The sequence below is a fragment of the Pseudidiomarina xizangensis genome (assembly GCF_052541995.1).
This window is the reverse complement of the sequence record NZ_JBOBQA010000001.1, coordinates 229,198-690,570: the sequence shown is the minus strand read 5'-3', so window position 1 is coordinate 690,570 and position 461,373 is coordinate 229,198. Positions and strand designations below refer to the sequence as shown.

Annotated in this window: 430 protein-coding genes and 8 tRNA genes (2 of these 438 cut by a window edge); 220 read left to right on the top strand and 218 right to left on the bottom strand. The window is 48.7% G+C overall.

The window, feature by feature from the left end:
* The 7 genes in view from ACQ5ES_RS03250 to rlmM are tightly spaced (at most 36 nt apart) and all read left to right on the top strand, a layout consistent with a single transcriptional unit that may run on beyond the window.
* Nucleotides 1–367, top strand: partial view of an acyl-CoA dehydrogenase family protein gene (locus ACQ5ES_RS03250; RefSeq protein WP_445014523.1) — the final stretch only. Its footprint begins 791 nt before the window's first position; only the last 367 of its 1,158 coding nucleotides appear in the window; its start codon lies off the left edge, out of view; it ends in the stop codon at nt 365–367.
* A gap of 36 nt (nt 368–403) precedes the next feature.
* A complete protein-coding gene (locus tag ACQ5ES_RS03245; protein ID WP_445014522.1) occupies nt 404–1,525 on the top strand; it encodes an enoyl-CoA hydratase/isomerase family protein in 1,122 nt (373 codons plus the stop codon).
* Nucleotides 1,526–1,538: 13 nt separating this feature from the next.
* A complete protein-coding gene (gene mmsB / locus ACQ5ES_RS03240) occupies nt 1,539–2,435 on the top strand; it encodes a 3-hydroxyisobutyrate dehydrogenase (RefSeq protein ID WP_445014521.1) in 897 nt (298 codons plus the stop codon).
* Between the two features lie 9 nt (nt 2,436–2,444).
* Nucleotides 2,445–3,209: an SDR family oxidoreductase gene (locus ACQ5ES_RS03235; protein WP_445014520.1), complete on the top strand. Its 765-nt coding sequence runs from the start codon at nt 2,445–2,447 to the stop codon at nt 3,207–3,209.
* A gap of 10 nt (nt 3,210–3,219) precedes the next feature.
* Complete coding sequence (locus ACQ5ES_RS03230; RefSeq protein WP_445014519.1) at nt 3,220–4,119, top strand: transcriptional regulator GcvA; 900 nt, start codon at nt 3,220–3,222, stop codon at nt 4,117–4,119.
* Complete coding sequence (locus ACQ5ES_RS03225) at nt 4,112–4,744, top strand: alpha/beta family hydrolase (protein ID WP_445014518.1); 633 nt, start codon at nt 4,112–4,114, stop codon at nt 4,742–4,744. Before ACQ5ES_RS03230 ends, ACQ5ES_RS03225 begins: the two co-directional genes overlap by 8 nt.
* Nucleotides 4,741–5,832 (top strand): 23S rRNA (cytidine(2498)-2'-O)-methyltransferase RlmM, encoded by a 1,092-nt coding sequence (rlmM, locus tag ACQ5ES_RS03220; protein ID WP_445014517.1) that lies wholly within the window; start codon nt 4,741–4,743, stop codon nt 5,830–5,832. The genes ACQ5ES_RS03225 and rlmM overlap by 4 nt, the downstream gene beginning before the upstream one ends.
* 9 nt (nt 5,833–5,841) lie before the next feature.
* Here the strand turns inward: rlmM and ACQ5ES_RS03215 are convergent, their stop codons facing one another.
* Genes ACQ5ES_RS03215 through queF form a run of 3 tightly spaced genes read right to left on the bottom strand, consistent with a single transcriptional unit; the run spans nt 5,842 to nt 8,474 of the window.
* Nucleotides 5,842–6,216: a DUF3192 domain-containing protein gene (locus tag ACQ5ES_RS03215; protein ID WP_445014516.1), complete on the bottom strand. Its 375-nt coding sequence runs from the start codon at nt 6,214–6,216 to the stop codon at nt 5,842–5,844.
* A gap of 36 nt (nt 6,217–6,252) precedes the next feature.
* Nucleotides 6,253–7,608, bottom strand: coding sequence for a nucleotide 5'-monophosphate nucleosidase PpnN (gene ppnN, locus ACQ5ES_RS03210; RefSeq protein WP_445014515.1), 1,356 nt, complete (start codon nt 7,606–7,608; stop codon nt 6,253–6,255).
* 23 nt (nt 7,609–7,631) lie between these two features.
* Nucleotides 7,632–8,474: an NADPH-dependent 7-cyano-7-deazaguanine reductase QueF gene (gene queF / locus ACQ5ES_RS03205; RefSeq protein WP_445014514.1), complete on the bottom strand. Its 843-nt coding sequence runs from the start codon at nt 8,472–8,474 to the stop codon at nt 7,632–7,634.
* A gap of 171 nt (nt 8,475–8,645) precedes the next feature.
* Here queF and ACQ5ES_RS03200 point away from each other — a divergent pair, with 171 nt between their 5' ends.
* Genes ACQ5ES_RS03200 through ACQ5ES_RS03190 form a run of 3 tightly spaced genes read left to right on the top strand, consistent with a single transcriptional unit; the run spans nt 8,646 to nt 10,293 of the window.
* A complete protein-coding gene (locus tag ACQ5ES_RS03200) occupies nt 8,646–9,215 on the top strand; it encodes a SecY-interacting protein Syd (RefSeq protein WP_445014513.1) in 570 nt (189 codons plus the stop codon).
* A 57-nt stretch (nt 9,216–9,272) separates the two neighbouring features.
* Entirely contained in the window at nt 9,273–9,959 is a 687-nt protein-coding gene (locus tag ACQ5ES_RS03195) for a GNAT family N-acetyltransferase (protein ID WP_445014512.1), read from the top strand.
* Nucleotides 9,952–10,293, top strand: a complete 342-nt coding sequence (locus tag ACQ5ES_RS03190; RefSeq protein ID WP_445014511.1) for an Mpo1-like protein — start codon at nt 9,952–9,954, stop codon at nt 10,291–10,293. Before ACQ5ES_RS03195 ends, ACQ5ES_RS03190 begins: the two co-directional genes overlap by 8 nt.
* On the opposite strand, the gene ACQ5ES_RS03185 is transcribed toward ACQ5ES_RS03190, so the two are convergent.
* Complete coding sequence (locus ACQ5ES_RS03185) at nt 10,275–10,583, bottom strand: DUF3301 domain-containing protein (protein WP_445014510.1); 309 nt, start codon at nt 10,581–10,583, stop codon at nt 10,275–10,277. The genes ACQ5ES_RS03190 and ACQ5ES_RS03185 overlap by 19 nt on opposite strands.
* Complete coding sequence (locus tag ACQ5ES_RS03180; RefSeq protein ID WP_445014509.1) at nt 10,584–11,612, bottom strand: DUF3549 family protein; 1,029 nt, start codon at nt 11,610–11,612, stop codon at nt 10,584–10,586. It abuts the gene before it with no gap.
* Between the two features lie 73 nt (nt 11,613–11,685).
* Here ACQ5ES_RS03180 and ACQ5ES_RS03175 point away from each other — a divergent pair, with 73 nt between their 5' ends.
* Together ACQ5ES_RS03175 and truC are read left to right on the top strand one after the other, a co-directional pair.
* The gene (locus tag ACQ5ES_RS03175; protein WP_445014508.1) at nt 11,686–12,030 is read left to right on the top strand and encodes a YqcC family protein; all 345 of its coding nucleotides are present in this window, start codon (nt 11,686–11,688) and stop codon (nt 12,028–12,030) included.
* Nucleotides 12,023–12,736 carry a tRNA pseudouridine(65) synthase TruC gene (gene truC / locus ACQ5ES_RS03170; RefSeq protein WP_445014507.1) on the top strand — a complete coding sequence of 238 codons (714 nt, stop codon included), beginning with the start codon at nt 12,023–12,025 and terminating at the stop codon, nt 12,734–12,736. Before ACQ5ES_RS03175 ends, truC begins: the two co-directional genes overlap by 8 nt.
* Here truC and dapD read toward each other — a convergent pair.
* The 3 genes from dapD to map are packed head-to-tail and all read right to left on the bottom strand — an operon-like array spanning nt 12,733 to nt 16,994.
* On the bottom strand, nt 12,733–13,557 hold the full coding sequence (gene dapD / locus ACQ5ES_RS03165) for a 2,3,4,5-tetrahydropyridine-2,6-dicarboxylate N-succinyltransferase (RefSeq protein ID WP_445014506.1): 825 nt from the start codon (nt 13,555–13,557) through the stop codon (nt 12,733–12,735). The genes truC and dapD overlap by 4 nt on opposite strands.
* A 27-nt stretch (nt 13,558–13,584) precedes the next feature.
* The gene (gene glnD / locus ACQ5ES_RS03160) at nt 13,585–16,200 is read right to left on the bottom strand and encodes a [protein-PII] uridylyltransferase (protein WP_445014505.1); all 2,616 of its coding nucleotides are present in this window, start codon (nt 16,198–16,200) and stop codon (nt 13,585–13,587) included.
* Nucleotides 16,200–16,994 carry a type I methionyl aminopeptidase gene (map, locus tag ACQ5ES_RS03155; protein WP_445014504.1) on the bottom strand — a complete coding sequence of 265 codons (795 nt, stop codon included), beginning with the start codon at nt 16,992–16,994 and terminating at the stop codon, nt 16,200–16,202. Before map ends, glnD begins: the two co-directional genes overlap by 1 nt.
* A 267-nt stretch (nt 16,995–17,261) precedes the next feature.
* On the opposite strand from map, the gene rpsB reads away from it, so the two are divergent.
* From rpsB to ACQ5ES_RS03070, 17 genes are all read left to right on the top strand, one after another.
* The gene (rpsB, locus tag ACQ5ES_RS03150) at nt 17,262–17,993 is read left to right on the top strand and encodes a 30S ribosomal protein S2 (protein WP_445014503.1); all 732 of its coding nucleotides are present in this window, start codon (nt 17,262–17,264) and stop codon (nt 17,991–17,993) included.
* Nucleotides 17,994–18,019: 26 nt separating this feature from the next.
* The gene (tsf, locus tag ACQ5ES_RS03145) at nt 18,020–18,898 is read left to right on the top strand and encodes a translation elongation factor Ts (RefSeq protein ID WP_445014502.1); all 879 of its coding nucleotides are present in this window, start codon (nt 18,020–18,022) and stop codon (nt 18,896–18,898) included.
* Nucleotides 18,899–19,044: 146 nt separating this feature from the next.
* Entirely contained in the window at nt 19,045–19,791 is a 747-nt protein-coding gene (gene pyrH, locus ACQ5ES_RS03140) for a UMP kinase (protein WP_445014501.1), read from the top strand.
* 26 nt (nt 19,792–19,817) lie between these two features.
* Nucleotides 19,818–20,375, top strand: coding sequence for a ribosome recycling factor (frr, locus tag ACQ5ES_RS03135; RefSeq protein WP_445014500.1), 558 nt, complete (start codon nt 19,818–19,820; stop codon nt 20,373–20,375).
* 69 nt (nt 20,376–20,444) lie between these two features.
* The gene (uppS, locus tag ACQ5ES_RS03130) at nt 20,445–21,230 is read left to right on the top strand and encodes a polyprenyl diphosphate synthase (protein ID WP_445014499.1); all 786 of its coding nucleotides are present in this window, start codon (nt 20,445–20,447) and stop codon (nt 21,228–21,230) included.
* A 2-nt stretch (nt 21,231–21,232) separates the two neighbouring features.
* On the top strand, nt 21,233–22,096 hold the full coding sequence (locus ACQ5ES_RS03125; RefSeq protein ID WP_445014498.1) for a phosphatidate cytidylyltransferase: 864 nt from the start codon (nt 21,233–21,235) through the stop codon (nt 22,094–22,096).
* The gene (gene ispC, locus ACQ5ES_RS03120; protein WP_445014497.1) at nt 22,093–23,301 is read left to right on the top strand and encodes a 1-deoxy-D-xylulose-5-phosphate reductoisomerase; all 1,209 of its coding nucleotides are present in this window, start codon (nt 22,093–22,095) and stop codon (nt 23,299–23,301) included. The genes ACQ5ES_RS03125 and ispC overlap by 4 nt, the downstream gene beginning before the upstream one ends.
* Complete coding sequence (gene rseP, locus ACQ5ES_RS03115) at nt 23,295–24,650, top strand: sigma E protease regulator RseP (protein ID WP_445014496.1); 1,356 nt, start codon at nt 23,295–23,297, stop codon at nt 24,648–24,650. Before ispC ends, rseP begins: the two co-directional genes overlap by 7 nt.
* Nucleotides 24,651–24,685: 35 nt before the next feature.
* Complete coding sequence (bamA, locus tag ACQ5ES_RS03110) at nt 24,686–27,172, top strand: outer membrane protein assembly factor BamA (RefSeq protein WP_445014495.1); 2,487 nt, start codon at nt 24,686–24,688, stop codon at nt 27,170–27,172.
* A gap of 50 nt (nt 27,173–27,222) precedes the next feature.
* Nucleotides 27,223–27,738 (top strand): OmpH/Skp family outer membrane protein, encoded by a 516-nt coding sequence (locus ACQ5ES_RS03105; protein ID WP_445014494.1) that lies wholly within the window; start codon nt 27,223–27,225, stop codon nt 27,736–27,738.
* A 5-nt stretch (nt 27,739–27,743) separates the two neighbouring features.
* On the top strand, nt 27,744–28,763 hold the full coding sequence (lpxD, locus tag ACQ5ES_RS03100) for a UDP-3-O-(3-hydroxymyristoyl)glucosamine N-acyltransferase (RefSeq protein WP_445014493.1): 1,020 nt from the start codon (nt 27,744–27,746) through the stop codon (nt 28,761–28,763).
* A 22-nt stretch (nt 28,764–28,785) separates the two neighbouring features.
* Nucleotides 28,786–29,241, top strand: coding sequence for a 3-hydroxyacyl-ACP dehydratase FabZ (gene fabZ, locus ACQ5ES_RS03095; RefSeq protein ID WP_445014492.1), 456 nt, complete (start codon nt 28,786–28,788; stop codon nt 29,239–29,241).
* On the top strand, nt 29,242–30,006 hold the full coding sequence (gene lpxA / locus ACQ5ES_RS03090) for an acyl-ACP--UDP-N-acetylglucosamine O-acyltransferase (protein WP_445014491.1): 765 nt from the start codon (nt 29,242–29,244) through the stop codon (nt 30,004–30,006).
* Nucleotides 30,007–30,009: 3 nt separating this feature from the next.
* Nucleotides 30,010–31,185, top strand: a complete 1,176-nt coding sequence (lpxB, locus tag ACQ5ES_RS03085; RefSeq protein WP_445014490.1) for a lipid-A-disaccharide synthase — start codon at nt 30,010–30,012, stop codon at nt 31,183–31,185.
* A gap of 85 nt (nt 31,186–31,270) precedes the next feature.
* A complete protein-coding gene (locus tag ACQ5ES_RS03080) occupies nt 31,271–32,227 on the top strand; it encodes a glutathione S-transferase family protein (protein ID WP_445014489.1) in 957 nt (318 codons plus the stop codon).
* Nucleotides 32,224–33,060 carry a pirin family protein gene (locus ACQ5ES_RS03075; protein ID WP_445014488.1) on the top strand — a complete coding sequence of 279 codons (837 nt, stop codon included), beginning with the start codon at nt 32,224–32,226 and terminating at the stop codon, nt 33,058–33,060. Before ACQ5ES_RS03080 ends, ACQ5ES_RS03075 begins: the two co-directional genes overlap by 4 nt.
* A 21-nt stretch (nt 33,061–33,081) precedes the next feature.
* Nucleotides 33,082–34,050, top strand: a complete 969-nt coding sequence (locus ACQ5ES_RS03070) for an NAD(P)H-quinone oxidoreductase (protein WP_445014487.1) — start codon at nt 33,082–33,084, stop codon at nt 34,048–34,050.
* Nucleotides 34,051–34,055: 5 nt separating this feature from the next.
* On the opposite strand, the gene ACQ5ES_RS03065 is transcribed toward ACQ5ES_RS03070, so the two are convergent.
* Nucleotides 34,056–34,140 (bottom strand) — tRNA-Tyr (locus ACQ5ES_RS03065).
* 51 nt (nt 34,141–34,191) lie between these two features.
* Between ACQ5ES_RS03065 and xerD the strand changes: the two genes are divergently transcribed.
* The 5 genes from xerD (at nt 34,192) to lysS (ending at nt 40,406) form a co-directional block, all read left to right on the top strand.
* Complete coding sequence (gene xerD, locus ACQ5ES_RS03060; RefSeq protein WP_445015376.1) at nt 34,192–35,139, top strand: site-specific tyrosine recombinase XerD; 948 nt, start codon at nt 34,192–34,194, stop codon at nt 35,137–35,139.
* Nucleotides 35,140–35,210: 71 nt separating this feature from the next.
* Entirely contained in the window at nt 35,211–35,957 is a 747-nt protein-coding gene (gene dsbC / locus ACQ5ES_RS03055) for a bifunctional protein-disulfide isomerase/oxidoreductase DsbC (protein WP_445014486.1), read from the top strand.
* 12 nt (nt 35,958–35,969) lie between these two features.
* Complete coding sequence (recJ, locus tag ACQ5ES_RS03050) at nt 35,970–37,694, top strand: single-stranded-DNA-specific exonuclease RecJ (protein WP_445014485.1); 1,725 nt, start codon at nt 35,970–35,972, stop codon at nt 37,692–37,694.
* Between the two features lie 44 nt (nt 37,695–37,738).
* Nucleotides 37,739–38,837 (top strand): peptide chain release factor 2 gene (gene prfB / locus ACQ5ES_RS03045; protein ID WP_445014484.1). Its coding sequence is split into 2 segments (ribosomal slippage): nt 37,739–37,813 and nt 37,815–38,837, totalling 1,098 coding nucleotides; the frame shifts between segments, so codons are not numbered across the junction.
* Between the two features lie 54 nt (nt 38,838–38,891).
* Nucleotides 38,892–40,406, top strand: a complete 1,515-nt coding sequence (lysS, locus tag ACQ5ES_RS03040) for a lysine--tRNA ligase (RefSeq protein ID WP_445014483.1) — start codon at nt 38,892–38,894, stop codon at nt 40,404–40,406.
* 45 nt (nt 40,407–40,451) lie between these two features.
* On the opposite strand, the gene ACQ5ES_RS03035 is transcribed toward lysS, so the two are convergent.
* The 3 genes from ACQ5ES_RS03035 to ygfZ form a co-directional block, all read right to left on the bottom strand.
* Entirely contained in the window at nt 40,452–41,615 is a 1,164-nt protein-coding gene (locus ACQ5ES_RS03035) for a trans-sulfuration enzyme family protein (RefSeq protein WP_445014482.1), read from the bottom strand.
* A gap of 158 nt (nt 41,616–41,773) precedes the next feature.
* Entirely contained in the window at nt 41,774–42,262 is a 489-nt protein-coding gene (locus ACQ5ES_RS03030) for an FKBP-type peptidyl-prolyl cis-trans isomerase (RefSeq protein ID WP_445014481.1), read from the bottom strand.
* A complete protein-coding gene (gene ygfZ, locus ACQ5ES_RS03025; protein WP_445014480.1) occupies nt 42,259–43,203 on the bottom strand; it encodes a tRNA-modifying protein YgfZ in 945 nt (314 codons plus the stop codon). The genes ACQ5ES_RS03030 and ygfZ overlap by 4 nt, the downstream gene beginning before the upstream one ends.
* Before the next feature lie 78 nt (nt 43,204–43,281).
* Between ygfZ and ACQ5ES_RS03020 the strand changes: the two genes are divergently transcribed.
* Together ACQ5ES_RS03020 and ACQ5ES_RS03015 are read left to right on the top strand one after the other, a co-directional pair.
* Complete coding sequence (locus ACQ5ES_RS03020; RefSeq protein WP_445014479.1) at nt 43,282–43,554, top strand: FAD assembly factor SdhE; 273 nt, start codon at nt 43,282–43,284, stop codon at nt 43,552–43,554.
* Nucleotides 43,555–43,556: 2 nt separating this feature from the next.
* Nucleotides 43,557–43,865, top strand: coding sequence for a hypothetical protein (locus ACQ5ES_RS03015; RefSeq protein ID WP_445014478.1), 309 nt, complete (start codon nt 43,557–43,559; stop codon nt 43,863–43,865).
* Here ACQ5ES_RS03015 and nadB read toward each other — a convergent pair.
* Nucleotides 43,821–45,425, bottom strand: a complete 1,605-nt coding sequence (nadB, locus tag ACQ5ES_RS03010) for an L-aspartate oxidase (RefSeq protein WP_445014477.1) — start codon at nt 45,423–45,425, stop codon at nt 43,821–43,823. The two genes, ACQ5ES_RS03015 and nadB, sit on opposite strands and share 45 nt — an antisense overlap.
* Before the next feature lie 182 nt (nt 45,426–45,607).
* Here nadB and rpoE point away from each other — a divergent pair, with 182 nt between their 5' ends.
* The 16 genes from rpoE to ACQ5ES_RS02930 all read left to right on the top strand — a co-directional run bounded on the left by rpoE (nt 45,608) and on the right by ACQ5ES_RS02930 (nt 62,217).
* Nucleotides 45,608–46,186 (top strand): RNA polymerase sigma factor RpoE, encoded by a 579-nt coding sequence (gene rpoE, locus ACQ5ES_RS03005; RefSeq protein ID WP_445014476.1) that lies wholly within the window; start codon nt 45,608–45,610, stop codon nt 46,184–46,186.
* A gap of 18 nt (nt 46,187–46,204) precedes the next feature.
* The gene (locus ACQ5ES_RS03000) at nt 46,205–46,813 is read left to right on the top strand and encodes a sigma-E factor negative regulatory protein (RefSeq protein WP_445014475.1); all 609 of its coding nucleotides are present in this window, start codon (nt 46,205–46,207) and stop codon (nt 46,811–46,813) included.
* Nucleotides 46,803–47,786 carry a MucB/RseB C-terminal domain-containing protein gene (locus ACQ5ES_RS02995; RefSeq protein WP_445014474.1) on the top strand — a complete coding sequence of 328 codons (984 nt, stop codon included), beginning with the start codon at nt 46,803–46,805 and terminating at the stop codon, nt 47,784–47,786. Before ACQ5ES_RS03000 ends, ACQ5ES_RS02995 begins: the two co-directional genes overlap by 11 nt.
* Before the next feature lie 23 nt (nt 47,787–47,809).
* Nucleotides 47,810–48,247, top strand: a complete 438-nt coding sequence (locus ACQ5ES_RS02990) for a SoxR reducing system RseC family protein (RefSeq protein ID WP_445014473.1) — start codon at nt 47,810–47,812, stop codon at nt 48,245–48,247.
* An 89-nt stretch (nt 48,248–48,336) separates the two neighbouring features.
* Nucleotides 48,337–50,148 carry a translation elongation factor 4 gene (gene lepA, locus ACQ5ES_RS02985; protein WP_445014472.1) on the top strand — a complete coding sequence of 604 codons (1,812 nt, stop codon included), beginning with the start codon at nt 48,337–48,339 and terminating at the stop codon, nt 50,146–50,148.
* Nucleotides 50,149–50,162: 14 nt separating this feature from the next.
* The gene (gene lepB, locus ACQ5ES_RS02980) at nt 50,163–51,092 is read left to right on the top strand and encodes a signal peptidase I (RefSeq protein ID WP_445014471.1); all 930 of its coding nucleotides are present in this window, start codon (nt 50,163–50,165) and stop codon (nt 51,090–51,092) included.
* Complete coding sequence (rnc, locus tag ACQ5ES_RS02975; protein ID WP_445014470.1) at nt 51,089–51,790, top strand: ribonuclease III; 702 nt, start codon at nt 51,089–51,091, stop codon at nt 51,788–51,790. The genes lepB and rnc overlap by 4 nt, the downstream gene beginning before the upstream one ends.
* Nucleotides 51,787–52,701, top strand: a complete 915-nt coding sequence (gene era / locus ACQ5ES_RS02970) for a GTPase Era (RefSeq protein WP_445014469.1) — start codon at nt 51,787–51,789, stop codon at nt 52,699–52,701. The genes rnc and era overlap by 4 nt, the downstream gene beginning before the upstream one ends.
* A gap of 5 nt (nt 52,702–52,706) precedes the next feature.
* Nucleotides 52,707–53,414, top strand: a complete 708-nt coding sequence (gene recO / locus ACQ5ES_RS02965; RefSeq protein WP_445014468.1) for a DNA repair protein RecO — start codon at nt 52,707–52,709, stop codon at nt 53,412–53,414.
* Between the two features lie 10 nt (nt 53,415–53,424).
* The gene (gene pdxJ / locus ACQ5ES_RS02960; protein ID WP_445014467.1) at nt 53,425–54,195 is read left to right on the top strand and encodes a pyridoxine 5'-phosphate synthase; all 771 of its coding nucleotides are present in this window, start codon (nt 53,425–53,427) and stop codon (nt 54,193–54,195) included.
* 1 nt (nt 54,196) lies between these two features.
* Nucleotides 54,197–55,519, top strand: coding sequence for an rRNA adenine N-6-methyltransferase family protein (locus ACQ5ES_RS02955; protein ID WP_445014466.1), 1,323 nt, complete (start codon nt 54,197–54,199; stop codon nt 55,517–55,519).
* A 2-nt stretch (nt 55,520–55,521) separates the two neighbouring features.
* A complete protein-coding gene (gene relA, locus ACQ5ES_RS02950; RefSeq protein ID WP_445014465.1) occupies nt 55,522–57,705 on the top strand; it encodes a GTP diphosphokinase in 2,184 nt (727 codons plus the stop codon).
* A 28-nt stretch (nt 57,706–57,733) separates the two neighbouring features.
* Nucleotides 57,734–58,525: a nucleoside triphosphate pyrophosphohydrolase gene (mazG, locus tag ACQ5ES_RS02945; protein ID WP_445015374.1), complete on the top strand. Its 792-nt coding sequence runs from the start codon at nt 57,734–57,736 to the stop codon at nt 58,523–58,525.
* A gap of 83 nt (nt 58,526–58,608) precedes the next feature.
* Nucleotides 58,609–60,246: a CTP synthase gene (pyrG, locus tag ACQ5ES_RS02940; RefSeq protein ID WP_445014464.1), complete on the top strand. Its 1,638-nt coding sequence runs from the start codon at nt 58,609–58,611 to the stop codon at nt 60,244–60,246.
* A 31-nt stretch (nt 60,247–60,277) separates the two neighbouring features.
* Complete coding sequence (eno, locus tag ACQ5ES_RS02935; RefSeq protein ID WP_445014463.1) at nt 60,278–61,573, top strand: phosphopyruvate hydratase; 1,296 nt, start codon at nt 60,278–60,280, stop codon at nt 61,571–61,573.
* A 17-nt stretch (nt 61,574–61,590) separates the two neighbouring features.
* Nucleotides 61,591–62,217, top strand: coding sequence for a hypothetical protein (locus ACQ5ES_RS02930; protein ID WP_445014462.1), 627 nt, complete (start codon nt 61,591–61,593; stop codon nt 62,215–62,217).
* A 9-nt stretch (nt 62,218–62,226) separates the two neighbouring features.
* On the opposite strand, the gene ACQ5ES_RS02925 is transcribed toward ACQ5ES_RS02930, so the two are convergent.
* Nucleotides 62,227–62,943 carry a sulfite exporter TauE/SafE family protein gene (locus tag ACQ5ES_RS02925; protein WP_445014461.1) on the bottom strand — a complete coding sequence of 239 codons (717 nt, stop codon included), beginning with the start codon at nt 62,941–62,943 and terminating at the stop codon, nt 62,227–62,229.
* 72 nt (nt 62,944–63,015) lie between these two features.
* Between ACQ5ES_RS02925 and ftsB the strand changes: the two genes are divergently transcribed.
* Genes ftsB through rpoS form a run of 9 tightly spaced genes read left to right on the top strand, consistent with a single transcriptional unit; the run spans nt 63,016 to nt 69,337 of the window.
* Nucleotides 63,016–63,312, top strand: a complete 297-nt coding sequence (gene ftsB, locus ACQ5ES_RS02920; protein ID WP_445014460.1) for a cell division protein FtsB — start codon at nt 63,016–63,018, stop codon at nt 63,310–63,312.
* Nucleotides 63,299–63,994 (top strand): 2-C-methyl-D-erythritol 4-phosphate cytidylyltransferase, encoded by a 696-nt coding sequence (gene ispD / locus ACQ5ES_RS02915; RefSeq protein ID WP_445014459.1) that lies wholly within the window; start codon nt 63,299–63,301, stop codon nt 63,992–63,994. Before ftsB ends, ispD begins: the two co-directional genes overlap by 14 nt.
* A gap of 2 nt (nt 63,995–63,996) precedes the next feature.
* A complete protein-coding gene (ispF, locus tag ACQ5ES_RS02910) occupies nt 63,997–64,482 on the top strand; it encodes a 2-C-methyl-D-erythritol 2,4-cyclodiphosphate synthase (protein ID WP_445014458.1) in 486 nt (161 codons plus the stop codon).
* Nucleotides 64,472–65,521 carry a tRNA pseudouridine(13) synthase TruD gene (gene truD, locus ACQ5ES_RS02905; RefSeq protein WP_445014457.1) on the top strand — a complete coding sequence of 350 codons (1,050 nt, stop codon included), beginning with the start codon at nt 64,472–64,474 and terminating at the stop codon, nt 65,519–65,521. Before ispF ends, truD begins: the two co-directional genes overlap by 11 nt.
* A 24-nt stretch (nt 65,522–65,545) precedes the next feature.
* Entirely contained in the window at nt 65,546–66,295 is a 750-nt protein-coding gene (gene surE, locus ACQ5ES_RS02900) for a 5'/3'-nucleotidase SurE (RefSeq protein WP_445014456.1), read from the top strand.
* 13 nt (nt 66,296–66,308) lie between these two features.
* Entirely contained in the window at nt 66,309–66,944 is a 636-nt protein-coding gene (locus ACQ5ES_RS02895; protein WP_445014455.1) for a protein-L-isoaspartate(D-aspartate) O-methyltransferase, read from the top strand.
* Nucleotides 66,941–67,522, top strand: coding sequence for a YqaA family protein (locus ACQ5ES_RS02890; RefSeq protein WP_445014454.1), 582 nt, complete (start codon nt 66,941–66,943; stop codon nt 67,520–67,522). The genes ACQ5ES_RS02895 and ACQ5ES_RS02890 overlap by 4 nt, the downstream gene beginning before the upstream one ends.
* Nucleotides 67,503–68,366: a peptidoglycan DD-metalloendopeptidase family protein gene (locus ACQ5ES_RS02885; protein ID WP_445014453.1), complete on the top strand. Its 864-nt coding sequence runs from the start codon at nt 67,503–67,505 to the stop codon at nt 68,364–68,366. The genes ACQ5ES_RS02890 and ACQ5ES_RS02885 overlap by 20 nt, the downstream gene beginning before the upstream one ends.
* Nucleotides 68,363–69,337 carry an RNA polymerase sigma factor RpoS gene (rpoS, locus tag ACQ5ES_RS02880; protein ID WP_445014452.1) on the top strand — a complete coding sequence of 325 codons (975 nt, stop codon included), beginning with the start codon at nt 68,363–68,365 and terminating at the stop codon, nt 69,335–69,337. The genes ACQ5ES_RS02885 and rpoS overlap by 4 nt, the downstream gene beginning before the upstream one ends.
* On the opposite strand, the gene mutS is transcribed toward rpoS, so the two are convergent.
* Entirely contained in the window at nt 69,334–71,928 is a 2,595-nt protein-coding gene (gene mutS, locus ACQ5ES_RS02875; protein ID WP_445014451.1) for a DNA mismatch repair protein MutS, read from the bottom strand. The two genes, rpoS and mutS, sit on opposite strands and share 4 nt — an antisense overlap.
* 50 nt (nt 71,929–71,978) lie before the next feature.
* On the opposite strand from mutS, the gene ACQ5ES_RS02870 reads away from it, so the two are divergent.
* Genes ACQ5ES_RS02870 through ACQ5ES_RS02860 form a run of 3 tightly spaced genes read left to right on the top strand, consistent with a single transcriptional unit; the run spans nt 71,979 to nt 74,629 of the window.
* Entirely contained in the window at nt 71,979–72,461 is a 483-nt protein-coding gene (locus tag ACQ5ES_RS02870) for a CinA family protein (protein WP_445014450.1), read from the top strand.
* Between the two features lie 58 nt (nt 72,462–72,519).
* Nucleotides 72,520–73,575, top strand: coding sequence for a recombinase RecA (recA, locus tag ACQ5ES_RS02865; protein WP_445014449.1), 1,056 nt, complete (start codon nt 72,520–72,522; stop codon nt 73,573–73,575).
* 19 nt (nt 73,576–73,594) lie between these two features.
* Nucleotides 73,595–74,629, top strand: coding sequence for a patatin-like phospholipase family protein (locus tag ACQ5ES_RS02860; protein ID WP_445014448.1), 1,035 nt, complete (start codon nt 73,595–73,597; stop codon nt 74,627–74,629).
* Between the two features lie 120 nt (nt 74,630–74,749).
* Here the strand turns inward: ACQ5ES_RS02860 and putP are convergent, their stop codons facing one another.
* From putP to pspF, 7 genes are read right to left on the bottom strand one after another with little or no spacing between them, the layout of a single operon-like run.
* Nucleotides 74,750–76,270 carry a sodium/proline symporter PutP gene (gene putP, locus ACQ5ES_RS02855; RefSeq protein WP_445014447.1) on the bottom strand — a complete coding sequence of 507 codons (1,521 nt, stop codon included), beginning with the start codon at nt 76,268–76,270 and terminating at the stop codon, nt 74,750–74,752.
* 4 nt (nt 76,271–76,274) lie between these two features.
* Entirely contained in the window at nt 76,275–77,075 is an 801-nt protein-coding gene (locus ACQ5ES_RS02850; RefSeq protein WP_445014446.1) for an ATP-binding cassette domain-containing protein, read from the bottom strand.
* Nucleotides 77,068–78,063 (bottom strand): oligopeptide/dipeptide ABC transporter ATP-binding protein, encoded by a 996-nt coding sequence (locus ACQ5ES_RS02845; protein ID WP_445014445.1) that lies wholly within the window; start codon nt 78,061–78,063, stop codon nt 77,068–77,070. Before ACQ5ES_RS02845 ends, ACQ5ES_RS02850 begins: the two co-directional genes overlap by 8 nt.
* On the bottom strand, nt 78,060–78,956 hold the full coding sequence (locus ACQ5ES_RS02840) for an ABC transporter permease subunit (RefSeq protein ID WP_445014444.1): 897 nt from the start codon (nt 78,954–78,956) through the stop codon (nt 78,060–78,062). The genes ACQ5ES_RS02845 and ACQ5ES_RS02840 overlap by 4 nt, the downstream gene beginning before the upstream one ends.
* Nucleotides 78,943–79,974: an ABC transporter permease subunit gene (locus ACQ5ES_RS02835; protein ID WP_445014443.1), complete on the bottom strand. Its 1,032-nt coding sequence runs from the start codon at nt 79,972–79,974 to the stop codon at nt 78,943–78,945. The genes ACQ5ES_RS02840 and ACQ5ES_RS02835 overlap by 14 nt, the downstream gene beginning before the upstream one ends.
* Nucleotides 79,971–81,608, bottom strand: a complete 1,638-nt coding sequence (locus ACQ5ES_RS02830; RefSeq protein WP_445014442.1) for an ABC transporter substrate-binding protein — start codon at nt 81,606–81,608, stop codon at nt 79,971–79,973. Before ACQ5ES_RS02830 ends, ACQ5ES_RS02835 begins: the two co-directional genes overlap by 4 nt.
* On the bottom strand, nt 81,609–82,676 hold the full coding sequence (gene pspF / locus ACQ5ES_RS02825; protein WP_445014441.1) for a phage shock protein operon transcriptional activator: 1,068 nt from the start codon (nt 82,674–82,676) through the stop codon (nt 81,609–81,611).
* Between the two features lie 229 nt (nt 82,677–82,905).
* Here pspF and pspA point away from each other — a divergent pair, with 229 nt between their 5' ends.
* The 12 genes from pspA to ACQ5ES_RS02765 all read left to right on the top strand — a co-directional run bounded on the left by pspA (nt 82,906) and on the right by ACQ5ES_RS02765 (nt 95,231).
* Nucleotides 82,906–83,577, top strand: a complete 672-nt coding sequence (gene pspA / locus ACQ5ES_RS02820; RefSeq protein WP_445014440.1) for a phage shock protein PspA — start codon at nt 82,906–82,908, stop codon at nt 83,575–83,577.
* A 75-nt stretch (nt 83,578–83,652) separates the two neighbouring features.
* Complete coding sequence (gene pspB / locus ACQ5ES_RS02815; RefSeq protein WP_445014439.1) at nt 83,653–83,892, top strand: envelope stress response membrane protein PspB; 240 nt, start codon at nt 83,653–83,655, stop codon at nt 83,890–83,892.
* Complete coding sequence (pspC, locus tag ACQ5ES_RS02810; RefSeq protein ID WP_445014438.1) at nt 83,889–84,293, top strand: envelope stress response membrane protein PspC; 405 nt, start codon at nt 83,889–83,891, stop codon at nt 84,291–84,293. The genes pspB and pspC overlap by 4 nt, the downstream gene beginning before the upstream one ends.
* 132 nt (nt 84,294–84,425) lie before the next feature.
* Nucleotides 84,426–85,673 (top strand): methionine gamma-lyase, encoded by a 1,248-nt coding sequence (gene megL, locus ACQ5ES_RS02805; protein WP_445014437.1) that lies wholly within the window; start codon nt 84,426–84,428, stop codon nt 85,671–85,673.
* Entirely contained in the window at nt 85,666–86,460 is a 795-nt protein-coding gene (gene phhA / locus ACQ5ES_RS02800; protein WP_445014436.1) for a phenylalanine 4-monooxygenase, read from the top strand. The genes megL and phhA overlap by 8 nt, the downstream gene beginning before the upstream one ends.
* 24 nt (nt 86,461–86,484) lie before the next feature.
* Nucleotides 86,485–86,829, top strand: coding sequence for a 4a-hydroxytetrahydrobiopterin dehydratase (locus ACQ5ES_RS02795; RefSeq protein WP_445014435.1), 345 nt, complete (start codon nt 86,485–86,487; stop codon nt 86,827–86,829).
* A gap of 120 nt (nt 86,830–86,949) precedes the next feature.
* Nucleotides 86,950–88,521 (top strand): transcriptional regulator TyrR, encoded by a 1,572-nt coding sequence (gene tyrR / locus ACQ5ES_RS02790; protein WP_445014434.1) that lies wholly within the window; start codon nt 86,950–86,952, stop codon nt 88,519–88,521.
* 209 nt (nt 88,522–88,730) lie between these two features.
* The gene (gene hppD / locus ACQ5ES_RS02785) at nt 88,731–89,807 is read left to right on the top strand and encodes a 4-hydroxyphenylpyruvate dioxygenase (protein ID WP_445014433.1); all 1,077 of its coding nucleotides are present in this window, start codon (nt 88,731–88,733) and stop codon (nt 89,805–89,807) included.
* The gene (locus ACQ5ES_RS02780) at nt 89,800–90,945 is read left to right on the top strand and encodes a homogentisate 1,2-dioxygenase (protein WP_445014432.1); all 1,146 of its coding nucleotides are present in this window, start codon (nt 89,800–89,802) and stop codon (nt 90,943–90,945) included. The genes hppD and ACQ5ES_RS02780 overlap by 8 nt, the downstream gene beginning before the upstream one ends.
* Before the next feature lie 3 nt (nt 90,946–90,948).
* Entirely contained in the window at nt 90,949–91,968 is a 1,020-nt protein-coding gene (locus tag ACQ5ES_RS02775) for a fumarylacetoacetate hydrolase family protein (protein ID WP_445014431.1), read from the top strand.
* A gap of 24 nt (nt 91,969–91,992) precedes the next feature.
* Nucleotides 91,993–92,634 (top strand): maleylacetoacetate isomerase, encoded by a 642-nt coding sequence (gene maiA, locus ACQ5ES_RS02770; RefSeq protein ID WP_445014430.1) that lies wholly within the window; start codon nt 91,993–91,995, stop codon nt 92,632–92,634.
* A gap of 104 nt (nt 92,635–92,738) precedes the next feature.
* The gene (locus ACQ5ES_RS02765; protein ID WP_445014429.1) at nt 92,739–95,231 is read left to right on the top strand and encodes a S9 family peptidase; all 2,493 of its coding nucleotides are present in this window, start codon (nt 92,739–92,741) and stop codon (nt 95,229–95,231) included.
* A 91-nt stretch (nt 95,232–95,322) separates the two neighbouring features.
* On the opposite strand, the gene rne is transcribed toward ACQ5ES_RS02765, so the two are convergent.
* A complete protein-coding gene (gene rne / locus ACQ5ES_RS02760) occupies nt 95,323–98,520 on the bottom strand; it encodes a ribonuclease E (protein WP_445014428.1) in 3,198 nt (1,065 codons plus the stop codon).
* Between the two features lie 475 nt (nt 98,521–98,995).
* Between rne and rluC the strand changes: the two genes are divergently transcribed.
* The 17 genes from rluC to ACQ5ES_RS02675 all read left to right on the top strand — a co-directional run bounded on the left by rluC (nt 98,996) and on the right by ACQ5ES_RS02675 (nt 112,277).
* Nucleotides 98,996–99,943, top strand: coding sequence for a 23S rRNA pseudouridine(955/2504/2580) synthase RluC (gene rluC / locus ACQ5ES_RS02755; RefSeq protein WP_445015372.1), 948 nt, complete (start codon nt 98,996–98,998; stop codon nt 99,941–99,943).
* The gene (locus ACQ5ES_RS02750; RefSeq protein ID WP_445014427.1) at nt 99,940–100,596 is read left to right on the top strand and encodes an HAD-IA family hydrolase; all 657 of its coding nucleotides are present in this window, start codon (nt 99,940–99,942) and stop codon (nt 100,594–100,596) included. Before rluC ends, ACQ5ES_RS02750 begins: the two co-directional genes overlap by 4 nt.
* A gap of 11 nt (nt 100,597–100,607) precedes the next feature.
* Nucleotides 100,608–101,210 carry a Maf family protein gene (locus tag ACQ5ES_RS02745; protein ID WP_445014426.1) on the top strand — a complete coding sequence of 201 codons (603 nt, stop codon included), beginning with the start codon at nt 100,608–100,610 and terminating at the stop codon, nt 101,208–101,210.
* Nucleotides 101,211–101,255: 45 nt separating this feature from the next.
* Nucleotides 101,256–101,780, top strand: coding sequence for a 23S rRNA accumulation protein YceD (gene yceD / locus ACQ5ES_RS02740; protein ID WP_445014425.1), 525 nt, complete (start codon nt 101,256–101,258; stop codon nt 101,778–101,780).
* 18 nt (nt 101,781–101,798) lie between these two features.
* Complete coding sequence (gene rpmF, locus ACQ5ES_RS02735; RefSeq protein ID WP_445014424.1) at nt 101,799–101,969, top strand: 50S ribosomal protein L32; 171 nt, start codon at nt 101,799–101,801, stop codon at nt 101,967–101,969.
* Nucleotides 101,970–101,990: 21 nt separating this feature from the next.
* Complete coding sequence (gene plsX / locus ACQ5ES_RS02730) at nt 101,991–103,016, top strand: phosphate acyltransferase PlsX (RefSeq protein ID WP_445014423.1); 1,026 nt, start codon at nt 101,991–101,993, stop codon at nt 103,014–103,016.
* A gap of 8 nt (nt 103,017–103,024) precedes the next feature.
* Nucleotides 103,025–103,993, top strand: a complete 969-nt coding sequence (locus ACQ5ES_RS02725) for a beta-ketoacyl-ACP synthase III (RefSeq protein ID WP_445014422.1) — start codon at nt 103,025–103,027, stop codon at nt 103,991–103,993.
* A gap of 21 nt (nt 103,994–104,014) precedes the next feature.
* On the top strand, nt 104,015–104,932 hold the full coding sequence (gene fabD / locus ACQ5ES_RS02720) for an ACP S-malonyltransferase (protein ID WP_445014421.1): 918 nt from the start codon (nt 104,015–104,017) through the stop codon (nt 104,930–104,932).
* A gap of 3 nt (nt 104,933–104,935) precedes the next feature.
* Nucleotides 104,936–105,676 carry a 3-oxoacyl-ACP reductase FabG gene (gene fabG, locus ACQ5ES_RS02715; RefSeq protein ID WP_445014420.1) on the top strand — a complete coding sequence of 247 codons (741 nt, stop codon included), beginning with the start codon at nt 104,936–104,938 and terminating at the stop codon, nt 105,674–105,676.
* Between the two features lie 126 nt (nt 105,677–105,802).
* Nucleotides 105,803–106,042 (top strand): acyl carrier protein, encoded by a 240-nt coding sequence (gene acpP / locus ACQ5ES_RS02710; RefSeq protein ID WP_445014419.1) that lies wholly within the window; start codon nt 105,803–105,805, stop codon nt 106,040–106,042.
* Nucleotides 106,043–106,089: 47 nt separating this feature from the next.
* Complete coding sequence (pabC, locus tag ACQ5ES_RS02705; RefSeq protein WP_445014418.1) at nt 106,090–106,890, top strand: aminodeoxychorismate lyase; 801 nt, start codon at nt 106,090–106,092, stop codon at nt 106,888–106,890.
* Nucleotides 106,863–107,876, top strand: a complete 1,014-nt coding sequence (mltG, locus tag ACQ5ES_RS02700; protein ID WP_445014417.1) for an endolytic transglycosylase MltG — start codon at nt 106,863–106,865, stop codon at nt 107,874–107,876. Before pabC ends, mltG begins: the two co-directional genes overlap by 28 nt.
* A gap of 4 nt (nt 107,877–107,880) precedes the next feature.
* Nucleotides 107,881–108,519: a dTMP kinase gene (gene tmk / locus ACQ5ES_RS02695; protein ID WP_445015370.1), complete on the top strand. Its 639-nt coding sequence runs from the start codon at nt 107,881–107,883 to the stop codon at nt 108,517–108,519.
* A complete protein-coding gene (locus ACQ5ES_RS02690; protein WP_445014416.1) occupies nt 108,516–109,469 on the top strand; it encodes a DNA polymerase III delta subunit-related protein in 954 nt (317 codons plus the stop codon). Before tmk ends, ACQ5ES_RS02690 begins: the two co-directional genes overlap by 4 nt.
* Nucleotides 109,470–109,471: 2 nt before the next feature.
* Nucleotides 109,472–109,798 (top strand): PilZ domain-containing protein, encoded by a 327-nt coding sequence (locus ACQ5ES_RS02685; RefSeq protein ID WP_445014415.1) that lies wholly within the window; start codon nt 109,472–109,474, stop codon nt 109,796–109,798.
* Nucleotides 109,799–109,843: 45 nt separating this feature from the next.
* The gene (locus ACQ5ES_RS02680; RefSeq protein ID WP_445014414.1) at nt 109,844–110,635 is read left to right on the top strand and encodes a TatD family hydrolase; all 792 of its coding nucleotides are present in this window, start codon (nt 109,844–109,846) and stop codon (nt 110,633–110,635) included.
* A 184-nt stretch (nt 110,636–110,819) separates the two neighbouring features.
* Nucleotides 110,820–112,277, top strand: a complete 1,458-nt coding sequence (locus ACQ5ES_RS02675; protein WP_445014413.1) for a bifunctional 2-methylcitrate dehydratase/aconitate hydratase — start codon at nt 110,820–110,822, stop codon at nt 112,275–112,277.
* Here the strand turns inward: ACQ5ES_RS02675 and ACQ5ES_RS02670 are convergent.
* Genes ACQ5ES_RS02670 through sppA form a run of 3 tightly spaced genes read right to left on the bottom strand, consistent with a single transcriptional unit; the run spans nt 112,274 to nt 116,551 of the window.
* Nucleotides 112,274–113,617: a sodium-dependent transporter gene (locus tag ACQ5ES_RS02670; RefSeq protein WP_445014412.1), complete on the bottom strand. Its 1,344-nt coding sequence runs from the start codon at nt 113,615–113,617 to the stop codon at nt 112,274–112,276. The two genes, ACQ5ES_RS02675 and ACQ5ES_RS02670, sit on opposite strands and share 4 nt — an antisense overlap.
* A 34-nt stretch (nt 113,618–113,651) precedes the next feature.
* The gene (ansA, locus tag ACQ5ES_RS02665) at nt 113,652–114,668 is read right to left on the bottom strand and encodes an asparaginase (RefSeq protein WP_445014411.1); all 1,017 of its coding nucleotides are present in this window, start codon (nt 114,666–114,668) and stop codon (nt 113,652–113,654) included.
* A gap of 26 nt (nt 114,669–114,694) precedes the next feature.
* The gene (sppA, locus tag ACQ5ES_RS02660; RefSeq protein ID WP_445014410.1) at nt 114,695–116,551 is read right to left on the bottom strand and encodes a signal peptide peptidase SppA; all 1,857 of its coding nucleotides are present in this window, start codon (nt 116,549–116,551) and stop codon (nt 114,695–114,697) included.
* A gap of 154 nt (nt 116,552–116,705) precedes the next feature.
* On the opposite strand from sppA, the gene ACQ5ES_RS02655 reads away from it, so the two are divergent.
* Nucleotides 116,706–117,254 carry a nitroreductase family protein gene (locus ACQ5ES_RS02655; protein ID WP_445014409.1) on the top strand — a complete coding sequence of 183 codons (549 nt, stop codon included), beginning with the start codon at nt 116,706–116,708 and terminating at the stop codon, nt 117,252–117,254.
* Between the two features lie 5 nt (nt 117,255–117,259).
* Here ACQ5ES_RS02655 and asnS read toward each other — a convergent pair whose 3' ends face one another.
* Together asnS and bioA are read right to left on the bottom strand one after the other, a co-directional pair.
* Nucleotides 117,260–118,660: an asparagine--tRNA ligase gene (asnS, locus tag ACQ5ES_RS02650; protein WP_445014408.1), complete on the bottom strand. Its 1,401-nt coding sequence runs from the start codon at nt 118,658–118,660 to the stop codon at nt 117,260–117,262.
* 113 nt (nt 118,661–118,773) lie between these two features.
* The gene (gene bioA / locus ACQ5ES_RS02645) at nt 118,774–120,054 is read right to left on the bottom strand and encodes an adenosylmethionine--8-amino-7-oxononanoate transaminase (protein ID WP_445014407.1); all 1,281 of its coding nucleotides are present in this window, start codon (nt 120,052–120,054) and stop codon (nt 118,774–118,776) included.
* Nucleotides 120,055–120,169: 115 nt separating this feature from the next.
* Between bioA and bioB the strand changes: the two genes are divergently transcribed.
* The 4 genes from bioB to bioD are packed head-to-tail and all read left to right on the top strand — an operon-like array spanning nt 120,170 to nt 123,913.
* Nucleotides 120,170–121,213, top strand: coding sequence for a biotin synthase BioB (gene bioB / locus ACQ5ES_RS02640; RefSeq protein ID WP_445014406.1), 1,044 nt, complete (start codon nt 120,170–120,172; stop codon nt 121,211–121,213).
* A gap of 15 nt (nt 121,214–121,228) precedes the next feature.
* Entirely contained in the window at nt 121,229–122,404 is a 1,176-nt protein-coding gene (locus ACQ5ES_RS02635) for an aminotransferase class I/II-fold pyridoxal phosphate-dependent enzyme (protein ID WP_445014405.1), read from the top strand.
* Nucleotides 122,397–123,197 (top strand): methyltransferase domain-containing protein, encoded by an 801-nt coding sequence (locus ACQ5ES_RS02630; RefSeq protein WP_445014404.1) that lies wholly within the window; start codon nt 122,397–122,399, stop codon nt 123,195–123,197. The genes ACQ5ES_RS02635 and ACQ5ES_RS02630 overlap by 8 nt, the downstream gene beginning before the upstream one ends.
* A gap of 8 nt (nt 123,198–123,205) precedes the next feature.
* Nucleotides 123,206–123,913 carry a dethiobiotin synthase gene (gene bioD / locus ACQ5ES_RS02625; RefSeq protein WP_445014403.1) on the top strand — a complete coding sequence of 236 codons (708 nt, stop codon included), beginning with the start codon at nt 123,206–123,208 and terminating at the stop codon, nt 123,911–123,913.
* Here the strand turns inward: bioD and pepE are convergent.
* Nucleotides 123,865–124,581 (bottom strand): dipeptidase PepE, encoded by a 717-nt coding sequence (gene pepE, locus ACQ5ES_RS02620; RefSeq protein WP_445014402.1) that lies wholly within the window; start codon nt 124,579–124,581, stop codon nt 123,865–123,867. The genes bioD and pepE overlap by 49 nt on opposite strands.
* Nucleotides 124,582–124,872: 291 nt before the next feature.
* Between pepE and ACQ5ES_RS02615 the strand changes: the two genes are divergently transcribed.
* Nucleotides 124,873–126,231 carry a class II 3-deoxy-7-phosphoheptulonate synthase gene (locus tag ACQ5ES_RS02615; RefSeq protein ID WP_445014401.1) on the top strand — a complete coding sequence of 453 codons (1,359 nt, stop codon included), beginning with the start codon at nt 124,873–124,875 and terminating at the stop codon, nt 126,229–126,231.
* Nucleotides 126,232–126,258: 27 nt separating this feature from the next.
* On the top strand, nt 126,259–127,077 hold the full coding sequence (locus ACQ5ES_RS02610; protein WP_445014400.1) for a DUF1338 domain-containing protein: 819 nt from the start codon (nt 126,259–126,261) through the stop codon (nt 127,075–127,077).
* Between the two features lie 26 nt (nt 127,078–127,103).
* On the opposite strand, the gene ppsR is transcribed toward ACQ5ES_RS02610, so the two are convergent.
* Nucleotides 127,104–127,928, bottom strand: a complete 825-nt coding sequence (ppsR, locus tag ACQ5ES_RS02605; protein WP_445014399.1) for a posphoenolpyruvate synthetase regulatory kinase/phosphorylase PpsR — start codon at nt 127,926–127,928, stop codon at nt 127,104–127,106.
* Between the two features lie 118 nt (nt 127,929–128,046).
* Here ppsR and ppsA point away from each other — a divergent pair, with 118 nt between their 5' ends.
* Both ppsA and ydiJ read left to right on the top strand, forming a co-directional pair.
* Entirely contained in the window at nt 128,047–130,428 is a 2,382-nt protein-coding gene (gene ppsA / locus ACQ5ES_RS02600) for a phosphoenolpyruvate synthase (RefSeq protein ID WP_445014398.1), read from the top strand.
* A 50-nt stretch (nt 130,429–130,478) separates the two neighbouring features.
* Complete coding sequence (gene ydiJ, locus ACQ5ES_RS02595) at nt 130,479–133,529, top strand: D-2-hydroxyglutarate dehydrogenase YdiJ (RefSeq protein WP_445015368.1); 3,051 nt, start codon at nt 130,479–130,481, stop codon at nt 133,527–133,529.
* 2 nt (nt 133,530–133,531) lie between these two features.
* On the opposite strand, the gene ACQ5ES_RS02590 is transcribed toward ydiJ, so the two are convergent.
* The gene (locus tag ACQ5ES_RS02590) at nt 133,532–134,578 is read right to left on the bottom strand and encodes a Glu/Leu/Phe/Val dehydrogenase dimerization domain-containing protein (protein ID WP_445014397.1); all 1,047 of its coding nucleotides are present in this window, start codon (nt 134,576–134,578) and stop codon (nt 133,532–133,534) included.
* 211 nt (nt 134,579–134,789) lie between these two features.
* Between ACQ5ES_RS02590 and ACQ5ES_RS02585 the strand changes: the two genes are divergently transcribed.
* The gene (locus ACQ5ES_RS02585; RefSeq protein WP_445014396.1) at nt 134,790–135,230 is read left to right on the top strand and encodes a DUF4826 family protein; all 441 of its coding nucleotides are present in this window, start codon (nt 134,790–134,792) and stop codon (nt 135,228–135,230) included.
* Here ACQ5ES_RS02585 and ACQ5ES_RS02580 read toward each other — a convergent pair.
* The 5 genes from ACQ5ES_RS02580 to ACQ5ES_RS02560 are packed head-to-tail and all read right to left on the bottom strand — an operon-like array spanning nt 135,227 to nt 140,172.
* Nucleotides 135,227–136,393, bottom strand: a complete 1,167-nt coding sequence (locus ACQ5ES_RS02580) for a cupin domain-containing protein (protein WP_445014395.1) — start codon at nt 136,391–136,393, stop codon at nt 135,227–135,229. The genes ACQ5ES_RS02585 and ACQ5ES_RS02580 overlap by 4 nt on opposite strands.
* Nucleotides 136,393–137,766 (bottom strand): adenylosuccinate lyase, encoded by a 1,374-nt coding sequence (gene purB / locus ACQ5ES_RS02575; RefSeq protein ID WP_445014394.1) that lies wholly within the window; start codon nt 137,764–137,766, stop codon nt 136,393–136,395. Before purB ends, ACQ5ES_RS02580 begins: the two co-directional genes overlap by 1 nt.
* Entirely contained in the window at nt 137,763–138,407 is a 645-nt protein-coding gene (gene hflD / locus ACQ5ES_RS02570; protein WP_445014393.1) for a high frequency lysogenization protein HflD, read from the bottom strand. The genes purB and hflD overlap by 4 nt, the downstream gene beginning before the upstream one ends.
* The gene (mnmA, locus tag ACQ5ES_RS02565; RefSeq protein WP_445015366.1) at nt 138,404–139,534 is read right to left on the bottom strand and encodes a tRNA 2-thiouridine(34) synthase MnmA; all 1,131 of its coding nucleotides are present in this window, start codon (nt 139,532–139,534) and stop codon (nt 138,404–138,406) included. Before mnmA ends, hflD begins: the two co-directional genes overlap by 4 nt.
* A gap of 35 nt (nt 139,535–139,569) precedes the next feature.
* A complete protein-coding gene (locus ACQ5ES_RS02560) occupies nt 139,570–140,172 on the bottom strand; it encodes a pseudouridine synthase (protein WP_445014392.1) in 603 nt (200 codons plus the stop codon).
* Between the two features lie 117 nt (nt 140,173–140,289).
* On the opposite strand from ACQ5ES_RS02560, the gene ACQ5ES_RS02555 reads away from it, so the two are divergent.
* Nucleotides 140,290–141,078 carry a DUF2189 domain-containing protein gene (locus ACQ5ES_RS02555; RefSeq protein WP_445014391.1) on the top strand — a complete coding sequence of 263 codons (789 nt, stop codon included), beginning with the start codon at nt 140,290–140,292 and terminating at the stop codon, nt 141,076–141,078.
* A complete protein-coding gene (locus ACQ5ES_RS02550) occupies nt 141,078–141,965 on the top strand; it encodes a glucosaminidase domain-containing protein (RefSeq protein ID WP_445014390.1) in 888 nt (295 codons plus the stop codon). Before ACQ5ES_RS02555 ends, ACQ5ES_RS02550 begins: the two co-directional genes overlap by 1 nt.
* Here ACQ5ES_RS02550 and ttcA read toward each other — a convergent pair.
* The 10 genes from ttcA to ccoN all read right to left on the bottom strand — a co-directional run bounded on the left by ttcA (nt 141,940) and on the right by ccoN (nt 151,073).
* On the bottom strand, nt 141,940–142,947 hold the full coding sequence (ttcA, locus tag ACQ5ES_RS02545) for a tRNA 2-thiocytidine(32) synthetase TtcA (protein WP_445014389.1): 1,008 nt from the start codon (nt 142,945–142,947) through the stop codon (nt 141,940–141,942). The two genes, ACQ5ES_RS02550 and ttcA, sit on opposite strands and share 26 nt — an antisense overlap.
* Before the next feature lie 44 nt (nt 142,948–142,991).
* On the bottom strand, nt 142,992–143,921 hold the full coding sequence (gene uspE / locus ACQ5ES_RS02540) for a universal stress protein UspE (RefSeq protein WP_445014388.1): 930 nt from the start codon (nt 143,919–143,921) through the stop codon (nt 142,992–142,994).
* A 64-nt stretch (nt 143,922–143,985) separates the two neighbouring features.
* Nucleotides 143,986–144,645: a sulfite exporter TauE/SafE family protein gene (locus ACQ5ES_RS02535; RefSeq protein ID WP_445014387.1), complete on the bottom strand. Its 660-nt coding sequence runs from the start codon at nt 144,643–144,645 to the stop codon at nt 143,986–143,988.
* Nucleotides 144,635–144,817 carry a cbb3-type cytochrome oxidase assembly protein CcoS gene (gene ccoS, locus ACQ5ES_RS02530; RefSeq protein ID WP_445014386.1) on the bottom strand — a complete coding sequence of 61 codons (183 nt, stop codon included), beginning with the start codon at nt 144,815–144,817 and terminating at the stop codon, nt 144,635–144,637. The genes ACQ5ES_RS02535 and ccoS overlap by 11 nt, the downstream gene beginning before the upstream one ends.
* Nucleotides 144,818–144,819: 2 nt before the next feature.
* A complete protein-coding gene (locus ACQ5ES_RS02525; RefSeq protein ID WP_445014385.1) occupies nt 144,820–147,276 on the bottom strand; it encodes a heavy metal translocating P-type ATPase in 2,457 nt (818 codons plus the stop codon).
* A gap of 4 nt (nt 147,277–147,280) precedes the next feature.
* Nucleotides 147,281–147,787: a FixH family protein gene (locus tag ACQ5ES_RS02520; RefSeq protein WP_445014384.1), complete on the bottom strand. Its 507-nt coding sequence runs from the start codon at nt 147,785–147,787 to the stop codon at nt 147,281–147,283.
* 59 nt (nt 147,788–147,846) lie between these two features.
* On the bottom strand, nt 147,847–148,797 hold the full coding sequence (gene ccoP / locus ACQ5ES_RS02515; RefSeq protein WP_445014383.1) for a cytochrome-c oxidase, cbb3-type subunit III: 951 nt from the start codon (nt 148,795–148,797) through the stop codon (nt 147,847–147,849).
* Nucleotides 148,790–148,981: a cbb3-type cytochrome oxidase subunit 3 gene (locus ACQ5ES_RS02510; protein WP_445014382.1), complete on the bottom strand. Its 192-nt coding sequence runs from the start codon at nt 148,979–148,981 to the stop codon at nt 148,790–148,792. Before ACQ5ES_RS02510 ends, ccoP begins: the two co-directional genes overlap by 8 nt.
* A gap of 1 nt (nt 148,982) precedes the next feature.
* A complete protein-coding gene (ccoO, locus tag ACQ5ES_RS02505) occupies nt 148,983–149,606 on the bottom strand; it encodes a cytochrome-c oxidase, cbb3-type subunit II (protein ID WP_445014381.1) in 624 nt (207 codons plus the stop codon).
* Between the two features lie 12 nt (nt 149,607–149,618).
* Nucleotides 149,619–151,073 carry a cytochrome-c oxidase, cbb3-type subunit I gene (gene ccoN, locus ACQ5ES_RS02500; protein WP_445014380.1) on the bottom strand — a complete coding sequence of 485 codons (1,455 nt, stop codon included), beginning with the start codon at nt 151,071–151,073 and terminating at the stop codon, nt 149,619–149,621.
* A gap of 224 nt (nt 151,074–151,297) precedes the next feature.
* Between ccoN and ACQ5ES_RS02495 the strand changes: the two genes are divergently transcribed.
* From ACQ5ES_RS02495 to fabA, 8 genes are all read left to right on the top strand, one after another.
* Entirely contained in the window at nt 151,298–151,723 is a 426-nt protein-coding gene (locus tag ACQ5ES_RS02495) for a hypothetical protein (protein WP_445014379.1), read from the top strand.
* Between the two features lie 78 nt (nt 151,724–151,801).
* Nucleotides 151,802–152,254, top strand: a complete 453-nt coding sequence (locus ACQ5ES_RS02490) for an NfeD family protein (protein ID WP_445014378.1) — start codon at nt 151,802–151,804, stop codon at nt 152,252–152,254.
* 18 nt (nt 152,255–152,272) lie between these two features.
* On the top strand, nt 152,273–153,208 hold the full coding sequence (locus ACQ5ES_RS02485; RefSeq protein ID WP_445014377.1) for an SPFH domain-containing protein: 936 nt from the start codon (nt 152,273–152,275) through the stop codon (nt 153,206–153,208).
* A 125-nt stretch (nt 153,209–153,333) separates the two neighbouring features.
* Nucleotides 153,334–154,389, top strand: coding sequence for an efflux RND transporter periplasmic adaptor subunit (locus tag ACQ5ES_RS02480; RefSeq protein WP_445014376.1), 1,056 nt, complete (start codon nt 153,334–153,336; stop codon nt 154,387–154,389).
* A complete protein-coding gene (locus ACQ5ES_RS02475) occupies nt 154,386–157,490 on the top strand; it encodes an efflux RND transporter permease subunit (protein WP_445014375.1) in 3,105 nt (1,034 codons plus the stop codon). The genes ACQ5ES_RS02480 and ACQ5ES_RS02475 overlap by 4 nt, the downstream gene beginning before the upstream one ends.
* 388 nt (nt 157,491–157,878) lie before the next feature.
* Nucleotides 157,879–158,745, top strand: coding sequence for a TraB/GumN family protein (locus ACQ5ES_RS02470; RefSeq protein WP_445014374.1), 867 nt, complete (start codon nt 157,879–157,881; stop codon nt 158,743–158,745).
* A gap of 22 nt (nt 158,746–158,767) precedes the next feature.
* Nucleotides 158,768–160,681 (top strand): AAA family ATPase, encoded by a 1,914-nt coding sequence (locus ACQ5ES_RS02465; RefSeq protein ID WP_445014373.1) that lies wholly within the window; start codon nt 158,768–158,770, stop codon nt 160,679–160,681.
* Nucleotides 160,682–160,759: 78 nt separating this feature from the next.
* Nucleotides 160,760–161,272, top strand: a complete 513-nt coding sequence (gene fabA / locus ACQ5ES_RS02460; protein WP_445014372.1) for a 3-hydroxyacyl-[acyl-carrier-protein] dehydratase FabA — start codon at nt 160,760–160,762, stop codon at nt 161,270–161,272.
* 96 nt (nt 161,273–161,368) lie between these two features.
* Here fabA and rmf read toward each other — a convergent pair whose 3' ends face one another.
* The 5 genes from rmf to rlmKL all read right to left on the bottom strand — a co-directional run bounded on the left by rmf (nt 161,369) and on the right by rlmKL (nt 167,771).
* On the bottom strand, nt 161,369–161,542 hold the full coding sequence (rmf, locus tag ACQ5ES_RS02455) for a ribosome modulation factor (protein WP_445015364.1): 174 nt from the start codon (nt 161,540–161,542) through the stop codon (nt 161,369–161,371).
* 192 nt (nt 161,543–161,734) lie between these two features.
* Entirely contained in the window at nt 161,735–163,492 is a 1,758-nt protein-coding gene (locus ACQ5ES_RS02450; protein WP_445014371.1) for a DUF3466 family protein, read from the bottom strand.
* 7 nt (nt 163,493–163,499) lie between these two features.
* On the bottom strand, nt 163,500–165,407 hold the full coding sequence (gene uup, locus ACQ5ES_RS02445) for an ATP-binding cassette ATPase Uup (protein ID WP_445014370.1): 1,908 nt from the start codon (nt 165,405–165,407) through the stop codon (nt 163,500–163,502).
* Nucleotides 165,404–165,643, bottom strand: coding sequence for a glutaredoxin family protein (locus ACQ5ES_RS02440; protein ID WP_445014369.1), 240 nt, complete (start codon nt 165,641–165,643; stop codon nt 165,404–165,406). The genes uup and ACQ5ES_RS02440 overlap by 4 nt, the downstream gene beginning before the upstream one ends.
* A complete protein-coding gene (rlmKL, locus tag ACQ5ES_RS02435) occupies nt 165,633–167,771 on the bottom strand; it encodes a bifunctional 23S rRNA (guanine(2069)-N(7))-methyltransferase RlmK/23S rRNA (guanine(2445)-N(2))-methyltransferase RlmL (protein ID WP_445014368.1) in 2,139 nt (712 codons plus the stop codon). Before rlmKL ends, ACQ5ES_RS02440 begins: the two co-directional genes overlap by 11 nt.
* A 182-nt stretch (nt 167,772–167,953) precedes the next feature.
* Here rlmKL and ACQ5ES_RS02430 point away from each other — a divergent pair.
* A tRNA-Met gene (locus ACQ5ES_RS02430) sits at nt 167,954–168,030 on the top strand.
* On the opposite strand, the gene ACQ5ES_RS02425 is transcribed toward ACQ5ES_RS02430, so the two are convergent.
* The 16 genes from ACQ5ES_RS02425 to ACQ5ES_RS02350 all read right to left on the bottom strand — a co-directional run bounded on the left by ACQ5ES_RS02425 (nt 168,009) and on the right by ACQ5ES_RS02350 (nt 190,770).
* Nucleotides 168,009–169,751 (bottom strand): bifunctional 2',3'-cyclic-nucleotide 2'-phosphodiesterase/3'-nucleotidase, encoded by a 1,743-nt coding sequence (locus ACQ5ES_RS02425; RefSeq protein WP_445014367.1) that lies wholly within the window; start codon nt 169,749–169,751, stop codon nt 168,009–168,011. The two genes, ACQ5ES_RS02430 and ACQ5ES_RS02425, sit on opposite strands and share 22 nt — an antisense overlap.
* An 83-nt stretch (nt 169,752–169,834) precedes the next feature.
* Nucleotides 169,835–170,386 carry a cell division protein ZapC domain-containing protein gene (locus ACQ5ES_RS02420; protein WP_445014366.1) on the bottom strand — a complete coding sequence of 184 codons (552 nt, stop codon included), beginning with the start codon at nt 170,384–170,386 and terminating at the stop codon, nt 169,835–169,837.
* A 58-nt stretch (nt 170,387–170,444) separates the two neighbouring features.
* Nucleotides 170,445–171,452, bottom strand: coding sequence for a quinone-dependent dihydroorotate dehydrogenase (pyrD, locus tag ACQ5ES_RS02415; protein WP_445014365.1), 1,008 nt, complete (start codon nt 171,450–171,452; stop codon nt 170,445–170,447).
* Between the two features lies 1 nt (nt 171,453).
* Nucleotides 171,454–176,292: an NAD-glutamate dehydrogenase gene (locus tag ACQ5ES_RS02410; RefSeq protein ID WP_445014364.1), complete on the bottom strand. Its 4,839-nt coding sequence runs from the start codon at nt 176,290–176,292 to the stop codon at nt 171,454–171,456.
* Nucleotides 176,293–176,477: 185 nt separating this feature from the next.
* Nucleotides 176,478–179,111, bottom strand: coding sequence for an aminopeptidase N (gene pepN / locus ACQ5ES_RS02405; protein WP_445014363.1), 2,634 nt, complete (start codon nt 179,109–179,111; stop codon nt 176,478–176,480).
* 12 nt (nt 179,112–179,123) lie between these two features.
* Nucleotides 179,124–180,596, bottom strand: a complete 1,473-nt coding sequence (nhaC, locus tag ACQ5ES_RS02400) for a Na+/H+ antiporter NhaC (RefSeq protein WP_445014362.1) — start codon at nt 180,594–180,596, stop codon at nt 179,124–179,126.
* A 49-nt stretch (nt 180,597–180,645) separates the two neighbouring features.
* The gene (locus tag ACQ5ES_RS02395) at nt 180,646–182,028 is read right to left on the bottom strand and encodes a sodium-dependent transporter (protein WP_445014361.1); all 1,383 of its coding nucleotides are present in this window, start codon (nt 182,026–182,028) and stop codon (nt 180,646–180,648) included.
* A gap of 93 nt (nt 182,029–182,121) precedes the next feature.
* Complete coding sequence (prc, locus tag ACQ5ES_RS02390) at nt 182,122–184,188, bottom strand: carboxy terminal-processing peptidase (RefSeq protein ID WP_445014360.1); 2,067 nt, start codon at nt 184,186–184,188, stop codon at nt 182,122–182,124.
* 4 nt (nt 184,189–184,192) lie between these two features.
* Complete coding sequence (proQ, locus tag ACQ5ES_RS02385; protein WP_445014359.1) at nt 184,193–184,849, bottom strand: RNA chaperone ProQ; 657 nt, start codon at nt 184,847–184,849, stop codon at nt 184,193–184,195.
* Nucleotides 184,842–185,132 carry a hypothetical protein gene (locus tag ACQ5ES_RS02380; RefSeq protein ID WP_445014358.1) on the bottom strand — a complete coding sequence of 97 codons (291 nt, stop codon included), beginning with the start codon at nt 185,130–185,132 and terminating at the stop codon, nt 184,842–184,844. The genes proQ and ACQ5ES_RS02380 overlap by 8 nt, the downstream gene beginning before the upstream one ends.
* A complete protein-coding gene (gene msrC / locus ACQ5ES_RS02375; RefSeq protein WP_445014357.1) occupies nt 185,125–185,610 on the bottom strand; it encodes a free L-methionine (R)-S-oxide reductase MsrC in 486 nt (161 codons plus the stop codon). The genes ACQ5ES_RS02380 and msrC overlap by 8 nt, the downstream gene beginning before the upstream one ends.
* A gap of 4 nt (nt 185,611–185,614) precedes the next feature.
* Nucleotides 185,615–185,908, bottom strand: coding sequence for a YeaC family protein (locus ACQ5ES_RS02370; protein WP_445014356.1), 294 nt, complete (start codon nt 185,906–185,908; stop codon nt 185,615–185,617).
* A complete protein-coding gene (locus tag ACQ5ES_RS02365; RefSeq protein WP_445014355.1) occupies nt 185,908–186,234 on the bottom strand; it encodes a zinc ribbon domain-containing protein in 327 nt (108 codons plus the stop codon). Before ACQ5ES_RS02365 ends, ACQ5ES_RS02370 begins: the two co-directional genes overlap by 1 nt.
* A 130-nt stretch (nt 186,235–186,364) precedes the next feature.
* On the bottom strand, nt 186,365–188,050 hold the full coding sequence (locus ACQ5ES_RS02360; RefSeq protein WP_445014354.1) for an alanine/glycine:cation symporter family protein: 1,686 nt from the start codon (nt 188,048–188,050) through the stop codon (nt 186,365–186,367).
* 68 nt (nt 188,051–188,118) lie between these two features.
* Nucleotides 188,119–189,249, bottom strand: a complete 1,131-nt coding sequence (locus ACQ5ES_RS02355; RefSeq protein ID WP_445014353.1) for a M14 family metallopeptidase — start codon at nt 189,247–189,249, stop codon at nt 188,119–188,121.
* A gap of 75 nt (nt 189,250–189,324) precedes the next feature.
* Nucleotides 189,325–190,770 carry a glyceraldehyde-3-phosphate dehydrogenase gene (locus tag ACQ5ES_RS02350; RefSeq protein ID WP_445014352.1) on the bottom strand — a complete coding sequence of 482 codons (1,446 nt, stop codon included), beginning with the start codon at nt 190,768–190,770 and terminating at the stop codon, nt 189,325–189,327.
* A 175-nt stretch (nt 190,771–190,945) separates the two neighbouring features.
* Between ACQ5ES_RS02350 and pyk the strand changes: the two genes are divergently transcribed.
* On the top strand, nt 190,946–192,382 hold the full coding sequence (pyk, locus tag ACQ5ES_RS02345) for a pyruvate kinase (RefSeq protein ID WP_445014351.1): 1,437 nt from the start codon (nt 190,946–190,948) through the stop codon (nt 192,380–192,382).
* Here pyk and ACQ5ES_RS02340 read toward each other — a convergent pair.
* Genes ACQ5ES_RS02340 through ACQ5ES_RS02330 form a run of 3 tightly spaced genes read right to left on the bottom strand, consistent with a single transcriptional unit; the run spans nt 192,375 to nt 195,180 of the window.
* Nucleotides 192,375–193,232, bottom strand: coding sequence for a DUF6279 family lipoprotein (locus ACQ5ES_RS02340; protein ID WP_445014350.1), 858 nt, complete (start codon nt 193,230–193,232; stop codon nt 192,375–192,377). The genes pyk and ACQ5ES_RS02340 overlap by 8 nt on opposite strands.
* A gap of 32 nt (nt 193,233–193,264) precedes the next feature.
* Complete coding sequence (locus ACQ5ES_RS02335; RefSeq protein ID WP_445014349.1) at nt 193,265–194,092, bottom strand: LytR/AlgR family response regulator transcription factor; 828 nt, start codon at nt 194,090–194,092, stop codon at nt 193,265–193,267.
* Nucleotides 194,092–195,180 (bottom strand): sensor histidine kinase, encoded by a 1,089-nt coding sequence (locus tag ACQ5ES_RS02330; RefSeq protein ID WP_445014348.1) that lies wholly within the window; start codon nt 195,178–195,180, stop codon nt 194,092–194,094. The genes ACQ5ES_RS02335 and ACQ5ES_RS02330 overlap by 1 nt, the downstream gene beginning before the upstream one ends.
* A gap of 142 nt (nt 195,181–195,322) precedes the next feature.
* Between ACQ5ES_RS02330 and ACQ5ES_RS02325 the strand changes: the two genes are divergently transcribed.
* Complete coding sequence (locus ACQ5ES_RS02325) at nt 195,323–197,101, top strand: M61 family metallopeptidase (RefSeq protein ID WP_445014347.1); 1,779 nt, start codon at nt 195,323–195,325, stop codon at nt 197,099–197,101.
* Here ACQ5ES_RS02325 and ACQ5ES_RS02320 read toward each other — a convergent pair.
* From ACQ5ES_RS02320 to ACQ5ES_RS02310, 3 genes are read right to left on the bottom strand one after another with little or no spacing between them, the layout of a single operon-like run.
* Nucleotides 197,098–197,934 (bottom strand): M23 family metallopeptidase, encoded by an 837-nt coding sequence (locus ACQ5ES_RS02320; RefSeq protein ID WP_445014346.1) that lies wholly within the window; start codon nt 197,932–197,934, stop codon nt 197,098–197,100. The genes ACQ5ES_RS02325 and ACQ5ES_RS02320 overlap by 4 nt on opposite strands.
* Entirely contained in the window at nt 197,927–198,811 is an 885-nt protein-coding gene (locus ACQ5ES_RS02315; RefSeq protein WP_445014345.1) for a 6-carboxytetrahydropterin synthase, read from the bottom strand. Before ACQ5ES_RS02315 ends, ACQ5ES_RS02320 begins: the two co-directional genes overlap by 8 nt.
* A gap of 49 nt (nt 198,812–198,860) precedes the next feature.
* Entirely contained in the window at nt 198,861–199,511 is a 651-nt protein-coding gene (locus tag ACQ5ES_RS02310) for a LysE family translocator (protein ID WP_445014344.1), read from the bottom strand.
* An 84-nt stretch (nt 199,512–199,595) separates the two neighbouring features.
* Between ACQ5ES_RS02310 and ACQ5ES_RS02305 the strand changes: the two genes are divergently transcribed.
* The gene (locus ACQ5ES_RS02305) at nt 199,596–200,513 is read left to right on the top strand and encodes a LysR family transcriptional regulator (protein ID WP_445014343.1); all 918 of its coding nucleotides are present in this window, start codon (nt 199,596–199,598) and stop codon (nt 200,511–200,513) included.
* Here ACQ5ES_RS02305 and ACQ5ES_RS02300 read toward each other — a convergent pair.
* The 10 genes from ACQ5ES_RS02300 to ACQ5ES_RS02255 all read right to left on the bottom strand — a co-directional run bounded on the left by ACQ5ES_RS02300 (nt 200,487) and on the right by ACQ5ES_RS02255 (nt 208,083).
* Entirely contained in the window at nt 200,487–201,689 is a 1,203-nt protein-coding gene (locus ACQ5ES_RS02300) for an MFS transporter (RefSeq protein WP_445014342.1), read from the bottom strand. The genes ACQ5ES_RS02305 and ACQ5ES_RS02300 overlap by 27 nt on opposite strands.
* 11 nt (nt 201,690–201,700) lie before the next feature.
* Complete coding sequence (locus tag ACQ5ES_RS02295) at nt 201,701–203,191, bottom strand: FMN-binding glutamate synthase family protein (protein WP_445015362.1); 1,491 nt, start codon at nt 203,189–203,191, stop codon at nt 201,701–201,703.
* Between the two features lie 247 nt (nt 203,192–203,438).
* Nucleotides 203,439–203,525, bottom strand: a tRNA-Leu gene (locus tag ACQ5ES_RS02290).
* A gap of 28 nt (nt 203,526–203,553) precedes the next feature.
* Nucleotides 203,554–203,627: transfer RNA gene (locus ACQ5ES_RS02285), tRNA-Cys, on the bottom strand.
* A gap of 8 nt (nt 203,628–203,635) precedes the next feature.
* Nucleotides 203,636–203,710: transfer RNA gene (locus ACQ5ES_RS02280), tRNA-Gly, on the bottom strand.
* 79 nt (nt 203,711–203,789) lie between these two features.
* Nucleotides 203,790–204,338, bottom strand: coding sequence for a CDP-diacylglycerol--glycerol-3-phosphate 3-phosphatidyltransferase (pgsA, locus tag ACQ5ES_RS02275; RefSeq protein ID WP_445014341.1), 549 nt, complete (start codon nt 204,336–204,338; stop codon nt 203,790–203,792).
* Between the two features lie 16 nt (nt 204,339–204,354).
* The gene (gene uvrC / locus ACQ5ES_RS02270) at nt 204,355–206,226 is read right to left on the bottom strand and encodes an excinuclease ABC subunit UvrC (RefSeq protein ID WP_445014340.1); all 1,872 of its coding nucleotides are present in this window, start codon (nt 206,224–206,226) and stop codon (nt 204,355–204,357) included.
* Entirely contained in the window at nt 206,201–206,887 is a 687-nt protein-coding gene (locus ACQ5ES_RS02265) for a LuxR C-terminal-related transcriptional regulator (RefSeq protein WP_445014339.1), read from the bottom strand. Before ACQ5ES_RS02265 ends, uvrC begins: the two co-directional genes overlap by 26 nt.
* 206 nt (nt 206,888–207,093) lie before the next feature.
* Nucleotides 207,094–207,885: a thioesterase family protein gene (locus tag ACQ5ES_RS02260; protein WP_445014338.1), complete on the bottom strand. Its 792-nt coding sequence runs from the start codon at nt 207,883–207,885 to the stop codon at nt 207,094–207,096.
* Nucleotides 207,886–207,991: 106 nt separating this feature from the next.
* A tRNA-Ser gene (locus ACQ5ES_RS02255) sits at nt 207,992–208,083 on the bottom strand.
* A 196-nt stretch (nt 208,084–208,279) separates the two neighbouring features.
* On the opposite strand from ACQ5ES_RS02255, the gene ACQ5ES_RS02250 reads away from it, so the two are divergent.
* Genes ACQ5ES_RS02250 through ACQ5ES_RS02230 form a run of 5 tightly spaced genes read left to right on the top strand, consistent with a single transcriptional unit; the run spans nt 208,280 to nt 210,373 of the window.
* Complete coding sequence (locus ACQ5ES_RS02250; protein WP_445014337.1) at nt 208,280–208,954, top strand: Bax inhibitor-1/YccA family protein; 675 nt, start codon at nt 208,280–208,282, stop codon at nt 208,952–208,954.
* A gap of 6 nt (nt 208,955–208,960) precedes the next feature.
* On the top strand, nt 208,961–209,329 hold the full coding sequence (locus tag ACQ5ES_RS02245; RefSeq protein WP_445014336.1) for a DsrE family protein: 369 nt from the start codon (nt 208,961–208,963) through the stop codon (nt 209,327–209,329).
* Nucleotides 209,329–209,676, top strand: a complete 348-nt coding sequence (locus ACQ5ES_RS02240) for a DsrE family protein (protein WP_445014335.1) — start codon at nt 209,329–209,331, stop codon at nt 209,674–209,676. The genes ACQ5ES_RS02245 and ACQ5ES_RS02240 overlap by 1 nt, the downstream gene beginning before the upstream one ends.
* A 3-nt stretch (nt 209,677–209,679) precedes the next feature.
* Complete coding sequence (locus tag ACQ5ES_RS02235) at nt 209,680–210,015, top strand: hypothetical protein (protein WP_445014334.1); 336 nt, start codon at nt 209,680–209,682, stop codon at nt 210,013–210,015.
* Between the two features lie 28 nt (nt 210,016–210,043).
* A complete protein-coding gene (locus ACQ5ES_RS02230) occupies nt 210,044–210,373 on the top strand; it encodes a TusE/DsrC/DsvC family sulfur relay protein (RefSeq protein WP_445014333.1) in 330 nt (109 codons plus the stop codon).
* On the opposite strand, the gene serS is transcribed toward ACQ5ES_RS02230, so the two are convergent.
* The 6 genes from serS to lrp form a co-directional block, all read right to left on the bottom strand.
* Nucleotides 210,370–211,665 carry a serine--tRNA ligase gene (serS, locus tag ACQ5ES_RS02225; protein WP_445014332.1) on the bottom strand — a complete coding sequence of 432 codons (1,296 nt, stop codon included), beginning with the start codon at nt 211,663–211,665 and terminating at the stop codon, nt 210,370–210,372. The two genes, ACQ5ES_RS02230 and serS, sit on opposite strands and share 4 nt — an antisense overlap.
* Nucleotide 211,666: 1 nt before the next feature.
* Complete coding sequence (crcB, locus tag ACQ5ES_RS02220) at nt 211,667–212,059, bottom strand: fluoride efflux transporter CrcB (RefSeq protein ID WP_445014331.1); 393 nt, start codon at nt 212,057–212,059, stop codon at nt 211,667–211,669.
* A complete protein-coding gene (locus ACQ5ES_RS02215; RefSeq protein ID WP_445014330.1) occupies nt 212,046–213,383 on the bottom strand; it encodes a replication-associated recombination protein A in 1,338 nt (445 codons plus the stop codon). Before ACQ5ES_RS02215 ends, crcB begins: the two co-directional genes overlap by 14 nt.
* An 8-nt stretch (nt 213,384–213,391) precedes the next feature.
* Nucleotides 213,392–214,018: an outer membrane lipoprotein periplasmic chaperone LolA gene (gene lolA, locus ACQ5ES_RS02210; RefSeq protein ID WP_445014329.1), complete on the bottom strand. Its 627-nt coding sequence runs from the start codon at nt 214,016–214,018 to the stop codon at nt 213,392–213,394.
* Nucleotides 214,019–214,027: 9 nt separating this feature from the next.
* Nucleotides 214,028–216,430, bottom strand: a complete 2,403-nt coding sequence (locus tag ACQ5ES_RS02205) for a DNA translocase FtsK (protein ID WP_445014328.1) — start codon at nt 216,428–216,430, stop codon at nt 214,028–214,030.
* Nucleotides 216,431–216,583: 153 nt separating this feature from the next.
* Nucleotides 216,584–217,075, bottom strand: coding sequence for a leucine-responsive transcriptional regulator Lrp (lrp, locus tag ACQ5ES_RS02200; protein ID WP_445014327.1), 492 nt, complete (start codon nt 217,073–217,075; stop codon nt 216,584–216,586).
* Between the two features lie 144 nt (nt 217,076–217,219).
* On the opposite strand from lrp, the gene ald reads away from it, so the two are divergent.
* The 4 genes from ald to infA all read left to right on the top strand — a co-directional run bounded on the left by ald (nt 217,220) and on the right by infA (nt 220,470).
* Entirely contained in the window at nt 217,220–218,347 is a 1,128-nt protein-coding gene (gene ald, locus ACQ5ES_RS02195; protein WP_445014326.1) for an alanine dehydrogenase, read from the top strand.
* A 145-nt stretch (nt 218,348–218,492) separates the two neighbouring features.
* Entirely contained in the window at nt 218,493–219,452 is a 960-nt protein-coding gene (gene trxB / locus ACQ5ES_RS02190; RefSeq protein WP_445014325.1) for a thioredoxin-disulfide reductase, read from the top strand.
* Nucleotides 219,453–219,459: 7 nt separating this feature from the next.
* Nucleotides 219,460–220,203 carry a leucyl/phenylalanyl-tRNA--protein transferase gene (aat, locus tag ACQ5ES_RS02185; RefSeq protein ID WP_445014324.1) on the top strand — a complete coding sequence of 248 codons (744 nt, stop codon included), beginning with the start codon at nt 219,460–219,462 and terminating at the stop codon, nt 220,201–220,203.
* A gap of 48 nt (nt 220,204–220,251) precedes the next feature.
* Nucleotides 220,252–220,470, top strand: a complete 219-nt coding sequence (gene infA / locus ACQ5ES_RS02180) for a translation initiation factor IF-1 (RefSeq protein WP_008489926.1) — start codon at nt 220,252–220,254, stop codon at nt 220,468–220,470.
* A gap of 12 nt (nt 220,471–220,482) precedes the next feature.
* On the opposite strand, the gene clpA is transcribed toward infA, so the two are convergent.
* Nucleotides 220,483–222,756: an ATP-dependent Clp protease ATP-binding subunit ClpA gene (gene clpA / locus ACQ5ES_RS02175; RefSeq protein ID WP_445014323.1), complete on the bottom strand. Its 2,274-nt coding sequence runs from the start codon at nt 222,754–222,756 to the stop codon at nt 220,483–220,485.
* Between the two features lie 44 nt (nt 222,757–222,800).
* Complete coding sequence (clpS, locus tag ACQ5ES_RS02170; protein ID WP_445015360.1) at nt 222,801–223,112, bottom strand: ATP-dependent Clp protease adapter ClpS; 312 nt, start codon at nt 223,110–223,112, stop codon at nt 222,801–222,803.
* 233 nt (nt 223,113–223,345) lie between these two features.
* Here clpS and cspD point away from each other — a divergent pair, with 233 nt between their 5' ends.
* Nucleotides 223,346–223,555, top strand: a complete 210-nt coding sequence (gene cspD / locus ACQ5ES_RS02165; protein ID WP_445014322.1) for a cold shock domain-containing protein CspD — start codon at nt 223,346–223,348, stop codon at nt 223,553–223,555.
* 71 nt (nt 223,556–223,626) lie between these two features.
* Here cspD and yejK read toward each other — a convergent pair whose 3' ends face one another.
* Nucleotides 223,627–224,670, bottom strand: coding sequence for a nucleoid-associated protein YejK (gene yejK, locus ACQ5ES_RS02160; RefSeq protein ID WP_445014321.1), 1,044 nt, complete (start codon nt 224,668–224,670; stop codon nt 223,627–223,629).
* A gap of 72 nt (nt 224,671–224,742) precedes the next feature.
* On the opposite strand from yejK, the gene ACQ5ES_RS02155 reads away from it, so the two are divergent.
* From ACQ5ES_RS02155 to ACQ5ES_RS02140, 4 genes are all read left to right on the top strand, one after another.
* Entirely contained in the window at nt 224,743–224,964 is a 222-nt protein-coding gene (locus tag ACQ5ES_RS02155) for a YejL family protein (protein ID WP_126761956.1), read from the top strand.
* A 44-nt stretch (nt 224,965–225,008) separates the two neighbouring features.
* Nucleotides 225,009–226,613 carry a DUF3413 domain-containing protein gene (locus ACQ5ES_RS02150; RefSeq protein WP_445014320.1) on the top strand — a complete coding sequence of 535 codons (1,605 nt, stop codon included), beginning with the start codon at nt 225,009–225,011 and terminating at the stop codon, nt 226,611–226,613.
* Between the two features lie 74 nt (nt 226,614–226,687).
* Nucleotides 226,688–226,764, top strand: a tRNA-Pro gene (locus tag ACQ5ES_RS02145).
* 322 nt (nt 226,765–227,086) lie between these two features.
* The gene (locus ACQ5ES_RS02140) at nt 227,087–228,916 is read left to right on the top strand and encodes a putative bifunctional diguanylate cyclase/phosphodiesterase (protein ID WP_445014319.1); all 1,830 of its coding nucleotides are present in this window, start codon (nt 227,087–227,089) and stop codon (nt 228,914–228,916) included.
* Here ACQ5ES_RS02140 and ACQ5ES_RS02135 read toward each other — a convergent pair.
* From ACQ5ES_RS02135 to merR, 4 genes are all read right to left on the bottom strand, one after another.
* Complete coding sequence (locus tag ACQ5ES_RS02135; protein WP_445014318.1) at nt 228,885–230,279, bottom strand: GTPase/DUF3482 domain-containing protein; 1,395 nt, start codon at nt 230,277–230,279, stop codon at nt 228,885–228,887. The genes ACQ5ES_RS02140 and ACQ5ES_RS02135 overlap by 32 nt on opposite strands.
* Nucleotides 230,266–231,585, bottom strand: a complete 1,320-nt coding sequence (locus ACQ5ES_RS02130; protein WP_445014317.1) for a DUF2868 domain-containing protein — start codon at nt 231,583–231,585, stop codon at nt 230,266–230,268. The genes ACQ5ES_RS02135 and ACQ5ES_RS02130 overlap by 14 nt, the downstream gene beginning before the upstream one ends.
* Before the next feature lie 79 nt (nt 231,586–231,664).
* Nucleotides 231,665–231,901, bottom strand: coding sequence for a hypothetical protein (locus ACQ5ES_RS02125; RefSeq protein WP_445014316.1), 237 nt, complete (start codon nt 231,899–231,901; stop codon nt 231,665–231,667).
* A gap of 188 nt (nt 231,902–232,089) precedes the next feature.
* Nucleotides 232,090–232,527: a mercury resistance transcriptional regulator MerR gene (gene merR, locus ACQ5ES_RS02120; protein WP_445014315.1), complete on the bottom strand. Its 438-nt coding sequence runs from the start codon at nt 232,525–232,527 to the stop codon at nt 232,090–232,092.
* 73 nt (nt 232,528–232,600) lie between these two features.
* Here merR and merT point away from each other — a divergent pair, with 73 nt between their 5' ends.
* From merT to ACQ5ES_RS02090, 6 genes are all read left to right on the top strand, one after another.
* Nucleotides 232,601–232,957 (top strand): mercuric ion transporter MerT, encoded by a 357-nt coding sequence (gene merT, locus ACQ5ES_RS02115; protein WP_445014314.1) that lies wholly within the window; start codon nt 232,601–232,603, stop codon nt 232,955–232,957.
* A gap of 13 nt (nt 232,958–232,970) precedes the next feature.
* Nucleotides 232,971–233,267: a mercury resistance system periplasmic binding protein MerP gene (gene merP, locus ACQ5ES_RS02110; protein ID WP_445014313.1), complete on the top strand. Its 297-nt coding sequence runs from the start codon at nt 232,971–232,973 to the stop codon at nt 233,265–233,267.
* Between the two features lie 41 nt (nt 233,268–233,308).
* Nucleotides 233,309–234,715, top strand: a complete 1,407-nt coding sequence (merA, locus tag ACQ5ES_RS02105; protein ID WP_445014312.1) for a mercury(II) reductase — start codon at nt 233,309–233,311, stop codon at nt 234,713–234,715.
* A 273-nt stretch (nt 234,716–234,988) separates the two neighbouring features.
* On the top strand, nt 234,989–235,378 hold the full coding sequence (locus ACQ5ES_RS02100; protein WP_445014311.1) for a hypothetical protein: 390 nt from the start codon (nt 234,989–234,991) through the stop codon (nt 235,376–235,378).
* Between the two features lie 15 nt (nt 235,379–235,393).
* The gene (locus tag ACQ5ES_RS02095) at nt 235,394–235,603 is read left to right on the top strand and encodes a rhodanese-like domain-containing protein (RefSeq protein ID WP_445014310.1); all 210 of its coding nucleotides are present in this window, start codon (nt 235,394–235,396) and stop codon (nt 235,601–235,603) included.
* Nucleotides 235,524–235,961 carry a glutamate synthase-related protein gene (locus ACQ5ES_RS02090; protein WP_445014309.1) on the top strand — a complete coding sequence of 146 codons (438 nt, stop codon included), beginning with the start codon at nt 235,524–235,526 and terminating at the stop codon, nt 235,959–235,961. Before ACQ5ES_RS02095 ends, ACQ5ES_RS02090 begins: the two co-directional genes overlap by 80 nt.
* A gap of 49 nt (nt 235,962–236,010) precedes the next feature.
* Here the strand turns inward: ACQ5ES_RS02090 and ACQ5ES_RS02085 are convergent, their stop codons facing one another.
* From ACQ5ES_RS02085 to ACQ5ES_RS02070, 4 genes are all read right to left on the bottom strand, one after another.
* Nucleotides 236,011–237,837 (bottom strand): ABC transporter ATP-binding protein, encoded by a 1,827-nt coding sequence (locus tag ACQ5ES_RS02085; protein ID WP_445014308.1) that lies wholly within the window; start codon nt 237,835–237,837, stop codon nt 236,011–236,013.
* A 185-nt stretch (nt 237,838–238,022) separates the two neighbouring features.
* Entirely contained in the window at nt 238,023–238,613 is a 591-nt protein-coding gene (locus ACQ5ES_RS02080; RefSeq protein ID WP_445014307.1) for a YqaA family protein, read from the bottom strand.
* Nucleotides 238,613–239,983, bottom strand: a complete 1,371-nt coding sequence (locus ACQ5ES_RS02075; RefSeq protein ID WP_445014306.1) for a M28 family metallopeptidase — start codon at nt 239,981–239,983, stop codon at nt 238,613–238,615. Before ACQ5ES_RS02075 ends, ACQ5ES_RS02080 begins: the two co-directional genes overlap by 1 nt.
* A gap of 11 nt (nt 239,984–239,994) precedes the next feature.
* Complete coding sequence (locus ACQ5ES_RS02070; protein ID WP_445014305.1) at nt 239,995–240,435, bottom strand: hypothetical protein; 441 nt, start codon at nt 240,433–240,435, stop codon at nt 239,995–239,997.
* 141 nt (nt 240,436–240,576) lie between these two features.
* On the opposite strand from ACQ5ES_RS02070, the gene ACQ5ES_RS02065 reads away from it, so the two are divergent.
* From ACQ5ES_RS02065 to ACQ5ES_RS02055, 3 genes are read left to right on the top strand one after another with little or no spacing between them, the layout of a single operon-like run.
* The gene (locus ACQ5ES_RS02065) at nt 240,577–241,719 is read left to right on the top strand and encodes an efflux RND transporter periplasmic adaptor subunit (protein ID WP_445014304.1); all 1,143 of its coding nucleotides are present in this window, start codon (nt 240,577–240,579) and stop codon (nt 241,717–241,719) included.
* 3 nt (nt 241,720–241,722) lie between these two features.
* The gene (locus ACQ5ES_RS02060) at nt 241,723–244,830 is read left to right on the top strand and encodes an efflux RND transporter permease subunit (RefSeq protein ID WP_445014303.1); all 3,108 of its coding nucleotides are present in this window, start codon (nt 241,723–241,725) and stop codon (nt 244,828–244,830) included.
* 57 nt (nt 244,831–244,887) lie between these two features.
* Entirely contained in the window at nt 244,888–245,412 is a 525-nt protein-coding gene (locus ACQ5ES_RS02055) for a DUF2937 family protein (RefSeq protein WP_445014302.1), read from the top strand.
* Here the strand turns inward: ACQ5ES_RS02055 and ACQ5ES_RS02050 are convergent.
* The 5 genes from ACQ5ES_RS02050 to ACQ5ES_RS02030 form a co-directional block, all read right to left on the bottom strand.
* Nucleotides 245,396–245,728 (bottom strand): LapA family protein, encoded by a 333-nt coding sequence (locus ACQ5ES_RS02050; protein ID WP_445014301.1) that lies wholly within the window; start codon nt 245,726–245,728, stop codon nt 245,396–245,398. The genes ACQ5ES_RS02055 and ACQ5ES_RS02050 overlap by 17 nt on opposite strands.
* A gap of 61 nt (nt 245,729–245,789) precedes the next feature.
* A complete protein-coding gene (locus tag ACQ5ES_RS02045; protein ID WP_445014300.1) occupies nt 245,790–246,356 on the bottom strand; it encodes a YgjV family protein in 567 nt (188 codons plus the stop codon).
* A 76-nt stretch (nt 246,357–246,432) separates the two neighbouring features.
* Nucleotides 246,433–248,097: a M28 family metallopeptidase gene (locus ACQ5ES_RS02040; RefSeq protein ID WP_445014299.1), complete on the bottom strand. Its 1,665-nt coding sequence runs from the start codon at nt 248,095–248,097 to the stop codon at nt 246,433–246,435.
* Entirely contained in the window at nt 248,094–248,609 is a 516-nt protein-coding gene (locus tag ACQ5ES_RS02035; RefSeq protein ID WP_445014298.1) for a DUF192 domain-containing protein, read from the bottom strand. Before ACQ5ES_RS02035 ends, ACQ5ES_RS02040 begins: the two co-directional genes overlap by 4 nt.
* A 142-nt stretch (nt 248,610–248,751) precedes the next feature.
* A complete protein-coding gene (locus tag ACQ5ES_RS02030; RefSeq protein ID WP_445014297.1) occupies nt 248,752–249,717 on the bottom strand; it encodes a DUF4382 domain-containing protein in 966 nt (321 codons plus the stop codon).
* A 232-nt stretch (nt 249,718–249,949) separates the two neighbouring features.
* Here ACQ5ES_RS02030 and ACQ5ES_RS02025 point away from each other — a divergent pair, with 232 nt between their 5' ends.
* Together ACQ5ES_RS02025 and ACQ5ES_RS02020 are read left to right on the top strand one after the other, a co-directional pair.
* Nucleotides 249,950–250,906 (top strand): gluconeogenesis factor YvcK family protein, encoded by a 957-nt coding sequence (locus ACQ5ES_RS02025; protein ID WP_445014296.1) that lies wholly within the window; start codon nt 249,950–249,952, stop codon nt 250,904–250,906.
* Nucleotides 250,903–253,563: a M14 family metallopeptidase gene (locus ACQ5ES_RS02020; RefSeq protein ID WP_445014295.1), complete on the top strand. Its 2,661-nt coding sequence runs from the start codon at nt 250,903–250,905 to the stop codon at nt 253,561–253,563. The genes ACQ5ES_RS02025 and ACQ5ES_RS02020 overlap by 4 nt, the downstream gene beginning before the upstream one ends.
* Nucleotides 253,564–253,625: 62 nt before the next feature.
* Here the strand turns inward: ACQ5ES_RS02020 and dcd are convergent, their stop codons facing one another.
* A complete protein-coding gene (dcd, locus tag ACQ5ES_RS02015) occupies nt 253,626–254,213 on the bottom strand; it encodes a dCTP deaminase (RefSeq protein WP_445014294.1) in 588 nt (195 codons plus the stop codon).
* Nucleotides 254,214–254,243: 30 nt separating this feature from the next.
* The gene (gene apbC, locus ACQ5ES_RS02010) at nt 254,244–255,302 is read right to left on the bottom strand and encodes an iron-sulfur cluster carrier protein ApbC (RefSeq protein WP_445014293.1); all 1,059 of its coding nucleotides are present in this window, start codon (nt 255,300–255,302) and stop codon (nt 254,244–254,246) included.
* A 117-nt stretch (nt 255,303–255,419) separates the two neighbouring features.
* On the opposite strand from apbC, the gene metG reads away from it, so the two are divergent.
* From metG to ACQ5ES_RS01990, 4 genes are read left to right on the top strand one after another with little or no spacing between them, the layout of a single operon-like run.
* On the top strand, nt 255,420–257,453 hold the full coding sequence (metG, locus tag ACQ5ES_RS02005; protein WP_445014292.1) for a methionine--tRNA ligase: 2,034 nt from the start codon (nt 255,420–255,422) through the stop codon (nt 257,451–257,453).
* A 3-nt stretch (nt 257,454–257,456) separates the two neighbouring features.
* Nucleotides 257,457–258,647, top strand: coding sequence for a class I SAM-dependent rRNA methyltransferase (locus tag ACQ5ES_RS02000; protein WP_445014291.1), 1,191 nt, complete (start codon nt 257,457–257,459; stop codon nt 258,645–258,647).
* 48 nt (nt 258,648–258,695) lie between these two features.
* The gene (locus tag ACQ5ES_RS01995; protein ID WP_445014290.1) at nt 258,696–259,067 is read left to right on the top strand and encodes a histidine triad nucleotide-binding protein; all 372 of its coding nucleotides are present in this window, start codon (nt 258,696–258,698) and stop codon (nt 259,065–259,067) included.
* Nucleotides 259,068–259,071: 4 nt separating this feature from the next.
* On the top strand, nt 259,072–259,914 hold the full coding sequence (locus ACQ5ES_RS01990; protein ID WP_445014289.1) for a sterol desaturase family protein: 843 nt from the start codon (nt 259,072–259,074) through the stop codon (nt 259,912–259,914).
* Here the strand turns inward: ACQ5ES_RS01990 and ACQ5ES_RS01985 are convergent.
* From ACQ5ES_RS01985 to ACQ5ES_RS01970, 4 genes are read right to left on the bottom strand one after another with little or no spacing between them, the layout of a single operon-like run.
* Nucleotides 259,826–260,473 carry a CDP-alcohol phosphatidyltransferase family protein gene (locus tag ACQ5ES_RS01985; RefSeq protein ID WP_445014288.1) on the bottom strand — a complete coding sequence of 216 codons (648 nt, stop codon included), beginning with the start codon at nt 260,471–260,473 and terminating at the stop codon, nt 259,826–259,828. The genes ACQ5ES_RS01990 and ACQ5ES_RS01985 overlap by 89 nt on opposite strands.
* Nucleotides 260,470–261,132 carry an ATP-binding cassette domain-containing protein gene (locus tag ACQ5ES_RS01980; RefSeq protein ID WP_445014287.1) on the bottom strand — a complete coding sequence of 221 codons (663 nt, stop codon included), beginning with the start codon at nt 261,130–261,132 and terminating at the stop codon, nt 260,470–260,472. The genes ACQ5ES_RS01985 and ACQ5ES_RS01980 overlap by 4 nt, the downstream gene beginning before the upstream one ends.
* Complete coding sequence (locus ACQ5ES_RS01975; protein WP_445014286.1) at nt 261,129–262,733, bottom strand: ABC transporter permease family protein; 1,605 nt, start codon at nt 262,731–262,733, stop codon at nt 261,129–261,131. Before ACQ5ES_RS01975 ends, ACQ5ES_RS01980 begins: the two co-directional genes overlap by 4 nt.
* On the bottom strand, nt 262,730–263,920 hold the full coding sequence (locus ACQ5ES_RS01970) for an ABC transporter substrate-binding protein (RefSeq protein ID WP_445014285.1): 1,191 nt from the start codon (nt 263,918–263,920) through the stop codon (nt 262,730–262,732). The genes ACQ5ES_RS01975 and ACQ5ES_RS01970 overlap by 4 nt, the downstream gene beginning before the upstream one ends.
* A gap of 109 nt (nt 263,921–264,029) precedes the next feature.
* Between ACQ5ES_RS01970 and ACQ5ES_RS01965 the strand changes: the two genes are divergently transcribed.
* Both ACQ5ES_RS01965 and msrB read left to right on the top strand, forming a co-directional pair.
* The gene (locus ACQ5ES_RS01965; RefSeq protein WP_445014284.1) at nt 264,030–264,752 is read left to right on the top strand and encodes a DUF1499 domain-containing protein; all 723 of its coding nucleotides are present in this window, start codon (nt 264,030–264,032) and stop codon (nt 264,750–264,752) included.
* Nucleotides 264,749–265,864 carry a peptide-methionine (R)-S-oxide reductase MsrB gene (gene msrB, locus ACQ5ES_RS01960; protein WP_445014283.1) on the top strand — a complete coding sequence of 372 codons (1,116 nt, stop codon included), beginning with the start codon at nt 264,749–264,751 and terminating at the stop codon, nt 265,862–265,864. The genes ACQ5ES_RS01965 and msrB overlap by 4 nt, the downstream gene beginning before the upstream one ends.
* A gap of 2 nt (nt 265,865–265,866) precedes the next feature.
* Here msrB and ggt read toward each other — a convergent pair whose 3' ends face one another.
* A complete protein-coding gene (gene ggt, locus ACQ5ES_RS01955) occupies nt 265,867–267,633 on the bottom strand; it encodes a gamma-glutamyltransferase (RefSeq protein WP_445014282.1) in 1,767 nt (588 codons plus the stop codon).
* Between the two features lie 126 nt (nt 267,634–267,759).
* Here ggt and ACQ5ES_RS01950 point away from each other — a divergent pair, with 126 nt between their 5' ends.
* Nucleotides 267,760–268,359 carry a rhomboid family intramembrane serine protease gene (locus ACQ5ES_RS01950; protein WP_445014281.1) on the top strand — a complete coding sequence of 200 codons (600 nt, stop codon included), beginning with the start codon at nt 267,760–267,762 and terminating at the stop codon, nt 268,357–268,359.
* Between the two features lie 21 nt (nt 268,360–268,380).
* On the opposite strand, the gene ACQ5ES_RS01945 is transcribed toward ACQ5ES_RS01950, so the two are convergent.
* The 11 genes from ACQ5ES_RS01945 to gyrA all read right to left on the bottom strand — a co-directional run bounded on the left by ACQ5ES_RS01945 (nt 268,381) and on the right by gyrA (nt 280,012).
* Complete coding sequence (locus tag ACQ5ES_RS01945) at nt 268,381–268,689, bottom strand: ComEA family DNA-binding protein (RefSeq protein WP_445014280.1); 309 nt, start codon at nt 268,687–268,689, stop codon at nt 268,381–268,383.
* Nucleotides 268,690–268,771: 82 nt separating this feature from the next.
* Nucleotides 268,772–269,470, bottom strand: a complete 699-nt coding sequence (gene pyrF / locus ACQ5ES_RS01940; protein WP_445014279.1) for an orotidine-5'-phosphate decarboxylase — start codon at nt 269,468–269,470, stop codon at nt 268,772–268,774.
* A complete protein-coding gene (gene lapB / locus ACQ5ES_RS01935) occupies nt 269,471–270,628 on the bottom strand; it encodes a lipopolysaccharide assembly protein LapB (RefSeq protein WP_445014278.1) in 1,158 nt (385 codons plus the stop codon). It abuts the gene before it with no gap.
* The gene (locus ACQ5ES_RS01930) at nt 270,621–270,884 is read right to left on the bottom strand and encodes a lipopolysaccharide assembly protein LapA domain-containing protein (protein ID WP_445014277.1); all 264 of its coding nucleotides are present in this window, start codon (nt 270,882–270,884) and stop codon (nt 270,621–270,623) included. The genes lapB and ACQ5ES_RS01930 overlap by 8 nt, the downstream gene beginning before the upstream one ends.
* A gap of 86 nt (nt 270,885–270,970) precedes the next feature.
* Nucleotides 270,971–271,255, bottom strand: a complete 285-nt coding sequence (gene ihfB, locus ACQ5ES_RS01925; protein WP_126762039.1) for an integration host factor subunit beta — start codon at nt 271,253–271,255, stop codon at nt 270,971–270,973.
* 45 nt (nt 271,256–271,300) lie between these two features.
* Complete coding sequence (gene rpsA, locus ACQ5ES_RS01920; RefSeq protein WP_445014276.1) at nt 271,301–272,980, bottom strand: 30S ribosomal protein S1; 1,680 nt, start codon at nt 272,978–272,980, stop codon at nt 271,301–271,303.
* 109 nt (nt 272,981–273,089) lie between these two features.
* Nucleotides 273,090–273,794, bottom strand: a complete 705-nt coding sequence (gene cmk, locus ACQ5ES_RS01915) for a (d)CMP kinase (RefSeq protein WP_445014275.1) — start codon at nt 273,792–273,794, stop codon at nt 273,090–273,092.
* 63 nt (nt 273,795–273,857) lie between these two features.
* Nucleotides 273,858–275,132 (bottom strand): 3-phosphoshikimate 1-carboxyvinyltransferase, encoded by a 1,275-nt coding sequence (aroA, locus tag ACQ5ES_RS01910; protein ID WP_445014274.1) that lies wholly within the window; start codon nt 275,130–275,132, stop codon nt 273,858–273,860.
* Between the two features lie 7 nt (nt 275,133–275,139).
* Entirely contained in the window at nt 275,140–276,237 is a 1,098-nt protein-coding gene (gene hisC, locus ACQ5ES_RS01905) for a histidinol-phosphate transaminase (protein WP_445014273.1), read from the bottom strand.
* A gap of 16 nt (nt 276,238–276,253) precedes the next feature.
* Nucleotides 276,254–277,342 (bottom strand): 3-phosphoserine/phosphohydroxythreonine transaminase, encoded by a 1,089-nt coding sequence (gene serC, locus ACQ5ES_RS01900; protein ID WP_445014272.1) that lies wholly within the window; start codon nt 277,340–277,342, stop codon nt 276,254–276,256.
* A 9-nt stretch (nt 277,343–277,351) separates the two neighbouring features.
* Nucleotides 277,352–280,012: a DNA topoisomerase (ATP-hydrolyzing) subunit A gene (gyrA, locus tag ACQ5ES_RS01895; RefSeq protein ID WP_445014271.1), complete on the bottom strand. Its 2,661-nt coding sequence runs from the start codon at nt 280,010–280,012 to the stop codon at nt 277,352–277,354.
* Nucleotides 280,013–280,194: 182 nt separating this feature from the next.
* Between gyrA and ubiG the strand changes: the two genes are divergently transcribed.
* From ubiG to ACQ5ES_RS01865, 6 genes are all read left to right on the top strand, one after another.
* Nucleotides 280,195–280,905, top strand: a complete 711-nt coding sequence (ubiG, locus tag ACQ5ES_RS01890; RefSeq protein WP_445014270.1) for a bifunctional 2-polyprenyl-6-hydroxyphenol methylase/3-demethylubiquinol 3-O-methyltransferase UbiG — start codon at nt 280,195–280,197, stop codon at nt 280,903–280,905.
* Between the two features lie 33 nt (nt 280,906–280,938).
* Complete coding sequence (locus ACQ5ES_RS01885; RefSeq protein WP_445014269.1) at nt 280,939–281,136, top strand: hypothetical protein; 198 nt, start codon at nt 280,939–280,941, stop codon at nt 281,134–281,136.
* A 356-nt stretch (nt 281,137–281,492) separates the two neighbouring features.
* Complete coding sequence (gene nrdA, locus ACQ5ES_RS01880) at nt 281,493–283,832, top strand: class 1a ribonucleoside-diphosphate reductase subunit alpha (protein WP_445014268.1); 2,340 nt, start codon at nt 281,493–281,495, stop codon at nt 283,830–283,832.
* An 18-nt stretch (nt 283,833–283,850) separates the two neighbouring features.
* A complete protein-coding gene (nrdB, locus tag ACQ5ES_RS01875; RefSeq protein WP_445014267.1) occupies nt 283,851–284,981 on the top strand; it encodes a class Ia ribonucleoside-diphosphate reductase subunit beta in 1,131 nt (376 codons plus the stop codon).
* A 5-nt stretch (nt 284,982–284,986) separates the two neighbouring features.
* Nucleotides 284,987–285,250 (top strand): class I ribonucleotide reductase maintenance protein YfaE, encoded by a 264-nt coding sequence (gene yfaE / locus ACQ5ES_RS01870; RefSeq protein ID WP_445014266.1) that lies wholly within the window; start codon nt 284,987–284,989, stop codon nt 285,248–285,250.
* A 103-nt stretch (nt 285,251–285,353) separates the two neighbouring features.
* Nucleotides 285,354–285,620: a GrxA family glutaredoxin gene (locus tag ACQ5ES_RS01865; RefSeq protein ID WP_445014265.1), complete on the top strand. Its 267-nt coding sequence runs from the start codon at nt 285,354–285,356 to the stop codon at nt 285,618–285,620.
* Here ACQ5ES_RS01865 and hrpA read toward each other — a convergent pair.
* The 3 genes from hrpA to ACQ5ES_RS01850 all read right to left on the bottom strand — a co-directional run bounded on the left by hrpA (nt 285,617) and on the right by ACQ5ES_RS01850 (nt 290,934).
* On the bottom strand, nt 285,617–289,354 hold the full coding sequence (gene hrpA / locus ACQ5ES_RS01860; protein ID WP_445014264.1) for an ATP-dependent RNA helicase HrpA: 3,738 nt from the start codon (nt 289,352–289,354) through the stop codon (nt 285,617–285,619). The two genes, ACQ5ES_RS01865 and hrpA, sit on opposite strands and share 4 nt — an antisense overlap.
* Before the next feature lie 60 nt (nt 289,355–289,414).
* A complete protein-coding gene (locus ACQ5ES_RS01855) occupies nt 289,415–289,837 on the bottom strand; it encodes a CBS domain-containing protein (protein WP_445014263.1) in 423 nt (140 codons plus the stop codon).
* Between the two features lie 65 nt (nt 289,838–289,902).
* On the bottom strand, nt 289,903–290,934 hold the full coding sequence (locus ACQ5ES_RS01850) for an isoaspartyl peptidase/L-asparaginase family protein (protein ID WP_445015358.1): 1,032 nt from the start codon (nt 290,932–290,934) through the stop codon (nt 289,903–289,905).
* A gap of 161 nt (nt 290,935–291,095) precedes the next feature.
* Here ACQ5ES_RS01850 and sbcB point away from each other — a divergent pair, with 161 nt between their 5' ends.
* Both sbcB and ACQ5ES_RS01840 read left to right on the top strand, forming a co-directional pair.
* The gene (sbcB, locus tag ACQ5ES_RS01845) at nt 291,096–292,529 is read left to right on the top strand and encodes an exodeoxyribonuclease I (RefSeq protein ID WP_445014262.1); all 1,434 of its coding nucleotides are present in this window, start codon (nt 291,096–291,098) and stop codon (nt 292,527–292,529) included.
* The gene (locus ACQ5ES_RS01840) at nt 292,513–294,132 is read left to right on the top strand and encodes a GMC family oxidoreductase (RefSeq protein ID WP_445014261.1); all 1,620 of its coding nucleotides are present in this window, start codon (nt 292,513–292,515) and stop codon (nt 294,130–294,132) included. Before sbcB ends, ACQ5ES_RS01840 begins: the two co-directional genes overlap by 17 nt.
* 18 nt (nt 294,133–294,150) lie before the next feature.
* Here the strand turns inward: ACQ5ES_RS01840 and ACQ5ES_RS01835 are convergent, their stop codons facing one another.
* Both ACQ5ES_RS01835 and ACQ5ES_RS01830 read right to left on the bottom strand, forming a co-directional pair.
* Nucleotides 294,151–296,493, bottom strand: coding sequence for an efflux RND transporter permease subunit (locus ACQ5ES_RS01835; protein WP_445014260.1), 2,343 nt, complete (start codon nt 296,491–296,493; stop codon nt 294,151–294,153).
* Nucleotides 296,494–296,500: 7 nt separating this feature from the next.
* Entirely contained in the window at nt 296,501–297,646 is a 1,146-nt protein-coding gene (locus ACQ5ES_RS01830) for a WD40/YVTN/BNR-like repeat-containing protein (protein ID WP_445014259.1), read from the bottom strand.
* 246 nt (nt 297,647–297,892) lie between these two features.
* Between ACQ5ES_RS01830 and ACQ5ES_RS01825 the strand changes: the two genes are divergently transcribed.
* Nucleotides 297,893–299,248: a DUF1329 domain-containing protein gene (locus ACQ5ES_RS01825; RefSeq protein ID WP_445014258.1), complete on the top strand. Its 1,356-nt coding sequence runs from the start codon at nt 297,893–297,895 to the stop codon at nt 299,246–299,248.
* Nucleotides 299,249–299,468: 220 nt separating this feature from the next.
* Here the strand turns inward: ACQ5ES_RS01825 and ACQ5ES_RS01820 are convergent, their stop codons facing one another.
* The 4 genes from ACQ5ES_RS01820 to ACQ5ES_RS01805 are packed head-to-tail and all read right to left on the bottom strand — an operon-like array spanning nt 299,469 to nt 302,806.
* The gene (locus ACQ5ES_RS01820) at nt 299,469–300,332 is read right to left on the bottom strand and encodes an NAD(P)-dependent oxidoreductase (RefSeq protein ID WP_445014257.1); all 864 of its coding nucleotides are present in this window, start codon (nt 300,330–300,332) and stop codon (nt 299,469–299,471) included.
* A gap of 15 nt (nt 300,333–300,347) precedes the next feature.
* The gene (locus tag ACQ5ES_RS01815; protein ID WP_445014256.1) at nt 300,348–301,250 is read right to left on the bottom strand and encodes a diacylglycerol/lipid kinase family protein; all 903 of its coding nucleotides are present in this window, start codon (nt 301,248–301,250) and stop codon (nt 300,348–300,350) included.
* On the bottom strand, nt 301,240–302,016 hold the full coding sequence (locus tag ACQ5ES_RS01810; RefSeq protein WP_445014255.1) for a methyltransferase domain-containing protein: 777 nt from the start codon (nt 302,014–302,016) through the stop codon (nt 301,240–301,242). The genes ACQ5ES_RS01815 and ACQ5ES_RS01810 overlap by 11 nt, the downstream gene beginning before the upstream one ends.
* Nucleotides 302,017–302,023: 7 nt before the next feature.
* Complete coding sequence (locus ACQ5ES_RS01805; protein WP_445015356.1) at nt 302,024–302,806, bottom strand: Nif3-like dinuclear metal center hexameric protein; 783 nt, start codon at nt 302,804–302,806, stop codon at nt 302,024–302,026.
* An 81-nt stretch (nt 302,807–302,887) separates the two neighbouring features.
* Here ACQ5ES_RS01805 and ACQ5ES_RS01800 point away from each other — a divergent pair, with 81 nt between their 5' ends.
* Nucleotides 302,888–303,304 (top strand): hypothetical protein, encoded by a 417-nt coding sequence (locus tag ACQ5ES_RS01800; protein WP_445014254.1) that lies wholly within the window; start codon nt 302,888–302,890, stop codon nt 303,302–303,304.
* 71 nt (nt 303,305–303,375) lie between these two features.
* Here the strand turns inward: ACQ5ES_RS01800 and ACQ5ES_RS01795 are convergent, their stop codons facing one another.
* The 10 genes from ACQ5ES_RS01795 to ACQ5ES_RS01750 form a co-directional block, all read right to left on the bottom strand.
* Nucleotides 303,376–303,903: a DUF3833 domain-containing protein gene (locus ACQ5ES_RS01795; RefSeq protein WP_445014253.1), complete on the bottom strand. Its 528-nt coding sequence runs from the start codon at nt 303,901–303,903 to the stop codon at nt 303,376–303,378.
* The gene (locus ACQ5ES_RS01790) at nt 303,900–304,424 is read right to left on the bottom strand and encodes a chalcone isomerase family protein (RefSeq protein ID WP_445014252.1); all 525 of its coding nucleotides are present in this window, start codon (nt 304,422–304,424) and stop codon (nt 303,900–303,902) included. The genes ACQ5ES_RS01795 and ACQ5ES_RS01790 overlap by 4 nt, the downstream gene beginning before the upstream one ends.
* On the bottom strand, nt 304,417–304,971 hold the full coding sequence (locus ACQ5ES_RS01785; RefSeq protein WP_445014251.1) for a DUF2878 domain-containing protein: 555 nt from the start codon (nt 304,969–304,971) through the stop codon (nt 304,417–304,419). Before ACQ5ES_RS01785 ends, ACQ5ES_RS01790 begins: the two co-directional genes overlap by 8 nt.
* A complete protein-coding gene (locus tag ACQ5ES_RS01780) occupies nt 304,962–306,197 on the bottom strand; it encodes a class I SAM-dependent methyltransferase (protein ID WP_445014250.1) in 1,236 nt (411 codons plus the stop codon). The genes ACQ5ES_RS01785 and ACQ5ES_RS01780 overlap by 10 nt, the downstream gene beginning before the upstream one ends.
* A 29-nt stretch (nt 306,198–306,226) precedes the next feature.
* Nucleotides 306,227–306,958, bottom strand: coding sequence for a DUF1365 domain-containing protein (locus ACQ5ES_RS01775; protein ID WP_445014249.1), 732 nt, complete (start codon nt 306,956–306,958; stop codon nt 306,227–306,229).
* On the bottom strand, nt 306,948–308,234 hold the full coding sequence (locus ACQ5ES_RS01770) for an NAD(P)/FAD-dependent oxidoreductase (RefSeq protein ID WP_445014248.1): 1,287 nt from the start codon (nt 308,232–308,234) through the stop codon (nt 306,948–306,950). The genes ACQ5ES_RS01775 and ACQ5ES_RS01770 overlap by 11 nt, the downstream gene beginning before the upstream one ends.
* Before the next feature lie 34 nt (nt 308,235–308,268).
* Nucleotides 308,269–308,994 carry an SDR family NAD(P)-dependent oxidoreductase gene (locus tag ACQ5ES_RS01765; RefSeq protein WP_445014247.1) on the bottom strand — a complete coding sequence of 242 codons (726 nt, stop codon included), beginning with the start codon at nt 308,992–308,994 and terminating at the stop codon, nt 308,269–308,271.
* Nucleotides 308,991–309,461, bottom strand: a complete 471-nt coding sequence (locus ACQ5ES_RS01760; protein WP_445014246.1) for a nuclear transport factor 2 family protein — start codon at nt 309,459–309,461, stop codon at nt 308,991–308,993. Before ACQ5ES_RS01760 ends, ACQ5ES_RS01765 begins: the two co-directional genes overlap by 4 nt.
* A gap of 72 nt (nt 309,462–309,533) precedes the next feature.
* A complete protein-coding gene (locus ACQ5ES_RS01755) occupies nt 309,534–310,940 on the bottom strand; it encodes a cryptochrome/photolyase family protein (RefSeq protein ID WP_445014245.1) in 1,407 nt (468 codons plus the stop codon).
* A complete protein-coding gene (locus ACQ5ES_RS01750; RefSeq protein WP_445014244.1) occupies nt 310,940–311,878 on the bottom strand; it encodes a YbgA family protein in 939 nt (312 codons plus the stop codon). The genes ACQ5ES_RS01755 and ACQ5ES_RS01750 overlap by 1 nt, the downstream gene beginning before the upstream one ends.
* Nucleotides 311,879–312,017: 139 nt before the next feature.
* Between ACQ5ES_RS01750 and ACQ5ES_RS01745 the strand changes: the two genes are divergently transcribed.
* The 3 genes from ACQ5ES_RS01745 (at nt 312,018) to ACQ5ES_RS01735 (ending at nt 313,986) form a co-directional block, all read left to right on the top strand.
* A complete protein-coding gene (locus ACQ5ES_RS01745; protein WP_445014243.1) occupies nt 312,018–312,617 on the top strand; it encodes an LON peptidase substrate-binding domain-containing protein in 600 nt (199 codons plus the stop codon).
* A gap of 69 nt (nt 312,618–312,686) precedes the next feature.
* On the top strand, nt 312,687–313,307 hold the full coding sequence (locus ACQ5ES_RS01740) for a sigma-70 family RNA polymerase sigma factor (protein WP_445014242.1): 621 nt from the start codon (nt 312,687–312,689) through the stop codon (nt 313,305–313,307).
* Nucleotides 313,300–313,986, top strand: a complete 687-nt coding sequence (locus ACQ5ES_RS01735) for a ChrR family anti-sigma-E factor (RefSeq protein ID WP_445014241.1) — start codon at nt 313,300–313,302, stop codon at nt 313,984–313,986. Before ACQ5ES_RS01740 ends, ACQ5ES_RS01735 begins: the two co-directional genes overlap by 8 nt.
* An 84-nt stretch (nt 313,987–314,070) precedes the next feature.
* Here ACQ5ES_RS01735 and ACQ5ES_RS01730 read toward each other — a convergent pair whose 3' ends face one another.
* The 7 genes from ACQ5ES_RS01730 to thrS form a co-directional block, all read right to left on the bottom strand.
* Nucleotides 314,071–314,367, bottom strand: a complete 297-nt coding sequence (locus ACQ5ES_RS01730; protein WP_445014240.1) for an integration host factor subunit alpha — start codon at nt 314,365–314,367, stop codon at nt 314,071–314,073.
* Nucleotides 314,368–314,370: 3 nt separating this feature from the next.
* Nucleotides 314,371–316,758 carry a phenylalanine--tRNA ligase subunit beta gene (gene pheT / locus ACQ5ES_RS01725; protein ID WP_445014239.1) on the bottom strand — a complete coding sequence of 796 codons (2,388 nt, stop codon included), beginning with the start codon at nt 316,756–316,758 and terminating at the stop codon, nt 314,371–314,373.
* Between the two features lie 14 nt (nt 316,759–316,772).
* Nucleotides 316,773–317,753 (bottom strand): phenylalanine--tRNA ligase subunit alpha, encoded by a 981-nt coding sequence (pheS, locus tag ACQ5ES_RS01720; protein WP_445014238.1) that lies wholly within the window; start codon nt 317,751–317,753, stop codon nt 316,773–316,775.
* 127 nt (nt 317,754–317,880) lie between these two features.
* Nucleotides 317,881–318,234: a 50S ribosomal protein L20 gene (gene rplT / locus ACQ5ES_RS01715; RefSeq protein WP_445014237.1), complete on the bottom strand. Its 354-nt coding sequence runs from the start codon at nt 318,232–318,234 to the stop codon at nt 317,881–317,883.
* 15 nt (nt 318,235–318,249) lie between these two features.
* A complete protein-coding gene (rpmI, locus tag ACQ5ES_RS01710) occupies nt 318,250–318,447 on the bottom strand; it encodes a 50S ribosomal protein L35 (protein ID WP_445014236.1) in 198 nt (65 codons plus the stop codon).
* Between the two features lie 81 nt (nt 318,448–318,528).
* Nucleotides 318,529–319,071: a translation initiation factor IF-3 gene (gene infC, locus ACQ5ES_RS01705; RefSeq protein ID WP_445015354.1), complete on the bottom strand. Its 543-nt coding sequence runs from the start codon at nt 319,069–319,071 to the stop codon at nt 318,529–318,531.
* A 19-nt stretch (nt 319,072–319,090) separates the two neighbouring features.
* Nucleotides 319,091–321,007: a threonine--tRNA ligase gene (thrS, locus tag ACQ5ES_RS01700; RefSeq protein ID WP_445014235.1), complete on the bottom strand. Its 1,917-nt coding sequence runs from the start codon at nt 321,005–321,007 to the stop codon at nt 319,091–319,093.
* 264 nt (nt 321,008–321,271) lie between these two features.
* Between thrS and ACQ5ES_RS01695 the strand changes: the two genes are divergently transcribed.
* Nucleotides 321,272–321,481: a CPXCG motif-containing cysteine-rich protein gene (locus ACQ5ES_RS01695; protein WP_445014234.1), complete on the top strand. Its 210-nt coding sequence runs from the start codon at nt 321,272–321,274 to the stop codon at nt 321,479–321,481.
* Nucleotides 321,482–321,497: 16 nt separating this feature from the next.
* Here ACQ5ES_RS01695 and ACQ5ES_RS01690 read toward each other — a convergent pair whose 3' ends face one another.
* Nucleotides 321,498–322,118, bottom strand: a complete 621-nt coding sequence (locus tag ACQ5ES_RS01690; RefSeq protein ID WP_445014233.1) for a riboflavin synthase subunit alpha — start codon at nt 322,116–322,118, stop codon at nt 321,498–321,500.
* Here ACQ5ES_RS01690 and ACQ5ES_RS01685 point away from each other — a divergent pair.
* The 4 genes from ACQ5ES_RS01685 (at nt 322,117) to ACQ5ES_RS01670 (ending at nt 325,755) form a co-directional block, all read left to right on the top strand.
* On the top strand, nt 322,117–323,211 hold the full coding sequence (locus tag ACQ5ES_RS01685) for a DUF3080 family protein (RefSeq protein ID WP_445014232.1): 1,095 nt from the start codon (nt 322,117–322,119) through the stop codon (nt 323,209–323,211). The genes ACQ5ES_RS01690 and ACQ5ES_RS01685 overlap by 2 nt on opposite strands.
* Nucleotides 323,212–323,320: 109 nt before the next feature.
* The gene (locus ACQ5ES_RS01680) at nt 323,321–323,710 is read left to right on the top strand and encodes a DUF6746 family protein (protein ID WP_445014231.1); all 390 of its coding nucleotides are present in this window, start codon (nt 323,321–323,323) and stop codon (nt 323,708–323,710) included.
* 9 nt (nt 323,711–323,719) lie between these two features.
* Nucleotides 323,720–324,556, top strand: coding sequence for an AAA family ATPase (locus ACQ5ES_RS01675; protein WP_445014230.1), 837 nt, complete (start codon nt 323,720–323,722; stop codon nt 324,554–324,556).
* Entirely contained in the window at nt 324,556–325,755 is a 1,200-nt protein-coding gene (locus ACQ5ES_RS01670) for a vWA domain-containing protein (RefSeq protein ID WP_445014229.1), read from the top strand. The genes ACQ5ES_RS01675 and ACQ5ES_RS01670 overlap by 1 nt, the downstream gene beginning before the upstream one ends.
* Here the strand turns inward: ACQ5ES_RS01670 and ACQ5ES_RS01665 are convergent.
* Nucleotides 325,709–326,152: an RrF2 family transcriptional regulator gene (locus tag ACQ5ES_RS01665; RefSeq protein ID WP_445014228.1), complete on the bottom strand. Its 444-nt coding sequence runs from the start codon at nt 326,150–326,152 to the stop codon at nt 325,709–325,711. The two genes, ACQ5ES_RS01670 and ACQ5ES_RS01665, sit on opposite strands and share 47 nt — an antisense overlap.
* Nucleotides 326,153–326,234: 82 nt before the next feature.
* Between ACQ5ES_RS01665 and ACQ5ES_RS01660 the strand changes: the two genes are divergently transcribed.
* The 6 genes from ACQ5ES_RS01660 to ACQ5ES_RS01635 all read left to right on the top strand — a co-directional run bounded on the left by ACQ5ES_RS01660 (nt 326,235) and on the right by ACQ5ES_RS01635 (nt 331,002).
* Complete coding sequence (locus ACQ5ES_RS01660; RefSeq protein ID WP_445014227.1) at nt 326,235–326,456, top strand: hypothetical protein; 222 nt, start codon at nt 326,235–326,237, stop codon at nt 326,454–326,456.
* Nucleotides 326,457–326,599: 143 nt separating this feature from the next.
* Nucleotides 326,600–326,676: transfer RNA gene (locus tag ACQ5ES_RS01655), tRNA-Val, on the top strand.
* A 211-nt stretch (nt 326,677–326,887) separates the two neighbouring features.
* A complete protein-coding gene (locus ACQ5ES_RS01650) occupies nt 326,888–327,202 on the top strand; it encodes a BON domain-containing protein (protein ID WP_445014226.1) in 315 nt (104 codons plus the stop codon).
* A 73-nt stretch (nt 327,203–327,275) separates the two neighbouring features.
* The gene (locus ACQ5ES_RS01645) at nt 327,276–328,013 is read left to right on the top strand and encodes a Crp/Fnr family transcriptional regulator (RefSeq protein ID WP_445015352.1); all 738 of its coding nucleotides are present in this window, start codon (nt 327,276–327,278) and stop codon (nt 328,011–328,013) included.
* Between the two features lie 434 nt (nt 328,014–328,447).
* Complete coding sequence (locus tag ACQ5ES_RS01640) at nt 328,448–330,577, top strand: sensor domain-containing protein (protein ID WP_445014225.1); 2,130 nt, start codon at nt 328,448–328,450, stop codon at nt 330,575–330,577.
* Nucleotides 330,578–330,792: 215 nt separating this feature from the next.
* The gene (locus ACQ5ES_RS01635) at nt 330,793–331,002 is read left to right on the top strand and encodes a cold-shock protein (RefSeq protein WP_126762161.1); all 210 of its coding nucleotides are present in this window, start codon (nt 330,793–330,795) and stop codon (nt 331,000–331,002) included.
* Nucleotides 331,003–331,044: 42 nt separating this feature from the next.
* Here the strand turns inward: ACQ5ES_RS01635 and ACQ5ES_RS01630 are convergent, their stop codons facing one another.
* The 5 genes from ACQ5ES_RS01630 to zwf are packed head-to-tail and all read right to left on the bottom strand — an operon-like array spanning nt 331,045 to nt 336,710.
* Nucleotides 331,045–331,680 (bottom strand): bifunctional 4-hydroxy-2-oxoglutarate aldolase/2-dehydro-3-deoxy-phosphogluconate aldolase, encoded by a 636-nt coding sequence (locus ACQ5ES_RS01630; protein ID WP_445014224.1) that lies wholly within the window; start codon nt 331,678–331,680, stop codon nt 331,045–331,047.
* Nucleotides 331,677–332,684 carry a glucokinase gene (locus tag ACQ5ES_RS01625; RefSeq protein WP_445014223.1) on the bottom strand — a complete coding sequence of 336 codons (1,008 nt, stop codon included), beginning with the start codon at nt 332,682–332,684 and terminating at the stop codon, nt 331,677–331,679. The genes ACQ5ES_RS01630 and ACQ5ES_RS01625 overlap by 4 nt, the downstream gene beginning before the upstream one ends.
* Before the next feature lie 28 nt (nt 332,685–332,712).
* Nucleotides 332,713–334,530 carry a phosphogluconate dehydratase gene (gene edd, locus ACQ5ES_RS01620; RefSeq protein WP_445014222.1) on the bottom strand — a complete coding sequence of 606 codons (1,818 nt, stop codon included), beginning with the start codon at nt 334,528–334,530 and terminating at the stop codon, nt 332,713–332,715.
* An 18-nt stretch (nt 334,531–334,548) separates the two neighbouring features.
* A complete protein-coding gene (pgl, locus tag ACQ5ES_RS01615) occupies nt 334,549–335,241 on the bottom strand; it encodes a 6-phosphogluconolactonase (protein WP_445014221.1) in 693 nt (230 codons plus the stop codon).
* Nucleotides 335,238–336,710 (bottom strand): glucose-6-phosphate dehydrogenase, encoded by a 1,473-nt coding sequence (gene zwf / locus ACQ5ES_RS01610; RefSeq protein WP_445014220.1) that lies wholly within the window; start codon nt 336,708–336,710, stop codon nt 335,238–335,240. The genes pgl and zwf overlap by 4 nt, the downstream gene beginning before the upstream one ends.
* 115 nt (nt 336,711–336,825) lie before the next feature.
* Between zwf and hexR the strand changes: the two genes are divergently transcribed.
* From hexR to ACQ5ES_RS01590, 4 genes are all read left to right on the top strand, one after another.
* On the top strand, nt 336,826–337,680 hold the full coding sequence (gene hexR / locus ACQ5ES_RS01605; protein ID WP_445014219.1) for a transcriptional regulator HexR: 855 nt from the start codon (nt 336,826–336,828) through the stop codon (nt 337,678–337,680).
* Nucleotides 337,681–337,790: 110 nt separating this feature from the next.
* Nucleotides 337,791–338,801: a type I glyceraldehyde-3-phosphate dehydrogenase gene (gene gap, locus ACQ5ES_RS01600; protein WP_445014218.1), complete on the top strand. Its 1,011-nt coding sequence runs from the start codon at nt 337,791–337,793 to the stop codon at nt 338,799–338,801.
* A gap of 179 nt (nt 338,802–338,980) precedes the next feature.
* A complete protein-coding gene (locus ACQ5ES_RS01595) occupies nt 338,981–341,614 on the top strand; it encodes a family 16 glycosylhydrolase (protein WP_445014217.1) in 2,634 nt (877 codons plus the stop codon).
* A gap of 33 nt (nt 341,615–341,647) precedes the next feature.
* Nucleotides 341,648–344,632: a TonB-dependent receptor gene (locus ACQ5ES_RS01590; protein WP_445014216.1), complete on the top strand. Its 2,985-nt coding sequence runs from the start codon at nt 341,648–341,650 to the stop codon at nt 344,630–344,632.
* A 117-nt stretch (nt 344,633–344,749) separates the two neighbouring features.
* On the opposite strand, the gene ACQ5ES_RS01585 is transcribed toward ACQ5ES_RS01590, so the two are convergent.
* Nucleotides 344,750–347,281, bottom strand: a complete 2,532-nt coding sequence (locus tag ACQ5ES_RS01585; protein WP_445014215.1) for a glycoside hydrolase family 3 N-terminal domain-containing protein — start codon at nt 347,279–347,281, stop codon at nt 344,750–344,752.
* Complete coding sequence (locus ACQ5ES_RS01580; RefSeq protein WP_445014214.1) at nt 347,281–348,513, bottom strand: sugar MFS transporter; 1,233 nt, start codon at nt 348,511–348,513, stop codon at nt 347,281–347,283. The genes ACQ5ES_RS01585 and ACQ5ES_RS01580 overlap by 1 nt, the downstream gene beginning before the upstream one ends.
* Before the next feature lie 137 nt (nt 348,514–348,650).
* Here ACQ5ES_RS01580 and ACQ5ES_RS01575 point away from each other — a divergent pair, with 137 nt between their 5' ends.
* From ACQ5ES_RS01575 to ACQ5ES_RS01560, 4 genes are all read left to right on the top strand, one after another.
* On the top strand, nt 348,651–350,012 hold the full coding sequence (locus tag ACQ5ES_RS01575) for a GH1 family beta-glucosidase (RefSeq protein WP_445014213.1): 1,362 nt from the start codon (nt 348,651–348,653) through the stop codon (nt 350,010–350,012).
* A complete protein-coding gene (locus ACQ5ES_RS01570; protein ID WP_445014212.1) occupies nt 350,009–351,334 on the top strand; it encodes a glycoside-pentoside-hexuronide (GPH):cation symporter in 1,326 nt (441 codons plus the stop codon). Before ACQ5ES_RS01575 ends, ACQ5ES_RS01570 begins: the two co-directional genes overlap by 4 nt.
* Nucleotides 351,335–351,367: 33 nt before the next feature.
* A complete protein-coding gene (locus tag ACQ5ES_RS01565; protein ID WP_445014211.1) occupies nt 351,368–352,366 on the top strand; it encodes a LacI family DNA-binding transcriptional regulator in 999 nt (332 codons plus the stop codon).
* A 97-nt stretch (nt 352,367–352,463) separates the two neighbouring features.
* Nucleotides 352,464–352,712: a hypothetical protein gene (locus ACQ5ES_RS01560; protein ID WP_445014210.1), complete on the top strand. Its 249-nt coding sequence runs from the start codon at nt 352,464–352,466 to the stop codon at nt 352,710–352,712.
* A 150-nt stretch (nt 352,713–352,862) separates the two neighbouring features.
* Here ACQ5ES_RS01560 and ACQ5ES_RS01555 read toward each other — a convergent pair whose 3' ends face one another.
* The 4 genes from ACQ5ES_RS01555 to ACQ5ES_RS01540 all read right to left on the bottom strand — a co-directional run bounded on the left by ACQ5ES_RS01555 (nt 352,863) and on the right by ACQ5ES_RS01540 (nt 356,675).
* Entirely contained in the window at nt 352,863–353,087 is a 225-nt protein-coding gene (locus ACQ5ES_RS01555; protein ID WP_445014209.1) for a hypothetical protein, read from the bottom strand.
* 322 nt (nt 353,088–353,409) lie between these two features.
* The gene (locus tag ACQ5ES_RS01550; RefSeq protein ID WP_445014208.1) at nt 353,410–353,844 is read right to left on the bottom strand and encodes an Sbal_3080 family lipoprotein; all 435 of its coding nucleotides are present in this window, start codon (nt 353,842–353,844) and stop codon (nt 353,410–353,412) included.
* Between the two features lie 171 nt (nt 353,845–354,015).
* Nucleotides 354,016–354,375, bottom strand: coding sequence for a helix-turn-helix domain-containing protein (locus ACQ5ES_RS01545; protein ID WP_445014207.1), 360 nt, complete (start codon nt 354,373–354,375; stop codon nt 354,016–354,018).
* An 884-nt stretch (nt 354,376–355,259) separates the two neighbouring features.
* On the bottom strand, nt 355,260–356,675 hold the full coding sequence (locus ACQ5ES_RS01540) for a M14 family metallopeptidase (protein ID WP_445014206.1): 1,416 nt from the start codon (nt 356,673–356,675) through the stop codon (nt 355,260–355,262).
* Between the two features lie 133 nt (nt 356,676–356,808).
* Between ACQ5ES_RS01540 and ACQ5ES_RS01535 the strand changes: the two genes are divergently transcribed.
* On the top strand, nt 356,809–357,870 hold the full coding sequence (locus ACQ5ES_RS01535; RefSeq protein ID WP_445014205.1) for a S66 peptidase family protein: 1,062 nt from the start codon (nt 356,809–356,811) through the stop codon (nt 357,868–357,870).
* A gap of 71 nt (nt 357,871–357,941) precedes the next feature.
* Entirely contained in the window at nt 357,942–359,405 is a 1,464-nt protein-coding gene (locus tag ACQ5ES_RS01530; RefSeq protein WP_445014204.1) for a protein adenylyltransferase SelO, read from the top strand.
* 23 nt (nt 359,406–359,428) lie between these two features.
* Here the strand turns inward: ACQ5ES_RS01530 and ACQ5ES_RS01525 are convergent, their stop codons facing one another.
* Nucleotides 359,429–359,917, bottom strand: coding sequence for a TspO/MBR family protein (locus ACQ5ES_RS01525; protein WP_445014203.1), 489 nt, complete (start codon nt 359,915–359,917; stop codon nt 359,429–359,431).
* A 201-nt stretch (nt 359,918–360,118) separates the two neighbouring features.
* On the opposite strand from ACQ5ES_RS01525, the gene ACQ5ES_RS01520 reads away from it, so the two are divergent.
* Complete coding sequence (locus ACQ5ES_RS01520; protein ID WP_445014202.1) at nt 360,119–361,366, top strand: DUF418 domain-containing protein; 1,248 nt, start codon at nt 360,119–360,121, stop codon at nt 361,364–361,366.
* Here the strand turns inward: ACQ5ES_RS01520 and ACQ5ES_RS01515 are convergent.
* The 6 genes from ACQ5ES_RS01515 to ACQ5ES_RS01490 all read right to left on the bottom strand — a co-directional run bounded on the left by ACQ5ES_RS01515 (nt 361,339) and on the right by ACQ5ES_RS01490 (nt 368,356).
* Nucleotides 361,339–361,734, bottom strand: a complete 396-nt coding sequence (locus tag ACQ5ES_RS01515) for a YchJ family protein (RefSeq protein WP_445014201.1) — start codon at nt 361,732–361,734, stop codon at nt 361,339–361,341. The genes ACQ5ES_RS01520 and ACQ5ES_RS01515 overlap by 28 nt on opposite strands.
* Nucleotides 361,734–362,936, bottom strand: a complete 1,203-nt coding sequence (gene prpF, locus ACQ5ES_RS01510; RefSeq protein ID WP_445014200.1) for a 2-methylaconitate cis-trans isomerase PrpF — start codon at nt 362,934–362,936, stop codon at nt 361,734–361,736. The genes ACQ5ES_RS01515 and prpF overlap by 1 nt, the downstream gene beginning before the upstream one ends.
* Before the next feature lie 2 nt (nt 362,937–362,938).
* Nucleotides 362,939–365,536, bottom strand: coding sequence for a Fe/S-dependent 2-methylisocitrate dehydratase AcnD (acnD, locus tag ACQ5ES_RS01505; RefSeq protein WP_445014199.1), 2,598 nt, complete (start codon nt 365,534–365,536; stop codon nt 362,939–362,941).
* A gap of 26 nt (nt 365,537–365,562) precedes the next feature.
* On the bottom strand, nt 365,563–366,687 hold the full coding sequence (gene prpC, locus ACQ5ES_RS01500; protein WP_445014198.1) for a bifunctional 2-methylcitrate synthase/citrate synthase: 1,125 nt from the start codon (nt 366,685–366,687) through the stop codon (nt 365,563–365,565).
* 105 nt (nt 366,688–366,792) lie between these two features.
* Nucleotides 366,793–367,671 carry a methylisocitrate lyase gene (prpB, locus tag ACQ5ES_RS01495; protein WP_445014197.1) on the bottom strand — a complete coding sequence of 293 codons (879 nt, stop codon included), beginning with the start codon at nt 367,669–367,671 and terminating at the stop codon, nt 366,793–366,795.
* Nucleotide 367,672: 1 nt separating this feature from the next.
* Entirely contained in the window at nt 367,673–368,356 is a 684-nt protein-coding gene (locus tag ACQ5ES_RS01490) for a GntR family transcriptional regulator (protein ID WP_445014196.1), read from the bottom strand.
* Between the two features lie 244 nt (nt 368,357–368,600).
* On the opposite strand from ACQ5ES_RS01490, the gene ACQ5ES_RS01485 reads away from it, so the two are divergent.
* The 4 genes from ACQ5ES_RS01485 to ACQ5ES_RS01470 all read left to right on the top strand — a co-directional run bounded on the left by ACQ5ES_RS01485 (nt 368,601) and on the right by ACQ5ES_RS01470 (nt 374,722).
* Nucleotides 368,601–369,197, top strand: coding sequence for a YceI family protein (locus tag ACQ5ES_RS01485; RefSeq protein WP_445014195.1), 597 nt, complete (start codon nt 368,601–368,603; stop codon nt 369,195–369,197).
* Complete coding sequence (locus ACQ5ES_RS01480; protein WP_445014194.1) at nt 369,187–369,660, top strand: GNAT family N-acetyltransferase; 474 nt, start codon at nt 369,187–369,189, stop codon at nt 369,658–369,660. Before ACQ5ES_RS01485 ends, ACQ5ES_RS01480 begins: the two co-directional genes overlap by 11 nt.
* A gap of 46 nt (nt 369,661–369,706) precedes the next feature.
* The gene (locus ACQ5ES_RS01475; protein WP_445014193.1) at nt 369,707–373,213 is read left to right on the top strand and encodes a putative bifunctional diguanylate cyclase/phosphodiesterase; all 3,507 of its coding nucleotides are present in this window, start codon (nt 369,707–369,709) and stop codon (nt 373,211–373,213) included.
* A 138-nt stretch (nt 373,214–373,351) separates the two neighbouring features.
* Nucleotides 373,352–374,722, top strand: coding sequence for an SLC13 family permease (locus ACQ5ES_RS01470; RefSeq protein ID WP_445014192.1), 1,371 nt, complete (start codon nt 373,352–373,354; stop codon nt 374,720–374,722).
* On the opposite strand, the gene ACQ5ES_RS01465 is transcribed toward ACQ5ES_RS01470, so the two are convergent.
* The 4 genes from ACQ5ES_RS01465 to ACQ5ES_RS01450 are packed head-to-tail and all read right to left on the bottom strand — an operon-like array spanning nt 374,719 to nt 379,783.
* Entirely contained in the window at nt 374,719–376,074 is a 1,356-nt protein-coding gene (locus ACQ5ES_RS01465) for an MBL fold metallo-hydrolase RNA specificity domain-containing protein (protein ID WP_445014191.1), read from the bottom strand. The genes ACQ5ES_RS01470 and ACQ5ES_RS01465 overlap by 4 nt on opposite strands.
* 27 nt (nt 376,075–376,101) lie before the next feature.
* Nucleotides 376,102–377,568, bottom strand: coding sequence for a phospholipase D family protein (locus ACQ5ES_RS01460; RefSeq protein WP_445014190.1), 1,467 nt, complete (start codon nt 377,566–377,568; stop codon nt 376,102–376,104).
* A gap of 30 nt (nt 377,569–377,598) precedes the next feature.
* Nucleotides 377,599–378,699, bottom strand: a complete 1,101-nt coding sequence (hemH, locus tag ACQ5ES_RS01455) for a ferrochelatase (RefSeq protein WP_445014189.1) — start codon at nt 378,697–378,699, stop codon at nt 377,599–377,601.
* Between the two features lie 16 nt (nt 378,700–378,715).
* Nucleotides 378,716–379,783: an alpha/beta hydrolase gene (locus ACQ5ES_RS01450; protein ID WP_445014188.1), complete on the bottom strand. Its 1,068-nt coding sequence runs from the start codon at nt 379,781–379,783 to the stop codon at nt 378,716–378,718.
* A 167-nt stretch (nt 379,784–379,950) separates the two neighbouring features.
* Here ACQ5ES_RS01450 and xthA point away from each other — a divergent pair, with 167 nt between their 5' ends.
* Nucleotides 379,951–380,760: an exodeoxyribonuclease III gene (gene xthA / locus ACQ5ES_RS01445; protein ID WP_445014187.1), complete on the top strand. Its 810-nt coding sequence runs from the start codon at nt 379,951–379,953 to the stop codon at nt 380,758–380,760.
* Here the strand turns inward: xthA and yfbV are convergent.
* Nucleotides 380,757–381,170 carry a terminus macrodomain insulation protein YfbV gene (gene yfbV, locus ACQ5ES_RS01440; RefSeq protein WP_445014186.1) on the bottom strand — a complete coding sequence of 138 codons (414 nt, stop codon included), beginning with the start codon at nt 381,168–381,170 and terminating at the stop codon, nt 380,757–380,759. The two genes, xthA and yfbV, sit on opposite strands and share 4 nt — an antisense overlap.
* Before the next feature lie 223 nt (nt 381,171–381,393).
* Here yfbV and ACQ5ES_RS01435 point away from each other — a divergent pair, with 223 nt between their 5' ends.
* The 4 genes from ACQ5ES_RS01435 to ACQ5ES_RS01420 are packed head-to-tail and all read left to right on the top strand — an operon-like array spanning nt 381,394 to nt 383,769.
* Nucleotides 381,394–381,744 carry an arsenate reductase gene (locus tag ACQ5ES_RS01435; protein WP_445014185.1) on the top strand — a complete coding sequence of 117 codons (351 nt, stop codon included), beginning with the start codon at nt 381,394–381,396 and terminating at the stop codon, nt 381,742–381,744.
* Nucleotides 381,741–382,886, top strand: a complete 1,146-nt coding sequence (dapE, locus tag ACQ5ES_RS01430; protein WP_445014184.1) for a succinyl-diaminopimelate desuccinylase — start codon at nt 381,741–381,743, stop codon at nt 382,884–382,886. The genes ACQ5ES_RS01435 and dapE overlap by 4 nt, the downstream gene beginning before the upstream one ends.
* On the top strand, nt 382,880–383,602 hold the full coding sequence (locus tag ACQ5ES_RS01425; RefSeq protein ID WP_445014183.1) for a M15 family metallopeptidase: 723 nt from the start codon (nt 382,880–382,882) through the stop codon (nt 383,600–383,602). Before dapE ends, ACQ5ES_RS01425 begins: the two co-directional genes overlap by 7 nt.
* The gene (locus tag ACQ5ES_RS01420) at nt 383,587–383,769 is read left to right on the top strand and encodes a DUF2897 family protein (protein WP_445014182.1); all 183 of its coding nucleotides are present in this window, start codon (nt 383,587–383,589) and stop codon (nt 383,767–383,769) included. The genes ACQ5ES_RS01425 and ACQ5ES_RS01420 overlap by 16 nt, the downstream gene beginning before the upstream one ends.
* Here ACQ5ES_RS01420 and purC read toward each other — a convergent pair.
* The 3 genes from purC to dapA are packed head-to-tail and all read right to left on the bottom strand — an operon-like array spanning nt 383,766 to nt 386,461.
* Nucleotides 383,766–384,479, bottom strand: coding sequence for a phosphoribosylaminoimidazolesuccinocarboxamide synthase (purC, locus tag ACQ5ES_RS01415; RefSeq protein ID WP_445014181.1), 714 nt, complete (start codon nt 384,477–384,479; stop codon nt 383,766–383,768). The genes ACQ5ES_RS01420 and purC overlap by 4 nt on opposite strands.
* A gap of 30 nt (nt 384,480–384,509) precedes the next feature.
* Nucleotides 384,510–385,574, bottom strand: coding sequence for an NlpB/DapX family lipoprotein (gene bamC, locus ACQ5ES_RS01410; protein WP_445014180.1), 1,065 nt, complete (start codon nt 385,572–385,574; stop codon nt 384,510–384,512).
* Complete coding sequence (gene dapA, locus ACQ5ES_RS01405; RefSeq protein ID WP_445014179.1) at nt 385,571–386,461, bottom strand: 4-hydroxy-tetrahydrodipicolinate synthase; 891 nt, start codon at nt 386,459–386,461, stop codon at nt 385,571–385,573. Before dapA ends, bamC begins: the two co-directional genes overlap by 4 nt.
* A 146-nt stretch (nt 386,462–386,607) precedes the next feature.
* On the opposite strand from dapA, the gene bcp reads away from it, so the two are divergent.
* Nucleotides 386,608–387,078 carry a thioredoxin-dependent thiol peroxidase gene (gene bcp, locus ACQ5ES_RS01400; protein WP_445014178.1) on the top strand — a complete coding sequence of 157 codons (471 nt, stop codon included), beginning with the start codon at nt 386,608–386,610 and terminating at the stop codon, nt 387,076–387,078.
* Here the strand turns inward: bcp and ACQ5ES_RS01395 are convergent.
* Nucleotides 387,075–388,172, bottom strand: a complete 1,098-nt coding sequence (locus ACQ5ES_RS01395; RefSeq protein ID WP_445014177.1) for an AI-2E family transporter — start codon at nt 388,170–388,172, stop codon at nt 387,075–387,077. The two genes, bcp and ACQ5ES_RS01395, sit on opposite strands and share 4 nt — an antisense overlap.
* 143 nt (nt 388,173–388,315) lie before the next feature.
* Between ACQ5ES_RS01395 and bepA the strand changes: the two genes are divergently transcribed.
* Nucleotides 388,316–389,770: a beta-barrel assembly-enhancing protease gene (gene bepA, locus ACQ5ES_RS01390; protein ID WP_445014176.1), complete on the top strand. Its 1,455-nt coding sequence runs from the start codon at nt 388,316–388,318 to the stop codon at nt 389,768–389,770.
* Between the two features lie 8 nt (nt 389,771–389,778).
* On the opposite strand, the gene ACQ5ES_RS01385 is transcribed toward bepA, so the two are convergent.
* Nucleotides 389,779–390,240 (bottom strand): TlpA family protein disulfide reductase, encoded by a 462-nt coding sequence (locus tag ACQ5ES_RS01385; protein ID WP_445014175.1) that lies wholly within the window; start codon nt 390,238–390,240, stop codon nt 389,779–389,781.
* A 49-nt stretch (nt 390,241–390,289) separates the two neighbouring features.
* Between ACQ5ES_RS01385 and arsC the strand changes: the two genes are divergently transcribed.
* Genes arsC through ACQ5ES_RS01370 form a run of 3 tightly spaced genes read left to right on the top strand, consistent with a single transcriptional unit; the run spans nt 390,290 to nt 391,617 of the window.
* A complete protein-coding gene (arsC, locus tag ACQ5ES_RS01380; RefSeq protein WP_445014174.1) occupies nt 390,290–390,640 on the top strand; it encodes an arsenate reductase (glutaredoxin) in 351 nt (116 codons plus the stop codon).
* Nucleotides 390,641–391,222, top strand: coding sequence for an NAD(P)H:quinone oxidoreductase (wrbA, locus tag ACQ5ES_RS01375; protein WP_445014173.1), 582 nt, complete (start codon nt 390,641–390,643; stop codon nt 391,220–391,222).
* Between the two features lie 8 nt (nt 391,223–391,230).
* Nucleotides 391,231–391,617 carry a DUF2069 domain-containing protein gene (locus tag ACQ5ES_RS01370; RefSeq protein WP_445014172.1) on the top strand — a complete coding sequence of 129 codons (387 nt, stop codon included), beginning with the start codon at nt 391,231–391,233 and terminating at the stop codon, nt 391,615–391,617.
* Here ACQ5ES_RS01370 and hda read toward each other — a convergent pair.
* Both hda and ACQ5ES_RS01360 read right to left on the bottom strand, forming a co-directional pair.
* Nucleotides 391,614–392,294 carry a DnaA regulatory inactivator Hda gene (hda, locus tag ACQ5ES_RS01365; protein WP_445014171.1) on the bottom strand — a complete coding sequence of 227 codons (681 nt, stop codon included), beginning with the start codon at nt 392,292–392,294 and terminating at the stop codon, nt 391,614–391,616. The two genes, ACQ5ES_RS01370 and hda, sit on opposite strands and share 4 nt — an antisense overlap.
* Nucleotides 392,291–393,340 carry a DUF2066 domain-containing protein gene (locus ACQ5ES_RS01360; RefSeq protein WP_445014170.1) on the bottom strand — a complete coding sequence of 350 codons (1,050 nt, stop codon included), beginning with the start codon at nt 393,338–393,340 and terminating at the stop codon, nt 392,291–392,293. Before ACQ5ES_RS01360 ends, hda begins: the two co-directional genes overlap by 4 nt.
* A gap of 67 nt (nt 393,341–393,407) precedes the next feature.
* On the opposite strand from ACQ5ES_RS01360, the gene ACQ5ES_RS01355 reads away from it, so the two are divergent.
* Nucleotides 393,408–394,826 (top strand): MFS transporter, encoded by a 1,419-nt coding sequence (locus ACQ5ES_RS01355; RefSeq protein WP_445014169.1) that lies wholly within the window; start codon nt 393,408–393,410, stop codon nt 394,824–394,826.
* Here the strand turns inward: ACQ5ES_RS01355 and pgm are convergent.
* Together pgm and ACQ5ES_RS01345 are read right to left on the bottom strand one after the other, a co-directional pair.
* On the bottom strand, nt 394,823–396,460 hold the full coding sequence (gene pgm / locus ACQ5ES_RS01350; RefSeq protein WP_445014168.1) for a phosphoglucomutase (alpha-D-glucose-1,6-bisphosphate-dependent): 1,638 nt from the start codon (nt 396,458–396,460) through the stop codon (nt 394,823–394,825). The genes ACQ5ES_RS01355 and pgm overlap by 4 nt on opposite strands.
* Nucleotides 396,460–396,972: a replication initiation regulator SeqA gene (locus ACQ5ES_RS01345; protein ID WP_445014167.1), complete on the bottom strand. Its 513-nt coding sequence runs from the start codon at nt 396,970–396,972 to the stop codon at nt 396,460–396,462. The genes pgm and ACQ5ES_RS01345 overlap by 1 nt, the downstream gene beginning before the upstream one ends.
* A gap of 83 nt (nt 396,973–397,055) precedes the next feature.
* On the opposite strand from ACQ5ES_RS01345, the gene ACQ5ES_RS01340 reads away from it, so the two are divergent.
* The 4 genes from ACQ5ES_RS01340 (at nt 397,056) to fur (ending at nt 399,201) form a co-directional block, all read left to right on the top strand.
* Nucleotides 397,056–397,847, top strand: coding sequence for an alpha/beta fold hydrolase (locus ACQ5ES_RS01340; RefSeq protein ID WP_445014166.1), 792 nt, complete (start codon nt 397,056–397,058; stop codon nt 397,845–397,847).
* Between the two features lie 54 nt (nt 397,848–397,901).
* Nucleotides 397,902–398,117 (top strand): DUF2788 domain-containing protein, encoded by a 216-nt coding sequence (locus ACQ5ES_RS01335; RefSeq protein ID WP_445014165.1) that lies wholly within the window; start codon nt 397,902–397,904, stop codon nt 398,115–398,117.
* Between the two features lie 40 nt (nt 398,118–398,157).
* Nucleotides 398,158–398,682, top strand: coding sequence for a flavodoxin FldA (fldA, locus tag ACQ5ES_RS01330; protein ID WP_445014164.1), 525 nt, complete (start codon nt 398,158–398,160; stop codon nt 398,680–398,682).
* A 72-nt stretch (nt 398,683–398,754) separates the two neighbouring features.
* The gene (gene fur / locus ACQ5ES_RS01325; RefSeq protein ID WP_445014163.1) at nt 398,755–399,201 is read left to right on the top strand and encodes a ferric iron uptake transcriptional regulator; all 447 of its coding nucleotides are present in this window, start codon (nt 398,755–398,757) and stop codon (nt 399,199–399,201) included.
* Here the strand turns inward: fur and ACQ5ES_RS01320 are convergent.
* From ACQ5ES_RS01320 to ACQ5ES_RS01285, 8 genes are all read right to left on the bottom strand, one after another.
* Entirely contained in the window at nt 399,198–399,434 is a 237-nt protein-coding gene (locus tag ACQ5ES_RS01320) for a putative signal transducing protein (protein ID WP_445014162.1), read from the bottom strand. The genes fur and ACQ5ES_RS01320 overlap by 4 nt on opposite strands.
* A 54-nt stretch (nt 399,435–399,488) precedes the next feature.
* Nucleotides 399,489–401,150: a glutamine--tRNA ligase gene (glnS, locus tag ACQ5ES_RS01315; RefSeq protein WP_445014161.1), complete on the bottom strand. Its 1,662-nt coding sequence runs from the start codon at nt 401,148–401,150 to the stop codon at nt 399,489–399,491.
* 92 nt (nt 401,151–401,242) lie between these two features.
* Nucleotides 401,243–402,184 carry a 5-oxoprolinase subunit C family protein gene (locus ACQ5ES_RS01310; protein ID WP_445014160.1) on the bottom strand — a complete coding sequence of 314 codons (942 nt, stop codon included), beginning with the start codon at nt 402,182–402,184 and terminating at the stop codon, nt 401,243–401,245.
* Nucleotides 402,177–402,863 carry a 5-oxoprolinase subunit PxpB gene (pxpB, locus tag ACQ5ES_RS01305; protein ID WP_445014159.1) on the bottom strand — a complete coding sequence of 229 codons (687 nt, stop codon included), beginning with the start codon at nt 402,861–402,863 and terminating at the stop codon, nt 402,177–402,179. The genes ACQ5ES_RS01310 and pxpB overlap by 8 nt, the downstream gene beginning before the upstream one ends.
* The gene (locus tag ACQ5ES_RS01300) at nt 402,860–403,597 is read right to left on the bottom strand and encodes a 5-oxoprolinase subunit PxpA (protein ID WP_445014158.1); all 738 of its coding nucleotides are present in this window, start codon (nt 403,595–403,597) and stop codon (nt 402,860–402,862) included. Before ACQ5ES_RS01300 ends, pxpB begins: the two co-directional genes overlap by 4 nt.
* 3 nt (nt 403,598–403,600) lie before the next feature.
* Complete coding sequence (locus tag ACQ5ES_RS01295) at nt 403,601–404,011, bottom strand: hypothetical protein (protein WP_445014157.1); 411 nt, start codon at nt 404,009–404,011, stop codon at nt 403,601–403,603.
* A 9-nt stretch (nt 404,012–404,020) separates the two neighbouring features.
* On the bottom strand, nt 404,021–404,311 hold the full coding sequence (locus ACQ5ES_RS01290; RefSeq protein WP_445014156.1) for a hypothetical protein: 291 nt from the start codon (nt 404,309–404,311) through the stop codon (nt 404,021–404,023).
* Nucleotides 404,304–404,480 carry a TRADD-N-associated membrane domain-containing protein gene (locus tag ACQ5ES_RS01285; RefSeq protein ID WP_445014155.1) on the bottom strand — a complete coding sequence of 59 codons (177 nt, stop codon included), beginning with the start codon at nt 404,478–404,480 and terminating at the stop codon, nt 404,304–404,306. Before ACQ5ES_RS01285 ends, ACQ5ES_RS01290 begins: the two co-directional genes overlap by 8 nt.
* A gap of 129 nt (nt 404,481–404,609) precedes the next feature.
* Between ACQ5ES_RS01285 and ACQ5ES_RS01280 the strand changes: the two genes are divergently transcribed.
* A complete protein-coding gene (locus ACQ5ES_RS01280) occupies nt 404,610–405,569 on the top strand; it encodes a pirin family protein (RefSeq protein WP_445014154.1) in 960 nt (319 codons plus the stop codon).
* A gap of 8 nt (nt 405,570–405,577) precedes the next feature.
* Nucleotides 405,578–406,075: a hypothetical protein gene (locus ACQ5ES_RS01275; RefSeq protein WP_445014153.1), complete on the top strand. Its 498-nt coding sequence runs from the start codon at nt 405,578–405,580 to the stop codon at nt 406,073–406,075.
* Here the strand turns inward: ACQ5ES_RS01275 and ACQ5ES_RS01270 are convergent.
* From ACQ5ES_RS01270 to sdhC, 13 genes are all read right to left on the bottom strand, one after another.
* The gene (locus tag ACQ5ES_RS01270) at nt 406,072–406,836 is read right to left on the bottom strand and encodes an SDR family oxidoreductase (protein ID WP_445014152.1); all 765 of its coding nucleotides are present in this window, start codon (nt 406,834–406,836) and stop codon (nt 406,072–406,074) included. The genes ACQ5ES_RS01275 and ACQ5ES_RS01270 overlap by 4 nt on opposite strands.
* Complete coding sequence (locus tag ACQ5ES_RS01265) at nt 406,833–407,909, bottom strand: phosphotransferase family protein (protein WP_445014151.1); 1,077 nt, start codon at nt 407,907–407,909, stop codon at nt 406,833–406,835. Before ACQ5ES_RS01265 ends, ACQ5ES_RS01270 begins: the two co-directional genes overlap by 4 nt.
* A gap of 1 nt (nt 407,910) precedes the next feature.
* Nucleotides 407,911–409,137, bottom strand: coding sequence for an acyl-CoA dehydrogenase family protein (locus tag ACQ5ES_RS01260; protein WP_445014150.1), 1,227 nt, complete (start codon nt 409,135–409,137; stop codon nt 407,911–407,913).
* 330 nt (nt 409,138–409,467) lie between these two features.
* Complete coding sequence (locus ACQ5ES_RS01255; protein ID WP_445014149.1) at nt 409,468–410,772, bottom strand: hypothetical protein; 1,305 nt, start codon at nt 410,770–410,772, stop codon at nt 409,468–409,470.
* A 95-nt stretch (nt 410,773–410,867) separates the two neighbouring features.
* A complete protein-coding gene (locus tag ACQ5ES_RS01250; protein ID WP_445014148.1) occupies nt 410,868–411,158 on the bottom strand; it encodes an excalibur calcium-binding domain-containing protein in 291 nt (96 codons plus the stop codon).
* A 475-nt stretch (nt 411,159–411,633) separates the two neighbouring features.
* Nucleotides 411,634–412,506, bottom strand: a complete 873-nt coding sequence (gene sucD, locus ACQ5ES_RS01245) for a succinate--CoA ligase subunit alpha (protein WP_445014147.1) — start codon at nt 412,504–412,506, stop codon at nt 411,634–411,636.
* On the bottom strand, nt 412,506–413,672 hold the full coding sequence (gene sucC, locus ACQ5ES_RS01240) for an ADP-forming succinate--CoA ligase subunit beta (RefSeq protein WP_445014146.1): 1,167 nt from the start codon (nt 413,670–413,672) through the stop codon (nt 412,506–412,508). The genes sucD and sucC overlap by 1 nt, the downstream gene beginning before the upstream one ends.
* Before the next feature lie 145 nt (nt 413,673–413,817).
* Entirely contained in the window at nt 413,818–415,452 is a 1,635-nt protein-coding gene (gene odhB, locus ACQ5ES_RS01235) for a 2-oxoglutarate dehydrogenase complex dihydrolipoyllysine-residue succinyltransferase (protein WP_445014145.1), read from the bottom strand.
* A 13-nt stretch (nt 415,453–415,465) separates the two neighbouring features.
* On the bottom strand, nt 415,466–418,273 hold the full coding sequence (sucA, locus tag ACQ5ES_RS01230) for a 2-oxoglutarate dehydrogenase E1 component (RefSeq protein WP_445014144.1): 2,808 nt from the start codon (nt 418,271–418,273) through the stop codon (nt 415,466–415,468).
* A 101-nt stretch (nt 418,274–418,374) separates the two neighbouring features.
* Nucleotides 418,375–419,094 carry a succinate dehydrogenase iron-sulfur subunit gene (locus ACQ5ES_RS01225; protein WP_445014143.1) on the bottom strand — a complete coding sequence of 240 codons (720 nt, stop codon included), beginning with the start codon at nt 419,092–419,094 and terminating at the stop codon, nt 418,375–418,377.
* Nucleotides 419,095–419,109: 15 nt separating this feature from the next.
* Nucleotides 419,110–420,876 carry a succinate dehydrogenase flavoprotein subunit gene (gene sdhA / locus ACQ5ES_RS01220; protein ID WP_445014142.1) on the bottom strand — a complete coding sequence of 589 codons (1,767 nt, stop codon included), beginning with the start codon at nt 420,874–420,876 and terminating at the stop codon, nt 419,110–419,112.
* Entirely contained in the window at nt 420,877–421,233 is a 357-nt protein-coding gene (gene sdhD, locus ACQ5ES_RS01215) for a succinate dehydrogenase, hydrophobic membrane anchor protein (protein WP_445014141.1), read from the bottom strand.
* On the bottom strand, nt 421,227–421,601 hold the full coding sequence (gene sdhC / locus ACQ5ES_RS01210) for a succinate dehydrogenase, cytochrome b556 subunit (protein ID WP_445014140.1): 375 nt from the start codon (nt 421,599–421,601) through the stop codon (nt 421,227–421,229). Before sdhC ends, sdhD begins: the two co-directional genes overlap by 7 nt.
* A 462-nt stretch (nt 421,602–422,063) precedes the next feature.
* On the opposite strand from sdhC, the gene ACQ5ES_RS01205 reads away from it, so the two are divergent.
* The 4 genes from ACQ5ES_RS01205 to ACQ5ES_RS01190 all read left to right on the top strand — a co-directional run bounded on the left by ACQ5ES_RS01205 (nt 422,064) and on the right by ACQ5ES_RS01190 (nt 431,034).
* Complete coding sequence (locus tag ACQ5ES_RS01205; protein WP_445014139.1) at nt 422,064–423,344, top strand: citrate synthase; 1,281 nt, start codon at nt 422,064–422,066, stop codon at nt 423,342–423,344.
* Nucleotides 423,345–423,623: 279 nt separating this feature from the next.
* Nucleotides 423,624–424,724, top strand: a complete 1,101-nt coding sequence (locus ACQ5ES_RS01200) for an efflux RND transporter periplasmic adaptor subunit (protein WP_445014138.1) — start codon at nt 423,624–423,626, stop codon at nt 424,722–424,724.
* Nucleotides 424,721–427,975: an efflux RND transporter permease subunit gene (locus ACQ5ES_RS01195; RefSeq protein ID WP_445014137.1), complete on the top strand. Its 3,255-nt coding sequence runs from the start codon at nt 424,721–424,723 to the stop codon at nt 427,973–427,975. Before ACQ5ES_RS01200 ends, ACQ5ES_RS01195 begins: the two co-directional genes overlap by 4 nt.
* Nucleotides 427,972–431,034 (top strand): efflux RND transporter permease subunit, encoded by a 3,063-nt coding sequence (locus tag ACQ5ES_RS01190; RefSeq protein ID WP_445014136.1) that lies wholly within the window; start codon nt 427,972–427,974, stop codon nt 431,032–431,034. The genes ACQ5ES_RS01195 and ACQ5ES_RS01190 overlap by 4 nt, the downstream gene beginning before the upstream one ends.
* Here ACQ5ES_RS01190 and kdsB read toward each other — a convergent pair.
* The 5 genes from kdsB to ACQ5ES_RS01165 are packed head-to-tail and all read right to left on the bottom strand — an operon-like array spanning nt 431,012 to nt 437,086.
* Nucleotides 431,012–431,764, bottom strand: a complete 753-nt coding sequence (gene kdsB / locus ACQ5ES_RS01185; RefSeq protein WP_445014135.1) for a 3-deoxy-manno-octulosonate cytidylyltransferase — start codon at nt 431,762–431,764, stop codon at nt 431,012–431,014. The two genes, ACQ5ES_RS01190 and kdsB, sit on opposite strands and share 23 nt — an antisense overlap.
* Entirely contained in the window at nt 431,761–431,958 is a 198-nt protein-coding gene (locus tag ACQ5ES_RS01180) for a Trm112 family protein (protein WP_445014134.1), read from the bottom strand. Before ACQ5ES_RS01180 ends, kdsB begins: the two co-directional genes overlap by 4 nt.
* Nucleotides 431,945–432,958 (bottom strand): tetraacyldisaccharide 4'-kinase, encoded by a 1,014-nt coding sequence (gene lpxK, locus ACQ5ES_RS01175; RefSeq protein ID WP_445014133.1) that lies wholly within the window; start codon nt 432,956–432,958, stop codon nt 431,945–431,947. Before lpxK ends, ACQ5ES_RS01180 begins: the two co-directional genes overlap by 14 nt.
* Nucleotides 432,958–434,709: a lipid A export permease/ATP-binding protein MsbA gene (gene msbA / locus ACQ5ES_RS01170; protein ID WP_445014132.1), complete on the bottom strand. Its 1,752-nt coding sequence runs from the start codon at nt 434,707–434,709 to the stop codon at nt 432,958–432,960. Before msbA ends, lpxK begins: the two co-directional genes overlap by 1 nt.
* 58 nt (nt 434,710–434,767) lie before the next feature.
* On the bottom strand, nt 434,768–437,086 hold the full coding sequence (locus ACQ5ES_RS01165) for a DNA internalization-related competence protein ComEC/Rec2 (protein ID WP_445014131.1): 2,319 nt from the start codon (nt 437,084–437,086) through the stop codon (nt 434,768–434,770).
* A 41-nt stretch (nt 437,087–437,127) separates the two neighbouring features.
* On the opposite strand from ACQ5ES_RS01165, the gene ACQ5ES_RS01160 reads away from it, so the two are divergent.
* Nucleotides 437,128–437,646, top strand: a complete 519-nt coding sequence (locus ACQ5ES_RS01160; protein WP_445015350.1) for a DUF2062 domain-containing protein — start codon at nt 437,128–437,130, stop codon at nt 437,644–437,646.
* On the opposite strand, the gene ACQ5ES_RS01155 is transcribed toward ACQ5ES_RS01160, so the two are convergent.
* The 3 genes from ACQ5ES_RS01155 to ACQ5ES_RS01145 are packed head-to-tail and all read right to left on the bottom strand — an operon-like array spanning nt 437,636 to nt 440,808.
* The gene (locus ACQ5ES_RS01155; RefSeq protein WP_445014130.1) at nt 437,636–438,862 is read right to left on the bottom strand and encodes a lipoprotein-releasing ABC transporter permease subunit; all 1,227 of its coding nucleotides are present in this window, start codon (nt 438,860–438,862) and stop codon (nt 437,636–437,638) included. The two genes, ACQ5ES_RS01160 and ACQ5ES_RS01155, sit on opposite strands and share 11 nt — an antisense overlap.
* Nucleotides 438,859–439,557 carry a lipoprotein-releasing ABC transporter ATP-binding protein LolD gene (gene lolD / locus ACQ5ES_RS01150; RefSeq protein ID WP_445014129.1) on the bottom strand — a complete coding sequence of 233 codons (699 nt, stop codon included), beginning with the start codon at nt 439,555–439,557 and terminating at the stop codon, nt 438,859–438,861. Before lolD ends, ACQ5ES_RS01155 begins: the two co-directional genes overlap by 4 nt.
* 6 nt (nt 439,558–439,563) lie before the next feature.
* Nucleotides 439,564–440,808, bottom strand: a complete 1,245-nt coding sequence (locus ACQ5ES_RS01145) for a lipoprotein-releasing ABC transporter permease subunit (RefSeq protein WP_445014128.1) — start codon at nt 440,806–440,808, stop codon at nt 439,564–439,566.
* Nucleotides 440,809–440,951: 143 nt separating this feature from the next.
* Here ACQ5ES_RS01145 and mfd point away from each other — a divergent pair, with 143 nt between their 5' ends.
* The 6 genes from mfd (at nt 440,952) to ACQ5ES_RS01115 (ending at nt 449,306) form a co-directional block, all read left to right on the top strand.
* Nucleotides 440,952–444,425 (top strand): transcription-repair coupling factor, encoded by a 3,474-nt coding sequence (gene mfd / locus ACQ5ES_RS01140; RefSeq protein WP_445014127.1) that lies wholly within the window; start codon nt 440,952–440,954, stop codon nt 444,423–444,425.
* Nucleotides 444,426–444,435: 10 nt separating this feature from the next.
* Nucleotides 444,436–445,572: a CsiV family protein gene (locus ACQ5ES_RS01135; protein ID WP_445014126.1), complete on the top strand. Its 1,137-nt coding sequence runs from the start codon at nt 444,436–444,438 to the stop codon at nt 445,570–445,572.
* Nucleotides 445,573–445,645: 73 nt separating this feature from the next.
* Nucleotides 445,646–447,460: an ExeM/NucH family extracellular endonuclease gene (locus ACQ5ES_RS01130; protein ID WP_445014125.1), complete on the top strand. Its 1,815-nt coding sequence runs from the start codon at nt 445,646–445,648 to the stop codon at nt 447,458–447,460.
* A gap of 69 nt (nt 447,461–447,529) precedes the next feature.
* Nucleotides 447,530–448,075, top strand: a complete 546-nt coding sequence (locus ACQ5ES_RS01125) for an RNA polymerase sigma factor (RefSeq protein ID WP_445014124.1) — start codon at nt 447,530–447,532, stop codon at nt 448,073–448,075.
* Nucleotides 448,072–448,470, top strand: a complete 399-nt coding sequence (locus ACQ5ES_RS01120) for a hypothetical protein (RefSeq protein WP_445014123.1) — start codon at nt 448,072–448,074, stop codon at nt 448,468–448,470. Before ACQ5ES_RS01125 ends, ACQ5ES_RS01120 begins: the two co-directional genes overlap by 4 nt.
* A complete protein-coding gene (locus ACQ5ES_RS01115) occupies nt 448,470–449,306 on the top strand; it encodes a PDZ domain-containing protein (RefSeq protein WP_445014122.1) in 837 nt (278 codons plus the stop codon). The genes ACQ5ES_RS01120 and ACQ5ES_RS01115 overlap by 1 nt, the downstream gene beginning before the upstream one ends.
* Nucleotides 449,307–449,360: 54 nt before the next feature.
* On the opposite strand, the gene ACQ5ES_RS01110 is transcribed toward ACQ5ES_RS01115, so the two are convergent.
* The gene (locus ACQ5ES_RS01110) at nt 449,361–449,816 is read right to left on the bottom strand and encodes an Hsp20 family protein (RefSeq protein WP_445014121.1); all 456 of its coding nucleotides are present in this window, start codon (nt 449,814–449,816) and stop codon (nt 449,361–449,363) included.
* 212 nt (nt 449,817–450,028) lie between these two features.
* On the opposite strand from ACQ5ES_RS01110, the gene ACQ5ES_RS01105 reads away from it, so the two are divergent.
* Nucleotides 450,029–451,387 (top strand): alkaline phosphatase, encoded by a 1,359-nt coding sequence (locus tag ACQ5ES_RS01105; RefSeq protein WP_445014120.1) that lies wholly within the window; start codon nt 450,029–450,031, stop codon nt 451,385–451,387.
* A gap of 22 nt (nt 451,388–451,409) precedes the next feature.
* Here the strand turns inward: ACQ5ES_RS01105 and asnB are convergent, their stop codons facing one another.
* The 4 genes from asnB to ACQ5ES_RS01085 form a co-directional block, all read right to left on the bottom strand.
* Entirely contained in the window at nt 451,410–453,425 is a 2,016-nt protein-coding gene (gene asnB / locus ACQ5ES_RS01100; RefSeq protein ID WP_445014119.1) for an asparagine synthase (glutamine-hydrolyzing), read from the bottom strand.
* A gap of 21 nt (nt 453,426–453,446) precedes the next feature.
* Complete coding sequence (locus tag ACQ5ES_RS01095) at nt 453,447–454,511, bottom strand: aspartate/ornithine carbamoyltransferase family protein (RefSeq protein ID WP_445014118.1); 1,065 nt, start codon at nt 454,509–454,511, stop codon at nt 453,447–453,449.
* A gap of 125 nt (nt 454,512–454,636) precedes the next feature.
* Nucleotides 454,637–456,076 carry a sodium:solute symporter family protein gene (locus ACQ5ES_RS01090; RefSeq protein ID WP_445014117.1) on the bottom strand — a complete coding sequence of 480 codons (1,440 nt, stop codon included), beginning with the start codon at nt 456,074–456,076 and terminating at the stop codon, nt 454,637–454,639.
* Nucleotides 456,069–456,542 (bottom strand): hypothetical protein, encoded by a 474-nt coding sequence (locus ACQ5ES_RS01085; protein WP_445014116.1) that lies wholly within the window; start codon nt 456,540–456,542, stop codon nt 456,069–456,071. Before ACQ5ES_RS01085 ends, ACQ5ES_RS01090 begins: the two co-directional genes overlap by 8 nt.
* 130 nt (nt 456,543–456,672) lie before the next feature.
* Here ACQ5ES_RS01085 and ACQ5ES_RS01080 point away from each other — a divergent pair, with 130 nt between their 5' ends.
* Together ACQ5ES_RS01080 and ACQ5ES_RS01075 are read left to right on the top strand one after the other, a co-directional pair.
* Nucleotides 456,673–457,083 (top strand): 2-amino-4-hydroxy-6-hydroxymethyldihydropteridine diphosphokinase, encoded by a 411-nt coding sequence (locus ACQ5ES_RS01080; RefSeq protein ID WP_445014115.1) that lies wholly within the window; start codon nt 456,673–456,675, stop codon nt 457,081–457,083.
* The gene (locus tag ACQ5ES_RS01075; RefSeq protein WP_445014114.1) at nt 457,080–457,811 is read left to right on the top strand and encodes an SDR family NAD(P)-dependent oxidoreductase; all 732 of its coding nucleotides are present in this window, start codon (nt 457,080–457,082) and stop codon (nt 457,809–457,811) included. Before ACQ5ES_RS01080 ends, ACQ5ES_RS01075 begins: the two co-directional genes overlap by 4 nt.
* 63 nt (nt 457,812–457,874) lie before the next feature.
* Here ACQ5ES_RS01075 and acnA read toward each other — a convergent pair whose 3' ends face one another.
* Nucleotides 457,875–460,556: an aconitate hydratase AcnA gene (gene acnA / locus ACQ5ES_RS01070; protein ID WP_445014113.1), complete on the bottom strand. Its 2,682-nt coding sequence runs from the start codon at nt 460,554–460,556 to the stop codon at nt 457,875–457,877.
* Between the two features lie 208 nt (nt 460,557–460,764).
* On the opposite strand from acnA, the gene ACQ5ES_RS01065 reads away from it, so the two are divergent.
* Nucleotides 460,765–461,373, top strand: partial view of a diguanylate cyclase domain-containing protein gene (locus ACQ5ES_RS01065; protein ID WP_445014112.1) — the 5' portion only. Its footprint extends 285 nt past the window's final position; 609 of the gene's 894 nt are visible here — the first part of the coding sequence; the start codon lies at nt 460,765–460,767; its stop codon lies beyond the right edge, outside the window.

The following is a 461,373-nucleotide window of genomic DNA, read 5'->3' as shown; positions in this document are numbered from 1 at the left end:
GGAACGTACGCAATTTGGTAAAGAGCTGGGACAGTTCCAGGCGCTGCAATTCAAACTGGCGGATATGGCAACTGAACTTGTTGCTGCGCGGCAAATGGTGCGCTTAGCGGCGTTCAAAGTCGACAACAATGATGCCGATAAAACCACCTACTGTGCAATGGCAAAACGTTTTGCTACTGATGTTGGTTTCCAGGTGTGTAATGAAGCACTTCAGATTCATGGCGGTTACGGTTACATCAAGGAATATCCACTTGAGCGTCATGTACGTGATGTTCGCGTGCACCAAATCCTCGAAGGTACCAATGAAATCATGCGGGTGATTATTGGCCGTCGTTTATTGGCGGACATTGATCGCGCGATTCTTTAATTTGGTAAACCTTATCGCAACCAACAAGGAATTATCATGAGTACAGTGGTTCAGTTCGAAGAACGGCAAACCGCCTGTGGAAAACGCCTTGGCATTGCCCGGTTAAACTCTGAAAAATCATTGAACGCGCTGAGTCTGGAAATGATTCAGCAGTTGCAACCGCAGCTCGATAACTGGGCGGGCGATCCTGAGATTGCTTGTGTCTGGCTGGAAGGTGCAGGTGAAAAAGCCTTTTGCGCCGGTGGCGATATTGTCGCTATGTACAACGCGATGCGCGATCAGCCGGGTGAACTGGTGGATGAAGTGGCTGATTTCTTTAGCCAGGAATACCGGCTTGATTACACCATTCATAGCTACCCAAAACCTTTTGTAGTCTGGGGTGACGGCATTGTCATGGGCGGCGGAATGGGGCTAATGAATGGTGCAAGCCATCGGGTGGTCACTGAACGTTCGTTGCTGGCTATGCCAGAAATCACTATCGGTTTGTATCCTGATGTCGGCGCCACGCACTTCCTCAACCAGATGCCGCAAGGCTGTGGTCTGTTTTTAGGCCTGACGGGTGCGCAAATGAATGCCAGTGACGCATTGTTTCTGAAGCTTGCCGATCATTTTGTCGCCAGCGAAAGCAAGACTAAGGTGCTGGATGCTTTAGCAGAGGTGCAATGGGGCGAAACCCCTAGTTTGAATCAGCAAAAAGTCACTGACGTGTTAGCGCATTGCGGTGAAGCTGATAGTAAGTTGCGTCCTGCTGCTCAGGTCGAGCCGCATCATCAGTTGATTCAGGAACTCACCTCAGCTGACGAGATTGCAGCGGTAACGGACGCAATAACCAGTTTGGAAAGCGACGATAAATGGTTGAGTCGGGCAAGTAAAACTCTGGCGGGCGGTTGTCCAATGACAGCCCATATCGTGTGGAATCAGTTGCATGTGGGTAAAGACCTGCAACTTGCGGATTGTTTCCGACTTGAGCTTACCTTGTCAGTTAAGTGCGCGACGCGAGGTGATTTTGCAGAAGGTATTCGTGCCTTGCTGATTGATAAAGACAAACAACCTAAATGGCAACACGCCTCGGTTGCAGAGGTTGCTGCTGAAGAAGTGGATGGTTTTTTCACTTCACCGTGGTCGCAAGCAGAGCATCCGCTCGCTGATTTAGGATAATAAGGGGAATCTTATGGCAACAGTAGGGTTTATTGGATTAGGCAATATGGGTGGCCCAATGGCTGCCAATCTGGTTAAAGCCGGTCATCAAGTGACGGTATTTGATCTTTCTGAAGCTGCGCTTGAGCAGGCGCGTAAAGTGGGCTGTGCGGTCGCAAGTGACTCACACAGCGTCGCTGATGGTGCTGACTTTGTCATCTCGATGCTGCCGGCCGATCATCATGTTGAGGGTGTTTATTTAGGTGAAAAGGGCCTGAAAAACTCACTGGACAAAAACACCTTGGTCATCGATTGCAGCACCATTAGTGCCGAAACAGCCCGTAAAGTGGCGGCGGAGTTAGCTGAAAGTGATATTGGCTTTATCGACGCACCGGTTTCCGGTGGTGTCGGTGGTGCCAAAGCGGGGACGCTGACCTTTATCTGTGGTGGGACTGAAGCCGCAGTTGACCGTGCCCGAGAGGTGCTTAGTGCAATGGGTAAAAACGTGTTCCGTGCTGGTGATGCAGGTTCAGGTCAGGTAGCGAAAATTTGTAATAACATGCTGCTTTCAGTGCTGATGGCGGGAACCTCAGAAGCACTGCAACTCGGTATTGCGCATGGTCTTGATGCCAAAGTTTTATCAGAAATCATGCAAAAAAGTTCCGGAAGCAACTGGACCCTAGACGTGTATAACCCGTGTCCTGGCGTCATGGATGGTGTGCCATCAAGTAATGACTATCAGGGCGGCTTCCTGGTCGATCTGATGGCAAAAGATTTGGGCTTGGCGCAACAAGCTGCTCTGCGCAGCGGAGCGAGTACACCAATGGGCTCGTTAACTTTAAACTTGTACCGCAGTTGGGCACAACTTGGACATGGTCGTGAAGACTTCTCGAGTATTTTCAAGTATGTTACGCCACAAATGAAGAAGTAGGAGCAATCGATGGATATTGCATCAAGTACAATAGTTATTACTGGCGGAGCCCAAGGGCTAGGCCGTGCCATGGCGGAACATTTCGCAGCAGCAGGCGCTGCATTGGCGCTCATCGACATGAATCAGGAAACTCTGCACGAAGCTGAGCAAATTTGTGTTGATAAAGGCGCAAAGAAAGTTAAAGGTTACGTAGCTAATGTGACTGATGAAGCAGCTGTTGAGGAAATATTTGCAACTATTCATGCGGACTTCGGTGGTATCAATGTGTTGGTTAATAACGCAGGTATCTTGCGTGATGGTTTGTTGATTAAGTGCAAAGACGGTGAAATCACGCATAAAATGCCATTACAGCAATTTCAATCGGTGCTCGACGTGAACCTGACCGGCAGCTTTTTGTGTGGCCGTGAAGCCGCAGCGCATATGGCTAAAGCGGGCAATGGTGGAGTGATTATCAATATCTCGAGTGTTGCACGGGCCGGAAACATGGGCCAAACCAACTACTCAGCAACCAAGGCCGGAGTGGTTGCGATGACGGTCACCTGGGCTCGCGAATTAGGTCGCTTCGGCATTCGTTGTGGCGCCATTGCACCGGGCTTTATCGAAACACCTATGACTGCACAAATGAAACCAGAGGCCATTGAACGCGCCTTGAGCATGGTGCCATTGCGTCGTTGGGGACAGCCCGACGAAATTGCGCACAGTGCCCGTTACATCATAGAAAATGACTTTTTCAGTGGACGTGTGTTAGAAATAGACGGAGGCGTCCGACTATAATCGACTAAACATGCGAAAATTACCCCCATTAAATGCGCTAAAGGCTTTCGAGGCTGCTGCTCGACACTTAAGTTTTACCCGTGCTGCGGATGAACTTTTTGTCACTCAGGCGGCGGTCAGTCATCAAGTTAAAGCCTTAGAGGAATTTTTGGGGGTAAAGCTGTTTATCCGGCGTAATCGTTCACTGTTACTTACCCCCGAAGGGCAAACCTATTACCTTGAGTTAAAAGAGATTTTCGATCATTTAGTGCAAGCAACAGAGCGCCTGAAAAGTGCCTCTGAAAGAGGCTCTCTTACCATTAGTTTACCGCCGAGTTTCGCCATTTTATGGTTTGTGCCACGTCTGAGTCGTTTCCGCGAAGCGTGTCCGGAAATCGATGTACGGATCCGTGCGGTGGATGAAGTTGATGGCTCGCTGACAGACGATGTGGATGTTGCGATTTATTATGGTTCGGGCAAGTGGCCGGGCTTAAAAGCCTATAAATTGCATAATGAGTTTCTGTTGCCCGTTTGTTCACCTCTGTTGTTGAACGGTTCTAAACCGTTGCGAGAACCAAAAGATTTGCTAAACCAGACCTTATTGCACGACGAGACGCGTAACGCCTGGAAGGACTGGTTTAAGCTGGTGGGCATCGATAAAAATAAAGGCGATAATGGGCCCATATTCAGTCATTCTAATCTTGCGCTGAAAGCCGCGGTTCATGGTCAGGGCATTGCTTTGGCAAATAATGTTTTGGTGAAGCCGGAAATTGACTCTGGCCATTTGATTCAGATATTTCCGGAGGCCTTGCCACGGCAAAAATCATTTTATTTAGTTTGTCGTGACTCTCAGTCAGAAATAGGTAAAATCGCCACCTTTCGCAATTGGCTGCTTAACGTAGTCGAAGAGGAAGAAGACGCTTATGAATGATTCACAACGCGTCGCGATGCAACGTGATAATCCTGATGGTTCAGTGCGAGTGATTTTCGCTCATGGCGCGGGCGCAGGTTTACAGAGCGATTTCATGCAGTATGTTGCGCTAGGTTTAGCGATGAACGATATCGACGTGGTCCGTTTCAACTTCCCTTATTGGCAAAAATTTATGGATACCGGTGTGCGTCGACCACCGAATCCAATGCCGCAGCTCGAGCATTGCATGCGTACGGTTATTGAGCAATTCGACGATGGTAAGCCACTAATTCTGATGGGAAAATCTATGGGGTCGCGGGTTGCCTTTCGACTTGCTGATGAAGCTAACGCTTGCGCCGCAATTGCCTTGGGTTTTCCATTCCATCCGTTGGGTAAGCCCGAAAAGTTACGAGTGACAGATCTTCGTAACAGTTGTGACAAGAATCTGATCATACAAGGCGAGCGTGATGGTTTTGGTAAACCTGCGGAAGTTGCAAGTTACCAACTACCGGAGACCATCGCCGTGCACTGGCTTGGCTATGGTGATCATAGCTTTGAGCCGACTAAACGCAGTGGTCTGGAACGCCGTGCGTTGTGGCAAGAGGCCATCGATACGGTGCGCACTTTTATTACGGAGAGAACATGAGTGGATTATTAGCCTACTGTCGGCCTGGCTTTGAGAGTGATTGTGCCGCGGAGCTGCAGGATAAAACTGCTCTGTTGGGCAGCTTTGGCTATTGTCAGACCAAAGCGAATCAGGGTTACGTGATTTATCGTTGTGCGGCGGAAGAAGCGGAGCACCTAGCGAAAAAGTTAATCTTGAACGAATTGATCTTTACCCGTCAATTTATTGCGATTCTGGCAGAAGTGAACGACTTACCCAGTGAAGACCGCGTGTCTGCGGTACAACTTGCCTTGCTTGACGAAGGCTTGCAGGAAGTATTCAGTGCCATTAAGCCTGCGGGTGACTTGCGGGTTGAAACCCCGGACACCAACGAAGGTAAAGAACTGACAAAGTTCTGTCGGAAGTTTACCGTGCCATTGCGGCAGGGACTGCGAAAAGCTGGCTGGATGACCACGCAAGAAAGCGATCGCCGGCCGACCTTGCATGCTTTTTTTATTTCCAGCAGTCATGTGGTTATCGGTTTTTCCTTTAGCTTTAACCAATCCCCTTGGTTGATGGGTATTCCGCGTTTACGCATGCCAAGTGATGCACCGAGTCGCTCTAGCTTGAAACTCGATGAGGCCTTTCAAGTGTTTGTGCCAGCACATGAGCGTGAACAACGTATTAGTTCTGGCATGAATGCCGTCGATTTGGGTGCCGCGCCTGGCGGTTGGACTTATCAGCTGGTGCGCCGCGGAATGATGGTGCAAGCGGTTGATAACGGTCCTATGGCTGAGAGCCTAATGGACACCGGACAGGTGAAACATATTAAAGAAGACGGCTTTAAATATCGGCCAAAAAAGAAAAATGTGACTTGGCTGGTGTGCGATATGGTTGAAAAGCCTTCCCGCGTCAGTGCTTTAATAACTGACTGGTTAGTGGAAGGTGACTGCCAAGAGGCCATTTTTAATTTGAAGTTGCCGATGAAACGCCGTTATGCGGCGGTATCGGAGTATCTGGAACAGATTAAGCAAACCCTGATGGAACAGGGCCGTGGCCGTCTCGAGTTACAAGCTAAACAGCTTTATCATGACCGTGAAGAAATCACGGTACACTTGCGCTGGCTTTAACCCGCTGGCCTAAGAGTCTTGATAGTCTTGATAAGCATCGGCTCCCCAGGCAATTAGGGAGCCGTTCTTAAACAGCAACGGGGTGCACTCGTCACGCGTCGTAATGCCATCAGATTTGACGTGATGGGTACGATAAAACAAGACTAAAACTTCTTCACCAGTCGCTGTCGACTTGGCTTCACTTATATCTGGCGAGCCGAGCAGGCGGATGACATCTTCTTTCGGAATACCGAGATCCAGCCGACCAATCTGTTTCAAGTTAAAGGTTTCGCGTTCCTGCCAACTCATGTTGTCTGGGTCAGCCTGATAAACTGCTAAGATCAGCGCTGTTGCTGTCAGGTAAATGACAAAGCCAATCAGTATTATTTTCATCATTTTTGACATAACAGCGCCTCGCTTTTAATGCATTTCACCCGATCATCAATCGGTGATCACTCGATAACACGGATAATACACTGAACCAGGTAATTTCATCCGGCTTTGTTCGACGAATGCCTGTAACAACACGTCGAGCTTCTGCATCATTTCACGTTCACCGTGAATTTCAAACACCCCATGAGCACGAATCGCGCGAATGCCTTCATCTTTAACGTTACCGGCAACAATCGCTGAGAACGCGCGACGTAAGTCAGCTGCCAGTAATTGCGGCTCTTGATTACGGTGCAGATTAAGGTTTGCCACATTATCGTGATTAGGAATAAAGGGTCGTTGGAACGGCTCGTCAATATGTAAGGTCCAGTTAAAGCAGTACGAATCACCAGTTTCACGGCGGTATTCTTTCACGTCATTGGTGCCATCGCACATGTGGCGGGCTACTGCCACTGGATCGTCAATAATAATAGTGTAAAGCTTACGTGCTTCGTCACCTAAGGTTGCCGCGATGAAGTCATCAATGGCTTCGAAGTAGGCTTTACTACTCGCTGGTCCGGTCAATACCAAAGGATACACTTGGCGTTCATTGGCCGGATGCATGAGAATACCGAGAATGTAGAGCAATTCTTCAGCGGTGCCTGCGCCACCTGGGAAAATAACGATACCGTGTGCACAACGCACAAAAGCCTCAAGGCGTTTCTCGATATCCGGTAATATTACTAACTCGTTAACAATCGGATTTGGTGGCTCGGCAGCAATAATGCCCGGCTCGGTAAAGCCTAAGTAGCGACCGTCAGGTATTCGTTGTTTGGCATGGCCAATGGTTGCGCCTTTCATCGGCCCTTTCATTGCGCCGGGACCACAACCGGTACAAATATTTAAGCCCCGCAGACCAAGATGGTACCCGACTTCTTTGGTGTATTTATATTCCACCTCATTAATCGAGTGACCACCCCAACAGACGATAATGTTGGGCTCGCGATTAGGTTGTACCACCTGTGCGTTACGCAGAATATCAAAGACCACGTGGGTAAGGGTATGGGTGTCGGCAGAGTCCAACGTTTGCGCATTATAGCGTTCACCGGTGAACAGAATATCGCGTAAAACAGCTTCGACCAGTTCTTGCATACCGGCAATCAACTTGCCGTCGACGAAAGCTTCGGCAGGTGGGTTCACCAGTTGGAGTTGAACCCCACGTTCACATTTAAGAACATTAACATCGAAGTCTTGGTATTTTTCGAAAATTTCTTCACTGCTGTCGGTGGTACTGCCAGCGTTTAACACAGCCAGACAGCAATTACGAAATAAACGGTATAATTGTTCGTCACTTGATTCTTGTAATCGGTCAATTTCCAGTTGCGACAGCAAACTCATGCTGCCTCGTGGAGAAATAGTTACTTTCATTCTAGTTCCTTTTCTTCTTGTACTTACTGACGGCTCAATCGCGTCATTGCTGGAGCCGTTTCAAAATTTGAGCGAAAGGGGTTGATATCGAGCCCACCGCGCCGGGTATAGCGTGCGTACACCGTAAGTTTTTCGATGTCGAGACGCTGAACCAAATCCATAAAAATACGTTCAACACATTGCTCATGAAATTCATTATGGTTGCGGAATGACACGATGTAACGCAGTAAAGCTGCGCGATCAATCACTCGACCTTGGTAATGAATATAAAGTGAGCCCCAATCAGGTTGATTGGTAATTAAACAGTTTGATTTTAGTAAATGGCTGCTTAATTGTTCGGTCACCCGAGCGTCACCAGCATGCTGTAGCAAGCTGGGCGCGTAATCATAGCTGGTTATTGCAATGTCATTGTTATCAATGGATTCAGTAGACCAGCCGCTCACGGCGTGCTGCACATTATCTAATTCAACTAGTTGTACCTTAACGGCTGCTCCGGCACAATCACTTAGGTCACGTTCCAATGTGGTTTGGACGTCATCCCAAGTCGACCATTGACTGCCATTGAAGCTGTTGAGGTACAACTTGAACGACTTGGACTCAACGAGATGGGGACTGCTACAGGGCATCGTAAAATAGCCAATTGCGACTTGTGGCAGGCCGTTGGGTAACAACCAAGAGATTTCATAAGCGGTCCAATAATCGTCACCATGAAAGGGTAATGGCGTATTTTCCCCAATCCCAATAGGGCTGCGATTGAGTTGCCGCGGTACCGCCTTTAGCAAACCTGCATCGTATTGTTCGGGATACTGGGTCGCTTGACCTAATTCAAGGTGCGCCAGTGAATGTTCTGCAGGAGTTTGCTTCATTGCGTTTCATTACCTTGTTACACTTAGGGATAATTTGGCTTGGCAGTCAATTCGGTCAAATCAGTCGACCCAAGTCAGTCGTCCATTGTACCGCTGCTATTCTTGAGATGCTAGTTTGCGCACCAAGCGCTGCGTAGCAATTTATGCCCATAACCTACGCGAGAGATATTAATGACGATCACCGAAGCTTTAGATGATTTAATCGCCCGTTATATAGCCGCCTATGAAGCGGCCAAGGTACCCCTGATTACCGAAGCCAATGATGCATGGCAGGCGCCAATTTATACGGCTGCTGTTGGCAGCGACGATACTGTGAGCTGGCAACCCGTTCGGCAGCAGCGAGCGTTAGATTTTAGCGACTTGGTGAATGCGCTTGAAGAACCGTTTCATGAAGATTTTGTGGCGTATTTTTCGCGTTGGTTTAGCGCTGATTTGGCGGTACTTTGGGACGAGCATCCGCTTTGGTTGTTACATTTACATGGCGACGATGATGCTGATCGTATGCTCGCCAACCAAGCGGGTCACGTGCTTATGAAACGGCGCTTAAAGCAACCCATCACGTTATTTTTGGGGTTAGCAGAAGAATCAGATGACTTGCTGATTACGCTGGATAATCAAACAGGTGTCGTGGGTTTGGAGTTTGTTGGCCTACAGCAGCACGAAATCCTGGCACCGACGTTGGCGGAATTTTTAGCAAAAAGTACCCCAAGAGTGGTAGAAAACGACGCGGCAATCGGCTAGTTTGTAAGCATTGAACGTTGCAACTCTCTGTAACGCTGAGGTAATTCAGGTAAAACAATGACAACCGCAAACACTGTACAACCCGCAACCGCTTCCCTCACTGGCGAATTACGCTATTTAGTGGCCGAAGAGTTAAAGTTAGCTGCTTCGTTGCTTTATCAGGCTTATCATGACGATCAATTGTTGATGTCATTATTTCAGGCCAACAAAGCCGACTACGAAAAACGTCTGCGGGCTGCCATTCGTGAAGAACTGGCGGCGTTCTGGGAAGCGCAACAGCCGATGATTGGTGTGTTTTCTGGCGATAGTTTGCTTGGCGTTGCCTGTTTAACAGAGCCCGGTAAAAGCTTTGGGCCAGGACGATACTGGCATTGGCGTTTGAAGATGTTACTGACCGCCGGTTATGTGAGCACTAAACAACTGGTCGATAAAGAACAACGGATTCAAACCGCCATCGAAAAGGAATTAGGTTCTAATCATTATCATATGCTGGCATTTATTGCGGTTAGTCCGCGCTACCAACAACAAGGTTGGGGCGACGTTTTGGTGCAAGCCGCGCAGCAAGCGCTGACTGATGCACCAAGTTCACAGGGGATTGCGGTGCTGGTGACGCAATCTCACCATAAGCAGTTGTTTGTTCAACATGATTACCAGCTGGTTACGCAACTTACCATTGGTAATGTCGACGGGGAGCTGTATTTTTATCGCAGTGAGGCGACTGTTTCTGAGGTGGCTTATGGCTAACGATGCGAGTAAAAAATTTAAATCTTTCCGCGAGTTCTACCCCTATTACCTGACGGAACACGCGAACCCTAAATGTCGCGCCCTCCATTATATTGGTAGCACGCTGGCGGTACTTATAATTATCGCGGCGTTGGCGTTGCAACAATGGTGGTGGTTACTTGCTGTGCCTGTGGTGGGCTATGGTTTTGCCTGGGCCGGGCACTTCTTTTTTGAGCATAATAGGCCAGCCACCTTCAAGCATCCATGGTATTCGCTGTTAGGTGACTGGGTCATGTACGCCGAATTTTTACGTCGTAGCCTCGGCGCTGGCAAAGATCACTCAGGTAGTCGGTAAGCTGGTGTTTGAATGGTAACTAAACGTAAGTTAAGCATTTCCACGTCGCCTTCGTAACGACTTTCCCGGTCGCTACTGAAGGCGAACTCATAGTGACTGAGCCAACCGATATGGCGTCCACGACGTGCTATACGTCCTCCTTGCCAGGCAATATCGAGAAACTGCAGCTCATGTTGCTTACAATAGCGTTGCGCATGCACGCGTGCCAGCTCGGCTTGCCGGCGGCCTTGCCAAAATAGCAGTCCAATAAAGCCAATCCCTATGAGTAAAATCGCGTCAAATAACACCACTTAGTGGGCTCCCGTAAATGTTTGCCAGGCTTGGCGAATTTGCTGGGACAAATCATCGCGTTGTAGCAAAATCAATAGATGCGGCCGTAAACTCGGCAGGCGCAAAAGATCAGTCAGTAGCGCTGCGAATACTTGCGTTGGTTGTTGTGCCATGGCACTAAGTAGACGCTCCAACGGCACTGCATGCTCAGTCATGGGGTCGAACGCCCGCCACAGGCGCGCACAACAAATCACTACCTCATCCGCTGAGGCTTGTTGTAGCACGTGTGTAATCGCTGCAGCAGAACTCGCCGCGGGTACCTGACCTGCCAGCGAACGTAATAAATCGCAACGAAGTTCGGTTGCAGCGGATTGTTGCTGCAACTGAGTCGCCAGCGATTCGACCATTGCAACAGGCAACTGCTGATGCTCCAAAGCAATGGCCAATGCTTGACGTAACGGCGCTGGATAGCTGACGAAGTTAGTACAGATAGCATCTTGGCTGGCGGGTAATTCAGCCAAGCGCGCGCAAACTTCATGCAGACCTTGTACACCAACGTGTTGCCATTGGTCAGGAACCTCCAGATTGCTTTGCGCTAACTCGAAGTGTACCGACGGCGGCCGCTGCCAGCGCAAGCTTAGTTGGGCATGCAAAGCCGCGCGCTTGTCTTCCGCGGGGGTAAACAAATAAGCGCTCGTTTGTAACTGTTGCTCTTGCGCTTCGGTCAAGGCATGCGTTACTTGCTGGCCCAGCAGGGTAATCACTTGGGTAATAAATTCATAAACACTACTTTGCTCTAGCAAACCGCGTTCATCAATTGGGAATTTCAAAAACCATAAATAGGGATCTTGATCGTTGTCGGCCAGTTTAGGCCAGAACACCAAGGCGAAACAGGCGTGTCCCTGAACCGGATAAGGATAGGGCATGGCTTGCTGTTCGAGCGCGGCGAAATCAGCGTTGCTGATAGGCTGTACCAGACGGCCTAAATCGTAACAAAGGTAGCTGCTTTGCCCTTCGTGAAGTAATTGCGTTAAGGTAGATATACTCATTAAACTTGCATCGGGCTTCATTTTGCTGAAAGATGTGCGCCATTATAACGATTAAATGGTCGTGGAGGTAGTAATGGACCAACGACAACGTGCTGCGCGTTTGTTAGAACGCATCGAGGCCGAGTTGAATGGCCTGGGATTATGGCAAAGTGAGTATCCTGCTGCGCACGAATTGCAGAGCAGCGAACCTTTTGCCATTGATAAACTGGATTTCCATCAGTGGTTGCAATTTATTATGCTGCCGCGCATGTGGGATGTTATTGACGGGGAACACCCGTTGCCGCAAAACATCGCGGTAAGTCCTATGGCTGCACATGTCTATCGCAATGAGTTAGATAATCATGAAGGCTTGATTATTATTCTACGCGAGTTTGATATTCTGCTAAGTGGAACGGATCCGCTGGCCGAAGATGCCTGATCTTAACATCGTTTATGACGATGCTTACCTTGTAGCTATCGATAAACCCAGTGGTCTACTGGTGCACCGTAGCTGGCTCGCTAAAGGAGCGACTGAATTTGCCCTGCAGCGTGTACGTGACCAGATTGGCCAGCGGGTCTATCCGGTGCATCGCCTCGATCGCCCGACCTCAGGTATCTTGCTGTTTGCCAAAGACGCAGACACCGCACGTCTATTGACGACTGCATTTACCGACCGCCAGGTGCGTAAAGGTTACCATGCAGTGGTTCGGGGCTTTCTGGGTGACGGTAGTTTGGACTACCCACTGCGTGAAGAGTTGGATAAAATTGCCGATAAATACGCAGAGCAAGAGAAAGCTGCCCAGCCAGCGGTAACTGATTACCAGTGTTTGGCGCAAATCGAATTGTCATTCGCAGTCAGCAAGAAGCATGCAACCAGCCGCTATTCGCTAATGCACCTGCAGCCGAAAACTGGCCGGAAACATCAATTACGGCGCCACATGTCACACCTGCGCCATCCGATTATTGGTGACACCAATCACGGTGACGGTCGGCATAATAGATTTTTTCGTGAGCACTTTGGCTGCCAGCGACTTTTACTCGCTGCAACTTCGCTGCAATTCCAGCATCCACATACGCAACAGGCAGTTCAACTTGAACTGCCTGTGCCTGACGAGTTAGTGCGGGCATTCCAGTCGTCTAATTAATCGACTGAACGCAGTAGTTCGTTAATACCAACCTTGGCGCGTGTTTTGGCATCGACTTTCTTGACGATGATAGCGGCGTACAAACTGTAGTTGCCATCTTTGCTCGGTAAAGAGCCAGGTACAACTACAGCACCTGCCGGGACTCGGCCATAATGGATCTCACCAGTATCACGGTCATAGATACGGGTACTTTGGCCAATGTAAACGCCCATAGAAATCACCGCTCCTGCTTCAACGATCACACCTTCAACGATTTCCGAGCGTGCGCCAATGAAGCAGTTATCTTCGATAATGGTCGGTGTCGCCTGCAAAGGCTCAAGTACACCACCAATGCCAACACCACCGGACAAATGCACGTTGGCACCGATTTGTGCGCACGAACCGACGGTTGCCCAGGTGTCGACCATAGTGCCTTCGCCAACATAAGCGCCGATGTTAACGTAAGACGGCATGAGTACCACGTTACGACCAATAAATGCGCCTTTGCGAACCATTGCTGGTGGCACCACACGCATACCTTCGGCACGGAAACGGGCATCGTCATAACCGATAAATTTACTATCGACCTTGTCAAAAAATCGAGTTTCACCACCATTCATCAAATGGTTGTCGTTAATACGAAACGACAGTAGCACCGCTTTTTTCAGCCATTCATTGACGATCCATTTGCCGTCAAGCTTTTCCGCTACGCGCAAGGTACCGCTATCAATACTCTCGATCGCGCTTTCTAAATCTTTACGCAATTGTGCGGGTACTTGTTTGGGAGATAGTTCGGCACGTTGTTCGAAGGCGTCTTCGATACGTTGTTGTAATTCAATCATGACATTTCCTTTATGAATCTAATGCGCCTAGGCGTCGTCTAGTGTCTTCACTATTTGTTCGCGCAAAGTTTGCCGCTGGGAGTCATTCAATGCCGTGTTTGCATCAGTAGCGACAATAAATAAATCCTCAGCTTGCTCGCCAACGGTGGAGATTTTAGCAGTAAGAATATTTAAATCGAGTTGTTGTAATACGTGGGCTACTTGCGCAACCAAACCGGGGCGATCGAGTGCAGTAAGTTCAAAAGCAGTTCGCCGGGCATTACGCGAGGGCACAAACTCGACTTTGGTTGGAACATTAAAGCTACGTAACTGGCGCGGTAACCGCCGTTGACTACTCGGCACCGGTCGCCGTGCACGCAGTACATCATGTAATTCTTGTTTTAAACGTTCAATGTGCCGCGGGTCGGTCAGGGGGTCACCGTCATCTTGCAGCACCACAAAAGTATCCATGACAAAGCCGTCACGGGTCGCAAGGATCTGCGCATCATGAATACTTAAATTTTGATGATCCAGCACCGCCGCAACTTCCGCAAACAAGTGCTCATGCTCAAGGTGATAAATAAACAGTTCCGTGGTGCCCTGACGATTTTCATCGCCGACCAAAATCAGTGGCAGCAGTTCATCGTCACTGACCGCCATAATATACTGCGAATGCCAGGCGATTTGTTCTGGCTGATGACGAAGAAAATAATCCGCCGTAAAGCGTGACCAAAGCTCTTGCACTTGTTTTACTGGAAAACCTGCGCTTAGCAGCAATGCCATCGCGTGCGACTGATGTTCATGAATGCGCTGGCGCATTTCCCGTTGCGGTGAAGGCTGCTGTTGTTGCAGGTAATTTTTGGTTGCCTGGTAGAGGTTTTCCAGCAACGTCGCTTTCCAGTTATTCCACAAACTATTATTAGTGGCGCGTATATCTGCGACGGTGAGACAGTAGAGGTAGTCGAGCTGGGTTTGGTTACCTATTTGATTGGCAAACTCTTCAATCACCTCTGGATCATGAATGTCGCGTTTCTGCGCTGTCACCGACATGTACAGATGATGACGAACCAACCATGCGACTAGATCCGTGTCAGATTCTGCCAGCCCATGTTGCAAACCAAAGTTACGCGCATCGAGCTCACCTAACTCGGAATGATCACCACCACGACCTTTCGCAATGTCATGGAATACGCCAGCTAAAAACAGTAGCTCTGGTTTCTCCATGTCATCTACAATGCTGGCGCAAAGTGGAAATTCTTCTTCACCGCTCTCAAGGGTGTAACGGTAAAGATTACGTACCAGACGGAAGGTGTGTTCGTCGACGGTATAAGCATGGAACAAATCAAATTGCATTTGTCCGACGATCTGCGCCCACTGCGGCAAATAGTGTGCCATGACCTTGTGGCGGTGCATGAGTTCGAATGCGAGGCCACAACCACGCGGATGTCTGAGCAAGCGCATAAATAATTCGCGGCATTGCGGCGAATCACTGAGTGGGGCGCTCAGTTCACGTCGCGCATTACGTAATAAGCGTATGGTATGGGCACGGATATACCCTATTTCTGGATGTTCAGCTATAGCCAGAAACAATTCGAGTAGATGCTCGGGTTGGTCAAATACGGTATCGCTTTGTGCGGCAATGCTTTCTCCGAGAACCTTAAAGTTTTCATCGATGGTAAAGGTGTTCAGGTCTTTGGCACTGCTAAGAATGGTCTGGGCAAAAAATTGCAGCAACATGTCGTTCAATTCACTGACATCAACGACGGCATTAAAATAATCTTTCATCATGGCTTCAACCGCCGCTTTGCCGCGACCTTCATAACCCATGCGTGCAGCAACAGCCGGCTGATGATCAAATAATAGGCGATCTTCTTTTTTATCAGCTTCGAGATGCAGGGCGAAACGAATGCGCCACAGAAACTCCTGACATTCACGTAGTTCGAGTAGCTCTGCCGCACTGATATAGTTGTACTGAACCAGGCTTTCATCGCTTTGCGTATGAAAATGACGCTTGGCAATCCAGCCTATGGTTTGTATGTCGCGCAGTCCACCAGGGCTACTTTTAATATTGGGTTCAAGGTTATATGAGGTGCTATGAAATTGTTGATGGCGTTCATTTTGTTCAGCTAGCTTGGCGTGAAAAAACTGATCGCTGGTCCACGGAAAACGGTTGTGGATAAGTTGCCGTAACCCTTGCTCTAAATCAGCGTTACCACTGATAAAGCGTTGCTCGAGCAGACTGGTGGCGACGCTTGTGTCGGCGCCAGCTTCACGCTCGCAATCTTCAAGGGTTCGCACACTGTGGCCGACATCGAGGCGCAGATCCCAAAGCATCTGAATCATCGTAGCAATGGCATCTTGGGTCGATGGCGACAAAGCCGTTTTGTGCAGGAACAGCAAGTCAATATCGGAGTGGGGATGCAAAGTACCACGGCCGTAGCCGCCAACTGCAATGAGAGCTAGTTCGGTTTCTGCTAAGCCGAGTTGTTGCCAGAGTTGGCACAACAAGGTGTCGATGAACACGCTACGATCAGTCAGTAAGCTTTCAATGTCTGCGGTCACGAAAGCTTCTGCTGACCAATGCTGATAGCGCTCCAAACACTCTCGCCCAGCGCTTACGGTGATCGGACTGGGCCAATGAATGTCAGCTACCGAGCTGGTCATTAAGAGGCTTCCGCATGCTCGATAACACGGGGAAAGTCCTCATCGCTGCGCAACGTAAGTACTTCAACGCCAGTTTCGGTAACTAACAGGGTATGTTCCCATTGTGCGCTTAAGCTGCGGTCTTTGGTGAGCACGGTCCAGCCATCACGCAACAACTTGGTCTGCCGTTTACCGGCATTGACCATCGGCTCGATGGTAAAACACATACCCGGTTTGAGTACTTCGCCGGTACCCGGCGAACCGTAATGCAAAATTTGTGGTTCTTCATGGAATACTGCGCCAATACCATGGCCGCAGTATTCGCGGACAATAGAGTAACCATGTTGTTCGGCATGCTGCTGGATAACCGCGGCGAAGTCGCCAAGGTGCAGGCCAGGACGGACCATCTTGATCGCTTTGTAGAGCGATTCCTGGGTCACGCGAATCAAGCGTTCCGCCAAAATACTTGGCTCACCGACGACAAACATTTTTGAGGTGTCGCCATGGTAACCATCAAGTTTAACGGTAACGTCTAAGTTCATAATGTCACCGTCTTTCAGTGGCTTCTCGTTGGGAATGCCATGACAGACCACATGATTTAATGATGTGCATACCGACTTGGGAAATCCATGGTAGTTTAACGGGGCCGGGTAGGCGTTGTGTTCGACAATATAGTCGTGACAGATCTTATCTAACTCTTCTGTGGTAATCCCCGCTTTAATATGGGGTCCGATCATTTCTAATACTGAGGCGGCCAGCTTACCGGCTGCGCGCATTTTTTCGATTTCGTCCGGCGTTTTAATAGTAATACTCATGCCTAGTCCTATGTCGTGCATTAACGTCGTTTGATGGCGCGTATAATAGCATTTGCGGGCCGGTCGGGGAAGCGCTTCGAACGCCAATAAAGCTTGCGCAGTAAGGCTCTTTCATGGTATAAAGCGCCCGCAATTTCGATTGCAAAAACATTAGTTAACTAAACCACACACATACATCGACACATAGATCGGGGTGCTCAAAGGCGTAAGCTGCGGGTCGAACTATGGGATGTATGGAGGCATAACCCCTTAAAAAGGAAAGATAAAATGGCTAACGTATCAATGCGTGATATGCTCAAAGCTGGTGTCCACTTCGGTCACCAAACCCGCTTCTGGAACCCGAAAATGAAACCTTATATTTTCGGCGCGCGTAACAAAATTCATATCATTAATCTGGAAAAAACAGTCCCAATGTTCAACGACGCGTTGAACTCATTGCAACACGTTGCTGGAAACAAAGGTAAAATCTTGTTTGTCGGTACTAAGCGTGCAGCAGCTGAATCTGTAAAAGAAGCAGCGATCAACTGTAACCAGTTTTTTGTCAACCATCGTTGGTTGGGCGGCATGTTGACCAACTGGAAAACTGTTCGTCAGTCAATCAAACGTCTGAAAGAGCTCGAAGTCATGAGCCAGGACGGTACTTTTGAGAAGTTGACCAAGAAAGAAGCCTTGGTAAACACTCGCGAAATGGAAAAGCTTGAGAAAAGCTTGGGCGGTATTAAAAACATGGCTGGCTTGCCAGACGTGTTGTTTGTTATCGATGCTGACCACGAACATATCGCGATCAAAGAAGCGAATAATCTTGGGATTCCAGTTATCTCAGTGGTTGATACGAACTCAAACCCTGATGGCGTAGATTACGTTATTCCAGGTAACGACGATGCGATCCGCGCAGTGCAATTATACTTGAACGCTGCTGCAACAGCTGTAAACGACGCACGTGGTGCGGTTGTTGAAGGTAAAGCTGACGACTTCGTTGAAGCGGAAGAAACTGAATAAAACATCCGAATAGAGGAAATTTACACATGGCTATTACAGCAGCTCTGGTAAAAGAACTGCGCGAGCGCACTGCCGCTGGCATGATGGATTGCAAAAAGGCTTTGGAAGAAACCAATGGTGATATCGAAGCCGCCATCGAGAACATGCGTAAGAGCGGTCAGGCAAAAGCAGCTAAGAAAGCTGGTCGTGTTGCCGCCGAAGGTGTCATTTTGACCAAAACTGATGGCAACGTCGGTACTTTGGTTGAACTGAACTGTGAAACTGACTTTGTTGCCCGTGACGAGAACTTCTTGGCATTTGGTGAAAAAGTTATCGACGCAGCATTCGCTAATAAAGAAACTGATGTTGAGAAGCTAAAAGCAACCAACATCGGCGACGGCACTGTTGAAGAAGTTCGTGAAACATTGGTTGCTAAAATCGGTGAGAACATGAATGTTCGCCGTGTTATCACTGTTGAAGGTGGTGACTTGGTTGAAGCTTACGTTCACGGCGGTCGTATCGGTGTATTGGTAGCCATCACTGGTGGCGATCAAGAACTCGCGAAAGACTTGGCAATGCACGTTGCAGCAAGTGCTCCACAGTATGTGAAGCCAGAAGATGTTGACGCTGAAGTTGTTGACCGTGAGCGTCAAATTCAGCTAGATATCGCGATGCAAAGTGGCAAGCCGCAGGAAATCGCTGAGAAAATGGTTGAAGGCCGTATGCGTAAATTCACTGGCGAAATCAGTTTAACTGGTCAAGCTTTTGTGAAAGACCCAGCCATGACTGTTGGTGATTTGCTGAAGCAGAAAGGTGCTGATGTGCTTACTTTTGTACGTTTCGAAGTAGGTGAAGGCATCGAGAAGAAATCTGAAGATTTCGCTGCTGAAGTACAAGCTCAAATGGCTGCTGCGAAAAAGGCTTAATGCCCATGTCGCTATCGACGACGCAGAGTCAAAGCTAAAGAAACCGCATCCCATGTAGTTGGGATGCGGTTTTTTTTCGCGTAAAGTGAGACTATGCGCTTAACGCTATTCAATTTCACCGTTCATGCTGCACAGGGAGCAATCAAATGACCGCAATCACTAAACCGGCCTACCGACGCATTTTATTAAAGCTAAGTGGCGAAGCATTAATGGGCGAAGAACCATTTGGTATCGATGCAAAAGTTCTCGATCGTATGGCTCATGAAATAAAAGAACTGGTGGAACTCGGTGTACAGGTTGGACTGGTCATTGGCGGTGGTAACTTGTTTCGCGGTGAAGGCTTAGCGAAAGCGGGTATGAATCGAGTGGTCGGCGATCACATGGGAATGTTGGCGACAGTGATGAACGGCCTGGCGATGCGTGATGCGTTGCACCGGGCTTTTGTTAATGCACGATTGATGTCGGCGATTGAACTTAATGGTGTCTGTGATAGTTACAATTGGGCTGATGCGATTAGTTTACTTAAGTCAGGCCGAGTTGTGATTTTCTGCGCGGGTACTGGGAATCCGTTTTTTACGACTGATTCTGCGGCGTGTTTGCGCGGCATCGAAATCGAAGCTGAGCTGGTATTGAAAGGCACTAAAGTAGATGGCGTTTATTCTGCTGATCCGAATACTGACAGCAATGCACAACTCTATTCGCAAATCAGTTATAATGACGTACTGCAACAACAGTTGAAAGTGATGGACCTTGCCGCATTCACCTTGGCTCGGGATCACAAAATACCGATTCGGGTATTTAACATGAATAAGCCAGGTGCGCTGCGAGCGGTTATAATGGGCTCGGAAGAGGGTACCTTAATCGCCAGCGAAGAAATGCTAGAACGGTTGTAATCAAGAATTTAAAAAGGGAAAGCACAGTGATTAACGAAATTAAATTAGATGCCAAGCAACGCATGGAAAAAACTGTCGAAGCCTTGCGTTCACAAGTCTCAAAAGTCCGCACAGGGCGCGCGCATCCAAGCTTGCTTGATAGCGTGACGGTTAACTATTACGGTGTTGAAACACCGCTGAAACAGCTTGCTAATATCACCATTGAAGATTCGCGCACCTTGGCGCTGACAGTATTCGATAAGTCGTCAAGTGGTGCAGTTGAAAAAGCGATCATGACCTCTGATTTGGGATTAAATCCAGCGGCAGCAGGAACTGTAATTCGCATTCCATTACCGGCATTGACGGAAGAACGTCGTCGCGATTTGGTGAAAATTGTTCGCGCTGAAGCAGAGCAAGGGCGCGTTGCGATCCGTAATATTCGTCGCGATGCTAACAGCGATCTTAAAGAATTATTAAAAGAGAAAGAAATCACGGAAGATGAGGAACATCGTGGTAACGATGATATCCAGAAATTGACAGATACTTTCGTAGCAAAAATCGATGAATTACTAGCGGAAAAAGAACGCGACTTGATGGAAGTCTAATTTACCGCTTTATATCTCATTGGTTCCAGGCGCCGTGTTCGGTTACACTCACACGGCGTTTTTATTTTTATGGCAGCGCGAATGGAAACTATCGATTTCGAACAAATTAGGTTACCCAAACATGTCGCTATCATCATGGATGGTAATGGTAGATGGGCGCAATTACGCGGTAAACATCGCACGTTTGGACATAAAGCAGGCGCCGAAGCTGTGCGCCGTGCTGTTACCTTTGCTCGACAAAAAGGAATTCAATCGTTAACGCTATTTGCGTTTAGTAGCGAAAACTGGAATCGACCGCAGCAGGAAGTTTCCGTGCTGATGGACTTGTTCTTTACAGTTCTCAAGCGCGAGGTGAAAAAATTACACAAACACAATGTACGCCTGTGCGTTGTTGGTGATAAACAGGGTTTCTCTGATAAATTGCAGCAGCGCATCGCTGAAGCGGAAGCGCTGACCGCAAAAAATACGGCACTAACCTTGAATATTGCTGCCAACTACGGCGGTCGCTGGGACGTTACGCAAGCTGCAAAGCAGTTGGCGGAGGCAGTGCAAGCGGGTAAGCTAAGTGTTGACGAGATTTCTGAGGACAAGCTTGCTGACAACCTCTGTTTAGCTGAGCAACCGGCTCCGGATTTATTAATACGAACGGGCGGGGAGCATCGGGTAAGTAACTTTTTGTTGTGGCAACTTGCGTATGCGGAGTTTTACTTTGCTGATGTGTTATGGCCAGACTTTGACGAGCAAGCGTTTGCGCGTGCTATTGCCGACTTTAGTTGTCGCGAACGGCGATTTGGTTTAACCAGCGAGCAGGTACAACAAGCCATCCTCGATACTGATGTAACTACTGGGGAGTAAGCGTGTTAAAACAACGTCTAATAACGGCTCTCATTCTGCTACCCCTAGCGTTGTACTGCGTTTTTGGTCTCGCATTAGAGTGGTTTGCGGCTGTCATCACTGTGGTGATGCTTGGTGCCGCGTGGGAATGGTCACCGATCATGGGGTTAAAACGCCCAGTGGGTCGCATTTGTTATACCGTATCGGTGGCTATTGCATTGGTAGGATTACAATGGTGGATTCCGGTTTCACATATTTGGCAAGGCGACCAACTTCATCCCGTTTATTTTTGGCTGCTCATCGCTGGTGGCGTTTGGTGGGCCATCGCGACACTTCTGGTTTTAAACTACCCTGGCAGCCGCCGTTTGTGGTCACGCACGCGGTCCATCGTTGGTATTTTTGGTTACCTGACTTTACTGCCCGCAGCAGCAGGTATGTTTGCCGTTCGCTCATTGAATTATACTGCGGAGCCATTATTCGGTGGTTTCGTCTTATTATTCATTTTGCTGTTGGTCTGGGCTGCCGATGTTGGTGCTTATTTCGCCGGCGTGCGTTATGGACGCAACAAACTGATGCCAACGGTAAGCCCTGGAAAAACTATGGAAGGCTTATGTGGTGGTGTTGCCCTCGCTTTTGTGGTGATGATGGTAGTGGCGCAGTGGGTACAAATACCTGCTGCGGATTACAGTGGCTATTACTTTACCGGGTTATTGACCGTGGTGGTTTCCGTATTTGGTGACCTAACCGAAAGCATGTTTAAACGCTGTGCCGGGGTTAAAGATAGTGGGGCTTTGTTGCCGGGGCACGGTGGTTTACTCGATCGTATAGATAGCCTTACTGCAGCCTTACCAGTATTTACGCTTGCTTACCTGTGGTTATTGGTATGACGCACAAACTTTGTCTTCTCGGTGCTACTGGCTCGATCGGTGCAAGCACCCTAGCGGTATTACGGCAGCACCCCGAGCGTTTTGAGTTGACCGCGGTAACTGCGCACAGCAATGTGGAACAGTTGCTGGCAATTTGTCAGGAGTTCGTGCCACAGATCGCAGTTATGGTAGACGAACATGCGGCACGACGTTTGACCGCAGCTTTAGCAAACTCATCGACCACAGTGCTGTGCGGTGCAGAAGCGGTCGCGGAAGTTGCCGCAGATGCCAGCAGCGATACTGTTATGGCAGCAATTGTTGGCGGCGCAGGCTTGTTACCTACTTTTGCGGCGGTTAATGCAGGTAAACGTGTGTTACTGGCGAATAAAGAAGCGCTGGTAATGTCCGGACAACTGTTTATTGATGCAGCCGCGACAAGTGGGGCACAAATTTTGCCCGTTGATAGTGAACACAACGCTATTTTTCAATGTTTACCGGCTGCCGCACAAGATCAACTTGGTCATTGTGACCTCGCCGCGGCAGGTATCCATAAAATACTACTGACGGGTTCTGGTGGTCCATTTCGTGAGTTAGCGTTAACCGAGCTTGCACAACAAACTCCGGCAGCCGCTTGTGCTCACCCAAACTGGGATATGGGACAAAAAATCTCGGTCGATTCCGCGACCATGATGAATAAAGGGTTGGAATACATTGAAGCGCGCTGGCTGTTTAACTGTACTGCGCAACAGCTTGACGTTGTACTCCACCCACAGAGTGTCATTCACTCAATGGTCAGTTATGTCGATGGCTCGGTGTTAGCGCAAATGGGTCAACCGGACATGCGCACGCCGATTGCACACTGTTTAAGTTATCCAGAACGGGTTTTGAGTGGGGTCGAACCGCTCGATTTTTTAAGCATCGGCAATTTGAGCTTTGCAGCAGCGGACAGCACACGGTATCCTTGTCTCGATTTGGCAATGAAAGCGTGTTGGCAGGGCCAGTGGGCAACCACCGCACTTAACGCTGCAAATGAAGTTGCGGTTGCCGCCTTTTTATCGGAACAAATCAAATTCACGTCGATTGCGACCATCTGTTCAGCAGTGATTGAGCGGGTACAGCAAGCGAGTAATGTGGCTAAATTGAACTCCATCGAAGCGATTTTGTCTCTTGATGAGCAAGCGCGTGCCTATGCACGTGAACGAATTAAACAGGTTGAGACATGCTAGATATTATTTGGTCACTTGGGGCATTTGTTGTCACTTTGGGCGTATTGGTGACCTTTCATGAATTTGGTCACTTTTGGGTCGCACGCAAGTGCGGGGTGCAAGTGCTGACCTTTTCAGTTGGTTTTGGCAAAGCCTTTTGGCAGCGTCGGGGGAAGGACGGCACACTTTATCAGCTAAGTCGTATTCCGCTGGGCGGGTATGTGCGAATGCTGGACGAACGCGTCGATGATGTGCCTGCCGCAGATCGTGATAAAAGCTTCAATTCGAAGTCTGTAGCTAAACGTGCGGCAATAGTGGTAGCGGGCCCGGTGGCTAACTTCATTTTGGCGATCGTGGTGCTGTGGGGGATGTTTTTAATCGGCGTGCCGTCGGTTAAACCCATCATCGGAAGTATCACCCCGAATTCTATAGCGGCGCAGGCTGACTGGCCAACGCCAAGTGAGGTGATCACGGTCAATAGTACAGAGACTATCGACTGGCAACAGGTGAACTTGGCTTTTGCCGGGGCGCTTGGTGACGATAGCGCGACTGTAACGGTGCGAGATCAGCAACAACGACTGCATTCAGTAACTCTGGACATAAGCTCGTGGCGACTCGGTGAAGAGCAGATACCTACGTTTATGGCTCTTGGGTTGCAACCTTTCCAACCGGAAGTTTTCACTGAACTGGCATATATCCAAGAAAATTCACCAGCCGCTGAGGCGGGTTTACAGGTAGGAGATAAAATTCTTGCCTTTGATGGAACTCTTGTGCGCGATTGGTCTCAAATACGGGACGCAATCATGGCAGTGCCTGGTGCAGCGGTTGAGTTAACGATTGTACGGCAACAGCAGCAAATCACGGTGCCGGTGGTGATTGGTGAACGGGTGGTTGATGAAGAGAACTATGGTTTTCTTGGGGTCGAACCGCGTCGTGAAGCTTACCCGGAAGCGTATCGGTTTGTGCAACAATACGGTATAGTGGACGGCCTAGTGAAAGGTGCTGAACGCACATGGGGATTAATGGTCCTCAGTGTGCAAATGATTGGCAAATTGATTACCGGGACGGTGTCGGTCACAAATTTAAGTGGCCCGGTAGCTATCGCAGAAGGAGCAGGTGTTTCTGCGAGCTACGGATTGGTTTACTTTTTAGGGTTTCTCGCGCTAATCAGTGTTAATCTCGGTATCATTAATCTGGTACCATTACCGATGCTTGATGGGGGCCATTTGCTGTTCCTGGCAATAGAAAGCGTCCGTAAAAAAGCGGTCTCAGAACGAGTCCAAGAGATGAGCTACCGCATAGGTGGCGTACTGATTTTTGCACTGATGGCAATTGCAATCAGCAATGATGTTTTGCGATTACTTCGGTGAGAATAAATTTACAATAAACAAATAAGTAGCACAGAATGACGTTGAAAAAGCTATTTTTAAGCGCCCTTGTAGCGGGTGCTGCATTACCAGCCTACAGTGCTGACGAATTTGTCGTAGAAGATATTCGGGTTCGTGGTTTACAGCGGGTCGCTTTAGGCGCTGCGTTAACCTACATTCCTATTCGCGTTGGCGACAATGTCGATAGTGAGAACATTCAAAGCTCTATTCGAGCATTGTATTCCTCGACGCATTTTAATGATGTCGTCGTGCGTCGTGTCGGTGATACTTTAGTATTTGAAGTGACTGAACGACCGACCATTAGCGCCATTGAGTTTGATGGTAATAGTGATATCAAAGATGAACAGTTGGTACAAAGTTTAACCGACCAGGGCATCATTGAAGGCGAGCCACTCGACTTGACAACTATTTCCAGCATTGAGACGGGTCTCGAAGATTTCTATCACTCCATCGGTAAGTACAGCGCTAAGGTGGACGTTAATATTATTAAGTTGCCGCGTAACCGTGTGCGACTTGAGATAGATTTCGATGAGGGTGAGTCGGCTGAAATCCAACAGATTAATATTGTTGGCAATACTGTCTTTAGCGACGAAGAACTGCTCGCCAATCTGGAACTTAAAGATCGATTGCCATGGTGGAATTTCTTAGGTGCTCGTCAATATCAAAAGCAACAGCTTAGTGGCGATCTTGAAACCTTAGAGTCGTTTTACAAAGACCGCGGTTACCTGACGTTTCGTCTTGAGTCTGTACAGGTGAGCATGACGCCTGATCGTTCAGGGGTATACATTACTCTGAATATTCATGAAGGTGAGATATTCAATGTCCGCGAAACCCGTGTAATCGGTGATTTACGCGGTCAGGGCGAAGTTATTAAGCGACTAACTAAGATTGAACCCGGCACACGTTACAGTGCTGCTGAAATCACTTATTTAGAAGAATTGGTAGCGAAAGTTTATGGTCGTTACGGATATGCCTATCCGCAGGTTCGGGCAATCCCAGAGATTGATGAAGCGACCAACGAAGTTGATCTGATTTTCTCGATTGACCCGGGCAAACGGGTTTATGTTAACCGTGTTAAGTTCCGCGGTAACAATGTCACCGAGGATGAAGTTCTGCGTCGTGAAATGCGCCAATTCGAAGGTTCGCCATTGAATGATGACTTGGTTGAGCAGGGCAAAGTGCGGCTTGAACGTTTGGGCTTTTTTGAGACCGTTGAAAGCACAACAAGCCGGGTAAATGGCCGTGACGATTTGGTCAACATTGAATACTTGGTGAAAGAGCAACCGTCTGGCTCATTTAATTTCATGATGGGATATGGCGACTACTCTGGATTGCAGTTTGGTGTGGGTGTTTCTCAAGATAACTTTTTGGGTACAGGTAACCGAGCGGCGATTAATGTTAATACAAACCGCTTTAATAAGTCAGTTAGCTTGTCGTATATGGATCGCTATTTTACAAAAGATGGCGTGAACCTTTCAGGACAAGTTTTCATGAGTGAGTTTGATGCCGGTCGTCAAGAAAACCTTATCCGTTACAACACCAAGCGTTTAGGTATCGGTGGCAACCTGAGTTTCCCAATCAACGAAGTGAGTAGTTTAAGCTTTGGGGCCATGGCGCGCCGTGAAGAAGTCACCAATGTTGAAGGCTACGAGCAAGTTAAACGTTTTTATCAGCCGTACCTGGATGAAGAAAATCCAAACTCTGGCGTAGCTTTCGATATGCTTTCGTTGGAAGCCGGTTGGCAGCGGGTCACGCTTAACCGCGGCACTTACCCGACAGCGGGTACGTCAAATCGTATTAATGCCGAAATTACGGTTCCTGGAAGTGATATCCGCTATTTCCGAGTGAACTACGAATTTAAGCATTATTTACCTATTACCAACGATCATAGCTTTGTGTTATTGACGCGGTTTAAAATTGGTTACGGTAATGGTTATGGTTCAGACGATAAGGGTAACGATTACATCTTCCCGTTTTATGAAAATTTCCGTATCGGCGGTAATGACGATTTACGCGGGTTTGAAGCGAACACAGTAGGTCCGCGTGCCGTTTACCGTTATCCCGATTCAATCTTTGGACCGCCAAATTATTATGGTACACCAAGCGATTTGCCAGTCGGACCAGGTGCTGATACGTTAGCGGTGAGTCAGTATTCAGTGGGCGGTAATGCCATGTATGCGGGGGGTATTGAATTAATCGTACCGACCCCGTTTATAGATGAAGAGACAAAGAATTCCGTACGCACGAGTGTTTACGTTGACGTAGGTAGCGTTTGGGATACAGAATTCCAGTACCAAGAGTTCAGTCAATTAGAACAAAGCGGAAACCGAAATTTCCGTTTGTATGACTTTAGTTCACCAAGTTTATATCGGGCTTCCGCGGGTATTGCCGTACAATGGCTATCACCTATGGGTCCGTTAACCTTTGCATTGGGTCGTCCAATCAAGACCTATACCGGGGATCGGACGAAAAGCTTTAGTTTCAACTTTGGCACGACTTTCTAATAAGCATCATGAGTCGGGCTATTACATTTTTAAAGAACAGGAGTATTCACGTGAAAGTATTAATGAAAACTACAATTGCAGCAGCTCTTTTATCTACTGCGTTTTTTGCAAACGCAGCTGAAGCTCAGCAGAAAATTGGTTTTGTAAGCATGCAGAATGTTTTCCAACAGCTTCCGCAAGCACAGGAAATCTCTGCTCGTTTGCAAGAAGAATTTGCTAACGATTTTGCGGCATTGGAAAAAATGACAACTGAGCTGCAAAGCTTGCAGGAAAAAGCCGAGCGTGACGCACAAATCATGTCGCCAAGCGAGCGTCTGCAAATCAGCCGTGAAGTCGAAATGCTGGAAACACGTCGTCAACTTAAGTACAAAGCATTGCGCGAAGACAGCGAGCGTCGCCAGCAAGAAGAGCGTAACAAGTTGATGCTCGATATCGTCCGTGAAGCGAAAACTGTTGCTCAAGCAGAAGGCTACGACATGGTATTGAACGATAATTCGGTTCTTTACGCAGGTGAATCACTTGATCTTACTGATGAAGTTATCGCTAAAATGACTGGCGGAAACTAAGTCGGATGCAGCAACAAACATTGCAACAATTAGCATCAGTCATTGATGCTGAAATTGTCGGTGATGAGCAACAACTCATCACTGACGTTGCAACTCTTGCCTCGGCCAAGCCGGGGCAAATTGCATTTTTAGCCAACGAAAAATATCGTGCGCAGCTCGATACCACGAAAGCTAGTGCGGTTATTGTTGGGCCTAATGTTGAAGTGCCTGCGGGATTATCTGCGTTAGTGACCAAGAATCCTTATGCTGGGTTTGCAAAAATAGCGCAACAGCTGGATACCACACCTAAAGCGGCAGAGGGGATTGACCCGTCGGCGCAGATCGCGGATACAGCTCAAATCGGCGTTAACGTTGCCGTGGGTCCGCTAACCATTATCGCCGATAAGGCAGTGATCGGCGACAATGTCGAGATTGGCGCCGGCAGCTACATCGGTCCCGGTGTGGTAATCAAGGCAAATACCAAAATTTGGCAACAGGTTGTGGTCTACCATAATTGTGAAATTGGTGCCTATTGCTTAATCCATAGTGGTGCAGTTATCGGTGCAGATGGTTTTGGTTGGGCTAATGAAGCCGGTAAGTGGGTAAAAATACCGCAGCTTGGTCGGGTGATTATTCACGATCGGGTTGATATTGGTGCGAATACCACTATTGATCGTGGTGCATTAGATGACACTATCATTAGCAGCGGCTGTATTATCGATAATCAATGCCAGATAGCACACAACGTTTTCATTGACGAAGATACTGCTATTGCAGGTTGTACCGTGCTGGCGGGAAGCTGTCGAATCGGTAAACGCTGCTTAATTGGTGGTGCAACCGCAATTAATGGCCACATTGAAATTTGCGACGATGTACAAATCAGTGGCTTCTCGATGGTTATCAAAGGAATCACTGAGCCAGGTGTTTATGCATCGGGTATTCCGGCTACTCCACATCGCGAATGGCGCCGTAATGGTGCGCGTTATCGTCAACTCGATGACTTGTTCCAGCGCGTGAAAAAAATCGAGAAAAAACTCGCCGATTAATCCAGTAATTGGAGATTCAATTTTGTCTGTCTCTGACTCAGCTTTTAATATACATGAAATTATGCGGTTGTTACCGCATCGCTATCCATTTTTATTGGTCGATAAGGTCATCAGTTGTGATGCAAAAACGCAGATCCATGCGGTGAAAAACATCACGGTGAATGAAGACTTGTTTAACGGTCATTTCCCAGGTAATCCTATCTTTCCTGGGGTATTGATTTTAGAAGCGCTAGCACAAGCTGCTGGCCTGTTAGGTTTTAAAATCACCGAAAGCAAGCCTGGCGACAATGACCTATACTTATTTGCAGGCGTCGATAAGGCTCGATTCAAACGTCAGGTTATTCCCGGCGATGCTTTGCATTTGCATGTGACCTTTGAAAAGGAACGTCGTGGTATCTGGGTGTTCAAGGGCCGAGCTGAAGTCGACGGACAATTGGCCTGTAGTGCCGACATCATTTGTGCGAGAAGAGAAACTTAAGTGATTCATCCAACAGCTATTATTGATGAAAAAGCAGTAATTGGAACAAATGTTGAAATCGGCCCTTACAGTATTGTCGGGGCCGATGTTGTGATTGGTGATGACTGCTGGATAGGTCCCCATGTGGTGTTGAAAGGTCCGACGGTGCTCGGCAAGGGCAATCGCATTTTTCAGTTTGCGTCAGTGGGGGAAGATTGCCAAGACAAGAAATACAATGGCGAACCCACCCGTCTTGAAATTGGTGACCATAATGTTATTCGTGAATGTGTCACTATTCATCGCGGCACAGTACAAGATCAAAGCCTAACCAAAGTTGGTAGTAACAATTTATTAATGGCGTATGTTCATGTTGCCCATGATTGCATCGTTGGTGATAACGTTATTCTTGCCAACAACACCACGTTGGCAGGTCATGTTCATGTGGGTGACTGGGCTATTTTGGGTGGTTTTACCGGTGTGCACCAATTTTGCCACATCGGCGAACATGCCTTTACCGCAGTCAACTCTGTGGTAGTACAGGATATTCCTCCGTATGTGATGGCCCAAGGACATAACGCGGTACCTCGTACCATAAATAGCGAGGGCCTGAAACGCCGGGGTTTTAGCAAAGAGCAAGTAATGATGATAAAACGTGCCTTCAAAACGTTGTATCGCAAAGGCCTTACCGTAGATGAAGCGGTGGCTGAAATGACAAGTTGGCAAGCCGAGGAACTTAATGAGTTCATTCGCTTTGTCCAGCAAAGCTCCCGCGGCGTTATTCGTTAGCAAATGACTCAAGATAAACCGCTATTGATTGCAGTGATTGCCGGTGAGCACTCCGGCGATTTGCTTGGTGCTGGCTTGTTACGCGAATTGCGGCGACGCCAGCCAAACATCGAGTTTATAGGTGTCGGTGGGCCCTTGATGGAAGCTGAGGGCTTGAAAAGTTTAGTGCCAATGGATGACTTAGCGGTCATGGGCCTTGCTGAAGTGCTGGGGCGATTGCGCACCTTACTTGCCCATCGAAAAACTTTAGTCAAAACATTTCTCGAACGTCAGCCCAGTCTATTTATCGGTATTGATGCACCTGATTTCAATTTGCCGATTGCGAAGCGTCTTAAGGCACAGGGTATTGCAACCTTGCATTACGTTAGCCCGAGCGTCTGGGCGTGGCGGCAAGGTCGTATTAAGGGTATTAAACAAAGTGTTGACCATGTGCTGTGCTTGTTACCGTTTGAAAAAGAGTTTTACGATAAGCATCAACTACCCGCGACTTTTGTTGGGCATCCATTAGCAGATTCAATCCCGCTGCAATGGGATCAAGAGCAAGCACGTGAAGATATCCATTTAACTGACCGTGAGCGTGGCCAACGACAGGTGGTCGCATTATTACCCGGCAGTCGAGCCGGCGAAATAGCTCGGTTGGGGCCGGTATTTTTGCAGGCAGCACAGCAGTACCTGGAACGGCATCCACAAACCTTATTTATTAGTCCGATGATTTCAGCTGCGCGCGCCAAGCAATTTCGAGCACTGCAGCAGCAACTTGCACCTGAGCTATCACTGCAGCTCATTGATGGCCAGTCCAGGTCAGCAATGGCAGCGGCCGACGCTTTAGTGTTAACTTCAGGTACCGTGACGCTAGAAGCGATGTTGATAAAACGACCGATGGTGGTGGCGTATCGCTTCAATTGGCTGACCTTTCAAATTATGCGACACATGTTTAAAGCGCCTTTTTTTAGTTTGCCTAACTTGCTTGCCGGACGCGAACTGGTGCCAGAATTATTGCAAGACGAGGTCAATCCTGAACGCATAGTCGCGGCGATTGAACAGCAGCTGGAAGCTGCCGATCATGGCGAGCTCATTACAACTTTCACGCGTTTGCATCATCGATTGCAACGTGATGCCGACAAGGTTAGCGCAGATGTTGCATTAAGCTTAGCGACGTCCTCAGATAGTTCGATTTAATCGAACGTAAAGCCTGTTTTTTCGCACTAATTATTCAATTAAGTTCTAGCTATACTAGGTGTTCACAAGCAAATTGAGGTGAACCATGGGATTATTAGTTGATGGCAAGTGGCATGATAAATGGTATGACACTGAGAAAAACGAGGGACGTTTTGAACGTAGCGCAGCACAATTTCGGAACTTTGTTCGTGCCGATGCAAACGCGGAATTTCCGGCGCAATCAGGGCGCTACCATTTGTATGTTTCCTATGCTTGCCCGTGGGCACACCGCACCCTTATTTTCCGAAAACTGAAAGGCTTAGAAGATCATATTTCGGTTTCGGCGGTACAGCCACTAATGCTGGAGAACGGTTGGGAATTTGGCGCCGATGAACTTGCTGATCCACTCTACCAACACGATTACCTGTACCAATTGTATCTGCGTGCGAATTCTAACTACAGCGGCCGCGTTACGGTACCGGTGTTATGGGACAAAGAAACACAAACCATCGTTAGCAATGAATCCGCTGACATTATTCGCATGCTTAATAGTGCCTTTAACGACATCACCGGCAACACTTTAGATTTTTACCCCACAGCGCTGCATGACGAAATCGACACTATCAATGATCAGGTCTATGACACCATCAATAACGGTGTTTACAAGTGTGGTTTTGCGACGCGGCAAGCGGCTTATAACCAAGCCTTTGATGCCTTGTTTACAAGCCTTGACGAGATCGAGCAGCGACTGAAAAAACAGCGCTTTTTAACAGGAGACCAAGTAACTGAAGCCGATTGGCGGCTTTTCACTACTTTGGTGCGTTTTGACAGTGTTTACCACGGCCATTTTAAAACCAATCAACATCGTATTGTCGATTACCCGGCAATCTGGGACTATGTAAAAGCGCTCTATCAAGTCCCTGGTGTTGCCGAGACTGTGGTTATGGACCATATTAAAACGCATTATTACGCCAGTCATACCATGATTAATCCGACGCAGATCATACCGCGCGGCCCAGCCATCGATTTTCATGCAGCCCATCAACGAGGGAAGGTGTTATGAGCGTTATTTTAAGTCGTCATCGCGGCATGCCTGCACAAGATGGTGCGGGGGTAAAACTGACGCGGATTGTGAACCAGCCCAGTTTACGGCATCAGGATCCATTTTTGATGCTCGATGAATTTCGCTCCGATGATCCTAACGATTACATTGCAGGCTTTCCGCCGCATCCACATCGCGGCTTTGTGACGTTGACGTACATGTTAGCGGGACGGATGGAGCACCAGGACTCAGTGGGTAATACCGGTTTAGTTGCTGGTGGTGGAGCGCAATGGATGAAGGCTGCACGTGGTATCATTCATGCTGAAATGCCGCAACAAGAGGACGGCTTGATGTGGGGCTTTCAGCTGTGGATTAATTTGCCGGCAAAAGAAAAGCTGGCAGCAGCGGAATGGGCTGACTACCCAGCAGAGAAAATTCCCGAACTGCGGGCGGGTGCCCTTACCGTGCGCGTGGTTGCCGGTGAGTTGGCGACAGCTGACGGAGCACTAAAAGGTCCGGTGCAGCAAGCCCAGCAACAGTTCCAAATGCTTGATGTGCGGTTCGCGGATAGTACCCAGTGGCAGCATCAAAGTGACGGACAGGAAACCCGGCTAGCTTATGTTTATCAAGGCGACATTGTCGTCAATGAGCAAAACGTAGCTCGCGGTGAACTGGTACGCCTTGATCCTAAAGCGTTGCTGACATTGTGTTCAAACGGTGAGGCTGGCATGCTGCTGCTATCGGGGCAGCCGATTGGCGAACCTATTGCGCAATACGGTCCGTTTGTAATGAATACTCAGGCCGAAGTTGAACAAGCCATTCGTGATTATCAAAGTGGCAAACTGACGGCCTAACGACAGGAGTTACCAATAACCATGCCAAGCACCGCAAGCGGTTTTGTTGTTGAGCAGGGACAACCCAAGCAAATAGATTTTAATCTTGCTACGCCAGTTGCAGATGAGGTTGTGATCGCGATTAGCCATAGCGGCATCAATCGCGCCGACTTAATGCAACTGGCGGGGCATTATCCGCCGCCTGCGGGCGCTTCCGATATTCTTGGCTTGGAAGCGAGCGGTCGTGTGGTTGCAGTTGGCCCCACGGTCAGTCGCTTACAGGTTGGGGATGAGGTTTGTGCACTGCTGGCCGCCGGCGGTTATGCCAGTCATGTGGTGGTAAGCGAGCAGCAAGTTGCAACACTGCCGCAAGGATTGAGCCTCGAGCAAGGTGCAGCAATTTGTGAGGCCTATGCGACCGCATGGTATAACCTTTATGAAATTGCAGCGTTAAAAGCTAATGAGAGGCTGGTCTTGCATGCTGGTGCCAGTAGCGTTGGTTTGGCGGCACTACAATTAGCGGTGCAATCCGGCAACCCAGTGTTTGTCACCGCTGGAAGTGATAAAAAACTCGAGTTATGCCAGCAACTCGGTGCAAGTGGTGGTTGGAATCGTCATCAAGGATCATTTGTGGAAGCGATTAAAACTTGGGGGGGTGCGGATGTTATTATCGATCCCGTGGCCGGAGACTATTTGGCGGACGATCAGCAGGTGTTAAATGTTGATGGTCGCATTGTGGTGCTTGGCTTGATGGGCGGCCGTACAGCAGAATTAGATGCTGGACGCCTATTGATGAAACGACAGCGTATACAAGGTAGTACTTTGCGCAATCAATCGTTAACCGTGAAAGCACGAATTATGCGAGCGCTGGAACAGAACGTATGGGCACTGTTAAGCAATGGCAAGTGTGCAGCGAGAATCGAACAGGTGTACCAAATTACTGAAATGGCTGTGGCGTTACAGCAGCTAGCAGATAATCGAACAAAGGGAAAGTTAGTTTTAGCCTGGTAAGAAAATGGTGGAGGGGGCAGGATTCGAACCTGCGAAGGCTGAGCCGTCAGATTTACAGTCTGATCCCTTTGGCCACTCGGGAACCCCTCCACGAAGACGCCGCATCATAGCAGATTGAGGCGGGCTGTAAACCCCGCTATGATGAATGCTTGGTATTTATCGTTCGACTTGAACAGGTTGCTTATTTTGTCGACAACAACTGCTGAATTAATCAACACCTTCCTCGAACGACTCTGGTTAAAGCAGGGCGTGAGTAAAAATACTTCTTCTGCTTATGGCACAGATCTGAAAAAGTTTTATCAGTTTTTGCTGGAACAACAGGGTGAAAACGCTGATTTATTGCAGGTTGAAACCGAAGTTATAGAAAGTTATATGTTGTGGCGACGCCAACAAGGTTTATCGCCACGCAGTACAGCTCGGGCGTTGAGTGCGCTGAAAAAGTTTTACAATTATGCCGTTACCGAGCGTTTGTTAAGTACCGATCCAACCACTCGCTTGCGGCAACCTAAGCAGCCACAAGCGATTCCCCATAGTCTCGTCGAGAGCGAAGTTGAAGCGTTGCTCGAAGCGCCAGATATAGATGATCCTGTGCAATTACGTGATCGCGCGATGTTAGAAGTGTTGTATGCCACGGGATTACGGGTCACAGAGTTAGTGCATTTGAGTTTTGCGCAGGTATCGACGCAACAGGAATTGGTGCGCGTGGTCGGGAAAGGCAACAAAGAACGCTTAGTGCCGCTTGGTGAAGCGGCGCTGGAATGGTTGCAACGCTACCAACAGTATGGCCGAGCGGCGTTGAGCTCCAGTCCCAGTGAGTTTGTGTTTATCACCCGTCGCGGAGGACCTTTGACCCGGCAAGCATTCTGGCACCGTATTAAATTGTACGCGCAGCGCGCTGATATTCGTTCGCATTTATCGCCGCACACGTTGCGGCACGCATTTGCAACGCATTTGCTTAACCACGGTGCCGATCTGCGGGTATTACAAATGTTGCTCGGACACAGCGATTTATCAACAACTCAGATCTACACCCACGTTGCTCGCGAACGTTTGCAACAGCTTCATGCAAGTCATCATCCACGGGCTTAAAAGTGCTGCAGCTAGGCTTAATTCGCGATAAACTGGTAACCATAATGAACAGCTGAAAAATTAGGAAAACTATGAGACATCTACTAGTGGTTGCCAGTGTTGTTGGCTTACTAGCCTGTAGCCCACAGGGTGCAACGCAAAATGGCAATACTCAGAATGATACCGCGCAAATTGATGCAACCTTCAGTAGTCAGCATCTTGAACGGATGGGCTTCAAGATTGAATCGGTAACTGATTCAACCGTCACTGGTATCTACGAGGTGATTACAGATCAGGGTTTGGTGTATGTTACCGCTGATGGTGAAACCCTGATTAGTGGTCGTTTTTACGATATTTCAGGCAGTGAGCCGGTGAATGTGAGTGAAGCGTCAAATCGCCAAATGCGTAAATCAGATATCACCAAAGTGAGTGATGAAGCTATTGTTTATGCGGCCGCAGACGAGCAGTACATGGTTACCGTATTTACCGACCCAACCTGTGGTTATTGCCGCCAGTTACACAATAACCTCGACACTTACCATGATTTGGGTATTTCAGTACGCTATCTGGCGTGGCCGCGCGGTGGCTTGCAAGGTAGCGCGTATCAGCAGTTAAAAACGATTTGGTGCTCAGCCGATCAACAGGCCGCGTTAGATGCTGCGAAAAACGATCAGCGCTTGCCAGCGGCTAGCTGTGATGATCCGGTCGATGCGCATTTTGCTTTAGGTAATAAATTTGGGGTGCGTGGCACGCCAGCAATTGTTTTGCCTTCAGGTGAAATGTTACCCGGCTTGGTGCCGGCAGAACGTATGCTCGGAATGCTGAAAAGCTCACAATAATGTTGTTTAACTGTGGTTGATTTAGCGGTAGACATACAGCGCCGAGCGGATGTTGAGGTCGGTAATTTGCCAGCGGAAATGCCGCTGGTTCTGCGCCAAATCTTGGCCAGACGTGGCGTGTCTGAGGTAAATCAACTCGATTTGCGGGTGCAACATTTACCGCATTTTCAGCAATTGCGTGATAGCGAAAAAGCCGCCGCACGAATTATGGACGCCATTATTGCCGATCAGGTGATTTGTATTTGTGGTGACTTTGACGCTGATGGTGCGACCTCAACCGCGCTGATGGTGTCAGTGTTGCAAGCCATGGGGGCGAGCAAAGTAAATTACTGCGTGCCTAACCGTTTTACTGATGGTTACGGGTTATCGCCGAATCTAGTGCGGGCGGCGCAGCAACAAGGTGCCGAACTGTTGATTACCGTCGACAGTGGTATCTCCTGTCATGCTGGCGTCGCTGCCGCCAATGCGGCCGAGCTGGATGTTATCATTACCGATCATCACCTGGCGGGTGCCGAATTGCCACCCGCATTTGCCATTGTTAACCCCAACCAGCCGGAATGTGACTTTCCCAGTAAAGCGATTGCGGGAGTCGGGGTAGCGTTTTATTTGTTGTTAGCGGTAAGGGCTGAAGCGCGGCTACGGCAGCATGCAGCGGCGCAGGTCAATCTTGCCGATTGGCTTGATCTGGTCGCGCTGGGAACCGTCGCTGACGTGGTTAAACTTGATGGGGTAAACCGTATTCTGGTGCAACAAGGCTTGCAACGGATCCGTAGCGGCCATTGTCGGCCAGGTATTAAGGCGTTGTTGGCGGTGACTCAACGGGAAGCACCGCGCTTACAAGCGAGCGATTTAGGGTTTGCTTTGGCGCCAAGAATTAATGCTGCGGGTCGTTTAGATGATATGGCGCTGGGCATCGAGTGCTTGCTGAGTGCGAACTATAGCAATGCCGAGGTGTTGGCGCAGCAACTCAATGAACTCAACGGCCAGCGGCGCGAGATCGAGACTGAAATGCGTGAGAGCGCTGCTCAGTATGTCAGCCAACTACAGCTAGACAGTAGCGAACTACCCGCGTTGTTGGTGTTACATCAGGAAAGCTGGCATCAAGGCGTTATCGGTATCGTCGCAGGTCGGGTCAAAGAACAGTTTCACCGACCCACCATTACTTTTGCGCCGGGCGATGATGGCTTATTGAAGGGCTCAGCGCGATCGATTCCGGGGTTGCACATGCGCGATTTATTGGAGCGTATTCATAGTCTTGAACCTGAACTCATTCCCCGCTTTGGCGGGCATGCCATGGCGGCAGGGCTGTCGTTGCCAGCGGAAAATCTGGCGCGCTTCAAAGAGCTTGCCGAACAGGTTGCGCAAGAATGGCTCAACGAACAAGATTTAAAGCGACAAATATGGAGTGACGGCGAACTCGATGGTTCGTGTTTCAGTGTTCCCTTTGTCGAACAACTGCAGCGGCTCGGACCATGGGGCCAAGGTTTCCCTGAGCCAAGTTTCGATGCGATATTTGAATTTGTGCAACAACGTATTGTTGGTCAAAATCATCTTAAACTGGTGTTGCGTAGTGACGATGGCGTGATGCTTGACGCGATTGCTTTCAATGTCGATACGCAAAAATGGCCCGACTTAGCTGTACGCCAGGTAAAAATTGTCTACAAATTACAATTAAATCACTTCCGTGGCCGCACCAATGTGCAGCTGCTGGTGGAGCATTTACAACCTTTACGGTAAAATGCCGCCCTTTGTATCCATGAATGGACGAGCTGAGACTCACTATGTTTGAAACTAATGCGACCTATGTTGCCCTAAAAGAGATGCGTGAGCGCAGTGAAGCGCTTCGGGGGTATCTTTGACTATGCTCATAAAGTTGAGCGCTTAGAAGAGGTTAGCCGCGAACTGGAAGACCCAAATGTGTGGGAAGACCAAGAGCGGGCGCAGTCACTGGGTAAAGAACGGGCCAGCCTGGAAGAAGTGGTCGAAACCTTAGACCAACTTGCCCAGGGATTAGAAGATGTTGAAGGTTTAGTCGATCTCGCGGTCGAGGCCGAAGACGAAGCTACCTATAACGAAGCCGTTGAGGAACTAAACCAGCTGGAGCAACAGTTAGCTAAGTTAGAATTTCGGCGGATGTTCTCCGGTGAACAGGATGCCGCTGACTGCTATTTGGATATTCAATCTGGCTCGGGTGGTACAGAGGCACAAGACTGGGCCAATATACTATTACGCATGTATTTGCGGTGGGCAGAAAATCACGAATTCAAAGCCGAAATCACCGAGTTATCAGAGGGTGAAGTGGCTGGTATTAAATCAGTCACAGTGCGGGTTCAGGGTGATTATGCTTACGGCTGGTTACGCACCGAAACGGGCGTGCATCGGTTAGTGCGTAAATCGCCGTTTGACTCCGGAAATCGTCGGCATACGTCGTTTGCATCGGTTTTTGTGTATCCGGAAATTGATGACTCAATTGAGATTGAGATCAACCCTGCGGATCTGCGGGTCGATACCTACCGTGCGTCGGGTGCTGGTGGACAGCATGTTAACCGAACCGACTCGGCCATCCGTATTACCCACGAACCAACGGGTATCGTGGTGCAGTGTCAAAGCGATCGCTCGCAACATAAAAACCGAGATGCGGCGATGAAACAATTGCGCGCGAAATTATTTGAACTTGAATTGCAAAAGCAGCTGACAGAAAAGCAGGCATTGGAAGACAGTAAGTCAGATATTGGCTGGGGTAGCCAAATTCGTTCGTATGTACTTGACGATGCACGTATTAAAGATTTACGGACTGGCATTGAGAACCGCAATACCCAAGCAGTACTCGATGGCGCACTCGATCCATTTATTGAAGCGAGCTTGAAGTCTGGACTTTAAGCGGCGCTTTCGCAGCATTTTAAAGAGCACTAAAGAAACTATAGGATTTTAACCATGACAGATAAAACGCAAGGCAATGAAGTTGTTGATGTTAACGAACAGATTGCGCAGCGAAAGGCGAAATTAAAAGCTTTGCGTGAACGCGGTGTGGCGTTTCCAAACGACTTTCGTCGTGAACACCTTGCTGCCGACCTGCATGCTGAATTTGATGATGCTGACAAAGAAGAGTTAGTAACCAAGGGTATTCGTGTCGCTGTTGCCGGTCGCATGATGACTCGCCGTATCATGGGGAAAGCAAGCTTTGCGACCATTAAAGATATGTCTGGGCAAATTCAACTTTACGTAGCTCGGGATAATCTACCTGAAGGTTTTTACAACCAAGAATTTAAAAAATGGGATTTAGGCGACATCATTGGCGCCACGGGAACTTTATTTATTACCGGAACCGGCGAGCTGAGTGTTCAGGTGGATGATATTCGCCTGTTGACCAAAGCGCTGCGACCACTGCCGGATAAATTTCATGGTTTGGCTGACCAGGAAACCCGTTACCGTCAACGCTATCTCGATCTCATCGCCAATGATGACTCCCGCCGCACCTTTATAGTGCGTTCGAAAGTTGTTGATTACATCCGCCGTTTCCTTGCTGAACAGCAGTTTCTGGAAGTTGAGACTCCAATGATGCAAACTATTCCGGGTGGCGCTGCGGCGCGTCCTTTTATGACCCACCACAACGCTCTTGATATGGAATTGTACTTGCGCATTGCCCCTGAGTTGTACTTGAAGCGGCTGGTGGTAGGTGGTTTCGAGAAAGTGTTCGAGATCAACCGTAACTTTCGCAACGAAGGGCTTTCGACCCGTCACAACCCAGAGTTCACTATGCTTGAATTTTACTGGGCTTACGCGGACTTTAATGACTTAATGGATTTAACCGAGTCGATGTTACGTGGTATGACCAAGGAAATCTTAGGTTCGAGTGAGTTTACCAGTGAAGGAGTTGATTATGACTTCGCACAGCCGTTCGCTCGAATGACGGTTAACGAAGCTATTTTACAACATCTACCAAGCGCATCAGCTGAGCAGCTTGCGACGTTTGAGGAAGCCTCATCATTGGCGGAAAGTCTTGGTATCCACGTTAAGAAAAATTGGGGTCTGGGTAAGGTGCAAATCGAAATTTTCGAAACGGTTGCCGAACACAAGCTTATCCAGCCGACCTTTATTACTGCTTACCCGGCAGAAGTCTCGCCGTTGGCGCGCCGCAATGATAATGACCCGCATATCACCGACCGCTTTGAATTCTTTGTTGGTGGGCGTGAATTGGCGAATGGCTTTTCTGAGTTGAATGATGCTGAAGATCAGGCTGAACGTTTCCAGCATCAGGTCGAGCAAAAAGAAGCAGGTGATGATGAAGCCATGTTCTTTGACGAAGACTACATTACCGCGCTTGAACACGGCTTGCCACCAACTGCCGGTGAAGGTATTGGTATTGACCGTCTGGTCATGCTCTTAACCGACTCGCCGTCGATTCGTGATGTATTGTTATTCCCACATATGCGCCCGCGTAAAGGCTAAAGTAAAGTAGTAATAGAATAATAAAAAGGCCCCGCGGGGCCTTTTTTAGTTAGGAAGCGCAGCAAGAAAATCGTCTAGCAGCTCTTGTCGATCCTCGATTCCGCACGACATGCGTAACAGATCATCCGGACAGGGTGTGCCAGGACCTTCAACGCTGGCGCGATGTTCAATGAGACTTTCGACTCCGCCAAGTGACGTTGCCCGTTTCCATAATTTGGTATGGGCGGCGACGTGGATAGCGGCTGCAGCGCCATCACGCAAGCGTACCGAAAGCATGCCGCCGAAGCCGCCGTGCATTTGTTGCTTGGCAATTTCATGACCGGCGAATGATGGCAGGCCAGGATAGAGAACTGCTACCACTGCAGCGTGTTGTTCCAGCTGTTCGGCGATAAATTGTGCTGTTGCACAGCTTTCTCGAACGCGTAAATGCATGGTTCGCATACCGCGTAAAAGCTGGGCTGCGTCGTGTGGGCTTGGCACTGCACCACCTTGCGATCGAACCAGGCGAATGCGTTGCCAGTAAGCATCATCACGGGCCGCAATCAAGGCTCCGGCGATAACATCTGAGTGGCCATTTAGGTATTTGGTTGCCGAATGCATAACAATATCGGCACCTAGAGCAATAGGTTGGCTCAGCAGGGGCGTTGCACAGGTTGAGTCGATCGCAACCTGGGCACCGGCTTGGTGTGCGAGTTGAGCTATAGCAGCAATATCACTTACGCACCAGAGTGGATTACCTGGGGTCTCTAACCATACTAACTTGGTGCGGTGCGGCTGCAGGTGTTGTTGCACGGCAGCTACATCAGTCATATCAATAAATTCGATCTGTAAACCCCAGTCCGTCGCAAAATTGAGTAGCCAGTTACGTAAGGACCAGTACATAACTTTTGGTGCAAGTACGTGATCCCCCGGCCGTAGACCTTGAAAAACTGCAGTGGCAGCAGCCATCCCTGAGCCAAAGAGCAGTGCCTCGTGACCTTGTTCAAGCTGGCATAACAGAGCTTCGACAGGCTGATAGGTTGGGTTATCTGCTCGTGAGTAGACACGCCCGCTGGGGTAGCTGTTGTCGGCACCGCGCAGGTAGGTTGTAGCAACATGAATGGGGGGCACGACGGCTTGAGTTTCCTGATCAATTTTACCCAACGATTGAGCGAGGGCAGTGGCAGCTGAGTAAGGATAGTTTTTTCCAGAATTGGCATTCCCAGACATAAGGTTTCTCTTGTGCGGTTACAGTGGTAATAAGAGGTTTAGATTATAGAAATGCGAGGGTATTGAAAAGGACTAAGCAGGCAATAAAAAAGCGCATCCTTGTTGGGATGCGCTTTTTATTATGCTTGGCGTGTAAGTCTACACCGTAAGTCGTTCGATTAAGCGTGGTCGTGATCGCCGTCAGTGTGCACGTGACCATGCTCCAGCTCGGTTGGATCAGCGTCACGAACTTCAACAACTTCTACGTCAAAGTTAAGCTCAGTACCTGCTAATGGGTGGTTACCATCGACAGTTACTTGATCATCGTTAACTTCAACAATAACTACTGATTGCTCACCGTTGTCCGTGCTGGCACGGAATTGCATGCCTGGTTCGACAGGGTTGTCGCCGAACAAGTTGCGCGGTACGGTTTGGATCAGGCCATCGTGGCGCTCGCCGTAAGCATTTTCAGGAGAGATGTCGGTAGCGAATTTGTCGCCTTGGCTTTTACCTGCAAGTGCATCTTCGAGACCTTTAATCAACATGCCGCGACCAAAGATAAACTGTAACGGTTGACCTTCTTTAGATTGGTCTAACGTTTGTCCTTCGGCAGTTTTCACGGTGTAGTGAATGCCGACAACTTTGTCTTGGCTAATGGTTTGAGTCATGATTCATCCAATTTATAAGGCAGTGGGTAAATTTCCAAAAGACTCGCGTCATCACCTTTAATGCGTAATGGTGTGGTGCTTTCGAGATCACTCGGAAGTACCGCTAACACATCAAGATGCTGGTCAGCACGGCTCACTGCATTTATTACCGTACCTGCACGTCGCCAGTTGTCACCAAGCTGTTGTTCAACAATTGTACCTGTTGCAACCTGCTTGCCGTGACCACTAAGGCGGAAAAGTGCACGCTTTTGCTTGCCCAAATATTTCATTCGGGCCACCGTCTCTTGGCCGATATAACACCCCTTGCTAAAGCTTATGCCGTCCAAGGCTTGAACATTCAGCATTTGGGGTACGAACTCTTGTATTGTACCTGAAAACAGGGTCGGCCGACCACGTTCGATTTCTAACGCATGCCAATAGCGCAGATCCGAGTTGCTGGGTAGTGGTTCGCCACGGTTCAGGCAAAGATACTGGTCAGGATGTGTACCAAGACTTAGCACCACAGCATGATCGGTGTGACTCACGCTGTTTGTGCCTGCTTCTTTAAGTGGTGTGCCAAGCAGTTCTGCCAGATAAGCTGGAGCAGCTGTGCCAAACACGCCAAGTAATTGGAAGTCGGTTGTGGCATCACGAATCTCAACCTTGTTAAAGACGCCAAACTTCTGGAGTTGGTTTAACGATGCTTCCAAGCCTGGCTTGGACGTAACTATAAGTACGCCATCAGCGTAACGAAGAATCCAAAATAGGCTCAACGTCTTGCCTTTATTGTCGCAGTGAGCGCCGAAAATCCAGTCCTGCTCAGAGAGCTGAGCGAGGTCGCAGGTGAACTGCCCTTGCAAAAAGCTTTCAGTGTCAGGTCCCGAAACTTGAATAATCCCGTGATCATCAAGTGAAACTGTTACGTATTCGGGTGGAGCTTTGGTAAACTCTGTCGTTAACACAATCAACCTCGTTGTTTCGCGTCTATGACAGAAAGGTGGGGACAGATTTTTAATATACAAGGGGCGCAATAAAATCCTATGCAAAAGTTACAACAAAATGCAGATAGCTTACGTGACAAGAACCGCATGCGTTGGGCTTGTCGCCGCGGCATGTTGGAGCTCGATGTACTGTTTATGCCATTTGTCGAAGAGGCCTACGACGATTTAGATGAACCCCAGCAAGCTGCATTTCGACGCTTGTTAACTTGCGATGACCCTGATCTTTTTGCCTGGTTTATGGGGCATCAAGCCTGCGAAGATAAAGAGCTTAAAGGTATGGTCGATTTTATTTTGAGTCGAGTGAAAGTTTAGAGGTGTGGCTTTGCTGTCAGCGTCCGTGGTTGTGGTGCGGTATTGCACCATCGGTTTGGGCGTTCGATAGTGAGCAACAGCGACTACTGCGGCTGGATAGCTTTGCTTTATGGCAACTGGAGCAGCCGAGCGCTATCTTTGTCACACCCTGGCTAATACTTGCTCGCTTTGAACGTGTGCAATGTGGAAAATTGCAACGCGCACCCTGCTGGTGGCTGTGCTGCGTGTTCTGGACCGATGGCCAGGCCTTTGCTCGTTGTCGACGCTTATTTTTGGCCTGGCGTGAGAACCGAGGGGTGCGCAAGCTCTGACGTTTCTGGATAATCGAGATTGTAGTGCAGGCCGCGGCTTTCTTTGCGTTGCATCGCCGAACGTACAATAAGTTCAGCGACTTGTACCAAGTTCCGAAGTTCCAGCAGGTTGTTGCTGACCCGGAAGTTACTGTAGTACTCGTGGATTTCTTGTTGTAGCAACTCGATACGGCGTAAGGCACGCTCGAGGCGTTTATTGGTACGCACAATACCCACGTAATCCCACATAAATAAACGAAGTTCGTGCCAGTTGTGCTGGATGATGACTTCTTCATCGGAATTGGTCACTTTGCTTTCATCCCAGCCTGGTAAATCTAAATGCAATTGTGCAGTCGCTAGTTTTGTACAGATATGTTCCGCAGCGGCTTGGGCGAAAACCACACATTCCAACAAAGAATTACTCGCCATGCGGTTGGCACCGTGCAGTCCGGTGCAAGCGACCTCACCAATCGCATATAAATGAGGTAAATCTGTTTGCGCACGCAAATCTGTCATGACTCCACCACAAGTGTAATGGGCTGCTGGCACTACCGGCATAGCTTCGTGAGTGATATCAATACCTAAGCCTAAGCATTTATCGTGAATCGTTGGAAAGTGCTCACGAATAAAATCGGCAGCTTGATGGGAGATGTCCAGATACATACAGTCAGCACCTAAACGCTTCATCTCATAATCGATGGCGCGCGCTACAACATCGCGAGGCGCGAGCTCAGCGGCTTCGTGAAAGTCGGGCATAAAGCGGGTACCGTCCGGACGCTTCAATAAAGCACCTTCACCACGCAAGGCTTCGGTGAGCAAAAATGAATGGGCATTAGGGTGGAACAAACACGTCGGATGGAACTGGTTAAACTCCATATTAGCGACCCGGCAGCCGGCACGCCATGCCATGGCAATACCATCACCACTGGCGACATCCGGGTTGGATGTGTATTGGTAGACTTTACTTGCGCCACCTGTTGCCAGCGCAACAAACTTGGCAGCGACGGTCTCAACCCGTTCAGCTGCGCGGTTCCAAATATAAGCACCATAAACCTGTTGTTGTTTAAGGGTTTGCCGGTTGGTAATCAGATCAACGGCATTATAGCGTTCTAAAATGCGGATATTGGAATGGGCCTTAACTTTACCAACAAGTGTGGTTTGTACGGCTTTACCGGTTGCATCAGCTGCGTGTAAAATACGCCGATGGCTGTGGCCACCTTCTTGGTTTAGGTGGAATTTAGATGCACTGTCGGCGGCGTCAACGCGGTCAAAACCAACCCCGAGGTCAATCAACCACTGTAAACCTTTACGTGCATTTGACGTGGTATAGGCAACAGCATCAGGATCACAGAGCCCGGCACCAGCGACCAACGTATCCTGAATGTGACTTTCAATGCTATCATCTTCATCGAAGACAGCGGCGATGCCACCTTGAGCGTAATAGGTTGACCCTTCAGTAAGTGGTCCTTTGGATAGCACAATGACATTAGCGTGATCAGCAAGATGCAAGGCAAGGGTAAGGCCCGCAGCGCCACTGCCGATGATAAGTACGTCGCATTGATAATCGATGACTTGTTTCATAAAGTAGGGGAATAATCAGGCACAAAGCGCTGTTTTGTCGATGGAATACCAGCGATTTTACTCTTTTAGAATTATTTTGCGAACTTTTTACCAGAGCTTCGGTCATAATTTGCAACATGCAATTTATAAGAGCTTGGGCCTGGTTCGCAGTACACGCTATGAGTTGAGGAGAACAGGCTCAAATGAGCGAACAAGATACTGATAAAGCCCTCGTACTGCGAGTACAGCAGGGTGACCAACAGGCTTTTGATTTGTTGGTTAAAAAATATCAGCACAAAGTAATGAGCCTGATTTCGCGTTACGTAAAGCAGGCAGCAGATGTTCCAGACGTGGCCCAGGAAGCGTTTATCAAAGCTTATCGGGCGATAGGGAACTTTCGGGGCGATAGTGCGTTCTACACTTGGTTGTATCGCATCGCCGTGAATACTGCGAAGAATTATTTGGTGTCACAAGGGCGCAAGCCACCGGCATCAGATGTTGATGCAGAAGAAGCAGGTTTTTACGAAGGTTCAGGCGCACTTCGTGATTCAGCATCACCAGAAAGTTTGTTGTTGACGGATGAAATTCGCGATGTAGTGATGCGCACAATTGAGGCATTACCGGCAGACCTCCGTCGAGCAATTACCTTACGTGAATTAGAAGGGCTAGGGTACGAAGAAATTGCAATCGAGATGGATTGTCCTATTGGAACGGTGCGGTCACGCATTTTCCGAGCTCGAGAAGCAATCGACGCGCAGTTAAAACCCTTATTAGAGCGCTAAAAAGTTAAAGGAAACCTTATGACAGACCGTAGCTATGAACAAGTATCAGCACTGCTCGATAACGCGATCAATGATTCGCGGGAGCAGGAGCAGCAATTGGATACTTTGTTAAGCGACACCGAAGCGCAACAAGCTTGGGGACGTTATGCCTTAATAGGTCGAGTAATGAAAAACGATGCTACAACACAGCAGCCACTGGATATCAGTGCTGCAGTAGCAGCTAAAATCAGTAACGAAGCGCAACCTGGCAAAGTCGTTCAAGGTCGGTTTGGTAAGCAAGCGTTACAAGGTTGGCTGCGACCTGCTGGCAGCGTTGCGATAGCGGCAAGTGTCGCTTTAGTAGCAGTTCTTTCGGTGCAACAAACGGCACCTGTGGTACCAGAAGAAACCGCGCAACCTGCTTTTGCAACCGCACCTATTGGTGGTCGGAATCCAGTAAGTTATAATACTGTGCTGCAATCGAATGAACCAACGCAAGCTGAGCTTGCACAGCAGAGTCGTTTGCTGCAATCCTACATGTTGGATCATCAACAACAACTTCAGCTTTCTTTGCAGGCGCAGCAGTTAAATGAGAATTTTGAAACGAATACTAAAACGGACGAAGAACCAGTCGAAAATGACCAATAGCTGGTGGCGTGGCAGCCTTGTTGGGCTGCTGCTGGTTAGTTTTACCGCTCCAGTCGTCGCCCAAGCTCCTGCCGCACAAACACCTTCCGCGTCTGCCGAGTATTGGTTTAACCAAATGTCGTCAGCGCTTCGCGAACTCAACTTTGAAGCTACGCTAGTTAAAAGCAGCGGTGCGCGGCTCGAACCGATGACCTGGCTGCACGGTGTGTACGAAGATGGTCTCGAAGTCGAGTTAGTAGTGCGCTTGAATGGTGCCGATGTTCGCAGTGTCCGCATTGGTGACGATACGTCCTATTATTCACAGCCCAGCGATAGCTCTTACACCTTGCATAGTGATGTGACCTATGGCTTATTGCCTGCGGCGTTCTACCTACCTTTCGAAAAATTACAGCCTCATTATCAGGTTTTAGTTGACCGTGGTATGCGGGTTACTGGCCGTTCCACCTATTTTCTTCGCATTTTAAGTCGCGATAATGATCGCTACCATTATGGTTTATGGATCGACCGCAAGAGTGGCATGCTGTTAAAAATGCAAATGACCACGCCGCAAGGCGAGGTGCTAGAGCAAATCCAACTGACCACCTTTGTGGAACGTGAATCAATGCCAATTACTTTGAGTGATTTACGTGGTGTTCAGCGCCCTCCGCGGTTGCATGAGATACGCAATATGGAGCCACCACGATTCAGCCTGGAACCCCAGTGGGTACCTGCTGGATTTACCTTGCTACGAGCCAGCCACCGACGAGTTGCGGAAACGCGGCTAGCGACCGATTACTTTCTCTACACCGATGGTCTTACTGAAGTGTCAATTTACGTGAGTCAGAGTCAGCAACAAGCGTTGCCAGAGTTGGCGCTGAAAGGACCTGAATCACTGTTTAACCTTAATAAAGGTGACTATGCCATCACCGTTGTAGGTAAACTTCCAGTGAACACCTTGCAGCGAATTGCTGAGAGCATGCAATCAAGTAGTTAAGTAAACAGTTAAACGGTAAGCCAATGATTAGAGAAGTCGCGATTATCAAAACCGTCGAGCAAGATACCCTGCTGGTGACCACTGAGCTTAAATCCGGGTGCTCAGGGTGCGCGCAACAGTCGAACTGCGGCGCCGGTATTATTTCCAAAGCATTTTCCGATCGACGAGCAGAATTCAGAGTGGCAAAACCAGCGGGCATGACGTTCGCGGTTGGCGAGCAAATCGAATTGTTATTGCCCGAACAAATGTTAACCCGAGCATCTTTATTGATATACGGGGTACCGCTTGTTGCCTTGTTGGCAACAGCCTTATTGGCCCAGCTAGTGCTTGGTATCAGTGAGGGAAGGGCTATCCTTTTGTCCTTAGCCGGCTTTGCGGCTTCGTTTTGGGGACTTAAGCGTTGGTTCCAGATGCGTGATGTTAAAGTCAGTCAATTACTTCAAGTGCAACAATTGCACTGAAATCTCCCGAAAAACCTTTGTTATGAGCCGTATTATCAGTATGATCACCGGTTATTCACGTATTTAATTTTGTAGTTGCGGGGGCATGAATGCCAGAACGGGCGTTTAAGCAAGAAAATATTCGAAATTTTTCGATCATTGCGCATATTGATCACGGTAAATCGACCTTATCTGACCGACTTATTCAAGATTGCGGCGGACTATCCAATCGCGAAATGGCTGAGCAAGTGCTCGACTCCATGGATCTTGAGCGGGAGCGGGGCATTACCATCAAGGCGCAAAGTGTCACCTTGCACTACACTGCAAAAGATGGTGAAAGCTATCAACTAAATTTTATCGATACGCCGGGCCACGTAGATTTCTCGTATGAAGTTTCGCGTAGTTTAGCCGGTTGTGAAGGTGCGTTGTTGGTCGTTGATGCAGCTCAAGGCGTGGAAGCGCAAACCTTGGCAAACTGCTACACAGCGATTGAAATGGATCTTGAAGTGGTGCCGGTGCTGAATAAAATCGACTTGCCCCAAGCCGACCCGATGCGCGTGGCTGAAGAAATTGAAGACATTGTTGGCATCGAAGCCATCGATGCCGTGCAATGTTCGGCGAAAACGGGTGTTGGCATAACTGAAGTACTTGAACGAATTGTGCGTCAAATACCGCCACCCCAAGGTGACCCAAACGCTCCGTTACAAGCTCTTATTATTGACTCGTGGTTTGATAACTACCAAGGCGTAGTGTCATTAGTCCGGGTAAAGAATGGTATCTTGCGCGCGGGTGACAAAATGAAAGTGATGTCAACCGGACAAACGCATCAAATTGATAAGGTTGGTTTTTTCTCACCAAAGCCAACAGAAACCGGTATTTTGCGCTGTGGCGAAGTTGGCTTCGTGATCGCTGGCATTAAGGACATTTTGGGTGCACCTGTGGGTGACACCTTAACGCTGACGAAAACTCCAGCAGATGGTGCTTTACCGGGTTTTAAGAAAGTGAAGCCGCAAGTGTATGCTGGCATGTTCCCGATTTCCTCTGACGATTACGAGAACTTCCGTGATGCCCTCGGCAAACTGTCGTTAAACGACGCATCGTTGTTCTATGAACCTGAAAACTCTTCAGCTCTTGGTTTTGGTTTCCGTTGCGGATTCCTCGGCATGTTGCACATGGAGATTATTCAGGAGCGGCTGGAGCGTGAATACGATATCGATTTAATCACCACTGCACCAACCGTGGTATACAAAGTCGTGAAAACGGATGGTTCCGAAATTAGTGTAGATAACCCGACTAATTTGCCGCCGGTCAACGATATTGAAGCGATTTACGAACCTATTGTTGAAGCCAATATTTTGGTACCACAAGAGTATCTTGGTAACGTTATTACGCTGTGTGTTGATAAGCGAGGCGTGCAGACAAAAATGGCATACCACGGTAAACAGGTTGCCGTTACCTATGAGTTGCCGATGGCGGAAGTTGTGATGGACTTCTTCGATCGTTTGAAATCGACGTCGCGCGGTTATGCGTCTTTAGATTATCAGTTTAAACGATTCCAGGAAGCCGATATGGTCCGTGTCGATGTACTGATTAACGGTGATCGTGTTGATGCACTTGCGATGATTACTCACCGTGAGCACTCGCAAGGAAGAGGCCGCTTGTTAGTGGAAAAAATGCGCGAATTAATACCGCGGCAAATGTTTGATATCGCAATACAAGCGACCATTGGCAACCATGTCATTGCGCGCTCGACAGTGAAACAATTACGTAAAAACGTGACCGCAAAATGTTACGGCGGTGATGTCAGTCGCAAGAAGAAACTGTTACAGAAGCAGAAAGAAGGTAAAAAGCGGATGAAACAGTTAGGGAATGTCGAAGTTCCGCAAGAAGCATTCCTCGCGGTGCTTAAAGTAGGGAAATAACCACAAGGTCAAGCATGGCAAACTTTTATTCGGTACTGCTTACGGTCGTGACAATTGTCGCGGGACTCATTTGGTTGTTTGATGCCAAAGTTTTGAAACCGAAGCGCCAACAGCGTATTTCAGCTGAAGAACAGCGTTTACAACAAACTCTTGATAGTGAGGCACAACAACGCATCGCACCTCAGGGTAACGTTGCTGAATTTGCCCAGTCGGTGTTTCCGATTCTATTTGTGATTTTGATTTTGCGTTCATTTTTCTATGAGCCTTTTCGCATTCCTTCAGCGTCAATGATGCCAACGTTGCTTGAGGGTGATTTCATTCTGGTGGAAAAATTTAGCTATGGGTTGCGTGATCCCATCTGGCGCTATGAATTATTAGAAACAGGGCAGCCTGAGCGTGGCGAAATTGCGGTATTTAAGTATCCACCTGAGCCATCATTAGACTTTATTAAAAGGGTTGTCGGCTTGCCCGGCGATCGCGTGATTTATCGTAACAAAACGCTTTATATCGAGCCGGCGTGTGACGGTAGCCAGGGTGAATGCCCGCCATTAAAAGTGATTGCGCGGAACTTAGCGCACACGGATGCATTTTACTTTAACGGTGCTTCACCGTTACAGCGGTTTGATGAACAACTAGGGAAGATTGAACATGCGACCCTGATTGATCCAACCGTCGGCGGCCGCGAGCGTTTTTACTTTCAGCAGCAGGGTACGGCACGTGACGAGTGGATAGTTCCCCAAGCGAGCTATTTTGTTATGGGCGACAATCGCGATAATTCAGAAGATAGTCGTTACTGGGGCTTCGTCCCAGAAGAAAACCTGGTAGGGCGTGCAGTTTTCATTTGGATGAGTTTCGAAATGCAACGGCCTGAATCTAGTTTGTTACCGACCTGGATACCGAGTGGCGTGCGCTGGAAACGGCTAGGCGGAGTAGATGAACAGTGAGCTTACCAAAGCCACCATTGAGTGAATTAGAACAAGCCTTCGGCTATACATTTAACAATCGGGAGCGCTTTGAACAAGCGTTAACTCATCGTAGTGCCAATGCACAACACAACGAGCGATTGGAGTTCCTTGGCGATTCTGTGCTCGGTATAATTATCAGCGAAGCTCTTTATGAGCGCTTCCCGAATATTGATGAAGGCGACCTCAGTCGCATGCGGGCCACACTGGTATGTGGTCGTTCGTTGGCGAAACTGGCACAGAAATTTCAATTGGGACGCCATTTATGGCTGGGTCCAGGCGAAATGAAAAGCGGTGGTCATCGCCGCGAATCTATCCTAGCCGATGCGGTTGAAGCCTTATTAGGCGCAATGTACCTGGAAAGCGATCTGGAGAACTGTCGTAACGTTGTCCTTAATTGGTACAAAGAGCAGCTTAATCATATTAAACCAGGTGCCGGACATAAAGATCCTAAAACTCGCTTGCAGGAGTACTTGCAAGGGCGCCAATTGCCACTACCGTTATACGATGTGGTGGCGATTCAAGGGCAAGCACATAATCAGAGCTTCACGGTAAGTTGCATTACGGAGCTACTCGCTGAACCGGTGTTGGGCAGCGGCACTAGCCGCCGCAAAGCGGAGCAGCACGCCGCCGAGCAAACTTTAGAACTGTTGCAAGCGCAGGAGCAAATTACAAAATGAGCAATGAAACCGATTTAACCGAATCTGCATCCGCGTTTGTGGCCATTGTTGGCCGTCCGAATGTTGGCAAATCAACTTTACTAAATCGTATTCTCGGACAGAAAATCAGTATCACTTCGAGCAAGCCACAAACCACGCGACATCGTATCTTGGGAATTGAAACTGAAGGTCAGCGACAAGTTGTTTATGTCGATACTCCAGGCCTTCACAAAGACGAAAAGAAAGCTATCAATCGGTTGATGAACCGCGCAGCTTCAAGTTCTATCAGTGGCGTTGAACTGGTACTCTTCGTGGTTGAAGCTGAGCGCTGGACTCAGGAAGATGATTTGGTATTAGATAAGCTGAAAAAAAGCCAGCAACCGATTATCTTAGTGGTAAACAAAGTGGACCAAATTAAAGATAAAAGCGCGTTATTACCGTTACTTCAGAAACTTGCGGGACGTCATGAATTTGCCGAGATCATTCCACTTTCAGCCAAAACTGGTGATAAGGTCGAAGGGTTACGCCAACTGGTTCACAACTATGCTAAACCAGGTGCGCATCACTACCCGGAAGACTATGTTACCGATCGTTCATTGCGTTTTATGGCAGCAGAAATTGTTCGTGAAAAGCTGATGCGCTTCACTGGCGATGAATTACCTTATAGCACCACAGTAGAAATTGAACGCTTTCAGACGGCGCCCTCAGGGACAACCCATATTAATGCACTTATTTTGGTTGAACGTGATGGCCAAAAACGTATGGTTATAGGCGCTGGCGGCAGTAAACTTAAAACCGTTGGTTCTGAAGCGCGGCAGGACATTGAAAAATTAATTGGTGGTAAGGTTCATCTGGTACTGTGGGTGAAGGTTAAATCTGGTTGGGCGGATGACGAACGGGCCTTGCGTAGCTTGGGCTATAACGAGGATTAATCGCGGTGGAACCCGCTTTTGTGTTGCATCGCTGGCCTTATCAGGACTCCAGTTTAATTGTCGAGCTACTAAGCCGTGAGCAGGGGCGGTTCCGGGTGGTAGCGAAGGGGGCGCGTCGGCCTAAGAGTCAGTGGCGCGCGATCTTACAACCTTTTAACCCGCTGCTGATCAGTTCCCGTGGTCGCCACGAGCTACAAACCCTCATTCATGCCGAAGCACTTGCTGATAGCATCCCGTTGCGCGGCGTGGCACTTTACAGCGGTTTTTATCTTAATGAGCTGGTGCAACGTTTGACTTCAAATTATCAGCCGCTGGATGGTTTATTCGATGATTACCAAAACGCAATTGCACGGTTGGCTCAAACAACTCAGGTAGAGCCTGTGTTGCGCGAATTTGAATGGCGTTTGTTATGTCAACTAGGGCATGGTTTTGATTGGTTTACCGATGAACAAGGGGCAGAAATTGTGCCGTCATCTTATTATCGTTTTGCTGCCGAACAAGGCTTTTGTCGCGTCAGCGAGGCGCGACCAGGTGACCTGCCAGGCTCACAGATACAGCAGCTTGCGACATTTGAGCTAGCAAATCCTAGCCTGCTAAACTCAATGAAGTTAATTATGCGCCAGGCGTTGTTACCGTACCTCGGTGAACAACCGTTAAAAAGCCGTCAGCTTTTTGCGCAGTTGTCGCAACTTTCACAGAAGTCTAAACAATAAGGAACCAACAATGCATAACGTTGCTCTCGGTAATCCCATTTTGCTTGGTGTGAATATTGATCATGTCGCAACAGTGCGTAATGCCCGAGGTGTAGCTTATCCCGATCCGGTCACCGCTGCAGCAATTGCGGAACAAGCGGGCGCGGACGGTATCACCGTACACCTTCGCGAGGATCGTCGGCACATCACTGATCGTGATGTTGATATATTGGCAGAGACGTTGCAAACCCGAATGAATTTAGAGATGGCTGTCACCGACGAAATGCTCGATATTGCCTGTCGGGTTAAGCCTGCCTACTGTTGTTTGGTGCCGGAAAAACGCGAAGAACTGACAACGGAAGGTGGATTAGACGTTGTTAATCAACAGGATAAAATAAAAAGTGCCGTTGAACGCCTAGCGGAGCAAGGTATCGAGAGCTCATTATTTATCGATACCGACAAACAGCAAATTGATGCTGCGGTGGCGACTGGCGCTAAGATTATCGAGTTACATACCGGACCTTACGCGGAACAATCGAACATTTCACAACAGCATCACAGTTTATTGATGCTGCATGATGCGGCAAAATATGCGCAAGCTGCAGGCTTGCAGGTTAACGCTGGGCATGGCTTACACTACACTAATACTGCTGCGGTGGCGGCTTTGCCTGAGCTCTCAGAGCTTAACATTGGGCATGCAATTATTGCCCGTGCAGTCTTGGTCGGGCTTGATCAGGCAGTGCGCGATATGAAGAACTTAATGCTTCACGCGCGAGCCAATTTGAGTGTTTTAAAACGCTGACATGGCGCAAATCTATCGTCCGTCACAGGCGCGCAAGAGCAAAACTACATCCCCCGTCAAACGCGACGTTAACGTCAGCGCGCTGGACCATCAGGGGCGAGGTGTCGTGCGCGATTCAAGTGGTGTACGTTTTGTTAGCGGTGCTTTGAGCGGCGAGGTCATTGACTTTCAGCCGCAAGGGAAATGGCAGGGCAAGTTATTACAGGTGAAGACGCCTACTTCGGACCGAGTTATTGCTGCTTGCCCACACTACAATGACTGTGGTGGTTGCGACCTGCAACATCTGGAGCTGACCGCACAACGCCAACATAAGCAGCAAGTGGTAACTGAACTGTTTGCTAAGTTTGCCGGCCATAAAATCACCAGCTGGGAGGCACCGCTGACGGCTGAAGCATGGCGCTATCGACGGCGCTTACGGCTGGCCTGTCATTGGGATGGCAAACGGCGCAAGTTCAAGCTAGGTTTACGTCAGGCTAACAGTAAGAGCATTGTTGAAATCGACGATTGTTTGATTAGTGATGAGGCGTTAACCCGGTTGCTGACGCCGTTACGTGGTTTACTGTCCCAGCTGTCGTTGGTAAAGCAACTTGGACATGTCGAATTAATTTCTAGTACAGTCGTCAGTATCGTGCTGCGTTTGCAACGCTGGCCGGACGCTGTAGATTTGCCTCAGCTGCAAAAGTTTGCCCAGCAGTATCAAGTTGATTTCTGGATCCAGTGTAATGAATCCGCTCCGCAGCCCCTGGATCCGCAACAGCAATTACCTACTTATGCCAGTTGGCAAACTGAATTAGCATTTCAACCAGGGGATTTTTTACAGGCCCACGGAGACTTAAGTGTTTTATTGGTTGAGCAGGCATTAGCTTGGCTCGATCCGCAACCTGAGGATAGTATTCTCGAACTCTATGCGGGCAGCGGAAATTTTAGTCTGCCAATCGCCAAACAAGGCGCGAAAGTTACTGCCATCGAGGGTGTGCAATCGATGGTGGAACGTCTCAATAGCAGTGCGCGGCAACATGACTTGGAGATTGTTGCCAGACAAGCCGACTTGAGCGCGGATTGGCAACAGTACGAATGGGCGCGGACACCATTCAACAAAGTTTTTCTCGACCCCGCACGGGCGGGTGCGGCGCATGCGATCGAAGAGGTTTGTGTGCGACAACCACAACGCGTGATCTATGTCTCCTGCGCTCCTGATACCCTGGCGCGAGATGCTCAGGCTTTATTTTCAGCAGGTTATCATCTGGCGCGGGCGCAAATCGTTGACATGTTCCCGCAAACCCATCACATTGAATGTCTTACTTGGTTTGAACGGGAGGCATAGCTGTGGTTCATGTGCGCAGTACCCATGTTGATAGGCCTGAGCAACACGGAGATTGGTTGCAGCATATTGCTGTCGACGAGGTAAAAGCACAGCTCACCAGTCACTACCAGCAGCTGCAAAAGCATACTAAAACACAGCCTGAGCTGCTTATAAAAGGTCAGGAAATGGTGGAAATTCTTGCCGCACTGAACCTTGATACGGATTCGTTGCTGGCGGCCCTCTACAGCCCAGCATATCAGACGAAATATGTCAGTGCTGAGCAACTACTTCAATACGATCCAAAGCTTTCTGACTTAGTAGCTCTACTAGATGCCGTGCAACAAATGCAAATGATCAGTGATCTACAGCATTTCCAGCACGGCAAACCCAATGCTGAACAAATTGATAATGTCCGCCGCATGTTACTGTCGATGGTAGCTGATGTGCGGGCGGTTTTAATCAAGTTAGCGGAACGTATTTGTCGGCTGCGCGAAGTCAAAAACGATGATGAAGAGACGCGGGTTTTAGTGGCCAAAGAATGCCAGGATATTTATGCACCGCTAGCGAATCGCCTTGGAATAGGTCAGCTCAAGTGGGAACTTGAAGATCTTGCGTTTCGTTATTTGCATCCGCAAACCTACAAAAGTATCGCCAAGCAACTGCACGAGCGACGGTTGGATCGTGAAGAATACATTGCTCACTTTGTCGCAAATTTGAGTGATGGTTTGCTGCAAGAAGATGTTCACGCAGAAGTTTATGGTCGTCCTAAGCACATCTATTCGATCTGGCGCAAGATGCAGAAAAAACATCTTAATTTTGAGCAGCTTTATGATATCCGCGCTGTACGTGTCATCACCCATTCATTGAAAGATTGCTATGCCGCCCTAGGCGTGGTGCATAGTCAGTGCCGCCATATTCAATCCGAATTCGATGATTATATTGCGACCCCTAAGGCTAATGGTTACCAGTCAATTCATACCGTGGTGATCGGCCCGGAAGACAAGCACATTGAAATTCAAATCCGCACGCAGGCAATGCACGATGACGCTGAGCTTGGCGTTGCCGCGCATTGGCTTTATAAAGAAGGTACCAGCAGTAAGGCCAGTGGCTTTGAAGAGAAAATCGCGTGGTTGCGGAAGTTGCTCGCTTGGCATGAAGATATGGCCGAGAATGATGAATTAGTCGCTGAGGTTCGCTCGCAAGTATTTGAAGACAGGGTGTACGTTTTCACTCCCAAAGGGGAAGTGATTGATTTGCCGCAGGGCGCTACACCTTTGGACTTTGCCTATTACATTCATTCTCAAGTAGGTCACCGCTGCGTGGGAGCAAAAGTTGACGGACACATCGTGCCGTTTACCTATACCTTAAAAAACGGTCAAAGGGTCGAAATCCTCACCCAGAAAGCGGTAAATCCACGTCGTGACTGGTTGAATCCGGCACTCGGTTATTTGTGTACATCGCGGGCGCGAAGTAAGGTTGCTAGTTATTTCAAAAAACTCGACCGTGACAAGAATTTGAAAGCCGGGCGGGAATTGCTTGAAGCTGAATTGAGCAAATTCGAAATTCCGCTCAATCAAGCCAGCACCGTTTTGGCACGCTTTAATTTCAATCATTTGGATGACCTGTTGGCCGCTATCGGCGCCGGTGATGTGCGTTTAAATCAAGTTGTAAACCAACTTAAACCAGCACCGGATGCGGCTTCTGAGCGATTAGAACGGTTACAGCGCCGATCCCAAGGTAAAGCTGGCAAGCAAAGTGACGTCAGCGTGCAGGGCATAGGTAACTTATTGGTGCAATTTGCTAAGTGCTGTCAGCCGTTACCGGGTGAGCCTATTATGGGATTTGTCACGCAGGGACGTGGTGTTTCGGTGCACCATCGTTCCTGTGAGCAGCTTAAACATTTATTGGAAACACATCCTGAACGCGGGTTACAAGTAAGTTGGAGTCGCACTGATTACGGTCGCTACCGGGCCGACTTACAAATCGATGCGGATGACCGAAGCGGCCTGTTGCATGACGTTACGGCGATTTTGGCGAACGAGAAAACCAGTGTTGCGCAGTTAGACTCACAACTGGATGATGCAACACAACAGGCGCGCATATCACTTGGGGTGTTGATTGAGAGTCAAACCAGTTTGCAACGGATCATTGCTCGCTTATTGCAGGTAAAAGGTATTCATAAGGTGACACGTAGTGGCAACAATTAACACGCAACAACTTGATTCGTTTCCTGGCATGACGGCATTGCTTGAGGTAATGCAACGCTTGCGTGACCCGGAAACGGGCTGCCCCTGGGATTTAAAACAAACCTTAACCAGTTTGATCCCTTACACCATAGAAGAAGCCTACGAAGTGGCAGCGGCATTGACCGAAGGTGATGATCACGCAATTAAAGATGAACTGGGAGATCTGTTGTTTCAGGTGGTGTTTTATACCCAACTGACTCAAGAGCAGGGTAAGTTTGGTTTTGATGAGGTGGCGCAGCAGACCGCAGACAAGCTGATTCGTCGCCATCCTCATGTGTTTGCCGAAACGGCGGCGCAAACCGATGCTGAGATAAAAGCTCAGTGGGAGCAAATAAAACAACAAGAGCGTGCCGCGCAGGGAGTTGATGATTCGATTTTTGCCGGCATCCCGAGTAATTTACCAAGTATTTTAATGGCGCAAAAGTTACAAAAACGGGCGGCTAATGTTGGTTTTGATTGGCACACCATGGCGCCAGTGATGGCAAAAATAAAAGAAGAGATTGCGGAAGTTGAAGCTGAACTCAATGCGCCAGAATTAGATCAAAATGCAGTTGAGGATGAAATTGGTGATGTGTTGTTTGCTGTAGTGAATTTGGCGCGTCATGCGCAGGTGAATCCTGAGCACGCATTGCGGCGCACCAACTTAAAGTTTAAGCAACGCTTTCAAGGCATCGAACGACGTTTGGCAGAGCAGGGACGCACTGCGGAAGAATTGAGTCTCGAGGAATTGGAAGACGAATGGCAACAGGTAAAACGGCAGCGACAATCGGATCAATTTTAAATTGTCGGAATTCGGCCGTTAAGGTATACTGTTTTCCCGTCTTAAAGCAATTCCCTTATTTACCCTGACGACTTAGGTTTCGCATGACAACTAATTATATTTTCGTCACCGGCGGTGTAGTATCTTCGCTGGGAAAAGGTATTGCTGCAGCTTCATTGGCGGCAATTCTCGAAGCACGTGGCTTACAGGTCACAATTCTTAAACTTGACCCCTACATCAATGTGGATCCGGGCACTATGAGCCCAATTCAGCACGGTGAAGTCTTTGTTACCGAAGATGGTGCTGAGACTGATTTGGATTTAGGCCACTACGAGCGCTTTATTCGTACGCGAATGTCCAAGAAAAATAATTTCACTGCTGGCCGTGTCTACGAAGATATTATTCGTCGCGAACGTCGTGGAGAGTTTCTTGGTGCCACGATTCAGGTTATTCCGCACATTACCAATGAGATCAAGCGTCGCATCGTTGAAGGTGGTGAAGGTTACGATATCGCGATTATTGAAATTGGCGGTACCGTGGGTGACATCGAGTCACAACCTTTCCTTGAAGCGATTCGGCAGCTTGGTACAGAAGTAACGCGCGACCACACCTTGTTTATGCATCTTACTTTGGTACCGTTTCTCGGCGCCGCTGGCGAAGTTAAAACCAAACCGACTCAGCACTCAGTAAAAGAATTGCGTTCCATCGGTATTCAACCGGATATTCTGATTTGCCGTTCCGATCGCGCTTTGCCAGCTAATGAGCGCTCGAAAATCGCGTTGTTCACAAACGTTGAAGAACGCGCTGTTATCGGCTTGAAAGATGTCGATAGTATCTACAAGATCCCAGCGATATTAAAATCACAGGGACTTGATGAAATTGTGGTAAATCGTTTCCGTTTGGATCGCCCAGAAGCTGATTTGGCAGAATGGGAACAAGTGCTTTATCAGGAGTCGAATCCGAGTGGTGAAGTTACCGTTGGTTTCGTTGGCAAGTATATTGAGTTGCCAGACGCCTATAAATCAGTGAACGAGGCGCTTGCTCACGCTGGTTTGAAAAATCGCCTAACGGTCAACCTGCGTTATATTGATGCGCAGGATGTCGAAACTAAAGGTGTGGCGAAGTTGGCTGATGTGGATGCCATTATTGTTCCTGGAGGCTTTGGTGAACGCGGTATTCGCGGTAAAATTATGGCTGCGCAGTATGCGCGCGAGCATAAAATTCCATACCTTGGTATTTGTCTTGGTATGCAAATTGCGATGATCGAATATGCACGCAATGTTGCCGGTTTAACGGGTGCTAATAGTACTGAGTTCGATGAAAACACAGAACACCCAGTCGTTGGTCTAATCACCGAGTGGATGGATGATAAAGGTCAAAAAGAGTTACGTGATCGACATTCTGACTTGGGTGGCACCATGCGCTTAGGCGCGCAACCATGTCATCTGGTAGCGGGCAGCCAGGCTCGCGAGCTGTATGGTGAAGATGTGATTCGTGAACGTCATCGCCATCGCTATGAAGTGAACGGTAATTATATTGAGCGGCTGGAAGCTGCGGGCTTGAAAATTTCAGGTTGGTCGCATGATAACCGCTTGGTTGAGATTATTGAGATACCTGAACATCCGTGGTTTGTTGGAGCGCAATTCCATCCGGAATTCACCTCAACGCCTCGCGATGGGCATCCGTTGTTCCGTGGCTTTATTGCAGCCGCAGGTAAGTATCAAAAGCAACGACGTAGCTAACCGTCGCTGAACAAAGGAGTGAAGTTTTAGCATGGCAACAATTCAAACTATTGTAGCTCGTGAAATTATGGATTCGCGCGGCAACCCGACTATCGAAGTCGATGTGCATTTGACGGATGGTCATTGGGGACGCGCTGCAGCACCAAGCGGTGCTTCCACTGGTTCACGCGAAGCACTCGAACTGCGTGACGGCGATAAGCAGCGCTATCTTGGTAAAGGCGTGCTGCGTGCAGTTGCCAACGTCAATGACATCATTGCTGTCAAATTAGTAGGTGCAGAAGCGGCTGATCAACAACAGATTGATCAGCTGATGCTTGATCTTGATGGCACTGAAAATAAAGAAAACTTGGGCGCCAACGCAATTCTAGCGGTATCGCTGGCGACAGCAAAAGCCGCTGCAGCCAGTGCTGGATTGCCTTTGTATGCTCATATCGCCAATTTAAACGGTACCAGCGGTAACTACAGCATGCCGTTGCCGATGATGAATATTCTTAATGGTGGTGAACACGCGGACAATAACGTCGATATCCAAGAATTTATGATTCAGCCGGTAGGTGCCAGGAATTTCCACGAGGGCTTGCGGATGGGCGCAGAAATTTTTCATGCGCTTAAGAAAGTACTGCGCCAACGCGGTTTGAGTACAGCCGTTGGTGATGAGGGTGGGTTTGCTCCGAATCTTAGTTCAAACGAAGAAGCGCTTACTGTAATCGTTGAGGCAGTTGAGAAAGCTGGCTATCGGATGGGTGATGACATCACCTTGGCTCTCGATTGCGCTGCATCTGAATTCTATCGCGATGGCAAGTATCATCTAACTGGTGAAGGCAAATCGTTTAGCGCCGCCGAATTTGCGGAATATCTTGCCGGATTGTGCGAACGTTACCCGATTATCTCTATCGAAGACGGCTTGGACGAAAGTGACTGGGAAGGCTGGAAGATACTGACCGAGCGTTTAGGTGAGAAGGTTCAACTGGTCGGTGATGATCTCTTCGTCACCAATACTAAAATCCTCAAGCGTGGTATTGACGAGAGTATCGGTAACTCGATTCTTATCAAATTTAACCAAATCGGTAGCTTAAGCGAAACGCTGGCGGCAATCCGTATGGCAAATGACGCTGGGTTTACCGCTGTTATTTCTCATCGTTCTGGTGAAACAGAAGACGCAACCATTGCAGACTTGGCCGTAGGTACAGCTGCAGGGCAAATCAAAACGGGTTCACTGTGTCGCTCTGATCGAGTGGCTAAATACAATCAGCTGCTACGCATCGAGCAAGAGCTTAATAGCAGCGCACCTTATCGAGGCCGAGGTGAAGTTCGCGCTGCGAACTGAACTCGAGTGAATTAGCGGTGAGCGACCAACGCGATATTTTCGAAGTTGTCGAACGGCAGCCGGGTTATGACCCGGCTGCTTATCCCGAGCTTTGCACTGCACTTTATGAACGCGAACTTATTTTTCTTGCCGGTTTACAGGTGCAATCCCCCGTAGGGTTGCAACGCCGCTTAAAAAGCCTCAGCTATTATGTAAAAACTGCGGCGCGGGCAATGTTGAACAGTGATTGTCCCTGTGAGCTCGATATTCAGAATGCCAGTTGGCAAACGCCGCAAAAACGCAGCTTGAAACCCGCCGCAAATCGCTCGACTAAGCTTGAGATTTGGCTGTCGACCGGTAAAGTGCAACTTGGTACAACGGTCCCTATCTTAAATTTAGATCCGCGCTTGCAGCAGGTTCGCCTTGATTCGATAGATCGTATAGATCGTGACGGCCGGCGGGTGCACTGCAACGAATTTGGCTGGTTTCTTTATACCGGCGAAAGTACCGAAGCGGACGGTGATCACGTGGCTCTTGCCAAACCAGAGCTAGCACTCTTGAAGGCCGCAGTTAGCGGCCATCAGTGGTCACACAAAGGACGCGCCGACCCACGGACGTTATCGCTTCGTGAACTGTTATTGGCTACCGCTATAAATTGGAACTAAAAAGTCCGACTAGCTGGTGAGTAGCACCATTAATCCCGCCCCGATAACAATGACCAGAGTGAGTTTACGAAACAACGCCTCAGGTAACAGATGGCTGATGCGATGACCGAAATAAGCACCAGTTAAAGCCCCGATTAGTAGCGCTAGAAGACTTACTGAGCCGGTGTTGGTGTAACTACCCTGCAGAGCAAAAGACGTCACATTAGTCATACCCAACACCAAAAAGAACAGTGCGAGGGTGGCACGAAACTGACTCCGATCGAGGCGATTGGCAGTCAGGAAAAGCACTACAGGTGGACCACCCAGAGTCAGTGCACCATTGGCAAAGCCTGCAATAAGTCCGGTAAATGCTTGTTGAGAAGCTGTCGCTCGAGCCTTGATTTGTACCCCAAACCAGAACAGCAAGCCGGCGCTAATTACAAAAATAGCCATGCCTTGTTGCAAGGTAGCAAGGGGTAGATAGGCGAGGGCAAAATTGCCAACCAAGGTGCCTATGACGCCAGCTGCAAGTAAGCCATACCACTTTGTAATACTAAAATAATGGCGTAGCAACCAACACAGATAAATCGCCATAACCACATTGATTACCGATAGCAACGGGGTAAGCTGTGGTAACGGAATAAGCAAACTGAGCAGGGGTACCGCAACCAGCCCAGAGCCGAAGCCGGTAATTCCTTGTAAAGAAGCTCCCGCAAACATGATCAATGCGATAAGGTAGTATTCCATGTTAGCCTTGAATTACTTGGTTCATAACAAAAGAAAGGTATACTTAGGACATCATACCATGCGAGTGAAACGATGCGCCTGTTAAAACTTGTCTTGTTCGTGCTACTGGTGGTGCTGCAATACCGACTTTGGTTCGGTAAAAATAGCCTTCCCGAATATTGGCATTTGCAACAAGATGTCGCGCGACAAGAGCAAACTAATCAGAAATTACGCCAGCGTAATCAGGTTCTTATTGCTGATATCGAAGATCTGCGCGAAGGCGAAGTGGCATTGGAAGAGCGTGCGCGCAATGAGCTTGGTTTGATAAAACAAGATGAAACCTTTTTCCGTTTGATACCGGTGAAATCTAAATCCTATGACGACGATTAAGCGGGTTGCTGCAGTAATTCCGGCCGCGGGTATAGGTCGGCGGATGCAATCTGAATACCCTAAACAGTATTTAAAACTTGGCCAGCAAACTGTGCTTGAGTGGACGGTACAGGCACTCTGCCAAGATCCCCGAATTAGCCAAATCTACATTGCTACAAGTAGCGATGACCCTTATTTTGCAGCGCAGCAATTTAAGGTTGCGCAACCTATTGTGCAAGTTGAAGGAGGCATGACACGAGCAGCTTCAGTTGCTGCTGGGGTAAATGCAGCTATGGCTGATGGCTTCAGCTGGGTGGCAGTGCATGATGCAGCGCGTCCCTGTTTAACCGCCGCAGAGCTTGCTGCCGTGCTGGATGCGGCATTAGGTGATCCCGCAGGAGCTTTGTTGGCACTGCCTGTGGCTGACACTTTAAAACGTAGTGGATCAGCTCAACGCAGCTTAGGTAGTGTTGCCCGCGGGCAGTTGTGGCACGCGCTGACGCCACAGGTGTTCCCCGCGGCGGAATTACAACGTGGCTGGCAACAGCTTGGCACGGATCATGCTGATTTTACCGATGAAGCATCGGTAATGGAGGCGTTGGGGCTGCAGCCGCGATTAGTGTTGGGTCGCCGTAGTAATTTAAAGATCACGCAACCGGGCGATGAAGACATTGCCCGCTTAATTGTATTGGAAAAGGAGTAGTTATGCGGATTGGCCACGGCTATGACGTGCATAAATTTGGTAGTGATAAACCGCTAATGCTAGGAGGCGTTGAAGTTCCTCATACACAGGGGCTGATTGCTCACTCAGATGGTGATGTGGTGCTGCACTCGATCACGGATGCTGTACTTGGTGCGCTTGCACTAGGCGATATTGGCCATCATTTCCCTGATACTGACCCGACTTATGCTGGTGCTGACAGTGGTAAGCTACTTGCGCAAGTGGTTGTCCAAGCGAAAAATAAGGGTTATGTATTAGGCAATTTAGATGTCACTGTAGTCGCGCAGGAGCCACGTTTGGCCGGGTTTATAGAAAACATGAAGGTCCGCATAGCAGATTTACTGAATACCACTGTCGATTGTGTCAATGTGAAAGCGACGACGACTGAGAAACTGGGGTTTGTCGGACGTAAAGAAGGTATCGCCTGCCACGCAGTAGTCATCATGAAGGTAATAATAAATGATGGATAATGCATTGAGTGAGTTAGCGTATTGGCATGGGGAACCGACGGTTACGGGAAAATTCCGGCAGTCCAATCAAGACTTTCAGGTGGTTGAACAGTTAACGGTCGGTAATGATGAGCCGGGTGAACATCAGTGGCTTTGGGTTTATAAAAATGGTGCAAATACCAACTTCGTCGCACGTCAACTTGCCGATTTTGCAGGGGTTAACGAACGTCAGGTTAGCTATGCTGGGTTGAAAGATCGTCATGCCGAAACCTGGCAATGGTTTTCCGTACAGCTACCTGGCCAGGAGTTGCTGGCGTGGCACGAGCTTGAACATCCAGAATTCCGGGTTGAGCGGGCCGTACAACAGCAGAAGAAGTTAAAACAGGGGTATCACCAAGGTAATCGTTTCGTTTTACGATTGCGCGATATTAGCGATAGTGATGAGCTTTTTGCCCGCTGGCAACAGGTTGTTGAGCAAGGTGTTCCAAACTACTTTGGCGAGCAACGCTTCGGCCATAATGGACAAAATCTAAGCAAGGCACGGGGGTGGTTGACTGGTGAATTGAGTCGCAAACAGGTGCGCAAATGGAGTCGTCAGCAGCAAGGTTTGTTACTTTCCGCAGCGCGTAGCTATCTGTTTAATACCATTGTCAGCGCGCGCATCGCCGCCGGACGTGTGGATCCAGAACCAGGTGATTTTATGATTCTAGCGGGTAGTCGCTCATTTTTTCAGATTACCACGCTGGATGATGAGCTACTGGCACGTTGGCGCTCGGGTGATATTTTGCTATCAGCTCCGCTGGCAGGCAGCTGGCCAGAACCGCGAGAAGCGCATCTGACAGACTTCGAATTTGATCTGTTACAGAGCGAAGCAGAGCTCCTTAGTGGCCTAAAACAACAACGCGTTGACTTAGCGCGTCGTGCGCTAATGGTGAAACCTACACTGCCGGAGTTTGAGCAGCTTGATGCAACCACAGCAGACGTACGCTTCACTTTGCCGCGCGGAAGTTTTGCTACCGGTTTATTGCGCGAATTGTTGCAGACTAGTTTAGCAACCTAATACGATAAGAGAAGGTTTAAGATTATGATGAAGTTATTAGTGAGTAATGACGATGGCGTACACGCCCCGGGGATAGCGGCGTTGTATGAAGCACTAAATGAAATTGCCGAAGTTCGTGTCATTGCTCCCGATCGGAATTGCAGCGGCGCAAGTAATTCGTTGACGCTGCACAATCCGCTGCGGGTACAACGTTTAGCGAATGGTTTTTATTCACTCAACGGAACTCCGACCGACTGTGTTCATCTTGGCACTAACTCGCCGTTAACTGATGATGTAGATTTGGTTGTTTCAGGGATCAATGATGGTCCGAATATGGGTGACGACGTGCTTTATTCGGGCACTGTTGCAGCCGCCATGGAAGGGCGCTACATGGGCTTTCCAGCCATTGCCGTATCGATGGGGTCACGCAGCGAAGATTATTATGATGTTGCAGCTCGCGTGGTTGCCGATGTGGTTAATAAAATGGCCGATAATCCGTTGCGACTTGATACCATCCTAAATATTAACGTGCCGGCGATGCCTTATGAAGACTTGAAGGGAATTAAGGTAACGCGATTAGGACGTCGGCATCGGGCCGAAACCATGGTTGAGTCAACCGATCCTTTTGGTCGTAAAATTTATTGGTATGGTCCCATTGGCGGGCATCAGGATGATGGCGAAGATACTGACTTCTATGCGGTACGCGAAGGTTACGTCTCAATTACTCCAATTAGCTTGGATATGACCGCACGCAGCCATCAGGATACACTAGCAAGTTGGTTAAACGAAAAATAAGAACAACAACACCATGATTCAAAATTTTCAGGGAATGGCTAAGCGTCTGGTCGCACAGTTGCGCGATCAAGGCATTACTAACGATGAGGTATTAGCGGTCATAGCGTCGACGCCGCGGCATCAGTTTATGCCGGAATCGTTAGCGCATAAGGCGTACGAAAATACCGCTTTGCCGATTGGTAAAGGTCAAACTATCTCGCAACCATTAATGGTGGCGTCCATGACCCAATTATTGATGCAGCATCATTGTCATTCGGTATTAGAGATCGGCACGGGTAGTGGTTATCAAACGGCGATTCTTGCACAGTTAGTGGATCGTGTTTTTTCGGTTGAGCGTATAGCTGAACTGCAATACCAGGCAAAACGCCGTTTGAAAAAGTTAGATTTACATAATATCAGCATGCGTCATGGTGATGGTTGGCAGGGCTGGCAATCAAAGGCACCGTTCGATGGCATTATTGTCACGGCCGCTGCTAGCGACATTCCCCACGCGCTGATGGAACAACTTGGCGACGGCGGAGTAATGATTATTCCGGTGGGTTCAGTAAAACAACGTTTGGTCGTTATTCGCCGTTTTGGTGATGACTATGAGCACAAACAACTTGGCGACGTTAAATTCGTTCCGCTGGTACCTGGAAGTCTCGCATGAAGTTATTTAGTTCTTTATATGATCGGGTACTGGTTTGGTCTCAGCATCGTCGCGCACCGACGATCTTAGCGGTTATCAGTTTCACCGAAGCAGTGATATTCCCGATACCACCGGATGTCATGTTAGCGCCGATGTCGATGACCCAGCCTAAGCGCGCATGGTTTTTCGCATTTCTCACCACCGTCGCTTCGGTACTTGGCGGTATTGCCGGCTATTGGTTGGGCTACTTTGCTTTTGAACCTTTGGTATTGCCGCTGATAGAGTGGGCCGGGTATCAGGAGAAATTGGCGACAGTCACGCGCTGGTTCCAGGATTACGGTTTTTGGATTATTTTTATAGCCGGTTTTTCACCCTTGCCTTACAAGTTATTTACAGTCACAGGTGGTATGTTGCAGGTGCTTTTTGTACCCTTTGTGTTAGGTTCACTTATTAGTCGTGGGCTACGTTATTATCTGGTGGCGTGGTTATTGCGAACAGGCGGTCCTACTATGGCCGTAAAACTTCGAACCTACGTCGACCGTATCGGTTGGGCGTTGGTTATTCTTGCGGTAATTGCCTATGTATGGACACGTTTTTAGGATCGTTTTGGTCAGCGGGGTGATGTTGACCCTGGTAGCTTGTGCGCAACGCCAAGCACCTGCTCCTGTTACGCGTGTCTATCAAGGGCCAAGTATTCACGATTTTGAGCCGAATAGCCTTGCGGGTGAGACCTATCATGTGGCCCGTGGCGATACTCTCTATTCGATTGCATTTCGCGCCAACCTTGATGTACGAACGTTAGCGAGATACAACGGTCTTGCTGAACCTTACACGATTTTCCCCGGACAAGAATTGCGGCTTGCCGCTAAAACCACCCCATTGAACGCAACGCGTGAGGTAACAAGACGATCACAAGTCGTTGATTCTGCCAAGAAGAAAGAGTATGTTGAGGATAAAAGTAAAGAAAAAGTTACGAGTTCGTCGCCGAAGCCTGCGGTGAAACCAACGCCCGACAGGCAACCTAGCATGGTGAAACCTGGCACTGAAAGATTTCCAGCCAGTAACGCGTTGGGTTGGCAATGGCCGACAAGGCACCAGGTGATTCGTGACTTTTCAACTGCTGCTTCTGGTAATAAAGGGATAGATTTTGCCGGAACCAAAGGCGACCCAGTGTTCGCCGCTGCCGCCGGTAAAGTTGTTTACGCAGGCAATGCTTTAAAAGGATATGGTAATTTAATTATTCTGAAACATAACGATGATTATATAACTGCGTACGCCCACAATGATAAATTGTTAATTAAAGAACAACAATGGGTCAGCGCAGGGGATGAAATAGCCGAGATGGGGAACACAGAAGCGGATCGAGTGAAGTTGCATTTTGAAATTCGGTTCCGCGGCAAATCTGTAAATCCACGGCATTATTTACCACGGGGGTCACAATGAGTCGACAAAATGACGTGGACGACGTTGATGAGCAAGAAGTCATGTCGGAAATGGAAAAGTCAGCTGCTTCTGATACCAACACGGATGATTCCGATTTTGAGGAAATCATCGCTAACCGAGCGAAGTATCAGAAAAAAATGGATGCTACCCAGCTGTACCTCAGTGAGATTGGCTTTTCACCGCTATTAACGGCAGAAGAAGAAGTTCACTATTCACGGCTTTCGCTGAAAGGTGACAAAGCTGCGCGGGCTCGAATGATCGAGAGTAACCTGCGTTTAGTGGTTAAAATTGCCCGACGTTATACCAACCGTGGATTGCCTTTACTCGACTTGGTCGAAGAAGGTAATTTGGGTCTTATTCGCGCGGTGGAAAAATTCGACCCTGAGCGTGGTTTCCGTTTTTCGACCTATGCCACCTGGTGGATTCGACAAACGATTGAACGCGCAATTATGAATCAAACGCGTACCATCCGTTTGCCTATTCATGTGGTAAAAGAACTGAATAGTTATTTACGTGCCTCGCGCGAGCTTGCTCATAAACTTGATCATGAACCGACAGCGGAAGACATTGCCGCGCAATTGGATGTGTCCGTAGCTGACGTCAGTAGAATGCTGCGCTTAAATGAGCGCGTCGCCTCTGTTGACACTCCTTTGGGTGGTGATAATGATAAGTCTTTGGTTGATTTACTCTCCGACGAAAACGACCATGGCCCAGAAGGGGTTATGCAAGATGATGACCTAAAAGAGCATATTGTTGAATGGTTAGCTAGTCTGAATGTTAAGCAACGTGAAGTACTAGCACGTCGTTTCGGCTTGATGGGATACGAACCAGCAACTTTAGAAGATGTTGGTCGAGAAATTGGATTAACCCGAGAGCGCGTTCGACAGATTCAGGTCGAAGCCCTGCGTCGATTGCGCGATATGTTACGTCAACAGGGCTTGAGTCTTGATGCGTTATTTCAGGTCGATTAATTGTTGTCGCTAATACGCTGTTGCCATTGAGCCAGCCATTGCAACGCTTGCAGCGGAGTCATGCTGTCTAACTTAAGTTCGCTGAGCGCGTGCAAAGCATCCTCGTGTAGTTGCTTTGCAGGCTCTGGCACCGCGGAGTCAGTCAGCGCTGTTTCGGACACTGCGGCAGTGTTACCTGCTAACTGTTTCGGCTGTTGTTCTAATTCGCCCAAGACTTGTCTGGCGCGTTGTAGTACTTCCTTCGGTAACCCCGCAAGTTGCGCCACTTGAACGCCAAAACTGCGATTCGCAGCGCCTTTGCTAACACGGTGCTCAAATACAATAGTGTCGTCATGCTCAGTCGCCTCAACATGCACATTCATGCAGCCATCCCGTCCGCCAATACTTTGCGTAAGTTCAAAGTAATGGGTAGCGAACAGGGTCAAGGAACGATTTTGGTTTAATAAGGCTTCAGCGCAGGCCCAAGCGAGTGCTAAACCATCGTAAGTTGAGGTGCCACGACCAATTTCGTCCATTAACACTAAGCTCTGTGGTGTTGCGTTGTGAAGAATCGTCGCTGCTTCGGTCATTTCGACCATAAAGGTTGATCGACCTGAGGCGAGATCATCTGACGCGCCAATCCGGGTAAAAATACGATCGATCGGGCCAAAACATGCTGATGCGGCTGGGACGAAGCTTCCGCAGTGGGCCATAATCACCAATAGCGCCGCCTGACGCATATAAGTTGATTTGCCGCCCATATTTGGGCCAGTGACTAACAACATGCGTTGTTGTTCATTTATGCTGAGATCATTCGCTATAAAAGGTTCATCGAGTTGCTGTTCAATGACCGGATGTCGCGCCTCACAAAGATCTATCCCAATGCTTTTCTGTAGTTTTGGCCGACAATAGTTGTGGCTTAACGCCTGCGCCGCGAAACTTCGCAACACATCGAGTTCGGCTAGCGCTTGCGTGGTGTCTTGTAATGGAGTAAGGCTCTCAGCGACCTCATTCAATAAGGCTTCGTAAAGCCATTTCTCTCTGACTAAGGCTCGTGACTGAGCCTGTAAGACTTTGTCTTCGTAGGTTTTCAACTCAGGAATAATATACCGCTCAGCATTTTTTAAGGTTTGTCGACGCTGATAATCTGCAGGAATATGTTGTGAACTGGCGCGGCTGGCCTCTAAATAATAGCCATGTACCTTGTTGTAGCCAACTTTTAAGGTCTGAATACCGGTTCGCTGGCGTTCTCGTGTTTCAATCTGGCGCAGAAAATCAGTGGCGCCCGCCGCCAGCTGCCGTTGCTCATCAAGCTCTTCGTCGAAGCCATCGGCTATTACGCCACCATCACGAATAAGCATCGGTGGTGTTTCAATCAGTGCGTGTTGCAAGGTGTTTAGTAATTCCGGGAAGTCGTGCAGCCTGGTCGTCCAAGGAATTAATGAGTGTGCGTTATGTAAAGCATGGCGGAGCTCAGGTAAGCTTTGCAAAGCACTGCGTAAGCGCGTGAGATCACGTGGCCGAGCGCTGCGCAAACCGATGCGCGATAAGATCCGCTCTAAATCACCAATGTTACGAAGTAGTTTACGTAGGTCATCTAATTCAAGGTTCTGCAACTCGGCGACCGCATCGTAACGCTGCCGTAATACCTGCTGATCACGTACAGGTCGTTGCAGCCAACGGCGAAATAAGCGTCCGCCCATTGCCGTTGCCGTGGTATTGAGCGTGGCAAACAACGATGTTGCCGCGCCGCTAAGAGAGCTGACCAATTCAAGATTGCGCTGACTTGCCGCGTCCATTTGTATTGCATCGTTACCTTGTTCAGCACGGATGCTTTGAATATGCGGAAGTGTTGATCGTTGGGTTAGCTTTACGTAACTTAAAATTGCACCGGCAGCACCAATTGCCCGGGTAAGGCCGGCAATACCAAAGCCATCAAGGTGTTGAACCTGAAACTGACGGCATAGCAAAGCAGTGCCGCTATCGCCGGCGAATTCCCAGTCCGGGCGGGGCCGAATTGAGCCATTTTGATACCAATTTTTCTGCCAGCTCATGGTATCCGGATAGAGCAGTTCTGCTGGCTGCAAACGTTGTAGCTCTGCTTGCAGCTGCGTTTCGGTGGCACATTCTAAGACACTAAAACGGCCACTTGCTAAATCGAGACAGGCGATACCGAAGACTTGGTCATAGGTGACGGCGACGAGGAGATTCTCGCTGGCCTCTGAGAGCAGTGCTTCATCGGTGACAGTGCCTGGTGTGAGTACGCGTATGACTTTGCGTTCCACCGGTCCCTTACTGGTTGCGGGGTCGCCAATTTGTTCACAAATAGCGACGGACTCGCCCATTTGCAATAGCCGAGCAAGATAATTTTCCGCCGCGTGATAGGGCACCCCTGCCATTGGTATCGGTTTGCCATTGCTGGCACCCCGCTGAGTAAGCGATATATCGAGCAACTCAGCAGCCTTGCGCGCATCGTCGAAGAAGAGTTCGTAGAAGTCTCCCATACGATAGAATAAAAGTGTGTCTGAGTGTTCCGCCTTAATGCGTAAGTATTGTTGCATCATGGGTGTATGAGCGGAAAAATCTACACTAGCTGTTGTCGCTTTCGGCATGCCTGTTATTATCCGTCTAGAGTTAGTTTTTACGGGAGCCTGATGGCAAAATGGTAACACAATCTCAGCATGAACTGGCACAACAAATCGGTCGTTGGCTAGTGACAAAAAAATGGCGCATCGCAACCGCGGAGTCCTGTACCGCTGGTGGTATAGGTTATGCTTTAAGTTCAGTCGCCGGAAGTTCGCAGTGGTTCGAGGGTGGTTTTATTACCTACAGTAATGCCCTGAAGCAGCGTTTGGTAGATGTTCCTGAAGCAACTTTACAGGAATTTGGGGCGGTGTCATCAGCAACGGCTGAGGCGATGGCCAAGGGCGCACGCGAAAATACTGGTACTGAGCTTGCTGTTGCGGTTACCGGTATAGCTGGTCCGGCGGGGGGTAGTGTGGAAAAACCCATAGGTTTAGTTTGGTTTGGTTTGGCCTGGCCAGGGGGAGTTTACAGTTGGGCAAAACAATTTAGTGGTGACCGGGCGGCGGTTCGCGAAGCCACAATTAGTGAGGCATTAAGGTGTTATGAAAAAATTTCTTGATACTGTATAAAAATACAGTATACTCATTTTTATCGTATTCAATACAACGGACACTATTATGAGCAACGACAAACAAAAAGCACTCGACGCGGCACTCAGTCAGATCGAACGTCAATTTGGTAAAGGTTCCATTATGCGTTTGGGCGATAACCAAACGTTAGACATCGATTTTGTTTCTACAGGGTCTCTTGGTCTAGATATTGCCCTGGGTATCGGAGGTTTACCATTTGGCCGTGTTGTTGAAGTTTATGGTCCAGAATCAAGCGGTAAAACGACGTTAACCTTGCAAGTTATTGCTGAGGCGCAGAAAGCAGGTAAAGTTTGTGCGTTTGTTGATGCTGAGCATGCACTGGATCCAATTTATGCCGCGAAACTCGGTGTAAACGTTGATGAATTGCTGGTTTCGCAACCGGATAACGGTGAGCAAGCACTAGAAATTTGCGACATGTTGGTGCGTTCAGCCGCCGTTGATGTGGTCATCGTTGACTCCGTAGCTGCGTTGACACCTAAAGCTGAAATCGAAGGCGAAATGGGTGACAGCCACGTAGGTTTGCAAGCCCGATTGATGTCACAAGCATTGCGAAAATTGACTGCAAACATTAAGCGATCGAATAGTTTGTGTATCTTTATCAACCAAATTCGAATGAAAATTGGCGTGATGTTTGGCAACCCAGAGACCACAACGGGTGGTAATGCGTTGAAATTCTATTCGTCTGTGCGTTTGGATATTCGCCGCACCGGTGCGGTGAAAGAGGGCGATGAAGTCGTCGGCAATGAGACGCGCGTCAAGGTTGTGAAAAACAAAGTAGCGCCACCATTTAAGCAAGCGGAATTCCAGATCATGTATGGCTCAGGTATTTCTAAAGAAGGTGAGCTGGTTGATTTGGGTGTAAAACAGAAAATTGTTGATAAAGCGGGTGCATGGTATAGCTATAACGGTGATAAGATCGGTCAAGGTAAAGCAAATGCAATGAAGTTTCTCATAGAGAACCCAAAAATTTCTGCCGATATTGAAAAACGCATCCGTGAGCAGTTATTGGCTAAACCAGTTAAGGCTGAGAAAAAGTCCGCTGAAAAGAAAGATGCTGAAGTGACGGATGAAGATTTGATTTAATGAAAAGGAAAGTTAAGCGATGAGTGGTGATGTGAAAGTTGCTCTCGCACTTGGTTCTGGTGCAGCTCGTGGATGGTCCCATATTGGCGTGATAAAAGCGCTAAATGAGATGGGTATTCAAGTTGATATTGTTGCAGGAACATCTATCGGCTCCCTTGTGGGGGCCGGTTTTGCTTCTGGGCGACTAGATGAGCTCGAGAATTGGGTTCGGGATATGGGCCGGTGGCAAGTGTTCAATTTGCTAGATTTTGGCTTTAGTCATGGCGGTCTTATTCAAGGTGAAAAAGTATTTAGTCATGCGCGGGAGCGTTTTGGCGGCGTTGAGATTGAAAATCTCGATGTGGTCTATGGTGCGGTCGCAACAGATCTCTATACCGGCCGTGAAGTGTGGTTACGTGAAGGCGATATCTATCATGCTGCGCGGGCTTCATGTGCGATGCCTGGTTTACTCGCACCGGCTGCGCATAACGGTCGCTGGCTAGTTGATGGTGGCTTAGTTAACCCAGTTCCGGTATCCCTTTGTCGTGCCCTTGGTGGCGACTTTGTGATTGCGGTGCATCTCAATTCACAGTTGAATCATGCTGCTATTGAAGCACGCGGGCGGGGTAATCCGCCTCACTCTGAACCGCACGCAGATGTGCATGCTATGCCAAAAACAGGTACCACTGCGATTGAAAGCGGTGGTGTATCTGAAATCTCTGAGTTGTCAGTACAGGAAGAAGCTGAAGCTGATGAAGGATTCTTTAAAAACTTTCTAGCAGCCAGTGGTCAGTACTGGGATACAGTGATGGATAAATTTAGTGGTTCTTCCCATAAAGCTCCGGGAATGTTTGGGGTCATGGCAGGTGCCATTGATATTATGCAAGAACGTATCACCAAGGGACGTATTGCCGGGGACCCGCCGGATATTTTGGTACAACCTAAACTCGGTCATATTGGCTTATTGGAATTCGAGCGCGGTAACGAGGCAATTGACTTGGGTTATGAAACTACGATGCGGATGAAGGACTATATTCTTAGCGAGCTTGAGCTCTACACTAAACGCCGTGGTTAAGCCTGCCGTATAATTACCTAATCGATTGAACACGAGCCATAAAAAAACCGCAGCCTGAGAACTGCGGTTTTTTATTGAACGTTATTAACGTACGTAATTGCACGTCAACACAGGATGTAATTATTTAAGCATCTCACGTTCCATTTCTTCAAAGGTACTGCGTATGTTTTTCTCAGGTTCAGCTGTAGCAAGGCTTGCGATAATTACGGCGAGGGTACAAACGATGAACCCAGGGATAATTTCGTAAACAAAACTGCTTAATGTTTGCCCGTCTATTACGGGTACATAGATACAGAAGAGAACCGTCGCTGCACCTGTTAACATGCCCGCTAACGCACCGTGTCGGTTCATGCGTTTCCAGAACAAGCTGAGAATGATAACCGGACCAAAGGCTGCACCGAATCCTGCCCAAGCATTTGCAACCAAGCTTAGAATTGTATTCTCTGGGTTCCATGCAAGAGCAATGGCCACCAATGAAACAATAAGCACAGAAATTCGACCCACCATCACCAATTCCTTCTGGCTGGCATCACGGCGTAAGAAAGCTTTATAGAAATCTTCCGTGAGTGAGCTCGAAGTCACCAGCAATTGCGACGATATGGTACTCATAATGGCGGCAAGAATTGCGGCCAATAAGAAACCTGCAATTAACGGATGGAACAAGAACTGCGAGAAGATGATAAATATCGTTTCGGCATCATTGAGCACCATTTTTGTTTCGGCGACATAGGCAATACCTACGAAACCGGTGATCATCGCACCAATGATAGAGACCGTCATCCAAACGATACCAATGCGGCGTGCCTTAGGAATATCTTTGACTGAGCGAATGGCCATGAAACGGACAATAATGTGCGGTTGTCCGAAGTAACCCAAGCCCCAAGCCAGCAACGAGATAATTCCGAGGAACGACAATTGATTTAACATCGGATCTGCGATGTTAGCGTCGCGGAAAAAGTCGAGGAAATCTGGATTGATGGTGCGTACTTGATCGGTTACCGAGGTTATTCCACCTAAATCGAAAATAGCGACTATCGGCACGAGCACCAAAGCAACGAACATTATGCAACCTTGCACAAAATCCGTCATGCTTACGGCTAAGAAACCACCGAACAACGTATATGCACAGACCACTCCGGCCGTCACCCAAAGACCTAAACTGTATTCAAGTCCGAATGCTGAACTCGCAAACAATTTACCGCCAGCAACAAGGCTTGCAGAGGTATACAGAGTGAAGAAAATGATGATAACCAAAGATGAGAAAACACGCAGCATACGCGCTTTGTCATTAAATCGGTTGGCAAAGTAATCAGGGATAGTGATTGAGTCGTTTGCGACTTCGGTGTACATCCGTAGACGTGGTGCAACAATGATATAATTTAAGTAGGCACCAACGACCAGACCTACAGCTATCCACAGTTGCGAAACACCAGAGACGTAAATTGCACCAGGAAGTCCCATGAGCATCCAACCACTCATATCTGATGCACCGGCGGAGAGGGCTACAACGCCTGGACCTAATCCACGACCGCCCAGCATATAGCCAGAAATGTCGCTGGTTGATTTTTTATATGCGTATAGACCAATCCCCAGCATTGCTATGAAATAGAGCGCTAATGATAGAAGCGTACCTGTTTCCAAAGCTTTACTCCTTCGTTGTTGAGTGTAACGGCACTTTGTAATTATGGTCTGAGTGCAACAGGTTCTTAGTATGTTGCTCCTCAGGATTATTTATCAGTGCCTGCGTTGTTCCAAACTCGATCATACTACCACGATGCATAATCAAGATCTTGTCTGAAACATGTTTCACGATCTCCGCCGAATGTGAGACGAAAATGAACGAAATACCCATATCTTGTTGAAGATCGAGTATGAGGTTAATGATTTGAGCTCTAATCGATGGATCCAGAGCGACAAAAGCCTCATCGGCCATCACGATTTGAGGTTCGAGCACTATGGCCCGTGCGATACAGACCCGTTGCTGTTGTCCGCTAGAGAGCATGTGCGGATAAAAGCCGTAATGGTCGGGTAACAAGCCCACTTTACGTAGGGTTTCATATACGTGCTGTTTTCGTTGTTGGGGCTTCCAGTCGGTATTAAAAATCAACGGTTCAGTGAGCTGCTGGCCTACCGTAATCTGCGGATTAAGAGAACGCAGACTATCTTGAAAAATCATCCGCACGTAACGACAACGTTGCCGATCTGTCATGGCACTTAAAGCTTGACCATTAAGAAATAACTCGCCGCTGGAAGGACGCTCAGCACCGGCAATGATTTTTGCGATAGTTGATTTTCCCGAACCGGTCTCACCCATGATAGCAAGGGTTTCACCCCGTTCCAGATCAAAGCTCAAGGGTTCAAGAGCGCAAATACGTTTGCCGGGCATCCAGCCATCTTTATGCACGTAGTATTTGCTGATGTCCCGAACTTCCAGCAATTTAGTCATGTTCGCTATCCTCCCACAGTGGGTAGTGACAGGCAAACTGCTGTTGGTGACGTTGGACCAAGTTGGGTTGGTTCACACAAGCGCGTCGAGCGTAGGGGCAGCGTGGGCCCAGACGGCAGCCGATAGGCATGTGCTGTAAGGTCGGGATTGCCCCCGAAAGCGTTGGTAAACGCGTTTTTGGGCCAGTATCCTGATTGAATAAACTCATGCTTAACATCGCATCTGTGTACGGATGGATAGGCGATTGCATGACCTGCTCAGTGGGGCCAGATTCCATCAGTTGACCACAGTAAATCAAACTGATGTGTTGGCTTTCCGGAATAACAGCGGTTAGATCTTGTGTGATCATCAAAATAGACATGCCTTGCCCAGCACTGAGTTTCGCCAGTAAGCGGTAAATCTGCGCGCGGGTGCTGGGTTCCATAGCGGTGGTGGGCTCATCAGCAATCAACAATTTCGGATTATGAGCAATCGCCATAGCAATACTGATTTTTTGCGCCAGCCCCTCAGAAAGTTCATGCGGGTAGCTTTCCATGACCTCTTTGGTATCTTTGATGCCGACGCGATGCAATAACCGTTCGGCCCGAGTCTGCCGACCGGCACGACGTTTGAGATAAATGCCGGTTAATTCGCCGGCAGGGATAGTTTCCCGCAGTTGCGCTCCAACCTTATCATTTGGGTCTAAATAGCTGCTAGGGTCCTGAAAAATCATAGCCATGTCACGACCAGTAACAATCCGCCGTTGGGCATTATTGAGTCCCAATAAATCATAATGGCGCCACCATAAGCGGTCCGCAGTAATTTTCCAACGCGGATTGATAAAGCCCAAAATTGCTTTGGCGAGCAGACTCTTACCAGAACCAGATTCACCGATTAAGGTATGGATTTCGCCTTCGGCTAACTGCAGGTTGAACCGATCAAGCACTCGCACCGGGCCATTGTCGGTCTCCAGTTCAATGGTGAGATTGCGAATATCGAGAATGCTCATGAATTACGTACCCGGTCGGCGATAGCTGCACGAATGCTATCACCAAGAACATTAATGGAAAGGATAGTAAGAAATAGCGCGATCCCCGGAAGTATCATCATCCAAGGGGAAACATACACTTGGTCGAGGCTGCGCGCTAACATGGTGCCCCATTCTGGCGCTGGTGCCTGAACACCTAAACCGAGAAAGCCAAGTGCCGCAATGTCGAGAATTGCAGTTGATAGGGCAAAGGTGGTTTGCATTACCAAGACACTTGTTATATTTGGAAAAATAACGCGGGTCAGCATATACCAGCGATTTACGCCGTTTAAACGCGAGGCGGTAACATATTCTTTGTAACGTTCATCATAGATTGCATTGTGTACCACATGAATGAACTGGGGAATTAACACCAGGGTAATCGCCAGCATGACATTAATGAGTGACGGCCCCAGTATGGCAATTATGACCAAGGCGAGTAGCAGCGAAGGAATCGACAATATGACATCGAGCATGTGATTCAAGGTTGAGGACTGAACGCCACGCGACATTCCTGCCCAAGCCCCGATACCAATGCCAATCGTAGCTGCTATAAGTACGGCAATCAGGGGGTAACCTAGGCTATAGACTGAACCCGCTATGATTCTGGAGAGAATATCTCGACCTAAATCATCGGTACCAAATAAATACTCAATCTCACCTTGAGCATCCCAACTTGGCGGTTGCAGAATCGCGTTAGAAAACTGTGCATCTGGATTGAAAGGGGTGATCAACGGCGATAGCAGCATCATCAATAACGCCAGCGCCAGAATGTAAAATGCGACCACGGCGAAAGGATTGGCGTTCATATGCAGCCAAAGCTGCCGAAGTGGCGAAGGCTCGCGTTGCTGAAAGTAAATATTAGCGTTCTGCATAGAGTTCCTTGCGTACCTGTGGGTAGCGCCAAGCGTGAAATAGTTCAACTAATACATTAACTAACAGTATCAGTGCCGCGAAGGTGAATAAACCGCCTTGCATTACTGGGTAATCTCGTTCGTAAATGCTTTTCACCAGCCAACTTCCTAAGCCTGGCCAATTAAAGATAACTTCTGTAATGATAATATTACTCATGAGAATACTGAACATCAGACCGAGTTGACGAACCACCGGCTGCATCGCGTTGGGTAAGACATGTCTCAGTAATATACGTGTTTCGGTGAGACCGCGCGCGCGGGCCGCGCGAATGTAATTTTGCTGTAAAACCTCAAGCATACTGTTGCGGGTAACCCGCATTAGCATAGTTGCTGGCATGATTGCCAAGACAATAACCGGTAACCAAAGGTGATTGATGGCATCAAGCAGTGCGGCCTGTTTGTAGGAGTTATCACTGACGAGGATATCGAGAATAATTGAACCACTATAAACGTCGATATCAAAAAGCGGGTTGATTTGACCCGAGATAGGGGTCCAACCAAGTTTGACCGCAAACAGTAAAATCAGCAACTGCGCCAGCCAAAACACCGGAATCGAGTATGCGCTCAGGCTCACGCCCATGGCTAAACGATCCATGGTGCCGCGTTGTTGCCCTGCGGCGTATAATCCTAGCGGCGCACCAACTGCCATGGCGAGTATCATGGCTAATATGCTGAGCTCAAGAGTCCCCCCCAGTAAGGGGATTAAGTCAGTGAAAACATCGCGTTGGGTGGTCAACGATTGACCCCAATCACCGTGGGTAAAATGGCCGACAAAGTTAAAGTATTGGCTAATAATAGAGGCATTGAAGCCTCGTGCTTCAGTGGCTAGTTGATAACTCAAGCTGTTGCTGGCACGGATCCCGGTCATATTGGTGAGCGGATCGCCGGGGAACAAATAATTTAGACTGAACAGAAAGACCGTTAATAACCAAAGGGTAACAATCAGTAATGTCAGGCGCCGCAAGGTATAACGAATCATGGCTGCGCCTCTTGCTGGGGTTTATTGTCGCGATAGGCATGACGGAAGCTCACACCACCATAAGCGGGCACTTCAACGCCGTGAATATCACTACGATGTGCTTGAAAACGCATGGAATTTGCAATGGGCACCAATGGCGCTTCGCGATAAACCCAGTTTTCGACTTCCTGGTAGATTTTTTTCCGATTATCGGTGTTGGCCTCGCTAATTGCTTGCCGAAGCAAATCATCGAATTCCGGCTCACACCAATTTGCACGATTAGTGCCTACATTGAGTGCGGTGCAGCCGAGTAACGGTTGAAAAAAGTTATCTGGGTCAGCATTATCTGCAATCCAACCAATGAGTACACTGTCATGTTCATTGCGCGCGAGGCGGCGTCGAAACGCATTCCACTCGTAGCTGACGATGTTTGCGCGGACGCCAATTTGGGCGAGATCTGATTGAATTAACTCTGCCATTTTTTGCGCATTCGGATTATAGGCCCGCTGTACTGGCATGGCCCAAATATCAAACTCAAATCCCTCAGCGTAGCCTGCGTCGCGAAGCAACTCGCGAGCTCGCTCGGGAGCGTATCCATAGGTTTGGTCGACGGGGCTGTAGGCCCACGATGTTTCGGGCAACACGCCTGTGGCTAGTTTAGCGTTACCATTATAAACCGTTTGAATAATGGTCTGACGATTAATAGCGCTGGCCATTGCTCGACGAACAAGTACGTTGTTAAAAGGAGGATGGTCGGTATTAAATGCCCAAAAGGCAATATTAGGATTCACGTTGCTGGATATTTTGATATCGTCGCCGGTATTCAATTGCGCAAGTTCTTCTACCAGTGGGTAGGGAATAACATCACATTCACCAGTAATAAGTTTAAGCATACGCTTATTGGCATTCTGTGTAATCGAATACACCAGTTGCTCAATGTGGGCAGGTTCTCGCCAATAGTTATCATGCCTATGGTAGCGGATAATTAGATCTTTGCGGAATTCTTCAAATACGAACGGACCTGTGCCAATAGGTTGTTTGTCGATTTGTGCTGGCTTCCCTCGCGCGAGTAATCTGGCGCCATATTCGGCGGAGAGGATAATCGCGAAATCGGTCGCCAAATTAGCTAAAAAAGAACTGTTACTGCGCTCTAAATAGATATCGACGGTGGTAGCATTTACTGCCACAACATCGGTAATGAGTTGATTCAGACCACTGGCGGTGAAGAAAGGATAGCTGCCACCGTTGACCTCATGATAAGGGTGTTCTTGGTTTAACCAACGCTTGAATGTAAACACCACGTCATCGGCATTAAATGCGCGGGTTGGAGTAAACCATGGGGCCTGATGAAACTGTACGTTGGGGCGAAGTAGAAAACGGTAGCGGGTACCATTATCCAGTGCTTGCCAGGATTCTGCCAGCGCTGGCACAAATTTCTGTTGGCTGTCATCGTAATCCAAAAGCCGATCGTAGATTTGTGCGGAGGTGGCATCAATGGTGGTGCCGGAGGTTCCCAGTTGCGGATTGAAACTCTCAGGATTGCCTTCGGAACAATAGACAATACCATTACGTAGCGGCGCGACATCTTCACTGGCAGGCGAACAGGCCGCTAGCGTGAATATTGGTATGAGTAACAAAAATCGCCACATGCTCATTTAATTGGTAGATCCATCGAGTAATTGATACTTTTTCAAGTAGCCTCGTAGTTGATGATAGGTGAGCCCCAGCAATTCTGCTGTTTTCTTCTGATTGAATTGTGCATGGCGCAGCGCCTGTTGTAAAACTTCAGTCTCATAATCGGCGGTAACTTCTTTGAAATCGATAGCGCCGCCGTTGAAATCAACTGCTGTAGCCGTCGCGATTATCGGTGTGGTTTCATCGCTTGACGTTTGCTTGGTGCTATGAATATCGACAGTGCGATGCGCCGCGGGTTGCGGACGCCACGGGCTGGCAAAAGGGTCGATGACAATATCGTCGAGCGGCACGGCGCCACTGCCCAGACGGTAAACTGAGCGTTCAACGACATTCTTAAGTTCCCGGATATTTCCCGGCCATGGGTATTCCAGTAATGTCTGACGGGCGCGTTGGGTAAAACCGCTAAAAAGGTCATAGCCAAGTTCACGAGCCATGTGTATGGCGAAATGTTCAGCTAATATTAGGATATCCTCGCGCCGTTCCCGTAAGGGTGGCAGGGTGATGACATCAAATGCCAGACGATCGAGTAGGTCGGCGCGGAACTGACCTTGCTCAGCTAGTTGGGGTAGATCTTCGTTGGTTGCCGCAATCAGCCGAACGTCGGTGCGTACGGTTTTAGAACCGCCGACGCGCTCGAATTCACCATACTCAATAACGCGTAATATTTTTTCTTGGACTAAAGGCGAGGTATTCGCAAGCTCGTCGAGAAACAAAGTCCCCTGATCTGCGCGCTCAAAGCGGCCCTCATGACGTTTTTGTGCGCCAGTAAAGGCACCGGCTTCGTGACCGAATAATTCGCTCTCTAGCAGGCTTTCACTTAATGCCGCACAATTTAGTTTTACATAGTTGTTTTGCCAACGTTGTGACAAGAAGTGCAACCGGGCGGCGATAAGTTCCTTACCGGTACCGCGTTCACCGATAATTAATACTGGTTTAGCGAGCGGTGCTATTTGTGACACTTGCTCTAGCACGGCTAAAAAGCTATTTGCTTCGCCGATGAGGTTATCCGCTTCGCGTGGGGGACTCATACCAAGCCTCGTTATTATTGTTGTGCGATTATCATACTGCTGGTGTGGTTAATTTGGCTAATATTTAGTGTATTTGATAACGGGTCAGGGTCAAACAAAAATTTGATATTCTCGTATAAATAGCTAAAAATCAGTTAATTAAGCTGGTTTTTAAAAGTTGGCATGGTATCTGCATTATTAGTCGTGACCGTAAAGTAACAGTTTCGAATCAATTAATGAGGACACGAACATGGGTATCTTTTCACGATTTTCAGATATCGTAAATTCGAACATCAACGCATTACTGGATAAAGCAGAAGATCCAGAAAAAATGGTGCGTCTGATTATTCAAGAAATGGAAGACACATTGGTAGAAGTACGCTCAACATCAGCCCGTCTGATTGCTGAGAAGAAAGATACCGAGCGTCAAATGAGCCGCTATGAAAACGATGTAGCGGAATGGGAAAAGAAAGCTGAGCTGGCATTAAGCAAAGATCGTGATGATTTAGCGCGCTTAGCTTTAGTCGAAAAACGCAAAGCTGACGATGCTGTTGCCAGCTTAAACGTCGACATCAACCGTATTAACGAGCACCTGAACCGTTTAAATCAAGAAGTAGGGCAGTTGCAAGAGAAATTGGCCGATGCTAAAGCGCGTCAGAAAACGATTATCATGCGTCAACGCGCAGTAAGTAGTCGTTTAGAAGTTAAAAAACGCATTGATAGCGGTAAAATTGATGACGCAATGCTTCGTTTTGAACGCTATGAGTCTAAAATTGACGATTTAGAGTCACAAGTCGAAGCTTATGATATGGGCAAGAAAACCTTACGCGATGAATTTGCTGAACTTGAAGGCGAAGATAAAATTAACGACGAGTTGGAAGCGTTAAAAGCGCGCGTTAAGAAAGAAAAGAAAGCTGACTAATTGACTCGAAACTTTGGCCTCACCCGCTTCTGCGGGTGCATGCCGAAACCAGAACGACCATAGGGAACCTTTACAATGGCAGACATACTTGTACCGATGATTGCTGTGCCACTAATCCTGTTTATGATTTTTGTGGCGCCAGTTTGGGTCATCATGCACTACCGCAGCAAGCGTAAGTTGAGTCAGGGCCTTTCTGAAACAGAATTGCAAGACTTACAACAGTTAGCGCGGCAAGCCGAACAGATGCGTGAACGTATTAGGACTTTAGAGTCTATTCTTGATGCGGATGCGCCTACCTGGAGGGAACGCAAATGAGTTACTCTGATGATAACCACAAACCACGCAAGCAATTACTCCGGGATAAAAAGAACGCCAAGGTTGCAGGTGTTTGTGCCGGAATAGCGAACTACTTCAACATTGAAGCCTGGCTGGTGCGTATTATTGTCGTCACCGCTGTTATTTTTGGCCACGGTTTCGTACTGATACTTTACATTGCTGCCTGGATGATCCTAGATGAAAAGCCAGTAAAAAAGAACAATGGAGATCACCAGCCGATTGGCTTAAAAACCAAGGTATACGGTGCTGGCGAACCGCCACGTCGTGCTTACCAAGAGATCGACGAAGAATTTCGTGAACTCGAAGGACGCTTGCAGGAGATGGAACGCTACGTAACGTCAAATGCTTATCAAGTCGACCATGAGCTAAAAAACCTATAAATTTGCGCCTCATCAAGCTTAAGGTGGAAAATTAGCGTTACAGCAAAGCCGCATCTCTGTCACCCTGACAAGTTGCGTTGCGCAAAGGCAGCATGCACTCTTTAATGTTGTCAACAAGAGGAAGTACTGCCAATGCGCAACAATGCTAATCAGAAATCGCAATGGCAGCCAGCGACCATGACGATTCACGGTGGTAAACAGCCGGATCAACATGGTGCATTGGTTGCACCGCTCTACCAAACTGCGACATTTGCTTTCAGTAATACCGCAGAAGGCTCGGCGCGGTTTGCCGGCGAACAGAGTGGCTACATTTATTCCCGCCTTGGCAATCCAACCACCAATGAACTCGAAGTTAGGATTGCGCAACTGGAAGGTTTTCCGGCCGGTGCCGCGTGCGCTACAGGCATGGGTGCTATTTCAGCGGCGATGTTAGCGTTTCTGGAACAAGGCGATCATGTTGTCGTGGCCGACGCTATTTACGGTTGCAGCTTTGCGCTGTTTTCACATTTATTTAAGAAGTTCGGTATTCAGGTCGACTTTGTTGATATGACTGAGCCGCAAAATGTCCGAGTCGCAATGCGCGACTCGACCAAAATGGTTTTTATAGAAACCCCTGCCAATCCACATTTGAAAATCATTGATATCGCTGCCGTTGCCACTATTGCACATGAAGGCCAGGCTCGCGTAATTGTCGACAATACGTTTATGACTCCGTTACTGCAACAACCACGCAAGCAGGGCGCGGATATTGTGATTCATAGCGCTACTAAATTTTTAAATGGTCATGGTGACGTGGTTGCTGGCCTTATCTGCGGTGGTGCAGAAGATATCGAGATGATCAAAGCAACCACCCTCAAAGATATGGGCGCAACTATGAGCCCCCACGATGCCTGGTTGATTTTACGTGGTTTGAAAACCCTTGATGTGCGGATGGAACGACATTGCCAAAATGCCGTCAAAGTAGCTGAGTATTTAGTTCAGCAACCGTTAGTGCGCGAGGTTTATTTCCCCGGCCTGCCGGATCATCCTGCGCAACGCTTAATGGGAACGCAAATGCATGGTAGTGGCGCTGTTATCGCGTTTGAACTTAAAGGTGATATTCACCATGCGCGGCAACTGTTGGATAATTTGAATTTAATTACAATAGCGGTAAGTTTAGGTGATGCGGAAACCTTGATTCAGCATCCCGCATCGATGACGCACTCGCCGTATACGCCAGAGGCGCGTGCGCGGGCAGGAATAAGTGACACGCTGATTCGTATTGCGGTTGGTTTAGAGGCCGTAGACGATATTATTGCTGACTTAGAACAAGCGTTTGCTCAGGCATTCGCAACAACAAAGACAGAACAACAACAAGGGGAAACTTTGACTTATGGGTAAACAAAGCCAATACGTTTCACGCCAGCCAGACGAAAATGGTATTATCGACTGGAGTGACGAAGATAACGCGGTATGGCGCGATTTGGTTGCTCGCCAGTTAAAACACATATCGGGTAAAGCCTGTGATGAATACATGCACGGCCTGGAATTGCTTGACATGCCGCAGGATCGCGTGCCGCAATTACATGAAATTAATGAGGTGCTGGACGCGACTACTGGGTGGCAAGTAGCTCAGGTACCGGCGCTGATACCCTTTGATGAGTTTTTCCGGTTATTAGCGAATAAACAGTTTCCGGTAGCGACGTTTATTCGTACCCGTGAAGAATTCGATTACTTGCAAGAGCCGGATATTTTCCATGAAATATTTGGTCATTGTCCGCTGCTGACCAATCCAGCTTTTGCCCATTTCACGCATCAATATGGGAAGCTTGGGCTCAATGCGACGCCAAAAGAGCGGGTGTATTTAGCGCGTTTGTATTGGTTCACGGTTGAATTTGGCTTGCTGGATACCGCGGACGGATTGCGCATATATGGTGGCGGTATTTTGTCTTCACCGGGCGAAACCGAGTATGCTATTCACAGTGAGACTCCTGAGCGTAAGCCCTTGGTGCCGCTAGATGCATTGCGGACACCTTACCGTATCGATATTATGCAGCCGCTCTATTACACCATTGAAAGCACTGAAAAGCTGTTTGAAATTGCGGATCTGGATATCATGACATTGGTCCATGAAGCGATGGAGCTGGGGTTATTCGAGCCTAAGTTTCCACCTAAAGATGCCGCATAACGGATTAACGAAAAAGGAGTTAATATGAGTGATTTGAAACAACAAAAATGCGAAGCTTGCAATGCAGAAGCACCAAAAGTGAGTGATGACGAGTTGGCAGAACTTATGCGTGAAATTCCAGACTGGACGCCGGTGTCGCGCGATGGCGTGATGCAACTTGAGCGTGAATTCAAGTTTAAGAACTTTAAACAAGCCCTAGCTTTCACCAACAAAATTGGTGATATCGCAGAAGCTGAAGCCCATCACCCAACATTGGTGACGGAATGGGGTAAAGTGACAGTCACCTGGTGGACTCATTCAATTAATGGTCTGCACAAAAATGACTTTATTATGGCTGCACGTACCGACGCCGCAAAAGCCGAAGAATAAACCGTGCTGTTGCGCCAGTCGGCGTAAAGCTATCGACAAAAAACCTCTACCCTAGTGACGGGTAGAGGTTTTTTTATGTATACTTATGTTTACATTTTAATTAACCGATAAGTTGTGCTGATGCGTCTCGAAATTACCTGTGATGACCGGCTCGGTCTTTGCCAAGATGTACTACAAATACTGCGGTCACGTGAAATTGATTTACGCGGTATTGAAGTTGATCCGAAAGGAAAGATTTTTCTTAACTTTCCGGAGCTTGAGTTTAAAGATTTTCAACATCTAATGCCTGAAATCCGCCGCATTCCTAATGTTAAAGATGTCAAAACCGTTGCCTTCATGCCTTCAGAGCGCGAGCACTTTGAGTTCAGTCTACTGTTAAACAAACTGCCTGATCCGGTGCTGTCTATTGACGCTCGCGGGGTAATTGATATTGCCAACGATGCGGCAGGCTTGCTGCTCACGGATACTCGCCAGCACCTACCTGGGACTTTTATCACGCAATGGTTGAGTGGTTTTAATATAAGTCGCTGGCTTGAACGTCAACCAACAGAACCACAGGTGAGCCAGGTCACTATTAACGGAGCTAAATATTTTGCCGAAATGATGCCGATTTGGGTTGCTGATGAGCATGATAAAACCAGCTTTGCTGGTGCCGTGTTAACCTGCAAGCCGCAACCCTTAAGCAGTCAGTGGCAACGCACTGGACAACAGGATGCGTTCCATCAGTTACTCGGTGAACATGCCAGTATGAAACGTTTACTAAAAGAAGCGCGGCGTATGGCTGAACTCAATGTGCCTTTATTGGTACAAGGTGAAACCGGGGTAGGAAAAGAACTGTTGGCGCGTGCTTGCCACCAGGCCAGTCATCGCGCGGAACAACCTTTCTTAGCGGTGAATTGCGCAGCATTGCCAGACAATGTTGCGGAAAGTGAGCTGTTCGGTCACGGCAAAGGCAGTCTTGGTCCGCACACTGAAGCAAAAAAAGGCATTTTTGAGCAGGCCAATGGGGGCACTGTTTTACTCGATGCGGTCGGGGAAATGTCCAATGGTCTACAAGCGAAACTACTGCGCTTCATTCAAGATGGCAAGTTTCGGCGTATCGGCGAGGAACAAGAGGTCGCGGTTGATGTACGAATTATCTGTTCAGCTCGTGATGACTTGTTGGAGCGCGTTGAAGCAGGCAACTTCCGTGAAGATTTATTCTATCGCTTGAATGTTTTGAGCTTACAGCTTCCGCCGTTACGTGATCGTAAATCTGATATTCCATTGTTAGCTGAGCATTTTAGCCTGCAAGCCTGCCAACGTCTGGGTCGAAGCTTGGTGTTATTAACCCATGATTGCCGTGAGCTGCTGCAGCGCTATCAATGGCCAGGTAACGTGAGACAGCTTGAGAACGTATTATTTCGCTCCATTTCGATGCTCGAGGGCGACCGCCTAGAGGCGACGGATGTCTATCTGCCTGAAGCCGATAGATTACATGAGAATGTGGCCATTGATCTGGAAGAGGGAAGTCTTGATGAGGCGGTGAAGAAGTTTGAGAGTACAATTTTACGTCGTCTGTATCCAAGTTATCCAAGCACCCGCCAACTAGCGAAAAAACTCGGTCTTTCGCATACCGCAGTTGCCAATAAATTGCGCGAGTATGGCATCGGCAAACAACGTCGGCGTGGCGTGAGCAAATCTTCGCAGTAAAGCTTTGTTTACGATAAGCGAGCGTTATGTATGGAAAAGCGTACATCGATAGCGCTAAATGTCAGCTAAAGTTGTTCTGTATCAACATGTTTACAAAAGTACGGGTTGCGAGGGTGCTGACGCATTCAGTGTCAGCACTAGTAGTTGGCCGACAGGCATAGTAGAACATAACCACTATTAAAGCCTAACGTGCGAATGAGGACTACAGAATGACAGACATTAACTATAACCCATTACAAACTGACGGATTTGAATTCGTCGAATACACAGCCCCTGATGCAAAGGGTATCGCAGCGCTTAAAGACTTGTTTGTGAAACTTGGTTTTACTGAAGTTGCGAAGCATAAAACTAAAGAAGCTTGGTTGTATAAGCAAAACGATATTAATTTCGTGATTAATGCGCAAACCGGTGCTCAGGCAGAAGCTTTTGCCAAAGAACACGGTCCGAGCGTTTGTGGTATGGCCTGGCGTGTTAAGGATGCGCAACATGCGTTTGAACATGCAGTGGAAAATGGTGCCAAGCCGTTTCAACGCAATGTGGGTGCTAATGAAGCTGATTTCCCAGCGGTTTACGGTATTGGCGAAAGCGTGTTGTACTTCATTGATAACTTTGCAGGACAAGGCGTTTATGCGGATGATTTTGACTTCTACGACGATTGGCAGGCGAAGATGAACGATCACGCCGCAGGACTTTATGAAGTTGATCACCTTACGCACAATGTATTCCGTGGCAACATGGACACCTGGGCAGGGTTTTATGAACGTATTGGTAACTTCCGCGAAATTCGCTACTTTGACATTGAAGGCAAATTGACCGGTTTATTGAGCCGGGCGATGACAGCTCCTTGTGGCAAAATTCGTATTCCCATCAATGAGTCGCATGATGACAAATCACAAATTGAGGAATACCTGCGCGAGTATAAAGGTGAAGGTATCCAACATATCGCCTTAACCTCAGACAATATCTACAAAACAGTACGTGACCTACGGCAAATTGGTATGGACTTTATGCCAACACCTGACACTTACTATGAAAACGTAAATGATCGTGTTGAAGGCCACGAAGAAAACCTCGAGGAGTTGCGTGAGCTGCAAATTTTGATTGATGGTGCGCCACTGAAAGACGGTATTTTATTGCAAATTTTCACCAAAACCGTAATTGGCCCAGTGTTCTTTGAAATCATTCAACGCAAAGGTAATGAAGGTTTCGGCGAAGGTAACTTCAAAGCCTTATTCGAGTCGATCGAAGAAGATCAAATACGTCGTGGAGTATTAAACGATGCGTAAATGGATTAGCTTTCCGAAGCAGGTTGGTGTGAGCTCGAAACAAGCTCACGCAGACTTCCCGGAGCAGGCGATCTATGAACGTGAAGTCGGCCGCAGTGGCTTTTTCGGTCCGGCGACGCACTTTCATCACCGCCATGCACCGACCGGATGGAGCGAGTGGGAAGGTGAGTTACGGCCACGTAACTTCGACTTCAATAAGCTTGATAATGTCGCCACGGAATCGCCGTGGCAAGTACCTTTACTGTTGCACAATGCCCAATGTAAGTTCCGTATCTGGCACTGCCATGAAGCGATGCCGTTTTTAGTGCGAAATGCCGATGGTGATGAACTCTTGTTTATTCATGAGGGCCGCGGCGAACTGTTTTGCGATTACGGTCATATTACTCTGGAAAAAGGTGACTACTTTTCCATACCAAGATCAACCAATTGGCGCATTGAACCGTTAGAACCGATGCAAATTGTTATGATCGAGGCCACCAACAGTGCTTACCAGCTGCCTGAAAAGGGCTTAGTGGGTAACCATGCGATATTTGATCCGGCGTGTTTAGATACGCCTGACATTGACGCTGATTTCAAGCAGCAATATAGCGAAGAGCAATGGCGCATTGAGGTTAAACGACACAACAAGCTATCGTGTATTACCTATCCATATAATCCGTTGGACGCAGTTGGCTGGCATGGTGATTTAGCGCCAGTGCGCATTAATTGGCGCGATATACGGCCGCTGATGAGTCATCGGTACCATTTGCCACCATCTGCTCATACGACTTTTGTTGCTGACGGTTTCGTAGTCTGTACCTTTGTACCACGGCCAATTGAATCGGATCCTGGTGCATTAAAAGTACCGTTCTATCATAATAATGACGATTACGATGAGGTCTTGTTTTATCACGAAGGTGACTTTTTTAGTCGTGATAACATCGATAAAGGCATGGTGACGTTTCATCCAGCCGGCTTTACCCATGGACCGCATCCGAAAGCGTTCCAGGCCGGACGTGAATATCGGAAAAAATTTACCGATGAAGTCGCAGTGATGTTAGATACTCGAAATGCGCTTGAAATGGGCGATGTTTGTGCGCAAGTCGAAAATCCAGACTATGTGTATAGCTGGCAAGCAAAAGACGAAAAGGCTAAATAATCTATGAAATTTGCAACCTATCGAAATGGTACACGCGACGGCCAACTTATGGTGGTGAGTCGTGATCTTACGAAAGCTGTTGCGGTTCCAGCTTTAGCTGAGACCTTACAGGAAGTTCTTGATGACTGGGATGGCATTGCGCCTGAACTGGAAACGGTTTATGTTGCGCTGAATAATGGTGAGTTTGATGACGCAGTTGCGTTTGATGAAAGCCTCTGTGAATCGCCATTACCGCGTGCCTATCAATGGGCTGATGGTAGCGCTTATGTCAACCACGTTGAACTGGTTCGGCGCGCCCGCAATGCGGAAGTTCCAGAAAGTTTTTGGACTGATCCGCTGATGTACCAAGGTGGATCTGACGATTTCCTCGGTCCGAAAGACGTGATTGAAATGGGCGACACAGCCTGGGGTATCGATTTTGAAGGTGAAGTCGCCATTATTACTGACGATGTACCTATGGGCGTTGAAGCAGCAGATGCCGGGCAGTACATTCGCCTGTTGATGTTGGTAAACGATGTTTCTTTGCGTGGTTTGATTCCGAACGAATTAGGTAAGGGTTTTGGTTTTTTCCAATCTAAACCTTCTTCAGCGTTTTCACCTGTAACGGTAACTCCAGACGAACTTGGTGATGCCTGGCATGACAACAAAGTACATTTGCCGCTGTTAAGTGAATACAACGGTCAAGCATTTGGTAAGCCGAATGCTGGTGAAGATATGACTTTTGATTTCGCTCAATTGGTCGCTCATGCGGCAAAAACTCGTCATCTTGGTGCGGGTGCTATCATCGGTTCAGGTACCGTTTCGAATAAGCAAGGTACCGATCACGGTAGCGCTATCGCCGAAGGCGGCGTGGGCTATAGTTGTATTGCTGAGGTTCGGATGATTGAAACTATTCGAGACGGAAAGCCTAGTACTGGCTTCATGCAATTCGGCGATACCATCAAAATTGAAATGAAAGACGCGCAAGGTACAAGTATTTTTGGCAGTATTGAGCAAAAGGTTCTACAGTATCAGCCCGACTAAAAATTCATCTGCGGAGTCTATTTTATGGAACTCTACGGTTACTGGCGCTCCAGCGCCAGTTATCGGGCTCGTATTGCCCTAAATTTTAAAAAGATCGACTACAATTATCTGCCTGTGCATTTACTCAAAGATGGTGGGCAGCAGCATCAGCAGGCTTATCGCCAGCTTAACCCCAATGGCTTGGTACCGACTTTGGTTGATGGCCAGGTTATTTTGCATCAGTCTTTGGCTATTATTGAGTATTTGGAAGAAAAATACCCAAAACCAAGTTTGTTGCCGGGTAAACCACAGCAACGCGGCGCGATTCGTGCGCTAGCGCTAGATCTATCTAGTGAGTTGCAACCATTGATTAATTTGCGCTTACAACAGTATTTAAAACAGCAACTTAAGGTCACTGACGAACAGAAGCAAGAGTGGTTGAACCATTGGTTTGCTGAAAGTTTTAAAGCTTTTGAGAAAAACCTCGAGGAAGTTTCCGGCAACTATTGCGTGGGCGATGAGTTTTCACTTGCGGATGTTTGTTTAATTCCACAGGTCTACAGTGCCCAACGGTTTGGTATTGCGTTAATGGATTATCCTTTGCTCAGCGGAGTCTATGAACGCTTGCAAGACTTGCCGTGGGTCATTGAGGCGCATCCAAATAAGCAGCCTGATGCTGAATCCTGATCGCAGGAAATTATAATTTCATCGCAACCATTAAATGCCCAGCTCGTAACTTGCTGGGCATTTTGCTTTAATGGCGGTGACTCATATGAAAGGGAAACAAAAGAATGAAAACCAAATTTACGGTTTCGATACTTGCCGCCATGATTGCGGCATCGTGCGCGACAACGAACGTACCTAGTACAACTGCGGAGGCTGCAACCGCGCCGGAAACTCTTAGTTTAGCCGAGACCAACACCAGTGCTGTTGCGGAAACGGGTCAATTAACCATTAAACAGATCATGTCTGATCAAGAATGGGTAGCTCGCTCGCCTAATTCTGCTTATTGGATGCTAGACGGCAGTGGTGTTATCTACCAACAAGAACGGGCAGGAAGCGTCGTCAATGATTGGTTCCATTTGCCGGAAGATGAAGCTGACGCGCATCAAATTCCGGTCGAAAGACTGCACAATTATGCGTACGAAAATGCTATCTACAACGATGATCGAAGTCTTGTAGCCTACACTTTCGAAGGCAACTTATTTGTGCACGATATGGAAGCAGGGGAAGTTCGACAATTAACTCGAGATGAAGCAAGCCAGTCACAATTAGGTTTTCTTAACGATGGTCGTCTGAGCTTTCGTCAGGGTAATGACTTTTACGTCGTGAATCCGCGGACTGGCATGACCGAACAAGTCGTTGCTTTGGCTACACGTGATAAACCTGAAGCCGTGTCGGCACCGAAAGATTTTGTGGCGCGCGAACAGCTGAACTTGATTGAGTTCGTGCAAAACGAACGTCATGATCGCCAAACCCGCGCTGATCATCAGGCCGAACTTGCTAAAGCAAATAACTCTCTTGCGCCACAGCCATTTTATTTGGGTAACAATAAGCAGATCGTTGCAGCCAGCTTGTCACCAGCGGGCGATAAAGTTTTAGTTGCTATCACTGACCCGCAAAGTTGGCGTGATGATGGTGACATAATGCCGAATTATGTCGCAGAAGATGGTCGCGTGAAAGCTGAGTCTGTGCGTCGCCGCGTTGCCGACGCGAAACCTGTTGAGCATCAGTTATTGCTGTTGGATTTAGCGACGGGTGAACAGACACCTTTTACTTACAATACCTTACCGGGTTGGAATGACGACGTTCTTGCCGAGGTTAAAGCGGAAAACTACGCTGCTCAGGGCAAAAATTACGAGTCTCAAAAGTCGCCTCGTGCGATAACACTAATGCAAGATTGGGGTTGGCAAAGTGGAGCGATCCGTTGGTCTGAATCTGGCCAGAATGCTGTTGTAATGCTTGAAGCATGGGACAACAAGGACCGCTGGATTGCTTCGGTTGATTTTGCTGGAAAGCAACTTATCAACGAGCATCGTTTGCATGACGACGCGTGGATAAATTATACCCATAACGAGTTTGGTTTCTTACCCGATAGCGACAATAGAATTTGGTTCCAAAGTGAAGAAGATGGCTATGCCCACCTCTACACTAAAGAACTTGGTGGACAACAGCAGCAACTTACCAGCGGTAAGTTTGTGACTGAAAACCCTCAAGTTGATGCCCAAGCGGAATCCATCTATTACACAGCTAACGCTTCGCATCCCGGTATCTACGAGCTTTACCGAGTGAATTATCGTACCGGTGAAAGTGAACAGCTCACTGATCTTGACGGCATGGTTCAGTCCTTCGACGTGAGTCCAGCCAACGATAAAGTAGTACTGACATACTCGAGTGCCTTACAACCGCCGGAATTATATGTGCAGTTATTGTCAGAAACTGCTACCGCGGAGCGTATTACCCATACTGCGACGGAGCAATTTAGCAGTTTTGATTGGAGCGTCCCAGAAATCGTTCCAGTGCCATCTAGTCATGTGGATGAGCCAATTTACACGCGCGTCTATTATCCGCAAGATTACGATCCAACTCGTGCTGAAAAATACCCGGCGGTAGTGTTTATTCACGGTGCAGGCTACTTGCAGAACGCCCACGCCGGTTGGTCGAACTACCAACGTGAGTTTATGTTCCATACCTTCTTAAACCGTCAGGGCTATGTGGTACTGGATCTCGATTACCGTGGCTCGAAAGGTTACGGACGGGACTGGCGCACGGCAATCTATCGCAATATGGGTTGGCCAGAAGTTGAAGACCTAGTTGATGTGGTGCAGTGGGCTGGTGAAAATACCAACGTTGATACTAACCGTATGGGGACTTACGGCGGTTCTTATGGTGGTTTTCTAACCTTTATGGCGCTATTTAATGAGCCAGGCTTATTCAAAGCTGGTGCGGCGCTACGTCCGGTGGCGGATTGGGCACATTACAATACCGGTTATACTTCGAACATTCTGAATCTGCCTGATGATGACCCAATTGCCTATCGTCGCAGCTCGCCGATTTATTTTACCAAAGGGCTTGAAGATGCGTTGCTGATTAACTCGCCAATGGTGGATGACAATGTTTTCTTTCAGGATAGCGTGCGTCTTGTGCAGCGCCTGATTGAGCATGAGAAAAAAGACTTTGAAACGGCTATTTTCCCAGTCGAGCCTCATGGTTTTCGTCAACCTTCGAGCTGGCTTGATGAATACCGTCGGATCTTTGAGTTATTTGAAGAGAACCTTAAATAGCTGAGGTAAGGTTAACAGAATAAAAAAAGGCCGAAATCGATGATTTCGGCCTTTTTATTTAGTAGCTACTCAATGTTCTAAATTGAACGCCTTAGTCTTTTGAAGTTTTGCACTTCGCCATTTCAGCTTGAGCTCTAGCCCGAGCTTGGCCATAACTTGCTACCGCATCGGCCTTGCTGAACTCTGCACGTTGGCTCTCATCAGCTGCAGCAAAAGGCTTAAAGTCGTCAGTCCGTGGTTGCGCACTAGCTTTCGCCATAGGTGCACTAATCTTGCTACCTTTAACCTTTGGCTTAGGCACAGCTTTGTTTGCTGTAGGCTTGGGCTTGGGCTTGGGCTTAGTCTTAGGTTTAGCTTCGACTTCAGGCTCAGCTTCGACTTCAGGCTCAGCTTTGACTTCAGGTTCAGCTTGGACTTCTGGCTCAGCTTCGGCTTCTGGCTTAGCTTCGACTTCAGGCTTAGCTTCGGCTTCAGGCTCAGCTTCGGCTTCAGGCTCAGCTTCGACTTCAGGCTTAGCTTCGGCTTCAGGCTCAGCTTCGGCTTCTGGCTCAGCTTCGGCTTCTGGCTTAGCTTCGACTTCAGGCTCAGCTTTGACTTCAGGTTCAGCTTCGACTTCTGGCTTAGCTTCGGCTTCAGTCTTAGCCTCGGCTTCTGGCTTAGCTTCGACTTCAGGTTTAGCTGTGACGTCTTCCGCAGCAGCGGTATCATCTAACTTCAGTTCAACCTGAGTATCTTCTGTTTTGTCCGCGTTTGCAGCTTCGGCAGCTTTTTTCTCCGCCGCTACATCATTTGCCGCCTGGGTCATACGTGCTGAGCGTTTTCTCGGCTTGGCATTGTCGCTAGTTTTAGCGGGAACGGCTTCTGCTTCACCATCTTTAGCTGATTGATCGGCAGTTGTTGCGTCGTCTTGCTGATTTTCAGCTTTCCGACGTTGGCCTGCAGCGCGCTGATGACGAGGGCTGCGACGTGAACGGTTGCGTCCTTCTCGTTTTTCACCATCTTGTTGTTCAGACGTGGTTGTGGTCTGATCTGACGCACTTGTGTCTACTGTTGTGTCAGCAGCTGTGTGATCGCTAGTTGTTGCATCAGCAGGTTTGGTTGACGCCGCTGGTTCATCTTTAGCAGACTCATCAAGTTTTAGATCAGGGACCGCAGCCTCTTTTTTCTGAGCTTGCTCGTCTTGACCCATACGCACCGATTTATCAAGTTTACGACGTTGACGACGTGGTTTAACTTTCGCCTCGGTTTCTTGCTTCGGCTCTGGCGCGTTCTCGGTAGTCTCATCTTTCGGTTTTGGCGTAGCGTCGGATTGCTGACGATTACGGTTTCGACCACCACGGCGTTGTTGGCCACGTTCATTCTTCTTACCGTCTTTGTTGCCGGTGTCTGGTGCGCTATCTTTAACTTCTTCCGGCTTCTCGGTAACACCTTTTTGTTCTTCGTCACGTGGACGTGAACGATTGGTATTACGACGACGTTGGTTACCGCCACGTTGATTACGACCCTGTCCGCCACGGCGATTGCTATTACGGTTACGGTTATCGTCGCGTTTTGGTTGCTGGCTTTGCTGTTGTTCGCTGTCATCATTAGCGAACAGATCTTTAAGCCATTTACTAACCCGTTTTAATAACGATGGAGCTGTGTTTACCACTGCTTTGACTGCCGCTTGAGGTACTGGCGTAGGAGCTGGTGCGGCTGGTGCCTGTAAACCTTTTAGTGCAGGTTCTTCAAAGCTTGGTTTGTCTTTGTTCAAGACAACTTCAGTACTAGTATCTTCTGGTTTCTCAATTAGTTTAAAGCTATTTGCTTCTTCTGTTTCGTCGTTACGCAGACGTCTAACGTCGAAATGAGGCGTATCCAAATGTAGATTTGGAATGACCAGCACCGAAACTGAATGGCGTTTTTCAACTTCCGCAAGGGCCTTACGTTTTTCGTTCAGCAGGTAGGTTGCAACAGTAACTGGCACCTGAGCTTGAACTTGAATGGTATTATCTTTTAATGCTTCTTCTTCTATTAAACGTAAAATCGACAGTGCTAAAGATTCTGCAGAGCGAATTGTGCCATGGCCATCGCAACGCGGGCAGACATGGTTGGAGGACTCTCCCAGCGATGGACGTAAACGCTGACGCGACATTTCTAACAAGCCAAAGCGTGAGATCCGAGCGACTTGAATGCGCGCCCGATCTTGCTTCAGACTATCGCGTAAGCGGTTTTCAACTTCGCGCTGATGTTTCATTGGCGTCATATCGATAAAATCGATAACCACTAAGCCACCGACATCACGCAAACGAAGTTGACGCGCAATTTCTTCCGCTGCTTCTAAGTTTGTTTGAAAGGCTGTTTCTTCAATATCGCCGCCTTTGGTTGCCCGGGCAGAGTTGATATCAATTGAAGTCAATGCTTCGGTCGGATCGATGACGATGGAACCGCCTGATGGTAATCGAACCTGGCGTTGAAACGCTGATTCAATTTGGCTTTCGATCTGGTAATGATTAAACAGCGGAATGTCACCGTCGTAAATTTTTACGCGGCTGACGAAATCTGGACGGATCAGAGTGACATGGTCACGAACCTGTTCGAACACTTTTGGATTATCGATGAGAACTTCACCGATATCACGGCGCAGGTAATCACGGATAGCACGAAAGACAACGTTGCTTTCCTGATGGATCAGGAATGGAGCAGGGCGTTGCTGTGCGGCTTTCTCAATTGCTTGCCAGTGATGCACAAGTACATTAAGATCCCAGTCCAGCTCTTCCGCTGACTTACCAACACCTGCTGTACGAACAATAAGGCCCATACCATCTGGCAAATGCAAATCGCTCATCGCCTCTTTCAGCTCGGTACGCTCATCGCCTTCAATACGGCGTGAAATACCACCTGCGCGCGGGTTGTTCGGCATCAATACAAGGTAGCTTCCGGCTAAAGAGATAAAAGTTGTCAGCGCTGCGCCTTTCTGGCCACGCTCTTCTTTATCAATTTGCACAATAACTTCTTGCCCTTCTTTAATGACGTCCTTGATATTGGGACGGCCAGAGAAGGTATAGCCTTTCGGGAAGTAGGTTTTGGCAATTTCTTTTAGCGGGAGGAAGCCATGACGTTCAGCGCCATAATCGACGAAGGCGGCTTCAAGGCTTGGTTCGATACGGGTGATTTTACCCTTGTAGATATTTGCTTTTTTTTGCTCGTGACCCGGACTTTCGATATCTAAATCGTATAATCGCTGTCCGTCCACCAAAGCAACGCGCAGCTCTTCTTGCTGAGTTGCATTGATCAACATTCTTTTCATAGTTGTGACTCTTTTTTGTGCCACAACACAGTACGAAGGCGCACTCGCCATCGCTATTTCGAGGTTAAATTGTAGACTGCCATCGCGCTATCGCAGCGGGTGATGACACCTCCCGTTGTGTTACTGAACACTAACGTGAGGTACGCAATTGGTTACCAAGCCGAAATACGCTTGTGTTCGTACCGTGTCGTCGCAAAATGCGTTGACAAATTAGTGACTCGGTCTTGTGCATGTTCCGTGCCATCAGAATCTCAAAGGCGTTGTGTGCACTTTTGTATCCTGAGGTGGAGGTTTCGTTGCAATCGCATTCGATGCGCCAAGTCACCACTAAAATTTTTAGCTTATACCGCTCTCAAACTGTCCGGTGCGGTTTTTTCCGGATAGTCATTATCCCATGAACAGGGTTGTCAGTACAAGATAAAATAAAGGTACAAAAATGCAGTCACCAAAATCGGAAAATGATAAACTTTATGCCATGAGCGAAAATCAACAAATACAAGTACGTTGGGTCACCATCGAAGCTGATTATGCTGGCCAACGGATCGACAACTTTTTGCTTGCGCAGCTGAAGGGGGTACCCAAGTCGTTGGTGTACCGCATCGTGCGCAAGGGGGAAGTGCGGGTAAATAAAAAGCGTTGCAAGCCCGACTATAAACTACAGGAGGGTGATCAGGTACGTATCCCTCCCGTGCGCGTCGCGGAGCGTAACCCATTGCCCTCGGCGAAGCTGGACCAAGTACAAGCACTTAATGATCAGGTGCTGTATGAAGATGATCTGTTAATAGTATTGAACAAACCGGCTGGGTTAGCTGTTCACGGTGGGTCTGGGTTGCAATTTGGACTTATTGAAAGTCTACGATCATTGCGACCCGATGCTAAGCATTTAGAACTGGTGCATCGTTTAGATCGCGAAACCAGCGGCTGTATTCTGATTTCAAAGCGTCGCTCGGCGCTGCGTTCTCTGCACGAGCAGCTGCGGGAAAAAACCATGGACAAACACTATCTTGCTTTGGTACGTGGTCACTGGCAGGAACATGTGAAATTTATCGCCGCCCCCTTACTAAAAAACACGTTGAAATCGGGCGAACGGGTGGTGCGGGTAGATACTGCTGGGAAACCATCAGAGACGCGGTTTCGGGTTAAACAAAAGTATAGCAACTGTACCTTAGTTGAAGCTTCACCGATAACGGGACGCACGCATCAAATTCGTGTCCATGCTTTACATGCCGGTCACCCGATAGCTTGTGATCCAAAATACGGTGATCAAGTGTTTGCTGCGGCAATGAATGAGGTTGGCCTCAACCGTTTATTCTTGCATGCGCACAAGCTAACATTCCGGCATCCGCAGAGTGACAAAATGATTACTGTGGAAGCGCCTTTAGATAGCACCTTAACCAACACCTTAAAACGTTTACAAGCATGAAATACGAATTACTTATTTTTGATTGGGACGGCACCTTAATGGATTCTGTTGGTCGCATTGTATCGTCGATGCAAGCTACTGCTGCACATTTGTCGTTGCCAATCCCGTCCGATACCCAAGTACGCGATATCATTGGTTTAAGTCTTGAACCGGCGATTGAACGTTTGTTCGGGACGCTTGATAGCGAGCGATATAGTCAATTTTTAGCGCGCTATCGCGATCAGTATGTAGAATTTGATCCAACCCCGACTCCTTTATTTGCAGGGGTTCGCGAGATGCTTGGTGATTTGCGGGCACAGGGATATCAACTTGCTGTGGCTACGGGAAAAGCGCGAAGAGGGTTGCAGCGGGTTTGGCAAGAGACCGATATGGCGCATTACTTTGATGTTTCGCGTTGTGCTGACGAATCAATTTCAAAACCCGATCCGCGAATGCTGTATGAGTTACTTGAAGAAACTCAGTGTAGCTTAGATAAAGCTCTGATGATTGGCGATTCTATACACGATTTACGAATGGCTCAAGCTGCAGGAATGGATCGTGTTGGTGTTGATTTTGGCGTTCATTCAGCTCAACAATTGACGGCTTATGCGCCGTTGGCGGTGCTGTCTTCATGGCAACAATTCCCAGCTTTACTGAGCGGAAAACACGGATAGGAGGGCGGTTTATGGCAACTATTGTACTAGCATCGACATCACCATATCGCCGCATGTTACTTGAAAAGGTACTACCTGATTTCAGTTGTGCGGCACCCCATGTTGATGAAACTGCTGAGCGTGGTGAAGATGCCCAAGCTTTGGTGGAACGACTAGCCATTGCTAAGGCACGTGCTTTAGCAGAGGAATACCCAGCTCACCTGTTAATTGGCTCCGACCAAGTCGCGGTAGTCGACGGTTGTATTCTTGGTAAACCAGGAAGCGCGGCCAATGCCATCAAACAATTAAACGCAGCAAATGGCAGAACCGTTAGCTTTTATACTGGGTTAGCGGTTTATCACAGCGGCAAAGATGAGTTGTTATCTTGTGTTGAACCTTTTGATGTGACCTTTCGGCAACTTTCGGCAGCTGAAATTGAAGGGTATGTCGCTTTGGAACAGCCTTTCAATTGCGCTGGAAGCTTCAAGAGCGAAGGGCTCGGTATTAGTTTGTTCGAGTCATTACGGGGTGACGACCCCAATAGTTTGATTGGTTTACCGGTGATTCAGCTATTAAAAATGTTACGGCACTGGAATGTGAACCCATTACTGCCAGAGAACAGCATAAAAAGCTGAAAATCACTTGTTTTCAGCACCTGAATCCTTTAATATTCGCGCCCTATGCAGAAGGTTCGTATACCCATTTCGGTCGATCCGGTAAAAAGTGCCGGTAAGCAGTTGAGTTACCTTGGTGTTGTGCCAGGTGCATCGCTTAACCGTTTACAAGAGCTTTTGGTTGTTCCTTGTGCTGATGTTGAGGCAGAGCTGGAGTTTGCAGTGGACGCACAGAACATCAAGCACCTAAAAGGGCATGCCGAGGTCAAAGTCACAGTCGCTTGCGAGCGCTGTGGAGATCCCATGGCAGTTGAGCTGGTAAGTGACTTTGTTTACGCACCAGTGACAAAACGCCAAACGGCCACCGATATGCCGAGTGAGTACGAAGCCATTGAAGTAGATGAGCTTGGCGAAATCCAACTGCATCGAATAATTGAAGATGAGCTGATATTAGCGATGCCAGTTGTGGTAAAACACGATGAGCGCGAATGTCGTATAGATAGTAATGCAATGCAGTGGGGCAAGATTGAAGACGCCACCAGTGATAAGGATAATCCTTTCGCAGTGTTGCAAGAATTAAAGCGTAAATAAACCTAGGAGATAGCGTAAATGGCTGTACAAAAGAGTAAGAAAAGTCGTTCACGTCGCGACATGCGTCGTTCTCACGATGCACTGAACGGCCCTACACTGTCGGTTGACTCTACCTCTGGTGAAACGCATCGTCGTCACCATGTAACAGCTGACGGTTTTTATAAAGGCCGTAAAGTGATTAACAAATAACCAGTACAAGGAAGTGAGGCTATGGCCGCACTGACTCTGGCACTTGATGCAATGGGGGGCGATAATGGCCCCTCAATTGTTGTTGACGCACTAGTCGATGCGTTATCTGTATTTCCCCAGCATCACTTTATCGTTGTCGGCGATGAAGCTGAGCTAGCACCTCTATTAGCTGCTCAACAGCTTGAACAGCATCCACGCGTCACTCTCAAACATGCAAGCCAAACCGTTGAAATGGGTGACAAGCCAGGCTATTCGCTGCGTGCGAAGCCCGATTCGTCGATGCGTATTGCCTTAGATCTGGTTGCCAGCGGAGAAGCCGCTGCTTGTGTTAGTTCCGGTAACACTGGCGCGCTGATGACCAAAGCCTATTTCTCATTAAAAACCTTACCCGGGGTGTTGCGCCCAGCGCTAATGTCGGCTATTCCACAAGCGTCTGGAGGTAGTGCCTTTCTGCTAGATTTAGGTGCGAATCCAGTTTGTGACAGTGACACTTTGTTTCAATTCGGTGTTATGGGTTCGGTTGCCGCTAAACAAGTGCTGCATAAAGAAAATCCACGCATTGCACTGTTAAATATGGGTGAGGAAGACATCAAAGGAAACGATGTCGTAAAATCAACTGCGCAACTATTCCAACAATCTAAGACATTAAATTACATCGGTTTTATCGAAGGCGATGACCTGTTTGCAGACAAGGCAGATGTTATTGTTTGTGATGGTTTCGTGGGCAATATTGCACTAAAAAGCTGTGAAGGTCTCGCTGAATTATTGCTGACCAATATTCGTGCCAACATCCATGCCCACTGGTTAACACGTTGGTTCGTTAAACTTTTCTATAGTCGCTTGCAACGTTCATGGGACTGGTTGAAGCCCGACCACTACAATGGTGCAAGTCTGATAGGATTGCGGGGCGTCGTAATAAAAAGTCACGGTGATGCCAACGCAAAAGCTTTTCTTAGCGCGATTGAGCAGGCCGTATCGGAGACGCAACAGGACCTCCCGACACGTATTCGTGATCAGGTGGAAAACGTACTCCTAGAGCAGGAATAAAGGTTCTTATGTTTTCTAGAATCGCAGGCACTGGGCATTATTTGCCAGAGCAGTGCTTGACCAATGCCATGCTTGAGCAACGCGTCGACACAACTCACGATTGGATTGTTGAACGTACAGGCATTCATCAGCGCCATATTGCAAGTAACGGTGAAAATGCTGTCACTATGGCGGTGGCTGCCGCACGTCAAGCTTTAGCAGCAGCAGAAACAGAAACCTCCGAAATTGATTTGATTGTGGTCGCCACAACTTCGGGAGACCGCGCGTTTCCGAGCGTTGCGTGCGAAGTGCAAGCAGCGTTAACCGAAGCAAATATACCTGCTTTTGATGTAGCAGCTGCTTGTTCAGGCTTTATCTTTGCCATGAGCGTGGCGGATCAATATATTCGCAGTGGTACTTATCGTTCGGTGCTGGTTATTGGTACTGATGTATTATCACGCTTGTGCCATCCCGATGATCGCAACACCATCGTGCTATTTGGTGATGGTGCTGGTGCTGTAGTACTGCAAGCCAGCGAAACACCAGGAATTGAATCAACCCATTTACATAGTGCTGGTGAGTTCGCCGATTTATTGGGCGTAAATCATCCCCAGCGTGCTGGCGCAGGACCGGCAGAGGCATTAAGTGAAGCCTGGATGTACATGAAGGGCAATGAAGTGTTCAAAGTTGCGGTGAGTAAATTAAGCGAACTGGTTAATGAAACCTTAGTTGCCAATGACTTAACGTCGGATGATTTGGATTGGTTGGTTCCCCATCAAGCGAATTTACGTATAATCAAAGCAACTGCAAAGAAACTAAAAATGCCGATGTCGCAGGTTATTACAACGCTCGCTGATACCGGCAACACCTCGGCCGCATCGGTTCCAATCGCGCTTGATGTGGCGGTTCGGGACGGACGCATACAGCGCGGTCAAAAATTACTGTTAGAGGCTTTTGGCGGTGGATTCGCCTGGGGCTCTGCATTAGTCACGTATTAACTAACACGAAAGGAAGGCACCATGCGCGCATATGTTTTTCCAGGACAAGGCTCACAAACCGTCGGTATGCTAGCTGATGTTGCTGCTGAGTACTCAGTGGTCGGTGAGACCTTTGCTGAAGCCAGCGAAGTGCTTGGGTACGACCTCTGGCAACTGGTTCAGGATGGTCCGGCCGAACGGCTAAATGAAACGCAACGCACGCAACCCGCGCTGCTGACTGCCAGTGTCGCGCTTTACCGTGCACTAGAGCAGGCCGGTGTTGTTGCGCCACGTTGGTTAGCTGGACATAGCTTAGGCGAATACTCAGCTCTGGTATGTAGTGGCTGCTTAGATTTTAAAGATGCGGTAGCCTTAGTTGCGAAACGCGGTGAGCTGATGCAGGAAGCGGTACCCACTGGCGTGGGATCAATGGCAGCCATCATCGGTCTCGATGATGCCTTGGTTGAAGAGGCATGTGCGGCAGCCGCGGGCGACCAAATCGTCGGCGCTGTGAACTACAATTCACCAGGGCAGGTGGTTATTGCAGGTAACGTAGAAGCGGTGGAACGCGCTGGAGAAGCTTGTAAAGAGCGAGGTGCAAAACGTGTATTGCCACTACCAGTGAGTGTGCCATCGCATTGTGCACTCATGCAGCCTGCGGCAGAGCATATGGCGGTTGAACTTGGAAAAATTACTTTAACCACGCCAAATATTCCGGTAGTAAATAATGTTGACGTTAAAGTTGAACGCGACGCTGACAAAATTCGCGATGCCTTAATTCGCCAACTTTATTCGCCGGTGCGTTGGACCGAGACGATTCGCTACTTGGTTGAACAAGGTGTTACCGAGATTTATGAAATTGGCCCAGGTAAAGTTTTGACCGGGCTTAACAAGCGTATCGATAAAACAGTGCAGGGTGATGCTGTGAATACTGTTGATGCCATTAAAGCAAGGATTTAGATCATGACAACAATAATGCAAGGTCAGGTTGCGCTCGTTACGGGTGCTAGTCGTGGAATTGGCAAGGCCATCGCTGAACAACTCGCCGCTCAAGGTGTAAAAGTTGTTGGTACAGCAACCAGTGATAAAGGCGCAGCGGCAATTTCCGCATACTTAGGTGACCATGGTGAAGGACGTCAACTTGACGTTACTGATGCTGAAAGCGTCGCCGCAGTATTGGCAGCTATTGATGAAACCTATGGGCAATTGGATATTCTGGTTAATAACGCAGGCATTACCAAAGACAACTTATTAATGCGCTTAAAAGATGATGATTGGGATGCCGTGCTGGACACCAATTTAAAATCTGTCTATCGTCTTTCTAAGGCCGTCATGCGCGGTATGATGAAGCGGCGCAGCGGGCGTATTATCAATATTTCATCGGTGGTCGGAACTACCGGCAACCCTGGACAGACTAACTATTGTGCAGCAAAAGCTGGACTGGTTGGTTTTAGTAAAGCTCTTGCGCAAGAAATCGCCGCTCGCGGAATTACCGTGAATTGTGTAGCTCCAGGCTTTATTGACACCGATATGACCAAGTCTTTGACTGACGATCAGAAACAAGCCATCTTCGCGAATATACCGGCCAACCGCTTAGGTCAGCCTGCAGAAGTTGCTGCCGCGGTGGTGTTTTTAGCGTCACCAGGGGCGGCTTATATTACGGGCGAAACCATTCATGTTAATGGTGGTCTGGCAATGGTGTAAGTAAATCGGTGAGCAAGGGGTATGACCTCTCGGGAAATCACGAATTTTTCCTTTATTAATGCCGCCGCATTCACTACACTAAGCCCAAATTTGAACACGATATCTAAATGAAGGGACATTGAAACAATGAGTACTATTGAAGAACGCGTAAAAAAAATCATTATTGAACAGCTTGGCGTTAAAGAAGAAGAAGTAAAATCAGCAGCTTCTTTTGAGAACGATCTTGGTGCTGACTCACTTGACACAGTTGAGTTGGTCATGGCTCTTGAAGAAGAGTTCGAAACTGAGATTCCAGACGAAGAAGCTGAGAAGATCAAAACTGTTCAAGCCGCTATCGATTACGTGACCAATCACGCAAACGACTAAGCGCAAGCTTATTGAAAAGGGCGGAATGAAAATTCCGCCTTTTTTCTATGTGGCACAACGGCAGCGAGTTACCCGACCAAGCTCTTGATCGCGGTCTCCAATTTGGCGACGGCCACTTTACCACGCTTACTATCGAAAACGGGCATATCCGTTGGTGGTCAAGCCACTGGCAGCGCTTGCAATCAGCGAGTCAACGACTCCACCTTTATTTACCTGCTGAAACTGAACTTTACAGTTGCTTAACGCAACTTGCCCAGCGCAATCCAAGCCAGGATTTAGTGGTCAAAATTATCGTTACTCGAGGCTCCGGCGATCGAGGTTATGGTTTTGATACTCAATCCACCGCCAATTGGTACATCACCGCAACACCTTTGTTAGAACGTTCTGCCAAGCCGTTACGGGTTGACGTTGCGGAATTACGCTTAAGCCGGTCAGTAAATCTGGCAGGGCTAAAGACTCTGAACCGGTTGGAGCAAGTATTATTGAGCCATGAACGGCAACAGCGCTCGCTTGATGAGCTGATTGTCTTAGATACTGACGCACAGGTAGTGGAAGCTATTTCCAGTAATCTGATCTGGCGGCAAGGCCGAGACTGGTTTACCCCGCAGCTTGAGCATGCAGGAGTCGCTGGCGTTGTCAGGGCACAACTGCTGGCCCAGCAACCGATAAAGATACAGGTGTGTGACACCTCATCGCTAGCGCAGATTCTGGCGGCCGATCAACTGATTTTAACCAATAGCGTTTTAGGCTTGCGCCCAGTTGCGCAAATAGGCGAACATAGGCTTACTGATCCGACATTACCTAAGGCATTAAAAAACTGGTGGCAGGCATCCAACGTTTTTTCTTAATTAGCGTTACTCTTATCGTTCTCGGCGCACTAGTAGGTGGTTATTGGAGCTATCAACTGGCGCAGCAGCCGTTGCAGTTAAGTGGTGAGCCAAAACTGTTAGAGATTAAACGCGGCGCCCATGCGAAATCAATTTTAAACGAGTTGGCGCAACGCGGATGGCTGCAGCAAGCTGTTACGCCGAGTTACCTCGCCAGTCGGCTTTGGAGTCACCCGGAAGGCTTACAGGCGGGCGTCTATCAAATTCGCAGCAAGCAATCCTTAGCCGATTTTTGGCAACAGTTGCGACAGGGGGAACAGTATCAATTCAGTATTACCTTAATTGAAGGCCAAACCTTAACGCAATGGCTGACGGTAATTGCCGCGCATCCCTACATTAAGGGAGCAGAGGAGCTTAGCTCTCCGACAGAATTGATCACTAAGGTTACCGATAACGATGAGCTTAGCTCGTTGGAAGGTTATTTGGCGCCGGACACTTATCATTTTTTTGCTGGCACGGCAGCGTTGAAATTGTTGCGTACAGCGTATATGACTCAGCGGCGACGCCTTGACAAACTTTGGCAGCAACGTGCGTCAGGACTACCTTACACAGCTCCCTACGAATTACTTATTATGGCGTCAATTATTGAAAAAGAGACTGGCTTGGGTAGTGAGCGAGATTTAGTCAGTTCAGTGTTTGTGAATCGGCTAAATACCGGTATGCGATTGCAATCAGACCCTACTACAATTTATGGTATCGCTGATTTCGACGGTAATTTGACGCGGGCACATTTACGTGAAACCACAGCGTATAATACTTACCGCATTGATGGTTTACCGCCGACTCCGATTGCGATGCCAAGTGAGGCGAGCCTGCTTGCTGCAGCGCAGCCGGCAGCATCACCCTATTTCTATTTTGTCGCTGACGGTTCGGGAGGCCATATATTTTCTGAGACATTGGCGGAACATAATCGTGCAGTTGATCGCTATCAACGAGGAAAGCATTAACACTATGCAGGGAAAATTTATCGTTGTTGAAGGTTTGGAAGGCGCCGGTAAAAGTTCGGCGATCGCCAGTTTAGTGAGTCATTTGCAAGCTAAAAGTATCGCCACTCTGACGGTGCGTGAGCCAGGTGGCACACCACTTGCAGAAGCGTTACGTGATTTGGTCAAGCAAGACTGGCAAGAAAACCTCAGTGCGGAAACTGAATTGTTACTGATGTATGCAAGTCGGATGCAGCTGGTGCAAAATGTGATAAAACCCGCCTTAGCGGCTGGTAAATGGGTCATTGCTGATCGTCATGATTTATCTTCACGGGCTTATCAAGGTGGCGGGCGAGAATTAGGCGACAATAAACTGCAAACCCTGAAACAACTGGTATTAGGCGATTTTGTACCGGATTTAACCTTGCTCTTGGACCTAGATCCGGAAGTAGGTCTTCAGCGTGCACGTGAACGCGGTGAGCTGGATCGTATCGAACAAGAAACTGTAGCTTTTTTCGAACGCACCCGGTCACGGTATCTGGAAATTGCCGAACAGGATCGGACGATTCAAGTTATTAATGCAGAACAGCCAATGGCTGATGTGCATCAGGCATTGATTAATGCACTTGAATTGGCATTATTTGGTGAGCGAGGATTAACTAAGTGAGTTTACCTTGGCTACGAGAAAACTGGCAACAACTGGTCAATGAACATGGCAGTGGTAAACTCAGTCATGCGCACTGCGTACCTTGGCAACCAGATATTGGCGCCGAAGCCTTTATTAAAGAATGGCTGAAGCTGTTATTGTGTAGCCAAGCCAAACTACGTGCATGTGGTAAGTGTAAGAGCTGCTTATTACATAAAGCCGGCAACCATCCAGATTATTATGAGGTTGCCAGTCGTGACGGGAAGGGGATAAGCGTCGATCAAATCCGTGAACTTACCGGGAAGTTGCAGCAAACACCTAATCAAGCGGGTGCCAAGGTGGTCTGGTTGCGTGATGCTGAGCGCATGTCAATTACCGCCGCAAATGCGTTACTAAAAACCCTGGAAGAACCCACACAGTCGACCTATTTTGTGGTGAGTCCTGAACGAACTGAACGTTTACTTCCCACCTTGCGTAGTCGTATGCAATTGCAGCGTTTTAATATTCCAAGTGAAGCTACGGTCGAGCAATGGCTAGGGCAACAATTACAACGAATGTTGACGGCCGACGAGCAACAGTTGTGCAAGCGCTATCATCAGCGACCACTGGTATTGTTGGAATGGTTGAAAACCGAGCGAGTGCCACCTGATTACTTGCAACAACTTGCTGCAGCGCTACTCGGAGATGCTGGTTGGCCTGCGCCGGATAAATCAAATTGGCGCGATTGGTTGCTTACTACTGAACAATTACTTGGTGAGTTTATGCGCTTGAAGCAAGGCTTGAGTAGCGAGCATTTACAGTTAGTCTCCCAACAGGGACAATTGAGCCGCTGGTTAACCGAAAAAAATTATCAGGTGACAGAATTAAATGATTGGTTAAAATCATGTTATGGTATACGAAGAAAAATCGCCGAACAAAGCGGTCTTAATGGCCCCTTACTACTCCAAGAACTCTGGACGAGGTTGCATTAACAATGGCAGCGAAGCGTATTCATTTAAAATCAGAAGAACAATTACGCCGCATGTTTATGCCGTTTATTAAAGGCGGGGCGTTGTTTGTTGCGACCGATGATCCTTATAGCATTGGTGATGAACTCTCGCTACTGATCCGGTTGCCTGGTGATAGTGATGAGACGCTGGTGAAAGGTAAAGTGGTTTGGTTGGCACCAGCGCGGCCTGGACGGACCGATCAACGAGGTGTTGGGGTGCAATTTTTAGAAGATAAATCCCATCTTCGTAATCGAATAGATACGTTACTTGGTCATCTCGGCGAATCGACCGCACCTACCGCAACCATGTAATAAAGCAGTTCCCGATAAGTTTTAGCACAACGTTAAGGAGTCGCTGTGTATATCGATTCACATTGTCATCTTGATAAATTAAAGCTGGATGAATTTGACGGTTCACTAGCGGAAGTTATTACGCAAGCAAAGCAAGCAGGTGTTCAGCAGATGCTTTGTATCGGCGTTACACTCGAAGATTTTCCGGCTATGCGAGAGCTAGTAAGCGAGTACCCAGAGATAGCTATTTCTTGTGGTGTGCATCCATTGTACATCGCCAAGCATCCGCTCGAACAACAGCAGTTAAAAGAATTTGCTGCTACCGACGAGGTGGTGGCTATCGGTGAAACCGGGCTCGATTACTTTTACGATGGTGACAGTAAAGTAATTCAACAACGCAGTTTTTCCTATCACATCCAGCTTGCCAACGATTTGAGTAAGCCATTGATTATTCATACACGAGACGCACAAACCGATACCTTAGGGTTATTACGCGAGGGTCATGCCGAGCGGTGTGGTGGAGTATTGCATTGCTTTACCGAGTCATATGAAATGGCAAAACAAGCTATTGATGAGTTTGATTTTTATATCTCAATTTCGGGTATCGCAAGTTTTCGCAATGCCAGTGAATTGCGTGACGTGGTGAAACGACTACCATTAGATAAGCTACTAATTGAAACTGATAGCCCTTGGTTGGCACCTGTTCCACACCGAGGTAAACAAAACCAGCCAGCCTATGTGGCTGACGTCGCAAAGTGTGTTGCGGATATCAAAGGGATAAGCTTGGCGGAGGTTGCCACAGCCACAACTGCTAACTTTTTCCGGTTATTTGATCGGGTAACACCCGTGGTACGATAAATTTTCGTAAAAAACAGCAAAAAATTTAGTAAAATTCTAATTGTTGTCTACAATCAAATCTACCTTCAAAATTTATCGAGTTAGCGCACGGCTCAATCCCTTGAGCCATTCCCCTAAGCTCGGGACTTATCAATTGGTCCCGAGCATTTTTTTATCTAAAGACCAACAATGAAGAGGTAAAGCTATGGGAACAGCGACCGGATCATCACAGGATCGCTCTGATCGACCAGACTTTGATACTGAGTTACAAGCTATCGCCGATTATGTGATGACAACTTCCATTGATAGTGACCTCGCCTGGCAGACTGCGCGTTATTGTTTTATGGATAGTCTTGGCTGCGGTTTACTTGCACTACGTTATCCGGAGTGCTTAAAACATCTGGGCCCCCTGGTTGAAGGTACTTCGGTACCGCACGGGTCACGCGTTCCCGGAACCTCTTTCCGTCTCGATCCGGTCAAAGCGGCATGGGATATCGGTTGTTGCGTACGCTGGCTGGACTTTAATGATACCTGGCTTGCCGCAGAGTGGGGGCACCCTTCAGATAACCTTGGGGCGATTCTGGCAGTCTGTGATCACGTATCACAGCAACGTGTGGCGCGTGGTGAGGCGCCTATGACTCTAAAAACTGTATTAGAAGCCATGATTAAAGCGCACGAAATTCAGGGTGTGTTGGCTTTAGAGAACAGTTTCAATCGTGTCGGTTTGGACCACGTTGTACTGGTTAAAGTGGCCTCAACCGCAGTAGCAACCTGGTTGTTAGGAGGTAATCGTCAGCAGGTACTGTCGGCGTTATCGCATGCCTGGGTTGATGGACAGGCGCTACGCACGTATCGACATGCACCTAACGCAGGCTCACGCAAATCGTGGGCGGCGGGCGACGCCACGAGTAGAGCGGTTCGACTTGCCGGTATTGCTATGCGCGATGAAATGGGAATACCCGGCGCGCTGACGGCGAAGGAATGGGGCTTTTACGATGTGACGTTTAATAAGCCGTTGCAACGGGAACAGAACTACGCCAGTTACGTGATGGAAAATATTCTGTTTAAACTTTCTTTTCCTGCCGAGTTTCATGCGCAAACTGCCTGTGAAGCGGCCATGACGCTGCATGAATCCGTGAGTAATCGCCTTGACGATATTGAGAAAATCGTCATTACGACCCATGAATCAGCACTTCGGATCATTGCTAAAGAGGGGAAGCTGGCCAATCCAGCAGATCGCGATCACTGCTTACAGTACATGGTTGCTGTACCGTTGATTTTTGGTGCGCTAAACGCTGATCATTACGAGGACGATTTTCATCAGGCGCATCCGGAAATTGATGCGTTACGCGAAAAAATGGAAGTGGTTGAGAATGAAAATTACAGCCGCGATTATCTGGATCCTGATAAACGATCAATCGCTAATGCGCTGCAAGTTTTTTATAAAGACGGTTCGAGCTCGGAGCAGGTTGAAGTGCAGTACCCGATAGGCCATCGCCAGCGTCGCGCTGAAGGGTTGCCGGTGCTAAAGGATAAGTTTGCGAAAAACCTGGCCACACGCTTTCCGCAACAACGTGTGGCACATATTCTCGAGGTTTGTTCCGATCACGCGCGTTTGTTAAAAACGCCGGTACACGAAATGATGGCGTGGTTAACGATTTAACCGCGCCAAATCACCAACAAGATAAGTACTGGGCAAACAAATTTCACATACCAAGGCCAGATTTTCCAAAACCATGAGGTTTGGATTTCTGGCGAACCTTCCTGTAATGCTTTCAACAAGAAATGCTGGCGTAGAATCCAGGTTAACAAGAGACCGAAAGTTAATCCCAATAATGGTTGCATGTATACCGTAGTTACGGTGATTACTAAGCCAAATAAACTCTCGAAGTTGTAGATAATGATGGCGGAAATAAGACCTATCGTCAGGCCTACCACCCATGCCATTTGCGAGCGCGGCTGGCCAGTTTCCTCTCGTAGTGCGTTGACTGGCGCCTCAAGCATCGAAATTGATGAAGTGATGGCGGCGATGACCATCAGCGTGAAGAACGCGAAGGCAACCCACAATCCGGCGCTTCCCATCGAATCGAACATTGCTGGCAACACGGCGAACACCAGAGTATCTGAAGAAAGCAGGGCGCCGGCATCATCATAAATAACTACCCCTAACTCTTGCGCGGCAAACATTGCCGGCAAAATCAGCAAGCCAGCAAGAAAGGCAACTGAGGTATCCAGGCCCGCAACCCAACCGGCAGTTTTCGGTAAGTTTTCTTGCTTTGACAGATAGGCGCCATAGGTCATCATGCATGCCGCGCCAATAGATAGTGAGAAAAATGCCTGTCCCATTGCACGGATGATTAAATTTGGCTCAAACACGCGGCTAAAATCGGGCGTTAGATACATCTTCAGACCCTCGCTGGCACCGGGTAAGGTCAGGATGTAGATGACCATCGCAATCAATAGTACGAACAGGAGAGGCATCAAGCGGGTAGACCAACGTTCGATACCGTCGGTTACACCGGAACGCACCACATGAATGGTTAACAGCAAAAACAACACCATCATGCTGAGATTCCGCTCAACGCTAAACGCGGTAAGCCATTCAGCCGCTGCGTAGAAGCCAGTTAATTCGGCAACAGGTGCGAACATAAAGGCCAGTAACCAGCCAGAAACGATGGCGTAGAAACTCAGGATCAGTGATAACACAACCAGTGCCACAATACCGGTTAGAGCCCCGAAGCCACGCCATAGTGGTTTTTCGCTCAATGCACGCAGCGCTTCAACGGGGTTCTGTTGCCGCATGCGTCCAATGGTAAGCTCGGCGACTAACATCGGATAAGCAAGGGCCAGGATCATGAAGAGATAAACCAGTAAAAACGCTCCACCGCCATTACTCGCAGCTTGTGTGGGAAAGCCCCAAATATTACCAACCCCAACAGCAGAACCAGCTGCAGCGAGAATAAAACCGATGCGCGAAGAAAAAGCAGGTGATGAAGAAGCCATAGTTTGATTCTTTTTATTGTTATTTAAAATGTGTTTACGGCGAAAGCTCGCCACGGAGATCAGTTTGCAGACAACGTTCAAGTTCAGCCTGATTTAAGTCTTGCGACAGTAAATAATGAAGTTTGGTTAGTGCAGCTTCTACGGTCATATCAAAGCCGCTAATAACACCAATCTTGGCCAACCCATTGCCGGTCGCATAACCCCCCATATTAACTTTACCTTTAAAACATTGGGTGCAGTTTAAAATGGTTACCCCAGAGTTTACTCCGCGCGCCAGACTTGCCAGTAGTTGCTCATTCTGCGGCGCATTACCAACCCCATAGCTTTGCATAATTAAGGCACGTACTGGTTGCTGTAGTAAATGATCAAACACTACTGGTGAAATGCCCGGATACAGGGTTATCACACCAATATGCTGTGGCGTAACGCGGCGTACGCGTAACGGGCTGGGGTCTAACTCTTTAACGATGCCTGCCTTGACCGTAATTTGAATACCAGCTTCTAGCAAGGGGCGAAAATTAGGCGACTCAAATGCATTAAAACCGTTGGCGTCGGCTTTGGTTGCACGATTGCCGCGATACAGTTGGTTATTGAAGAATAAGCCAACTTCATGAATCGGATAGTTCGCCGCAATATACAACGCGTTAAGAAGATTGGTTTGACCGTCGGATCGCAGTGCCGCTAAAGGAATTTGCGAGCCGGTGATAATTACTGGTTTGCCAAGATTCTCAAACATAAACGATAGCGCCGACGCGGTATACGCCATGGTGTCAGTGCCATGCAAGACGACAAAGCCATCATAATCGGCGTAATGATCCTGAATGTCGTCGGCGATACGTTGCCAGTCGTTTGGCGACATATCCGATGAATCCATTAACGGTGTGTACTCGTGGATATCAAAGAGGGGCATCTCAGCACGAAAGAATTCCGGCATTTTTTTGACGCACTCGGTCAAAAAGCCTGGCGCAGGAACATAACCCTGCGCCGATTTCTGCATACCTATGGTGCCACCTGTATAGGCGACGTAAATCCGCTTACGTTTTGCTGTCATGCACTCTATAACCTTACTGCCAAAAGTTACGGCGATGAGTTAATGGGGCAAACTTCGCACAGCAGATAGACGCCATTTGGGTCATTAAACTTAGAGGTCAACTGCAACTCGCGCCAGACACCCATTAACTCTTGTTTCATGGGGTCGATGGTACGTGGAGACTCGCTGACAGGCAAGAAAACTTGCGCTTGACTGAACAGATCGCGTAGGAAACGTTCGCGGGCGTTCAGTTCAGGTTCGACAGTGACGACCTTGTAATCGGTAACCTGAGCTAATTCTGCAGCAGCAGTAATCGCTTCATCCAAATCACCCAAGCGATCGACCAAACCAAGTTCTTGTGCTTTAGCTCCGGTCCAAACCCGACCTTGTGCAACTTCATGCACTTGCTCGTAAGTCATGCCCCGACCTTCTGCGACCATGCTAACAAAGTCGCGATAAAATTTGTCTATCGAGCTTTGTACAACATCTGCGGCAGCCTCTGGCAGCGGACGGGTAATATCCATCACTGGCATTTCTGTGGTGTGGTAACCGTCGCTATAAACGCCAACATGGGCCAATGAATCTTCTATGGTGAAGAACATACCGAACACACCGATGGAGCCTGTGATAGTGGTCGGCGCGGCCCATATCTGGTCTGCACTTGCTGCAATCCAATAACCACCTGATGCCGCGACTGAAGACATGGAAGCGATGACAGGGATACCAGCGGCTTGTAATTCAAGTACTTCCTGGCGAATAACCTCGGATGCGAAACCGCTTCCGCCTGGACTGTCAATGCGCAACACCACGGCTTTGGTGGCGTCGTTCAAACGAGCTTTGCGTAGTAATTCTGCAGTGCTGTCACCACCAATTGAGCCTTGTTTCTGATAACCATCGACAATGACGCCACGCGCAACCACAATAGCGATTTCGCTCTTGTCTTTAGTTTTAACGAAGACTGGATCTTGCGCGTCCAGGTAATTTTTGTGAGTTATTTTGCGCCAGCTTTTCTCGTCATCATCGAGACCGGTTAAGTTAATCATTTGCTTACGGAAGTCTTCACGCGTCAGAAGTTCATCGACCAAGCCGCCGTTTAACGTCATTCGCGCCATGTCTTCATTGCTTTCAGCTAACACAGCTTTAAAGTCTTCAATGGTTCCCGACAACAAGCGGGGGTCGATAGTGCGCAATTGTTGTACCGAATTCACATAATCAGCCCAAAGCGCGTCGTAAAGCTCAGCAGTTGCTTCGCGAGCTTGCTCTGACATGTCGTTACGGGTATAAGGTTCAACTGCTGATTTGTAGGCACCCACTTTAAACACATGAGTACTAACTTTTAGCTTATTTAACAGCTCATTGAAATAAAGGCGGTAACCACCCATACCCTCGAACAACATCGCACCCAACGGGTTCAGGTATATTTTTTCACCATGAGCGGCCAAAAAGTATTGCGACTGGGAGTAGTAATCACCGTAACTATAGATAGGCTTGCCAGCTTCACGAAAACTCAACAATGCTTCACCGACTTGCTTCATTTTGTTTATGCCACCGCCGGTAAAATCTGATAAGTCGAGATAAATACCACTAATGCGCGGATCATCTTTGGCTGTTTCGATACTTTGTACAACATCGCTTAGCAAGGTTTCAGGTGGAGCACCCTCAGTGCCAAACGCCTCATTGAAAAAGGTATCCATGGGATCAATCCAGGTTTTTTCTTCTACCAGCGCGCCGCGCAATTGCACCACAAGAACGCCGTTCTCCGGTACTAAGATTGGTTCATCGCCGGCCAGTATTACCACGACGACAATAGCGAGCAAAAAGAAGAAGATGACATTCAATAAGATCTTGCGGATCCCATTGATTAAGCCGAATAATTTTTTGAATACGTTGGCAATTCCGCTCATTACTTTGGGTCCCTTATGGTTATCATTTCGAGGTCAGTGTGCAGAATACTGAAGATTTTGCGAATAAACCAGTAGCACAATGTAACAGAGCGTGATCCTTTGATAAGCTAATCACTGACGAATTTTATCAGCTTTTACGACCCAAGGAACTACTATGCAGGCAATCGAGTTACTCACCACACGTTCCTCAATGCCACGATTGATTGAGCCAGGTCCAAGCCCTGCGCAGTTTGAGTTGCTGCAACGTGCCGCAGCAAGGGCTCCCGATCATATGGCGCTTATGCCGTATCGGTTTGTGGTTTACACCGGCGCCGCACGACAACGACTAGGTGCAATTTATCGTGGTGCTGCAGAAGCTAAAGGTTTGTCCGAAGATGCATGCTTACAAGCGAGCCAGTTGCCATTAAGAGCGCCGATGGTGATTGCTTGTTTAATGGACTACAGCACCAATGAAAAAGTCCCTCGCGACGAACAATTCGCCAGTGCTGCGTGTGCAACATTGTTAATGCAGCAGGCTGCTTTTGCACAAAATTTAGGGGCGATCTGGCGCACGGGTTGGTTTGCTGAGGACACTCAGGTATTGCGTGAGTTGGGCGGAAAGAGTGACGATGCGATCGTTGGCTTTTTGTATGTTGGCACTCCAGCGGTACCAACACCTATCAAGCCAGAGAAAGCCATCGCCGAAAAATTCAGCGACGGCTAGTAACGTTAGAATTCGAGATTTTTTGGCGCACGCGGAAATGGGATCACATCGCGAATATTGGTCATGCCCGTAACATAGGTCACCAGGCGTTCGAATCCCAGACCAAAGCCCGCGTGAGGTACGGTGCCGTAGCGGCGAAGATCGCGGTACCAGCTGTAGTGTTCCATCGGCAGCCCCATTTCTTCCATCCGTTCATCGAGCTTGCTTAAGCGTTCTTCACGGGCACTGCCACCGATAATTTCGCCGATGCCAGGGGCGAGGATATCCATTGCGGCGACAGTCTTGCCGTCGTCGTTCTGGCGCATATAAAAGGCTTTAATATCTTTCGGGTAATTTTTCAGCACTATAGGTGCGCCGACATGCTCTTCGGCAAGGTAGCGTTCATGTTCAGATTGCAGGTCGGTACCCCATTCAACGGCGTACTCAAATTTCTTCCCACAGTTCTGCAAAATTTCCACCGCTTCGCTGTAATCCATGTGCACGAATTTGTTGCTCGTCAAATGTTGCAGACGGTCCAACACATTTTTATCAATGCGTTGCTGGAAGAACGCCATGTCGTCAGCACGTTCTTCAAGTACCGCATTAATGCAGTACTTCAGCATCGCTTCTGCGAGATCGGCAATGTCATTAAGATCAGCAAACGCAAGTTCAGGTTCGACCATCCAGAATTCCGCAAGGTGCCTACTGGTATTGGAGTTTTCCGCGCGGAACGTTGGACCAAAGGTGTAGACCTTTGATAGCGCACAAGCATAGGTCTCAACGTTAAGTTGACCGGATACGGTTAAGAATGATTCTTTACCGAAAAAATCTTTACTGTAATCGATACTACCTTGTTCATTAAGCGGCAAGTTCAGTGAGTCAAGGGTGGATACCCGGAACATTTCGCCGGCGCCCTCAGCGTCTGATGCAGTTAAAATTGGGGTGGCGACCCACAAGTAACCGTGCTCATGGAAAAACCGATGGATGGCCTGCGCCAAACAGTTACGGACCCGCATAACGGCACCGGTAACATTGGTGCGCGGACGTAAATGCGCGTACTCGCGCAGATACTCCATGGAGTGTGGCTTTGGCGACATCGGGTAGGTGTCAGGATCTTCCACCAGGCCGTAAATTTCAACTTGGGTCGCCTGGAGTTCGAATGCTTGTCCTTTACCTGCTGATTCCGCGACGTTACCGGTTATCGCTACGCTCGCACCGGTGGTCAACTTTAAGACTTCGTCCTCGTAGTTATCGAGCTCATTAGGCACCACCGCCTGGATCGGATCAAAGCATGAACCATCATGGATATTGATAAACGAGATACCCGCTTTTGAATCGCGGCGGGTTCGCACCCAACCACGTACGGTAACTTGTTCACCAACAGCGACTTTACCTGCTAAAACATCGACAACTGTTGCGAAGGACATACGTCTTAAAACTCCGTGTACAAGGTGAAAAACAGTAAATTTTCGTTCGTTCGAAGATTAACTCGAAAAAGAGCGTCTATGTTACCTTGCTTTGCCCAAGACTCAAGTGAAAATCACCCTTGTCGGGCAAGATCACCAATGGCCTTGGTCAGTTGTGATAACTGTTCTGGGGTAATGATGAACGGCGGCATTAAGTAGACCAACTTACCGAATGGCCGAATCCAGACCCCAGCATCGACAAATTGTTGTTGCACCGCAGCGACATCTACCGGCTCGATCATCTCGACGACACCGATAGCACCAAAGCAACGGACATCAGCTACGCTTGGCAGACGACGTAACGGCTCAAGCTCGGTTTTCAGCTGCTGCGCGATGGCTGCCACCTGTGCCGGCCACTCATTGGCCTCTAAGAGTTCAAGGCTAGCGTTAGCGACTGCGCAAGCGAGGGGGTTACCCATAAATGTAGGGCCGTGCATAAAAGTACCGTTAGCCGGTCCATTACTTATGGTGGTTGCAACGTCGTCGCTACAGAGCACCGCGGCCTGAGTCATGTAGCCGCCCGTCAGTGCTTTGCCGACACACATAATATCAGGACTCACATCAGCATGATCACAAGCGAACCAGCGACCGGTACGACCAAAGCCGGTAGCAATTTCATCAGCAATGAACAACACATCGTAGTGTCGACAAAGTTCTGCTGCTGCCTTTAAGTAACTAGGGTGATAAAAACGCATCCCCCCCGCGCCTTGAACGATAGGCTCGAGGATCAGTGCCGCAAGTTCATGCTGATGCTCACTTAATAATTGTTCGAGCGGTGCCATCGCACTGGCATCCCAATCATCTTCAGGGCGAATCGTTGGTACCGGTGCAAATAGTTGTTGGCGGAGACTGCCACGGAACAGACTGTGCATTCCGTTCACCGGATCGCACACTGACATCGCAGCAAAGGTGTCGCCATGGTAGCCGCCACGGAGGGTGGCGAGCCGGTTTTTCTCCGGTAGGTGTCTGGATACCCAATATTGCACGGCCATTTTAATGGCGACTTCAACGGCAACAGAGCCAGAGTCCGCCAGGAATACGCGCTGCAATGCTGCTGGGGAATATTTGACTAAGCGTCGACACAGATCAACCGCTGGTTGATGGGTAATGCCACCGAACATCACGTGACTCATTTCCTGCAACTGTGCTTGGGCTGCTGCGTTAAGGTGTGGATGGTTGTAGCCGTGAATACTTGCCCACCAAGACGACATTCCATCGATTAAACGGCGGCCGTCACTAAGCTCTAATTCACAACCTTGAGCCCGTGCTACAGGAAAAACAGGAAGTGGCTTATTAAAGGATGTATAGGGGTGCCAGATGTGGTCACGGTCAAAGCTTAAATCTGCTGGTTGCATAATAATTAAACAGTCGTCATATTTATAAGGAGTGTAATGTTGACAGTGTACCGATAAAAGGTATCCTCTTCGAGCATAAATTTGAAACAAAAATCATAACAACGGATGCATTCTCATGACAGTTACAACAGTACGCCACGACTGGCAACGCAATGAAATTGAAGCGCTATTTGATCTGCCGTTCAATGACTTACTTTTTCAAGCGCAGCAAGCGCACCGAGCCAATTTTGACCCGAATAAAGTTCAGGTGAGTACATTACTGTCAATAAAAACCGGAGCTTGTCCTGAGGACTGCAAGTATTGTCCGCAAAGCGCCCATTACCATACCGGGGTGGATCGCGAGCGGCTGATGGCAGTTGAAAAGGTGCTCGCCGAAGCTCGTGCGGCGAAGGAACAGGGTGCAAGTCGTTTCTGTATGGGAGCCGCGTGGCGTAACCCGAAAGCCCGGGACATGCCCTACGTGATGGAGATGGTAAAAGGGGTAAAAGAGCTGGGTCTGGAAACTTGTATGACACTGGGTATGCTGTCCGCCGAGCAAGCCAAACTGCTGCAACAAGCAGGACTTGATTACTACAATCATAATCTCGATACCTCGCCGGAGTTTTACGGTGAGATTATCAGTACCCGCACCTATCATGATCGCTTACAGACCCTAAGCAACGTTCGTGATGCAGGAATGAAAGTTTGTGCCGGCGGTATTGTCGGCATGGGCGAAAGTCGCTCTGATCGTGCCGGGTTGTTGCAGCAGTTAGCGAATTTGCCGAAACATCCAGAGAGCGTTCCGGTCAATATGTTAGTCAAAGTTAAGGGCACTCCTTTTGCGGAACTTGATGACCTTGACCCATTTGAATTTGTTCGCACGGTTGCCATTGCGCGTATTTTAATGCCAGCGTCTTACGTGCGTTTGTCGGCGGGCCGCGAGACCATGAGTGATGAGTTGCAAGCCCTGTGTTTTATGGCGGGTGCAAATTCGATTTTCTACGGTGAACGTTTGTTGACAACCGCTAACCCGGAAGCCGATAAAGATCAGCTGTTGTTTCGTCGACTTGGACTCGAACCGCTTGAGATTGACGATTATAGCGATGATGTTTACGAGGCTGTTATTGCTGATGCAGTTGCTGAGGAAGAGCAACCGCCACTTTATTACGAAGTGAGCTAACAGGACCAAAAACCGGTGCAAACGGCGATTCAACAAAAACTTCATGCAGCGTTGCAACGACGTCGAACTCTAGGGCGTCTGCGTGAACTAACCACGATTACTGCGCTAAATGCGACCGACGTCGTCATCGCGCAACGGCGCTATACCAGCTTCTCGAGTAACGACTATCTGGGTTTAAGTCATCATCCCAAAGTGGTTACGGCGTTACGTAATGCTGAACACGCTGGCAGCCGCGCATCACCTTTGGTTACGGGCTACAGTCGGGCTCATCACGATCTTGCTGCGCAGTTGGCGGAGTTTCTGCAGCGCGATAAAGTGCTGTTGTTTAGCTCTGCTTTTGCGGCCAATGTGGGTTCATTGGGTAGCTTAGGGAGGTACTACGACCACCTTTGGCTAGATCGCTTGGCACATGCCTCATTACTAACTGGTGCGAAGCAAAGTAGCGTCAACTGGCGTCGTTTTGCACATCAAGAGTTTCAGTCACTTGCGCGAAAACTTAAGGTTACCGCGCAGGCTAATTTGGTGGTTGCAGAGTCGATCTACAGTATGGATGGCGATGAGCTTGACCAGCAGGGGTTCAGAGGAGTTATTGCCGCGCCACATAATGACGGTTATGTCGATGATGCCCATGGCTTTGGCCTACTTGGTGAGTATGGGAATGGCATTTGCGCGGACTATACGCAAACTGAACTGGCAGTGGTCAGTCTGGCTTTTGGTAAGGCTTGCGGTGTCGCTGGAGGCGCTGTTGCGGTGGCTGAGGAAGTTGCTGAGTACCTGATTAATTTTTGTCCTGAGTTCATCTATTCAACAGCGATGCCTGGCGCACAAGCTCGCGCGATTCAAGCATCAATAAAGCTGTTGCAAAGCGCCGAGGGCGACCGGCTACGCCAGCAATTGCAAACCAATATTGCGCAATTTAAAGATCAATGCACGACGTTGCAGTTACCTATAGAGGCGTCATCGCACGCTATTCAGACTCTGATCGTTGGCAGTGACGCTGCTGCTGTAACGCAAAGTCAGGCGCTGCGACAATTGGGCATTTGGTGTACAGCAATACGGCCACCGACCGTTCCCGAAGGTAGTGCGCGACTGCGTATTACCTTGAGTGCCGCACATTCAAACGCGCAAATTATACAGCTGACACGAGCGTTAGCTGCAACGCGGCAGTACGGAGATGTTGTTAATGAATAGTCACCTCAACCTTGCTGAAAAGGTTTCGTACTATGATAAAAAGCGTGTGGCTAAACAGTTTGGCCGCGCCGCGCAGAGTTATGTGGTACATGACCGTTTGCAACGGCAAGTGGCTGCGGTGCTGATGGATTCACTGATATATCGGCCGGGCAGCTTGCTCGATGTGGGTTGTGGACCTGCGCATCATGCCGAGGAATTGCACCACTATACAGAACATTATCTGGGTATTGATTTGGCGCCAGCAATGTTGGAACAAGCTCAGCTTCAAGAAATTGCCGGTCATTGGTTGCTCGCGGATATGGAGCAATTGCCTTTCGCCTCGGCATCAATCACCAGTATTTTTTCTAACTTAGCTATGCAATGGGGCAATGATCTGACAGGACTCCTGCAGGAATGGTCACGGGTATTGAAACCTGGTGGACAGTTGCTGGCATCCACGATTTTACCTGGTTCGATGTGGCCGTTGGGTCAGTGTTTTCAAGCCATTGACGGCGAGCCCCATCACAACCAATGGCCGAGTTATGAGATGATTCGCGAGGCTTTAGCGGAGCTGAACAGTGAGCTAACAGTGACCGAACAAACTTTTGTGTTGAGCTACGATAATCTGTTGCAGATGCTCCGCGAACTGAAAGGAATTGGGGCGAACTATACTGTCCGACATGCCAGTGGTCTGTATCCACGAGAACGATTTGCGCGACTCGAAAAAACCATGGAAAACTACCGTACAAGCAGCGGTAAACTTGAGCTTCATTGGAATATCGGATTGATCAGCGGCTTTAAGACACTTGAGTAAAACTAAATATGACTTGTATTTTTGTAACGGGAACCGATACTGACGTAGGAAAGACTCTGGTCTCAACCGCGATACTGCAGCGACTAGCGGAGGGCGGTTTTCAGACGTTAGCGATGAAACCTATCGCTGCAGGTGCTGACCAAACTGAGCACGGGTTGCGTAATAGCGACGCGTTGCAATTGGCGGCCGCTATGACGGTACCTAATGTCGCTTATCATCAGCTCAACCCAATTTGTCTGGCACCGCCGGTAGCCCCGCATTTAGCCGCTGCGCAAGTGAATCATCGCCTTAATGTCAGCGACTTAGTCGAGGCAACGGCTTCGTTACGCCAGAGCTATGTTCATGAGCTACTAATGATAGAGGGAGCTGGTGGTTGGCAAGTTCCACTCAACGATCACGAGACTTTCGCTGACTTTGTTAGTGAAATTGGTGCCAAAGTAGTGTTAGTCGTAGGTTTAAAGCTCGGCTGCTTGAACCACACATTACTTACCATGGCAGATTTACAACAGCGTGGAATCAAGGTCATCGGCTGGGTTGCTAATCAAGTGCAGTCTGAACCCATGGCGCTGCAAACAGAAAACGTGGCCTGGTTGCAACAACACTTGAAGCTGCCACTGTTGGCCACGATTCCTTATTTAGCTACGGAGCAACGTGCGACTGCGGCGAGTTATTTGCCAGCAAGCCATGAACTGATGTCACTATTGCAAGGTAACTGAAGTTTATGGCCGCCTTGAAAGACAAAACCGTCTTGATTACCTAACAACACCATTTGTTCGTTGTCAATTTGCAGTGCGGTACCTTCGCGAATAGCCAGTACCGGTGTTTCTGGGGCAACCGCCATAAACTCAGCCAGTCGTTGATCACGTGTTTCACCGTGAAAACCAGGTGGTTGGTAATCACTGTAATGAGGATTCAGTTGAAACGGAACGAGCGCCAACGCGCTAAACGATTCGGGCTCAACAATTGGCATATCGTTGGTGGTGCGGATAGATAGCCCCGCAATATTTGAACCAGCACTCCAACCTACGTAGGGTACGCCTGCAGCAACGGCGTGTTGCAACGGTGCAACCAGTTGTTGTTGTTGTAACTGCGCCAGTAAATGAAAGGTATTACCACCACCGACCACAATCGCTGCTGCGTTCGCAATGGCCTCGGCAGGCCGTTGGGCTTGGTGCAGGCCAGTAACCGTGAAACCATGGGGTTCCAGTTGCGCAGCGACCTTTGCGGTATAATCATCGTAGCTCATACCCACCCCAGCGAACGGCACAAAGAGAAGTTCTTCTGTCGCTCCCAGATATTGTTGCAAGTGCGGAATGACTGGCTCAAGGTAATCGCTATCGGCCACTTTGGAACTCGAGCACAACAAGATTCTACGTTGGTCCATTTATTTTCCTAAAAACCGCCTAAAAGTGCGTTTATGCTAGCAAAAAGTTCGCCACCAAGCGATTGGATTAGGGTAAAATAAAGCTCAGATAAACTTACTTAGTTCGAATGCATGATAGTACTAGAGGTTGTATTCGGAATTCTTGCAAGTATTATCGTTATGTGGGTCTGGTTACAAATCGAGGGCCCTCGGGAACTAGCTTCAGTGAATGATATGCGAGCCATCCGCCGTTGGCGACACGGATCGCAGCACTGGAATAGATGACACGCGAAGTAGTAAGCAAGGAATATCATGACCAATTGGAGTGCGCGGAGCTGGCGTGAAAAGCCGATCCAACAACAGCCTAACTACACCGATCCAGATCAATTGAAAACGATTGAACATCAGCTTAAGACATATCCACCACTGGTTTTTGCTGAAGAGATTCGAGCCTTACGAACGCAGCTAGGCCGGGTAAGTCAAGGTAAAGGATTCTTACTACAAGGTGGCGATTGTGCTGAATCCTTTGCTGATTTCAACGCACCTAAAATTCGCGATACCTTCAAAGTCATATTGCAAATGGCGGTCGTTTTGACCTTTGCTGGTTCGTGTCCGGTGACAAAGGTTGCGCGTATGGCAGGGCAGTACGCTAAGCCACGTTCAAGCGATCTCGAGAGCATTGACGGCGTTGAATTACCAAGTTACCGCGGCGATATCATTAACGGTTCTGAATTTACTGCCGACGCGCGGCAACCAGACCCACAGCGTATGGTACAGGCCTACCATCATTCAGCCGCAACTTTGAATCTACTGCGGGCATTTGCGCAAGGCGGCTTGGCCGACCTGCATAAAGTGCATAAATGGAATATGAGTTTCGTTGCTGCCAATCCGCTGAAAGATAAATACTTGAAAGTCGCTGAGCAGATTCAATCCGCGCTAAAATTTATGGAAGTGATGGGGATCACAGCGGAAACCAACGCCACGATTCACGAAACACAGCTTTTTACTTCTCACGAAGCCTTGCTGTTGCCTTATGAAGAGGCATTAACTCGCACTGACACGCTAAGCGGCTTACCGTATGACTGCTCGGCACATATGGTTTGGATCGGCGAACGTACGCGACAGCTGGACCACGCCCATGTCGAGTTCATGCGTGGCATTCATAACCCAATCGGTGTTAAAATAGGTCCGACCACTAAGCCTGATGATGTGATTCACTTGCTTGACGCCCTGAATCCTGAGAATGAAATGGGGCGCATGACGCTAATCACTCGTATGGGGGCTGGTAACTTGGGCGACGCGCTTCCAGCATTGGTGCGGCGTGTGAAAGCTGAGGGTCGTCATGTGGTATGGTCGAGCGATCCAATGCATGGTAATACGGTGAAAGCTGAAAACGGCTTGAAAACCCGTAACTTTGACGCCATACATCAGGAATTACGGCAGTTCTTTGCCGTCCATCAAGCAGAAGGTACTTACCCTGGTGGAGTACATCTGGAGATGACGGGTGAAGATGTGACTGAGTGCACCGGTGGTGCGTATCAGATTAGTGAACAAGATTTGACGCAACGTTATCGTACGCAGTGCGATCCGCGTTTGAATGCAGACCAGGTGCTCGAGTTAGCATTTTTGGTTGCAGACTCTCTCCGTGAGGCACGTCAAGGCCGCGGGTAACCGACATTTTCGAGGTTTAAGTAGTATATGTCACAACAGGTTGAGCAGTTTTTCGATAACCTTTGGAACGATTACATCAAACTCACGCCATCGGCGGCAAAAGTACATCAAGTACTTGGTCAAGGGCGTGAAATCATTAATGATCATGTGGCGTTTCGTACCTTTGATATTGCGCCAGTGCGCTTAGAGACATTAGCGCAACATTTCATTGCGATGGGCTATAAGCCATGTGGTGACTACGAGTTCGAGGCAAAACGTCTGGTGGCCAAACACTTCGAACACGCTGATCCGCAGTTACCGAAAATATTCATTAGCGAACTCATGGTAGAAGAATTTTCGCCAGCGTTGCAAAACATCGTTAAACGGTTGGTCGCTCAAATCGATCCCGCTGCGGTACAGCAACCTGAATTTTTGTATTCAGGCAAGCATTGGCAGATCAGCAGCAGCGACTATGAACTTTTGCTTGCGGAAAGTGAGTACGCGGCCTGGATGGCAGCATTTGGCTTCCGTGCTAACCACTTTACAGTTAACGTCAACGAGTTACCGGATTACGAATCGCTTGAACACGTGAACCAAACCTTAAAAACCGCAGGTTTTCGTTTGAACAGTTCAGGTGGCGAAATCAAAGGTTCTCCAGATGTTTATCTGGAGCAATCGTCCACTATGGCGGACCACTCCCCAGTGCTTTTTAGTGATATGGAAAAAGTTATTCCAAGCTGTTTTTATGAGTTTGCTAAGCGCTATGAAGTTGCACCCAACAAACTCTACACCGGCTTTGTTGCAGCTTCAGCGGATAAGATCTTTGAAAGTACCGACACGCGTGCATTGGCAGATCAGGACAACTAAAGCCTGATAGCTTACCCCGGGCTATACTAGTAATGATGCCGCTCAAGATTGGTCTCAGCGAGAATCTTGGCGGCAATCTCTTCTACTGAAAACCGCGTGGAATCGAGAAAAGGAATCGCTTCGCGACGGTACAGTTTTTCGACTTCCTGTAATTCAAATCGACACTGTTGCATTGATGCATAGCGCGATCCTTCGCGTCGCTTGCTTCTAATTTCATGCAAACGTTGAGCTTCGAGCGTCAACCCAAAAATTTTGTGCCGATGCGGTTTCAGTGGCTTGGGTAGTTGCAAATTTTCCATGTTGTCATCTTCGGTCAATGGATAGTTCGCCGCTTTAATGCCGTAATGCAAAGCTAAGTACAGACTGGTAGGGGTTTTTCCGGTACGTGACACCCCAAGTAAAATGATGTCAGCCTCGTCATAGTTGGAAATGTTGCTACCATCATCATTCGCTAGGGAGTAGTTGACCGCTTCGATGCGACTGTCATAACTGTCGCGTACACCATTTTCCTGAATACCATGGGTACGGTGGGTTTTGGGCCGCGCCTCCATATCAAGTTCGGCACTTAGCGGCGCGACAAAATAATCTAAGAAGTCGTAATGACTGCCTTTGGATGAGGTAATGACCCGTTTTAGATCTAAACTCACAAAGGTATGAAAGATAATCGGCCGGATGCCTGACGCCTCAAAAGCTGCATTTATTTTAGTAACAGCTTGCTGAGCCTTCTCGATCGAATCAATGAAGGCGAGGGTTTTGTGTTCCACTTTTAAGGGGAACATCGACAACATGGCACGCCCGAAAGCTTCGGCGGTGAGTGCGGTACCGTCGGAGATATAAAATATAGTCCGCATGAATGGTTCTCTGGCTAGAAATGCTTGATCAATCTTAACCTTTTCCTCGCTTACGTGTAAAATGATCTACCATCTCACGCGCCAAACGGCAAAGCTCTCCAATGACGAGGAATGACACGTGCAACAAAACGTAACCGAGTACGTACTTTGGTATGATCAATTAGGGATGAATGATGTAGGCCGCGTGGGGGGGAAAAACGCATCGCTCGGAGAAATGATCAGCAATCTGACTGGAGCAGGGGTTGTCGTCCCGAATGGCTTTGCAACCACCGCTGAAGCGTTTAATGAATTTCTCGAGCAGTCGGGCGTGAATGACCGTATCCATGCGGTGTTAGATGATCTTGATACGGATGACGTTAAAGCGCTTGCTGAAGCAGGTAAAAAGATCCGGCAGTGGATCATCGATACGCCTTTTCAAGCGTCATTGGATGCAGCCATTCGTGATGCTTATCAGAACTTAACTGGTGGTAATGCGGAAGTTAGCTTCGCAGTACGCAGTTCCGCTACCGCCGAAGATATGCCCGATGCGTCCTTCGCTGGCCAGCAAGAAACCTTTTTGAATGTGCGTGGCATCGACCAAATCATGGAAGCTATCAAGCATGTTTATGCGTCGTTATTTAACGATCGTGCTATCTCGTATCGGGTTCACCAAGGCTACGACCACCGTGGTGTTGCATTATCCGCTGGAATTCAACGGATGGTGCGAAGTGACATCGCGTCATCAGGGGTAATGTTTACTATTGATACGGAGTCCGGTTTCGACGATGTGGTGTTTGTCACCTCATCTTTTGGCCTGGGCGAGATGGTAGTGCAGGGCGCAGTTAATCCCGATGAATTTTATGTGCACAAACCTACTTTGAAAGCAGATCGTCCTGCTGTTTTACGCCGTAATCTGGGCAGCAAAAAAATCCAGATGGTCTATTCGCAAAGTGACGAGCACGGCAAGCAGACGGATATTGTCGATATTCCTGTCGAACAGGCACGAACCTTTTCAATTAACGATGCTGAAGTTGAAGATTTAGCCCGTCAGGCAGTAATCATTGAGCAACACTACGGACGTCCGATGGATATCGAGTGGGCGAAAGATGGTATTGACGGCAAATTGTATATTGTCCAAGCACGCCCGGAGACGGTGCAGTCGAACAAAAACAGTCAAGCGGTTGAGCGTTTTAGTCTGTCGCAAAAAAGTGATGTCATTGCCACCGGTCGCGCTATCGGTCAGCGTATTGGTAGCGGCGTTGCGCGGGTATTAGCAGATATTTCAGAAATGGACCAAGTGCAACCCGGCGACGTACTGGTTACTGATATGACGGATCCCGACTGGGAACCGATCATGAAACGCGCGGCGGCGATCGTCACCAATCGCGGCGGTCGTACCTGTCACGCGGCGATTATTGCGCGCGAACTTGGTATTCCGGCAGTGGTAGGTTGCGGTGATGCAACAGATTTAATCAAAGATGGTCAAGCCGTGACGGTATCCTGTGCTGAAGGTGATACTGGTTTTATCTACGACGGCAAGCTAGATTTCGAGGTTAATCGCTCAGATATTGGCGATATGCCCGATTTGCCGTTGAAAATCATGATGAATGTGGGTAACCCTGACCGTGCTTTCGATTTTGCCGGTTTACCTCATGCGGGGGTTGGTCTTGCACGGCTTGAGTTCATCATCAATCGTATGATTGGTGTTCATCCGAAGGCATTGTTGAACTTCGCTAAGCAATCCACTGAACTGCAACAGCAGATTAGCGAGTTTATGGCGGGTTATTCGTCACCACGCGAGTATTACGTGGCGAAATTGGTCGAGGGCATTGCAACGCTCGGCGCGGCATTCTCACCGGAGCGGGTGATTGTGCGGATGTCAGATTTTAAATCAAACGAGTACGCCAATTTGCTTGGTGGTCGCCAATACGAACCCCATGAAGAGAATCCGATGCTGGGCTTCCGCGGCGCATCGCGCTATATCTCAGAAGATTTCCGCGATTGTTTTGCCATGGAGTGTGAGGCAATAAAACGGGTACGCAACGACATGGGCTTGCGCAATGTGGAGATCATGATCCCGTTCGTGCGTACGCTCGAAGAGGGTCGCAAGGTCATTGAGCTGTTGGCTGAACAAGGCTTAGTTCAGGGCGAAAATGGTTTGCGGGTAATTATGATGTGCGAGCTGCCATCAAACGCATTGCTGGCCGAGCAGTTCCTCGATATTTTCGATGGCTTCTCCATTGGCTCAAACGATTTGACTCAGCTGACTCTTGGTCTCGATCGCGATTCTGGGGTCATTGCGCATTTGTTTGATGAACGTAATGATGCGATAAAAGCTTTGCTTGCCATGGCCATTGCTGCGGCTAAGAAAAAAGGCAAATACGTCGGGATCTGTGGTCAAGGTCCGTCGGACCATGCAGACTTTGCCCAGTGGTTGGTTGAACAAGGAATCGACTCGGTATCGCTAAACCCTGATACTGTGGTTGATACTTGGTTGTATCTTGCGAAACAAAAGCACTAATACTTAAACGCTTCGGCGAGGAGTTTCACTTGGCAAACACAGCAGTACAGGTGCTTTCAGTTTTAGCTAGCTATGAAAGGCCTGAACCTGTCTATCGACGTTATGTTCAGGCGCTTGAGCAGGCGGGGTTTGCCGGTGATATTGACGACAGTTATGGTGGCCGGCTCATCGCCGCTACTGATAACAGTGTGTATCAACAACTGCCGCAAGCAGTTGTCTATCCTCGTACTACTGCCGATCTGCAACTCGCGCTGCAGCTTGGTCAGAGCGAAAGCTTCCAGGATTTACAATTCAGTCCCCGTGGTGGTGGAACCGGCACTAATGGTCAGAGTCTCACACATGGCATCATTATTGACTTAAGCCGCTATTTCAAACAGGTGCTCGAGACCGAATTAGAGCAGGGGTGGGTGCGCTGCCAAAGCGGTGTTATCAAAGACGAGCTCAATGACGTCGTGCGCAGCGGTGGCTGGTTCTTTTCCCCGGATTTATCGACCAGTAACCGTGCCACCTTAGGTGGCATGATTAATACAGACGCCTCGGGCCAAGGGTCGTTAGTGTACGGCAAAACCAGCGATCATATTCTAAGTTTACAGGCAGTATTAATTAACGGTGAAGTGATTGAAACACGTCCGTTAGCGATGACTGAGGCCGAAAAACTAGCTACTGGCAACGGAATGGAAGCGGCTTTGTACCGGCAAGCCTTAGCGACTTGTGTGCACAAGCGCAGTGATATTGAAGCCAGATTTCCCCCGCTGAATCGTTTTCTAACTGGCTATGATCTTAAACATTGTTACGACCCGGAAGGGCAAACCATAGACCTGTCGCGGTTGCTTGCTGGTTCTGAGGGCACTTTGGCTTTTATTACCGAAGCTAAACTGAATTTGACCCGAATTCCCCGTCACAAAGTATTGGTAAACATAAGTTACCGTGATTTTGACTCAGCACTGCGACATGCTCCAATGTTAGTTAAAGCCAAAGCGACTTCCGTAGAAACCATCGATAGCACCGTTTTAGATTTGGCAAGAAACGACATTATCTGGCACAACGTGCGCGACCATTTGTCTGAAGGACAGGCAGATCAGCCGATGGATGGCATCAATATGGTGGAATTTACTGCCGTTGATGAGGCTGAACTAGACGCTAAGCTCAATGATTTAGTGAATACGTTAGACGGCGAATTGGCGGCAGGTACGCATGTTCATGGGGTGGTTGGGTATAAAGTCTGCCGCGACGCCCAGAGTATCCAAATGATTTATGCTATGCGCAAAAAATCGGTGGGTTTACTGGGTGCGGTGAAAGGCGAACGCAAACCCATCGCCTTTGCTGAGGATACTGCTGTTCCGCCCGAATCCCTGGCTGATTTTATTGCAGAATTCCGCCAACTATTGGACGAATATGGACTTAAATACGGAATGTTTGGCCATGTTGATGCCGGTGTGTTGCACGTTCGTCCTGCCTTAGACATGAAAGATCCCACCGACGAGAAGTTACTAAGAATCATTAGTGATCAGGTTGCCGCACTGACCGCTAAATACGGCGGTTTGATGTGGGGGGAACATGGTAAAGGTTACCGTTCTGAATATGCGCCAAAATTTTTTGGTCCTGAACTGTATACCGAGCTGCAAAAGATTAAAGCAGCCTTTGATCCGGATAACCGACTTAATCCGGGCAAGCTGGCGACGCCCTACGGGCATCCTACGGCGCGATTGGTTTCGGTAGATGCGCGTAAACGTGGTTATTACGATCGCCAGTTGCCGCCTAGGGTGCGAGAAGATTACGCGGCGGCAATGAATTGTAACGGCAATGGCTTGTGTTTCAATTACGCCAAAGATTCCCCCATGTGTCCGTCGTACAAAGTCAGCGGCGATCGTCGTCATTCGCCGAAAGGTCGGGCGAGCTTGATTCGTGAATGGTTGCGACTTACTGCTAATGAAGGGCTTGATGCCAGTAAAAGTCCTAAAAAGAAACTTTATTTTTGGCGCCAATCGACGCGTGGGGATAACAACCGCGACTTCAATCACCAGGTCAAAGCATCCATGGATGCTTGTTTGGCCTGCAAAGCCTGTGCCAGTCAGTGTCCGGTAAAGGTCGATGTGCCGTCGTTTCGGGCTAAGTTTTTGCAATGGTACTATCAGCTGTATCGGCGGCCATTGCGTGATTACCTGGTTGCCAGTATCGAGCGCACGGCGCCACTTATGGCGAAGTTGCCACGGTTTAATAATGCTTTGACCCACAATGGCGTAAGTCAGTGGCTGTTTGCTAAGGGCCTTGGCTATGTTGATACGCCGCGCCTTTCAGTACCAAACCTGAACAGTCGTTGGCAGCAGCGTGGTTGGCAGCGTTACTCAGTTGATCAATTAGTGGCACAACCACCAGCAGCTGGCGCTAAGCAAGTGATCATTGTGCAGGACCCATTTACCAGCTTCTATCAAGCTGAGGTCGTTGAGGCAATGGGAAGGGTTGCAGAAAAGCTCGGTTATCAGCCGATTTTGCTGAACTTTATTGGCAACGGTAAAGCGCAACATGTAAAAGGTTTTTTGGGTCAGTTCCGCGCGACAGCTACAGAGGTCACAAAGCAGTTGAATCACATCGCGGAGGCGGGCTACCCGATGGTCGGTATGGACGCTTCAACGGTACTTTGTATGCGTGATGAATACCATGACTATGCCGCCGAAAAAGTTTGTTTCGAAGTGGCATTAGCGCAGGAGTGGCTAGCTGAACATCAAACGCAACTTGCGGCGATGGCAACGAGTACGCGATCGACTGCGGCTGAGTTGTTCATTCACTGTACGGAACAAACTGCACTGCCGGGCACGGGTAAACTCTGGCAACAGTTATTTGCGGCACTGGACAGCGAAATTACCGTAGTTGCAACTGGATGCTGCGGAATGGCGGGTACTTACGGGCATGAACAAGAGCAACAGCAAAACAGTGAAAAGCTTTACGAAATGAGCTGGAAACAACCGTTAACGGATAGCAAACAAGCGTTGGTTACTGGTTTTTCATGTCGCTGTCAGGCGGGTCGGTTTGCCGCTACGGATACAAAAAAGCTGCAACAGGTACAACACCCGGTGCAGCTTTTAGCGCAATTGCTAACTTAAGCTTATTGCTTTGCCGCTTTTGCTTTTGCGATAACTTCACGAGCTAATTCATCGGCAATTTCGCCAGTCGGGCGCTGCTCGCTAGTCGAGCGGGTGAAGATAGTATCAAGAGTGGCGTAGATATCACGCACGCGCTTATCAGTTTCTTCACGACTCATGTTGGATGCTTCACTGCAGACATGAATGACACCACCAGCATTGATCACGTAGTCAGGGGCGTAAAGAATCCCCATATCCATGACTTTTTTGTCATGCGCAGGGGTAGCTAATTGGTTGTTGGCGCTGCCGGCAATAACCTTTGCCTTGAATTGTGGCAAGGTATCGTCATTGATGGTTGCACCTAAAGCACAAGGTGCGTAAACATCAACATCCAAACCATAAATTTCGTCTAAACCAACGATGCTAGCATCAAGCTCTTTGGCCGCGCGTGCGCAGACTTCGTCGTTGATATCGGTAACAAAGAGCTTAGCACCTTCTTTGGCGCAATATTCAGCAAAGTCATAACCTACTGCACCAAGACCTTGCACCGCGATGGATAATCCCGATAGCTCATCTGAACCAAACTTATGCTTAGCAGCAGCTTTCAAACCCAGATAGGTACCCAACGCAGTATGTGGCGACGGGTCGCCGGCTTTTTCTTCGGTGCCAGCAACAAAACTAGTTTCTTCAGCCACTATAGCGATATCGCTGGTACGAATGTTGACATCTTCTGCGGTGATATAGCGTCCGCTCAGTGATTCGATAAAACGACCATAAGCGCGGAATAACTCTGGTGATTTAATCTTCTTCGGATCGCCGATGATAACGGCTTTACCGCCACCAAGAGGAAGGCCGGCGAGGGCGCTTTTATAGGTCATACCGCGTGATAGACGTAACACGTCGGTCAGTGCTTCTGCTGAAGAAGGATAATTCCAAAGACGCGTACCACCTAAAGAGGGACCTAAGGTCGTGTCGTGAATCGCGATAATAGCTTTTAAACCGGTTTCTTTATCGTGACAAAAGACGACTTGTTCGTGCTGGTCGAACTCTTGATGTTCAAATAGCGACATGAGTGATGTTTCCTCGTTCATCCCAAAAATTTCGCGCACATTATCATTTAAGTTTTGCCTGCGCTAGTCATTGTAAAAAATAAAACGTTTACGTTAACGTAAACTTTTGCAAGCAAAGTTTACACGATATCGGGCTTTGCCCTAAAGCCCTTTCACGGTAGTATGTAGCAGTGTTGTACGAAACAAACTTACGAAAGGATACCCCCTGATTATGGCAACTGAACAGCCGCAAATGAGTCCAGAAGAAATGTCCGCCTGGGTACGTGAACAATTCCAGGCAGCAAATAAATACTTGGCCGAAAACGGTATCATTAGCGACCGTGTATTAACCAAAGATTCGCGTTATTTAGCGCCTTACGTGGCGATCTGGAAATTTACTACGCAAGATAAAAAAGAATTGTGGTTAATTAATGGTGATGTACCAACAGATGTGGCCGGCAAAAATGCAGCGGATAATGCCCGTGATGTGTTGCGTTATTTTTCATTTCAGTGGCAAATGAAAGCTCAAGCTATTCTGGATGATCCTAAAGCGAGCACAGATCCAGAGCAGCAGCGCTACGCTCACTATCTGGTTGAGCGTGCCGAAGCGCTCTACGACGTCGTGGGTATGGAAGATCTTTGGACTGCCCCAGAAGAGCAAGGCAACAGTTAATCTGTTGCTTCGCCATCTTCTTCAGCTAATTCCTGCACTAAATGTAGCACGCCGATATTCAGCAGCTCAGTCAAACAGTTGAGCGCTGCGGTATCGGCAAAAATGGCAGAACATTCGGCCAACGCCACTTCCTGATCTAACTGGAGCAGTTCCTGAAACCCCGCTGTCAGTTGCTCGGGCGCTGCTATACAGTCACCATTGGCGTACAGCTGGTTATCACACCCTAACAGTAACCGCGCGCCTGGCGTGCGGCACAGCAGCATGTCAGTGGTGGCATAACTCGCTAATTCAACCGTAGTGATCTCACGCTCAGGTTGCGGTAATGGCCGCTTGGCTTGTGATATAACTTGCTGAATCGCCTGCACACCACTAGTTGATTCAAGTTGCTGCATAAGCAATTGCTGTACTTGGGCGATTTCGCTGTTGGTGATGCAATAGGGCGCAGTTTCTAGATTGAGTTGTGGATCAACATAACGGGGGAAATTCTGTTCACTCGCCAACAATTGGTCTGCGAGCTGGGCCAACCATTCAGCGCTATTGGGCGCGCGAAAACCGATAGAATAATTAAGGCTGGGTTCCAGCGCTACGCCGTGATGCGGACAACCCGCCGGAATATAGAGCACGTCGCCAGGTTGCAACACGGTATCAATGCATGCGTCAAAGTCACTGTTGCGAAGCTGTTTTAAGTCGGGGTGCGGACAAAACTCCGCTGCACCTTCAATGCGCTCTCCAACCCGCCAATGCCGTTGGCCAGTGCCCTGAATGATAAATACATCGTACTGATCAAGATGAGCACCGACACTGCCGTTTTCAGTGGCAAAACTTACCATGACATCGTCAAGGCGCCAGTCAGGCAAGAAGCGAAAGGGCAGCAGCAAGTTTTGCACATCGGGAAACCATTCGTTAACGGCTTGAACTAAGAGTGTCCAATCGGTTTCTCCGAACTTTTCATAATCCTCAAACGGGCCATGTTGAACATGCCAGGCTTCAGCTTGTTGCTGAATAATGCGCGCATCAACGCCTTCCTCCATGGCAAGTCCGGCCAATAATTCCGGGGCGATGGGATCTTCAAACTGAGATAGACCACCAGGTATAAGTAGCGGCCGCTGTTGCCAGTAGTCACGCAAGAATTCAGTGTGATCAACATTAAGCTGAAATGCCATTAGTTTAACTCGTCAACGAATTCTACCGCGCGACCAATATAAGAGGCCGGCGTTAATAGTTTCAGCTCAGCTTTTACCGTCTCAGGAAGTTCGAGGCTATCGATAAAAACAGCCATCGCAGCTTGGTTTACGCGCTTACCGCGAGTGAGTTCTTTTAGTTTTTCATAAGGCTTTTCAATACTGTAGCGGCGCATCACGGTTTGGATCGGCTCGGCTAACAATTCCCAGTTTTGATCAAGTTCGCGGAGTAGGTTGTCGGCATTTACTTCAAGTTTGCTAACACCTTTGAGAGTCGCCTGATAGGCAATCAAGGCATAAGCAAAACCAACGCCCAAATTGCGCAACACAGTCGAATCGGTTAGGTCGCGCTGCCAACGGCTAACAGGCAACTTACTGGCTAAGTGCTGCATGATGGCATTGGCAATGCCAAGGTTACCTTCGGAATTTTCGAAATCAATAGGGTTAACTTTATGCGGCATGGTTGATGAGCCTACTTCACCATCCACAGTGCGTTGTTTGAAGTGATTCAACGCGATATAGCCCCAAACATCACGGTTAAAATCGATAACGATGGTATTGAACCGTGCCACTGCATCGAATAATTCGGCAATGTAATCATGTGGCTCAATTTGTGTGGTGTAAGCATTCCAGGTTAAGCCTAAGCCGGTAACAAATTGCTCCGACAGTTGATGCCAGTCGACATTAGGATAAGCGACCTGATGGGCATTGTAGTTACCGACGGCACCGTTGATTTTGCCCATTAAAGGCACGGCTTGCAGTTGCTCGAGTTGGCGTTGCATACGCACATAGACATTCGCCATTTCTTTACCCATGGTACTCGGTGTTGCCGGTTGGCCATGAGTACGGGCCATCATCGGCACAGTTTTATGTTCCTGCGCCAGTTGTTTAATTGCGTCCGCGAGTTGCTGCATTTGCGGCAACATAACGTCATTTAGCGCTTCGCGCAGCATCAATGCGTGCGACAGGTTATTGATATCTTCCGATGTGCAAGCAAAGTGAATGAACTCACTCACCGCATGCAGTTCTGCTTGCTCAGCAACACACTCTTTTAGAAAGTACTCGACCGCTTTTACATCATGATTGGTGGTAGCTTCAATGGCTTTAACGCGCTCGGCGTCAGCTTCGCTAAAGTTGTTGATGAGCGCTTCAAGAAAGGCATTAGCTTGTTCAGAAAATGCTGGAACCTCACCTATTTCAGCGGTTGCCGCAAGTTGCTGAAGCCAGCGAACCTCGACGATGACACGATTACGAATCAGGCCGTATTCACTAAACATAGGTCGTAATGCGGCAGCTTTCGAGCCATAACGGCCATCGACAGGAGAGAGAGCTGTTAAAGCAGATAGTGTGGTCATTCTGAGGACTCCGATTGTGAGCTTAATGCGCGTAAAAGTTCGTTTGCGGTGGCAATCATGCGCGTCCGCGAAAATAGAAAATGCCGGCGTTTACCGCCAACCTGACGCCAAAGTACGGTACTACGGATGGCTGCTAAAAGTAGCGAACGGATCTGATTTTGCACCGGCTGTTGTTGTAAAAACTCAGGTTTACCGTGAATTTGAATGGGGCGGCCAAGCGGTGAGATGCAATCGCTGTAGGTACTTGCCATGCCCATATAAATAGTTTCTTGCTCGAACTGGAATTGATGCTGTTGACGATGCAATTGCTCAATCCGTTCACCAAGTTTGGCAAACTCTTTTGGTTGCCGCTGAATGCGCCGTGCTAACGCCAACGCACCCACCATATAGCGCGTGGTTTCGATATCTTTGTCGCGGGTGGTTCCGAGTTGCGCAAGTAATACGCGTAAGCCCACTTTTAGCTTACCTACATCACCGTAAATGGTGGCAAAGGAATCAGGGTTTTGCACCAATACACTATCGAGCAACGCCTGGCGTTCAAAACTTTCGTCAAGTTTACCCTGCCGCGCCAGCGCTTTAACAGCAGCAGCACACTGGGCAATGGCGGCGAGGGCAATAACGCGTTGTTGCCATTCATTCACAGCAACACCTCATGATCAGCCACTCGTTGTTCGATGATGCCACCGCCTAAACAAACCTCATCAAGATAAAATACTGCAGATTGTCCTGGGGTGACGGCCGCTACCGGAGCATCAAACTCGACTGCTAAGGTGCCATCGGTTTTAGGAGTGATCAGACAGGGAATATCTTGCTGCCGATAACGGGTCTTCACCGTACATCGGAGCGGCTCTTGTGGTCCGACGCGATCGACCCAATCGAGTTGGGCGGCGATTAAACCTTTGGAATAAAGTCGCGGATGATGTTTGCCCTGTGCGACGATCAAAACGTTGCGCTCAAGATCTTTGTCGACCACATACCACGGTTCATCACCAGCATTGGCTAAACCACCTATGTGAAGCCCCTTACGTTGTCCTAGCGTATGGTACATCAGGCCTTCATGCTCACCGAGGTGGTCGCCTTCAACACTTTCAATAGCGCCTGGACGGGCGGGCAGGTAGGTTTGTAAAAAGTCTTTAAACTTCCGCTCACCAATAAAGCAGATTCCGGTTGAATCTTTCTTATCAGCAGTGACCAGATCTTGTGCTTCGGCAATACGTCGCACTTCAGGTTTTTCCAGTTCGCCGACTGGAAATAAGGTTTGAGCCACGTGTTCATGGGATAAGGTGTAAAGAAAATAGCTTTGGTCTTTGTTGCTATCATGGCCGCGCAGTAATTGAAACTTACCGTTTTGTTGGCTGCGGCGTACGTAATGACCAGTGGCGATATAATCAGCATTTAGCGCTTCTGCAGCGAATTCGAGGAAAGCCTTAAACTTAATTTCTTTATTGCACATGATGTCAGGGTTGGGGGTGCGCCCAGCGCGGTACTCGTCAAGAAAATATTCGAATACGTTGTCCCAGTATTCTGCAGCAAAATTGACCGTATGCAGTTCAATACCAAGCTTGCCACATACCGCCTCGGCATCGGCCAAGTCTGTTGCTGCAGCGCAGTATTCGTCGGTGTCGTCTTCTTCCCAGTTTTTCATGAACAAGCCTTCGACCTGATACCCCTGTTGCAGGAGCAAGTAAGCTGACACGGACGAGTCGACGCCGCCGGACATTCCGACGATGACTTTTTTGTTTGCATTCAAGTTTTCTGGATTCGACATGACGACCTTCATGGTGACTGCTAGGCGCGCGAATTCTACCACACTGGCGGCACTTCACGCCACTGGCCCGGCTGCATTCCTGCTAGTCGCCACGGGCCAATTGCAGCACGGATTAAACGTAAAGTAGGATGACCTACTGCGGCGGTCATTCGCCTTACCTGACGGTTCTTACCTTCGCGAATGACAATGCACAGCCAAGTGTCTGGAATTGACTGTCTTTCCCGGATAGGTGGGTTTCGTGGCCACAGGTTATCCGGTTCTGACATGACGAAAGCTTCGGCAGGCAAGGTCATGCCATCGTTAAGTTCAACACCATCACGTAACTGTTGCAATGCTGACTCTGTTGGCACGCCCTCGACTTGCACCCAGTAGGTCTTCGGTAGTTTGTGCTTAGGATGACTGATTTTATTCTGCAGGCTGCCATCGTTAGTGAGTAGCAGCAGCCCTTCGCTGTCTTTATCGAGGCGACCGGCAGGGTAGACATCATTGTATGGAATATAGGGTTTTAGGGTGGCTTCGCCATCGGCACTGGAAAACTGAGTCAATACACCATAGGGTTTATTAAACAGTACGAGTTTTGGATTAGCGGGGCCTGGCTGCGACTTAGTTTTTCTGCGTTTTTGATAAGGTTTTTGCATTTGCAGCTCCTGCTTAGTTCGGCGAGTACCGTCCAGCACGTGATTAATGTTAGAATATGTGCTGCTCTAACCGTCAGCCATTAAAAAAACAACAACAGTATAAAGGAAAAGCTAGCGATGCAGGACTCAAATCCCAAAGATTCACAAAGTCAGGCGACCACACAGGATAACTTTGCCGCCGCGTTGCGTGGTGAGGTGCCATTGAGCGTTGGTGATGTTATTCAACGTAGCTGGGATATAACCTTGCGTGCGCTACCGATAATGTTGCTCGGTATGGTGATTTTAATGCTCGCCAATTGGGCTATTTCGAGTGTTTCAGCGCAATTTTTCCCTGTCGATGAAACGGATATTGATTACCTGAATATTTCTGCACAATCGGTGTTGAGCGCTTTGTTGATTGCGCCTTTTACCGCCATCATGGCGCTTATGGGGCTGCAAAATGCACGGGATAGCAAGCCAACTGCTGCGACTATCGGCGAAGCTTTGCGATATGCGCCTAAAATGACTGCCGTCGCGGCAGTGTTGATGACAGCGATGATCATCCCTGGCGTTCTGTTGTATCTGATCTTTGGTTCAAGCGGCACGTTTTTCGCCTTGTTCGTAGTTATCGCCATCTATTTACAATTAAGCTTTACCCTGGCGACGCCGCTGATTTTGGAACGACAGCTGTCGGTATCACGAGCTATATTTGCTTCAGTGCTTATCTTAAATAAGAAAATGCTACCGCTGATTGCGATTTATGCGATTTTTACGATTATTGTTATTATCAGTGCATTACCCCTCCTTCTTGGGTTAATTTTCACCATTCCTATGAGCTTCAATGTAATTGGTGTCATCTATAATCGTCTTATTGGCGTACCAGAAGAAGCGACAACAATAGAAACGACAGTTACCGAGGAAAATTAATGTTACGTAGTCTCGTTATTGTGTTAGGTATTCTCGCCGTTGCTGCGGCGCTAGTGGCACCGAATGCATTGCATTTGGCAAATCCGTATCGCTTGTATGATGGTGTTGTTCCGGCGCGAAATATCGCCGTAGCCGCACCAACAGTGACGGAGCTGCCGAACTTTGCCAGTCACCAACAAACCGCCGATAAGAAACAAGCGTTTTTTGAGTTTTTAGCACCCCTGGTAGAAGCAGAAAACGCGCTAATTCTCGAGCAACGAAGTGGTCTGGAAGCACTGTATACGAAGTGGCGTTTAAAGCCCGACTCTTTATCTCATGAGCAAATCAGCTGGCTGGAATATTTAGCCAAGCGTTATCGCGTCGAATTTAACCTTGCGGAACAAGCTGAGGCTGAGCAAGCTTTTGCACTGCTAATGCGCCGTGTTGATGTGGTTCCAGAAACTTTGGTTTTAGTGCAGGCTGCAAACGAGTCGGCATGGGGGACATCACGTTTCGCGACCGAGGCGCTGAACCTTTTTGGTCAGTGGTGCTTCACTGAAGGTTGTGGTTTAATTCCCGGCGCCCGTGGCGACGAGGCTAATCACGAAGTGCAAAAATTCGCCTCGATCAACGCATCGATTCGTAGTTATTTGCGTAATTTGAACACGCATCCGGCGTATTTTGAACTGCGTCAGTTACGTGCCCAACAGCGTGATCGTAAGAACCGCATTCGTGCCTTGGATTTGACGCCGGGTTTATTGAGCTACTCTGAACGTGGCGAAGCCTATGTTGAAGAGCTCAATGCGATGATCCGTGTCAATCGGCCGATAATTTTGGAAACTATGGGCGCAGATGATCCCGTAGCTGAACCAGGCTTTGCCCCTAACTCAAGTTCCGCACCTGAATAACACCGTTGCGGTCGGCGGCTGGGCCGTCGATTGCTTCGGCTGCTGCGTCATCGGTAAAGTTCGCAAATGCATTCGGCACGCTATGGTCAAATGCAGTATCGCCATTATCATTGGCTTGTCCATCCGCTTCGATAGCTTGGAAATCAAATAATGTTGAGTCGGCAAGATGCGAAGGAACAATATTTTGCATTGCTGTAAACATACTCTCCAGGCGGCCTGGAGAGTTTCGATCCCAGCTACGTAACATCTCTTTAATGACTTTACGTTGCAGGTTTTCTTGTGAACCACAGAGGTTACAGGGAATAATTGGAAAACCTTGATGTGCTGCATAACTCTCAATTTCTTTCTCACGCACATAAGCTAAGGGTCGAATCACCACGTGTTCGCCATTGTCACTGACCAGCTTTGGTGGCATTGACTTTAGTTTGCCACCGTAAAACATATTTAGCATGAGGGTTTCCAACATATCGTCCCGATGGTGGCCAAGTGCGATCTTGGTGGCACCGAGTTCTCTGGCGACACGATAAAGGATGCCTCTGCGCAGCCGCGAACAAAGTGAACACGTCGTTTTTCCAGCAGGAATTTTTTCTTTGACGATACTGTAGGTATCTTCTTCGATAATACGAAAATCAACACCTTCTGCTTGCAGATAAGCAGGCAGAATATGTTCAGGAAAGCCAGGCTGTTTTTGATCCAGGTTGACTGCAACAATAGAAAACTGAATCGGCGCAATTTTTTGTAGAAAGCGCAAAATAGCTAACAGTGTATAGCTATCTTTCCCGCCAGACAGACACACCATGACCTTATCGCCGTGCTCGATCATCTTGAAATCTTCGATAGCACGGCCAACGTGACGACGCAAACGCTTCTCTAATTTATTAAAGTTATAGCGCTGTTTCTTCGCCTGCTCGGCGGACGCTAGAGTATCTCTAGCAGAGGATGTTTCTACGCCATTATCTGAATTATTACTCGCTAAACTCATTGAACTCACTTCACCGTTACTCATTTTGCCAGAAAACCGGCGGATTATACCTTAACTGGTGATTCAAATCCCGCTGGTTTTACGGCAAGCAAATCACAATTGATTTGTTCGATGACATGTTCGGCTGTATTCCCTAATAGCGCAGCGCTGATACCAGTACGGCCGATAGTTCCAAGTACCACAAGCTCGGCATCGAGCTCTTCTGCAAGTTCAGGAATAACTTGCTCTGGCAGACCTTCGCGCACGTGTTGGCAACTTTCAGCAATGCTAAAGCGTTGGGCATGTTCGGCAAGTGCTTGTTGATGATTTTCAGCAATTACCTCGCGATAATTACCCGTATCAAATTCAGGGATTTCAGCGGCAATGGTCACCGGCGCGCCAGGATAAGCGTTAATTAGATGTACTTCGCTGTGTAGACAACTTGCGAAACCTTGTGCCGCTTCGGTGATTCTATGGTTCAAACTATCATGGTGGTCGTGTTCACCGGTCGTGTGAATGGCGGCGAGAACTTTGCCATGCTCTGGCCACTCGTGTTCTTTTACCAATAGCACCAGGCAGGGCGCTTTACGCAACAAATGCCAGTCAGTAGGTGTGAAGATTAAGTGTGCTAGTCCCTCATGGGGATGAGTGGCCTTAACAATGATGTCATACTCGCCACTAATGGCAGTTTCAATAATAGCTTCGTAGGGGCGATTGTGCCACAACACCGTAATAGTAATATCAAGGTCACGAGTATTGTAATCCTCAAGCAGATCTTCCACCCAAACCTTGCGGTCTTTAATTAAACTATCGCGCATGGTGTTGCGCTCTTCAGCTGCGAGCATCGTGGTCATTTCGTAGGAGAAGTCATAAATAGAGAGCATCAGGGTTACCGATGCCTGACTAATACGTGCTAAGTGCAGCGCACGATTTAGCGCCTTCTGCTGCTGCTTATCGGGGTCGAGAACGACCAAAATATTATTGACGCAAGACATAGCTACCTCGTTGAATCGCCTACTTTATTAATTGAGTTTAGTCGGGAATTCTGCAGCTGGCTAATTATGTCATTAACAAAGTTTGACGAAGGGCAATACTTGCCACCCAAAGGCCATACATGATCATGATTACGCCCATTGCCTGGCGGAAGCCTCGTGCCTTTAAAATACTTTGCAGGGCGCCACTAAACCAGCCAAACGCCAACATTGCTGGCAAGGTACCAAGCCCGAAGGCTAACATGTACAGTGCGCCAGAACTTGCAGAGGCGCTAAGTGCTGCCCAACTTAACGCACTGTAGACCAAACCACAGGGTAGCCAGCCCCACAACATGCCGGCGGCGAAACGACTGGAAAGAGCATTTTGCTCACGTAATTGGGTCGCATAAGGCGCAAGTTTGCGCCACAGTGGTCGACCGATTCTTTCAAGCTTCTGCAGGCCCAGCCACCAACCGCCAAAGTAGCAACCGAGTGCGACCAAAAAAACTGCCGCGACAAAACGTAAGCCAATCAGGGCAGGGGCAAAACTGCTTAGTAAAATTTGACTGAATAGGCCTACTAGTACACCGGCAAGCATATAGGAGGTAATACGTCCTAGGTTGTAACTTATAAGTTCTGACAGTGCCGGCTTGGCGCCCAAAGCTCCGGCTAAACCACCGCACATCATAAGGCAATGCCCAGCACCTGCTAAGCCCATGAAAAAAGCTGCAGCTACATCAAGATTCATCTTTATCTTGCTTGTCTTTGGTTTTTTTCGGTTGGTTATCATCGAGCAACACGTTCATCCCTTGCCGCTCGAGATCTTCAAATTGATCGCTACGAACCGCCCAAAAGAACACCGCCACAGCAATAATGACAAACAGAATGGCAATTGGGATTAATATATAAAGGCTTTCCAAAGCTACCTCGATGATTTTGTAGCAGTGTCGCTACGGTAGAGTCTAAGTGAGTTTACTAAAACTAACAATGAACTCAGCGACATGCCAATAGCTGCTATGTAGGGGGTGACCAGTCCCAGTACGGCAATAGGAATGATGCCAACATTGTACAGCAGCGCCCAGGTAATGTTTTGTTTGAGGATGCGTCGACTTTTACGGGTACTTGCCAGTAGTGTAGTGACGGCGGCAAAATCGTTGCGCATGGCCACAATATCTGCTGCCTGACGGGCGAGATCGGCAGCATGGCCAAAGGTCATGGAGATATCCGCCTGTGCCATTACCGGGCCATCATTAATGCCGTCGCCAATCATCAATACTGGGCCGAGTCGCTGTTGCTCGCGCACAAAAGCAAGTTTATCTTCAGGTAAGCACTCGGCCTTCACCTGGGTGATATTCAGCTGCTTAGCAACTTGCTCGGCATTGCTACGGCTGTCACCAGTTAACATGATAATTTCAAAACCCAATTTGCGCAGCGCCGCAAGGGTAGCTGGAACATCATCGCGCAAGGTGTCGGTGACGTGATAGCAAGCCAGGATTTCATTACGGGTCGCGAGGATCACGTTGGCTGCGGGCAGGTTCCGCGCCTGCGGGTGCCATTCTGAGATATAACGCGTGTTACCAATGCGTACGTGTTGGTGTAGTGCGTCGTCATGCCAAAGTGCTTCAATGCCGGCGCCAAGTTCTACCTTTACGTTATCGAGCTGAATTTGCTCAGGGTTAGCAAAACTTGCAAAAGGTGCGGCCAATGGATGTTCCGAGTGTTGCTCAAGCGCGCGCGCCAAACTATCAATCACAGCAGGGGGATAACGCTCGCTCAGATAACTTTGCTCGGCGATGCTAAATTTTCCGCTGGTCAGGGTTCCGGTTTTATCGACCACTAGGGTTCGGCAGTCGCGCAGCGCTTCGATAGCATCGGTATTGCGTAGCAAAATACCTTGTTTATTGAGCCGGTGAATAACCCCGGTCACTGCAGTCGGAGCAGCTAACGCCAGAGCACAAGGGCAAGTTGCGACAAGCACCGCAAGGGTGACCCAAAAGGCTTCTTGCGGTTCAATAAAGCTCCATACCAAAAAGGTCAACGCGGCTAAAATAAGAAGTTGTTTAACGAACTGATTAGCTAAGCGTTCGGCGTGTAAGGCTAATTTCGGTTTATTGGCCAGTGCTTGATCTTGCATCGCAGCAATTTTAGCCATTACGGTGCTTTGTTGTGTTGCTTGTACCATGACGCGAATCGGCTGTGCTTGATTCAAGGTTCCGGCATATACCGTTTGACCGTGTAGGTGATTCACGGGAACACTCTCGCCGGTAAGCATACTTTCGTTGATAGCTGCTTGTGCGGTCAATAGCTGACCGTCGGCGGGTAATGTCTGGCCCGGCAACACCCTGACGACATCGCCTTGCTTGAGTTTGTGAACGGCAATGGCCTCAAGCTGTCCGTCACTGGTTTCACGCTGCGCGGTAGCAGGTAGCAACTTGACTAAGTTAGCCGCTGTCGCGATGGCGCGCTGCTTAGCTAAAAGCTCAAGGTAGCGGCCTACTAATAACAGAAAAGTGAACATGCTGACGGATTCAAAATAGACTTCACCTTGATTGGCGAAAGTTGCGTAAGCACTCGCACCGTAGGCACTTAAAAGAGCCAAGCTTACAGGCACGTCCATATTCAGTTGCTTGGCCTGTATGCTGCGTAGCGCCGACATATAAAAGGGTTGTGCGCTATATAACAAAACCGGGGTGGCAAACAACAAACTGATCCACCAAAAGAACTGACGCATGGTTGGATCAAGTTCAGAGACCATACCGAAATATAAAGCGACGGCAATCATCATCACTTGCATAGTTGCAAGTCCGGCAATACCGATACGACGTACAAAATAGCGACGTCGACGTTTGAAGTCGTGTTCTTGAGTAGCGGCCTGAAACGGCAGCGCACGATAGCCTAAACCCGCGATTTGTTGCAATAGGGTACTCAACTTCACTTGTTCTGGTTGCCAGCAAATTAGCACCCGCTCAGTGGTGGCATTGACCTGGGCTTTGTGCACCCCGTCAAGACGCTGGAGTTGTTGTTCAATCAACCAGGCACAGGCAGCGCAGGTCATTCCTTCAATTGATAAGGTTGTGGTTTTCAGCCCTGCAGTTGTGGTTTGCGTGAACTGATCTTGCAACTCACTTTGATCATAGGCTTCAAGTTGTTGAAGTTCTTCCGGCAGCAGCGGAATCTGTAGTGGATTACTGGTATCCCGGAATTGATAAAAATGTAAGAGGTTTTGATCATCAATTGTTTGCGCTACTGCCTGACAGCCATAACAGCATACAGCACGACTCTCATTGGCTACTGTTACCTCATAGCCGCCGTTATCGGGCAAGGGCTGCAGGCAATGAAAGCAAGTACCGGCGGGAGGATGCGGCAGCGCACTAGGCATGAGATCAAACGCCGTAAGTTAGCGGTTCGAGTGTTAACTCTCGATAACTGGGCAGCTGTATCTGTTGACTTAAGCGCCAACTACCATCAAATGGCGTGATCGTGAGGGTCCACTTTCCCGGCTCATCTGCAACATCTACTGGTAGCTGTCCACGAAAACGACCGTCAGCATCAGCAGTAAGCCGCAAAGTGAAGTCTTTATCAGCCAGCGTAGTGTGATAGAAACTAAGTGTCAGCGCGGTAAGCTCGTTTGGTTGACCGGTTTTGTAGGCTAAAACTAAATTGCGCCCGTCATGGCTAAACACAAATGAAATACTGCGCGCCTGCGCTTCCTGGACTTTTTCAACTTGCGTATTGATGCCGCGACCTTGTTTGTAATAGTCGTCAACCACCATTGGATTATCGCCGTAACTTGAGGCTACGGTTAAGGTAATGAGCATTGCGATTACCACAGAAAAGGGAATTAACATCAATACCCAAGGCCATACCTGCTTGTACCAAGGCTTACCCATTACCACTATCCTCAAATTCATGTCGCTATAAAAAACCCCGCTGCTGCGGGGTTTTCAGTTTAGTCGTTTGAAAGCCCGTACACGTAGGCACTAATGACGTGTATTTTATCCTCGCCGAGGATATCTTTCCACGCTGGCATAACGCCGTTACGACCATTGGTCAGCGTTGTTTCGATAGCTTCTTGCGAGCCACCATATAACCAAATGTTGTCAGTAAGATTTGGCGCACCGAGTTGTTGGTTACCGGTACCGTCTTGACCGTGACAGGCAGCGCAGACGGCATAGTTCTGTTTGCCTGCTGAAGCAAGTTCAGGATCAACTTTGCGACCGCTCAGGCTCAATACATAAGTGGCTAGCTCAGTAATTTGTTGCTCATTAAACTGTGCACTGAATCCAGGCATTTGACCCTGGCGACCTTGCAATAAACTGGTCTTGATTGCTTCCGGTGATCCACCATAGAGCCAATCATCGTCGGTCAAATTAGGGAAGCCTTTACCGCCCATTGCATTCGAGCCATGACATTGTGCGCAGTTCTGAAGATACAAGCGTTGGCCTATTTCAGTTGCCCCGGGATCTTGCGCAAGTTCTTTTATCGGACGTTGCGCGTATGCTTCGAAAATCGGACCGAAGCGTTCTTCTGCTGCTTGCATTTTGCGGTCGTATTCCACGATTAAACCAGCTTCACGATGCGCTTCAGTAGCGGCACGTGATTCTTCAATCGAACGGACGTCCTGATTCGAACTGCTCCAGCCTAATAAGCCTTGGAAATTACCGAGTCCAGGGAATAGGACAAGATAAATGATACCCCAAACGATAGTGACCCAAAATAGGATCATCCACCAACGTGGTAACGGGTTGTTAATTTCAACGATACCGTCGAACTCATGATCCATGAGTTCACCTTCTTTTATCCCGGTAAAGTTGGTCATATTCCAGCGTAGCAGCCAGATGATACCAACCAAAAACGCTAGGGTAAGGACAATAATCCATGCACTCCAGAAGCTACTCATTATTCTTCGACTCCTGTTTAGTATTGTCTTGTTTAGTGCGCTTTAATTCATCCTCTTCGAAGATTGAATTAGCGGCTTCATCAAAGCTCTTTTTACGACCTTTGCTGTATGCCCAGAGCACGATGCCAATGAACAATACGAAAACTAAAACTGTGTAAAAACTACGCCAGGTGATGTAATCCATCTTAATTGGCCTGTTGTTGCAAACCAGTACCTAACGATTGTAGGTAGGCGATTAACGCTTCCATTTCGGTTTTCCCAGTAACAGCCGCTTTAGCACCATTAATATCGTCTTCGGTGTAAGGTACGCCGTAGAGTTGAAAAACCTCCATTTTCTTAGCTGTTAGTTCTCCATCCAGTTTATTTTCCACTAACCATGGATACCCTGGCATGTTCGATTCTGGAACCACATCACGCGGGTTCATTAAATGAACATAATGCCATTCGTCACTGTAACGACCACCAACGCGCGCGAGATCAGGGCCAGTACGTTTTGAGCCCCAAAGGAAAGGATGTTCCCAAACATGTTCACCTGCCAATGAATAGTGCCCGTAACGCTCTGTTTCCGAACGAAAAGGACGAATCATCTGGCTATGACAGTTGTTACAACCTTCGCGAATATAAATATCGCGACCTTCAAGTTCAAGCGCAGTGTAAGGCTCTAAGCCAACCACCGGCTCGTTGGTCTGTTTTTGGAAAATCAATGGGGTGATTTCCACTAAACCACCGATTGAAATGGCGATGGTGGCTAGAATGGCTAGCCAACCGACGCGCTTTTCAACGAAATCATGCTTAATGTTTTTGCTCATTAGTGCGACTCCTTAAGCTGATTTTAGTGCTGCTTCACGGGGAGCAACATCGATGGTTTCAGAACTTGGTGTACCAGCCTTGATGGTACGGTAACCGTTCCATGCCATGAGCAACATACCGGCAACGATGAACAGACCACCAACAAAACGAATAAACCAAAATGGGTACGAAGCTTCGACACTCTCGACAAAACTATAGGTGAGTGTACCGTCTTCCGCATTGACTGCGCGCCACATCAGACCTTGCATTACACCAGAAATCCACAATGCAACGATGTACAGCACGACACCAATGGTATGTAACCAGAAGTGGATGTTGATCCAGCGTACGCTGTACATCTGGGTTTGGCTCCACAAACGTGGAATCAAATAGTACAGCGAACCAATGGTGATCATTGCGACCCAGCCTAATGCACCTGAGTGCACGTGACCGATGGTCCAGTCAGTATAATGCGATAAGGCGTTAACAGATTTGATTGCCATCATCGGGCCTTCAAAGGTCGACATACCGTAGAACGATAAGGAAACGATTAAGAAGCGCAAAATTGGATCGGTTTTAAGCTTATGCCAAGCTCCTGACAAGGTCATGATACCGTTGATCATACCGCCCCATGACGGCACGAATAAGATAACAGACATCACCATACCAAGAGACTGAGTCCAGTCTGGTAAAGCTGTGTAATGTAAATGGTGTGGACCTGCCCAAATATAAAGCGAGATCAAGGCCCAGAAGTGAACAACTGACAAGCGATACGAATACACTGGGCGTTCGGCTTGTTTGGGAACGAAGTAATACATCATACCCAAGAAGCCTGCGGTCAATAAGAAGCCTACCGCATTGTGGCCATACCACCACTGAATCATGGCATCGACAGAACCAGCATAGATGCTATAGGACTTGGTGAAGGAGACTGGAAGCGCCATGCTATTGACGATATGCAGTACCGCAACGGTGATTATAAAACCACCATAGAACCAGTTTGCAACGTAAATGTGTGACGTGTTGCGTTTAACCAGAGTCCCAAAGAATACGATAATATAGGCGATCCAGGACAATGCGATCAAAATGTCAATGGGCCACTCCAGTTCGGCATACTCTTTAGATGAAGTAAGGCCGAGTGGTAGAGTGATCACGGCAAGCACAATAATGGCTTGCCAAGACCAAAACACAAAAGCAGCCAGCTTGTCCGAAAATAAGTTGGTGCGACATGTTTTTTGCACAATATAAAACGAGGTTCCCATGAGCGCTGAGGTGCTGAACGCAAAAATGACAGCATTGGTATGCAGTGGGCGCAGACGAGAGTAGGTAAGCCATGGAGTATCGAAATTTAGCTCAGGCCAGATCAGCTGAGCGGCAATCCAAACACCTAATGCCATACCGATAATCCCCCAAATGACCGTCATCACAGTAAACTGTCTGACGACTTTGAGGTTGTATTCGATTTGCTGTGGATTTGTTTGACTCATTTTTGTTTTCCGCGTTGATGCTCGTGCTTGGGAAGCGATAATTTCACAACCGTCTTCTAAAAAGAGTAACGTGACATTGATGATCGCGTGTCGGATACTTCAACAAACATGCATATTTTATGATGTTTATTCGCAAAAATACAGCGATAAACCGTTAAAATATCAAGCCTGCCGGCAGCTTGAAGAAAAAACAATCAGGGATTTACTAGGAATTAAAAGGTTTTATGACTCAAGAACTTAACCATACTTTATGTAAGGTCTCTGCCCTGGCGGTCTGCGCGCTTGTTTTACTCAGTTGCAAGCCAACTACAGAACGAGCATTGCCTACCACGCGTTATGAAATGTTTGGCGCCTCTATTAGTTTGATCATGCCCAGCCAACCAGTGCCGATTGAGCATCCCTTAGAGCTAAAATTAGAGCTTCCAGCCCATGTAGTTCCGGGATTAAGCTTTGTTGAAGGTGAATCAATGTACATGGGACGCATACCATTACAGTGGAACGAAAACGATACAGGCCGTTGGCAAGCAACTTTATACTTGGGCGCATGTACCGAGGCAAAAATGATTTGGCGACTCACGGTACCGTTACTAGAGCCTGCAACTGAAGTTGCTCGACCAATCAGCATCACCTTCACTAGCGTAGCAAATTGAAACAATTGTCTTGTCGCACTGCACAATTAGCGTGCTATAGTCGCTTGCAATAACATGTAAACTAGCTGAGGGAATGCTATGTCTGTGGCGTTAATTTGGATCGTGATAGGTATCTTACTGATACTCTCCGAGTTGCTTCTAACCAGCGTAATCGCTGTGTTTTTAGGAATCGGCGCAATAGCGACCGGGCTTTTATTACACTGGGATTTGATTGCAGAAAGCTCAACTCAGTTTGCGGTTTTTGGAGTGGTTAGCCTGGCGCTTTTAATATTCGCCCGAGGCCAGTTTAAGCGCTGGTTTATGGGATACACAACCGATGAAGATGACGCCAAACCGAATTTTCAACGTGATATTGGCGCACGGGTAAAAGTCATTCGTGATTTTAATCATGGCGCCGGGCGGGTGGTTCTCAACGGTGTGCAATGGGATGCATTCTCTGAAGATGAGTTGAAAGCGGGCGAAACCGCATGGGTGCTCGCAAACGAAGGTATTCAACTGACCGTTGGCCGCGAAAAACCGGTAAAAGAATAAAACTAAAAGGAAGCAGCTATGTTGGAATTAAATGTTGGCACGGTACTCGCATTAGGTTTTGCGCTTGCTGTTATCATTATTATTTTAAAAACTGCACGAATTGTGCCACAACGGACCAACTTCGTTATCGAGCGGCTAGGGCGCTATAGCCGTACGCTGGAGTCGGGCTTTCATCTGTTAATCCCCTTTGTTGATAAAGTCGCCTACCAACATACTCTTAAAGAAGAAGTGATTGACGTTGAACGGCAGGCCTGTGTTACCCGAGATAACATCCAGGTCGGTATCAACGGTGTGCTTTACATACAAGTGGTGGATGCGCACAAGGCAAGTTATGGCATCAACGACTACCGTTATGCGGCATCGCAGCTCGCACAAACCACCATGCGTTCAGTGATTGGTCAAACGGATCTTGATAAGACCTTCGAAGAGCGCGCGCGCATTAATGAAATCGTGGTGCAAGCGTTAGATGAGGCCGCAGCCCCGTGGGGCATTAAGGTACTGCGTTACGAAATCTCTGACATTGAACTACCAATGAGTATCAAAGACGCATTGGAACAACAAATGCGCGCCGAGCGTGAGCGACGCGCTGCCATCGCAAAATCTGAAGGCGAACGCCAAGCCATGATCAATGTTTCTGAAGGTCAGAAACAAGAAGTGATTAATTTATCGGAAGCCGAAAAGCAAAAACAAATTAATGAGGCTGAAGGCCGTGCACGCGAAATCGAACTGATTGCCGTAGCCACAGCTGAAGGATTACGCAAGATAGCGAGTGCAATTCAAGAGCCGGGCGGTCAGGATGCCGTGAGTCTTCGTGTTGCTGAGCAGTATGTGAAAGAGTTTGGTAAGTTAGCGAAAGAAACCAATACATTAATTTTGCCAGCGCAACTGTCGGATATCGGCGGTGCCGTAGCAGGCCTTACTGAAGTACTAAAGGCCAAGCCCAGCCAGCGGTAATTGTTAAACTGGCGTATCTAAAAGACTGTTCATCGTAGATGGGCAGTCTTTTTTGATCGTATTTGCTGAAATACGCATAGTTTACAACTAATACACATTATCCGTGCATAAGGAAATCAAATTCAATGAAGTTGTCTACTGCTTTAACACTTGCTGTGCTTACTCTGGCCGTGACGGTACCTCAGGTCTCAAAACCAGTTGCTGCGCAACAGTGGGGGAATGCCGAGCAAGCCGCTTTAGTTGTGTTACAACCATTAGGATTTGAGCGTAAGCGGGAACAACAAGAAGCCGTTGCCTACGCAGAAGCCCTGCAATCTGTCGAGCTTTATCCAGCTATCGGTGATGTCGTAACAGCGGTCAACTTCGAACCTGGAGACCAGGTAGTGCAAGGTCAAGTATTGGTGCAACTGGACGCTAGACGGCAGCGTATCGCGTTACAGCGTGCGAAATTGCAATTGACCGATGCCGAACGCACCGTTGAGCGGTTGCAGACGACTCGTGCCAAAGGGGCTATTCCACAAAGCCAGTTAGACGAGGCAGTGATCGCCCGTGACTTACTTGAAGTTGCTGTTGATGAAGCACAAACCAATCTGGATGACCGCCAAGTTGTCGCTCCGTTTGCCGGAGTTGTAGGTATCACAGATGTCGAAGCAGGTGACCGAATCACGCCGCAAACATTGATCGCCACGCTGGATAAGCGAGACCAACTGTATATCGATTTTCAGGCACCTGAGGCTTCGGTGGCAATGCTTGAGCAAGGTGCCGAATTAACGGTTTATTCGTGGTTGCGTCTGCAAGAGCCTTTGCAAGCAAAAGTTACCGAAATAGGTTCACGTATTGAGCAAAGTAGCCGTACTGTGAGGATCCGTGCGCTAATCGACAATAGCAACGACAAGTATCGCCCCGGTATGAGCTTCCGAGTGGCCTTAACCTTAGCTGGTGACAGTTATCCAGTGGTTCCAGAAGCCGGTTTAATGTGGGGGCCAGAAGGTGCCTACGTTTGGATTGCGGAAGACGGTAAAGCGAAGCGGATCGACGTTTCGATAAAACAGCGCCTACCCGGCCGCGTGCTGGTGGACGGTAATTTGCAACTTGGTGATGAACTTATCGTTGAGGGCGTGCAAAGTCTACGTGAAGGTCAGTCCGTTAAAGAATTAGCAAATAGGAGTTCTAATCAATGAAATGGGCTCCGCAACTAAATGATTTACCGTCACTTTCGATCCGCCGTCCGGTACTTATTGTTGTTTTGAACTTGCTTATCATTATTGCCGGACTTGCTGCCATTCAGGGGGTTGAGGTACGTGAGTTACCCGATGTTGATCGGCCGGTAATTTCGGTCACCGCCAGCTATCCTGGCGCAGCGCCGGAAACTGTAGATACTGAGGTTACCAGTCGGCTAGAAGGGGCGGTGGCGCGCGTAAGTGGGGTTAAGTCCATACGCGCATCAAGTGAAGAGGGTAGCTCGCGGGTCGTGGTTGAGTTTCGCCCCGGGATTGATCTCGACAATGCTGCCAATGAAACGCGGGAATCGGTAAGTCGGGTACAGCGCGCGTTACCTGAAGAAGTTGAGAATGTTGCGATTATTAAAGCCGATAATGACGCGGAATCTGTGGTTTCTTTAGCTATTTCCAGTGCAGCACTTGACCTACCGGCATTAACAGAGCGAGTAGAAACCGATTTAGCGCCAAATTTTTTAAATATCCCGGGGGTCGCTGATGTACGGTTAACCGGTGATCGTCGCCGCGTCATGCGTGTTGTCATCGAACCTTTACGATTGGCGAGCTATCAACTGACAGTAAGTGACGTCGCTGCGGTTTTGCGACAGGCGCCGTTCGATGTTCCGGCAGGGAGCTTAAAATCAACGGATCAACAGCTCATAGTTCGGGCTGATGCTAGCTCAGTGTCGACTGAAGATGTTGAAAATATAATTATTTCCGGTACCACTAGAATCGGCGACATTGCCACTGTTTATTTTGGTCCTGCTGATGCCAATAGCATAACGCGACTCGACGGCAAGCAGGTTCTCGGTTTAGGCATTATCCGCCAAGCGCGTTCTAACACCATCGAGATTTCCAACGAAGTATTGCGCTTGGTTGAGGACTTACGTAAGCAATATCCAGAGCTGACACTACGGGTAACCGACGACGATGCTGAATTCATCCGTAGTTCGGTGGAAGAGGTCATCACTTCCTTAGCGCTGACTATCTTACTTGTTGTCGCGACCCTATGGTTATTTATTGGCTCCGGTCGCGCTACTGTTATTCCTGCAGTTTCTATTCCGGTAGCGTTGATAGGGTCCATTGCCGTAATTTGGGCTTTAGGCTTTTCGATCAATATACTTACGTTACTTGCCCTAGTGTTGGCTACCGGGTTAATTGTCGATGACGCAATTGTTGTCTCAGAAAACATCCAGCGCCGGCGTGGTATGGGGCTTGGCGCACGTGCCGCCGCAGTAATAGGTACCCGTGAAGTATTCTTTGCCGTGGTTGCGACGACGGCAGTGTTAGTAGCTGTATTTGTACCCATTGCTTTTTTACCATCAACCGCTGGTCGCTTGTTCCGGGAGTTTGGTGGAGTATTAGCAGCAGCCGTTATTATTTCATCGTTTGTAGCACTTTCCTTAGTTCCGGCTCTGACGGCGCGGTTGCCACTGAAAGATCACAAAGAAACATTTCTAACCCGCATCGGTGCGCGTTTCCGTAATCGCTATGTTAAAACCCTTCATTGGGTTCTTGATCATGCGAAATTGGTTTTTGCCATTTGTGTACTGATCGCTGGTAGTGCGGTGGGTTTTTACCTGAATATCGATAACGAGCTCATGCCCTCCGAAGACCGCGGGCAGATTCGGATTTTTGCCCGAGGGCCCGATGGTGTTGGGCTGAACTTCATGAATCGCCAAGCTCAGCAAATGGAAGAAATTTTGCTTCCGTATGTGAATGGTGGCGCGGTTGAAAGCATTAACACCCGTGTCGGACAGTGGGATCCTAACTTGGTATTTATTACTGTCAGGCTAACCGATTGGGAGGAACGTGATCGTTCTCAGCAAGAAATTATCGATGAAATTAACGAGCCGCTGAGTCGTATTCCTGGAGCACCAGCACGCGCCTTTGGTTCTAACAGCTTAAATCTACGCGGCCAGGGTGGTGGCCTGGAAGTTGCCTTAACTGGTGATAACTACCGTGAAATCTATGATGCAGCGTTGGCATTTGGTGAAGCGGCCCAGCAAGCCATGCCTGAAATTGGCTTTCCACGTGTAGGTTATCAGCCCACGCAACCGCAATTGCGGGTAAATATCGATCGACGTCGTGCATCAGACCTTGGGGTGTCGTTGAGTGATATATCGGCCACGTTACGCGTCGCTATCAATGGTGATGACATTGTCGACTTAAATATAGGTGATCAGGCGGTGCCGATCATCTTGCAAGCGCAGCGCAGTCAAATTAAATCGCCAACAGACCTTGCTAACCTGTACGTTGGCACAGCTGACGGTGCGTTAGTGCCGCTGTCGAGTATCGCGACCATTAGTGAGGAGGGCGTTGCCGCCGAATTAGAACGTCGTGCACAACGTCGTGCCATCGAAGTCGATATGCAAATGCCAACCAGTATTCCAATCGAAGAGGTTGTTGAAAACTTACGTCAGATCGCCTCTGACACCTTGCCTGATAACATAGGCATGGTTCTACTTGGCGAAGCAGAGGCTTATGAAGAAACCGAACGCGAAGTTATGATGACCTATGTGCTCGCTTTCTTAATCGTATTACTGGTGCTCGCCGCGCAGTTTGAAAGCGTGAACAGTGCTATTGTGGTCATGGCAACGGTGCCCTTTGGCATCGCTGCGGCATTTTTCGCATTGTATCTGACCGGTACATCGATCAATATTTTCTCACAAATTGGTCTGGTTATGCTGATTGGTTTGATTGCGAAAAACTCTATTTTACTGGTCGAATTTGCCGACCAATTGCGTGATCAAGGCCAAACCGTGCGCGAAGCTGTTGAAAATGCAGCTGATATACGTTTACGGCCAATTATGATGACCTTGGTATCAACCTTGCTTGGCGCTTTACCGTTGATTCTCTCGGTCGGTGCCGGCGCTGAAGCTCGTAACTCGATTGGTTGGGTGGTGTTTGGTGGGCTTGCCTTTGCAGTCGTCTTTACGCTTTATTTGACCCCAGTCATCTACCTTGGACTTGCGCGTTTTACCAAGCCTCGGGCGGATGAAACCCAGCGTTTAGAGCGTGAAATGGAAAAAGCGCAAGACACTAATGAAGCTAACCTTCAGTAACAGCTTAACCGTGTCATGAAAATTGAGCCTAATACACGAGGATCGTTCGAAGCGGGCGCGCGAGCTGCGAGGGCGTACTACAGCAACAGATGGACGCGCTGAAAACCCACCTAGAGCACTAAATAGCTGTGCGCTACGCGAATTCTGATCAACTCGCAGGGTGATTACTGCCAATTTTTCGCGTATGAATGCTTAATTATGTGAACACCCACTTAGGGTTATCATACTTATCCATAGTTGATTTAACATAATATACATTATGCGCAATCATAAGATTGCTAAATAGAGAGGTTTACTGCCCTCTGTTAATTGTGTCTGTTACGGCTTCAGCTTAAACTGCACCTAGAGTTAACAACGATTCGAAAAAACAAATAAGGACATTAGAAACATGCTTAAAACGTTTTCTACTCTTATGGTTGCTGGCGTTTTGTCAGTTAGCAGCGCTCAAGCTTCGCTACTTTATAAAATTAGCGGTAAAGACATGGCAGAACCTTCCTATCTGTTTGGTACCATTCACATGATTTGTGCGGACGAATTCAACGTTCATGCGCAAACTGAAAAGGCATTTAATGAAGCCGATCGTTTAATTATGGAATTGGACATGGCGGATCCTGCGGTTATGCAGTCAATGCAAACTAAACTATTGGATCCTGAGGGACGAAAATTGTCGTCGCGATTAACAGAAGCTCAGTACGCGCTGCTAGATAAATTTCTTACCGATACTATGGGTATGGGATTAACTACCTTTGACGGTATGCGTCCGTTTATACTCAGTAGCATGGTAATGACTTCACAGATGGGTTGTGAGCAACAAATGTCTTATGAAGGTCACTTTACCCAGCAAGCGTTACAACAGGAGAAAACCGTCGATGGACTGGAGAGCGTTGATTTTCAGTTTGGTATTTTTGACCAAATTCCCTACCAAGAACAAGTTCAGTGGTTGATCGAGTCATTAGAAGAAGAAGCAGACGCAACAGCTGAGCTGGATAAGATGATTCGACTTTACGTAGCTGAAGACATGGAAGGCTTGTATCGAATGATCGCTGAAACTGATGCGTACGCCGAATATACAGCTTTATTGCTCGACGATCGCAATCGCAACTGGCAACAAAGGCTTGATGCTGATTTACAGGCTCCAGGTACTGAATTTATTGCTGTTGGTGCGGGTCACTTAGGTGGTAATGCTGGTATGATCAAGCTGCTTAGAGACCTCGGGTATACGGTTGAAGCTGTTTCTACCAAGGTTCAAAATTAAAAATAAATAATTAAGGATAAATATGCGCGTCGCCGCTGAACAACTGCAGCCTCCATTAGATGAATGGGCGCAACAGCGCCCTGCTTCTCCGCAAGCCAATCCGCTGATTGGTCAAGATCGCGCTTTAGCCGCGATTAAGCAAACGATGCGCATTGGTGGACGTTATGCCCATGGCTATGTGGTAACTACGCCTGGCTTGCGGGTGCTGGATGTGTTGCACGAGTTACAGACGCGTCATCAATGGGTTCATTTTGAGCGCTTTGACTGGTTGTATTTAGCTAATCCGGATTCAGCCAACGAACCGCTTTGTGTCAATGTTCCGGCAGGTACTGCTCGAGCAGTGCTCGAAGGCTTAATGGAGTTTTTTGAGCTGGAGTTAACTGACCGTGATGCGGCCCTAAGTAAACTCCTTGAGTCCTTTGCCAGTGAGCGATTAGCGCGTTATCTGGAAAAAATTAAAGACAAAACCTTCGATGACTTGCCGGGGAAAGAACTGGCAATGGTCATAGTTGAGTCGGATGCACAGAGCAACGATTTTGTGTTGTGTGATCGAGTCACCGAGACCAGTTTGTTTGGTAGTATCCGACTGCAATCTGTCGAAGGCACAATATCCTCTGAATTACATCTTATACAGCCTGGGTCGCTGTTGAAAGCCAACGGCGGTGTCCTCGCGATAGACGCTGAAGAGCTGCTGACTCAGCCCGGCTTATGGCGTAAACTTAAATATATTTTGCGTACCAGCTTATTTCATTGGCCACAGCCAGGCGAAGCAAATATCGCTGCCTATTACCAACCTGAACCTGTGCCGATCCATTTAAAAGTACTGTTATTAGGTGAGCGTTCGATATATGCGCAACTACGCGAGCTTGATCGCGATTTCGACAATCTTTTCCCTTATTTAGCTGATTTTTCGTCGCACTATCCGGTCAGTCAGAATCCATTAGTACCCTACTTTGACTATTTAAGTTATGTCGAGCGTGAGGCCGCAACTTTGCCACTGGCAACTTCGGCAATACCACTCGTGCTGAAATACGCGTCGCGGTTAAGTGATTACCAAACTGAGCTATCACTCGACACCATCGCCCTAATGCAATTGCTGCGCGAAGCCGCCGCATTAGCCATGGAACAAGACCGTGACACTATCGAACACGACACAATTTTAGCCGTACTGCAGCAACGCCTGTATCGTGACGGTTACATCGCTGAATTAAGTCGCAGACAAATTCTTGAAGGTCAGGTTTATATTGAAACCAGCGGTAGCGTGGTTGGTCAGGTGAATGGCCTTACCGTGGTGACCATGGGCGGAACTGAGTTTGGTGAACCCACACGGATAACTGCCACCGTTCATTACGGTGACGGTGACATTATTGATATTGATCGGAAATCTGAGCTAAGTGGCAACATTCATACTAAAGGCGTGATGATTTTGTCAGCCTATATTGCTAACGTTTTTGCTCGCAGCGAAGAAATGCGCTTATCAGCGACCATTGTGTTTGAACAATCCTACTATGAAGTTGATGGTGATAGCGCTTCTCTGGCTGAGCTCTGCTGTTTGCTCTCAGCCTTAGCTGAAGCTCCTCTTGCGCAGGGTTTGGCGATCACCGGTGCAGTCGATCAATTCGGCCGGGTGCAAGCCATTGGTGCAGTCAATGAAAAAATCGAAGGACACTTTGCATTGTGTCAGGAACGCGGACTTGATGGTACCCAAGGGGTGATTGTGCCAAGCGCAAACCTAAGTCAACTAAATCTTGAACCTGACGTTATCGCAGCAGTGGTTGCTGGGCAATACCATGTTTATGCAATTGACGATGTGGCAGAAGCGCTGACGCTTTTAACTGGCGAAAAGCAAGAGCAGCTTTATGCTCGGATTGAGAAGCGCTTGGATCAACTGCAGCATTACGAACCTGAGCAACCATGGTACAAACGAATTTGGTAAAGTCGACTAGTCGGACTTGTTTAGCGTACAAGTGTTCGCTAAGCTAACAGCACTTTTCACGCCGCAAACAAGGTGTTTATGACTCAATCAAGCTTAAATCGCGATGACCTGCTGGCTTGCTCAGAAGGCAAGATGTTTGGTCCAGGGAATAGCCAATTACCCGCCCCTAATATGTTGATGATGGACCGCATTGTCACTATTAGTGATGAAGGCGGCGAATATGGAAAAGGCTATATCCATGCTGAATTGGATATTTCTCCAGACCTTTGGTTCTTCGCCTGTCATTTTAAGGGCGATCCAGTTATGCCAGGCTGCCTGGGATTAGATGCAATGTGGCAGTTGACGGGCTTTTTCTTGGCGTGGAGCGGTGGTCCAGGCCGTGGCCGTGCATTAGGTGTTGGCGAGGTAAAATTCACTGGTCAGATTCTGCCTACTGCCAAAAAAGTAAGCTATTTTATTGATATGAAACGTGTAATTAAGCGCAAGCTGTTTATGGGTGTAGCTGACGGTCGCGTTGAAGTAGACGGTAAAACTATCTACACCGCAAAAGATCTTAAGGTCGGTTTGTTTACTGACACATCTAACTTTTAAGTTGGTGGCAATTGATCACTTGCTCATGAAAAAGCCCGCTTTTTGCGGGCTTTGGTTTTTTAGAGTAGATAATTTTAGCTAATTTGCGTGGACAGATTAACGATACAATCCTACACTTCGCGCCTCTTGCGCGTCGCGCCAACCGCCTAACCACTGACAACGAATTTCTTGATTTTGATACGGACATAGCTCTTTTGAACGACCCGCTACACCGGCTTTAAAACCCTGTGAATGTGCCCGTTCCAGGCGATCGCGTTTCTGTCTTTTCATCATTGATTTCCTCGTCCAGTTGTTCTTGTAATCGTTCTTACGAAGAGCGAAAATTATTTCACTCTTGTAATAATAGATAGCAACTCAGATAAGGAGTTCAATAGTAAAAAAAGACGCTTTTCCAGTTCGCCGGCTAAGCTCCTGAAAAAGCGTCAGATCTACGATTAACTTTTTTTAGAACAAGTTTTTCGTTTAGGCCTTAAACAATCGACGAACTGTAATAAGACCACCGATCAAGAACATAGCTAAAAGTCCGCCTAACCCAGTCGCGGCACCCTGACGCTCGACTCGATTATCGGTTACGGAACATTGATTACGCTCACCAGAGGCTGGATCAAGAAGAACTGTTTTCGCCAACTGTTCGGTATGCGCATTCCCTTCATTATCAATAATTTCGCCTTCATTAATCGTGGTTGCGACAATCACACCGTTATTATTGATACCCTCAGCGGTTGCGATAAACAGGTCCGCATCACAGTCAACTGTAGTGTTGAATGTATTGTTGAGATCGACAAAAAGTGCGTCTTCCGCTGCACTGTCGTAGCTGAACCCGACCCGACGGCGTTGGGTTGATAAACTCGGTTCAATTTCAGCAGAACCGACAATAACACCCGCGTTATTGATTGCCGCTGGCAAGGTACTTGAGCCGACGAAGAAACCTGGTAACTCCATAAAGGTATCGGTGTCGAGCTCATACAGGAAGCCTACAAAGCGCTGGATTCCTTGTATATTGCGCACCAGGAAACCAATAACTTGATTTTCATCATTGATATCCGTTGCCGAACCCCAAAGATAATCAAGGTCATCAGTAATCGGTAAGGTTTCGCCATCTTTAAAAATAGCTGGCATCTTAATACGACGGCCCGCTTCAGCAATACCTTCGTAATAGGTCCAGCTTTGGCCTACCGCAATACCATTATTATTTACCGCAAATGCATAGCTGGAGAAATCACTGCCGTCGTCGTCGGCGCGTTCCGTTAACGGCGGATAATAGTCAACGTTAATGACTTCACCGTTGGCATCAAGTTGCCATACTGAGGCGCGCATATCGTAGATAGATTGATTGCTGGCAATACTGGTGCGGTTGTAAAAGTTCTGCAGGTTCGATGCCGTTGCATTACGCAAAGAGAACCAGCGTTGCCACATGCAGCCATAAACTGAACGTATCGCATTACCTTCTGCTACTGCGGTCTCGCACTGTTCGGCAAGGACCACAGCGTTTGGACTCAATGCGGTACTGACAAAACCGACGGCAACGTTTTGTTCGTTGATATCCATCATTGCTGACTCGCCACCCAGATAGGCTTGTTCTGGCGCTGGGTAGGTTTTAGTTTGGTTACCGTCTGACCACATTGCCTGGCGGGTAAAATCGCGCTCAGCCGCTTCGTAGGTGATAGTTTGAGGATCATCGCCGTCAGTGGTGTAACTAAAACTCTCATAGCGATAAGGTGCAGTGCCCCAACCTACCCGAATATTATTGTTATTCAGGCCATAAAAATAGTGGTCAGAGGTATTCTCTAATTCTGGTGTATCAGGATCGGTATCGTTAAAAAAGTCATTAAATGAAATGCTTTGTCCATTAAAGTAACCCGCAAAGTAGTAGCTAATACGCGGGTTACGTAACTGCGGACTGTCGCTGTCACGCAAGGCGTGAATCAAAGCGCTGTACTGGGCATAGCTTAAAGAGTAGTTCGCCAGGTCGTCGTTTTCAGGATCAATCCCGATCGACGCCAGTGTGCTCGGTTGCAGCTTGGTCAAATCAATTTCAAGATCACTAGGGAATTGTCCCAATAGTGTCGTATGTCGATTATCGTTAACATCTGTTGGAAACAAATGGCGGACTTTTTCAGGGGTTTCAAGTTGTTGAAACGTGAAGACATCGGCCTTTGCTGGGCTCAAAAAAGACGAAGCTACAGCTACGCTAAACACCCCTAAAGTAAATTTTTTCATATGTGATTCAACTGCTCTCTTTTTGTAAATTTTCGAGTTCTTCCCAACGTTCAAGCGCAGTAATTAGCTCATCTTCTAAAGCCGCTAAACGCTCTAGAACTGGCCCTGTTACTTCGTGTGGCTGATCATAAAAATCAGCGTTACTGGCTTGCGCTTGTAACTCCTGTTGTTCTGCCTCTAATGACTCGATGCGCTTGGGTAGCATATCAAGTTCACGTTGCAGCTTATAGGATAACTTTTTCTTTGTTGGTTCAGAAGCTTTGCTTGCAGGCTTTTCTGACTGCGGCGGTAGTGGTTTAGTTCCCTTACTTGTTTGGTGTGCCAAATAATGTTCAACATCATTAAAATCACCAACGATTTCAGTAATTTTACCCGCGCCTTCGAAAAGTAAAATACTGGTGGCCGTATTATTAACGAATTCGCGATCGTGACTGACCAGAATGACGGTGCCTTGGTAGTCGGCAATGATTTGCTCAAGAAGTTCCAGGGTATCAATATCGAGGTCGTTGGTCGGCTCATCAAGAACCAACAAGTTACTTGGTTGTAAAAACAGCTTGGCTAACAAGGCGCGATTACGTTCGCCACCGGAAAGTGCGTGTACTGGGGTTCGGGCTTGTTGTGGAACAAACAAAAAATCCTGCAAATAACTAAGAATATGCCGTGTACGGCCATTAAAGGTAACATCTTGCTTACCTTCGCCAACGTTTTCAGCCACGGATTTTTGCGGGTCGAGTTTAGCTCGGTGTTGGTCAAAATAAGCGACCTCAAGGTTGGTTCCTAGCTTAAGTACACCACTATCAATGCCCTGCTGCCCAAGAACCACGCGAATCAAGGTACTCTTACCACAGCCGTTTGGCCCCACCAGTGCTATTTTATCACCGCGTTGTAAAGTTAAACTAAAGTCGTTGAAGATCACTTGATCGGCAAAGCTTAAACTCATGTTCTCACCTTCAAACACAAGCTTGCCAGAACGTTGTGACTCCTGCACCGCAAGTTTGGCAGAACCTTGTTGCTCACGGCGCTTTTTGCGTTCAGCACGCAGAGCCTGCAAGGCGCGCACACGACCTTCATTGCGGGTACGGCGTGCTTTTACTCCTTGCCGTATCCAAGTCTCTTCTTGCGCGAGTTTCTTATCGAATTCAGCATTATGCTTGGATTCAACGTCTAATAAGTCTTGCTTAGCTGTCAGATATTGATCGTAATTACCTGGAAACGAGCTCAATTGACCGCGATCAAGATCGATAATTCGCGTCGCCAGCCGTCGAATAAACATCCGGTCGTGACTAATGAACAGCACGGCGCCCTGAAAATCCAGAAGTACGGTTTCTAACCACTGCACCATATCAATATCTAAATGGTTAGTCGGCTCATCGAGCAACAGTAAATCGGGATCAACAACCAATGCGCGAGCTAATGCCACGCGGCGTAACCAGCCCCCAGACAAACTCGCCATTGAGGTGTTTTCGTCAAGCCCTAAGCGCGTCAGCGTCTGCTCGATACGCGTTTGTAACTGCCAACCGTTGGCGGCTTCGAGTTGCGTCTGCAGCGTCGCAAGCTTGTCTAACAGTTTGTCATCAGGAATTGCGTCGGTAAGCTGTTGCGATACCTCGTGGTACTGCTTTAATACCTCACCAACATCCGCCAAAGCTTCAGCGACATAGTCGTAAACACGTTGTTCTGAGTTCGCTGGCGGATCCTGAGGTAGCCGCGCCACCACAGTGTCTCCTACTTTTTGAATGGTACCTTCATCGAGCTGAATATCACCGGCAATAGCTTTCAATAATGTCGACTTTCCAGCTCCATTGCGGCCCACTAAACAAAGGCGTTCGCCTGTCTCAATGAGCAAATCGACACGATCTAGAATTGGGTCATTACCAAAAGCGAGCTGTGCTTGCTGCACGCGTAATACTGTCATACTGTTACAAACTCCATTAACTGCTCACCGAATGGCCAACGCAGTTCTGCATCGTCAGCTTCACGTACTAACACTGGTACTAACAAGGCATATTCTTCATATAAGTCAGGTTGTTCACTGATATCAACCCAGTGTAACCGTATCGGCTCCTCCAGCGGCAATTGATGCAACTGGGTAAGTGCTTCGATACAAAGCGAGCAATTCGGTTTACTCAATAAATAAAAATCAGTCGACACGCTGGGTTACCTTAAATAAATGATGGATGCTTTTGTGTCTGGCAAAATCAGCGCTAATCGAACGCTTAGTCCAGTCTTCAGCTTGCAAGAATGCATCTTCCAGTCCTGCTTCATCAAGTTTAAAGCGACGTTTATTATTGGAAAAAATAATACTACCGTCGTTTTTTAATAAACGCGCGGCAAGCTTGAGCAATTGAACATGATCACGTTGAATATCAAGAACATCCTGCATGCGTTTCGAATTTGAAAAGGTCGGAGGATCCAAAAAGATCAGGTCAAAACGCTGCTGCGGCGGCTGTTGTTGTAGCCACTGCATGCAATCAGCTTGAATAAAGCTGTGTGGTCTTAGTTGCAGTCCATTGAGACGAAAGTTTTCTTCGCCCCAGGCCAAATAAGTTTTTGATAAATCGACTGAGGTTACTGTCCGCGCCCCGCCTAATGCAGCGTGCACAGATGCGCTGCACGTGTAAGCAAATAGGTTCAGTACCACTTTATTTTGACTGAGTTCACCAATCGTCTTTCTCGCCCAGCGATGATCAAGAAAAAGACCGGTATCTAAATAGTCGCTCAAATTGATGATGAACTGTGCATTGTTTTCATGCACAACCGTGGTGATACCACGCAACTGTTGCCGCTGGTACTGTTGCTTACCAGCTTGCTTTTGACGCACTTTTAAATGCATATTAGCTGCCGAAAAAGGCAGTACTTCGGTCAAAGTATCGAGCAAATGCCATAGACGTTCTTTGGCGAGTGCCGGTGGAATATCTTTGGGTGCGGCATACTCTTGAATAACCAGATGTTCATTATAAACATCAACCGCTACATTGTATTCTGGCAGATCTGCATCGTACAACCGCCAAGCACTAAGTCCTTCTTTTGCCGACCATTTTTCAAATTTTTGATAGTTCTTTTTAAGTCTGTTTGCCAAATCGCTTGATTGCTCTCTGGTAAACTCAACTTGCTCTTTATTCAAGTCATAAAGTGCTAGAATGACCTCTAAAGCACCGTTATACAGCTTGTATTTCTTATGGCTGCGCAATTTGAGACGCTTTAATAGACTTTCATCGCCCGCTAATATCGCAACTTGCCAACCGCTAAATTCTTGCCGTATACGTTGACCGAAACGTCGGTACAGCAATAAAGTTTCTACTTCCTCGCCTAGCCGCTCACCGTAAGGAGGATTACAAATCAGTAGCGAGCGCTGGTCGCTTGCGGCTTTCTCTGGCGCATCTATTTTTGTAGCATCGCCGGATTCCCAGGTGAAAAAACCGGCGAGGTCGAGTCGTTGAGCGTTCTGGTCTGCAATAGCTAACACCCGTGGATCATTATCAGATCCATACAGGCGCAGCGACTTCGTCGTTTTCGCCTGTTGGTGTTGTTGTTCAGCTTGCGCATAGAGGTCTTGCCAGAGTTCTGGTTGATGCTGACGCCAATGATTAAAGCCCCAGTGTGCACGGCGTAGGCCGGGAGCATGCTCGAGAATGATCATAGCGGCTTCAATGAGCAAAGTTCCGGAACCGCAGAAAGGATCAACGATGACCTCTGTTGTGCGGTTTACCCCCGCTCGAATCGCAATGGCCGCAGCAAGTGTTTCACGCAGCGGTGCTTGCCCCTGTTGCAGGCGATAACCTCGGCGATGCAAAGCTTCACCACTTAAATCGAGGTACCAGGTCAACTGATCACGCTGTAAATGAGCATTGATACGAATGTCGGGATCTGCTTTATCAACATTAGGGCGACCTAATCCAGCATGACGAAAGTAATCAACAATGCCATCTTTGACCAACTGGGCGCCAAACTGGGTATGTCGGATCTGTTGATTCTCGCCAGTAAAATCAACCACAAAGGATTGCTCTGCGGTCATGTGATCTTGCCATGACGTTGCTGCCACTTCAGCACTCACGGCGCCCACGTCTTGACCGACGGGGCATTGACCAAGCTGGACTAAAATGCGACTGGCTAGTCGACTCCACAAACAAACGCGGTACGCACCTTTCAGGTCACAGCTAAAGCGGCAACCAGCTAAGGTTTGTTGCACATCGTCGATACCCAAAGATTGTAATTCATCGAACAGCAATGGTTCGAGACCTTTGGCACAGGTTGCAAAAAGTTGCAAAGCTGACGTCATAATTGTGGATAATCCTTTTGCGTCATTGGAAAACGACTCGATTATACGTGATGCGGAGCGCACTGTATTGTCGCAATTGTGCTAAAAAGCAGCAGTCGAACGGAAATTGATGAAATAATCAGCAGTTGCTGCGAATAAGCATTGCGTTATCCTGAAAGCTTGGTAACATGCGCAGCATCGGACGCGGGGTGGAGCAGTCTGGTAGCTCGTCGGGCTCATAACCCGAAGGTCGTAGGTTCAAATCCTGCCCCCGCAACCAATTCCGATAACCTTCCAATGTTTTATTATTTCTTCCTGATAGCTATTCTCTGGTAGTGCCTCAACATAACCCAAGAGTACGTCTGACATCATGTCTGCACCATGTGCAACTGTATTTTGTCCGTCCAGGCTAGGAAAATCACCGCCGCCGTTTGCGCGGTAGTTGTTGGTCGCCACATAAAACTCATCTTGCGTCGTTACCGGTTTATTCTTATAGGTTAAGTCAACGATACGTTTACCGCTAGGTTCGCGTAAGTCGATCGCGTAATGAACACCCATAATCATATCGAAATTATAATGCGGGAAGTCTTGGTTAATGAACGACCAGCATTCGCTTGACGGTTCATCGGTTAAGGTCGCCACGCCTGATAACCCCTCAGCGCTGTGCTCCAACCACGCTTTCAGTTGTGCACCATTGACCTTGACCACATCCAATGTGTTTGGATAACGGTAGAGATCGCCAATAGCCCCACGAGTAATTGGCCCAGCGGCAATGCTGGTTGCTCCATCATCAGCATGGAATGCAGCATCGAAGGGGGCTGCTGCGCTTAACAACGGTAGCTCAGCTAAACCGTTAGCGGTTAGCAGTTGTTGCGCTTGCCAGGCTTGTGCACGTTGCACAAACTGCACTGCACTACTTGGCCGCCAGCGCGCGGTTCGATAACTTAGTGGATAATGGGTTTGCCCAACGGGTTGTTGCATAAATGCCAGCGTAGCCTGATGTGCGTTGGCAACTTGCTGGTTGATGCTGGCATCTTGTTTTAACTCGTCATTGACTGGACGAGCCTCAACAATAAAATCACTTACCCGCCATTTCTGAGCGCTGAAATCATAATTAATCTGTAAATCAATAATTCCAAGGTGGCTGCCGTAAATTCCGGGTTGCACGGCCGGAACGCCGCGGATGGTGCCCTCGGTACTATTTACTTCAGGTAATAGATCATAAACATCAGTCCCAGGAAAAACTTCATGTTGATGCCCCAGCAATAACGCATCAATGTCTTTAATACCTGCTAATAACCAGCCTGTTTGCTCTGCATCTTCAGGGTTGGCGGTGTTTTTGGGCATTCCTGTATGGGCGGCAAGAATGACGACATCAGCGCCCTGCTGGCGAGCCTGCTGCGCCATACTACGCGCGCTGGATAACATGTCGTGAACACGAACCTGGTGCTCGAGATGATGCTGATCCCATTGCATGATTTGTGGTGGTAATACGCCAATCACAGCGACTTTCAAAGGGATCGGCTGGCCCGTAGGTGGCACTACTGAATAAGCAAACCAAACGATAGGCGCTAACTTCTGTGCTAAAGCCGCGGGAGCTTGCTCAAGTAATTCAAGGTTACTGCTAACCAGAGGGAACTTTGCATCACGATAGGTATCAGCAAGATAATCCAAGCCAAAATTAAATTCATGGTTGCCCAGATTTGCGACATCATAATCCAAGTGATTCAACGCCGCAGTAATGGGGTGGGTTATTTGTGCCACTGGAAATTCAGCTACAGCCCAATCAGCCAGTGCCGAACCTTGAATCAGATCACCATTTTCGACGAGTAAGTTAAGTGGTACTTGTTCTCTGGCTTCGGCAATCAGGAGCGCGGTGGCGGCCAAACCTAAACCTGCTTGTTGCTGCGTGGCAAAATAATCATAACTTAATAGTTGACCATGAACATCGCTGGTTTCCATGATCCGCAAAGAAGTGGTGTAACTACCATGATTGGGCATCGTTCGCTCGCAACTACTTAAACCGCCAATAAGTATGACGGTAATTGAGAAAATTTTGAGGTTATACAACACAGAAAACTCGCTTACGCGTGGCGTAAATGGTCGTCGTCTAACTGTAATTGCAGGTAATGACTGGGCTGTAGGCGATTTCTCAAGACTTTTACCGACTCAAATTGTTGCATTACTTTAACATCAGACAGCGTCATAGAATTCGCCAGCAACATACACTCGGCAAACTCGTCATCAATCGTCATGATGGCAAAGATACCGGTTTCGGTGCCTGAGTTGAGCTCAATTAGAGCGCCCGGCTCAAGGGTGTAGTTTGGGGCTGTCTCACAAGATTGAAAATACCAACTTTGTGGCATCTGCGGACGGCCGAAATGTTCTAAAATGGTGCGATTTAATGCTGCTTGGGTCAGCAACATTGGATCCCATAGCTCATAGGCTGACAAGGCGTCATAAAACTCCTGGAAGCAGCTTGCGTCGTCCACAGTGAACGCTGCGTGCAAAGGTTTCATGGGAATTAAACGAGAGGTTTTGTAGGGACACTTGTGCACAAGACCATGGTCAAGTTCAACAACCAGCTGATGTTCCTCGGGGTCGTATATCCAGCGCCAATGCTGAGATGCGTGCACGGTTCTACCCTTTTTATAGTTATTAGATGCTGCTTAACATAGCTAATATAAGCTTAAATTACAAGCGATTCACTATGTCAGCTACAAGTTTTGGACCTTTATAAATAAAGCCAGAATAAATTTGTACTAAGCTTGCTCCAGCGGCGAGTTTTGCTTTCGCCGCCGCGTGCGAGTCAACCCCGCCGACAGCAATAATAGGTACAGTGCCGTCGAGTAAGCCTGATAATTTACGTACAATACGGGTACTGTCCTCAAACAATACTGCACCACTTAAGCCCCCTGCTTCTTCTGCATTCGGTAGTCCGGTAACAGCGGCTCGATTAAGTGTGGTATTGGTCGCAACCACAGCATCGATAGCATGTTTGCATAATGCACTGGCCATTGCCTGTAATTCTTGATCGGATAGATCAGGCGCAATCTTTACCGCGAGCGGCACATAGCGGCCGTATTTTGTCGTCAGTGCGGCTTGTTCTTTCTTTAAAATGCTAAGCAACTTATCTAGTGCTTCGCCATGTTGAAAGGCGCGTAAACCCGGTGTGTTGGGTGAAGAAATATTTACCGTAATGTAACTTGCGTAAGGATAAACCCTGCGCATGCAGTACACATAATCATCGACCGCGTGCTCTTCAGCTGTATCCTTATTCTTGCCGATATTGATGCCAAGCACACCACGAAAATCGGCGTTCTTTACTTGCTCAACAAGATAATCGACGCCCTTATTATTGAAGCCCATACGATTAATGATGGCCTCTTTTTGCGGAATCCGGAACAAACGTGGTTTCGGATTGCCTTCTTGCGGCTGGGGTGTGACGGTGCCGACCTCAATAAAACCAAAGCCCATTTGCGAGAAGGCCTCGATACACTCGGCATTTTTGTCCAGGCCTGCAGCTAAACCTACCGGATTAGGGAAGTTTATGCCCATCACCTTAATCGGTTTACTGATTACTTTTTGGCGCCAAAAGATGGCTAATGGCGTGTGCGCATATCGGCTCAACAGGTTTAGTGTGAGTTCATGAGCTTGCTCTGCGTCTTTGCGAAAGAGCCACGCCTTAGCCAGTCCGTACATATTAGGAAGCCACCGTACAGTTGTGATTAAGTAACATTAGCTCTCGTAATGCGACCGAGAACTTGGCAAATTCATGACTCTTGGTGGTACGGAAGTCGGCTAGCATGTGTAACCAACGATCCACATAAGCTTGATTTTCTTTCATCCAAACATCAAGTACATCAAGCCCTTCAACCTTAGCATCACCGCTATTCAGCATGCTCATGGTCAAGGAGCGTTGCTGCCAATCAAGTTCTTCACGGAACGCCGCTCTAGCCAGTGCTTGCCAGTGATTATCGACCGGTTGCGTGTTGATCTGTTCAAGGAACCAATGCAGAGAGACCCGAGCACCAAGATGGAAGTAGGCTAAAGCCACGCTTTTCACTTTGCGATCGGTTTCATGCACGATATCTGCGATATCAAGGGCTGAGAACAAGGTCGACAAGGTACCAATCTGATACGCCAATTTATCCGGCACCCCTGCATTGGTTAAGCGTTCGATTTCCTTCTCAATTCCGGCACGTTCGTCTGGTACTAGGTAATCCAACACATTTTTGCGTAAGTCGTTAAAGGCACCTTGATAGAAGTCCAAGCGTTGTTGAATCGTCATGTGCTCAGGTTTGCGATGACGCAGGAACCAACGCGTCGCACGACGTACGACCCGACGTACCTGAAACAGCATGTGATTTTGCATGTCCGCTGGTATTTTATTGTTCCCCGCTTCGATCTGTTCCATCAAGCCACGAAGATTAAAGCATTCACGCGCAACCACATAAGCCGAGGCGACTTCTGCGGCTGTTGAGCCGGTCGCATCCATTTTGCGGAAAACGAAGTTTGGCCCCATATCATTTACAATATTATTGGCCAACCGCGTCGCAATGATTTGTGGCCGCAATGGGTGCGCTTGCATTGCCTCGGCGTAGGGTTCTTGTAAAGGTTTAGGGAACGCATTAATCAAAGAACGCGCATGGAATGGGTCATCCATCACGGCTTCATCAAGCAAATCTTCCTTCAAAACCATTTTTCCATAGGCCGTGATTACCGCAAGTTCGGGACGTGTAAAGCCCTTGTTGCTGGCCTGGCGTTCTGCTAGTTCGTCATCATCGGGTAAAAACTCAAGACTACGATTGAGTTGCCCTTCGCGCTCCAAATGATGAATAAAACGCTGAAGTTCTTTGATTTGATCAGCGCCACGCAGGGCTGTTACCGAAATCGACTGTGATTGACGATGGCAGTCTTTGATAACGATCTGCGAGACTTCATCGGTCATGTCATAGAGTAACTGATCCCGCTGCTTCCGGGTCAGTTCGCCATCTGCGACCAGACCATTAAGTAAAATTTTGATATTTACTTCGTTATCTGAACAATCAACACCACCGACATTATCAATGGCGTCGGTATTTATGCGTCCACCGTTGCGGGCGTATTCGATGCGGCCAAGCTGAGTCAGCCCCAGGTTACCGCCCTCACCCACAATTTTGGCCCGCAATTCTTTACCATTCACCCGCAAAGCATCATTAGCACGGTCACCGACATCACTGTCGCTTTCTTTGCTCGATTTAACGTAAGTACCGATGCCGCCGTTCCACAACAAGTCGACCGGCAACATAAAAATGGCGCGGATCATATCCGTTGGGGTCATGGATTTCTTTTGTGTGTTAAACAGTTTTTTCAGCTCAGGAGTAAGCTCAATGGCCTTCGAACTTCGTGAAAATATACCGCCACCTTTAGAAATCAGTGCGTTGTCATAATCTTCCCACGACGAACGTGGCAATTGGAATAAGCGTTCACGTTCAGCATAACTCTTCTTGGCGTCAGGTTCTGGGTCGATGAAAATATGCAGATGATTAAACGCTGCAATCAAGCGCGTGTGCTTCGACAACAGCATGCCGTTACCGAATACGTCGCCTGCCATGTCACCCACACCGACTGCTGTGAAATCTGTGGTTTGGCAATCGATGCCCATCTCGCGGAAATGTCGTTTGACTGACTCCCACGCACCACGTGCAGTGATACCCATTTTCTTGTGGTCGTAACCAACCGAGCCACCCGATGCAAACGCATCGCCTAACCAGAAGTTGTAATCATTTGAAATGCCATTGGCGATATCAGAGAAAGTCGCTGTGCCTTTATCAGCGGCCACAACCAAGTAAGTGTCGTCATCGTCATGGCGTACCACATCTTTTGGTGGGACAACTTCGCCAGCAACGATATTGTCAGTGATATCTAACAATGCCCGAATAAAGGTGCGGTAACATGCTTTACCCTCTTCGAAAAACGCCTCGCGTTCTTCCGGGAGGTTTTTACAGTAGAAACCGCCTTTCGCGCCTACTGGAACAATAACTGTATTTTTTACCTGCTGCGCTTTTACCAAACCAAGAACTTCGGTACGGAAATCTTCGCGGCGGTCAGACCAACGCAGGCCGCCACGTGCAACTTTACCACCACGAAGATGAACACCTTCGACCCGCGGCGAATAAACAAAAATTTCATATTTCGGCAGTGGTAATGGCATTTCAGGAACTTTCTCAGGCAAGAACTTAACTGAGATGTATGGCTTTTCTTGGCCATCAGCATCGTTCTGGAAAAAGTTGGTGCGCAGTGCAGCAAGGATCAACTCAACATAGCGGCGAATGATCCGATCATCATCAAGGTTCGCTACGTTATCAAGTTCACTGGTAATGCGAGTCTCCAGAGCTTCAATTTTTTTACTACGGCTCTTAGCCGACGGCTCAAATTTGCTGTAGAAAAGCTTCACAATCAGCGTCGAAATAACTGGATACTTACTGAAGGTGCTCTCGATATAGCTTTGACTAAAGGTGGTACCGATTTGTCGCATGTATTTTGCAAACATACGCAAAATGATCACTTGACGACCTGTTAAACCAGCACTTAGAACTAAACGGTTGAAACCATCGTCCTCATAATGGCCATCCCATACGCGAGCGAAGGCGTTTTGGAATAGATCACGACTCGCCTCAAGATCCAGCTTGGTGTTGCTGTGTAACATCTGGAAGTCTAATATCCAGAAAACGTCGCCGTTGGTCGCTTTAATTTGATAAGGACTTTCGCCAATGATGCGCAAGCCGAAATTCTCCAGCATGGGTAGCACATCAGACAAATGAATCGGTTCGTCCTTATGGAAAAGTTTTAAACGAATACGTTTGCTCTGCTCGTTTTCTTCACGCGAACGATAGAACAGCATCCCCAGCTTATGATCTTTGTCGAGGGCCTCCAATTGCTGGATATCAGCAATTGCTACCGACGGTAATATTTCTTCTTTATATGCTCGTGGGAAAGCATTCGCATATTTCTTATTGAGCGCATTGGTCTTTGATTCACCAAAAGTACTACGCAAGATGCGCTCAAAGTTGTCTTCCCAAGTCCGCGCCGCTTCAATCAGATCGTTTTCCAATTCTTTCACGTCAATGTCCTGTACGTGGTCACCGACGCGAACCGTATAATGCGTACGCGCCAGCGAGGATTCAGAGAAATAGGTTGTAAATTCCACATCATATTTGCTGTTCAGTCGTGCTGATAGAATCGACTGAGTTTTTTGACGGAGCAGCGTGTTATAGCGCTCTTTAGGAACATACACCATACATGATGCGAAGCGTCCGAATATGTCGCGGCGCACAAACAACCGTGTCATGTCGTGCTCTTGCATTTGCAAGACGCCCACACCGACCTCAAGTAAATCGTCTTCGCTAGCTTGTACTACTTCGTCGCGTGGATAGGTTTCCAGAATATTCAGTAAGGCTTTGGCTGCATGCGAATTAGAAGCAAAGCCCGAAGCATCCATCACCCGTTTAACTTTTTCGCTTACCAACGGAACATCGCGTGCGCTGTTGTTATAGAAACTGCTGGAGTAGAGCCCGATAAAGCGATCTTCACCAATCACTTTGCCATTCTTATCAAAGCGTTTTACACCAATATAGTCACAATAAGCCGGACGATGTACCCGCGATCTGGAATTGGTTTTGGTCACTAGCAATAAGGTATTATCGAAGGTTAATTCCCGTGCCATTTCAGGCAACGATGAGATCATGCGTTCTTTGTTGTTTGCCGACTTACGCATGAGTCCTAAACTGGAGTCAGTGTTTTGTCGGATCTGATAATCCCCTTCCACCGCCTTTAAATCATAACGGCGGTAGCCCATCAGGGTAAAGTTATCTTGCGAGAGCCACTTTAAGAAGCGTTGTGCTTCTTTCAGCTCTTTAGCATCGCCGGGATAGTTTATGTCGCTTAGCTCTTTGGCTATAGTTTCCAAGCGTTGGCGCATGGGTTGCCAATCGTTAACCGATAAGGTGACGTCATCCATAACCGAGGCCAGTTCACGTTTTAACTGCGCCATCGCGTCTTTACTGGTTTGTCGATCAATTTCAATCAGGAACACGGTATCGACTTCATTGTCACCACGGGTTCCCGCTTTCAATAATTTGGTAATGCGTTGTTTGTCGTCACGTTCGTGGCTCAAGGGCAAATGCAGCAACAAGTGAGAGTTAATACCTAATCGTGACAAGGCCATGCGAATGGAATCGACCATAAACGGCATATCGCTTTGGATGATTTCAATTATGGTGTGTGCTGATTCCCAGCCATGACGCGCAACTTCAGGGTTGTAAGCTTTAATTAGCGCTTTGTCCCCTGGTTGATACTCATTGAAGCTATGCCAAAGACCCATGATTGCGCCATAAAGATCGCTATCGTTACGTTGTGCGAGTTCATTAGACGAAACATTTCGGAACATACGTAAAGCAAAATCTTCGATGAGATCAGCGCGGTCGGTCGCGCGCTGCTGAATGAGGGTGGCCACTTTTTGCAATATAACAGGAGTCTGGCTATCGCCAAGGGAGTTCATGCTAAGTATCCTTGTAACCTTGAGAGGTGTAACACTACTTTGTTTTATCAAAAACTATCAAAAACGATGTTGCTTAGTATTGTCGGACATTTAGCTAAGCTATTCAATGCTTATTAGCGCGAAAAAGGAGTGTTCAGACCACGTTTAACGCGGCCTGAACATGATTATGACAGGTTGCTGCATGATTATTGCGAAGCTGTTTCTTCGGATTGCAACGCGCTCGTGATTTTTTCGTCAAGATCGGGTGCTAAATCAGCAAGTTGTTGCAGCTCAACAAGGCTTTGTTTGAGCATACTCTGGCGTCTTGTATCAAATCTTCGCCATTGCATGAAGGGGGTGATTAACCGCGACGCAACTTGTGGATTTAACGTATTCAATTGCGTAATTATGCGTTGCAATAATTTGTAGCCACTACCGTCTTCTTGGTGAAAGCGTAAACTATTACGGCTGAAGCTCGCAAGTAACGCATAAACACGGTTGGGATTGCGTAAAGAAAACTTTGGATGATCAAGTAATTGTGCCACCCGTTTGACAGTTTCAGGGTGCCTTGCGTTGGCTTGAACCGCAAACCATTTATCCATAACCAGAGGCGTTTCCTGCCATTGTTCTGCAAACTCAGCAAGTACCTGTTCAGCGCATGGCAACTGGTGCTGCACGGCGATTTCAAGCGCGCCTTGCTGCAAGGTCATGTTGCCCTGCGTTAAAGCTTGTTGCGCGACCACCGGACTGTAGTCGTGCGGTTTGGCTAACGCTAAGAAATATAAACACCTTTGCCGCAGTGCTCGTGCTGCCATCGCCTTACCACTGAGCTGTTCAGATTGACTTTCGAGGGCTTCGAAGGTGGCCGCGAATACCTCTTGTAAACCGTTAGCAAGCGCGTGCGCAAGAGTTTTCACCGCCCGCTCGATCGCGTCAAGCGGTGCATTTTCCGGGTAATATTCAAGTAACTCTTCGGCACTTGGCAAGGTGAAAATAAGTGCTTTTAATGCGTTATCAATGGGCGCCTTAAGAACCTTTGTTAAGGCTCGTAATTGACTCGCTGAAAGTTGTACTGGTTGCTGGTTAGTAACGGCCTGGCGTAAACAGGTGAGATAAATTTGCTGAGCGGCTTCCCAACGCGTCACTTCTTGTTCGCCATGGGCAAGTAACAATTCTAACTCTTCGGTGTTAACTGATGTCTGCAATTTTACCGGCGCACTAAAGTTTTCCAGCCAGGCGATGATGGGCTCTTGCTCAACTTCAGTGAAAGTGAGTGTTGCAGAGCTATCGCTCAACACATACAGCTGACTTCCCGATTCATGGTCGTTCACTTGTGCTGAGTCTGTTAACAGAAGCCGTTCACCGGCATGAGTGTAAGCACTGAATAACAGAGGAATAACGACTGGAGCTTTTGCCGTTTGCCCGGGAGTGGCAGGGGTCATTTGCTCGAAAGTCAAAGTCAGCAGGCCCTGTGCAGCGTCATACCGTTGTTCGATTCGTACTTGCGGTGTACCTGCCTGACTGTACCAGCGCCGGAATTGCTGTAAATCAACAGGATTAGCAGTTTCCATTGCCGCGACGAAGTCCTCACAAGTAACAGCTTGACCATCATGCCGCTGACGATACAGTTGCATGCCGTGTTGAAAGCCCTGTTCACCTAACAAAGTGTGCAGCATACGAATCACTTCCGCCCCTTTGTTGTATACAGTGACGGTATAGAAGTTATTCATTTCAATAACTTTATCAGGGCGAATTGGATGTGCCATTGGCCCGGCGTCTTCGTTAAACTGAAAACTGCGCATAACACGGATGGCATCAATGCGATGCACCGCGCGGGAACCTAAATCGGAACTAAATTCCTGGTCGCGGAATACCGTCAGACCTTCTTTCAGGCTCAGTTGGAACCAGTCGCGACAGGTAATACGGTTTCCTGTCCAGTTATGAAAGTATTCATGTCCTATCACCGATTCAACATGGACAAAGTCCCAGTCGGTAGCTGTTGCCTGATCAGCCAGAACATATTTCGAATTGAAAATGTTGAGGCCTTTATTCTCCATAGCTCCCATATTAAAAAACTCAACTGCGACGACCATGTAGCGATCTAAATCGTAAGCGAGATCAAACCGCTCTTCATCCCACTGCATGGCTCGTTTAAGCGATTCCATTGCATAGTTAGCACGGCTCAAATTACCTTTATCAACAAAGAGTTCAAGGCGAACATCGCGTCCTTCGAGGGTGTGATAATGATCTTCCAGGCGATCAAAATCCCCCGCCACCAGGGCAAACAAATAGGCTGGTTTAGGATGCGGATCGTGCCAGGTCGCGTAGTGACGGCCGTTATCTTGTTTACCTTCGTCGATCAAATTGCCGTTACTAAGCAAAAACGGAAAGTGTTCACTATCTGCCGATAGTGTCGTTGTAAATACTGCGAGTACATCAGGACGATCTAGATAATAGGTAATGCGACGGAAACCTTCAGCTTCACATTGGGTGCAAAATGCCCCGCCGGACTTATATAGCCCTTCTAGTGCACTATTAGCGCTGGGATCAATCTGGGTCACAATATCCAGAGTAAATTCATCCGGGATTTCAGTAAGTATTAACTGTTTATCCGTCACTTCGTAGCTGTCAGCCGAACGCAGTACGCCGTCAACAGCTAAGGTGATTAATTCGAGATGCTCGCCATCAAGTTCTAGTGCACCTGGAGCTTGTCGTTTCAGTTGTAATTGTGAGCGGACACGGGTCGCATGATCATCAAGATCAATATTTAAATGAACGTTTTCAATAGTAAAAGCCGGAGCGCGGTAATCGCTCCGGTATTTGGCTAACTTCTTCGACATAACGACTTTTAACTACCTTGCGTGGATCGGTGAATGAGTTGCATCGCTGCGGTGTAAGATGCGAATTCCGGTGTAACCATAGAACAATGCTACCAGCGGCGTTAACCAGTTAAAGAATGCAAAAGGTGCATACTCAAGTGGGCTAATCGCTAGCGTTCCCATCATAAAGGCAGCACAGGTATTCCAGGGGATTAACGCCGATGTCAGAGTGCCGCTATCTTCTAAGCTACGTGACAATACGCGCGCATCTAAGCCACGCTTTTCGTATTCCTCACGGAACATCCGGCCGGGAATAACAATTGCCATGTACTGATCGGCAGTAAGTAAATTGGCGCCGAAACAGGTCAACAGCGTTGCTGCGATCAAGTTGCCGGTTGATTTTGCGAAGCCTAATACACCAGCGATAAGACGTTCTAACAGGCCTATTTTTTCCACCACAGCACCAAATGCCATGGCGCTGAGTATCAACCAAACGGTGTTCAGCATGCTCGACATACCACCACCACTAAGCAGTGAGTCAAGTTGGGTACTACCTGTTTCGACAGTAATACCGTCAGTTAATGCAAGCCAAACCACTTTTAATGTTGCTACAGCAGAATCTTCACCGGCCAGCTGAGTGATGAGTTCGGGCTGGAAAATGACCGCCCACACACCACCTAACAACGCGCCAAAGAACACGGTAGGCAACGCCGGTTTGCGGGTGGCAGCCAGATACAAGAGTACACCCAGTGGCACCAGCATTTCCCAACCAATGTTGTAGGCGTTGGTGAGCTCAAGCTGCATGGTTTCCAGCTGTAATGCGTTAGCACTTGCTTCTACGTTCAGGCCAAGAAAGAAAAACAGTACTAAAGCGATAAGGTAAGCTGGTCCGGCGGTATACAACATGTAACGAATATGCGCGAACAACTCGGTTCCGGCCACTGCAGGAGCTAAGTTAGTGGTGTCCGACAACGGCGACATTTTGTCACCGAAATAGGCACCGGAAACAACTGCGCCGGCGGTAATTGCTGGTGATAACCCCATCCCAGCAGAGACCCCCATCAAGGCCACACCAATGGTCGCAGCGGTAGTCCACGAGCTGCCGATAGCGAGTGCAATAATGCCGCAAATAAGAGCACTGGCGGCGTAAAACCAACTCGGATTGAGCAGCTCAAGGCCATAATAAATCATGGTTGGCACCGTACCGGAAAGCAACCAGGTACCAATCAACGACCCGACCGCAAGAATAATAAGAAGTGCGCCAAGGGCTACTGAAATACCCTCTTTAATACCCTCTTCAATATCATCCCAACGGTAATTATTTACAAAGCCAATGATAACGGCGACACCACCGGCAAGCCAAAGAGCGATTTGATTGGGTCCGTACGATGAGTCTTCGCCAAATAAATAAACTGAGCCCCCTAAGGCAAAAATCAGCACCACCAGAGGTAGTGTCGCTTGCAATAAACTTGGCTCTTTAAAAGCTGAAAGTGATTGATTTCGCATAATTATCTCTGATGTTTTTTAGTTATTGCAACGATTGAATGCGCATAGTTTAAAAGTTCAGTACGCCAATCAACTGCAGAAAAATAATCGCTATGATAACAGGAGCGAACCAACGCACCATGAACAACCATAGACGGAATAGTACCGGATTTGTATCGAGTTCATCTTGACTTGCCGAGCGCGTCATCACCCAACCGCTGAACACAGCGAGAAGTAAACCGCCGAGTGGTAGTAAAATCGAGCCTGTAGCGTAATCAATGAGATCAAACCAACTGCCGATACTTTTGCCCGGAGCCTGCAAGTCTAAATGCGTCCAAGGCGCACCAACAAATGAATAGATAGTTACTTGCCCCAGCAGCCATAAAGTAAAAACAGCAACAATAGTAGCTTTCCAACGCCCCCAGTCGCACTTCTCTTCAAGAAACGCAACCGCCGACTCAATCATCGCGATAGCTGAAGTGAACGCGGCTATGACCAGCATGACGAAAAATGCAGTACCGACAAAAATGCCCCCGGGCATAGTACTAAATGCAATTGGCAAGGTTCTGAAAATAAGTCCAGGCCCTGCTTCTGGGGCGAGCTGACTACCAAATACGATGGGGAAAATAGCTAACCCGGCGAGCAAGGCAACAAAAGTGTCCGCCAACGCAACCCATAAAGTGGTCTGTACAATCGATGTTTCGCGCGGTAGATAAGCACCATACATAATGACTACGCCTGAGGCGAGACCTAATGAAAAGAATGCGTGACCGAGAGCAAGCAATACCCCATTTACTGATAGGTCGGCGAAATTAGGCGCGAACATAAAGTTGATAGCAGCAGAAAAGTCACCAATTGATGCTGCATAAATCGCGATCAAAACAAGTAATGCGATCATTATGGGCAACATCCATCGCACCGTGCGCTCCAAGCCATCTTTAAGGCCTTTACCAACGACGATGGCGACCGCGATAAGAACAATGGCGTGCCATAATGTGAGGCGTAATGATGAACTGACTAACTGATCGAAGACCCCACTAATTTCGGCCACGGATTTACCATTGAAGGCACCATTTGCTGATTCGTAGACATAGGCGGCTGCCCATCCTGCAATAACAGCGTAAAAGCTAAGCACCAAAAATCCTGTAGCCATACCCAGCCACCCAGTGATTTGCCATGCACCGCTTCGTCCTGACTCTTTGGCAACCTCTCGCGCGGCGATGCCAGGACTATGCCGGCCACGCCGGCCTATAATTATTTCTGCCATCATCACTGGGATACCGATGACCGCAATACAGAGCAAATAAACCAGCACAAAGGCCCCACCGCCATTTTCACCAGTGATGTAGGGGAATTTCCAAATGTTACCCAAGCCGACAGCTGCCGCCGTTGAAGCAAGAATAAAGGCCATGCGGCTTGACCAGCGGCTGGCAATCAGTTTAGGACGTGTCATAACCTTGTCGTTCCGTAATGTTATTATTGTTTTGGGTACTGCTTAGTCTACAAAAAAGCCGCCGTTGGCGGCTTTTGCGGTGACGAACCACGCTTATTGCATGGCCAGCTTCTTGATATTATCAATCAGTTCGAAGCTAAGCACTAAGGTCTCATTTAAATATGGATCTGGTAATTCAAAATTTTCCGGGACATTTTCGAGACTTTTCACTGGCTCTAATCCAGCCCGAACGAGACGCTCGTTGGCACGTTCCAATGCCTTCTTCTCATCCGCTTGCTCTTTTGCTTCACGTTCAGCAAGAACCAAGCTAACCCAGGTTTTATCTTTTTCCAGTTGATATTCAGCCGCGTCTTCAAGAACATAACCGAATTCTGGGTTAGCTTTGATGTTTTTGTCTTTTAAAGCTTGCAGTTCGGGGAGCTTCGCCGCTGAAATTAATTCCAGTTGTTGGTAATCAGCGGTGTCAATTTTATCCCAAGGCAAGGCATTTTTCTGGCTACTTTCGCCAAAAGTTTCGGTGTCTGTGACAGTAGGGAATTTCACATCAGGCTCAACCCCCCGCATTTGCGTGCTACCACCATTGATTCGATAAAATTTAGCAATGGTATATTGTACGCTGCCTAAAGGCTCATCAAAAAAATCAAAGCGACGTTGTAAACCACGATGTTGCTGCACCGTGCCTTTACCATAGGTATTTTCTCCGACAATTAACGCCCGTTCATAGTCTTGCAGCGCTGCGGCAAAAATCTCTGAGGCAGAAGCACTGTAACGGTCAACCATGACAACCAACGGGCCTTCATAAAAGGTTTCGCCGTCACGGTCGCCATTGACCTCACTGCGCCCGCTGCCATCGGTGACCTGCACCACTGGGCCTTCATCAATAAAGAGACCGGTTAAACTAATAGATTCCTGCAGTGAGCCGCCGCCATTACCGCGTAAATCAATAATTACGCCTTCCGCATCAGTTGCTGTGACTTCATCAATGAGCTTTTTAACATCGTCTGTTAGCTTATGGTAAAAGCTTGGAATCGAAATCACGCCCATGGTACGACCTGCGTAAGGGCCCTGCTCCAGAGTTTTTATTTCCACTTTGGCAGCGCGGTCTTCTAATTTCACTTTGTCGCGAACGATAGAAATCTCAGTCGGCTTGGCGCCGGCGGCTTGATTTGCTTTCAATACTTGCAGTTGCACCGTTGTGCCCTTCGGGCCTTTAATAAGTTCCACCACTTCATCTAACCGCCAGCCGACAATATCAACAAAGTCAGCATCTTCATCGTCCCCCTGAGCCACTGCGACAATTTTGTCTTCTGGCGCAATGGCGCCAGATTTATCCGCTGGCCCACCGGGTACCAAGCTACGAATCACTGTGTAGTCAAATTCTGACTGGAGCACCGCGCCAATGCCCTCAAGTGACAGATTCATGTTTTGCTCGAAACGTTCCGCATTCGCCGGAGATAAATAACTGGTATGGGCTTCAACGCTGCGGGCAAACGCATTCATTACGGTTTGGAATACGTCTTCACTATTGGTCTGGGTCAACCGCTTAAGCGCGTTGTTATAACGTTTACCAAGAGTCTCTACAACGTCCGGCCATTCTTTACCCGTCATGGTTAGATTTAATGCATCATATTTTACCCGTTGTCGCCATAATTCATCGAGTTCTTCGCTAGTTGTTGCCCACTCAGCGTCTTCTCGGTCAAAGTGATAGCGGTCGCCGTCAGTGGTAAAGTCGAACGGCTTTTCTTGGTCAAGCAGGCTTAAGGCATAAACGTAGCGTTGATAATTCCGTCGCAGCGCTTTTTCAAACAGTGAGTACGCAGGACTTAACTTTCCGGAATGAATCATGTCATCAAACAGATGCTTGTATTCGGCTGCTTGTTCCACATCTGAGCGCAGTAAGGACATCTTGTTATAATCAAGCATTTCAAGGTAACGGTCTAAAATTTGCTCCGACAATGCATTGTCCAGTTCCATATTTTTAAAATGGTAGCGAGTGAAATAGGTGGTAACCCGCTGACTGACAACGCTGTGTTGATCTTCCTGGCTCAATGTCGGTAGGTCGTCTACTTGGTGTGCTGGGGGCAGCGCAATAGCTGCGGACACCAGACCACATTGTAGAGTGACTGCGATAGCTAAATTTTTAATCGTTACCTTGGGCATGTAATTACTCCTGCTGCGTCAGAAAAATAGCATCTACCGTAACTTTGACCGTCAAGCCATTATGAAGTTGCACCACAACATCATTCCGGTCTACCTCGACGACTTCGCCAGCGATCGGCTGTTTTCCAGCTTTTACCTGAACGCGTTGTCCAATACGTAAGCTTGCTTTATCAGCAGCTTGCAATTTAGGTTTACTAACCTTCCTGCTTGCGCGTTTTGCTGGAGCTTTGCTGTCACCGGACGGTTTAGTAGCAGTTTTGTTTCGATTAGGAACCTTAGCCCGTTGCGGCGGCGTTGGTGCTGTCGCAGTTGCCGCCTTTTTGCGTTCTGCCGCTGCTGCTTTAGATTGCGCTAAAGCTTCTGCCGCGTGGGTTTGTTGTTCTTCATCTACTGTACTCACCGGTTCACCGGCAAGATCAACGCGTTCGGCACCTTTTTTCATCGCGCGCAAATAACGCCAGCTATTGGTGTAATGACGTAGCGCTGTACGCAAGCGTGTTTTGCTCACGCTTTCATCGTCTTCCAATTGCTTTGCTAAATCTTCAAAAATACCAATTTTTAATGGCTTGGCATCGCCATCGAGAGAAAAACATGCAGGGAATTTTTCCGCTAGATAGGCCAGAACCTCTTTATTATTACTCAATTTCTTAACTTCAGTCATGATCTTCAGTGTCCTGCTGACGGGCGTCAGCTAGTTGTTCCAAAATATACGCCTGCATTTCATCACTCTCGAGGCCCAGCAAGTCTGGATTCTCTATCCAATCGAAAAGTGTACGGCGAACGACTTCTTCCAATACGTCCAGGTTATCATCTTCTTCGCGATAGCTTCCGATATAGTGTAATAGTTCATTCATCTGATCGACAGCAACTTCGGCCTCATCATCAAAAAAAACCATGTCTGAGACGCTGACAAGATACGCGTAGACATCAAATTCACTATACATTCTCAGCCTCAAGTAATTGCGACCAATTAAGGCTTTCAATGAAGCGACCGAGTTTACTTAATCCATCAGCGTCATGCTGAGTAAAGCGACTGACCGTGGGGCTATCGAGGTCAAATACCCCCACGACGCGCTGCTCAACGATCAATGGCACTACGACTTCCGCGTTCGAGGCACTATCACAAGCTATATGGCCTGAGAATTCATGGACGTCGTGCACCAATTGGGTTGTGCGAGTCGCTGCAGCGGCACCGCATACGCCTTGGCCGAAGGCTATTCGTAAACAGGCTACTTTGCCTTGAAACGGACCCAGAACTAAGGTTTCTGGCGCGCGTGTTAAGTAGAAGCCAACCCAGTTGACATCAGCTAAGTGGTCGTACACCAGAGCAGAAATATTACTAAGGTTTGCTATCAAATCAGGTTCACCTGAAGTGATCGCTTCGGCTTGGGCTAACACTAAATCATAATCAGTTTTGCTCATGCAATTAGGACTCTTCGGCTGACAGTGGAAAGGTTGCTATGGTTTGCTGCGTATCTTGCTTCAGGTTGTCGCGCATTTCACGCTTACTGCGGGTAACCAGCAAACCATCAGCGCCAATACGAAATGGCTCTGCCGATGGACAGTAGGTTGCCTGATAAGCCATAACTAGTTGTACGGTATTTTCTTTTTGGGCCTCAGTGAGTGCGACACCATCGGGCCAACGTCCTGTTTCCACGGCTTGTACCAAGCGCTCATAGGTGTCTGCTGAAATACTGGCTAATAGATCTTGAAATTCCATTAGCGCCCTCGTTTCAACATCAGAATAAGAACTCGGTTGATCAAAAACCAAATGACGCCTAACCCCATCAGGCCATAGCTTACTTTCGCGTACCAGGAATCAGGATGCGGTTGTTCCAGGAACGTGTAGGCAAAGGCGCCGATAGCGATCAACAAGGCTAACATCGAGTGACTGAGCAGTTTGTCCTTGCGCCGTTGTATTGCACGGTGTTGCTCACGCTCGAGGTCTTCACTATCGCGACCTGCAAGCACAAACTCGCAGTGTGGACAGGTTTTCGCTTTATCAGAAATGCGTTTATTACAGGAGGGGCAATGAATGAGTGCCATGGTGTCCTCTATTTCTATACTTCGAACTAAGCAATATAAGGGATTGAGCGGTAATTTCAAGCGTGTACGCTGGCTCAGCTAAAAAAGAACCCGCGGCAAAGCGCGGGTTCTCTCATGATTTCAGAGTAAGTTACTGTTCTTCTTTCTTTTTAGCTTGCTCGGCGTCGAAATCTTGCCAGTACGCTTTAACTGTGTCTTTCATCTCACGCCGCAAGAGCATGATACCCAGTAAGTTCGGTAGGGTCATCAGTACAATCGCAACGTAAGACAATGTCCATACCAATGTGGTATCCGCAAACGAGGCGATGAAAAAGCCTGCCACGTAAATAATCCGGTATGGCATCACGCCACGTTGGCCAAATAAGTAGACCACAGCGCGGTCGCCGTAGTACGACCAGGCTATAGCGGTCGAAAAGGCAAACATCAGCAAGCTGATCGGCACAATATACTCACCCCAGTCACCCAAGAAGCCATTGCTAAAGGCAATTGAAGTCAAAGCTGCTGAGTGCACCAAACTGTCACCCACAATAACGATGTCCTCTTTCATTAAGCGGCCATCATCAATGCGTAACGTGCCTGTATACGGGTCTTCACCTGCCACAATAAAGCGCACGTTTTCAGCAACTGAGCGAGCGTGTAGCATGGTGTAGCCGTTGTTCACCGCTTGGCCTTTTTCGACCTCAATCGTACCGGTATATTTTTCGATGGTATTTTGATCGGTGCTGTTTAAGTAGTGATAAAGCGCTGTGCGGTTTGCTTCTTCAGCATCATTGTAGTTGCCAGCGACAATTTCCAGGTCGGTGCGTGAGAATGTGTTTTCGTGTTTTTGATTCCAAACACCCGAAGACAAAATCACCAAACCTGTCAGAGTACACACGATAATAGTGTCGATGAATGGCTCAAGAATCGAAACCAGACCTTCTGATACTGGCTCGTCCGCACGCGCTGAGGCATGAGCTATAGGGGCTGAACCTTGACCCGCTTCGTTGGAGAACAAGCCTCGGTTTACACCACGGTTGAACGCATAAGCGAAGGTTGCGCCTAAGAAACCACCGGTTGCTGCAGAGCCGGTAAACGCATCGGTAAAGATAGCGACAAACGATGGCCCAATTTGGTCTAAGTTGTAGAAAATGACACTGAAAGCACCGAGTACATAGAGTAAACCCATGATAGGTACAATCCGCGAGGTTACTGCGGCAATACGCTTGATACCACCGATGATAACCATCGCCAACAGTATCGCTAAGATGCCGCCCGTGAGCATTGGGTCGACGCCAAAGCTCATTTGCATACTCTGCGCGATGTTGTTGATTTGCGGCATGTTACCGGTGCCGAACGAGCTGATAATAGTCGCTATCGCAAAAATCACGGCTAACCACTTCATGTTCAAGCGGCGATCCATGTAATACATGGGGCCACCAGCCATGGTGCCATCTTCAGTTTGAACGCGGTATTTGTGTGAAAGCGTGACCTCGACAAACTTTGTGGTCATGCCCAGGAATGCGGTAATCCACATCCAGAACAGTGCAGCCGGACCGCCAAGGAAAATAGCTAGCGCTACACCACCAATGTTACCTGTACCAACCGTGCCCGATAACGCCGTTGATAAAGCTTGGAAATGACTAGTGTCGCCTTTGGCGCCCTTTTTATCGAACTTCCCGCTCACCACTTTCCAGGCATGGCCGAAAAAGCGAATCTGTGGGAACCCCAGGTAAAGCGTGAAGAAGATACCTACACCCAGGAGTATGTATGGAAAATAAGCTGCCGAACCGAGATAGCTGTCTAGCAGTAAAAGAAAGTTATTGATGGCTTCCAAGGTATCCCCCTTGTGAAATTGTTAGCGTTATTTATTGTGGTTATGTTGGTAAAGCTAACTTGCGCGAATTAATCGCGCAAGTTTTTTGCTACAGCATATACGGCACTTAGTACATCTGCACCTAATTGCGCGCTGCGATTGGCGGACCAACCAAAATCTTCATCAGGCAGGTTCGCATTGTCTTTGAATGGCATTTCCAACGTGAAAGCTAAACACTTGAAACGCTCTGCTACAGCATTACTTGCAACCGTAAGGTTCGCTTCACCCGGTGCATCGACATCGTAACCATGGGCAACCTGAAACTCCGGGGTAATGGCTAATAAGGTGTCTTTAAAACGTTGGGCAAGCTTCGCATGACTGTCTTTGTAGCATGGTACACCCTCACAACCCGCGAGGAAGTTGTAAGGTAAGTTTTCATCACCGTGAATGTCTAAGTACAAGTCGACACCGCTTTCCTGCATCGCTTGTAATACATAATAAACTTCAGGGCTTCGCTGCAATGAAGGTTCATGCCACTCGCGATTAAGGTTGGTACCGACGGCATTAGTACGTAAATGCCCGCGCACACTGCCATCAGGATTCATATTAGGCACAACGTAGAATACGGTATCTTGTAACAGTTTACGTGCAGCACCATCTTCATCGTCAAGTAAACGACCTAACAGGCCTTCAATAAACCATTCGGCCATACTCTCGCCTGGATGTTGCCGTGCGGTGATCCACACTTTACGCTTGTTGTCAGCAGGTTCACCGATAACCAGCAAGTTCATATCGCGGCCATCGAGTGTTGGACCAAGCCAGACGTGCTCGACCAAGCTCGACTGTTGCGCTGATTGGACTAAATCTTGATGGCGCTCATACGAATAGGGTGTGAAGTAAGCAAAATAGACACTTTCTTGCTCTAGAGTATGCCGAATAGTAAGTGTTTTTCCATCAAAGCTAGTCGGAACACGGAACCAGGTTTCCCGATCATACGAAGCAACAGCTGAATAGTCCTTCCATCCGTCAGGATAAGCAGATTCCCCAGCATTAGTAATCTGCATGACGTGCTCAGCACCGAGTTCACCGTAGAGTTTAAAGTGGAACCATTGATAAAAGTCCGATTGATGATCCTTGCGGATTTTGAGTTCAATAGCATTTTCATTGGTTGCATCGATAACCTCAATATTACCGCTATCGAATTGGGCAGTGATAAACATTCGCTTATTTCCTGTAGTTATGTCGTTAGTTCAAAACAAAAGCGCCGTCAGGCGCTTTCGTAGAGAAAAAACGTTTTACAATGGCAAATTCATGAGTTGTTGGCCTGCCATTTGTTCGGCAACTCGAACCACCTGGCAACTGTAACCGAATTCGTTATCGTACCAAACATAAAGCACTGCTCGGTCTTCGTCTACAATTGTCGCGTGCGAATCAACCACGCCAGCATAACGCGAACCCACGAGGTCACTGGATACCATTTCTATGGAGGCGGTGAAATCAATTTGTGCTTGCAACTCTGAATGCAAGGCTTGCTCGCGCAAAAATGCGTTGAGTTCGTCTTTGCTGGTTACTTTATGCAAATTAAGATTCATAATCGCCATTGAAACATTCGGTGTCGGTACGCGAATCGCATTACCGGTCAACTTACCGGCAAGCTCAGGCAGTGCTTTCGCTACTGCTTTTGCTGCGCCAGTAGACGTCAGAACCATATTTAATGGTGCAGATCGACCACGGCGTTCAGCTGAATGGTAATTATCGATAAGATTTTGGTCGTTGGTGTACGAGTGCACTGTTTCAACATGACCGTTACGAATGCCGTAGTTATCGTTAATCACCTTTAACACTGGCGTGATTGCATTAGTGGTGCAGCTTGCAGCACTAACAATTAAGTCTTCTGGCTTAATATCAGTATGATTAACACCGTAAACAATATTTTTAATTGCGCCTTTGGATGGCGCAGTTAACAAGACTTTTTTTACACCTTTAGATTTCAGGTGCAAACCTAAGCCCTCTTCATCTTTCCAGATACCTGTATTGTCGATGACGATAGCGTCGTCAATACCATATTGCGTGTAATCAACTTGGTCCGGACCACTTGAGTAAATAACTTTAATGCTCGTTCCGTTGGCACGAATCGCCGAGTTTTCGTGATCGACCGTGATTGAACCATTAAATGGACCATGAACCGAGTCACGACGCAATAAACTTGCGCGCTTCTCAAGATCGCCATCACGTCCGCCACGGACAACGATCGCACGTAAACGCATCTTATTATTACTGCCGTTACGTTCAATCAGCAGACGCGCCAATAAGCGGCCAATACGACCAAAACCATAAAGCACCACGTCTTGCGCAGGAATTTCGTCCACCTTATCAACGATATCAACCAATTCACGATGCAGGTATTCTTCAATAGAAGCACCCTTACCCGCATCTTTGTGTAGATAGTTAAAGGCTAATTTACCTAAATCGACACGCGCTGGTGCTAATTTCATTTTGCTAAGTGCTTCAATGAAAGGAAAACTCTCACGTAAACGCAGTTTGATGCCTTCATGGCGGCGAATAAGACGGTGAGCCTTAATAATGTTGATCGTGTCGACATTCAACAAAGACCGGCCATAGACTAAAATTTCGACGCCGTAGTTGCGGTACAGACGGCCAATAAACGGCTGCATCAGCTCGGCGTATTCTTGGCGTTCTTGCCAGCTTTGAAGGGTCATATCCTGCTGCTGATCAGTCATGCGATTACCTTTACGTTACATTGGAAAGAAGATAAACAAAAAGTGCGCGCTATTGTACTTAAAACACCAGTTAAGTGCCAGAAACTCTGTATCCTCAGTACCAGCGTGGTATAATCGGCGCCATAATTATTGTCTTGATATCGCACTTAAAGGCTTGCCCACCGAGGAGTTTAACATGTTACGCCGTACCAAAATTGTGACGACACTAGGTCCCGCTACTGATGACCCTACAACGCTTGAAGCATTAATCAAAGCTGGCGCCAACGTTGTCCGCTTAAACTTTTCTCACGGTAAGCCAGAAGATCATCAAGAACGCGCAACCATGGTACGTTCTATATGCGAACGACTCGGTACGCACGTTGCCATTTTGGGAGATTTGCAAGGACCCAAGATTCGCATCGCGAAATTCGTTCATGATGTTGTCACCCTCGACGAGGGAGATACTTTCGTGCTTGATGCTGAGCTTGCAACCAACGAGGGAACAGGTCAGAGCGTTGGTATCGACTATAAAGAACTGCCAGACGATGTTAATCCCGGCGATATCTTGTTGCTGGATGACGGCCGTGTTCGGTTGCAGGTTGAAAGCGTCGAAGGTGCGAAAGTTTACACGGTTGTTACTATCGGCGGCAAACTCTCTAATAACAAAGGTATCAACCGTCTTGGTGGGGGCCTCTCGGCAGCGGCATTAACTGAAAAAGATTACGAAGACATAAAATTGGCTGCCCAAATTGGAGTCGATTACCTAGCCGTTTCTTTTCCGCGTTCAGGCGAGGATATGCATGAAGCGCGGCGGCTCTTTCGTGCCGCGAATGGCACCGGCATGCTGTGCGCCAAAATAGAACGGGCAGAAGCGGTGGCAACGGATGCTGCACTCGACGACATTATTCGCGCGTCCGAAGCGGTTATGGTTGCGCGCGGAGATCTCGGCGTAGAAATTGGTGACGCGCAATTAGTGGGTAAACAAAAACGTATCATTGAACGTGCTCGCCAGCTCAACAAAGTTGTCATCACCGCGACGCAAATGATGGAATCGATGATTGAAAACCCTATGCCAACTCGTGCGGAAGTCATGGATGTCGCCAACGCGGTCCTCGATGGCACCGATGCAGTTATGTTGTCGGCAGAGACCGCAGCTGGCAAGTTTCCCGTAGCTACCGTAAAGGCGATGGCGGAAATCTGTTTAGGGGCAGAAACACATCCTTCGGCGCGATTAGATAATAATGAGTTAGAGGAAACCTTTACCAATATTCAAGAGGCCACCGCAATCACATCTATGTATGCGGCGACTCATCTAAAGGGTGTTAAAGCTATTGTCGCTTTAACCGAGTCGGGTTCAACGGCCAAATTAATGTCACGCATTCACACCATACTGCCCATTTTCTCGCTGTCGCGGCATCAAGAGAGCCGTAACCGGTGCGCCTTGTATCGTGGCGTCTACCCGGTGGCTTTCGATTCAACCAAGAGCAAAACCGAAAATTTAGTTTACGATGCTATAGCTGAAATCAAAGCGCGCGGTCATTTGGCCACTGGAGACCTGGTGGTATTGACTCACGGTGATGTTATGGAAACCGTTGGCTCAACCAATACCTGTAAAATTATTGAGGTTAAGTAGCGAAGTTTTTTATCAGACTATCGATAGTTGTTCGGTAGTCTGCCAATTTGTTACGTAAGTGACGTTTCTGACTATAAGAAAGCGTGTGATAAAGATCCAACATTAGCTGTTGAGTTAACACGCGGTTAGCTTCGGTTGCGGCAATCAGAGCCTCATTACGCAGGCTCTCTGGAGCTGTGATTAACAAGCTCATGCGTTCTGCATAATCACTGGCTTCAGGTTGCCGCAGCGTTGCCGCAAAAACCTCGAGCCAGGTTTCCTGGTAAGCCAACCTTTGCTGATCGTTACTTGTCCGCTGATCAAGCCATCGCCGAATCAACGTACGCTGTTCGGCTTGTAACGGGCCTAACCATTCTTTCGCTCGCTCAAAAGCTCTATCCAGGCGCTCCCGGCGTTGCTCGCGAGGTTCAAGATCCGCTTCTTCTTCGCGTTCTTCTTCAAGTCGTTGACGTAAATTTTCAATCATCTGCTCGCGTTGCTCAACGGAAAGTTGCGGCAGATAAGTTAACGAGTAAGGTTCGAGTTGATTACGGATGGTTTGCCAGAAAACAAAGAGTTGCTCGCTGTAGTGAATAATGTCGTCAGTCGTGAGTTTATCGTCATCGAGGGTGGTAATTAATTCATCGAGTACGGTTCGATATTGCGGTAACTGGGTGCGCGCATGCCAAAGATGGATTTCATCGATACTACGATCAACATTGTCTTCAAGTGGACCGGACAGACTGACATACTTAGCCAGCTGCCATTCAATAAAAGTATCGGCAAAACGGTAACCAAATTGAGTTGAGCAACCGCTGACGATGAGCAGCAGGGAAATCATACAAACGCGACCAAATAACACTTTCAGCATGGGGTCTTGCAGGCTCCCTTTTTTCGGATGGGTCAAGTCGTTAAAATTAGCCGTTTAATGCGTTCTTTATAACTACGACTCACTTTCAACTCTTTACCGTTTTTCAAAACGATATGGTATTCGCCATTCTGGCGGCTACAGAGTTTTTCTATTTGTTCTAAATTTACGATGGCTGAACGGTGAATGCGTTGAAAACGATTTGGGTTTAATTCATCTTCCAGCTCTTTCATGGTACGCCGTAAAATATGCGTCTCGTTGGCTGCATGAATACACATATAATCACCCGCAGCATCGACCCATTCAATGGAATTAATCGCTACGCGAGTAATTTCACCGCTCTCTTTAATTGCAATGTGTTCCGGGTAGCGAACATGGCCTACATCTTCGTTATCCGCGAGCTTTCGCAGTATCGCTTCACAATCTTCACCGGTCGCATCAGCCAGTAAATTAAGCATACGTTGTTGTTGCTGATCGCGTTCACGCTGAGCAAGATTTTTTTCAACACGAGTTAAGGTTTGCAGCAAACGGTCATGATCAACAGGCTTAAGAAGGTAATCAATAGCACGCACTTCAAACGCTTTGATGGCGTACTGATCATAGGCTGTGACAAATACCACGATCGGTAATTCAGCCCCTCGCGCTTTTGCTTCGCGCAGTAATTCAAAGCCATTCATGCCCGGCATTTGGATATCAAGAAAAACTAGATCAGGTTTTAATTCGATAATTTTTTCCAGAGCCTGGCGCGCGTTCTGGCATTCATCAAGCAATTCTACTTGCGAAAACTGCTGTAACCGTACTGTAAGACCACGGCGTGCAAGCGATTCATCATCAACAATAAGTGTACGAATTTTGCTAGTCATTAAGCGTCAACCTGTTCGAAAGGAATGCGGATTTCCACGCGCATGCCACTGGGCTCGTTAGCTGATAATGTAAATGAGTAACGCTTGCCATACAAGGCTTGCAATCGATCTCGTGTATTTGCCAGACCAACCCCGCCGCGATTAACCAAATCGTCGGCAGGCTGTTTTATGCCTGGTCCGTTGTCGGCAATTACCACCACCAGATCATCAGCGTTGTGTTCGGCATGGACGATGACCTCACCACCCTCTTCCATTTTCGCAATGGCATATTTGATTGAATTTTCGATCAAAGGCTGTAGAAAAAGACTTGGAACCAGCGCATTTTTGACCGTTTCGTCTACTTCAATAGTGATCTTAAGACGTTCGTCGAAGCGTACTTTCTCGATGTCCAGGTACAACATTAACGCTTCGATCTCCCGCGCTAACGGAATTTTTTTGATCGGTTCATTATCCAGCGAGAAACGCAGAAACGAACTCAACTTCGTCATCATTCTATTCGCCAGTTCATTTTCTTTTATCAAAATTAAGGTGGAGATCGCGTTTAAAGTATTAAATAAAAAGTGCGGGTTCAGCTGGTAACGTAACATTTTCAATTGCGCCTGATGCGCCATTGAGGTTGCCATGAGTGCTTTTTGTTTCTCGTCCTGAAGCATTTGGTAATACTTAACACCAAAGTAAAGACCGCTCCAACTCAACATGATGTAAAACTTGGCAGTGGTATTTTTAAAGTAGAACCAATTACTCTCGGGGCGGAAACCAAATTTGTAGATTTCCCAGTACGTTGCATTGTCAATGACCGCCCAAATACTCGCACTGATGTAAGCTGAACCCAACACAATTAGCACTAACAGCCAGGGTTTGCTGTCCCATATTTGGCGGTACAAATAACGCAAAGGCACCGTTAACAGGAAGCCCGCATAGGCCCCAAGTAAAATGATAAGTGCGTAGATATCGCGCATTTCATGCATTAAGGATCCGATATAATGCACCAGCGCATAACCGCTCCATCCGGCTGCTTGCAGCACCCAGAAGAAACGGTTTCGATCGTCTAATAAAACTTTCCAGCGTCCCATTATCATTGTGGTCATCGTTTTTTGGTCGTGTACCTGCTACCGATTATACCTAGAGTTTCCTGCGCTGTCGGTTCATTTATCGCAGACAACCCACTGTATAGCGTGTCTTTGTCGTGCTAACCTTTTTCTCATTCGAGCTAAAATTCCAGAGGTTACCGTGTTGCACTACGAAGTTACTCCCCTTGATCCCAACGGCCACCAGTTTGCCGTAGCCATTCGGGTGACGCCAAAACAACATGAGGCACTCGAGCTAAAGTTACCCGCCTGGATACCCGGCAGTTATATGATTCGTGACTTTGCCAGAAACATTCTTGATTTGCGTGCCGAGGCCGATGGCCAGGCGCTAGCGCTTACCGCAGTCGATAAACAAACCTGGCGGCTAGCGCCAACCGATGCCACCGTGCTCATTCAATATCAGGTTTATGCGTTTGATTTATCAGTGCGTAGCGCGTATCTAGACCAATTATTTGGTTTTTTCAACAATTCAAGTTTGTGTCTTGCGGTCAAGGGACATACCAAAGAATCCGTCAAGCTTTCTGTTGTATTGCCGCAGCAATTTGCCCATTGGCAGGTTGCGACAGGGATGCCACGTAATAGCGGCGATGCTTTTGCAGCCGGTACTTTTTACGCAGCTGACTACGAAGCGTTGATTGACTACCCGTTTCTGCTGGGTGAGCTGGATATTCACGAATTCATTGCTGGCGGTAAGAAACATGCATTTGTCACGGCCGGTAGAAATTTCGCAGATTACGATCGTATTTGTAGCGATCTTGCACGTATTTGCGAGCATCAGATTAATTTATTCGATAAGCAGGTGCCGTTCGATAATTATCTGTTTTTAACCATGGTTGTGGGTAAAGGGTTTGGTGGGTTAGAACATCGCAACTCAACCGCCTTGGTGTGTAGCCGCCGAGACCTGGTCAGTAAAGGTATTCGCCCTGCCATCGATAGCGATTACCGGACGTTCCTGAGCCTTTGTAGTCACGAGTATTTTCATAGTTGGAATATAAAGACCCTGAAACCTAAAGATTTTATCCCTTATCAATTGGACGCTGAGCAATACACCCGTCAGCTGTGGTTCTATGAGGGTATCACCTCTTACTACGATGATTATGTTTTACACCAGGCCGGTTTGATTGATGCCAACACCTACTTGAGTCTCATTGGTGATACTCTTGCCCGAGTCCATCGCGGGACCGGGGTTGATCGCCATACTGTCAGTGATTCCAGCCTGCAGGCCTGGAACCGTTTCTACAAACAAGATGAAAACGCCCCTAACGCGATTGTCAGCTACTATGCCAAAGGCGCGCTGATCGCCCTATGTATTGATTTGATGATTCGTCTGGAAAGTGATGGTCGGATCACGCTTGGGCAAGTCATGGCAAAGTTTTGGCAAACGTATGGCGCAAACCAGCACGGCACCACTGACACCAGTTTTGCTGAGTTTTTGGTGAGTCATTACCAATTGCACTTGGGCGCGTTTATCGAACGTGCAGTAGCAACTACTGAGCCGTTACCTATTGTTGAACTGCTGGAACAATTTGGTATCGACGTTCAACGTCGCGCGGCACAAGACGATACTGGTTTTGGGGGGAAACCAGCGGCTCAACCACTTCCAGTCGCCTTGGGTGCCAAATTCAAGGCATCTGGTGCTGGTTTAGAGTTACAAGTGGTATTTGCTGATGAAGCAGCGCAGGAAGCAGGTTTAAGTGCGCAAGATCGAATTATTGCGATTGATAACCTACAGGTTACCGATGCCAATATGCGTGAAGTATTTGAGCGCTATCAACCCGATGATGTGGTCACCGTGCATGCATTTCGACGCGATGAACTGCTCACTTTGGGACTATGTTGGCACGCGCCAAAAGCCAATAACTACATACTCACTGTGGCTGACCGCAAGCGCGCGCAGGGCTGGTTGGCCCTGGCAACTTAAAAGTGTTCGAGCACTAAGGCCGGATCAAGCCGCACATTGCGCCAATTCACGCGCCAATCCAGATGTGGTCCGGTCGCTCGTCCAGTAGCGCCAATAGCACCGATAACCGCGCCCTGCTCAAGCTCATCGCCCACTTCAACGTCAACCCGACTCAAATGGATATAAGTGGTGGTTACCCCATGGCCATGCTCAACAATGATAGTACCGCCGGAGTAAAATAAATCGTCCGCGGCAAATACCACTTGGCCCGGCCAAACCACTTTAACTGGTGTGCCCGTCGGCGCAGCCACATCGAGACCGAAATGAGGATTACGCGGCTCGCCATTAAAGATCCGTTGGCTACCATAAACACCACTGATGCGACCTTGGGCAGGTTCAATAACGGGGGTTAGGAAATCATGGCGTTGACTAAAAATTTGGCGCGCCTGCCACACTGCTGCAGCTTCTTTTCTCGCCCGTGCAACCTGCTTTGGATCTGGAGTTACGGTGCGTTGTGGCACCCCTTCGACGCGATCAATTTTATACTCTCGCGGAATTAAATTTAGCTGCCGGGTTAATTGTTCACCATTCGCTTGGGTAAGGGTTAATTGTTGTGTTCCGGTGGCGTCGCGGTCAAAACCAAAGACCACGATTCCCTCTGCGGAAACGGTAAGCTGCTCACCATTTAAGCTAACCGAGTTCGCTGGGTCTGTTTTACCAACCACCAGTGCGCCTGATGTCATGGCTCCGGTTAATTTAATAACGGGTTGCTCAACAGCTTCGTCAGCATAGCTTGAGCCAGTCAGCCCCAGCAACACTATGATCGGCACGATCAACAGCACCACATTACGCATAACCAATTGCCCCTTTTCCTACACCCTCATAAGCCTTAACTGTAACGTCAGCAGCATCGGTGAGTTCAGTACGAATGGTATGCGCCAAATAATCGGCAATACATTCCACTGTTGAGTCATTCTCTATAATGTAGTTTTCTGCTTTTGGCACGATCAATTCAAATCGTCCCTGGTCGGCTACATAACCATAGCCTACGTGGGTCTGCTCACTACATTTAAGCGCTTCAACTGACCTATGTAGCTCAACCACTGGGCACACGTCTTCTGCGGATCCAAGGTAGATGTCGCGCCAACGTTGGGCCCAATCACTTTCAATAGTATGGGCGCGGATACCATCGAGTTCTATCTGTAACCGCGAACGGTGTCCATGGGCAATACGTTGACAATTACCGTCATGTTTTTTCAAACCATGGGTGTAGTGATAATAGGCTCCATCAATCGCTTCGGCCCGCAATGTAACCTCGAGCCCTGCGACATTGCCCGGTAACTCGCGCTTAATAACGGCGCGCAGATAGGTATTGATTGAGTCCATAGTTACGCGGTTGGCATCAATAAATGCAAAGGCATCAGCTGGGCAGAATAAATGAATAGAACGATTCTCGGCACGCAAAAAATCCACCCAATAGCAGCTGTCATCAGCATCATGGGTAACCAGGCTATAAGGATGATTCGCCGGCACCGCCAGTTTGTGATCAACCGCATCGTCAATAATGCGCTTAATCTGTTTTTTCACACGGCCAAAATCTAACACCATGGACTGTTCGTTCAAGCTGCCATCCAGCACAATATCAACGATCCAACTTTCACCCACGATGCCCCGCTCGGGGCATAAATAAGAAAAATCAATGACCGTCAGATCGTTTACAAATAACTGCATATAAATCTCTGTTGAAAACTGGTTTTTATCGTTGTCAATGATAGCATCATCAGTCCTTTACGAGAACTTGAATTACCGCAAACCAGTCGACGATGAGCTTGATAGACAGGAGTAACAAAAAGGCTCCCATGATCCGATCAAGCCAATGACCATAGTGCCAAATGCGTTGATAGAATGCGGGAACTGTCAGTAAGGTGGCAAGAATCACAAACCAGAGTCCTGTAGCGACCGCCATGTAGAGTCCATAGCCTACTTTCAGCAAGGTCGGCGTACTGGGACTGATGACTGCGGTAAATAACGCCATAAAAAATAGCGTTGCTTTAACATTTAGGCCGTTGGTAATAAATCCGATCCGAAATGCCTTACGTCTGGAAATATCACCGGCCGCTGCTGCGGCGGCCGGCTGGTCGTTACGAGGTTTGGCGCGAATCGCTTGCCAGCCGAGCCAACCAAGATACAGCGCACCCAGTAAAAGTAAGGTGGCGTACACCCATTGGTAACGATGGATGATTAAGGTAACGCCCAATAGTGAATAACTAACATGAAGCAAAATGCCAACACCGATGCCAGCTGCAACCCAACGACCGATACGTCGACCGTAGGCTAGGCTAAAGCGGGCGGTGACCGCAAAATCCGGCCCCGGTGAAGCAACCGCTAAAAAGTGCAAGATAGCTATTTCGATAAATTCACGTAAATACATTGCTCAGAGACTCTATAAAGTTTAAATTTATGCAATACAAATTTACTTAACCGCAAATTCATTTAATGCGAAAAGGTTGCTGCTGTGAGCTTAAAAGACTATTCCTTGAATGCCCTGCGAGTTTTTGCCGTTGCTGCTAATGCACCATCATTTAAGCATGCAGCACAACAACTCGAATTATCACAATCTGCTATTACACGCCACATTCAAACCTTAGAACATCAGCTCGGAACACCGCTATTTCATCGCGATAACCGGGTGCATGCTTTAACTCCCGCCGGAGAATTGCTTGCCCCTACATTGCTGAGCCTGTTCCAGCAGTTGGAACAAGCCGTGCAACAAGCTCGCAGCTGCGGTGATGACGAGCTTACCACATTGCGAATACTGGTCCCCGATACCTTCTTACGCTGGTGGCTGGCGTCAAGACTTGCCGACTTTTCAGCTGTTTATCCACATATTCGGGTGCAAGTTGATACGTATGCCGAAGATGAACAAGATATTCAACAGTCAAAAATGAGCCAAGCTTTGCAGCATGGGCGTATCGATCTCGCGGTGCTCAGCGGCAAGCTTAAAGATCGAAGCTTGCAGCAGCAATTGCTCTATCAACCACATTTTTGTCCGATTACCTCACCGATCACAGCGAGCTCGCCGGCAACAGTCTGGTACGCTAATCCTGCGAGTACTGTATGGCAGGCTTTTTGTAAGCAGCACAAACAGGTGAGCCAGGCTTACCCTGTGCAAAGTGTGCCTAAATCCAGTATTGGTCTTGATTTACTTACCAGCTTACCTGGTTACAGCCTGATCAATACCCTTTACGCGCAACATCCGCAATTTAATCAATGGACATTGCAACCCGAGACATCGATTACGGCTAAATCCGGCGTTTATATTTGCTTGAAGGCGCGCGAGCGGCATCCGGTGGCGGTCATCGCTTTTAGCAAATGGTTAGCCAACCGAGTGCAGCAAAGTATGGCATCACTTAGCCAGCCGTCGAGCGTTTAGCCAAGCTAGTACTAAAATGGCACTGAACATCAGCATAATTGCCGTTGGCGACCACCCGGTATCAATCAGTACGCCCATTAAAAACGGGGCTAGTGCAGTAGCAAATACCATCATCGCATGAACTAAAGCGCGTACGGTCGCCAAATAATTAGTGCCATAGAGTTCTGCCCAAAGGGTTCCTGACAATGCGGAATTAATACCGGCACTGACACCAGCTAACCCCAGAAATACCCACCACGACCAAACGCCAAAGTTGGCTGCCAGCAGTACAGTGCCAAAAGTCACGGGTAAGATATTTAACCCAATAAATTGCCGGGAACCCAAGCGGTCGATCCAGTCACCAGCAACGACCGAAACCGCCACTCTGCACAGCGAAAAAATCATGATCCCACTCGCCGTTGCCGCAACGGGCCAACTTTGTTGGTTCGCCAACCAAAGCTGATTTAACAACAAGGCAGTCACCACGAACGGCAAACCTAATAACGCTGGCAGTACAACCCAAAATTTCCCCTGCCGTAACAGGTCACGTTGTCTTATCGCAGCCTGAACGTCGCCCTCAACAGAGGTTGGCGCAACTGGTGCAGCAACTGGCTGCGGCTTATAGGATTGCAGCCACAGCATTAATGGCAAACCACAAACTAGAAAAGTGGCAAATAGCCACCAAGTCATTTGCCAGCCTGAGGCTGCAACTAAAGCTACAATGAGCACTGGTAACAACAGTTCACCTAGCGGAAATCCCATTCCCGCGAAGGCCACCGCTTTGCCACGTTGTTCAATGAAATAACGGCCCATACTGGTCATCGCAATATGGCCCATGAAGCCCTGCCCGAACAGGCGCAGACCAGCGAGTCCAACAAACAACGCCGCTAAATGTACTGACCAGGTAACTATCAATGCAGATAGCGCAATGCCGATAAAGGTAAACGTGGTAAAGTAAGCCAGACTAACCTTATCAAGTTGCTTACCAATTCGCATAAGCAACAGCCCACCGATAAACGTAGCTGCTGCGTAAATGGCGCCGTATTCACCATGGCTTAGTGAGTGAGCCGTTCGAAAGGCATCAGTGAATAAACCCAATAAAAAGGTTTGTCCAAAACTGGAAAAGAACGTTGCCAGAAAGCCAAAGGCTAAAAACTGCGGATGTTGCCGCAACAACTTAAAATACTGCCTGAACATCGTGGTTTTGCTTACCTCGGCGCTTGTGGTGGATAACGTTCAGCAAGACTCACACTATCGCCGGTATGGGTGACCACGCGCGCATGCCGACGATTTAATTGGCGCGGATCAGAGACTCCGCAAGAGTGAGCGATGATATTTACCCCGTACTCAAGATATTTGTGATAATTAGCAACCCGCACTGACTTGCCTTCAGGATCTAAACCTTTTTGTAATTTTTTATCATGGGTGGTAACGCCCGTAGGGCAGGTGTTTTTGTTGCATTGCATGGCTTGAATACAACCCAGAGAGAACATGAATCCTCGTGCGGAAACGATAAAGTCGGCACCTATGGCCAGAGCCCAGGCGACGTCTGCCGGCGAGATCATTTTTCCTGAGGCAATCACACGAATACGGTCCTTCAGGTCAGCAGCAATGAGTTTGTCGATCAGAATAGGTAAGCTCTCAGATAGCTTTAACCCGACATAGTCCATTAATGGTTGCGGTGCTGAGCCGGTACCACCATCGGCGCTATCTAAAGTTATAAAGTCGGGAGCTGCTTCGCTTCCGCGGCGCTGAATGGTATGAATCAATTCATCAATCCAACTCGGGTCCCCCATTACAAACTTTATACCGGTTGGCTTACCGGTGATTTTCCGAATGCGTACCACCATATCGAGGAGGTCATCGTCAGTTTTTATTTCCGGATGACGATTTGGACTAATGGAGTCTTCACCTTGCGGAATACCACGAATTTCCGCAATCTCTTGATTGACTTTTATCCCCGGCAAAATGCCGCCTTTACCGGGTTTTGCGCCCTGACTTAGCTTCAGTTCAAACATTTTTATTAATTTATGTTCACCCAGTTCCTTCAAACGCATTTCATTTAATGAACCATCTTTATTGCGGACTCCGTACTTGGCCGTACCAATCTGAAAAACGACATCGCACTCGCCCTCTAAATGATAAGGACTAAGACCGCCTTCCCCAGTATTAAGCCAGCATCCGGCAAGTTTGGCACCTTTAGATAGCGCACGCACTGCCACCGGCGACAAGGCGCCGTAGCTCATACCAGAAATATGAAAGTACGACACAGGCTCATAGGGATGATCACAGAAAGGCCCAATTTGAACAGGTTCAGGATGAGTTTTTTCTTCGGTTTGGCGCGGGTAAGGTGCGTTAGCGAAAATGATGGTACCGCTTTTAGTCAGATCGCGGGTGGAGCCAAAAGCCAAAGTCCGATCGGCATTTTTAGCAGCCCGATATACCCAGCTGCGCTGCGCACGATTAAATGGCATCTCTTCGCGGTCCATGGCAAAAAAGTACTGCCGAAAGAATTCACCAAGCTCCTCAAAAATGTAGCGAAACCTACCAATCACCGGAAAGTTATGGCGAATCGTATGTTTGGTTTGATTTTTATCGACAATATACATCACCACTACGGAAATAATGCCGCAAATTATAAGCAACACAAATAAGCCTAGCAGCCACTGTGCAACGATTAACAGCGTGCTTCCATTCATCCATGCATTATCGGTCATGTAATCACCTCAGAATCTGTTTAGCTGTTCCTAATGTACAGGGCTGCGGGCTTTGCAACAAGTCTAACCATCGGTCATCTCCGGCTGCTTTAAGGCGCTGGATACCTCTGCAAAAGTCGTTGCTTTGGGCTATAACCACACGGCTTCACCGGTGCGTACTGAAGGATTAAAACTTCAATGAATTATGAGGCTGGGTATAGTTAAGTTCAGAAGGGGACGCTAAATAAAGTGGTGCCCGGGGCCGGACTTGAACCGGCACGCTGTTGCCAGCGAGGGATTTTAAATCCCTTGTGTCTACCAATTTCACCACCCGGGCATACTTGGGTATTACCTGCGGACTTCGATGGAGGCGGGTCCCGGAGTCGAACCGAGGTTCACGGATTTGCAATCCGCTGCATAGCCACTCTGCCAACCCGCCATCGAATTTGGAGCGGGAAACGAGATTCGAACTCGCGACCCCAACCTTGGCAAGGTTGTGCTCTACCACTGAGCTATTCCCGCATCCAGTGCCGACGCATTCTACTGTCTATTTCGGCAAGGTCAACGATTTTTTGCCTTAAACCCGTTTGTTTGCTTATTTTTAATCCACTTGGCTTAAATCTGACCAGGCCGCGCGCAAATACTCCCACATTGACCACAAGGTCAGTACGAACGCTATGTACAGCAGCAAAGTTGCGGTAACCACAACCAAGGTATTGGCTTCCCAGATAAGACCACCGATAGCGACCATTTGTGCAATTGTTTTGATCTTGCCTAAGTTGGAAACTTTGACGTGTTCCTGTCGCCCTATTTTCGCCATCCATTCCCGCAAGGCCGAAACCACCAGCTCACGGCTAACAATGGCAAGCGCTGGAATACTGATCCACCAGGTGGCGTAGGTTTCGACCACGATAATCAGTGACGCCGCAACCATGACCTTATCGGCCACAGGGTCGAGAAATTCACCGAACTTAGTGAATTGATTAAACTTACGAGCAATATAACCATCCAGCGCATCAGTAATTGCAGCCAGAGCAAAGACAAACGCTGCCCAGAAGTTTGCATCACTGCCGGGTAGATAATAAATACCTAAAAAGACCGGAATTAACAGTATTCGGAAGCTGGTCAGCAGATTCGGAACATTCCACATGGAGTTAGTCAGTCCTTTATTCGTCACGAAATGCGTGGTAGATGGTTTCAGCGAGTTCACGACTAAGGCCGGGCACTGCTGCTAGTTGGTCAATACTAGCCTGTTTTACCTGCTGTAATCCACCTAGATTTTGCAGCAATTTTTGCCGCCGCTTAGCGCCAATGCCAGGAATGTCTTCTAAACGCGAGGTTCGTCTCACCTTGGCCCGACGCTGGCGATGTCCGGTTATCGCAAACCGATGGGATTCATCGCGTATATGCTGCACCAAATGCAATGCTGGCGCATCGGCCGACAAAGGTATGGTGGCATGGTTGCCGGCTAAAATAAGCGTTTCCAGCCCAGGCTTACGCGATTCGCCTTTGGCTACGCCGATTAACAAGGGTGCTGCTTTGGTTGCTTCGCTCGACCAATCAGCAAAATAGTTTTCGGCTTGACTTAACTGCCCTTTACCACCGTCAATAAACAGGATATCTGGCATCGGAGCGGCATCAATTTTAGCATTTTTAACTGGATCAAAACGGCGCTGTAAAGCTTGAGCCATGGCGGCGTAATCATCACCTGGCGTAATACCTTTTATATTGTAGCGCCGGTAGTCACTTTTCTTCGGTCCTTGCTGGTCGAATACCACGCACGACGCCACTGTTTCCTGACCCATGGTATGGCTGATATCGAAACATTCCATCCGCGTTATCGGTCGGCCGAAATCAAGCACCTGTTCCAGTGCCTGAGTGCGCATCATCATGGTGCTGGCCTGATGTGACTTACTTTCCAGCGCATTCAGTGCATTTTTTTGCGCTAACACCTGATACTGCCGGCGCTCGCCGCGAACATTGTGAGTCATGCGTATTTGTTGTGCCAAAGCCTGCTCCAGTGTCGCTAATTCTTGGTTCGGATCCAACACATTTACGCCATTTTGTTCAGGCAGAATGATTTCCTTAGGGAGTTGGCGCTCGACTTGATCGTTCAGGTAAAACTGTAACAGAAACGCTACCAGAACTTCACTGTCATCGGTATTTGCCGGCACTTTCGGAAAATAACTACGACTGCCCTGCACCGAACCATCGCGAACAAACAGTAGGTGTACAGCAGCAATTCCACCCTGGCGTGCATAACCAATTACATCCAGCTCTTGCTGGTTACCGGTAATCGCATTGCGTTCTTGTATTTGCCGTAAGCCACCAATTTGATCGCGATAACCTGCCGCCCGTTCAAACTCCAAACCAGCGCTGGCGGATTCCATTTTTATTACCAGACGCTCAATCACCTCTTGGTTCTTGCCTTGTAAAAACGAGGTCGCCAACTCCACCTGTTCATTGTACTCATCGTCCGTACAGTAACCTTCAACACAAGGCGCCAGACAGCGTTTGAGTTGATACTGCAAACAAGGCCGGCTGCGGGCGCGGTAATAGGTGTCATCACACTGGCGTACCGGAAACAGTTTCTGTAATAAGCGCAGGCTGTTGCGCACGGCAACACCATTTGGAAATGGCCCAAAGTAACGGCCTTTCTCCCGCCGCGTACCACGATGAAACGCCAACCGCGGATGCTGATGATCGCTGACGAGAATATAGGGATACGATTTATCATCGCGTAACAGCACGTTGTACCGCGGGCGATGTTTCTTAATAAAATTATTCTCAAGAATAAGCGCTTCCGCTTCGGTATTGGTAACCGTAACGTCAATATCGACGATCTGCTTAACTAAGGTTTGCGTTTTGGGACTATCGACCTGGGCACGGAAGTAACTGCCCACGCGTTTGCGCAGGTCTTTGGCTTTGCCCACATAAATGATGTCGCCTGACTCATCGTACATACGATAAACACCCGGTTGATGGGTCAGGCTACGCAAAAATTGCTCTGCGTTAAATGGCTCCTTCGATTTCTTCATTTAAAACAATGGTTACCTTTGGTTCAATTTCGACGAGACCCGTCTGTATTGCTAAATGGGTTAATGCGACGTCTCCGGATAATTGCAGTTTATCAAAAATTCGGTAACGAAAGGTATTTACTGTTTTGCTACTAATATTCAGCAGCCGGGCGATTTCGGCAACACGTTTGCCCTGTCCGATCATTTGCGCGACCTGAATTTCACGTTTGCTTAAACAGGTCAGCAGCACCGTTTGCTTCTGCCGCGCGGGATTCTTCGCCAAATACTCAGCCACACTCGCCGCTACGTACATACGACCACGACTTAAGGTGGTACAGGCTTGCTTGAATTCATCAAGGGTCGCAGAGGCTAACAGAAATCCGTCGACCCGTTCTACGTTGCATTGAAAATCAAGCACATCCTGAAAGCGTGCAGCCCATAACAACAGTTGAATATCAGTGTAACGACGCTGCAAGCGGCGCCAGATTTCGATGGTACCGTCACCACATAAACTACTACCAAGAATGACGGTTGCGTAAGGTGATGCCTGTATCGCCTCACGCAGCTGGTGTTGATTGAAAACTATCGCAACAACATTAAACTGCGACTCCATAGACGCCAGGACGGTTGTCATGCCCTGGCTGATCAGTTCCGAAGGGACTGCCACAATGAACTGGGTCATGTGAGTTTCCTTATCCCAAAGTTCCGAGAAATTTCGGTATTCGCACTAAACCCATTTTAGTGCGATTTAAGGTATGCCCTGTCACCGTTGTATGCGCAACAATAAATACCCTATTTTTATTAAAATACTTAGCTAATTACATGTTAAAGGTCAAAATAGCTTGACTTATAATCATATGATTTGACTGATAATTGTTATCGATAACCCTAACCAAATACGGTCACCGTCTGCCGGCTAATTGCGACCAACTGCCCTTCGTCGTCCCAGATATGCGCATGGGTGTGACCGTACCCATCGGCGGCGTAATCTATGGTAGCTACATAGTGCCACCAGGCATGCGAGGACTTTGCTGGGATCTCGCCCGGAAATTCAATGGTCCAGGTTAACGAGCTGGCAGGGGTAGGTTTGGTTACGTGCGTGAGCAAAGCTGGTGGCCAGGCATCAACAAGGCCCAGCAACTTTCCAATAGTTACTGGCGTATCGAGTTCACGAAAGCGCATGTAACCGCCAAATTCGCGACTTTTACTGCCGCAAAAAGGTAACCCTCCGATGGTTACCCGATAATCGAATGCACGGGTAAACTCTGGGAATGCAACCCCCTCAGGAAAACTCTGCCCTTCAGTCATCGGTCGCTTACTTGGATTTGGCGTATCGGTAACTTGAATAGCCGAAGATCGTGCGCGCCCATAACTAAGTAATGCGGTTAATACGATCTCATTTTGTTGGACGATATCAACGGCGACTTGAGTAACATTCTTACCTTGACGTAGAACGCGCCGTTGTAATTCTGCTGAGCCATCTAATACCGGAGCCACAAAAGACACGGTCATGGCACGTAACTGTTGATCCGGTGCAGCTCCTGCGGCAGCATGGCGCCAAGCAAGCGCTGCAGTCAAACCACCAAACAACGCACGCCCCTGGCCCCAACCCGCAGGCAGCTGTATTTGTTGTTTGGGGGCGTCGGTAATTTGGCCAAGAATAGCGTCAAAATTTTGCATACTGAACTCAACTAGTTTTAGTTTTTTGCAGTATAAACAGGTAGGACCAGATGTGAAAGAGGCAATAAAAAAGCCCGCTAAAAAGGCAGCGGGCTTTCCTGGAATTTGGCGGAGAGAGAGGGATTCGAACCCCCGGTGAGTGTGAACCCACGCCTGATTTCAAGTCAGGTGCATTAAACCGAGCTCTGCCATCTCTCCGTAGTCACAAGGCTGTGTGCCTCAAGACGAAGCGAATGATAAAGAGCCAAAACGCGCTTGTAAAGCAAAAAATTGAATCTTCCGGCCCGTTTGCTGTCATTTTATACAATTAACAACAAAAATCCCTTGAAAGGATTGCCTTACACCCCCACTTTTAAGATACACTGAACACAGTTATTTATCATCGGAGAATGCAATGAACAACCAAGTTCACGTTTCGACCACACAACGTGGTGAATCTGCTTTACAAACCAATAAAGTTTTACGAAACACCTACATGTTGCTGGGCTTAACGCTGGCTTTTAGTGCCTTTACCGCGTTTTTGTCAGCCAGTATGAATTTACCTCATCCGGGCTTTATCATTACGCTGGTGGGTTTCTATGGTTTGTTATTCCTTATCCATAAAAATGCCAACGGCGCCATGGGACTGGTTTTAACATTCGCACTGACCGGCTTCATGGGGTACACCCTCGGCCCTATTTTGGGCATGGTCAACGCTATTGGCCCGCAAGGCGCAGAAATCATTATGACCGCGCTTGGCGGCACGGCATTGATTTTCTTTTCGCTGTCGGCTTATGTACTGACCACTAAGAAAGATATGTCGTTTTTGGGTGGCATGATGGTTGCCGGATTCTTCGTCATCATTGCGCTGTTCATCGCCAATATCTTCCTTAATATGCCAATTCTTGGTTTGGCCTTGTCAGGACTCTTTATCCTGTTCTCAGCCGGTGCCATTTTAATGCAGACCAGTTCAATTATTCATGGTGGTGAACGCAACTATGTGCTCGCAACCGTGACTCTGTACGTTTCAATCTACAACATCTTTGTCAGCTTACTGCACATTTTGATGGCATTTGGTGGCGACGACTAATAGCTCGTGACTGATCTTGTCATCTCGGTACATGCGGCACCTATAACCGCCGCAGCGACCATCTCAACCCGCAGCCTGTTAGCGTTAAAATACGCTCAGGCTGCGCTTGCGTTAGGTCATACGCTAAAGCATGTGTTTTTCTATCAGGACGGCGTGTTGCACGCTAAGTTGAATCAAGATCAACAGCTGACCCCTGTCGCTGCTGAGTGGGTGCTCTTAAGCCAAAAGCACGGTTTTCCGCTGGTAGCCTGTTCGACGGTCATCGAAAATGATTACCAACTTACTCCTGCGCAGTTGCACGCAGCTTATCAGTTGGGCGGGCTTACTGAATTCAGCATGGCTGCTGCACAAGCTGAACGTGTGGTGCAATTCTGATGACGGTGTTTATTGTGCAAAGTCAAAAACCTGATGCAGTAGCCACTTGGCACGGGCAGGACATGCTGCTGGCACTAGCGACCTTAGAGCTGAATCCGCAATTGGTGTTGCTCGGCGAAGCTCTTAGCCATCTACTTTCTGGCCATGATGCGCAACGCCAGCAACGATCATTGCAAAAGCGTTATGCGCTGATGGATCTTTACGACTGCCCGCCGCCGTTGGTGGCTACTGAAGAGTTAGCACAGCAGCAACTCAGTACCACTGACTTTGTCTGTGACGTACAGGCAGTGAGTTATAGCGAATTAAGTCAGTTACTTGCGACAAGCACCAAAGTGCTAAGGTTTTAGCTTATGTTCGAAGTTCCAGAGGTAACAGAACAATGCGTTTACTATGTTCGCCGCTGGCCTTTGGCAGATCACGATCGCGCGTTATTGCAACAATCAGCTTTGCAGCAGCAGGTGATTCTGATCCTCACCGAAAATGCGCTAACGCACCTGTGGCAGACGCCCGACGACTTATTGCAATTCCCCTACACCTGTTATGCCATTCAAACCGAAATTCAGGCATTACGCGCTACTGAAGATGATTTAACCGAACTACCCTTCCCAGCATTCGTTATGCAGTTAAATGATGCAAGCTGGGTAGAGCTGACGTTACAATCGCAACTGGTAACCCACTTTGCTTAACCTTATTAAACTAAAGTGACCTTACGCTATGTTTGAATTCAACGGTCAACAGTACGCCACAGATAAACACGACTACCTTGCCAACTTCAGTGATTGGAGTCCTGAGCTTGGGCAATATATCGCTGAGCTGGAGGGGATTGAGCTCTCTGAGGCGCATTGGGAAGTGGTTTACTTTGTCCGTCAGTTTTATCAGGAATTCGACACCAGTCCGGCCATGCGGGTGCTGGTAAAAGCGATAGGCCAGCGATTAGGTGCAGAAAAAGCGAACAGCCGTTACCTGTATCGATTATTTCCAAAAGGCCCAGCGAAGCAGGCAACCCGGATTGCCGGGCTGCCTAAACCAGCGAAGTGTATTTAAACATTGATCTCTGTTTTACCGCCCATATAGGGCTGCAATACGGTTGGGATCTTCACCGAACCGTCCGCTTGTTGATAGTTTTCTAATACCGCTACCAAGGCTCTGCCAACCGCAAGGCCTGAACCGTTCAGAGTATGCATCAACTCAGGTTTCTTCGCACCTTTGCGGCGGAAGCGCGCTTGCATACGTCGTGCCTGAAAATCGCCCATGTTCGAACATGAACTGATCTCCCGATAGGTTTGTTGGCTCGGCAACCAAACTTCAAGATCATAGGTTTTACAGGCGCCAAAACCCATATCGCCAGTACAGAGTAAAACCTTACGATACGGCAACTCCAGGTGTTGTAAAACACGTTCAGCGTTGCTGGTAAGGGTTTCCAAGGTCGCCATAGAATCTTCGGGCTTGACCAACCACACCAGCTCAACTTTATCGAATTGATGCTGCCGGATCAGGCCGCGGGTATCGCGACCATGCGAGCCAGCTTCACTGCGAAAACAAGGTGTGTGTGCTGCATATTGCAGCGGCAACTGAGCTTCATCAGCAATTTCATCACGCCACAGGTTAGTCAATGGAACTTCTGCGGTCGGTATTAGTGACATAGGAACCTGGTTTTCGGTGGCGCCTTGCACATGGAACAGGTCCTCGCCAAACTTCGGTAACTGGCCAGTGCCAAACAGCGTATCGTGATTTACCAGGTACGGCACATAAGCTTCGGTATAGCCGTGCTCGTTCACATGTAAATTTAACATAAATTGCGCCAGGGCACGGTGCAGCTGTGCAATTGCCCCCTGCAGTACCACAAAACGGGCTCCGGCGAGCTTGGCACCACGTTCGAAATCCATTCCCTGCGCTAACTCATGCGCAACGTCCACGTGATCTTTTGGCTCGAAGTCGAATTCTGGTAATTCACCCCAACGACTAACTTCCTCATTATCATCCTCATCCTTACCAAGTGGTACGGAGCTATCAGGCAGATTTGGTACGCCGGAAATAATCTGGTGTAACTCAGTTTGGATCTCATTTAAAGCAGCTTTAGCCTGATCAAGCTGGTTACCTAGGTCATCCACTGCCGCAAGTAGCGGCTGAATATCTTCACCTTGCGCCTTAGCTTTACCAATCGCTTTGGACCTTGTATTACGCTCCGCTTGTAAATTCTCAGTACGGACTTGCAGATCTTTGCGACGTTGCTCAAGTTGCTCAAGCTGAGCACAATCCAACGAAAAGTCGCGGGTTTCGGCGAGGCGTGCTGCGGTTTCTGTCAGTTCACTACGAAATAACTTGGCGTCTAACATGCTAATTCCAAATCGATAAAAAATAAGTTTTAAGCCCCAGTGCAACAAACACTGCGGCAATACAACAAACAAAGTTCAAACTGGCATAGGCCAACGCTTTTAATGTTTCCCCAGCCTGCAGCATTAACACGACATCAAGAGAAAATGCCGAGAAGGTGGTAAACGCGCCGAGCACCCCAACACCTAGAAACAACCATGTGGTTGAAGTCACCGCACCTTGCTGCTGTCCAAGGAACAAAATAGCCAGTAAAAAAGAGCCTACTATGTTAACGATAAGTGTGCCGAAAGGGAATGATCTACCGAACAAAGCCAGACTACTGACAGTTACCCCATAGCGAGCCAGAGCGCCTAGTGCGCCACCCAATGCAATATAAAGCCAATTAGTTAGTATCATTGTCGCGTTGCCAGTCACTAGAAGTATCGTTTTGCTGCAGCCACTCGAGTTTTGCGCGTAGCTGCTTCTCTAAGCCCCTGTCGCTAGGCTGGTATAGCTCCGGCTGTCCAACCACACTAGGTAAGTAGCGTTCACCTGGCACAATCGCCTGAGGGAAGTCATGGGCGTAACGGTAGTCCGCGCCGAAGCCTTCTTGTTTATGAACTTTGGTTGGTGCATTTCGTAAATGATTCGGAACCGGTGCATCGGGAAAATCGGCCGCGAGTTTCTTAGCGGCACCGAACGCCCGATACAATGCATTACTTTTTGGCGCTAAGGCACAATAAACCAGCGCTTGTGCGATGGCGCGCTCACCTTCAGCGGGGCCAACCCGATGAAAGGTGTCCCAGGCATTCAGGGCTAGTTGCAACGCGCGAGGATCAGCCGTACCAATATCTTCTGAGGCAATCGCTAGCAATCGCCGAGCCACAATCAATGGATCGCCACCCCCTTGCAATATACGCGCATACCAATATAGAGCGCCGTCTGCTGATGAACCGCGCACAGACTTATGCAGCGCAGAAAGCAGATCATAATAAATATCACCTTGCTTATCGAAGCCTGCTTGGCGTCCGCCAATAGCTTCGACCAGCAAGGTTCGCTCAATGGTAGTGCCATCATTGACCGAATCGGAACAGATCTCTAAGTAATTCAACAGCCGCCGCGCATCACCGCCGGCAACATCCAGTAAATAATCTTTGGCTTCTGCAGTGAGTTGCAGTTGGCGCTTGCCAAGACCGCGATCTTGATCGGCTAAGGCTTGCTCAAGCAGGCCGGCAAGCTCTCCCGTGGCAAGTGATTTCAGTCGATAAACGCGTGCCCGTGACAATAGCGCGCCGTTTAATTCAAAGGCTGGGTTTTCGGTTGTCGCGCCGACAAAAATAATGGTGCCGTCTTCGATATGCGGTAAAAAGGCGTCTTGCTGACTTTTATTAAAACGGTGAACTTCATCGACGAAAAGTAATGTCCGCACGCCCTGCTGCTGGTTTTCTTTCGCTTTGACAATGGCCTGACGAATTTCTTTGACGCCCGAGGTAACCGCGCTAATGCGTTCCAGCGAGGCTGCGCCGGTTTGTGCAATGATCTCGGCAAGCGTGGTTTTACCGGTACCCGGGGGACCCCACAGCACCATTGAATGCAACTGACCTTGTTGAATTGCATCACGCAGGGGCTTTCCTGCCCCCAGCAAGTGGCTTTGTCCGGCATAGTCGTCGAGTTTAAGAGGCCGCATGCGTGCCGCCAACGGGCGAAAGTCTGCGGCAAAATCAAAACTTTGGTTACTCACCTACCACCTTACTCGTTGTCGCCTCGTTGATCATCGACCGCTACGCCGGCAGGAATTTCAAACTGAAAGGTACTGGCCGGCAGTGCTGCGTTTAGCTGAACATTATTCAGTGCGATGCGGGTAAGTTGATTCTGCCCATCATCGAGAATAACTTCACTTAATACATCATCGACAAAGTTCAACTGTAAGCTTTGCTGAGTTTCAGCTCCTTCGATTGGCTCCAACTGATAGCTGGTGCCCGCAGCAGTGACTTGATAATTTGCCCAGGCTGTGGCTTCGCCGTCTAATAGCAACAGAAATGGGCTTTGGCTCGCAGAGCTCTGTTGATCATTTAGTGTGACCTGCTCAACAAAAGGGTCAAAGTAATAAAGCGTGGCGCCATCCGCGACCAGCACCAACTCATCTGGCGCATCGCTTTGCCAAAAAAATTTGTTCGGCCGCGCCATCGCTAAGCGGCCCTGAAGTTCTTGCACCAAATCGCCCTGCGCGTCGACTACTTGCTGCACAAAATCAGCTTGTAAGGTACTAATTGGCGCGAGGCGTTCCTGTAACTCGATTTTAGCTTCGCTGGCCCAACTCGCAGCCGTTAGCAAAAGTGCCGCGGCAGCCATTAAACTGCTAATGAAAACTTTCATAATAGTTCCTTAATCACGTGGTGGGCGTGGCGCTAGAACATCGCGTTGGCCGTTACTTGCTGCACTACTAACGACACCGCTAAGTTCCATTTGTTCAACAATACGCGCCGCACGATTGTAACCAATTCTGAATTTACGCTGCACGCTTGACACCGATACCCGTTGCGTTTCAGTGATGAACGCCACGGCTTCATCGTACAAAGGATCACTTTCGGCGTCATCGTCACCAGCGCTTTCACCTGGCAATAATGCATCTTCGTTTTGATCACCGCTTAGTATTTCTTCCAGATAATTTGGCTTACCGCGACGTTTCCAATCAGCCACCACCGCGTGTACCTCATGGTCATCGATAAACGCACCGTGAACCCGTGTCGGCACGCCGCTTCCCGGCGGCAAGTAAAGCATATCGCCCTGTCCCAACAGTTGATCAGCACCAGGCTGATCAAGTATGGTGCGAGAGTCTATTTTTGATTGCACCTGGAACGCGATACGGGTCGGAATGTTGGCTTTGATTAAACCGGTGATAACATCCACCGATGGCCGTTGGGTTGCCAGAATTAAATGGATACCGGCCGCCCGTGCTTTTTGCGCAATCCGGGCAATAAGTTCTTCAACTTTTTTACCGACAATCATCATCATGTCAGCAAATTCATCGATGACGACCACTATACTTGGCAAGCTATCCAGTATTGGCGGCATTTCATCCATCGAATCGCCGGGTTTCCATAACGGATCACGCAGCGGTTCGCCTTTGGCTGCTGCGTCCTCAACTTTAACGTTGTACCCCTTGAGGTTACGCACCCCAAGGGCTGACATTAATTTGTAGCGCCGCTCCATTTCACCAACACACCAACGCAAGGCATTGGCTGCATCTTTCATATCGGTGACAACTTCTGTTAACAGGTGCGGAATGCCCTCATAAACTGAGAGTTCGAGCATTTTCGGATCGATCATAATCAAACGAACTTGCTCTGGTGTGCTCTTATAAAGCAGGCTGAGAATCATGGCGTTCACACCGACCGACTTACCTGAACCTGTAGTACCGGCGACCAACAAATGCGGCATCTTGGCTAAATCGACAATCACCGGCTGACCGGCGATACCTTTACCCAACACCATGGTTAATGGTGATGCGGCTTGTTGAAACGCATCAGAGCTAATGACATCGCTGAAAAACACGGTTTCCCTACTCTTGTTCGGTAGCTCTAACCCAACGTAGGATTTACCCGGAATGACTTCGACCACCCGCACCGAAATTGCCGATAATGAGCGAGCAATATCTTTATCCAGATTTGAGATTTTCGAGACCTTCACACCGGGCGCGAGGTCTAGCTCAAAACGCGTGATCACCGGCCCTGGCTGCACATTTGCAACCTTTACTTCCACTCCAAAATCTTGCAGTACGGCTTCAACAGTCTGGCTGATTTGTTCCAGTTCAGCTGGGGTCAGCGGGTTACCGGTTTTTGCGGGCTTATCAAGCAATGCAATGGAAGGTAATGGGTCAACGGCAGGCAGAGCTGCATCGGCTGAGCTCTCTGTCGCATCGTCAGCCTCGTCTGTTTCCTCGTACTCCGCTTCGATTTGTTGCGCAGGTTTGCTATCGGCGCGCGCAATTTTCATCGACTTTTTCTCGGCAGCACCGAACAAACCGAGATCGGGCTCACTATCTTCTTCTTCCGTCGAAAGCGTGATATCTAAGTCTAGTTCAGGTTCGCGACGCTCAAAAATATCCTCAGCAGCATCATCATCTGCGGTCGGTAACGGCTTCATTTTTCTGCGTTTACTCTTGCGCTCGCGAGGAGGCTCGTCCGCAGTAGTACGCATGTTTGCAATCAACGTTTTACTTTGCTCGAACAACCATAAAGTTGCCCTAATCGTCCACTCACCAAGCTTATCTGCCAACCAGACCCAGGAAATACCGGTAACCAAAGTCAGGCCAGTACATAAGAACGTCAGCAACAACAAAGTTGTGCCAATCAAATTGAAATAAGGTAACAATGAACTGCTGATGACATCGCCAACAACACCGCCGGCGGAAAATGAATAAAGTTCGGAAAAATTAAGTGATGCCAGCGCAGATGCACCGACCAAGGTCAAAATAAGTCCGATCAGTCGCAAGCCTAGTGCCAGGTAATCCAGTTCGATCAATCGATGCGGCTGGCGAAACATTACATAACCCAGGCCTGCCAGACCAAAAGGGATGGCGTAAGCAACAAAACCAAATGAGAACAACAAAGCATCCGCAAACCACGCACCGATAGCCCCCGCGGCATTTTCGATGACACCTTGGTAGCCTGTTTGCGACCAACTAGGGTCGGCAGGATTAAAACTCACTAGCGCGAGAAAAAGGAAAATCGCGAAGGCTCCACACAAGATGAGCCCGACTTCGAGTACGCGTTGAGCACCGCTCATGACTTAACCTGCGGTCGTTGTTGCACCACTGCCATGCTGATCATCGTTATTCCCTGTTAGCGTCGATTCTTGTTTTAATGGGTTCTGCTTTAGCTTAGTTTCACTAGTGTAGCTTGTCAGCGCAAGAGATTCAGCTGTTTTACTACGTCTTTGCTAACCTTTTATCAGAACTTTATTATCGTTTTTCACTTCTTCCATGACCACGTAGGTACGCGATTCATTTACTCCAGGCATCATCAATAAAGTCTCACCTAGGAGTTTACGGTATGACGGCATATCCGGCACCCGAGCTTTGATTAGAAAGTCGAAATCACCGGCAACCAAATGGCATTCCAGAATCTCCGGGGTCTTTTGCACGGCCTCGCTAAATTCAGCAAATGCATCTGATGATGTTCGTGTCAGCGTAATTTCGACAAAAACCATCAGATTTGCACCCAGCTTAGCGGGGTTGATGCGCGCATGATAGCCTTCGATCACACCTTCCTTTTCTAACTTGCGCACCCGCTCGCTACACGCCGTCGGGCTGAGCCCCACACGACGGGCGATTGCGACGTTACTAAGGCGGCCTTCTTGCTGCAATAGACGTAGAATTTTTCGGTCGATCCTGTCAATAGTGATTTCAACGGGTTCTTCGGCTGTAAACATTGTTTTTCACTACTATTTGTTAATTTGGACTCATTATAGACGGAAAACTATAGTAAAAAAAGTACGAAACAAACCATCAAGTTCGCCTATAATTGCCGCCTTAAATCCTTATGTTTAACCGACAACCTAAATGGGAATCAATCCATGCTAATTGGTGTACCTAAAGAGATTAAAAACCACGAATACCGTATCGGCCTTACGCCAGCAGCTGTACGCGAATATGTTGCCCACGGCCATGAAGTTATGGTGGAGAACGACGGTGGTGCGGCAATCGGCTTTCTCAACGAAGATTACCAACTTGCAGGCGCCACTATTGTTGCAGACCCTGCAGAAATCTTTGCCAAAGCCGATATGATTATCAAGGTAAAAGAACCGCAACCAAACGAATGTATGCAGTTGCGTGAAGGTCAAATCTTGTACACCTATTTACACTTGGCGCCAGATCCAACGCAAACGGAGCTATTGGCGAAAGCCGGTGTTACTGCAATTGCTTACGAAACCGTTACTGATCGTAATGGTGGCTTACCATTATTGGCACCGATGAGCGAAGTCGCTGGCCGCATGTCAATTCAGGCTGGTGCCCACAACCTCGAGAAAGCCAACGGCGGCAGTGGTGTTTTACTCGGCGGCGTACCCGGCGTTGAACCAGGTAAAGTGTTGGTTATCGGTGGTGGTGTAGTTGGTACCCAAGCGGCAAAAATGGCGGTCGGCCTGGGTGCAGAAGTTACCATTCTTGATCGTTCATTACCGCGTTTACGCCAGCTCGATGATATCTTTGGCGGACGGGTGAAAACCATCTACTCCACCGTTGATGCGATCGACCACTTTTCGCGCCAAGCTGATCTTGTGGTCGGCGCAGTGCTTATTCCGGGCGCAGCGGCACCAAAACTACTCACCCGTGAGCACCTGAAAAACATGAAGCCAGGTTCTGTCGTCGTCGACGTTGCTATCGACCAAGGGGGTTGCTTTGAAACATCCAAAGCTACCACTCATCAGGAGCCGACTTATGTTGTTGATGAGATCGTCCACTACTGTGTCGCCAACATGCCAGGTGGCGTGGCACGTACCTCAACTATCGCGTTGAACAATGCTACTCTGCCTTTCGGTTTAGCCCTCGCTAATCACGGCCTTTCTGCCATGGAAAGCAATGAACACTTGCGTAACGGTTTAAACATGCACAAAGGTAAAATTACCTATAAGGCAGTGCATGACGATTTAGGTGATAAACTCGGCTTGGACTATCAGGATCCAACTGATGCTATTCGTGGCTAGTTGTCACTGGTAGAAAATGGTTACAGCCAGAGACCCGCACAATGTTTGCGGGTCTCTTGTTTGTGGCGATTGTAATCCATACAATCGACCCCTATGTATGTAAGCATGTCGCAAACAAATTAAAAAATAACGGAGTACATCGATTATGGCAGACGCCAAACATTGCCGCCTTCTCATTCTTGGCTCTGGACCCGCAGGCTACACCGCCGCGGTCTATGCCGCTCGTGCCAACCTTGACCCAGTGATGGTGACGGGAATGCAACAAGGTGGCCAGCTAACCACTACCACTGACGTCGAGAATTGGCCAGGCGATGCCGAAGGGTTAACCGGACCAGATTTAATGGTGCGCATGCAGCAACATGCAGAGAAGTTTAATACCGAAATCGTTTTTGATCACATTAATAAAGTTGATTTCAGCAGTAAACCTTTCCGCCTGTACGGCGATAGCAACGAATTTACCGCCGATGCTGTGGTTATCTCCACCGGTGCGTCGGCAAAGTACCTTGGTTTAGACTCGGAAGAAGCTTTTATGGGCAAAGGCGTATCAGCCTGTGCAACCTGTGATGGGTTCTTCTATCGCAACCAGAAGGTTTGTGTCGTTGGTGGTGGTAACACCGCGGTTGAAGAAGCGCTTTATCTGGCTAATATCGCCAGCGAAGTCCACGTCATTCACCGCCGCGAAGAGTTTCGTGCGGAGAAAATTTTGGTTGACCGGCTGATGGCTAAAGCCACCAACGGCAATGTCACTCTGCATCTGAACAAAACCCTTGATGAAGTACTGGGCGATGCGAGCGGAGTCACTGGTGTACGTGTGCAGGACACCCAGAACGGCAGCCTTTCTGAACTCGAAGTGATGGGCTGTTTTATTGCCATTGGGCATCAACCCAACACCGGTATTTTTGACGGCCAGCTAGAAATGCAGGACGGTTATATTGTGGTGCAATCAGGTATCACTGGTAACGCTACAGCAACCAGCGTGCCAGGTGTATTTGCTGCTGGTGATGTGATGGACCACGTCTATCGTCAAGCAATAACCTCTGCGGGGACGGGTTGTATGGCGGCACTTGATGCGGAGCGCTATCTTGACGCCCTAACGAAAGCTTAATCAGCTTATGTTTCGCTTAGCGCCACAGGACTACACCTTTCCACGTCCAGAACTTGCGCTTCGCGATCCCAATGGTTTACTGGCGATGGGTGGTGACCTGCACCCCGATCGCCTTATCAACGCCTACCGTAGTGGTATTTTCCCTTGGTTTTCCGATGACACTCCACCGCTTTGGTGGAGTCCCGATCCTCGTGCTGTGTTTACTCCCCAAAGTTTGCATCAAAGTCGCAGTATGCAGCGGTTTCGACAACGCACCGACTTCACAGTTAGTCTAAACCGCGACTTTGCACAGGTGATTGACGCCTGCGCCCGTACCCATAAAGAGAGCCCGGAAGGCACTTGGATCACGCCGGCATTGCAACAGGCCTTTGTTGAATTACATCGCTTAGGGCATGCTCACTCCATCGAGGTTTGGTCGCAAGGAGAACTGGTCGGTGGAATGTATGGGATGGCAGTAGCTAACCTGTTCTGTGGCGAAAGCATGTTTCATCAGCGCAGCAATGCCTCAAAGCTCGCATTACTGGTATTTGCTGAACATTTTTTTGTTGCCGGCGGGCAACTGATTGATGCACAGGTGGAGAACCCCCACCTGCAGCGGCTCGGGCTGCGTCAAATTCCACGCCAGCAATTTCTCCATCAATTACGCCTTAGCCTACGTTCAACGGCTACTCTGGCGGCTGATTTTTGGCAGGCGCGGTCATTGCCACATAAATCAAGTGGTAATTGTCGCGGAAAACAGCTAGAATTCTGACCACTTTTTCTAGAGCATTTGTTTTTAACTGAGAAATCGAGGATTTGAATGGCAAAAGAAGACAGTATTGAAATGCAAGGCACGGTTCTGGATACCCTGCCCAACACCATGTTCCGTGTTGAATTAGAAAACGGTCATGTGGTAACGGCACATATTTCTGGAAAAATGCGCAAGCACTACATCCGCATCTTGACGGGTGATACAGTCACCGTGCAATTGACGCCCTACGATCTGACCAAAGGTCGCATTGTCTTCCGCGCGCGCTAAACGCTGCCGCCGTTAGCCCGTGGTCGAACCACGGGCTTCACGCTCGCTTACCTTCAACTTCAACGCATCTTTGGCGACACTAACGCGGACATTACCGCCGTTGGTGAGCTTGCCGAACAAGATTTCGTTGGCGAGTGGCTTCTTCAGATATTCCTGGATAACCCGGGCCATTGGTCGCGCACCCATTGCTTTGTCGTAACCTTTTTCTGCCAGCCATGCGTAGGACGCTTCGTCCAATTCTAAACTGACTTGTTTACGATCTAACTGTGCCTGTAGCTCAGTTACGAATTTATCGACCACTTGGGTAATCACTTCAGTGTTCAGGTGATTGAACCAAACCACAGCATCTAGCCGATTACGAAACTCAGGACTAAAGGTACGATTGATTTCCAGCATTGCGTCAGGTGCATGATCCTGTTGTTTAAAGCCAATCGACTGACGCACAGTCTCTTGTACTCCAGCATTGGTGGTCATCACCAAAATCACATTGCGAAAATCAGCTTTCCGCCCGTTGTTATCCGTTAAGGTACCGTGATCCATCACCTGCAATAAAATATTGTAAATATCGCTGTGGGCTTTCTCGATTTCGTCGAGCAACACCACAGAGTGCGGATGCTTGATCACAGCTTCAGTTAATAAGCCACCTTGTTCAAAGCCAACATAGCCTGGCGGTGCACCAATCAATCGGCTGACCGCATGGCGTTCCATATATTCCGACATATCAAAGCGCTGAAACTCAATCCCTAACGCTTTAGCCAGTTGTTGAGTGATTTCCGTCTTACCTACCCCAGTTGGTCCAGCAAACAGAAATGAACCAATAGGTTTATGTTCTTCACTAAGCCCTGAACGCGACAGTCGAATCGCTGCAGTAAGTTGATCAATTGCTTGATCCTGACCAAACACCACAAGCTTCAGATTACGATCCAGCTGTTTCAGTACTTGTTGATCAGAGCGTGAAACACTTTGCTCAGGAATACGCGCAATTTTGGCGATAATTTGCTCAATATCCCCAACACCAATGGTTTTTTTGCGCCGCGATGGCGTGACCAAGCGTTGACTTGCGCCCGCTTCGTCGATGACATCAATGGCCTTATCCGGCAAGTGCCGCTCATTTATGTATCGCGCTGAGAGTTCAGCAGCAGCACGGAGCGCATTTTGTGTGTAGCGAATGCCATGGTGCTCTTCGTAGCGTTCTTTCAATCCCATGAGGATTTTAGTGGTGTCATCTACTGACGGCTCATTAATATCAATTTTCTGAAAACGCCGAACCAATGCACGGTCTTTTTCGAATATATTTTTATATTCACCATAGGTGGTTGAGCCGATACATTTCAGTTCGCCGCTACTTAGCAACGGCTTTAATAGATTGGAGGCATCTAAGACCCCGCCACTGGCAGCACCGGCGCCGACAATGGTGTGGACCTCATCAATGAATAAAATCGCGTGTTCGTGGGCTTGCACTTCCTTCAGCAACTGCTTAAAACGTTTTTCAAAATCGCCGCGGTATTTGGTACCTGCTAACAAGCCACCCATATCCAACGAGTACAAGGTGGCGTCTTTCATCACCTCGGGCACCTCGCCTTGTACAATTCGATAAGCCAAACCTTCGGCAATCGCGGTTTTACCCACACCAGCCTCGCCCACCAGTAATGGGTTGTTTTTACGGCGCCGACAAAGTACCTGCACACAGCGTTCAAGTTCACTGTCACGACCTATTAAGGGATCGATAAGACCGCTGCGGGCGCGGGCATTCAGATTGCTACAAAAGCGCTTTAGGTAACTTTGTTGCTCCTCACTTGCGGTTTCTTGTTGTTCTGCTTCGTCGGCATCCGGACGAATGATTGGATCATCCACTTTTGAAAGCCCGTGAGACAAGAAATGCACCAAATCAAGCCGGGTAATATCATGCTTATTTAATAAAAATACCGCGTGTGACTCTTGTTCGCTAAAAATCGCCACCAGCACATTGGCCCCAGTGACTTCACTATTGCCAGATGACTGCACATGAAATACCGCGCGTTGTAACACGCGTTGAAAACCTAATGTAGGTTGGGTGTCACTTTCTGATGTTTCGGTATCAAAACACGGAGTGCTGCGATCGATGTAGGATAATAACTCTTGTTTCAACTTGGTAAACTCTAGCCCGCAAGCGCGCAAGGCTTTAGAGGCTTCAGGGTTATCAAGAAGTGCCAACAACAGATGTTCTACCGTCATCAATTCATGACGGCGGTCACGGGCGATGCGAAACGCATCATTTAAGGTAATTTCTAACGCTTTATTTAGCATGTAAGCACTCCTCGACTACGCCAGACGACTACGCATATAGACCACTAGGCCTTTTCCATGGTGCACAGCAACGGATGCTGATGCTCACGTGCGTACTGGTTCACTTGTACTACTTTGGTCTCTGCCACTTCAGCAGAATAGACCCCGCATACTGCTTGGCCTTTATAATGGATGGTTAGCATGGTGTCCGTCGCACGTTCCTCATCCATTCGAAAAAACTTGATCAGCACCTCAATCACAAAATCCATTGGGGTGTAGTCATCGTTATTGATAATGACTTTGTACATGGACGGCGGCTGCAGTTTCTGTTTCTCGCTCTCGAGGTCATGGACTGTGCCTTGTTGATGTTGGTCCATACTACTCATAACGTCTCTTTACCTATATATAGCCACAAAACTAGAATTTCGCTCACTTAAAATAGAAATTAACGACTCTTTCGTACATTAAATAATCAAATTTCGGCTTGACTCTGTACAGAACTCACCTAGAGTAAAACATGGCGTTAACAATTGGCTTTTTCAATGACTCTGCCGTTGGCGCCATTCTAACAATAACTACATTGTAAATGCAGAATAAAGGAAGTAGAAGTATGGCAACCGGTAAAGTGAAATGGTTCAATAATTCAAAAGGTTTTGGATTTATTGAAGCAGAAGAGCGTGAAGGTGATATCTTCGCGCATTATTCAACAATTGAAATGGAAGGTTATCGCACCTTAAAAGCAGGACAAGATGTCGAGTTTCAACTCGAAGAAGGTCCTAAAGGTCTACACGCCACGAATATCACACCCGTGCAAAAGTAAGACCAAGCAGCCATTTGTTGCAAAAACGCCAGCAGTCGCTGGCGTTTTTTTATCGTTAACTATCTATACCATTAACTATCTATACCAAAGTAACGCCGCAATTGATCGCGCAAATTAGGTGGCGTGCCGTGAATAGTAAGTTTGTCACTATGTGGATCGTATTCCACCCGTTCGCTGAGCAAGTCTTGATCAAAAGAAACGCTGAGACCGCCGCCCTGCCCCTGAAACTTCACCAATTTCCGCAGGGTTGAACGATCCGTTGGAAACTCATCCACCAGCGTCCGCTCTTGCTGGGTTTGGTTGAAGTCAGCAAAACTGCGTTCACGCGGCAGCGATTCGTTAAGTTGCTCGGACAAATCTTTAACCCGGACCGGCTCACCTTGCTGCCATTGATTGTCACAGATCTCGTACACCGACTTACGTAATTGCCTAGCCTGATCGGCCTCAAGCTGCTCTTCATGAGCATAGCGCGATACGCTGTCGATCAATTGTTGCGATTGCTTCTTAGGGTTTAGCCCCTCAGCGCAGCCCAAAAAGTCGAGGAAAAAATCTGACACTTTGCGCCCGGCACGACCTTTGATAAATGAAATGTAGGTCGTTGAATCTGGTTCTTCATGCCATTCACGTAGATTAATCGAAGCCGCTAGCTGCACTTTACTGATCGCCAGCTGCGAAGAGCGATCGACACTTAAATCAGGGGCGATACTGACACCGTCCTGACTCGGTAAAAATGCCACCACCAGAAAATCCTGACCGCGTTCCGCGTAGGTTGCCAATAGTAAAAAACCGGGCTCGAGAATGCCGTAGTGTTGCAGCTGTTGATGCAAAAGTTTCGCCGCTTGCTGCGAGAAGTCGACGAACTCCAGCTGTTCCTTGCGCCACTGCGCTAACAGTTCTGGGAAATCACTTTTTAAGGTGGTTTCCTGTTCGTCCTCAGCAGTTAAAAATCGCGCATAGCCTTTGCTTGGTTTAGCCTGATAAACCTCAGTTAACTCATTAAGCAAAAGACCGACTTCGTCATTAATCGCAAGTGTATTCGGTGCGACGCGTAGACCAATTTGTCCGTCATTGGTGTAAAACTGGTGAATAATGCTGTGGTTAACATCTGCTTGCATGGTGCTACTACTGTCCTTCTGCAATCCCTGTGGTAAGATTGCGCACATTCTAACATGTGAGGAAAGATTTCGATGCCGATCGTTTCAAAATATGCCGTCGAACAACAAGAGAAGCTTCTTAACGACGTTCTGGAAACGCTGCAAAACGAAGAAACTCCGGTCGATCTAGCCCTGATGACTTTGGGCAATGCAGTAACGCATATCATTGCTGAACATTATTCGCCTCAGCAAGCGCAGCAAGTCGCCGAACAATTTGGTAAAGTACTACTACAATCTTTAGGAAAATCAGCATAAGCTGTTTAAACTTTACACGTTAAGGCTACTCGCTTAGGGCAACTATGAGACAACGGAGACAGCGTCGCGATAAAATAGCTCGACTGATCAGTTGGGGCCATTGGTTCACCTTTTTCAACATTCTTATTGCGCTCGCTATAGGCACGCTGTACATCGAAGCAGCAGAGACCCCAGCTACCTTCCTCGGTGGCATTTACATGGTTATTAGCTGGCTTGGTCACTTTGCCTTTTTGCCGTTTATTCTGTTTATTCTGCTGATCTTTCCGTTTTGTCTGATTATTCCGTATTCCCGGGTATTACGCGGCATCTCAACCCTGGTGGCCTCCTTTGGCCTGATTGCGTTAGTGGCTGATGCGCTGTTTTTCCGTCAGTACGGTTATCATCTCAATACCTACTCACTATCGCAGCTCGCCTTAGATGCGGAAACCGCCTTTACTGGTGCCAGTTTTGTTCTACTCCTGAGTATGCTGTTGTTGTTTGTGGTGTTGCTGGTATTTGAATTAGCATTGGCAAACATTGCCTGGAAGCGCCTCGACCGTTTACGTGCGCATCATTGGGGAGCGTCGTTTAGCGCTGTATTCATGCTTTGCTTCTTAAGTAGTCATAGTATCCATATTTGGGCTGACGCAGTGTTCTACACCCCGATCACTAAACAAGACGATTTATTTCCAGTGTCCTACCCGACCACCGCACGCACCTTGATGAGTAAGCAAGGTTGGTTAGCTGAAGAACGCTTGCAAGCGACCGATAAGTTATTACGTGAAACCTCAAGCATTGAACTCAAGTATCCGACCCGACCGTTGATGTGCGCGCGACTACCACAACATCGCAATACACTGTTTGTCGTCTTTAATCATTTAACGGCTGCCCAACAGCAGCAGTTGGAGCAGAATTTACCTGGTTTGCAAAACTATACTAGCCCGGTACTTGGTCAAACGAGCACACAGGCTGGCGTATTTGAGGTTCTTTACGGTCTAGCGGACATTTATGCACCACCGGTGATGAAAACAGAGCAAATGCCTGCCTACTGGCGTCAGTTGAATGACTATCAGGTACAGTTTGAAATTCAGGGCGATACCGCGGCATTTGCAGTTCCGGAGTATCTGCTCAAACAGACAAGCAGTGGTTACCGTACCCGCATTGATCTGGTTTTCAGTACCAGCGTCGATGCCGAGTTGCTAGCGCGGATTGAACAGGCTCTGGTAGCTGAACAACAGGTGGTTATAACCGCTTTAACACCTAACCAGGCACTTGACCATGACGCCGAAAGCTACGCCATGACACGCTTGCAGGTTCCTCTGTATCACTCACCCACGTTGAATATTCAGCCTCAGGATGTAGTGATATTGACCGATCTCATGCCCACTGTCGTTAATGGTTACATGAATTGTTCCGACGGTGTTCGTGCCTATGCAACAGGTCGCAACATTGCTGAACCTAATGCGAGGGAATTTCCGGTAATGACCAGTTTTGGTCGTGATTTGGTCATTTACGATAGCCAGACCACCTCAATCATCAGTAGCGGTGGCACCATGCGTTCATTCGATAATATCACCTTTGAACCACGCCCCAACGTGTCTCCTGCCACACCAGTACTGGTGGATGGATTGAAACACCTGCAGCGCTTCAGCCGAAAATCTGATGAATAAATAGGCGTTCGTTCAGAGTTGTGTGTCTGAGTGCTTGAGTAATTGCCAAAAACCAGTAATATAACGCCCTCGGTCGGCGTGTAGCGCAGCTTGGTAGCGCACTGTCATGGGGTGTCAGGGGTCGGAGGTTCAAATCCTCTCACGCCGACCAATTTTTAAAATTTTCAGCTGCCGCCCGGCACTCGTACTTTCTTGTTCGACCCACTCCAATCACCATCCAAATTAACGTACGTACTACTTAACTGCCTTCGCGTGCCGGCATATTCGTAATTGTCTAGCGTGATCCAACTACCATCACCAGGGTATTGAAAATAAGTCCGCGAAATTAGTAGCCTTTTGGACTAAGATAGAAATATAAATAAAGCGACCGGTGGTTGTTGTGGTAGTAATAATTTCACTGAAGATTCTCCCACAGAACATAGTCTGTCATTCCAGTTTACTGTCAAGAAACAACGCATTGAAAGGAAACTTCTATGCTTGGCAATAACAAAAGTACGACCAGATCTTTCGATGAGAAGGAGCGACTCGCGGAACTCCACGCTCTGAAAATTCTTGACACTCCAGCGGATAAATATTTTGATCGCTACACGCGTCTCGTGGCAGAGATCCTCAGGGTGCCCATGGTCGCAGTAGCCTTGATTGATAAAGATCGTGAGTGGATCAAGTCCGCCGTCAGCGTGGAATTGGGTGATAAGCCTCTCGAAACATCTTTCTCGGTCCACGCCCTCGACAAGGACATACTCGAAGTCCCCGATACTCTTGAAGATGACGTGTTCCGGGATCACCCTGCCGTGGTGGAAGCTCCCTTTATTCGCTTCTACATGGGCACCGTCCTGTGCGGACCGACCGGCCAGCCGCTCGGCACACTGTGCATCATGGATACCCAGTCACGTTACTTCTCCCGACTACAGCGTGCCTGGTTAGTCACCTTTGGCCATATGATACAGGAACTGATCATCCACGATCATGTCTTGATTAATGCCCGTCAGGAGGCGGAACAGACTGCCCGTCGTAATGCCGTTACAGGACTCCCGGACCAGAAGCTATTCGTTAGTACCCTTAACCATCTGATTAACCTGTCGAAACAGGAGCAGAATTATCTGGCCATATTGTACGTGCGTTTGAACAAAGTCGATGAAATCAACCGTGTTTATAGCCGAGCTATACGGGATGCGATGTTGCGCCGCCTGGCCGAACGTTTGATCGCCAACGACATCAGCACTCTGACGGTAGGTCACTTGAGCCAGACCTGCTTCGGGGCAGTGATACCGCTGTACGTGTTAGATGCTATTTTCGACGTAGTCGCTCCCATCGCCGATAAACTCAAAAATCCGATTGAAGTAGAGGAAGTTACCATTCATCCTGATATTGACGTGGGTATTAGCCTGGCTCCTGTCGATGGCCTAACTTCTGAAGAGCTGTTGGCAAATGCAAGCGCGGCTCTAGAAGCGCCCGAATCTCTCCACTCGGGACTGCATATTTTCAGCCACGACGTAGAACAAAAAGTACTAAGACGAGATACCATCGCACAACATCTGGAATCGGCTCTTCTTAATCATCAGTTGGATAATCACTATCAGCCTCTGGTGGCCATTGACGGCAGCCACATCGTGGGTTTCGAGGCTCTGGCCCGCTGGCAGGATGCCGAGTTGGGGAATGTGAGTCCGGCTGACTTTGTGCCTATAGCCGGAAAGAATTCCAAGCTGTCCAGGCTGCTGACAAAATGGTCACTCATGACGGTTTGTGGTCAATCGAAGCAATGGCCTGAAAAAACCGGTGACGTTCCCCTGCGGATTGCCATCAATGTCCTCCCTACTCAGTTTCTGGAAAACGGATTCGTCAGCTTTGTGCTAGGCACTTTAGAGGAGTATGGATTAGCACCCGAACGCCTGACTCTGGAGCTCACCGAAGACAGCATTCTAGCTAATATTAACAAAGCGACCCAAGTTATGGAAGAACTACGCGATCACAATATTCAGATCTCTTTGGACGACTTCGGCACCGGCTACTCGTCACTGAGCTATCTAAAAGATTTGCCGCTCGATACTCTTAAAATTGACAAGACTTTCATCGACGATCTGACCGAGGATTCGCGGTCTGCCAATCTGGTCGCTGGCATTATTCGTATCGCCCATGACCTGAAAATTAAGGTTGTTGCCGAAGGGGTAGAGCACGAAGCCCAGCGCGCGCTGTTGCAAGAGCTTGGATGTGATGTCATCCAAGGCTATTTATACAGTCGTCCCGTCGCGTTCGATGACGCCCTTAAATTACTTAACAACTGGCCGCCAGCGGACGACTGTTGATTTGTACTAAATAACTCGTTAAAGCATCAATAATCCGTTGCTTATCGCAACTGGGTTGATCCTGAATTAATGGTCGCAGTAACTTATCAATTTGACGAAACTCATCGCGCGATAAACGATGCTCTTTTGCTACGGTCACTGCTACAGTCACTGCATCATTAGCCGCATGCCCGCGGCGACTGAGTTGTTCCAGTAAATAGAGTTGACGGCCGGCAATCGTCGCCAAGGTGGCGGCGTCGACACCGAGTTCGCGTTCCCCTTGCATACGTTGCTTTAGCTTTTCGCCAAAATGTCGCCAACTTTGATACAAGCCCCCAGCGGCTGCGCCGAGTGCGGCAGCTAGGCCGAGACTCATGCCACCCACCAACAAATCAATACCGGCCCCAGCCGCAGCGCCGGCGCCCACGCCAAAGCCGGTGTCTTTGCTCCAGGTTTTCAACGTTTCACTGGCAAACAGATCGTCGTGCCATTGACCGGAACCAATATCCACATGTTCAAATGCCGCATCGTCGGGCAAAAATGCAAATCGTGCCAGTAAATCCTGGACCGCAGCGTGCTCGCGTTGCCGTACACGTTCCTGCAAAGCCAGAACTTCGCCTTCTAAGGCGTCTTCAGAGAGCTCTAACGGAACTTTATGGCGCATCGCAGCCACATCTACTAATAATTCGGCGATCGTCTTAAACCCGCGCTGACGACGCTCCTCGCGTTCCTTTTGACGTCGTTCGACAAGCCGTTCAAGCACCGGTTGCGCCGCCGGCAAAACCACGCCCAAACTTTGTAACAATTGCTTTTCACCGCCTTCGGGGGGCGTCACTGTATCGAAAGCCACTACCGCGTGCAGGTTCAACTTAGCCAACGCGGCCTGCCAGTCAGATTGGCGATGGCCTTTTACCGCGGTAAAGTTAAGCACTGGCAGTAAAGGCTTGCCGCAGCGCGCCAGCACGTGCAGTTCGTCCTGATACTTTGGCAACACCGGATCGCGGCAATCGATAACATAAAACGCCGCATCCGATTGCAACAGTTGGCGTAATACTTTGGCCTCTTGGGCGTAAACGGTATCGGCTTGCGCACTTGCCAACAAGTGTTTGATTTGCGCCGGACCGTCGTGGCGAAACTGGTCGCCGTAGGTTTCAATTTCTGCGTATAAATCTGAGCCTGATTCAAGCCCCGGCGTATCGAAGAAACTCATCACCTGCGTCGCTCCTAGCCACACGCCCTGTTCTAGTACGCTACGCGTGGTGCTGGGTCGTTGATCGACCTCGCCGAATTCACGACTCTGCAACAAAGTACGTAGCAACGACGTTTTGCCGGCATTGGTATGGCCGACCACGGCGATATTTAAGATTGGCTCAGAGCGTGACATAGGAAACTCCATGTTGCTTCAGCAAGCGTTGCCATTGGGTCAAATAAGTGTCGCCCTCGGTGGCAATCAAGTGCACCGACAGTTGCATAGTAAAAGGGGAAATTTGCGCGAGATAACGCAGACTGGCGCGATCCGGGGTAAGGTTCGCGGCGATTCGAATTTCAACCTGACGTCGCGGCTGCTGTTCCAATAAGGTGAGAAATGCCTTTTTCTGGGCATGGCTGTCAAGCACACCAAAGTAATCGTTTGGTTGCTGACTGAGCCAGTGGCGGTTGGCTTCGTAGTCGAGGCTCGCACTAGTGCAGCCTTCACCTGCCTTGGCGTAATTCATTTCAATGGTTTCGTGAGCTGTGTTTTGATCCGCGTCAATCACTTGCGGCTGATGGTTATGCTTGCGTATCGACTGAACCACAGCATCGTGCCCAGATGCTGCTATATCAAGCCGCATACGTTGTAAGCTAAGTTGATACCAAACCACACTCACCAACGCCAGCAGCGCCCGCGGCAGCACCGCATAAATTAATACACAGCTGGCCAGCCAGCGCCCGGCTAGGTTGGCAAAATCGCCCGCGGTTGCGATATCGGTAGGCATTGGCACGCTTATGCCGAGCAATAACTCGGGAAGAACATTCAGTGTCTGTGCAATCGCCGCCAGTTGGGGTTGCTGCAAAATGGTGGTGGCCCAATGAAACTGGTAATCGTTAAAGCTTAGATAAAGTAACAAGGTTAGCCAACTACTGGAACTAATGACCAGCCAAAAACCATGAGACGCCACTGCCATAAGTGGCGCCAGCAGGCGTTGTTGCTGCACATGTTGCAACCAGGCCTGACTCAACTGTTGCCGTTCACTGGTATCATGCGTATTTCCAGCTTTGCTAGTAAACCACTGCATGATGTGTAGGCCCACTGCGGTTATACCATGAGGTTCGCTGTTGCGTAACGCGACCAGTAGCCAGAGCAGCAACATGGCAAGGTTGGGTAACAATAACAGCACCAACGCAAACAACAGCGACAGGGGTTGTGGCTGCGCCAACACAGTTTGCGTCGCCACTATTCCTAAGATAACCGCGATGAAACCGGCAATAAACGTCAACAATCGTCGCGCGCGCTGCCATGCGGCCAACTGCAATGCTGTTCCGCGGCGTTCTGAGATGGTTACCGCGCGTTTTCGCAACTGCTCTTCTTCAGTTTCGTCTGACGCTAATTCACCCACGTCGAAGGCCTGCATCTGGGCCGCTAGATCCGCCTGATCGCGCATACGTTGGTGTTCAGTCAACCAAAATTGTTCAAATCGCGAAAAAACCAAGGAGGTCCTTCCTTGTGTAATGGAGGAAGGTTAAAGATACTGGAGCAAGCAAATCAGGTAAAGGGGCTTTTACGCTCTGTTACAATCGCGTGCGGGCCTGACAGCTCGCGGTCTGTAGTTGTTGATCGACGGCAACATAATGTCCAGGAGGACATTTCAACGTAAGTTTGGATGGGTCTTTTTCGGTGGCTTTGCGTTTTAATTCACCTGCAACTTGGCCTAAATCGACATCAGGCATCAAGTGCGCACCGAATCCACCATAATAGTATTGATAAAATGCAGCCGCAAAAATTGTTAATATCAATAACTTGCGCATTTTCTTTATCACTCCATTAAAAACAACGGGGATACTAAGTTAGTGTACCGCCCGTTACTCTAATAGCAGTGTATAAAAAAAATACAAATTTATCCGTAAAATTTAGGTAAATACCGGTAGAAATAACCTGTTCTAATCACCAAAGTTGCAGGATCTCAATTAGGTTACACTCCGGAGAACGGCATGGGCTAGTCGCCTGAGTCCCCGTCCTCGTCCTGAATCCCCTCATGCAATGACGCAATTAGAGGGCAAGTGATATTGCCTTGGTGTGCGCAACACCGATCAACCATGTCGCTCAGCACCGTTTCAACGCGTTTCAGTTTGTCGATCTTGTCACGCACATCTCTCAGCTTGTGTTCGGCAAGAGCACTGGCTTCCTGACAGTGGGCACCATCTTCCAGCTGGAATAGGTTGTCAATCTCGTCGAGACTAAAGCCTAACTGCTGCGCCGTTTTTACGAACGTCAACCTTTCAATATCGCCGGAACCATAGCGTCGAATACCACCTGGAGGACGTTGGGGCTCCGGTATTAGCCCTCGTCGCTGGTAATAGCGGATCGTCTCGACAGTGACATTAGCTGCCTTGGCCAAGCTCCCGATGGTCAATGAATTCACTTTATCCGACATACGCCTTGACTCCGTAGCTGACTACGGGAGTAAGCTTATTTCATCGAGCAAAGTTATGAAAGGTGTAACCGCTATGTTGAATTCCAAATCGGGGCGCGGCCCCTTGGCTCTGGTTACCGGAGGGATCGCGGCGCTTTTGGCCTCAGCCTGCTGTATTGGACCGCTAGTGTTGATCACGCTGGGGGTCTCCGGTGCCTGGATCGGTAACCTCACGGCTCTTGAACCCTATCGTCCGATTTTCATCGGCGTCGCATTGGTAGCCATGTTCTTCGCCTGGCGCCGCATCTATCGGCCAGTGGAAGAATGCCAGCCCGGCGAAGTCTGCGCCGTCCCCCGAGTCCGGGTCGCCTATAAGGTGATCTTCTGGGTGGTGTCAGTGTTGGTCCTGATTGCCTTGTTGTTCCCTTACGCACTCCCGCTTTACTACTAAAAGGATAGCTCCCATGAAAGCTCGTTTCACCCTTATCACGCTACTTGCCCTGCTCAGTGCGCCAGCCCTAGCAGCCCTGCAGACTGTCACCCTATCGGTGCCGGGCATGACCTGCGCGGCCTGTCCGTTCACCGTCAAGGCCGCCCTCAACAAGGTGGACGGTGTCTCGCAAGTCGAGGTGAGCTACCCCGAGCGTGAGGCTGTGGTCACCTTCGACGACACCCGGACATCAGTGAAGGCACTGACCCAGGCCACCACTAACGCTGGGTACCCCTCAACTCAAACTGCCACGGAAGTCGATCCGGAGTAACCTATGAAAAACCCTAAAACCCTGCTGCGAATGAACGTAAAATGAGTAATGACAAGCACCTGCATATCGCGGTGATCGGCAGCGGCGGAGCAGCCATGGCGGCCGCCCTGAAAGCGGTCGAGCGCGGCGCCCGTATCACCCTGATTGAACGCGGCACCATCGGGGGCACCTGTGTGAATACCGGCTGCGTGCCCTCGAAGATAATGATTCGCGCCGCGCATATCGCGCATCTGCGCAAGGAAAGCCCCTTTGACGAGGGGGTGAGCGCCAAGGCTCCGAAGGTAGACCGGACGAAACTGCTTCAGCAACAGCAGGCACGTGTCGAAGAGCTGCGTGACAATAAATACGAAAGCATACTGCGCGATCAGACGGCCATCACGGTGCTGAACGGTGAGGCCCGGTTTGTCGATGCCCATACCCTGACGATCCAGCTGAACGACGGCGGTGAGCAGACGGTCCATTTCGATCGCACCTTTATCGGCACCGGCGCCCGTCCGGCAGAACCACCGATACCGGGCCTGGCTGAAACGCCCTATCTCACCTCTACCACTGCGCTGTTACTGGAAACCATTCCCGAACGACTGATCGTCATCGGTGCCGGATTTGTTGCTCTGGAACTGGCCCAGGCGTTTGTGCGACTGGGGAGCAAGGTCACCGTATTGGCCCGCAGTCGCCTGCTATCCGGTGAAGACCCTACCATCGGTGAGGCCATAGACGCCGCGTTCAGGTGCGAGGGCATCGAGGTGCTCAGGCAGACCCAGGCCAGCCGTGTGGACTATACCGACAATGAATTCATCATGGACACCAATGCTGGCAACTTGCGAGCGGATCAACTGCTGGTAGCGACCGGCCGGACACCCAATACCGAAGCCCTGAACCTGGAGGGCATCGGCGTGGAAACCTCCCGTGGCGCCATTCAGGTGGATGAGCATCTGCAAACCACCGTTCCCGGTATCTATGCCGCCGGTGACTGCACCGATCAGCCGCAGTTTGTCTATGTCGCCGCTGCCGGGGGCAGTCGTGCCGCTGTCAATATGACGGGAGGCGAGGCTACTCTGGATCTCAGCGCCATGCCGGGGGTGATGTTTACTGACCCACAGGTTGCCACCGTTGGACTGACGGAAGCCGAGGCGCTTGAGCAAGGTTTCAACGTGGATACCCGTGTGCTCGATCTGGACAACGTGCCCCGGGCACTAGTCAATTTCGAGACTCATGGATTTATCAAAATGGTCGCTGAGCGTGACTCAGGCCGCTTGCTGGGTGTGCAGGCGGTGGCCGCGGAAGCCGGTGAGCTGATCCAGACGGCGGTGATGGCGCTAAGGGCTCGAATGACGGTAGAAGACATCGGTAATGAACTGTTTCCCTACCTCACCATGGTGGAAGGCCTCAAACTTTGTGCTCAGACCTTCACCAAAGATGTGAAACAGTTGTCTTGCTGTGCGGGATAATGACTCTATGAATAGAATCGATATTTAAATAGTTCATAAATTGAATATTCCATCTATTCTTGAAGTGTGAATCAAGACAGTTAACAGCAAATAAACGACAAAATGGTGGCGAAAAAGGTAGACCATATTGTCCTACGACCGGTACAGCTATTCCAGACACCAAGAAGCTTTCTTAGAACTGAACGGAGACTAACCATGATAGATTCTACATCTGAGACACATTCCACACCTAATAAACCGACTTGGGTACGGGCAATAGGTATAGGCATTGGCGTGTCTATCCTGACCGCCATTGTTGCGGTGATCCTGATGAAAGCCGGCATCTCACCATTTCCTCAGCCGCCATCGCTGGCCTTAGCCGAGACCCTGCTGGGACGCAGTCTGCCGATGCCGGTTGGTTTACTCTTTCACACCGCCTACGTAACTTTCTGGTCGGTGGTGTTCGTGCGCTATTTTCCACGCAAAAACCTGCTGACCGCACTGGCCCTGGCTGCCGCACTGTGGGTTGTCATCCTGGCGGTATTCTTTCCCATTGTCGGTTGGGGTTTCGCTGGCCTGGCGATCAGCCCCAAATTGATTGTCGCCTCTGCTATACCTCATATTCTTTTCGGCCTGCTCTTGTGGCTGCTGGACCGCTATTTTGCTAAGCCGTCTCAGACCTGAGCACGGAAATACACCATGACTAGAATCGATACTGAAACTCTGCAGGGTTTTCAGACCCAGGGCCATGATTTCGTTCTGGTCGACACCCTACCGGCCGACGCCTTCGCCAAGGAGCATCTGCCGGACGCCATCAACATTGTCTCCGATGACATTGTTGATGAGGCACCCCAGCGGCTTCCCGATAAGCAGGCCACCATTGTGGTGTATTGCGCCAGCGAGAGCTGAAAGCGGGCAGGCCTTGCCGCTGAGCGACTCGCCAGCCTCGGCTATCGCCAAATCATTCACTACGAGGGTGGCAAAAAGGCCTGGCTTGTGCTGGCCCTGCGTTCAGTCGCGCCGCTGCAATATTGACAAGTGCCCCACCGGGGTCACCACGCAAAACCCGGCGCGCTACAAACAGCTGAATGTCACCGACAAGGGGGTACGAGTGGCCAATTACCAACATACCACGATCAAGGCTTTGACAGAATTATTGAACATTTTGGGTCTACACGGTTTGGAGGAGGTACAGCCGCGACATATCTGGTCAGGCGCCAGTGCCACTTCCTGGCACCCAAACAGGCTGGAATGCCGTCAAATTTAACGCGAAATTTTACGGTTTTATCGGCCGGACCTTAATTTCTCCATCTTTTTTATTCCGCGATGAAACCACCCGATTGGCGTTCCCATAAACTGGCATACAGACCATTTTGCGCCAGCAATTCAGTATGCGTCCCCTGCTCAATAATTCGGCCCTCGTCCATCACCACCAAACGGTCCATAGCTGCAATCGTCGATAGACGATGCGCGATCGCGATAACGGTTTTACCTTCCATGAGTCGGTACAAATTTTCTTGAATTGCCGCTTCGACTTCAGAATCCAGTGCCGAGGTGGCCTCATCGAGGATCAGAATAGGCGCATCTTTTAACATCACACGGGCAATCGCGATACGCTGCCGTTGCCCACCGGAGAGCTTTACTCCGCGCTCACCAACATGCGCGTCGTAACCGCGTCGTCCGGCTGCATCTCCGAGATCGGCAATGAAACTAGTCGCTTCAGCTCGCGCTGCTGCTTGTTCAATCATCGCCTGATCGGCATCAGGCCGACCATAGGCAATATTGCCGCTTACCGAACGATGCAACAACGAGGTGTCTTGGGTGACCATACCGATTTGTGCGCGCAGACTGTCCTGAGTCACTTTGGCAATATTTTGCTTATCAATGGCAATACTGCCCGAATTAAGCTCATAAAACCGCAGCAATAAGTTTACCAGGGTTGATTTACCAGCACCCGAACGCCCTACCAAGCCGATCTTCTCGCCTGGTTTAATGTGCAAATTGAAATCACGTAGTACCGGCTTGTCATCGGAATAATGAAAATTGACTTGGTCAAAGACAACTTCACCTCTACTCACCTGTAACGGGGCAGCTTGCTCGTCATCTTTAATCACCTGTGGCACCGATATGGTTTTAATCCCGTCTTGCACAGTACCAATATTTTCAAACAACGCAGAGACTTCCCACATGATCCATTGACTCATCCCCCATAAGCGCAACACCAGGCTCAATGCGACTGCAATGGCACCGACGCTGATCAAGGCATCCACCCACAAGCTTATGGCCAACGCCGCGATACTGAACAAGAGTAATGAGTTAAGTACATACAGGCAGGTATAGAGCTTGGTGACCAAGCGCATTTGCCGGTGTACGGTACCAAGGAACTCATTCATACCCGCCTTGGCAAACGCACTCTCGCGTTGTGCATGCGAGAACAACTTCACGGTTTGAATGTTAGTGTAGCTGTCAACGATACGGCCGGTCATAACTGAGCGCGCGTCGGCTTGCGCTGCAGCGACCTTACCCAATTTGGGCACGAAATAGCGTAACAGCACCACATAACAACCAAGCCATGCCAGCAGAGGTAGTGCCAGACGCCAGTCGGCCGTCGCCACAATAACCACAGTACCGATGAAATACACACTCACGTAGTTAAGGACATCAAATAGCTTGATAACACTTTCACGCACCGCTAATGAGGTCTGCATGACCTTGGTGGCAATGCGTCCAGCAAACTCATCCTGATAGAACACCATGGATTGTTGCAATAAGTAGTTATGCACCAACCAACGAATACGCATGGGGTAATTGCCCAGCAATGACTGGAAAGTGACCAGTGAGTGCATCACCACGAGTGCGGGCAAAACAAGCAGAACCACCGCGGCCATACCGACCAAATACCATAGCTGATCGCCGACAAAGGTTTCTCGCGACTGTTCACTCAACCAGTCGACGATGTTGCCGATAAAACTAAATAACCAAACCTCAGTGATGGCAATGGCCGTCATCAACAGGCCAGCGGCAAAGATGTACAGCCAGGCGCCTTGCGTGTAATGCCGACAAAACGCCACCAGTCCTTTTGGCGGCTGCTCATGACTTGGCGGTGGAAATGGATTCAGGCGGTTTTCAAACCAACGAAACATAATTATCCTTAAATATCCTTTAGCTAAACCGCATTTCTCTGCCGGATCATCTAGCGGTTAACTTGTCACCCTTTAACCTCATAATAAACGAAAAAGGTACCACATGAACGCTATTTTACTGCCGTTGTCGGGTTTAAAAAGGATTTATAGAAAGAGTTCAGAAGGAAAAGGCCGGATTGCACTGGTTAGCTTAAAACCACCGCCAGATAAATAGCTAAACCTACTACTAACAGACTCCAGCCAAAGCGTTGGCGATGTGCTTGCCACCAGTTAAGAAAACGTTCACCGAACCAGTTAACCAGTAGAGCCAGTCCGTAATAGCGAATACCACGGGCAATCAAAGACGCCAGGAAAAAGAATAGGAAGGGATAGTTTGCACTGCCTGCTGCAAGCATCCCGATCTGAAACGGGACAGGTGTAATGCCGACCAACAGTAAAGTAGAAAATCCATGTTCGTCAAAGTCCTGCTGGAATTCTGAGAATTCTGAGGTAAATCCAAACCATTGAATGAGCCATTGCCCGGCGGTGTCGAAAAAGAAAACGCCGATAGAGTACCCTATAGTTGCACCGACCAGACATCCTGTAAGAGTGACGGTCGCAATCACAAACCAGCGCTCCCGTTTGTGTAGCAAAAGCGGGATCAGAACGAGTTCTAAGGGCACAGGCAAGATGATGGATTCCAGCAGTGAGAGCAGGAAAATCATCCATAAAATATGATTCGAATCGAGAATGCGTGCCAACCACTTGTTGGCACGCTTATTATCAGGCCGGGTCATTACTCGCCAAACGCACCTGCAGGGCCCGGAAATACAACTGGGCTTTCAAAACCGTCTTCACTGACACTGGCGACGCCAAAGAAGTAATTATCGATAACGATGTTCTCAAGGGTGTATTCAGTCACCAAACCGACATCACGACTAAACTCCCAATTTGGTGCATCGGTATGACGCCAGTAAACGCGATAACCGGCGATATGATCTCCTTCGTCGCCTGCGGCAGGTTGCCATTTAAGGGTTGTGCTCGGAGCTACTGCACCCGCAATACTCACCTCGGCTGGCGGACTAGGCGCCCATGCCATGCTGGCCAACGAAACCGCATTGAGTGCGGTAAGTTTTGCCGCATAGTCAAAGTTTACCCCCTCGAGTGTATCGCCATACTCAATACCATCTTCGACTCTCAAGTCCTGATGCTGGCGATTGTAGTTCTCATTGGTTTCCATAATACGAACGCCCGGATACCCCAAGTCATTGAACGGACGGTGGTGTCCGCCACGGCCAAATCGGTCAAGGCGATAAATCACCATGGTATCTAAGTTTGGAATATAACGATCGGCCATCCAGTCAATGTAACGCGCGAGGTTACGACTTGGTGAATCAACTTCACCACCGGTATAACGACGACTGCGAGCTTCATCGTCAGTCTCGTCCATGCGCGTACCTTCGGCAAAAATACGGGCGGTGGAATTATTGATAACCCCATTCACCCCCGCAATGTTGCCAATCATATCGTTGTTCAAGACGGCTTTGATGCGCCAACCGTCAGCCTGCGCTTGCTCTGCCATAATTTTACCGCCAAACAAGCCCTGCTCTTCGCCGGCTAACGCAGCATAAACAATAGTTCCAGCAAACTCATACTGGCTTAATACGCGCGCCGCTTCGAGTGTACCCGCCACACCAGAAGCGTTGTCGTTCGCACCGGGCGCATCCGCGGTGGCGTTCATCACGTCAGAAACACGTGAATCGATATCACCAGACATAATCACGTAACGGTTCGGATCAATTTTGCCACGTTGCACTGCAATCACACTCACTACTTCCGTTGGATTCGGAATGCGTGATTCACCGCTAATCACTTCAGACTGGAAGTAAACCTCTAAACAGTCGCCACAGGCCGCTGAAATTTCCTCAAACTCAGCCTTTATCCAACGCCGCGCGGCACCGATACCACGGGTATCAGACTCAGTTTCAGAAAGGGTGTGGCGGGTGCCAAAACTCACCAGCTTGGTAATATCCTGTTCGATACGCTCAGCAGAAACAGCTGCTGCGATCGCATGCAACTTTCCCTGGTCTTGATAATTGATAGTTTCTGCTTGCGCGCTCGTTGCGAGTGCAAGACCAAACAGACTCGATAAAGCAATGGATTTCATAAGTGAACCTCTTATTCACAATCTTCTGGAGTAAAGCGTAAAGTAAACAAATTTAGTTCGTTCTGATCTAAATAACGGAACTCAACAAAATCAGCTTCTTCCCGATAGAATTTTAATGCTTCGCCAGTGCAATACTCATGCAACATAGCGGGCTTAACTTGTTGTTCAAAATCGTTCTCATCATGAACAAAGCGATCAACGCGAATCAGCGTGTAATAGAAACGCATACCATAATTTACAACTTCAGCGCGATCAAAACGCGTCTGTTTATCGAGCAAACGCGGTAAATCGCGGTTAAGCTTACCGGAGAGTTCGAGTAGCTCTTGATAAAGGGCATTACGTTGTTTCGAGCTGTTTTTCTGCGCGGCACTATGCCATAGCCAACTTGCTAAGCTACCTATGATTAACACGACAAAAGCCGCAACCAGACTCTTTTTAAAAGTTACTGACATAAACTATTACCCTTTAAGTCACGTAGCAATCGATGGAATTTGTGATTTTGACTTACAAACATTCATGTATGTATGTATAATTACGTGCATCTATACAAGCTCATTAAGCTTTACGTAAAATTCAAATGAGGTAGTCATAACATGCGTCAACGTACCCTATCACCACTGGCCATCGCCGTCTTTAGTAGCGCGATGTTAATTGCCGGTTGCAGTGATGCAGAGCAATCTGCTCCGGCACAAGCTCAGCAACGGCAGACGGTTGGCGTGGTTACGCTTGCAACCCAGCCACTTGAGTTAACGACGACACTGCCAGGCCGAGCTACCGCTTATCGTAGCGCAGAAGTCCGTCCGCAAGTAAGTGGAATTTTGCAACAGCAACTGTTCGTCGAGGGTAGCGAGGTTGAGGCAGGTCAATCGCTTTATCGCATCGACCCGGCAATCTATCAAGCAGACCTCGCTTCAGCTAAAGCTGCCGTAGCTCAAGCTAAAGCAAGCTTGAGTGCGGCCAGTGCGCGGTTTAATCGGTTTCGTGACCTGTTAGCCGACAAAGCGGTCAGTCAGCAGGAATTCGACGAAGCTGAAGCGGCTTACTTGCAAGCTCAGGCCCAGTTAAAAGTGGCTGAAGCGCAACAACAACGTGCCGCGCTTAACCTTGACTACACAGCTGTAAAGGCGCCAATTAATGGTCGTATCGGTCGTTCAGTGCTCACCGAGGGTGCGCTGGTTAGTGTCGGGCAAAGTCAGCCGTTAACGACGATTCATCAATTGGATCCGATTTACATCGATATCCAACAAAGCAGCGAGGCGTATTTGCAGTTGCAGGAAGCGATTACCGCCGGCCGTATTCGGATCGATGCAAATCGTCAGGCCAGCGTAAAACTCTTTGCCAACGGCGGGGCTGAAGTTATCGCCGAAGGAAAATTGCTCTTCAATGAAGTAACGGTCGAGCCGTCAACGAGTTCAATCGCGTTGCGTGCCAAGTTCAATAATCCAGAACGTCGTATCCTACCAGGTATGTTTGTCACTGCTGAAATAGCGACTGGCACTCTAACTAATGCGCTACTCGCACCGCAAACGGGAGTCTCACGCGATCCACGCGGACGCGCAGTTGCGCTCGTTGTGAACGCTGATGGGCTGGTCGAGCAACGTTACATTGAAGTTTCCGAAACATCCGGCAGCAACTGGATCGTCCGCTCAGGTTTATCCGCTGGCGACCAGATTATTGTTGAAGGTCTGCAAAAGGTACAACCCGGTGCAACGGTAAAAACGGAAGAAGTGAAATAAACTATGGCCAAATTTTTCATCGACCGTCCGATTTTCGCCTGGGTTATTGCAATCATCATCATGCTTGCTGGTGGTCTCGCGGTAACGCAGCTACCGGTAGAGCAGTACCCAGAGATTGCACCACCATCGGTACAAATCAATGCGACGTACCCGGGGGCGACTGCTGAAACCTTAGAGGAAAGTGTCACTCAGCTGATTGAGCAAAACCTCAACGGTATCGATAACCTCAAGTATTTTTCCTCAACCAGTGACTCTGCCGGCAATACCAGCATCACCCTGACCTTCGCTGCTGGCACTGACCCTGATATCGCCCAGGTACAGGTTCAGAACAAGTTGCAGTTAGTCGTTCCTTTGTTACCGCAGGCCGTGCAAGATCAGGGGATCGTGGTGGCGAAGTCCAATAATTCATTCTTAATGGTATTGGCGTTAGTTTCTGATAATCCAGATTTTAATCAGATTGACCTCGGCGACTACATTGCCAGTAACATTCAGGATCCTATTGCACGTACCCCTGGTGTCGGTAATGTGCAATTATTTGGCTCGCCCTATGCAATGCGAATTTGGTTAGATCCACAAAAGTTGACCCGTTTTAAACTGACAACGGAAGACGTCGTTTTAGCGTTACGCGAGCAAAACAATCAAGTCGCCGCTGGACGTCTGGGCGGTACACCTGCCGTTGAAGGGCAACGTCTGACCGCATCAATCATTGCTCAAACGCGGCTTGAAAGTGTCGAGCAGTTCGAGCAAATTCTACTGCGGGTAAATAACGATGGCTCTTCAGTAACCGTAGCTGATGTCGCGCACGTCGAATTAGGTGGTGAGAATTATGGCACTATCGCGCGCTACAATCGTGAAGCGGCTTCGGGCTTAGCAATCAATCTGGCAACCGGTGCCAACGCGCTGGACACCGCCGCCGCAGTGAAAGAAACTGTCGCCGAGCTGGAACAGTTTTTCCCACCGGGCGTTGAGCTGGTGATTCCCTACGACACCACTCCTTTTGTCGAGATAGCCATCACCGAAGTGGTCAAGATTCTGTTTGAAGCAGTGGTTTTGGTGTTCCTGCTGATGTTTTTGTTCCTGCAAAACTTCCGCGCTACCCTTATCCCCGCGCTAGCAATTCCAGTGGTACTGCTCGGCACCTTCGGCATTATGTCGGCCTTTGGTTTTAGTATTAATACCTTGACCATGTTTGGCATCGTGTTGGCGATCGGCTTACTGGTGGATGATGCCATTGTGGTGGTCGAGAACGTTGAGCGCCTGATGAGCGAAGAAAAACTGTCGCCGCGCAAGGCCACGATTAAATCCATGAGTCAGATCACCGGAGCCTTAGTTGCGATTGGCCTGGTTATGGCCGCAGTGTTTGTACCCATGGCCTTCTTCGGCGGATCGACGGGGGCGGTGTACCGACAATTTTCCATTACCATCATTTCGGCCATGGGACTCTCGGTCATGGTAGCTATTATCTTTAGTCCTGCTTTGTGTGCAACTTTACTAAAACCTGTTGATCATGAAAAGCAGAACAAAGGTATCTTAGGCGCCTTCAATCGCGGTCTTAACCGGCTGATTGAGAGTTACACAACTTCAGTACAAGGCATTATTAAGCGTAGTGTGCGTTTTGTGGTTATCTATCTGGCGTTAATTGTGGTGCTGGGCATAATGTTTGTACGCATGCCCAGTTCCTTTATTCCAGACGAAGACCGCGGGGTATTTTTAACCCAAATGCAATTGCCAGCAGGAGCAACTCAGGAGCAGTCGTTTGACACCATGCAAAAAATTGAGGATTACTACCTTGATAATGCCCCCGGAATTCGCTCGGTATTCTCCGTAGTCGGCTTTAGTTTCAGTGGCCAGGGACAAAACTCTGGTCTGGCCTTCGTGCGCATGACCGACTGGTCTGAGCGCACATCACCTGAGTTACAGGTCGACGCTATTATTGGTCGCGCCATGGGACACCTCAGTCAGATCCGTGAAGCAATGATCTTTGCGTTTAATCTGCCTTCCATTCCAGCCCTCGGCAATGCCACCGGCTTTAGCTTGTATCTGCAGGACCGCGGTGGCTTAGGACATGAGGCTTTACTCAATGCGCGTAACCAATTGTTGGGTATGGCTGCACAACAAGAAGCCTTAACCGGGGTACGGCCGAATGGTCTCGAAGATACCTCGCAGTTTCGTGTGGAAGTCGACTTTCAAAAAGCAAAAGCTTTAGGTCTGTCGATTAATTCAATCAATGCAACGCTTGGCTCAGCGTTCGGTTCGACCTACGTGAATGACTTTATTGATCGCGGTCGGGTGAAACAGGTTTATGTTCAGGGGAATGCCCAAAGCCGCATGACTCCAGATGATCTCAAGCAATGGTATGTGCGCAACGATGAGGGTCAAATGGTGCCCTTCTCCGCTTTTGCCAGCTCAAGCTGGACCTTTGGACCGCAGCGACTGGAGCGTTATAACGGCGTACCAGCCATGAACATTCAAGGTGAAGCTGCTGAGGGCTATGCTTCTGGTGATGCCATGATGACCATGGAGCAACTTATCGGCCAGCTGCCAGCAGGCATCGGTTTTGAATGGACGGGAATTTCACTTGAAGAGAAAGCTTCCGGTGACCAGGCTCCGCTGCTCTATGCATTATCGTTGCTGATCGTATTCCTCTGTTTATCAGCTTTATACGAGAGTTGGTCAATTCCGTTCTCGGTCATGTTGGTCGTGCCTTTAGGTATTTTAGGTGCGGTCATTGCCGCAACCATGCGCGGTCTGGAAAACGATGTTTACTTTCAGGTTGGCCTGTTGACGACGGTTGGCGTGTCAGCACGTAACGCCATCCTGATTGTCGAGTTTGCCAAAGATCTGCAGGCACAAGGTAAGGAACTGCTTGAGGCAACCCTGGAAGCCGTGCGTCTGCGTTTGCGACCAATCCTGATGACCTCACTCGCTTTCACCTTCGGCGTTCTCCCCCTAGCACTATCAACAGGTGCGGGTGCGGTAAGTCGACAAGCGATTGGTACTGGGGTGATCGGGGGGATGCTTGGCGGCACCATCCTGGCGATCTTCTTTGTCCCGCTATTGTTCTATATTGTGCGACGAGCCTTCCCACCCAAGGTCCGCGAAGAGGACTAGTCGATGTACCTGATGTCATGCTATGGTTATCTCACATTTCTGGGGTAGCCATAGCTTATGATTTATCGATACTTCATTCTCTGTCTCGCTGCTGCCGCCCTACTCATGGGCATTCAAGCACCAAACCTACTTGCCCAATATCAACAGCGGCTGGCAGCACAGTACGCTGAGGCCATGGTCTATTATCAGCAGTATCAGGCCATCGCGGATACGTATTATAATGGCCAGATAAGTGGCCTGATTGAAGCACACGAAGAGAATCAACAACCCGCTTTTCAAGAAGAAGCAAAAATCATAAGCAATTTAGTTCAGCGGGTACAAACCTTCGAACAACAGCAACGTTATTTCCAAGCAGATTATCCAACCCAGCTTTGGTCGCTGGCTTGGCGGCATGATGAAGAATTAATGACGGGTACGCTGGAGCACTACAGTTTTAATGTACCGCTCAACCAACAAGCCATAGCAACCGGCGGGTTATTTGCTTTAGTGCTAGTGGTCATCATCGACACGTTAGGCGCTACATGGAAAGGAATGTGGCGCCGGCGGCGACGCCATCGTGGTTATACTAATCGTCGTTCTTAACGGAATACTCACCGTCAATAACCGAGCTGTCGTTTTGGTTGTCGCGTTGTTCACGCTGACGCTCTTGACGTTGCCGGGCATCGCGCTGCGCTTGTTGAGCGGCCTTATTAAATTGCCACACTTGCTTAATTTGACGGCGCTTCCGCCAGAGCATAGGTAACAGTAAAATCCATCCCACCAACAAGAAGATCAAACCTAAACCAAGAGCTACCAGCAGCATGATACCCAGTAGTAACCAACTCAGTACCACCATAAGTGGGTTGGCACCGGGTTGTGGTTTTATCTTTTCTTGCCATTGGCGAATATAAATCATCATAATTAACTGCTACTCACTGTTTATTTCGTCCTACTACTACTATTGAGGCCATAGAGCTAAATTACAAGGTTCGCGCACGTTTATCCTGTAACAATTTGAGAATAATGCTCGTCAGATTGACGATATTAAAAACCGTGCCAGACACGCTACCAACAATAATGGCATAGATCAGCCCTAACGACTCGGCAACTAGAAACCAGCGCCTGATGCGCTCAGGATCATTCAATTTTATTGAGCCAACGGTAAAAATGATCGACGAGGTATAAGCGATCCAAATTGACCAATGGCTTGGCTCATCGGAAAAAATAACAGCTATACCACTACCCGAAAACTGCAATGCAGCGATGGGAAATAACCATTCAATCAGCAGAAATACAATATTAAGTGCGACGAACCCCCACAACACCCATGGCCCCTGCCAGCGCAGTGCAATAAAGTTTCGCAATACAGCAATACCGGTAACGATGCCGCCGGCAACTGCATCTAGCATAAAAAAATGGATAGATAACGAGCCCAAAGCCAGCGCCGAAACTATCCGGTATCGATTCGCTGTCGGTTGCCGATAGGCAATAAAATTCGTTATTAAAGCAAAGAACCCAAAGAGTTCAGCTATAGAGATAAAGCCCAATTTCTAGTCCCTTCTAAACCCAAAAACGGCGGCCACCTTTCCAAGTCGACGCCGTTTAACGCATTGAACTTAGCCGTTACTGACGTTCTTCCGCCGTCGCATCGCGGATTGCGCGGAACTCGTTTCCTTCATACCAATTTGGCCAGCTTTCTGAGTTCGCTAACTCGTTACCGATCCAATAATACAACCAGAGATCCTGTTGCACACCACGTAAATCCCACTCAGGATCATATTCATCGGCGGGTTTATGGTAAGCAATTTGTACGTATTCGGCACGTTTTCCTTTACCGTACTCGACACCAAGCTCGACATGATCGTTACCACCTTTGGCATACAGCATAGGCACGCCACGTTTTGCTAGGTTGAAATGATCAGAGCGGTAAAATGAACCTGCTTCTGGCGTTGGTTCAGGTGCGACATAGCGATCTTGTTGCTCAACATACTTGGCTAAATACTCTTCCAACTCTGAATTACCATGCCCGACTACCACCATATCCTGCATCGGCCCATAAACGTTTAAGACGTCCATATTGATACCTGCAACAGCTTTACTCAGTGGTAACATCGGGTTATTCGCATACCAATTCGAGCCCAGCAAACCACGTTCTTCTGCAGTCACTAATACGAACACAACGGAGCGCTCTGGTTGTGGCTGGCTGGCATAGAATTCAGCCAACGCTAAAACCCCAGCGGTACCACTGGCATTGTCTTGCGCCCCATTGTAAATCTGATCATCACTGGTAATTGGGTTGATACCGAGATGATCCCAATGTGCCATATAGATGACATGCTCTTCAGGATTTTTGCTGCCCTCGATGTAACCAATCAAATTGGGCGAATTCAGGTACTCAAAGTCCGACTGAACGGTAATCGACATCGCAGTATTCAATGCTACAGGTGCAAAGTCTGGCTGTTGTGCCTGTTCACGCATATCTTCATACGATGAACCGACACGTGCGAATAATTTGTCAGCTGCCTCTTGCGTGATCCAGCCTTCAATTTGCGTGCGGTCCATATTTTTATTGTCACGTGCCAAATCGAATCGCACCGTTGAGCCACCAGCGATGACACCCCAGCCGTAACCTGCAGGTCCGGTTTCGTGAATCACGATGATACCGGCTGCTCCCTGCCGAGCCGCTTCTTCAAACTTGTACGTCCAACGACCATAATAGGTCATCGCGCGACCATTAAAGACTTCTTCATCGCCTGAATCGTAGCCCGGGTCATTTACCAGAACAACTACGGTCTTACCTTCAACATCAAGGCCTTGGTAATCGTCCCAGCCAAACTCCGGAGCTACAATGCCGTACCCGGCAAAAACCATTTCACTGGCGTCAAGACTGACGTCTTCCTGTACCCGTGGTGACCACGCCATCATATCTTGCTTGTACGAAAAAGCTGCCAGATCGCCATCACTGAAACTCATTTCCGACACACTGTAAGGTGTCATCTTGACCAACGGTACTTGCTGACGGTAGCTACCAGCTTCGGCGTCATAGGGTGTTAGCCCCCAATTGCTAAATTTCTTTTCAACAAATGCGGCGGTGAGTTCTTCACCCTTACTTGCTGGTGCACGCCCTTCAAACTTATCGGAGCTTAATGTTGCGAGATACTCACGATAGTTTTCGTTGAAACTATAAGGGTCGACTTCCATTTGCGGATTGGTCGATGTTTCGGGTTCACTCGCTGGCGAGCATGCAACAATAAGCAAGCTTGCGGCAAGTACCGAGAATTTTTTCATCGGTTGTTCTCCTGTTTTTCGCATTGTTGTAGTTGGGTGCCTTTCTGGATGTCATGGTTAGCAAAATATCCAGCAGGCATTTCTAGTGCGCCCCAGTAATTTACCTCAGGTCGATAGGCTGGGCAATTACGCGGATTTACGCTGGTACATGGACGCATTGTATAGATTTTTACGACCTTTAAAGATTGATCGAGATACGCGATATCAAGCGGAAGTTTGGTATTGAACATCCAAAAACCAGAATAGCCTGGACGTTCCCGCTCGTAGACAAACCACATGCCATGGTGTTCAGCGAGGCTTTCACGGTGCATTAAACCACGTTCACGTTTAGCGAAGGTATTGGCGATCTCCACCGTCATCGGCGGTTGCCCGACTGCGCCACAAAGTTTAACCACTTCATATTCACAGTTTGCGTCTTTCTCGGTGGAACATTCATTTTGTGCCAACGCACGTGGCGCCAGACTAAGCGAGACCCCAATCAGCCCAGCAAAAATGCAAGTTCGAATAAACACGAGCAGCAACCTTTTTAAACAGAACGGAGCACAAGTATGGCCTGATTCGGAGGGAAAAAAAAGCCAAAAAAGCCCCTTCCGGGGCTTTAAATTGGAGAACAAAGTGATAAACATGCACTAACTTTGCAATTATCAGTGGTGTTTATCCAGAGATATCCACAGTTGTCACCGTTTCATCTCCACTGACACTCACGTTTACTGTTCCGTTAAACGTTAGGTCATCGTCTGTCTCAGGATCGTCATCCGTCTGACAGCTCCACGCTGCAGTGTAATCACTCACCGCAACGTAACCGACAGAAAAGGTGTAGGCAGAGACGTCATCAAAATACACCGCTGCAACGGCATAGGGTTGATGTGTCTCTGCCCCACCCACATCCGCCAGGGTGGTGACTTCTAAATCACTTCCTTGATAGAAGTACACCACAGCTACTGGCTCTGTAGTATCGCTTGGCGCGACAGTACAAGAATTTTCAATAAGTAACGTTTCTGCTAGCGTGCCTTCAATATGGCCAACTTCAAGGTTGTTAACCAAACGAACACCACGTGGTTTCAAAAAGTAACCGGCTTGTCCGACCGGATTCACCAATGCTTGACGTAAGTCAAACTCGACGGTGTAAGCGACGTTACCGCCCGCATCCAGCGTAAGGCTGTCAAACTTAAGTTCGTTCGATGGCACACTCAACGGAATTTGTTCTTCGCCAACTTGCACGTATGAACCTTGCGCCATGATTAAACGCATTTGCCCGTAGGTACCCGCTGGTACTTCTACCCCAGAAATCAGCGCTGCCGAATCTGAACCTGTATAGTTCAACAAATCGATACCATGAGTATTCGGAACAGTATCGCCGCTGGCATCTTTACAAATGTCATTCGCCGCAACCGTATTCGCCGATTCACCTACTGTAAAAGTTAATGGGCCATCCCCATTACCTACCAATTCAACGGCGCTAAAACAGGCCACAACAGCATCGGCACTATCGACCGGAGCGTCACTAACCGCAAGCGAAAAGCGTGCTGTCTTATCCTCATCATCTGAACCACCGCAAGCGGTAAGAAGCAGAATAGACGAACCAACAAAAACATTACGCAACCAATATTTTATTAACATAGTTATAGCCCTCATGTTATACGATTTGTGTTATACAGAAGTATGCACCGTCTTGCAACAATGAAAAGCCCATTTACGGTGAATTTACATCTAATTTTTAATCACTTGCTTAATAATCAAGCGATTCGGTAAGCGTTCAGTAAATCGTCCGTTAAAATTGATCAAATGTCAGCGACAGCATAAAGTAGAGACTTGCCAATTCGGCGTTAACGCGAGTAAGGGTAAAACCAGAATGACAGAGCAAGGGCTTCGTGCTCAATCAACCCACCATTGCCGGATCGATCAACTCAAGCGTGTAACTGCTATTGGCGGCGGACATGGTTTAGGACGCGTATTAGCAAGTTTGCAATTTTTACAGAGTCGCTTGGTTGGTATTGTAGCGACCACCGATAATGGTGGCGCCAGCGGATTGCTGCGGCGTTCACATCAAACTATCGCCTGGGGTGATATCCGTAATTGTTTATCGCAACTCGTTGAACAGCCGCTAGCTGCAAATGTTCTAAACTACCGATTTACTGATGACCCTACACTTGCGGGTCATAATTTCGGTAATTTACTGCTGCACACGCTCAATCAGCTCAGTGCCCGCCCCCTCGATGGTATCCAACTGCTTAGCCGCCTACTCAACGTCAATACTCGGCTCCTGCCAATGTCTGAATCGCCAGTCGATCTGGTCGCCGATACTCAGGAAGGGTTGGAATGTTTTGGCGAGCTATTGGTCGATCAGCTACATCATATGCCGCAAGCCTTACGGTTATCCAAGCCTGTCACCGCTACACCAGAAGCATTGCGCCAACTCCGCCGCAGCGATCTGATCATTATCGGGCCCGGCAGTTTTCTGACGTCAATCATGCCGCCGTTATTGGTAGACAGAATTGTGGAAACCATCGCTTCTAGCAAGGCACCCGTGCTATTTATTGATAACCTGCTTCCTGAGTATAGCCCAGCGGGTGAATTACCGCTAAGCACACGCTTACAGTGGTTAACCGCAACCATTGGTCACGACATCATAGATTTAGTTATTACCAATAACGCCGATGGTGGGCTAACAAAACCACATATTAATCATATAAAAGCCGCTGCCGATGCTCCGCAGCGACACGATAAAGAAAGTTTACGCAGCGCACTTAATTTGGCACTTGAGCATCTCAGCGCCGCACGAAACTCAAATGAAGGGAACCAACTATGAAGAAAACCTTGTTAGCAGCCGTATTCGCCGTCGCCGGTCTTGGCCCGGTTCAGGCAGATACCCACTCACTCGGTCTCGACACGGATTATCGTGCGCTGACACCGAGTGTTGAGAATGTCTTGGGTTACCCCATAGGCTCTCGTATTTCCAGTCCTGCAGCAATGTACAACTATTTTCAAGCCTTACAACAAACGCATCCGGATCAAGTCAAACTGTTTAATTACGGTGAAACCTGGGAAGGTCGGCCACTCTACTATGTTGCAATTTCAAACGCTGAAAATATCGCCGAACTTGGTGACTATAGAGCAGGCATGCAGGCTTTAGCGAATCCGCAAAATACCAGTTCAGAGCAAGCAGAACGTCTGATTAATGAACTGCCGGCAAGTATTTGGTTGTCCTATGGTGTTCACGGTAACGAGATTTCATCACCTGAGGCCGGCATGTTGACTGCCTGGCATTTGCTTGCCGCAGATGATCAAGCGACACAAGACATGCTTAATAATACAGTGGTGTTTATTGATCCGGTTCAAAACCCTGATGGTCGTAGCCGTTTCGTCAGTCGCTACTATATGAATACCGGGATGGAACATAGCGCTGATCGAATTTCCGTTGAACACAACGAGCCCTGGCCAAGTGGTCGCAGCAACCATTACTTATTTGACCTGAATCGCGATTGGATTGCGCTCACCCAACCAGAAGTTGCTGGACAGGTTGATGCACTGTTAGAAACTTATCCGCTGATCTTCGTGGACTTGCATGAAATGGGCGGTGATCAAACCTATTACTTTACTCCGGAAGCCCGTCCGTATAACCCGCTTATCGCCAAGAGCCAACGGGAAGCATTGTGGACCATCGGTGAGAATAACGGCCGCTGGTTTGATGAACACGGTTTTGATTACTTTACCCGTGAAATTTTTGACGCATTTTACCCTGGCTACGGTGCCAGTTGGCCGCTGTACCATGGCACCCTTGCCATGACCTATGAAATGGCCTCCGCACGCGGACACAAGTTCCGCACCAAAGACGGTGAAATCCTGACCTACGGTGATGGTGTTCAGCGGCATTTCATTGCATCACTTTCCACTATAGAAACCGCCAGCAACCAACGCCAGCGATTGTTGCAGGACTTCTGGAATTATCGCAAGCAGGCTATCGAGCAAGGTAAAAAAAGCGATGAACGCTACGTTGTTATTGACAGCAAACAAGATCCTGCCGGAAGTAAACGTCTGGCAGGCCTGTTAACCCAACATGGCGTACAAGTGCAACAAAGTACGCAAGCCTTTGAGGCCTGTGGTAGTGACTTCAGCGCCGGTAGTTACGTCATCGACACTGCACAACCAGCACATTTCATGGTAAGAACCTTGCTGGATGAGCAAATTGAGATGGCGCCAGATTTTATTGCCGAGCAAAAACGTCTGCGCAGCAATAATTTGCCCGACCAAATTTACGATGTTACCGCTTGGTCCTTGCCGTTAATGTTCAACCTTGAACAACAACGCTGTGCTCGCTTGCCGCGGATGGAACTTAGTCAAGTTTCCGGCGAACTTATTGCCCCAGGGCAACTGAGCAACCCTGATGCGAAAATTGGTTTTGTCGCTGCCTGGGGCGACATGAACTCAGCTCGCCTTCTCACCGCAGCTTTGCGTGAAGGACTAACTGTTAAACAAAGCGACTTAGCCTTTACCTTTAAAGATGGCACCAGCTATCCAGCGGGTTCATTAATCTTTACCCGAGCGGATAACACTGATGATTTGAGTGCGCGTCTTACGGAGCTTGCTGTGACTTCCGGTGCCAAGGTTCACGGGGTGGACACGAGTTGGATTGTTGACGGTCCAAACTTCGGCTCAAACAATGTGCAACAGGTGCATGCGCCTCGTATCGCGTTAGCATGGGATGAACCCTTTAGCAGTCTCAACGCAGGTCACACGCGTTACCTGATCGAACGCCAGTTCGGCTACCCAGTTACTGCGATTCGTGCGGATCAGTTACGCCGTGCCGACCTCAGTCGCTATCAAGTGCTGATCTTACCCACCAGTTACGGTTCGCTAACGGAAACCTTTGGTGAACAGGGGCAACAGAATCTGACCCAGTGGGTTGAGCGCGGCGGTGTGCTTATCACCTTCGCAAACGCGACCAAGTGGGCAGTTGAAGCAAATCTGTTGGCTAGTGCGTTGGAAAAAGAGGCCAAGTCAAACGAGCTGGAAGTTCATACTGAAAAACGCGTCGACGGTTTATTGTTGAACAGCGCTGAGCATTTGCATCAGTACGTTAACGGTGCCGATACCGACCCTTACTGGACTTCTGGTGTGCTCACCAAGCTTGATGTCGATCAGGAACATTGGTTAACCGCTGGAGTACCAGAGAATGTCGTTAGTTTAACCGTGGGTAATCAAATCTTTCGTCCGCTAACCATCAATAACGGGCGTAACCTGATGACCTATGCTGGCGCCGACGAATTAGCCGTTAGTGGCTATCTATGGGCAGAGAACAAGCAACAGTTGGCACATAAGCCCTATTTAATGTGGCAGCCACGTGGCCGCGGGATGGTGATTAGTTTCACTCAGGAACCAACCTATCGTGCTTACCTGGACGGCTTGAACGTAACCCTGATGAACGCAATTTTCGGCGGTGCATCACACGCGCGTCCACTGCGTTAATCGACGCTGTTGAACGCTGAACGTTACATTAAAAGGCCCGCAACTGCGGGCCTTTTTTGTAGCTAGTCGGTGTCGGCACTAATACGTGATGCCACCGCGCCACGTTGATCTTTGTACTTCGCGTCTTTACGTTTGCTGTAAGGTCGGCCGCATGGCTGATTAAGCTGTTCAAAACTCAATGCGCCAATTTTCATGTGAGGACGCAAGGCAAGTGGCAACTTACCACTATTAAAGAATTCCAATACCACTTGCCCTGACCAGCCCGGATCAATTCGATGTGCCGTGACATGGACCATTAAGCCTAACCGCGCGAGTGACGAGCGACCGTCCAGCCAGCCCACCATATCTGCCGGCAGCGTCACACTTTCATGCGTAACAGCAAGAGCAAATTCGCCCGGGTGAATAAAAAATGCTTGCTCAGGTTGCAAAATAATAGCATCACTCATCACCTGTGCAATGGCGCGTTCAATGTCCTCTCGCGGCCCACTAATATCGATAAAAGGTGCAGCATGGTCCTGCAAAACACGAAACTCATTACCTAGGTGAATATCGACCGTCACCCCACTGATATCGGCACTAAGTGGACGCGGCTCAATGCCGATCATGCCGTCATCTAAATAGGCCTCGATTTGTTCATCAGTTAACCGCATGCTTTGCCTCCATAAAGGTGTTGGTTACCACTATACCGATTTTTTCGCTTGCTGATACAGTTGCGCTGCTACCGCCGTTGCCATGTCTCTAATAGCATCGTTCAGTGAGTGTTCGGGTTGCTCGACAAGCAACGGACGACCTTGGTCAAGGGCTTGCCGAATCGGACTCGCTAAGGGTAATTGGGCCAGTAAGGGGACCTGGTGTGACGCTGCGGTTTTACGCCCGCCATCGTGACCAAAAATGGCTTCTTCGTGACCGCAAGCGGGGCAATGGTAGTGACTCATATTTTCTACCAGGCCAGTCAGCGGAATACCAACTTTACGGAACATGGAGATGCCCTTTTCGGCGTCCGCTAACGCGACATTCTGTGGCGTTGTCACCACCACAGCACCCGTCACCGGGAGTTTCTGTGCTATGGTCAGCTGGATGTCGCCGGTGCCCGGCGGTAAATCTACAATTAAATAATCAAGCCTTGGCCATGCAGTATCCCGAAACAATTGCTGCAATGCGGCACTGGCCATGGGGCCCCGCCAAATCGCGGCATCTTTGCTGTCAGCAAGAAAACCAAGGGAACTGACATAGACACCATGACGCAAATGCGGCTGCATTTTGTTCTGGTCGTTTATTTGTTGTTTTTCGTCAGCGCCACCTAACATAGTGGGCAATGATGGACCGTAAATATCTGCGTCAAGTAAACCAACTTTAGCGCCGGCTTCAGCTAAGGCGACTGCGAGGTGGACCGCTACCGATGATTTCCCAACCCCGCCTTTACCTGACGAAATGACGATAACATTGCCATAAATTAATGGCAGTTCCGGTTGCGAATTCGGTAACTTCTCGACCTTACAGTGCAAGTGCCAATGGTATTGGCCAAGCTGTGCATCGTCTTGCAGCGCGCGGAGTAGCTGATTCCCGGCAGAGAACGGCAGGCGTAACAAGGCTTCTTCGCCTTGTTTGCTAAACCATTCCGCCGGGACCGGGCCTTCGTAACCTGGAATGCGAAATTGCTGGAGCTGTGAACGTTCGGCCACAGAAAATGCGTCAGCGTTTTCGGTTGCCGTTTTTTTACCGAGCCATTTACCCAACATTCTGTTCTCCAATCTTGGCTTTAACGCCGCATGATACGGTGACTGTAGGTGGATTGCCAGTGCTGTTTCAGGTACACTTCGAGCTTTCAGAAACTCGTAAGTTATTGGACCAAATACATGACCACAGCAACGCGTAAAATTCTTGTCACGAATGCGCTACCGTACGCAAATGGCCCGATCCACATTGGCCACATGCTCGGCTATATACAAGCTGATATTTGGGTGCGTTTTCAAAAAATGCGCGGCCACGAGTGTCATTATATGTGTGCCGACGATGCGCATGGCACCCCTATTATGCTTAAAGCGCAACAGTTAGGCATTGAGCCAGAACAAATGATCGCCGATATGAACCGCGCGCATCAGGCGGATTTTGCCGATTTTCATGTTGCTTTTGATCATTATTACTCTACCCATAGCCCGGAAAATAAAGAGCTTGCTGAGCTCATTTATACACGTTTGCGCGACGCGGGACACATTAAAACCAAAACCATTTCGCAGTTATTTGATCCACAAAAAGAAATGTTCCTGCCTGATCGCTTTGTTAAAGGCGACTGTCCGAAATGTGGAGCGGCGGATCAGTATGGTGATAACTGCGACGTCTGCGGTGCAACCTATGCTCCCACAGAGTTAAAGAATCCGGTTTCTGCGGTTTCTGGTGCCACGCCAGAGCTGCGTGACTCGGAACATTACTTCTTCGATTTGCCTGCTTTTGAAGCGATGTTGAAAGCCTGGACGCGTTCAGGATCCTTGCAGGAAGAAATGGCCAACAAACTTAACGAGTGGTTTGAGTCAGGTCTGCAACGCTGGGACATTAGCCGCGACGCGCCCTACTTTGGCTTTGAGATCCCTGATGCACCAGGCAAGTATTTTTATGTTTGGCTCGACGCCCCAATTGGGTACATGAGTAGTTTCAAACACTACTGTACAACAACTGGGAACGCTGATTTTGATAGTTATTGGCAAAAAGATAGTAGTGCTGAGCTGTACCATTTTATCGGTAAAGATATCATTTACTTCCACAGCTTATTCTGGCCAGCCATGTTGAGTGGCGCCAACTTCCGTCAGCCGACCAATGTTTGGGCGCATGGATTTATCACGGTCAATGGCACTAAGATGTCGAAATCTAAGGGTACCTTTATTATGGCGCGCACCTATCTGGATCATCTCGACCCAGATTACCTGCGCTACTATTTCGCTGCGAAGTTAACCAGCAGAATCGACGACCTCGATTTGAATTTAACCGACTTTGCGCAACGCGTGAACAGCGACCTGGTGGGTAAAGTTGTCAATATTGCCAGTCGCTGTGCCGGATTTATTCAGAAAAAATTCGACGGAAAACTCGCTGAAACCATCAACGAAACAGCACTGCTAGATGAGTTCCAGGCGGCTGCCACGACGATCGCTGAATCCTACGAGAAACGCGAATTTTCCCGTGCCATGCGCGACATTATGGCACTTGCTGATAAAGCTAACTTTTATATTGCCGAAGAAGAGCCTTGGCAGCTGATTAAAGACCCAGCCCAAGCGGAACGAGTGCACGAAATTTGTTCCATTGGCATTAATCTGTTCCGTTTGCTGATGATTTATCTGACCCCAGTGGTGCCTGAATTAGCGCAACGCGTGCAAGCCTTCCTAAACGAAGACTTTAGCTGGGACAGTCACCGCCGCATTCTTAAAAATCATGACATTGAGCCATTTAAAGCCTTGCTGCAACGTATCGATATGGAGCACGTAGAGAAAATGATTGACGCATCAAAAGAAGCCAAAGCTGCTGCAGCGCCCGCACCGGCTGCCAACGACGAATTGAAGAACGACCCGCTGAGTGATCAAATCAACTTTGATGAGTTTGCCAAAGTTGATCTTCGGGTGGCGCTTATTGCCAACGCTGAACATGTTGAGGGGGCAGACAAGCTATTGAAGCTTACCCTCGACCTTGGCGGTGAAACACGGCAGGTGTTCGCCGGTATTAAATCAGCCTACGACCCTGCTACCTTAATCGGTCAACAAACGGTTATGGTAGCAAACCTGGCACCACGGAAAATGCGCTTCGGATTATCTGAGGGAATGGTGTTGGCAGCCGGGCCTGGCGGTGAAGAAGTGTTTATTTTAAACCCTCACGACGGTGCCAAGCCAGGTATGCGAGTCAAATAACCGATGACTGCTACCGTTCATTTAAAGCCGCAAAAATGTAAATCTTTACGCCGCTTACACCCGTGGGTGTTTAGTGGCGCGATTGCCAAAGTAAAAGGTGACCCACAACTCGGCGATACCGTCAGTGTTCATAGTGCTGAAGGCGACTGGCTCGGCGCCGGTGCCTGGTCGCCGCACTCCCAAATTCGGGTACGAATTTGGAGTTTTCAGGCGAATGAGATCATCGATGATAAATTTTTTAGCCAACGCATTGGTGCGGCCAAAGCACTACGCGAAGGTCTAGCTATTGATAGCGATGCCTGGCGTGTGGTTGCCGCCGAGGCGGACGAGTTACCCGGTGTCACCATCGATAAATACGGTGATTGGCTGGTCTGTCAATTGTTAAGCGCCGGAGCCGACACCTGGCGTGATGCCGTAGTAGCAGGCCTGCGCCAGCACTTTCCCGACTGCAGTATCTACGAACGCTCCGACGTCGACGTCCGCAAAAAGGAGGGGCTGCCCCTTGTGGATAAGTTGCTGTATAGCGCTACTGGCGAGGGCCCGCCCGATACGCTTTGGATCCATGAAAATGGTTTGCAACTGGGCGTCGATGTGAAACAAGGGCATAAAACCGGCTACTATTTAGATCAACGCGACAGTCGTCAGGCCATCATGCGTTATGCAGCTGGCAAGCGGGTGTTAAATGCGTTCAGTTATACCGGTGGCTTCGGATTGTTCGCCGCACAAGCTGGTGCGACCGAGATTGTAAACCTTGACGTTTCAGCACCTGCGCTGGCGCAAGCCGAAATAAATCACAGCCGTAACGGTTTTAGCGCAGACCTGTTAGATAACCAGCAACAGGATGTTTTTCAGGCCTTGCGTGATTTTCATCATCGCGGTGAGCGGTTTGATGTAGTCGTGCTCGACCCGCCAAAGTTCGTCGACAGCAAAGCCAATTTAATTAGCGCCTGCCGCGGCTACAAAGATATTAACCGCATGGCATGCAAAATTTTGAACCCTGGTGGAACACTTATCACCTTCTCTTGTTCTGGTTTACTCAGTGGTGAGTTATTTCAGAAAGTCGTTGCCGATGCCGCGCTCGATGCCAAACGGCCACTGCATATTATTGAACGACTTTTTCAAGGCGCTGATCACCCGGTACGCACCAACTTCCCAGAGTCGCTCTATCTTAAAGGGCTGGTACTCAGAGGCTGAGTTGACTAGTATGAATCTAAGCTGTTTTCAGTCAAATGAGGTAACCCTATGGCAGACACAACAATTTTCGACAAAATCATTCGTCGCGAAATTCCGGCGGAGATTATCTATGAAGATGACATAAGTCTCGCTTTCAAAGATATTAACCCGCAAGCCCCAGTGCATTTGCTCATCATCCCGAAAAAACCAATTGCTACCGTAAATGACATCCAAGAAGACCAACGTGAGTTAGTCGGACATTTGTTTGTGGTGGCGCGTAAAATTGCTGTGCAATACGGTTTTGCCAAAGACGGGTACCGGTTGGTTATGAATTGCAACGAAGACGGTGGTCAATCGGTATACCATATTCACCTGCACTTACTTGCAGGAAAAACCCTCGGTTGGCCACCCTACGCCAATACCGAACCGAAACAAGGCTAATTGTATGCCCGCAGAGGTATGGTGGCGATTAGGTTGTTTTGTCGGTGTGCTCGCCATTATGCTGCTGTGGGAACGATTGCAACCTAAGCGTCAGGCACAACTGCCGGCGAAACGGCGTTGGCCGGCGAATTTAGGCATCGTCGTCATCAATACTGTCGTGCTACGAGTTTTGATTCCAGCGGGTGCAATAGGTGCTGCTTTGTGGTCGGCGGATGTTAGCTTCGGCCTCATGCATTATTGGGATTGGCCGTTAACCTTATCTGTAGTGACTGGATTTCTTATTCTCGACTGCACCATTTATTGGCAACACCGTTTGTTTCACCGTATTCCCCTGCTTTGGCGTATTCATCGCATGCACCATGCAGATACAGATTTTGATACCACTACAGGACTACGCTTTCACCCCTTAGAAATTGTCTTCAGTATGCTAATCAAAATTGGCATCGTCGTGCTATTTGGTATACCCGCTTTGGCAGTACTTATTTTTGAAATCGTTTTAAACGCTACGTCGCTGTTTAACCATGGTAATGTGGCACTGCCTCGTCGCCTGGAATGGCCGGTCCGACGCGTTATAGTTACCCAAGAAATGCACCGAATTCATCACAGCCAGCTGCCCGCTGAAACCAACAGTAATTACAGTTTTAATCTATCCATTTGGGATCGGCTATTTCGGTCGTACACGGCGCGCCCGCAAGCTGGGTCTGACGCTATCCAAATCGGTCTGAAAGAGTATCCAGCTCAGGCGCAAAGTACCAAACTTAGCTACCTTCTGGCGATTCCTTTTCGCCAACCGACGGCAACCGACGTAAAGTCTGGAAGCCAAGATAAAGACGAGTCAACGCAGTAAGCCAACACAAAGCCGCGAAAATGGAACCGGTAACGGGGAACACTGCCGGCCATAGACAGAACACGATAAACGCCACAATGGTTTCGAAGCCTTCGGTAATCCCGCCCATGTAATGCAATGATTTATTCGGGTAGTTAGGGTTAGCGATCCCGTGCTTGCCCGCCAAAATAGCAAAAGCGAGAAAGGTTGCCGCGGTCCCCATAAAGCTAAACATCAGCAAGCCAGCAACAGCACCAAAAGCACTAGGATCGGCCAGCAGAAAACCAAATGGTACGGCGCTGTAAAAAATAAAGTCCATGACACTATCAAGGTAGCCACCAGCATCCGTAACCTGCGTTTGTCGCGCAATGGCACCATCGAGACCATCGGAAAGCCGGTTCAACAGGATGCAAAGCAACGCCAGATCGTAATGTTGCCAGGCCAAAGCAGGCAACACACCAAGCCCAATGACAAAACCGACAGTTGTTACCGTATTAGCACTGATACCTGCGCGCACAAGCGGTTTTACCACGCTGTCAAGAACTGGGCGTAGCCGGTGGTATAACATCGCGTCAATCATTCTGAACCTCCCTCTGGCCAATTTAAACGTTGATCAACCTGCGCAAGATCATCCGCTTGGTGACTAACAATGATACTGCTTATGCCGCGCTGTTTTAGGAAACTAAAGGTCCAATCCCGTACCTGCTGGCGACGTTGGCTATCTAGCGCATTAAACGGCTCGTCTAACAACACCAAAGCGGGCTCAGCAAGTACCGTACGCAACAACCCGATCCGGGCTCGTTGACCGCCGCTGAGTTGCCCGGGCAGCCGATCGATAAAGGCCGTCATACCTAATGTCTCAAGTTGTGTCGTAATGATACGATTCTGCTCAGCTCGATTGCTCTGCTTCTGTTGCAATGCAAAGGCTAAGTTTTTACGCACACTGTAGTGAGGAAATAACGGGTTATCCTGCAGTAAAATGCCAATATTGCGCTCCTCGATGGCAAGTTGACTTACATCACGTCCGCGCACACAGAGATCGCCTGTTAATCGTATATGGCTGACAGATTCACCCAGTAAGCAGTGCAACCAACTCGATTTGCCGCAACCGCTCGGACCCATGACACCGACGCTCTGGCCGTTCGATAGCGTTATATCGGGCAGCGCGGTAGTCGCAGTGGTGTCCTGCCAATGTAACAGCTGATTACGAAAAACGATTTCAACTGGTTCAGAATTCATTGTTGCGTCCTCTGTTTGCGGGTGATTTGAGTCAGCATTAATACACTAAATGCAATCAGCCAAAGCATCGTGGCATAAAGTGCCGGCAACTGCCATTCACCACCACTGCTTACCGCAACCAATTCCGTGGTCAAGGTGGGCAAACGTCCCGAACTAAGCAGTAATGTCGGTACGTACTGTGCAACACTGACTAAAAAGGTCACCATCAAGCAATGAGCCAGTGCGCTGTGCAATAACGGACGTTTAAACCACCACCAACTGTGCCAGTACCGGTAACCCAAACTGCGCCCCACAGTTAAATGTACTTGTGTAACCGCACGCTCGGCCGGAGCATAAACGAGGTAACCGTAGGCAAACGAAAACCAGGCATGAGCGACAACAACACTGAGATTGGTGGACGACATGACTGTCGACCAATCACTGGCGAGCCATGCCATAACTAGGCTTAGCTGCGGCACAAACAATGCCAGCAACAGCCAGCCGTCAGCTATTTCATAGCGCCGGTAGCGCTGCCACTCACGTAGCCAAACAATCAACAAGGTCGCCAATAATGCGGTTGCCAGTGCTAGACCGAGCGTGTTCGTGGCGAGTTGGAGCGCACCGCTGCTGCGCTCCAACCATTGCTCCAAACTCCAGTTCTGCGGGAACACCTGCGGATAGAACCAGCCTTGTCCCAAACTCAAAGCCACTAACGCCAGCAACGCAATCACACTGACCACAACGAAAATGCTGCGCGCCGCAACACTAAACCATTGAGTTGCAGTGCCAATGACTTCGGTGACAAGTGGCTTTCCCCCAGTACCCACACGCCGTGCGATAAGCTTTGTCAGGCTGCGCTCCAGTATATAAACCCCGAGTACCATTGCCACACCAAAGACTATAAGCAACCAGGTGCCCTGCGCTGCCAGACGTTGACTTAGCCCATCGAACTGCAATTGCCAATTGACAATCAAAGGGGCAAGCAACGGCGGATTCAACGGCCCGGCAACTTGTGCTAAGTCGACCACCGCAATACTGTAAATAGCGACAGCAAATACTATCAGTCGCATCGCCCGCAGCCACGCTGGGAATATTACTAACCACCAGCTCCGGCTGGGCGTTGTGCCTAGTGTCTGACCTTGTAATAACCATTGCCGGTAAGGCAACTGCGCCAATTGCTGACGCCCCATCACTACCAAAAATGGTGTTTCTTTTAGCACTAAAATAACCACAAGTGTTAGCAATGACTGCTGTTCAAACCAAGGTAAGGAGAAAGGTAGTAATCGATCGAACCAGCCGAAAGGCGTAAACAGCCACAAAAACGCAATAGCAAAAGCTAAATGTGGCGCTGCAAAGGTAATACCAACATCATTTCTGCCCGGCTGACCACTAACAGCATCACGGCTAATGATCAGCGCCGCACAGCCTAAGGCGAGCAAGCTACTCAACACTCCAACCAACAATGTTTTGTTGATCACTGTGAGGATGCCAGGATAACGCCACAGTGCAGCCTCAGCCACTGGCAGGTCAATGGGTAAGCCCTGTACGGCAAACCACCACGGCGCAGCTAAGGCCGCGACTACCAGCAGTAACCCAAGTGTCCACAGCACTTGCCGCATCATCTTTGGTACCTCTGTAACCACTGTTGTTCAAGCACAGCTGTCCATTGCACATGAGGTTCAGCATGGCTGGGAAATAATACCACCCCGCCAGCTTGGTCTGAGCTTACGGCTGGCTTGATGACCATAGGGTCGCCCCAGCCATCAAGTGCGGCCTTACGTTGTTGCGCCTGTTCACTCAAGAGAAAGTTAATAACCTGCAATGCTGCGGCCTGCTGGGCACTAGCGCGTGGAATTGCAAGATAATGAAAATTGGTGAGCGCGGTAGCACCCAACCCCACGGCCCGCGCGGTCGGCGTCAGGCGTAATTGCTGTTGCAGCGCCGGAATTTCATTGGGGTTGAAGGTAACCGCATTGTCTAAGGTGCCATGGTTCAGCCATTGCCGTTGTTGTTCTGCTGAACCGGGGAATTCCTTACCTTGACGCCATAAATGCGGATGCAATTGATCAAGATAACGCCACAGGGGTGCCAACACCTGTTCGGCCTGCACCTTGCTCGGTGCACGTTGTAACTGCTGTGGATCGGCAACTAATTCATGCGCCAATGCCTTCAACCAGCTGGTGCCATGAAAGGTTGGTGGTTTTGGATACGACAAACGCCCTGGGAAACGCTCGGCCAGGCGCAGAAATTGCTCAGCTGAAAGCTCAGTATTGACGCCAATCTCCGCAAGTAACGCCTGCCGCACAACCAACTGGAATTGTGCAATACCCCAGGGCAATTCTTGCCCGTCTACGGCGACCCCAAAATCGCTCTGCCAATCAAGATCATCACGCAGTAAACGGGTGTTCGGTACCTTCGTCGGTAACCCTGACAGCAACTTGTCAGCTGCTTTCAACACTTGAAAGTTTTCGCCGTTTATCCATAGCAAATCTATTTTACTGACTTGCGGACTTTGCTCTGCCAACAGCAGCGTTACCGCTTCGGCGATATCGGCAACCTTAATATGGCGTAAGTCGATACCATGCTCGGCAGCGAGTTGCTTTTGCACCCACCGCAAATAGTCATTTACCGATTCCGATCCACCCCAGGCATAGAAGTAGACGACCTTCTGCGACGCATCATTTTCGAGGAGCTTGCCACTTGCTGGCAACGTCAATGACAGACCACACAACAGCAGTCCAAGCTTAAAGTAGGCCAACAGCCAGCTGTTAAATGACCGCGTGTAAAGTGACAAGGTATTAATTGACAACGTAGAGTTCCGTAACCTAGTGATGTATCGATAGTTATGAATTTGCCGTACATTGATCTAGAGTATAGTGATCTGCGTAATTAATCCATAACCTACAATGGAGCTTGTCATGTTAAAGAAAATGGGGTCATTTTTAATTTTTCTCGGGTTTCTCGCCGGCTTTACCCTACTCGTAGCGGGCCCGCTTTATCGTTGGCAATTGCTTGATCTTGGTATTGCCTTCACGCTGATGCGCTGGGCCGCGTACGTGGGTGTCGCAGCGGTTGTGCTCATTATTGTCTATTTGATTTGGCAGCGACCACGCGGCGGTCGACTGGCATTACTTACAGTGGCAGCAATTGTCGGGATGGTCAGCTTTTACTTGCCGTACCAGCAATTACAGACTGCGCGAAGTGTTCCGCCAATTCATGACATCTCCACAGATTTAGAACAACCACCAAAATTTGTCGCAATTGCGCCCCTTCGAGTCGATGCGCCAAATGCTCTGCCATACCCTGGTGAAGAAACGGCCGAACAACAACGCAAAGCTTACCCGGATCTTGCACCTATGTATTTTTCGCAAGATCTTGAGCGCGTGTTTCAGGCGGTGCTAACCGTTGTGAACGATATGGGTTGGCAACTGGTAGCCACTGATCTCGAAGAAGGTCGCATTGAAGCAACCGCGTCGACGTTCTGGTTTGGTTTTAAAGATGACGTGGTGATTCGTCTGCGTGCCGAAGATGATCGGACGCGCGTCGATGTTCGTAGTAAGTCACGTGTTGGTCGCAGCGATGTTGGTAAAAATGCGGCCCGTATCAATGATTTTCAGCAACAATTACAGGGTACACTATGAAGTTATTGACGGCAGCGCTGTTGTCTGGCTTGCTACTTTTGAGCGTCGCAGCCTACAGCAAAGAGAACGGCGAAAAGATTGCGACCTTTGCTGGCGGTTGTTTTTGGTGCGTAGAGAAAGCATTTGAGGACGTTCCTGGAGTACGCGAGGCCGTCTCGGGTTATGCTGGAGGCAGCAAAGTGGACCCCAGCTATGAGCAAGTCGCCAGCGGACGCACTAGCCACACCGAAGCGGTGCAGGTTTACTACGACCCCTCGGTCGTAAATTACACTGGGCTACTGCAGGCTTTTTGGCGCATGATGGACCCAACAGACCTTGAAGGTCAGTTTGTTGATCGCGGCCAGCAGTACCGTCCGGCGATTTTTTATCACAATCAAGAACAACGCGACATTGCTGAGCAGGAACGCGAAAAGCTACGTGAACAAAATCTTTATGACGAGCCAGTGGTTGTGCCTATCGAGCCTTTTACTACATTTTACCGAGCGGAAGACTATCATCAGGATTACTACCGCAAAAGTTCTGTCCGGTACTGGGTTTACACCCGCAATTCGGGTCGTTTCCAATTTACTGAAAAGGTTTGGGGCGACAATTACGACATCGATTTTCGCAAATTTAAGGATGAACCAGCTATGAGTGACACTTCCCAGCCACAAGCAGGACTCGACTTCAGCGACTATCAAAAACCTTCGGATGAGACCCTGCGCGAGCAGCTAACAGCTATGCAGTTCTCGGTATCACAGCGCGGCAAAACCGAGCGCGCATTTAACAACGAGTACTGGGATGAAGAGCGAGCCGGCATTTATGTCGATATTGTCAGTGGTGAGCCACTATTTTCCTCTGCTGATAAATTCGAATCTGGCACGGGTTGGCCAAGTTTTACCCAACCCATTGATGATGACTATGTGGTCACCAAGACCGATCGTTCCTGGTTTATGACTCGCACAGAGGTAAAAAGTCGTCATGCTGATTCGCACTTAGGCCATGTTTTTGAGGATGGTCCAGAGCCTACTGGGTTACGCTATTGCATGAATTCCGCCGCCATGCGGTTTATCCCACTTGAGAATATGGCAGCGGAAGGTTACAGCCAATACATCCCCTTGGTGCAAGACTAAATTTAGTCTTGTTCGCCAAGTGCAACGCCTTCGCGGCGCGGATCTGCGCCGCCCAACAACTGGCCATTGGGTAGCAGACTGATACCGTGCAGACCACTGTTAAGGCCTGTAACCCTAACATTGTGCCCCATTGCTTTCAGTGTTATTGCCAATTTAGCCATATCGGTGCCTTCTTCTAAAGACGTATAGTTGTTCAGGTTAGTGACATGTGCCTGGTCGATCGCTTGTTGCATTGTCATGTTCCAATCAAGCACACCAAGCAGCGTCTGCGCAACATAGTTGATAATACGTGCACCGCCAGGTGAACCGACAACATGCAGCAACTCATTTCCTTTCGCGTCAAACACCATTGTTGGTGACATTGAACTCCGTGGCCGCTTACCAGCTTGTACCCGATTGGCGATCATATCACCGTTAACCTGTGGCTGGAGTGAGAAATCGGTAAGCTGATTATTTAACAAAAAGCCGCTTGCCATCACCGACGAACCAAAACCCATTTCAATACTTGTGGTCATAGACACCGCATTGCCATTAGCATCAACAATTGAAATATGGCTGGTGTTTGGAAATTCCGGTGAACGATCATCGGCAAAGGCATAATTAGTAAACACCCCTGGTTCGGCGTGCACAAGGTCGCGATTACCGATTTGACGGGCGCGCGATGCTAAATAGCTTTTTTTCAGCATTTCGTACTCAGGCACAGCAACAAAATCGCTGTCGGCTATATAGCGGTTGCGATCGGCAAAGGCGAGGCGTGATGCTTGAGTAAAGTGATGGGCTGTCTCTTTACTGGTGGGTTGCCACTGCGCCACCGGAAAGTTTTCTAAAATACCAAGGATCTGCAACACGGTTAAACCACCTGAGCTCGGTGGCCCCATGCCACAGACCGTGTAAATGCGATAAGCATTACAAACCGGTTCCCGCACAACTGCCTGATAATTGGCTAAATCTTCAAGAGTAAGTAAGCCTGGTGCCACCTCACTCGTTTGTACTGCAGTAACAACTTTTTCGGCAATAGGACCCTGATAAAAAGCATCGGCTCCCTGCTCAGCAACTAACCGTAGTGCCCAGGCAAGTTCAGGATTCTTTTTAATTGTTCCCGCCTGTAATGCCTTTCCGTTTGGATAAAAATAATCTTTCGCCGGACTTAACTTACGTAAACCTGGATTGAGATCCATTTCCAGTAACATCTGCAAACGTGATGACACCGCAAAACCTTCTTCAGCAGCCTCGATGGCATCGCTAAAAAGTACCTCCCATGGACGATCGCCCCAACGATTATGAGCAATTTCAAGCCCCCTGAGTACACCTGGAGCACCAACGGAACGTCCGCCGACAACAGCATCCCAAAAGTTTTCTGGCGGCTTGCCATTAGCGTCTAAAAAGAGATCACCACCAGCTGCTGCAGGAGCCTTCTCACGCGCGTCAATAGTAAAAAGGTGTTGTTGCTCGGCGTCCCAATACAAAATAAATGCACCACCGCCGATACCAGAAGACTGGGGCTCGGTAAGTGTTAACATCGCCTGAACCGCAATCGCTGCATCGATCGCCGAACCACCCTCAGCCAAAACAGCTCGACCAGCAGTGGCCGCTTCAGGCGTCGCTGCAGCAACCATATACTTATTGGCATATACAGCTTGCTTGTCAATCACCCCCGTGGCGGCTTCTGGCTCGCGTTTATCGCGTTGCTCGCCTTCAGCAACTTGCGGGGTGCAGGCGCCAACTGTAAGGCTAGTAAGCAGTAAAACTGCTAAAGAAGTGTATTTCATGCGTTGGTTCCTTGATGGTCAGGCAATCATTGTCCTGATCATTTACTGTATTTACAGATGATTAACTCCTGCCTATGATAAAGCCCTCGACCACATATCACAATGTATGAAGCAAGAACCCGACCTATGTCTAATAAAAACCAAGTCATTCTTTGTGGAGCGTTACTCTGTCTGATTAGTATCTGGGCCTATTTCTATCAATTCCAGTCGCCGCAATTTATGAGTCGCTTCGATTTTCATAGTGAGCAGCTCTGGCAACAACCCTGGCGCCTTGTCACCGCCCACTTCTTGCACTTATCTACCTTGCATTGGATTGGGAATGTATTAGCATTTGCTGGTTTAACAGTTATCTTCGCTCGACATTTCACGGTTCGTACCTATCTCAATGGCCTACTTATTCTTACTGCTGGTAGTGCAGTGTTCCTATGGCTGGCAGGCTATCAACATCGGTTTGTCGGATTGTCTGCAGTAGTTCATGGCCTGTTACTTATGGGAGTATTGCTGGAGTTTCGCTACTGTAAAAAGCTAGCGCAGCGAAGGCTCCTTTATCTGGCTATCGGGGTTTTGCTGCTGAAGTTCAGCGCCGAATACTTGGGTTGGTGGACAAGCCCGTTAACGACTGGACAAGATAACGAACTATGGCAGTTGCATGGTGCCGGTATTCTCAGTGGCATTCTTGCCTGGTGGCTTCACAATCGCCATTTGGCGAAGCTTGCCCAGTCGTAACATCAATTTCATTGAGTGGAATCAGAACTCGACACGTTCTTTGTTAAGTTCCAATAAACGTGGACCTATGCCCTTGATTTGCATGAGTTGATTAATATCGGTAAAACCGCCCAACTGCTCACGTAGTGCAACAATAGCCTCTGCACGTTTTTGCCCGACACCGGTCAGAGCCATACTTAGCTCAGCTGCAGAGGCGGTATTCAAATTAATCTTTATAACAGCTTGCTGGCTCGTTGCTTGCTGCGTGGGTTGAACTGTTGGCATGGCATAAGCTGCCGGCAGCAAAGCTGAACCGATGACCAGCGCTGACATTGCTGTTTTCCGTAACATTTTAAGCTCCTTAGTTAAAACTGCGAATGCAGTACCAAAAGCTTAAACGGATATTATGTGCTTAGCGAATTACAACTACGGATTATGCCGTAAGTGATGCCTGTATTGTTGCAAGCGCGGCTGCCGGATCCTCTGCTTGGGTTATAGGTCGACCAATAACCAAGACTTGAATACCCTGCTCTGCCGCTTGTTCGGGCGTCATCACTCGTCGCTGGTCACCTTGGGCTGTACCCGCCGGACGGATACCTGGGGTAACCAATACAAAGTCCTTACCACATTGTTGTTGAATCATTGCGGCTTCTTGCGCAGAACATACTACGCCATCTAATCCGACCTTTTGCGTCAATGCTGCCAATTGTAAAACTTGCTGTTCAGGTGTGCATTGTATTCCCACTTCGGCAAGATCACTGGCGTCCATACTGGTTAATACTGTAACTGCAATGAGTAGTGGTGGATCTGAGTAATCAACAAGTGCATCGCGCGCCGCCTCAAGCATGCGACGACCACCAGAGGCATGCACATTGACCATCCAAACACCGAGATCAGCCGCAGCACGAACTGCTTTGGCGACTGTTGTTGGAATATCGTGAAATTTTAAATCAAGAAAAACTCGAAAGTCGCGCGCTACCAGTTCACGGACAAACTCAGGACCTGCGGCGGTAAATAATTCCTTGCCAACTTTTAACCCACACTGGCTTGGGTCGAGTTGTTCGACCAGAGGCCATGCCGCTTCAGCATTGGCGTAATCAAGCGCAACAAAAACAGTCGGTTGCTGTGTCATCTAATCCCCATCTAATCCTGTTATCGGTTTAATTTCCCCCCAAACCCGGCACGAGGGGCAGTGCCAATACAATGTTTTACCCGAAAAACCACAATGTCGGCAGCGATATTTTGGTCGCTGTTGCATTTGCTGTTGCACCAATCGTTGCAGCATCAACAAACTATCCCGCGCCTTACCAACATCGGCTGCGCGAATATGAAAGTCCATAAGTTGATGAAAGCCCTTCATGGTCGGATTACGCAGCAATGCAGACTGCATAAACTGTTCTGCTTCTTCTATGGTTCCTGCTTTAGCAATCGCTTCAGATAACAGCATTGCGGCAGCAGTCGAGTTTGCTTCACTGACGCATTTATGCAGGAATTGAACAAAACCAGCTTCGTCTTCCTGACTGGTAAAACAGGCTTTTAAACTAGGTAACGCCTCAGAGATAAATGCCGGATCAGCATCAAGGATACTCATAAGCATGCGTTGCGCTTTGTTTACTTCACCCTGCTCGAACCACATCCGGCCTAACGATAACGCTGCGCGAACATTATCAGGGTCATGCTTGCGCGCTTTTAAATAAAATTTTTCGGTTGCTGCAAAATCGTTTTGCAGGTTTGCAAGTTCGCAGTAGAGTTGGGCCACCACCAGTCCTGCACTTGCATCATTACGGGCTAGTTTAAGTGCGACTTTGCTCGCTTTATCCCATTCATGAGTTGCTTCATAAAGCTCAAGCAGATACCGCTGACAGGGTTCTGCGAACTCCTTATCCATTTGCAAGGCTAAAAGCATTTCTTCCGCGCGATCAAAAATACCTGCGGCCAGATAGTCTAAACCGAGTTCAAACATGGCATGCCGACGCTGCTGCTCACTTATCGCCGGGCGAGAGGTTAAATTCTGATGGATTTTTATGGCGCGATCAATTTCACCACGACGGCGGAATAATTTCCCGAGCGTCCAGTGGGTTTCCAAGGTATCGGAATCAACATCCAACAACTGAATAAATAAATCGACGGCTTTGTCAGGTTGGTCCGACAGCAGTAAGTTAAGCCCTGTTACATACTGTTTTGAGAACTCTTCCTGGTCACGGCGCTCTTCACTACGGACACTGTTGCGCCCCATGAACCAGCCATATGCTGCGGCTACCGGTAACAGCAGGAACAGCAACTCAAGCATCGGCGGATTCCCGTCCGACTAGCTGTTTGCGAAGCTTTCGATTCTCATTTTTTAACACCCATTGGCGACCCAACATACTTAGCAAGCCAAGCAAAAAACCGAGCAGGATAAATGCACCGGTCAGCACGGAGACTGGCAAAGTTATTTGGCCAACAAGAAAGTCGAACGGGATCGCTTGTTTGTTTAGCGCACCAAAGGCAACGGCTAAAAGAAACAAGAGCAAAAGGGGTAAGCCAATAAAGATAAATCGCAGCATTGCTGGGGTCCTAGCAGTCATAAAAAAACGGCATGCTTTACTATAGCATGCCGTTTTGCTGAACTCGACGCGAAAATGGCGTTCGTCTAACTAATGTTGTCTACGCGTTCACGTAGCTCTTTACCTGGTTTGAAATGGGGAACATGTTTGCCCTCCAATTCAACTTTGTCACCAGTTTTCGGGTTACGCCCTACTCGTGGTGCCCGGTAATGTAGTGAAAAACTACCAAACCCTCGAATCTCGATTCGATCGCCACCAGCAAGTTGCTGGGCCATTTGTTCGATAAGCTCTTTCACCGCATCCTCTACCTGACGCGGAGAAAGCTCAGGATACAATGTCGCTAACTGTTGAATCAGCTCCGATTTTGTCATCTTAAGCTCCTCTTTGTTGCGTCGCTACCGAGCACGCTTGGGTTCTTAGTCGTCGTTCTTAGCCGCTTTGAAGGCTTCAGCCATTGCGTTACTAAAGTCAGTGTCGTCTTGCTGCTTAGTATTCACAGAATCCACGGCTTCTTTCTCTTCAACTTCGTCTTTCGCACGAATCGACAGGCTCAACGTACGGTTCTTACGATCCACGCCCATGAAGCGCGCTTCAACGTCATCACCTACTTTCAACACTGTGGACGCATCTTCAATGCGGTCACGTGAGATGTCAGCTACACGGACGTAGCCTTCTACGCTGTCAGCCAGTTCAACTTTAGCGCCCTTGGCATCAACTTCGATGACCTTACCAGTAACGATAGCACCTTTTTTGTTCGCCGCCAGATAATTGTTGAACGGATCTTCTTCTAGTTGTTTGATACCTAGAGAAATACGCTCACGCTCGGCGTCGACTTGTAAGACCACTGCAGTGACTTCTTCGCCTTTTTTGAATTCACGAACAGCTTCTTCACCTGGAGCATTCCAGCTGATGTCTGACAAGTGAACAAGACCATCAATGCCGCCGTCAAGACCGATGAAGATACCAAAGTCAGTAATTGACTTGATCTTACCGCTAACTTTTTCGCTCTTGTTAAAGTTCTTAGCGAACTCTTCCCAAGGGTTAGGCTTACATTGTTTCAGGCCAAGTGAAATACGACGACGTTCTTCGTCAATTTCAAGCACCATAACTTCAACCGCATCATCCAAGTTTACAACTTTAGATGGGTGAACGTTTTTGTTGGTCCAATCCATTTCAGAAACGTGTACCAAACCTTCAACGCCTTCTTCGATTTCAACGAAGCAACCGTAGTCAGTTAAGTTAGTCACACGACCTTCAAGACGATGCCCTTCTGGGTAACGTGCTGCGATATCTGACCATGGATCTTCGCCAAGCTGTTTCAAGCCTAGTGATACGCGCGTGCGCTCACGGTCAAATTTCAATACTTTAACGGTGATTTCGTCACCAACGTTCACGACTTCACTTGGGTGCTTAACGCGTTTCCAAGCCATATCGGTGATATGCAATAGACCATCGACGCCGCCTAAATCAACGAACGCGCCGTAATCAGTAAGGTTCTTAACGATACCTTGAACTTCCTGGCCTTCTTGCAAGTTCTCAAGCAACGCATCGCGCTCAGCACTGTTTTCAGTTTCGATGACAGCACGGCGTGAAACCACAACGTTGTTACGTTTCTGATCAAGCTTGATAACTTTGAATTCTAAATCTTTATTCTCTAGGTGTGCAGTTTCGCGAACTGGACGAACGTCTACCAAAGAGCCTGGTAAGAACGCACGTACGCCACCAAGGTCAACTGTGAAACCGCCTTTAACTTTACCGCTAATGATACCGGTAACAGTCTCTTGGTCTTCGTAGGCTTTTTCCAGTTGTAACCAAGCTTCATGACGCTTAGCTTTCTCGCGTGACAAGATTGTCTCGCCGAAGCCATCTTCTACTGCGTCTAGAGCTACATCGACTTGATCGCCGACGCTGATTTCAATTTCGCCTTCCGCATTGCGGAATTGCTCGACTGGAATAGCACTTTCAGACTTCAGGCCAGCGTCAACTAAGACGACATCACGGTTAATCGCAACGACAGTACCTTTTACGATAGAACCTGGGCGAGTTTCGACCTCTTTTAGGCTTTCTTCAAACAGCTGTGCAAAATTTTCTGACATATGAGTTGACTTACTTCAGTTAAGTACATCCATCAAACAATCCGGTGAGATGGGGTTGTTAAAATTAATCTGTTCGCATCCTTACTACAGACCCCTAAGCTGGCAACAATTACGAGGTTGCCTTCTCAGTATTAGTGAGTTTGCCATGAGCAAACGTCAAGATTTGATCCACGACTTGGTCAATGCTCAAATCTGTTGAATCTATATACAGAGAATCCTCAGCAGCCTTCAATGGGGCAACCGAGCGATTCATGTCGCGTTCATCACGTTCCTGGATTTCGGCGATTAATTGGTCGATTTTAGCAGTAAAACCCTTCTCGAGCAATTGTTTGTAACGCCGATCAGCACGTTCTTCAGCACTTGCGGTAAGAAATACCTTCGCCGCCGCACTTGGAAAGACTATCGTGCCCATATCGCGGCCGTCGGCAATCAGTCCAGGTAACTCGAGAAACGCCCGCTGACGACGCAATAAAGCTTCGCGAACCCGCGGTAAAGCAGCGATCTTAGATGCCATGTTACCCACAGCCTCATTACGAATCGAGATGGTTACGTCTTCACCCTCGAGAATGATGTGGGTAAGCTCTTTTTCGTTTGCCACTTCAAATTTCACATCGAGATTACTGGCTAATGCGACCAAACTTTCTTCATCGTCTGGGGCAAAGTCGTGATGTAAGGCCGCCAATGCTAATACCCGATAGATAGCGCCACTATCAAGCAAGTGCCAGCCCAGCTGGTCCGCTAAAATGCGGCTTACTGTACCTTTCCCTGCCCCACCGGGGCCATCAATCGTTATTACAGGAATTGATTCGGTCATAAACATCCTCTACCAACTAAAAGCGCCGCAATTATACGGGTCTGGCAGAAAATTGCATCTTTATTAGGTAATGCGTTGTAGTTCGCTGAAATAGTTTGGGTAGGTTTTCGCACAGCAGTCGGGATCTTCAATCGTCACTCCGGCCGCGCTAAAGCCGAGTAAAGAGAAACACATGGCCATGCGATGGTCATCATAGGTGGTAATTTGCGCGTGTTTAATCTGTTCCGGCGGTTCAATAATCAGATAATCGTCACCCTCTTCGACAACGGCGCCAGTTTTTCGCAATTCCGTCGCCATAGCATGCAGCCGATCAGTTTCTTTAATGCGCCAGTTAGCAACGTTGCGGATCGCTGTCGGGCCTTGCGCGAACAGCGCTAACGTGGCAAAGGTCATGGCGGCATCAGGGATAGCGTTTAAATCAGCATCAATGCCGCGTAAGTCGCCGCCCTGTACTTCGATATACTCGTCGTGGAGGGTTAATTTTGCACCCATTTGGCGCAGGTAATCAACAAAGGCAATATCACCCTGAATGCTTTTGCGTCCCACCCCTTCTATCCGCAAAGGTCCTCCACCGAGCACACCGGCACCGAGCCAGTAACTTGCGGCACTCGCATCACCTTCAATCCAATAGCTTGTGGGCGAGCTGTAACTTTGTCCACCGGCAATAGTAAATGCCTGGCGATCGTGTTGTTCAATCGTGATACCAAAATCACGCAACATAGCTAGGGTCAATTCAATGTAGGGCCAGGAAACCACCTCACCAGTCAAGATCAAGTGACTCGATTGCGAAACCAACGGAAGTGCCATCAACAAAGCTGAAATGTACTGACTTGAAGCGCTACCATCAACGTGGATGCAGCCACCTTGCAGACGTTGCTCGATCCGCAACGGCGGAAAACCTTGCTGCTGTTGATACTTCACCGCGGCTCCGCCTTCCACCAGTGCCGCGACCAGATCAGCAATGGGACGTTCTTGCATGCGTGCGTCACCAGTGAGATTGATCGGCGCACTGGTGGTTGCCGCAAGTACCGCTGTAAGTGGGCGCATTGCCGTACCCGCGTTGCCCAAATAAAGCTCTTGCGGCTGCATTGGCCACACGCCAGCGCAACCTGTTACCTTGACAGTGGTCGCGTTAAGTTCATCGATGGTCACTCCGAGTGCCCGCAATGCGTCCAACATTCGTTGCGTATCATCACTACGTAGTAGATGACGCAACTCAGTGACTTCGCCGCACAAAGCTGCCATCAGCAAAGCGCGATTCGCGATGCTCTTCGAGCCAGGCAAATCAACCTTGCCACGACAGCTTGTTAAGCCTTTGAGCGTTAGCGTGTTCAGCACTGAGGTGTCAACCTATCAATTTACGCATGGCACGAATGAAAGCTTCGTTTTCTTCCGGTAAGCCGATACTTACCCGCAAATGTCGCGGTAATTCATAACCCGCTACAGGACGGACAATGACACCTTCGTGTAACAACTGTTGATAGAGTTCGCCGGCGTTGTCACCAACCTCGATGGTAAGGAAATTTCCATGGGAAGGAATATAGTTAAGCTTTGTCGATTCACAAAACTCGATTAATTGCTCCATACCAGCAGCGTTAACAGCCACCGACTGCTGCAAATAATCAGTATCGTCAAGCGCAACTTCAGCCGCCCGTAGACTTAAGCTGTTCATATTGAATGGCTGGCGCGCACGATTCATTAAATCGGCGACATCCGGATGCGACACCGCATAGCCTGCGCGCAAACCTGCTAAGCCATAAGCTTTTGAAAAGGTGCGAGTAACGATAAGGTTGGGATGCTGTGCAACCCACTCAAATGATGGCGACCGCTCATGCTCAGCAACATATTCAGAATAGGCTTCATCAAGAATGATCAACACCTTGGGCGGGACTTGACTAATGAACGATTGCAACGCCTCGGTGGATAAAAAAGTACCCGTAGGGTTGTTTGGGTTGGCCACAAAAATCATCCGTGTTTTATCCGTAATCGCCGCTAACATTGCATCGAGATCGTGACCATAGTCTTTTGCCGCAACGGCGATGCCGCGCGCACCTATCGCTTGTGTCACTAACGGGTAAACCACAAAAGCATGCTGCGAAAAGATGACCTCATGCCCGGCATTAACAAAGGTCCGAGCAACGAGTTCGAGCACGTCGTTTGAGCCATTACCAAGCGTAATTTGCGCAGTTTCAAGCGAGAATTTTTTCGCTAACTTTGACTTAAGATAAAAGCCATTGGCATCTGGGTAGCGGGCCAGACCGCTCAAGGTTTCTTGTAATGCGGCACGAACCTTTGAGCTTAAGCCCAATGGATTCTCATTTGACGCGAGTTTAACGATACCTTGAATTCCCAGTTCACGTTCGAGTTCTTCGATCGGTTTACCTGCTTGATAAGGTTGCAGGTTACGTACGCCCTGGTTAGCTAATTGTTTTGCATCAAACATAATTATGTGTCTTTTATTAGGTGTGTTGTTGCTCAAATTCACGCATAAAGTCGACCAATGCGACCACGCCTTCAATTGGCATTGCGTTATAGATACTTGCCCGCATACCACCAACAAACCGATGTCCTTTGAGACCCAGTAATCCTTGCTGTTCCGCGGCTTTCAGGAAGTCGTCATCACGTTGTGCATCGGCAAGCAAAAAAGGTACGTTCATTTTCGAACGAAAGTCAGGATGAACCGGGTTGCGATAGAAGTCCGAACTGTCAATATAATTATACAATAGATCCGCTTTACGCTGGTTAACTTGGCCCATAACCGCTAAGCCACCCTGCTCTTTCAACCACTCAAATACCAATCCGGATAAGTACCAAGCCCAGGTATTCGGCGTGTTGTACATGGAGCGTTCCTTCGCCTGCACGGTGTAATCCATGATAGTCGAGGTAGTGCCTTGCGCCCGACCGAGAAGATCGTCACGTACTATCGCAATGGCGAAGCCCGACGGTCCAATATTTTTTTGCGCGCCCGCGTAAATAACGCCGAAACGCTCTACTGCAAGAGGTTCAGACAGGATGTTGGAAGACATGTCAGCAACCACAGGTGCAGTCACTGCATCGGGGATCTGATGTAAAGCAACCCCGTCGACGGTTTCATTTGGACAATAGTGGAAATAGGCCGCGTCGGCACTTAATTGCCAAGCCTCAGGTGCTGCAAGAGCTCTACCCTGCTCGGTATCGATAGCACCGCCAACGACATTGACCTGAGCCACATATTTTTGTGCTTCACGAATGGCAAAGTCAGACCAAACACCACTGTTCAGGTAATCAACAGTAGCATTTGGCCCGGCAATATTTTGTGGCACTGCACTAAATTGACCACGTCCGCCGCCGTGCATAAACAACACCTGATAGTTCTCCGGAATTACCAGGAGATCTCGTAAATCTTGTTCTGCTTGTGCCGCCATCTGCATAAATGCCGGATCCCGATGACTGATTTCCATCACCGAGATTCCACTGCCCCGCCAACTTCTTAACTCTTTTTGCGCACGTTCTAATACCGCTCGCGGTAACATCGCTGGACCAGCAGAGAAATTATACGGGGCCGTCATTATGCTTAGTTACTCCTGGTTCGGATCCGTTGGCTTCTCACCATCGCTCGCGGTAACACTGTCAGCTGCATTCTCAGTAACATTCTCAGTAGCATTCTCAGCAGCTTCGACTTGTTCAAGTTCTTCGATCTCGTCGAGCTCATCAATACGCTGCATACCAACTACTTTTTCATCAGCAGCGGTACGAATTAAGCGCACGCCCTGAGTGTTACGGCCAACAATTGAAACTTCATTCACACGGGTGCGCACCAGCGTCCCCTTGTTACTGATCAACATGATCTGATTGGTATCAACAACTTCCATCGAGCCAACCACAGAACCATTGCGCTCACTAACTTTAATCGAAACGACACCTTTGGTAGCGCGGCTCTTCGCCGGATAATCGGTAATCGGCGTACGTTTGCCGAAACCGTTTTCCGTTACCGTAAGAATGGTAGGTACTTCTTCTTCGATGGTGCGTGGCACGATAAGTGACACGACCCGTTGTCCCTCTGCCAACCGGATACCACGTACACCTGTGGCGGTGCGTCCCATCGAGCGCACTTGGTCTTCGCTGAAGCGTACGACTTTACCGGCATCTGAGAACAACATAACTTCATCGCCGGCCGAGGTCATATCAACCCCGATGAGTTCATCGCCTTCATTCAAGTTAAGTGCAATGATGCCGCCATTACGTGGACGTGAATAATCCATCATTGGGGTTTTCTTCACGGTACCGTTTCTGGTCGCCATTAAGATAAACTTATCTTCAGGATAATCACGGGTTGGCAAAATTGCGGTAATTCGCTCATCGGCCTCGAGTGGTAACAAGTTGACTATAGGTCGTCCGCGCGAGGCACGGCTTGCCAACGGCAACTGGTAGACTTTCATCCAGTAAATTCGACCACGGGTAGAGAAGCACAGGATAGTATCGTGGGTATTGGCCACCCATAACCGTTCGATGAAATCTTCATCCTTCATCTTGGTCGCCGCTTTACCCTTACCGCCACGCCGTTGTGCTTCGTACTCAGTCAATGGCTGGTACTTCACATAACCATGGTGCGACAGCGTAACCACCACGTCTTCTTCGTTAATCAAGTCTTCCATGGAGATGTCGTGAGCCGCAGCCGTAATCTCTGTGCGACGAGCATCGCCATATTCCGCTTTAATTTTTTCCAGCTCTTCGCGAATGACTTCCATCAGGCGCTCTGAGTTGTTCAAAATAAGCAACAGCTCTTCAATTTGGCCGAGCAAATTCTTATATTCTTCAAGAATTTTTTCATGCTCAAGACCGGTCAGCTTGTGCAAGCGCAAATCAAGAATTGCTTGGGCTTGCTCTTCGGTCAGGTGGTATTCATCGTCACGAATACCATATTCTGGAGCTAAATGGTCAGGTCGAGCAGCATCAACACCGGCGCGCTCAAGCATGTTGGCAACATCGCCTAAAATCCAGGCACGACTGACTAAGCCAGCTTTGGCTTCGGCAGCTGTTTGCGAGTGACGAATCAGCTCGATAACGTCGTCGATGTTGGCTAATGCAATGGCAAGACCTTCAAGGATGTGGGCGCGCTCACGCGCTTTACGTAACTCATAAACCGAGCGGCGGGTGACCACTTCGCGACGATGCAAAACAAAGCAATCGATCATGTCACGTAGGTTGAACAGGCGCGGCTGATTTTTATCCAGCGCAACCATGTTAATACCGAACACGACTTGCATTTGCGTGTTCGCATACAAGTGATTCAGTACCACTTCACCAACTTCACCACGTTTCAGTTCAATAACAATACGCATACCGTCTTTATCGGATTCATCGCGTAAACCGCTGATGCCTTCGAGACGTTTTTCTTTGACTAACTCAGCGATTTTTTCAATAAGTTTCGCTTTGTTAACCTGATAAGGAATTTCGTTAACGATAATGGCTTCACGGCCATTTGAATCGGTTTCGAACTCTGCTTTCGCCCGCAGATGGATACGGCCTCGGCCGGTACGATAGGCCTCGACGATACCTGCACGGCCAGAAATTGAAGCAGCGGTTGGGAAGTCAGGACCGGGGATGAACTCCATGAGTTCATCCGTCGTGATATCAGGCCGGTCAATCATGGCTAAACAGCCATCAATAACCTCACCCAAATTATGTGGCGGTATATTCGTCGCCATGCCCACGGCAATACCCGAGGAACCGTTCACCAAAAGGTTAGGAACGCGGGTGGGTAGTACATCAGGAATTTGTTCAGTGCCGTCGTAGTTAGGCACAAAGTCGACAGTTTCTTTGTCTAGGTCGGAGAGCAATTCGCTGGCGATTTTGGCCATGCGAATTTCGGTATAACGCATGGCGGCAGCGGAGTCACCGTCGACCGAACCAAAGTTACCCTGACCATCAACCAACATGTAACGTAATGAAAACGGTTGCGCCATACGAACAATAGTGTCGTAGACCGCGCTATCACCATGTGGGTGATATTTACCAATGACATCACCGACGATACGGGCTGACTTTTTATACGGTTTATTGAAATCGTTGCGCAATTCGTTCATCGCGAATAACACCCGACGATGAACCGGTTTTAACCCATCACGCACATCTGGTAGTGCGCGGCCAACAATGACGCTCATTGCATAGTCGAGATACGAACTTTTCAGTTCATCTTCGATATTGACCGGAACGACTTCTCTGGCGAGATCACTCATAGTTATATCCCTAAACGCTCAATCTTTCTTATAATTGTCTTAGTAGCAGCATTGTACCCTTAGCGCTGCCCTCTCGCATCCTTTTTCCGACGCTTTTTAGCCGTCGTGTGCTTTACCTCGACTTTTTTTAATTCGAGAGCTCCAGTACACTGTACCGAGTTTTTCAACTAAGCAGAAGTACTATGCAGCAATCAACTAATGTCGACCCGAAAGAAATCGAAAAATTTGGTGCCCTGGCCTCACGATGGTGGGATCCCGAAGGCGAATTTAAACCGCTTCACCAAATCAATCCACTTCGTGTCGAGTTTATTCAACGCCAGTGCGGCGGTGTGTTTGGTAAGCAGGTTCTCGACATCGGTTGCGGTGGTGGCTTGGTCACCGAAGCACTGGCTCGCGAAGGTGCTAAAGTTACCGGTATTGATCTGGCAGAGCAGTCGCTGCAAGTGGCGCGATTGCATGCTTTACAAAGTCAACTCAACGTTGATTACCAGTGTATCGCGGCGGAGGACTTCGCCACACAGCACGCCGGTGAATTTGACCTGGTAACTTGCCTTGAAATGTTAGAGCACGTGCCTGACCCGGCAAGTATCGTTGAAGCAGCCGCTAAGCTAGTTAAACCCGGTGGCACCCTAGTCTTCTCAACCCTCAATCGCAATTTGAAATCCTGGTTGCTAGGCATTGTCGCGGCGGAATATATCCTGCGCTGGGTGCCGAAGGGTACCCATGAACACGGCAAATTCATTCAGCCAGCGGAGTTACTACGGGTGACCGATGCGGTGGGCGCGAAAGCGCAAGCCATAACTGGGATCCATTACCTACCGTGGCGTGGCTTTTACCTCGACGACAGTAACGTTGATGTCAACTATATCGTTGCCTTAACGAAAGATGCTTGAGTTTTCCGATGCGCAAAGTGAAAGCAGTTCTTTTTGATTTGGATGGCACCTTACTCGATACCTAGTGCGTCGGCCCCGGTCAAAATGGCAGCCCGTGCCGCTGGAATGCGAACCGTACTGGCTCGCTATGGTTACATCGGCGCTGAAGAACAGCCAGAAAACTGGGCTGCCGACTACGAAATCCAGCAACCTTTACAATTACTCCAACACCTCCGCGATTACCACATCTAGTGTTAAGCTAGAATTTGACCGCTAGATGTTGTGCAAGCCTTTAAAATTAAGGCTTAGAGTTTTGTTCTATTAGCAAAGCGTTTGAAAGAGCAAAAAGTTATTTAAAAATAATTATTTTGTCTTGCATTTGCTAAACCTTTAGAACGGCAAGACTTTTAGCGAGCACCCTAATAGATGACGCAAATCTGCTTTGGAATTTAAACGCAAACGCGCTTGATCCCATTGCGATAAGTGCTAGCATACGATTATCAAACCAACCCAAGATATTGTGTAAATTTCACACAGAATGCCTATTCAACACTATATCTAGTGGTTCATAACTAAAAACATAACGATAAAATTGGTGGGTGCGCCGCATGAATCAAAAGCTTTTTGTTACCAAGCGTAGTGGTGAACGGGAACCGCTAGACCTAGATAAAATCCATCGCGTTATTAGCTGGGCTGCTGAAGGCCTCGATAACGTTTCGGTTTCTGAAGTCGAAATCAAATCGCGTATTCAATTTTACGATGGCATTAAGACCGAAGATATTCACGAAACCATCATTAAAGCGGCTGCCGATTTAATCTCTGAAGACGCACCAGATTACCAGTATTTAGCCGCGCGCCTCGCCATCTTCCACTTACGCAAACTTGCTTATGGCCAGTTCGAGCCACCGCATCTGTACGACCAGGTCACCTCCATGGTCAACAACGGTCGTTATGATGAGCATTTGCTTAACGATTACAGTAAAGAAGAGTTTGAGCAGATGAATGCCTTCATGGATCACTCACGTGATCTCAACTTCTCTTACGCTGCGGTAAAACAGCTGGAAGGCAAGTATCTGGTACAGAACCGCGTGACGGGCGAGATCTACGAAAGCGCGCAATTTTTGTATGTACTCGTGGCAGCCTGTTTATTTGCTGACTATCCAAAGGATACACGGCTGGATTACGTGAAGCGCTTCTATGATGCGACCTCACTGTTCAAGATTTCATTACCGACCCCCATCATGTCGGGCGTTCGTACCCCGACCCGTCAGTTTAGTTCCTGTGTTCTGATTGAAGCTGGCGATAGCCTCGATTCAATCAATGCCACCGCCAGCGCAATTGTGAAATATGTCTCCCAACGTGCCGGGATTGGCATTAACGCTGGACGTATTCGTGCATTGGGCAGCCCTATCCGCGGTGGTGAGGCTTTCCATACTGGGTGTATCCCGTTTTACAAGTACTTTCAGACCGCAGTCAAAAGCTGTTCACAAGGCGGCGTGCGCGGTGGTGCAGCCACCTTGTTTTATCCACTATGGCACCTTGAAGTGGAAAGTTTGCTGGTCTTGAAAAACAACCGCGGGGTTGAAGAGAACCGTGTCCGTCACCTCGATTACGGCGTACAGTTCAACCGCTTAATGTACTCACGTTTGGTAAAAGATGATTACATTACGTTATTCAGCCCTTCTGATACACCGGGTTTGTACGATGCCTTCTTTGCTGACCAAGCTGAATTCGAGCGCTTGTATGTGCAATACGAAAATGACGAATCGATTCGTAAAAAGCGCATTAAAGCTCTGGAGTTGTTCGGTTTGTTTATGCAAGAACGCGCCAGTACCGGTCGTATTTATCTGCAGAACGTTGATCACTGCAATACGCACAGTCCATTCGACCCAAAACTGGCTCCTATTCGGCAAAGTAACCTGTGCTTAGAAATCGCACTACCAACCAAACCACTAGCTCACGTTAACGACGAAGAAGGTGAAATCGCCCTTTGTACACTGTCAGCGTTTAACCTTGGGGCAATTAACACACTTGATGATCTTGAGGAGATGGCCGACTTAGCAGTGCGCGCCCTCGACAACCTGCTGAGCTATCAGGAATATCCAGTTCCAGCCGCGCGTAATGCCACTATGGGCCGCCGTACTTTGGGAATTGGCGTCATCAACTTTGCCTACTACCTGGCGAAAAACGGCGTTCGTTACTCCGATGGTTCTGCCAACGGACTGGTTCATCGCACCTTTGAAGCTATTCAGTACTATCTGATGAAAGCTTCCGTAAACTTAGCCAGAGAGCGCGGCGCTTGTCCGAAATTTAACGAGACCACTTACTCGCAAGGCATCATGCCTATTGATACCTACAAAAAAGACTTGGATGCGGTCTGTACCGAAGCCTTGCAACTTGACTGGGATCAATTGCGCGCAGAGGTGAAAAAGTACGGTATGCGTAACTCTACCCTGTCCGCTTTAATGCCTTCTGAAACCTCATCGCAGATCTCTAATGCGACCAACGGTATTGAACCACCACGCGGCCATATCAGTATAAAAGCCTCAAAGGATGGTGTTACTAAACAAGTGGTTCCGGATTATGAAAATCTGAAAGACGCTTACGAGCTGCTGTGGACGATTCCGAATAACAAAGGTTATCTGGAGCTAGTCGGCATCATGCAGAAATTCGTCGACCAAACGATTTCTGCGAACACCAATTATGATCCAAGTAAATTTGAAAGCGGCAAGGTTTCTATGAAGCAGCTGCTCCAAGACTTACTTTATGCTTATAAGCTCGGCGTGAAAACCTTGTATTACCACAATACGCGTGACGGTGCCTCAGACAACCAGGTAGACTTACGCGACAAGATTGACGCCAAACAACGCGAACAAGAGAACCAGCAAGCAACGGTAGACGTCACTGAAGAAGATGACGATTGTGCCGGCGGTGCGTGTAAAATCTAATAACAAGGCGCTAATTTAATGAGTTATTCAACGTTCAATAAGAACCAAATTAATCCGTTGCAGGAACCGATGTTCTTCGGAAATTCGGTTAACGTAGCGCGTTATGATCAGCAAAAACATAGTATTTTTGAAAAACTTATAGAAAAACAAATTAGCTTTTTCTGGCGTCCGGAAGAAATTGATGTCAGTCGTGATCGAGTTGACTTCCAAAACTTAAGTGAAAGCGAAAAGCATATTTTTATTTCGAACCTGAAATACCAAACCTTGCTTGACTCGGTGCAGGGGCGCAGTCCGAACATCGCCCTATTGCCGATCGTTTCCATTCCAGAGCTGGAAACCTGGATTGAAACATGGTCATTCTTTGAGACCATTCACTCGCGCTCTTATACGCACATTTTGCGTAACTTATTTACCGATCCGAGCCAAGTTTTCGAAGATATCGTCATCAACGACGAAATCCAGAAACGTGCGATTGATATCTCGAAATACTATGACGACCTCATCTTTTATACTCAGTTATGGCAGACCCATGGCGAAGGTGATATCGAAGTGGACGGTGAAGTTCACCAGGTCACCATGCGCGAACTAAAAAAGAAATTATTCCTCTGTATTAATTCAGTCAACGCACTTGAAGCCATTCGATTTTATGTAAGCTTTGCCTGCACCTTCGCGTTCGCTGAACGTGATTTGATGGAAGGTAACTCGAAGATCATTCGTTTGATCGCTCGTGATGAGAACCTACATTTAGTCTCAACTCAGAACATCTTAAACCTTTGGCAATATGGTCAAGACGACCCAGAGATGAAAGAAATCGCCGAAGAATTGCGTGATGAAGCGCTCGCGATATTTATGAAGGCCGTTGAGCAAGAAAAAGAGTGGGCACACTACCTGTTCCGTCACGGTTCAATGATTGGCCTTAATGAAGAGATCCTTTGCCAATACGTTGAATACATCGCCAACATGCGAATGGAAGCTATAGGTTTTGATGCGCCGTTCAACCAACGCAATAACCCATTGCCATGGATGAATAAATATTTGGTGTCGGATAACGTACAGGTTGCACCACAAGAAGCGGAAATCTCTTCTTACCTGGTCGGCCAAATCGATAGCTCAGTGAGCGCATCCGATTTAGGGGACTTTGAGCTGTAATTGCCATGAGCACCACCTTCAAAGTACGCGTCAACGGTCAGCATGAGCTGACCGTTGATCCATCCAAGGGCTCTTCTTTGCTCGAAGCGATGGAAGCAGCTGGCATCGAAACACGCTACCACTGCCGTGACGGTTTCTGCGGCGCCTGTCGCACACAGGTCACCAGCGGCACCATTGCCTACATTAATGAACCCCTCGCTATTGTCCGTCCGGGTGACTGTCTGGCTTGCTGCTGTGTACCCACTTCCGATTTAGAAATAGACCACTAATCGATTAAAGCGATCCCCTCAATAGACCGAGACCATTGGCGATCACCGCCGATTTCAGGCAGAATAAGCACCGTTAAGTAGTTTAAAAATTGTGGGAGTAACTATGTTTACAGTAATTTTTGGCCGTCCTGGCTGTCCTTTTTGCGTTCGTGCAAAACAAATCGCTGAAAAGCTTGTTGAAGATCGTGACGATTTTGAATTTCGTTACATCGACATGCACGAAGAAGACATCAGCAAAGCTGACCTGGAAAAAACTGTTGGTGCACCGGTGCAAACCGTACCGCAGATATTTATCGATGAAAAACACATCGGTGGTTGCACAGAATTCGAAGCTTATGCACGCGAAAATTTAGACTTGTACGCAGCCTAAATCTTCACTGCCGCGAGCGCTTGTTGAACCCGCTTTTCCGACACCGGATAGCGGGTTCCTAGTTTCTGGGCGAAGAAACTCACTCGTAATTCCTCTAACATCCAGCGAATCTCCACCAACGATTCCGGTAATGCCTGCCCCGCTGGCCATTTAGCTTTAAGTTCTTTATATGCCGCAGTAAGCTTTTGCAACGTGAGTAGATGAAGGCGATCACGATTTGGATCCACCGGCAATTTCTCCAAACGTTGCTCAATCGCTTTCAGGTAGCGTTCAATGTCCGTTAATCGTTGTGCCCCTGCCGCACTGACAAAGCCCGGATACACCAGTTCATCCAGTTGCTGTTTAATGTCTGCATGGGCCTGAATTTGATCGAGTGCCACCGAACCTTTCAGTTGCTTACTAATTTTCTGCGAGCCCACTAAACAGGGTTCAACCTGCCTCGCAATAGCTGTAACACGTTCGTTAAGTTCCGCACGAGCCAGCTCCACCATTTTGCGAAACGCTGTTTCAGTACGAATGGATTGGGCTGCAATAAACTCATCGAGGGCAGCAACAATGCAGTCTTCAATTAACGCATCCACTTTGCCCCAAGGGTTGTAGTACATCGCCAGCTTTGCTTTATTTGACAAGCTCTGCTGCAAGTAACGTACCGGTGACGGAAGTTGCAGCTGCAACAATTTCCTTAGTGCTTGCTGATGCGAATAGATCGCCTGCTCCGGCTTATCAAATAGAGTCTCCCGGACGCCATCTTTAGTCGCTTCTAATGCTGGGTAGGCTTTGACCGAATAACCACGATGTTGCCGTTCACGCAATTCCGGTAAAGTCCCGAATTGCCAGTCTGTCGCTGCTGTCTGCGTCGGCTGCTCCGTCACAGCTTCACGTAGCGCATGTTGCACCTTGCCTTGCAGCCGCTGTTGTAGAATCAGCAAGTCGCGACCGTCAGCAACGGTGGTACCCTTTCCATCTTCGATGACAAAGCGTACCTGCAAATAGCTCGGCAGCTGTTTGACATCCCAAGCATCATCGGGAACGCTGACCCCGGTCATACGCCGTAACTTCTCGCTCAGTACCTCAATTAAAGGACGCTGAAGTAACGCTTGCGGATCTTTCTCTTCGGCACAAGCTTGCAAAAATGCTTGTGCGTAATTAGGTGCCGGTACGAAATGGCGGCGCCAGTTTTTCGGCAGTGATTTGATCCAGTGCACCACCAACTGTTCGCGCAACGCGGGTACCTGCCAGTCGAAGCTCTGTGACTTAAGTTGATTCACCAATGTCAACGGCACATGCACCGCAACCCCATCAATGGGATCATTGGGCTCAAAGTGATAGCTTAACGGTAAAGTGAGAGCGCCTTGTTGCCAGGTATCCGGATACTCCAATTCGGTAACATGGGTAGCGTCCTGAGCCATCAGATCACTACGTTTAAAAAACAGCAGTTTAGCGTCCTTCTTCGCCGCTTTATGCCACCAGCCTGCGAGTAATTGCTCATTGTAAATACCCGCTGGGATTTGCGCATCGTAAGCGTGAAATAGCGCTTCATCATCCACCAGAATGTCACGCCGGCGTGATTTATCTTCAAGTTCACGGATTTCTTCTATTAAAGCTCGGTTATGCTGAATGAACGGCAATTGCCGTTTCAACTCACCAGTGACCAAACCATCGCGAATAAATATTTCCCGGGCAGCTACTGGATCAACTGGACCATACTGAACACGCCGCCGCGGTACGATAATTAATCCGTACAAGGTCACCTGCTCATCAGCGACCACCGAGCCTGATTTCTTCGAAAAGTGCGGTTCAAAATAATTGCGCTTCACCAAATGCTTGGCCGCAGGCTCGATCCACTCAGGTTCAATGCGCGCATTGACTCGTGCAAACAGTCGGCTGGTCTCCACTAATTCGGCTGCCATCAACCACTTCGGCGGTTTCTTAAACAAACCAGAACCCGGGAACACGTAAAATTTACGATTCCGCGCCCCTAAAAACTCGTGAGTTTCCTGCTTGTTGCCTAAATGTGAGAGTAGACCCGTTAACAGTGCTCGATGGACCGCCTCAAAACTAGCCTGTTCCTGATTGATCTTGTAACCCAAACCGCGAATCGTCTGCCGGATCTGACTGTAAACATCCTGCCATTCCCGCACCCGCAAAAAATGTAGAAACTCTGATTTTAACTGCCTCCGGAATTGGCTTTTAGACAACGTCCGTTGTTGTTCTTGTAAATAATTCCAAAGGTTCAAGTAACCATTAAAGTCGGAATCCTTATCGTGAAAGCGTTGGTGGAATTCATCCGCCTTTTGGCGTGACTCTTGCGGACGCTCGCGCGGATCCTGAATACTCAAAGCCGCGGTAATAACCATCGCTTCCTGCATACAACCAAATTCATTTGCGGCTAACACCATCCGCGCTAATCGTGGGTCAATCGGCAGTTGCGCCAGCTGTCGTCCAAGTGGCGTTAGTTGCGGACCAGCCGGCCGGCCACGGCGCCGTTTACCTTTACCGAGATGCAAAGCATGCAGCTCTTGTAACAGGTTCATACCGTCTTTAACAAAGCGTTCGTCGGGTCGATCAATAAATGGAAATTTGCGGATGTCGCCAAGCTTTGCCGCGGTCATCTGCAAAATCACTGCAGCCAAATTGGTTCGTAATATTTCAGGTTCGGTATATTCCGGACGCTGCAGGAAATCCTCTTCGCTGTACAGACGAATACAAATACCTGAAGCTACCCGCCCGCACCGACCCATACGTTGGTTGGCGCTCGCCTGGGAAATCTTTTCGATCGGTAAACGCTGAACTTTGGTGCGGTAGCTGTAACGGCTGATGCGCGCAGTACCCGGATCAATCACAAAACGAATTCCCGGTACCGTTAAGGACGTCTCAGCCACGTTTGTGGCGATAACGATACGCCGCTGACTATGACTTTGAAAAACACGGTTTTGCTCATTCGCCGATAAGCGGGCAAACAATGGCAACAATTCGGTATTCGGTAGCTCAAGTTCGCCTAGGGCTTCAGCAAAATCTCGTATTTCGCGCTCACCTGAGCCAAACACCAAAATATCACCACTTGCTTCGCGATAAAGTTCCTGTACCGCATCGCAAACGCCCTGCACCACGTCACCACTATCATCGCCACCTTCAAGCGGCTGGTAACGGGTTTCAACAGGGTAAGTACGGCCACTTACCGAGATCACCGGAGCATTATTAAAATGTTTCGAGAAGCGTTCTGTTTCAATGGTGGCCGAGGTAATCACTAATTTTAAATCAGGCCGTTTGGGCAGCAACTTGGCGAGTACACCCAGCATGAAATCAATATTCAGGCTGCGTTCATGCGCCTCGTCAATAATGAGCGCATCGTACTGGCGCAGCATGCGGTCATTTTGTAACTCGGCAAGCAACATGCCGTCAGTGACTAACTTTATCGCTGTGGTGGGTGCGGTTTGATCCTGAAAGCGAACTTTATAACCGACAGTTTCGCCCAATGGCGTCTTTAACTCATCGGCAATACGTTGCGCAACGCTTCTTGCGGCAAGTCGTCGCGGTTGGGTGTGACCAATCAAGGTGCCCTGCTGGTAGTCACCATAGCCAAGCTCTAACAACATTTTTGGTAGTTGTGTGGTTTTACCCGAGCCAGTCTCACCCGCCACGATAACCACTTGGTTCTCGCGTATAGCTTGTTGGATCTCGGCTTTAGCTTGTACGACCGGTAAGTCGTCGGGGAAGTGAATCGTCGTTTGCACGCGCTATCCTGCAGTTACATCAGCGGAAAGGCTAGAGTTTATCAGTGTCGCGCCAGCTTGTTAACGCCGCCGGTAAGAATCTCGAAAATAGCTGTCGATGGCACCGAGCACATCGGTGCGGGAAATGACCCCAACCAATTGCCGGTTGTCATCGTCCAGCACCGGATAGACTTTTGGTTTTTTGGCATCCATACGTTGTGCAATGTCGGTAATTGAATCATTGGCGTAGACACTCAGTACCTCGCCTTTGAACATACAATCACCGACATTTGCCGACATTTCCTTATGATAAGTATCGCGTAACATGGTTGCGAGGCAATCTTGCTCCGATAAAAATCCGATCACACGACGCTCGTCATCCACTACCGGACCGCCACGCTGACGGGTCTGCAATAACCTCTCCACAGCGACCTCAATGGGCGTTTTTGCCGTAAAGACTGCCGGACGACGATTCATAAAATCTGCAACTTTCATCGATTCCATAATTATGACCTCGCTTAATAGAACAGCATCAGTAATGCGCCATGCTTTAAACTAATTATATATAGTCAATCTTGGTAAATCGCAACCTCAGCTTCACCATTACCGACACGGCTTGCGCGATACATACCTTCAGTATTAAACGGCATGTGTACGTTCCCCCTGGCATCAAGAATAATAACGCCACCGGTACCACCGGCTGGAAGCAATACATCATGAATAACCGTGTCACCTGCAGTTTCCACCGATTCACCTAAATATTTCACTCGGCTACAGATATCGGCGGCCACATGATAGCGAATGAAGTATTCACCATGACCGGTTGCTGAAACTGCGCAACTGGAATTATCAGCCCAAGTACCCGCGCCGATGATCGGCGAGTCGCCAATACGACCGTAGCGTTTAGCCGTCATGCCACCGGTTGAGGTCGCAGCACTCAAGTTCCCCTGTTTATCGACTGCTACCGCACCAACAGTGCCATATTTATAGTTGTTGTCGAGCTCTACATAAGCTTGTTTATCGGCAACGCCCAAGTCTTCACGTGCTTGTTCGAGTTGTTCAAAGCGGTATTCGGTATCGAAATAATCATTAGCAACTTGCTCCAAACCTTGCTCCGCGGCGAACTGTTCTGCGCCTTCGCCACTTAGCATCACATGTACCGAATGTTCCATTACGCTACGGGCCAGTGCAATTGGACTTTTAATCGTTTTGACCCCGGCGACAGCGCCAGCTTCAAGGGTCGCCCCATCCATAATTGACGCATCGAGCTCATGCCCGCCGTCGAAGGTATAAACTGCGCCAAGACCGGCGTTAAACAGCGGTGAAGCTTCCATGATTTGAATAGCAGCGATGACTGCGTCCATGCTGGTTCCGCCATCCTCTAAGATCCTATGGCCAGCATTTAACGCTTCCGTCAATTTTGCTGTGTAAGCTGCTTCTTGTTCGTCGGTTAAGTGCGCACGGGTAATGGTGCCAGCGCCACCATGGATGGCGATGGCAAACTTATCTTCATCAGCCGTAACCGCAGCAGAGACCGGTTGCGCGACGCTGAGCGTGGTACTAACAGCTACCAGTGCTGCGGCAAATGTGGAGAGTTTCATCATATTGCTACCTTTCTTGTTGAAATGTAATAGTCGTTTTTATCCTGCCATGCGTCCGTCCCAACTACTAGCTCTAAATCTGCGGTCGAGCGCAGCAATTGCGGCAGCTATCGCAATCAGGTAGTCTAAACTTCAGTTTTCCTTCAACACGTTATCTAAACATGAGCGAAGCAAGCTTTTACTGGCACGACTACGAAACTTGGGGCGTAAATCCGCAAGTTGATCGACCTGCTCAGTTCGCAGGACTGCGAACCACACTCGACTTCGAACCTATAGCACGGCCGTTAACCATTTACAGTCAGCCGACACCTGATTTTCTGCCGCATCCGCAAGCCGTTATGATTACCGGAATCACGCCGCAGCATGCATTAGCCCAAGGTATGAACGAAAGCTCGTTCGCTGGCAAAATCGAACAACAAATGAGTGAACCTAACACCACCATAGTGGGTTATAACTCGATTGCTTTTGATGACGAAGTGACCCGTCACCTGTTCTATCGTAATTTTATCGATCCCTACGCGCACACCTGGCAACATAACAACTCGCGCTGGGATTTGATTAACGTGGTGCGCGCCTGTTACGCCCTGCGTCCAGAGGGAATTGTGTGGCCCGAGAATGAAGCCGGACAAGTAAGTATGCGGCTGGAACATCTGACCAAGGCCAATGGTATTGATCATGGTCAGGCGCATGATGCGATGGCCGACGTCTATGCCACCATTGCCATTGCCAAATTAGTAAAGACCGCGCAACCCAAGTTGTTCGATTACGCCTATAGCATACGCCGCAAACAAGCGCTCAAGCCATTAGTAGATTTAGTCAACTTTACACCCATCGTGCACATTGCTGGTTTTTATGGTGCTGACAATGGTTACCTGTCGCTGATCATGCCCCTCGGCTTTAAGGATGAGAATCCTAACGCCTTGGTGTACTGGAATTTACGCCAAGATCCTCGCGAATTAGCGGAGCTCAGCTCTGAACAATTGCAACAACGTCGCTTTGCCAAGGGTGAACAGCGTGAAAGCGCTGGCTGGGGCGTTTACGGTGCTCAGCAGCTGCAACTCAATCGTTGCCCATTTCTGGCACCACGCAGCGTGCTAAGCGCTGACGTCCAACAGCGTTGGCAACTGCCGCTAGACGAGATGCTAGCGCGCGCCGAATGGTTGCAACAGCAACCGCAATTACGTGAGCGATTAATTGCCAGTACCCAGTTGGAATACAACGATAGCGGTCCACAGGATCCAGAGCTGCAGCTTTACTCAGGTGAATTCTTCAGTGACCAGGATCGTTCCACCATGGCCATTATCCGCGCCACTGAGCCGCAGCAACTTGCTGCGCTAAATGTAAAATTTAGCGATGCACGCTTGCCCGAGATGTTGTTTCGCTATCGTGCCAGGAATTTCCCCGCCACTTTAAACGATGCCGAACTTCAGCGCTGGCGCCAGTTTTGTCAGCAACGCATGCTGGAACCTTTACCCAAAGCACTAACGGCGGAACAATTTATGTTCGAGTTAGAGCAAAGCGCGAGCTTGTATGCGGATGACGCACGCAAGCAGCGATTACTTAAAGACCTCTATCATTATGCCCAAAGCCTCTAATTCCAGTAATGCATTCGATTATGTTATCGTCGGTGGCGGCTCCGCTGGCTGTGTTTTAGCCGAGAAGCTGTCGCGCGATGACCGTTTTCGTGTTGCTCTGATTGAAGCCGGAGGTAAGGGTAAATCGCCCTTTGTGACCATGCCAGGCGGTGTCGCGCTCCTGTTGCACCACAAAGGTTTGAACTGGCAGTTACGCAGTGAAGATGCAAACTTGCGCGAAGGTAAAGGACTTTATACCCCGCGCGGCAAAGGTCTTGGTGGCAGTAGTGCTATCAATGCGATGATTTATACCCGTGGTGCGGCCGGCGATTATGATAGCTGGGCTAAGGTGACGAACTCGGACTGGGCCTGGGAAGCAGTTCTGCCACGTTTTCGTCAACTAGAAAACAACCAACGCGGTGCCGATGCCTATCATGGTGACCAAGGTCCACTGCATGTTAGTGATGTTGAGCCCTACTACACCGTCTCAAAACGCTTTATCGAGGCCGCAGTACAAGCGGGCATTCCCCATAATCGTGATTTTAATGGTGCTGACCTTTATGGCGTTGGAGCCTTCCAGTTCACCATTTATGAAGGCAAACGTTTTAGCGTACGACGAGCATTCCTCGAGCCCGCAACTGAGCGCAGCAATCTACAGGTCTTCACTCAGGCTCAGGTTGAGCGCGTAGTGATTCATCAACAACGTGCCACTGGCGTATTAATTCGCACAGGTTCACACGCCAGTCAGTTTATAGCAGCCAAGCGTGAAGTTATCCTCAGTGCAGGTGCTTTTCATTCGCCCCAATTATTAATGTTGTCGGGTATTGGTCCAGCCGATGAATTACGCCGCCATGGCATTGTGCCCGTCGTCGATAGTTCTGATGTTGGCGCTAACCTACAGGAACATGTCGATATTCTCGTGCACTACCGCAACCGCCAGAAGGACAGTATCAGCCTCGGCCCTGTCGGGCTTGCTAAATTAGGCTGGCAAACCTTACGCTATTGGCGCAAAGGCGATGGTGCTATGGCTCATCCACCGGCCGAAGTTGGTGGTTTTTTGCGTAGTGCACCGGAACTAGCAACCCCCGACATTCAATTACACCTCGTCCCCACCCGCTTTGACGACAGTGGTTACGATCTGCGGCCAGCTTTCGGCCATGGCTTTGCGTGTCATGCCTGTGTGTTGCGCCCTGAAACCCGGGGACGACTTTACCTTCATAGCGCTGACGTCTCCCAAGCACCTGGTTTTACCTATGATTTTATGCGGCATCAAGCCGACCAACAGGTATTGTTGTCAGGGGTTCAGCAAATTCGTGAAATCATGCAACAACCTGCGATGGCAGAGCATAACGGCGGCGAGGTGTTGCCAGGACACGCACCGAATGACGAAGAACTACTCAAGCGAATGCAAAAACATTGCGGATTAATTTATCATCCAACCAGCACTTGCCGTATGGGTAATGACGCTAATGCTGTTGTCGATGCACAATTGAGGGTGCGCGGAGTTGCTGGTTTAAGAGTGATTGACGCATCGATTATGCCCACCGTGATTAGTGGTAACACCAACGCGCCAACCATGGTCATTGCTGATATAGGTGCCGACTTTATCCTCGCCGACACCTAATCCTTTTTGGCTTTAAAATCAATGAATGCGTTTGCTGAAGCCCGCAAAAAAGCGAGCTAGAGCAGGAATTAAGATCAAAGCGCCCAACATATTCCAAATAAACATGAAGGTTAACAAGATCCCCATATCTGCCTGGAACTTGATGGGCGAGAAAATCCATGTTGCGACACCAATTGCCAACGTCAGACCTGTAAAGCCAACAGCTTTACCTGTGGTATCGAGGGCATATTTGTAGCAATCATCTAAGTGCATTCCCTGCGCAAGGCCTTCTTTCATCTTGGTATAAATATAGATGCCATAATCGACCCCGATTCCGACTCCTAAAGCGATAACAGGCAAGGTAGCAACTTTCACCCCGATACCCAGCGTCGCCATCAAACCTTGACCCATTATGGTTGTTAACGCCAACGGCAACACAATACAAGCCACCGTGCGCAGACTACGGAACGTGATGTAAACCAACACAATAACGACGCCATAAACCCACAGCAGCATCTTGTATTGCGCATCTTCAATCACTGAGTTCGTTGCAGATTCAATGCCTGAGTTACCCGCAGCCATGAGCAATTCAAGCCCTTCCTGTTGGTAATTAGCATTGAAAGTATCAACGGCACTGACCACAGTTTTCAGCGTTTCTGCTTTATGGTCGTTAAGATAAATAATAATTGGCGCCATCGAGCAATCTGGGTTGATTAAGCCCGGCGGTGTGCGCCCAGTATTGGCATTGAGCACATACTGGTTACGATTAAGACTGAACCACTTCAAATTACCTTCATTCAACGCATATGAGCCCATTTTGGCAACATAGACCACCGATTTCACATCTTGCACACCTGCTGTGTTTTCCATGTGCCAACTGAACCGGTCCATGACTTCGAGGTTCTCATAGGCAATACATTGTGACGGTTCTGTTGCTGCCATCACCACGAAAATATCCGTACTGGAGCTATAATTATCGACGATAAACTTGTTGTCGAGGTTGTAACGGCTGTCCGGACGTAATTCGGGTGCTCCCGCATCGAGGTCACCAATCTTCAGCTGCTGACCTTGTACCAACCCCCAGGTCAAACCGATTAGAGCGACGACCAGCGCACTGTACGCCCATTTCGGTTCCGAAAAGCGCTCAAACAAGGTCAGTACTGGATGATCCTGATTACGAACGCTCTCACTGTACTGGCGTCCGCGTTCGGAAATACCTGTGTAGGACATCAAAATAGGTAACAAACCTAGATTGGTTAACACCACCACAGCAACGCCAATACTCGCCGCTATCGCCAGCTCTTGAATCACCGCAATATCAATCACCATTAAGGTGGTAAAACCGATAGCATCAGAAATGAGAGCGGTAAGACCAGCAATATACAACGCCCGGAATGCAAGTCGGGATGACATCATCCGATCATGGCCGTCGACACGGTTAGCGCTCATAGCATTAATAATTTGCACGCCATGACTGACACCTATCGCAAACACTAAAAACGGCACAAGCATCGAATAGGGGTTGATACCACTACCAATTAATTTGATGATCCCCAGCTGCCAAACGACCGCGATAATCGAACAACTAAGCACCGCAAACGAGCTACGCCAGCAACGACTGTAGGCAAACAACATGACCAGCGTAATCACAATCGCGAGAAGGAAAAACAACCCTACTTGCATCGCACCTTCGATCAGATCGCCGATGATTTTCGCAAAACCTGTGATGTGAATTTTGACGTTTTCGGTCTGATATTTATCCCGAATTTGCGTTTCCAACTCTTCGGAAAATGCCTGGTAATTAAGCGGTTCACCGGTATCTGGATTGACCTCGTTCAAAGGTACATAAATTAACGCTGACTTAAAGTTGTTAGCGACCAGATTCCCAACTTCTCCTGAGCGCAACACGTTAGTTCGCAATTGCTCGAGCGACTGCTGTGATGCATCCCATTGATCAGGTATCACCGGACCGCCGACAAAACCTTCTTCGGTGACTTCACTCCAGCGTACGTTGGGTGTCCAAATACTTTTTAAACCAGCCCTATCAACACCTGGAATAAAAAACACCTCATCGGTGATTTGCTGCAGGGTCTTTTGAAAGTCAGCGGTAAAAATAGTGTCATCAGTGGTCTCGACCGCGATCCGCACCACATTACCTAAACTCGCCAAATCATCGCGGTACTCAAAATAGTTTTGAATGAAAGGATGACTCGTGGGAATCATTTTTATTAAACTGGCTTCTGGTCGCACTTGACTCGCATGCCAGCCTAAAAATACCGTAAGCACAGCAAAGAGAAGGACCCAAAGCGGACGGAAATTAAAAATCAAACGCTCGAGAAAAACGCTTTTATCTGTAGTTTTTTTCACTTGTTGTTCAGACATTGCAATGCTATTCCTTCTCGGTTAACGCACGACTCGGCATCGACAACACGCCGCGTTGCCCTACAAACGTCAAATCACCATTACCATCAATAACTAAGTCAGTTAGTGCAGCACCACTGTCATGGGTATGCTCGACTAACTTACCGTTTTCTGACAAATACGCCACCACGCCGGCATTGCCAACGAAGTACAAGCCATTATCTGGCGCATCAATGGCGGCGTTAATATTGACGGGGTCCTCGAGTTTCAACTGAGTAAATGAATCACCTTTATCTTCACTCATAAAAATATTGCCACGCAAACCATACACCCAGAGTCGTTCTAATTGATCGACGTACATACCGAAGAAAGAACCATAATACGGAGATTCCAAGGTTTCCCAGGTTGCGCCGCGATCATCGCTACGAAACAGCAACCCCGACTCACCAGCAAGAAAAACGAAATCCCCTAAATTCTGTATCGCATTCAGGTGAAACGCATCAGGATTTTCGACGCGGTCATCAAGAATCTGCCAAGACTCACCGGCATCATCAGTGTATAAGAGCGCACCGTAGGCACCGCTAACTAACACTTCATTTTCAGACAGTGCTAAAACATCAAGAAACGGTTTGGTGGGCCCTTCTTCTTTAGCAAAGTTGGCATTATCAAGTCTAAACAAGGCATCATCTAACAAAAATTCCAGCTCAGCTTCACGCTCAGGCACGAGGTCAGCACTAGCAAGTTCAGCCTCAAGCTCAGCAACTCGTTGTTTATAATAACTTAGCTGTAACTCGATATAGTCGAAGCCATCGAGCTGACGCTGCCAAGTCTGTCCGCCGTCAATGGTCCGTAAAATTACGCCATGATGGCCAGCAGCCCAACCGATAGTGTCGTTTGCGAAGTCGACACTGGTAAGAAATACACTGGTTGGCACGGCTGCTTGTTGCCAAGTTTCGCTACCTTGTTCGCGAGTTATCACAACGCCGTAATCGCCCACCGCAACTTCTCGCTCGGCGGTCGTTGCTATTTCTGTCAACACCGCTGATGTTGCCTCAGGTGCAATCATCGCCGGTGCGTAGATAACGTCATAGTCGTCTACCGGCGCTTCTTGCGCTGCAGCAGCCAAGCTAAACGCCAGAGCCACTGCGCTTGCACAGACTCTAGTTCTAATCATGGAACCCTCTTGCAATTTTTCTGTCTTAGAATTGTTATGTTTACTGTTGCAAATTTTTCTTAAGCCGTACATGCTATGGATAAATTTGTACAGGTCAAACCAGCTGCTACCTTACCGTGAGATGTTCCCAAACGCTAGTACCCGCTGGGCAATTAATTTAGACTCTTATTACTATAGCTTTCGATGAATAAGTTTAGTAAAAGTACATACTATAAAAGTACATAGAACAAACAAGGATATCCAACCATGAATAAAATGATGCTGAAGGCTGGGGTTTTTGCGCTATCTGTTATTTCAGCAAGCGTGATGGCTAAAGCCACCCCAGAAGAAGTCGCCCGCTTAGGTAATGATTTGACACCAGTTGGTGCCGAAATGGCAGGCAATGCTGACGGCTCCATTCCAGCATGGACCGGTGGCTACAGTGTGAAAGCTGATGGTGACGCTCCAGTGCGTCCAGCCGATCCCTTTGCTGATGATGAGATCCTTTTTACCATCACCAAAGCTAACCTTGCTGAACACAAAGACATGCTTTCAGCAGGTCAGGTTGCGATGTTCAATAAATACCCAGATTACAAAATGAACATTTACCCGACTCACCGCTCGGCTGCCTACCCTCAGGAAGTTTACGACGTAATTAAAGAAAACGCCGAGAACGCTGAGCTGGTAGCTGGTGGTAACGGTCTGGAAAACTTTAAAATGCACATTCCGTTCCCAATTCCGGCCAACGGTAATGAAATTATCTGGAACCACATTACCCGTTATCGCGGGGGCGCTGTACAGCGCTTGGTGAACCAATTCCCAGTGCTTGAAGACGGTAACTTCGTTCCGGTATTACTGCGTGAATCGTTGGTTTTCCCAGAATATATGGAAAGTGGTCGTGAAACGGCCGATGACAATATCTTGTTTTACTTCTTACAAGAAGTTCTTGCTCCGGCACGGCAAACAGGTACCGTATTGTTAGTACATGAAACCATCAACCAGGTTAAAGAAGGTCGCCGTGCGTGGCTTTATAATGCGGGCCAACGTCGTGTGCGTCGTGCACCTAACGTAGCTTATGATGGTCCGGGTACAGCGTCTGACGGTCTACGTACTTCTGACGGCCTTGACATGTTCAACGGTGCGCCTAACAAGTACAACTGGGAGCTAGTTGGTAAGCGAGAAATGTATATCCCTTACAACAACTACAAACTCATGGATACCAGCTTAGATTACGAAGACATCATCAATCCTGGTCACATGGATCAAGACTTGGTGCGCTATGAGAAACACCGTGTATGGGAAGTTAAAGCGACTTTAAAGGATGGCGAGCGTCACATTTATCAAACGCGTCACATGTTTATTGACGAAGATACCTGGACGGCCAGCGTCATCGACCATTACGATAACCGTGGCGAACTATGGCGTGTGGCTGAAGCTTACAACACCCAGTTCTATTACCACGATACGCCCTGGATGGCTGCTGAAGCCTTATACGACTTAAACTCGAGTCGTTACATCTTGCTTGGTCTGGCTAACGAAGAATCTTCGTACATGGACTTCGATATTCAGCCTCAGCGTAGTGATTTCAGTACTTCGGCATTACGCCGTATGGGTATTCGTTAAAAAACACCCAAAGCGTTAATGGATAACCGTTATTGGTTAATAAAAACCCCGCATCAGCGGGGTTTTTTGTGGTGGAAAGACAGGTAGCCCGTAGTTCTACTGCGGGGGAAACCCGCCCACACCGAGATAGCTGAAAAGACAGGTAGCCCGTAGTTCTACTACGGGGGAAACCCGCCCACACCGAGATAGCTGGTAATTCAACCCGTAGTAGAACTACGGGCTACTTTTCTAAGCGGGCTAGCAGGCTGGAAGTGTCCCAACGGCTGCCACCCATTTGTTGCACTTCGGCGTAAAATTGATCGACTAGCGCTGTTAGTGGCATGCTCAGTCCGTTTCGATCAGCTTCTGCCAACGCAATTTTTAGATCTTTACGCATCCAGTCAACCGCGAAGCCATGTTTGTATTCACCTTCCCACATGGTCTTGTAACGATTCTGCATCTGCCATGAGCCTGCCGCGCCCTGACTGATAGCACGAATTAAAGTATCCGCGTCCAAACCGACCTTACGCGCTAACTGCAAACCTTCAGCTAAACCTTGAACGACACCAGCTATACATATCTGATTGACCATTTTTGCGAGTTGACCATGCCCGGCAGGCCCCATGTATTCACGTGTTTTGCAATAACATTCAAGTAGTGGCTGTGCTTCATTATAGGCTTCTTTATCGCCACCAATCATAGCGGTTAGTACGCCGTTAATTGCGCCCTGTTCACCACCTGATACCGGTGCATCCAAAAATACAGCAATGCGCTGATGAACCTCTTCAGCGAGTTCCCGGGCAAGTTCAGCTGAGGCCGTGGTATGATCAATGACAATGGTATTTTCACTAATACTAGTCAGCAAACCTTCAGCACCGTAAAACACACTGCGCACATCATCGTCGTTGCCGACACAGACGAGCACGACATCGGCATCGAGCACTGCCTCACGAGGCGTGTCGGCCATGCTTCCGCCGAACTCTTCAACCCATTGCTTAGCTTTCACCGCGGTACGGTTGTACACCGTCGTGGTAAAACCTTTGCTTTGTAGATGACCAGCCATGGGATAACCCATGACTCCAAGTCCAATAAAGGCACATTTCATAATAGAATTCCTCGTTTATCTTGTGCTAATAGGCCGACGCACGGTTAAACCGCCGACACAAATTTCTACATCTACCGGACCGCACAAATCAACACTATCGCCATCCAGTTCAAGTTGGTTTACTGAATCACCAAGGGTTACTTTGGTGGCTTCACTAAAGCTTATCATCGGGCTTCGTTGGGGCTGCTTTCGCAGCAACCAATAAAGCGCGTTGAATTGCCGCCAGCGTGGACGTTGCGGCACCCGCAACAGACCAAGTTGTGGCTGCGTCAACTTGGCGTCAGGGTACACTACAATACCGCCACCTATCGTCCGATTTACAGTAGCAACCTGAAACTCATCGTAACCGACCGAGCCATCGTCATGGGTAACGGCAATTTTACACCGGCGCTTGGGTAACCAAAACACATAACGACACAAGGCCCACAGGTAACTGTAACGCCCTAGCCAACGTTTGCTGAGTGGTCCTTGTAACTGTTGCAATGCCACGCTGATACCGCAACCTGCGTGATTAATAAAATAATACTCGCCTAGCTTACCCACCGAGCGTTTAATCAGCTCACCCTCGGATTGCAACCGCCAACGCCAGTCAGTAATAGTTAATGCCGAAGCTAAGTCATTGCCCGTGCCGCTTGGTACCACACTCAACTCAAGCTTACTGTTGGTGGCAACCTGAGCAACAATATTGACGCTACCATCACCACCGATGACAATACATTCGAGTTCATCATAATGGGCATGATTATCTTGCCATTCATGCAGTTGTTGAATATCAACCTTGCGATCGGCCTGGCTCGCGAGCAGTTGGATCTGGCTAGCACCGTAATCGTGATTTAACTGCCGTTGATAAACCTCCGCATAACTGCGCGCGCGCGCCGAGCTCGACTTATAGTAAATCGCAATAGCTTTAGTCGGCATGGCGAATTTGCCAGTGTTGATAACGCCCCAGAGCCGCAAATGGCTCGGTTTGATTGTGCAGCAGTTCTAGCCGAAGCAACTGTTCAAAACGCTCAGCATCGCGTGGATCTCGTAAGTAATCGTGGAAACACCGCACTCCTGTTCGCTGCGTGACTTCAAGCTTATGCTGGTTTAACCAAGTGACCATTTGCGCCGGCGCAATCGGCTGCTGGGGGCTCATGCGTACGCGCTTTTTGACCTGTAAGTCCGCGCCAACATAATCAAAATTACCAAACACCATATTCGCCATGAGCTTGGCATCCCGATTATAAAACATCAGCGATAAGCAGCCGTCGTGGTTCAGTAATTGTTTGAGTACCGGCAATGCCAAAGCGGGCTCCGCCAGCCATTCCAGTACAGCGTGGCACAACACTACATCGAACTGTTGTCCAGCTAAACGTTCCGGCAACTCCTGTAATGGCGCAGCTAAATACGAGTACTGCTCAGCTAAACCCGCCTGTTGATGAGCACGTTGTGCTTTCGTCACCATGTCATTGGCAATATCGGTGTGGATAACATGATGTCCATGACGAGCAAAATGCTGGGATAACTGGCCGATACCACCACCAACATCGAGCACCGTGAGTGATTGAGTGCTAGTAAACAAGGGAGCTAAATCACGCTCAAGCACAGCTAGACGAATCTTGCCTTTCGCCGTTGCGTAAATATTTTTGGCGAATTTATCGGTCAGCCCAGCAAAGCTTTGATCGATTGGTGGTTTGCTCATAGTCACCTTATGCCGGGCTATCGACATCAATAAATTGATGATCTAAGCCAAATTTTTCCGCCAGATGTTCACCCAGCGCCTGAATTCCATAACGTTCTGTAGCGTGATGCCCAGCAGCAAAAAACGCAATACCCTGTTCCCGTGCACTGTGCACCGTTGGCTCGGAAACCTCTCCGGTAATAAATAGATCACAACCCGCTTGTGCTGCAGCATCAATAAAGCCTTGCCCGCCGCCGGTGCACCAGGCAACACGTCGTATTTTTTGCTGCGGCTCATGCACGGCACAGACTAACGCGCGTCCTAGCCGTGTTTCGAGATGTAACGCGACCTGCTCGGCGGTTTCATCATGCAAAAGTTCGCTAAACATCACCACTCCTTCAGGCTCAACTTCAGTTAGAGCTGACGGCTCAGGCCAATCCATCACTCGCGCAAGTTGCGCGTTATTACCAAGTCGCGGATGTACATCGAGCGGCAAGTGATACGCAAACAAATTAAGATTGTTGCGCAATAAGGTTTGCAGACGACGCTTTTTCATACCTTTAACCGGCTGTGGTTCTCCTTTCCAGAAGTAACCGTGATGCACCAAAATCGCATCAGCATCGACTAAGATCGCGCGTTCCAGCAATTGCTGACAGGCAGTCACTCCAGTAACGATCTTTTGAATCTGATCACGTCCTTCAACTTGCAACCCATTTGGGCAATAATCACGAATTCCATCAACAGCCAAAAACTGCTGTAAATAAGCTTCTAATTGTTCACGTTCCACGAGTTTCACCCCTTGTTCTAACATTTTGCGTCGAATAATAGACATAGTGCGCAAAAAACGGTATAAAAATGGAGAACTTTTACTCAATATGCAAAGGATTTATCCATGAGCAAACTTGATAAAGACCAGGTCATCGCTGATTTTACTGCAGCTTACAAAAAGGCTCACGGTAAAAAACCAACTATCGAAGCAAGTAGCGGTTGGTACAGTGTTGATGGTGGCAAAAATATGCGTTTAGCACAACTCGCTGAGGAAGCTAAAACGCTAGGTGGAAGCAGTAAGCCTGCGGCTAAATCCGCAAGCAAACCGGCTGCGAAAACCGAGAAAAAACCAACTGCAAAAGCTGCAAAGAAACCTGCAGCCAAGAAACCTGCTGCCAAGAAATCGCCAGCAAAAAAACTCGCTGCGGAAAAATCTATAGCGAAAAAGTCTGCGACTTCGGGTGGTTTAACAGCCCGCGAACTTTGGCGCGAGAAGCTAGAACAAGGCAGTTCTTTATCGCGTTTACCGCGAGGTTTCTAAGGTCATTGCATTGCACTAAAAAAAGCAGCTCATTGAGCTGCTTTTTTATTTCCAGTGAGTTATTTTTACCTTCATTTTTTACCTATGTAGAGCGTGATCTCCCCAACATTAACACCGTACTTGTACATTTGTGTCCGGTTAATCATATTGTTTTCGTCAACCAAATAAAGCCAATCATCTAACTTAACTGCGAAAGGTTCGCCATCTAACTCTATATTCAGTACGTAGCTCCAATTCAGTACGTTGCCAGCGACTTTTCCGTAAGCCACGCCTTCTACATCACTCGCACGCCCCTCGTATTGATCGGGAGCGCTTTTGGTTAAGTACCAGATACGTTTTTGCTCGCTGCCGTCGGCATAATAAAAGGTTTCATCAAGAACACCTTCATTACCTTCCCAACTTCCCGTCAACTCAACCCGGAAACGCTGTATTACCTCACCGCTATAATCTTGCACCATGCCATACGCAACAAGTTCACCGTCAAAAAACTCTTCTAATTTAAGCTGCGGCTCTGCGTCACGGTAGGTATCGAGTGAGGTAGAGCACCCGACTAGCGTAAACATGACCAAAGCAAGGGTTGCTGCTATTCGTTTTTTCATTTTATTGCTCCAATAAGCTCGTTCCGTTCGCGCTTGAACCTTGAATCAGGACTTAACCAAATCGCCAGGAAATCGTCAGTAAACTCGCCAGACGCAACAATACCGAGTTGTCCTTCAGCGTTAAAAAACTCACTGTGCCCCTGCTCGGTTTCGACCAACATCAAGCAGTCACCTTTTTGCACGTCTGGCCACAATTCATTGAGCTTATTCAGCCAATCTTCATGTTCAGGTGTCATAGAGATACCAAGATTTTGCCATTCTTCCTTGGTGGTTTCGACCAGGTCAGCAGCTTTAATCTCACGTAAATAACTTAATCGCAGCGCGCGGCGATCATAATTTTTGTAGTTACCTGTATCGGTCAACAGCTCGGCATCGTAAACATCCCAAAACCAAACGCTTAAACGCGTGCTGCCCACGGTTTCGAACGACGTTGCAACAGTTGGAGTACAGTTTGCTGCCGCAGCCACTGTGCTAGTAAATGCGGTCAGTAGCGCCAACCCCAATAAACTTAATCTAACCATCTGATTGCTCCTTGGCTGTCGCAAGTGCCGTTGCGTTACGTTGCATCAGAAATGCAAAGATAACCATGTAAATTGCCCACAGCAGACCATAGGTGACCCACATCAAGTATTCATCTACTAATAACTCTGCCGCGCCTAAACGACTACCAATAGCATAGGTTAAAGGTCCCGAGGCCACTCCCACGAGGGCAGCAAGTATATAGCGTCCCGACAACCAATCCAGGGTTGTGGTCACCATTGCCGCAAAGCCCAACCACAAGGCGATGAGCCACAAGGGCAACCAACCACCGGTAAAATCGAGAATACCGAGGGCAATCACCGTGCTTTCCAACACCAACCCCAGCACCAGCAATTGCACATACAAAAGCCAGTTAAAGCCTTGTCGGGTGCTACTCAAGTAAATTTGCACCGCAACAATGGGTAAGGCCATAGGCAGCCACTCGCTGCGCCCGGCAACAGTACTGAACCACACCAGATCGAACCACACTAATCCGGCCAGCCGCCGCACATTATCTTTCGCCAGCCAGCCTGTCACAGTTAACGACATGCGGGTTTGCTGGCAACAAGTTGAACTGCAGAAACGCTACGTTCAAGAAAGCCACCTTCACAGTAGCAAAGGTAAAAATTCCATAACCGCCCGAACCGTGCATCGTAACCTTGTTTTTGCAACTGCGGATGTGCCTGATTAAAACGCTCACGCCAGTCGCGCAACGTATAAGCATAATCAAAGCCGATATCCTGTAATTGGCGTACCACCATATCGGTATGTTTGGTGAACATTTCCGTAATCATTGTCAGCGATGGCAAAAATCCACCAGGGAAAATATGCTGCTGAATAAAATCGACTGAATTCGCATAGCTGCGCATACGTTGATCAGCAATAGTGATCGCCTGCAACGCCATTTTTCCTTCCGGTTTTAACAGGCGGCTGCAGGTTTGAAAATAGGTCGCCATGTACTGACGACCAACAGCTTCGATCATTTCAACCGAAACAAGTTTGTCATACTGACCATCAAGATCCCGGTAGTCTTGCTGTAATACCGTAATTTTATCCGCTAAGCCTGCTGCGGCTACCTGTTGCTTGGCGTACTGGTATTGCTCAGTCGAGATGGTCGTTGTGGTTACCTTACAACCGTAATGCTTAGCTGCATACACTGCTAAACCACCCCAACCAGTGCCAATTTCAATCAAATGATCGCTCGCTTGCAATTCAAGTCCGTCACATAAGCACTTGAGTTTGTGCTGCTGAGCTTCAGTCAAAGTGCTATCAGCCGTTGGATAAACCGCACTGGAATATTGCATGGCAGGGTCTAAAAACCCCTGGTACAACTCGTTGCCCAAATCATAATGCGCAGAAATATTTTCTTTCGCTTGTTGTTTGTTATTGCGTCGCCGCCAGTGTTGAAATTTCTGCCACGGCAATAATAACCAGCTAAATTTTGCTTCGAATGCATCAAGCGCTGACAAATTACGCGCAAATAGCTGGATAACTTTGGTTAAGTCAGGAGTTTCCCATGATTCGTCAATAAAAGTTTCCCCGGATGCAATGCTTCCGCCAAGCAATAAACGGCGATAAAAGCTCGGTTTAAGAACGTTAATTTCGGCTTTCAAATCACTTTGCTCACGGCCAAAATGACCAAGCACTTCGCCTTGCTCACGTAAGGTGACATAACCGTCTTCTAACTCGCTCAATAACCGCAACACGGCGCGCCGTGCCCACTTATCGGTGGTGGTTCCTTGCTTCATGGTAACTAGCACTGTTTCTGTATTCATCGGCTCCCCAAACCCTTCCGCTTTCATTGTTATGGATGGTTGTAAATAGGTGTTCGTTTCAGCCACAACCGCAGTGCTTGCCAATAGACTGCCGCTACGGTAGTTACTGTATTTATCGGATATCTCAATAATACGCTGCGAATCGTTAGACGGTTCAATTCTTGTCGTTGTAATTTTAGGGTGGCGGTAAAATGCCGCTCACCTTTACGCGCAGCCAAATGGATTGAGCTTTGATGGTTAGCGCGCATTTGAGGTGGCTTGATTTGCCACTCATAACGCATATCTAAGGGGTTGAATGGTGACACGTGAAAAGCTTTGTCATGAGCAAGCTCTTGGTTGAGGTCGAGCAAGTAATAATGGCGTTCATTCCAGGGCGTATTGCTGACTTCAGCAAGCATGTGACTGTAGTTTTGTTGACCAGGCGTCTGCAAAAAATAACAGTTAATGGGACTAAAATAGAGTCCAAAGGTGCGCACATTACCCAGCAAAAATACCCGTCCTTGCAGACGTTTGTGCGCCAGTGCCGTCATTTTCTCGCGCACCGCGGTTGCTAAATCACCGTGAGTGCCACGCAGATAATCCTGGCGTCGGAACCATAATGGAGCAAACCCACGGGTCGAGAGCAGCTTGCTTTGCTGGTGTAATTGCTCAAGCTCATCGAGGGCAATCCACCACTGCGCAGTGGCATAATCAAACTGGTGTTGCGTCGGTTGTAGACGCCGATGGAACACACGTCCACGTAAAATAGCACTATTCAGCATGCCACTTAACTCCAAGTCGCCGCACGACATCAAGAGCACTGCGCACCCCGTCTTCATGAAAGCCGTTGTACCAATAGGCACCACAATAATGCGTATGTTGCTGCCCACAAATCGTTTCACGTTTAGCACGCGCCTGCATCGATGCCAAGCTGTACACCGGATGTGCGTAGGTAAAGCGTCTTAAAATGCGCTCAGGATGAATCGCATCGGTATTATTTAAGGTTACACAGAAGGTTTCGGGTGCTTGAATACCTTGCAAAATATTCATGTTATAGGTTACCGAACTGGGTCGTTGTCGCGCGTCATAGCTACTATGCAATAAATAATTCCAACTCGCCCAAGCACGACGTTCGCGTGGCAATAAGCGGATGTCGGTATGTAACACTACATCGTTATCCTGGTAAGGAATGGCCCCAAGCACCTGTTGTTCTGCTGCGCTAGGTTGGGCTAACAGTACTAACGCTTGATCACTGTGACTGGCAATTATTACTTCATCAAAATCGCGCATCTCACCTGACGAAAACTCTAAGGTTACAGCACCATCACGGCCTTCCAAGCGACGGTGCACAGTCTTAATATCTGCGCTCACATGAACGCTATCAGCGCGGATTAAATCGCCAATAAGCGGCTCGATATAGGCCGACGACCCGCCACAAATAGTCGCCCATTGTGGGCGATCAGCAACATTCAACAAACCGTGGTTTTCGAAAAAACGAAGAAAGAAATCCAGCGGAAAATCAGCGGCTTCGTCGATACTGGCAGACCAAATGGCTGCAACCATGGGTAACAAATAGTAATCTGCCACAGCTTTAGGCAAATTTTGTTCGCGCAAAAAATCGCCGAGGGTCTGATTTACAGGACGCTCTAATCGCTCGTGAGCTGCTTTGGCACTCTTATTAAACTTCAATATGCCATTGATTAAGCGATAAAACGACGGACTAAACAGGTTGCTTCGTTGCGCAAATAAAGTGTTTATCGAATTGCCATTGTACTCGAGGCCAGAGGCTGGGTCGCGCACGCTGAAACTCATTTCGGTATCACGCCAGGCCACCCCAACCTTGTTCATTAGCGCACGGAAATTGGGATAGGTGCGATCGTTAAACACGATAAAACCAGTGTCAATGGCGAAGGTGATGCCCTGCACTTCAACGTCCACCGTACGCGTGTGACCGCCAATATACTCATTCTTTTCGTACAGCTGCACATCATGCTGGTCATTTAAAAAATGGGCACAGGTCATGCCTGAAATGCCACTACCGATTACTGCTATTCTCATCGATTTATCCTACTCATTTCCAACTTAAGGCGCACTAACCGGCATTTTTAAAGCGTCGTGACAAAGCCAGTTGCCAACTTTGGGGCAACCGTGACGCAAGCTTTAAGAACCAACCAAAGGTTCTGGGGAAGGTGATATCAAGGCGATTTTTTTCGATGCCATTGCGGATAAATTCTGCGGCAAACTCGACGCTGACTTGCATCGGCATCTCAAAATCGTTTTGTTCGGTCATTGGTGTCTCGACAAAACCCGGAGAGACACTCAATACCTTGATACCCCGCTCTTCTAAATCAATTTGTAAACTACGCGTAATGTAATGAATTGCGGCTTTTGAGCCGCCATAGGCCTCAGCTTTGGCAAACGGCAGCAACCGCGCGGTGCTACCCACAATTACCAGTTTTGAGCCGCGTTTCAGGTTAGGTAACAGCCCTTCGACACAACGCATTGTGCCCACCACATTCACTTCGAACACGCGGGCAAATAAATCCGCATTAAATTCATTCATATCGACATATTCACAGACACCGGCGACTAAAATCACCAAATCAACATCAGTGTAACCACGCAGGTTCTGCACTGTGGTAGCAGCGTCAGTGATATCCAATTGCTGACCGGCAATGACATCTGGAAATTGTTGCTGCAACGCGGTAAGCGCTTGCTCGTTTCGCCCACAAGCCACCACATGGTGTCCTGCAGCCGCATAATCCAGTGCTAATTGCTTACCAATACCTGAGGTTGCACCAGTGATAAGAATATTCATGACGGTACCATCCGTGATTTAATTTTGTTGATCACATAACCTAGAAGTGTCACATGCTCATAAATCATTGCGCCCATGTCGTAATAATCACGCTGCTGAATAATTTTATCTTCTTTGAATTCCAAATGGCTGACGCCGGGCACAACAATTTCCTGGTTTTCCGCCAGTTTTGGATGGCGTAAACGCATTTGCCAGTTAACGAATACCTGGTCGCCATTTTCAGCCCATTCAGTAAATGCAAAATGGCATTGTTCAACACCTTCCATAGTGCCTTTGAAATAGCTTTTGAGTTCATCCAAGCCATGCACATGATGGATGGGATCGATAAACGTGACGTCTTCGTGATAGAGATCATCGAGCTGTTCGACATTCACGTCGCTAAATTCATCGTAATACTTGCGTAGCCGTTGGATAACTTCAGGATAATCTTGCTCTTTAGCGAGTTCCTCAGCTTTATTCTCCGACATGCTTTGCCTCCTTGTTGCTAACCCAGTTGCCAATCAAACGTATTGTAGTCACATAAAAGTGTAGTCGTTTTTCTACAATGCTTTGAACTTACGTAAAAAAACTTCACGTGCCTGTTTATGATCCACAATCGGTTGCGGATAATCGACATCTTGATCCTTGACCCAAGCGCTTGGTGCATGGATCTGACTGGTCGGGCAATCAGCTAGCTCTTCCACGTACTTACGAATATAGCTACCGTCCGGATCAATCTTTTTGCTTTGTGAGGTCGGATTGAATACACGAAAATAAGGCACCGCATCAGTACCGGTCGAAGCACTCCATTGCCAGCCCCCATTATTCGCAGGAAAACTCCCATCAATAAGGTTCTGCATGAAAAACTGTTCGCCTTTGCGCCAATCAAGGTGAAGATCTTTGACTAAGAAATTGGCGACAATCATGCGCACACGATTGTGCATCCAGCCCTCAGCTTGAAGTTGCCGCATACCCGCATCAACAATAGGGTAACCGGTACGACCTTCACACCATGCGTTGAAATCCTGCTCGCTGTTACGCCAAGGAAAAGCTTCCGTGTGAGGCTGGAAGGCTTTGCCATAACTGAGACGCGGGACAGCATCCATCAAATGTTGATAAAATTCGCGCCATGCCAACTCACTCAGCCAGGTCTTTGCGCCTTCAGTTAATCCGTCAGGAAATTCCGGGGCCGCTTGTTGCAATAACCGGGCTGCGGTCTGCGGTGCCAAAACACCCAGTTCCCAATAAGGTGACAGTTTTGACGTGCCCGCCACTGCTGGTAAATTGCGATCGTCATCGTAGTCTGCGACGCAAGTTTCAATAAAGCTGGTCAACTGCCCATAACATTCTTTTTCACCCACCACCCAGTCGCTGCTGTCGGATTGCGGATAGTTAATACCTTCAGGAAAATCTGGACAAGCCACAGCTTTACCATCAGGTTTGCCATAGGGTTGCGGCAGGCCACTCACACGCAAGTGTTCCAGCCACGAGCGGAAATAAGGCGTAAACTTTTTATAATACTCGCCACTTTGGGTGCGTAACACAGGTGGAACCAGCACCATGCCGTGGAAACTTTGCACGCCGATACCTTGCTCGGCTAGCCAACTACGGGTGCCACGGTCGCGTTTTTGCTCATCCAAGGGATACTCGTTGTTGTAGGTCACATCGGTAATGTCGAACTGCGCACAGAAATCACGTACTACACGAGGTACCGTGTGCCAATCGCGAACACCTTTAATGTGCAACGCAATGCCCCACTCTGCAGCTTCTTGTTGTAAGGTGCGTAAATGTCGCAGCAATAAGTCGACCTTTATTGGTGCCCAGTTATGCCGCTGCCATTGCTGTTCGCTGTACAGGAACAAACCGTATAGCGGCTCGTCGTTAGCCTTATTCGCTGCAAGCGCGCTGGCGACAGCTGGATTGTCACGCAGACGTAAGTCGTTTCGAAACCAAATAAGACGGGCCATTAGAGTCCATACCTTAGTTTTAAGTCTTTCGGATAGGGGTTCAAGTAACGCTGGCCGGTTAAATAGTCGCTGGGATATTCGCGCAAATAATGCCGCAGCAAGGTTAACGGCACCAATAGCGGTTCTGTGCCCTCATGATAAGACAATATACTATCGGTTAACTCCTCGCGCTGTGAGGCCGATAAATACTGTTTAAAGTAGCCTTGAATATGCTGCAACACGTTAGTGTGATTGGCCCGTGTTGCTGGGCTAGCTAACGCTGCCATAACGGTTTCAATGTACTTTTTTCGTGTTGCAGTCGAAATCGTCTGCACAGCGGCAACGTCCCGTCCCAAGCTCCGGTAAACCTGCTGGTCATGCGCCAAAAGTAACAGTTTCAAACTGGTGTGAAACTTCAATAAATCAGCTTTGCTCAGTGGTTCGGGTAGTGCTTGCCAAGTGGCATAAACAAAAACCCGCATGACAAAATTTTCGCGCAATTGCGGATCGTTCAGGCGGCCATCCTCTTCAAGTGGCAGCGCCGGGTAACGTTGTCGCAACTGCGCCGCAAAAATTCCCTCACCTTCTTTGCGTGCATGACCATTCTCGGGGTTGTACAACTTTACCCGCTCCATGCCACAGCTCGGCGATTTAGCACACAAAACGTAACCACTAACCTGGCTTACATGCGGCTGTGCCCGCTCAGCGAATGCAATCAACCGCGCGGTGACGTCTTCACCGGTTTTGGCGACAACTGCTCGCGGCTCACCATGTTGTTCCTCAAGTCTTATGGTCGGGCGTGGTACCGGCAGACCAATACCGACTTCCGGACACAGCTTTACGAACTCAACATGGCGACCCAGTTCGTCCGTGCAAAATGCTGAACGTTTGTGGCCACCGTCAAAGCGTACTTCATCACCTAGCAGACATGCGCTGATCCCAACTTTGATTTGTTGCATATAGTCCTCTTGCAGCATTGTTACTCTGAACAATACGAGTACCTTAGAAAAAAGTTCATTAACAACGATCTGTTCTAACCCAATTAACGTAATCACGTAACATTAACGATACAGGCCAACAGCTCAAGAGGCTACCGTCATGAACCGTGCAATCACAAACATACCATTGTTCCCGCTGTCAGGGCATGTGTTACCCGGCGGCACGATGCGCTTACGCATTTTCGAGCCGCGTTATGTGCGAATGGTGCGCGACGTTTGCGCACAAGGCGATGAAGGTCGTATTGGCATGTGCATGTACAACGAGCAGGGTTCACTCGAACACAATACTCATATTCATCCGGTGGCGACGCTAGCGCGCATTATTGATTTCGAACACCGTGCTGACGGCCTGCTCGGTATCACGGTTGAAGGTATCGATGCAGGTGAAATAAAACACATCAGCGTTGACGACGATGGGTTGCGTTGCGGTGAGATCGAAGTGATTCCCCATTGGCAGGAAACGCCGCTAACACAGCAACATCAACATTTGGCTGATCGCCTGTGCCAGGTTTACGCCGAATATCCGGAGCTTGGCAAGTGTCCTACCGACGGCCGACTCGGTCGAGCTGAGTGGATTTGCCAACGCTGGTTAGAGCTACTACCGCTCAACGCTGAAATCAAACAAGAGCTGTTGCGCGAACCTTCTTGTGAACCGGCGCTCGATTACTTGAACGGACTCATTCACGAAAGCGAAAAATAATTATGATCTACTTCTATACAAGTGTCGTAATTGCAAAGTAACTTGAGGAAATTCCCCGCAGGTAATACTATGCAGACAGTGACTGAAACTAAAATAAAATGGAACACTATGTCTTCTGCGCAGCCTGACGATCCAGACCATGCTGCGGCTTTACTCGCGCTCGTTGCTACTGAACAATCTCGGCAAGCGTTTAGCGAGCTGTTCAAGTACTTCGCACCACGCCTGAAAGCCTACGCTACACGCCAGTTTGGCAATGAACAAACCGCCATGGACCTGGTGCAGGAAACCATGACCAACGTTTGGAATAAAGCACATTTATTCAAACCTGATCGTGGTTCCGCATCGACGTGGATTTTCACTATTGCACGCAACATACGCTTTGATTTTCTTCGTAAGAACAAACATCGCCAATACGACTTGAGTGCTGACGAATTGTGGCCAGTACTTGCGGAGCAGAACGACAGCCTTGACGACGATTACGCGCTTGATGACGACCTGCTGATGCAGCAGCTTGCTGTTTATTGCGAAGCGTTGCCTAAAGCTCAGAGAACCGTTATTGAGCTTATCTATGTAGCTGGAAAATCACAGCAAGAAGTCGCGGATGCGTTAGGTATCCCGTTAGGTACTGTAAAATCCCGCACACGTTTGGCATTGCAAAAATTAAAAGAGTTGGTACAAAGCGATGATTAAGTTTCACCCTAGCGAAGAGCATCTATTTCACTACGTGACCGGCGAATTAACTCCGGCTATGTTGATGGTGGTTGGCACCCATGTGGATATGTGTTCCCAGTGTCAACGCAACGTTCACCACATCGAAGAAGATCTGGCGCAGAAAGTATTTGGCCAGCGTCAGATACCTACCGAGCTTAAAGCGGCCAATGACAGTTTTGATGGTGATGACATGCTCGCCGAGATCATGGCGCAAACACCACAACCAAAACAGCATTTACTGAACGGTGTAGCCAATGAGCTAATTCTTGAAGGTAGACGTTTTCCGCTGCCTGGTACCCTAGCCCGCAGCCATCATCGTATTGGTGCCTGGCATAAACTGATTGGGCAAATGTGGCGAGCTCCAGTACAAGTCGGTGGTGAAGATGTCTTAACCTTTATCTACATGGCTAAAAACACCAAGGTGCCAGAACATACCCATAAAGGTAACGAAGCAACATTGGTGGTCAACGGTCTGTTCAATGATGAAACCTCTGAATACCGCGACGGTGATTTTATGTTCTTGGATGGTAGTGTGAAGCATACGCCAGAAACACGTCATGAAGATTGCCTAACGCTTGCAGCGCTAGATGCTCCGATGCACTTCACTTCGGGTATCAGTCGCTTGCTGAACCCATTTAGTAGCTTATTCTTTAAATAAAGTAATCCAGCTAACAACAAAAAGCCGCTCCTATCTATTTATAGTAAGCGGCTTTTTTTATGTAAGCTGAGGAAGCAAAATCAATCAGGTTTTCGGCTTGGCAGTACTGACCCGCTGCTTGAGCTTTTGCCCAGGACGAAACGTAACAACTCGTCTTGCTGAGATAGGAATATCTTCGCCGGTTTTCGGATTACGTCCCGGGCGTTCATTCTTAGTCCGCAGTTCAAAATTACCGAAACCAGAAAGTTTTACTTCCTGTCCCTGCTCTAAAGTACGACGTATCTCTTCAAAGAAGTTTTCAACCAAATCTTTAGCATCGCGTTTATTGATGCCAAATTTTTCAAACAAATGTTCTGCCATTTCTGCTTTGGTCAGCGCCATAGCTTACTCCCTCAGGGTTGCCCCGAATTCGTTAGTCAACATTTCAACCACTGCTTTGACTGCTGCATTGATTTCTTGATCTTCAAGAGTGCGTTCCGGATGTTGCAGGATGAGTGATAACGCCAGACTGCGATAACCGTCGGCAACTCCTGAACCTTCGTAAACGTCAAATAAGTTTAGGTCAACTAAATGATTTACGCCAACATTTTCAATAGCCTTGAGAATTTCTCCTGCCGCTAACTGAGTGGGTACTACAATCGCAAGGTCGCGGCGAATCGATGGAAAACGTGAAATCGGCTGCGCCGCAGGTAAGCGACGCTGTTGCACCGCAGCTAACTCTAATTCGAACACAAAAGTCCGGCCATTTAGGCCTAACTTCTTCTCAAATTGCGGATGTACTGCGCCGACATAGCCGATGGCCTTACCATTTTTAAAGATTGCCGCCGACTGCCCTGGATGTAATGCCGGATGAGAATCGGCCACAAAGGTATACAACTGTGCTTCACCGGTCGCCGCTAGTAACGCCTCAACATCACCTTTTATGTCAAAAAAATCGACCGCGCGTTCGCCTTCGTTCCAATGTTCAGCAAAAGCTTTGCCTCCGCGAACACCCGCAATCATCGCCTGCTGGCGGACGCCGTTTTCAGCTTTGTCATCCGGTAGGAAGCGTAAACCTGTCTCGCAAAACGCTAAGCTCTGTTGCTGACGTTTTTGATTGTGTGCAACCGCCCCAATCAAACCTGGCCATAAACTGACCCGCATGGATGACATCTCGACACTGATCGGGAATGGCAGGGTTAAGGCCGCCGATTCGTCAAACAACATGGCCTGATGCTTTGGATCTACGAAACTGTAAGTAATAGCTTCCTGATACCCACGATCAACCAGCAGCTGCTTAAGTTTGTTGGTTGTCAGTTGTGCTTCTTGCCGGGCTACCATACGCAGTTGCGCGGCTGGTGCAGTCGCCTGAATACGGTGATAACCATAAATACGAGCAACTTCCTCGATAAGGTCTTCCTCAATAGCAATGTCAAACCGGAATGTCGGCACACTCACCTGCCAACCATCGGCATCTGCAGATACCGTAAAACCAAGTCGTTCAAGGATCTCTGTCACTTCATCATCGGCAATATGAATGCCCAGTACATTAGCCAACCGCGCTTTACGCAATTGCACATTTTGTGGTTGCGGCAAATAACGATCTTCTTTTGCTTCGACCACTGGGCCTGCCTCACCACCACAGATTTCGATAATCAGTTGTGTCGCACGCTCCATCGCCGTGCGCTGGAGCTCTGGATCAACACCGCGTTCGTAGCGATGTGAAGCATCTGTATGCAAGCCAAACCGGCGGGCACGCCCAGCAATAGCTTGCGGCGCAAAGAACGCGCTCTCCAGAAAAATGTTCTTGCTCGCAGCCGTGACACCACTGCCCTCGCCGCCAAACACACCCGCCATTGCCAACGCTTTGTTACCGTCGGCAATAACCAATACATCGTCTTGCAGGGTCACTTCGTTACCATCCAGTAACGTCAGTTTTTCATTGGCATGCGCCATACGAACCTGCACTGTGCCACTGAGTTTATCGTTGTCGAAGGCGTGCATCGGGTGACCCAGTTCAAGTAACACATAGTTGGTCACATCGACCACCGGGTCAATGCTGCGAATACCGCTACGGCGCAAACGCTCGCGCAGCCACAAAGGCGATTCGGCCTGGACATTAACATTGGTAACAACGCGGCCAAGATAGCGCGGACAAGCCTCCGCAGCGATTAATTCAATCGCCCGCTGGTCGTCATGACAAGCCGCTACTTGCTGAATTTCTGGTTCATTAACTGCCATGCGATTCAACACACCAACTTCACGGGCAATGCCACGTAAACCTAAACAATCCGCACGATTCGGCGTTAAATCCACATCGAAGGTGACATCATTTAGTTCCAGGTAGTCGCGGTAATCCATGCCGATAGGCGCATCATTTGGCAATTCAACGATGCCATCGTGATCATCACTTAGACCTAACTCAGCATTCGAACACAGCATACCGACTGACGGCTGGCCGCGTAGCTTCGCCTTTTTGATCTTGAAATCACCCGGTAACACTGCACCTACTGTGGCCACCGCAACTTTAATACCTTGTCGACAGTTGGGAGCACCACAAACAATAGTAGTAGGGTCGTCGGTACCGATGTTGACTTCGGTAACTTGCAGCTTATCGGCATCAGGATGTTGCCAGCATTTTATTACTTCACCGACCACCACTGAGTTAAAGGCTTCAGCCACAGGCGTAACGTCGTCGACTTCTAATCCAGCCATGCTTAATTGCTCGGCTAACTCGACTTGATCAAGAGCAGGGTTTACCCAGCTACGTAGCCACTTTTCACTAAATTTCATCTCTGCACCCGAACTTAATTAAACTGTTTCAAGAAGCGCACGTCGTTTTCGAAAAACGCACGTAAATCGTTCACGCCATAGCGCAACATGGTCAAGCGCTCAACGCCCATACCAAAGGCAAAGCCGGTGTATTTCTCACTATCGATGCCAACCGCTTGCAACACTTTCGGATGCACCATGCCACAACCCAACACTTCCAGCCATTGGCCGTCTTTGCGGCGCACATCAACTTCAGCTGAAGGTTCGGTAAAGGGGAAATAGGAAGGACGGAAACGCACTTCCAATGACTCTTCAAAGAAGTTCACCAGAAAGTCTTCCAAAATACCTTTCAACTGGGTAAAACTGACGTCGGTATCGACCATCAAACCTTCGACCTGGTGAAACATTGGTGTATGGGTTTGATCGTAGTCATTACGATACACGCGGCCCGGCGAAATGATTCGCAATGGCGGCTGCTCATGTTCCATAGTTCGAATTTGCACCCCTGAAGTTTGCGTCCGCAACATCGTCTTCGGAGTAAAATAAAAGGTATCGTGATCCGCACGAGCAGGATGATTCGCAGGAATATTTAACGCATCAAAGTTATGAAAATCATCTTCGACTTCAGGGCCTTCCTCTACACGAAAGCCTAAATCGCCAAAAAATTGTTCGATACGTTGAATCGTTTGCGTTACCGGATGCAAACCGCCTACCGCGGCGCGCCGACCTGGCAACGTAACATCAATACGTTCGGCGGTGAGTTTTTCGGCTAATTGTGCCTGTTTCAACTCGTCATTGCGCGCATTAATGGCTTGTTGCACTTGTTGTTTGGCTTGATTGATCGCTTGCCCTGCGGCCGGACGTTCTTCCGCTGAGAGTTTACCTAAGTTTTTCAATTGCTCAGTGAGCAAACCTTTCTTGCCCATGTACTCGACTCGAACGGTGTCCAATTCTTGTGGTGTCGTTGCAGCTGCGACGGCGGCTTCGGCCTTCGCGACAATGTCATTTAACTCCATGACTTTCCTCAATGATACGTGATTGCCGACCAGCGGCATGGTTCAAACCCTGTAATTGCGCCTATCATAGCGAAAAACCATAAAAAAAGGGAGCAGTGATGCTCCCTTTTTCAACTTTCTTCGTGGCTTACAGAGAGCTTTTTGCTTTCTCTACCAACGCAGCAAAACCTTTTTGGTCATGTACTGCGATGTCAGCCAAGATTTTACGATCGATTTCTACCGATGCTTTTTTCAAGCCGTTGATAAAGCGGCTGTATGACAAACCGTTTTGACGGGCCGCAGCATTGATACGCACAATCCATAATTGACGGAATTGACGTTTCTTGTTGCGACGGTCACGATATGCATATTGACCTGCTTTGATAACCGCTTGCTTCGCTACGCGATAAATGCGTGAACGAGCACCATAATAACCTTTCGCCTGCTTCAGGACTTTCTTGTGACGCGCGCGCGCTATCACACCACGTTTTACTCGTGCCATTTGCTGTCTCCTTCCTTATGCGTACGGTAACATACGTGCGACTAATTGAACGTCGGCTTCGTGCACCATGCTTTTCGCACGCAGGTGACGCTTCCGCTTAGAGCTCTTCTTAGTCAGGATGTGACGCAAGTGTGATTGCTTGCACTTGAAACCGCCTGAAGCGGTTTTTTTAAAGCGCTTTGACGCGCCTTTATTGGATTTAATTTTCGGCATGAAAATAAAACTCCGCATTGTTAACATACAAAAGTGTAACAGGGTGAGCTCGGTCGAAACCTCACTACTTGTAAACCACAGTTACTTCTTGGCAGGGGCCAGCACCATAATCATCTGGCGACCCTCAGCCCGTCTTGGGAACGACTCAAGAGTTGATATGTCTTGCAAATCGTCTTTAATACGATTCAACAATTCAATACCAATTTCTTGGTGCGCCATTTCACGGCCACGGAAACGAATGGTGACTTTAGTTTTGTCACCCCCCTCTAAAAAGCGACTCAGGTTGCGCAGTTTTACCTGATAATCGCCTTCGTCTGTACCAGGGCGGAATTTAACTTCCTTCACCTGAATTTGTTTCTGATTTTTCTTTTGCTCTTTCGCGTTCTTAGCTTTCTCGTAGAGGAACTTGCCATAATCCATCAGACGACACACTGGTGGCTCCGCATTTGGGCTAATTTCCACCAGATCAACACCGGCCGTTTCGGCCTTTTCAAGAGCTTCTTGAATACTTACGACACCAATCTGTTCAGCTTCAACGCCTATCAAGCGTACTTCATTGACGCGAATATCTTCGTTGATACGATTTTTGTCAGCAGGTTTCTGAGTTCTTTTTCCGCCTTTAATGGGTCATTCCTCCAATCAATTAACTAATTTTGCGACTACGTACTTCGTCGGTAAGTTCAGCAATAAATTGCTCCAGGCCTTTTACGCCTTGGTCTTCACCGCGACGGGTACGTACCGCAACCGCTTGGTTCTCGATCTCTTTATCGCCGACAACCAACATATAAGGAACACGTTTTAATGTGTGCTCACGAATTTTAAAGCCTATTTTCTCATTTCTCAAGTCAGCTGTCGCCCTAAATCCGAGTTTATTCAACTCTTTTACGGTATTTTTCACGTAATCAGCCTGATTATCGGTAATATTCATCACCACAATCTGTGTTGGCGCCAACCAAAGTGGGAAATATCCGGCATATTCTTCAATCAAAATGCCCATGAAGCGTTCAAGGGAACCCAGAATCGCGCGGTGAATCATCACTGGTGTGTGACGTTCGTTATCTTCACCGACGTAAGTTGCGCCTAAGCGCCCTGGTAAGGCAAAGTCGAGCTGCACCGTACCGCACTGCCAGGCTCGACCTAAACAATCATGTAGGGTAAATTCAATTTTCGGGCCGTAGAACGCACCCTCACCTGGCAAGTATTCAAATTTAATGCCGTTGGTCTTCAACGCTTCTGCCAAGGCTTGCTCAGAATGATCCCAGGTTGCATCATCACCTAAACGTTTTTCCGGGCGGGTTGAGAGCTTGACGACGATGTCTTCGAAACCAAAGGTTTTATAGGTTTCATAGACCATCTTGATACAGCTACTTACTTCATCCTGCACCTGCTTTGGCGTACAGAAGACATGAGCATCATCCTGGGTAAATCCACGTACACGCATCAAACCGTGCAACGCACCTGACGGCTCATTACGGTGACAACAACCAAATTCAGCCATACGTAGTGGCAAGTCGCGATACGATTTCAACCCTTGGTTAAAAATCTGCACATGGCCGGGGCAGTTCATTGGCTTAATGGCGTACTCGCGATTTTCCGAGGCGGTGGTAAACATCAGTTCTGAGAACTTCTCCCAATGCCCTGATTTTTCCCACAGCACGCGGTCCATCATTAACGGGCCTTTGACTTCCTGGTAATCGTATTCGCGCAGCTTCTCGCGCACGTAGTTTTCTAATTCCTGGAAAATGGTCCAGCCGTTGTGGTGCCAGAACACCATACCTGGTGCTTCTTCCTGCCAGTGGAACAAATCCTGTGACTTGCCAATTTTACGGTGGTCACGCTTTTCGGCTTCTTCCAAACGCTGCAAATAGGCTTTGAGCTGTTTCTTGTCGGCCCAGGCAGTGCCATACACCCGTTGCAGCATTTTATTATCGGAGCTACCACGCCAATAGGCACCGGCAACTTTCATTACTTTAAAGTGCTGACAGAAGCGCATATTCGGGACGTGCGGGCCACGACACATGTCGACGTATTCTTCGTGATGATACAGTGCTGGACGGTCGTCCTGACTGATATTTTCATCAAGAATTTCAATTTTGTAAGGTTCGTGACGTTCCACAAAAGTTTCGCGGGCTTGTCGCCAGCTGACGCGATTTTTCACCACTTCATATTCAGTTTTTGCCAACTCTTTCATACGCTTTTCAAGCGCATCAAGGTCGTCCTGCGTCAATGCCTTGTCAATATCGATATCGTAGTAAAAACCATTATCAATGACCGGACCAATCGCCATTTTCGCCTGTGGGAATAACTGTTTTAACGCATGGCCCAACAAGTGCGCGCTCGAGTGGCGAATTATATGTACGCCTTCATCATCTTTCGGGGTGATGATATGCACCGTCGCATCTTCGGTGATCAGATCACAAGCATCCACCAATTCGCCATTGATTTTGCCAGCGACGGTGGCTTTTGCCAGACCAGGACCGATATCTTGAGCTACTTCGAGGATTGTGACGGGTTTAGCGAAAGCGCGTTGACTTCCATCAGGCAGCGTTACTACAGGCATTCTCTTGTTCCTTTAACAGTGGTGGCACCTACCAAGTGTCACTTGTGATTTAACGAAAAACGAACTATACCGCACCGTGAGATTTGGCGCAACGCGCCTATTGGCCTGAGTTTTAAGTCCAGCGAAGATAGCGACCGATGGATTGGATCATCGCCCTCCCTCAGCCGTAACTGACATCGCACTGTTATTTTCGGGTTAAAGTTGGCGCACTCTACATTCTATGTTCCATACTCAAGTTAAGTAAGCAAACATTGAGGTTCTCTAATGCATGCAGAAAAGCTTCACGATGCAGCGGTCATTTGCCCGCATTGTGGTCATCATATTCATGTCACCATTGATGCATCGCAGGGCGATCAGGATTATCAGGATGAATGCCCTGCCTGCGGCAACGATGTACACATTGAGGTAACGCTTGACGATGTGCGCGACAAGATTGTTGTCAAAATTCGCAGCGATGATGAGAACTATTATTGAAAGGCTAGAGCGTTATTCAAAGTCCGGGCACGGACTTTTCTTGCAGGATGCGCGCTACGGTGTCGACGATGGTGATGGTTTGTTGATCAAATTCCAGATTAACCCTGGTGCCGGGGACAACCGTCGCCAGATTCGTCAGACGCAAGGTTTCTGGTATTAAGTGCAGCGAGAAACGATTTTCATGCACCTGGCCGATAGTAAGACTTGCGCCATTGACGCTAATAAAGCCTTTACCGAACACATAAGGTTTAAACGTCGCAGGGAAGTCGAGCCACAGCGTCACATTGTCATCGGTTGTGGTAATGGTTTCAATGGTTCCGGTGGTGTGAATATGGCCCGACACATGATGCCCACCAATTTCATCCCCTACTTTTAGAGAACGTTCAAGGTTCACCGCCGAACCCATCTTGAGCTCACCAAGGTTGGTCAGGCGCAGGGTTTCATCAATCACGTCAAAACTTACCGTATCTGTGCTAAATTGAACCACCGTCAGGCAACAACCGTTAATAGCAATACTAGCGCCAATTTCTAATTGGGTGAGAAACTGGGGCGCCACGCGCAGTTGCAGTTGACGAAACTGTTCGCGTTGCTCAATAGCAATAATTTCAGCCTGCGTTTGAACGATACCGGTGAACATGATGAAACGACATCCTCGACAATTCGTGAATGGCCGTATTGTACGGTTTTACCAACGCTTTTGCTACGCACTTTGCGGCATCGGCGTAATTGTATTGCTTACCGGCTGCAGTAAGACACCGTCTGCGCTGGCTCCACTTATTGACTATCAAGGCAGAGTTGCCAACACGCTCGAGCGCGCACCGATCGCATACCAAGCTATACCCGTGCCACGGCTACCTGAAGTGCGTGATTTACGTGTTGAAATTCCGCGGGTGAGTATTTCGTTATTAGATTCCTGGCGCATTGAAGAATGTGCCGCAAGCCTGTTGATTGCTGAACGTAATAGTGCATTAGGTAAGTTAGAAGGAGGTCTAAGTCGTTATCACACCGACCTCAAACTGGTCACCAGGTTACAGGATTGTGTAACCAAATTTGAGCGTAACGATAGTGCATTAGCCAAACGCCTTGCTACTGCTTTACAAGCAAAACGCGACAACCTTCCTGCCGCCAAGCAACACGCTATCGCCACGGACAAAGCTCTGCGTCACACCCTCCGCGTTGCCGGCAATACCTTGACAACAGCAGATAGTGAACGCTTTGCCAGTGCCTTGACAGCGCTCGAAACCGTGCTGCGACTGATGCAAAAATCATCCCTTGTGCCAATGGCCGGCGAAACAACAACGCTCCCGAGCCAGGAGCAAGTAGAACAAGCGCTTAAAACGTTACACCAAAGTGACTACCTGCCGCGCCTTTGGCGAACCTTATTCGAACAATATGCCTATTTGCAGCGCTTAGACCCGTTAATCGCAAACCTGACGACTGCCAGCGGCTGTAGTTCGGTAGGTATCCCCCAACGAGCGAAGATTTTACATACCGTGTTTGTTAAATTTTTTATTGCTAAGGTGCAGCCACAACTGGCACGCTTCACTGAACAAGGCTATGCGATCAATCAGCGACTACAACACTTAAACGCACAGGTTGCGCTCCCCGCACTGAATCATCACATCCAACAATTGATCGAGATTTCAACAGAATTAAACCAGGCCAGCCGCCAGCACGTACAACCTTGGCAAGATTTCTTTGCAGCTTGTGGCTTCACTCCTGGAGATTGAGCGACAGATCTCACCACTCACGCGGTTGGTGTATCAACAAGCTTGGGTTATTATTGATAACTATTCGCATTAACAACCAACTTATTACACACCACCAGGGAGTTTTGTTATGAAATTGCAATTCATTGTTGCTACTACATTATTAGGTCTTGCCACTATGACAACCACAGTGGCGCAAGCTGATGAAGACCAACGCTATGAGCACTTTAAAGGTCAACCGGCTAAAACCCTTGATCAAGCGTTATTTAACCTCGCCAGCTTTAATGAAAAAATGACCGAGTTAATGGCTGATGGTGAGCTCACTGCAGAAGATATGGCAACCGTACACCAACTCAGCTATACCCTTGAAAACGCCTTACAAAAGCTCGATGAAGAAGTGGATACCTTGCAGGAAGTTTTAGAAGAAGTACATATTGCATCAGAAACGATGGATTATGATACGGTAAAAAAACAAGGTAAGATTTACTTAGAAACTTCGGCGAAAATCGTCAAAAAATAAGGATTTTTCATGCAATTTAGCAGTACCTCAAATTATATCGTTGCCGATGAATTAGCGCTCGCAGTACAGGCCGCAGTGACGCTCGAGAAACCACTTTTGCTAAAAGGTGAACCCGGCACCGGTAAAACTAAGCTTGCAGAAGAGCTTGCGACGAGCCTTGGGGTACCTTTGTTGCGCTGGCAGATTAAGTCCACGTCGAAAGCCCAGCAAGGTCTTTACGAGTACGATGCCGTGTCGCGTTTACGCGACAGCCAACTCGGTAGCGACAAGGTGCATGACATTTCGAACTACATCAAACCGGGTAAGCTCTGGCAAGCTTTTACCGCTGCCGAGCGGCCGGTACTTTTGATCGACGAAATTGATAAAGCGGACATTGAGTTCCCCAACGACTTATTACATGAACTCGACCAAATGGAGTTTCATGTTTATGAGACTGGCGAACAAGTCAGCGCGAAGCACCGGCCTATTGTGGTGATCACCTCAAATAACGAGAAAGAGTTGCCTGATGCCTTTTTACGGCGTTGCTTCTTTCACTACATCAATTCTCCTGATGCGGAAACGCTGGCGAAAATTGTCGATGTCCATCACCCCAATATTCAGCGGGATTTGCTGCAGACGGCACTGGACATCTTTTTCGATGTGCGCAAATTACCCAACTTAAAGAAAAAACCGTCCACCTCTGAGCTGATTGACTGGCTCAAACTATTGCTAGTCGAGGATATTGACGTAAAACAGTTAAAAGAAAGCAGTGGCCTCATGCCGATGTTCGGCGCTTTACTGAAAAATGAACAAGACGTTCAGTTGGTCGAGAAACTGGCCTTTATGTCACGCCGCCGGGAAAGCTAATGCTAATTGAGTTTTTCTTTTGTCTGCGTAAGCATGGCTTAAAAACCAGCATCACCGAACTGCTCGATTTACTTAATGCCCTCAAGCAGCAGATCGTATTTGCCGATGTTGAAGCTTTTTATTATCTTGCGCGACTGACCCTAGTGAAAGATGAGAGTCAGTTCGATCGGTTTGATCGGGCGTTTGCGGAATACTTCGAAGGCGTTGAACAGGTCGACTTATCCAGCGCTATTCCGGAAGAGTGGTTACGCCGCTCGCTGCAGCGCCAGCTGACAGATGAAGATAAAGCCAAGCTACAAGCTATGGGCGGTCTTGATGAATTACTCAAAGCTTTTCAGGAACGCATGAAGGAGCAACAAGAGCGTCATGCCGGCGGCAACAAGTGGATTGGCACGGGTGGAACGTCGCCGTTCGGTGCCTACGGTTACAATCCAGAAGGTATTCGTATTGGTCAGGACGGCTCGAATGCGCGCCGTGCCGTCAAAGTATGGGATAAGCGTGAGTTTCGCGATCTCGACACTGAAGGCGAGCTGAATAATCGCACCATGCAGCTGGCGCTGCGCAAATTGCGCAAATTTGCACGTACTGGCAGTGTTGAAGAATTAGACCTTGATGAAACTATTCGCGCAACCTCGAAGAAAGCCGGTTTACTTGATTTGCAATGGAGACCCGAGCGCCACAACGCAGTAAAAGTGCTGTTGTTGTTCGATGTCGGCGGCTCTATGGATGATTTTATTTATGAGTGTCAGCAGTTGTTTGCCGCAGCACGTAGTGAATTTAAGCATCTGGAGTTCTATTATTTCCACAACTGCGTGTACGAAGAGGTGTGGCAATCGAACGACCGGCGCTTTAGCGAAAAAACACCGACACGGGAACTTATCAACCGTTACGGACGTGATTACAAGCTGATTTTCGTCGGTGATGCCACCATGGGTCCGTACGAAATAGCCTACCCGGGCGGCAGCGTTGAACACTGGAACGAAGAGCCAGGGACGGTATGGATGCATCGGTTATTACGCCATTTCGATAGCGCCGTGTGGTTAAATCCGCAGCCACAGGAACACTGGCGTTGGCACCATTCCATCGACATGATGCACGAGCTTATGGGCGCGCGCATGTATCCGTTAACCCTAGACGGTATCAGCGCGGCAATTACGACGTTGTTGAAAAAATCTGCAGCAACTGCCCCTGCTTCTTAAGTAAGTCGTTTAATGTGAACTGCGCCAAATAATCATAAAAAATTTCTTTTCCCCGTGCCACTATGCCATTCAGTTCACAAGCCGGTAATGCCACGCAATAAGGGTTGTGGCATTCTATCCAGGGCTCATCACCCTCCAGCTGGCGTATCACATAATCCAAGGTTATCTCGCCAGGCGCTTTCGCCAGAAAGAAACCGCCATTTTTCCCGCGGCGCGTTTCAATCAGCTGCAACCGTCCTAAATGATGAACGACCTTATTTACATGGTTCGCTGATAGCTTAAAAGTTTCACAGATTTCCCGAATCGTGGTCAACTTAGGTGCATCCGCCCGAGATTCGTGGGCACCCAAATACATCAAAATGCGTAGACCGTAGTCGGTATATTTCTTTAACTGCATGTGCCAGCCTTCTAAAAACTTGATCTTACTCAAAGATACATGAATAATGCGCTTTATCAAAGATACATTATGGATGTGTGTTATGACAGCAAACACTCTTCTGCGCGGTGCCAATACCGCCATGGTTATATTCTTGACGTTATTCCTAATTGTTGCGTATTTAGCATGGGGAATGGAAGCACAATTCCCTTTAATGTTAATTGCAGTACTACATTTTTTGCAGATCTTACTGGCGGGATTGTTTAAAGTGTCTTACGTAATTCGGTTGATTGCACAAAATCAACTCGGCCAAGTATTGCGCTAAAGAGCCGCGAGCATCGCTTACTGCGCAAAAACCGAACAAACGCACGTATTGCAGCGAAAATAGCGCGAAAAATACTTGCACCCGTCGCGGTGAATGAATACTATATCGCCCGTTCGCGTTTCGCGAATTCCTCAATGAAATGTGCGTCCGTAGCTCAGTTGGTTAGAGCACTACCTTGACATGGTAGGGGTCGGTAGTTCGAGTCTACTCGGACGCACCACTTTTTCTCAGACTTTCTGCAATTTTAAAATCTTGGAACCCTGGCTCATAGGAATGCAACGGGCATGCTCGTCCTTTATCAGCTTGGTGATAATTAAATGTGGCAACCTTCCAGCTCGGATTCTGTGCGATAGCGCACATAGCAAATAACAAAAAAGAGCTATACTGAGAGTTCAGCCAACTCGGTTGATTGCCCACAGGATCCTCAGATAATGAATTCTCGTGCCCTTTATGTAGCGTTTTTTCTTGCTTTAAGCGCTTTGCTACTTAGCGCCTGTGGTTCTTCACCGCAGCGAGAGAGTACCGGCGAATACTTCGATGATTCAGTGATCACCACCAAAGTTAAAGCTGCGATTTTCAATCATCCCGACTTAGCTGTCAGTGAAATCAACGTTGAAACCTTTAAAGGTGAAGTGCAACTCAGTGGTTTCGTTAGCTCAACCAACGACATGAACACGGCAGTGAGATTAGCTCGTGGAGTAACCGGCGTAACCTCAGTAAAAAACTCGATGCGCTTGAAGCAATAACTATCAGAGTCGATTTTTCAGAAGGATTAGGACTATGCCAGCAACAACTCAATGGCCCGCCAGTCAGCGAGCAATGCTTGCTGGCATTCATTCACCGAGCCAAAATGATCTGCTGAAAATGTTATCGGCCGACGTACAAAAGCGGATTTTCCCATATCTTGAAATTATAGAACTGCCACTCGGCAAAGTCCTTTGTGAATCGGGAGAATTATTAAGGTACGTCTATTTCCCCACCACTTGTATTGTCTCTTTACTGAACGTTTTGGAGGATAGCTCGTCCGCCGAAATTTCTGTGGTCGGCGATGACGGTATTGTGGGTGTATCAGTGTTCATGGGCGGTGGCAGCAGCACCAGTCGCGCTGTGGTACAAAGCTCTGGCTTTGCCTATCGGCTACTACGACGGCGTATATTAGATGAATTTAATCGCCATGGCGAACTGATGTTGTTGGTGCTGCGCTATATTCAGGCATTATTCACGCAAATGGCGCAAACAGCGGTTTGTAATCGCCACCACCATATTGAAGAGCAACTCTGCCGATGGTTGTTGGTATCCCTCGACTTAGTTAAAAACAATCATTTGGTCATGACCCAAGAGCTGATTGCTAACATGCTTGGAGTGCGCCGCGAGGGGGTTACTGAAGCCGCCGGGCACTTGCATAAACAGGGTGTCATTAACTACAGCCGCGGGCATATTGTGGTCACTGATCGGGCAAAACTCGAACGTCTGTCTTGCGAATGTTACCGGGTAGTGAAAACCGAAACTGAACGACTAATGCACTACTCCGGCAACCCTCCACAATTTAGAAGTTAACATCGTCATACAATGCTGCTTAAAACAAACTGTAAATAGCGCTGGTATCATTAACCGGATACCAGCGCTCACTTACGGTGCTGTTGCTAATGACCTTTGCCGCTTTTATCTTGGTTGCCCTGAGGGGCCTGTGGTTTTTCAGTGGGTTTGTTCATAATTACCTCGTTCTTCCATCAACCAACACACCGATGTCTGGTTGTTGATAGAGTTTGTCGTATTTCGACTGATAGTTCGGTTATGTAGCGCACATATAACCAATTATTTTTTTAATCGCGTGAATGTGAGCTCGAAACACCATTCCAGCAGCTTTTCTGCTGCTACGAGGTGCTCTGATAAAGGTAATTTTCAGCACTTTAATGAGCTTTTATTTTGGGTAAATGATAACCTGTTTGGTGGCTGCTTTTGTACCACCTTCAAAAAACTGGGTTTAGCAAATGGAAAAAACGGACCAACCGACTGATTACCGTAAAATATTCGATAATAGCCTGTCCCCAGTGGTTGTTTTTGATACCTCATTCTCAGTGGTTAACTGTAATCAATCCTACGAAAAACTGGTGGGGTTGAAAAAACATAGCATGGTCGGTCGCACCTTATTAGATGCGTTGAATAGTGGTAATGAAGAACAAAATGAAAAACTACTCGCGTCTTTTCGTCGGGTAATTAAGTCTAAGCAAACCGACCGTATTCCTTGTCTTCAATATGACTGGCCAACTGCAGGTGAAAGTCGCTTTTGGGCGGTGGTAAATACCCCTATTTTGGATGACCAAGGCAATGTTGAGTACATTCTTAATCAGCCTTCGGATATCACTGAGCTCGTCAATTTAAAAAGTGCAAGCCACCCATCGTCCCTTGCTAGTTTAAGTTCTAATGAACAGTTTGATCAGCACATGAGTTTCTTAGACTTGCTGTCTACGGAACGTGCTCGAATTCAGGAACTATTTCAACAAGCCCCAGGGTTTGTCTGCATATTAAGCGGTGACGATTATCGTTTTGAAATGGCTAACCAAGCCTACACAAACCTTGTCGGGCAGCACGATATTATTGGCAAAATAGTGGTGGATGCGATCCCTAAAGTTGAAGAGCAAGGTCTCCTTGCACTGCTTGATGAAGTGCGTCGCTCAGGCCAGCCTTATTCTGCCAAGGCAATGGAGTTCTACGCTTACCCGGAAGACGAAGCTAATCCGCGCAAGACTTTTATCGATTTCGTTTATCAACCCATTATTGATACTAATCATCGGGTTACCGGAATTTTTGTGCAAGGACACGATGTAACCGAAGCACATAATTTAACTCAAACGGTCTCCTATCAAGCGACACACGACCCTCTCACTGGGTTATTTAATCGCCGGGAATTACAAAAACGAAGCACTGAACTTGATAGTAAAAAAGGCTCTCATGCACTTATTTACCTAGATTTAGATCATTTTAAAATTATCAATGATCGTTGCGGCCACAATGCCGGTGATGAGTTATTAGTACAGGTAGCAGACGCTTTGCAGAAAGAAAGTAAGTTCGGCTTTTTGTCACGTGTGGGCGGCGATGAATTTATTATGCTCATACCAAATTGCAATACAGAACAGTCAGTGATAGTCGCCGAGCGCTTGAGCCAGCGCATAAATGACATTGCATTTTTTTGGGATCGCAACAGATACAGTGTTACTGCAAGCATAGGCATTGCCGAATTTGGCAGCTCAATCGGCATTAGTTATTCCGATGCACTGAGCTTTGCTGACTCAGCATGCTTTTTAGCGAAAGACAAAGGCCGTAATCGAATTCAGGTGAGTCACCCAAACGATGCAGATATCTATCAACAAATGAAAGATATGGACTGGGTTAGCCGTCTGAAAGAAGCCATGCGCGAAGATCGTATTGTACTTTATGCGCAAGATATCGTTGCCTTAAGTCATCCCGATACCGTCTGTCATAAGGAAATTTTAAGTCGACTGGTCGATGTCGATGGCACACTGGTTCCGCCGGGCTCATTTATCACCGCAGCCGAACGTTTTGGTCTTATTGAACAGCTCGACCGGCACATCATTCGCAAAGTTTGCCAAGCCATAGTAACGATGCAAGAAACCGGAGAGGCTATTCCAAAGTTATTTATAAATACCTCTGGGATTACCCTAAGCAATCCAAGTTTCAAAAGTTTTATTGAACAATTACTTGTCGACTTCCCCACAGTTGAGGCCGAGAATCTTTGCCTGGAAGTGACTGAAACCGCAGCGGTGGCAAATTTATCGCGAACGGCCGAAATGATGCAACAAATAGCGGAGATCGGAATAAACTTTGCTCTCGATGACTTTGGAAGTGGCGTTGCGACGTTTAATTATCTTGATAAATTACCCATTAAATACATAAAAATAGATGGTGGATTCATCACTAACATTCTTACTAATCAGATAGGTGAGATGATTGTGCAATCCATTCAAAATATCGCACGCGTCATGGATGTTGCCACGATCGCCGAGTGTATTGAAGACAAAGCGTTGATTTCCCATTTACAAGATATCGGCATCGATTATGGCCAGGGCTACGCAATACATAAGCCTGCCCCTCTGCTGTAACTGTTCGATTTATTTTTCAATTAAAGTTTGACTTAGCTGAGAATAAGCGTATTGTAGGCGGCGTTGGATAAGAATTTGAAAGTTAAACCTCGTTACGTCGCATTATTAGTAGTAAATCTTCGTCCTGTAGTTTTAAATCTCCATTTTTTACCCGCATGATCCCGTCAATGGCATCAGCTATGACGGCTATTTTTAAAATTTTCAGGATAAATATTATGTCTAATACAGTAAATGGCGTTGTAAAGTGGTTTAACGAAGCGAAAGGTTTTGGTTTTATCGAGCAGCAAGGTGGCGCAGACGTGTTTGCACACTTTAGCGCAATCGCTAGCACCGGTTTCAAAACCTTAGCCGAAGGCCAAAACGTATCGTTCACGATTACGCAAGGTCCTAAAGGCCCGCAAGCAGAAAACATCGTCGCGCTTTAATTTAAGCGAACGACTAAAAAAGGGACCGCAAGGTCCCTTTTTTTATGGCCGCGCGGCCTGACTTAACCGCGTAATTTCTTGCCAGTTTTTCGCTGCTATAGCCGTTTTTGGTAGGATCCACGAGCCTCCGACACAACGCACATTAGGCAGTGCCAGATAATCGCGAAAGTTATTTTGATGAATTCCTCCCGTCGGACAAAACTGTACGTCTGGGAACGGACCGGCAATCGATTTTAACAGCGCAGTGCCCCCTGCCGCCTCAGCGGGAAAGAACTTCAAATGCCGATAGCCTAACGCATGCGCCTGCATCAGTTCTGAAATCGTCGCGATACCAGGAAGTAACGGAATCGAACCGGCAGCACCCGCTGTCAATAACTCGGTGGTAATACCCGGACTTATAGCAAACTGCGCACCAGCAGCGGTAACCTGCTGCAGCTGCTTCGGCGTTGTGACCGTACCGGCACCGACCACGGCCTCTGGTAATGCATCACGCAGCAAACGTATGGCCTCAAGCGCCACAGGTGTTCGCAAGGTCACCTCTAACACCCGTATGTCCGCAGCTAACAAAGCTTTGGCTAACGGTAATGCGTCCTCTAAGTGGTCGATGACCATCACCGGCACTACTGGACCCATGTTAAAGAGTTTATCCGCTTTTAACGTCCAATTTTCGAAACTCATAATTTACTCTTCTTTGATTGCTGCAACGTTTGTTTCAGGTACTGGCCTACACCACGCAATCCGGCGTACTCGGCAGTTATAACGAAGCACGGAATAGCCTCTGCCACTTTGCAAAAGCGCCCTTTATGCTCAAACCGAGCGCGAAAATTCGAAGTGGTCATTAGTCCCATGAGTTTAGGAACCACACCTCCGGCAATATAAACCCCACCATAGGTGTTTAAGGTAAGCGCAAGATTTCCGGCAAAACTACCGAGGCTAGCAAAAAATTGGTTTACAGTTTCCACTGCTAAGGTATCAATTCCACTCAGGGCACGTTGGCCAATCTTTGCTGCACTTAAGGGGACCACGTTACGACCATGGTAATCAGCCAAGGCCAGGTAAAGAGTTTCTAACCCCGGACCAGATAACACCCGCTCTGCAGAGACCCTGCCGAACCGATTGGCAATAAAGCGATGAATCGCCCATTCTTTTTCATTAGTAGGTGCCCAGTCGACATGTCCACCTTCACCCGGCAGCGGCATAACCCTGCCGTCGGGCATCTTAACAAGGTGACCAACCCCAAGCCCGGTTCCCGCACCTAACACTGCTTTCGGTGCTTTAGGATCAATTTTACCGCCACCAATTTGTTTCAATTCGTGCGGTTCCAAAGTAACTAAACTCATTGCTGCAGCGGCGAAATCATTGAGCACAATGAAGGTTTTCAGCCCCATAGATTTACGCACACCGCGAATCGAAAATTGCCAATGATGATTGGTCATATCGATTTGGTCAGAGTCTACTGGGCAGGCAATCGCGATAGCAACGTGTTCTAACGCAACTTTTTGCTCGTCCCGATAAGCCTCCATGACGTCGTTTAACGTTGGATAATCAGCACAAGCAAATACCTGAATGCGATCGAGTTCAAAGGTGGCCAGATTAATACGGCAAAAGCGTGCGTTGGTGCCGCCAATATCAGCCACCACTGCATGGCCTTCGATATTGATATTCGTGGTATCAGTTACCATAGCAATCACTTATTTTTAGGTTAATTTTTCAGGTATCGGCAAACAGCGTACATGCGCCCTGCTCGGCACCACTGAAATGTGTACGAAAACCACCAAATAGTTCACGGCCCATACCTTCATGGCTGGCACTTAAATCTAGAGTGGTTTGCGGACGTTGTTCAAGTTCTTTGGCGTCAACTAACAACTCTAAGGCACCGCTCTCGGCATCTACCCGCACCAAGTCGCCATCCTTAATTTTGCCAATTAACCCACCATCAACAGCTTCTGGTGTCACATGAATCGCCGCCGGCACTTTACCCGATGCACCCGACATACGACCATCGGTCACCAGCGCCACACGGTAGCCACGTTTCTGCAACACACCTAAAGGTGGTGTTAGTTTATGAAGTTCGGGCATACCAATCGCTTTGGGCCCCTGAAAACGCACCACCACAACACAATCGCGATCTAAATCGCCCGCTTTAAATGCCGCATCCAACTCGTGCTGGCTCGACATCACTACCGCCGGTGCCGTGATACTCATGCGGTCCTCAGGTAAGGCCGAGGTTTTAATAACAGCCCGGCCTAGATTACCTTGTAATACCGATAAACCACCATGGTCGCTAAACGGCGTTGCGGCACTACGGAGCACGTCAGTATCCAGTGATTCGGTGGGTCCATCGACCCATTGTACTTTGCCGTCCACCAGTTCAGGACGTTGAGTGTAACGCTTGAGCCCAGGTCCCGCGACCGTCTCTACGTCTTCATGCAGCAAGCCTGCATCGAGCAATGTGCGTATCAAATAGGCCATGCCACCGGCGCGTTGGAAGTGATTAATGTCCGCCTCACCATTTGGATATATTCGGGTAACTGATGGTGTCACACTGGAAAGTTCGGCAAAATCATCCCAATCAATGATGTATCCAGCAGCGCGGGCAATCGCAACTAAATGCATGGTATGGTTCGTTGAGCCGCCGGTCGCCAGCAAGCCAACGATGCCATTCACCAGACTTTTTGCCGTGACAATCGAACTAATCGGTTGATAGTCCGTACCCAGGTCGGTAATCCGAGTCACTTGCTGGGCAGCCACTCGCGTGAGCTCGTCGCGTAGCCCTGAGCCAGGATTAACGAACGACGAACCCGGCAACTGCAGTCCCATAATCTCAACAATCAGCTGGTTCGAGTTTGCCGTACCGTAAAAGGTACAGGTACCCGGGGCATGGTAAGAGGCGGCTTCAGCTTCAAGTAATTCATCTTTACTAACCTTACCTTCAGCGTAGAGCTCGCGTACGCGCGCTTTCTGCTTATTGGTAATGCCCGACGGCATCGGCCCTGCAGGCACAAATACAAAAGGTAAGTGACCAAAGCTTAACGCGGCGAGCAAAAGACCGGGAACGATCTTGTCGCAAATACCGAGCAACAAACCACCATCGAACATATTGTGCGACAGGCTTACCGCCGTGGCCATGGCAATCACATCACGGCTAATAAGACTCAGTTCCATACCGGGTTGGCCCTGCGTGACGCCATCACACATCGCTGGCACACCACCAGCGACTTGCGCCACACTACCAACGTCGCGGATGGCGTTTTTCAATCTATCCGGATAGTCATGATACGGCTGATGTGCGGAAAGCATGTCGTTATAGGCAGTCACAATAGCGATATTCGCTTTGGTAAGACTGCGCAATCCACCTTTATCTTCTTTGCCGCAAGCGGCAAAGCCGTGCGCTAAATTACCACAGGATAACGCGCCGCGATGCGGACCTTGTTTACGGGCCTGCGCGACTTTGTCTAAATAGCGCTGCCGCTCGGCGGCACTGCGTGCTTCAATACGTTGGGTAATGCGTTCAATAACCGGATGCATAACAAACTCCTTGAACTCTTAGTCCGATGCCAACAGAACCTCAACGGGTACCTGTTGCTGATGCAGAAACGCTCGAACCGGCATCGATTCCACATCTTGCTCAGCTAGAGCGTGATCAAGCACCGCTGCTTTCGCTGCGCCACTTAAGTGAAAATAGATTTGACGACTGTTTAGCAGACGCTTTTTGCTCATCGACATACGCGCTAAAGGTGCGTTTTTTGGCGTTACCGCCAGCGCAGCAGCGTCAGTGGTTAAGCCACGTTGTAATTCATCGGCACCGGGAAACAGTGATGCTGTGTGGCCATCTTCACCCATACCCAAAATTACCGCGTCAAAGGTTGGGAGTTGCGCTAATCGTTCACTAACCTCTTGTTCGCCATCGTGAGGATCGTCGGCGGCGCTTAACAAGCTAACAAATTTTGCCGCAGCAGCCTGATCCTGGAGCAAATGCTCGCGCACCAGCTTCTCATTACTCGAGGCATCACTTGGCGGCACCCAGCGTTCGTCAGCCAAAACGATGGTCACGCGTGGCCAGGCCAGTTGCTGCTTGGCTAATAGCTGAAACAAAGGTATCGGTGTACGCCCGCCTGACACCACTAAATACGCATGTCCGCGTTCGTCAATTGCTTGTTCCAATTGCAAACGCAACTTGCGGTTAAAATACGCCACCAAGTCGGTATCATTGCTAAACCGTTGCACATTCACTGTCATGATTCATCGTCCCATTCACGGCCATCCTGGGCCAGCAGCGCTACTGAAGCGACCGGGCCCCAGGTTCCTGCTGGATAAGATTTAGGTGGTTCTTCAAGGCGTGCCCATGCTGAGCGAATACCGTCAATCCAACGCCACGCATGTTCCACTTCGTCACGATGCACAAATAAATATTGGTTGCCTTCAATGGCTTCCAGCAATAACCGCTCATAAGCGTCAGCAATACGTTTGTTTTCGAAAGTTTCGTAGAAGCTCAAATCAAGGGTCGTGGGTTTCAATTGCATACGTTTTCCCAATCCTGGGATCTTATTCATCATCTGAATTTCAACGCCTTCATCAGGCTGCAAACGAATGATTAAACGATTGGGTGGTAATTGGCTCAGGGTTTCATGAAAAATGTTGTGCGGCTGCGCTTTGAACGTGATCACTACTTCGGTTCGTTTCTGCGGCATACGTTTGCCAGTACGCAGGTAAAAGGGAACCCCAGACCAGCGCCAATTATCAATATGTGCCTTTAAGCCAACAAAGGTTTCGGTACCGCTGTTTCCGCTTGCGCCCTCTTCTTCCATATAGCCCGGTACTTTATTATCCCCGACAAAACCAGCTGCGTATTGACCACGCACCGTATCCTCGCGAACGTTATTTTCGGTGATGGGGCGCAACGATTTGAGCACTTTAAGCTTTTCTTCGCGAATACTGTCCGCATCGAGCCGCGTCGGTGGTTCCATTGCAATCAGTGAAAGTACTTGCAACAGGTGATTCTGTACCATATCGCGCAGCTGACCGGCATCATCGTAATAACCCCACCGCCCTTCAACCCCCACCTGTTCTGCAGCAGTGATCTGAATGTGATCGATGGTGTCGTAATTCCAGTGATCAGAAAAAATCGAGTTGGCAAAGCGCAAGGCCAGGAGGTTGAGCACTGTTTCCTTACCTAGGTAATGGTCAATTCGGTACACTTGCGATTCGTCGTAATAACGGGCGACATGTTGATTGATTTCACGTGAAGACGCCAAATCATGTCCCAATGGCTTTTCCAGTACTACTCGCGCTGGAGTTTTATTGAGTTGAATACTGCCCAGCCCGTCGCAAATAACCGGAAATAAACTAGGGGGTGTTGCAAAATAACAAATTGGCGTACGCTGCTCGGGTGTCGTAAGATCAGCTAACGCTGTGTAGGCTTCCAGATCAGATAAATCGATTGCACAATACTGCAGCTTGTTACAGAAGCGCTGCCACACCTTATCGTCGATTTGTTCTTTAGTTACAAATTCTTTTAAACTCCGTTTTACTCGCTCACGGAAGTCGTCCGCCGAGATAGCATCGCGTGCGACGCCAATAATGCGGGAGTTTTCATGCAAGAGTTCCGCTTTTTCGAGCTGATATAACGCTGGCAACAGTTTGCGCCGCGCGAGATCGCCGAGCGAACCAAATAGAATGAGATCGCAACATTCAGCAGCTGTTGTCATTATTTGCCTCGTGGTTATGTAATTTTGCAACAAATCAGCTAGGATGCTAACAGTGAATTCTCGATAAATCCAATAAATGTAATAAAATTACAAATAATAATCTGGAATACCGAACATGAACCTACTTGAAAAATTGCACAGCGAAGTCGCATCATTAAGTAAATCAGAGCGCAAGGTCGCAGATGTCATCTTAGCAGACCCACACCGTGCAATTCATAAAAGCATAGCCGCACTAGCTCAGCTTGCAGATGTAAGTGAACCCACAGTTAACCGTTTTTGCCGTACTCTTGGTGCCAAAGGTTACCCAGATTTTAAACTGTTACTTGCACAAAGTTTGGTCAAAGGAACCCCCTTTGTAAACCGCCATGTAGAGCAAGATGACAGTATCGAAGATTTCACCGGCAAAATTTTCGAGTCGACCATGGCAGCGCTGAACGTGACGCGTGAGCACATTAATATCGTTCGCCTAGCGCTGGCAATTGAAGCTTTAAGTAATGCCGGGAAAATTGCATTTTTCGGTTTAGGTGCTTCAGCGTCGGTCGCCCATGATGCGCAGAACAAATTTTTGCGCTTTGATACGCCAGTGCTGTTCTCCGACGATGTGATGATGCAGCGCATGGCGGCAATAAACTCGGGGCCACAGGATGTACTTGTGTTTATTAGTCACACTGGGCGAACCAAAGCCCTATGCGAAATAGCCGCCATTGCCCGCCAGACCCAAGCTACGGTGTTAGGTATTACCGCCGATCCAAGTCCACTTGCTAATGAATGCTCCATTGTGCTCTCCAGTCAGGTACCTGAAGATACTGACGTGTATATGCCAATGGCATCGCGTATTGCGCAGCTGGTGCTTATCGATGTATTAATCACCGGCTACACGTTGCGCCGTGGGCCTGATTTCCGTGACAAATTACGGTTGATTAAAGAAAGTTTACGTGACTCGCGGTTTGATAAATCAGCAACCCCTTAATGTAATTATTTTACATTTTAATGCCCGACCACTTGATTATTGCCTGCTCTAATGTAATTTTATTACAAATTTCATTTCTGACCCAGCGATTACAATCAAGTGAGGACTTTATGACCATCCGAGTAGCTATCAACGGTTTTGGCCGTATTGGTAAAAATATCCTGCGGGCATGGTGCGAACGGCAACTGCAAGCTGATATCGAAATTGTCGCCATCAACGATCTTGGTGCCCCTGCCATTCATGCTCATTTACTAAAATTTGATTCCGTGCATGGCATTTTCCCCGGTCAGGTGCACCAGCAGTCAACTACCCTCACCGTAAATGGCACAGCTATCGCGCTATTAAGTGAGCGTGATCCGGAGCAATTACCCTGGGATGAACTCGGCATTGATGTGGTTTACGAGTGCACCGGTTTGTTTACCGAACGTGAAAGCGCTGCAGCTCATTTGCGCGCAGGTGCAAAGAAGGTTTTGATTTCTGCACCTGCAAAAAACGCCGATGCGACCATCGTCTATGGCGTTAACCATGAGCAATTGACTAACGCCATGACGATCGTCTCCAATGCCTCATGCACAACCAATTGTTTAGCTCCTATTGCCCAGCCGTTACATCAACAACTAGGTATTGAGTCTGGCGTGATGACCACCATCCATGCCTACACCAATGATCAAAGTTTAATGGACGCCTATCATCCAGATCCCCAGCGGGCCCGGGCAGCTGCCAGTTCTATGATTCCATCGAAAACCGGCGCCGCAGCAGCAGTTGGACTGGTTATTCCAGAGCTACAAGGACGCTTTGAAGGTTTGGCTGTACGCGTGCCGACGCAAAATGTCTCGTTAGTCGACCTATCATTTATCGCAGCGCGTGAAACCAGCCTTACAGAAGTGAATGAAATCATTGTTAAAGCGGCGCAGCAACCGCAGCTAGCCAATGTACTTAGCGTTAACGAATTACCGCTTGTCTCCGTTGATTTTAATCACAATCCAAGTTCAGCAGTGTTTGATGTCAATCAAACCAGGGTCAACGGACGTCTTGTTAAGGTTATGGCGTGGTACGACAACGAATGGGGCTTTAGCCAGCGTATGCTTGATACCACTCTTGCCTGGCATCAAAACAACTAACTTGTTCTAAATCAATATCTTGATTATATAAAGCATAGTTTTTAAACAGAGATGATTGACGCTTAGAATTTCTTGTTCTATGGTATGAAAGCGCTTACATAATAACAAATCGTAAGCTTCGGCGTGACGATAACAGCACAACAATAGAACAACGCGAGTAAACAATCAGGAACTCAGTTATGCACAACATTAGAATAAAAAAGAGTCACATGGCGGCACTCTTTATAACGCTTGGCCTGGCCGGGTGTGGTGGTGGCGATGTAAAGACTAACTCAGACTTTGAAGCTGTAGACACGACGGCACCGGTCAGTGACTGGCAGTTGGTGTGGAGTGACGAGTTTTCCGGAAGCTCAGTCGACACTAATAAATGGAATTTTGAGGTCAACTGCCTTGGCGGCGGGAATCAAGAGCAACAGTGCTACACTGATAGTTCTGATAATGCATTTGTTTCTGATAACACGCTAAAAATAGTTGCTCTACCTGCCGATGAAGGTGCCGAGAAACCTTATACTTCGGCCCGTTTAAACAGTAAATACAAGGGTGATTTCACATACGGTCGTATTGAAGTTCGCGCAAAAATGCCGTTTGGACAAGGCACCTGGCCAGCGGTGTGGATGTTCCCGACAGATGAAGTTTATGGCGGTTGGCCAAAATCTGGCGAGATCGATATTGTTGAAGCAGTAAACTTAAAAACTGAAGATGACGAAGGTACTGTCGAGTCACATGTTTACGGAACCTTGCATTACGGTCGTGACGCGCCAGACAACTCTTCATCAGGCAAGGCCTATGCCCTACCCGGCGGAGCAAATCCGGCCGATGACTTCCATACCTACACCATTGAATGGCAAGAAGGCGAGATTCGTTGGTACGTCGACGGCTACTTGTATCAGACGCAAATGGAATCATCAGTACGCTATAACAGCAAAGGTGAAGCCGTTGGCTTGCGCCATCGCGGTTGGTTTGCCGAATATTTCAATCAAGCCACAGGTGAACTGGAAACCGTGTACGACGCGGCACCGTTTGACCAACGCTTTCACTTGATCATGAACCTGGCGGTTGGCGGTAACTGGCCGGAAAACGTCAATAATTTAGGTGTTGACCCAGAGGCTTTTGCTAACGGTCAGACGCTTGAAGTTGACTATGTGCGAGTCTATCAGTGTGCCCAGAACCCGAACACCGGTCGTGGCTGTGAAACTATTCGTGCTGGCTACAAAGACGAAGAAACCCTGGTTGAGGGTGAAGCTCCAATTCCATCTCCGCCTTCCGATGGTGTCGCTAGTAATCTAACCATTTTTGCTGGCACGGCGAACCCAAACTGGCCTGCATGGGATTGTTGCGGTGGCTCAACCCCCGATATCGTCGAAGATCCGGAAGCCGGTAACGCATATCGTTTTACTGTCGGTGCAGCGCCAACGGTAAACGGATTTATCAGTCGTGACCCCTTTATTACTGATCCAAATGGCTCTCCTTCACCATTTGATGCCTCGCCTATTCTTGAAAATGGCTCGGTTAGTTTCGACATAAAAGTAGTATCAGCACCAGCAAATACTGATTCGACTTGGCTATTTAAAGTCGAGAGTAACGAGGGTTCTACCGCAGTTGAACTGCCCATTTCATCAAGCTCTGAAGGTTTGCCACCTGCAACAGGTGAATGGCAGACGGTTACCTTTCCGCTGCAAATGCTAGCCGATATGGGCCTCGATGTCTCTGGCATCGACGTGGTAATGGTGTTCCCTGCCTGGGGCACCGGTGAAGGCGCTGAATACCTGTTAACCAATGTGGAAATTGCTGCGCCTGAAGGTCCATCACCAGAACTGGTCTTGTTTGGCGATGCCGAAAATCCCGAGTGGCCGTTATGGGATTGTTGTGGTGGCAGCACGCCAAGTGTAGTTAACGATGATGTGCGCGGCCCGGTGGCGGAGTTTGCTATCGGCGCAGCCCCTACGGTCATGGGCTTCAAACCACCAGATGGTAGTGGTATTCAATTCGACGCATCAGCGATTCAAGTTGAAGGTGTGGTGCAATTCGATATGAAAGTCGTTAGCCCACCAGCGAGTACCGTTTGGAAGTTTAAAATTGAATCCGATGGCGCGTCTACCGCAGTCGAGGTTGATCTAACCACCGGCAGTGCTGGCGTAGAGCCAGTCACCGGTGAATGGCAAACGTACACCTTCTCGTTGCAAACTTTAGCGGACTTAGGACTCGATGTATCGGCTATTGACGTCATCATGATCTTCCCAGCCTGGGGAACCGGCGATGGCGCAGTTTACCGCGTCGACGAAGCGCGCATTTATAACCCAAGTGCTGGCAATGACGGTTTAACGGTATTCGAAAACACTATCGCTTCCGGCTGGTCGCTGTGGGATTGCTGTGCGGGTAGCACTCCGCAGGTTGTTGACGCTGGCGCACCTTATGGTTCTGTAGCTCAATTTGAAATACCCGGTTGGCCAGAAACAGTGCTTGGTTTCCTCGCTGATGAAGGCGTTTCTTATGATGCCTCAGCAATGCTTGCTAACGGCGCGGTCAGCTTCGATATGCGTATTGTCACTGCGCCAAGTGGCGGTGAAACCGACTGGTTTTTCAAAGTCGAATCTACCGGTGCTGCAACTGCAGTTGAACTACCGCTATCCTCAGGCAATTACGGCCAGGCGCCAGTAGTTGGTGAATGGGCGCGTTATAACTTCCCGCTGCAAGACTTATTTGATGCGGGACTCGATCTCAGTGATATCAACGTCATCATGGTCTTCCCTGCTTGGGGTACTGGCCAGGGTGTGGTCTATCAAATTGATAACGTTGAAATTGCGAATTTCTAACGCGTACGACAACAGAAACGGAATAAAACAATTATGAAAACCATTACGTTTATGAAAAGTCCGGTCGCTGCAGCCATCTCTCTGGTGCTTACCGCAGGTTTAGTGGCGCCCCTTTATGCTCAAGATACGGCTCAAGATACAGCGCAAGAAGAGCAAGCGGAACAACAGCAGCAAACGAATCCTGACGAAGTTGAAGTCATCCAGGTCCGCGGTATCCGTGGCAGCTTGGCCCGCTCTGCAGATTTTAAACGCAACAGTAGTGGCGTCGTCGACGCCATTTCTGCCGAAGAGATGGGTAAGTTCCCTGATACCAACCTGGCTGAATCACTACAGCGCATTACTGGTGTCTCGGTCAGTCGGGTCAATGGTGAAGGAAGTCAGATCACCGTGCGCGGTTTTGGTCCCGACTTTAACCTAATCACGCTAAACGGACGGCAAATGCCAGGTACCGGCTACACGCGTTCTTATAACCTTGAGAACTTGTCCTCCGAGGGTGTGAGTGCGTTGGAGGTTTACAAAACAGCTCGTGCTGCCCTGCCCAGTGGTGGATTAGGTGCAACGGTGAATATCGTGACCACACGGCCATTAGCGCAATCGGGGCAAAGTTTTGCGGTCATGGCGAAAGGCATGCACGATAGTTCGGTCGAGCAAGGTGACGATATTACCCCAGAGATCTCCGCCGTCTACAGTAATACCTTTGCCGACGATATGTTTGGCATCGCCTTTTCAGCATCAAACTATCGTCGTGACTTCCAGGTACAACGTGCCAACGTTCAAGGTTGGCAGGCCAATGTGCCGTTGCCTGATCTGGATGAGTCACAGGTCATTGATCCCCGCCCGGTCGATGAAGAAGGCAATCGTGTCGGCAATCATTTCTTCCCGAAAGACATGAACTATGGCATCGAGGATTTGAGTCAGGAACGTACCAATGGTCAGTTAACGCTGCAATTTGCCCCAACTGACGACCTGGTATTCACCGCTGACTACACTGCAAGCCGAGCTCTTACTGGCCGCACCGCATTCGGTTGGGGGATCTGGAACGAGTTCGGTGGCAACATCAACTCGTACGAGCTCGATAATAATGGTACCGCTTTGTACGCCGATATCGCTGGTAACGATGGTTCATTTACTGCGGAAAAAGGCACAACCGAAGTTAAGGCGAAGTCTGTCGGCCTGAATATTGTCTATGACCATAGCGACTCGTTACGCTTCTGGTTTGACGCCCACGACTCGAGTAATGAAACCGATGATGGCGCCGACCCGGGCAGTAACCTGTTCGGCCAGGTCATTTTGGGCTCTGACCAATTACGTTCGAAAATCTATGATTTTCGTAATGGCGATATCCCGCAAATTTTGGTCAACTGGAATAACGGTACCAATGTGCTGGCCCCAAGTGAAATTGACTCTAACTTCAGCCAGTTTTTCCGCCGCCCAGGAGAATCAAATGTTGAGCAATACCAATTTAAAACCGATTGGTACAACTACGGCACCTTCAGTTTACCTTTAATGAAAATCACCGGTGGCCTGTCACGTACCGACCAGGAGATGCGAGGTTCGAACGGTTGGAGTGGTTTGGTCGGTGGCCCAGGTTTCAATCCATCGTTTACGCAAATCTTCCCTGATGGCATGTTCACTCGCCAAAGCACCAGTAACTTCCTGGATCAATTCGCCGGCGGCGGAAGTGATTTATTAACCAACTACTACTACACCTATGACTTTGACGAAGCTGTTGCACGCCAACAAGCGTATTTGACCGAAGCTTTGATGGGCAGTGACGCATATATCGTCGGAGGCCTGGATGGCAGCTACGGCAGTATCGTCAACGAAGTAACGGATGCGGTGTTTATTCAATCTGACTGGGAGTTCCAAATTGCCGGGTACTTTAGTGAGTTAAATTTTGGTGTACGCTACGAGCAAACCGATGTTAGCAGCACCGTCCGTCAACGTGTTGAAAGCCAGGTCAACTGGGTGAGTGCATCAGAATGGATCATGCAATATGAGCCAGAAAGTGAAGCCAGCTTCCTGACGTTAACCGGTGATTACGACGTGTTATTACCGATGTTGGACCTGAAGGTTGAATTTACCGATGAATTGGTCGGTCGTTTCTCCACCGGTAAAACGATTTCACGTGCCCCACTCGGCTTTTTAGCGGGTGGTCGTTCACTAAGCGGCAGTCCGAAACCCGGTTCACGTACCGGTTCACAAGGTAACCCAAGTTTGTTGCCATACGAGTCAACCAACCTCGACTTGGCATTGGAGTACTACTACGCGCCAGGTAGCTATGCGGCTGTTGGTTACTTCCGTAAAGAAGTGGATAACTTCATCCAAACCACAATTACCGAAGTTACCATAGATGGCCTACGCGATATTTTGAACGGTCCGCGTTACCAACAGGCCATAGCTGATATCGAAGGGCGTGATGAGCAGGCCACCAGCAGCGCAATTTTTGAGCAGATGCTGGCCAATGGTCACGGTAACGAAGATGGCGCAATTGAGCCTAACTCTAATGACCCATTAATTGTATGGAATGTGTCACAACCCACCAACACCGATAAGAAAAGTGTCGATGGCTTCGAATTTGCCGTGCAACATTTGTTCGGTGAATCCGGTTTTGGTCTGGGTGTAAACGCAACCGTCGTGCAAGGTGACGTTGAGTTTGATACCGAAAGTTTGACCCAACAAGCACCGCTAACCGGGTTAAGTGACTCAGCCAACTTCCAGGCATTCTATGAGAAACATGGTGTGTCAGTGAAAGTCACATACGCATGGCGCGATAGCTATCTGATTGGTGTCGGTCAGTCACAAGGTTCAGCTGATGCTCCGCCGCAGTATGCAAAGGAATACGGCCAGTTGGATATGAGCATAAACTATGACATTACGGATCGCTTTACGGTCTTCTTTGAAGGTATCAACCTGAACAATGAGACCGAGCAAGGATACGGACGGTATGAAGAACAGTTCCTCTTCGCCCGTCAGTATGGTCCACGGTACTCGTTGGGAGCTAGATATAGCTTCTAATGGGGGCCCGGACACAGGTTTGAGCAAACCTGAAACGATAGAAACGACCCTGGAACTGAAGAAAAGCCTGCGCAAGCAGGCTTTTTTTTGGGGAGGAGAAAACTATTTAAAATAGGATTATAAACAAATACCGTCAGTTTCGGGGTTAGGCTCAAGCCGCACATCATTGAAGCTAACTGTCCAGTGTTGGCTAGATTCAAGCCCGAAGACACCACTGACTTTCGCCATATCCAGTCCGGAATCCTGCAAGCACTGAACATTAAACTGCAAGGTTTGCCACTCGCCTGGCGTGAGCTGTTGAAGATGGTCCGCGATAGCAAGCTCGATACCGCAGTTTTCGCCACAGAACAAGGTTAGTGCCGCATCTTCAGGCACCTCAGACTCCAGCCGCAACGTCACCGAAAGAACACCGTCAGGTTCAGCATAAGCCCTTAAATCACGTGGGAATGGACTAACGAAATTAATTGCAGCAGCAGCGGCGCCGGAAAACTCTATTACGCGCGCGTCTTCTTGTACTTGATCATCAAAGGTTTTGGTTGTGATAGCACCCAATGACTGAATACTACTTTCGACAATACTTCGTTCTGCGCCACTACGCAGCTCAATCAGCCATGGTGACTGCGGCGCACGATCAAATATTGCCAGTGCTTCCGTGGTCGCGGTACCAGCTAGCAGTTCCGGCAAGTGGTCATCGAGTACCTCTGTATCACCGTAAGCCAGACCAAAGCCTACGGGTAACAACGGTGGATTCTGCGCGTTCAGCGTACGGCGGTCTGCTTGGTTTGGCGTCGCTGGCCACGAGAACGGTAAACGGCCTTTTATTGGGTACTGAATTTCGCCGGCGGTGTTGCGCAAAATAACATCAGCAACGCCCGCGCCTTCACTACCTGGTAGCCAAACTGCCACAAAAGCGTCGGCAGCATTAAGCTCAGGGTTTACCCATAACGGACGGCCACTGATAAATAATGCCACGACCGGAATTTCTGCCGCTTTTAACTGCTGTAACAGCGCCAAATCGGTTGCGTTACCGCGTTGATAGTCAAGGTTAGCAATATCACCGTTTCCTTCAGCGTAGGGTTCTTCACCAAACACCACGACTGCGACATCAGGTTTGTCCTGATACGCGCCGGAAACGGATAAGACCGCCTTACCACCCGCCGCATTCACTTGTTCAGCAATGCCCTGATAAATTGAGGTGCCACCGGGAAAATCTTCATTAGTGTTGCCAGTACCCTGCCAACTAATGGTCCAGCCACCGGATTGCTGGCCAATATTATCAGCGCCCGAACCTGCTACCAGAATGTGTTGCTTGGGGTTCAGCGGCAACACCAGTCCTTCATTCTTGAGGAGCACTAACGACTGTCGCACTGCATCACGTGCTGTGGCACGGTGTTCAGCGCTGCCAATGAGCTCAGTTTTTCCTGCCAGAGGGCGCTCGGCAGGGCTAGGTTTGTCGAACAATCCAGCGCGCATTTTTACCCGCAAGATACGACGTACCGCATCATTGACACGGGTTTCAGCGATCACACCTTCACGTACCTGTTGCACCAGATTCTCGTATAATGGTTTCCATGCCCCCGTGGGTACCATGTAAACATCAAGACCAGCGTTGGCAGCCTGTGGGCAATCGTCATTGCTACAACCCGGAATTTGCCCGTGACCATTCCAGTCGCCGACCACGAAACCATCAAATCCCATCTGCTGTTTCAGCACATCTGTCAATAAATACTCGCTGCCGTGAATTTTTTCGTCGTTCCAGCTATTGAAACTGGCCATTACCGTTTGCGCACCCGCTTCGAGGCCACCAACGTACCCCTGTGCATGCACCCGCGCTAAAGTTTCTTCATCCACTTCAGTGTTGCCCTGGTCGACGCCATCGGTGGTGCCGCCATCGCCAACGAAATGCTTTACCGTACTGATAACATGCTGTTCGCTTAAAAAATTATCACCCGGCTTACCTTGTAAACCGCGTACAATCGCTGCCGCATAGTCACGTACTATGGCAGGGTTTTCTGAATAGCTTTCGTAGGTACGACCCCAACGCAAATTTTGCGCAGCGGCAACCGTCGGGGCAAACACCCAATCAATACCGGTCACCATGACTTCTCGTGCCGTAACCGCCGCAATATCTTCGATCAAATCAGGATTATTCGCTGCACCAAGACCAATATTATGCGGAAAAATGGTCGCGCCAATCACGTTGTTATGACCATGCACCGCATCGGTGCCCCACATCGTTGGAATACTCGAGCCGTCTTGTGAGTCGTCAACTGATGCTTGATACATGGCTTCAGCTAAGGCAATCCAGTCTTGTGGGGTCGCGTATTTATCATTGTTCGGGAACGCACCACCGCCATTCAGATACGAACCGAAACCATAACGCCGCATATCTGCAACGCTGATATCACGAATTTCTGGCTGAATCATCTGGGCAATTTTCTGCTCGACGGTCATCTCAGCAAGCATTGCAGAAATACGTTGCTCAATGACAGGATCTAGCGCAACCGGCGATGTGATCGCCGGCCAGATCGGTGTTTCCACTTGCGCTGTAGGTGTTTCAGTGCCCTCGGTCGAAACCTCGGAGCACCCTATTAAAGCTAAAGCAATACAGGTTGCTAAAGCTGTTTTGGGTAATCGCTGTTGCCGCATTAGCTAGCCTCCTGCGCCACTTGTGAAGCACGTGGCTTGTAACCGCGCAAGCCATAGTAAGCAATGTAGATATAGCACACGAGCGGCACAATAAAGGCCATTTGAATGCCAATACGGTCAGCAAGAAAGCCTTGTATCAAAGGTACAATTGCACCACCGACAATCGCCAGACATAAAATGCCCGATCCCTGACCGCGACTTTGTTTGAGATCTTGTAAGGCCAAACTAAAGATTGTCGGAAACATAATGGAGTTACACAGACCGACGAACAATAGTGACCACATTGCCAGCGCACCGGAACTCATCATGGTAGTGGCGACCAACACCACCGCCGCGATGGCATTAAATGCCAGCACCCGATTACCACTGATTTTCTGCATTACCGCAGCACCCAGGAAACGCCCAACCATAGCACCACCAAAATACCAGGAGATGTAATGGGAAGCTTTCGACATGCTCATGTCACCGATTTCAGGCTGAGCAAGGTACATCGCCAGAAAGCTACCAATTCCGACTTCTGCGCCCACGTAAACGAAAATACCCAGCGCGCCCAATACCAAGTGTTTTTGCTTCCAGGCTTTGGCTTCATTAGGAATGAACTCCGTCGGATCGACCTTACCCATGTTTGGTAATTTCAAACGCATAAAAATAAACGCCATCAACACCAAAGTTCCGGCCAAAATAAAATACGGCAGACTCACAGTATCTTTCGACACTCCCGTAACTTCAGGATCGGCAACACCGCCAAAAATCAGCCAAGCGCCAAAAAATGGCGCAACAGTCGTACCCAAAGAGTTAAAAGCCTGCGTCATGGTTAAACGGCTGGAGGCCGTGCGGGAATCGCCCAACACCGTAACATACGGGTTCGCGGCAACCTGTAATATGGTGATCCCCGACGCCAGTACGAACAATGCCAGTAAGAACAGCCCGTACACTTCCGCTTGTGCCGCTGGATAAAACAACACACAGCCCGCACCGGAAATCATTAGTCCGGTAACAATCCCCGACTTGTAACCAATTTTACCAATCAAATAGCCGGCGGGTACCGAGACAATAAAGTAGGCACCAAAAAAGCAAAACTGAATCAACATTGACTGCGCGTAATTCAGATCAAACAGCAGCCGCAGGTATGGGATCAAAATATCATTCATGCAGGTAATAAAGCCCCACATGAAGAATAAGGAGGTTAACGCTGTGAGCGCGAACCGATAATTTGTTGTCTGTTGGGTCATAACGGCCTCAATCTTTATTATTTTTTGACGATAGGTTGTTTAATAGCCTATGATGAAAGCGCTTTCATTTATAGCATAATTGAGTTTAATCGCAATCCTTTGGCGGAAACTCTTCGGCAACTGAGAACATGACTTTTATGACACAAATAAGCTTACCGAAGCATTCCAAACTATTATCCAGCGACTTCTTGTTCGGCGTTGCTACCTCCTCGTTTCAAATTGAAGGTGCCGCGGCGCAACGCGAACCTAGCATTTGGGATACCTTTTGTGCTGAACCTGGCCGCATTAAGGATAGCTCCAATGGTCTTGTTGCTTGCGAGCATATTAAACATTGGCGCGAAGACGTACAAATTATTGGTAAACTCGGCGTTGATGCCTACCGTTTTTCCATTGCCTGGGGACGGGTAGTCAACGCCGACGGTTCGGTGAATCGTCAGGGTTTACAGTTTTATATCGATTTAGTTGACGCCTTGCTTGCCAACGGTATTCAAGCCCACGTAACCCTGTACCATTGGGACTTACCTCAGTACCTTCAAGATCAAGGCGGCTGGCTCAACCGTGAAACAGCCTACCGTTTTGCTGAATATGCCGAAGTAGTTGGTCGCGCTTTGGGTGATAAAATCACCACCTACGCCACCATAAATGAGCCCTTTTGTAGTGCTTATTTAAGTTATGAAGCGGGAATTCACGCGCCCGGTCATAAAAATCGCCGTGAAGGTCGCCAGGCAGCGCATCATTTGCTGCTCGCCCACGGCCTGGCAATGCCAGTGCTACGCAAACATGCACCGCGGGCGCAACATGGTATCGTACTGAATTTCAGTCCCTGCCATCCAGCGACCGACAGTGAAGCCGACCGTCGGGCAGCTATGCAGGCGCACAATTACCATAACCTTTGGTATTTACAGCCGCTGTTAAGCGCAAGTTACCCGGATTTACTGCAGCAACTGCAAGTAGAAGATCAACCCTCAGTTGCTGCCGGAGACATGGCAATTATTTCGCAGCCCCTGGATTTCCTCGGGGTTAACTATTACACCCGCACGGTGTTTCGAGCGAAGAACGACTGGTTCTCGGATGTACCGCCGACAGCGCCACCATTAACCTCGATGGGATGGGAAATTTATCCGCAGGGCTTAACCGAAATCCTTACCGACTTGAATCGTAGCTTCGCTAACCTGCCGCCAATTTATATCACTGAAAATGGTGTAGCCTTCCCTGATAAGGTGATAAAGAATAGCGTGCATGACGATGCCCGTATTGATTACTATCAGCAACATTTGTTGGCCGTGCATGATTGCATCGAAGCTGGGGTAGAAATAAACGGTTATTTTGCCTGGAGCTTACTCGACAATTTTGAATGGGCCGAAGGTTATAGCAAGCGTTTCGGTATTGTCTATGTAGACTTTGACAGCCAACAACGTATATTAAAGTCCAGTGCACTGGCCTTACAGGCCTTTTGGCTCGACCGAAAATCACAGTTACCAGCTGTGGAGGCGTTATGATTTCTCGCCGCGAAAAAGTTGCGTACGGTTTAGGCGATACAGCCAGCAATCTTATCTTCCAGACCGTAATGCTGTTTTTAGCGTTTTTCTATACCGACATTTTTGGCATTTCCGCGGCGACGGTCGGCACCATGTTTTTGGTGGTGCGCCTGATTGATGCGGTAACAGATCCCATGATGGGCTTGCTGGCGGATAAAACCCGTACGCGCTATGGCCAATTCCGTCCTTACTTATTGTGGCTGGTGATCCCTTTTGCGGTGTGCAGTATTCTTGCTTTCACCACCCCTGATTTAAATGCCACCGGCAAAGTCATTTATGCCTACGTTACCTATACCCTGCTGATGCTCGCCTACACTGCTATCAATATTCCTTATTCAGCGCTTGGCGGGGTGCTAACTAAAGATCCGAAAGAACGCGTTTCGGTACAGTCGTATCGATTCGTGTTCGGCATGCTTGGGGGACTTATCGTGACCCTGTTGACCTTGCCCTTAGTCGATTTCTTCGGACAAGGTGACCGCGCGTTAGGCTACCAACTCACCATCGGTGCCATGAGCGCATTTGGCGTGGTGCTGTTCTTGCTTTGCTTTGCTGGTACCAAAGAGCGCGTGCAACCACCTGCCGAACAACATCTGACCCTTGGATCTGGTTTGCGTAACTTATGGCAAAATCAAGCGCTGCGCACGCTTGCCATGGTTGCGGTGGTGCTCTTGATCGGTATCGCCATTAAAAACACCCTGGCGATTTATTATGTGAAGTACTATTTGCTGCGCGAAGACCTTATCACTGCTTTCATTTCACTGGGCATGGTCGGCAATATTTTAGGCTGCGCCGTTGCCAATCCACTCACCCGCCGAGTAGATAAAGTTATTGCCTATAAAGCTCTACAAATTATAGCCGCAGTGATGTCTGTTGCTGCATTTTGGGTGCGCCCCGATCAACTCGTGCTGGCCTTCGCTTTATATTTTCTCTGGAGTTTCTTCCTGCAAATGGCAACACCTATGCTGTGGGCCAAAATCGCCGATGTGGTCGACTTTGGTCAGCGTCAATCGGGTATTCGCGCCACTGGCCTGGTCTACTCCTCGGTGGTGTTCTTCATAAAGATTGGTATTGCGTTAGGCGGAGCTATCGCCGGCTGGTGGTTGGCGTTTTACAACTATCAAGCCGGCCAAGTTCAAACCCAACACACCCAGTTTGGCATATTAGTCGCGTTTACCGTGCTGCCCGCGATAGCTTCACTACTTGTTGCGTGGATAATGCGCAGGTACACTCTAGACCAAGCGCGAGTAATCAAGATCGCACGTGAATTAACCAGCGAATCCTAATAAAAACATAAGCTAACAAGAGTCCTGCACGAGATGGCAACAATTTACGAAGTGTCGAAACTCGCCGGCGTATCACTGGCAACAGTATCGCGTGTTATTAATAACACCGCGCCCGTCCGCGAAGCGACCCGCGTAAAAGTCGAAGCCGCCATGACTGAGCTCGGCTACCGTCCTAATTCCGTAGCACAATCGCTTGCCAGTAACTGCTCTAATAGTATCGGTATTTTAGTCTCAGAGCTCAGTGGTCCCTTCTACGGTGAGTTGCTGAGCCAAATCGAGGCGGAATTTCGCGCCGTCGGCAAACACGTCATCATCGCCGCAGGGCACAGTGATGCCGAACTCGAACGCGAAAGTATTGAGTTTTTGCGCAGCCGCAATTGTGATGCACTGATTTTGCACGTTGAGTCGGTCAGTGACAATTACCTTCGAGGCCTGGCCGACGGTGGCTGCCCGTTTGTGCTGATCAACCGCTACGTGCGTGCCATTGCCGAACGCTGTATTACCCTGGACAACCGGCAGGGTGGCTATCTGGCTACTCAACATATGTTAAAGCTCGGACACCGCGACATTGCCTATGTATCCGGCCCAATGTGGAAAAATGACGCCAAAGAGCGCTATGTTGGCCATCTCGAAGCTTTAGCTGAGTTTGGCGTAAACGAAAACAAAGCACTATTCGTCGAAGGTGACTTCCACGAAACCGGTGGCGTACGCGCCCTGCAGCATTTATTAAGCACTGGTTTACCATTTAGCGCTCTGGTCTGCGCCAACGACGAGATGGCCTCAGGTGCCATTACCGCCGCACACGACATTCCGTTAGATCTGCCCCAACAGCTTTCTGTCATTGGCTTCGATAACGTCAACTTTGCCCATTATACCTATCCGAAGCTGACCACTGTCGATTACCCGATCGCTGAAATTGGCCAAATGGCAGCCCGCTGGGTACTCAAAAATGTTTACCAACAGCCCATTGCCGAGTTACAGGAAGTTTTTGAGCCACGGGTGATAGAACGCGATTCAACGCAAAAAATTTAAAACCCCTTTGGAGCTCGGTGTGCGCATACCATTTGATAAAGTCTTTCAATCAATTCAAACTATCCGCAACTACGTGTAATAAAGGAAGCAAGTCGTTATGAAACTCACCGTAGACATCAGTAAATACCCGCTCGCAGACAATTATATTGAGCCAATTAAGGGCTTTATCGATGAACTCAATAAGTTTGAAAATTTGCACATTATTACCAATCCCCTGAGCACGCAGGTATTTGGCGATTACGATGAAGTGATGGCAGCATTGCAGGCATGCATTAAGTGGTCATTTGAACGTTACGGTAAAGTGGTCTTTGTCTGTAAGTTCTTGCATGGCGACTTACGGCCATAACCTCAATTGGTCGACCTTCTCGTCGGTTACTAGATCGTCGAAACTGTGGTTTTCCTATAGTCCGACCATGTTGCTGAAATGATGATACTTACCAGATAGGTTAATGCGACTATGACTGCGCCCACCATGGCGTAGTTAATGATTAAACGACTAATCGCCGTTGAGCTTTTTCTTGGCCGCAAGAATATCCGCTAAATAATCTTGTTCTGGGCCTGGCATATTTTCAGCGGTAGCGACTTGAAGTTCCAGAGCGTCATACTCCCATTGGTCCAGAACTTCCTTTTTCTGATCATGGGTGAGATTGCTGTCGTTTAAGACGTCTTTCGGGTTGTCATACACCGCAGACGGATCTTGTAAAATGGCTTCCAGCTTCATAACGCCTCCTCTACCCTTTAGCAAATAAAACGTGGGATTATTATCTTTTCAGACTGTTATAAGCGTAGTTGATATATCTAAATTCGTCACTGCTAGAAGTGGTCTAAACATCGCTGCTTTTGCTACAAATAAGAAGCTCACCCATTATTCTGCTTTGTTGGTATCCTCATTACCATCAACTGCAGCGCTTTGCGAAAGTTCTCACTCGCATTGTAATTATTTAAAGCTACACGACTCCGCGACAGTTGGTGTAGACACCGCCAACTGTCGTGGTCATCAAAACCGTAGTAACATCCATGTCCACGAAATTCCTATGCCATTATCAATTCGTTGCAGGGTATTGTCCCAACAATTCATCAACAACCGGTGTCATTTTACTTTCAACACTAGCCCATTTGTTGAGCGCAAGTCCGCCCTTACCTCGAAGACGATACTCTGCGTAGCCAATTCGTTGATTATCTTTAAATAATCGTAGCTCAGCATGCGTCAAATAAGGTGCAAAATCCCATGACCTAAATGCAGTATAGGTAAGCATGACCTCACAATGTTTTGGTTGATTAGCAGCATAAACTTCAGAAGAAATACCGTGTTTATTCAGACCGTTAACCACCACTTCGACAAAGCCGTCCACAATGACTTTCGGGTTATTCTCGATGCATACATGTTCCAGATTATGTTTTCGGTCAATCTGTGTTACCTGTACTGCAGTGCACCCCGATATGAAAAACACAAATGTAATTAAAAACAGTCCTTTCATTACTTCTCTCCATTTAGTTAACTAATTCATTACATTAAGTTTGTATTCTTCATAAATCAATCACTTTAATTAGATTGTCGATAATCTTACGCTAAAACCGCGCCCGGTTCACTTCTACACGCGCGCTGTGTAAACAGCATCAGTGCTTCATACAGTTTCAACTGCCCGCCCTTAGTCGGGATTCCAATAGGCATAAAATTCTTGCCATTTTTGTTGTCTTTCGCGATTGCGCGGACCACTATTTTTGCGTTGTAAGAGTTCAGTGTCGTCAAGCCGTGACGAAATTATAAACGCCAATTCTTTTAACACATCAAGCTCAGCCATTACTCTAAAAAGCGTCTCAGAAGCAACATTTTTTCCGCGTTCCAAGCGAGATATCGTGGCACGACTGGCACCAACCTGAACGGCGAGTTCCGTTTGATCGATACCATTCCCCGCACGCTCATTTTGTAACAAATAACCAAGTTGACGAGCGACCTCACGAGCCAGCTGAGTCGTTAAGTCTGTTTCGCGATGTTGCTCCAATGTCATAGGTAACCTCCTTGTTACTCTCTATAATTCATTCTACCTCATGCACTTAAGTCAGAGGCATTGAAAAAACGTAACATGCTGTAAGTAATTGCTCAAAATTCCAAACAGCTTGAAGCCTTAATCTGATTATCGCTCGGTTTCGACTTCGAACGCTAAACCGAGTCCTATCTATGTAGGTGTAGGTAATAAATAAACGGAAAAATAACGCCGCAAATTTAGTGCATTAAATCGAGCTTGCTGCATATATGATGCAACATGCGCTCGTGCGCCAAATATGATGTATTGCCAAATTATTGCCGCAAATCTGATGCGTTATTTTCCCGTTTTAAAAATAGGATCACGCACTCATAGCTGCTCAAATCAGTCTCATGGTGGATATTACTGTCGGGTCAGCTAGCACGGGACCATCATACCCCTAATATAATCGAAGATTGACGCATGTATGAGCTGCATGCGAGCTAGATATGACTTTTCTGTTGTTGATTATTGGGGCGGCAAGCTATGCCAACATTTGGTTAATTTTCGAGCATCGACTAAACCTATAGGTGAACCTAAGCCTAAAGGAGGCGCAACCATGAACCGTTTTGTATTCTTTATTACCACACCGAGCGCTCCCTTGATAAAACCAGTCCTAAACTTGCCCAATCAATTGCCCATTCCGACGACGAAACCGACATCGTAGATGCTGATTCAGATGGTGATGGTTTAGCCGATGCGGAGGCTGATCACGTTGTTCAACAGCGCCCCGGGCGAACAAAATACAGCGATATTACGCTGAAAAAAAAACGCTAGTGACGATGGAGCGGAAGATGAGGCAGGGCAAACTGAAGAAAAGAAAATCGAGAAGAAAAAAGGCGGCAACTTTTAGTTACCGCCCTGGCTCATTAATTAAACTGGAGCACCACACCCGCCAACACGGCAATCGCTACCTGACCTTGTTTTTGCAACAAGAAGGTGGCGGTTTCCCTTTGTTGGGGGCGTGATCCAGGAACTGAACGCGGATTAACCAGCACCGGTAGATGGGTGCTGATTTTCAACGTACTAGCATCACCGCTAAAGTGGGTGAAACCGTCTTTGATTAGGCTCAAGTATTCATGGTGTGACAACGTCAGCCCTTCACTTGGAATGCTATAGGCCTTACCCGCGGCATAAGTCAGCTCTTCCGCATCGTAGCGTGCAAAGGCTGGAAACACCGATAAATCCCCGACCTCGCGAATAGCGCCATTCCACCGCGCGTCAGCACTGCGATTGATACCAATATCAATACGGTAATTGTGCTCGCCGTCGACGATCTGCACACCATCAAAGATCACATCTTTAAAGCTGTTCGAGTTATTCATTGGAATACTGTGGTACGGCTCTAACGTCACGTCGGCATAGTCAACGCTGGCAATACTCTCGAGTGCACGTACTAACATCGCCACATTTGCCGCTCGGGCTTTCTGCCGGTTCGGATCCTGCGGATAAGCACCAGATTCAATTAAGATAGTACTAATACCCATAGCCGAGAAGTTGTCACCGAACGCGCGCGGCGCAAAGGTATCATTGTAGCGACCGACATGACCGGGGATCATCGCGTCCGTTACCGTGTTTAAATCGCCGATTAATTTCATCGCGCGGCCACGGCTATCGTTGATATCTTTGGCATGGTTATAAGCTGGCGCCAACACCGAAATAGTTGCTGTTTTACCGGTGTTCCCCACTTCGTAATAGCGGCTTTGGTCATGTAGGTTAAAGCCGAAGTCTGGCTGCAGCTCTTTGCCTTGTGTCATTAAGACGCGTCCTTCTGGCGTCTGTAATGCCACGGCATCGCGATTCACATCGATCCCTTGCACGTTGTAGCGTTGTGCTAGCTCAGCACCGTCTGGGTTAACCATCGGAATCATGTGTAAGGTGATATCATCGGCCCAGCTCGCCCGCCATTCGGGATCGTTTTCAATTTTTTGCATCAGGTCGAATAACGCAGGCGTGGCAGTTGATTCATCGCCATGCATCTGTGACCACATGAACACTACGGTATCGCCGTCACCGACGCTGATCCGATAAATCGGCCGGCCCTGATACGAGTTGCCCACCTGCTCGGTACGAAATAGATCACTTTGTTTTGCCTGCTCGATAAAAGGCTCAATATCAGCGAAGCGAATTTGTTGTTTGTCTAATCCGGCCACGAGCTCAACCTCGTGATGATGACCATGCTTTTTCTCATCATGGGATTTCGGGTCATGCGCCAACGCGCATCCAGAAGTTGCTGTAGCGGCGATGATGGCACTGACGATAACTGGTAACATAAGTTTTTTCATTATTTATTGCTTCTCAGGGTTCAATTACTAATAAATTATTACTAGGATTGAGAGTAGCCGTTGACGCCAAACTACGTCAACCATCACAAGTTCAACAGGCCCAAATCTAAGACTAATAAAAGGTAACCTTGTCATGGATCGCAGATCGTTCATAAAAACTCTCGCCGCTGGTGCGGTTGCAACGCAATTTATGTCTCCTGCTCAACTCGCCGCCTCGCCTTTCACTGCAGGATCTTCAGCGTTAAATGCTGGCCGCTTACCGAAACGTCTGAAAGCTGGTGATACGGTGCGAATGATTGCCCCGGCTAGTGCGGTACAGGATCGTCATCATGTCATGATCGCCAAGGAAACGTTCGAGCAGTTGGGCTTTAACGTACAACTCGGCGAGCATGTATTTGGCCGGCATGGCTACCTGTCAGGCACGGACCAACAACGTGCGGAAGACCTCAACAAAGCATTTGCTGACGACAGCGTCGACGCTGTCATTGCAGTCCGCGGCGGCTGGGGCTGTAATCGTATTCTGCCTATGCTTGATTACGATATGATTAAACAAAATAACAAAGTCTTGCTTGGTTACAGTGACATTACCTCGTTGATGAATGCGCTCTATGTAAAAACCGGTATGGCGTCATTTCATGGTCCAAACGGCTATTCCTACTGGGCGGATTTTCAGGCGCAGCAGTTCAAAGACGTCATCATGGAAGGCAAAGCCACCACCATGCGCAACTACAAAGAGAAAGAAGAAACTCTGACTATGATGACCAATCGTACCACCACGGTGAACCCGGGTACGGCGCAAGGTGTGTTAGTTGGCGGCAACCTCACGGTATTAACCAGTTTGTGCGGAACACCTTATTTCCCAGACTTGCGCGGTAAAATCCTGATGCTCGAGGACGTGGGTGAGAATATCTACCGCATCGATCGCTTCTTGTCGCAATTACAACTTGCCGGCCACCTCGACGATGTTGCTGGTATTGTGTTCGGCCATTGTACTGAATGCGATCCAGGTGGCGGTTTTGGTAGTTTCACTTTGCACGAAATTTTCGAGCATTACTTTAAGCCGCTCGGCGTACCTACCTACACCGGCGCCCAGTTCGGCCACATTCGCGACAATCATATTTTGCCGGTAGGTCATGTGGTCGAACTCAATGCGGATACCGCAACCCTGAGTCTGATCGGCTCTGCGGTGACCTAAGCAACCCACTACTCCAAGTTTCGGGCTGTGTTACACTGCTGCCATCAATCGCAGTTCAAAGGTGACGTTTTATGCCTTTCCAGCCCGACTTAACTTATAGCAAACTTGATCCGCGTTTAAGCGCGTCCTGTGCTCCCACTGAGGTGCTCGATCCGCAATGGATCGCGTTCAACGACGAGCTCGCTGAACAACTTCAGTTGCCCGCTGATTATCGCGCCACCGCAGCCGGTTTACAGACGTTTTCAGGCAATCAGGTCCCCGCTTGGGCGCAGCCGACAGCACTCGCCTATGCTGGCCATCAGTTCGCGAATTATGTACCACAGTTGGGCGATGGCCGCGCCGTATTGCTGACTGAAGTCATCGCGAACAATGGTCAGCGCTACGATATTCAGCTCAAAGGTTCGGGGCGTACCCCGTACTCGCGCGGCGGTGATGGTCGCTCGCCGTTAGGTCCGGTGCTGCGTGAATACCTGGTTAGCGAAGCCATGCATCATCTTGGTGTGCCCACCACCCGCGCCCTTGCTGCGGTCGCCACCGGCGAAATGGTGCAACGGGAGAATGCCCTTCCCGGCGCCATACTGACGCGGGTTGCCGCCAGTCACTTGCGCGTCGGCACGGCACAATACGTACTGGCGTTCAAGCAACGGGATTTACTACAGCAATTCGCTGATTACGTAATTTCGCGGCATTACCCGCAATGCGCGGACGCCGACGACCGCTATTTAGCCTTACTTGATGCAGTAATCGATAACCAGGCCGCACTCATTGCCAAGTGGATGAGCCTTGGTTTTATTCATGGCGTGATGAATACCGACAATATGAGCTTGTCTGGTGAAACCATTGACTATGGACCCTGCGCGTTTATGGAAGCCTACGATCCGGCAACTGTGTTTAGTTTTATTGATCGCCGAGGCCGCTACGCGTATCAAAACCAGCCTGCTATCGGCAGTTGGAATCTGGCCCGTTTCGCTGAAACCTTACTACCACTTATTGCCAACGGTGATGACACTGATGGTGCTATTGCCAAGGCGACCGCCGCTGTAGAGAATTTCGAGAGCGTTTATGAGCGCTATTACTGGCAGCAAATGACCGCAAAATTAGGGCTCACACCTGACACCGCTAACGCTAAACGACTAACTCAGGACTACCTTGATCTTATGCAACAGCAACAGGTCGACTTCACGCTGGCTTTTCGTTTTCTTGGTGACGCTGATAGCAATCGTCTCGGCGAATTATTCGAACATAGCGAAGCATGGCAGGCTTGGCATCAGCGCTGGACACAAGTTGTGAAAGCCGAATATGCATCTATCGACGATGCAAAAACCAAACTCAACCGCACCAACCCGGCGTATATTCCGCGCAACCATTTAGTTGAAGCGGCTATTAAAGAAGCCATACAAGACGGTTCTTTGGCGCTGTTCAATCAACTTAATCAAGTTTTGCAAATGCCATTTGTCGAACAGGACGGTTCATTAGAATTGCTTCAGCCGGCGACCGCAGAGCAAGCCGTACCACGCACCTTCTGTGGCACCTGACGTTGCGGAGCCCGAGAAAGTGCTTACAAAACGTAAGGATTCAGCTGCCAGATACTGTAATTCAGTAACATCGCGAAACTTACCCACACCAGATAGGGCAGCATCAATATCGCAGCGGCTTTGTTCAAGCGCCAGTAAAGGACAATGGTCGCAACTATAGTGCACCACAATAAAATAATCTCAACAAAGCTGACGGCGCCCAGATACCAGGCAAAAAACAACCAGCTCCACAGCATATTCAGGACAAGCTGGACCAGGTTAACCTGCAGAGCCCGCTTGGCCAGTCCGCTAAAGCCATATTCGCGCCACACCAACCAGGCGGCGATTGCCATCATGGTATAGAGCGTGGTCCACACGGGGCCGAACAGCCACGCTGGTGGCGCCCAATCGGGGAGCACAAGTTCACGATAGAACACCGGCGCATTGGCTGAGCCCCAGCCGCCAATTCCAGCAACAATAAAAGACAACGCTAACCAACACAGTAACCCGCCTAATTGCTTCATTAACGACATAAAACATCCTCTATTTTTTGCATACTATTTCTATCTTAGTGAATTTCAGACAAATTACGAGTTATCGACCGCTTAATGATTCGACCTATCGGGCAATCACCAACAGTCAGTTACGTTTTAAACCTGAGTATCATTTAGTTTGTTTTTTCACATTTTATGACTAGGATTAAACCTCAAAATAACAACTAAAAGAGTCTACCCATGACAATAATTACCCAACCCACTCGTGCCAATGAGCGTATTCACATGCTCGATGTTATTCGCGGCTTTGCGCTGCTCGGTATTTTGTTAATGAATATCGAGTTCTTTCAGCGGCCTTTAAATGCCATGATGTTTGGCTTTGATAACAGCCTGACAGGCATCGACCATGCGGTTGGCTGGACTGTCTTTACCTTCGTTCAAGGTAAGTTCTACACCATGTTTTCATTGTTATTTGGTATTGGTTTCGTGATTTTTTACGACCGTGCCAAGCAACACCATGACCATCCTCGCTGGCTGTTCTTCCGACGTCTGGTTATTCTTGCTCTGTTCGGCTGTGTGCACATATTTTTTATCTGGGGTGGCGATATTTTATTGACCTATGCCGTCGTCGGCCTTGTACTTTTGCTGTTTATTAATAGCTCAGCGTCGCGCCTATGGAAGTGGGGTTTGGCATTTTTCTTAGTGCCAATCAGCATGTTCTGGCTGGGTGCGATAAGTTTATATTTCGCTATGCAGTCGCCAGAATTTGCCCAAGAGGTGATAGCCGATCAACAGCAAGCGCAAGAAACGCTAATAGCCTTAATCGCCAGCGCCGAGCAAGCTTACGCAAGCGGCTCTTATAGTGACGTGCTACAAGCCCGACTGGCTGAATTAGCGATGATGTATGGCGGTGGTGCAATTTTCTTTTTACCCACCATACTGGGTATTTTCCTGATAGGTGCTTCGTTTGCGCGTACTGGCATTTTCACCTCCTTCGATAAGCGTCCCACGGCTTACAAAAACCTGCTGCGTTGGGGAGTAATTTTTGGTTTACCCTCAGCCCTTTACGTTGGGTTTTACGGTACTAACATTGAAATGATGATGCCAACGCTCGATTCGGCGCTCGGCTTCACCCTGATGCAAGTGGCAAACTTTGGTCTATGTTTTGCTTATATGGCGATTATTGCTTTAGCCATGCGCGGTGCCCATCGCGCCAACCGTCAGCATTGGTTACAGAACTTAGCCCCAGCTGGACGTATGGCGTTAACCAACTACCTGTTTCATTCGTTATTTTTTACAACGTTATTTTATGGCTATGGTTTCGGTTGGTACGGCGAGTATGGCCGCGCGGCGGCGACGGCAATGGCTATTGTGTTGTGGCTAGTGCAGATCCCATTCAGTAATTGGTGGCTCAGCCGTTTCAAATACGGTCCGTGCGAGTGGCTCTGGCGCTGCGCAACTTACGGTAAGTTGGTTGCTTTTAAATAAAACCACCGGCCGTTTTCTTTGACGAAATCAGAGCTTTCGTCGTGCATGCCAACGTCATTATCAAGCTGAAAATAGGCGCGAAAGTGGACCTGTCCCTGAGCCCCCTGCTGATTGCTGCTAATGATTTCCAACTGCAACCATTTGGGGTTGTCAGCCAGGTCGAGCTGTTGTGGCCGCGTAGAAGCATGCCAGGTACTGATTAGATAGTCGTTCAAACCCAGGGCAAAGGCACTGTACCGTGAGCGCATAAGTTGCTCAGGTGAACCTGGAAGCGCCGCTCCACCCGCACTTTGCGGGTGAAAGCGGCCACAACATTTGCGGTACAAACCACCACCGCAAGGGCATTTTTTCGGAGCCTTAACTGTCATTAAAAACAATCACCGGGCACCCGCACCCAACCTTCCATCAACACGCGAGCGCTGCGGCTCATGATGGCTTTGGTCACGGTCCAGTCGCCATTCACTTGTTTTGCTTCAGCACCGACTTGCAAGGTACCCGATGGATGGCCAAAACGAATCGAAGTCCGATCCCCACCACCGGCAGCAAGATTCACCAGGGAACCAGGTACCGCGGCCGCTGCGGCGATCGCAACTGCTGCGGTGCCCATCATTGCGTGATGTAGCTTACCCATGGACATGGCGCGTACCAGCACGTCGATATCGGTCAGATGGATCTGTTTACCACTTGACGCCAGATAATCCTGCGGGGGCGCAACAAAAGCGATTTTCGGCGTGTGCTGACGATTCCCGGCTTCCGCGACATTGTCAATCAAGCCCATTTTCACCGCACCATGGGCTCGCAAGCTTTCGAACATCTGCAACGCTTGCGGCTCTTCGTTAATTGCCCCCTGCAGCTCAGTACCGGTATAACCAATAGCTTCGGCATTGACGAAAATAGTCGGAATGCCGGCATTGATAAAGGTCGCTTGCAACTCACCGAGTCCCGGTACTTCGAAACTGTCGACTACATTGCCGGTCGGGAACATAGCCCCGCTACCTTCACCGTCATCGGCCGCCGGGTCCATAAACTCAACCTGCACTTCCGCGGCGGGAAAGGTGACACCATCGAGCTCAAAATCACCGGTTTCCTGCACTTCACCATTGCACATGGGAACCTGTGCGACGATAGTTTTTTTAATATTCGCCTGCCAGATCCGCACCGTACAAACACCGTCTTCAGGGATTTGCGCAGGGTCGACTAAGCCGTTACTGATCGCAAAGGAGCCCACAGCTGCGGTTAAATTACCGCAGTTGCCGCTCCAGTCGATAAATGGCTTATCGATCGACACCTGACCAAACAAATAGTCGACGTCGTGACCAGCTTTAGTGCTGCGCGACAAGATCACCGTTTTACTGGTGCTCGAAGTGGCGCCACCCATACCGTCCGTATGTTTGGCATAGGGATCGGGACTACCAATGACCCGCAGTAATAACTTGTCACGCGCTTCACCAGGCTGCTGTGCAACCTCTGGCAAGTCGTCAAGACGAAAGAACACCCCTTTTGAGGTCCCGCCACGCATATAGGTGGCGGGGATTTTGATTTGCGGAGCAAATGTCATGTTGTCAGTCATACCTAGATCGCCTCAGCTTCTAAAAAGTCCTGGGCAAACCGCTGCAACACACCACCGGCAGTGTAAATCGATAACTCTTCAGCAGTGTCCAGCCGGCATTTCACTGGCACTTCCACGGTTTCACTGGCATTACGATGAATAACCAAGGTCATAGTTGTACCAGGTGCGATATCACCTTGCACATCGTAAGTTTCGGTACCGTTAAGCTCTAAGGTCTTGCGCGTGGTTCCTGCTTCAAACTCTAACGGCAACACACCCATACCAATTAGATTGGTACGGTGGATACGCTCGAAGCCTTCCGCCACAATACACTCCACCCCCGCTAAACGAACACCTTTGGCCGCCCAATCACGCGACGAGCCCTGGCCGTAGTCAGCACCAGCTACAATGATCAGCGGTTGCTTACGTTCCATGTAGGTTTCAATCGCTTCCCACATGCGCAAGACCTTACCCTCTGGCTCAACCCGCGCCCATGAACCCTGAATTACCGCACCGTTTTCATCATTCACCATTTCGTTGAACAACTTCGGGTTAGCGAAAGTCGCGCGCTGAGCAGTCAAATGATCACCGCGGTGAGTTGCGTACGAATTGAAATCTTCTTCAGGCACGCCCATTTTAGTCAGGTACTCACCGGCCGCACTCTCAGCCATGATAGCGTTCGATGGTGACAAATGATCGGTGGTAATGTTATCGCCTAATACCGCTAGCGGGCGCATGCCTTTAAGCTGGTTTTCTGAGGCAAATGAGCCCTCCCAGTAAGGCGGACGACGAATATAGGTACTCATTTTACGCCAGTCGTACAATGGATTCGTTTGCTCGCCATAATCGACCGACAAACTAAACATGGGGTCGTAGACTTTCCGAAACTGTTCCGGTTTTACCGACGACTTTACAATGGCATCGATTTCTTCGTCACTTGGCCAAATGTCTTTGAGGGTAATAGGTTTGCCCTGCTCGTCAAAGCCAAGCGGATCTTTTTCAATGTCGAACCGAATGGTACCCGCTATGGCATAGGCCACAACTAATGGCGGTGATGCCAAAAATGCTTGCTTGGCATATGGGTGGATGCGGCCATCAAAGTTTCGGTTGCCCGACAAAACAGCGGTGGAGTATAAATCGCGATCAATAATTTCCTGCTGAAGTTTCGGATCCAAAGTACCGCTCATACCGTTACAGGTGGTGCAGGCAAAGGCTACAACACCGAAACCAAGCTGTTCCAGTTCCGGTAACAGCTCCGCTTCTTCCAGATACATTTTCACGGTTTTCGAACCTGGCGCCAGCGATGACTTCACCCAAGGCTTGCGCGTCAGGCCAAGTTTATTGGCATTCCGGGCAATCAAACCGGCGGCAATCATGTTGCGTGGGTTACTGGTGTTGGTACAGCTGGTAATTGCCGCAATGATGCAAGCACCATCAGGCATTAAGCCTTCTTCATTTTCGACTTTGCCAGAAATACCACGTTTTGCTAGCTCAGAAGCTGGCAGCAACGCGTGTGGGTTCGAAGGTCCAGCCAAGCTGCGTTGCACTTGGTTCAGATCGAACTTCAGTACCCGGCCATACTCAGCTGATTTCAGGCTATCTGCCCATAACCCAGTTTCTTTGGCGAACTGCTCGACCAATTGCACCTGATCATCTTCGCGTCCGGTCAGTTTTAGATAATCGATGGTTTGTCCATCAATATAAAACATCGCTGCGGTCGCGCCGTACTCAGGCGTCATGTTTGAAATTGTCGCCCGGTCACCCACGGTTAACGCATCGGCACCCTCACCGTAAAACTCAAGGTAAGCACCCACCACGCGTTCCTTGCGCAGGAACTCGGTCAACGCCAGTACCAAATCGGTACTGGTTATACCTGGCTGCATTTTGCCGCTTAATTCGACCCCGACAATGTCGGGCAAGCGCATATACGAAGCACGACCAAGCATGACGCTTTCGGCTTCAAGACCACCCACCCCCACAGAGATGACGCCAAGTGCGTCAACCATTGGAGTATGACTATCAGTTCCAACACAAGTATCTGGGAACGCCACACCATCGCGCACTTGCACTACAGGTGACATCTTTTCCAGATTGATTTGGTGCATGATGCCGTTCCCCGGAGGGATCACATCAACATTTTTAAACGCCGTTTTGGTCCAGTTAATAAAATGGAAACGGTCGTCGTTACGGCGATCTTCAATCACCCGGTTTTTCTCAAAGGCGTCTTTTTCAAACCCTGCGTGCTCAACCGCCAGCGAGTGATCCACGATCAACTGCGTTGGCACCACTGGGTTCACTTTCGCCGGATCGCCACCTTTATCGGCAATCGCATCACGTAAACCGGCTAAATCAACTAATGCCGTTTGTCCGAGAATATCGTGACAAACCACACGTGCTGGGTACCAGGGGAAATCGAGATCGTTCTTGCGGTAAATAAACTGACTTAAGGCCTCGGTCAATTGCGCCGGTTCACACCGGCGCACGAGGTTTTCGGCCAAAATTCGTGAAGTATACGGCAGTTTAGCGTAGGCACCTGGCTCGATGTCTTCGATCGCTTGACGCGTGTCGTAGTACATCAATGAGGTACCCGGTAACTGCTTCCGATACGCTTCATTATACATCAACAAACTCCTTCGCTAACAGCGTCTTAGCGTTCGTTAAGTGCTGGCACTGGACGTGGCTCAGGACCAATGTAATCGGCACTTGGACGAATAATACGGTTGTTTTCACGCTGCTCTTTCACGTGCGCAGTCCAACCTGTCACTCGTGACATGACAAAAATTGGCGTGAACAGTTTGGTTGGAATACCCATGAAGTGATACGCCGACGCATGGAAGAAATCAGCGTTCGGGAACAGTTTTTTCTCACGCCACATGACATCTTCACAACGTACAGAAACGTCATACAAACGCGTATCACCGTTCTCTTTCGCTAATTTTTCAGACCAGGCTTTGATAATGTCGTTACGTGGATCAAATTCGCGATAGACCGCATGACCGAAGCCCATGATTTTCTCTTTGCGTTCGAGCATGCCCATTAGCGTTTTCTCTGCATCATCGGCATCTTTCATATCTTCGATCAATTCCATCGCCGCTTCGTTGGCACCGCCATGCAATGGTCCGCGCAGTGAACCGATAGCAGCGGTCACACAGGAGAAAATATCTGACAAGGTTGAGGCACAAACCCGTGCGGTAAAGGTTGATGCGTTGAACTCATGCTCAGCATACAGAATCAACGAAGTATTCATCACATCAGTATGTAACTGCGACGGTTTCTTGCCATGCAACAACTCGAGGAAGTGCGCGCCAATTGAATCAGCATCAGTTTCAGTTTCGATGCGTTTGCTGTTGTGGCTGAAGTGATACCAATAGAGCAACAAGCTCGGAAACGCAGCCAATAGCCGCTCAATTTTATCATCAGCCTGAGCAAAGTCGTCTTCTGGTTCGATGTTGCCCAGGAACGAACAACCGGTACGCATCACATCCATCGGATGAGCATCAGCAGGAATACGTTCAAGCACGTCTTTCAGCGCCTGTGGCAAGCCACGAAGCTTTGCCAAACGACCTTTGTAAGCCGCTAATGCATCGGCTTTTGGCAACTCGCTATGTGCCAATAAATAGGCGACTTCTTCAAAGCTTACTTTTTCTGCCAATTCTTTAATGTCGTAACCTGAATAGGTCAAGCCTGAACCGCTTTTTCCCACGGTACATAATTTGGTTTCACCAGCAACTTGTCCACGCAATCCAGCGCCACTTAATTTCTTATCTACCATCTTTAACTCCTTATCTAGAATTCAACTGCGATGTTTGCTGTTCGCTTTTCGCTCTTTGTTTAAACCAACAGCGAACAGCCAATAGCCAACATCGCTCTTGTCTTATTATTTATTAAACAGCGAGTCGAGTTTTTCCTCGAACGCGTGGTAATTCAAAAAGTCATACAGTTCAGCACGGGTTTGCATGCTATCGACCACAGCTTTCTGATCGCCATTGGCCAGAATACTTTCATAAACATTCAATGCGGCTTTGTTCATCGCACGGAATGCACTGAGTGGATACAACACCATTTCAACGCCGACATCAGCGAGTTCTTGTTTATTGAACAATGGCGTTGCACCGAATTCGGTAATGTTAGCAAGAACTGGCACATTTAGCGCCTTTGTGAAGGCATCGTACTGTTCCAGGGTATGCACAGCTTCCGCGAAAATCGCATCGGCGCCGGCATCCGCACAAGCTTGAGCACGCTCAATCGCGGCTTCAAGACCTTCTTGTTGCAACGCATCGGTACGCGCCATGATCAGAAACTGATCATCGGTACGCGCGTCGACCGCGGCTTTTACCCGATCAACCATTTCAGCCTGGGTAACGATTTCTTTGTTGGGCCGATGGCCACAACGTTTCTGCGCCACTTGATCTTCAATATGAAAACCCGCTGCACCCGCACGCGTCATCTCTTTAACTGTGCGCGAAATATTAAATGCGCCACCCCAACCGGTATCAGCATCAACCAATAAGGGTACATCGGTAGCACCGGTAATGCGGCGAATATCTTCACAAACGTCATTTAACGACGTCATGCCTAAGTCCGGTAGACCAAACGAAGCGTTGGCTACGCCCGCACCAGACAGATAAAGTGCTTTGTGCCCTACTTTTTCTGCCATCATTGCCGTGTAGGCGTTAATAGTGCCAACAATTTGTAATGGGTTTTCGTCTTGGATGGCTTGGCGTAATTTTGCGCCAGCGCTAGCGAGTTGAGTCATGTTAGGTCCTTTCTGCTTGCAGTTGTTGTTCGATATTGCGGCGTGATGCGCTGATATGACGGCGCATCAGCAAATCCGCAAGTTCACCATCGCGATTGGCAATGGCATTGAGAATCGCTTTGTGTTCGTCGAATGCACGCGATACACGCGGTCCATTCATCCCCATTTGTACCCGGTACATGCGCACGAGGTAATAGAGTTCGTCACAAAGCATATTGATTAAATAAGGGTTTTTACTACCAAGAATGACACGGTAATGAAAGTCGAGGTCGCCGGCTTCTTGATAGTAACTCTCACCTTCGCGCACACGTTGTGTCGAGAGGTGCTGGTCGAGCAACGCCGACAACTCTTCAATCTCTGCTGCCGGCATTTGTTCAGCAGCGAGTCGACAGGCAAGTCCTTCTAATTCTTCGCGCAGTTGATAAAGTGAAAGTAGGCCCGCTGGGGTCAGTGTCACCACGCGTGCGCCAGCATTCGGGGTGCGCTCAATTAAGTGACAACGTTCCAGCCGAGCCAGTGCCTCACGCAACGGTGCGCGACTTACGTCGAAGCGGCGGGCAAGTTCAGGTTCACTTATTTTACTGCCCGCAGCAATGGTTCCCTCAACAATGGCGCGTTGTATTTCATACAACACACGATCGGATGCGGTAATGGCCTGGCGCAATAAACTTGGGTGTTCTGTCACTTAGTCCGCCTTCGGTTACGTTGACAGGTGTCGACAGGTGTCGACAGATTTCAGGAATTGGGGGCATTTTAATGCTTTAAACAGCCGATTTCAATGATTAGAAACAACAATTGTCGACAAAAGCACTCCACGTTCTACGTATTTCCCAAGGCTCGCAAAAGCAAACCAAGTGATCAATCAATCAAATATGTTAGTATTAATGTCAATCGAATTTAAAATTCACGAGCAACAACGAGGTCTATTTATGTTGAAATCTCTATTTTGTGCGTCCCTCTTGGGGCTGGCTCTTAATGTAGCGACCAGCGCACCTGTGCTCGCAGACGATTGGCAATTAGCTACCGACCACTCGAGCTTACATTTCGTATCAGTGAAAAATGACCACATTGCCGAGACCCATCGCTTTACCGAACTAAAAGGTGAGTTAATTGATGGTGAGCTTAAAATCACCATTCCGCTTAGTAGTCTCGATACCACCATTGCAATCCGTAACGAACGGATGCGCGAACACTTATTTGCAGCCAGTGAGTATCCGGTAGTAACTGCCACCGCTCAAGTGCCGACCGAACTCTACGAGTCCGACACCGCCAGCGGCACACTTCCGGCAGTAGTTCCATTAACAGTCTTTATCGCCGGTGAAGCAGTCGAACTGGAAGCTATGGTGCAAGTCAGTAAGCTAAGCTCTGACCGCATGGTGGCGACGACATCACAGCCAGTGCTCATCAACACTAAACAATTTGGTTTGGTAGATGGCATTAATCAATTGCGTGAAATTGCAGGACTGCAGCGCATTGACTATGTCGTGCCGGTTACCTTCAGCGTGCAATTCGATCGTGTCCATTAATGATCCACAACTTAGTTTCCGTGCTGCAAGTGTTGCCGATGTGGCGACGCTGGTAGCACTGGAAGCCAGTTTTTATCCTACCGATGGCTACCCCGCCCCACTGTTTTTTCAAGCTCACCATCAATGGCCTGAACTACTGCAATTAGTTTGCGCAGACGGGCAGCCTATCGGCTACTGTATGGGCGCACCTGGCATGCAACCGCAGTCACTTTGGCTGATGTCAGTTTTGATTAGTGCCGAGCATCGTGGACAGGGTATCGGGGCAAAATTGCTGCGCCATTGGTTAACGAACGTAGATCAGCTCGGCTATCAGACAACACACTTAAGCGTGGCGCCGGGTAACAGCAATGCCATTGAGCTTTATCAACAACTTGGCTTCCGTAATAGCGCGCAGGAACGGGACTATTTGGGCCCGGGTCAACACCGCTTGTTAATGCAGCGGCAGGCATTGACCTCAGGTTAAGTTTGACACATAGTGATTCGGTACTTTCAAAAATATAACAATAAATATGACCTATCGTCGTAGTCTCGCTCTATCACTGGTAAATGTAACTCTGTACGTGACCATCAGCGCCACCTTCTTGTTTGGCTTGCTAGGGCTTGCTTTAAATATCTATTCACAGCCTGAAAGCGCCTTTGAGCGAGTTATTTCGACCACTTCCGGCGTGGTGTCTATTGCTGTTGCTTTTGCACTTTTCGGACTCGCCGCAAAACGGCGACTGATACAGGTGTTATCGGGCACTGTGGTTATTCTGGCCGCTCTGCACAGCCTCATTATAAAACTCTCAATTGCTTCGATTTTTTATCTGGATTTTTTAAAAGCTGTAGACGCTTATTTCTATCCCCCAGTTGCACTAACCTTCTTGCTGCTCGGCGTTACCCTGATATTAAATCCGAGTGAGCCCATTCAGCGCCGCTGGATGCGCACTTTTGCCGCCATTTTAGTGGTACTTTCGCTGGTGGCGATGGGCTTGCACTTCGTTGATAATGGCTTTGCTTATTTAGGCCCGCACCCGCCAGTTACATCCTTAGCCTCGCTTAGTCTCTTATTAATTGGTGTGTCACTGCTGTTAAGTAGTTCAAGTCGCGTGCTGTTATTCGGACTAGATAATAACCCTGCCGCTTGGGTTACTTTCGTCTTTGTCGCCATCATTTGTTGCGCTTGGTTTATTCTCAGCTTGAATCACATTAAAGAAATTCGTGCTGAAGCCATTACCATCATTGATAAAGTTGCCAAGGTAAGACAACAAACTATTCAAGTTAATGTTCAAATCTTGAATCGCTTGCGTGAGCGCTGGCAAGAACTCGGGGTAGCTCCAACTTCGTCATTTGCACAGTTTGACGTTGCCACCTATTTGCGCGACATTCCTCATTACATGGGTATTCACTTACTCGATAGTCGTGGCCGCCCACAATGGCAGCAGCACCGAAATGGCAACGAAGATTATCGCGAACATCTTAATCACCCAGAAGTGCAAAGCTGGCTGACCTCAGCACCACCTGATATTTCAATGCTGATCCCACGCGAACAATTTCGGGCGCAAAAGCGTCCGACGGGGTTGATGTTAATGCCCGTTGGTTACGAAGCTAATCGACGCTATTACTTGCTGGTTGTGTTTGACCTGATGCAGCTCATCAGTCCGGAAACGAGATTCTTGCCGAAATCTCTAAAAGTTTATGCGACTGTGGATAATGACAGGGTGATTAGCTTTGACCAAAACAAGCCATCACATTTGAACGAATTGTCGATTGCTGAAGCACAGTTAACGGTGCCCTACGGTGAACCGTTACAACTTTCCGTTACGCTCTATACTTTCAAAGAGTTATCGGACGCCTCTAATTTACGCATGCTGATTGCCACGCTCGGCTTATTATTCTGTATTGCCTTCTTAGCTTTAGCACAACAAAACACCATGCTAACCAAGCATACGCGGCGCTTGAATAATGTACGTTCACAATTGCAGAGTCAGCAGAACCAATTAAAACTTAATCAACAGCAATACAGTTCATTATTCTTATTCCATCCGGATGCAGTATTCTCGCTTGATCTTGAAGGTATGGTGACCAGCGCCAATCAATCTGTACTTGCTATTCTGAACGCCCCTGAGGATAAAGTTATCGGCACTCACTTTAGTGCTTTTGTTTTTCCTGGTGACCGTCGCTTCGCTGAAGAACGCTTTCAACTTACTTTGCGCGGTGAAACCTGCCGTTACGATATGCGGGTATTTGCCGGTGAAGGACAATTACTGCATATTCATGTCACTAATTTACCGATTATCATAAACGGTGAAATTACCGGTGTGTTCGGTATTGCTAAAGATATCACCGTACAAAAAGAACAAGATGAACAACTTAACGTGCTTATGCGCAGTGTTAACGTTAGTACCAATGGCATTGTCATATCTGATGCAACGAATCCAACCAGTCCAGTTATATACAGTAATGATGCCTTTACCGACATGACGGGCCACGCGGCAAAGGACATCGTTGGTCATTCGTGCGATTTCCTGATCGGTGAAAAAACCGATCCTGAAGTGATTGAGAACGTTCGCAAGTCACTATCCGAGCGCACCGAATGCAAAGTCGAAGTGATCCATTACCGCAAAGATGGCAGTTATTTCTGGGATGACTTGCAGCTAGCTCCGGTTGCTGATGCTGAAGGTGTGATTACCCATTTTATCGGTGTTCACCAAGACATTACTGAACGCGTCAACAGCGAACGGTTACTCGCCTTTCAGGCTGAGCATGATGCCTTGACCGAGTTATTGAACCGTTATGCTTTTGAGCGCCGCTTAGCGAAAGTCATTGCTCACGACCAGCATGATTTTCAGCACGGCGCCCAGTGGGCCGTACTATTTATCGACCTCGATGGCTTTAAACCGGTTAATGAGGCTATGGGTCTGGAAGCAGGCGACCAAGTACTACAAGAAGTCGCTTCAAGATTATCAGCGAATCTCACTACGCCAGCTTTTGCAGCGCGATTTGCCGGTGACGAATTTGTCGTTGCGGTTAAAACGGAGAGCTTAACCACCGTCGATACCTTAGGCCATAAATTGCTCGAAGCTATCGCAGAACCCTATCCGATTCGACAACAAAAAGTTTATCTCACAGCCAGCATTGGCATTGCATCTCATTGCAGCGCCTCGCAACAGGCTGTCGACTTAATTCAGCAAGCAGACATAGCCATGAGCATGGCCAAACGTCAGGGTCGTAACCACTTGTACTTCTACCAACCACAAATTGCGCAAAACCAACGCTTAGACGTTAATTTGCGCAATCAATTTCAGCAGGCGATAGACCAACAACACTTGGAGTTGTTCTATCAACCGATCGTTGACTTGAAAACCGGTAACGTGGTTGCCGCGGAAGCTCTTATGCGGTGGCAAATCCATCCAGGCAATTATGTCCCGCCGTCAAAATTTATACCTATGGCAGAAACTACCGGGCAAATTATTCCGGCCAGTCAATGGGCATTTGCCCAAGCATGTAAAGATCTGAACGTTATGCTGCGCCAGCAAAATGATATACAGGTCTGTGTGAATTTGTCGGCGGTACAATTTAGCCGCGCGAATTTCTTTGAGCAAATCATTGCCACCATTGATGACCATCAACTCGCCAACCAGCAGATTGAATTAGAGCTGACGGAGAGTGTGCTTATGGATGATAGCGAGCATGCTATTGCCTTGATTAACCGTTTCCGTGAAGCGGGGCTGTCGATGGCAATTGATGATTTTGGCACCGGTTTCTCCAGTTTGAGTTACCTGAAAAAATTACCGGTAAATAAACTTAAAATTGACCGTGGCTTTATCCAGGACATCATTAATAAACCCAGCGATGATGCCATCGTCCGCGGTATTCTGGCGATGGCGCGGCAGCATAATATTGCTGTAGTAGTGGAAGGTATAGAAACCAAAGAACAAGCCGTGCGGCTGGCCGAGTTAGGTTGCGACTATGGGCAAGGCTACTACTTCGCCAAGCCCATGCCGCTAGCAGATTTTATTAAGTTTCTGTCTTAAGATCGTCGTCTTGGGACCGTTCTCAAATTAAGTTAGCCACTGGGAAATATTAGTTTTCCCTATGTTCGTGAGTCGAAAATTTCAAATAAGACAACTATTTGCTAACCTACAGTGAGTTCTAATTCGACGGTTCATCGCATGCAAAAATGGCATTTGGTCTTGGCGCCGGTAACGGCAATCGTGGTTTATTTTCTGGTCCAGTCGTGGGTCGGGTTTGCGCATCCCGCAGCCTGGACTCTTGCAGCTACCGTGTGGATTGCCTGGTGGTGGATAAGCGAAGCACTGCCACTTCCGGTGACCTCGTTATTACCCTTCGTTTTGTTACCTTTGGGCGCCATTACACCGCTTAATGAGGTGTCCACCGCGCTTGGCAATCCTATTATCTGGTTGTTTATGGCAGCCTTTATGCTGGCCAAAGCAGTCGAACTTAGTGGCGTTCACCGCCGTCTGGCACTCACCTTGGTACATTACGTTGGTAATGGTCATGGCAAACGCATGATCTTTGCCTTTATGCTTGCTACCGCGTTGCTATCCATGTGGATCTCCAACACTGCCGCAGTGCTTGCGTTGTTACCTGTGGCCCTGGCGCTGGCTGACGCCTGTGATGATCAGCCGTTCCAACGCGCGCTGTTACTCGGCCTTGCCTATTCCGCCTCAGTCGGCGGCGTGGCGACCTTGGTTGGTACCCCGCCCAATTTGATTTTTGCGTCAGTGTACGAAGCCTCTACCGGCAGTCCTTTTGGGTTTACCGAGTGGTTCGCCATCGGTTTCCCCTTGGTTATCGTCAGTATTCCACTGATGGCCTGGTGGCTGTCGCGTAACGTTAGCGATGCCATTGACTTAGAGATTCAGCCCCCAGGTGAAATGCAAAGTGCCGAGAAACGTGTATTAGTCATTTTTGGTGCCGTGGTGGTGCTTTGGATCACCCGAACTACACCCTTCGGTGGTTGGACAGCATGGACCGGACTGACCTATTTAGGTGATGCCACCATCGCCATAGCTGGTGTTATCGCCATGTTTTTAACCCGTGACAAGGAGGGGCAGCCCCTACTGACCTGGTCAGCGGCGGTAAGCATTCCATGGGGTATTTTGTTGTTATTTGCGGGGGGGATCGCCCTAGCACAAGGCTTTATCAGCAGCGGTTTGAGTGTGCGTATTGGCGATGCATTGACGGGCTTGGGAGGTTTACCGGTGTGGTTGCTGGTGTTCTGTCTGACGCTGAGTGTATCCTTTCTGACCGAGGTCACCTCGAACACCGCCACCGCAACCTTACTTATGCCTATCATGGCCGCTGCCGCCGTTGCGCTGGACCTGCCACCAGCACTGTTGATGATCCCAGCGACCATCGCCTGCAGTACGGCATTTTGCATGCCCGTCGCAACGCCACCGAACTCTATCGTTTTCTCGTCGGAACGTTTAACGGTGAAAGCCATGGCGCGCGAAGGTGTGGTCTTAAATCTCATGTTGGCAGTCATCACCACTACAGTGGTAATGCTGTTCGTTGCCTAAAAGTGCAGCACCTGACGGTAGGCACCAATATGCACATCGTAGCTGGTTTTTTGTTTCAGGTAGTCGGACATCGCCTCTAACGCATCGGGTTCACCATGCACCAGGTAAACCTTAGTGTCATCACGCAACGCTGACTGTTGTAGCCATTGATGAAGCTCGACGTAATCAGCATGACCAGAGAGACCGTCAAGTTGGCGGATCTTAGCTTTGACCGGTAACCATTGGCCGTGCAGTTTAATGCGCTCAACCCCCTGCACCATTTTCGCCCCGCGCGTACCACCCGCCTGATGGCCACTAAACAACACTCTACTGCGATGATCGCCAAGCCAATGTTTAAAATGGTGCAAAATACGCCCACCGGTCGCCATACCACTTCCGGCAATGATGATATGCGGCGCGCCTTGCGCAGCTATGGCTTTAGATTCATCGACACTATGAGTGTACATAATATTCTGCTCTAGGGCCGCACACTGCGCCGCAGTTAATCTATGATAGTCGTGATGTTCGCTGTAAATATCAGACACACTTATCGCCATCGGACTGTCGAGAAAGATCGGCTGCCGCCGAATTTTGCCCTCTGCCATCATGGTCACCAACATGTGTTGCAATAGCTGAGCCCGACCTACGGCAAAACTGGGAATCATCAACACCCCGCCGGCTGCTGCGGTTTCATTCACCACATCGGCAAATTGCTGCCACGGGTCATCATCGCCATGCCGACGGTCGCCATAAGTTGCTTCCAGTAAGAGATAGTCAACTTCCGGCAAGGGCCGTGGTGGTCGCATAAGAATATCATCCGGACGCCCAACATCACCACTAAAGCCAATGCGGACGCCTTGATGTTCGGCGATCACACTCGCGGCACCAAGAATGTGCCCAGCGGTTTGCAAGGTAAAGCTAATATCGCCAACCTGAAACGTTTTGTCGTATTCGATTCCATGCATTAAACGCAACGCCGCTTCAGCGGTCGCCTCGTCATATAAAGGTTGTGGCTGTGCATGGCGGCTAAGGTTATGTTTTTTGTAGAATTTGGCGTCTTCCTCTTGAATACGCCCACTGTCAGGCCACAAGATTTGGCATAGACCGACAGTGCCATAATGGCTATAAACACGGCCGCGAAAACCATGTTTGTAAAGCACTGGCACGAAGCCAGAGTGATCAAGATGCGCGTGGGTAAGGACAATGGCATCAACTTCGTTGATGCCCAACGGCAAGGGTTCCCAATTGCGTTCACGAAGCCATTTATAGCCTTGAAATAAGCCACAATCGACCAGCACCCGAGTGCTTTCAGTTTCTAACAGGTACTTTGAGCCGGTTACAGTTTCACTGCCACCAAGAAAAATTAATCGCATAATTGCACTCCCGTGCTGAGCAAATCCCTAAAGCAATCGTTCAATCGGCAAACGTTCAAGAATTCGTACCGCCAGACGACGCCAAATCGAGGCATCCGGCTCTGAACGATAATACGTACGTTGCTCACCTAAGCGCTCTACCCACACTACTTTATTCTTAATTAAGCGTAGTTGATAAGCATAATGCGGCAAGGTTTGTACAATAGCTTGTTCTAGTCGAGCGGCGAGTTCGCGGCTGTGCATCACGAAACCAAGTTCAGTGTTAATCGCCGCCGAGCGCGGATCAAAATTTAACGAGCCAACAAACACCCGGGCTAAATCCACCATAAAGGTTTTCGCGTGTAAACTCGATGCGGAGCTACCGAAGCGTTCCTTCCCCTTCAAGCGTTGGCGACGTTCTTTACGCTGTTGCTTGCGAGCTAACGGCGATAAGCGTTGTAATTCAAATAACTGAATGCCGTTGCTAAGTAGTTTGTGCCGCCATTTTGCATAGCCTGCATGCACCACCGCCACATCTGTAGCCGCGAGAGAGTTCGTCAGAATAATGATTTGAACTCCACGTTTGGCCATGGCAATCAACTCAGTAACCCCTGCCTTAGTCGGCACAAAATACGGCGATACTAAAGTGACATGCGATTGCGGCTCACCAATCACCTGTTGTAATTGGTGCGAAATCATTTGTTGTGGTTTCGCCCGCCCCAGAGTTTTCGCCGGCGAGTCGCTTACCAGCTGCGTGCGTGACCAGTAAATTTCTAATTTTTGTCGTTGTAGCTGCTGCAAGAAAGGTAATTTTTCGATGGCCTTAACATAGGCTTGCGCTCGTGGGTCCTGTTCGTAACGGGCGGCGATCGCCCGTAAAGTAGATAAATCTTGTGGCCTGGTTAAAGTGAAGAGCTTTTGCAGGGGAACCGCAGATTCACACTGCCAGTAGCGTTCAAAATCTTTTTGCACGTCGTTCACGATTGGGCCAATAAGTAAGGCATCCAGATCAGCAAACAGCAAATCACTGGTCGCGCCAAAGTACTCATCGCCGATATTGCGGCCGCCACTGATCACTACTTGGCCATCGACCACAAAGCATTTGTTGTGCATCCGCCGATTCACCCGACGAAAATCAAACAGGTAGTTCAAAAACCGCGGCCGCCTAAGTTTTAGCGGATTAAATAACCGAACTTCAATATTCGGATGTTGGTGCAAACCAATCAAGGTCGCGTCCAAGCCCGCAGTGTTATGGTCATCAAGTAACAAACGAACCTTTACTCCGCGCTCGGCAGCCTCGTGTAATGCTTCGAAGAGTAAGGTGCCGGTAATGTCGTGCCGCCAGATGTAATACTGAATGTCCAGGCTATATTCAGCTTGTCGCGCCAGCACTACGCGTGCAGCAAATGCCTCTCGGGCATCAACTAGCGGAACAGCGCCACTGTCTTCCGGGTGTTCTGCCACCAAGGGTTCAATCGCTGTTGCCAGTCGTCCTTGTGCGCTCGCATCTGTCACTTACCTGGCAGCTCCTCTTATTGGTCTGCATCAGTCTGAGTTGGTTAACTTACCGTAGTTCTGCTCTCTTGCTGCCGCTCGTTGTTCGCGTTGCGCCTCGTCGGCGGTCAAGCTCCAGCCCTGCAATTCGCGTTTTATCAGGGACGTTAACGCTTGAATATGGGGTTCGCTCGCATTCAACGCCGGAATGTATGCGTAGTTTTCGCCGCCGGCCTGTTCAAAATACTCACGGTTTTCCTCACCAATTTCTTCAATCGTTTCCAGACAATCGGCGCTGAAGCCCGGGCAGAAAATGTGAACATTTTTTATCCCCAGGTCGGGTAACGCTTTTAACGTCTCATCAGTGTAGGGTTTCAACCACTCTTCGCGGCCAAACCGTGATTGAAAGGTGGTCAAATACTCGTCTTTGCCTAATTCTAGCTGTTCGGCAATTAAACGCGATGTTTTGTGGCATTCGCAATGATAAGGATCACCTTTCAGCAGATAGTTTTTTGGCACGCCATGATAAGAGAAGATAAGTTTTTCGGGACGCCCCTGTTGCTGCCAGAACGCTTCGATTTGTTGCACACAGGCGTCAATATATCCCGTATCGTCGTGATAATGACTGATAAAGCGCAGATCAGGTAACCAACGACGCTGCATAAATTCTTGCGCCAACGCATCAAATGTCGACCCTGACGTGGCGCCAGAGTACTGCGGATAAAGTGGCAACAGTACCAGTTTACGCACCCCGGAACTGAGCATTTCATCGATAACCGTAGCCATGGCTGGTGAACCGTAGCGCATCGCAAAACGCACCACGACATCGTCGCCGTAGTCTTTCGCCAACGACGCCTGCAACTGTTTCGCTTGCTCTGCAGTGTGAAACAACAGCGGTGACCCTTCCTCGGTCCACACAGTCTTGTAGGCTGCAGCTGAACGCCGCGGACGAATCCGCAAAATAACGCCGTTTAAAATCAACCACCAGAGTACGCGCGGCACTTCGACCACACGGGGGTCAGATAAAAATTCCTTAAGATAGCGTCGTAATGATGGCGTATCCGGCGCATCGGGGGTGCCGAGATTGGTAATTAGCACCCCCACTTTGTCTTTCTGTGCGTGTGAGAATCCTGCGTAACCGCGATAATTCATGCCTTACCTCAAAATGTTAGGTCCAGAGTTCGACTTTGTCGCGGATCTTGTCCGTGGCAATCCACTCATGGAATTGATCGGCCATCCATTTCCCTTGCTCTACCGCTTGCTGCCAGTACTTGATACGCGCATCGGCATCAAGCTTAGCGAAGTCAGTGCGGTCTGGGATTTTACCGAATGGTAGTGCATCAATAAATTCTTGGGTTGGTGTTAAAAGGATCACATTTGGCCATTGGCTGCCGGTCGTTCGGCGTTTTTTTATGCGCTTATCGAACCAGCCTGGAATAACTTCATGGTGAAAGTGCGGGTAAAGCACCAAGCCGTCGACACCACTAAAATCGAGATCAAAGTGGTAATCAGTAACCCCACCATCGCGGTACATGCCGCTCGGAGCTCCGGGAATATCGCGTACCCCCTCTAACACCATAGGGATTGAACCAGTCGCTAACAAAGCTTGCTTAAAGTTGGCCGTTGATAACGTGGCATAATGCGTCGGTAAATCATTCCAATGCTCGGTAAAGGTTGCTCGCGATGCCGGGTGGTGGAAAATCACCCGTTCATAAAACTTGCCCAACCACTCACGCTTAACTGAGTTCGCCGCCGCCGAGGTGAGGAGTCCCACCAACTGACGCTTCCCTTCACTGCCGGTCATGCCACGGCAGCGCGCGACGATCCAATGATGACGGAAGCGTTCCTGATTCAGGATTTCATCAACTGCCGTATCCGGAATATATTCGGCGAGCAATTTACGAGCTTCATCGGTGATTTCCAGTACGTCAGGCTTCGCACTGTAGGTTTGGGTTCTGTAAAGGCGACAAAACAGCTCACTGGCGGCAACTGGATCCTGCTGCCCTAACGCGGCAAAACGCCAGGCGCCTGCTGAGGTACCGAGTAAATCTAAGGGTCGCTGTCTGGCCGCAAAAAACTCACCAAACAAATAGCGATCGAGCCCCTGTAGCACGAACCATTTAGGGCCACCTGACGCTCCAACCAGTAGTTGCACCGCATCTTCAGTTAATCCTTGTTCCTTAATCTGCAACCACGCACTTTTGCCGGCACGTAACTGCAACCAATCGGTTGCCATCGCCCTTTTTCTCCATTGGATTATTATTTTTTGTTCTTATAACTTGGTTTAGTATACCCAAAAATAGCGCTTCACTACACCCTGACTGTCGCACCTGTTATGGGCTTCTGGTATGCTTGATCGCAATCTCAATCAGCTAGCCTTAAGACCATGGGAAAGACGTTTCTATGAAAGTTATTTCGTTCAATATCAACGGTATTCGTGCCAGACTGCATCAGTTACAGGCGCTCATTGAAAAGCATCAACCCGATGTTATTGGTTTGCAAGAAACCAAGGTTCACGATGACCAGTTCCCCCTCGCTGATGTCGAAGCTCTTGGTTATCATGTGATTTATCACGGACAGAAAGGTCACTACGGTGTGGCCCTGTTGAGCAAGCAGCCGCTGGAGAACCCACAGTTTGGCTTTCCAACCGACGACGACGATGCCCAACGCCGCATGATCATGGGCGACTTTGTTAATTCTGACGGTACTCGTGTCCGCATTCTCAACGGTTACTTTCCGCAAGGTGAAAGCCGTGACCATCCGCTGAAATTTCCGGCAAAAGAAAAATTTTATGCCGACCTGATGCATTATTTACAGACTGAGCTCGACCCAGAGCAACCCACAGTCGTCATGGGTGACGTCAATATATCGCATCAAGATTGTGACATTGGTATTGGTGAGGATAACGCCAAGCGTTGGTTGCGAACGGGTAAGTGCAGCTTTTTGCCAGAGGAACGGGAATGGCTAAACAAGCTACTAAACTGGGGACTGGTCGATACCTATCGTCTGCAGAATCCAGCAATAACTGATCAGTTTAGCTGGTTCGACTACCGTTCACGTGGCTTTGATGACAACCGTGGTCTACGAATTGACTTAATTCTGGCAACCGAAAAACTCGCCGCTCAGTTAACCGACACCGGTATCGACTACGCGCTACGAGGCATTGAAAAACCATCTGATCATGCGCCAATCTGGAGTGAATTTAAGCTCTAATGCTCGTCGGGTGGCAACTCTTGCAACGCCTTTTTTAACAGTCGCGCCAAGTCCATGCGCGTGGGCTTGCTGCGCGGCTGAACCTGCAACTTCTGCGCCAGTTCCAGATACCAATGCGTTAGCCGTGGATCAAGCTTACTCAGCGCCCGCCGTCCCAACCAGAACCAACCTTGTATTGGCAGCGACAACAAAAATAACGAGCTGACCACGGCCTGCGGCATCAGGGCTTCCCCGAGCCATTGCCACTGCACCAGGAAATTCACCACCGCAACACCAGGCATCCAGTGTGCGGCGAATTTTACCGCCGGTACCACTCGGGTTTCAGTCATCGCAGCGACAACGGCATGGTGAGGCCAAATCGCCGCGTATTTTTGACCACTTTGCAAAACTTGCCAAATCGAGTGGGACATTCAAATTCCTTTAAGTTTAACTTGACAGATCAGCTTTCAACCAACCTGGTTAACTTTCAAACAAACAACAATATACTTATATATCAGTAGCTTACTAAGTTCGCAGCAGTTAACCCACAGGGTTATCCACACAAACTGTGGAGAATCCACAGCGCTTTTGTCACAATGCAGCGAGGCTTATTTTTTCCAGCTAAACAATTCCAGCTAAACAACAGAGAACACTATGACCATAACTGTTTTTGGTATTCCAAATTGTGACACTGTGCGTAAAGCGCGTCGTTTTCTTGATGACCATGCTATTGATTATGACTTCCACGATGTGCGCGAGCAACCATTGCCGCTCGAAACTCTGCAAACCTGGCTGCAGCAAGTCGGTCGAAACACACTGATCAACAAACGTAGTACCAGTTGGCGAGAACTTTCCGACGAAGAAAAACAGCTTTTGGACGATGTGATTGCGGTGCAGTTGCTACAACGGTTTCCGACTCTGATGAAACGTCCGGTATTACAGCAACACGAGCAACTTTTGGTCGGCTTCAAAGCCGCTGACTGGCAACAGGCGCTTGGTCTATGAGCTACAATGCCGCAGCGGACGGTATTCTACAACTCGCTGAACAACTTATCGCCCGCCCCTCGGTAACACCTGAGGATGCTGGCTGTCAGGAGCTGCTCGGTCAGCGCTTGGCGGCAGTGGGTTTTCAATTGGAATCCATGGTGTTTGCTGATACCACCAACTTATGGGCGCGACGTGGTACTACAGGACCGCTATTTTGCTTTGCTGGTCACACTGACGTAGTACCCGCCGGAGCTGAACATACCTGGCGCTTTCCGCCGTTTACCCCTACCCGCGACAATGGCTATTTATACGGTCGGGGCGCGGCCGATATGAAAGGCAGTCTGGCAGCGATGGTGGTTGCCGCCGAACGCTTCGTCATGCGCCATCCTGACCATCGGGGCAGTATTGCTTTTCTTATTACCAGTGATGAAGAAGGCCCTTTCATCAACGGGACACCGAAAGTGATCGAGGTTCTGGAAGCGCGAAACGAGAAAATTACCTGGTGTCTGGTTGGTGAACCCTCAAGCACCACCCGTGTCGGTGATGTAGTGAAAAACGGCAGGCGCGGTTCGCTATCGGGTGAGCTTACCGTATTTGGTATTCAGGGCCATGTCGCCTACCCTCATTTAGCAGAAAACCCGGTGCATAACGCCGCACCTGCGCTTGCAGTGCTGGCTGGTACCGAATGGGATCTCGGCAACGCCGCATTTCCGCCGACCAGTTTTCAAATTTCCAATGTGCATGCGGGTACCGGCGCCGGTAACGTGATCCCCGGCGAGTTTAACGTCAGTTTTAATTTTCGCTTCAGTACCGAAAGTACTGCTGACCACTTAAAACAACGTGTCATCGACATTCTGGACGCCCATCAACTCGATTATGCGCTAGACTGGAAGTTAAACGGTGAGCCCTTTCTTACCGCGGAAGGTGACTTGGTAACCGCGACCGCTGCCGCGATTAAACAAGTCTGCGGTGCAACCACGCAACTCTCTACCGCCGGCGGAACTTCAGATGGACGCTTCATTGCCCCAACCGGTGCGCAAGTGATCGAGCTAGGGCCGGTCAATGCTAGCATCCATAAAGTAAACGAGTGCGTGGCAATGGATGACTTAGTACAGCTTACCGATATGTACGAAAAGATTTTGGAGCAATTGCTATGCTAACTGCGCAACAACTTACTGGACAGGCCGACAGCCATGTTGTCAGCAACGACATTTGTCGGCCTACAGTGCGCTTGCAGGGGCCTGTATTCACAGCATACTCGGCCATGCACAGCGCCGCAGCTGAAGCTGGGGTGGCCCTCGATATCGCCTCGGGATTTCGTGATTTCGAACGCCAACGAGCGATTTGGAATCGCAAGTTTCATGGCAAAGCACCGCTGTATAGCAGCAACGGCGCAGAGCTGGATTATTCTAGCTTAGCGGTGGGCGAGATTGTTGCAGCGATCATGACCTGGTCTGCCCTACCCGGCGGTAGTCGTCATCATTGGGGCACTGATCTCGACGTCTACGATCCACGTCCGTTCGCCGCCGGAAAGCGAAGCCTGCAACTGGTTCCCGAAGAATACGACGAAGGCGGTCCTTGTCATGAACTTGCACTCTGGCTACAGCGCCATGCCCATGACTTCGGCTTCTTTTTCCCGTATCGCCAGTTTCGTGGTGGCGTGGCAGCAGAACCCTGGCACCTGAGTTACCGTAGCCTGGCAACTCAGGCGCAGCAACAGCTCACCCTCGAAGTACTCGAGAATACCTTGGCCGCCGCAGACGTTGCCGGAAAAGATTATATCTTGGATTGCCTGGCAGACTTAAAAGAACACTATATCGATAACATTTGTGGTGCCACCGATGAACAGGAGAACAGTGGATGGCTTTTTGGTTAATTATGTTGCTGGTTTTTGGCGTCGTCATTGGCAACTTGATGCTGCTTAAGCATACGGCAAAAATGAAAATGCCGTCGCTTAAGCAACGGCATTCGGAAGCACAACAAGAGGCCGAAGAAGATCCTAAAGAAGCGGTAAAGTCTCAGACCAAGTCTAAAGAGGATTAAAGCGCGACGCCCAAACGTTGGGCGACTTCTTCGTAAGCTTCTACGACTCCGCCTAAACCTTGACGGAAGCGATCTTTATCGAGCTTCTTACGAGTTTCTTTGTCCCACAAACGGCAACCATCTGGACTAAACTCGTCACCCAAAACAATATTGCCATCAGCAGCGACACCAAATTCAAGTTTAAAATCAACCAGTAACATTCCAGCGTCGTCGAACAGCTTTTTCAATACATCGTTTACTTTGAAAGTTAAAGCCTTCATTTGTGTCAACTGGTCAGCTGTGGCCCAGCCAAACGCGACCGCATGAGTCTCGTTAATCATAGGATCGTGTAAGGTGTCATTTTTAAGAAATAATTCAAACGTAGCAGGTGTAAGTTCCATCCCTTCTTCTACCCCTAAACGACGTACCAGACTGCCCGCGGCATAGTTGCGCACAACACATTCAACCGGAATCATTTGCAAGCGCTTAACCAAGGTTTCAGTTTCGCTGAGCACCTGGTCAATTTGAGTTGCCACTCCGGCAGCCTCGAGCTTCTCCATAATAAAGTTGTTAAATTTATTATTGATCATGCCTTTGCGTTCTAGCTGCTCAACTTTTTCACCATCAAAAGCTGAGGTGTCATTACGAAAATGTAAAATCAAACGCTCCGGGTCATCCGTTGTATAAACCGTTTTGGCCTTACCACGATAGAGTTCAGTACGTTTTTCCATGAGCAGCAGATTCTCCAGCTAAATCAGAAGTTACAGCGCGCTGCGCCGACGAATTTCAGCAGCAACTGGACCATATAAACGGTCAATGTCAGCTGCAGATAAAGGTTGTCCATCATCGTTTAAGATAGTGATAGTGGTATCGCTGCCATCACCTTTCACATTAATTTGATAATCGCCGTCTGGTAAATCGAGTTTACCTTTATTACGTGAATTCCAGAACGCCAAACTAAACCCAGTGTCTTTTAAGTAATTGGTGTAGTACATACCCGAGCTTTGATTTAAATCATCAATCTCAAAACCCAGATTTTCTAGTACGGCAGCCATCAGTGGCCAAGCCTCGTCAAAGCCGATATCAATGGTGTACGCCGGAAAGCCTTCATCATTGAAGGTCGGCTCAACATTAACCACTGCCGCTTCTTCCGCAGCTTTAAAAATACCCTGTTGACGCACTGCAATTTCATTAATCATGCTGTTTAACAGCGTCGCTTCGGCATTAGTGTCTGAAACACCTGCTGGCAATATGCCACGACCCGGCCCTGACTCTCGTTTATCCATCATATTAACTTCAAGGGTGACCAAGCGACGATGCTCAGGAACATCAAGCATGACTACATAGCGACGTTCAATCAGGACTTCCAGTTCATCTTCGCCAACTTCAAGTCGCTCACCTACCCAGTCCGTCGTCAATCGTTGTTGTTCAACTTCATCAACAATACCAACATTTTTACGGGCAAGCGTGTCTTTAATTTCCTGCCAGGTAAAAGAAGGTAAATCATCCATACCTTCCAGCTCAGAAAAATCTACCGCCGTCACACCCATGCGATCATTAGGTCGACTGCCCGCTGCCGTAGCGCGCACTAATACCGGCGAAATCACATTAATACGTTTGCCTACTGCACCTTCAACATTGGTATCCGGCACGGCGAAATGATGGGTTGGCTGCGGAACTTGTTTGCCCGGCGCCGGAGCCAAAGGTTCGATTAATTTTTTGTTGGTGTACTCAAAGCTGCCTTCCGCTTGTTCCCGAGGGGTAAAGCTACACGCTGACAGTGCTAGTGAAGTGACACATAAGATTCCAATATGAGAAAATTTCATTCGTGCTCCGCGCTTATTAATCCAGCTTGTTTTAATGTTTGTTCGATGTGTTGTTGTTGCGGAAGTTCCGGAGCCGTCATTGGCAACCGGTAATTCGGTTCGAGTTTGCCCATACAACCCAACGCCCATTTCACCGGTATTGGATTGGCTTGCACAAACATAGCTTCGTGCACTAACTGCATCTGAGCATCAATTTCTTTTGCCCGTTCAGCATTGCCAGCACAGGCTGCGGTGACCATTTCTTTCATCGGCGCCGGCATCACATTTGCGGTGACACTGATCACGCCGTTACCACCAGCTAACATAAATTCACAGCCCGTCGGGTCGTCGCCACTTAGTAACATAAAATTACTACCGCAACGCGTGCGCAACTCAGCTACCCGCGCAACATCACCTGTCGCTTCTTTAATACCAACAATATTCTGAATTTCGGCCAGTTCGGCAACCTGTTCAGGTAATAGATCAGCGCCCGTACGACCCGGTACGTTATAAAGCAATTGAGGTAAATCACTGGCATTGCAACACGCACGATAGTGCTCGAGCAACCCGCGCATTGATGGCTTGTTGTAATAGGGATTTACATTCAGGAAGCCAGCGAGTGGCAGGTGCGCCATGCGTTCCGTCAGATAGACAGCTTCAGCAGTAGCATTGGAACCGTTACCAGCGATGACCCGGATGCGCCCGGCAGCAAGTTCACAGACAGCACTGACGACCATGATGTGTTCATCGTGACTCATGGTTGGCGATTCACCGGTGGTACCCATCGCAACAATAGCGTCGGTGCCCTGCTCGATATGCCAGTTGACAAGTTCTCCCAAGGCACCGTAATCAACGTTACCCTGTTCGGTAAAAGGTGTCACCAACGCAACGATACTACCTGTTAACATTACTGCTCCTGATCTTTTTTAAGGCGACAATGGTACTTTTGTACGGCTACAAAGACAAGGGGTGAGGCCTTTGCGTTGCGTAAATTGTTTGCTTAAGATAAGCACTATGTCTCACCCATTCTACCTGCAACCCTACGAGGATAATTATGAACACGTTAAAAGTTGGAGATAAAGCACCACAGTTTACGTTAAGTGATGCCAATGAACAGCAGGTCGCACTGACTGAATTATTAAAACAAGGCAAAGTATTGGTCTATTTCTATCCAAAAGCCATGACACCGGGCTGCACAGTGCAAGCACAGCAGTTGCGTGACCATCAAGCGGAACTCGCCAAGCACAATGTAATCACCGTGGGTATTAGTCCTGATGCGCCGAAGCGTTTAGCTAAATTTACTGAGCGAGACGAGCTAAATTTCACCCTGCTTAGTGATGAAGATCATGCCGTCGCTGAAGCCTTTGGCGTCTGGGGACTGAAGAAGTTCATGGGCCGCGAATATGACGGTATCCATCGTATTAGTTTTCTCATCAATCAGGATGGCACACTGGCTGAGGTCTTTGATAAATTCAAAACCAAAGACCACCATCAGGTGGTCCTTGATACGCTCCAAGCCGGCTAATCCGAGTTCGAACCCGCCGATTTACTCTCGTATTGAGGGGCGATCGGCTCATTGCTCGACAGCGCAGTAATCACCGCTTTCACCAAGCTCGCCAATGGAATCGCGAAAAACACTCCCCAAAACCCCCATAAACCACCAAAGATTAAGACTGCTGCGATAATGTAAACTGGGTTCAGACTTACTGCCTCAGAAAACAACAACGGCACCAGCAAATTACCATCTAACGCCTGAATAATAAGGTAAGTGATCATCACGTAGGCGAACATTGGGCTCCAGCCAAACTGGAACAACCCGACCAGCGCTACCGGCAAGGTTACCACCGCCGCTCCGATGTATGGGATCAGCACCGACAGGCCAACCAAAACGGCAAGCAGCGCCGCGTAGCGCAAGTCAAAAAATGCAAATCCAATGTAGGTAAAACCGCCGACAATAACCACTTCAAGCGCCTTGCCACGAATATAGTTCATAATTTGCAAGTTCATTTCATCGCTAACTTGCGATATCAAGCGTCGATTCGCTGGTAAGGAGCGGCTCAGGTGCCCCAATAACTCGCGTTTATCTTTCAGCATGAAAAACACTAACAGTGGCACCACGATCAGATAGATAAGTAACGCCATAATACCTATCAGGCGGCTCAATGACTGGCTAATAATGGTTTCACCAAAGGCAATCACCCGCTGATTCAGATTATCCATCATTTGATGGATATTCATCTCACTAATGTAGCCTGGGAACAATTCCGGCAAGCGGTTTAGCTGTTCCCTGACGGCGCTAAACATTTCCGGTAACTCAGCAATTAAGGTGATACTTTGCTGCCATATTACCGGCACCAAAAATAATATCAGCAGTACATTCAGCGCAATAAACAAGTTAAAAACGATCAGCACCGAAATCAGGTGGGTCAATCCCATACTCTGCAGACGTTGTACCGGCCAATCAAGCAGATAGGCAAGTGAAACGGCAACCAGAATCGGCGCCAATAAATTACCGAAAAACAGGATCAGCAAAAAGAGTACTGCGATCAACAGGAATAACGTAATCGCGTCTGGATCAGAGAACTTGCGCTTGTACCAGACCTTCAAATAGTCCCACATTCCGCTGACATCTCCATACTTGAGGGTTGCTAAACCACATGATAGCCGTGTTACCGCAGTTTATACAATTTAAACTATTCAAAAGTGGGAACCTTTTACCTATAGTGGACTCTATCAAGAAGCCGTAGCTGCTAGGTAAATTTATGTTGTACTCGTTGTTGTCGCGCATTGCGACCCTGTCCATCGGTTTGCTGTTCGCATTTTCGTCAGCAACCACCGCTGCCCAACAAACCCGTTTGCCCGATATCGGTACCGCCGGTGGCAGTGTCATGTCGATTGATCGGGAACTCGCCGTCGGCGATATGTACATGCGACAAATCCGCGCATCCGTGCCGATTGTTGGCGATCCGGTTTTAAATGGCTACTTACATGATGTTGGCACTCGCTTGGTACGTAACACCAATGATGTAAACTTTCCGTTTAAATTCTTCTGGGTCAATCAAGATCAAATCAATGCCTTTGCGTTTTTCGGTGGCCATGTCGGCGTTAATACTGGACTCATTGCTGAAACACGCAACGAATCAGAGCTCGCTTCCGTGCTTGCACACGAGATAGCGCACGTTTCACAACGTCATATTGTGCGTAACATGGATGCAATGGAGCGCAGCGGACCCGCCACAATCGCCACCATGCTCGGCTCAATTTTACTCGGCATCGTCAATCCTGAACTTGGTATGGCGGCGATGTCTGCGAGCATGGCGGGCATGCAACAACGCAGTATCAACTACACCCGGTTATTCGAGCAAGAAGCGGATCGCATCGGTATCACTATTCTCGCTGAAACTGGTTTTGACCCGATGGGCGCACCGGACTTCTTCGGCCGCCTGGCGGAAAAGTACCGTTACGCCAGCAAGCTTCCAGAAATGTTAATGACTCACCCGTTGAGTGAATCACGCATCGCTGATACCCGTCTCCGTGCCGAGCGTCTAAGACAAACTATGCAAGTGCAACGCGAGGAGTTAGCATTCTGGTTAGCCAAGTATCGTGTCCTTGTGCGTCATATCGGCAGCTACAACGCAATTGCCGCACGCAATGACATGAATGACCCTAATCCAACCATTGCAACTGCGGCACGCTATGGTCTGGCTATTGCGCTGTTGGACACGGATCAACCGCAGGCAGCAGCAAACGCGCTAGCGCCACTGCTAGAAAAAGATCCCTACAATACTTTTTATCTGGATGTGCAGACCGATATTTTACTCGCCCAAAAGCGCTACGCTGAGGCGCTAGAAATGCTGCGCCAAGCCTATCAACGGATGCCCAACGAGCAGACCATTACCATTAACTTCGCCAATGCTGCTATGCAGGCTGACAAGCTAGATTTAGCAATAGAGTTATTGCGTGATTATCTGATCCGCGAACCAAAGAATGTGCTCGCTCTGTCACTGTTGGTCGATGCCTATCGCCAACGTGGTGATACCAGCACAATGCATGAAACACGGGCAGAGTTGCAGGCATTACATGGGCAATTTGATCAAGCCATTGATAGTCTGCATCGCGCTCACCGCGATAGCTCAAGCACGCTCGAACAGCGGCGCTTACAGGCGCGCATTGAACAGCTTATGGCATTGAAGCAACAACTTGAGAAGTTGAGATAACCAGCTTCTCACTGGTCTGTGTCAATCGCGCGCAACAGACTCGCTTCAGTTTGCTCTCCCAATAATGGGCCTTTGACTTCGCCTGTTGGCGTCACCACATAGGTTGCCGGCAGCATGCCCGGCGCCGGAAACGGTAAGTTTGCTGGTGGCTGATTAAGAATCAACGGAAAATCAATCGCGTACTCAGCGCGAAGCGCGGCCAATTGATCGTTCGTCAGACCATCAAAACTAACTCCGAAAAGTTTTGCCGAGGCGCCATGCTCCGCGTAAAACTCGTTCAGCTCAGGTAATTCACGCAAACACGGTGCACACCACTCAGCAAAATAATTAACAATAACGTATTGGCCCTGTAACTCTTGCCAACGGTACTGCTCACCTTGGTTCGTGTGAAAGTCTGCGGCCGGCGCGCAAGCGCTCAAAACCGCTGCCATCACCAGTAAGCGAACAACGGACAAAAATCGACAACACATACTGATTCCCTTATGCTATCTATCTATTAAGACTCTGAAGGAAGTTAGCATGTCTGAAGTTAGCATTTATCACAACCCTCGTTGTTCGAAAAGCCGTCAAACCCTGGCTTTGCTAGAAGAAAAAGGCATTCAGCCAACTGTTATTGAGTATCTTAAGGAATCACTTACTGCGGATGACATTAAAGACTTGCTAAGTAAACTTGGCTTTGTTTCCGCGCGTGAACTGATGCGTTCAAAAGAAGACGCGTACCAAGAGTTGCAGCTTAAAGACGAACACGACGAAGACAAACTTATCGAAGCTATGTTGGCCCATCGCAAGCTTATCGAACGCCCTATCGTTGTTAAAGGTTCGCAAGCACGCCTTGGTCGGCCGCCCGAAGCGGTTGAGGAGATCCTCTAAATGAGCGCGCGCGGCAACATTATCATTTTGTACTACAGCCGTAATGGTAGTACTCAGCAACTGGCCGACGCCATTGCCAATGGTGTTCGCAAAGCCGGGGCTGAACCCTTGCTCCGCACTGTCACCAGCGATGCTGAGGCAGCTAGCGCTCGCGACTTGGTACTAACCACCGATGAACTCGCGCAATGCGACGGTTTGGTGCTCGGTAGCCCGACCCGCTTTGGCCACATGTACAGCGGCCTGCAAAAATTCTGGGAACAAACCTCGAAAGAATGGTTACGTGGTGCACTGGTGGATAAACCTGCAGCGGTGTTTACTTCAAGCAGTTCCATGCATGGCGGTCAGGAAACTACGCTACTGTCGATGCTGGTGCCACTGTTGCACCATGGCATGATGGTACTCGGCCTGCCCTATACTGAGCCAGAACTGCAACAAACAACAGCTGGCGGTACGCCTTACGGAGCGTCACACGTAGAGCATGCGGCTGGCGCTCGTTTGAGTAAACATGAGCTGACTCTCGCTGAGCAACTTGGCTCACGAGTTGCTAAAGCCGCTTTTCGTCTAACTGAAACCGAGGAATGAATCGAATTATGACTGCAGCGATCGCCCGCTACCGTTGGCTCGCACTAGTGAGCTACTTTGCCCTGTTTATCTGTGTTGTCACCTGGCAATTCGGCACCTCTCATAGCGAGCAATCGGCTTTATTTCGTGCTCTATTCTATGTTCTTCCCTTGCTTTTCCCAATGTATGGCATTGCTAAGGGGAAGCCTTACACACATGCATGGGCCAACTTTATTTTGATGTGGTATTTCCTCCACAGCTTAACCATGCTCTACATCGCTCCGGAACAACGTCTGTGGGCGCTCACTGAGTTGGTTTTGACAACTTTAGCCTTTGCTGGCTGCACCTTGTATGCGCGCCATCAAGGCCGCGCTCTTGGTCTGGGCTTGAAAAAGCTCAAGGACGAAAAAAATTAAATAGCCAGAATCGCTTTAACAAACGGAATGGTCAGTTTACGTTGCGCTGCTATTGAGGCTTTATCCAGCCGTTCGAGACAGTGAATTAAACTGACCAAATCACGCCCTAATCGCTGCACCATGAACAATGCGGTGTCTTGCCGCAACGCCAGCCCCATAGCGCGTGCACGAACCTGTAAAGCACGTACTTTTTCGGCATCATTGAGCGTGTGAAGCTGCACCACGACGCCCCAGCTTAAACGCGACTGAACATCTGGATAAGCGGCTGCAAGTTGCGCCGGTGAACAGTTAGCGGTCACCAAAACCCTACCCGTCTGTGCGTCACGTACTCGGTTCAACAAAGCGAAAAGCTCGAAGCACCAGGTTTCGTCAGTGATCACAGCATCTATATCATCTAAACATAGCAACGAATACAGCTCCAATCCGCGTAGGACCTGTGCCGACACAGTATTGCGCAGCTCTGCCAGCGGCAGGTACATGACTTGCTCTTGTGCGGCGGCGCAGGTGGCATGCAACAAATGACTTTTGCCAACCCCCTGACGACCCCAAAAGTAAACCAGTGACTGTTCACCAGCGCGCGCTAAACCCACCGCTTCGTCATTCGGTCCTGTGATCAGGGTGGTGAACGTCTCATTGGCTGGTAACTGCACATTAAGCGGCAACTGCTGCAACGTCATTGGGTGGTCACCCACCTAAATTCAGCACTATTTTCCGTATCCACAGGTTGCAACCGTTTACTCAAATCAATGGCCTGGCGGATCCGCGCTGGATCTGCTTGCATGGTCAATTCAAAGCGAGCCGCATGATTGCCGTAGCCGATAAGTTGTACATCGAGAATCGCCGGCAGGTTCATCAACAGTTGTTCTGCGGCAATGGTCGTCTCAAGACTCGTTAGATTATGAATGGTTATCTGCCAGCGGTTGATAACATCAGCTTCAGTGCCGATCCGGTAGCGTTGCGCCAGTTCTTCCGTGACTGCGCTAATAACTTTGCTGCCGAGCTCACTTTTATCCATTGCCGTCACTTCGCCACTCCAGCGCAGTTCACCAAAATTAAGGGTCCAGTCGGCCATCCATGTGTCACTTATGGCGGAACTTGGATCCGTTTGATAGACCCGGGCAACAACAATACCATCAGCACTGTAGCGGGCACTTGCGAACCTGATAGTGTCCATGAAGCGCGCCCACACATCGATAACTGAAAGCGTCATGGTGTCATTCAAATCAAGCAAGGGCAGCTGTATCGGCAGGCCACGCTGCCGTGCAGCATTTCGTAGCTGTTGAACAATAATGGCTTCGCTGTCTGAGGCCATAAGATTGCGCGAAAGGTTCTGCTCTTCAACCACCAACCAGATTAATAATTTTGGCCGTATGTTACTCCAGATCCCTGAGCCAGCCTGCTGAATCAAGCGATCCACCTGGGGCTGATCGAATTGCGCCCACAACCACAATTGTTCGTCTTGTTGGTAACCGTACTGCACGATAAAATTGCGCACGTTACGCATTGCTTCGGCAACTGCCGGATGCTCGATAACCGAACTGTCACCGGTAAGCTTTAACAATGTAGCTTGCAAGGCATCCTGCAGTGCTGCATTACGTTCACTCGCAGCCTGACTATTCACTTGCACGCGGTGTTGATAAAGTTCAGTCACTTCCTCCGCTGCCTGAACAGGCAGCAAACAAGCCGCAATAGCAAACCAAATGATAATAATAAGTCGCTGCATAACTGCCTCAATTCCTCATTCTTTGCACATCATAAACAGGCCTGGAGATACGAGCAAGTAACAAGCTGTGGATAACCTCTTAGCGTTTCCGAAAACCATCATCCGTGCTACACTTTCCGCGCTTTCCAGACCACCAAGCTTTAACCTAACGAACCAAGGGATTCACGGCATGCTAAAACAACAGCTACGCGCCATTAGCTCACTTCTTAGCAGTATCACGCTGATCGGCATCTGCGTAGGCATGACCAGTACTCTCCTTAGTCTGCGCGCCACTATCGAAGACTTCGGTACGCTAACAACCGGCATCATCATGTCAGCGTATTTTATTGGTTTTCTATTTGGCACCACTCGGGCACCAAAAGATATCCGCCGTGTGGGTTATATTCGTGCGTTTGGTGGTCTTGCTGCGTTAGCCGCCGCATCGATCCTGATCCAAGCCATTTGGATTGATCCGGTGGTCTGGTTTGTCATGCGTTTCGTAACGGGTTTCGCCATCTCAGCTATTTTTGTGATTGTCGAGAGCTGGTTAAATACCATGGCCGACAATAAAAACCGAGGGACTTTACTCTCAGTTTACTTAGTTTTAATTTACGCCGGCTTAGTTGTCGGCCAGCTGCTACTCGGTGTTGCTGACCCTGCCGGCTTCATGGCCTTTGCTCTGGTCGCCCTGCTCATCAACTTGGCGCTCATTCCAATTTTAATCAGTGTCACCGTCGAGCCAACCACTCACGAGCCCAAGAAAGTCGCCATTCTTAGCCTGTTTAAGTTAGTGCCGTTGGGCATCGTCAATGCCTTTATCATGCAAGCCTGTTATTCGATGTTTTACGGTATCGGCCCGATGTATGCGCTCTATATTGGCTTAAGTATTGCCGAAGTCTCACTATTTATGGCGTCATTCATTCTTGGTGGCATGCTGGCACAAGGGCCAATCGGCTTATTATCGGATCGCTTTGACCGCCGCATCATCATGGCCGCTTGCGCTGGCCTGGGTGCTATTATGGCGTTGGTGCTGTCGCAGCTTGGCGTTTCTTTGGTTTGGCTTATCTACTTGTGCGTCGGGCTGTTTGGCGCTTGTGTTATGCCACTCTATTCGCTCGGCATGGCGCATACCAATGACTACCTTGAAAAAGACCAGATGATTGGTGCAACCGGCGCTATCATTAAAGTTGGTGGAATAGGTTCGATTATCGGTGCACCGGCAGTTGCTGCACTGATGCAATTTGGTGCAGTTGATTACTTCTTCTTATTGCTTATGGTACTCACCTTCATTGTGTGCCTGTATTCATTGTACCGCGTCACTCGTCGGGCCAGAGCTGAAGACCAATTTAGTAGCAGCTATGCAATGCTGGGGCCGTCGCAAACCTCTGACGAATTGTTGACCAGTTTGGTCGACGAGCACGAGTACCAAGCTGAGCAACATGCCGAACAAGCGGCAGCAGAAGAAGAAGCCAACACCGAACAACAAAAAAGTAGCTCGCCGTCCTAGGTGAGCCACTGTTGAACGAGAGATTGTGCTTCTTCAGCAAGTTGCGTTAAGTGTTCCTCGCTGACAAAACTCTCACTGTAAATCTTATAGATCGGTTCAGTTCCTGACGGTCGTGCAGCGAACCAACCATTCGCTGTGGTCACTTTAATGCCACCAATAATGGCGTCGTTCCCCGGTGCCTTGGTCATCATCTCGACCACCGCATCACCGGCAAGCTCGGCAAGTTCCAGTTTGTACGCGCGGAGTCCGGCAAAGCCCTTGTTCAATTCTGGGGTCGACGCGACATCCAGACGACGGTAGTAACTGGTGCCATGTTCCGCGCAAAGTCGCTGATAATAATCGCCCAGATCATCGCCTGTTACCGCAACAATCTCTGCTGCTAACAACGCTAAAATAATACCGTCTTTATCGGTACTCCAGGGCTGTCCCTGACGATCAAGAAATGTAGCGCCGGCACTTTCTTCACCAGCAAAAGCAAGAGTTCCATCCGCTAAACCAGGGGCAAACCATTTAAAGCCAACGGGCATCTCTAACAACTTACGCTTATGTTTCGCAACAACACGGTCTATGAGTGCACTTGAGACCAGGGTCTTGCCAATCGCCAAATTGGCGTTCCACTTGCGCGTACTGCACAGGTAATCAATGGCGATTGCCAGATAGTGATTTGGATTGAGCAAACCGTGTTTGGGGCTGACAATACCATGCCGGTCATAGTCCGGATCACTTGCCACCGCAACCGCATAGTCGTCTTTGATGTGTAGCAGCGTTGCCAAAGCCTGCGGTGACGAACAATCCATGCGGATCTTGCCGTCTTTATCCAGACTCATAAAGCGAAAGCTGGCGTCCACCTGCTCGTTGTAAACATCAATATCAAGCTGATAACGCTCCGCGATAAGTCGCCAATAGCTTGCCCCGGCTCCCCCCATAGCATCGACACCAATCCGTAATTGAGCCTTGCTAATCGCTTCCAGGTCAATAACTTGCGTCAACTCGTCGATGTATTGACTACGCCAGTCTACTTGTTTAAACAAATCACTGGCACGCGCTTCAGCATAGCTTATAGCGTTGACACCCATTAGCTGCGAAGACAACAACGCATTGGCATACTTCTCGATGACGCGGGTAGCATCACTGCCCGCGGGGCCACCATGCGGCGGATTGTATTTGAAGCCTCCGTCAGTGGGCGGATTATGCGACGGGGTAATGACCACACCATCAGCGAGGCCACTGGTACGGCCTTGGTTGTAGCGCAAAATGCCATGACTAATCACCGGTGTAGGGGTATAGCCATCGTCACTTTGAACATGCACTTCAATGCCATTGCCAATAAACACTTCAAGCGCGGTCATGTACGCCGCTTCAGATAGCGCATGGGTATCACGACCTAACAGCAAAGGCCCGGTAATACCCTGTTCGTGACGATAAGCAACCAAGGCCTGACTGATGGCCAGTATATGGGCTTCATTAAACGAGTGCTGCAACGCACAGCCGCGATGCCCGGAAGTGCCAAACTTTACTTTTTGCGCCGCTTGACGAGGATCTACTTCGTTAACAAAATAAGCACTGACCAATTGCGCAATATTAGTTAAATCTTCCGGTAGTGCCGGTTGTCCGGCGCGAGGATGTAGTGACATTACAAAAAGTCCCTTATTTTTTCCGCTTCAGCCTGACTATACCCCAATTCGAGCGCAACGTGATTCAGCATCGACTTCTTGCGAGTGGTATTGTTGTTGGTCACCACGTAAAAATCAGAATTAGGAATTTGCTTGGGATTGGTACTGGTACCGCTCGCTTCCAGCTCAGCTGCACTACGCGAAAAATACTGGCGATCGCGGCCACTTATTTGCAGCACTTTAGGAAACATCTCGGGATGGCATTTATGCAGCATCGCCAAAATGTATAGAAAACGAGCGACCACACTGCGTTGACCAGCCAAATCAGCACTGGTCATACTATCGAAAATCGTACGTCCGTGCGCTTTCTCGGCAACCGGAGGCTCAACTGCTGTTGCTTGGCTCACTTGCGTACCATTTTGATCTAAGCCCAGCAGGCGGCGTAAGATAGATGAAGCACTTTCGCCAATATGCTGAGTGTGGCTGGCGATATGACGATAGATGTCGTCATCAATTTCAATCCGTTTAGTCATGCGCTGTTCGCTTCTTTTAGGTTTATAGCTGACGTTATGCAGGCTATTATACTCAACAGACCACAGGGGTACAGGAATTCAATATGTCAGATGCAGAACAGAACTTAGTAAATTACGAAATCATGGGCAAAAAAGGCCCTACCGTACTCTTAATCCACGGCCTGTTTGGTGACTTGGATAATCTAAAACGCTTAGCACGCGACCTCGAAACTGACCATCGGGTGATTTTAATCGACTGTCGCAATCACGGTGACTCGTTTCACAGTGAAACCATGACCTATGCGGCGATGGCTGAGGACGTAAAACGTCTACTCGATACTCTTAAAGTCAAAAAACTAAGTCTGGTCGGTCACTCAATGGGTGGCAAGTTAGCCATGGAATTTACCTTAACTTATCCTGATTATGTACAGTCACTTATCATTGCTGACGTTGCCCCGGTAAAATACGATGCACGTCATCGAGAGACGCTTGATGCATTGGAAGCTGTCGACCTAACCAATGTTGGTAATCGTAAGGATGCTGATATCCAGTTGGCAGAGTACATCGAAACCCGCGGTGTTCGACAGTTTTTGTTAAAAAACCTGCAACCCGAACACGATGGCTACCAGTGGCGTCTGAATTTACCAGTGATTGATCGCTGCTATCACGAAATTTCCGCAGGAGTTCGTGAAGGCCAATACGACGGTCCTGTTCTTTTTATTAAGGGTGGCGATTCCAACTATCTCACTGAAGCACATCGCGATGCAGTCACTTCACGTTTTAGTGAGGTCGATATCAAAATCATTGAAGGGACTGGTCATTGGTTACACGCGGAAAAGCCGCGTATTTTTAACCGTTTGGCGCGGGGTTTTCTCGAGCAACATTCTCGCACCTAATGCCCGTGCGTGTTATAATTGCCGTCTTATTTTGGCTGAACGGGTGTTGCTGCTATGTTGTCAGAGCATTTCGAAACCATTGAGATTCTGGGCACCAATATTGCCCTAGGCATACTTTTTATTCTCATTGGTCTCGCCATTCAAGACGTGCTCAACAAGAGTAACGTACCCAGGTTTGGCCGTTGGTTCGTTTGGTTGGTGCTGTTTCTTGGCTGCGCCGGCTTTATCGCCAAAGGTATTATTCAGGTAATTTGGGAAGCTGGTATTTAACCAGTACTCCGTTCATTTCAATTAAGGTAGTAGCACAACTATGGCTAGTGTTGGAATTTTCTTCGGTAGCGATACAGGTAATACCGAAGCAGTTGCTCAAATGATTCAGAAAGACTTAGGTAAAAGCCTCATCGATGTCTTCGATATTGCAAAATCAAGCAAACAAGATATCGCCGGGTACGACTTGCTGATGTTTGGTATCCCAACGTGGTATTACGGCGAAGCCCAGTGTGATTGGGATGACTTTTTCCCAGAACTCGAAGAAATCGATTTCAACAATAAGCTCATTGCTATATTTGGTTGCGGCGACCAGGAAGATTACGCTGAATACTTTCTTGATGCCATGGGTACAGTCCGTGATATCGTCGAAGCACGAGGCGGCATTATTATTGGTCATTGGCCAACAGCTGGCTACGAATTTGAAGCTTCACGGGGATTGGTCGACGACGACCATTTTATCGGCTTAGGTATCGACGAAGACCGCCAGCCCGAATTAACCAAAGAACGTGTGGAACAATGGTGTGCACAACTGCGTGATGAAATGGGTCTCGACCAATTAGCTTAATTGGTCGTTCCCTTTCTAGCTGAACTTTGCCTATAATGGCGACAAGCATAAACAACGAGAAAGTGGATTCTAATGAGCAGCAACGGCGAACAACAACTTAAAAAAGCAGGGCTGAAGGTCACCTCTCCGCGAGTTAAAATTCTTGAGATTTTAAAGAATCCAAATAATCAGCACATCAGTGCGGAAGACGTATACAAAATTCTGCTCGAGCAGAATGAAGAAATTGGTTTAGCGACCGTTTACCGTGTGCTAAACCAGTTTGACGACGCCGGTATTGTCACCCGTCACCATTTTGAAGGTGGCCGCTCAGTGTTCGAACTCAGCGCCAAAGATCACCACGACCACCTGGTTTGCCTGACTTGCGGTCATGTGTTCGAATTCGAAGACGGTGTCATTGAAGATCGCCAGCTGAAGGTGGCGAAAGAGAAAAATATCAAGCTTACCAATCACAGCCTCTATCTTTATGGCGAGTGCAAAAGCCCCGATAACTGCGAGCATAACCAAGCCGACGCTGATTAGTCAGCGTCGTCATTAATTGCAAACTCACCACTGTCGTAACGTTTTATAAGCGCTAATGCTTTGCCACAATCATCGTCGGCAACCCAAATTTTAGCAAATCCAGTCGCTGCGAGATCACCGACTGCACCCTGTAAGTAAAAACCACCGCTATGACAATCAATACCTTCAGATTCGAGTAGACCTTTCACCAACTCGGCTTCCACCACGTTATCGGCCTCAAATACACATTGCATAAACTTTCCTTAGTGCTGCGGCGCTAGCGTTTGGCCGTCAGCGAACGACGAAGGTTATGCCTGGTCGTTCCAGGTATCGCGCAAGCCTACAGTTTGGTTGAACACCAGATGTTCTGCTGAACTGTCTTGACTATCTACACAGAAATAACCGATACGCTCGAACTGAAACGGCTGATCTGCTGCAGCCGCTGCCATACTTGGCTCGACAAACCCCTGTTTTATGACCAGACTATCTGGGTTTAAAGTACTGAAGAAGTCATCTTCCGCGGCTGGGTTAGGCACCTGGAACAAGCGATCGTACAAACGGAACTCCGCTGGCTGTGCGTGTTCGGCAGCGACCCAATGAATCACGCCTTTCACTTTACGGCCATCAGCCGGATCGGTACCCAACGTCTCTGGGTCGTATGTGCAGTAGATAGTGGTAATATTACCATCCACATCTTTATCGACGCGTTCAGCTTTAACCACGTAGGCATTACGTAGTCGCACTTCTTTCTCTAACACCAGACGTTTGTACTTCTTATTCGCCGACTCACGGAAATCTTCACGTTCAATGTAGATTTCACGGGAAAAAGGTACTTCGCGAGTGCCCATGCTGTCATCGTTCGGATGATTCGGTGCTTGCAGCGCCTCAACTTCACCCTCTGGGTAATTTTCTATAACCAAACGGACCGGATCTAACACCGCCAGTGCTCGCGGTGCGCCATGGTTCAATTCATCACGGATACAAGCTTCAAGCATGCTCATTTCAACCTGATTATCCATTTTTGTCACCCCAATACGGTGACAGAATTCACGCACTGAGCTTGGTGTATAACCGCGACGACGCATACCAGCGATGGTAGGCATGCGCGGGTCATCCCATCCACTCACTTTACCCTCTTCCACCAACAGATGCAGTTTACGCTTGCTCATTACCGTGTATTGCAGATTCAGGCGAGAGAACTCAATTTGTTGGGGATGACTATCAACACTGATGTTATCCAACACCCAATCGTATAATCGGCGATTATCCTGAAACTCAAGGGTACATAGCGAGTGAGTGATGCCTTCCAGGGCATCCGAAATACAGTGGGTAAAATCGTACATCGGATAGACGCACCACTTATCCCCAGTTTGATGATGGTGCGCAAACCGAACTCGGTAAATAACCGGATCACGTAACACCATAAATGGCGAACTCATATCGATCTTGGCGCGCAATGCGGCCTTACCCTCTTCATGTTTGCCAGCTGTCATGTCGGCAAAATGCTTGAGGTTTTCGGCAATCGAAGTATCACGATAAGGGCTATTTACCCCTGGCTCTTTCAATGTACCACGCATTTCCCGCATGGCGTCCTGGCTGGAAAAGTCGACGTAAGCTAAGCCTTTCTCAATCAGTTCAACAGCAAAACCATGTAACTGATCAAAGTAGTTTGAAGAATAACGTGGTTTGCCTTCCCACTCAAAACCTAACCAACGCACGTCTGCCTGAATTGAATTGACAAAATCGACTTTTTCTTTAAGTGGATTAGTGTCGTCAAAACGTAAATTACAGGTACCTTGGTAATCTTCGGCAATACCAAAGTTCAATACGATCGATTTCGCGTGCCCGATATGCAAGAAACCGTTAGGTTCAGGAGGAAAGCGCGTGTGAACCTGACTGTGTTTGCCACTAGCGAGGTCTTTATCGATGATCTGACGTATAAAGTTACTGCGAGGCGCGTCGGCTGCCATGGAATTTACTTCTCCAAACATCAAAAAATGAGCGTTATGATCGCAGTTTATGAGGCGGCTGGCAAGGCTTACGCTAGGGTGCGCAGCGACAATTAGCGTTGGATGTTAAAAAACCGCCAAACTTGTCGAAGTTCACGCTGGGCTTCGGCAAGTTCAAGCCAACGAAACTGGAATTTTCGACCCGCGGGCAGTTGTGCCAAAATACTGCGTGCGGTCCAACTCAACACGCCAATTTTCGGATACCCTCCCAAGGTCTGATGATCATTCATCATTACAATTGGCTGTCCATCCGCCGGCACTTGCACACTTCCTATTGGTAGTGGCTCAGAGATCATACTCGCGGGACTATCCGGCAAAGCTTGTTGACCTTGCAGCCGCACCCCCATGCGATCGTGTTTTTCAGTTACTCGATAGGTCTGTTTCACCAACAGTTGGCGAGCAGTGCGACTGAACTGTTGAACCTGTGCGGCCGGAACCAATGACAACACCGGACGATTCGGTATTGCTGTCACCACCGAGCTACTCGGACGACGACTCTCGAGGGTTTTACTAACGCCCGTTGCGGCAGTCAAAACATCGCCACTTTGTAGGGGCTGTCCCTGCTGACGCAGCCCCCCCAGGCCATCGCGGACGACAGTGGCAACACTGCCAAATACCGGTTTCGCCTGGAAGCCACCGGGAACCGCCAAATAGCACCGTAAACCAGATTCATTGCTGCCCACGGCAAGGGTATCGCCGGCCTGTGCTTGAGTCACGCGCCAGCTTTTTACTGTTTTGTCGTTTAGTTTCAATGGAAAATCAGCGCCGGTCACGACAAATAACGTCGCACGGGAAAACTGTGCTTTAAATTGACCAAGAGTTATTTCAATCTGCGCCGCGTTGTAGGGGTTACCCAGTAATCGATTGGCCCACAAGAATGCGCGTTCGTCCATAGGCCCGCCCTCTGTGATGCCTTGCGCCTGATAACCGAAACGGCCCAGATCTTGTAAGGTTGCCAGCAGACCTGGCTGTTGGATGCCCAGCAATTCAGTCATGTTTGACTCCTTGCGCATCGCATAACCGGTCATACTGTTCACGACTAATAGCTTTAAAGGTCACTGTGTCACCCGGATTAAGCTCTGGTCTTTGCACGGCGCGGCCGATCAGTTGCCAGCCGCCGGGTGAGGTGCGCGGATAAATTGCGGTTTGCTGCTCAGCAATCGCTACACTGCCACGTGGTACCTTTTGCCGTGGCGTAGCGTGACGCGGCATACGTAAACGTTCATCTACATCGCCCAAATAAGCAAAGCCAGGTGCAAAACCCAGGGTATAAACGTGATAGGTAGGTGCCGTATGCAGATCAATCACAGTCTCAACAGAACCCTGAATATGGTCAGCAATAGCTGTTAAATCGGCGGCTAATTCAGGATCGTAGCAAACGGCGATTTCATGATGCTGACAATCAATAGCTTTATCATCCGCACTTTGTACAACCTCATCGATCAGCGGCTTTAACGCTCGCTTAACCTGTGCCTCGTTGCATTCCAATACATTGTAATACAACAATAGACTGCAATAACTCGGCACCACCTCGCGCAACCAACTGTGGTGCTCGGCTTGCAATCGCTTCGCTAGCTGATGGACTTTGCCATTGATACTAAGATCAATACGGGCGTCAAACTGCACCATCAGGGCGTCAGCCGCAGCGGTTTGAAATTTCCAGTTCATACTCATAATTGTGCACGGATAGCTTTTACCGCGGCCAGCGCATGTGGATTATCGCCGTGTACGCAGAGGGTATCGGCTGCTAAGCGCAGCTCACTACCATTGTGGGCTTGAATCGCACGACCGGCAGCGAACGCCAGCGCCTGTTCCACTATGGCGGCTTCATCGCTTAGTACGGCGCCCTCAAACTCCCGCGCCCGCAACTCACCGTTGGCTTCGTAACAACGATCGGCAAAGGCTTCGAATAACAGTGGTACCTGATACTTGGCGGCTAAGGTTTGTTCAGTTTCACGGTGGAGCTTGGCCAGCGTCATTAACGCTAAAGGCTCTGCGCGGCCGCGATTTAGTTCGCTGAGAGTTCGCACAACCGTCTCAAATAATTGGCTATCGGATTGCATCGCGTTGTACATGGCTCCATGGGGTTTCACATAACTAAGCGGTACTTGTTCGGCATGACAAATCGCAGCTAAGGCACCAATTTGGTGCAGCAACATCGCCCGCAGTTCATCAGTGCTGAAACGCATAGCACGTCGGCCAAAACCATGCCGATCCGGGTAGCTTGGATGGGCGCCGATCAGTACCTTGTGTTGTTTCGCCAGACGCACTGTGTGCTGCATGATGGCGAAGTCTCCAGCATGAAAGCCACAAGCGATATTGGCCCGGTCAATAAACGGCATAACTGCAGCATCATCGCCGATCCGCCAGACACCGTAGCCCTCACCTAAGTCACAATTAAGATCCATACTTTACGATTCTTTCTTTTCTTCGGCCGGCGTGTCACCACGTTTGTGCGCAGCGAAACGCGCGTAACTATAAACAAATAAATAAATACCAAGACCTACAGCACTGATCGACAAGGGTGGCAAAATCAAACCACCTTGCTGGTGCGCGGCATATACGGCCGCCGCCCCGGTAAGCCCTAAAGTAATCAAAGCAGCAGCGATAAAAGTTAATGGCTCAAGCCATTTGCGTAGTTGCTGCAATCCGATTAGATTCACCAAAGCGCCCAAAATTAAACCCCAGGCTAAGGGCACACCCAGTTTGTACCAGCCCAACTGATAATCCACTATTGTCGCCCATAACTGTTCCACACTAGCGTTATAAAACATCAAGCCGACTAAGCCAGCCAGAATTATTAAACGTTTGGTAAGCGACATAGCCTACTCCTAAACTGCGAGTGACAAAATTGCGATTATTGCCACGATAATCGGCACCCATAAAATCGGTGACTGATACCAACGCAGCGGTGGGGTGTCTGAGCGTTGCTGTGCCGCGACGGTACGCTGTTCAGCTGTGGTTTTTTGACCAAGCAAGAAATACACACCTAAGACGACCAAAAACAGTCCAAACCAACGCCAGCTGGCAGTGTTACCACCTGCCGGCGCCAATACTGCAGCCAACAACCCTGCGACGATCACCGCCAGCGAACCTATACGTTTTGTGATACTACTAGTCATTTTTTGTCATATTTCCTTGTTTTTTAGCAGCACGCCATTTAAAAAAGAAGCTAACCCAACCGATAAGCTCCAGCAGCGCACCGAGAATAATCGTAACTAAACTTTGTTCCCAAATACCACTGAAGAACACCGCAATGCCGACAATAATAATGATAATGGCATAAATCATAAAGGCTCCTTGTACTTGCTCTAACCTTAACTAATATTAGCCTAATAAGGAAGTCAGCGAAGGGTCGTATATCGACGCATTGTTATTCTAATGGCATACTGCGTTTAATAGCTGCGATGGAGCATCACCATGACGCGAACCAAAAACGATAGCGAAGCGCAACCCATCTCCTGCGAATCGGAGCATTTGCGCCGCGAAGCTGCTGTACTGCCGGCCCTGCCCCGTCAGCTCACACCGCAGCTGCGAGTATTCAGAAGTTTGCCACAACCTAATCTGAAAATGATCGGCCCATGGTGTTTTCTTGATCATTTTGGTCCCGTGGCCCCCGCTGATTATCAACAATTTGATGTCGCCCCGCACCCTCATATTGGTTTACAGACCATCACCTGGTTATTTTCTGGTCAATTACTGCATCAGGACAGTCAAGGTTACCAGCAGCCGTTACGAGCCAACGAATTGAACCTGATGACCGCAGGCCGCGGTATCTCTCATGCCGAAGTAGCTGCTCAACACGTTAGCGACCCGTTACATGGCCTGCAATTGTGGGCTGCATTACCCGAAACGGATGAAGAGACCACAGCACGCTTTGATCACTACAAGGCAATTCCCCACTTTGCTATTGGTGATGTTCAGGCCACCCTCATAGTTGGTGATTACCATGACCGTGAGCGCAGTTATCATTCCCCAGCGTTACAATTTCATCCCTTGCTTGCATTACAACTACAGACGCCGCGGGTGGCAGTCAGCGAGTTACGGCTCAATAGCGAATTTGAGTACGGCTTGTATGTGGTATCCGGCCGAATCGACTGTTTAGGCAAAAAAGTGACTTCCCATGAGCTGCTTTTTTTGGGGGGCGATCGCGAGCGACTCACACTGGAACTCGCCGCCGATAGTCTGGTGTTATTACTTGGCGGTGAAGCCTTTGCGAATCCGGTACACATGTGGTGGAATTTTGTCAGTAGTCAGCCACAACGCATCGAACAAGCACAACAACAATGGAATACAGAACACGAACGGTTCGGCCGAGTCACGCACTACGCTGGTGAACGGCTAATCGCACCAGAACTCAACGCACAAATTAAAAAATAAGGTAGTTCATGGGACTCATCCGTAGCCTTAGCAATTTCACCAAACGCGTCGGACTCTGGTTTTTAGCGGCCGGTATTACTTTGACCGTATTCTTTATTGCGGTATTAATTTATCAACTGTCAGTCTACGAACCCGATCCCCCAACCGCCGCCGACTGTCAAGCGATGCAGACCCTTACCACCGTAGATACCGAGGCGCAGTTGTATTTGCATCAGTGCCAACGTGGTAATGACCTCAGCTGGAAAGGCTACGAAGTATGGACTTATAAAGTGGTCACTGAGGAATGGCAACGCCTAGCCACAGCGCCGCTTGCCAGTGGCTGTCTGCAGCTGAGCGTCGATGAGCGACAACTGACGATCATGCATAACAACTCACGTGGCGAGCTGAATATCCCGGCAACGTCGTTTATTTATGAATTAAAAACTGGCGGCGCGCGCACGCTCAGTATCGCTACCGAGCGGGTGGACCAATGTACTTTAATTACCGACGATAGACTGCTTGATTAGCCCAGCTTCATGACCATTTTGAGCGGCAGGCGTTTCATCAAAAAACCGATAACAGCCCATGGCCAGGTTGGCACGAACGATTGCACAGGCTCTTTTTCGATCGCCTTAACCAGTAACCGACAGCCCGTGGCATTGTCGATCATAAAGGGCGTATTCTTCACTTTTTCATTAATTTCTGAACGAATATAGCCCGGCAATATACAACTCACTTTGATCGGTGAGTGCGATTTAATTAAATCGGCACGAATCCCCTCGGTCAATGATAACAAGCCCGCTTTGGTCGCAGCATAAACGGTCATTGCCCGCGGCATACCGCGCAATGCACTGATCGAACTGATGGTCACTAAGTGGCCACTATTTTGCTCACGGAAAATTTCTAACGCAGCCTCGCACTGTGCCAGAGCCCCTACAAAATTGGTCTGTGCGGTTTGCACGTTGGCATAGAAATAACCGGTGCCTAATGATGCACCCTTGCCCATTCCAGCATTTACGATGACCCGGTCGAGTTCACTGAATTCAGCTTTAAACTCTTTGAATACCCGAAAGACAGCATCATGATCGTTAACATCCAGTGCTTTAATACTCACTTTGCTGTCCGGATAAGCTTCGGCTAACTCGGTCTGCAACTGCTCTAAGCGTTCGGTGCGACGTGCACACAACGCGAGATTGCGCCCTTGCTTGGCAAATTCGCGCGCCATACCCTCACCTAAGCCAGAGCTCGCACCAGTAATTAATATGGTTTTACGTACTGCGTGAGTCATGCTTTCCCCTGCTGTTTGATCAATCGGCGACAACGCCAGTGTAAGTAATGCACCAAGAACCAAAAATTCTTAAACGCCGGATTGCGCGTCTGTTTGTGGTGGTAGCGGTAATAGATTTGCTGTGCGATAACACTTAGACGAAATAATCCAAAGACTTCGTAAAACGTAAAGTCAGCGACATTCACGTCCATCCGTTGGCAGTAGTATTCAACCACCTCTTTGCGGGTCAACATACCTTTCAGATGTGTGGGTTGACGGCGCGTCGAGCGCGCAATGGCATCATCATCGGCTTCGATCCAATAGGCCAAGCTATTACCGAGATCCATCAATGGATTACCTAAGGTTGCAAGTTCCCAGTCCAAAACGCCAATAATTCGGGTAGGATCAGCACTGTCGAGCACCAGGTTATCAAACCTAAAATCATTGTGCGTCATGCATAAGCGTTCGTTTTGCGGGCGATTTTGTTCCAGCCATGCCATGATATTTTTACTTTTCGGCACATTCCAGGTTTTCGCCTGGCGGTAGCGTTTATTCCAGCCCAGTACCTGACGCTCGGTATAACCCTCGCCTTTGGCAAGTTTATCAAGACCATGCTGATAAATGTCTATCTGGTGCAATTCGATCAGACAATCCAGCGCGTTCTCACAAAGCTGGCCAGTCTGCGTTTCACTCAACTGTAAATCGCGTGGCATATTTTTGCGCGGAATAATCCCAGCAACCCGCTCCATAATGTAAAACTCAGCACCGATAATGCCCTCATCATCGGTGTAATGGAGCATCTTGGGCACATAGGGATACACCGGTTGTAACGCACTTTGCAACCGGTATTCGCGCCCCATATCGTGCGCTGACGCCGCTTTGGTGCCTGCCGGTGGTCGGCGCAGGATCCAGTCAGCATTTGCAAACTGCAGGCGATAGGTCCAGTTCGACGCACCGCCTGCATATTGGGTTACCGTTAAGTCACCTTCAAGTTCTGGGAATTGGTCGCGCAAGTAGGTAGCAAGTTTGGCGGTGGGTAACTCCTCCCCCTCGCGCACCTCACCGGCTTTATCTTCTAAGCGCTGCTCGGTCATACTAGCGCTCCTGGTACTTGTTCAGTTCAACTTTTGCAATAGTGGCTCGATGCACGGCGTCCGGACCGTCGGCGATACGCAACGCACGAGCTAGTGCAAACAATTGCGTTAATGGCGTATCGTGACTCATCCCAGCACCGCCGTAGAGCTGGATAGTTTCATCCACCACCCGTTGCAACACATTGGGTGCAGCCACTTTAATGGCCGATATCTCGGACAATGCTTTCATCGCCCCCACCTGATCGATTTTCCAGGCGGCAAAAAAGGTTAATAAACGCGCCTGATCTATTGCAATACGCATGTCAGCGACGCGCTCCATATTGCCCCCCAACTGCAACAGCGGCCGGCCAAAAGCAATACGCTCTTGTCCACGCTGCATGAACAGCTGTAAAGTCTTCTCAGCGGCTCCCAGTGCGCGCATACAATGATGTATCCGCCCCGGACCTAGACGACCTTGCGCAATTTTAAAACCATCGCCCAAACCTGCAATAAGATTTTCTTTCGGTACCCGGACATTATCAAAGCGCACTTCACCATGACCGTAAGGCGCATCGTATTCACCAAACGCCGGTAACATTCGCTCGATGTTCACCCCAGCAGCGTCTAACGGCACGATAACCATAGAATGACGCTGATGCTTGGCGGCATCAGCGTCAGTAAGCCCCATCACAATGGCAAACTTGGCATCAGGGTGACCAAGCCCAGTCGACCACCACTTCCGGCCATTGATAACCACCGCATTACCATCAGCAACAATTGAGGTCTGCATATTGGTCGCGTCTGAAGAGGCAACATCAGGTTCCGTCATACAGAACACGGAGCGGATCTCGCCAGCAAGTAGTGGTTTAAGCCATTGTTGTTTTTGCGCGGCACTACCAAAATGATAAAGCACTTCCATATTGCCGGTGTCGGGTGCATTACAGTTGAATACTTCCGGGGCCAGCATACTATGGCCCATGACTTCAGCTAGAGGTGCATACTCGATGGTTGTCAAACCAGCACCAAGTTCAGCATCCGGTAAAAACAGGTTCCACAACCCCTGTTCGCGTGCTTTAGTTTTTAACTCAGCCACTAAAGGCGGGGCTTGCCAGTCTCGCCAGTTACCGTCAGGGTTAAGTCGACGAACTTCTTTATGATAGTTATCTTCAATCGGCTCGATGTTTTCTTTTATAAATTTAATCAGACGTTTACGATAATCGAGCGTCTTTTCACTGGGACTAAAATCCATCTTGTTTCTGGCCTTTTTCAAACAATCGTTTAAATGATTGTAGAGAGCATTGCTGATCCGATCAATAACGAAACTTGTGCCAGCGCAGGTTAGTCGATACGCGTTGTATAATTGGCGGGTACCCAACGGTAGCCGTCACCTGCTTCCTTCACACGGCCAATACCCGGAAACGAGATGTGTGCACCGGCAACCCAGTGATGTGACTACTTGCCTTGTAGACCCCATACCCTTTTGCCTCAGTCTTTGCCAAAAATCTGTGAGCATTTAATTTAACCTTCATTAGTTATGGCAACAGACACCAACTAGTTCAACTTGCTGCAAAATAACAATTTATGGATCAAGGCTAGTTACTACAGGTAATTGTTGATAACGGCGGTCAACACGGGTGCGCAACTGTTGCGCAAAAGTTTTACTGGTCAGCTGCGTTAATAATTTGAAATAAAGTTGCGGCGCTTCGGCATAAGCGTCTTCAGCAATTTCCTGTACGTACATATACCAGAGGAAAAATAAACCGTGTGGATACTGCTGTTTAATCTGCTGATCGATATCGGCCGCCCATAACAGACCGCAGGCATAATGGACTTCGAAGGTGTCATTAGTAGTGGTGCACTTTTCGTTTGCAGCTTGTAGTCGATGATTTAAATACACGCTATTGGTGCCAATCGAGCGTAAATAGCTGAGTGCCATAAATTCTGCTGCCCCCTCATGGATCCACGCCTGTTCATTGCTAAATTGTCCTGCTTGATAAAGGTGGGCAAACTCGTGCGCTACAAACCACAGGGTATCCTCAACAAAATAGGGGGCCGTAACACGCTCTGCCATACTGTGACCGTACCAATGCAGTAACATCTGATTACCGATGACTCCACCCTGGTAGCCAAATCGTCCATTGCTAGTGGGGCTGAAGGACGCCAATAGCATCGGCTGCGCTTCCAAATGCGGCATACGTTGATTGAAATAAGCAGTAAGTGGAGGTACATCCTTACGTAAACGCTGTTTGAGCGAGCTCGGTAAAATAGGGTCGATAATGGTTTCAAAACCATTTTCTATCGCTGCGTCTGGCTGCTGCGGGCCAACATAGACCACTTGTCCATCGCTGGCCGACTCTCGCCAAGTCAATTCGCCTCGCACCGATTGCTCGGGCAACCGTATGTGATCGGAAAGTGGCGCTTGCATACTGAAGTTATAAGAAAATTCTAAGGCACTAGAACAGCTTTGTGGGCAGACCTTGAAACGTCCAGTGAACCACGCAACTCCGCCGTCACTAAAAGGTAAGAATGGCGCGTAATCCTTCCTAACTGCAATATAAGTCGGGTCCAGTGCAAAGGCCACACTATTGAATGCTTGCCCGTCGGTGCGTGCCACATATTCATTTCCACTCTCAGTATCAACCGCAAGATAATAATTCGACTCAATAGGCACCCAACGCTGCAGTCTCGAGGCATCTGGATTACGAATAAAAGTCACTCGGTCAACGGATTCGTCAAAATGATAAGCAACGAACCATTCACCTCGCTCTGTTTTGCTCACTTCGACGTCGACCACTGCTATCGAATTAGCTTTCAGCCATGCAGCCGCAAACCAAATAGCAATGGCGCAGGCTAGCAAAGCAATGAGAACAAGTTTTTTATGCATCACAAGAACCCAACGTTAGTGTCCAAGTTAAGCATACGTCTTCAACTGCGCGCTGCCCAGTAAAAATGTGTTAACACTAAGAGCAGTTGTTACGGTTACTCGGCGGGGAAGTCTTGCTCACAGGGAATGCCATTATCATTATCATCCAGTTGGGTTTCTGGACAATTGGTAAGAAAAAACAACGCCTCGTCCTGGGAACGCATTTCGCTACAATATTTGCGACCATCACAACGGTATTGCGGATCACGTTTAAAAACTGCACCTTGAACGCCTTGCACAATTTCTTTGACCAAACCGCGATCCTCGCCCTCTTCCGCGGCCTTCTGATTAAGATGATAATTCCAGGCTGCCAGCGCTAAAATCGCTAACAAAATCCACTTTTTCATTATTGTGTCTCCAACGGACAGCTTTGGTTGTGGTTAGTTTTGCTCAGTTGCTCTCAATTCTGCTTGGAATCTAGCCTAGCTCATTATAAGAAATAGTAAAACTATGAATAAAGGTGGGTTATTATGTTTGTTTTCTGTATGCCCTGCTTTTCATTACGGCAAAGATGCTTACAAGAATGATCGTGCTGGCAATAACAAAACGGCTCTCCATCGGTTCACCAACGAACACAATACCTCCCACTGCTGCTGCCAGCTGTGGCCAAATAAGGTAAAGGAACCCCAGCAGGGCACAGATTACACGAATCAGCTCTATGCTTGAGTAGCGCTCCCCACTAACCAAACGCAGCAAGGTAAGAGTGAGTTTGGGTACTATTGATAAGTCGTCTATTCCTTAGTGACGTTTTCGTACAAAAAAGGCACTGCCGCTACCGACAGTGCCTTCCAAATTGCTATCCATACGTAGAATGCTAAACGCTTACCAACCGGTTTTTTCGCGCAGTGCTTTACCGATTTCAGCCAAGCTACGTACCGTTTTCACGCCAGCAGCTTCAAGTGCGGCAAACTTCTCATCCGCAGTACCTTTGCCACCAGAGATGATGGCACCAGCGTGACCCATACGTTTGCCCGGAGGCGCAGTTACACCAGCGATGTATGAAACAACTGGCTTAGTTACGTGGTCTTTGATGTATTCAGCAGCTTCTTCTTCTGCCGTACCACCAATTTCACCGATCATCACAATCGCTTCGGTTTCTGGATCTTTTTCGAACAACTCAAGAATGTCGATAAAGTTTGAACCAGGAATCGGATCGCCACCGATACCAACACAGCTCGACTGGCCGAAACCTTCGTCTGTGGTCTGCTTCACCGCTTCATAAGTTAAGGTACCTGAACGCGAAACGATACCCACTTTACCTTTCTTGTGGATATGGCCAGGCATGATACCAATTTTGCACTCATCAGGAGTAATAACGCCCGGGCAGTTTGGACCAATCATGCGCACGCCTTTGTGCGTCAAATATTCTTTCACATACAGCATATCCAACGTTGGGATGCCTTCAGTGATACAGACGATAAGCTCGATACCTGCGTCGGCTGCTTCCACAATTGAGTCTTTGCAGAATGGCGCTGGTACATAGATAACTGATGCTGTTGCACCAGTTTGTTCTACCGCTTCACGCACAGTGTTAAATACCGGTAAGCCAAGATGCGTTTGACCGCCTTTACCAGGTGTTACACCACCGACCATTTGTGTGCCGTAGTCAATCGCTTGTTCAGAGTGGAAAGTACCCTGACCGCCAGTGAAACCCTGGCAGATGACTTTGGTGTTTTTATCGATCAAGATAGACATTATTGACCTCCTGCCGCAGCAACCACTTTATCCGCAGCGTCAGACAAACTCTCTGCTGCGATAATGTTCAGGCCACTTTCTGCTAATTTCTGACGACCCAGTTCCGCGTTGTTACCTTCAAGACGCACAACAACTGGAACCTTAACGCCGACTTCTTCTACTGCGCCCATGATGCCTTCAGCGATCATGTCACAACGAACGATACCGCCGAAAATGTTCACCAATACGGCTTGTACAGCGCTGTCAGACAGGATGATTTTGAATGCTTCGGTAACGCGCTCTTTGGTTGCGCCGCCACCAACATCCAGGAAGTTTGCCGGTTCGCCACCAGCAAGCTTAACGATATCCATGGTACCCATTGCTAAGCCTGCACCGTTGACCATACAGCCAATGTTGCCGTCTAGTGCAACGTAGTTCAGTTCCCACTTAGCAGCTTGGGCTTCACGCTCGTCTTCTTGTGACGGATCGTGCATTTCTTTGATTTTTGGCTGACGGTACATCGCGTTGCTGTCGATGTTTATTTTACCATCGAGGCAGTGCAGATTGCCCTGCTCAGTGATAACCAACGGATTGATTTCAAGCAGTGCGAAGTCGTACTGTTCGAACATTTTCGCCAAGCCTAAAAAGATTTTGGTGAACTGCTTCACTTGATCAGGGTTAAGACCCAACTTGAAGCCAAGCTCACGACCTTGAAAAGGCTGCGCGCCAACCGTTGGATCTATCACAGCTTTCAAGATTTTTTCAGGTGTTTCTTCAGCAACTTTTTCAATCTCAACGCCACCTTCAGTTGACGCCATGAACACGATCTTACGTGTTGCGCGGTCAACTACGGCACCAAGATACAGTTCAGAAGCGATATCGGTCAGGCTTTCAACCAAGATTTTCGATACTGGCTGACCGTTAGCGTCTGTTTGGTAAGTCACTAAGTTTTGACCTAGCCAGTTGCTCGCAAACGCGTGCACGTCGTCAAGGCTAGAAACAAGTTTCACACCGCCCGCTTTACCGCGGCCCCCGGCGTGTACCTGGGTTTTTACAACCCAACGATCACCGCCAATTTTCTTGGCAGCTTCAACGGCTTCATCCGCAGTGTCAACTGCGTGGCCTTCAGATACTGGCAAACCGAACTCTCTAAAGAGTTGTTTAGCCTGATACTCATGCAAATTCATGATGATCTTCCGATTCGTTTGAACAACAAAAACAGCTTCATGCTGCTTACCCGAAAATTCGCGCGTATTTTACAGTTTTGCGCGCAAAAAAGACAGCCGCAACGGTAAATGTAAACACACTACCTCGCTGCGGCCGTATTCAATGTTAAATGTCCAACAACAAGCGCTGCGGATCTTCTAACAATTCTTTAATAGTCACCAAGAAGCCGACAGACTCTTTACCATCAACGATGCGATGGTCATAAGATAACGCCAGATACATCATCGGTAGAATCTCGACTTTGCCATCCACAGCCATTGGGCGATCCTGGATTTTATGCATACCCAAGATTGCACTTTGCGGTGGATTCAAGATTGGCGTCGACAGTAATGACCCAAACACCCCACCGTTAGTGATAGTGAAGTTGCCGCCTTGCATGTCATCCATGGTCAGCTTACCGTCACGGCCTTTCAATGCGAGGTCACGAATGCCATTTTCGATATCAGCAATGCTCATTTTGTCAGCGTCACGCAATACTGGGGTAACCAAACCGCGTGGGGTTGACACCGCAATGCTAATGTCGAAATAGTTGTGATAAACGATGTCGTCACCGTCAATCGATGCGTTTACTTCCGGGAAGCGTTTCAATGCTTCGGTGACCGCGTTTACATAAAAGCCCATAAAACCTAAACGCGTATCATGGCGCTCTTCAAATACGTCTTTGTATTTCTTGCGTAAGTCCATGATGGGTTTCATGTTGACTTCATTGAAGGTGGTCAACATCGCAGTAGCATTTTTCGCCTCTAGCAGACGCTTCGCGATAGTTTTACGCAGGCGAGTCATAGGAACACGTTTTTGATCACGATCGCCAGCCGCTGGAGCTTTAGATTCGCTTTTCGCTGCCGCTGGCGCTTCTTTCTTACCGCCATCTTTAACGTGTTTTTCAACGTCTTCTTTGGTCACACGACCGCCTTTGCCAGTGCCTTTAACATCAGACACTTTCAAATTATTCTCTGCCAGTAGGCGACGCACCGCTGGGCCTGCAACTTCTTTGTCGCTGTCGCCGTCTGATGATTCGGATTCTTCTCCAGAGTCACCATTCTCCGTAGTAGAACTCCGGGCTACGTCGTCCGCAGCGCCTTCGCCGCCAGCTTCAACAATACCAATAACGTCATCAGCGCCTACTGTAGCGCCTTCATCCTGCTTGATTTCTGCAAGTACACCATCAGCAGGAGCGACTACTTCCAGAACGACTTTGTCAGTTTCGATATCGACCAGATTCTGGTCGCGGGTAACTTTATCGCCAGCCTTAACGTGCCAGGTGGAGATAGTAGCGTCGGCAACAGATTCTGGTAGTTGCGGAACTTTAACTTCAAGTTTCTCACCCGAACCCGATTTCTTATCAGATTTGTCATCTGACTTCTTGTCAGATTTGTCATCAGACTTCTTGTCAGACTTATCATCAGACTTCTTGTCAGATTTATCATCGGACTTCTTGTCAGACTTATCTTCAGACTTCTTGTCAGATTTATCGTCTGAGTCATCTGACGAGCCATTACCGTCACCCTTTTCAAGCTTGCCGATAACTTCATCTGCACCGACAGTAGCGCCTTCTTCGGCAATGATCTCGCCAATTACGCCATCTTCAGGTGCGACAACCTCAAGCACCACTTTGTCAGTTTCAATATCGACCAAATTTTGATCGCGTGAGACTTTGTCTCCTGGCTTTACGTGCCAGGTAGCGACTGTTGCATCAGCAACAGATTCAGGTAATTGTGGAACTTTAATATCAATAGCCATGGTCAATTATCACCTATTTAATGGTTAGCGCGTCATCGACTAATTTCTGTTGTTGTTTGTTATGCTCAGAGAGATAACCCACTGCTGGTGCGGCAGATGCTTCGCGACCAGCGTACGTCAGGTCCGCTCCTTTCGGAATTGCTGCGCGGAAGTGGTGTTGGCTACTGTACCAAGCACCCTGGTTCTGCGGCTCTTCCTGACACCAAACAAAATCCTTCACGTGTTTGTACGCTTTCAGAATTTCTGCGACTTCTTCTGCCGGGAATGGATACAGCTGTTCAATCCGAATCAGGGCAACATCCCCGGTTTCACGCTCACGACGCTCTTTCAGGAGATCGTAGTACACTTTACCGGAGCAGAATACCACGCGTTTGACTTTCTTCGCTTCCAACGCGTCGATTTCAGCAATCGCATTCTGGAATACGCCGTCACTCATATCTTCCAGCGATGAAACTGCAAGCGGATGACGCAGCAATGACTTCGGCGTCATAACAATCAACGGCCGACGTACCGGGCGCAAATGTTGACGTCGCAGCATATGGAACACCTGGGCTGGCGTGGTTGGCACACAAACCGACCAGTTATGATCTGCCGACAACTGCAGGAAACGCTCAAGTCGGGCTGAGCTATGTTCTGGTCCCTGCCCCTCGTAACCATGCGGCAGCAATAATGTGAGACCGCATAAACGGCCCCACTTTTGTTCACCGGAGCTCAGGAATTGGTCAATCACCACCTGAGCACCGTTCACAAAGTCACCAAACTGCGCTTCCCATAACACCAGGGCTTTTGGTTCTGCCGTGGCATAACCATATTCAAAAGCTACTACACCGGCTTCTGACAAAACTGAATCATAAATTTCGATCTCGCCCTGACCTTCACGAATATTATTCAACGGTACATAGGTCGAAGCATCGTTTTGGTCATGCAATACCGCATGACGATGGAAAAAGGTACCGCGCCCAGTATCTTGGCCAGTCAAACGAATATGTACACCCTGGTCCACTAGCGATGCATAAGCCAAAGTTTCTGCGAAACCCCAGTCGGCTTTTTTCTCGCCCTTAGCCATTTTCATACGTTCGTCATAGACTTTTTTCACGCGTGAATGCAGCTTGTGGTCCTCTGGTACCGTGCTCATTTGGGTACCAAGTTTAGTGATCTGACTTTTGCTAATTTTGGCATCGTAGTTAACGTCCCACTCATTGCCAAGGTACTCAGACCAATCACTCGAGTGCGCCTTCATCTCACGGAACTCGTCCACCACAATCTCGCCTTTATCAAGCAAATCGCGGTATTCGCTAACCAGAGACTCTTCCCTATCGTCACCGATAACACCAGCCTCAACTAAACGCTTGGCATAAATGCTGCGTGCCACTGGATGCTTTTTCACTTTTGCATACATCAGCGGCTGCGTTGCGCTTGGCTCATCAGCTTCGTTGTGACCGTGACGGCGATAACACACGAGGTCAATCATGACATCGCGTTTAAAAGTATTGCGATAATCAATGGCTAACTGCGTCACAAATACTACCGCTTCAGGGTCATCAGCATTGACGTGGAAAATCGGTGCCTGAACCATTTTTGCTATGTCAGTACAGTATTGTGTCGAGCGCGTATCTTCGCGCTTCGAGGTAGTGAAACCGACCTGGTTATTAATCACGATACGAATCGAGCCGCCTACCTGGAAACCACGAGTCTGTGACATGTTGAAGGTTTCTTGCACAATACCTTGCCCCGCAATTGCGGAGTCGCCATGAATAGTGATGGGTAAAACTTTCGAGCCATCCTTATCGCCCAGACGATCCATCCGTGCGCGGACTGAACCCACAACCACTGGGTTGACAATTTCTAAATGTGACGGGTTAAATGCCAGCGCTAAGTGAACGTCGCCACCCGGAGTCGCGAAATCAGATGAAAAGCCCATGTGATATTTAACATCACCGGAACCCTTGTTGGTGCCGTGTTTACCCGCGAACTCGTCAAATAGATCTTGCGGCTTTTTACCGAGTACATTAACCAGGACGTTCAAACGACCACGGTGCGCCATACCGATAACGGCTTCTTTAGTACCTTGTTCGCCAGCACGACTAATCAGCGCTTTCAACATGGGAACTAGACTATCGCCACCTTCTAACGCGAAGCGTTTGGCTCCCGGGAACTTCGAGCCAAGGTATTTTTCAAGGCCATCAGCGGCAATCATCTCTTTCAGAATCTTCTTCTGATGTTCAGTATTAAACTCTGGCTTGCCACGCACACCCTCAAGCCGCTGCTGAATCCAGCGCTTCTCTTTGGTTGAAACAATATGCATGTACTCAGCGCCGATGGAACCGCAATAAATTTGTTCAAGAAGCTGATGAATTTCACCCAGCTTCATCGTTTCCTGGCCGACCGCTAACGAACCAACATTAAACTCTCGATCGAATTCATCTTTCGACAAATCGTGATATTCAAGCGACAGATCAGCTACTTGATCTTGTTTCCATAGATCGAGCGGATCAAGATTCGCATGTTGATGACCGCGAAAACGATAAGCATTGATAAGTTGCAGCACACGTACCTGTTTCAAATCAGGTTCGCCAGAAACTACCGTCCCAGCTTGCTTAAATTTATTCTTAGCAAGCGTGCGGAATTGTTCACGAATTTCACTATGTTTGGTGTCATGACCGCCGCCTTCACGCGGCAACTGATCGAAAAACTTGCGCCACTCATCACCAACTGCATTAGGATCGTCGAGATAAACTTCAAAAAGTTCCTCAACGTAGGCCATGTTACCACCAGCCAGGTGGGAGGATTCTAGCCAGGCTTGCATTACGCCATCTTGCATCGCTGTTCCTTCACACTCGTTTATAAAAAAATAGCCATCCGAGCTGGATGGCTATTTCGATACAGCTCGGCCATTACTATAGCAAAATCAGCGCGATTAAACTAAACCGCGCGACTTAATAGCATGGATTTGATGTGTCCAATAGCCTTCGTAGGGTTTAAACCTTTCGGGCAAACATTGACGCAGTTCATGATTCCGTGACAACGGAATACGCTGAATGCATCGTCTAACTCGCTCAGACGCTGGTCGGTTGCTGTATCGCGGCTATCAATCAAAAATCGATAGGCTTGCAGCAGACCTGCAGGGCCGACAAACTTATCTGGGTTCCACCAAAACGACGGACAGGAAGTAGAACAACATGCACAAAGAATACACTCGTACAAGCCATCCAATTTCGCTCGTTCTTCTGGTGACTGCAGACGCTCACGCGCAGGTGGTGTTTTGTCGTCGTTAATCAGATACGGTTTGATTTTTTCGTATTGCTTATAGAACTGCGTCATATCGACGATTAAGTCACGAATGACTGGCAATCCCGGTAACGGACGAACCACTACTTTCTTGGCACCGCCTTTTAAGGCAGACAATGGTGTAATACATGCTAAGCCATTTTTGCCGTTCATGTTCAAACCGTCAGAACCACACACACCTTCACGACATGAGCGACGGAATGCCAACGTTGGGTCTTGCTCTTTCAATTTCAACAAGACATCCAGCACCATCATGTCACGCCCTTCTTCTACTTCAAGGGTGTAATCTTTCATGTAAGGCGCGTTATCAACATCCGGGTTGTAACGATAAACTGAAATGTTCAACGTCTTCATCGTTTCCACCTAATTTTAGTAAGTCCGCGCTTTCGGCGGGAATGCTTCACGCAACTTCGGCTGCATATTCACTTCACGGGTCGTCATCGACTCATCAGTTGGACGGTAAACCGTGTGTACCAGCCACTTTTCGTCATCACGATCTGGATAGTCAGCGCGACTGTGAGCGCCGCGACTTTCCGTACGGAAGTTCGCTGCTACTGCGGTTGAATAGGCAGTTTCCATCAAGTTATCAAGTTCTAAACACTCAATACGTTGCGTGTTAAATTCTTTGCTGGTGTCATCCAAGCGTGCATTTTTCAATCGTTCACGAATGGTTTCCAGCTCTTTTAAGCCTTCTGCCATTGAATCACCTTCGCGGAATACTGAGAAGTTAAGTTGCATGCATGCTTGCAAATCTTTCTTAATCTGTACTGGGTCTTCACCGTCTTTGTTGTTTTCCCAACGGTTTAAACGGGCCAGTGCAGCTTCGACGTCTTCGTCGGTGGCATCTCGCGCTTCCGTATTGGCAGCCAGAGACTCACCTAAATGCAGACCTGTTGCGCGACCAAAGACCACCAGGTCAAGCAGTGAGTTACCGCCCAAGCGGTTGGCACCGTGTACCGATACGCAGGCAATTTCGCCACAAGCAAACAAGCCTTGTACCGGCGTTGTATTACCTTCATCGTCAACTTGTAACGCCTGACCATGCACGTTGGTTGGGATACCACCCATCATGTAGTGACAAGTAGGAATGACTGGGATTGGCTCTTCTGCTGGATCTACATGAGCAAAGGTTTTCGCCAAGTCACATACGCCTGGCAGACGACTCTCAAGGACGTCACGACCAAGGTGATCAAGTTTCAACTTAAGATGTAGACCCCATGGGCCTTCACAACCACGACCTTCGCGAATTTCGCTCATCATCGCTCGGGATACCACGTCGCGTGACGCCAAATCTTTTGCATTTGGTGCGTACCGCTCCATGAAGCGCTCACCGTCTTTATTCAGCAAATAACCGCCTTCACCACGACACCCTTCAGTAACCAATGAGCCCGCTCCAGCAATACCAGTGGGGTGGAACTGCCACATTTCCATGTCCTGTACCGGTACGCCAGCACGCAAGGCCATACCAATACCGTCACCAGTATTGATGTGTGCGTTGGTAGTTGACGAATAAATACGTCCAGCACCACCGGTGGCTAAAATAACGGCTTTTGCTTTAATGAAAAAGACTTCACCGGTTTCAATATCAAGTGCGGTTGTACCCACTATCGCGCCGTCTTGATTTTTAACCAGGTCAAGGGCAAACCACTCCGAGAATACCGTTGTTTTATTCTTAATGTTTTGTTGGTACAGCAAGTGCAACAATGCGTGACCAGTTCGGTCTGCGGCTGCAGCAGTACGTGCTGCCTGCTCGCCACCGAACGCCTTAGACTGACCACCGAATGGCCGTTGATAGACCTTGCCATCTTCGAAACGGGAGAAAGGTAACCCCATGTTTTCCATTTCCAGAATCGCTTCCGGACCGGTTTTACACATGTACTCGATGGCATCCTGGTCACCGATGTAATCCGAACCTTTAACGGTATCGAACATGTGCCATTCCCAGTTATCCTCGTGTGCATTACCAAGGGCAACAGTAATACCACCTTGTGCCGAAACGGTATGCGAACGGGTTGGGAACACCTTCGACATCAGCGCACAACTCATGCCTGATTCAGAAATTTGTAATGCCGCGCGCATACCTGCGCCGCCAGCACCGATGACTACTGCATCATATTCTAGTGTTTTTACGCTCACTTACACACCCTCCACAGGCCACACTACGAGTAAACCGGCGAGCCAGTACACGATGAGCGCGACGCTTACTACGAATTGAATGAAAGCTCGTAAGCCAGAGATCTTGACGTAATCGGTGATCACCTGCCAGATACCAATCCAGCCATGGATCAACACTGAGGTTAACGCCAACATGGTAAAGATTTTCATTCCGAGGTGAGCAAATAAGTTCGTCCAGACAGCGTAATTTAACGTGTCTGCAGAAACCAAAAAACTCACCATGAAAATAGTGTACAACGCCATGATGATGGCGCTTGCGCGTAACAGAATAAAGTCATGGGTTCCGCTACGACCGAATGTTCCTGCTGCATTTACCATAACCACACCCCTGCTAAAACGGATAGTACGACGCCCAACACAAACGATATTTGCGCAGTAATACGACCGGATACGAGCTCTTCAAAATAGCCCATATCCATAATCATGTGTCGCACGCCAGCAACCAGGTGGTACCCCAGCGCGGTGAGAATGCCCCAGACGATAAACTTAGCAATGAAGCCGGTGAATAACTCATGCACCATTGCAAAGCCTTCGGCTGATTGCAGTGAGGTTGCCAATGCCCAGACAAGCAAACCGACGGAGAGCAGCATGATAAGACCAGAAATCCGATGTAGGATGGAACTGATCGCTGCTGCGGGTTGACGAATAGTCAACAAATTTAAATTTACAGGTCTTTGTTTTTTCACGATTGTTGTGCCTTTCAGAAAAGCATTTAAACATGCTCGGAACTTCAAACATCCTCGTCCCGGGCAGAAGTTGCTGTAGGTCGGAGGACCCTGTTAGATCGCCGCCAAAGTATATAAGCCATAGCCCTCAATTACAATTCTCTAGGGCGTACTTTGCAAGAAAAACGTCAATTTTTTCGGTTTAGATCAACAGACTGTAAAGTGGTTGTTGATGCAATCCTACCTTAGTCGTATACACAGGCCTGACCCAAGCACGTATAAACTTAGCGTTAGACGCGATAGACTTGTACGCAGTGTCATCCAAATGCCACATTCATGCGTAATTATGGCAGCTTTACTTGACGGAACGCAGGGTTTTGCGACCAATTAAACGGCTGTTTGAATTGACAGCCGCAGTAAAGATCAAGTAAATTCTATCGCCCTTTTTAGTGATGAAGCAGACTCAAACAAGGAGATTTCCTTATGGCTGATCGTAAAGCCACCCTGCAGATTGACGGCCAATCCATTGAACTACCAGTGTTATCTGGTACAGCCGGCTATGATGTAGTTGACGTGCGTACTTTAGGCAAACACGGGTACTTCACCTTTGATCCTGGTTTTCTCGCCACAGGTTCTTGCGAATCGAAAATCACCTATATCGATGGTGAGAAAGGCATTCTTCTGCATCGCGGATATCCCATTGATCAGCTGGCGACACAAGCAGATTATCTCGAAGTTTGTTATATGCTGCTTCATGGTGAAGCACCAACAGCAGAAGAGTACAGCAAATTCCAGCAGACGATCACCAATCACACGATGGTCCATCAGGGCTTACATAATTTCTTTAATGGCTTCCGTCGTGACGCACACCCAATGGCAATGTTATGTGCAGTAACCGGTGCGTTGTCGTCGTTCTATCATGATGATCTTGATATTCACGACGAAAAACAACGTCGTCGCAGCGCATACCGCCTCATCGCAAAAATGCCAACCATCGCAGCGATGGCGTACAAATTCAGCATCGGCCAACCGTTTGTTTATCCGAAAAATGACCTGTCATACTCTGAAAATTTCCTGAACATGATGTTTTCGGTTCCTGCTGAAGATTACAAAGTTCATCCTGTTATCGCTAAGGCGATGGATCGGATCTTCACCTTGCACGCCGATCACGAGCAAAACGCTTCAACCTCTACGGTGCGTTTAGCTGGCTCGTCAGGCGCCAACCCATACGCGTGTATCGCTGCTGGCGTCGCCTCACTATGGGGCCCTGCGCATGGTGGTGCAAACGAAGCTTGTCTGCGTATGTTGAAAGAGATCGGCAGCGTCGACAATATTCCAAAATACATTGATAAAGCGAAAGACAAAGATGACTCGTTCCGTTTAATGGGTTTCGGTCACCGTGTTTATAAAAACTTTGACCCACGTGCAACAGTCATGCGTGATAGTGCACACGAAGTTTTGCAAGAGCTGAATATTAGCGACCCATTATTAGATGTCGCTATGGAGCTTGAACGCATTGCCTTAGAAGACCCTTACTTTGTTGAGAAAAAACTGTACCCGAACGTCGATTTCTACTCGGGCATTATTTTGAAAGCCATCGGCATTCCAACCAATATGTTTACAGTGATTTTTGCACTTTCACGTACCGTAGGCTGGATCTCGCATTGGCATGAAATGATGGGTGAAGCGAACCAAAAAATCGGTCGCCCTCGCCAGCTTTACACCGGTGAAGCCCAACGCGAATTCACGCCAATCAAACGTTAACTTCGCAAGTTTCACTACTCGTTAGTCAAAAAGCACGCTACGGCGTGCTTTTTTTATATCCCCACCCCGCAAATGTAACAATTTGTTACTTCAAAGCTCCTTATAATTCTAATAACTTATTGTTTTAACTGATATTTATCTTTTATCGCTTTCTCTTTTAAAACTTGGCACACAACCTGCATTAACTTTTATACCTTCGCCAACGTCATAACCAGCAGTAACAAACGGCAAATAGCGAACAGCGAATTAAGAACATTGAGTAAATACAGGGACCAAACAATGAACACCAAACCAGCACGAATTACCCCAAGTTTTGTCGGTCTGACCGCTTTAATTCTGACTTCAAGTCTGTTGCTAAACGGTTGCGGTCAGGCCGGCGCTTCCAATCAAACTGCTACCACTAAGGAAGAAGTAGTAGTTCGCATACCAGTTGCTACTGAACAGGTTGCTCGCGGTGCCATCACCTCTAGTTTTAAAACCACGGCAACGCTCGAAGCTCGAGACGAAACGGACATCATTAGTAAAGCCAATGGTATTGTTGAAGAAATTTATGTGGAAGAAGGTCAGCAAGTCGAGAAGGGTCAGCTATTAGCCAAATTACGCGACGAAGAATACCGTATTCAACTAGCGCAAGCGCAGGCGGAGCTTAATAGTATCGAGCAAGAGCTACGGCGAGTTAAAGACATGGCCGACCGCAATATGATCAGCGCTGATGCGTACGACAAATTACGCTATCAAACCGACTTATTGCAAGCACGCTATGACATGGCCAAGTTGAACCTAGCCGAGACCGAGATCCGCGCGCCAATAGCTGGCATTATTGCTACTCGTTACGCCAAAACTGGCAACATGATCAGTCAATATCAAGCAGAAAAACTGTTTCATATCATCGCCCTGGATGAACTCGAAGGAAACGTCTATCTGCCTGAGCGCGAGCTGCAATTTGTAGCTGTTGGACAAACCGGCGAATTGCGTCTTAGTGCGCTGCCGAATCAGCTTGTTGAAGCTCGTATCGAACGCATTAGTCCGATGGTCGATACCCAATCAGGCACTTTTAAAGTTGTTCTAAAAGTAATTAATTCCGAGCTTAAATTAAAAGCCGGTATGTTCGCTCATGTCAGTTTGCACTATGCAACCCATGACAACACCATTACCGTTCCCCGCTACGCGGTTCAAAGTCTTGATGGAAAACACTCAGTGTTCACTGTCAATAAAGAGAATGTAGCGCGTAAAGTTGATGTGAAGCTGGGCTTCGAAGACGAAACCCATGTTGAGATTCTTGGTGGTATTCAGGCAGGTGATCAGCTGGTGGTCAGTGGCCAAGCCAATCTCAAAGATGCTGCCTTGGTTGAGATTATCAAAAGCGAGCAACAATCATGAGTTTAGCCCGTCTGGCAGTTCGGCGGCCGGTGACGGTCGCTATGTTCACCCTCGCAGTTCTGTTATTCGGTATGGTGTCACTTGGTCGTATTCCGGTTACCCTACTTCCTGACCTCGCTTACCCAACGCTGACGGTGCGCACCGATTACCCCGGTGGTGCGCCGAGTGAAGTTGAACAGCTGGTCAGTAAACCGGTAGAAGAGGCATTAGGCACGGTAAAAGGCGTACGTCGCATTGAATCAATTTCTCGTGCGGGCCAGAGTGATGTGTTACTCGAGTTCGCTTGGGGTACCAACATGGACATGGCCAGTCTCGACGTGCGCGAGAAAATGGATCTGGTCAACTTACCGCTTGATATTGAAAAGCCAACTCTGTTGCGTTTTAACCCAGCAGAAGAACCTATTTACCGTTTAACCCTTGGTTTTGATGCCGTTGCCGAACCCACTATTACCGAGTTAAAACGTTTACGTACCTTCGCTGAAGAAGAATTAAAGCGACACCTTGAGAGCATCGAGGGGGTAGCTTCGGTGCGTCTCGGTGGCGGTCTCGAAGACGAAATCCAAGTTTTGGTAAATGAACAGCAAGCAACCCAATTGCAAGTTCCGATGAGCTTGATCATGCAGCGCCTACGCGACGAAAACATAAACCTGTCCGGTGGTCGTCTGGAAGCGCAACGTGCTGAGTATTTGGTGCGAACGCTAAATCAGTTTCAAAGTCTTGATGATATTCGCGGTATTTACATTGCCACGCGTAATGATCGCCCAATTTTACTGCGCGATGTCGCTACGGTCGAAAATAGTTATAAAGAACGTGACTCCATCAGCCGTATCGGTGGCCGTGAAGCCGTGGAGGTTTCGCTGTACAAAGAAGGTGATGCCAATACCGTACAGGTTTCTAAGGCGATTCAGGCGCATCTTCAGCAACTGCAAGCCAACGAGTTGATTCCTGAGCTGTATCAAATCGAACCCATAGCCGATCAGGCAGTATTTATTGAGGCTGCGATTGCTGAAGTCCGCGACGCCGCCATTATCGGTGGTCTGCTGGCGATGGTGATTATCTACCTGTTTCTGCAGCGACTGTGGCCTACGGTGATTATCTCTTTAGCTATTCCGGTGTCAATCATTGCCACTTTTAACTTGATGCACGGCTATCAAATCTCACTCAACATGATGTCGTTGGGCGGTATTGCTCTGGCGGTGGGTATGTTGGTCGATAACGCCATTGTAGTGCTGGAAAACATTGCCCGACATCGCCAGGAAAAAGCTGAGGCTGAAGCCGCCGAAGAAGGCACCAGTGAAGTCACCGGAGCGATTGTAGCCTCCACCCTGACCACCATGGCAGTATTTTTCCCGTTAGTTTTCGTTGAAGGACTGGCGGGTCAGTTATTTGCTGATCAGGCGCTCACCGTCACCTTCTCTTTACTTGCGTCGTTATTTGTCGCTTTAACCCTCATTCCTATGCTCTCCGCCAAACAACGTAGTGCTGATGCGAGCATTACCGATCGTCAGCATTTTCCTGTCGCCCAAAACCGGCAAGGTTGGCGCTTCTGGGCCATAACACCATTGTTACTCATGTTCCGCTGGCTACCGCTGTTTATTGTCGCTGCGATAACCCTTATATGGCGCAGCCTTGGCAAACTACTTGGTTGGCTAGTTACCCCCGCATTGCGTAGTTTCGATTGGGGCTATCAACACTTGGCTGCGGCCTACCAAACGACTCTTAGCGCAGCTCTGGACCATGCTAAAGTAACACTCAGTGCAATCGTTGTTGTCGCTGCTGGGTGTTACGCTTTGGTTCCTCTGTTACCAGTAAGCTTATTGCCGAGCATGGCACAAGGTGAGTTTTACGTTGAAGTGGAACTACAACCGGGCGCAACCATTTATGAAACCGATGCTGTGTTAACTGGATTTGCCAGCCATTTGTCGACACAACCAGAACTGGCTAGCCAAGTTGAGCGGTCATACAGCATAGCTGGCACTGGTAGCCTATTGAATGCTGCACCGGGACAGAACGGTAACCAATGGGGTCGCTTTAATGTAGTAATGAAAGACAGTAGTGACGTCTTGGCCGAACAGCGCCTACAAAATAAATTACGTGACTACGCCCAACAACTACCGGGGGTCAAAATTAAATTTGGCCGCCCAGAATTATTCAGTTTTAGCAGTCCAATTGCTATTGAAGTAACAGGCTACGATATTCAGCTGTTGCAACAAGGCGCGCAAAGCATTGCGCAAAAGTTAAGTAAACAAGACCAGTTTACCGATATTCGCACCAACATGAGTGATGGTCAGCCTGAAATAGCAATTTACTTTGATCACGCGCGCCTGGCGCAATACGGCTTAACCAGTGCCACAGTATCCGAATTATTGGCAACTAAAATTGGTGGCCGCGTAGCGACGCAATTCAGTCTGGATGACCGTAAAATTGATATCTTGGTGCGCAGCCAAGCGAGCGATCGTGACTCGTTACGTGACCTGGAACAATTGGTAATTAATCCCGCTTCAGCCCGTGAAATCCCGCTCCAGGCGGTTGCCGTAATTAAACAAATCATGGGGCCCAGTGAAATTACCCGCATCGATCAACAACGCACAGCGGTGGTACAGGCCAATCTCACTTACGGTGACTTAGGCAGTGCCGTGGCGCTGGCCGAACAAGTTGTCGGTGACACTCAACTACCGCTAACTATTAAAGCCAATGTCGCTGGCCAAAGTGAAGAAATGCAACGTTCCTTCCAGTCATTACAGTTCGCCTTATTACTGGCGGTATTTTTGGTCTACCTGATCATGGCCTCCCAGTTCGAGTCACTGTTACACCCCTTTTTCATTCTGTTCAGTGTGCCACTGGCAGGTGCGGGTTCAGTGCTGGGCCTCTATTTGGTTGGCACAGAACTTAGCGTCATCGTCTTTATCGGTTTAATCATGTTGGCCGGCATTGTCGTCAACAACGCAATTGTTCTGGTCGACCGTATTAATCAGCTGCGCCTGCAAGGCGTCGCGCGTTACGACGCGGTTTTTCAGGCAGCGCAGCAACGCTTACGCCCCATTCTAATGACCATGTTCACCACCGTACTGGGCTTACTCCCGCTGGCGATTGGCTTAGGTGAAGGTGCGGAAATTCGGGCGCCGATGGCGATCAGTGTGATTGCTGGATTGTTGTTTTCTACACTACTGACGCTGCTCTTTATTCCTTGCCTGTATTTGTTAGTGGACCGCAAGCAAGTTCGGAACTCGGTTACGGAGAGCGCGTCATGAATGCAGCAAAATTTGGTGCAAGTTTGGCGAATTTCGCGCTGCGGCGACCGGTAACCATCTGCATGATATTTCTCTCCATGCTGTTGTTAGGCACCATTAGTTCGCGCTTGTTACCACTGGAAAAGTTCCCGGGCATTGAAATCCCAGAAATTATGATCACCGTACCCTATCCAAACTCTACGCCGCAAGAAGTGGAACGGTTGATCACACGGCCGTTAGAAGAAGCCTTGGCGACTTTAAGCAATGTAGAGCGTATGCGTTCATCCTCCAGTAGCGATAGCGCACAGATCTCACTGCAATTTGAATGGGGTGAAGACGTTAACGCCAAAGGCATTGAAGCACGCGAAAAAGTCGATGGCATGTTGCATTTACTGCCCGATGATATCGAGCGCGTGCAGGTATTGCAGTTCAACACCGAAGACATGCCCGTGTTTCAGTTACGCATTTCCAGCCAACGCGATTTGAGCAACGCTTACGATCTACTCGATCGCAGTCTGCGCCGGCCTATTGAACGGGTTGAAGGCGTTTCACAGGTCACCTTGTATGGCGTTGATAAACAACATATTGTCATCCGGCTTCAGCAGCAAAAGCTGTTGCAGCACAATTTGACTGCGGCTGACGTTACCAGCCGCCTACAACAAGCAAATTTCGCCTTAACAGCAGGTTATCTGGAAAGCGAGCATGAGCGCATTTTGGTCAATCCGGTTGGCGAGTTCCAATCTGAGTACGAAATTCGCAACCTGCCCATCACCGCGCAGTTAAAGCTGGGTGACATCGCCACTGTGAGTCGTGAAATGCCACGCCGTATGGACGGCCGCCACCTTGATCAGACCTATGCCATCGGTATGGATGTGTTCAAAGAATCCAGCGCTAACTTGGTCGAGGTGTCCAAGCGGGTAATGGAAGTGGTCAACGAGATCCGCAACGATCCACAGTTTAATGGCATCAACTTGTTTGTCATGAACGATACCGCCGATGGCGTCACTACCTCACTCAACGATCTACTAATGGCCGGACTCCTTGGTGCCCTGCTATCTTTTATCGTGCTCTATTTGTTCCTGCGCAATCTCGTTATTACCTTAGTGGTTGTGCTGTCGGTACCGATCGCCATTTGTATAGCGCTCGGCGGTATGTACTTCCTTGGCTACTCACTCAATGTACTCTCGTTAATGGGACTCATGCTGGCAGTCGGGATGCTGGTTGATAACGCGGTGGTCATTACCGAAAGTATTCAATATGAACGCGAAGCCGGATTCGACGCTGAAGAAGCCACCTTGCGTGGCGTTGGAAATGTCTCTATGGCAGTCATTGCCGGTACCTTAACCACGGCTATCGTATTTTTGCCTAATATTTTTGGTAAAAAAATCGATCTCACGATTTTCCTTGAACACACAGCGGTCGCTATTTGTTTGTCCTTGCTGGCATCTCTGCTGGTCGCGCAAACGCTGATCCCGCTGCTTGCCAGTAAATTGAACCGTGCCATGAAGCCGCGCCAGAAACCGGCTCATGCAAAACCTTCTCGTTACCGTCGGCTGCTGGAATGGAGCTGGCGTCATCCGCGCTGGACCGGCGTAGTTGCAGTTGCAATTTTGGCCAGTATTGCTATCCCTTTCGTTGGCGTTAGCGGTGACCAGGAACCGCAAGGCTTTAACGACCGTATGTTTATCAATTACAATCTGCATCAGAACTATAATCTTGCTGAAGTCGAAGCCGAAGTGGCACGTTTTGAAGACTTTCTTTATCAGCATCAAGAAGTGTTTTACATTGATGCAGTTTATAGCTATTACACCCCTAGTTACGCAATTTCGACAGTGCTGTTAAAACCAGACCGCCCCATTAGGCTTAGTGCTTTGATGGAGCAAATGCGGGAACAGTTTCCGAAGATGCTGCGCAGTGAACCACAGTTTGGCTTTGGCGGTGGCGGCGAAGGTGTGCGCGTGACCCTTACCGGACAGTCGACCGAGGTTCTTGAAAGCGTGGCGGAACGTTTTGCGCCCGTGATTGCAGGTATTGAGGGGCTCACCGACGTACGCAGTGAGACTGAAGCGGGTCAATTCGAGTACTTGGTGCGTATCGACCGTGAACGCGTGCATCGCTTGGGTCTTAGCAGTGCACAAGTCGCCCGCCAAGTCGCAACTGCATTACGCGGCCAGCGTTTGCGCTCATTTCGTGGCGACCCAAATGGTGAAATTCCAATGCGCGTCGCCTTCGACAAAGAATTGGAGTTTTCGCTCGAGGCTTTGCAAAATCTTCCAGTCATGCAACATCAGGGACGCGTCGTCCCTCTGCACGCCGTGGCTTCATTCGAAGTACAACCGCGGTTGGGTGAGATCCGCCGCCTGGACCGTCGTACTTCGTTGGCAATTCAAGCGAACCTAAGCGACGAGCTGCCACTCAATGAGGCGCGTGACAAACTCAACGCAGCATTGAGTCAGCTGAGTTTACCTGACGGTTACGCCTGGAGTTTAGATGGTAGTTTTCAGCGCCAGCAAGAAGCCGAAAACGTAATGTTGGTCAACACCTTACTTGCAGTAGCACTGATATATATTGTCATGGCGGCACTGTTTGAGTCGGTGTTGTTACCCACCGCAGTTATCACGTCCTTACTATTTTCTATTGTCGGGGTGTTTTGGGCATTATTTCTAACCGGACAATCAATCACTGTAATGGCAATGATCGGCATCCTGATTCTGATGGGAATAGTGGTGAACAACGGTATCGTGTTGGTTGATCGGATTAATCAGCTGCTCGCTGACGGTTACCCACTGCGTGACGCCGTTATTGAGGGTAGCGTTAGTCGTTTACGACCCATCTTAATGACTGTCGCGACCACGGTGCTGGGGTTACTACCCTTAGCCTTTGGCACCACTCAAATCGGCGGTGATGGCCCGCCCTATGCACCGATGGCAATTTCAATTATTGGTGGTTTATTACTCTCGACGCTGACCAGTTTGTTTCTGGTGCCTTATGTCTATGCCCGCTTGTTGTGGTGGCGGGAACGCTGGCACGCCCTGAAACAGCGCGCCAGCAGCATGGTTAGTCGAGTGATTGCTGATTAGCACGCTCTAAGTCGGCTGGTGTATCGATGCCAGCCGGCGGATTAACAATAGCTTCCGCGACATGAATGCGCTCGCCATACCACAGTACCCGTAGTTGCTCGAGTGACTCAATCGCTTCCAGTGGACTTGGCGCCCACTCAATGTAGCGCCAGACAAAACCTGCACGGTAGGCATAAATACCAACATGACGCTTATAGGCAGCGTGCTCTCCCATACGATCACGCTGAAACGCATCACGCTCGTATGGAATTGGAGCCCGCGAAAAGTACAAAGCATAACCGTTGGCGTCGGTAACCACCTTCACCGCATTAGGGTTTTTCACTTCTTCAAGATGGTTAATTGGTACTGCAAGTGTAGCCATGTGCGCAGCACGCTGATTCATTAAATTATCAGCGACCTGGCGAATAATTTCCGGTGGAATAAAAGGCTCGTCGCCCTGCACGTTGACCACCACATGATCATCCGCGATAGCTAAATAATCGATAACTTCAGCAATTCGTTCAGTACCAGACTGGTGATGGGTTGCAGTTAACATGGCGCGGCCACCAAATGCTTCAACCGCATCGACAATGCGTTGATCATCGGTCGCTACAATCACCTCCGCCGCACCGGCCGCAGCCGCTCGTTCGTATACCCGTTGGATCATCGACTTCGAGCCGATCATGGCCAATGGCTTGCCAGGTAACCGGGTTGATGCATAACGTGCTGGGATAACAACGGTAAAACTCATTTCGGAACTTGCTCCAAATCCTGTGTGCTCAATTGTCGTGCGGCACTAGTCAAAAGTATGGGAATTTCGTTTTGTACTGGAAACGCCAAACGATCGCCGCGACACACGAGTTCTTTACTTGCTGACAACCAAACGAGGCGTCCTTTGCACAGCGGGCAAGCCAGTAAAGCTAGCGTTCTTTCATCCAATGGCATGGTTAAACCCCTTCATTTTCGCTTGCAGTTGCTGCCAGAATGCCTCTGGTAAGGTTGCGCTAACTGGTAAATAATAGCAATCCTTATGGGCAAAACCACGCCATTTTGTCGCATCTTTCTCGGTCATTACGAGTACTTCGTACTGACTCAGTTGCGCGAGGTCAGCCGCACTAAACTGATGATGGTCAGGGTAACCGCGGGTCGCCAGTGAACGTGACTCGAGGTTGCGCACCGTAGCAAAGAATCGCTCGGGATTACCGATTCCGGCCAAGGCCAGAGTTTTACCTTCAGGCAATGCGGCGACTTCAGTATCATCCGTTACCCGACGCCACTTTTTAGTAACCAAAGTCATTGAGTAACAATGGTTAGTCGCGCCGCGCAGAAAAGCTTGGGATTGCGTATCGCTACCGTTAAGAATCACCGTATCGACCTGCTGTAAACGCGATACTGGCTCGCGTAAAGGCCCTATCGGTAAGCGCCAGCCATTGCCAACGCCGCGCTCGGTATCAACCACAGCAATTTCAAACTGCCGCGGTAAGGCGTAATGCTGTAGGCCATCGTCACTGATGATAACTGTGGTGTCGGGTGCTTGCTGGAGGACCTGCGCTGCCGCAGCACGACGATCAGGCGCAACAACTACCGGAACCTGGGTGCGTTGCGCCAATAATAAGGGTTCATCGCCACTTGCCTCAGCAGCGGTGGTCGAGCGCACCCGCAAAGGAAACGGGCCTTTACCACCATAGCCGCGAGCAACGATAGCCGGGCGTTCGCCTTGCGCTTTAAGCTGCTCCACCAAGGCCAGGGTAATAGGTGTTTTTCCGGTGCCACCAACACTAATATTACCGACCACGATAACTGGCACCGGTAAGTCTTTTGCTGGGCTTAACCGGTAGCGCCAACGGCGTAGCGCACTAATGATGACAAACAGCGCATGTAAGGGTAACAACAACCAAAGATACGCTGCTACATGATTGCGATACCACGCGCGCTGCAGGGCCATTAACTGAGCTCACCACTGAATTGCAGACTGTACAGTTGATAATAGGCTCCCTGTTGCTCAAGTAGCTGTTGGTGACTACCACGCTCAATCACAGCACCATCTTCAAGCACCATAATTTCATCCGCCTTTTCGATGGTCGATAGCCGGTGGGCAATCACTATCGAGGTGCGATCTTGTTGCAACGCTTGCAGCGCACTTTGAATGTGGCGCTCAGATTCAGAATCGAGTGCCGAGGTCGCTTCATCCAGAATCAAAATAGGTGCATCGCGTAACAATGCTCGGGCAATCGCAATACGTTGGCGCTGACCACCTGACAACATGACACCGTTTTCACCGACGGTCGTGTCTAAACCATTTGGCATATTGTCGGTAAATTCTGTCACGTAGGCTTGTTCTGCGGCGGTGCGAATCTCATCGAGAGTGACTTCGCCATGGGCGCCATAAGCTATATTATTGGCAATACTGTCGTTAAACAGGGTGACGTGTTGCGACACCAGTGCAAATTGCCGGCGCAGCGATTTCAAACGATAGTCATAGATATCCGTGTCATCTAACTTAATAACGCCACCTTGTGGCGTATAGAATCGCGTCAACAGGTTCGAAATTGTTGATTTACCGCTACCCGAACGACCTACCAGCGCCAACGTTTTACCGGGTTTAACATGGAAACTGACGTCCGCCAACGCTGGACTTTCAGTGCCGTCGTAGGTGAAGTTCACGTGCTCAAATTTGATATCACCTTGGGCACGGTCCATATTGCGCTTGCCGCTATCGGCTTCCGCATGTTCATCCAACACACCAAAGATACTCTGCGCCGCAGCAATACCGCGCTGAAAATCACTATTGACCGTGGTTAACCGCTTCAGCGGCTGTAATAACATGATCATCGCAGTCAGCAAAGTGGTAAACGCACCCGCTGAAAGTTGCGCCAACATATCGGGAAAGCTTGCCAGAACCAGCACCATCGACAAACTAAAAGATGCGATCAGTTGAATCAATGATGTGCTCAAACTTTGCGCATTAATCAGCTTCATATTCTGATTACGGGTAATGTTGTTAATCGTAGCAAAGCGCTTTGACTCGCGTTTTTGCCCTTCGTACATGACCACAACTTTGTGACCATTGAGCATTTGCTCAGCGGTGGTGGTGACATCTCCCATGGCCGTTTGAATACGCCTGGATACCTTACGAAAACGTTTGGATACCACAGCTACAATTTTGGCAATTACTGGGCCCACCAGCAAGAACACCAACGACAGCTGCCAGCTATGATAAAACATCAGGCCCAGCAGACCGACCACGAAAGCTCCATCACGGACCAAAATAAGCACTGCACGACTACTAGCTTCAGCTACCTGCTGAGTGGTATAGGTAATTTTTGACAGCAGATCGCCAGTAGAATGCTGGTCATGAAACGACACCGGTAGTTTCATCATGTGATCAAACAGCTGCTGTCGCAGGGTTGTCACCACACGAAAACCAACCCAATTTAAAAAATAGGTAGAAACGAAGTTAAACAGCCCGCGTAAGATAAAAATCACCGGTACAAAAATCGCACCATACAATAAAATTTTTGGATTACTGTTGGTCAAGCCATCGTCAATTAACGTCTCAATTTGCGAGAAGAAAAAAGTATCGACGGCAGCGTAACCAATCATTCCCACAATCGAGATAAAAAAAGCTGCGCGGTAGGGTTTGATATACCCCATTAAGCGACGAAACGTCTTTTGTTTTACAGTCTCTGCATTCATGCATAAGATTCTACTGGCAAATAATGCAATCATTCTAACCGTTTTCTCGCGTCACTGGCTAGTTTCTGCGAACAGGTGCTGTTGTTTTGTCATAAGGATCAACATCAAACCAGCCGCCAAAGTGCTGTGCCAAGGGTTGTTCAGCGCGCCAGCGGTGGCCATCCGTCCAGATAGTAATTTGTCCTCCACGGGCGGTATCAAGCAGAGCGATGCGGTGTTCGGCATAACGTGCAGCAACCTCCGGATGAACCTGTCCATAAGGATTATTTCGTCCCCGGCTGGCAAGCGCCAGCGACGGTTTCACATGGCGAATAAAGTACTCCTGCGATGAACTTTTACTGCCATGGTGGGGAACCAGCAAAATTTCCGCCTCCAGTGGTGCCAGATGTGCCAATAGCTCGCGTTCCGCTGATTTTTCAATATCACCGGTGATAAGTAGTCTAACCGCACCGAATTGCAACAACAGAACGCAGGACGAATTGTTGTGCCAATTACCAACTCCAGACTCGGCGCGCGGATGCAACACTTGCCAACTAACCTCACGCCAAACGCCGCTTTGTCCTGCTACACAAGGTGTGCCGGTCGAGCCGCCATACCAACGGAGTTGTGAATACCGCTGCGCTAAGGTTTCTTGCCCGCCCTCGTGATCACGGTCAGTGTGGGTGATAAATGCCACCTCTGGACGTAATCGTTTAGTTTCCAGAAAAGGCATGATAACGCGATCGGCCATCGATACTGAGCTTTCCCAACTGGCGCCAGTATCGATCAGCAGCGCATGTCCTTGCCGCTGCAGCACCAATGCGGTGCCTTGTTCGACATCCAACACATTAACCAGTAACTCACGTGGTTTAGGAACCGCTGTCACCACCAGCTGACTGAACAGAATCGTGAGTACTGCAACGACACGCCAGCGCCAGGTCAACGGCACTATCAGCAGCAGCACTAGCGCAATTAACCACGGCCAGTTTGGTAAAGACGAGGCAGTCAACCATTGCCAAGGTTGTTCTGCCAACCAACTCAGCAGTGGCCAAAGCTGATTTAACGGCCATTGCGCCAACAAGAACACTTGCTCCGCGACAGCGACACCACCCAGCATCAGCGCTAAAACTCCGCTCAAGCCAATCGGCAAAACCCAAAAACTGACGACTGGCACCACGATTAAATTTATCAGCGCGGCCGCCAAAGGTACCCCACCAAACCAGAGCGCCATCAACGGCCAGAACAGAACTGTCATCAACCACTCAAAACGCCACCACTCGCGTAATTTTGCCCAACGACCACGGTAGCGGGTCCAGCGCCAGTTCATAAAAACGATCGCAGCAACAGCGCTAACCGAGAGCCAAAAGCCCGTCGTTAACGGCGCCATGGGTTCGATTACTACCACCACCACGATGGCTCGTAACAGCAGCCGGGGTGGACTCACGCGCCATCCCAATTGCTTGTGGAGCAGCACCACGCTTAACATCAGCACCGCCCGTAAGGTGGCGATCGCGAAACCTGCCAGCCATGCATATGCAAATGCAATGAGCAATGCCACCCAGGGTGCGTAGTGCCACAAATTGCTCCGATCACGCCCTTGTCGGGTGCGTACCATGGCGGCGATACTGTGCCAGAGGAACAACAACGCAAAGCCCGCAACTAAGGACAAATGCAGCCCGGAGATCGCGATTAAATGCGCCAACCCGGTGTGTTGTACCGTAGTCCAGGCGTTCGCCGACATCTGATAGCGTTCTCCCACCAAAAGTGCGAGCATTGGACCGCGTTGTTCGACGTTGGTAAGTGCCGCGTCAACTGCACTTACCAACCGTTGCCGCCAACTCACTTGTCCTGCAAGCAACTGCCCCTCACGGATGGAACCAAGCACAGCGATCCCATGTCCAAGCAAGTAGCGGTGATAACGCATACTGCCGTCGTTGCGGGTGCCTTGCGGATGCCGCAGGCGCACACCAAAGCGCCATGTTTCACCTTGGCGCGGTAGGCGTTGCGGAGCGTCGGCATGAGGTTGATACCATTGCAACCGCGCACTAAGCTGAGGTTGCATGGGTTGCCCCTGAAGTTGAGTTAAGGTGCCGGTAATTCGCCAGTACCCAGGTTGATAATGGCTCACCGCCGTCACATTCACCACAGCATCAAGGGTTGTTTGAGTCCACTGGTCATTAATAACCATGCGCTGAACGAAATAGGCGTTGCCAGTGCCCCATAGAATACCGCACAATACGCAGCCTATGAGTTGGGTTCGTAATTGCTTGCCAAAGTGCAGCATGAAACAAAGTAACGTTAACCCGGCTAATGACAACCAATGCCAAACATCGGTGACAACTGATAAACTAAAGCTTAGCGCGTAGCCAAAAAGGAATGCGCACAACCACCGATCCATGGATGTTGTACCTGTTACGTTGGAATGACGAGTTTGTAAGCATGCCGAAAAAGTTTTTTCAGCGCATCATGCCCGACCATGATGTCATCAAAAACAGTCGCAGTTTAAAAATGTTCGGAAAATTGCTGCACGACGCTAATCTTTGGCACCTGAATCGCCGTTCGGCCTCAGGCGCCTTTGCTATTGGCTTGTTCTGCGCTTTTATTCCAGTACCTTTTCAAATGGTGTTGGCCGCGGCGGCGGCAATTCCCTTTCGCGTCAACCTGCCCCTGTCGATTGCTTTAGTATGGGTATCAAACCCCTTTACCATGCCACCGTTATTCTATTTTTGTTATGTGGTTGGCACCTGGTTAATTGGCGCGCCATCGCAACCCTTCAATTTTGAGCTGTCCTGGCAGTGGCTTGGGCATAGTATCACCACCATTGGTCCAGCATTCTTACTTGGCTGTCTGGTGTTAGGCACCTTAGCCAGTAGTGTCGGCTACTTTGTTATCCGCTTGCTATGGCGCCAATCTGTGGTGAGTGCCTGGCGCGCTCGTGCGGCGCGTATCAAGCGCTAATCGCTTTTACCACTTCAACCCGAGTTGCCTGCCAGGCAGGATAAACTGTGGCAAGCAGGCTTAACAGCAATGCCACCGCACACACCAAAAAAACATCCAAAGCATGCAATTGCACCGGTATTCGATCGACAAAGTAGACATCGCTAGCCAACAAGGTGTTTCCGGTAAAAGATTCAATTATTGCCAGTAGTGCTGGCAGATTCCAGCTCAAAAGGATCCCAGCGACGGCACCAAACGAAATACCCAGCAAACCATTCTGTAGGCCTTGAAGGACAAAAATCTTCACCAACCCACCGGGGCGCATACCCATGGTGCGCAAAATACCAATATGTCTTTGTTTCTCCTGTACGGTCATCACCAGGGTCGACACGATATTAAAGCAGGCCACCGCTAGTACGAGAATCAACACCAGATACATTACCGTGCGCACCATTTGAATATCTCGATACAAGTGTCCTTGAGCGCGCATCCAGTGATCCAGGTAGACATAATCGCGTAATTGATAGCCAATTTCATTGGCAATTCGTTCCGCGGCAAACAATGAACTAATTTCCAGTTCTACCCCACTAATTCCTTGCTCTAAGCCGGTGAGTTCACGTGCAGTGGCGAGGTTTACATAGCCCAGCTTATGATCCACTTGACCACCAAAATTAAAGCTACCAACCAAGGTAAGTAGTTGCCGTTTGGGCGCCTGAAACCCACCATCTGAAGCCACAACTAAAGTTAATTTATCGCCTTCCGAAAGCTCAAGTCGTTGCGCTAGATCAGCGCCAAGAACAATTGACCCCGGCTGTTCTAATGCCCGCCAACTAGGCGCCGACATATAGTGTTGAATGGCGTGTTGGTGTTGTGGGTCGATTCCGTTGATCTGTACACCGACGAATTCACGCCCCTTTTGCACTAAACCCTGGGTTCGAATAACGGGCCGTGCACTGACCACCTCAGGGTGTTCTTCAGCTAATGCAAAGATACTTTCTGGATACTGCAGACGGTTTTCCACCGCAGTGAATTCTATGTGCGGAACCAGTTTTAAGAAACGTTGTTCCAAAACATCGGCAAAGCCATTCATAACACTCAAACCGGCAATGAACACGGCACACCCAAGCGCAATTCCAAAGGTTGATGAAGCTGAAATGAAGGACAAAAACCTGCTCCGCTCACGTCCACCCCGAAACCGTTTAGCTAATTGCCATGCTAACAACCAACCAGATGTCATTGTGCCGCCTCAGCCAGCTCAGTGACGATCTTGCCATGGCGTAAGTGCACTTGCTTCGGTAACGCACGAGCCAATTTCTGATCGTGCGTTACGATGACAAACGCAGTGCCAAACTCGCGGTTTAGTTCAAGCATCAACGCCATGACTTGCCGCGCCGTTTCATCATCAAGATTACCCGTAGGTTCATCCGCCAACACCAACGCCGGATTATTCGCAAGTGCTCTTGCTATGGCGACGCGTTGCCGTTCGCCACCCGACAGCTCTGCAGGCCGATGTTGGCCGCGCGGTGCCAACCCCACACGTTCCAGTAACTGCTCAGCCCGCTCACGGGCTTGCTTTGCGCTTTGCCCGTTAATCAACAGCGGCATCGCAATATTCTCTAGCGCAGTAAACTCAGGTAGCAAATGATGAAACTGATAGACAAAACCTAAGTGCTGATTGCGCCAATCGGCTAACATCCGTGATGACCATTTCGCCAGATCTTTACCACCAAATAAAATTTGCCCGGTGCTAGGTTTATCTAAACCACCCATGCAATGCAGCAGAGTACTCTTACCGGAACCGGAGCTGCCGACAATCGCCAACAACTCTCCTTCGTGAAGTGCTAGATCGACGCCTTGCAGAACTTCAAGGTCGTGATTACCATCCCAATAACTTTTGCCGACCTGCTGACAGGTCAATAACTCTGTAGCCATAAGTCCTTACTCATATCGAAGTGCATGCGCCGGCAGGACGTGACTGGCCTGCCAAGCCGGAAACAACGTTGCCAAAAAAGTCAACAGTAACGCCGCTAATACGGTAGCACTGACCTGCCATACATCCACTACCACGGGGAGTCCGCTGGGGCCAGCAAAACTCAAATCGACGCCAACCGCGCGTAAGATCTCGTTCACAAACCGACTTACCACTAACCCCAGGGCTAATCCGATCGAACTGCCAACAATTCCTGTGGTCATTCCCTGAAACATGATCATGCGGCGAATCTTGTGCGGCGCCAGGCCCATGGTATTTAAAATTGCGATATCACTGCGTTTGTCTTGCACCACCATCATCAGCGACGAAACGATATTAAATGCTGCGACCGCAATAATTAGACCCAACATAAGGTTAATCATGCGCTTTTCCATACTCACCGCATCGAAGAGATGACCATAATTTTGCTGCCAACTTTGCACTTGCAGCTCGTCCTGTAACTCGGCTTGCAGCTGTTTCGCCGCGGGCAACGCCTGAAATGGGTCAGTAAAGTAATAGCGTACCCCAGTTACCTGCTGTGGCGCCATCCGCAATATTCGTGCGAGATCAGCGCCGTTCATTACCACTAAATGCTGATCCGCTTCGGACTGCATCCGCACCACGCCGGTAACTGTCACCAAACGCTGTGCTGGCAGCAGACCGAGAGGGGTGTAAATACCTCCGCCAGCAGCGATCAAGCGTATCCGCTGGCCCGGCCATACGTTTAATTGCTGCGCTAAACTGTAGCCGAGTACGACGTGGTAGTTTCCGGGGCTAAGGTCTAACTCGCCGGAGCTCAAGTGCTGTCTCAATGGCTGCAGCTGAATCTCGCTGCCTGAGCTCGCGGGAAAGATGCCTTGCACACTCACTGCTTGTAACTGCTGTTCACTTTGCACTACGCCTTCGCTGGTCACTTCGGGCACCACAGCAAGCTGTCCAGGTTGCTCAGGAAGACGCTGAATCAGCCCTTGCCAATCGTTCATGCCGCCAACTTGATGGTTCGCTTGCGTTACCTCAAGCTGCGGCACCACACTTAAAATGCGATTTTTTAGTTCAGTTTCAAAACCGTTCATCACCGAGCCAACGATGATTAATGCCGCGACACCAAGGATTAAACCAATCAAGGATACCCGCTGAATAAACCGGGTAAAACGCTGACCATAATGGGCGCGAGTGTAGCGTAAGCCAAGAAATAGAGATAACGGTTGGAACATAATTTTTGCTATGCGTCTCTGCTGTCAGTGGTCCCTGCACGCGCGCAAGGTTGCGCTGCAAGCATAATGAAATCTGCGGACTGATCCAAGTCAGAGTTTCAGGTATACTTTCAGGCACGTGAGAAGTCAACGAAGCAGGACCCATGAGCAAGGCATCGATCCTAACCCCACCACGACCACCATCAGCACGCACCGATATCACCTGGCAAGGACTCGCAGGCAGCAGTATTGCCTATGCGCTAGCCCGACTCATTGACCAGCATGACCGCCCGGTACTTATCGTCACGCCAGATGCGCCGCAAGCCCATCGACTTGAACACGAAATTGGTTACTTAAGCGCCAAAGGTGAGCAAGTGTTGGTGTTTCCTGATTGGGAGACCTTACCTTACGATAGTTTTTCGCCCCATCAGGACATTATTTCTGAGCGTCTAAGTGTGCTCGCCAAGCTGCCCAACATGCGTGACGGCGCGCTGATTGTCTCGTTGAACACCTTGCTACATCGCATTGCACCCACAGATTATGTTAGTGGCCAGGCACTGCAAGTCGAACAAGGTCAAAAACTTGATGGCTACCGCTTGCGCCAGCGCCTCGAGCGCGCTGGCTATCGTCACGTTAATCAAGTCATGGAACACGGTGAATTTTGCGCCCGCGGTTCATTACTGGACCTGTTTCCGATGGGGAGTGCATCACCCTATCGAATTGATTTTTTCGATGACGAAGTTGACTCCATTCGCACCTTTGACCCCGATACTCAACTCTCGGCGGCAGAAGTTAATGCCATCGACTTGTTACCGGCCCACGAATTCCCGACCTCACCCACGGCGATTGAAGGTTTTCGTGCGCGCTATCGTGAGTTATTCGATGCTTCAAATGAACGCGATTCTGTGTATCACCAGGTATCGCAGAAGCAGTTTCCGGGTGGCATAGAATATTACCTGCCATTGTTTTTTGACACGACGGCAACGTTATTTGACTATCTGCCGCCTGACACGCTGCTGGTTACCTTTGGTGATCTGCAAGCCAGCCTTGATCAGCTTTGGCACGACATCAATCAACGTTATGAACAGCGTCGCTACGACAGCTTGCGGCCATTACTACCGCCGCAGCAACTGTTTATGCCCGTTGACCAGGTACATCAGCACTTCAAAGAGTTGCCGCGGGTGCGCGCCTTTGTGCCTGACCATAAGCCGCAACCAGGGCGGCAAGATTTCGCTACCGCAACCATCGGTGAAATCGCACTCAATCATCAGCTAAAAGATCCGCTGCAAGCGCTACGGAAAAAATTAGCCGAATTGCATCAAGCGAATTACCAAGTGGTGTTTGTTGCTGAAACAGCAGGCCGTCGTGAATCGCTGCGGGATCTATTGGCACCCTTACAACTCGAGATGCAAGAACTTGATCATCTCACGGCGATTCATGATCACGATGCCCGCACCGCCATCACCGTGGCACCTTTGATCAACTCATTTGTTCTCGATGACGTCAAACTGGCGGTTATCACTGAAACCGAGTTGCTCGGTAATCGCATTGCCCAGCGCCGCCGCCGTGATCAAAAAGCAACAGTCAGCAGCGAACAAATGGTACGTAATCTGGCTGAACTCCGCAGTGGTCAACCGCTGGTACACATCGATCATGGTGTTGGCCGTTATCAGGGCTTAGAAACCATCGAAACGGGCGGCATGACCACCGAGTTCGTTACCATTGAGTATGCTAACCAGAGTAAACTCTATGTTCCTGTTGCCTCGCTGCACGTGCTGTCGCGCTACAGCGGTGGTGAGGAAGCCAGTGCTCCATTGCATAAACTCGGCAACGATACCTGGGAGCGCGCCAAGCGTAAAGCCGCCGAGAAAGTCCGCGATGTAGCGGCAGAACTGTTAGATGTCTACGCCCGGCGTGAAGCTAAACCCGGTTACCACTATCAAATGGAACAGAGCGATTATCAGCGCTTCGCCAATAGTTTCCCCTTTGAAGAAACCGATGACCAGCAACAAGCGATAGCCGCCGTACTTACCGACATGCAGTCAGATCGAGCCATGGATCGTTTAGTTTGTGGTGACGTTGGTTTCGGTAAAACCGAAGTCGCAATGCGCGCCGGCTTTGTCGCCGTTAACGACGGCAAGCAAGTTGCAGTATTGGTTCCAACGACCCTACTGGCCCAGCAGCATTATGAAAACTTCAAAGACCGCTTTGCTGACTGGCCAATTCGCATTGAAGTGTTATCGCGGTTTAAAACAGCCAAACAAACGCAACAAATACTTGCCGATGCACAAGCAGGCAAGATCGATATCGTCATCGGTACCCATAAACTTTTGCAAGGCACCATCAAATTTAAAGATTTAGGTTTACTGATTGTCGATGAAGAGCATCGGTTCGGGGTACGCCAAAAAGAAACCATCAAGCGGCTTCGCTCTGATGTCGACATTCTGACACTAACCGCGACCCCTATTCCACGAACCTTAAACATGGCTATGAATGGCGTTCGCGACCTGTCAATTATTGCCACCCCGCCGGCCAAGCGACTGGCAGTAAAAACTTTCGTTCGCGAATACGACGCACCGACCATTCGCGAAGCCATACTGCGGGAAATTTTACGTGGTGGTCAGGTTTATTTCTTACACAACAATGTTGCGACCATCGAGAAAACTGCAAGGGATCTGGTCGAGTTGGTTCCCGAGGCGCGCATCACCATCGCCCACGGTCAGATGCGTGAGCGCGAGCTGGAACGCATCATGTCGGATTTCTATCATCAGCGCTTTAACGTGCTGGTGTGCACCACCATCATCGAAACCGGCATCGATGTACCAACGGCCAATACCATTATCATGGACCGTGCCGATCATCTGGGCTTAGCCCAAATGCATCAGTTGCGTGGTCGGGTGGGACGTTCACACCACCAAGCCTACGCTTATTTGCTAACGCCACACCCGAAACGTATGACCAAAGACGCGCTGAAGCGACTGGAAGCCATTGCGCAACTGGAAGACCTCGGTGCCGGCTTTATGCTTGCCACCCACGACCTGGAGATCCGTGGTGCCGGTGAGCTCTTGGGTGACGATCAAAGCGGGCAAATCGAAACCATAGGTTTTACCCTATACATGGAAATGCTCGAACAAGCAGTACAGGCGCTACGCGATGGCAAAGAGCCAGCACTCGATACCCTGCTGCGCGCTCAAAGCGAGGTCGACCTGCGCGTTCCCGCATTGTTACCAGAGCACTATATCGCCGATGTAACGCTGCGCTTAAGCATGTACAAGCGTATTGCCAGTGCCGAGTCCGCAGCGGATCTGCGAGCGCTACAAGTTGAAATGATTGACCGCTTTGGCCTCTTACCGGACGCGGCAAAGAACTTAATGCGCATCACCGAATTACGTAATCGCGCGGGTAAGTTGGGCATTCGTAAAATCGACGGTGGTCCGCAAGGGATCAGCATTGAGTTTGCACAGGACACCCAAATACGCCCAGATTTTTTGATCGAGCTAATTCAGAATTCACCGCAAGATTACCGGCTTGAAGGCCCTGCACGTTTACGTATTCTTGTTAAAATTGAAGATACTCAAGCGCGGCTGAAACTGATAGAGTCGTTGCTGGATGATTTTGCAGAAAATATGCAGCGTTAAGGATATGGAAATGGTCGCAAATTCGCTTTGGCACCAATTTACTCAGCTAAGTAAACCGGTACTCATGCTTGCTGCCGTGTTCGGCTGCCACGCTGTGATGGCCCAAGTACAATCCGAGCGTAATACCTGGCGCTGGTTCGAAGTCGAGGTATTGGTTTTTGCGCACACTAACAACGAACCGGAAGCAGAGTCCTTCAGCTGGCAAGGTCCGTCAGCGCCAGAAAACGTGCACTACGATTTTTTGACGCACTATTTTGCACCTGACATTCACCCAGCAATTGTCACTTTGCCCGAATGTAAAGTGCCGGCAATTGTTCCAACCTTCGACCGTGATTCAGTTTTATGCGCACGCCCGTTAGAGTTGAGTCAGTGGCTGCCGATGAACTGGCATCGTCCAGAACGAGCCATCGCATTACTCGATCGCGCGCCCGAACAGGTGGTCGATGGACCCGGTGGCGACGTCAACAAAGCCACGAACGTGTTCCTTGCACCCGAAAAACAACTGGAATTAAGCGCCATGCGGCAACAGATCGTGCGCCGCGGGGTAGGAAAACCGCTCATGCATTTGAGTTGGTACCAGCCAGTGTTTGAGCGCCAACAGAATTACAAAGTGCGTTTATTTGGTGGCGTAAATTATGGCAAAACTTACGCGCCAAGCGGCTACCCTTATGCCCCCGAAGAGGACGAATTTATTGCCTTCGAGGCTAAAGCCAATGCAGTAAAAGAGGAAGCCCTTAGCGACCGTTTAGCTCAATTAATGCAGTTGCAACAACAAGCTGGTTTACACTTTACCGCACGCGCAGAGGATCAGCCCCTCGCACCACCACCGTTAATTCAACGACCACAGCAACCTGAGGCGGTGTGGCAGCTCGACGGGACCATGCATATTTATCTGGTTGGCAACTATTTGCACATCGCCAGTGATCTGGAACTACGCGAGCCGCAGCAAGTGTTATGGCAGCCCGCATCACTTTCTGCGCAAGCCGATCAGGCACTGCAGGGTGATAGCAGCGGTAGCTTTTTACGCAGCTTTAACCTGGAACAACTGCGTCGGGTGATTAGTCATGAAACTCATTACTTTGACCATCCAAAGCTCGGACTAATAGTGCAAATCCGACGTACCGACCTCTCCGCCCCTCGCTACTAAGTTGCCGGTAGAGGAACACTTTTGATAGCTGCTGAGCGGCTTGATGCCGCCGACGTTTTGCAAGTAGGAACCTATGCACAACACCATTTTTGCCAAGATGATTAAACCAAGCTGGTACTGGTCCGTACTTTTCGCCTTCGGCTTAGTTGCTAGTGCAACATCGCCACAACCTAAACTTGCTGAAGTTACTGAGGTTATTGAGGTTCCGCAATGTAGCCCTGCGGTAAGTATTGCTAGTGTGCAAGGCAATACCGGGCAATCGCCGTTACTTGACCAACAGGTGGTGGTCATGGGCACGGTAACAGCGACGTGGCAGCAAACCGATCAACTCGGCGGTTTTTTCCTACAACAGTCAACCGCAGCAGCTACCGCAGGACTTTTCGTGCAAGCTACTACCCCAACAGTTGCAACGGGAGATGTTGTGGAGGTCACTGGTGTCGTGCGAGAACATCAACAACTAACCCAACTTGATAGCGTCAGCGCTATCCGCAACTGCGGAAGGGCAGATTTACCCAAACCACAATTGCTGACTTTACCAGTCGCCGCAAAATCAACCTTTGAGCAACTTGAAGGTCAATACGTAACTCTGTCACAGCAGCTGGTAGTCAACGGCACCTACTTGCTCGGTCGTCACGGTAGCTTCGACGTGGCTAGCGAGCGCCTTTACACACCAACCCAAATGGTTGAACCAGGTGCTGCCGCGCAAGCCTATGCCACAGCAAACGAGTTAAAACGCTTACTCATTGACGATAACCAGTCTCCGAGCCCCATTTCCGTGCCCTATCCAGCACCTGCACTCAGCGCGGAGAATAGTTTACGCAGCGGTGACACGGTAACAAATGTGATCGGCATATTAAGTGAATTCAATGGCAGCTACCGCATTCAGCCGACCTCACAACTTAACTTTCATAACACCAACCCGCGTCCGTTGGCACCGACACGAACCGCGGACGCTAGCGTCTTGCGCGTCGCCACCTTTAACGTGCTTAATTACTTCAATGGTGAAGGTGCAGAACGCGTTTTCCCAACCGAACGAGGCGCAAAAACTGCCGCGGATTTCGCCCGCCAGGAAGCAAAAATCATCGCCGCTTTGGCGGCCTTAGACGCCGATATTGTGGGCTTGATGGAGATCGAAAACGATGGCTACGACGAACACAGTTCAATTGTCAGGTTAACTGAACAATTACGCACGGCGACCGGTGCCCCCTGGCAGTTTGTGCAAGCCGCCGATAGCCGCTTTGGCAGTGATGCAATTACCAATGGTTTGATTTATCGCAGTGACCGTGTGGTCCCTCTGGGCAAGTCGCTAACCATTACCGAAGGGCCCTTTAGCAATCGTAGCCGCTATCCCCTGATACAACGCATGCAGCCAGAAGGTACGGAAGAGACCTTGGTGATCGCAGTCAACCACTTTAAGTCTAAGGGCTCCTGCCCACGTGAAGCAGAAAATCCAAATGCCAACCAGAATGATGGACAAGCATGCTGGAATGCCGCACGTGTTCAATCTGCTCAGTTGCTCGTTGATTTTATGCAAACCGAACCGCTACTGGCGCAAACCCCAGCGCAAATTCTGCTCGGTGACTTTAATGCCTATGCCCGGGAAGACCCTATTACCCTGCTGGACCAGGCCGGTTACCATAACCGTGTCGAGCATTTCGAACCACTGGGTTATTCTTATGTTTACGATGCCCAAGCCGGAAGCCTCGACCATCTGTTGGTTTCAGCAACGTTACATGGCCGCGTTCTCAACCAACAGCACTGGCTCATCAATGCTGATGAACCACCAGCGCTGAGCTATGACGGTTATCAGCACAACCCAGCCTGGTTTGCACCCAATCCTTACCGCGCGTCGGATCACGACCCGATTATTGCAGATATTCAATTTTAACCAATACTCTTGTCACACCTTAGTGTCCTGTTGCATCTTATAGCTTAGATACGCTGCAACAGGATGCGCATGGCTAAAACAGGATTTGCTCAATCAGTTTCTGCAGGCACAGTGAAGGGCGCACAACGCGGCCGTCGCGATTGTCAGCGAGTGATTTTTGAGACCTACCAACCTGCGGTGCAACGGCTGCTTCACGGTATGTGTCGCGACGCTGAATTGGCCCGCGACCTCACGCAGGATGTATTTATTCAATCGTTTGACAAGCTCAAGCAACTACGCGACCCGGAAGCACTCGGTGGTTGGCTGAAACAGCTCACGGTGAACACCGCATTGTCACACTTTCGTAAGCCACATCATCTTGCCGTAGCAGAACACGAAGAATTGAATTTGAACGCCCAAGATTGGCTCAGTCAGAGTGATTGGTTACAACAGCTCGATAACATTGAACAATTACTCGCAGTCCTGGATGACCACGAACATCAATTGGTGTGGTTGTATTTAGTAGAAGGTTACAGCCACGACGAACTAGCAGCGCAATTTGCAGTCAACGTGGCAACCGTACGCCAGCGCTACCATCGCGCCTTAAAGAAATTACGTGAGAGGAGTCAATCATGAAAGCTGCCAAGCATCAGCCTGAACTTACAGCTGCTGAGCGTGCCTTGCAAGAACACCTCGAGCAGTATGCAGAGCCCACTCAGCCAGTAACCTGGCAAGACATCAGTGCGCGAAAAGGCACTTCGGTAGGTGTAGGTAAAGCGCGACGCAGCCGTTGGCCACTTTGGTTGGCTCCGGTAGCTGCCGCGGCGGCAGTAGCTTGGCTATGGGTACTGCAACCACAGCAGATAACACAACCAGACAGGTACGATACGCCGATGTTACTTGCCAGTAACTACAGTCTGGACGCCATCGATCGGCAACTACAACAAGCTTACATACGAGGTGCCGATGAGGCGCAGATCAACGCACTTTGGCAACAACGTGAACAACTCACGGCACAGGAGATAAATTAATGAATAAGCTACAATTTTTGAAGTTAACCGGAATTGTGTTGCTGGCACTAACTAGCTCCGCGACAAGCTTTGCCCAGGAACAGGAAGCCCGTGATCATGCCAGAGCCGCAGCTGTTGCCGCCGCCAAAGCTCAAGGCAAAGCCGAATCTGTGACTTTAGAAGAACCGACTCGCAGCTACTTCGACTGGGGTGCTGTTGTAAACCCGAGCGGCAGAGTGATGTCAGTGCGCAGCGACTCAGTAGCGCGAGAAATGGGCATAGAAGTCGGCGACCGGCTAGTCAAAGTCGATGAACTAACTTTAACCGAACAATCGTTACAAGATTTGGTGAGCTATCTTGAAGCGCTGGAACATGGTGGCGTCTTCGAGGCAACAGTACAACGTAAAGGACAAGTTAAAGTCTTGTCTGGCCGCGCCAAAGCAACCGTCATACCCGGCTGGCGTCTTGAAGTTGATGTAGCTCAAAGCGTCATTGATAAAGCAGATGAAGCCAACTGTGGTCGCGTCAGTGTCTTCGTGACACCACCTCAAGCCCGCGATTTATTCCCAGCTTACTTCGTCCGCATTGACGATGACAACGTGCTTACCCGCCGCCCTATTGTTAAATTATCACCGGGCAAACACAAGGTGGAACTACATGAGCTGATCGACGATCCCTGGGTGCGCCGTTCACGCAGCATCAATCAGGCCAAGACCATCGAAATTGATGTCAAAGCCGACACGACCTATTACTTTGCGGCTCGTTTCGTGCGCGACAAGCGTCTCAGTACCGTCGACGAAGAGTACTGGGAACCGGTGATCTGGCGCCAAGTCGAACAAGAGTGTGAAAGCAATTAACGGATAGAATCTTAAAAAAAGGGCAGCCAGGCTGCCCTTTTTTGTTGCGCTACCTTACTTAGCGGAATCTTCCAGCAAGTTTAGCGATTTGCCGATTTCAATTTTCCGAGGTTTCATTGCCTCTGGAACAACCTTCTCAAGACCAATAGTTAACAAACCATTTTCCATTTTCGCGCCTTTAACTTCAACATGATCGGCTAAGTTGAATTTGCGCTCGAAGCTGCGGAATCCAATACCCTTATGTAGATACTGACGCTCTTCCCTGTCTTCTTCCTTACGGCCCTGAATTTTCAGCATGCCGTTCTCTACTTCAATGCTGAGTTCGTCATCAGCAAAACCAGCCACCGCTAGGGTAATCGCATAGCGATTTTCGCCAATAACTTCGATATTATAGGGAGGATAACCGCCGGCGGCATTACCGTCCGCACGCATCGCCGAGTCGAGCAAACGCGCCATCCGATCAAATCCAATACTACTGCTATAAAGTGGTGATAAATCTATAGTTGCCATAATCATTCTCCTTAGGAAGCAATGTTTAGTTATGTCGGGACTCTCTCTGAGACGTCACCGACACCTTATAAATAGTGGCGCTAATTTGCTTTTCAAGAGTTCGTCGCAAAACTATTTGCGTCTACCTTGTGTCATGTGTATGTCATCTTCACTATGCTATCATCCGCTTCAATTTGTAGAGTTTGTCATCGATTTGAGTAGGAGTGCAGATAGTGTTTCGTCGTAGCTTGTTGATTGCCAGTATTGGTTTGTTACTAGGCGCTTGTGCGCAAAACCCATCGATTTCCGCCAAAACTGAACCAGCTACAACGCAAAACACGCCGCCGAACATTATCTTTCTAATTGGTGATGGTATGGGCTTTGAATATATCTCAGCCTATCGCTACGCACTAAGCGAACGAGGCCAATCACTGGCAGCAACGCCTTTTGATGAGATGCTGGTTGGCGCTGCTACCACTTATCCGGACGATACCACCTGGATAACAGACTCAGCGTCAAGTGCCACAGCTTTAGCAACAGGTGTAAAAAGCTACAACGGCGCCATCGGTGTCGACGCCGAACAACACCCACAGCAAACCATGATGGAAAAAGCCCGTCAGCTGGGTTGGCACACAGGGGCGATTTCAACATCGCAAGTCACCCATGCGACCCCAGCTGCATTTTTCACTCATCACCCGTCACGACAAATGTACAACGAGATTGCTGATTCGTTTGCCAGCACTAAGTTTGGCGAGCGATGGAGTTTCGACCTATTGTTAGGCGGCGGCATGAGTTACTTTAAGCGCGCCGATAAGAACTGGCTGCCGGAGCTAGCGCAACAAGGTATGCAGGTGGTCACTGATTACCAACAATTAGACGCTACTCAACAGTTACCGGTGCTGGGACTGTTTGCCCCGGTCGCGCTGCCCTACGCGGTTGATGACCAACCACGCTTAGCGCAACTCACCCGTAACGCTTTACGCTTACTGAGTAGCGCACAAACAACGAGCGGCAAACCTTTCGCGCTGATGATTGAAGGCAGCAAAATCGATTGGTGTGGACACGCCAACGATATCGCCTGTGCTATTGGCGAAATCCAAGACTTCGCCCAAGCGTTACAAGTCGCCAAAGACTTTCAACAGGAACATCCAAATACACTGATTGTAGTCACCGCAGATCACTCCACCGGTGGACTCACACTGGGGCAAGGTGGTGTGTATGAATGGCACTCTGAACGCGTCATGGCTATCGAGAATTCGCTTGAGGTTTTGGTGCCTGAGCTGCTTGCCCGATCGCGAGAACAATGGCGTGATTACCTGCAACCACGATTAAACCTTCCCGTGAGTGATGCTCAGTGGCAACAACTGGCAGAGACTGAACTTGCCGGCAGCTTAGATCGTAACGCCCACGAACGAATCTTACGGAAAGCGCTGGTGGCTCTGATTAGTGAAGTTACCCGCACCGGCTGGACCACCACCGGTCACACCGCGGTGGACGTGCCTATTATGGCTACAGGTCCTTATGCAGAACAGCTTCGCGGATATAAAGATAATACCGAAATTGGACAATTATTGCTGCAAATCGTGCGTTAAGCACGACTGCAGCGTTAAAGGTTTAGGCGTGCCAATCCAGTTCTTTGGCACGCTGCGCGGCCAGCGCCGGAACATCGGTCTTGACAAAGTGATGATGCATAATCTGCACCCCTAACATGTGATTTATAACGGCATCTAGCTGTACCTTTTCATCAATACTGACCTCATCAGACTCGTGCTTCGCGAAGGTGCGCTGCACTTCATCAAAGTCCAGTAGACCGGCCTCCTCGATTGCTTCTTTCGACAGGAATTGCTCAGCCAGTTTTTCCACGGCCTGCCATTTCTTCGGATCCGTATGTGCTGGTGGCGCCATAAAGGCGAATTTCTCACGTTTATAGAGGGTTTCTGGTAATAACCCTTTCATCGCTTCCCGTAACACATATTTTTCTTTATTCCCCTTAATACGCAGGTGTGGCGGCACCGTGAACGCATATTCAGCAAGGTGATGGTCGAGAAATGCTGGTCGTGCTTCCATTGAATTCGCCATATCGACGCGATCACCGCCCCAAGTCAGGATTTGCCCTTCGAGCATGGTTTTAATCCAGACATACTGTGCGCGGTCCAGCGGATGGCGCCCGATAAGCATCTCTTCATCTAATGTATCGGCAATCGCTTTACCCGGATCATACTCCTCAACTTGCGCACGGCGCGGTTTAGCGATCAGCGGCAAAGCAACACTGGAAACCGACAACCACGGCTGCACACAGCTCGGGGTAAAGCCCATTTTGGTGTTAAATGCGGCACTGACATACTCTTCGCGGGCTAGCATCGCCCCTTTCACCAGCTTATTGCTTTTTTCTAATAGTTCTTGCCAGGCTTTGCGCTCGCTGTCAGGAAGATGATCCAGACCGTGTAAAAACATATCTTTACGAAACGCCGGGTACCCGGCAAAGAGTTCATCAGAGCCCTCACCGGTTAACACAACTTTGTAGTTTACTTGGTTCACTTGCTGACTCATCAAGTACTTGGCAACGCCTAATGTGTTATAAATCGTGCGCTCTGTGTGCCAAATTGTTTTGACGAAATGATCATATAAATCATCCGCATTCAAACGCATGATGTGGTGGTCAGCACCAGTAGCTTCGGCCATTTCCTGCGCGATCGGCGTTTCATCGTATTCGCTGGAGTCAAAACCGATGGTAAAGGCTTTAACTGAAGTTTGCGTCGATGCTGCGGACAGTCCCAGGATGGCACAGGAATCAATACCACCGGACAGATAACAACCTACCGGTACATCTGCCGTCAAACGATGTTGCACCGCCTCAAGCAAATGTTTGCGGACACCATCAATGTAAGGTTGTTCATCAACATCGTCGCCTGGATAGTCACTTTCCTGCGGAAAGTTAACGTCCCAATATTTAAATTCAGAGAGCTCAAGTTCACCCTTTTTACGTTGCACCTTCACTACATGCCCGGGCGGCACTTGGTGGATTCCTTCAAATGCGGTTGAGCCCGGCACCATCACTTGGATAAGTTGATGATAAAGCCCTTCGGAGGAGAAGTTCCGAGGTACTGATGGATGTGCAAACAACACTTTCAATTCGGAACCAAAGACCACGCCGTCATTAGTGTGCGTGTAATACAAAGGTTTTACCCCAAAGCGATCGCGCACCAGATACATACTATCTTCTTGCTGGTCATAAAGACCAAAGGCAAACTCGCCGCGTAGCTGCTTCAACGTCTCCTCAAGACCTTCGCGTTGATACAGATGCATGACGATCTCAGAATCGCTTTTGGTGCGGAAACGAGCACCCTGTGCGGTTAAATCTGCGCGAATACGTTTAAAATCGTAAAATTCTCCGTTATGTGCCAGCATCAAATTTCCGTCTGCCGACACAAAAGGTTGCCGCGCGCGTTCTTCGTTTAAGTCAATAATAGTTAACCGCGCATGGCTGAAGCCGACGCCGCTGCCGTCCATAATTTGATAACCAAAACCATCCGGACCACGATGGTGCATGATGGCTGCCATATTAACGAGTGTTTGCGCGTCTGGCGTTTCGCTCGCGCGTTGATTAAAAATTCCTGCAATACCACACATTTTGCTTAATCCTCGTAAGTGTTACACCACATCCATCACGCGTTCTGCGCGTTCGACCATACAGGTGAGTAATGCCATGCGCAGAAAAACTGCGCCTCGGGCTTGGCTGAAATACCAATTATGCGAGGTGTGATCGAGTGCCGTCGACAACTCTTCCCCACGCGCTAACGGGTGTAAAATAATTGCGTCTTTCTTTAACGGCGACTTCTCAGTTAAATGGAAAGCATCACCGTAAGTGTTGAAGGTGTCACCTTCCCATGAAATTGCGTTGATGTAGACAATATCAAGCTCCGGCAAAACTGTATCAAGTTCGGTCACAGTGCGGACACGAATTCCCCGTGCTTCAAGCTCTTCACGTTGCCCTTCACCCCATAATTCGTCTGTACTAGCTGCATCATGAATAATTACTAACTCAGCCACTGCGTCAGGAAAAACCGATAGGCATTTCAAAAAACTGCGTACCGTGCGCATTTTATTTGGCACCCCAATAACGCCAATTTTAACGTTGTCGCTGGACTCTGGGTCAACCAGTGTCGGGCGCCACTTAAAAATCGCATACATATCGGCTAACGCTTGCGTCGGATGTTCATCGGCGCCATTACCAGCGTTGATAATAGGTATACGCAAGGCATCCATCATCTCAAATAGCGAGCTTTCATGATTGTCTCTTAGCACCACACAGTCACCATAGTTGTTGAACATTTCGGCGACATCAGCAAGGCACTCACCTTTGGCAATACCCGTGGTCGAGCGATCGGTAATCGACATGATGTCGCCACCGAGGCGATGCCAGGCACTTTCAAACGATAGCCGCGTGCGCGTGCTGGGTTCATAAAACGCACTGATCAGAATTTTGTTCTGCAACGGCGAGCTGAACCGTTTTGGGTTACTTTCAATTTTCGCTGCTAAGCGGAACAACTGCTTCATGGTCTCTTGATCAAACTGATCACCCGAAACAATATGTTGTTTGGCGAGCTTCACTAAAAAATCGCCATCTTCCTGAATTGTCCTAAGCAACGCTTTTGGATGCGCATCCCCATAGACATCAGGACGTTCACGCTCAAACGAAACGTCATTTACATTCATAATGAATTACCATATTTGTTTAGAAATGAAATCTCTTAGCCAGAGCCCGATAAGGATCACGGGAGCGCATGCGGTCAGCACTAAACAGACCACCACAAGGGTACTAAATGCCGTCAAACCCATGGTCATGCCGAGTGCTCCTCTTGTTCGTCTAGTTGCTGCCAGTCAAACTGATGCTTACTTAATACTAGTCCCAAACCGCAAATTAAGGCGGAAACTATGCACGACAACAAGGCCGCAACGTAAAAACCGATAAGGAAGTAACCAGCCAAGCCGGTAACTGTACCCAGGGTCATAGCTGCCGCGGCATACTTACCGCTTAGACGGCGGTGATATAGACCTAGGACAATAGGGAAAATAGTGCTGGCAACGAAGGCCCCGGCAAAATTAAGTAGTGCGCCTAGGGTCGCTATTTGTGGTAGACAAAGTAACCAGGTCAGCACCCCTAATCCCAGAATGCTGTAGCGATTGAATCGCAGTAAATGCTTATCGCTAGCCTTAGGTTTGAGTTTTTTATTGTAGATATCGCGGGTCACCAAATCAGAGGTCGCCGCTAACAAGGAGTCAAGACTCGATGCCAACGCTGAGAACACCACGATAAACACGACTACCGCACCGACTTTCCCTAACACCTCAGCTGCGACCATAGGACCTACCATGTCGGCACTTGGCGGAAAAATCCCAAGCTGTGGAGCAGCCAGAGCAATAAAGCCCGTCACGATTGGAATCGGTAACCATAACAATCCGCCAAGCAAGTAAGCTTTAAATGCCACTTTACCCTTAAATGCTAACGCACGGGACCACCATACGTTGGAGTGAAAGATCTCGCCAAGGCCGAAAAATATATTGTTAAATAAGAACATGATGGCAGCAGGAAATAGTAAATCGAGCAGTTGCGGATGGTTGCTTTGCACTTCGCTATGAATCGACTCGAGACTCACCGTATCAATCAAGAACCAAGCGATCAGTACCACGCCCACAATAATAATCAACGCCTGGATAAAGTCTGTAGCGATAACTGCACGTAGGCCACCAAACAACGTATACCCCACACAGATAATCAAAATAGAAGTCATGCCAATGTGATAGTCAAGACCACTCAGGGCCTCCAACAGGATGCCACCCGCCATGCCAAGACTGACCAACCAGCCAAAGGCGTAGACCACAGAAATAAGAATAAAGGCCCACCAGGCCGCTTGCCCGTAGCGCAAGCGTACAAAATCACCGGAGGTATAACCATTGGGCATGAGGCGCTTAATTCGGGCCGCCAGCGGCGCAAATAAAATCAGGCCAAGTGCAGCGAACGAATAGCCAACCATGCCCCAAATACCGAATTGGTAGGTAAGCTGGGGCGCCACTAGCGTTGTGTTACTGGTAACCCACGTCGCCATGGCTGTTGCGGAAGCTAACGCAAATCCGACATTTCTGCCGGCCAACGCAAAATCCTCATGGGTTTTATTGGCGCGTCCCAGGTACCAACCAAACAAGACCCAGGCCAAGCCGAATACCACAACAAGTGTGAGCCCTAAAGAGCTTGAAAGTGCGAAGCCGCTGGTTTCAGTCATGCTTCACCTTTGGTGTCGCGTCATTGCGACGGCGTCGATGCAGGGTAATGATAGTGACCACCAGCACGATAAATAACACCAACCCGGTAAAAAATAAACTATAAGCCTGCCAACTTGAGTAGTGCCGCACGCTAACCACGACCACGTTACTCGATAGTTCAGCACTGGGTTTCAGGCGGAAGTAATAATCGCCATCGCTAAAGCCGGTTAGGGTCATCTTTTCAAAATCACCAAACCAGGCAAATTCAGTATTAATTTCGCTGAAGTCTCTGCGCGAGCTCTGCTGCACAATCATGCCAGCCCGTGGTGCTTGGTCAAGCGCCAGTACGAAGTAACCTTCGCGGCTGGTTTCCTGAGCGGATAAAGTGAAATGGGTTGCGGTGTCTTGCGCACTAGCAGGCCGCGCCAGCAGCGTGATAAAAAACAACAGAGCGATTTGACTAATAAAGCCGTAACGTTTCGGCACGATTCCTTCCTATAGCTCTTTGTTTCTAGGCTAGCAAGCTAACAAAATCATTGCAACTTGAAGGATCTGTCTTTCGAGTCAAGGCGTATCAAGGTATGCTAAAAGCAATCAGAGGAAGGTGGTAAACCACATGGTTCATGTTTTTTTATGCAGTATGGGAGCGAATCTCGCTCCGGAAGCAAATTTTTCCCATGCCAAAGCACTGATCGTTGGTTTAGGTCAGGCGACCTACTCGGCAGCGTGCTACACGCAGCCAGTGGCGATTGATACTGAACATGACTTTCTTAATGCGCTGTTCATCATTAAAACCCAACTTAATGCGGAACAGCTCAAAGCAGAATTTAACGCCATTGAAGAAGCGCTCGGCCGTGATCGTTCTGATCCGCTGAGCAGTGAAAAAGACCGCCCGATGGATATTGATATCCTTGGTGAACTCAGCCAGCACGAAGCTGATGCTGCATGGCAGCAGGTACCTGACTACCTGCAAGATATGTGTGCCAGCCTAAAACCTGTAGCCCAGCAAATGGAGTTATCCGCATGACCTCAACGGCAGTTACAGAGCAACAACCGGTGGCACTCATCACCGGTGCCGGACGTCGCTTCGGCTTTGAATTGGCGAAAGCATTACTGGCCGAAGGCTATCGGGTATTGGCTCACTACAATTCCTCGCGCGAAGGCGTTGCCGAACTTGAAGAGCTTGGTGCGCTGGGGCTGCAAGCCGATTTAACCGATCAGCAGGCAATTGAGCAACTTGTTATCGACGTCAAACAAAGCACCCAGCGACTCGACCTGCTGGTGAACAATGCCTCATGCTTCTACGACAATGAACGTGTCAACGCAGATCCGCAGGCCTTGGCGGCAGTGTTCCAAGTGCATGTGCAAGCGCCTTATCAGTTGATTCATGGGCTAAGTGAACTATTAGCCGCTCACGGCGATGGCGCGGTCATCAATATCACCGACATTTATACCGACAGTCCAGCGACGGGTTATATCGCTTATTGCGCGGCTAAGGCTGGATTAGCCAATCTAACGCAAAGCTTTGCCAAGCAACTGGCACCAAAAGTGCGGGTGAACGGCATTCAACCGGGTCCTATTCTCTTTTTACCTGAACATGACAGTGAACATCGCGATAAAGTACTCGCAGAAACACCATTGAAGGTTGAGGGCGGACTAGAGCCCATGATTCAAGCCGTGCGCTTTTTGCGTGACAATCCGTTTGTTACCGGTGAGTTCATTAAAGTTGACGGCGGTCGCGCTTTGCTTATTTAGCATTTCGGACTACCCATAAAAAAAGCCAGGCCGCGGAGCCTGGCTTTGCTAACTGAACGCTGATCAAGCGTCCAGCATTTGGCGCAATACATAATGTAAAATACCGCCATTTTTGTAGTAGTCCAGCTCGGTGTTGGTATCGATACGACACTTCACTTCAAAGGTTACCTTAGAGCCATCATCTTTTTCCGCTGTGACTTTCAGCATTTGACCCGGCTTGAGCGTTTCATCAATACCCTCAATAGAGATCTTCTCATGACCGTTCAGACCCTGTGCCTGCACACCTTGATCAGCCTCAAACTGCAGGGGTAACACACCCATGCCAATAAGGTTGGAACGGTGTATACGCTCATAACTCTCGGCGATAACAGCTCTTACCCCAAGTAAGGTTGTACCTTTTGCAGCCCAGTCACGACTTGAGCCCGTACCGTACTCTTTACCTGCCAACACGACCAGCGGAGTATTCTCTTTCTGGTACTTCATCGCGGCGTCGTAAATCGACATTTGTTCGCCCGATGGCACATGAATGGTGTAACCGCCTTCAACATTATCAAGCATTTGGTTTTTGATGCGGATGTTGGCAAAGGTGCCACGCATCATGACTTCATGATTACCACGACGCGAGCCATAAGAGTTGAAATCTTTCACTTCAACACCGTTCGCTTGCAGGTATTTACCGGCAGGCGAGTCAGGCTTGATGGAACCCGCGGGTGAAATATGGTCGGTGGTAATTGAGTCTGCAAACACCGCCAGCACACGAGCGTCTTTAACGTTGCTCATGGCCGTCAGTGGTTGATCGATCTCGTTGAAGTAAGGCGGATTTTTCACATAGGTTGAATCGTCACTCCAGTTGTACGTATTACCTTCACTAATTGGGATACCACGCCATTCTTCATCACCTCTGAATACTTCACCATATTCACGGCGGAACATGTCATCATCGACAAAGCTTACCGCTTCCGCGATCTCTTTGGTGCTTGGCCAGATATCTTTCAGGTATACAGGGTTACCATCCTGATCTTGGCCCAGCGGATCTTTGCTGAGGTCAATGCGGGTGGTACCTGCCAAAGCATAAGCAACCACTAAGGGAGGTGACGCTAACCAGTTCGCTTGCACCTCTGGATGCACACGACCTTCAAAGTTACGGTTACCGGAAAGTACCGAAGATACCGTCAAGTCACCTTCTTTAATTGCGGCGCTAACGTCGTCCGGCAACGGACCTGAGTTACCGATACAGGTGGTACAGCCGTAACCCACTAGATTGAAACCGATCTTGTTCAGGGAAGAAGTAAAACCAGCTTTGTCCAGGTAATCGGTCACGACTTTCGAGCCTGGAGCCAATGATGATTTCACCCATGGCTTGCGCATCAAACCTTTGTCCACAGCTTTCTGCGCAACCAGACCAGCAGCCATCATTACACTTGGATTCGAGGTGTTGGTACAGGAGGTAATTGCCGCAATCACGACGTCACCATGAGACAAGGTGTAATCCTTGCCTGGTACCTGTACTTTCTTGTCTTTTTCGTTCGCTTGCCCAGATTGCTCAAGAATAAGATCAAAATTGGCACCAAGCTGTGGCATAGCAACGCGATCTTGTGGGCGTTTCGGACCTGCCAGGGAAGCTCCAACGGTACTTAAATCTAATTCCATTGAATCGGTGAACACAGGTTCGTTACCTGTTTCACGCCACATACCTTGCGCCTTGCTGTACGCTTCGACTAAATCGATAGTTTCTTGCTCACGACCTGACAGTTCAAGATAACGCAGGGTTTCCTGGTCAACCGGGAAGAAACCACAGGTCGCACCGTATTCCGGAGCCATATTGGCAATGGTGGCGCGGTCAGCCAGCGGCAGATGATCTAAGCCTGGGCCGTAAAACTCAACGAATTTACCCACCACACCGTGCTTACGCAGCATCTGGGTGACAGTTAACACCAAGTCGGTCGCGGTAACACCTTCAGGCAACTTGCCGGTAACACGGAAGCCAACAACCTCCGGTATCAACATTGAAATCGGTTGTCCCAACATGGCGGCCTCGGCCTCGATACCACCAACACCCCAGCCTAAAACACCCAGTCCGTTAATCATGGTGGTGTGCGAATCGGTGCCCACCAAAGTGTCAGGCACAACAAAGGTTTTGCCATCTTGTTCTTTGGTCCAAGCCACTTTTGCCAGATATTCCAAATTAACCTGGTGGCATATTCCCGTGCCCGGTGGTACCACGCGGAAATTTTCGAATGCGCTTTGACCCCAGCGGAGGAATTGATAACGCTCAAAGTTGCGTTCCATTTCGATACGTACGTTTTCTTTAAACGCTTCAGGCGTTGCAAATTGATCCACCATCACCGAGTGGTCGATAACCAGATCTACGGCTGATAATGGATTAATTTGTTCTGGATCCTGACCTGCTTTGGCAACGGCATCGCGCATTGCTGCCAAGTCGACAATCGCCGGTACGCCGGTAAAATCTTGCATGAGTACACGCGCTGGCCGGTACTGAATTTCTCGATCGGATTTGCGCTCAGCTAACCAATGCGCAATAGCATCAATATCATCTGGGACAACGGTTTCGCCGTCTTCGTTGCGTAACAGGTTTTCCAGTAAAACTTTCATCGATGTCGGCAATTTATCAATATCACCGATGTTCTTAAGCTTCTCTGCAGCCTTTGGCAAGCTGTGGTAATGATAAGTCTTACCGTTTACTTCTAACGTACTTAACGTTTTCAAGCTGTCGTTACTCGACATAGCTTACTCCTTCTTAACGATACATCCTCTAAGCATAGCCGCAAATTGGCGACCAGGCCATAGTACTCATTTATAGTCACTATGGGATGTTACATGGTAAAGATCAACTCACTAACGTGCTGATCCGACGATAGTTTGATAGCTACTCACAATTCACACCGATGATGGTATAAGCTTAGGTATTGCCACAATTTAAGCGCCACCTACAATGCCACACCCAAAGCTCGAAACGTTCGAGACCCTAGGTCAGTACATGGACCTACTCATGGACGCCATCTGCGTGGTTGATCCCGAAGGGGTATTTATCTACATAAGCGCAGGTGGCGAACGTGTTTTTGGTTACTCACCAAAGGAAATGATCGGCAGGTCAATGTTTGATTTTATGCATCCAGATGATCACAACCGCACCCGCGGCCTGGCCGCAGAGATTATGGCCGGCGAAGGCAAAGTGGATTTTGAAAATCGCTACCTTCGGAAAAATGGCGAAATTGCACATATTTCCTGGTCGGCGCGTTATTCGGAATCAGACAATATCCGCATTGCGGTTGCCCGCGATATTACCCATCAACGCAAAGTAGAAATCGAGCGGCAACAATTACTGCAACGCCTGGAGCAACTTGCGCTGTACGACCCACTGACTGAATTACCCAACCGCAGTTATTTTTACACCCGCGCGCAACAAGCGCTTGAACACTCAAACGATGTTGCGGTTGCTTACATTGATTTAGATCGCTTTAAAGAAATCAATGACCAGCATGGTCACGCTGTCGGTGATCGGGTGATTCGTGCCGCCGCTCAGCGGTTGCAACAAAACCTA

What these genes read in the sequence shown, in the direction of transcription:
- ACQ5ES_RS03245 (WP_445014522.1), top strand. Translation starts at nt 404, where the DNA reads ATGAGTACAGTGGTTCAGTTCGAAGAACGGCAAACCGCCTGTGGAAAA.
- mmsB (WP_445014521.1), top strand. Translation starts at nt 1,539, where the DNA reads ATGGCAACAGTAGGGTTTATTGGATTAGGCAATATGGGTGGCCCAATG.
- ACQ5ES_RS03235 (WP_445014520.1), top strand. Translation starts at nt 2,445, where the DNA reads ATGGATATTGCATCAAGTACAATAGTTATTACTGGCGGAGCCCAAGGG.
- ACQ5ES_RS03230 (WP_445014519.1), top strand. Translation starts at nt 3,220, where the DNA reads ATGCGAAAATTACCCCCATTAAATGCGCTAAAGGCTTTCGAGGCTGCT.
- ACQ5ES_RS03225 (WP_445014518.1), top strand. Translation starts at nt 4,112, where the DNA reads ATGAATGATTCACAACGCGTCGCGATGCAACGTGATAATCCTGATGGT.
- rlmM (WP_445014517.1), top strand. Translation starts at nt 4,741, where the DNA reads ATGAGTGGATTATTAGCCTACTGTCGGCCTGGCTTTGAGAGTGATTGT.
- ACQ5ES_RS03215 (WP_445014516.1), bottom strand. Translation starts at nt 6,216, where the DNA reads ATGTCAAAAATGATGAAAATAATACTGATTGGCTTTGTCATTTACCTG.
- ppnN (WP_445014515.1), bottom strand. Translation starts at nt 7,608, where the DNA reads ATGAAAGTAACTATTTCTCCACGAGGCAGCATGAGTTTGCTGTCGCAA.
- queF (WP_445014514.1), bottom strand. Translation starts at nt 8,474, where the DNA reads ATGAAGCAAACTCCTGCAGAACATTCACTGGCGCACCTTGAATTAGGT.
- ACQ5ES_RS03200 (WP_445014513.1), top strand. Translation starts at nt 8,646, where the DNA reads ATGACGATCACCGAAGCTTTAGATGATTTAATCGCCCGTTATATAGCC.
- ACQ5ES_RS03195 (WP_445014512.1), top strand. Translation starts at nt 9,273, where the DNA reads ATGACAACCGCAAACACTGTACAACCCGCAACCGCTTCCCTCACTGGC.
- ACQ5ES_RS03190 (WP_445014511.1), top strand. Translation starts at nt 9,952, where the DNA reads ATGGCTAACGATGCGAGTAAAAAATTTAAATCTTTCCGCGAGTTCTAC.
- ACQ5ES_RS03180 (WP_445014509.1), bottom strand. Translation starts at nt 11,612, where the DNA reads ATGAGTATATCTACCTTAACGCAATTACTTCACGAAGGGCAAAGCAGC.
- ACQ5ES_RS03175 (WP_445014508.1), top strand. Translation starts at nt 11,686, where the DNA reads ATGGACCAACGACAACGTGCTGCGCGTTTGTTAGAACGCATCGAGGCC.
- truC (WP_445014507.1), top strand. Translation starts at nt 12,023, where the DNA reads ATGCCTGATCTTAACATCGTTTATGACGATGCTTACCTTGTAGCTATC.
- dapD (WP_445014506.1), bottom strand. Translation starts at nt 13,557, where the DNA reads ATGATTGAATTACAACAACGTATCGAAGACGCCTTCGAACAACGTGCC.
- glnD (WP_445014505.1), bottom strand. Translation starts at nt 16,200, where the DNA reads ATGACCAGCTCGGTAGCTGACATTCATTGGCCCAGTCCGATCACCGTA.
- map (WP_445014504.1), bottom strand. Translation starts at nt 16,994, where the DNA reads ATGAGTATTACTATTAAAACGCCGGACGAAATCGAAAAAATGCGCGCA.
- rpsB (WP_445014503.1), top strand. Translation starts at nt 17,262, where the DNA reads ATGGCTAACGTATCAATGCGTGATATGCTCAAAGCTGGTGTCCACTTC.
- tsf (WP_445014502.1), top strand. Translation starts at nt 18,020, where the DNA reads ATGGCTATTACAGCAGCTCTGGTAAAAGAACTGCGCGAGCGCACTGCC.
- pyrH (WP_445014501.1), top strand. Translation starts at nt 19,045, where the DNA reads ATGACCGCAATCACTAAACCGGCCTACCGACGCATTTTATTAAAGCTA.
- uppS (WP_445014499.1), top strand. Translation starts at nt 20,445, where the DNA reads ATGGCAGCGCGAATGGAAACTATCGATTTCGAACAAATTAGGTTACCC.
- ispC (WP_445014497.1), top strand. Translation starts at nt 22,093, where the DNA reads ATGACGCACAAACTTTGTCTTCTCGGTGCTACTGGCTCGATCGGTGCA.
- rseP (WP_445014496.1), top strand. Translation starts at nt 23,295, where the DNA reads ATGCTAGATATTATTTGGTCACTTGGGGCATTTGTTGTCACTTTGGGC.
- bamA (WP_445014495.1), top strand. Translation starts at nt 24,686, where the DNA reads ATGACGTTGAAAAAGCTATTTTTAAGCGCCCTTGTAGCGGGTGCTGCA.
- lpxD (WP_445014493.1), top strand. Translation starts at nt 27,744, where the DNA reads ATGCAGCAACAAACATTGCAACAATTAGCATCAGTCATTGATGCTGAA.
- lpxB (WP_445014490.1), top strand. Translation starts at nt 30,010, where the DNA reads ATGACTCAAGATAAACCGCTATTGATTGCAGTGATTGCCGGTGAGCAC.
- ACQ5ES_RS03080 (WP_445014489.1), top strand. Translation starts at nt 31,271, where the DNA reads ATGGGATTATTAGTTGATGGCAAGTGGCATGATAAATGGTATGACACT.
- ACQ5ES_RS03075 (WP_445014488.1), top strand. Translation starts at nt 32,224, where the DNA reads ATGAGCGTTATTTTAAGTCGTCATCGCGGCATGCCTGCACAAGATGGT.
- ACQ5ES_RS03070 (WP_445014487.1), top strand. Translation starts at nt 33,082, where the DNA reads ATGCCAAGCACCGCAAGCGGTTTTGTTGTTGAGCAGGGACAACCCAAG.
- xerD (WP_445015376.1), top strand. Translation starts at nt 34,192, where the DNA reads ATGAATGCTTGGTATTTATCGTTCGACTTGAACAGGTTGCTTATTTTG.
- dsbC (WP_445014486.1), top strand. Translation starts at nt 35,211, where the DNA reads ATGAGACATCTACTAGTGGTTGCCAGTGTTGTTGGCTTACTAGCCTGT.
- lysS (WP_445014483.1), top strand. Translation starts at nt 38,892, where the DNA reads ATGACAGATAAAACGCAAGGCAATGAAGTTGTTGATGTTAACGAACAG.
- ACQ5ES_RS03035 (WP_445014482.1), bottom strand. Translation starts at nt 41,615, where the DNA reads ATGTCTGGGAATGCCAATTCTGGAAAAAACTATCCTTACTCAGCTGCC.
- ACQ5ES_RS03030 (WP_445014481.1), bottom strand. Translation starts at nt 42,262, where the DNA reads ATGACTCAAACCATTAGCCAAGACAAAGTTGTCGGCATTCACTACACC.
- ACQ5ES_RS03020 (WP_445014479.1), top strand. Translation starts at nt 43,282, where the DNA reads ATGCAAAAGTTACAACAAAATGCAGATAGCTTACGTGACAAGAACCGC.
- nadB (WP_445014477.1), bottom strand. Translation starts at nt 45,425, where the DNA reads ATGAAACAAGTCATCGATTATCAATGCGACGTACTTATCATCGGCAGT.
- rpoE (WP_445014476.1), top strand. Translation starts at nt 45,608, where the DNA reads ATGAGCGAACAAGATACTGATAAAGCCCTCGTACTGCGAGTACAGCAG.
- ACQ5ES_RS03000 (WP_445014475.1), top strand. Translation starts at nt 46,205, where the DNA reads ATGACAGACCGTAGCTATGAACAAGTATCAGCACTGCTCGATAACGCG.
- ACQ5ES_RS02995 (WP_445014474.1), top strand. Translation starts at nt 46,803, where the DNA reads ATGACCAATAGCTGGTGGCGTGGCAGCCTTGTTGGGCTGCTGCTGGTT.
- ACQ5ES_RS02990 (WP_445014473.1), top strand. Translation starts at nt 47,810, where the DNA reads ATGATTAGAGAAGTCGCGATTATCAAAACCGTCGAGCAAGATACCCTG.
- lepA (WP_445014472.1), top strand. Translation starts at nt 48,337, where the DNA reads ATGCCAGAACGGGCGTTTAAGCAAGAAAATATTCGAAATTTTTCGATC.
- lepB (WP_445014471.1), top strand. Translation starts at nt 50,163, where the DNA reads ATGGCAAACTTTTATTCGGTACTGCTTACGGTCGTGACAATTGTCGCG.
- era (WP_445014469.1), top strand. Translation starts at nt 51,787, where the DNA reads ATGAGCAATGAAACCGATTTAACCGAATCTGCATCCGCGTTTGTGGCC.
- pdxJ (WP_445014467.1), top strand. Translation starts at nt 53,425, where the DNA reads ATGCATAACGTTGCTCTCGGTAATCCCATTTTGCTTGGTGTGAATATT.
- ACQ5ES_RS02955 (WP_445014466.1), top strand. Translation starts at nt 54,197, where the DNA reads ATGGCGCAAATCTATCGTCCGTCACAGGCGCGCAAGAGCAAAACTACA.
- mazG (WP_445015374.1), top strand. Translation starts at nt 57,734, where the DNA reads ATGACGGCATTGCTTGAGGTAATGCAACGCTTGCGTGACCCGGAAACG.
- pyrG (WP_445014464.1), top strand. Translation starts at nt 58,609, where the DNA reads ATGACAACTAATTATATTTTCGTCACCGGCGGTGTAGTATCTTCGCTG.
- eno (WP_445014463.1), top strand. Translation starts at nt 60,278, where the DNA reads ATGGCAACAATTCAAACTATTGTAGCTCGTGAAATTATGGATTCGCGC.
- ACQ5ES_RS02925 (WP_445014461.1), bottom strand. Translation starts at nt 62,943, where the DNA reads ATGGAATACTACCTTATCGCATTGATCATGTTTGCGGGAGCTTCTTTA.
- ftsB (WP_445014460.1), top strand. Translation starts at nt 63,016, where the DNA reads ATGCGCCTGTTAAAACTTGTCTTGTTCGTGCTACTGGTGGTGCTGCAA.
- ispD (WP_445014459.1), top strand. Translation starts at nt 63,299, where the DNA reads ATGACGACGATTAAGCGGGTTGCTGCAGTAATTCCGGCCGCGGGTATA.
- ispF (WP_445014458.1), top strand. Translation starts at nt 63,997, where the DNA reads ATGCGGATTGGCCACGGCTATGACGTGCATAAATTTGGTAGTGATAAA.
- truD (WP_445014457.1), top strand. Translation starts at nt 64,472, where the DNA reads ATGATGGATAATGCATTGAGTGAGTTAGCGTATTGGCATGGGGAACCG.
- surE (WP_445014456.1), top strand. Translation starts at nt 65,546, where the DNA reads ATGATGAAGTTATTAGTGAGTAATGACGATGGCGTACACGCCCCGGGG.
- ACQ5ES_RS02895 (WP_445014455.1), top strand. Translation starts at nt 66,309, where the DNA reads ATGATTCAAAATTTTCAGGGAATGGCTAAGCGTCTGGTCGCACAGTTG.
- ACQ5ES_RS02890 (WP_445014454.1), top strand. Translation starts at nt 66,941, where the DNA reads ATGAAGTTATTTAGTTCTTTATATGATCGGGTACTGGTTTGGTCTCAG.
- ACQ5ES_RS02885 (WP_445014453.1), top strand. Translation starts at nt 67,503, where the DNA reads ATGTATGGACACGTTTTTAGGATCGTTTTGGTCAGCGGGGTGATGTTG.
- rpoS (WP_445014452.1), top strand. Translation starts at nt 68,363, where the DNA reads ATGAGTCGACAAAATGACGTGGACGACGTTGATGAGCAAGAAGTCATG.
- mutS (WP_445014451.1), bottom strand. Translation starts at nt 71,928, where the DNA reads ATGCCGAAAGCGACAACAGCTAGTGTAGATTTTTCCGCTCATACACCC.
- ACQ5ES_RS02870 (WP_445014450.1), top strand. Translation starts at nt 71,979, where the DNA reads ATGGTAACACAATCTCAGCATGAACTGGCACAACAAATCGGTCGTTGG.
- recA (WP_445014449.1), top strand. Translation starts at nt 72,520, where the DNA reads ATGAGCAACGACAAACAAAAAGCACTCGACGCGGCACTCAGTCAGATC.
- ACQ5ES_RS02860 (WP_445014448.1), top strand. Translation starts at nt 73,595, where the DNA reads ATGAGTGGTGATGTGAAAGTTGCTCTCGCACTTGGTTCTGGTGCAGCT.
- ACQ5ES_RS02850 (WP_445014446.1), bottom strand. Translation starts at nt 77,075, where the DNA reads ATGACTAAATTGCTGGAAGTTCGGGACATCAGCAAATACTACGTGCAT.
- ACQ5ES_RS02845 (WP_445014445.1), bottom strand. Translation starts at nt 78,063, where the DNA reads ATGAGCATTCTCGATATTCGCAATCTCACCATTGAACTGGAGACCGAC.
- ACQ5ES_RS02840 (WP_445014444.1), bottom strand. Translation starts at nt 78,956, where the DNA reads ATGCAGAACGCTAATATTTACTTTCAGCAACGCGAGCCTTCGCCACTT.
- ACQ5ES_RS02835 (WP_445014443.1), bottom strand. Translation starts at nt 79,974, where the DNA reads ATGATTCGTTATACCTTGCGGCGCCTGACATTACTGATTGTTACCCTT.
- ACQ5ES_RS02830 (WP_445014442.1), bottom strand. Translation starts at nt 81,608, where the DNA reads ATGAGCATGTGGCGATTTTTGTTACTCATACCAATATTCACGCTAGCG.
- pspF (WP_445014441.1), bottom strand. Translation starts at nt 82,676, where the DNA reads ATGAGTCCCCCACGCGAAGCGGATAACCTCATCGGCGAAGCAAATAGC.
- pspA (WP_445014440.1), top strand. Translation starts at nt 82,906, where the DNA reads ATGGGTATCTTTTCACGATTTTCAGATATCGTAAATTCGAACATCAAC.
- pspB (WP_445014439.1), top strand. Translation starts at nt 83,653, where the DNA reads ATGGCAGACATACTTGTACCGATGATTGCTGTGCCACTAATCCTGTTT.
- pspC (WP_445014438.1), top strand. Translation starts at nt 83,889, where the DNA reads ATGAGTTACTCTGATGATAACCACAAACCACGCAAGCAATTACTCCGG.
- megL (WP_445014437.1), top strand. Translation starts at nt 84,426, where the DNA reads ATGCGCAACAATGCTAATCAGAAATCGCAATGGCAGCCAGCGACCATG.
- phhA (WP_445014436.1), top strand. Translation starts at nt 85,666, where the DNA reads ATGGGTAAACAAAGCCAATACGTTTCACGCCAGCCAGACGAAAATGGT.
- ACQ5ES_RS02795 (WP_445014435.1), top strand. Translation starts at nt 86,485, where the DNA reads ATGAGTGATTTGAAACAACAAAAATGCGAAGCTTGCAATGCAGAAGCA.
- tyrR (WP_445014434.1), top strand. Translation starts at nt 86,950, where the DNA reads ATGCGTCTCGAAATTACCTGTGATGACCGGCTCGGTCTTTGCCAAGAT.
- hppD (WP_445014433.1), top strand. Translation starts at nt 88,731, where the DNA reads ATGACAGACATTAACTATAACCCATTACAAACTGACGGATTTGAATTC.
- ACQ5ES_RS02780 (WP_445014432.1), top strand. Translation starts at nt 89,800, where the DNA reads ATGCGTAAATGGATTAGCTTTCCGAAGCAGGTTGGTGTGAGCTCGAAA.
- ACQ5ES_RS02775 (WP_445014431.1), top strand. Translation starts at nt 90,949, where the DNA reads ATGAAATTTGCAACCTATCGAAATGGTACACGCGACGGCCAACTTATG.
- maiA (WP_445014430.1), top strand. Translation starts at nt 91,993, where the DNA reads ATGGAACTCTACGGTTACTGGCGCTCCAGCGCCAGTTATCGGGCTCGT.
- ACQ5ES_RS02765 (WP_445014429.1), top strand. Translation starts at nt 92,739, where the DNA reads ATGAAAACCAAATTTACGGTTTCGATACTTGCCGCCATGATTGCGGCA.
- rne (WP_445014428.1), bottom strand. Translation starts at nt 98,520, where the DNA reads ATGAAAAGAATGTTGATCAATGCAACTCAGCAAGAAGAGCTGCGCGTT.
- rluC (WP_445015372.1), top strand. Translation starts at nt 98,996, where the DNA reads ATGAGCGAAAATCAACAAATACAAGTACGTTGGGTCACCATCGAAGCT.
- ACQ5ES_RS02750 (WP_445014427.1), top strand. Translation starts at nt 99,940, where the DNA reads ATGAAATACGAATTACTTATTTTTGATTGGGACGGCACCTTAATGGAT.
- ACQ5ES_RS02745 (WP_445014426.1), top strand. Translation starts at nt 100,608, where the DNA reads ATGGCAACTATTGTACTAGCATCGACATCACCATATCGCCGCATGTTA.
- yceD (WP_445014425.1), top strand. Translation starts at nt 101,256, where the DNA reads ATGCAGAAGGTTCGTATACCCATTTCGGTCGATCCGGTAAAAAGTGCC.
- rpmF (WP_445014424.1), top strand. Translation starts at nt 101,799, where the DNA reads ATGGCTGTACAAAAGAGTAAGAAAAGTCGTTCACGTCGCGACATGCGT.
- plsX (WP_445014423.1), top strand. Translation starts at nt 101,991, where the DNA reads ATGGCCGCACTGACTCTGGCACTTGATGCAATGGGGGGCGATAATGGC.
- ACQ5ES_RS02725 (WP_445014422.1), top strand. Translation starts at nt 103,025, where the DNA reads ATGTTTTCTAGAATCGCAGGCACTGGGCATTATTTGCCAGAGCAGTGC.
- fabD (WP_445014421.1), top strand. Translation starts at nt 104,015, where the DNA reads ATGCGCGCATATGTTTTTCCAGGACAAGGCTCACAAACCGTCGGTATG.
- fabG (WP_445014420.1), top strand. Translation starts at nt 104,936, where the DNA reads ATGACAACAATAATGCAAGGTCAGGTTGCGCTCGTTACGGGTGCTAGT.
- acpP (WP_445014419.1), top strand. Translation starts at nt 105,803, where the DNA reads ATGAGTACTATTGAAGAACGCGTAAAAAAAATCATTATTGAACAGCTT.
- pabC (WP_445014418.1), top strand. Translation starts at nt 106,090, where the DNA reads ATGTGGCACAACGGCAGCGAGTTACCCGACCAAGCTCTTGATCGCGGT.
- tmk (WP_445015370.1), top strand. Translation starts at nt 107,881, where the DNA reads ATGCAGGGAAAATTTATCGTTGTTGAAGGTTTGGAAGGCGCCGGTAAA.
- ACQ5ES_RS02685 (WP_445014415.1), top strand. Translation starts at nt 109,472, where the DNA reads ATGGCAGCGAAGCGTATTCATTTAAAATCAGAAGAACAATTACGCCGC.
- ACQ5ES_RS02675 (WP_445014413.1), top strand. Translation starts at nt 110,820, where the DNA reads ATGGGAACAGCGACCGGATCATCACAGGATCGCTCTGATCGACCAGAC.
- ACQ5ES_RS02670 (WP_445014412.1), bottom strand. Translation starts at nt 113,617, where the DNA reads ATGGCTTCTTCATCACCTGCTTTTTCTTCGCGCATCGGTTTTATTCTC.
- ansA (WP_445014411.1), bottom strand. Translation starts at nt 114,668, where the DNA reads ATGACAGCAAAACGTAAGCGGATTTACGTCGCCTATACAGGTGGCACC.
- sppA (WP_445014410.1), bottom strand. Translation starts at nt 116,551, where the DNA reads ATGAGCGGAATTGCCAACGTATTCAAAAAATTATTCGGCTTAATCAAT.
- ACQ5ES_RS02655 (WP_445014409.1), top strand. Translation starts at nt 116,706, where the DNA reads ATGCAGGCAATCGAGTTACTCACCACACGTTCCTCAATGCCACGATTG.
- asnS (WP_445014408.1), bottom strand. Translation starts at nt 118,660, where the DNA reads ATGTCCTTCGCAACAGTTGTCGATGTTTTAGCAGGTAAAGTCGCTGTT.
- bioA (WP_445014407.1), bottom strand. Translation starts at nt 120,054, where the DNA reads ATGCAACCAGCAGATTTAAGCTTTGACCGTGACCACATCTGGCACCCC.
- bioB (WP_445014406.1), top strand. Translation starts at nt 120,170, where the DNA reads ATGACAGTTACAACAGTACGCCACGACTGGCAACGCAATGAAATTGAA.
- ACQ5ES_RS02630 (WP_445014404.1), top strand. Translation starts at nt 122,397, where the DNA reads ATGAATAGTCACCTCAACCTTGCTGAAAAGGTTTCGTACTATGATAAA.
- bioD (WP_445014403.1), top strand. Translation starts at nt 123,206, where the DNA reads ATGACTTGTATTTTTGTAACGGGAACCGATACTGACGTAGGAAAGACT.
- pepE (WP_445014402.1), bottom strand. Translation starts at nt 124,581, where the DNA reads ATGGACCAACGTAGAATCTTGTTGTGCTCGAGTTCCAAAGTGGCCGAT.
- ACQ5ES_RS02615 (WP_445014401.1), top strand. Translation starts at nt 124,873, where the DNA reads ATGACCAATTGGAGTGCGCGGAGCTGGCGTGAAAAGCCGATCCAACAA.
- ACQ5ES_RS02610 (WP_445014400.1), top strand. Translation starts at nt 126,259, where the DNA reads ATGTCACAACAGGTTGAGCAGTTTTTCGATAACCTTTGGAACGATTAC.
- ppsR (WP_445014399.1), bottom strand. Translation starts at nt 127,928, where the DNA reads ATGCGGACTATATTTTATATCTCCGACGGTACCGCACTCACCGCCGAA.
- ACQ5ES_RS02590 (WP_445014397.1), bottom strand. Translation starts at nt 134,578, where the DNA reads ATGTCGCTATTTGAACATCAAGAGTTCGACCAGCACGAACAAGTCGTC.
- ACQ5ES_RS02585 (WP_445014396.1), top strand. Translation starts at nt 134,790, where the DNA reads ATGGCAACTGAACAGCCGCAAATGAGTCCAGAAGAAATGTCCGCCTGG.
- ACQ5ES_RS02580 (WP_445014395.1), bottom strand. Translation starts at nt 136,393, where the DNA reads ATGGCATTTCAGCTTAATGTTGATCACACTGAATTCTTGCGTGACTAC.
- purB (WP_445014394.1), bottom strand. Translation starts at nt 137,766, where the DNA reads ATGACCACACTATCTGCTTTAACAGCTCTCTCTCCTGTCGATGGCCGT.
- mnmA (WP_445015366.1), bottom strand. Translation starts at nt 139,534, where the DNA reads ATGTCGAATCCAGAAAACTTGAATGCAAACAAAAAAGTCATCGTCGGA.
- ACQ5ES_RS02560 (WP_445014392.1), bottom strand. Translation starts at nt 140,172, where the DNA reads ATGCAAAAACCTTATCAAAAACGCAGAAAAACTAAGTCGCAGCCAGGC.
- ACQ5ES_RS02555 (WP_445014391.1), top strand. Translation starts at nt 140,290, where the DNA reads ATGCAGGACTCAAATCCCAAAGATTCACAAAGTCAGGCGACCACACAG.
- ACQ5ES_RS02550 (WP_445014390.1), top strand. Translation starts at nt 141,078, where the DNA reads ATGTTACGTAGTCTCGTTATTGTGTTAGGTATTCTCGCCGTTGCTGCG.
- ttcA (WP_445014389.1), bottom strand. Translation starts at nt 142,947, where the DNA reads ATGAGTTTAGCGAGTAATAATTCAGATAATGGCGTAGAAACATCCTCT.
- uspE (WP_445014388.1), bottom strand. Translation starts at nt 143,921, where the DNA reads ATGTCTTGCGTCAATAATATTTTGGTCGTTCTCGACCCCGATAAGCAG.
- ACQ5ES_RS02535 (WP_445014387.1), bottom strand. Translation starts at nt 144,645, where the DNA reads ATGAATCTTGATGTAGCTGCAGCTTTTTTCATGGGCTTAGCAGGTGCT.
- ACQ5ES_RS02525 (WP_445014385.1), bottom strand. Translation starts at nt 147,276, where the DNA reads ATGCCTAGTGCGCTGCCGCATCCTCCCGCCGGTACTTGCTTTCATTGC.
- ACQ5ES_RS02520 (WP_445014384.1), bottom strand. Translation starts at nt 147,787, where the DNA reads ATGGGTAAGCCTTGGTACAAGCAGGTATGGCCTTGGGTATTGATGTTA.
- ccoP (WP_445014383.1), bottom strand. Translation starts at nt 148,797, where the DNA reads ATGAGTAGCTTCTGGAGTGCATGGATTATTGTCCTTACCCTAGCGTTT.
- ACQ5ES_RS02510 (WP_445014382.1), bottom strand. Translation starts at nt 148,981, where the DNA reads ATGGATTACATCACCTGGCGTAGTTTTTACACAGTTTTAGTTTTCGTA.
- ccoO (WP_445014381.1), bottom strand. Translation starts at nt 149,606, where the DNA reads ATGAGCAAAAACATTAAGCATGATTTCGTTGAAAAGCGCGTCGGTTGG.
- ccoN (WP_445014380.1), bottom strand. Translation starts at nt 151,073, where the DNA reads ATGAGTCAAACAAATCCACAGCAAATCGAATACAACCTCAAAGTCGTC.
- ACQ5ES_RS02495 (WP_445014379.1), top strand. Translation starts at nt 151,298, where the DNA reads ATGACTCAAGAACTTAACCATACTTTATGTAAGGTCTCTGCCCTGGCG.
- ACQ5ES_RS02490 (WP_445014378.1), top strand. Translation starts at nt 151,802, where the DNA reads ATGTCTGTGGCGTTAATTTGGATCGTGATAGGTATCTTACTGATACTC.
- ACQ5ES_RS02485 (WP_445014377.1), top strand. Translation starts at nt 152,273, where the DNA reads ATGTTGGAATTAAATGTTGGCACGGTACTCGCATTAGGTTTTGCGCTT.
- ACQ5ES_RS02480 (WP_445014376.1), top strand. Translation starts at nt 153,334, where the DNA reads ATGAAGTTGTCTACTGCTTTAACACTTGCTGTGCTTACTCTGGCCGTG.
- ACQ5ES_RS02475 (WP_445014375.1), top strand. Translation starts at nt 154,386, where the DNA reads ATGAAATGGGCTCCGCAACTAAATGATTTACCGTCACTTTCGATCCGC.
- ACQ5ES_RS02470 (WP_445014374.1), top strand. Translation starts at nt 157,879, where the DNA reads ATGCTTAAAACGTTTTCTACTCTTATGGTTGCTGGCGTTTTGTCAGTT.
- ACQ5ES_RS02465 (WP_445014373.1), top strand. Translation starts at nt 158,768, where the DNA reads ATGCGCGTCGCCGCTGAACAACTGCAGCCTCCATTAGATGAATGGGCG.
- fabA (WP_445014372.1), top strand. Translation starts at nt 160,760, where the DNA reads ATGACTCAATCAAGCTTAAATCGCGATGACCTGCTGGCTTGCTCAGAA.
- rmf (WP_445015364.1), bottom strand. Translation starts at nt 161,542, where the DNA reads ATGAAAAGACAGAAACGCGATCGCCTGGAACGGGCACATTCACAGGGT.
- ACQ5ES_RS02450 (WP_445014371.1), bottom strand. Translation starts at nt 163,492, where the DNA reads ATGAAAAAATTTACTTTAGGGGTGTTTAGCGTAGCTGTAGCTTCGTCT.
- uup (WP_445014370.1), bottom strand. Translation starts at nt 165,407, where the DNA reads ATGACAGTATTACGCGTGCAGCAAGCACAGCTCGCTTTTGGTAATGAC.
- rlmKL (WP_445014368.1), bottom strand. Translation starts at nt 167,771, where the DNA reads ATGACGTCAGCTTTGCAACTTTTTGCAACCTGTGCCAAAGGTCTCGAA.
- ACQ5ES_RS02425 (WP_445014367.1), bottom strand. Translation starts at nt 169,751, where the DNA reads ATGCCCAATCATGGTAGTTACACCACTTCTTTGCGGATCATGGAAACC.
- pyrD (WP_445014365.1), bottom strand. Translation starts at nt 171,452, where the DNA reads ATGTACGGACTGGCTAAGGCGTGGCTCTTTCGCAAAGACGCAGAGCAA.
- ACQ5ES_RS02410 (WP_445014364.1), bottom strand. Translation starts at nt 176,292, where the DNA reads ATGAACTCCCTTGGCGATAGCCAGACTCCTGTTATATTGCAAAAAGTG.
- pepN (WP_445014363.1), bottom strand. Translation starts at nt 179,111, where the DNA reads ATGTCGAAGAAGTTAGCCAAATACCGGAGCGATTACCGCGCTCCGGCT.
- nhaC (WP_445014362.1), bottom strand. Translation starts at nt 180,596, where the DNA reads ATGCGAAATCAATCACTTTCAGCTTTTAAAGAGCCAAGTTTATTGCAA.
- ACQ5ES_RS02395 (WP_445014361.1), bottom strand. Translation starts at nt 182,028, where the DNA reads ATGACACGTCCTAAACTGATTGCCAGCCGCTGGTCAAGCCGCATGGCC.
- prc (WP_445014360.1), bottom strand. Translation starts at nt 184,188, where the DNA reads ATGCCCAAGGTAACGATTAAAAATTTAGCTATCGCAGTCACTCTACAA.
- proQ (WP_445014359.1), bottom strand. Translation starts at nt 184,849, where the DNA reads ATGACTGAAGTTAAGAAATTGAGTAATAATAAAGAGGTTCTGGCCTAT.
- ACQ5ES_RS02380 (WP_445014358.1), bottom strand. Translation starts at nt 185,132, where the DNA reads ATGTATAGTGAATTTGATGTCTACGCGTATCTTGTCAGCGTCTCAGAC.
- msrC (WP_445014357.1), bottom strand. Translation starts at nt 185,610, where the DNA reads ATGAGCAAAACTGATTATGATTTAGTGTTAGCCCAAGCCGAAGCGATC.
- ACQ5ES_RS02370 (WP_445014356.1), bottom strand. Translation starts at nt 185,908, where the DNA reads ATGGAATTTCAAGATCTATTAGCCAGTATTTCAGCAGACACCTATGAG.
- ACQ5ES_RS02365 (WP_445014355.1), bottom strand. Translation starts at nt 186,234, where the DNA reads ATGGCACTCATTCATTGCCCCTCCTGTAATAAACGCATTTCTGATAAA.
- ACQ5ES_RS02355 (WP_445014353.1), bottom strand. Translation starts at nt 189,249, where the DNA reads ATGTTTATCACTGCCCAATTCGATAGCGGTAATATTGAGGTTATCGAT.
- ACQ5ES_RS02350 (WP_445014352.1), bottom strand. Translation starts at nt 190,770, where the DNA reads ATGACTGATCAGCAGCAGGATATGACCCTTCAAAGCTGGCAAGAACGC.
- pyk (WP_445014351.1), top strand. Translation starts at nt 190,946, where the DNA reads ATGTTACGCCGTACCAAAATTGTGACGACACTAGGTCCCGCTACTGAT.
- ACQ5ES_RS02340 (WP_445014350.1), bottom strand. Translation starts at nt 193,232, where the DNA reads ATGCTGAAAGTGTTATTTGGTCGCGTTTGTATGATTTCCCTGCTGCTC.
- ACQ5ES_RS02335 (WP_445014349.1), bottom strand. Translation starts at nt 194,092, where the DNA reads ATGACTAGCAAAATTCGTACACTTATTGTTGATGATGAATCGCTTGCA.
- ACQ5ES_RS02330 (WP_445014348.1), bottom strand. Translation starts at nt 195,180, where the DNA reads ATGACCACAATGATAATGGGACGCTGGAAAGTTTTATTAGACGATCGA.
- ACQ5ES_RS02320 (WP_445014346.1), bottom strand. Translation starts at nt 197,934, where the DNA reads ATGCGTAATGTGGTGCTGTTGATCGTGCCGATCATAGTGTTGCTGGGG.
- ACQ5ES_RS02315 (WP_445014345.1), bottom strand. Translation starts at nt 198,811, where the DNA reads ATGCAGTTATTTGTAAACGATCTGACGGTCATTGATTTTTCTTATTTA.
- ACQ5ES_RS02310 (WP_445014344.1), bottom strand. Translation starts at nt 199,511, where the DNA reads ATGTATTTACGTGAATTTATCGAAATAGCTATCTTGCACTTTTTAGCG.
- ACQ5ES_RS02300 (WP_445014342.1), bottom strand. Translation starts at nt 201,689, where the DNA reads ATGTTCAGGCAGTATTTTAAGTTGTTGCGGCAACATCCGCAGTTTTTA.
- ACQ5ES_RS02295 (WP_445015362.1), bottom strand. Translation starts at nt 203,191, where the DNA reads ATGAATGGAAGCACGCTGTTAATCGTTGCACAGTGGCTGCTAGGCTTA.
- pgsA (WP_445014341.1), bottom strand. Translation starts at nt 204,338, where the DNA reads ATGTGGAATGTTCCGAATCTGCTGACCAGCTTCCGAATACTGTTAATT.
- uvrC (WP_445014340.1), bottom strand. Translation starts at nt 206,226, where the DNA reads ATGAAGAAATCGAAGGAGCCATTTAACGCAGAGCAATTTTTGCGTAGC.
- ACQ5ES_RS02265 (WP_445014339.1), bottom strand. Translation starts at nt 206,887, where the DNA reads ATGACCCAGTTCATTGTGGCAGTCCCTTCGGAACTGATCAGCCAGGGC.
- ACQ5ES_RS02260 (WP_445014338.1), bottom strand. Translation starts at nt 207,885, where the DNA reads ATGCAAAATTTTGACGCTATTCTTGGCCAAATTACCGACGCCCCCAAA.
- ACQ5ES_RS02250 (WP_445014337.1), top strand. Translation starts at nt 208,280, where the DNA reads ATGAACAACCAAGTTCACGTTTCGACCACACAACGTGGTGAATCTGCT.
- ACQ5ES_RS02240 (WP_445014335.1), top strand. Translation starts at nt 209,329, where the DNA reads ATGACGGTGTTTATTGTGCAAAGTCAAAAACCTGATGCAGTAGCCACT.
- ACQ5ES_RS02235 (WP_445014334.1), top strand. Translation starts at nt 209,680, where the DNA reads ATGTTCGAAGTTCCAGAGGTAACAGAACAATGCGTTTACTATGTTCGC.
- ACQ5ES_RS02230 (WP_445014333.1), top strand. Translation starts at nt 210,044, where the DNA reads ATGTTTGAATTCAACGGTCAACAGTACGCCACAGATAAACACGACTAC.
- serS (WP_445014332.1), bottom strand. Translation starts at nt 211,665, where the DNA reads ATGTTAGACGCCAAGTTATTTCGTAGTGAACTGACAGAAACCGCAGCA.
- crcB (WP_445014331.1), bottom strand. Translation starts at nt 212,059, where the DNA reads ATGATACTAACTAATTGGCTTTATATTGCATTGGGTGGCGCACTAGGC.
- lolA (WP_445014329.1), bottom strand. Translation starts at nt 214,018, where the DNA reads ATGAAAGTTTTCATTAGCAGTTTAATGGCTGCCGCGGCACTTTTGCTA.
- ACQ5ES_RS02205 (WP_445014328.1), bottom strand. Translation starts at nt 216,430, where the DNA reads ATGAGCGGTGCTCAACGCGTACTCGAAGTCGGGCTCATCTTGTGTGGA.
- lrp (WP_445014327.1), bottom strand. Translation starts at nt 217,075, where the DNA reads ATGTTTACAGCCGAAGAACCCGTTGAAATCACTATTGACAGGATCGAC.
- ald (WP_445014326.1), top strand. Translation starts at nt 217,220, where the DNA reads ATGCTAATTGGTGTACCTAAAGAGATTAAAAACCACGAATACCGTATC.
- trxB (WP_445014325.1), top strand. Translation starts at nt 218,493, where the DNA reads ATGGCAGACGCCAAACATTGCCGCCTTCTCATTCTTGGCTCTGGACCC.
- aat (WP_445014324.1), top strand. Translation starts at nt 219,460, where the DNA reads ATGTTTCGCTTAGCGCCACAGGACTACACCTTTCCACGTCCAGAACTT.
- infA (WP_008489926.1), top strand. Translation starts at nt 220,252, where the DNA reads ATGGCAAAAGAAGACAGTATTGAAATGCAAGGCACGGTTCTGGATACC.
- clpA (WP_445014323.1), bottom strand. Translation starts at nt 222,756, where the DNA reads ATGCTAAATAAAGCGTTAGAAATTACCTTAAATGATGCGTTTCGCATC.
- clpS (WP_445015360.1), bottom strand. Translation starts at nt 223,112, where the DNA reads ATGGACCAACATCAACAAGGCACAGTCCATGACCTCGAGAGCGAGAAA.
- cspD (WP_445014322.1), top strand. Translation starts at nt 223,346, where the DNA reads ATGGCAACCGGTAAAGTGAAATGGTTCAATAATTCAAAAGGTTTTGGA.
- yejK (WP_445014321.1), bottom strand. Translation starts at nt 224,670, where the DNA reads ATGCAAGCAGATGTTAACCACAGCATTATTCACCAGTTTTACACCAAT.
- ACQ5ES_RS02155 (WP_126761956.1), top strand. Translation starts at nt 224,743, where the DNA reads ATGCCGATCGTTTCAAAATATGCCGTCGAACAACAAGAGAAGCTTCTT.
- ACQ5ES_RS02150 (WP_445014320.1), top strand. Translation starts at nt 225,009, where the DNA reads ATGAGACAACGGAGACAGCGTCGCGATAAAATAGCTCGACTGATCAGT.
- ACQ5ES_RS02140 (WP_445014319.1), top strand. Translation starts at nt 227,087, where the DNA reads ATGCTTGGCAATAACAAAAGTACGACCAGATCTTTCGATGAGAAGGAG.
- ACQ5ES_RS02135 (WP_445014318.1), bottom strand. Translation starts at nt 230,279, where the DNA reads ATGTCACGCTCTGAGCCAATCTTAAATATCGCCGTGGTCGGCCATACC.
- ACQ5ES_RS02125 (WP_445014316.1), bottom strand. Translation starts at nt 231,901, where the DNA reads ATGCGCAAGTTATTGATATTAACAATTTTTGCGGCTGCATTTTATCAA.
- merR (WP_445014315.1), bottom strand. Translation starts at nt 232,527, where the DNA reads ATGTCGGATAAAGTGAATTCATTGACCATCGGGAGCTTGGCCAAGGCA.
- merT (WP_445014314.1), top strand. Translation starts at nt 232,601, where the DNA reads ATGTTGAATTCCAAATCGGGGCGCGGCCCCTTGGCTCTGGTTACCGGA.
- merP (WP_445014313.1), top strand. Translation starts at nt 232,971, where the DNA reads ATGAAAGCTCGTTTCACCCTTATCACGCTACTTGCCCTGCTCAGTGCG.
- merA (WP_445014312.1), top strand. Translation starts at nt 233,309, where the DNA reads ATGAGTAATGACAAGCACCTGCATATCGCGGTGATCGGCAGCGGCGGA.
- ACQ5ES_RS02095 (WP_445014310.1), top strand. Translation starts at nt 235,394, where the DNA reads ATGACTAGAATCGATACTGAAACTCTGCAGGGTTTTCAGACCCAGGGC.
- ACQ5ES_RS02090 (WP_445014309.1), top strand. Translation starts at nt 235,524, where the DNA reads ATGACATTGTTGATGAGGCACCCCAGCGGCTTCCCGATAAGCAGGCCA.
- ACQ5ES_RS02085 (WP_445014308.1), bottom strand. Translation starts at nt 237,837, where the DNA reads ATGTTTCGTTGGTTTGAAAACCGCCTGAATCCATTTCCACCGCCAAGT.
- ACQ5ES_RS02080 (WP_445014307.1), bottom strand. Translation starts at nt 238,613, where the DNA reads ATGACCCGGCCTGATAATAAGCGTGCCAACAAGTGGTTGGCACGCATT.
- ACQ5ES_RS02075 (WP_445014306.1), bottom strand. Translation starts at nt 239,983, where the DNA reads ATGAAATCCATTGCTTTATCGAGTCTGTTTGGTCTTGCACTCGCAACG.
- ACQ5ES_RS02070 (WP_445014305.1), bottom strand. Translation starts at nt 240,435, where the DNA reads ATGTCAGTAACTTTTAAAAAGAGTCTGGTTGCGGCTTTTGTCGTGTTA.
- ACQ5ES_RS02065 (WP_445014304.1), top strand. Translation starts at nt 240,577, where the DNA reads ATGCGTCAACGTACCCTATCACCACTGGCCATCGCCGTCTTTAGTAGC.
- ACQ5ES_RS02060 (WP_445014303.1), top strand. Translation starts at nt 241,723, where the DNA reads ATGGCCAAATTTTTCATCGACCGTCCGATTTTCGCCTGGGTTATTGCA.
- ACQ5ES_RS02055 (WP_445014302.1), top strand. Translation starts at nt 244,888, where the DNA reads ATGATTTATCGATACTTCATTCTCTGTCTCGCTGCTGCCGCCCTACTC.
- ACQ5ES_RS02050 (WP_445014301.1), bottom strand. Translation starts at nt 245,728, where the DNA reads ATGATGATTTATATTCGCCAATGGCAAGAAAAGATAAAACCACAACCC.
- ACQ5ES_RS02040 (WP_445014299.1), bottom strand. Translation starts at nt 248,097, where the DNA reads ATGAAAAAATTCTCGGTACTTGCCGCAAGCTTGCTTATTGTTGCATGC.
- ACQ5ES_RS02030 (WP_445014297.1), bottom strand. Translation starts at nt 249,717, where the DNA reads ATGTTAATAAAATATTGGTTGCGTAATGTTTTTGTTGGTTCGTCTATT.
- ACQ5ES_RS02025 (WP_445014296.1), top strand. Translation starts at nt 249,950, where the DNA reads ATGACAGAGCAAGGGCTTCGTGCTCAATCAACCCACCATTGCCGGATC.
- ACQ5ES_RS02020 (WP_445014295.1), top strand. Translation starts at nt 250,903, where the DNA reads ATGAAGAAAACCTTGTTAGCAGCCGTATTCGCCGTCGCCGGTCTTGGC.
- dcd (WP_445014294.1), bottom strand. Translation starts at nt 254,213, where the DNA reads ATGCGGTTAACTGATGAACAAATCGAGGCCTATTTAGATGACGGCATG.
- apbC (WP_445014293.1), bottom strand. Translation starts at nt 255,302, where the DNA reads ATGTTGGGTAAATGGCTCGGTAAAAAAACGGCAACCGAAAACGCTGAC.
- metG (WP_445014292.1), top strand. Translation starts at nt 255,420, where the DNA reads ATGACCACAGCAACGCGTAAAATTCTTGTCACGAATGCGCTACCGTAC.
- ACQ5ES_RS02000 (WP_445014291.1), top strand. Translation starts at nt 257,457, where the DNA reads ATGACTGCTACCGTTCATTTAAAGCCGCAAAAATGTAAATCTTTACGC.
- ACQ5ES_RS01995 (WP_445014290.1), top strand. Translation starts at nt 258,696, where the DNA reads ATGGCAGACACAACAATTTTCGACAAAATCATTCGTCGCGAAATTCCG.
- ACQ5ES_RS01990 (WP_445014289.1), top strand. Translation starts at nt 259,072, where the DNA reads ATGCCCGCAGAGGTATGGTGGCGATTAGGTTGTTTTGTCGGTGTGCTC.
- ACQ5ES_RS01985 (WP_445014288.1), bottom strand. Translation starts at nt 260,473, where the DNA reads ATGATTGACGCGATGTTATACCACCGGCTACGCCCAGTTCTTGACAGC.
- ACQ5ES_RS01980 (WP_445014287.1), bottom strand. Translation starts at nt 261,132, where the DNA reads ATGAATTCTGAACCAGTTGAAATCGTTTTTCGTAATCAGCTGTTACAT.
- ACQ5ES_RS01975 (WP_445014286.1), bottom strand. Translation starts at nt 262,733, where the DNA reads ATGATGCGGCAAGTGCTGTGGACACTTGGGTTACTGCTGGTAGTCGCG.
- ACQ5ES_RS01965 (WP_445014284.1), top strand. Translation starts at nt 264,030, where the DNA reads ATGTTAAAGAAAATGGGGTCATTTTTAATTTTTCTCGGGTTTCTCGCC.
- msrB (WP_445014283.1), top strand. Translation starts at nt 264,749, where the DNA reads ATGAAGTTATTGACGGCAGCGCTGTTGTCTGGCTTGCTACTTTTGAGC.
- ggt (WP_445014282.1), bottom strand. Translation starts at nt 267,633, where the DNA reads ATGAAATACACTTCTTTAGCAGTTTTACTGCTTACTAGCCTTACAGTT.
- ACQ5ES_RS01950 (WP_445014281.1), top strand. Translation starts at nt 267,760, where the DNA reads ATGTCTAATAAAAACCAAGTCATTCTTTGTGGAGCGTTACTCTGTCTG.
- ACQ5ES_RS01945 (WP_445014280.1), bottom strand. Translation starts at nt 268,689, where the DNA reads ATGTTACGGAAAACAGCAATGTCAGCGCTGGTCATCGGTTCAGCTTTG.
- pyrF (WP_445014279.1), bottom strand. Translation starts at nt 269,470, where the DNA reads ATGACACAGCAACCGACTGTTTTTGTTGCGCTTGATTACGCCAATGCT.
- lapB (WP_445014278.1), bottom strand. Translation starts at nt 270,628, where the DNA reads ATGCTTGAGTTGCTGTTCCTGCTGTTACCGGTAGCCGCAGCATATGGC.
- ACQ5ES_RS01930 (WP_445014277.1), bottom strand. Translation starts at nt 270,884, where the DNA reads ATGCTGCGATTTATCTTTATTGGCTTACCCCTTTTGCTCTTGTTTCTT.
- ihfB (WP_126762039.1), bottom strand. Translation starts at nt 271,255, where the DNA reads ATGACAAAATCGGAGCTGATTCAACAGTTAGCGACATTGTATCCTGAG.
- rpsA (WP_445014276.1), bottom strand. Translation starts at nt 272,980, where the DNA reads ATGTCAGAAAATTTTGCACAGCTGTTTGAAGAAAGCCTAAAAGAGGTC.
- cmk (WP_445014275.1), bottom strand. Translation starts at nt 273,794, where the DNA reads ATGACCGAATCAATTCCTGTAATAACGATTGATGGCCCCGGTGGGGCA.
- hisC (WP_445014273.1), bottom strand. Translation starts at nt 276,237, where the DNA reads ATGTTTGATGCAAAACAATTAGCTAACCAGGGCGTACGTAACCTGCAA.
- serC (WP_445014272.1), bottom strand. Translation starts at nt 277,342, where the DNA reads ATGACGGCCCCGTATAATTTCTCTGCTGGTCCAGCGATGTTACCGCGA.
- gyrA (WP_445014271.1), bottom strand. Translation starts at nt 280,012, where the DNA reads ATGAGTGATCTCGCCAGAGAAGTCGTTCCGGTCAATATCGAAGATGAA.
- ubiG (WP_445014270.1), top strand. Translation starts at nt 280,195, where the DNA reads ATGCAGCAATCAACTAATGTCGACCCGAAAGAAATCGAAAAATTTGGT.
- nrdA (WP_445014268.1), top strand. Translation starts at nt 281,493, where the DNA reads ATGAATCAAAAGCTTTTTGTTACCAAGCGTAGTGGTGAACGGGAACCG.
- nrdB (WP_445014267.1), top strand. Translation starts at nt 283,851, where the DNA reads ATGAGTTATTCAACGTTCAATAAGAACCAAATTAATCCGTTGCAGGAA.
- yfaE (WP_445014266.1), top strand. Translation starts at nt 284,987, where the DNA reads ATGAGCACCACCTTCAAAGTACGCGTCAACGGTCAGCATGAGCTGACC.
- ACQ5ES_RS01865 (WP_445014265.1), top strand. Translation starts at nt 285,354, where the DNA reads ATGTTTACAGTAATTTTTGGCCGTCCTGGCTGTCCTTTTTGCGTTCGT.
- ACQ5ES_RS01855 (WP_445014263.1), bottom strand. Translation starts at nt 289,837, where the DNA reads ATGGAATCGATGAAAGTTGCAGATTTTATGAATCGTCGTCCGGCAGTC.
- ACQ5ES_RS01850 (WP_445015358.1), bottom strand. Translation starts at nt 290,934, where the DNA reads ATGAAACTCTCCACATTTGCCGCAGCACTGGTAGCTGTTAGTACCACG.
- sbcB (WP_445014262.1), top strand. Translation starts at nt 291,096, where the DNA reads ATGAGCGAAGCAAGCTTTTACTGGCACGACTACGAAACTTGGGGCGTA.
- ACQ5ES_RS01840 (WP_445014261.1), top strand. Translation starts at nt 292,513, where the DNA reads ATGCCCAAAGCCTCTAATTCCAGTAATGCATTCGATTATGTTATCGTC.
- ACQ5ES_RS01835 (WP_445014260.1), bottom strand. Translation starts at nt 296,493, where the DNA reads ATGTCTGAACAACAAGTGAAAAAAACTACAGATAAAAGCGTTTTTCTC.
- ACQ5ES_RS01830 (WP_445014259.1), bottom strand. Translation starts at nt 297,646, where the DNA reads ATGATTAGAACTAGAGTCTGTGCAAGCGCAGTGGCTCTGGCGTTTAGC.
- ACQ5ES_RS01825 (WP_445014258.1), top strand. Translation starts at nt 297,893, where the DNA reads ATGAATAAAATGATGCTGAAGGCTGGGGTTTTTGCGCTATCTGTTATT.
- ACQ5ES_RS01820 (WP_445014257.1), bottom strand. Translation starts at nt 300,332, where the DNA reads ATGAAATGTGCCTTTATTGGACTTGGAGTCATGGGTTATCCCATGGCT.
- ACQ5ES_RS01815 (WP_445014256.1), bottom strand. Translation starts at nt 301,250, where the DNA reads ATGCCGACTAAAGCTATTGCGATTTACTATAAGTCGAGCTCGGCGCGC.
- ACQ5ES_RS01810 (WP_445014255.1), bottom strand. Translation starts at nt 302,016, where the DNA reads ATGAGCAAACCACCAATCGATCAAAGCTTTGCTGGGCTGACCGATAAA.
- ACQ5ES_RS01805 (WP_445015356.1), bottom strand. Translation starts at nt 302,806, where the DNA reads ATGTTAGAACAAGGGGTGAAACTCGTGGAACGTGAACAATTAGAAGCT.
- ACQ5ES_RS01800 (WP_445014254.1), top strand. Translation starts at nt 302,888, where the DNA reads ATGAGCAAACTTGATAAAGACCAGGTCATCGCTGATTTTACTGCAGCT.
- ACQ5ES_RS01795 (WP_445014253.1), bottom strand. Translation starts at nt 303,903, where the DNA reads ATGAAAAAACGAATAGCAGCAACCCTTGCTTTGGTCATGTTTACGCTA.
- ACQ5ES_RS01790 (WP_445014252.1), bottom strand. Translation starts at nt 304,424, where the DNA reads ATGGTTAGATTAAGTTTATTGGGGTTGGCGCTACTGACCGCATTTACT.
- ACQ5ES_RS01785 (WP_445014251.1), bottom strand. Translation starts at nt 304,971, where the DNA reads ATGTCGTTAACTGTGACAGGCTGGCTGGCGAAAGATAATGTGCGGCGG.
- ACQ5ES_RS01780 (WP_445014250.1), bottom strand. Translation starts at nt 306,197, where the DNA reads ATGAATACAGAAACAGTGCTAGTTACCATGAAGCAAGGAACCACCACC.
- ACQ5ES_RS01775 (WP_445014249.1), bottom strand. Translation starts at nt 306,958, where the DNA reads ATGCTGAATAGTGCTATTTTACGTGGACGTGTGTTCCATCGGCGTCTA.
- ACQ5ES_RS01770 (WP_445014248.1), bottom strand. Translation starts at nt 308,234, where the DNA reads ATGAGAATAGCAGTAATCGGTAGTGGCATTTCAGGCATGACCTGTGCC.
- ACQ5ES_RS01765 (WP_445014247.1), bottom strand. Translation starts at nt 308,994, where the DNA reads ATGAATATTCTTATCACTGGTGCAACCTCAGGTATTGGTAAGCAATTA.
- ACQ5ES_RS01760 (WP_445014246.1), bottom strand. Translation starts at nt 309,461, where the DNA reads ATGTCGGAGAATAAAGCTGAGGAACTCGCTAAAGAGCAAGATTATCCT.
- ACQ5ES_RS01755 (WP_445014245.1), bottom strand. Translation starts at nt 310,940, where the DNA reads ATGGCCCGTCTTATTTGGTTTCGAAACGACTTACGTCTGCGTGACAAT.
- ACQ5ES_RS01750 (WP_445014244.1), bottom strand. Translation starts at nt 311,878, where the DNA reads ATGCAACAAATCAAAGTTGGGATCAGCGCATGTCTGCTAGGTGATGAA.
- ACQ5ES_RS01745 (WP_445014243.1), top strand. Translation starts at nt 312,018, where the DNA reads ATGAACCGTGCAATCACAAACATACCATTGTTCCCGCTGTCAGGGCAT.
- ACQ5ES_RS01740 (WP_445014242.1), top strand. Translation starts at nt 312,687, where the DNA reads ATGCAGACAGTGACTGAAACTAAAATAAAATGGAACACTATGTCTTCT.
- ACQ5ES_RS01735 (WP_445014241.1), top strand. Translation starts at nt 313,300, where the DNA reads ATGATTAAGTTTCACCCTAGCGAAGAGCATCTATTTCACTACGTGACC.
- ACQ5ES_RS01730 (WP_445014240.1), bottom strand. Translation starts at nt 314,367, where the DNA reads ATGGCGCTGACCAAAGCAGAAATGGCAGAACATTTGTTTGAAAAATTT.
- pheT (WP_445014239.1), bottom strand. Translation starts at nt 316,758, where the DNA reads ATGAAATTTAGTGAAAAGTGGCTACGTAGCTGGGTAAACCCTGCTCTT.
- pheS (WP_445014238.1), bottom strand. Translation starts at nt 317,753, where the DNA reads ATGGAGTTAAATGACATTGTCGCGAAGGCCGAAGCCGCCGTCGCAGCT.
- rplT (WP_445014237.1), bottom strand. Translation starts at nt 318,234, where the DNA reads ATGGCACGAGTAAAACGTGGTGTGATAGCGCGCGCGCGTCACAAGAAA.
- rpmI (WP_445014236.1), bottom strand. Translation starts at nt 318,447, where the DNA reads ATGCCGAAAATTAAATCCAATAAAGGCGCGTCAAAGCGCTTTAAAAAA.
- thrS (WP_445014235.1), bottom strand. Translation starts at nt 321,007, where the DNA reads ATGCCTGTAGTAACGCTGCCTGATGGAAGTCAACGCGCTTTCGCTAAA.
- ACQ5ES_RS01695 (WP_445014234.1), top strand. Translation starts at nt 321,272, where the DNA reads ATGCATGCAGAAAAGCTTCACGATGCAGCGGTCATTTGCCCGCATTGT.
- ACQ5ES_RS01685 (WP_445014232.1), top strand. Translation starts at nt 322,117, where the DNA reads ATGATGAAACGACATCCTCGACAATTCGTGAATGGCCGTATTGTACGG.
- ACQ5ES_RS01690 (WP_445014233.1), bottom strand. Translation starts at nt 322,118, where the DNA reads ATGTTCACCGGTATCGTTCAAACGCAGGCTGAAATTATTGCTATTGAG.
- ACQ5ES_RS01680 (WP_445014231.1), top strand. Translation starts at nt 323,321, where the DNA reads ATGAAATTGCAATTCATTGTTGCTACTACATTATTAGGTCTTGCCACT.
- ACQ5ES_RS01675 (WP_445014230.1), top strand. Translation starts at nt 323,720, where the DNA reads ATGCAATTTAGCAGTACCTCAAATTATATCGTTGCCGATGAATTAGCG.
- ACQ5ES_RS01670 (WP_445014229.1), top strand. Translation starts at nt 324,556, where the DNA reads ATGCTAATTGAGTTTTTCTTTTGTCTGCGTAAGCATGGCTTAAAAACC.
- ACQ5ES_RS01665 (WP_445014228.1), bottom strand. Translation starts at nt 326,152, where the DNA reads ATGCAGTTAAAGAAATATACCGACTACGGTCTACGCATTTTGATGTAT.
- ACQ5ES_RS01660 (WP_445014227.1), top strand. Translation starts at nt 326,235, where the DNA reads ATGACAGCAAACACTCTTCTGCGCGGTGCCAATACCGCCATGGTTATA.
- ACQ5ES_RS01650 (WP_445014226.1), top strand. Translation starts at nt 326,888, where the DNA reads ATGAATTCTCGTGCCCTTTATGTAGCGTTTTTTCTTGCTTTAAGCGCT.
- ACQ5ES_RS01645 (WP_445015352.1), top strand. Translation starts at nt 327,276, where the DNA reads ATGCTTGCTGGCATTCATTCACCGAGCCAAAATGATCTGCTGAAAATG.
- ACQ5ES_RS01640 (WP_445014225.1), top strand. Translation starts at nt 328,448, where the DNA reads ATGGAAAAAACGGACCAACCGACTGATTACCGTAAAATATTCGATAAT.
- ACQ5ES_RS01635 (WP_126762161.1), top strand. Translation starts at nt 330,793, where the DNA reads ATGTCTAATACAGTAAATGGCGTTGTAAAGTGGTTTAACGAAGCGAAA.
- ACQ5ES_RS01630 (WP_445014224.1), bottom strand. Translation starts at nt 331,680, where the DNA reads ATGAGTTTCGAAAATTGGACGTTAAAAGCGGATAAACTCTTTAACATG.
- ACQ5ES_RS01625 (WP_445014223.1), bottom strand. Translation starts at nt 332,684, where the DNA reads ATGGTAACTGATACCACGAATATCAATATCGAAGGCCATGCAGTGGTG.
- edd (WP_445014222.1), bottom strand. Translation starts at nt 334,530, where the DNA reads ATGCATCCGGTTATTGAACGCATTACCCAACGTATTGAAGCACGCAGT.
- pgl (WP_445014221.1), bottom strand. Translation starts at nt 335,241, where the DNA reads ATGACAGTGAATGTGCAACGGTTTAGCAATGATACCGACTTGGTGGCG.
- zwf (WP_445014220.1), bottom strand. Translation starts at nt 336,710, where the DNA reads ATGACAACAGCTGCTGAATGTTGCGATCTCATTCTATTTGGTTCGCTC.
- hexR (WP_445014219.1), top strand. Translation starts at nt 336,826, where the DNA reads ATGAACCTACTTGAAAAATTGCACAGCGAAGTCGCATCATTAAGTAAA.
- gap (WP_445014218.1), top strand. Translation starts at nt 337,791, where the DNA reads ATGACCATCCGAGTAGCTATCAACGGTTTTGGCCGTATTGGTAAAAAT.
- ACQ5ES_RS01595 (WP_445014217.1), top strand. Translation starts at nt 338,981, where the DNA reads ATGCACAACATTAGAATAAAAAAGAGTCACATGGCGGCACTCTTTATA.
- ACQ5ES_RS01590 (WP_445014216.1), top strand. Translation starts at nt 341,648, where the DNA reads ATGAAAACCATTACGTTTATGAAAAGTCCGGTCGCTGCAGCCATCTCT.
- ACQ5ES_RS01585 (WP_445014215.1), bottom strand. Translation starts at nt 347,281, where the DNA reads ATGCGGCAACAGCGATTACCCAAAACAGCTTTAGCAACCTGTATTGCT.
- ACQ5ES_RS01580 (WP_445014214.1), bottom strand. Translation starts at nt 348,513, where the DNA reads ATGACCCAACAGACAACAAATTATCGGTTCGCGCTCACAGCGTTAACC.
- ACQ5ES_RS01575 (WP_445014213.1), top strand. Translation starts at nt 348,651, where the DNA reads ATGACACAAATAAGCTTACCGAAGCATTCCAAACTATTATCCAGCGAC.
- ACQ5ES_RS01570 (WP_445014212.1), top strand. Translation starts at nt 350,009, where the DNA reads ATGATTTCTCGCCGCGAAAAAGTTGCGTACGGTTTAGGCGATACAGCC.
- ACQ5ES_RS01565 (WP_445014211.1), top strand. Translation starts at nt 351,368, where the DNA reads ATGGCAACAATTTACGAAGTGTCGAAACTCGCCGGCGTATCACTGGCA.
- ACQ5ES_RS01560 (WP_445014210.1), top strand. Translation starts at nt 352,464, where the DNA reads ATGAAACTCACCGTAGACATCAGTAAATACCCGCTCGCAGACAATTAT.
- ACQ5ES_RS01555 (WP_445014209.1), bottom strand. Translation starts at nt 353,087, where the DNA reads ATGAAGCTGGAAGCCATTTTACAAGATCCGTCTGCGGTGTATGACAAC.
- ACQ5ES_RS01550 (WP_445014208.1), bottom strand. Translation starts at nt 353,844, where the DNA reads ATGAAAGGACTGTTTTTAATTACATTTGTGTTTTTCATATCGGGGTGC.
- ACQ5ES_RS01545 (WP_445014207.1), bottom strand. Translation starts at nt 354,375, where the DNA reads ATGACATTGGAGCAACATCGCGAAACAGACTTAACGACTCAGCTGGCT.
- ACQ5ES_RS01540 (WP_445014206.1), bottom strand. Translation starts at nt 356,675, where the DNA reads ATGAAAAAACTTATGTTACCAGTTATCGTCAGTGCCATCATCGCCGCT.
- ACQ5ES_RS01535 (WP_445014205.1), top strand. Translation starts at nt 356,809, where the DNA reads ATGGATCGCAGATCGTTCATAAAAACTCTCGCCGCTGGTGCGGTTGCA.
- ACQ5ES_RS01530 (WP_445014204.1), top strand. Translation starts at nt 357,942, where the DNA reads ATGCCTTTCCAGCCCGACTTAACTTATAGCAAACTTGATCCGCGTTTA.
- ACQ5ES_RS01525 (WP_445014203.1), bottom strand. Translation starts at nt 359,917, where the DNA reads ATGTCGTTAATGAAGCAATTAGGCGGGTTACTGTGTTGGTTAGCGTTG.
- ACQ5ES_RS01520 (WP_445014202.1), top strand. Translation starts at nt 360,119, where the DNA reads ATGACAATAATTACCCAACCCACTCGTGCCAATGAGCGTATTCACATG.
- ACQ5ES_RS01515 (WP_445014201.1), bottom strand. Translation starts at nt 361,734, where the DNA reads ATGACAGTTAAGGCTCCGAAAAAATGCCCTTGCGGTGGTGGTTTGTAC.
- prpF (WP_445014200.1), bottom strand. Translation starts at nt 362,936, where the DNA reads ATGACTGACAACATGACATTTGCTCCGCAAATCAAAATCCCCGCCACC.
- acnD (WP_445014199.1), bottom strand. Translation starts at nt 365,536, where the DNA reads ATGTATAATGAAGCGTATCGGAAGCAGTTACCGGGTACCTCATTGATG.
- prpC (WP_445014198.1), bottom strand. Translation starts at nt 366,687, where the DNA reads ATGGTAGATAAGAAATTAAGTGGCGCTGGATTGCGTGGACAAGTTGCT.
- prpB (WP_445014197.1), bottom strand. Translation starts at nt 367,671, where the DNA reads ATGACTCAACTCGCTAGCGCTGGCGCAAAATTACGCCAAGCCATCCAA.
- ACQ5ES_RS01485 (WP_445014195.1), top strand. Translation starts at nt 368,601, where the DNA reads ATGTTGAAATCTCTATTTTGTGCGTCCCTCTTGGGGCTGGCTCTTAAT.
- ACQ5ES_RS01475 (WP_445014193.1), top strand. Translation starts at nt 369,707, where the DNA reads ATGACCTATCGTCGTAGTCTCGCTCTATCACTGGTAAATGTAACTCTG.
- ACQ5ES_RS01470 (WP_445014192.1), top strand. Translation starts at nt 373,352, where the DNA reads ATGCAAAAATGGCATTTGGTCTTGGCGCCGGTAACGGCAATCGTGGTT.
- ACQ5ES_RS01465 (WP_445014191.1), bottom strand. Translation starts at nt 376,074, where the DNA reads ATGCGATTAATTTTTCTTGGTGGCAGTGAAACTGTAACCGGCTCAAAG.
- hemH (WP_445014189.1), bottom strand. Translation starts at nt 378,699, where the DNA reads ATGAATTATCGCGGTTACGCAGGATTCTCACACGCACAGAAAGACAAA.
- ACQ5ES_RS01450 (WP_445014188.1), bottom strand. Translation starts at nt 379,783, where the DNA reads ATGGCAACCGATTGGTTGCAGTTACGTGCCGGCAAAAGTGCGTGGTTG.
- xthA (WP_445014187.1), top strand. Translation starts at nt 379,951, where the DNA reads ATGAAAGTTATTTCGTTCAATATCAACGGTATTCGTGCCAGACTGCAT.
- yfbV (WP_445014186.1), bottom strand. Translation starts at nt 381,170, where the DNA reads ATGTCCCACTCGATTTGGCAAGTTTTGCAAAGTGGTCAAAAATACGCG.
- ACQ5ES_RS01435 (WP_445014185.1), top strand. Translation starts at nt 381,394, where the DNA reads ATGACCATAACTGTTTTTGGTATTCCAAATTGTGACACTGTGCGTAAA.
- dapE (WP_445014184.1), top strand. Translation starts at nt 381,741, where the DNA reads ATGAGCTACAATGCCGCAGCGGACGGTATTCTACAACTCGCTGAACAA.
- ACQ5ES_RS01425 (WP_445014183.1), top strand. Translation starts at nt 382,880, where the DNA reads ATGCTAACTGCGCAACAACTTACTGGACAGGCCGACAGCCATGTTGTC.
- ACQ5ES_RS01420 (WP_445014182.1), top strand. Translation starts at nt 383,587, where the DNA reads ATGGCTTTTTGGTTAATTATGTTGCTGGTTTTTGGCGTCGTCATTGGC.
- purC (WP_445014181.1), bottom strand. Translation starts at nt 384,479, where the DNA reads ATGGAAAAACGTACTGAACTCTATCGTGGTAAGGCCAAAACGGTTTAT.
- bamC (WP_445014180.1), bottom strand. Translation starts at nt 385,574, where the DNA reads ATGAAATTTTCTCATATTGGAATCTTATGTGTCACTTCACTAGCACTG.
- dapA (WP_445014179.1), bottom strand. Translation starts at nt 386,461, where the DNA reads ATGTTAACAGGTAGTATCGTTGCGTTGGTGACACCTTTTACCGAACAG.
- bcp (WP_445014178.1), top strand. Translation starts at nt 386,608, where the DNA reads ATGAACACGTTAAAAGTTGGAGATAAAGCACCACAGTTTACGTTAAGT.
- ACQ5ES_RS01395 (WP_445014177.1), bottom strand. Translation starts at nt 388,172, where the DNA reads ATGTGGGACTATTTGAAGGTCTGGTACAAGCGCAAGTTCTCTGATCCA.
- bepA (WP_445014176.1), top strand. Translation starts at nt 388,316, where the DNA reads ATGTTGTACTCGTTGTTGTCGCGCATTGCGACCCTGTCCATCGGTTTG.
- ACQ5ES_RS01385 (WP_445014175.1), bottom strand. Translation starts at nt 390,240, where the DNA reads ATGTGTTGTCGATTTTTGTCCGTTGTTCGCTTACTGGTGATGGCAGCG.
- arsC (WP_445014174.1), top strand. Translation starts at nt 390,290, where the DNA reads ATGTCTGAAGTTAGCATTTATCACAACCCTCGTTGTTCGAAAAGCCGT.
- wrbA (WP_445014173.1), top strand. Translation starts at nt 390,641, where the DNA reads ATGAGCGCGCGCGGCAACATTATCATTTTGTACTACAGCCGTAATGGT.
- ACQ5ES_RS01370 (WP_445014172.1), top strand. Translation starts at nt 391,231, where the DNA reads ATGACTGCAGCGATCGCCCGCTACCGTTGGCTCGCACTAGTGAGCTAC.
- hda (WP_445014171.1), bottom strand. Translation starts at nt 392,294, where the DNA reads ATGACGTTGCAGCAGTTGCCGCTTAATGTGCAGTTACCAGCCAATGAG.
- ACQ5ES_RS01360 (WP_445014170.1), bottom strand. Translation starts at nt 393,340, where the DNA reads ATGCAGCGACTTATTATTATCATTTGGTTTGCTATTGCGGCTTGTTTG.
- pgm (WP_445014168.1), bottom strand. Translation starts at nt 396,460, where the DNA reads ATGTCACTACATCCTCGCGCCGGACAACCGGCACTACCGGAAGATTTA.
- ACQ5ES_RS01345 (WP_445014167.1), bottom strand. Translation starts at nt 396,972, where the DNA reads ATGACTAAACGGATTGAAATTGATGACGACATCTATCGTCATATCGCC.
- ACQ5ES_RS01340 (WP_445014166.1), top strand. Translation starts at nt 397,056, where the DNA reads ATGTCAGATGCAGAACAGAACTTAGTAAATTACGAAATCATGGGCAAA.
- ACQ5ES_RS01335 (WP_445014165.1), top strand. Translation starts at nt 397,902, where the DNA reads ATGTTGTCAGAGCATTTCGAAACCATTGAGATTCTGGGCACCAATATT.
- fldA (WP_445014164.1), top strand. Translation starts at nt 398,158, where the DNA reads ATGGCTAGTGTTGGAATTTTCTTCGGTAGCGATACAGGTAATACCGAA.
- fur (WP_445014163.1), top strand. Translation starts at nt 398,755, where the DNA reads ATGAGCAGCAACGGCGAACAACAACTTAAAAAAGCAGGGCTGAAGGTC.
- ACQ5ES_RS01320 (WP_445014162.1), bottom strand. Translation starts at nt 399,434, where the DNA reads ATGCAATGTGTATTTGAGGCCGATAACGTGGTGGAAGCCGAGTTGGTG.
- glnS (WP_445014161.1), bottom strand. Translation starts at nt 401,150, where the DNA reads ATGGCAGCCGACGCGCCTCGCAGTAACTTTATACGTCAGATCATCGAT.
- ACQ5ES_RS01310 (WP_445014160.1), bottom strand. Translation starts at nt 402,184, where the DNA reads ATGACTGAATTGCTGGGCATCCAACAGCCAGGTCTGCTGGCAACCTTA.
- pxpB (WP_445014159.1), bottom strand. Translation starts at nt 402,863, where the DNA reads ATGAGTATGAACTGGAAATTTCAAACCGCTGCGGCTGACGCCCTGATG.
- ACQ5ES_RS01300 (WP_445014158.1), bottom strand. Translation starts at nt 403,597, where the DNA reads ATGGATCTTAATTGTGACTTAGGTGAGGGCTACGGTGTCTGGCGGATC.
- ACQ5ES_RS01295 (WP_445014157.1), bottom strand. Translation starts at nt 404,011, where the DNA reads ATGTCGCTTACCAAACGTTTAATAATTCTGGCTGGCTTAGTCGGCTTG.
- ACQ5ES_RS01290 (WP_445014156.1), bottom strand. Translation starts at nt 404,311, where the DNA reads ATGACTAGTAGTATCACAAAACGTATAGGTTCGCTGGCGGTGATCGTC.
- ACQ5ES_RS01285 (WP_445014155.1), bottom strand. Translation starts at nt 404,480, where the DNA reads ATGATTTATGCCATTATCATTATTATTGTCGGCATTGCGGTGTTCTTC.
- ACQ5ES_RS01280 (WP_445014154.1), top strand. Translation starts at nt 404,610, where the DNA reads ATGACGCGAACCAAAAACGATAGCGAAGCGCAACCCATCTCCTGCGAA.
- ACQ5ES_RS01275 (WP_445014153.1), top strand. Translation starts at nt 405,578, where the DNA reads ATGGGACTCATCCGTAGCCTTAGCAATTTCACCAAACGCGTCGGACTC.
- ACQ5ES_RS01270 (WP_445014152.1), bottom strand. Translation starts at nt 406,836, where the DNA reads ATGACTCACGCAGTACGTAAAACCATATTAATTACTGGTGCGAGCTCT.
- ACQ5ES_RS01265 (WP_445014151.1), bottom strand. Translation starts at nt 407,909, where the DNA reads ATGACCGAGCAGCGCTTAGAAGATAAAGCCGGTGAGGTGCGCGAGGGG.
- ACQ5ES_RS01260 (WP_445014150.1), bottom strand. Translation starts at nt 409,137, where the DNA reads ATGGATTTTAGTCCCAGTGAAAAGACGCTCGATTATCGTAAACGTCTG.
- ACQ5ES_RS01255 (WP_445014149.1), bottom strand. Translation starts at nt 410,772, where the DNA reads ATGCATAAAAAACTTGTTCTCATTGCTTTGCTAGCCTGCGCCATTGCT.
- ACQ5ES_RS01250 (WP_445014148.1), bottom strand. Translation starts at nt 411,158, where the DNA reads ATGAAAAAGTGGATTTTGTTAGCGATTTTAGCGCTGGCAGCCTGGAAT.
- sucD (WP_445014147.1), bottom strand. Translation starts at nt 412,506, where the DNA reads ATGTCTATCTTGATCGATAAAAACACCAAAGTCATCTGCCAGGGTTTC.
- sucC (WP_445014146.1), bottom strand. Translation starts at nt 413,672, where the DNA reads ATGAATTTGCATGAGTATCAGGCTAAACAACTCTTTAGAGAGTTCGGT.
- odhB (WP_445014145.1), bottom strand. Translation starts at nt 415,452, where the DNA reads ATGGCTATTGATATTAAAGTTCCACAATTACCTGAATCTGTTGCTGAT.
- sucA (WP_445014144.1), bottom strand. Translation starts at nt 418,273, where the DNA reads ATGCAAGATGGCGTAATGCAAGCCTGGCTAGAATCCTCCCACCTGGCT.
- ACQ5ES_RS01225 (WP_445014143.1), bottom strand. Translation starts at nt 419,094, where the DNA reads ATGAAGACGTTGAACATTTCAGTTTATCGTTACAACCCGGATGTTGAT.
- sdhD (WP_445014141.1), bottom strand. Translation starts at nt 421,233, where the DNA reads ATGGTAAATGCAGCAGGAACATTCGGTCGTAGCGGAACCCATGACTTT.
- ACQ5ES_RS01205 (WP_445014139.1), top strand. Translation starts at nt 422,064, where the DNA reads ATGGCTGATCGTAAAGCCACCCTGCAGATTGACGGCCAATCCATTGAA.
- ACQ5ES_RS01200 (WP_445014138.1), top strand. Translation starts at nt 423,624, where the DNA reads ATGAACACCAAACCAGCACGAATTACCCCAAGTTTTGTCGGTCTGACC.
- ACQ5ES_RS01195 (WP_445014137.1), top strand. Translation starts at nt 424,721, where the DNA reads ATGAGTTTAGCCCGTCTGGCAGTTCGGCGGCCGGTGACGGTCGCTATG.
- ACQ5ES_RS01190 (WP_445014136.1), top strand. Translation starts at nt 427,972, where the DNA reads ATGAATGCAGCAAAATTTGGTGCAAGTTTGGCGAATTTCGCGCTGCGG.
- kdsB (WP_445014135.1), bottom strand. Translation starts at nt 431,764, where the DNA reads ATGAGTTTTACCGTTGTTATCCCAGCACGTTATGCATCAACCCGGTTA.
- ACQ5ES_RS01180 (WP_445014134.1), bottom strand. Translation starts at nt 431,958, where the DNA reads ATGCCATTGGATGAAAGAACGCTAGCTTTACTGGCTTGCCCGCTGTGC.
- lpxK (WP_445014133.1), bottom strand. Translation starts at nt 432,958, where the DNA reads ATGGCCCTGCAGCGCGCGTGGTATCGCAATCATGTAGCAGCGTATCTT.
- msbA (WP_445014132.1), bottom strand. Translation starts at nt 434,709, where the DNA reads ATGAATGCAGAGACTGTAAAACAAAAGACGTTTCGTCGCTTAATGGGG.
- ACQ5ES_RS01165 (WP_445014131.1), bottom strand. Translation starts at nt 437,086, where the DNA reads ATGGATCGGTGGTTGTGCGCATTCCTTTTTGGCTACGCGCTAAGCTTT.
- ACQ5ES_RS01160 (WP_445015350.1), top strand. Translation starts at nt 437,128, where the DNA reads ATGCCGAAAAAGTTTTTTCAGCGCATCATGCCCGACCATGATGTCATC.
- ACQ5ES_RS01155 (WP_445014130.1), bottom strand. Translation starts at nt 438,862, where the DNA reads ATGACATCTGGTTGGTTGTTAGCATGGCAATTAGCTAAACGGTTTCGG.
- lolD (WP_445014129.1), bottom strand. Translation starts at nt 439,557, where the DNA reads ATGGCTACAGAGTTATTGACCTGTCAGCAGGTCGGCAAAAGTTATTGG.
- ACQ5ES_RS01145 (WP_445014128.1), bottom strand. Translation starts at nt 440,808, where the DNA reads ATGTTCCAACCGTTATCTCTATTTCTTGGCTTACGCTACACTCGCGCC.
- mfd (WP_445014127.1), top strand. Translation starts at nt 440,952, where the DNA reads ATGAGCAAGGCATCGATCCTAACCCCACCACGACCACCATCAGCACGC.
- ACQ5ES_RS01135 (WP_445014126.1), top strand. Translation starts at nt 444,436, where the DNA reads ATGGTCGCAAATTCGCTTTGGCACCAATTTACTCAGCTAAGTAAACCG.
- ACQ5ES_RS01130 (WP_445014125.1), top strand. Translation starts at nt 445,646, where the DNA reads ATGCACAACACCATTTTTGCCAAGATGATTAAACCAAGCTGGTACTGG.
- ACQ5ES_RS01125 (WP_445014124.1), top strand. Translation starts at nt 447,530, where the DNA reads ATGGCTAAAACAGGATTTGCTCAATCAGTTTCTGCAGGCACAGTGAAG.
- ACQ5ES_RS01120 (WP_445014123.1), top strand. Translation starts at nt 448,072, where the DNA reads ATGAAAGCTGCCAAGCATCAGCCTGAACTTACAGCTGCTGAGCGTGCC.
- ACQ5ES_RS01115 (WP_445014122.1), top strand. Translation starts at nt 448,470, where the DNA reads ATGAATAAGCTACAATTTTTGAAGTTAACCGGAATTGTGTTGCTGGCA.
- ACQ5ES_RS01110 (WP_445014121.1), bottom strand. Translation starts at nt 449,816, where the DNA reads ATGGCAACTATAGATTTATCACCACTTTATAGCAGTAGTATTGGATTT.
- asnB (WP_445014119.1), bottom strand. Translation starts at nt 453,425, where the DNA reads ATGTGTGGTATTGCAGGAATTTTTAATCAACGCGCGAGCGAAACGCCA.
- ACQ5ES_RS01095 (WP_445014118.1), bottom strand. Translation starts at nt 454,511, where the DNA reads ATGAATGTAAATGACGTTTCGTTTGAGCGTGAACGTCCTGATGTCTAT.
- ACQ5ES_RS01090 (WP_445014117.1), bottom strand. Translation starts at nt 456,076, where the DNA reads ATGACTGAAACCAGCGGCTTCGCACTTTCAAGCTCTTTAGGGCTCACA.
- ACQ5ES_RS01080 (WP_445014115.1), top strand. Translation starts at nt 456,673, where the DNA reads ATGGTTCATGTTTTTTTATGCAGTATGGGAGCGAATCTCGCTCCGGAA.
- ACQ5ES_RS01075 (WP_445014114.1), top strand. Translation starts at nt 457,080, where the DNA reads ATGACCTCAACGGCAGTTACAGAGCAACAACCGGTGGCACTCATCACC.
- acnA (WP_445014113.1), bottom strand. Translation starts at nt 460,556, where the DNA reads ATGTCGAGTAACGACAGCTTGAAAACGTTAAGTACGTTAGAAGTAAAC.